The sequence below is a fragment of the Haloarcula sp. JP-L23 genome, from assembly GCF_011602445.1.
Classification (GTDB): domain Archaea; phylum Halobacteriota; class Halobacteria; order Halobacteriales; family Haloarculaceae; genus Haloarcula; species Haloarcula pellucida.
Genome location: NZ_CP050014.1, coordinates 398,514 through 846,127, shown reverse-complemented (window position 1 = coordinate 846,127; position 447,614 = coordinate 398,514). Strand labels below are relative to the sequence as shown.

451 protein-coding genes, 4 tRNA genes and 8 pseudogenes (2 of these 463 cut by a window edge) are annotated in these 447,614 nt (G+C 65.8%); 224 read left to right on the top strand and 239 right to left on the bottom strand.

The window, feature by feature from the left end; genetic code table 11:
* A protein-coding gene (locus G9465_RS04210; RefSeq protein WP_166967819.1) for a dihydroorotase crosses the window boundary here: on the bottom strand, positions 1-1,035 show its 5' portion. 270 nt of this gene lie to the left of the window's left edge; the window shows 1,035 of its 1,305 coding nt (coding positions 1-1,035); its start codon is at positions 1,033-1,035; the stop codon falls past the left edge of the window.
* A 64-nt stretch (positions 1,036-1,099) separates the two neighbouring features.
* A complete protein-coding gene (locus G9465_RS04205) occupies positions 1,100-1,780 on the bottom strand; it encodes a lipoate--protein ligase family protein (RefSeq protein ID WP_166967817.1) in 681 nt (226 codons plus the stop codon).
* A 200-nt stretch (positions 1,781-1,980) separates the two neighbouring features.
* On the opposite strand from G9465_RS04205, the gene G9465_RS04200 reads away from it, so the two are divergent.
* Positions 1,981-2,802 (top strand): hypothetical protein, encoded by an 822-nt coding sequence (locus tag G9465_RS04200; RefSeq protein ID WP_166967815.1) that lies wholly within the window; start codon positions 1,981-1,983, stop codon positions 2,800-2,802.
* Position 2,803: 1 nt separating this feature from the next.
* Here the strand turns inward: G9465_RS04200 and G9465_RS04195 are convergent, their stop codons facing one another.
* Complete coding sequence (locus G9465_RS04195) at positions 2,804-3,376, bottom strand: cysteine hydrolase family protein (RefSeq protein ID WP_166967813.1); 573 nt, start codon at positions 3,374-3,376, stop codon at positions 2,804-2,806.
* A gap of 80 nt (positions 3,377-3,456) precedes the next feature.
* Here G9465_RS04195 and G9465_RS04190 point away from each other — a divergent pair, with 80 nt between their 5' ends.
* The 7 genes from G9465_RS04190 to G9465_RS04160 all read left to right on the top strand — a co-directional run bounded on the left by G9465_RS04190 (position 3,457) and on the right by G9465_RS04160 (position 9,916).
* Positions 3,457-4,935 (top strand): Hvo_1808 family surface protein, encoded by a 1,479-nt coding sequence (locus G9465_RS04190; RefSeq protein WP_166967811.1) that lies wholly within the window; start codon positions 3,457-3,459, stop codon positions 4,933-4,935.
* The gene (locus tag G9465_RS04185) at positions 4,928-6,256 is read left to right on the top strand and encodes an Hvo_1808 family surface protein (protein ID WP_166967809.1); all 1,329 of its coding nucleotides are present in this window, start codon (positions 4,928-4,930) and stop codon (positions 6,254-6,256) included. Before G9465_RS04190 ends, G9465_RS04185 begins: the two co-directional genes overlap by 8 nt.
* Before the next feature lie 241 nt (positions 6,257-6,497).
* Positions 6,498-6,683 carry a hypothetical protein gene (locus G9465_RS04180; protein WP_166967807.1) on the top strand — a complete coding sequence of 62 codons (186 nt, stop codon included), beginning with the start codon at positions 6,498-6,500 and terminating at the stop codon, positions 6,681-6,683.
* 92 nt (positions 6,684-6,775) lie between these two features.
* Positions 6,776-7,942, top strand: a complete 1,167-nt coding sequence (locus tag G9465_RS04175) for a nicotinate phosphoribosyltransferase (RefSeq protein WP_166967805.1) — start codon at positions 6,776-6,778, stop codon at positions 7,940-7,942.
* A 406-nt stretch (positions 7,943-8,348) separates the two neighbouring features.
* Positions 8,349-8,633 (top strand): DUF6360 family protein, encoded by a 285-nt coding sequence (locus tag G9465_RS04170; RefSeq protein ID WP_166967803.1) that lies wholly within the window; start codon positions 8,349-8,351, stop codon positions 8,631-8,633.
* A gap of 73 nt (positions 8,634-8,706) precedes the next feature.
* A complete protein-coding gene (locus tag G9465_RS04165; protein WP_166967801.1) occupies positions 8,707-9,006 on the top strand; it encodes a CPCC family cysteine-rich protein in 300 nt (99 codons plus the stop codon).
* Between the two features lie 34 nt (positions 9,007-9,040).
* A complete protein-coding gene (locus G9465_RS04160) occupies positions 9,041-9,916 on the top strand; it encodes a helix-turn-helix domain-containing protein (protein WP_166967799.1) in 876 nt (291 codons plus the stop codon).
* On the opposite strand, the gene G9465_RS04155 is transcribed toward G9465_RS04160, so the two are convergent.
* Together G9465_RS04155 and G9465_RS04150 are read right to left on the bottom strand one after the other, a co-directional pair.
* Complete coding sequence (locus G9465_RS04155) at positions 9,913-10,491, bottom strand: NADPH-dependent FMN reductase (protein WP_166967797.1); 579 nt, start codon at positions 10,489-10,491, stop codon at positions 9,913-9,915. The genes G9465_RS04160 and G9465_RS04155 overlap by 4 nt on opposite strands.
* A gap of 76 nt (positions 10,492-10,567) precedes the next feature.
* The gene (locus G9465_RS04150; protein ID WP_166967795.1) at positions 10,568-11,422 is read right to left on the bottom strand and encodes a ZIP family metal transporter; all 855 of its coding nucleotides are present in this window, start codon (positions 11,420-11,422) and stop codon (positions 10,568-10,570) included.
* A gap of 87 nt (positions 11,423-11,509) precedes the next feature.
* Between G9465_RS04150 and G9465_RS04145 the strand changes: the two genes are divergently transcribed.
* The gene (locus G9465_RS04145) at positions 11,510-12,865 is read left to right on the top strand and encodes an arylsulfotransferase family protein (RefSeq protein ID WP_166967793.1); all 1,356 of its coding nucleotides are present in this window, start codon (positions 11,510-11,512) and stop codon (positions 12,863-12,865) included.
* Positions 12,866-12,941: 76 nt separating this feature from the next.
* Here G9465_RS04145 and G9465_RS04140 read toward each other — a convergent pair whose 3' ends face one another.
* Entirely contained in the window at positions 12,942-14,078 is a 1,137-nt protein-coding gene (locus G9465_RS04140) for a site-2 protease family protein (RefSeq protein ID WP_166967791.1), read from the bottom strand.
* A 237-nt stretch (positions 14,079-14,315) separates the two neighbouring features.
* Here G9465_RS04140 and thiE point away from each other — a divergent pair, with 237 nt between their 5' ends.
* Complete coding sequence (gene thiE / locus G9465_RS04135) at positions 14,316-14,960, top strand: thiamine phosphate synthase (RefSeq protein ID WP_166967789.1); 645 nt, start codon at positions 14,316-14,318, stop codon at positions 14,958-14,960.
* On the opposite strand, the gene G9465_RS04130 is transcribed toward thiE, so the two are convergent.
* Positions 14,961-15,209 (bottom strand): glutaredoxin family protein, encoded by a 249-nt coding sequence (locus G9465_RS04130; protein WP_166967787.1) that lies wholly within the window; start codon positions 15,207-15,209, stop codon positions 14,961-14,963.
* Between the two features lie 82 nt (positions 15,210-15,291).
* Here G9465_RS04130 and G9465_RS04125 point away from each other — a divergent pair, with 82 nt between their 5' ends.
* The 4 genes from G9465_RS04125 to G9465_RS04110 all read left to right on the top strand — a co-directional run bounded on the left by G9465_RS04125 (position 15,292) and on the right by G9465_RS04110 (position 19,337).
* On the top strand, positions 15,292-16,245 hold the full coding sequence (locus G9465_RS04125) for an oxidoreductase (protein ID WP_166967785.1): 954 nt from the start codon (positions 15,292-15,294) through the stop codon (positions 16,243-16,245).
* A gap of 33 nt (positions 16,246-16,278) precedes the next feature.
* Positions 16,279-17,364: a hemolysin family protein gene (locus tag G9465_RS04120; RefSeq protein ID WP_166967783.1), complete on the top strand. Its 1,086-nt coding sequence runs from the start codon at positions 16,279-16,281 to the stop codon at positions 17,362-17,364.
* Positions 17,365-17,683: 319 nt separating this feature from the next.
* On the top strand, positions 17,684-19,075 hold the full coding sequence (locus tag G9465_RS04115) for a sugar porter family MFS transporter (RefSeq protein ID WP_166967781.1): 1,392 nt from the start codon (positions 17,684-17,686) through the stop codon (positions 19,073-19,075).
* A 100-nt stretch (positions 19,076-19,175) separates the two neighbouring features.
* A complete protein-coding gene (locus G9465_RS04110; RefSeq protein ID WP_166967779.1) occupies positions 19,176-19,337 on the top strand; it encodes a ribbon-helix-helix protein, CopG family in 162 nt (53 codons plus the stop codon).
* Between the two features lie 21 nt (positions 19,338-19,358).
* On the opposite strand, the gene G9465_RS04105 is transcribed toward G9465_RS04110, so the two are convergent.
* From G9465_RS04105 to G9465_RS04090, 4 genes are all read right to left on the bottom strand, one after another.
* Complete coding sequence (locus G9465_RS04105; RefSeq protein ID WP_166967777.1) at positions 19,359-20,591, bottom strand: MBL fold metallo-hydrolase; 1,233 nt, start codon at positions 20,589-20,591, stop codon at positions 19,359-19,361.
* Positions 20,592-20,616: 25 nt separating this feature from the next.
* Positions 20,617-21,297: a heme-binding protein gene (locus G9465_RS04100; RefSeq protein WP_166967775.1), complete on the bottom strand. Its 681-nt coding sequence runs from the start codon at positions 21,295-21,297 to the stop codon at positions 20,617-20,619.
* Between the two features lie 327 nt (positions 21,298-21,624).
* A complete protein-coding gene (locus tag G9465_RS04095; protein WP_166967773.1) occupies positions 21,625-21,909 on the bottom strand; it encodes a hypothetical protein in 285 nt (94 codons plus the stop codon).
* 168 nt (positions 21,910-22,077) lie between these two features.
* Positions 22,078-22,932, bottom strand: coding sequence for a sulfurtransferase (locus G9465_RS04090; RefSeq protein WP_166967771.1), 855 nt, complete (start codon positions 22,930-22,932; stop codon positions 22,078-22,080).
* Between the two features lie 267 nt (positions 22,933-23,199).
* Here G9465_RS04090 and G9465_RS04085 point away from each other — a divergent pair, with 267 nt between their 5' ends.
* On the top strand, positions 23,200-23,985 hold the full coding sequence (locus G9465_RS04085) for a sulfurtransferase (RefSeq protein ID WP_166967769.1): 786 nt from the start codon (positions 23,200-23,202) through the stop codon (positions 23,983-23,985).
* A gap of 13 nt (positions 23,986-23,998) precedes the next feature.
* Here the strand turns inward: G9465_RS04085 and G9465_RS04080 are convergent, their stop codons facing one another.
* Positions 23,999-25,003 (bottom strand): AI-2E family transporter, encoded by a 1,005-nt coding sequence (locus tag G9465_RS04080; protein ID WP_166967767.1) that lies wholly within the window; start codon positions 25,001-25,003, stop codon positions 23,999-24,001.
* Positions 25,004-25,066: 63 nt separating this feature from the next.
* Positions 25,067-25,747 carry a class I SAM-dependent methyltransferase gene (locus G9465_RS04075; protein ID WP_166967765.1) on the bottom strand — a complete coding sequence of 227 codons (681 nt, stop codon included), beginning with the start codon at positions 25,745-25,747 and terminating at the stop codon, positions 25,067-25,069.
* A gap of 94 nt (positions 25,748-25,841) precedes the next feature.
* Here G9465_RS04075 and G9465_RS04070 point away from each other — a divergent pair, with 94 nt between their 5' ends.
* Entirely contained in the window at positions 25,842-26,285 is a 444-nt protein-coding gene (locus G9465_RS04070; RefSeq protein WP_166967763.1) for a DUF2391 family protein, read from the top strand.
* A gap of 45 nt (positions 26,286-26,330) precedes the next feature.
* Positions 26,331-26,909 (top strand): hypothetical protein, encoded by a 579-nt coding sequence (locus tag G9465_RS04065; protein WP_166967761.1) that lies wholly within the window; start codon positions 26,331-26,333, stop codon positions 26,907-26,909.
* A gap of 332 nt (positions 26,910-27,241) precedes the next feature.
* On the opposite strand, the gene glmM (G9465_RS04060) is transcribed toward G9465_RS04065, so the two are convergent.
* Together glmM (G9465_RS04060) and G9465_RS04055 are read right to left on the bottom strand one after the other, a co-directional pair.
* Complete coding sequence (gene glmM / locus G9465_RS04060; RefSeq protein WP_166967759.1) at positions 27,242-28,564, bottom strand: phosphoglucosamine mutase; 1,323 nt, start codon at positions 28,562-28,564, stop codon at positions 27,242-27,244.
* Positions 28,565-28,613: 49 nt separating this feature from the next.
* Positions 28,614-28,784 carry a hypothetical protein gene (locus G9465_RS04055; protein WP_227015706.1) on the bottom strand — a complete coding sequence of 57 codons (171 nt, stop codon included), beginning with the start codon at positions 28,782-28,784 and terminating at the stop codon, positions 28,614-28,616.
* A 59-nt stretch (positions 28,785-28,843) separates the two neighbouring features.
* On the opposite strand from G9465_RS04055, the gene rpiA reads away from it, so the two are divergent.
* Complete coding sequence (gene rpiA, locus G9465_RS04050) at positions 28,844-29,524, top strand: ribose-5-phosphate isomerase RpiA (protein WP_166967755.1); 681 nt, start codon at positions 28,844-28,846, stop codon at positions 29,522-29,524.
* A gap of 42 nt (positions 29,525-29,566) precedes the next feature.
* On the opposite strand, the gene G9465_RS04045 is transcribed toward rpiA, so the two are convergent.
* Complete coding sequence (locus G9465_RS04045) at positions 29,567-29,734, bottom strand: DUF1931 domain-containing protein (RefSeq protein WP_166967753.1); 168 nt, start codon at positions 29,732-29,734, stop codon at positions 29,567-29,569.
* A 254-nt stretch (positions 29,735-29,988) separates the two neighbouring features.
* Here G9465_RS04045 and larB point away from each other — a divergent pair, with 254 nt between their 5' ends.
* The 5 genes from larB to G9465_RS04020 all read left to right on the top strand — a co-directional run bounded on the left by larB (position 29,989) and on the right by G9465_RS04020 (position 33,241).
* Positions 29,989-30,762 carry a nickel pincer cofactor biosynthesis protein LarB gene (gene larB / locus G9465_RS04040; RefSeq protein WP_166967751.1) on the top strand — a complete coding sequence of 258 codons (774 nt, stop codon included), beginning with the start codon at positions 29,989-29,991 and terminating at the stop codon, positions 30,760-30,762.
* A gap of 105 nt (positions 30,763-30,867) precedes the next feature.
* Positions 30,868-31,017 (top strand): hypothetical protein, encoded by a 150-nt coding sequence (locus G9465_RS04035; protein WP_166967749.1) that lies wholly within the window; start codon positions 30,868-30,870, stop codon positions 31,015-31,017.
* A 27-nt stretch (positions 31,018-31,044) separates the two neighbouring features.
* Positions 31,045-31,332: a GIY-YIG nuclease family protein gene (locus G9465_RS04030; protein ID WP_166967747.1), complete on the top strand. Its 288-nt coding sequence runs from the start codon at positions 31,045-31,047 to the stop codon at positions 31,330-31,332.
* Positions 31,333-31,375: 43 nt separating this feature from the next.
* Entirely contained in the window at positions 31,376-32,764 is a 1,389-nt protein-coding gene (locus tag G9465_RS04025) for a phosphoglucomutase/phosphomannomutase family protein (protein WP_166967745.1), read from the top strand.
* A 24-nt stretch (positions 32,765-32,788) separates the two neighbouring features.
* Positions 32,789-33,241, top strand: coding sequence for a pyridoxamine 5'-phosphate oxidase family protein (locus G9465_RS04020; RefSeq protein WP_166967743.1), 453 nt, complete (start codon positions 32,789-32,791; stop codon positions 33,239-33,241).
* Positions 33,242-33,264: 23 nt separating this feature from the next.
* Here G9465_RS04020 and G9465_RS04015 read toward each other — a convergent pair whose 3' ends face one another.
* Genes G9465_RS04015 through G9465_RS04000 form a run of 4 tightly spaced genes read right to left on the bottom strand, consistent with a single transcriptional unit; the run spans position 33,265 to position 34,969 of the window.
* Positions 33,265-33,828 (bottom strand): RDD family protein, encoded by a 564-nt coding sequence (locus G9465_RS04015; RefSeq protein WP_166967740.1) that lies wholly within the window; start codon positions 33,826-33,828, stop codon positions 33,265-33,267.
* A gap of 45 nt (positions 33,829-33,873) precedes the next feature.
* Positions 33,874-34,305: a GNAT family N-acetyltransferase gene (locus tag G9465_RS04010; protein ID WP_166967738.1), complete on the bottom strand. Its 432-nt coding sequence runs from the start codon at positions 34,303-34,305 to the stop codon at positions 33,874-33,876.
* Positions 34,306-34,308: 3 nt separating this feature from the next.
* Positions 34,309-34,710, bottom strand: a complete 402-nt coding sequence (locus G9465_RS04005) for a peroxiredoxin (RefSeq protein ID WP_166967736.1) — start codon at positions 34,708-34,710, stop codon at positions 34,309-34,311.
* Between the two features lie 58 nt (positions 34,711-34,768).
* Positions 34,769-34,969, bottom strand: coding sequence for a ubiquitin-like small modifier protein 2 (locus tag G9465_RS04000; protein WP_166967734.1), 201 nt, complete (start codon positions 34,967-34,969; stop codon positions 34,769-34,771).
* 345 nt (positions 34,970-35,314) lie between these two features.
* Between G9465_RS04000 and G9465_RS03995 the strand changes: the two genes are divergently transcribed.
* The 4 genes from G9465_RS03995 to G9465_RS03980 all read left to right on the top strand — a co-directional run bounded on the left by G9465_RS03995 (position 35,315) and on the right by G9465_RS03980 (position 40,814).
* Positions 35,315-36,292 carry a replication factor C small subunit gene (locus G9465_RS03995; RefSeq protein WP_166967732.1) on the top strand — a complete coding sequence of 326 codons (978 nt, stop codon included), beginning with the start codon at positions 35,315-35,317 and terminating at the stop codon, positions 36,290-36,292.
* An 89-nt stretch (positions 36,293-36,381) separates the two neighbouring features.
* Positions 36,382-37,005 (top strand): archaellin/type IV pilin N-terminal domain-containing protein, encoded by a 624-nt coding sequence (locus G9465_RS03990; RefSeq protein WP_166967731.1) that lies wholly within the window; start codon positions 36,382-36,384, stop codon positions 37,003-37,005.
* A 46-nt stretch (positions 37,006-37,051) separates the two neighbouring features.
* The gene (gene alaS, locus G9465_RS03985) at positions 37,052-39,835 is read left to right on the top strand and encodes an alanine--tRNA ligase (protein ID WP_166967729.1); all 2,784 of its coding nucleotides are present in this window, start codon (positions 37,052-37,054) and stop codon (positions 39,833-39,835) included.
* Positions 39,836-39,923: 88 nt separating this feature from the next.
* A complete protein-coding gene (locus G9465_RS03980) occupies positions 39,924-40,814 on the top strand; it encodes a DUF4013 domain-containing protein (RefSeq protein WP_166967726.1) in 891 nt (296 codons plus the stop codon).
* On the opposite strand, the gene G9465_RS03975 is transcribed toward G9465_RS03980, so the two are convergent.
* Positions 40,802-42,664 (bottom strand): cation:proton antiporter, encoded by a 1,863-nt coding sequence (locus G9465_RS03975; protein WP_166967724.1) that lies wholly within the window; start codon positions 42,662-42,664, stop codon positions 40,802-40,804. The genes G9465_RS03980 and G9465_RS03975 overlap by 13 nt on opposite strands.
* An 83-nt stretch (positions 42,665-42,747) precedes the next feature.
* Here G9465_RS03975 and G9465_RS03970 point away from each other — a divergent pair, with 83 nt between their 5' ends.
* The 4 genes from G9465_RS03970 to G9465_RS03955 are packed head-to-tail and all read left to right on the top strand — an operon-like array spanning position 42,748 to position 45,257.
* Complete coding sequence (locus G9465_RS03970) at positions 42,748-43,524, top strand: alpha/beta fold hydrolase (RefSeq protein WP_166967722.1); 777 nt, start codon at positions 42,748-42,750, stop codon at positions 43,522-43,524.
* 26 nt (positions 43,525-43,550) lie between these two features.
* Positions 43,551-44,036, top strand: coding sequence for a zinc-ribbon domain and TM2 domain-containing protein (locus G9465_RS03965; protein ID WP_227015704.1), 486 nt, complete (start codon positions 43,551-43,553; stop codon positions 44,034-44,036).
* A gap of 10 nt (positions 44,037-44,046) precedes the next feature.
* Positions 44,047-44,484, top strand: a complete 438-nt coding sequence (locus G9465_RS03960) for a DUF2085 domain-containing protein (RefSeq protein WP_166967720.1) — start codon at positions 44,047-44,049, stop codon at positions 44,482-44,484.
* Between the two features lie 59 nt (positions 44,485-44,543).
* A complete protein-coding gene (locus G9465_RS03955; RefSeq protein ID WP_166967718.1) occupies positions 44,544-45,257 on the top strand; it encodes a type 1 glutamine amidotransferase in 714 nt (237 codons plus the stop codon).
* On the opposite strand, the gene G9465_RS03950 is transcribed toward G9465_RS03955, so the two are convergent.
* The 5 genes from G9465_RS03950 to G9465_RS03930 form a co-directional block, all read right to left on the bottom strand.
* On the bottom strand, positions 45,254-45,745 hold the full coding sequence (locus G9465_RS03950; protein WP_227015702.1) for an HPP family protein: 492 nt from the start codon (positions 45,743-45,745) through the stop codon (positions 45,254-45,256). The genes G9465_RS03955 and G9465_RS03950 overlap by 4 nt on opposite strands.
* A gap of 100 nt (positions 45,746-45,845) precedes the next feature.
* Positions 45,846-45,986: a hypothetical protein gene (locus G9465_RS03945; RefSeq protein ID WP_166967716.1), complete on the bottom strand. Its 141-nt coding sequence runs from the start codon at positions 45,984-45,986 to the stop codon at positions 45,846-45,848.
* Positions 45,987-46,018: 32 nt separating this feature from the next.
* Entirely contained in the window at positions 46,019-46,486 is a 468-nt protein-coding gene (locus G9465_RS03940; protein ID WP_166967714.1) for a cupin domain-containing protein, read from the bottom strand.
* 98 nt (positions 46,487-46,584) lie between these two features.
* On the bottom strand, positions 46,585-46,749 hold the full coding sequence (locus tag G9465_RS03935; RefSeq protein WP_166967712.1) for a DUF6757 family protein: 165 nt from the start codon (positions 46,747-46,749) through the stop codon (positions 46,585-46,587).
* A gap of 54 nt (positions 46,750-46,803) precedes the next feature.
* Positions 46,804-47,577 (bottom strand): PHP domain-containing protein, encoded by a 774-nt coding sequence (locus tag G9465_RS03930; RefSeq protein WP_166967710.1) that lies wholly within the window; start codon positions 47,575-47,577, stop codon positions 46,804-46,806.
* A 146-nt stretch (positions 47,578-47,723) separates the two neighbouring features.
* Between G9465_RS03930 and G9465_RS03925 the strand changes: the two genes are divergently transcribed.
* Positions 47,724-48,011, top strand: a complete 288-nt coding sequence (locus G9465_RS03925; protein ID WP_166967708.1) for a DUF2795 domain-containing protein — start codon at positions 47,724-47,726, stop codon at positions 48,009-48,011.
* A 68-nt stretch (positions 48,012-48,079) separates the two neighbouring features.
* Here G9465_RS03925 and G9465_RS03920 read toward each other — a convergent pair whose 3' ends face one another.
* From G9465_RS03920 to G9465_RS03895, 6 genes are all read right to left on the bottom strand, one after another.
* Complete coding sequence (locus tag G9465_RS03920) at positions 48,080-48,319, bottom strand: CopG family transcriptional regulator (RefSeq protein ID WP_166967706.1); 240 nt, start codon at positions 48,317-48,319, stop codon at positions 48,080-48,082.
* Positions 48,320-48,367: 48 nt separating this feature from the next.
* Positions 48,368-48,778: a hypothetical protein gene (locus tag G9465_RS03915; RefSeq protein ID WP_166967704.1), complete on the bottom strand. Its 411-nt coding sequence runs from the start codon at positions 48,776-48,778 to the stop codon at positions 48,368-48,370.
* Entirely contained in the window at positions 48,775-49,461 is a 687-nt protein-coding gene (locus G9465_RS03910) for an ATPase domain-containing protein (protein WP_166967702.1), read from the bottom strand. Before G9465_RS03910 ends, G9465_RS03915 begins: the two co-directional genes overlap by 4 nt.
* Before the next feature lie 632 nt (positions 49,462-50,093).
* Complete coding sequence (locus G9465_RS03905; protein WP_166967700.1) at positions 50,094-50,801, bottom strand: hypothetical protein; 708 nt, start codon at positions 50,799-50,801, stop codon at positions 50,094-50,096.
* 30 nt (positions 50,802-50,831) lie between these two features.
* Positions 50,832-51,080, bottom strand: coding sequence for a hypothetical protein (locus G9465_RS03900; protein ID WP_166967698.1), 249 nt, complete (start codon positions 51,078-51,080; stop codon positions 50,832-50,834).
* Between the two features lie 94 nt (positions 51,081-51,174).
* A complete protein-coding gene (locus G9465_RS03895; RefSeq protein ID WP_166967697.1) occupies positions 51,175-52,077 on the bottom strand; it encodes an acyltransferase in 903 nt (300 codons plus the stop codon).
* 178 nt (positions 52,078-52,255) lie between these two features.
* Between G9465_RS03895 and G9465_RS03890 the strand changes: the two genes are divergently transcribed.
* Both G9465_RS03890 and G9465_RS03885 read left to right on the top strand, forming a co-directional pair.
* Positions 52,256-53,269: a CPBP family intramembrane glutamic endopeptidase gene (locus tag G9465_RS03890; RefSeq protein WP_166967696.1), complete on the top strand. Its 1,014-nt coding sequence runs from the start codon at positions 52,256-52,258 to the stop codon at positions 53,267-53,269.
* 73 nt (positions 53,270-53,342) lie between these two features.
* Positions 53,343-54,395 carry an aldo/keto reductase gene (locus tag G9465_RS03885; RefSeq protein WP_166967695.1) on the top strand — a complete coding sequence of 351 codons (1,053 nt, stop codon included), beginning with the start codon at positions 53,343-53,345 and terminating at the stop codon, positions 54,393-54,395.
* 387 nt (positions 54,396-54,782) lie between these two features.
* Here the strand turns inward: G9465_RS03885 and radA are convergent, their stop codons facing one another.
* The 4 genes from radA to htpX form a co-directional block, all read right to left on the bottom strand.
* Positions 54,783-55,829 (bottom strand): DNA repair and recombination protein RadA, encoded by a 1,047-nt coding sequence (gene radA / locus G9465_RS03880; protein WP_166967694.1) that lies wholly within the window; start codon positions 55,827-55,829, stop codon positions 54,783-54,785.
* Positions 55,830-55,980: 151 nt separating this feature from the next.
* On the bottom strand, positions 55,981-56,421 hold the full coding sequence (locus tag G9465_RS03875) for a hypothetical protein (RefSeq protein ID WP_166967693.1): 441 nt from the start codon (positions 56,419-56,421) through the stop codon (positions 55,981-55,983).
* A gap of 3 nt (positions 56,422-56,424) precedes the next feature.
* The gene (locus G9465_RS03870) at positions 56,425-57,042 is read right to left on the bottom strand and encodes a hypothetical protein (protein WP_166967692.1); all 618 of its coding nucleotides are present in this window, start codon (positions 57,040-57,042) and stop codon (positions 56,425-56,427) included.
* A gap of 200 nt (positions 57,043-57,242) precedes the next feature.
* Positions 57,243-58,127 carry a zinc metalloprotease HtpX gene (htpX, locus tag G9465_RS03865; protein ID WP_166967691.1) on the bottom strand — a complete coding sequence of 295 codons (885 nt, stop codon included), beginning with the start codon at positions 58,125-58,127 and terminating at the stop codon, positions 57,243-57,245.
* A 123-nt stretch (positions 58,128-58,250) separates the two neighbouring features.
* Here htpX and G9465_RS03860 point away from each other — a divergent pair.
* The 4 genes and pseudogenes from G9465_RS03860 (at position 58,251) to G9465_RS03845 (ending at position 62,305) form a co-directional block, all read left to right on the top strand.
* Positions 58,251-59,142: pseudogene (locus G9465_RS03860) on the top strand (NAD-dependent epimerase/dehydratase family protein).
* A gap of 64 nt (positions 59,143-59,206) precedes the next feature.
* Positions 59,207-60,337 (top strand): 60S ribosomal export protein NMD3, encoded by a 1,131-nt coding sequence (locus G9465_RS03855; RefSeq protein WP_166967690.1) that lies wholly within the window; start codon positions 59,207-59,209, stop codon positions 60,335-60,337.
* Entirely contained in the window at positions 60,330-61,367 is a 1,038-nt protein-coding gene (locus G9465_RS03850) for a class I SAM-dependent methyltransferase family protein (protein ID WP_166967688.1), read from the top strand. Before G9465_RS03855 ends, G9465_RS03850 begins: the two co-directional genes overlap by 8 nt.
* Before the next feature lie 41 nt (positions 61,368-61,408).
* The gene (locus G9465_RS03845; protein WP_166967686.1) at positions 61,409-62,305 is read left to right on the top strand and encodes a hypothetical protein; all 897 of its coding nucleotides are present in this window, start codon (positions 61,409-61,411) and stop codon (positions 62,303-62,305) included.
* On the opposite strand, the gene G9465_RS03840 is transcribed toward G9465_RS03845, so the two are convergent.
* Complete coding sequence (locus G9465_RS03840) at positions 62,302-63,453, bottom strand: tubulin/FtsZ family protein (protein WP_166967684.1); 1,152 nt, start codon at positions 63,451-63,453, stop codon at positions 62,302-62,304. The two genes, G9465_RS03845 and G9465_RS03840, sit on opposite strands and share 4 nt — an antisense overlap.
* Before the next feature lie 175 nt (positions 63,454-63,628).
* Positions 63,629-65,356, bottom strand: coding sequence for an ATP-dependent DNA helicase (locus G9465_RS03835; RefSeq protein ID WP_166967682.1), 1,728 nt, complete (start codon positions 65,354-65,356; stop codon positions 63,629-63,631).
* A 168-nt stretch (positions 65,357-65,524) separates the two neighbouring features.
* Here G9465_RS03835 and G9465_RS03830 point away from each other — a divergent pair, with 168 nt between their 5' ends.
* Positions 65,525-65,719, top strand: a complete 195-nt coding sequence (locus G9465_RS03830; RefSeq protein ID WP_166967680.1) for a cold-shock protein — start codon at positions 65,525-65,527, stop codon at positions 65,717-65,719.
* A 113-nt stretch (positions 65,720-65,832) separates the two neighbouring features.
* On the opposite strand, the gene G9465_RS03825 is transcribed toward G9465_RS03830, so the two are convergent.
* Complete coding sequence (locus tag G9465_RS03825; protein ID WP_166967678.1) at positions 65,833-66,048, bottom strand: hypothetical protein; 216 nt, start codon at positions 66,046-66,048, stop codon at positions 65,833-65,835.
* A gap of 66 nt (positions 66,049-66,114) precedes the next feature.
* Between G9465_RS03825 and G9465_RS03820 the strand changes: the two genes are divergently transcribed.
* The 3 genes from G9465_RS03820 (at position 66,115) to G9465_RS03810 (ending at position 68,828) form a co-directional block, all read left to right on the top strand.
* Positions 66,115-66,975: a YkgJ family cysteine cluster protein gene (locus G9465_RS03820; RefSeq protein WP_166967676.1), complete on the top strand. Its 861-nt coding sequence runs from the start codon at positions 66,115-66,117 to the stop codon at positions 66,973-66,975.
* 85 nt (positions 66,976-67,060) lie between these two features.
* Positions 67,061-68,104 carry an NAD(P)H-binding protein gene (locus G9465_RS03815; RefSeq protein WP_166967674.1) on the top strand — a complete coding sequence of 348 codons (1,044 nt, stop codon included), beginning with the start codon at positions 67,061-67,063 and terminating at the stop codon, positions 68,102-68,104.
* A complete protein-coding gene (locus G9465_RS03810; RefSeq protein WP_166967672.1) occupies positions 68,094-68,828 on the top strand; it encodes a hypothetical protein in 735 nt (244 codons plus the stop codon). The genes G9465_RS03815 and G9465_RS03810 overlap by 11 nt, the downstream gene beginning before the upstream one ends.
* On the opposite strand, the gene G9465_RS03805 is transcribed toward G9465_RS03810, so the two are convergent.
* Positions 68,815-68,988, bottom strand: a complete 174-nt coding sequence (locus G9465_RS03805; protein ID WP_220617700.1) for a DUF5786 family protein — start codon at positions 68,986-68,988, stop codon at positions 68,815-68,817. The genes G9465_RS03810 and G9465_RS03805 overlap by 14 nt on opposite strands.
* Before the next feature lie 157 nt (positions 68,989-69,145).
* Here G9465_RS03805 and G9465_RS03800 point away from each other — a divergent pair, with 157 nt between their 5' ends.
* The 3 genes from G9465_RS03800 to G9465_RS03790 all read left to right on the top strand — a co-directional run bounded on the left by G9465_RS03800 (position 69,146) and on the right by G9465_RS03790 (position 71,391).
* Positions 69,146-70,120, top strand: coding sequence for a DUF5784 family protein (locus tag G9465_RS03800; RefSeq protein WP_166967670.1), 975 nt, complete (start codon positions 69,146-69,148; stop codon positions 70,118-70,120).
* A gap of 116 nt (positions 70,121-70,236) precedes the next feature.
* A complete protein-coding gene (locus tag G9465_RS03795) occupies positions 70,237-70,905 on the top strand; it encodes an AIM24 family protein (protein WP_166967668.1) in 669 nt (222 codons plus the stop codon).
* Positions 70,906-70,947: 42 nt separating this feature from the next.
* The gene (locus G9465_RS03790; RefSeq protein WP_166967666.1) at positions 70,948-71,391 is read left to right on the top strand and encodes an acyl-CoA thioesterase; all 444 of its coding nucleotides are present in this window, start codon (positions 70,948-70,950) and stop codon (positions 71,389-71,391) included.
* Positions 71,392-71,590: 199 nt separating this feature from the next.
* On the opposite strand, the gene G9465_RS03785 is transcribed toward G9465_RS03790, so the two are convergent.
* Together G9465_RS03785 and G9465_RS03780 are read right to left on the bottom strand one after the other, a co-directional pair.
* Positions 71,591-71,662 (bottom strand) — tRNA-Thr (locus G9465_RS03785).
* A 65-nt stretch (positions 71,663-71,727) separates the two neighbouring features.
* Entirely contained in the window at positions 71,728-72,384 is a 657-nt protein-coding gene (locus G9465_RS03780; RefSeq protein WP_166967663.1) for a hypothetical protein, read from the bottom strand.
* Between the two features lie 60 nt (positions 72,385-72,444).
* On the opposite strand from G9465_RS03780, the gene G9465_RS03775 reads away from it, so the two are divergent.
* Both G9465_RS03775 and G9465_RS03770 read left to right on the top strand, forming a co-directional pair.
* Entirely contained in the window at positions 72,445-73,122 is a 678-nt protein-coding gene (locus tag G9465_RS03775) for an enoyl-CoA hydratase/isomerase family protein (RefSeq protein WP_166967661.1), read from the top strand.
* Between the two features lie 93 nt (positions 73,123-73,215).
* Positions 73,216-75,189 (top strand): DUF460 domain-containing protein, encoded by a 1,974-nt coding sequence (locus G9465_RS03770; protein ID WP_166967659.1) that lies wholly within the window; start codon positions 73,216-73,218, stop codon positions 75,187-75,189.
* Positions 75,190-75,305: 116 nt separating this feature from the next.
* On the opposite strand, the gene G9465_RS03765 is transcribed toward G9465_RS03770, so the two are convergent.
* The gene (locus tag G9465_RS03765) at positions 75,306-75,503 is read right to left on the bottom strand and encodes a hypothetical protein (RefSeq protein ID WP_166967657.1); all 198 of its coding nucleotides are present in this window, start codon (positions 75,501-75,503) and stop codon (positions 75,306-75,308) included.
* Positions 75,504-75,541: 38 nt separating this feature from the next.
* Positions 75,542-75,955 carry an SCP2 sterol-binding domain-containing protein gene (locus G9465_RS03760; protein WP_166967655.1) on the bottom strand — a complete coding sequence of 138 codons (414 nt, stop codon included), beginning with the start codon at positions 75,953-75,955 and terminating at the stop codon, positions 75,542-75,544.
* Between the two features lie 106 nt (positions 75,956-76,061).
* Here G9465_RS03760 and eif1A point away from each other — a divergent pair, with 106 nt between their 5' ends.
* From eif1A to G9465_RS03720, 8 genes and pseudogenes are all read left to right on the top strand, one after another.
* Positions 76,062-76,349: a translation initiation factor eIF-1A gene (gene eif1A, locus G9465_RS03755; protein ID WP_166967653.1), complete on the top strand. Its 288-nt coding sequence runs from the start codon at positions 76,062-76,064 to the stop codon at positions 76,347-76,349.
* A 42-nt stretch (positions 76,350-76,391) separates the two neighbouring features.
* Entirely contained in the window at positions 76,392-77,330 is a 939-nt protein-coding gene (gene rio1 / locus G9465_RS03750) for a serine/threonine-protein kinase Rio1 (protein ID WP_166967651.1), read from the top strand.
* 250 nt (positions 77,331-77,580) lie between these two features.
* A complete protein-coding gene (locus G9465_RS03745; RefSeq protein ID WP_166967649.1) occupies positions 77,581-78,129 on the top strand; it encodes a pre-rRNA-processing protein PNO1 in 549 nt (182 codons plus the stop codon).
* 138 nt (positions 78,130-78,267) lie between these two features.
* Entirely contained in the window at positions 78,268-79,263 is a 996-nt protein-coding gene (locus G9465_RS03740) for an ATP-binding protein (RefSeq protein ID WP_166972894.1), read from the top strand.
* Positions 79,264-79,563: 300 nt separating this feature from the next.
* Positions 79,564-81,244 (top strand): annotated as a pseudogene (gene thsA, locus G9465_RS03735) (thermosome subunit alpha).
* A gap of 553 nt (positions 81,245-81,797) precedes the next feature.
* The gene (locus tag G9465_RS03730; protein WP_166967647.1) at positions 81,798-81,950 is read left to right on the top strand and encodes a hypothetical protein; all 153 of its coding nucleotides are present in this window, start codon (positions 81,798-81,800) and stop codon (positions 81,948-81,950) included.
* 66 nt (positions 81,951-82,016) lie between these two features.
* Positions 82,017-82,967: an AEC family transporter gene (locus G9465_RS03725; protein ID WP_166967645.1), complete on the top strand. Its 951-nt coding sequence runs from the start codon at positions 82,017-82,019 to the stop codon at positions 82,965-82,967.
* A 46-nt stretch (positions 82,968-83,013) separates the two neighbouring features.
* Entirely contained in the window at positions 83,014-83,304 is a 291-nt protein-coding gene (locus tag G9465_RS03720) for a hypothetical protein (RefSeq protein ID WP_166967643.1), read from the top strand.
* Between the two features lie 22 nt (positions 83,305-83,326).
* On the opposite strand, the gene G9465_RS03715 is transcribed toward G9465_RS03720, so the two are convergent.
* The 4 genes from G9465_RS03715 to lrp (G9465_RS03700) all read right to left on the bottom strand — a co-directional run bounded on the left by G9465_RS03715 (position 83,327) and on the right by lrp (G9465_RS03700) (position 87,458).
* Positions 83,327-84,709: a serine/threonine protein kinase gene (locus G9465_RS03715; protein WP_166967641.1), complete on the bottom strand. Its 1,383-nt coding sequence runs from the start codon at positions 84,707-84,709 to the stop codon at positions 83,327-83,329.
* A 135-nt stretch (positions 84,710-84,844) separates the two neighbouring features.
* Positions 84,845-86,329, bottom strand: a complete 1,485-nt coding sequence (locus G9465_RS03710) for an MATE family efflux transporter (RefSeq protein WP_193571732.1) — start codon at positions 86,327-86,329, stop codon at positions 84,845-84,847.
* Entirely contained in the window at positions 86,326-86,922 is a 597-nt protein-coding gene (locus G9465_RS03705) for a TetR/AcrR family transcriptional regulator (RefSeq protein ID WP_166967639.1), read from the bottom strand. The genes G9465_RS03710 and G9465_RS03705 overlap by 4 nt, the downstream gene beginning before the upstream one ends.
* A gap of 77 nt (positions 86,923-86,999) precedes the next feature.
* A complete protein-coding gene (lrp, locus tag G9465_RS03700; protein WP_166967637.1) occupies positions 87,000-87,458 on the bottom strand; it encodes an HTH-type transcriptional regulator Lrp in 459 nt (152 codons plus the stop codon).
* A 126-nt stretch (positions 87,459-87,584) separates the two neighbouring features.
* Between lrp (G9465_RS03700) and glnA the strand changes: the two genes are divergently transcribed.
* Positions 87,585-88,940, top strand: a complete 1,356-nt coding sequence (gene glnA, locus G9465_RS03695; RefSeq protein ID WP_166967635.1) for a type I glutamate--ammonia ligase — start codon at positions 87,585-87,587, stop codon at positions 88,938-88,940.
* 13 nt (positions 88,941-88,953) lie between these two features.
* On the opposite strand, the gene G9465_RS03690 is transcribed toward glnA, so the two are convergent.
* The 3 genes from G9465_RS03690 to G9465_RS03680 form a co-directional block, all read right to left on the bottom strand.
* Complete coding sequence (locus G9465_RS03690; protein ID WP_166967633.1) at positions 88,954-89,844, bottom strand: phosphatase PAP2 family protein; 891 nt, start codon at positions 89,842-89,844, stop codon at positions 88,954-88,956.
* Entirely contained in the window at positions 89,841-91,085 is a 1,245-nt protein-coding gene (locus tag G9465_RS03685) for a YihY/virulence factor BrkB family protein (RefSeq protein ID WP_166967630.1), read from the bottom strand. The genes G9465_RS03690 and G9465_RS03685 overlap by 4 nt, the downstream gene beginning before the upstream one ends.
* Positions 91,086-91,151: 66 nt before the next feature.
* Positions 91,152-92,588, bottom strand: coding sequence for an MATE family efflux transporter (locus G9465_RS03680; RefSeq protein WP_166972890.1), 1,437 nt, complete (start codon positions 92,586-92,588; stop codon positions 91,152-91,154).
* An 89-nt stretch (positions 92,589-92,677) separates the two neighbouring features.
* Here G9465_RS03680 and G9465_RS03675 point away from each other — a divergent pair, with 89 nt between their 5' ends.
* A complete protein-coding gene (locus G9465_RS03675) occupies positions 92,678-93,094 on the top strand; it encodes a hypothetical protein (RefSeq protein WP_166967628.1) in 417 nt (138 codons plus the stop codon).
* Positions 93,095-93,099: 5 nt separating this feature from the next.
* On the opposite strand, the gene G9465_RS03670 is transcribed toward G9465_RS03675, so the two are convergent.
* Both G9465_RS03670 and G9465_RS03665 read right to left on the bottom strand, forming a co-directional pair.
* Complete coding sequence (locus tag G9465_RS03670; protein ID WP_166967626.1) at positions 93,100-94,203, bottom strand: tRNA (guanine(26)-N(2))-dimethyltransferase; 1,104 nt, start codon at positions 94,201-94,203, stop codon at positions 93,100-93,102.
* Positions 94,204-94,247: 44 nt separating this feature from the next.
* Entirely contained in the window at positions 94,248-95,933 is a 1,686-nt protein-coding gene (locus tag G9465_RS03665) for a histidine kinase N-terminal 7TM domain-containing protein (RefSeq protein ID WP_166967624.1), read from the bottom strand.
* 95 nt (positions 95,934-96,028) lie between these two features.
* Here G9465_RS03665 and G9465_RS03660 point away from each other — a divergent pair, with 95 nt between their 5' ends.
* Positions 96,029-96,376, top strand: coding sequence for a hypothetical protein (locus tag G9465_RS03660; RefSeq protein ID WP_166967622.1), 348 nt, complete (start codon positions 96,029-96,031; stop codon positions 96,374-96,376).
* Positions 96,377-96,640: 264 nt separating this feature from the next.
* Here the strand turns inward: G9465_RS03660 and hisH are convergent, their stop codons facing one another.
* The 5 genes from hisH to G9465_RS03635 all read right to left on the bottom strand — a co-directional run bounded on the left by hisH (position 96,641) and on the right by G9465_RS03635 (position 99,600).
* Positions 96,641-97,291: an imidazole glycerol phosphate synthase subunit HisH gene (gene hisH, locus G9465_RS03655; RefSeq protein WP_166967620.1), complete on the bottom strand. Its 651-nt coding sequence runs from the start codon at positions 97,289-97,291 to the stop codon at positions 96,641-96,643.
* A gap of 99 nt (positions 97,292-97,390) precedes the next feature.
* The gene (locus tag G9465_RS03650) at positions 97,391-97,978 is read right to left on the bottom strand and encodes a uracil-DNA glycosylase family protein (protein WP_166967618.1); all 588 of its coding nucleotides are present in this window, start codon (positions 97,976-97,978) and stop codon (positions 97,391-97,393) included.
* Positions 97,979-98,022: 44 nt separating this feature from the next.
* Entirely contained in the window at positions 98,023-98,574 is a 552-nt protein-coding gene (locus tag G9465_RS03645) for a DUF99 family protein (protein ID WP_166967616.1), read from the bottom strand.
* Complete coding sequence (locus G9465_RS03640; protein WP_166967614.1) at positions 98,571-98,762, bottom strand: DUF5786 family protein; 192 nt, start codon at positions 98,760-98,762, stop codon at positions 98,571-98,573. The genes G9465_RS03645 and G9465_RS03640 overlap by 4 nt, the downstream gene beginning before the upstream one ends.
* A gap of 118 nt (positions 98,763-98,880) precedes the next feature.
* Positions 98,881-99,600, bottom strand: a complete 720-nt coding sequence (locus G9465_RS03635) for a ThuA domain-containing protein (RefSeq protein WP_166967612.1) — start codon at positions 99,598-99,600, stop codon at positions 98,881-98,883.
* A gap of 109 nt (positions 99,601-99,709) precedes the next feature.
* Here G9465_RS03635 and G9465_RS03630 point away from each other — a divergent pair, with 109 nt between their 5' ends.
* On the top strand, positions 99,710-100,321 hold the full coding sequence (locus tag G9465_RS03630) for an MBL fold metallo-hydrolase (RefSeq protein ID WP_166967610.1): 612 nt from the start codon (positions 99,710-99,712) through the stop codon (positions 100,319-100,321).
* Between the two features lie 82 nt (positions 100,322-100,403).
* Here G9465_RS03630 and G9465_RS03625 read toward each other — a convergent pair whose 3' ends face one another.
* Positions 100,404-100,553 (bottom strand): 50S ribosomal protein L40e, encoded by a 150-nt coding sequence (locus tag G9465_RS03625; protein ID WP_166967608.1) that lies wholly within the window; start codon positions 100,551-100,553, stop codon positions 100,404-100,406.
* Positions 100,554-100,634: 81 nt separating this feature from the next.
* On the opposite strand from G9465_RS03625, the gene G9465_RS03620 reads away from it, so the two are divergent.
* Positions 100,635-101,702, top strand: a complete 1,068-nt coding sequence (locus G9465_RS03620) for a hypothetical protein (protein WP_166967606.1) — start codon at positions 100,635-100,637, stop codon at positions 101,700-101,702.
* A 148-nt stretch (positions 101,703-101,850) separates the two neighbouring features.
* Here the strand turns inward: G9465_RS03620 and G9465_RS03615 are convergent, their stop codons facing one another.
* Positions 101,851-102,366 (bottom strand): DUF367 family protein, encoded by a 516-nt coding sequence (locus G9465_RS03615; protein WP_166967604.1) that lies wholly within the window; start codon positions 102,364-102,366, stop codon positions 101,851-101,853.
* 89 nt (positions 102,367-102,455) lie between these two features.
* Here G9465_RS03615 and G9465_RS03610 point away from each other — a divergent pair, with 89 nt between their 5' ends.
* From G9465_RS03610 to G9465_RS03600, 3 genes are all read left to right on the top strand, one after another.
* A complete protein-coding gene (locus G9465_RS03610) occupies positions 102,456-103,847 on the top strand; it encodes a redoxin domain-containing protein (RefSeq protein ID WP_166967602.1) in 1,392 nt (463 codons plus the stop codon).
* Positions 103,840-104,187, top strand: a complete 348-nt coding sequence (locus G9465_RS03605) for a nuclear transport factor 2 family protein (protein WP_166967600.1) — start codon at positions 103,840-103,842, stop codon at positions 104,185-104,187. The genes G9465_RS03610 and G9465_RS03605 overlap by 8 nt, the downstream gene beginning before the upstream one ends.
* Before the next feature lie 207 nt (positions 104,188-104,394).
* Positions 104,395-104,871, top strand: a complete 477-nt coding sequence (locus G9465_RS03600; protein WP_166967598.1) for an NUDIX hydrolase — start codon at positions 104,395-104,397, stop codon at positions 104,869-104,871.
* 3 nt (positions 104,872-104,874) lie between these two features.
* On the opposite strand, the gene serS is transcribed toward G9465_RS03600, so the two are convergent.
* The gene (gene serS, locus G9465_RS03595; RefSeq protein WP_166967596.1) at positions 104,875-106,257 is read right to left on the bottom strand and encodes a serine--tRNA ligase; all 1,383 of its coding nucleotides are present in this window, start codon (positions 106,255-106,257) and stop codon (positions 104,875-104,877) included.
* Positions 106,258-106,447: 190 nt separating this feature from the next.
* Here serS and G9465_RS03590 point away from each other — a divergent pair, with 190 nt between their 5' ends.
* Both G9465_RS03590 and G9465_RS03585 read left to right on the top strand, forming a co-directional pair.
* Positions 106,448-107,350, top strand: a complete 903-nt coding sequence (locus G9465_RS03590; protein WP_166967594.1) for an MBL fold metallo-hydrolase — start codon at positions 106,448-106,450, stop codon at positions 107,348-107,350.
* 90 nt (positions 107,351-107,440) lie between these two features.
* Entirely contained in the window at positions 107,441-109,387 is a 1,947-nt protein-coding gene (locus tag G9465_RS03585) for a cation:proton antiporter (RefSeq protein WP_166967592.1), read from the top strand.
* Here the strand turns inward: G9465_RS03585 and G9465_RS03580 are convergent.
* On the bottom strand, positions 109,384-109,833 hold the full coding sequence (locus G9465_RS03580) for a PaaI family thioesterase (protein WP_166967590.1): 450 nt from the start codon (positions 109,831-109,833) through the stop codon (positions 109,384-109,386). The genes G9465_RS03585 and G9465_RS03580 overlap by 4 nt on opposite strands.
* A 269-nt stretch (positions 109,834-110,102) precedes the next feature.
* On the opposite strand from G9465_RS03580, the gene G9465_RS03575 reads away from it, so the two are divergent.
* Positions 110,103-111,143: a TrmB family transcriptional regulator gene (locus tag G9465_RS03575; protein ID WP_166967588.1), complete on the top strand. Its 1,041-nt coding sequence runs from the start codon at positions 110,103-110,105 to the stop codon at positions 111,141-111,143.
* Between the two features lies 1 nt (position 111,144).
* Here G9465_RS03575 and G9465_RS03570 read toward each other — a convergent pair whose 3' ends face one another.
* On the bottom strand, positions 111,145-111,813 hold the full coding sequence (locus G9465_RS03570; RefSeq protein ID WP_166967586.1) for a hypothetical protein: 669 nt from the start codon (positions 111,811-111,813) through the stop codon (positions 111,145-111,147).
* A gap of 75 nt (positions 111,814-111,888) precedes the next feature.
* Positions 111,889-112,368, bottom strand: a complete 480-nt coding sequence (locus G9465_RS03565) for a hypothetical protein (protein ID WP_166967584.1) — start codon at positions 112,366-112,368, stop codon at positions 111,889-111,891.
* A gap of 143 nt (positions 112,369-112,511) precedes the next feature.
* Here G9465_RS03565 and G9465_RS03560 point away from each other — a divergent pair, with 143 nt between their 5' ends.
* Both G9465_RS03560 and G9465_RS03555 read left to right on the top strand, forming a co-directional pair.
* Positions 112,512-113,552, top strand: a complete 1,041-nt coding sequence (locus tag G9465_RS03560) for a TrmB family transcriptional regulator sugar-binding domain-containing protein (protein ID WP_166967583.1) — start codon at positions 112,512-112,514, stop codon at positions 113,550-113,552.
* Positions 113,553-113,612: 60 nt separating this feature from the next.
* Positions 113,613-113,789 (top strand): hypothetical protein, encoded by a 177-nt coding sequence (locus G9465_RS03555; protein WP_166967581.1) that lies wholly within the window; start codon positions 113,613-113,615, stop codon positions 113,787-113,789.
* A 39-nt stretch (positions 113,790-113,828) separates the two neighbouring features.
* Here G9465_RS03555 and G9465_RS03550 read toward each other — a convergent pair whose 3' ends face one another.
* Complete coding sequence (locus tag G9465_RS03550) at positions 113,829-115,223, bottom strand: PAS domain S-box protein (RefSeq protein WP_193571731.1); 1,395 nt, start codon at positions 115,221-115,223, stop codon at positions 113,829-113,831.
* A gap of 114 nt (positions 115,224-115,337) precedes the next feature.
* On the opposite strand from G9465_RS03550, the gene G9465_RS03545 reads away from it, so the two are divergent.
* A complete protein-coding gene (locus G9465_RS03545) occupies positions 115,338-115,709 on the top strand; it encodes a VOC family protein (RefSeq protein WP_166967579.1) in 372 nt (123 codons plus the stop codon).
* Between the two features lie 39 nt (positions 115,710-115,748).
* Positions 115,749-116,012 (top strand): zinc ribbon domain-containing protein, encoded by a 264-nt coding sequence (locus tag G9465_RS03540; RefSeq protein ID WP_166967577.1) that lies wholly within the window; start codon positions 115,749-115,751, stop codon positions 116,010-116,012.
* Positions 116,013-116,272: 260 nt separating this feature from the next.
* On the opposite strand, the gene G9465_RS03535 is transcribed toward G9465_RS03540, so the two are convergent.
* The 4 genes from G9465_RS03535 to ilvA form a co-directional block, all read right to left on the bottom strand.
* A tRNA-Ser gene (locus G9465_RS03535) sits at positions 116,273-116,354 on the bottom strand.
* A 28-nt stretch (positions 116,355-116,382) separates the two neighbouring features.
* Entirely contained in the window at positions 116,383-116,586 is a 204-nt protein-coding gene (locus G9465_RS03530; protein ID WP_166967575.1) for a hypothetical protein, read from the bottom strand.
* Positions 116,586-116,963, bottom strand: coding sequence for a Rid family detoxifying hydrolase (locus G9465_RS03525; RefSeq protein WP_166967573.1), 378 nt, complete (start codon positions 116,961-116,963; stop codon positions 116,586-116,588). Before G9465_RS03525 ends, G9465_RS03530 begins: the two co-directional genes overlap by 1 nt.
* A gap of 36 nt (positions 116,964-116,999) precedes the next feature.
* Positions 117,000-118,211: a threonine ammonia-lyase gene (gene ilvA / locus G9465_RS03520; RefSeq protein ID WP_166967572.1), complete on the bottom strand. Its 1,212-nt coding sequence runs from the start codon at positions 118,209-118,211 to the stop codon at positions 117,000-117,002.
* A 290-nt stretch (positions 118,212-118,501) separates the two neighbouring features.
* Here ilvA and G9465_RS03515 point away from each other — a divergent pair, with 290 nt between their 5' ends.
* Positions 118,502-120,136 carry a TrkA family potassium uptake protein gene (locus G9465_RS03515; RefSeq protein ID WP_166967570.1) on the top strand — a complete coding sequence of 545 codons (1,635 nt, stop codon included), beginning with the start codon at positions 118,502-118,504 and terminating at the stop codon, positions 120,134-120,136.
* Between the two features lie 184 nt (positions 120,137-120,320).
* On the opposite strand, the gene citZ is transcribed toward G9465_RS03515, so the two are convergent.
* Positions 120,321-121,466, bottom strand: a complete 1,146-nt coding sequence (citZ, locus tag G9465_RS03510; RefSeq protein WP_166967569.1) for a citrate synthase — start codon at positions 121,464-121,466, stop codon at positions 120,321-120,323.
* A 234-nt stretch (positions 121,467-121,700) separates the two neighbouring features.
* Between citZ and G9465_RS03505 the strand changes: the two genes are divergently transcribed.
* Positions 121,701-122,936, top strand: a complete 1,236-nt coding sequence (locus G9465_RS03505; RefSeq protein ID WP_166967567.1) for a potassium channel family protein — start codon at positions 121,701-121,703, stop codon at positions 122,934-122,936.
* Here the strand turns inward: G9465_RS03505 and G9465_RS03500 are convergent.
* Positions 122,917-123,132: a hypothetical protein gene (locus G9465_RS03500; protein ID WP_166972886.1), complete on the bottom strand. Its 216-nt coding sequence runs from the start codon at positions 123,130-123,132 to the stop codon at positions 122,917-122,919. The genes G9465_RS03505 and G9465_RS03500 overlap by 20 nt on opposite strands.
* Positions 123,133-123,318: 186 nt before the next feature.
* On the opposite strand from G9465_RS03500, the gene G9465_RS03495 reads away from it, so the two are divergent.
* Positions 123,319-124,275, top strand: coding sequence for a succinylglutamate desuccinylase/aspartoacylase family protein (locus G9465_RS03495; protein WP_166967565.1), 957 nt, complete (start codon positions 123,319-123,321; stop codon positions 124,273-124,275).
* A gap of 326 nt (positions 124,276-124,601) precedes the next feature.
* Here G9465_RS03495 and G9465_RS03490 read toward each other — a convergent pair whose 3' ends face one another.
* The 3 genes from G9465_RS03490 to G9465_RS03480 form a co-directional block, all read right to left on the bottom strand.
* Entirely contained in the window at positions 124,602-124,805 is a 204-nt protein-coding gene (locus G9465_RS03490) for a hypothetical protein (RefSeq protein WP_166967563.1), read from the bottom strand.
* Between the two features lie 58 nt (positions 124,806-124,863).
* Positions 124,864-125,076 carry a hypothetical protein gene (locus G9465_RS03485; RefSeq protein WP_166967561.1) on the bottom strand — a complete coding sequence of 71 codons (213 nt, stop codon included), beginning with the start codon at positions 125,074-125,076 and terminating at the stop codon, positions 124,864-124,866.
* A 136-nt stretch (positions 125,077-125,212) separates the two neighbouring features.
* The gene (locus tag G9465_RS03480; protein WP_166967559.1) at positions 125,213-126,478 is read right to left on the bottom strand and encodes a tRNA(Ile)(2)-agmatinylcytidine synthase; all 1,266 of its coding nucleotides are present in this window, start codon (positions 126,476-126,478) and stop codon (positions 125,213-125,215) included.
* A 126-nt stretch (positions 126,479-126,604) separates the two neighbouring features.
* Here G9465_RS03480 and G9465_RS03475 point away from each other — a divergent pair, with 126 nt between their 5' ends.
* Positions 126,605-127,573, top strand: coding sequence for a transcriptional regulator (locus G9465_RS03475; protein ID WP_166967557.1), 969 nt, complete (start codon positions 126,605-126,607; stop codon positions 127,571-127,573).
* A gap of 109 nt (positions 127,574-127,682) precedes the next feature.
* On the opposite strand, the gene G9465_RS03470 is transcribed toward G9465_RS03475, so the two are convergent.
* From G9465_RS03470 to pyrE, 3 genes are all read right to left on the bottom strand, one after another.
* A complete protein-coding gene (locus G9465_RS03470; RefSeq protein WP_166967555.1) occupies positions 127,683-127,940 on the bottom strand; it encodes a glutathione S-transferase N-terminal domain-containing protein in 258 nt (85 codons plus the stop codon).
* 67 nt (positions 127,941-128,007) lie between these two features.
* Positions 128,008-129,444: an NCS2 family permease gene (locus G9465_RS03465; RefSeq protein ID WP_166967553.1), complete on the bottom strand. Its 1,437-nt coding sequence runs from the start codon at positions 129,442-129,444 to the stop codon at positions 128,008-128,010.
* Positions 129,445-129,553: 109 nt separating this feature from the next.
* Complete coding sequence (gene pyrE / locus G9465_RS03460; protein WP_166967551.1) at positions 129,554-130,093, bottom strand: orotate phosphoribosyltransferase; 540 nt, start codon at positions 130,091-130,093, stop codon at positions 129,554-129,556.
* 229 nt (positions 130,094-130,322) lie between these two features.
* Here pyrE and glmM (G9465_RS03455) point away from each other — a divergent pair, with 229 nt between their 5' ends.
* On the top strand, positions 130,323-131,696 hold the full coding sequence (gene glmM, locus G9465_RS03455) for a phosphoglucosamine mutase (RefSeq protein WP_166967548.1): 1,374 nt from the start codon (positions 130,323-130,325) through the stop codon (positions 131,694-131,696).
* Between the two features lie 6 nt (positions 131,697-131,702).
* On the opposite strand, the gene G9465_RS03450 is transcribed toward glmM (G9465_RS03455), so the two are convergent.
* The 7 genes from G9465_RS03450 to G9465_RS03420 all read right to left on the bottom strand — a co-directional run bounded on the left by G9465_RS03450 (position 131,703) and on the right by G9465_RS03420 (position 138,148).
* The gene (locus tag G9465_RS03450) at positions 131,703-132,815 is read right to left on the bottom strand and encodes a hypothetical protein (RefSeq protein ID WP_166967546.1); all 1,113 of its coding nucleotides are present in this window, start codon (positions 132,813-132,815) and stop codon (positions 131,703-131,705) included.
* A complete protein-coding gene (hisI, locus tag G9465_RS03445) occupies positions 132,815-133,177 on the bottom strand; it encodes a phosphoribosyl-AMP cyclohydrolase (protein ID WP_166967544.1) in 363 nt (120 codons plus the stop codon). Before hisI ends, G9465_RS03450 begins: the two co-directional genes overlap by 1 nt.
* Positions 133,178-133,298: 121 nt before the next feature.
* Positions 133,299-134,378 carry an A24 family peptidase gene (locus tag G9465_RS03440; protein WP_166972884.1) on the bottom strand — a complete coding sequence of 360 codons (1,080 nt, stop codon included), beginning with the start codon at positions 134,376-134,378 and terminating at the stop codon, positions 133,299-133,301.
* A gap of 107 nt (positions 134,379-134,485) precedes the next feature.
* The gene (gene fer1, locus G9465_RS03435) at positions 134,486-134,875 is read right to left on the bottom strand and encodes a ferredoxin Fer1 (protein WP_166967542.1); all 390 of its coding nucleotides are present in this window, start codon (positions 134,873-134,875) and stop codon (positions 134,486-134,488) included.
* 83 nt (positions 134,876-134,958) lie between these two features.
* Positions 134,959-136,155 carry an inorganic phosphate transporter gene (locus tag G9465_RS03430; protein WP_166967541.1) on the bottom strand — a complete coding sequence of 399 codons (1,197 nt, stop codon included), beginning with the start codon at positions 136,153-136,155 and terminating at the stop codon, positions 134,959-134,961.
* A 91-nt stretch (positions 136,156-136,246) separates the two neighbouring features.
* The gene (locus G9465_RS03425) at positions 136,247-137,413 is read right to left on the bottom strand and encodes an inorganic phosphate transporter (protein WP_166967540.1); all 1,167 of its coding nucleotides are present in this window, start codon (positions 137,411-137,413) and stop codon (positions 136,247-136,249) included.
* A gap of 72 nt (positions 137,414-137,485) precedes the next feature.
* Complete coding sequence (locus tag G9465_RS03420) at positions 137,486-138,148, bottom strand: hypothetical protein (RefSeq protein WP_166967539.1); 663 nt, start codon at positions 138,146-138,148, stop codon at positions 137,486-137,488.
* Between the two features lie 80 nt (positions 138,149-138,228).
* Between G9465_RS03420 and hisA the strand changes: the two genes are divergently transcribed.
* On the top strand, positions 138,229-138,966 hold the full coding sequence (hisA, locus tag G9465_RS03415; RefSeq protein WP_166967538.1) for a 1-(5-phosphoribosyl)-5-[(5-phosphoribosylamino)methylideneamino]imidazole-4-carboxamide isomerase: 738 nt from the start codon (positions 138,229-138,231) through the stop codon (positions 138,964-138,966).
* 130 nt (positions 138,967-139,096) lie between these two features.
* On the opposite strand, the gene G9465_RS03410 is transcribed toward hisA, so the two are convergent.
* Positions 139,097-140,164: a TrmB family transcriptional regulator sugar-binding domain-containing protein gene (locus tag G9465_RS03410; RefSeq protein WP_166967537.1), complete on the bottom strand. Its 1,068-nt coding sequence runs from the start codon at positions 140,162-140,164 to the stop codon at positions 139,097-139,099.
* A 60-nt stretch (positions 140,165-140,224) separates the two neighbouring features.
* Between G9465_RS03410 and G9465_RS03405 the strand changes: the two genes are divergently transcribed.
* The 5 genes from G9465_RS03405 to G9465_RS03385 all read left to right on the top strand — a co-directional run bounded on the left by G9465_RS03405 (position 140,225) and on the right by G9465_RS03385 (position 143,813).
* Positions 140,225-141,439 (top strand): MFS transporter, encoded by a 1,215-nt coding sequence (locus tag G9465_RS03405; protein ID WP_227015699.1) that lies wholly within the window; start codon positions 140,225-140,227, stop codon positions 141,437-141,439.
* 253 nt (positions 141,440-141,692) lie between these two features.
* Complete coding sequence (hisB, locus tag G9465_RS03400) at positions 141,693-142,280, top strand: imidazoleglycerol-phosphate dehydratase HisB (protein WP_166967536.1); 588 nt, start codon at positions 141,693-141,695, stop codon at positions 142,278-142,280.
* Positions 142,281-142,285: 5 nt separating this feature from the next.
* The gene (locus tag G9465_RS03395) at positions 142,286-142,789 is read left to right on the top strand and encodes an amino acid-binding protein (RefSeq protein ID WP_166967535.1); all 504 of its coding nucleotides are present in this window, start codon (positions 142,286-142,288) and stop codon (positions 142,787-142,789) included.
* 32 nt (positions 142,790-142,821) lie between these two features.
* Positions 142,822-143,169 (top strand): 2Fe-2S iron-sulfur cluster-binding protein, encoded by a 348-nt coding sequence (locus G9465_RS03390; protein WP_166967533.1) that lies wholly within the window; start codon positions 142,822-142,824, stop codon positions 143,167-143,169.
* Positions 143,170-143,201: 32 nt separating this feature from the next.
* Complete coding sequence (locus tag G9465_RS03385; protein ID WP_166967531.1) at positions 143,202-143,813, top strand: YigZ family protein; 612 nt, start codon at positions 143,202-143,204, stop codon at positions 143,811-143,813.
* 199 nt (positions 143,814-144,012) lie between these two features.
* On the opposite strand, the gene upp is transcribed toward G9465_RS03385, so the two are convergent.
* The 5 genes from upp to G9465_RS03360 form a co-directional block, all read right to left on the bottom strand.
* Positions 144,013-144,690: a uracil phosphoribosyltransferase gene (gene upp / locus G9465_RS03380; protein ID WP_166967530.1), complete on the bottom strand. Its 678-nt coding sequence runs from the start codon at positions 144,688-144,690 to the stop codon at positions 144,013-144,015.
* A gap of 75 nt (positions 144,691-144,765) precedes the next feature.
* A complete protein-coding gene (locus tag G9465_RS03375; protein ID WP_166967529.1) occupies positions 144,766-147,498 on the bottom strand; it encodes a TRAP transporter fused permease subunit in 2,733 nt (910 codons plus the stop codon).
* Entirely contained in the window at positions 147,495-147,983 is a 489-nt protein-coding gene (locus G9465_RS03370; RefSeq protein ID WP_166967527.1) for a DUF1850 domain-containing protein, read from the bottom strand. Before G9465_RS03370 ends, G9465_RS03375 begins: the two co-directional genes overlap by 4 nt.
* A 55-nt stretch (positions 147,984-148,038) precedes the next feature.
* A complete protein-coding gene (locus G9465_RS03365; protein WP_166967526.1) occupies positions 148,039-149,109 on the bottom strand; it encodes a TAXI family TRAP transporter solute-binding subunit in 1,071 nt (356 codons plus the stop codon).
* 135 nt (positions 149,110-149,244) lie between these two features.
* Positions 149,245-149,937 carry a type 1 glutamine amidotransferase domain-containing protein gene (locus G9465_RS03360; protein ID WP_166967525.1) on the bottom strand — a complete coding sequence of 231 codons (693 nt, stop codon included), beginning with the start codon at positions 149,935-149,937 and terminating at the stop codon, positions 149,245-149,247.
* 129 nt (positions 149,938-150,066) lie between these two features.
* Here G9465_RS03360 and G9465_RS03355 point away from each other — a divergent pair, with 129 nt between their 5' ends.
* Both G9465_RS03355 and G9465_RS03350 read left to right on the top strand, forming a co-directional pair.
* Positions 150,067-150,771 (top strand): DUF5828 family protein, encoded by a 705-nt coding sequence (locus tag G9465_RS03355; protein WP_166967523.1) that lies wholly within the window; start codon positions 150,067-150,069, stop codon positions 150,769-150,771.
* Between the two features lie 223 nt (positions 150,772-150,994).
* On the top strand, positions 150,995-151,498 hold the full coding sequence (locus tag G9465_RS03350; protein WP_255491958.1) for a type IV pilin: 504 nt from the start codon (positions 150,995-150,997) through the stop codon (positions 151,496-151,498).
* On the opposite strand, the gene G9465_RS25520 is transcribed toward G9465_RS03350, so the two are convergent.
* On the bottom strand, positions 151,495-153,405 hold the full coding sequence (locus G9465_RS25520) for a PGF-CTERM sorting domain-containing protein (RefSeq protein WP_227015697.1): 1,911 nt from the start codon (positions 153,403-153,405) through the stop codon (positions 151,495-151,497). The genes G9465_RS03350 and G9465_RS25520 overlap by 4 nt on opposite strands.
* Positions 153,406-153,710: 305 nt before the next feature.
* Here G9465_RS25520 and G9465_RS03340 point away from each other — a divergent pair, with 305 nt between their 5' ends.
* Positions 153,711-154,910 carry an inorganic phosphate transporter gene (locus G9465_RS03340; protein ID WP_166967520.1) on the top strand — a complete coding sequence of 400 codons (1,200 nt, stop codon included), beginning with the start codon at positions 153,711-153,713 and terminating at the stop codon, positions 154,908-154,910.
* A 1-nt stretch (position 154,911) separates the two neighbouring features.
* On the opposite strand, the gene G9465_RS03335 is transcribed toward G9465_RS03340, so the two are convergent.
* Positions 154,912-156,309, bottom strand: a complete 1,398-nt coding sequence (locus G9465_RS03335) for a hemolysin family protein (RefSeq protein WP_166967519.1) — start codon at positions 156,307-156,309, stop codon at positions 154,912-154,914.
* 91 nt (positions 156,310-156,400) lie between these two features.
* On the opposite strand from G9465_RS03335, the gene G9465_RS03330 reads away from it, so the two are divergent.
* The 3 genes from G9465_RS03330 to G9465_RS03320 are packed head-to-tail and all read left to right on the top strand — an operon-like array spanning position 156,401 to position 157,799.
* Complete coding sequence (locus tag G9465_RS03330; RefSeq protein ID WP_166967518.1) at positions 156,401-156,685, top strand: glutathione S-transferase N-terminal domain-containing protein; 285 nt, start codon at positions 156,401-156,403, stop codon at positions 156,683-156,685.
* Positions 156,686-157,198 (top strand): redoxin domain-containing protein, encoded by a 513-nt coding sequence (locus G9465_RS03325; RefSeq protein WP_166967516.1) that lies wholly within the window; start codon positions 156,686-156,688, stop codon positions 157,196-157,198.
* Between the two features lies 1 nt (position 157,199).
* Positions 157,200-157,799, top strand: a complete 600-nt coding sequence (locus tag G9465_RS03320) for an L-threonylcarbamoyladenylate synthase (RefSeq protein ID WP_166967514.1) — start codon at positions 157,200-157,202, stop codon at positions 157,797-157,799.
* Position 157,800: 1 nt separating this feature from the next.
* Here the strand turns inward: G9465_RS03320 and G9465_RS03315 are convergent, their stop codons facing one another.
* Positions 157,801-158,460, bottom strand: coding sequence for a hypothetical protein (locus tag G9465_RS03315; RefSeq protein ID WP_166967512.1), 660 nt, complete (start codon positions 158,458-158,460; stop codon positions 157,801-157,803).
* Positions 158,461-158,502: 42 nt separating this feature from the next.
* Positions 158,503-159,123: a conditioned medium-induced protein 4 gene (locus G9465_RS03310; RefSeq protein ID WP_166967510.1), complete on the bottom strand. Its 621-nt coding sequence runs from the start codon at positions 159,121-159,123 to the stop codon at positions 158,503-158,505.
* Between the two features lie 144 nt (positions 159,124-159,267).
* Here G9465_RS03310 and G9465_RS03305 point away from each other — a divergent pair, with 144 nt between their 5' ends.
* Positions 159,268-161,352: a (Fe-S)-binding protein gene (locus G9465_RS03305; RefSeq protein WP_166967508.1), complete on the top strand. Its 2,085-nt coding sequence runs from the start codon at positions 159,268-159,270 to the stop codon at positions 161,350-161,352.
* Here G9465_RS03305 and G9465_RS03300 read toward each other — a convergent pair whose 3' ends face one another.
* Both G9465_RS03300 and G9465_RS03295 read right to left on the bottom strand, forming a co-directional pair.
* Positions 161,353-161,889, bottom strand: a complete 537-nt coding sequence (locus G9465_RS03300; RefSeq protein ID WP_166967506.1) for a hypothetical protein — start codon at positions 161,887-161,889, stop codon at positions 161,353-161,355.
* On the bottom strand, positions 161,886-162,890 hold the full coding sequence (locus G9465_RS03295; protein ID WP_227015695.1) for a methanogenesis marker 12 protein: 1,005 nt from the start codon (positions 162,888-162,890) through the stop codon (positions 161,886-161,888). Before G9465_RS03295 ends, G9465_RS03300 begins: the two co-directional genes overlap by 4 nt.
* Before the next feature lie 131 nt (positions 162,891-163,021).
* On the opposite strand from G9465_RS03295, the gene G9465_RS03290 reads away from it, so the two are divergent.
* Entirely contained in the window at positions 163,022-163,699 is a 678-nt protein-coding gene (locus G9465_RS03290) for a TylF/MycF/NovP-related O-methyltransferase (protein WP_166967502.1), read from the top strand.
* Position 163,700: 1 nt separating this feature from the next.
* Here the strand turns inward: G9465_RS03290 and G9465_RS03285 are convergent, their stop codons facing one another.
* Positions 163,701-165,515, bottom strand: a complete 1,815-nt coding sequence (locus G9465_RS03285) for a prenyltransferase/squalene oxidase repeat-containing protein (RefSeq protein WP_166967500.1) — start codon at positions 165,513-165,515, stop codon at positions 163,701-163,703.
* A 44-nt stretch (positions 165,516-165,559) separates the two neighbouring features.
* The gene (locus G9465_RS03280; protein WP_166967498.1) at positions 165,560-166,462 is read right to left on the bottom strand and encodes a glycosyltransferase family 2 protein; all 903 of its coding nucleotides are present in this window, start codon (positions 166,460-166,462) and stop codon (positions 165,560-165,562) included.
* Between the two features lie 116 nt (positions 166,463-166,578).
* Here G9465_RS03280 and G9465_RS03275 point away from each other — a divergent pair, with 116 nt between their 5' ends.
* Entirely contained in the window at positions 166,579-167,310 is a 732-nt protein-coding gene (locus tag G9465_RS03275; protein WP_166967496.1) for a molybdopterin-binding protein, read from the top strand.
* On the opposite strand, the gene G9465_RS03270 is transcribed toward G9465_RS03275, so the two are convergent.
* The gene (locus tag G9465_RS03270; protein WP_166967494.1) at positions 167,307-167,939 is read right to left on the bottom strand and encodes a DedA family protein; all 633 of its coding nucleotides are present in this window, start codon (positions 167,937-167,939) and stop codon (positions 167,307-167,309) included. The genes G9465_RS03275 and G9465_RS03270 overlap by 4 nt on opposite strands.
* 194 nt (positions 167,940-168,133) lie before the next feature.
* On the opposite strand from G9465_RS03270, the gene dpsA reads away from it, so the two are divergent.
* The gene (gene dpsA, locus G9465_RS03265; RefSeq protein ID WP_166967492.1) at positions 168,134-168,679 is read left to right on the top strand and encodes a DNA starvation/stationary phase protection protein DpsA; all 546 of its coding nucleotides are present in this window, start codon (positions 168,134-168,136) and stop codon (positions 168,677-168,679) included.
* Between the two features lie 22 nt (positions 168,680-168,701).
* On the opposite strand, the gene G9465_RS03260 is transcribed toward dpsA, so the two are convergent.
* Positions 168,702-169,004, bottom strand: a complete 303-nt coding sequence (locus tag G9465_RS03260) for an amphi-Trp domain-containing protein (protein WP_166967491.1) — start codon at positions 169,002-169,004, stop codon at positions 168,702-168,704.
* 49 nt (positions 169,005-169,053) lie between these two features.
* On the bottom strand, positions 169,054-169,227 hold the full coding sequence (locus G9465_RS03255; protein WP_166967489.1) for a hypothetical protein: 174 nt from the start codon (positions 169,225-169,227) through the stop codon (positions 169,054-169,056).
* Between the two features lie 129 nt (positions 169,228-169,356).
* Between G9465_RS03255 and G9465_RS03250 the strand changes: the two genes are divergently transcribed.
* Both G9465_RS03250 and G9465_RS03245 read left to right on the top strand, forming a co-directional pair.
* Complete coding sequence (locus G9465_RS03250; RefSeq protein ID WP_166972877.1) at positions 169,357-171,342, top strand: helix-hairpin-helix domain-containing protein; 1,986 nt, start codon at positions 169,357-169,359, stop codon at positions 171,340-171,342.
* Between the two features lie 251 nt (positions 171,343-171,593).
* Positions 171,594-172,721, top strand: a complete 1,128-nt coding sequence (locus G9465_RS03245) for an ORC1-type DNA replication protein (RefSeq protein ID WP_166967488.1) — start codon at positions 171,594-171,596, stop codon at positions 172,719-172,721.
* Between the two features lie 50 nt (positions 172,722-172,771).
* Here the strand turns inward: G9465_RS03245 and G9465_RS03240 are convergent, their stop codons facing one another.
* The gene (locus tag G9465_RS03240; protein WP_166967487.1) at positions 172,772-173,269 is read right to left on the bottom strand and encodes a hypothetical protein; all 498 of its coding nucleotides are present in this window, start codon (positions 173,267-173,269) and stop codon (positions 172,772-172,774) included.
* Positions 173,270-173,407: 138 nt separating this feature from the next.
* A pseudogene (locus tag G9465_RS03235) lies at positions 173,408-174,192 on the bottom strand (hypothetical protein).
* A gap of 167 nt (positions 174,193-174,359) precedes the next feature.
* On the opposite strand from G9465_RS03235, the gene G9465_RS03230 reads away from it, so the two are divergent.
* On the top strand, positions 174,360-174,746 hold the full coding sequence (locus G9465_RS03230) for a RidA family protein (protein ID WP_166967485.1): 387 nt from the start codon (positions 174,360-174,362) through the stop codon (positions 174,744-174,746).
* On the opposite strand, the gene G9465_RS03225 is transcribed toward G9465_RS03230, so the two are convergent.
* The gene (locus tag G9465_RS03225) at positions 174,747-176,213 is read right to left on the bottom strand and encodes an MATE family efflux transporter (RefSeq protein ID WP_166967484.1); all 1,467 of its coding nucleotides are present in this window, start codon (positions 176,211-176,213) and stop codon (positions 174,747-174,749) included.
* A 41-nt stretch (positions 176,214-176,254) separates the two neighbouring features.
* Positions 176,255-176,500 carry a ferredoxin gene (locus G9465_RS03220; RefSeq protein ID WP_166967481.1) on the bottom strand — a complete coding sequence of 82 codons (246 nt, stop codon included), beginning with the start codon at positions 176,498-176,500 and terminating at the stop codon, positions 176,255-176,257.
* 94 nt (positions 176,501-176,594) lie between these two features.
* On the opposite strand from G9465_RS03220, the gene G9465_RS03215 reads away from it, so the two are divergent.
* From G9465_RS03215 to G9465_RS03200, 4 genes are all read left to right on the top strand, one after another.
* Positions 176,595-179,042, top strand: a complete 2,448-nt coding sequence (locus tag G9465_RS03215; RefSeq protein WP_166967479.1) for an ATP-dependent DNA helicase — start codon at positions 176,595-176,597, stop codon at positions 179,040-179,042.
* Entirely contained in the window at positions 179,042-179,530 is a 489-nt protein-coding gene (gene cgi121, locus G9465_RS03210; protein WP_166967477.1) for a KEOPS complex subunit Cgi121, read from the top strand. The genes G9465_RS03215 and cgi121 overlap by 1 nt, the downstream gene beginning before the upstream one ends.
* A 147-nt stretch (positions 179,531-179,677) precedes the next feature.
* Positions 179,678-180,991 (top strand): NADH:flavin oxidoreductase, encoded by a 1,314-nt coding sequence (locus G9465_RS03205; protein WP_166967475.1) that lies wholly within the window; start codon positions 179,678-179,680, stop codon positions 180,989-180,991.
* A gap of 130 nt (positions 180,992-181,121) precedes the next feature.
* Entirely contained in the window at positions 181,122-181,964 is an 843-nt protein-coding gene (locus tag G9465_RS03200) for an alpha/beta fold hydrolase (protein ID WP_166967473.1), read from the top strand.
* On the opposite strand, the gene G9465_RS03195 is transcribed toward G9465_RS03200, so the two are convergent.
* A complete protein-coding gene (locus tag G9465_RS03195) occupies positions 181,961-182,506 on the bottom strand; it encodes a MaoC family dehydratase (protein WP_166972875.1) in 546 nt (181 codons plus the stop codon). The two genes, G9465_RS03200 and G9465_RS03195, sit on opposite strands and share 4 nt — an antisense overlap.
* A gap of 299 nt (positions 182,507-182,805) precedes the next feature.
* Here G9465_RS03195 and G9465_RS03190 point away from each other — a divergent pair, with 299 nt between their 5' ends.
* From G9465_RS03190 to G9465_RS03170, 5 genes and pseudogenes are all read left to right on the top strand, one after another.
* Complete coding sequence (locus G9465_RS03190) at positions 182,806-183,105, top strand: AbrB/MazE/SpoVT family DNA-binding domain-containing protein (protein WP_166967471.1); 300 nt, start codon at positions 182,806-182,808, stop codon at positions 183,103-183,105.
* A gap of 7 nt (positions 183,106-183,112) precedes the next feature.
* The gene (locus G9465_RS03185) at positions 183,113-183,664 is read left to right on the top strand and encodes a hypothetical protein (protein WP_166967469.1); all 552 of its coding nucleotides are present in this window, start codon (positions 183,113-183,115) and stop codon (positions 183,662-183,664) included.
* A 48-nt stretch (positions 183,665-183,712) separates the two neighbouring features.
* Positions 183,713-184,237 (top strand): annotated as a pseudogene (locus G9465_RS03180) (poly(R)-hydroxyalkanoic acid synthase subunit PhaE); the annotation flags it as partial.
* Between the two features lie 186 nt (positions 184,238-184,423).
* Complete coding sequence (gene phaC, locus G9465_RS03175) at positions 184,424-185,863, top strand: poly(3-hydroxyalkanoate) polymerase subunit PhaC (protein WP_166967465.1); 1,440 nt, start codon at positions 184,424-184,426, stop codon at positions 185,861-185,863.
* A gap of 41 nt (positions 185,864-185,904) precedes the next feature.
* On the top strand, positions 185,905-186,354 hold the full coding sequence (locus G9465_RS03170; protein WP_166967463.1) for a TIGR00725 family protein: 450 nt from the start codon (positions 185,905-185,907) through the stop codon (positions 186,352-186,354).
* Between the two features lie 12 nt (positions 186,355-186,366).
* On the opposite strand, the gene G9465_RS03165 is transcribed toward G9465_RS03170, so the two are convergent.
* On the bottom strand, positions 186,367-187,887 hold the full coding sequence (locus tag G9465_RS03165) for a hypothetical protein (RefSeq protein ID WP_166967461.1): 1,521 nt from the start codon (positions 187,885-187,887) through the stop codon (positions 186,367-186,369).
* A 78-nt stretch (positions 187,888-187,965) separates the two neighbouring features.
* Positions 187,966-188,460, bottom strand: a complete 495-nt coding sequence (locus G9465_RS03160) for a hypothetical protein (protein ID WP_166967459.1) — start codon at positions 188,458-188,460, stop codon at positions 187,966-187,968.
* Between the two features lie 173 nt (positions 188,461-188,633).
* On the opposite strand from G9465_RS03160, the pseudogene G9465_RS03155 reads away from it, so the two are divergent.
* The 7 genes and pseudogenes from G9465_RS03155 to G9465_RS03125 form a co-directional block, all read left to right on the top strand.
* A pseudogene (locus tag G9465_RS03155) lies at positions 188,634-188,825 on the top strand (TFIIB-type zinc ribbon-containing protein); the annotation flags it as partial.
* A gap of 88 nt (positions 188,826-188,913) precedes the next feature.
* Positions 188,914-189,927, top strand: a complete 1,014-nt coding sequence (locus G9465_RS03150) for a tyrosine-type recombinase/integrase (RefSeq protein WP_166967455.1) — start codon at positions 188,914-188,916, stop codon at positions 189,925-189,927.
* 254 nt (positions 189,928-190,181) lie between these two features.
* Positions 190,182-190,391 (top strand): hypothetical protein, encoded by a 210-nt coding sequence (locus G9465_RS03145; RefSeq protein WP_166967453.1) that lies wholly within the window; start codon positions 190,182-190,184, stop codon positions 190,389-190,391.
* A 300-nt stretch (positions 190,392-190,691) separates the two neighbouring features.
* Positions 190,692-192,683 (top strand): class I SAM-dependent DNA methyltransferase, encoded by a 1,992-nt coding sequence (locus G9465_RS03140; protein WP_166967451.1) that lies wholly within the window; start codon positions 190,692-190,694, stop codon positions 192,681-192,683.
* Positions 192,680-193,975, top strand: a complete 1,296-nt coding sequence (locus G9465_RS03135; RefSeq protein WP_166967449.1) for a restriction endonuclease subunit S — start codon at positions 192,680-192,682, stop codon at positions 193,973-193,975. The genes G9465_RS03140 and G9465_RS03135 overlap by 4 nt, the downstream gene beginning before the upstream one ends.
* Positions 193,972-196,941, top strand: a complete 2,970-nt coding sequence (locus G9465_RS03130) for a type I restriction endonuclease subunit R (RefSeq protein ID WP_166967447.1) — start codon at positions 193,972-193,974, stop codon at positions 196,939-196,941. The genes G9465_RS03135 and G9465_RS03130 overlap by 4 nt, the downstream gene beginning before the upstream one ends.
* Before the next feature lie 89 nt (positions 196,942-197,030).
* Positions 197,031-197,684 (top strand): recombinase family protein, encoded by a 654-nt coding sequence (locus tag G9465_RS03125; protein WP_166967445.1) that lies wholly within the window; start codon positions 197,031-197,033, stop codon positions 197,682-197,684.
* On the opposite strand, the gene G9465_RS03120 is transcribed toward G9465_RS03125, so the two are convergent.
* Entirely contained in the window at positions 197,681-198,088 is a 408-nt protein-coding gene (locus tag G9465_RS03120; RefSeq protein ID WP_166967443.1) for a hypothetical protein, read from the bottom strand. The two genes, G9465_RS03125 and G9465_RS03120, sit on opposite strands and share 4 nt — an antisense overlap.
* A 225-nt stretch (positions 198,089-198,313) precedes the next feature.
* On the opposite strand from G9465_RS03120, the gene G9465_RS03115 reads away from it, so the two are divergent.
* The 4 genes and pseudogenes from G9465_RS03115 to G9465_RS03100 all read left to right on the top strand — a co-directional run.
* Entirely contained in the window at positions 198,314-198,472 is a 159-nt protein-coding gene (locus tag G9465_RS03115; protein WP_166967442.1) for an antitoxin VapB family protein, read from the top strand.
* A 126-nt stretch (positions 198,473-198,598) separates the two neighbouring features.
* The gene (locus G9465_RS03110; protein WP_166967440.1) at positions 198,599-199,018 is read left to right on the top strand and encodes a hypothetical protein; all 420 of its coding nucleotides are present in this window, start codon (positions 198,599-198,601) and stop codon (positions 199,016-199,018) included.
* On the top strand, positions 199,011-200,258 hold the full coding sequence (locus G9465_RS03105; protein ID WP_166967438.1) for a bifunctional DNA primase/polymerase: 1,248 nt from the start codon (positions 199,011-199,013) through the stop codon (positions 200,256-200,258). Before G9465_RS03110 ends, G9465_RS03105 begins: the two co-directional genes overlap by 8 nt.
* A gap of 206 nt (positions 200,259-200,464) precedes the next feature.
* Positions 200,465-201,166 (top strand): annotated as a pseudogene (locus G9465_RS03100) (transcription initiation factor IIB family protein); the annotation flags it as partial.
* On the opposite strand, the gene G9465_RS03095 reads toward G9465_RS03100, so the two are convergent.
* From G9465_RS03095 to G9465_RS03040, 12 genes are all read right to left on the bottom strand, one after another.
* Entirely contained in the window at positions 201,145-201,810 is a 666-nt protein-coding gene (locus tag G9465_RS03095; RefSeq protein ID WP_166967436.1) for a P-loop NTPase, read from the bottom strand. The pseudogene G9465_RS03100 and the gene G9465_RS03095 overlap by 22 nt on opposite strands.
* Positions 201,807-202,541 (bottom strand): hypothetical protein, encoded by a 735-nt coding sequence (locus G9465_RS03090; protein ID WP_166967434.1) that lies wholly within the window; start codon positions 202,539-202,541, stop codon positions 201,807-201,809. Before G9465_RS03090 ends, G9465_RS03095 begins: the two co-directional genes overlap by 4 nt.
* 33 nt (positions 202,542-202,574) lie before the next feature.
* Positions 202,575-203,384, bottom strand: coding sequence for a hypothetical protein (locus G9465_RS03085; RefSeq protein ID WP_166967432.1), 810 nt, complete (start codon positions 203,382-203,384; stop codon positions 202,575-202,577).
* A complete protein-coding gene (locus G9465_RS03080; protein ID WP_166967430.1) occupies positions 203,381-203,713 on the bottom strand; it encodes a hypothetical protein in 333 nt (110 codons plus the stop codon). Before G9465_RS03080 ends, G9465_RS03085 begins: the two co-directional genes overlap by 4 nt.
* A gap of 41 nt (positions 203,714-203,754) precedes the next feature.
* The gene (locus G9465_RS03075; protein WP_166967428.1) at positions 203,755-204,354 is read right to left on the bottom strand and encodes a hypothetical protein; all 600 of its coding nucleotides are present in this window, start codon (positions 204,352-204,354) and stop codon (positions 203,755-203,757) included.
* 30 nt (positions 204,355-204,384) lie between these two features.
* A complete protein-coding gene (locus G9465_RS03070) occupies positions 204,385-204,657 on the bottom strand; it encodes a hypothetical protein (RefSeq protein WP_166967426.1) in 273 nt (90 codons plus the stop codon).
* Positions 204,658-206,754, bottom strand: a complete 2,097-nt coding sequence (locus tag G9465_RS03065) for a minichromosome maintenance protein MCM (protein ID WP_166967424.1) — start codon at positions 206,752-206,754, stop codon at positions 204,658-204,660.
* 125 nt (positions 206,755-206,879) lie between these two features.
* Complete coding sequence (locus tag G9465_RS03060; protein ID WP_166967422.1) at positions 206,880-208,055, bottom strand: AGE family epimerase/isomerase; 1,176 nt, start codon at positions 208,053-208,055, stop codon at positions 206,880-206,882.
* A 74-nt stretch (positions 208,056-208,129) separates the two neighbouring features.
* Positions 208,130-208,202 (bottom strand) — tRNA-Pro (locus G9465_RS03055).
* Positions 208,203-208,258: 56 nt separating this feature from the next.
* A complete protein-coding gene (locus G9465_RS03050; RefSeq protein WP_166972871.1) occupies positions 208,259-210,118 on the bottom strand; it encodes an SLC13 family permease in 1,860 nt (619 codons plus the stop codon).
* Positions 210,119-210,187: 69 nt separating this feature from the next.
* Positions 210,188-211,498 (bottom strand): hypothetical protein, encoded by a 1,311-nt coding sequence (locus G9465_RS03045; protein ID WP_166967420.1) that lies wholly within the window; start codon positions 211,496-211,498, stop codon positions 210,188-210,190.
* 39 nt (positions 211,499-211,537) lie between these two features.
* On the bottom strand, positions 211,538-213,616 hold the full coding sequence (locus tag G9465_RS03040; protein WP_166967418.1) for a DEAD/DEAH box helicase: 2,079 nt from the start codon (positions 213,614-213,616) through the stop codon (positions 211,538-211,540).
* Positions 213,617-213,877: 261 nt separating this feature from the next.
* On the opposite strand from G9465_RS03040, the gene G9465_RS03035 reads away from it, so the two are divergent.
* The 7 genes and pseudogenes from G9465_RS03035 to G9465_RS25515 all read left to right on the top strand — a co-directional run.
* On the top strand, positions 213,878-215,071 hold the full coding sequence (locus G9465_RS03035) for a CBS domain-containing protein (protein ID WP_166967416.1): 1,194 nt from the start codon (positions 213,878-213,880) through the stop codon (positions 215,069-215,071).
* A gap of 592 nt (positions 215,072-215,663) precedes the next feature.
* Positions 215,664-215,957 carry a hypothetical protein gene (locus G9465_RS03030; RefSeq protein ID WP_166967414.1) on the top strand — a complete coding sequence of 98 codons (294 nt, stop codon included), beginning with the start codon at positions 215,664-215,666 and terminating at the stop codon, positions 215,955-215,957.
* 414 nt (positions 215,958-216,371) lie between these two features.
* Positions 216,372-217,190, top strand: coding sequence for an HNH endonuclease (locus G9465_RS03025; RefSeq protein ID WP_166967412.1), 819 nt, complete (start codon positions 216,372-216,374; stop codon positions 217,188-217,190).
* A gap of 330 nt (positions 217,191-217,520) precedes the next feature.
* Positions 217,521-219,284 carry a type II/IV secretion system ATPase subunit gene (locus tag G9465_RS03020; protein ID WP_166967410.1) on the top strand — a complete coding sequence of 588 codons (1,764 nt, stop codon included), beginning with the start codon at positions 217,521-217,523 and terminating at the stop codon, positions 219,282-219,284.
* On the top strand, positions 219,281-221,257 hold the full coding sequence (locus G9465_RS03015; RefSeq protein WP_166967408.1) for a type II secretion system F family protein: 1,977 nt from the start codon (positions 219,281-219,283) through the stop codon (positions 221,255-221,257). Before G9465_RS03020 ends, G9465_RS03015 begins: the two co-directional genes overlap by 4 nt.
* Positions 221,254-222,876 (top strand): Ig-like domain-containing protein, encoded by a 1,623-nt coding sequence (locus G9465_RS03010; RefSeq protein ID WP_166967406.1) that lies wholly within the window; start codon positions 221,254-221,256, stop codon positions 222,874-222,876. Before G9465_RS03015 ends, G9465_RS03010 begins: the two co-directional genes overlap by 4 nt.
* A gap of 75 nt (positions 222,877-222,951) precedes the next feature.
* A pseudogene (locus G9465_RS25515) lies at positions 222,952-223,041 on the top strand (helicase); the annotation flags it as partial.
* Here the strand turns inward: G9465_RS25515 and G9465_RS03000 are convergent.
* Positions 223,041-224,102, bottom strand: a complete 1,062-nt coding sequence (locus G9465_RS03000; protein WP_166967404.1) for a TrmB family transcriptional regulator — start codon at positions 224,100-224,102, stop codon at positions 223,041-223,043. The pseudogene G9465_RS25515 and the gene G9465_RS03000 sit on opposite strands and share 1 nt — an antisense overlap.
* Before the next feature lie 136 nt (positions 224,103-224,238).
* On the opposite strand from G9465_RS03000, the gene G9465_RS02995 reads away from it, so the two are divergent.
* Positions 224,239-225,177, top strand: coding sequence for a hypothetical protein (locus tag G9465_RS02995; RefSeq protein WP_166967402.1), 939 nt, complete (start codon positions 224,239-224,241; stop codon positions 225,175-225,177).
* Positions 225,178-225,226: 49 nt separating this feature from the next.
* Here G9465_RS02995 and G9465_RS02990 read toward each other — a convergent pair whose 3' ends face one another.
* From G9465_RS02990 to G9465_RS02970, 5 genes are read right to left on the bottom strand one after another with little or no spacing between them, the layout of a single operon-like run.
* Complete coding sequence (locus G9465_RS02990) at positions 225,227-226,375, bottom strand: ABC transporter ATP-binding protein (RefSeq protein ID WP_166967400.1); 1,149 nt, start codon at positions 226,373-226,375, stop codon at positions 225,227-225,229.
* Complete coding sequence (locus tag G9465_RS02985; protein ID WP_166967398.1) at positions 226,368-227,528, bottom strand: ABC transporter ATP-binding protein; 1,161 nt, start codon at positions 227,526-227,528, stop codon at positions 226,368-226,370. The genes G9465_RS02990 and G9465_RS02985 overlap by 8 nt, the downstream gene beginning before the upstream one ends.
* 2 nt (positions 227,529-227,530) lie before the next feature.
* A complete protein-coding gene (locus G9465_RS02980; RefSeq protein ID WP_227015689.1) occupies positions 227,531-228,427 on the bottom strand; it encodes a carbohydrate ABC transporter permease in 897 nt (298 codons plus the stop codon).
* On the bottom strand, positions 228,424-229,317 hold the full coding sequence (locus G9465_RS02975) for a carbohydrate ABC transporter permease (protein WP_227015687.1): 894 nt from the start codon (positions 229,315-229,317) through the stop codon (positions 228,424-228,426). Before G9465_RS02975 ends, G9465_RS02980 begins: the two co-directional genes overlap by 4 nt.
* A gap of 26 nt (positions 229,318-229,343) precedes the next feature.
* The gene (locus G9465_RS02970; RefSeq protein ID WP_166967394.1) at positions 229,344-230,732 is read right to left on the bottom strand and encodes an ABC transporter substrate-binding protein; all 1,389 of its coding nucleotides are present in this window, start codon (positions 230,730-230,732) and stop codon (positions 229,344-229,346) included.
* 171 nt (positions 230,733-230,903) lie between these two features.
* Here G9465_RS02970 and G9465_RS02965 point away from each other — a divergent pair, with 171 nt between their 5' ends.
* From G9465_RS02965 to G9465_RS02930, 8 genes are all read left to right on the top strand, one after another.
* A complete protein-coding gene (locus G9465_RS02965) occupies positions 230,904-232,928 on the top strand; it encodes a glycogen debranching N-terminal domain-containing protein (RefSeq protein ID WP_166967392.1) in 2,025 nt (674 codons plus the stop codon).
* Between the two features lie 123 nt (positions 232,929-233,051).
* Complete coding sequence (locus G9465_RS02960) at positions 233,052-233,504, top strand: DUF5814 domain-containing protein (protein ID WP_166972867.1); 453 nt, start codon at positions 233,052-233,054, stop codon at positions 233,502-233,504.
* A gap of 315 nt (positions 233,505-233,819) precedes the next feature.
* On the top strand, positions 233,820-235,190 hold the full coding sequence (locus G9465_RS02955; RefSeq protein ID WP_166967390.1) for a diaminobutyrate--2-oxoglutarate transaminase: 1,371 nt from the start codon (positions 233,820-233,822) through the stop codon (positions 235,188-235,190).
* The gene (locus G9465_RS02950) at positions 235,187-236,674 is read left to right on the top strand and encodes an aspartate aminotransferase family protein (RefSeq protein WP_193571730.1); all 1,488 of its coding nucleotides are present in this window, start codon (positions 235,187-235,189) and stop codon (positions 236,672-236,674) included. Before G9465_RS02955 ends, G9465_RS02950 begins: the two co-directional genes overlap by 4 nt.
* Complete coding sequence (locus tag G9465_RS02945) at positions 236,671-238,479, top strand: IucA/IucC family siderophore biosynthesis protein (RefSeq protein WP_166967388.1); 1,809 nt, start codon at positions 236,671-236,673, stop codon at positions 238,477-238,479. Before G9465_RS02950 ends, G9465_RS02945 begins: the two co-directional genes overlap by 4 nt.
* Complete coding sequence (locus G9465_RS02940; RefSeq protein WP_166967386.1) at positions 238,476-239,108, top strand: GNAT family N-acetyltransferase; 633 nt, start codon at positions 238,476-238,478, stop codon at positions 239,106-239,108. The genes G9465_RS02945 and G9465_RS02940 overlap by 4 nt, the downstream gene beginning before the upstream one ends.
* Positions 239,105-240,469 carry a lysine N(6)-hydroxylase/L-ornithine N(5)-oxygenase family protein gene (locus G9465_RS02935; protein ID WP_166967384.1) on the top strand — a complete coding sequence of 455 codons (1,365 nt, stop codon included), beginning with the start codon at positions 239,105-239,107 and terminating at the stop codon, positions 240,467-240,469. The genes G9465_RS02940 and G9465_RS02935 overlap by 4 nt, the downstream gene beginning before the upstream one ends.
* 3 nt (positions 240,470-240,472) lie before the next feature.
* The gene (locus tag G9465_RS02930) at positions 240,473-242,314 is read left to right on the top strand and encodes an IucA/IucC family siderophore biosynthesis protein (protein ID WP_166967382.1); all 1,842 of its coding nucleotides are present in this window, start codon (positions 240,473-240,475) and stop codon (positions 242,312-242,314) included.
* A 187-nt stretch (positions 242,315-242,501) separates the two neighbouring features.
* On the opposite strand, the gene G9465_RS02925 is transcribed toward G9465_RS02930, so the two are convergent.
* Positions 242,502-242,933 (bottom strand): CopG family transcriptional regulator, encoded by a 432-nt coding sequence (locus G9465_RS02925; RefSeq protein ID WP_166967380.1) that lies wholly within the window; start codon positions 242,931-242,933, stop codon positions 242,502-242,504.
* 127 nt (positions 242,934-243,060) lie between these two features.
* On the opposite strand from G9465_RS02925, the gene G9465_RS02920 reads away from it, so the two are divergent.
* Positions 243,061-243,477, top strand: a complete 417-nt coding sequence (locus tag G9465_RS02920) for a VOC family protein (RefSeq protein ID WP_166967378.1) — start codon at positions 243,061-243,063, stop codon at positions 243,475-243,477.
* A gap of 29 nt (positions 243,478-243,506) precedes the next feature.
* On the opposite strand, the gene G9465_RS02915 is transcribed toward G9465_RS02920, so the two are convergent.
* From G9465_RS02915 to G9465_RS02905, 3 genes are all read right to left on the bottom strand, one after another.
* The gene (locus G9465_RS02915; protein ID WP_166967376.1) at positions 243,507-244,118 is read right to left on the bottom strand and encodes an RPA family protein; all 612 of its coding nucleotides are present in this window, start codon (positions 244,116-244,118) and stop codon (positions 243,507-243,509) included.
* The gene (locus G9465_RS02910) at positions 244,119-245,060 is read right to left on the bottom strand and encodes a replication factor A (protein WP_166967374.1); all 942 of its coding nucleotides are present in this window, start codon (positions 245,058-245,060) and stop codon (positions 244,119-244,121) included.
* 273 nt (positions 245,061-245,333) lie between these two features.
* A complete protein-coding gene (locus G9465_RS02905) occupies positions 245,334-245,870 on the bottom strand; it encodes a hypothetical protein (protein ID WP_166967372.1) in 537 nt (178 codons plus the stop codon).
* Positions 245,871-246,115: 245 nt separating this feature from the next.
* Between G9465_RS02905 and G9465_RS02900 the strand changes: the two genes are divergently transcribed.
* Together G9465_RS02900 and G9465_RS02895 are read left to right on the top strand one after the other, a co-directional pair.
* Positions 246,116-246,409 carry a hypothetical protein gene (locus tag G9465_RS02900; RefSeq protein ID WP_166967370.1) on the top strand — a complete coding sequence of 98 codons (294 nt, stop codon included), beginning with the start codon at positions 246,116-246,118 and terminating at the stop codon, positions 246,407-246,409.
* Positions 246,410-246,728: 319 nt separating this feature from the next.
* Positions 246,729-246,959: a hypothetical protein gene (locus G9465_RS02895; protein ID WP_166967368.1), complete on the top strand. Its 231-nt coding sequence runs from the start codon at positions 246,729-246,731 to the stop codon at positions 246,957-246,959.
* Here the strand turns inward: G9465_RS02895 and G9465_RS02890 are convergent.
* Both G9465_RS02890 and G9465_RS02885 read right to left on the bottom strand, forming a co-directional pair.
* Entirely contained in the window at positions 246,956-247,738 is a 783-nt protein-coding gene (locus G9465_RS02890) for an SDR family oxidoreductase (RefSeq protein ID WP_166967366.1), read from the bottom strand. The two genes, G9465_RS02895 and G9465_RS02890, sit on opposite strands and share 4 nt — an antisense overlap.
* Before the next feature lie 48 nt (positions 247,739-247,786).
* The gene (locus G9465_RS02885) at positions 247,787-248,224 is read right to left on the bottom strand and encodes a TRAM domain-containing protein (RefSeq protein WP_166967364.1); all 438 of its coding nucleotides are present in this window, start codon (positions 248,222-248,224) and stop codon (positions 247,787-247,789) included.
* A gap of 144 nt (positions 248,225-248,368) precedes the next feature.
* On the opposite strand from G9465_RS02885, the gene G9465_RS02880 reads away from it, so the two are divergent.
* Complete coding sequence (locus G9465_RS02880; RefSeq protein ID WP_166967362.1) at positions 248,369-249,883, top strand: hypothetical protein; 1,515 nt, start codon at positions 248,369-248,371, stop codon at positions 249,881-249,883.
* Between the two features lie 38 nt (positions 249,884-249,921).
* On the opposite strand, the pseudogene G9465_RS26010 reads toward G9465_RS02880, so the two are convergent.
* From G9465_RS26010 to G9465_RS02870, 3 genes and pseudogenes are all read right to left on the bottom strand, one after another.
* A pseudogene (locus tag G9465_RS26010) lies at positions 249,922-250,005 on the bottom strand (beta-eliminating lyase-related protein); the annotation flags it as partial.
* A 44-nt stretch (positions 250,006-250,049) separates the two neighbouring features.
* A complete protein-coding gene (locus G9465_RS02875; protein WP_166967360.1) occupies positions 250,050-251,612 on the bottom strand; it encodes an alpha/beta fold hydrolase in 1,563 nt (520 codons plus the stop codon).
* Between the two features lie 130 nt (positions 251,613-251,742).
* Positions 251,743-252,750 carry a site-specific integrase gene (locus G9465_RS02870; protein WP_166972863.1) on the bottom strand — a complete coding sequence of 336 codons (1,008 nt, stop codon included), beginning with the start codon at positions 252,748-252,750 and terminating at the stop codon, positions 251,743-251,745.
* 181 nt (positions 252,751-252,931) lie between these two features.
* Between G9465_RS02870 and G9465_RS02865 the strand changes: the two genes are divergently transcribed.
* Together G9465_RS02865 and G9465_RS02860 are read left to right on the top strand one after the other, a co-directional pair.
* The gene (locus G9465_RS02865; RefSeq protein ID WP_166967358.1) at positions 252,932-253,147 is read left to right on the top strand and encodes a hypothetical protein; all 216 of its coding nucleotides are present in this window, start codon (positions 252,932-252,934) and stop codon (positions 253,145-253,147) included.
* Positions 253,148-253,211: 64 nt separating this feature from the next.
* Positions 253,212-254,219, top strand: coding sequence for a hypothetical protein (locus G9465_RS02860; RefSeq protein ID WP_166967357.1), 1,008 nt, complete (start codon positions 253,212-253,214; stop codon positions 254,217-254,219).
* 296 nt (positions 254,220-254,515) lie between these two features.
* On the opposite strand, the gene G9465_RS02855 is transcribed toward G9465_RS02860, so the two are convergent.
* The 16 genes from G9465_RS02855 to G9465_RS02780 all read right to left on the bottom strand — a co-directional run bounded on the left by G9465_RS02855 (position 254,516) and on the right by G9465_RS02780 (position 268,112).
* Positions 254,516-255,013 (bottom strand): hypothetical protein, encoded by a 498-nt coding sequence (locus G9465_RS02855; protein WP_166967355.1) that lies wholly within the window; start codon positions 255,011-255,013, stop codon positions 254,516-254,518.
* An 82-nt stretch (positions 255,014-255,095) separates the two neighbouring features.
* Positions 255,096-255,938: a DUF4747 family protein gene (locus G9465_RS02850; RefSeq protein WP_166967353.1), complete on the bottom strand. Its 843-nt coding sequence runs from the start codon at positions 255,936-255,938 to the stop codon at positions 255,096-255,098.
* Between the two features lie 180 nt (positions 255,939-256,118).
* Complete coding sequence (locus G9465_RS02845; RefSeq protein WP_166967351.1) at positions 256,119-257,117, bottom strand: hypothetical protein; 999 nt, start codon at positions 257,115-257,117, stop codon at positions 256,119-256,121.
* A gap of 81 nt (positions 257,118-257,198) precedes the next feature.
* Positions 257,199-258,026, bottom strand: a complete 828-nt coding sequence (locus G9465_RS02840) for a hypothetical protein (protein ID WP_166967349.1) — start codon at positions 258,024-258,026, stop codon at positions 257,199-257,201.
* Positions 258,023-258,577 carry a hypothetical protein gene (locus tag G9465_RS02835; RefSeq protein WP_166967347.1) on the bottom strand — a complete coding sequence of 185 codons (555 nt, stop codon included), beginning with the start codon at positions 258,575-258,577 and terminating at the stop codon, positions 258,023-258,025. The genes G9465_RS02840 and G9465_RS02835 overlap by 4 nt, the downstream gene beginning before the upstream one ends.
* 19 nt (positions 258,578-258,596) lie before the next feature.
* Complete coding sequence (locus G9465_RS02830) at positions 258,597-258,791, bottom strand: hypothetical protein (protein WP_166967346.1); 195 nt, start codon at positions 258,789-258,791, stop codon at positions 258,597-258,599.
* A complete protein-coding gene (locus tag G9465_RS02825; RefSeq protein ID WP_166967345.1) occupies positions 258,791-260,554 on the bottom strand; it encodes a hypothetical protein in 1,764 nt (587 codons plus the stop codon). The genes G9465_RS02830 and G9465_RS02825 overlap by 1 nt, the downstream gene beginning before the upstream one ends.
* 54 nt (positions 260,555-260,608) lie before the next feature.
* Positions 260,609-261,007, bottom strand: coding sequence for a hypothetical protein (locus G9465_RS02820; protein WP_166967344.1), 399 nt, complete (start codon positions 261,005-261,007; stop codon positions 260,609-260,611).
* Positions 261,004-261,351: a hypothetical protein gene (locus G9465_RS02815; protein ID WP_166967343.1), complete on the bottom strand. Its 348-nt coding sequence runs from the start codon at positions 261,349-261,351 to the stop codon at positions 261,004-261,006. The genes G9465_RS02820 and G9465_RS02815 overlap by 4 nt, the downstream gene beginning before the upstream one ends.
* 125 nt (positions 261,352-261,476) lie before the next feature.
* The gene (locus G9465_RS02810; RefSeq protein WP_166967342.1) at positions 261,477-263,618 is read right to left on the bottom strand and encodes a hypothetical protein; all 2,142 of its coding nucleotides are present in this window, start codon (positions 263,616-263,618) and stop codon (positions 261,477-261,479) included.
* Between the two features lie 631 nt (positions 263,619-264,249).
* A complete protein-coding gene (locus tag G9465_RS26375) occupies positions 264,250-264,510 on the bottom strand; it encodes an HNH endonuclease (RefSeq protein ID WP_227015767.1) in 261 nt (86 codons plus the stop codon).
* Between the two features lie 183 nt (positions 264,511-264,693).
* A tRNA-Arg gene (locus tag G9465_RS02800) sits at positions 264,694-264,768 on the bottom strand.
* Between the two features lie 40 nt (positions 264,769-264,808).
* The gene (locus tag G9465_RS02795) at positions 264,809-265,105 is read right to left on the bottom strand and encodes a hypothetical protein (protein ID WP_166967339.1); all 297 of its coding nucleotides are present in this window, start codon (positions 265,103-265,105) and stop codon (positions 264,809-264,811) included.
* Complete coding sequence (locus G9465_RS02790) at positions 265,105-266,205, bottom strand: DUF373 family protein (protein WP_166967337.1); 1,101 nt, start codon at positions 266,203-266,205, stop codon at positions 265,105-265,107. Before G9465_RS02790 ends, G9465_RS02795 begins: the two co-directional genes overlap by 1 nt.
* Before the next feature lie 46 nt (positions 266,206-266,251).
* Complete coding sequence (locus G9465_RS02785; RefSeq protein WP_166967335.1) at positions 266,252-266,752, bottom strand: phosphate-starvation-inducible PsiE family protein; 501 nt, start codon at positions 266,750-266,752, stop codon at positions 266,252-266,254.
* A gap of 37 nt (positions 266,753-266,789) precedes the next feature.
* A complete protein-coding gene (locus G9465_RS02780; RefSeq protein WP_166967333.1) occupies positions 266,790-268,112 on the bottom strand; it encodes an MFS transporter in 1,323 nt (440 codons plus the stop codon).
* Positions 268,113-268,243: 131 nt separating this feature from the next.
* Between G9465_RS02780 and G9465_RS02775 the strand changes: the two genes are divergently transcribed.
* The 3 genes from G9465_RS02775 (at position 268,244) to G9465_RS02765 (ending at position 271,312) form a co-directional block, all read left to right on the top strand.
* Positions 268,244-269,272 carry a radical SAM protein gene (locus G9465_RS02775; protein WP_166967331.1) on the top strand — a complete coding sequence of 343 codons (1,029 nt, stop codon included), beginning with the start codon at positions 268,244-268,246 and terminating at the stop codon, positions 269,270-269,272.
* A gap of 225 nt (positions 269,273-269,497) precedes the next feature.
* The gene (locus G9465_RS25380) at positions 269,498-270,367 is read left to right on the top strand and encodes a hypothetical protein (RefSeq protein WP_193571729.1); all 870 of its coding nucleotides are present in this window, start codon (positions 269,498-269,500) and stop codon (positions 270,365-270,367) included.
* A 99-nt stretch (positions 270,368-270,466) separates the two neighbouring features.
* Positions 270,467-271,312, top strand: a complete 846-nt coding sequence (locus G9465_RS02765; protein ID WP_166972861.1) for a DUF1109 domain-containing protein — start codon at positions 270,467-270,469, stop codon at positions 271,310-271,312.
* A gap of 78 nt (positions 271,313-271,390) precedes the next feature.
* Here G9465_RS02765 and G9465_RS25375 read toward each other — a convergent pair whose 3' ends face one another.
* Entirely contained in the window at positions 271,391-271,711 is a 321-nt protein-coding gene (locus tag G9465_RS25375) for a zinc ribbon domain-containing protein (protein WP_193571728.1), read from the bottom strand.
* Between the two features lie 40 nt (positions 271,712-271,751).
* The gene (locus G9465_RS02755; RefSeq protein ID WP_166967329.1) at positions 271,752-272,126 is read right to left on the bottom strand and encodes a YccF domain-containing protein; all 375 of its coding nucleotides are present in this window, start codon (positions 272,124-272,126) and stop codon (positions 271,752-271,754) included.
* 127 nt (positions 272,127-272,253) lie between these two features.
* Here G9465_RS02755 and G9465_RS02750 point away from each other — a divergent pair, with 127 nt between their 5' ends.
* Positions 272,254-272,982 (top strand): class I SAM-dependent methyltransferase, encoded by a 729-nt coding sequence (locus tag G9465_RS02750; protein WP_166967327.1) that lies wholly within the window; start codon positions 272,254-272,256, stop codon positions 272,980-272,982.
* Positions 272,983-273,098: 116 nt separating this feature from the next.
* Entirely contained in the window at positions 273,099-275,495 is a 2,397-nt protein-coding gene (locus G9465_RS02745; RefSeq protein ID WP_166967325.1) for a methyl-accepting chemotaxis protein, read from the top strand.
* Positions 275,496-275,512: 17 nt separating this feature from the next.
* Here G9465_RS02745 and G9465_RS02740 read toward each other — a convergent pair whose 3' ends face one another.
* Positions 275,513-276,604, bottom strand: a complete 1,092-nt coding sequence (locus G9465_RS02740) for an aminopeptidase (RefSeq protein ID WP_166967323.1) — start codon at positions 276,602-276,604, stop codon at positions 275,513-275,515.
* Between the two features lie 266 nt (positions 276,605-276,870).
* Between G9465_RS02740 and G9465_RS02735 the strand changes: the two genes are divergently transcribed.
* On the top strand, positions 276,871-278,208 hold the full coding sequence (locus G9465_RS02735) for an RNA-guided endonuclease TnpB family protein (protein ID WP_166967321.1): 1,338 nt from the start codon (positions 276,871-276,873) through the stop codon (positions 278,206-278,208).
* Between the two features lie 46 nt (positions 278,209-278,254).
* On the opposite strand, the gene G9465_RS26005 is transcribed toward G9465_RS02735, so the two are convergent.
* The gene (locus tag G9465_RS26005) at positions 278,255-278,380 is read right to left on the bottom strand and encodes a hypothetical protein (RefSeq protein WP_255491957.1); all 126 of its coding nucleotides are present in this window, start codon (positions 278,378-278,380) and stop codon (positions 278,255-278,257) included.
* Between the two features lie 161 nt (positions 278,381-278,541).
* Here G9465_RS26005 and G9465_RS02730 point away from each other — a divergent pair, with 161 nt between their 5' ends.
* The gene (locus tag G9465_RS02730; RefSeq protein WP_166967319.1) at positions 278,542-279,216 is read left to right on the top strand and encodes a helix-turn-helix domain-containing protein; all 675 of its coding nucleotides are present in this window, start codon (positions 278,542-278,544) and stop codon (positions 279,214-279,216) included.
* Positions 279,217-279,360: 144 nt separating this feature from the next.
* On the opposite strand, the gene G9465_RS02725 is transcribed toward G9465_RS02730, so the two are convergent.
* Positions 279,361-279,870 (bottom strand): metallophosphoesterase, encoded by a 510-nt coding sequence (locus G9465_RS02725; protein ID WP_166967317.1) that lies wholly within the window; start codon positions 279,868-279,870, stop codon positions 279,361-279,363.
* Positions 279,871-279,936: 66 nt separating this feature from the next.
* Between G9465_RS02725 and G9465_RS02720 the strand changes: the two genes are divergently transcribed.
* On the top strand, positions 279,937-280,908 hold the full coding sequence (locus G9465_RS02720) for a cation diffusion facilitator family transporter (RefSeq protein ID WP_166967315.1): 972 nt from the start codon (positions 279,937-279,939) through the stop codon (positions 280,906-280,908).
* Position 280,909: 1 nt separating this feature from the next.
* Here the strand turns inward: G9465_RS02720 and G9465_RS02715 are convergent, their stop codons facing one another.
* Entirely contained in the window at positions 280,910-281,653 is a 744-nt protein-coding gene (locus G9465_RS02715; RefSeq protein WP_166967313.1) for a hypothetical protein, read from the bottom strand.
* A gap of 74 nt (positions 281,654-281,727) precedes the next feature.
* On the opposite strand from G9465_RS02715, the gene G9465_RS02710 reads away from it, so the two are divergent.
* The 3 genes from G9465_RS02710 to serB all read left to right on the top strand — a co-directional run bounded on the left by G9465_RS02710 (position 281,728) and on the right by serB (position 285,530).
* The gene (locus G9465_RS02710; protein WP_166967311.1) at positions 281,728-283,908 is read left to right on the top strand and encodes an ATP-dependent DNA helicase; all 2,181 of its coding nucleotides are present in this window, start codon (positions 281,728-281,730) and stop codon (positions 283,906-283,908) included.
* A 140-nt stretch (positions 283,909-284,048) separates the two neighbouring features.
* Positions 284,049-284,759, top strand: a complete 711-nt coding sequence (locus G9465_RS02705; protein WP_166967310.1) for a hypothetical protein — start codon at positions 284,049-284,051, stop codon at positions 284,757-284,759.
* Between the two features lie 138 nt (positions 284,760-284,897).
* Positions 284,898-285,530, top strand: coding sequence for a phosphoserine phosphatase SerB (gene serB / locus G9465_RS02700; RefSeq protein ID WP_166967308.1), 633 nt, complete (start codon positions 284,898-284,900; stop codon positions 285,528-285,530).
* Positions 285,531-285,535: 5 nt separating this feature from the next.
* On the opposite strand, the gene G9465_RS02695 is transcribed toward serB, so the two are convergent.
* From G9465_RS02695 to G9465_RS02685, 3 genes are all read right to left on the bottom strand, one after another.
* Positions 285,536-286,831, bottom strand: coding sequence for an O-acetylhomoserine aminocarboxypropyltransferase/cysteine synthase family protein (locus G9465_RS02695; RefSeq protein ID WP_166967306.1), 1,296 nt, complete (start codon positions 286,829-286,831; stop codon positions 285,536-285,538).
* A 257-nt stretch (positions 286,832-287,088) separates the two neighbouring features.
* Positions 287,089-287,541, bottom strand: coding sequence for a pyridoxamine 5'-phosphate oxidase family protein (locus tag G9465_RS02690; RefSeq protein WP_166967305.1), 453 nt, complete (start codon positions 287,539-287,541; stop codon positions 287,089-287,091).
* Between the two features lie 187 nt (positions 287,542-287,728).
* Positions 287,729-289,297 (bottom strand): DNA-directed DNA polymerase II small subunit, encoded by a 1,569-nt coding sequence (locus tag G9465_RS02685; RefSeq protein ID WP_166967302.1) that lies wholly within the window; start codon positions 289,295-289,297, stop codon positions 287,729-287,731.
* 97 nt (positions 289,298-289,394) lie between these two features.
* Here G9465_RS02685 and G9465_RS02680 point away from each other — a divergent pair, with 97 nt between their 5' ends.
* Both G9465_RS02680 and G9465_RS02675 read left to right on the top strand, forming a co-directional pair.
* Complete coding sequence (locus tag G9465_RS02680; protein ID WP_166967301.1) at positions 289,395-290,057, top strand: S26 family signal peptidase; 663 nt, start codon at positions 289,395-289,397, stop codon at positions 290,055-290,057.
* 64 nt (positions 290,058-290,121) lie between these two features.
* Positions 290,122-290,808 (top strand): S26 family signal peptidase, encoded by a 687-nt coding sequence (locus tag G9465_RS02675; protein WP_166967299.1) that lies wholly within the window; start codon positions 290,122-290,124, stop codon positions 290,806-290,808.
* Positions 290,809-290,824: 16 nt separating this feature from the next.
* Here the strand turns inward: G9465_RS02675 and G9465_RS02670 are convergent, their stop codons facing one another.
* Positions 290,825-292,381, bottom strand: coding sequence for a Cdc6/Cdc18 family protein (locus G9465_RS02670; RefSeq protein ID WP_166967297.1), 1,557 nt, complete (start codon positions 292,379-292,381; stop codon positions 290,825-290,827).
* Between the two features lie 1,087 nt (positions 292,382-293,468).
* Between G9465_RS02670 and G9465_RS02665 the strand changes: the two genes are divergently transcribed.
* Genes G9465_RS02665 through G9465_RS02655 form a run of 3 tightly spaced genes read left to right on the top strand, consistent with a single transcriptional unit; the run spans position 293,469 to position 295,205 of the window.
* Complete coding sequence (locus tag G9465_RS02665) at positions 293,469-294,110, top strand: Era-like GTP-binding protein (RefSeq protein ID WP_166967295.1); 642 nt, start codon at positions 293,469-293,471, stop codon at positions 294,108-294,110.
* 4 nt (positions 294,111-294,114) lie between these two features.
* Positions 294,115-294,498, top strand: a complete 384-nt coding sequence (locus tag G9465_RS02660) for a DUF2073 domain-containing protein (protein ID WP_166967293.1) — start codon at positions 294,115-294,117, stop codon at positions 294,496-294,498.
* Positions 294,498-295,205 carry a Zn-ribbon containing protein gene (locus G9465_RS02655; RefSeq protein WP_166967291.1) on the top strand — a complete coding sequence of 236 codons (708 nt, stop codon included), beginning with the start codon at positions 294,498-294,500 and terminating at the stop codon, positions 295,203-295,205. The genes G9465_RS02660 and G9465_RS02655 overlap by 1 nt, the downstream gene beginning before the upstream one ends.
* Positions 295,206-295,445: 240 nt before the next feature.
* On the opposite strand, the gene mdh is transcribed toward G9465_RS02655, so the two are convergent.
* The gene (gene mdh, locus G9465_RS02650; protein ID WP_166967289.1) at positions 295,446-296,360 is read right to left on the bottom strand and encodes a malate dehydrogenase; all 915 of its coding nucleotides are present in this window, start codon (positions 296,358-296,360) and stop codon (positions 295,446-295,448) included.
* Between the two features lie 108 nt (positions 296,361-296,468).
* On the opposite strand from mdh, the gene G9465_RS02645 reads away from it, so the two are divergent.
* Positions 296,469-297,275, top strand: a complete 807-nt coding sequence (locus G9465_RS02645) for an Sjogren's syndrome/scleroderma autoantigen 1 family protein (RefSeq protein WP_166967287.1) — start codon at positions 296,469-296,471, stop codon at positions 297,273-297,275.
* Positions 297,276-297,281: 6 nt separating this feature from the next.
* On the opposite strand, the gene G9465_RS02640 is transcribed toward G9465_RS02645, so the two are convergent.
* Both G9465_RS02640 and G9465_RS02635 read right to left on the bottom strand, forming a co-directional pair.
* Positions 297,282-297,842, bottom strand: a complete 561-nt coding sequence (locus G9465_RS02640; protein WP_166967285.1) for a redoxin domain-containing protein — start codon at positions 297,840-297,842, stop codon at positions 297,282-297,284.
* 85 nt (positions 297,843-297,927) lie between these two features.
* Positions 297,928-300,387 carry a DEAD/DEAH box helicase gene (locus G9465_RS02635; RefSeq protein WP_166967283.1) on the bottom strand — a complete coding sequence of 820 codons (2,460 nt, stop codon included), beginning with the start codon at positions 300,385-300,387 and terminating at the stop codon, positions 297,928-297,930.
* 103 nt (positions 300,388-300,490) lie between these two features.
* On the opposite strand from G9465_RS02635, the gene G9465_RS02630 reads away from it, so the two are divergent.
* On the top strand, positions 300,491-302,170 hold the full coding sequence (locus G9465_RS02630) for a histidine kinase N-terminal 7TM domain-containing protein (RefSeq protein WP_166967281.1): 1,680 nt from the start codon (positions 300,491-300,493) through the stop codon (positions 302,168-302,170).
* A gap of 63 nt (positions 302,171-302,233) precedes the next feature.
* Positions 302,234-303,109, top strand: coding sequence for a UbiA family prenyltransferase (locus G9465_RS02625; protein ID WP_166967279.1), 876 nt, complete (start codon positions 302,234-302,236; stop codon positions 303,107-303,109).
* Here the strand turns inward: G9465_RS02625 and G9465_RS02620 are convergent.
* Genes G9465_RS02620 through G9465_RS02610 form a run of 3 tightly spaced genes read right to left on the bottom strand, consistent with a single transcriptional unit; the run spans position 303,106 to position 306,273 of the window.
* On the bottom strand, positions 303,106-303,693 hold the full coding sequence (locus tag G9465_RS02620; protein WP_166967277.1) for a dolichol kinase: 588 nt from the start codon (positions 303,691-303,693) through the stop codon (positions 303,106-303,108). The genes G9465_RS02625 and G9465_RS02620 overlap by 4 nt on opposite strands.
* A 1-nt stretch (position 303,694) precedes the next feature.
* The gene (glyS, locus tag G9465_RS02615) at positions 303,695-305,431 is read right to left on the bottom strand and encodes a glycine--tRNA ligase (RefSeq protein WP_166967275.1); all 1,737 of its coding nucleotides are present in this window, start codon (positions 305,429-305,431) and stop codon (positions 303,695-303,697) included.
* Positions 305,428-306,273 carry a CBS domain-containing protein gene (locus G9465_RS02610; protein WP_166967273.1) on the bottom strand — a complete coding sequence of 282 codons (846 nt, stop codon included), beginning with the start codon at positions 306,271-306,273 and terminating at the stop codon, positions 305,428-305,430. The genes glyS and G9465_RS02610 overlap by 4 nt, the downstream gene beginning before the upstream one ends.
* A 392-nt stretch (positions 306,274-306,665) precedes the next feature.
* Between G9465_RS02610 and G9465_RS02605 the strand changes: the two genes are divergently transcribed.
* The 4 genes from G9465_RS02605 (at position 306,666) to G9465_RS02590 (ending at position 312,609) form a co-directional block, all read left to right on the top strand.
* The gene (locus G9465_RS02605) at positions 306,666-306,833 is read left to right on the top strand and encodes a hypothetical protein (protein WP_166967271.1); all 168 of its coding nucleotides are present in this window, start codon (positions 306,666-306,668) and stop codon (positions 306,831-306,833) included.
* 332 nt (positions 306,834-307,165) lie between these two features.
* Positions 307,166-308,752, top strand: a complete 1,587-nt coding sequence (gene serA / locus G9465_RS02600) for a phosphoglycerate dehydrogenase (RefSeq protein WP_166967269.1) — start codon at positions 307,166-307,168, stop codon at positions 308,750-308,752.
* A gap of 82 nt (positions 308,753-308,834) precedes the next feature.
* Positions 308,835-310,682 (top strand): histidine kinase dimerization/phospho-acceptor domain-containing protein, encoded by a 1,848-nt coding sequence (locus tag G9465_RS02595; RefSeq protein WP_166967267.1) that lies wholly within the window; start codon positions 308,835-308,837, stop codon positions 310,680-310,682.
* 25 nt (positions 310,683-310,707) lie between these two features.
* On the top strand, positions 310,708-312,609 hold the full coding sequence (locus G9465_RS02590) for a PAS domain-containing sensor histidine kinase (protein WP_166967265.1): 1,902 nt from the start codon (positions 310,708-310,710) through the stop codon (positions 312,607-312,609).
* On the opposite strand, the gene G9465_RS02585 is transcribed toward G9465_RS02590, so the two are convergent.
* Positions 312,610-312,819, bottom strand: coding sequence for a hypothetical protein (locus tag G9465_RS02585; RefSeq protein WP_166967263.1), 210 nt, complete (start codon positions 312,817-312,819; stop codon positions 312,610-312,612).
* Positions 312,820-313,014: 195 nt separating this feature from the next.
* Between G9465_RS02585 and G9465_RS02580 the strand changes: the two genes are divergently transcribed.
* Positions 313,015-314,313, top strand: coding sequence for a tyrosine-type recombinase/integrase (locus tag G9465_RS02580; protein ID WP_227015682.1), 1,299 nt, complete (start codon positions 313,015-313,017; stop codon positions 314,311-314,313).
* Positions 314,314-314,581: 268 nt separating this feature from the next.
* On the opposite strand, the gene G9465_RS02575 is transcribed toward G9465_RS02580, so the two are convergent.
* From G9465_RS02575 to G9465_RS02560, 4 genes are all read right to left on the bottom strand, one after another.
* Complete coding sequence (locus G9465_RS02575; protein ID WP_166967260.1) at positions 314,582-315,877, bottom strand: PQQ-binding-like beta-propeller repeat protein; 1,296 nt, start codon at positions 315,875-315,877, stop codon at positions 314,582-314,584.
* Positions 315,878-316,129: 252 nt separating this feature from the next.
* Positions 316,130-317,026 carry a hypothetical protein gene (locus G9465_RS02570; RefSeq protein WP_166967258.1) on the bottom strand — a complete coding sequence of 299 codons (897 nt, stop codon included), beginning with the start codon at positions 317,024-317,026 and terminating at the stop codon, positions 316,130-316,132.
* Between the two features lie 652 nt (positions 317,027-317,678).
* The gene (locus tag G9465_RS02565) at positions 317,679-320,210 is read right to left on the bottom strand and encodes a phage/plasmid primase, P4 family (protein ID WP_166967256.1); all 2,532 of its coding nucleotides are present in this window, start codon (positions 320,208-320,210) and stop codon (positions 317,679-317,681) included.
* Between the two features lie 727 nt (positions 320,211-320,937).
* Positions 320,938-321,390 (bottom strand): hypothetical protein, encoded by a 453-nt coding sequence (locus tag G9465_RS02560; protein ID WP_166967254.1) that lies wholly within the window; start codon positions 321,388-321,390, stop codon positions 320,938-320,940.
* A gap of 91 nt (positions 321,391-321,481) precedes the next feature.
* Between G9465_RS02560 and G9465_RS02555 the strand changes: the two genes are divergently transcribed.
* Positions 321,482-322,114, top strand: a complete 633-nt coding sequence (locus tag G9465_RS02555; protein ID WP_166967252.1) for a site-specific integrase — start codon at positions 321,482-321,484, stop codon at positions 322,112-322,114.
* Positions 322,115-322,597: 483 nt separating this feature from the next.
* Here the strand turns inward: G9465_RS02555 and G9465_RS02550 are convergent, their stop codons facing one another.
* The 4 genes from G9465_RS02550 to G9465_RS02535 are packed head-to-tail and all read right to left on the bottom strand — an operon-like array spanning position 322,598 to position 328,993.
* Positions 322,598-327,769 carry a DNA polymerase II large subunit gene (locus G9465_RS02550; protein ID WP_166967250.1) on the bottom strand — a complete coding sequence of 1,724 codons (5,172 nt, stop codon included), beginning with the start codon at positions 327,767-327,769 and terminating at the stop codon, positions 322,598-322,600.
* Position 327,770: 1 nt separating this feature from the next.
* Positions 327,771-328,193 carry a PPC domain-containing DNA-binding protein gene (locus G9465_RS02545; RefSeq protein ID WP_166967248.1) on the bottom strand — a complete coding sequence of 141 codons (423 nt, stop codon included), beginning with the start codon at positions 328,191-328,193 and terminating at the stop codon, positions 327,771-327,773.
* Between the two features lie 55 nt (positions 328,194-328,248).
* Positions 328,249-328,758: a 2'-5' RNA ligase family protein gene (locus tag G9465_RS02540; protein WP_166967246.1), complete on the bottom strand. Its 510-nt coding sequence runs from the start codon at positions 328,756-328,758 to the stop codon at positions 328,249-328,251.
* Positions 328,759-328,804: 46 nt separating this feature from the next.
* A complete protein-coding gene (locus G9465_RS02535; RefSeq protein ID WP_166967244.1) occupies positions 328,805-328,993 on the bottom strand; it encodes a hypothetical protein in 189 nt (62 codons plus the stop codon).
* 89 nt (positions 328,994-329,082) lie between these two features.
* Here G9465_RS02535 and G9465_RS02530 point away from each other — a divergent pair, with 89 nt between their 5' ends.
* The 11 genes from G9465_RS02530 (at position 329,083) to argF (ending at position 340,527) form a co-directional block, all read left to right on the top strand.
* A complete protein-coding gene (locus G9465_RS02530; protein WP_166967242.1) occupies positions 329,083-330,198 on the top strand; it encodes a hypothetical protein in 1,116 nt (371 codons plus the stop codon).
* A gap of 136 nt (positions 330,199-330,334) precedes the next feature.
* Positions 330,335-331,159 (top strand): hypothetical protein, encoded by an 825-nt coding sequence (locus tag G9465_RS02525; RefSeq protein WP_166967240.1) that lies wholly within the window; start codon positions 330,335-330,337, stop codon positions 331,157-331,159.
* A 305-nt stretch (positions 331,160-331,464) separates the two neighbouring features.
* The gene (locus G9465_RS02520) at positions 331,465-332,724 is read left to right on the top strand and encodes an argininosuccinate synthase (RefSeq protein ID WP_166967238.1); all 1,260 of its coding nucleotides are present in this window, start codon (positions 331,465-331,467) and stop codon (positions 332,722-332,724) included.
* A gap of 4 nt (positions 332,725-332,728) precedes the next feature.
* Positions 332,729-334,222 carry an argininosuccinate lyase gene (argH, locus tag G9465_RS02515; RefSeq protein WP_166967236.1) on the top strand — a complete coding sequence of 498 codons (1,494 nt, stop codon included), beginning with the start codon at positions 332,729-332,731 and terminating at the stop codon, positions 334,220-334,222.
* A gap of 165 nt (positions 334,223-334,387) precedes the next feature.
* A complete protein-coding gene (gene lysW, locus G9465_RS02510; RefSeq protein ID WP_166967234.1) occupies positions 334,388-334,552 on the top strand; it encodes a lysine biosynthesis protein LysW in 165 nt (54 codons plus the stop codon).
* Positions 334,553-334,636: 84 nt separating this feature from the next.
* Positions 334,637-335,530: a lysine biosynthesis protein LysX gene (gene lysX / locus G9465_RS02505; protein ID WP_166967232.1), complete on the top strand. Its 894-nt coding sequence runs from the start codon at positions 334,637-334,639 to the stop codon at positions 335,528-335,530.
* On the top strand, positions 335,527-336,564 hold the full coding sequence (gene argC / locus G9465_RS02500) for an N-acetyl-gamma-glutamyl-phosphate reductase (RefSeq protein ID WP_166967230.1): 1,038 nt from the start codon (positions 335,527-335,529) through the stop codon (positions 336,562-336,564). Before lysX ends, argC begins: the two co-directional genes overlap by 4 nt.
* Before the next feature lie 18 nt (positions 336,565-336,582).
* Positions 336,583-337,461: an acetylglutamate/acetylaminoadipate kinase gene (locus G9465_RS02495; protein WP_166967228.1), complete on the top strand. Its 879-nt coding sequence runs from the start codon at positions 336,583-336,585 to the stop codon at positions 337,459-337,461.
* On the top strand, positions 337,458-338,585 hold the full coding sequence (locus G9465_RS02490) for an aspartate aminotransferase family protein (protein WP_166967226.1): 1,128 nt from the start codon (positions 337,458-337,460) through the stop codon (positions 338,583-338,585). Before G9465_RS02495 ends, G9465_RS02490 begins: the two co-directional genes overlap by 4 nt.
* Positions 338,582-339,637 carry a [LysW]-lysine hydrolase gene (locus tag G9465_RS02485; protein WP_166967224.1) on the top strand — a complete coding sequence of 352 codons (1,056 nt, stop codon included), beginning with the start codon at positions 338,582-338,584 and terminating at the stop codon, positions 339,635-339,637. Before G9465_RS02490 ends, G9465_RS02485 begins: the two co-directional genes overlap by 4 nt.
* A gap of 2 nt (positions 339,638-339,639) precedes the next feature.
* Positions 339,640-340,527, top strand: a complete 888-nt coding sequence (argF, locus tag G9465_RS02480; RefSeq protein WP_166967222.1) for an ornithine carbamoyltransferase — start codon at positions 339,640-339,642, stop codon at positions 340,525-340,527.
* Between the two features lie 114 nt (positions 340,528-340,641).
* Here the strand turns inward: argF and G9465_RS02475 are convergent, their stop codons facing one another.
* The 3 genes from G9465_RS02475 to G9465_RS02465 all read right to left on the bottom strand — a co-directional run bounded on the left by G9465_RS02475 (position 340,642) and on the right by G9465_RS02465 (position 343,314).
* On the bottom strand, positions 340,642-340,821 hold the full coding sequence (locus G9465_RS02475) for a UPF0175 family protein (protein ID WP_166967219.1): 180 nt from the start codon (positions 340,819-340,821) through the stop codon (positions 340,642-340,644).
* 101 nt (positions 340,822-340,922) lie between these two features.
* On the bottom strand, positions 340,923-341,084 hold the full coding sequence (locus G9465_RS02470; protein ID WP_166967217.1) for a hypothetical protein: 162 nt from the start codon (positions 341,082-341,084) through the stop codon (positions 340,923-340,925).
* 160 nt (positions 341,085-341,244) lie between these two features.
* Positions 341,245-343,314, bottom strand: coding sequence for a halocyanin domain-containing protein (locus G9465_RS02465; RefSeq protein ID WP_166967215.1), 2,070 nt, complete (start codon positions 343,312-343,314; stop codon positions 341,245-341,247).
* A 212-nt stretch (positions 343,315-343,526) separates the two neighbouring features.
* On the opposite strand from G9465_RS02465, the gene G9465_RS02460 reads away from it, so the two are divergent.
* The 5 genes from G9465_RS02460 to G9465_RS02440 all read left to right on the top strand — a co-directional run bounded on the left by G9465_RS02460 (position 343,527) and on the right by G9465_RS02440 (position 347,407).
* Positions 343,527-343,757: a hypothetical protein gene (locus tag G9465_RS02460; RefSeq protein ID WP_166967213.1), complete on the top strand. Its 231-nt coding sequence runs from the start codon at positions 343,527-343,529 to the stop codon at positions 343,755-343,757.
* Between the two features lie 77 nt (positions 343,758-343,834).
* Entirely contained in the window at positions 343,835-344,221 is a 387-nt protein-coding gene (locus G9465_RS02455) for a helix-turn-helix domain-containing protein (protein ID WP_166967211.1), read from the top strand.
* A 141-nt stretch (positions 344,222-344,362) separates the two neighbouring features.
* Positions 344,363-345,625 carry a threonine synthase gene (gene thrC, locus G9465_RS02450; protein ID WP_166967208.1) on the top strand — a complete coding sequence of 421 codons (1,263 nt, stop codon included), beginning with the start codon at positions 344,363-344,365 and terminating at the stop codon, positions 345,623-345,625.
* Between the two features lie 136 nt (positions 345,626-345,761).
* On the top strand, positions 345,762-346,427 hold the full coding sequence (locus G9465_RS02445) for a DUF4166 domain-containing protein (RefSeq protein ID WP_166967206.1): 666 nt from the start codon (positions 345,762-345,764) through the stop codon (positions 346,425-346,427).
* Positions 346,424-347,407: a YndJ family protein gene (locus G9465_RS02440; RefSeq protein ID WP_166967204.1), complete on the top strand. Its 984-nt coding sequence runs from the start codon at positions 346,424-346,426 to the stop codon at positions 347,405-347,407. Before G9465_RS02445 ends, G9465_RS02440 begins: the two co-directional genes overlap by 4 nt.
* A gap of 218 nt (positions 347,408-347,625) precedes the next feature.
* Here the strand turns inward: G9465_RS02440 and G9465_RS02435 are convergent, their stop codons facing one another.
* Complete coding sequence (locus G9465_RS02435; protein WP_166967202.1) at positions 347,626-348,030, bottom strand: hypothetical protein; 405 nt, start codon at positions 348,028-348,030, stop codon at positions 347,626-347,628.
* A 143-nt stretch (positions 348,031-348,173) separates the two neighbouring features.
* Here G9465_RS02435 and G9465_RS02430 point away from each other — a divergent pair, with 143 nt between their 5' ends.
* Entirely contained in the window at positions 348,174-349,349 is a 1,176-nt protein-coding gene (locus G9465_RS02430; RefSeq protein ID WP_166967200.1) for an aspartate kinase, read from the top strand.
* Between the two features lie 372 nt (positions 349,350-349,721).
* On the opposite strand, the gene G9465_RS02425 is transcribed toward G9465_RS02430, so the two are convergent.
* The 6 genes from G9465_RS02425 to G9465_RS02405 all read right to left on the bottom strand — a co-directional run bounded on the left by G9465_RS02425 (position 349,722) and on the right by G9465_RS02405 (position 353,222).
* Positions 349,722-350,540, bottom strand: coding sequence for a TrmB family transcriptional regulator (locus G9465_RS02425; RefSeq protein ID WP_166967198.1), 819 nt, complete (start codon positions 350,538-350,540; stop codon positions 349,722-349,724).
* Between the two features lie 12 nt (positions 350,541-350,552).
* Positions 350,553-350,783, bottom strand: coding sequence for a hypothetical protein (locus G9465_RS02420; protein WP_166967196.1), 231 nt, complete (start codon positions 350,781-350,783; stop codon positions 350,553-350,555).
* A 315-nt stretch (positions 350,784-351,098) separates the two neighbouring features.
* A complete protein-coding gene (locus G9465_RS25510; protein ID WP_227015680.1) occupies positions 351,099-351,410 on the bottom strand; it encodes a hypothetical protein in 312 nt (103 codons plus the stop codon).
* Positions 351,411-351,464: 54 nt separating this feature from the next.
* A complete protein-coding gene (locus G9465_RS25505; RefSeq protein ID WP_227015678.1) occupies positions 351,465-351,617 on the bottom strand; it encodes an AsnC family transcriptional regulator in 153 nt (50 codons plus the stop codon).
* A gap of 229 nt (positions 351,618-351,846) precedes the next feature.
* The gene (locus G9465_RS02410; RefSeq protein ID WP_166967194.1) at positions 351,847-352,536 is read right to left on the bottom strand and encodes a metallophosphoesterase; all 690 of its coding nucleotides are present in this window, start codon (positions 352,534-352,536) and stop codon (positions 351,847-351,849) included.
* A 77-nt stretch (positions 352,537-352,613) separates the two neighbouring features.
* Positions 352,614-353,222, bottom strand: a complete 609-nt coding sequence (locus tag G9465_RS02405) for an IMP cyclohydrolase (protein WP_166967192.1) — start codon at positions 353,220-353,222, stop codon at positions 352,614-352,616.
* Positions 353,223-353,323: 101 nt separating this feature from the next.
* Here G9465_RS02405 and G9465_RS02400 point away from each other — a divergent pair, with 101 nt between their 5' ends.
* Together G9465_RS02400 and G9465_RS02395 are read left to right on the top strand one after the other, a co-directional pair.
* Positions 353,324-353,539, top strand: a complete 216-nt coding sequence (locus G9465_RS02400; protein WP_166967190.1) for a hypothetical protein — start codon at positions 353,324-353,326, stop codon at positions 353,537-353,539.
* 241 nt (positions 353,540-353,780) lie between these two features.
* Complete coding sequence (locus tag G9465_RS02395) at positions 353,781-354,212, top strand: universal stress protein (RefSeq protein ID WP_166967188.1); 432 nt, start codon at positions 353,781-353,783, stop codon at positions 354,210-354,212.
* On the opposite strand, the gene G9465_RS02390 is transcribed toward G9465_RS02395, so the two are convergent.
* Both G9465_RS02390 and G9465_RS02385 read right to left on the bottom strand, forming a co-directional pair.
* Positions 354,209-355,393 (bottom strand): inorganic phosphate transporter, encoded by a 1,185-nt coding sequence (locus tag G9465_RS02390; protein WP_166967186.1) that lies wholly within the window; start codon positions 355,391-355,393, stop codon positions 354,209-354,211. The genes G9465_RS02395 and G9465_RS02390 overlap by 4 nt on opposite strands.
* 116 nt (positions 355,394-355,509) lie before the next feature.
* A complete protein-coding gene (locus G9465_RS02385) occupies positions 355,510-356,166 on the bottom strand; it encodes a lactate utilization protein (RefSeq protein ID WP_166967184.1) in 657 nt (218 codons plus the stop codon).
* A gap of 123 nt (positions 356,167-356,289) precedes the next feature.
* Here G9465_RS02385 and G9465_RS02380 point away from each other — a divergent pair, with 123 nt between their 5' ends.
* From G9465_RS02380 to G9465_RS02365, 4 genes are all read left to right on the top strand, one after another.
* Positions 356,290-356,637, top strand: coding sequence for a helix-turn-helix transcriptional regulator (locus G9465_RS02380; RefSeq protein ID WP_166967182.1), 348 nt, complete (start codon positions 356,290-356,292; stop codon positions 356,635-356,637).
* Complete coding sequence (locus tag G9465_RS02375; protein WP_166967180.1) at positions 356,630-357,439, top strand: arsenite methyltransferase; 810 nt, start codon at positions 356,630-356,632, stop codon at positions 357,437-357,439. The genes G9465_RS02380 and G9465_RS02375 overlap by 8 nt, the downstream gene beginning before the upstream one ends.
* A gap of 84 nt (positions 357,440-357,523) precedes the next feature.
* Entirely contained in the window at positions 357,524-360,163 is a 2,640-nt protein-coding gene (leuS, locus tag G9465_RS02370) for a leucine--tRNA ligase (RefSeq protein WP_166967178.1), read from the top strand.
* A 202-nt stretch (positions 360,164-360,365) separates the two neighbouring features.
* Positions 360,366-361,031 carry a cupin domain-containing protein gene (locus G9465_RS02365; protein WP_166967176.1) on the top strand — a complete coding sequence of 222 codons (666 nt, stop codon included), beginning with the start codon at positions 360,366-360,368 and terminating at the stop codon, positions 361,029-361,031.
* Positions 361,032-361,078: 47 nt separating this feature from the next.
* Here the strand turns inward: G9465_RS02365 and G9465_RS02360 are convergent, their stop codons facing one another.
* Both G9465_RS02360 and G9465_RS02355 read right to left on the bottom strand, forming a co-directional pair.
* Positions 361,079-361,501: a DUF123 domain-containing protein gene (locus G9465_RS02360; RefSeq protein WP_166967174.1), complete on the bottom strand. Its 423-nt coding sequence runs from the start codon at positions 361,499-361,501 to the stop codon at positions 361,079-361,081.
* A gap of 3 nt (positions 361,502-361,504) precedes the next feature.
* On the bottom strand, positions 361,505-361,795 hold the full coding sequence (locus G9465_RS02355) for a hypothetical protein (protein WP_166967172.1): 291 nt from the start codon (positions 361,793-361,795) through the stop codon (positions 361,505-361,507).
* 95 nt (positions 361,796-361,890) lie between these two features.
* Between G9465_RS02355 and G9465_RS02350 the strand changes: the two genes are divergently transcribed.
* Entirely contained in the window at positions 361,891-362,523 is a 633-nt protein-coding gene (locus G9465_RS02350; protein WP_166967170.1) for a rhomboid family intramembrane serine protease, read from the top strand.
* Between the two features lies 1 nt (position 362,524).
* Here G9465_RS02350 and G9465_RS02345 read toward each other — a convergent pair whose 3' ends face one another.
* Positions 362,525-363,262: a ribonuclease H-like domain-containing protein gene (locus G9465_RS02345; protein WP_166967169.1), complete on the bottom strand. Its 738-nt coding sequence runs from the start codon at positions 363,260-363,262 to the stop codon at positions 362,525-362,527.
* Between the two features lie 224 nt (positions 363,263-363,486).
* On the opposite strand from G9465_RS02345, the gene G9465_RS02340 reads away from it, so the two are divergent.
* Entirely contained in the window at positions 363,487-363,864 is a 378-nt protein-coding gene (locus G9465_RS02340) for a universal stress protein (protein WP_166967167.1), read from the top strand.
* Here the strand turns inward: G9465_RS02340 and G9465_RS02335 are convergent.
* Positions 363,861-364,598 (bottom strand): AAA family ATPase, encoded by a 738-nt coding sequence (locus G9465_RS02335; RefSeq protein ID WP_166967164.1) that lies wholly within the window; start codon positions 364,596-364,598, stop codon positions 363,861-363,863. The genes G9465_RS02340 and G9465_RS02335 overlap by 4 nt on opposite strands.
* Positions 364,599-364,723: 125 nt before the next feature.
* Between G9465_RS02335 and G9465_RS02330 the strand changes: the two genes are divergently transcribed.
* Positions 364,724-366,763, top strand: a complete 2,040-nt coding sequence (locus G9465_RS02330) for a DUF6517 family protein (RefSeq protein ID WP_166967162.1) — start codon at positions 364,724-364,726, stop codon at positions 366,761-366,763.
* Position 366,764: 1 nt separating this feature from the next.
* Here the strand turns inward: G9465_RS02330 and G9465_RS02325 are convergent, their stop codons facing one another.
* The 5 genes from G9465_RS02325 to proC all read right to left on the bottom strand — a co-directional run bounded on the left by G9465_RS02325 (position 366,765) and on the right by proC (position 370,795).
* Complete coding sequence (locus tag G9465_RS02325; RefSeq protein WP_166967160.1) at positions 366,765-367,187, bottom strand: HIT family protein; 423 nt, start codon at positions 367,185-367,187, stop codon at positions 366,765-366,767.
* Between the two features lie 68 nt (positions 367,188-367,255).
* Positions 367,256-367,873 carry a uracil-DNA glycosylase family protein gene (locus G9465_RS02320; RefSeq protein ID WP_166967158.1) on the bottom strand — a complete coding sequence of 206 codons (618 nt, stop codon included), beginning with the start codon at positions 367,871-367,873 and terminating at the stop codon, positions 367,256-367,258.
* Between the two features lies 1 nt (position 367,874).
* Positions 367,875-369,203, bottom strand: a complete 1,329-nt coding sequence (locus G9465_RS02315; protein WP_166967156.1) for a glutamate-5-semialdehyde dehydrogenase — start codon at positions 369,201-369,203, stop codon at positions 367,875-367,877.
* Positions 369,196-370,029, bottom strand: a complete 834-nt coding sequence (gene proB, locus G9465_RS02310) for a glutamate 5-kinase (protein WP_166967155.1) — start codon at positions 370,027-370,029, stop codon at positions 369,196-369,198. The genes G9465_RS02315 and proB overlap by 8 nt, the downstream gene beginning before the upstream one ends.
* Positions 370,022-370,795 carry a pyrroline-5-carboxylate reductase gene (gene proC / locus G9465_RS02305; RefSeq protein WP_166967154.1) on the bottom strand — a complete coding sequence of 258 codons (774 nt, stop codon included), beginning with the start codon at positions 370,793-370,795 and terminating at the stop codon, positions 370,022-370,024. The genes proB and proC overlap by 8 nt, the downstream gene beginning before the upstream one ends.
* Positions 370,796-370,900: 105 nt before the next feature.
* Here proC and G9465_RS02300 point away from each other — a divergent pair, with 105 nt between their 5' ends.
* The 3 genes from G9465_RS02300 to G9465_RS02290 all read left to right on the top strand — a co-directional run bounded on the left by G9465_RS02300 (position 370,901) and on the right by G9465_RS02290 (position 375,129).
* The gene (locus tag G9465_RS02300; RefSeq protein WP_166967153.1) at positions 370,901-371,071 is read left to right on the top strand and encodes a DUF4177 domain-containing protein; all 171 of its coding nucleotides are present in this window, start codon (positions 370,901-370,903) and stop codon (positions 371,069-371,071) included.
* Positions 371,072-371,139: 68 nt separating this feature from the next.
* Complete coding sequence (gene ileS, locus G9465_RS02295; protein ID WP_166967152.1) at positions 371,140-374,439, top strand: isoleucine--tRNA ligase; 3,300 nt, start codon at positions 371,140-371,142, stop codon at positions 374,437-374,439.
* Between the two features lie 255 nt (positions 374,440-374,694).
* The gene (locus tag G9465_RS02290) at positions 374,695-375,129 is read left to right on the top strand and encodes an ester cyclase (RefSeq protein WP_166967151.1); all 435 of its coding nucleotides are present in this window, start codon (positions 374,695-374,697) and stop codon (positions 375,127-375,129) included.
* 165 nt (positions 375,130-375,294) lie between these two features.
* On the opposite strand, the gene prs is transcribed toward G9465_RS02290, so the two are convergent.
* From prs to G9465_RS02275, 3 genes are all read right to left on the bottom strand, one after another.
* Entirely contained in the window at positions 375,295-376,149 is an 855-nt protein-coding gene (gene prs / locus G9465_RS02285; protein ID WP_166967150.1) for a ribose-phosphate diphosphokinase, read from the bottom strand.
* A gap of 403 nt (positions 376,150-376,552) precedes the next feature.
* Positions 376,553-377,353: a hypothetical protein gene (locus G9465_RS02280; protein WP_166967149.1), complete on the bottom strand. Its 801-nt coding sequence runs from the start codon at positions 377,351-377,353 to the stop codon at positions 376,553-376,555.
* 1 nt (position 377,354) lies between these two features.
* Positions 377,355-378,692 carry a glutamate-1-semialdehyde 2,1-aminomutase gene (locus G9465_RS02275; RefSeq protein ID WP_166967147.1) on the bottom strand — a complete coding sequence of 446 codons (1,338 nt, stop codon included), beginning with the start codon at positions 378,690-378,692 and terminating at the stop codon, positions 377,355-377,357.
* Between the two features lie 223 nt (positions 378,693-378,915).
* Between G9465_RS02275 and nasA the strand changes: the two genes are divergently transcribed.
* From nasA to G9465_RS02255, 4 genes are all read left to right on the top strand, one after another.
* Positions 378,916-381,003 (top strand): assimilatory nitrate reductase NasA, encoded by a 2,088-nt coding sequence (gene nasA / locus G9465_RS02270; protein ID WP_166967146.1) that lies wholly within the window; start codon positions 378,916-378,918, stop codon positions 381,001-381,003.
* A 467-nt stretch (positions 381,004-381,470) separates the two neighbouring features.
* On the top strand, positions 381,471-382,793 hold the full coding sequence (locus G9465_RS02265; RefSeq protein WP_166967144.1) for an MFS transporter: 1,323 nt from the start codon (positions 381,471-381,473) through the stop codon (positions 382,791-382,793).
* On the top strand, positions 382,793-383,377 hold the full coding sequence (locus G9465_RS02260; protein WP_166967143.1) for a molybdenum cofactor guanylyltransferase: 585 nt from the start codon (positions 382,793-382,795) through the stop codon (positions 383,375-383,377). The genes G9465_RS02265 and G9465_RS02260 overlap by 1 nt, the downstream gene beginning before the upstream one ends.
* Positions 383,378-383,642: 265 nt before the next feature.
* Positions 383,643-385,409, top strand: a complete 1,767-nt coding sequence (locus G9465_RS02255) for a nitrite/sulfite reductase (protein WP_166967141.1) — start codon at positions 383,643-383,645, stop codon at positions 385,407-385,409.
* Positions 385,410-385,630: 221 nt separating this feature from the next.
* Here the strand turns inward: G9465_RS02255 and G9465_RS02250 are convergent, their stop codons facing one another.
* The gene (locus tag G9465_RS02250) at positions 385,631-386,521 is read right to left on the bottom strand and encodes a bile acid:sodium symporter family protein (RefSeq protein ID WP_166967140.1); all 891 of its coding nucleotides are present in this window, start codon (positions 386,519-386,521) and stop codon (positions 385,631-385,633) included.
* A 35-nt stretch (positions 386,522-386,556) separates the two neighbouring features.
* Positions 386,557-386,781, bottom strand: coding sequence for a SelT/SelW/SelH family protein (locus G9465_RS02245; protein ID WP_166967138.1), 225 nt, complete (start codon positions 386,779-386,781; stop codon positions 386,557-386,559).
* 112 nt (positions 386,782-386,893) lie between these two features.
* Between G9465_RS02245 and G9465_RS02240 the strand changes: the two genes are divergently transcribed.
* Positions 386,894-387,250: a helix-turn-helix domain-containing protein gene (locus tag G9465_RS02240; protein ID WP_166967137.1), complete on the top strand. Its 357-nt coding sequence runs from the start codon at positions 386,894-386,896 to the stop codon at positions 387,248-387,250.
* Here G9465_RS02240 and G9465_RS02235 read toward each other — a convergent pair whose 3' ends face one another.
* From G9465_RS02235 to hemB, 6 genes are all read right to left on the bottom strand, one after another.
* Entirely contained in the window at positions 387,251-387,892 is a 642-nt protein-coding gene (locus G9465_RS02235) for a chemotaxis protein CheC (RefSeq protein ID WP_166967135.1), read from the bottom strand.
* 73 nt (positions 387,893-387,965) lie between these two features.
* A complete protein-coding gene (locus G9465_RS02230) occupies positions 387,966-389,309 on the bottom strand; it encodes an ABC transporter substrate-binding protein (protein ID WP_166967134.1) in 1,344 nt (447 codons plus the stop codon).
* A gap of 144 nt (positions 389,310-389,453) precedes the next feature.
* Positions 389,454-389,912: an HTH-type transcriptional regulator Lrp gene (gene lrp, locus G9465_RS02225; protein ID WP_166967133.1), complete on the bottom strand. Its 459-nt coding sequence runs from the start codon at positions 389,910-389,912 to the stop codon at positions 389,454-389,456.
* Positions 389,913-389,922: 10 nt separating this feature from the next.
* Positions 389,923-390,279, bottom strand: coding sequence for a P-II family nitrogen regulator (locus tag G9465_RS02220; RefSeq protein WP_166967131.1), 357 nt, complete (start codon positions 390,277-390,279; stop codon positions 389,923-389,925).
* On the bottom strand, positions 390,272-391,609 hold the full coding sequence (locus G9465_RS02215) for an ammonium transporter (RefSeq protein WP_166967130.1): 1,338 nt from the start codon (positions 391,607-391,609) through the stop codon (positions 390,272-390,274). Before G9465_RS02215 ends, G9465_RS02220 begins: the two co-directional genes overlap by 8 nt.
* Positions 391,610-392,012: 403 nt before the next feature.
* The gene (gene hemB / locus G9465_RS02210; RefSeq protein WP_166967129.1) at positions 392,013-392,993 is read right to left on the bottom strand and encodes a porphobilinogen synthase; all 981 of its coding nucleotides are present in this window, start codon (positions 392,991-392,993) and stop codon (positions 392,013-392,015) included.
* Between the two features lie 143 nt (positions 392,994-393,136).
* Between hemB and larE the strand changes: the two genes are divergently transcribed.
* Positions 393,137-394,006: an ATP-dependent sacrificial sulfur transferase LarE gene (larE, locus tag G9465_RS02205; RefSeq protein WP_166967127.1), complete on the top strand. Its 870-nt coding sequence runs from the start codon at positions 393,137-393,139 to the stop codon at positions 394,004-394,006.
* 1 nt (position 394,007) lies between these two features.
* Here the strand turns inward: larE and G9465_RS02200 are convergent, their stop codons facing one another.
* Both G9465_RS02200 and G9465_RS02195 read right to left on the bottom strand, forming a co-directional pair.
* Positions 394,008-394,628 (bottom strand): histidine phosphatase family protein, encoded by a 621-nt coding sequence (locus G9465_RS02200; protein ID WP_166967125.1) that lies wholly within the window; start codon positions 394,626-394,628, stop codon positions 394,008-394,010.
* 7 nt (positions 394,629-394,635) lie between these two features.
* On the bottom strand, positions 394,636-396,354 hold the full coding sequence (locus tag G9465_RS02195) for a twin-arginine translocase subunit TatC (protein ID WP_166967123.1): 1,719 nt from the start codon (positions 396,352-396,354) through the stop codon (positions 394,636-394,638).
* A gap of 119 nt (positions 396,355-396,473) precedes the next feature.
* Between G9465_RS02195 and G9465_RS02190 the strand changes: the two genes are divergently transcribed.
* Genes G9465_RS02190 through G9465_RS02180 form a run of 3 tightly spaced genes read left to right on the top strand, consistent with a single transcriptional unit; the run spans position 396,474 to position 399,593 of the window.
* Entirely contained in the window at positions 396,474-398,678 is a 2,205-nt protein-coding gene (locus G9465_RS02190) for a twin-arginine translocase subunit TatC (protein WP_166967121.1), read from the top strand.
* 47 nt (positions 398,679-398,725) lie between these two features.
* Positions 398,726-398,902 carry a ribbon-helix-helix domain-containing protein gene (locus tag G9465_RS02185; protein ID WP_166967119.1) on the top strand — a complete coding sequence of 59 codons (177 nt, stop codon included), beginning with the start codon at positions 398,726-398,728 and terminating at the stop codon, positions 398,900-398,902.
* Complete coding sequence (locus G9465_RS02180) at positions 398,892-399,593, top strand: queuosine precursor transporter (protein ID WP_166967117.1); 702 nt, start codon at positions 398,892-398,894, stop codon at positions 399,591-399,593. The genes G9465_RS02185 and G9465_RS02180 overlap by 11 nt, the downstream gene beginning before the upstream one ends.
* 7 nt (positions 399,594-399,600) lie before the next feature.
* On the opposite strand, the gene G9465_RS02175 is transcribed toward G9465_RS02180, so the two are convergent.
* Positions 399,601-400,395: a 23S rRNA (uridine(2552)-2'-O)-methyltransferase gene (locus tag G9465_RS02175; protein WP_166967115.1), complete on the bottom strand. Its 795-nt coding sequence runs from the start codon at positions 400,393-400,395 to the stop codon at positions 399,601-399,603.
* Positions 400,396-400,589: 194 nt separating this feature from the next.
* On the opposite strand from G9465_RS02175, the gene nirK reads away from it, so the two are divergent.
* The 3 genes from nirK to G9465_RS02160 all read left to right on the top strand — a co-directional run bounded on the left by nirK (position 400,590) and on the right by G9465_RS02160 (position 403,473).
* On the top strand, positions 400,590-401,675 hold the full coding sequence (nirK, locus tag G9465_RS02170; protein WP_166967113.1) for a copper-containing nitrite reductase: 1,086 nt from the start codon (positions 400,590-400,592) through the stop codon (positions 401,673-401,675).
* A gap of 312 nt (positions 401,676-401,987) precedes the next feature.
* Positions 401,988-402,731 (top strand): DNA polymerase sliding clamp, encoded by a 744-nt coding sequence (locus G9465_RS02165; protein WP_166972857.1) that lies wholly within the window; start codon positions 401,988-401,990, stop codon positions 402,729-402,731.
* A gap of 127 nt (positions 402,732-402,858) precedes the next feature.
* Positions 402,859-403,473, top strand: a complete 615-nt coding sequence (locus G9465_RS02160; RefSeq protein ID WP_166967111.1) for a hypothetical protein — start codon at positions 402,859-402,861, stop codon at positions 403,471-403,473.
* Between the two features lies 1 nt (position 403,474).
* Here the strand turns inward: G9465_RS02160 and G9465_RS02155 are convergent, their stop codons facing one another.
* Positions 403,475-404,269 carry a DUF4382 domain-containing protein gene (locus G9465_RS02155; RefSeq protein ID WP_166967109.1) on the bottom strand — a complete coding sequence of 265 codons (795 nt, stop codon included), beginning with the start codon at positions 404,267-404,269 and terminating at the stop codon, positions 403,475-403,477.
* Between the two features lie 121 nt (positions 404,270-404,390).
* Between G9465_RS02155 and hjc the strand changes: the two genes are divergently transcribed.
* A complete protein-coding gene (gene hjc / locus G9465_RS02150) occupies positions 404,391-404,909 on the top strand; it encodes a Holliday junction resolvase Hjc (RefSeq protein ID WP_166967107.1) in 519 nt (172 codons plus the stop codon).
* Positions 404,910-404,996: 87 nt separating this feature from the next.
* On the opposite strand, the gene G9465_RS02145 is transcribed toward hjc, so the two are convergent.
* On the bottom strand, positions 404,997-405,629 hold the full coding sequence (locus tag G9465_RS02145) for an SWIM zinc finger family protein (RefSeq protein WP_166967104.1): 633 nt from the start codon (positions 405,627-405,629) through the stop codon (positions 404,997-404,999).
* Between the two features lie 147 nt (positions 405,630-405,776).
* On the opposite strand from G9465_RS02145, the gene G9465_RS02140 reads away from it, so the two are divergent.
* Complete coding sequence (locus tag G9465_RS02140; RefSeq protein ID WP_166967102.1) at positions 405,777-405,986, top strand: hypothetical protein; 210 nt, start codon at positions 405,777-405,779, stop codon at positions 405,984-405,986.
* Here G9465_RS02140 and priL read toward each other — a convergent pair.
* A complete protein-coding gene (gene priL / locus G9465_RS02135) occupies positions 405,983-407,068 on the bottom strand; it encodes a DNA primase regulatory subunit PriL (protein WP_166967100.1) in 1,086 nt (361 codons plus the stop codon). The genes G9465_RS02140 and priL overlap by 4 nt on opposite strands.
* 93 nt (positions 407,069-407,161) lie before the next feature.
* Here priL and G9465_RS02130 point away from each other — a divergent pair, with 93 nt between their 5' ends.
* Together G9465_RS02130 and G9465_RS02125 are read left to right on the top strand one after the other, a co-directional pair.
* A complete protein-coding gene (locus G9465_RS02130) occupies positions 407,162-408,655 on the top strand; it encodes an MATE family efflux transporter (RefSeq protein ID WP_166972855.1) in 1,494 nt (497 codons plus the stop codon).
* A gap of 109 nt (positions 408,656-408,764) precedes the next feature.
* The gene (locus G9465_RS02125) at positions 408,765-410,252 is read left to right on the top strand and encodes an MATE family efflux transporter (RefSeq protein ID WP_166967098.1); all 1,488 of its coding nucleotides are present in this window, start codon (positions 408,765-408,767) and stop codon (positions 410,250-410,252) included.
* A 167-nt stretch (positions 410,253-410,419) separates the two neighbouring features.
* Here G9465_RS02125 and G9465_RS02120 read toward each other — a convergent pair whose 3' ends face one another.
* The 3 genes from G9465_RS02120 to G9465_RS02110 all read right to left on the bottom strand — a co-directional run bounded on the left by G9465_RS02120 (position 410,420) and on the right by G9465_RS02110 (position 414,364).
* Positions 410,420-411,697 carry an adenosylhomocysteinase gene (locus tag G9465_RS02120; protein WP_166967096.1) on the bottom strand — a complete coding sequence of 426 codons (1,278 nt, stop codon included), beginning with the start codon at positions 411,695-411,697 and terminating at the stop codon, positions 410,420-410,422.
* A 48-nt stretch (positions 411,698-411,745) separates the two neighbouring features.
* Positions 411,746-412,936, bottom strand: a complete 1,191-nt coding sequence (locus G9465_RS02115; RefSeq protein ID WP_166967094.1) for a DNA primase — start codon at positions 412,934-412,936, stop codon at positions 411,746-411,748.
* A gap of 126 nt (positions 412,937-413,062) precedes the next feature.
* Positions 413,063-414,364 (bottom strand): amidohydrolase, encoded by a 1,302-nt coding sequence (locus G9465_RS02110; RefSeq protein ID WP_166967092.1) that lies wholly within the window; start codon positions 414,362-414,364, stop codon positions 413,063-413,065.
* 98 nt (positions 414,365-414,462) lie between these two features.
* On the opposite strand from G9465_RS02110, the gene G9465_RS02105 reads away from it, so the two are divergent.
* Positions 414,463-415,662: an MFS transporter gene (locus G9465_RS02105; protein ID WP_227015676.1), complete on the top strand. Its 1,200-nt coding sequence runs from the start codon at positions 414,463-414,465 to the stop codon at positions 415,660-415,662.
* Positions 415,663-415,706: 44 nt separating this feature from the next.
* Positions 415,707-416,555, top strand: coding sequence for an ATP phosphoribosyltransferase (gene hisG, locus G9465_RS02100; RefSeq protein ID WP_166967090.1), 849 nt, complete (start codon positions 415,707-415,709; stop codon positions 416,553-416,555).
* A gap of 13 nt (positions 416,556-416,568) precedes the next feature.
* Here hisG and G9465_RS02095 read toward each other — a convergent pair whose 3' ends face one another.
* The 4 genes from G9465_RS02095 to G9465_RS02080 form a co-directional block, all read right to left on the bottom strand.
* Positions 416,569-418,194, bottom strand: coding sequence for a gamma-glutamyltransferase family protein (locus G9465_RS02095; protein WP_166967088.1), 1,626 nt, complete (start codon positions 418,192-418,194; stop codon positions 416,569-416,571).
* A 42-nt stretch (positions 418,195-418,236) separates the two neighbouring features.
* A complete protein-coding gene (locus G9465_RS02090; RefSeq protein ID WP_166967086.1) occupies positions 418,237-419,487 on the bottom strand; it encodes an MFS transporter in 1,251 nt (416 codons plus the stop codon).
* A complete protein-coding gene (locus G9465_RS02085; RefSeq protein WP_166967084.1) occupies positions 419,487-419,876 on the bottom strand; it encodes a hypothetical protein in 390 nt (129 codons plus the stop codon). Before G9465_RS02085 ends, G9465_RS02090 begins: the two co-directional genes overlap by 1 nt.
* Before the next feature lie 75 nt (positions 419,877-419,951).
* The gene (locus tag G9465_RS02080; protein ID WP_166967082.1) at positions 419,952-420,512 is read right to left on the bottom strand and encodes a TATA-box-binding protein; all 561 of its coding nucleotides are present in this window, start codon (positions 420,510-420,512) and stop codon (positions 419,952-419,954) included.
* 162 nt (positions 420,513-420,674) lie between these two features.
* Here G9465_RS02080 and G9465_RS02075 point away from each other — a divergent pair, with 162 nt between their 5' ends.
* Both G9465_RS02075 and G9465_RS02070 read left to right on the top strand, forming a co-directional pair.
* On the top strand, positions 420,675-421,757 hold the full coding sequence (locus G9465_RS02075; protein ID WP_166967079.1) for a TIGR01177 family methyltransferase: 1,083 nt from the start codon (positions 420,675-420,677) through the stop codon (positions 421,755-421,757).
* 88 nt (positions 421,758-421,845) lie between these two features.
* On the top strand, positions 421,846-422,001 hold the full coding sequence (locus tag G9465_RS02070) for a rubrerythrin-like domain-containing protein (protein WP_166967077.1): 156 nt from the start codon (positions 421,846-421,848) through the stop codon (positions 421,999-422,001).
* Here the strand turns inward: G9465_RS02070 and G9465_RS02065 are convergent, their stop codons facing one another.
* The 6 genes from G9465_RS02065 to G9465_RS02040 all read right to left on the bottom strand — a co-directional run bounded on the left by G9465_RS02065 (position 422,002) and on the right by G9465_RS02040 (position 425,448).
* On the bottom strand, positions 422,002-422,538 hold the full coding sequence (locus tag G9465_RS02065) for a GTP-dependent dephospho-CoA kinase family protein (RefSeq protein ID WP_166967075.1): 537 nt from the start codon (positions 422,536-422,538) through the stop codon (positions 422,002-422,004).
* A gap of 1 nt (position 422,539) precedes the next feature.
* Positions 422,540-422,737 carry a transcription elongation factor subunit Spt4 gene (gene spt4, locus G9465_RS02060; RefSeq protein ID WP_189001544.1) on the bottom strand — a complete coding sequence of 66 codons (198 nt, stop codon included), beginning with the start codon at positions 422,735-422,737 and terminating at the stop codon, positions 422,540-422,542.
* Positions 422,737-423,315 carry a DNA-directed RNA polymerase gene (locus G9465_RS02055; RefSeq protein WP_166967073.1) on the bottom strand — a complete coding sequence of 193 codons (579 nt, stop codon included), beginning with the start codon at positions 423,313-423,315 and terminating at the stop codon, positions 422,737-422,739. Before G9465_RS02055 ends, spt4 begins: the two co-directional genes overlap by 1 nt.
* A gap of 1 nt (position 423,316) precedes the next feature.
* Positions 423,317-423,706 (bottom strand): twitching motility protein PilT, encoded by a 390-nt coding sequence (locus G9465_RS02050; RefSeq protein WP_166967071.1) that lies wholly within the window; start codon positions 423,704-423,706, stop codon positions 423,317-423,319.
* Positions 423,703-424,935, bottom strand: coding sequence for a translation initiation factor IF-2 subunit gamma (locus G9465_RS02045; RefSeq protein ID WP_166967069.1), 1,233 nt, complete (start codon positions 424,933-424,935; stop codon positions 423,703-423,705). Before G9465_RS02045 ends, G9465_RS02050 begins: the two co-directional genes overlap by 4 nt.
* Positions 424,936-425,058: 123 nt before the next feature.
* Positions 425,059-425,448, bottom strand: a complete 390-nt coding sequence (locus G9465_RS02040; RefSeq protein WP_166967066.1) for a response regulator — start codon at positions 425,446-425,448, stop codon at positions 425,059-425,061.
* Between the two features lie 308 nt (positions 425,449-425,756).
* Between G9465_RS02040 and G9465_RS02035 the strand changes: the two genes are divergently transcribed.
* Positions 425,757-426,707, top strand: a complete 951-nt coding sequence (locus G9465_RS02035) for a DUF5787 family protein (RefSeq protein WP_166967064.1) — start codon at positions 425,757-425,759, stop codon at positions 426,705-426,707.
* Position 426,708: 1 nt separating this feature from the next.
* On the opposite strand, the gene G9465_RS02030 is transcribed toward G9465_RS02035, so the two are convergent.
* From G9465_RS02030 to G9465_RS02020, 3 genes are all read right to left on the bottom strand, one after another.
* A complete protein-coding gene (locus tag G9465_RS02030; RefSeq protein WP_166967063.1) occupies positions 426,709-426,882 on the bottom strand; it encodes a hypothetical protein in 174 nt (57 codons plus the stop codon).
* 24 nt (positions 426,883-426,906) lie between these two features.
* Positions 426,907-427,224, bottom strand: a complete 318-nt coding sequence (locus G9465_RS02025) for a hypothetical protein (protein ID WP_166967062.1) — start codon at positions 427,222-427,224, stop codon at positions 426,907-426,909.
* A gap of 66 nt (positions 427,225-427,290) precedes the next feature.
* Positions 427,291-428,166 carry an MBL fold metallo-hydrolase gene (locus G9465_RS02020; protein ID WP_166967060.1) on the bottom strand — a complete coding sequence of 292 codons (876 nt, stop codon included), beginning with the start codon at positions 428,164-428,166 and terminating at the stop codon, positions 427,291-427,293.
* A gap of 121 nt (positions 428,167-428,287) precedes the next feature.
* Here G9465_RS02020 and G9465_RS02015 point away from each other — a divergent pair, with 121 nt between their 5' ends.
* Positions 428,288-429,892 (top strand): fibronectin type III domain-containing protein, encoded by a 1,605-nt coding sequence (locus G9465_RS02015; RefSeq protein WP_166967058.1) that lies wholly within the window; start codon positions 428,288-428,290, stop codon positions 429,890-429,892.
* A 45-nt stretch (positions 429,893-429,937) separates the two neighbouring features.
* Here the strand turns inward: G9465_RS02015 and G9465_RS02010 are convergent, their stop codons facing one another.
* On the bottom strand, positions 429,938-430,210 hold the full coding sequence (locus G9465_RS02010; RefSeq protein WP_166967056.1) for a hypothetical protein: 273 nt from the start codon (positions 430,208-430,210) through the stop codon (positions 429,938-429,940).
* 133 nt (positions 430,211-430,343) lie between these two features.
* Between G9465_RS02010 and G9465_RS02005 the strand changes: the two genes are divergently transcribed.
* Positions 430,344-430,787 carry a universal stress protein gene (locus G9465_RS02005; RefSeq protein WP_166967054.1) on the top strand — a complete coding sequence of 148 codons (444 nt, stop codon included), beginning with the start codon at positions 430,344-430,346 and terminating at the stop codon, positions 430,785-430,787.
* 4 nt (positions 430,788-430,791) lie between these two features.
* Here the strand turns inward: G9465_RS02005 and G9465_RS02000 are convergent, their stop codons facing one another.
* A complete protein-coding gene (locus G9465_RS02000; RefSeq protein WP_166967052.1) occupies positions 430,792-432,147 on the bottom strand; it encodes an ATP-binding protein in 1,356 nt (451 codons plus the stop codon).
* 192 nt (positions 432,148-432,339) lie between these two features.
* Here G9465_RS02000 and G9465_RS01995 point away from each other — a divergent pair, with 192 nt between their 5' ends.
* The 4 genes from G9465_RS01995 to G9465_RS01980 all read left to right on the top strand — a co-directional run bounded on the left by G9465_RS01995 (position 432,340) and on the right by G9465_RS01980 (position 435,732).
* Positions 432,340-432,822, top strand: a complete 483-nt coding sequence (locus G9465_RS01995; RefSeq protein WP_166967050.1) for a pyridoxamine 5'-phosphate oxidase family protein — start codon at positions 432,340-432,342, stop codon at positions 432,820-432,822.
* 72 nt (positions 432,823-432,894) lie between these two features.
* Positions 432,895-434,028, top strand: coding sequence for a thiolase family protein (locus G9465_RS01990; RefSeq protein ID WP_166967048.1), 1,134 nt, complete (start codon positions 432,895-432,897; stop codon positions 434,026-434,028).
* A 295-nt stretch (positions 434,029-434,323) separates the two neighbouring features.
* The gene (locus G9465_RS01985) at positions 434,324-435,298 is read left to right on the top strand and encodes an aldo/keto reductase (protein WP_166967046.1); all 975 of its coding nucleotides are present in this window, start codon (positions 434,324-434,326) and stop codon (positions 435,296-435,298) included.
* Between the two features lie 278 nt (positions 435,299-435,576).
* Entirely contained in the window at positions 435,577-435,732 is a 156-nt protein-coding gene (locus tag G9465_RS01980) for a hypothetical protein (protein ID WP_166967044.1), read from the top strand.
* Positions 435,733-435,777: 45 nt separating this feature from the next.
* On the opposite strand, the gene G9465_RS01975 is transcribed toward G9465_RS01980, so the two are convergent.
* Complete coding sequence (locus G9465_RS01975; protein ID WP_166967042.1) at positions 435,778-436,656, bottom strand: PhzF family phenazine biosynthesis protein; 879 nt, start codon at positions 436,654-436,656, stop codon at positions 435,778-435,780.
* A 91-nt stretch (positions 436,657-436,747) separates the two neighbouring features.
* Between G9465_RS01975 and G9465_RS01970 the strand changes: the two genes are divergently transcribed.
* The 3 genes from G9465_RS01970 to G9465_RS01960 all read left to right on the top strand — a co-directional run bounded on the left by G9465_RS01970 (position 436,748) and on the right by G9465_RS01960 (position 438,054).
* On the top strand, positions 436,748-437,353 hold the full coding sequence (locus G9465_RS01970) for a DJ-1/PfpI family protein (protein WP_166967040.1): 606 nt from the start codon (positions 436,748-436,750) through the stop codon (positions 437,351-437,353).
* A gap of 114 nt (positions 437,354-437,467) precedes the next feature.
* Entirely contained in the window at positions 437,468-437,863 is a 396-nt protein-coding gene (locus tag G9465_RS01965) for a hypothetical protein (RefSeq protein WP_166967038.1), read from the top strand.
* Complete coding sequence (locus G9465_RS01960; RefSeq protein WP_166967036.1) at positions 437,860-438,054, top strand: helix-turn-helix transcriptional regulator; 195 nt, start codon at positions 437,860-437,862, stop codon at positions 438,052-438,054. The genes G9465_RS01965 and G9465_RS01960 overlap by 4 nt, the downstream gene beginning before the upstream one ends.
* Before the next feature lie 251 nt (positions 438,055-438,305).
* On the opposite strand, the gene G9465_RS01955 is transcribed toward G9465_RS01960, so the two are convergent.
* Both G9465_RS01955 and rnz read right to left on the bottom strand, forming a co-directional pair.
* On the bottom strand, positions 438,306-439,379 hold the full coding sequence (locus G9465_RS01955; protein ID WP_166967034.1) for a Gfo/Idh/MocA family protein: 1,074 nt from the start codon (positions 439,377-439,379) through the stop codon (positions 438,306-438,308).
* A gap of 57 nt (positions 439,380-439,436) precedes the next feature.
* Entirely contained in the window at positions 439,437-440,360 is a 924-nt protein-coding gene (gene rnz / locus G9465_RS01950) for a ribonuclease Z (RefSeq protein ID WP_166967032.1), read from the bottom strand.
* Between the two features lie 276 nt (positions 440,361-440,636).
* Here rnz and G9465_RS01945 point away from each other — a divergent pair, with 276 nt between their 5' ends.
* The 4 genes from G9465_RS01945 to G9465_RS01930 all read left to right on the top strand — a co-directional run bounded on the left by G9465_RS01945 (position 440,637) and on the right by G9465_RS01930 (position 444,806).
* Positions 440,637-441,578, top strand: a complete 942-nt coding sequence (locus tag G9465_RS01945; protein ID WP_166966274.1) for a hypothetical protein — start codon at positions 440,637-440,639, stop codon at positions 441,576-441,578.
* A 180-nt stretch (positions 441,579-441,758) separates the two neighbouring features.
* Positions 441,759-443,312, top strand: coding sequence for a CARDB domain-containing protein (locus G9465_RS01940; RefSeq protein WP_166967030.1), 1,554 nt, complete (start codon positions 441,759-441,761; stop codon positions 443,310-443,312).
* Between the two features lie 51 nt (positions 443,313-443,363).
* Positions 443,364-444,023 carry a TrkA family potassium uptake protein gene (locus tag G9465_RS01935; protein WP_166967028.1) on the top strand — a complete coding sequence of 220 codons (660 nt, stop codon included), beginning with the start codon at positions 443,364-443,366 and terminating at the stop codon, positions 444,021-444,023.
* 306 nt (positions 444,024-444,329) lie between these two features.
* Positions 444,330-444,806, top strand: a complete 477-nt coding sequence (locus G9465_RS01930; RefSeq protein WP_166967026.1) for a hypothetical protein — start codon at positions 444,330-444,332, stop codon at positions 444,804-444,806.
* Here G9465_RS01930 and G9465_RS01925 read toward each other — a convergent pair.
* The 3 genes from G9465_RS01925 to G9465_RS01915 form a co-directional block, all read right to left on the bottom strand.
* The gene (locus G9465_RS01925) at positions 444,803-446,500 is read right to left on the bottom strand and encodes a methyl-accepting chemotaxis protein (RefSeq protein WP_166967024.1); all 1,698 of its coding nucleotides are present in this window, start codon (positions 446,498-446,500) and stop codon (positions 444,803-444,805) included. The two genes, G9465_RS01930 and G9465_RS01925, sit on opposite strands and share 4 nt — an antisense overlap.
* Before the next feature lie 131 nt (positions 446,501-446,631).
* Entirely contained in the window at positions 446,632-447,402 is a 771-nt protein-coding gene (locus tag G9465_RS01920) for an SDR family oxidoreductase (RefSeq protein WP_166967022.1), read from the bottom strand.
* 112 nt (positions 447,403-447,514) lie between these two features.
* A protein-coding gene (locus G9465_RS01915) for a non-canonical purine NTP pyrophosphatase (RefSeq protein ID WP_166967020.1) crosses the window boundary here: on the bottom strand, positions 447,515-447,614 show its end. Its footprint extends 551 nt past the window's final position; the window shows 100 of its 651 coding nt (coding positions 552-651); its start codon lies beyond the right edge, outside the window — the gene reads right to left on this strand; it ends in the stop codon at positions 447,515-447,517.

The window sequence follows — 447,614 nt, the reverse complement described above, 5'->3', positions numbered from 1 at the left end:
GGCGGGGTTCGCGGCGGTGAGGTCACGGACGCGCTCGTAGGTCAGGCCGGTGTCGGGGTCCCGGGCCTCCGCTAGCAGGAGCGGCAGGACCGTCTCGACACCCGGCACGCCGGACGGAGCGTCCCAGATACTCGCGTCTTTCTCCTCGCGGGTGTGGGGCGCGTGGTCGGTCGCGATCATGTCGACGGTGCCGTCGACGACGCGGTCGTACACCTCGCGGCGGCGCTTCTCGCGGCGGAGCGGCGGGTTCATCCGGCCGAAAGTGCCCAACTCGCCGAGGTCCTTCCGCGAGAGCAGGAGGTGGTGTGGCGTCACCTCCGTCGTCATCCCGGCGTCGGCGGCGATGTCGATGCCCTCCGGCGTCGAGGTGTGAGCGATGTGGATGCGGGCGCCCATCCGCTCGGCGGCCTCGCAGGCCCGCGTTACGGCCTCTGCCTCGGCCTCGGCGGTGCGGTAGGCGCTCCACGCGTCGGCGTCGTCGCGGGCGCGGGCGTCGTCGTTGAATCGGTCGGCGTCCTCGGCGTGAACCGTGACGGTGACGCCCTCCTCGGTCGCCAGTTCCAGCGCCTCTTCGAAGAGAGCCGTCTCGATACCCATATCGCCCGTCGAGTCCGCGAGGAACACCTCACCAAGCGCGAACAGGCGCCGGCGCAGGAGGACGTTCGGTATCCAGTCGGCCGTGACACCGCCGTTGATTCCCCAGTCGATTATCGAGTCGGCGGCGAACTCGGCTTTCTGGTCGAACGCTTCGCTGTCGACGGTCGGCGGGTCGGTGTTGGGCTGGTCGACGACGGTGGTGACCCCGCCTGCGGCGGCGGCGCGCGACCCGCTCTCCCACGTCTCCTTGTGTGGGTAGCCGGGCTGACGGAAGTGGACGTGGACGTCCATCATGCCGGGAAACAGTCGCTTGCCCGTCGCCTCGATAGTTCCCTCGTCGTCGGGTTCGAGGTCGCGGCCGACCTCGGCGATGGTCTCACCACGCACCCGGACGTCCCGTTGCCGGCCGTCCGCGAGCGTCGCGTTGCGGATGAGCATACCGTCTGTCGTCCGGGCGCACCCCTAAGTGTCTCGGATGTGGTTTCGGGGGCGACCCCCTGTCTCACTGGACAGTCCGCCGCTCGGAGACCGAACGCTCCCCGACGAGGGCGCGTTCGAGCGCGTCCACTACCTCGGCCGGGTCGCCGCGGCCGCCGGCACGCGACACGCTCCCCACAGAATCGGGGTCGAACGGGACGCCGAGCGCGTCGTACACCGGGTCGAGCACTGCCGCGATGGCTTCGTGGTCGCTGACGACGACGATGCCGGCGGTGAGCGCGACCTGTCGCCGAACACGCTGGGCGAGGCCCGCTACCTTGCCGTCGGCCTGCAACGAGTGGGTGCCCGGACAGAAGGAGTCGGGCGGTTCGCCCTCGGCGGCGTCGACGCCGACGGTCGCGAGGCCGCGCCGGACCGCCGCCGAGACGCGGTCGTAGCGCCCGCCGATATCACCTCGGGAATCGGCGACCGGTTCCGTGAGGGCGAAGGCGACGGTGGACCCGGTGTAGGCGACGGCCCGCCCGCCGACGGCCCGTTCGAGGACGGGATAGCCCCGGTCCGCGGCGGCCTCCTGAGCGCGGTCGTACCCCTCGGCGCGGCGGTCACGGCGGCCAAAGGCCACCTGTCGGTGTGGCGTCCAGACGCGAAGCGCAGGCGTGCCGTCGTCGGCGACGCCAGTGACCATCGCTCGCGTGCGCTCGTAGTCGCGTTCGTGGTCGCTCGCTCGACCGCGGAGGAGTCGCATGGCGGTCGTAGGACAGCGACGGATTAAACGCTCTCGCAACCGGTGGCGAACAGGCGACACACGGCAGTCACGACGGGACGTGTCGCACACCCGCGGCCCCCGTCGCGGTGTCGGTCAGCGCACGCCCGGCCGTGGTCCCGTCTTCGGACGTAAACACTCGGACGATAGGCACATACCCCGGCGTGCCCAACTCCTCGCCGATGGCCGTCACCGTCCCGCGGGACGTACTCCACCGCTACTACCGATTCTCGCTGTACAACTCGCCGTTCGACGCTCACGACGACGGGTGTGCCATAGACCTCTACCCCGAGGGTGAGCGCGCACCGTCGCCCGTGGCCGGCGAGGTGCTTGACACGAAGGCGGTCCGCGCCCCGCCGAAGCCCTACGCCGCAGAACACGACCACCTGATTCTGGTCGACACCGGAGAGTACGTCGCCCGCCTCCTCCACGTCGACCCGAGCGTCGAACCGGGCGAGACGGTTGCCGTCGGGGACGACATCGGCGAACTGGTTCGGGCCGGGTTCTTCGCGCCGTGGGTCCCGAACCACGTCCATCTGGGCTTTCGGGACCACGACGCCGACCCCTACCGAGCGTCGGGGTCACTGCCCGTGGACGTGGGCGTCGACGTCGAACCGCTGGCGTGGGACGGCACCGGCACCGTCGTCGAGACGGGCGAGACGTGGGCGCGACTCGACAGCCCCGAACACCCCGCCCCCGGCGAACGCTTCGCGGGTGTGGCGAACGACGGGGGCGGCGTCCTCGACGGCGGCCTCCCGCACTACGAGTGGGGCGGGGTACTGGGTGACGACGGTCCGACGCGAGCGAGCGTCGCCGGCCAGCAGGTCGGCACCGCCGACGGCCGAACGGTGGCGTGGGATAGCGTGACCGTCTCCGCGAACGGCGACCCCGTGACGGGGCTGGCGCTGTTCTGCTCGCGGGACGACGCCGGCGTGAAACTCGTCGGGGAGGGGGTCGACCTCCCGGTGGGCGAGCGCGTCGAGGTTACCGTCGAGCGACGCTAACTCAGGCGAACTCGACGGCGTCGCGCTCGGTGACCTCGCCGAACAGCCAGTCGGCGTGCTCTAAGGCGTACTCGCGGTGGTCTTCCTCGATGAAGCCGACGGCGTCCTCGGCGAGCACCGGGCGGTAGTCGCGCAGGCCCGCGCTGGCGGCCGTATGGAGCACACAGACGTTCGCCAGCGTGCCGCAGACGACGAGGTCTTTGACGCCGTGGGCGTCGAGCCACCCCTCCAGTTGCGTCTGGTAGAAGGCGTCGTAGGTGTGTTTCTCCACGACGAGGTCGTCCGCTCGCAGGTCGAGTTCCTCGACGAGTTCGGCCTCCCAGGTCCCCTCGACGACGTGTTCGCCCCACCGCTCGAACTCGTCGTAGTAGTGGTTCTCCTCGAACTGTTCGGGCGGGTGCACGTCGCGGGTGAAGACGACGCTCGCGCCGGCGTCGCGGGCCCGGTCGACGAGTTCGTTCACGGGGTCGATGGCCGCCGCGCTGTCCGGTGCGTAGAGGCTGCCGTCGGGGTGGCAAAAGCCGTTTTGCATGTCCACCACGACGACGGCCGTCTGGGTCGGGTCCAGTTGCATAGTCGACGGTTCGGCCGCGAGGCCTACGAACCTTACTCTGAGCGTGTGACTTTTCACCGCGCTCCCCCTCGATACGGTAGATGCGCCGCCAGTCTGTCGCCCTTCTGTGTGCCGTGACGCTCCTCCTCGCCGGGTGTCACGGGTTCGAGAGCAGCCTCGGCGCTCCCGAACAGCCGGCGACAGCGACGCCGACAGCGGACACGGTGTTCACGCTGGAACTCGAATCGAACGGGAGCGGCGACAACGCCCACGCGAGCGAGACGGCCCGACCGGACCCCGATTCGGACGTGCTCGGCTGGGAGGGTGGGTACTGGCACAACGAGACGCTGGCCGTGACCGAGGCCGACGGCCTCAACGAGAGCGAACGCGCCGCCGTCGTCGCCCGGTCGATGGCCCGCGTCGAGTTCGTCCGCGAACTGGAGTTCGAGCGGACGGTGTCCGTCGAGGTCATCTCCCGTGAGGCGTACCGCAATCGGACCGGCGGGAGCGACCCCGGCGAGTCGCTCCGCCGGTTCGACAACGCGAAGTTCGAGGCGCTGTTCCTCGTCGGCGAGGGCCGGGACTCTATCGCGGTCCAGCGGAGCGAACTCGGCGAGAGCGTGCTGGGGTACTACAGTCCCAGTCACGAGGCCATCGTCCTCGTCTCCGACGCGGAGACGCCGACCGTCTCGGAGTCGACGCTTGCACACGAACTCGTCCACGCCCTGCAGGACCAGCAGTTCGGTCTCGACAGCGACGCCCGGACTCGCGATGCCGTACAGGGGTACAACGGCCTCGTCGAGGGCGACGCGGTGGCGACGACCGATAGCTACACCGCTCGCTGTGGCGTCCAGTGGGAGTGTCTGTCGAGCGAACCCGGTGCAAGCGGCGGCGGCGACCGACATTTCGGACTTGGCTTTCTCCTGTATTTCCCGTACAGCGACGGCACTGGGCTGGTCGACGACCGCCGGGAGCGCGGTGGCTGGGCGGCGGTGAACGACGCGTACGACGAGGCGCCCGACGGCGCTCGCGAGGTCATGGCCCCCGGCGAGTACCCCGACTGGGAGCCACGCGACGTGCAACTGGCCGACCGGTCGACCGACGAGTGGGAGCGAGTCAGGCCTTCGGGCCGCCCGGACTACGCCGTCGTCGGCCCCTCGGCCATCGCCGCGACGATGGCCTACACGCTCGCCGACGACTACAACGAGTCGGCCGTCGTCGCCCCCGACGAGGTGTTCAACTACGACGGGCGGTCACTCGACAGCGCCGACCCGTACGACTACGCCCTCCCCGCGACGACCCGGTGGGAGGGCGGCCGGATGCACGTCTACACGAACGGCACGGAGACGGCCTACACCTGGCGTACTGTCTGGTCGACCGAACGCGACGCCGAGGCGTTCGCCCGGGCGTGGACAGCCGTCCTCAGCCACTGGGGCGGGACACGGACTGCCGACGGAACGTGGGTGCTGGCCGAGTCGAGTCCGTTCGCCGACGCCGTCGCCGTCCACGTCTCCGGCGACACGGTCACCGTCGTCAACGCGCCGACCGAGCGCGAACTGAACGAGGTCTACGATGCGTAAGGAACTACTACTCGCACTGACTGTCGTCCTCGCTGGCTGTACCGTCCCCGCCTTCGGCGGCAACGACCACCCCGACGCCCCGAACGGCGAGGACAGCATCGGTTGGGAGAACGGGTACTGGTACGACGACCCCGTCAACGTGACGACCGACGACGGCCTCAACGAGAGCGAACGCGAGGCCGTCACCGCCCGGACGATGGCCCGCGTAGAGCGGATTCGGGACCGCGAGTTCACCGAGACGGTCCCCGTCGAGGTCGTCTCGCGGGCCGAGTACCGCAACCGTTCGCGGGGCAACGGCAGCGGTGCCGGCCCGCCCGAGGACCCGTGGAACGATCAGGTGTGGGAGTCGCTGTTGCTCATCGGCGAGGACTCGGGGAGCAGCGAGACCATCGACGACACGCTCTCGACCTCCGTGCAGGGCTTCTACTCGCCGAGTCGGGACCGCATCGTCATCGTCAGTCCCACCGAGACGCCGCAGGTCGACCGGCGGACGCTGGCACACGAACTCGTCCACGCCCTGCAGGACCAGCAGTTCGGACTGAACGGGTCCGCCGAGACCCAAGACCAGCAACTGGCCCGCGACGGCCTCATCGAGGGCGAGGCGAACTACGTCCAGGCACTGTATCAGCGACGGTGTGAGGGCGACTGGAACTGTATCACCCGCCCCGACCGGAACGGTGGCGGTGGCGGTGGCGGCCCACAGAACCCCGGGTTGTTCACGGTCATCTACCAGCCCTACGCGACGGGACCGTTCTTCATCGACGCCATCTACGACGACGGCGGGTGGGACGCCGTCGACGCCATCTACGACGAGTACCCGGAGAGCACCGAACAGGTCATCCACCCGAAGAAGTACCCCGACGAGAATCCCGAGAACGTCACCGTCCCGGACCGCTCGAACGGTGAGTGGAACCGGTTCGACCACGACCCGGTGGCCGACACCGTCGGCGAGGCCTCTATCTTCGCGACGATGTACCACAACAACCAGACCGACGCCAACCGCTACCGCTACCAGAGCGAGCCATCGGCGGGGTGGGCCGGTGACAGCGTCGTCCCCTACCACAACGGGTCGGGTGCCGGCGGCTACGTCTGGGTGAGCACGTGGGACTCCGAAAAGGACGCCCGCCAGTTCGCACAGGCCTATCGGGCCGCGCTGGTCGAGGAACACGGCGCGACCCAGCCACGGGCGAACGTCTACGTCGTCCCCGAGCCAAGTCCCTTCGCGGACGCCTTCCGAATCAGCCGGTCCGGCGATACCGTCCGCATCGTCAACGGGCCGACCGTCGACGACCTCGCGAGCATCCATCGGCCGCGCGGATGAGCGGACGACGAATCCCGTGACGACGGCGAGTATCGCGAGTCCCGACGACCCACGCTGCCTGTCCCGCTCGGCCCGTCAGCGGGGCTGTGTCGTCCGGGCCGTAGTAGACAGTGACCGAGTCGCCGGCGCGGTATCTGGTTCAGCGTGCACGCAGCGCGACGGCGCCACCGATGCTGTCAGTTCGCTGATGACACACATTCATATAGAACGAATTACATCTAGAGTGTAGATGCAACCGATGATGTCCGCATCAGCGACGGACCGAGACGAAGCGTCGTACGCCTGCCCCCTCTGTGACCACTCCGGGGAGACGGCAACGGACATCTATGTCCACCTGCAGGTCTCACACCGCAAGAGTGAGATAAGCGAAGCGCTCATCGAGGCGATTACCGACGACCGTACTCGGTCCGAACTCGCCGAAAAGTAGTCGAACGGCGCTGCGACCGCTATCGAACCAGTGTGTCACCGTGACGACCCGTGGACCGGGGTCCTTTTTGAACTACCTGCCGAAAGCGGGGTATGAGCGAGGAGTTCGACGTCGTGCCGCCCGAGGCCATCCGAGAGGGGCGGGCGACCGACGCCTACTTCGACCGGACGATGGAGGCACTGGACCACGCCGGCAAGAACCCCGACGTGGTCGCAGAGGTGACGGCCAACCAGTTCGCTACCGGGACGTGGAAGCTACTGGCGGGGCTGAAAGACGCCGCCGGACTGCTGGCGGGGCGCGCGATAGACGTCGACGCCCTCCCCGAGGGCCAACTGTTCGACGGCGGCCCGGTCATGCGAATCGAGGGCCCCTATCAGGAGTTCTGTCGGCTTGAGACGGCGCTACTTGGCTTTCTCTCGCACCCGACCGGCGTGGCGACCCGGGCACTGGAAACCCGGCACGCAGCGCCCGACTCGACGGTGCTGTCTTTCGGTTCGCGGCACGTCCACCCGTCACTGGGCGCGATGATCGAGCGCTCGGCCCTGCTGGGCGGGCTGGACGGCTTCTCGAACGTCGCCGCCGGCGACGTCCTCGGTCGCGAGGCCGGCGGAACGATGCCACACGCGCTGGTCATCTGCTTCGGTCGAGGCCACCAAGAGGCCGCGTGGCGGGCCTTCGACGAGGCCGTCCCCGAAGAGACGCCCCGCATCGCGCTGACCGACACCTACTCTGACGAGGTGGACGAGGCCCTGCGGGCCGCGGCGGCGGTCGAGGACCTAGACGGCGTGCGCCTCGACACGACCGGCTCTCGGCGCGGCGACTTCCGCTACATCGCCCGGGAAGTTCGCTGGACGCTGGACGCCCACGACCACGAAGACGTGGACGTCTTCCTCTCGGGCGGCCTCGGCCCCGAACAGCTCCGAAATCTGCGGGACGTGGCCGACGGCTTCGGCGTCGGAAGCTACGTCTCGAACGCCGACCCGCTGGACTTCTCGCTCGACATCGTCGAAGTCGACGGCGAACCGGCCGCAAAGCGCGGGAAGTTGACGGGGAAGAAATCGGTGTACCGGACCGCAGACGGCGGCCACCACGTCGGTCTCGCCGGCCGCAAGGGACCGGCAGACGCCGAGTCGCTCATGGAACCCCTGCTCCGGGACGGCGAACTAGTCCGCGAGTTCGACCTCGACGCGGCCATCGAGCGCGCCGCCGCCGACGCCGAGTTGGTCGGGTTTACGAGCGAGAACGGCGAAGCGGAGTAAACCACCACTCGTCGCCGGCGGGATGACTGACGGTTTCTGACGACGACGCAACCGACGGTTTCTGCCAGTGACACGGCCGCCCAGTTTCTGCTGACGACGCAACCGACTGTTTCCGCCGGTGACGCAAACCGACTGGGTGGACTGAAAGGGGCCGGGCGGTCGCGTCAGAGAGAAGTCGCCTGCTCGACCACTATCCGAGCGAGGCACGAGCGAGGATATGTCGGGCAGCGACCGCGACCGACCGGGGGCTTTCGACATTACGGTTACGGAAACGCTCTCAGCGGACCGGCCGGGGGCTTTCTACGCCGCTGGAGCGGTATCGCTGTCACACCGGACGAGCGGTTGTCCACGTTCGCAACTGAACCGAGTGAACGGGGTTAAGTTCACAGCGACGCTACGAGCGGACATGGCAGACCGCATCATGAAAGTCAACGCGTACACCACCTTCGACCTGCTAGACGGCAAGGTGGAGGGCCACGGCTTCGACGAGGAGGCGCTGGCGGTGCTGAACGTCACCGCACCCCGGAAGAACCCCAACCACGTCGAACTGCAACTGGAGATGGACAACACACAACTGGACGCGGTGAAGCCCCACGCCGACACGGTCACGCTCTCGGCGGCACAGGCCCGCGAACTCGCCGCCGAACTCGAAGAGTACGCGGAGAAAGTCGAGGCCGCACAGTCCGAGTAGAGCGCTTTCTTGTGGTTTGTCGGCGTGTGAACGACCCGGTGGTTCTTTGATGTGTCGCCACTTACCACGGGCCATGTCGACCGACGCGCCCGGGAACCCCGCGGCACGGGAACTGGGGTACTGCCCGTGCTGTGGCTACCGGACACTACCGAAAGGACGGCCGGGGTCCTACGAGGTCTGCCCGGTATGTCACTGGCTCGACGACCCGACCCAGTTCGGCGACGTCGACTGCGTCAGCGACACCAACCACGTCTCACTGGCGGCGGCACGAGAGAACTTCCGCGAACACGGGGCCTGTGACCCCGACGAAGTCGAGTCCTGCGTCTCGCCCGACGGGTTCGACCGGGACCCCAACTGGCCGTACGACAGGTAAATCACTATTACCGACCGGTGGCAACGCGCCGGGTATGGGCGAACAGCGACGGGCGGACATCTCGCCGGAGGAAGCGTTCGCGCTGGTGGGCCACGAACTCCGCATCAGCATCCTTCGAGCGCTGGGCGAGGCCGACGGCCAGCGGCTCTCGTTTTCGACACTGCGGGAGCGTATCGGTGAGCGTGACAGCGGGAAGTTCAACTACCACCTTTCGAAGTTGGAGGGGCGGTTCGTCGCGAAGACCGACCGAGGAGTGTACGCGCTGACCTACCCCGGTCACCGAGTCGTCGATGCCATCCACAACGGCGCGTTCCACCGACAGGACGGCGTCGACGCCGAGCCAGTGTCGGGGTCGTGTCTCGACTGCGGGGGTGGGCTGGCATTTACCTACGACACGCTCGAAGGCGGTCGGGTCGCCTGCGTCGAGTGTGGGCGGCGGCACCTGCGTCACCCCTTCGACCCCGGCGGACTGGTCGACCGGAGCGGCGACGAGATCGGGCGCGTCTTCGACCGGGTGGCACGCAACACGTGGGCACAGGCACAGACAGACATCTGTCCGGTCTGTGCCGGACACGTCAGGCGGTGGCTCAGAACGGACGCACCACCGAAGGCCGTCGCCGTGCCGGGGCATCCCGTCACCGTCGGCTTCGACTGCCGGCAGTGTAGCTACCACGGGAACGTCCCCACCGGGGTACTCCTGTTGTCACACCCGGCGGTACGGGGCTTCTGTTACGAGAACGGGGTCGACCTCCGGAGCGAACCGCTGTGGGAACTGCCGTTCGTCGTCGACCCGGACGCCGTCACGGTGCGCAGCGACGACCCGTGGGAGGTGGCGGTGGCCGTCGCCGTCGGGGACGAGGAGCGTGTGGCCGTCGTCGACGAGACGCCGACGGTCACGGCGTTCGATTAGTCGTCAGCGGGGGCGCCGGGGCACTGCTCGGCGGGATGGCTGGGGTCGATACCGGCGTAGGCGACGGCCCGTTCGCCCAGTTCGGTCAGTCGTTCGCGGTCGGCGTCGGGGAGTGCTCCGTCGATAGCGTGCGAGTCAGTGATGGCGGCCTGATGGGGGAGCACCCACGCCTCGAACGCCCGACAGACGCTTCTGAGATGTTCGAGGGCGGGGAGGGGGAAACTGCCACCGGAGACGGCCAGCAGACCGACCGTGGTGTCGTCGAACTCGTCGAAGCCACAGTAGTCGAGCGCCGTCTTCAGCGGCGACGAGTAGGACCCGTGGTACATCGGCGTTCCCAGCAGTACCGCGTCGGCGGCCTCGATACGGTCCGTGAGCGCCTCGACGTCGGCGGGCGGGGTCGCGTTCGGGTCGAACGCGGGCAGGTCGTACTCACGCAGGTCCAGCAATTCGGTTCTGGCACCGCGTTGACGGGCGGCCGCGAGGGCACATTCGGTCGCTTTGCGGGTGACACTTCCGTCGTTCAGGCTCCCGACGACGCCGACGACCAGCGGCCGGGACGGGGTCGGTGACATAGGAGAGTCGAGGGGCGACTCCCCCCTTAATGTTTCCAGACATACATTTCTGTAGCCGCGTTTACTGAAACTCAGTTCAGGCGGCCAGCGAGATGTCCAGATACAGCATGACGATAGTGCCGCCCATCAGCCCCAGCGTCGCGATGCGCTCGTGACCGTTCCGGTGGGTCTCGGGGATTATCTCGTCGGAGATGACGAACAGCATCGCACCCGCTGCAAAGCCCATCGCGTAGGGGAGCAGCGGTTCGACGAGGGTGACGGCGACGGCGCCCAGAACCGCCAGCGGGATCTCGACCACGCCCGCGCGGATTCCCGCGACGACGGCGTACAGACGTCTGTCGAGGCCGGCGTTGATGGCCGCCACCGACACCGCTAGCCCCTCCGGGATGTTCTGGATGCCGATGGCGAGCATCAACGCGAGCGCGCCGCCGAGTTGCGACGGGTCGCTGGCCGCCGCGCCGAACCCGACGCCGACGGCGAGCCCCTCGGGCATGTTGTGGAGCGTGATGGCGAGGATGAACAGGACGACGCCGGCCAGTCGCTCGTCGTGGACGGGGAGCGTCTCGCTCTGGCCGGCGGCATCGGTCCGTTTACTCCCGGTCAGGAGGTAGTGGGCGTGGGGCAGAAAGCGGTCGGCTTGGTCCAGAAAGAGCGCACCGAGGCCAACGCCGACGAGCGTCGGAATCGGGTTCCCGCCGGAGTACTCCTCGATGCCGGGGATGATGAGACTCGTAAACGCCGCCGCCAGCATCACCCCGGCGGCGAAGCCGAGTGCGGTGTCGAGCGCCTCCTGCGTGGGGTCTCGCCACACCAACACGAGCGACGCTCCGAAGAGGTTCAACGTCGCGATGACGAGGCCGCCGACCAGTCCCAGCACGAGCGGGTCGGTGCCAAAGAGCGACGAGAACGTCTCGGCGAGTCCTGACTGCATCGTCGTTGCCTGCGGGACGCCGACCTTTGTAGCTACCGTCCGAGGACCCCGGAAGGCTTTTTTCTGCCGTCGGCGGAGACGGGGGTGATGGAACGTGCCACGCGCGGTGTCGCTCTCGTCGGCCTCAGCCTCCTCCTCCTCGTCGGAACGCTCGCGGTCGGCGCGGCGACGGCACCGGACCGCGGTATCGGCGGCGACGGCAGCGAGGGCGCGACGCTCGTCGGGTCACAGGGCGGCGGCCCCGGATGGCACGAGAAGGGGAGCGTCTACCTCGTCGAAGACGGCTCTATCGCGTGGCGCGAGGGCAGCGCCGACAGCTACTTCGACGTGACGATGCTGCCGGACGGCACCGTGATGGCCGGGTTCATGCACTCGGGCTACGAATCCGGGTGTGGCCCCTACGACGCCCCCTGTACGAAGACCGGGTTCCGTATCATCGACCCCGACGCCGAGGGCGGGCCGAGCGTCGTCTCCGAGTACGCCTTCCCGGTCCGCACCGCGAAGAACAGCGAGACCCACGACGTCGAACGGCTGGATTCGGGCGAGTACCTGCTCTCGGACATGGAACACGAGCGGATATTCACCGTCCGGAACGAGACGGTGACGTGGCAGTGGAACGCCTCGTCGTTCTACGACGCGCCGCCGGACGTGACCAAGCGCGATTGGCTCCACATCAACGACGTCGACGCCGTCAACCAGACCCACTACCTCGTCTCGGTTCGCAACGCCAACCAGATTCTCCTGATAGAACGCGGTGCGGGCGTCGTCGAAGTGATAAACGAGGACCGGGGCGGCGACGACAGTTCCTGTCTGGGCAACGGGCAACTCTCGGACTTCGACGGCGACGGCGACGTGCGCTGTGGCAACCCCGAGCTACTCGACCACCAGCACAATCCCCAGTGGCTGGGCGACGGCGCGGTTCTGGTCGCGGACTCGGACAACGACCGCGTGGTCGAACTCCACCGCGAGGACGGCCGCTGGGAACCGGCGTGGACGCTCGAACGGGCGGGCGGCATCGACGTCCACTGGCCCCGTGACGCCGACAGACTGGACAACGGCAACACGCTGGTCACGGACACCCTGAACAAGCGCGTCTTCGAGGTGACGCCGAACGGCACCGTCGTCTGGAGTACGGGGACCCCAAGCGACTCGCCGATTCCCTACGAGGCCGAGCGACTGCCGGAAGGCGAGCGTGCCGGGGCACAACAGTACGGGACGGCAGACGGCGAAAGCGGGGCCGGGACCGCCACCGAAGCGGCGACCAGCACCGGGACGGCCACCGACAGCGGGCGGATTCCGGGCCTCTCGCTGGCGCTGGTCGGCGTCCGAGCGGTGGCCCCGTGGATACCGTTCTGGTTCGGCGAGGCCCACCTCGCCCTCTCGTTCGTCGCGATAGTCGGCGTCGCCGCCGGGAGCGTCGACTGGTATCGCCAGCGCGGGTGAGTCGTACTGTCGGCTGTAACGTCGTAGCGGGATTCGCTACGGGCGGTAAAATCTCACTTGTTTACAGCCGACAGTATCAGAACGGGCCCGACGTCCCGACCAGCCGTCGCATCTCCATCGCCGAAGCGAAGTCCGCCCGGGTGACGACGTGAACGCCGTCGGGGCCCTCGATGAGGGCCGCGCTGGCCCGGGCCGTATCGAGTTCCACAAGCGCGTCGAACGCGGGACTGTCGGCGGCCATCCGGGGCAGGTCCGTCTCCATCAGGTCGGCGACGGTGTCGGCCTCGCGCTCGGCCTTCGAGAGGGCGCGGAAGTCCTCGATGGTGACGACTCCGATCACCTCGCCGTTCTCTGTGACGGTGAACTCCGAGGAGCGGTCGGCGAACATCCGGTCGACCAAGTCCTCGATGCTGGCGTCGGCATCGACGGTCAGGGCCACGGGTCGAGCGACGTCGCCGACTGTGAGGCCGTCGAGCAGGTCAGACAGCGCGACGGTCCGGGACTCGCCGGTGGCGGCGGCGTAGATGAACAGTGCCAGTAGAATCAACAGCGGGCTAAAAGTCAGCGCTCCGAAGACGGCAAAGAGCACGGCGAAGGCCGTCCCGATACGGGCGGCGATGCGGGTCGCGGAGGCGTACGGACGGTTCCGCGCGAGCAGCGCCCGCAGGACCCGCCCCCCGTCCATCGGGAACGCCGGGACCATGTTGAACACCGCAAGCATGACGTTCGTCACGGCCAGCCACCCGACGACGAACAGCGTGACGGTCGCACTGGCCGGGAGCGCGAGCACTCCGGCGTAACAGACCGCGCCGACGGCGACGCTGGTTATCGGGCCGGCGACGGCGATCCAGAACTCCCGGTTCCACTCTCTGGGCATCTGCTTGAAACTCGCCAGCCCACCGAGAATCCACAGCGTGATGGACTCGACTTCGAGGTCGTAGCGCATCGCCGCCCACGCGTGGCCGAGTTCGTGGAGGGTGACGCTGACGAACAGGCCGACGGCGGCGAGCGTGCCGACGAGCCACGGGGTCGTTCCGGCCTGCAGGCGGACGAGGTCGAGTTCGGTCCCGGCGAGGCCACCGACGATGCCGGCGTAGAACTCTATCTGTGCACCGCTCCCGATGAGCCACGCGAGCACCGGCAGAAAAACCAGTAGGGAGATGTTGACACGAATAGGAATCCCCCACACTGTCGTGATGTGGTAGTTTCGCACGCTCGAACGGACGGGTGGGAAACGGTAATATCTTCGGCTCAGACCCCGGGGACGCCGACGACTCGGACCCCGAGGGCGGCGGTAGTGGCCGCGAGGTGTCTCACAGCGCGCCGGCGAGCAGGCCGACCACGAGCGAGAGCAGCGAGGACCACCCGACACCGTTCGGAGACCGGCGAACAGTGTCTTTGCCGGACCGAGAGCACAAGAGTGAGAACGATGCCGGGCCGAGCCGTACATATGGTCGACTGGGACGTGTATCTGGTGACGGGCGAGTCGCTGTCGGCGGGCCGAACCACCCGCGAGATAGTCCAACGGGCAATCGAAGGCGGCGTCGGCGTCGTCCAGTTGCGCGAGAAGGGCCGAACCGTCCGCGAGCGCTACGAGATGGGCCGCGAGATTCGGGACCTCACCCGCGAGGCCGGCGTTCCCTTCGTCGTCAACGACAGAATCGACCTCGCACAGGCACTGGACGCCGACGGCGTCCATCTGGGCGACGACGACCTGCCGGTCTCGGTCGCCCGCGAGTTGCTGGGAGAGGACGCCATCATCGGCCGCTCGGTGTCGTTCGTCGAGGACGCCGAGGCCGCCAAAGCGGCCGGGGCCGACTATCTGGGCGTGGGGACGGTGTACCGAACCGGGTCGAAAGACGACATCCCCGACGAGGAACACGGCGTCGGCCCGGAGCGAGTCGCAGACATCGCCGCCGCTGTCGACATTCCCATCGTCGGCATCGGCGGCATCACGGCCGAGAACGCCGCCGAGGTGAGCGCGGCAGGGGCCGACGGCGTCGCGGTCATCACCGCCATCACGCGGGCCGAGGACCCCACGGCGGCGACGGCGGCGCTGCGCGAAGCGGTCGAACGCGGGCGGACCGAGCGGTAGCTACGCCGTCAGCTTCCGTCTGAGTCGCCGCTCGTCGACGCGGTACTTGAACGCCGGGGATCCGTCGAGCAGGACGTACGGGACCCGTTCGCCGTACTCCTCGCGCAGTTCCTCGTCGGTGTCGACGTCGACCAGCGAGAGGTCGAGCGCGACGCCCTCGTCGTCGGCGACTCGTTCGATAGTGTCGATAGCCTCCTCGCAGAGGTGACAGTCCTCGCGCGTGTACACCGTGACCGACACGTCGCTCATCACCCGGCCGTACCCGCTCCGCGGGCAAATGCCCATCTGTTTCGCCGAGGGGTTTCTGTGTGTTCGTCCCCAACGACGGGCTATGGCAGGGTGGACCGCCGACGACATGCCGGCGATGGAGGACAGGACCGTGGTAGTGACCGGGGCCAACAGCGGCCTCGGCTACGAGGGAACGAAAGCGTTCGCCGGGAAGGGCGCGACCGTCGTGATGGCGTGTCGGAGCGTCGACCGGGGCGAACGGGCGGCCTCGGAGATTCGCCACGTCGACGGCAACGCCGACCTCGACGTCCGGGAGTGTGACCTCGCCGACCTCGACAGCGTCGCGGCGTTCGCCGAGGGCGTCCGCGAGGACTACGGCGCCGTCGACGTCCTCTGTAACAACGCCGGCGTGATGGCCATCCCCCGACAGGAGACGGCCGACGGCTTCGAGATGCAACTGGGGGTGAACCACCTCGGTCACTTCGCGCTGACGGGCCACCTGTTCCCAGCCTTGCGGGCGAGCGACGGCGAGGCCCGCGTCGTCACGCAATCCTCGGGCGCCCACGAGATGGGCGAGATGGACTTCTCGGACCTCCAGTCCGAACGGGACTACGGGAAGTGGGCGGCCTACGGCCAGAGCAAACTGGCGAACCTCCTCTTTGCCTACGAACTCGACCGGCGACTCGACGACCACGGCATCGACGACGTCCGCAGCGTGGCCTGTCACCCGGGCTACGCCGACACGGACCTCCAGTTCCGCGGCCCTCGCGAGATGGGGTCGTCGCTCCGGATGGCCGGGATGAAAGTCGCCAACGCGCTGTTCGGCCAGTCGGCCGCACAGGGGGCGCTCCCGATGCTGTACGCCGCGACGGCCGACGACGTCCTCGGCGGCGAGTACGTCGGTCCCGACGGCCTGTTGGAGATGCGCGGCCATCCGGAGTTCCAGCAGTCCAACGAGGCGTCCAGAGACGAGGGCGACGCCGACCGTCTCTGGGCGGTCTCCGCGGAGTTGACCGGCGTCGCGTACGACTTCGAGACGACGACGATACAACACTAGCTTTTTCCACGAACGCGGCTGAACTGCCGGGCGATGCAACCCGTCGAGATAGCGGTCAGACTGCTGGCCGGGGTCGGGCTCATCCTCACCAACGGCTTCTTCGTCGCCATCGAGTTCGCCCTGACGCGGGCTCGGCAGTTCACCGAAGACGAGTTCGTCAGCGACGGCAACGCCGCCTTGGAGCGCGCGTGGGAGATGACGAACGACCTCGAGATATATCTCACCACCTGTCAGGTCGGCATCACCGCCTCCTCTATCGCGGTGGGTATCGTCGCCGAACCCGCGCTCGCCGCGCTGTTCGAGCCAGTGTTCGCCGGGTCGCGACTCGCCGGTATCGGTCTCGGAGCCACCATCGCCTTCCTCATCATCAACCTCGTCCACCTGACCCACGGCGAGCAGACGCCGACGTATCTGGGGGTCGAGCGGTCGCGGTTCGTCTGTCGCTACGGCGCGACGCCGCTGTACTGGTTCAACTGGCTCATCTCGCCGCTCATCACGCTCGGGGACGCCGTCGCGAAGTGGACGCTGCGACTGTTCGGCATCGAGATGACCGGCGCGTGGCTCGAAACCGAGGAGGACGTCATCGAGTCCCGGGCCGACCTCCGGAACAAACTCGGGTCGGTACTGAACGAGGGCGGCCTCTCGGAAGAACGCCGCGAGGAGGTGCTTGCGGCGCTCCACGCCGGCGACCAGCAGGTCAGGGACGTGATGGTCCCCGCCGAAGACATGGTCGTCCTGTCGACGAGTCTCGACGAGACTGAGAACGCCCGCCGAGTCGCCGAGACGCCCCACACGCGGTACCCGCTGGTCGGCGAGGACCTCGGTGACTTTCTGGGCATCGTCTACGTGCCCGAACTCGTCCGCGAACACGGCGAGGAGCCGGTCGACGGCACCGTACTCGGCGGTATCGACCTCGAAGCGATCGCGGCCCCGCCGATGACGATGACCGCAGAAACAAGCGTCAGCGACGCCATCGACCGGTTTCAGGCAGAGAGTCAGGAACTCGCGCTCGTCCTCGAAGACGGCGAAGTGCTCGGGATGCTCACCGTCACCGACGCGCTAGAGGCCGTCGTCGGCGACATCCGTGACCCGATGGACGAACAGGCCGGCGTCGCCTAGCGCGTCGGCGTGGTAGTTCTCCGGGCCGCCGACGCTGCGGCCCGACGGCCTTCTCGAAACTGCCGCTCCGCTCGGGGTTCAAGACGCCGACGGCGTCGGCGGTCCTGACCGCGCTGGACCCCGAGCGCGCGGGAGCGTCACTGACCGGTACCGCCGCCCCCGTGACCGTGGGACCCAGATATTTCAGGGAACGATAGGGTATACTATATACATAGATTATTTCGAAATCGCCGTACGCGGTAGGTCATATGTTATTAAATGTGATTGATAGATTCGAACGATTCATAACGGACTTCCAACTACGTGGAAAATGTACATCATGTCAACAGCAGACATCCGGAGCGTCCTGCGCGGGGGCGGGGACCGGTTCATCTACCTCACGTCCGCGCTGGCCGCACTGAACGGTCTCCTGTTCGGGTTCGACACAGGCATCATCTCAGGGGCGTTCCTCTACATCAACGACACCTTCACGATGTCGCCGCTGGTCGAGGGCATCGTGATGAGCGGCGCGATGGCCGGCGCCGCACTGGGCGCCGCCGTCGGTGGGAAACTGGCAGACAGACTGGGGCGTCGCAGGCTGATACTCCTCGGGGCTGGCGTGTTCTTCGTCGGGTCGCTGACGATGGCCATCGCCCCGTCCGTCCCGGTGCTCGTCGCCGGCCGACTGATAGACGGCGTGGCCATCGGCTTCGCCTCTATCGTCGGCCCGCTGTACATTTCCGAAATCGCGCCGCCGCGCATCCGCGGGGCGCTCACCTCGCTGAACCAACTGATGGTCACCGTCGGGATTCTGGCGTCGTACTTCGTCAACTACGCCTTCGCCGACGCCGGCGCGTGGCGCTGGATGCTCGGTACCGGGATGATTCCGGCCGTCATCCTCGCGGTGGGGATGCTCAAGATGCCCGAGAGCCCCCGCTGGCTGTTCGAACACGGACGGAAGGACGAGGCCGAGGCCGTCCTCCAGCGGACCCGACAGGGTGACGTAGACGAGGAACTCGAAGAGATAGCCGAGACCGTCTCGAAGCAGTCCGGCACGGGCGTCCGGGAACTCCTCGAACCGTGGCTCCGCCCGGCGCTGATCGTCGGTCTGGGACTGGCCGTCTTCCAGCAGATCACCGGCATCAACGCGGTCATCTACTACGCGCCGACCATCCTCGAATCGACCGGGTTCGGGAGCACCACCTCCATCCTCGCGACGGTGGGCATCGGCGTCATCAACGTCGTCATGACCGTCGTCGCCATCGCGCTCATCGACCGCGTCGGCCGCCGCCTCCTGTTGCAGGTCGGCATCGGCGGGATGGTCGTCACGCTCGGCGTCCTCGGGACGGTGTTCTACCTCCCCGGGTTCGGCGGCGCACTCGGCTGGATCGCCACGGCGAGCCTGATGCTGTTCGTCGCGTTCTTCGCCATCGGCCTCGGGCCGGTGTTCTGGCTCCTCATCTCGGAGATTTACCCGCTCGCGGTCCGCGGGAGCGCGATGGGGACCGTCACCGTCGCCAACTGGGGGGCGAACCTGCTCGTGTCGCTCACCTTCCCGATGCTGACCGCAGGCGTCGGCAAGCCCTCGACGTTCTGGCTGTTTGGCGCCTGTAGCCTGGTCGCACTGCTGTTCACCTACCGACTCGTCCCCGAGACGAAGGGGCGCTCGCTGGAGGCCATCGAGGCGGACCTCCGCGAGAACATCGGCACACCCACAGAAGCCGCGGACTGACTGTCGCCCGCGGTTCGGCCGTCAGACGGACCGTGTCACACGAACGCAGGACACCCGTCTGACGAGAGTATTTACCCACCCGTACCCTGTTTCGAACCCGATGAACGAGACGTTCCTCGACCTCGAAGAGGTCGAACTCGAACTGGACGAGGCGTTGCTCGAAGCGGTCGACGAGAAGGCGTTCGCGGACCACCGCGACAACCGCGACGCCGCGATACGGGACCTGCTCGACGAGTGGCTGAAGCGTCGCGACGAGGAGTGAGCGGAGCGCTGTCGTCGACGGTCAGAGCCTGACAGCCTCGCCGAGTGCGGGCGCGCTGGCCGTGAAGCCATCGGCACGTAACTCCTCGGCGAAGGCCGCCGTCCGGTCGCCGTGGTTGATGAGGACCGGCGTCTCCCGGTAGCTATCGAGGAACTCGAGGAGGCCGTCGCGGTCGGCGTGGGCCGAGAACTGGTGGAGTTCCACCTGCGCACTGACCGGCATCACGCGCCCGTCGAGTTCGGCGCTGCCCGTCTCTAGCAGTTCGCGACCCGGCGTCCCTTCGACCTGATACCCGGTCAGCGCCACCTTGTTCGTCGGGTGCTGTCGGATGGCTGGGACGTAGGTCATCGCCGGGCCGCCCGAGAGCATCCCGCTCGTCGTGATGATGACGGTGTTTTGCTTCGCGATCCGTTTTCGCTGTCCGTCACGGCCGTCGACGAAGCGTGCAGACGACGTCGCGCCGGCCAGCGCGTCGGCGTCACGCAGGAACTCGGGGTGACGCTTCAGTTGCGTCGTGACTCGCTGGCCCATCCCGTCGACGTAGCAGTCCACGTCGTGGGCCGCACAGACGAGCATCGCCTCCTGCGTGCGGCCGATGGCGAAGGCGGGGACGACGACGGTGCCGCCCTGCCAGACGGTCTGCTGGATGCTCTCGGCGAAGCGCTTCTCGACCGTCTCGCGGGCCTCGTGGGTCACGTCCGAGTACGTCGACTCGCAGATTACGGCGTCGGCCTCGGGACGCGCGGTGGAGGGAGCGACGAGTCGCTGGTCGCCGGTGTGGAAGTCGCCGGTGTACAGGAGACGGGTGTCCCCATCGTCGACGAGGACGTGGGCGCTCCCGGGGATGTGGCCGGCGTTGAACAGCGTCACCTCGTAGCCGGCCGCCTCGAAGGACTCGCCGTAGCCGTGGGTCACGGAGGCCTGCGTGAGACGGCGTACGTCGGTGTCGGTAAAGGGACAGCGCGGGGTCGAGCCGTGGAGTTTCAGCGTGTCTTCGGCGAGCGTCGTCGCGAGGTCACGGGTCGGCGGCGTCCAGTGGACCGGCGGCAGGTCGCCGCTCGACATCAGTGCGGGGACGGCCCCGGCGTGGTCGAGGTGGCCGTGGCTCACGACGACGGCGTCGGGGTCCACGTCGCCGACGGGGTACTGCGGCGGCGACTCGCTTGCCATCCCGTAGTCCAGCAGGAGACTGTCGTCGATGAGCACGGCGCTCCGGCCTATCTCGTCGGCACCGCCGAGGAACTGGACCTCCATCGGCGTCGAGTACGGCCCTCGTCGGTTAGTGTTCGTCGGTCCAGTTTCCACCGTCGGCGACGTCGACCGCGACTTCGTTCCGCCGCATGAACGGCGGCGTCCACGGGTCGTTGTACTGGAGGACGACGGGGTCGCCACGGATTTCGATACCTCGGTCGGCGAGCGTCTCCAGTAGCGCCTCGCGTTCGCTGGCGACGCGGTCGGCGGTGGCGTACCACCCGAACGCGCGGACTGCGGCCGTCCGCGGCGGGTCGACGACGAGGCGGACGGTGGAGTCCGTCGGTGCCGGTGCCGTCGCCGGGGTGTACTCCGCGGGGAGGTAGAACGCCATCGTGACCGGGTCGTCGTCCGCGTCGCCCGTGCGGACCGGCGCCGTCATCGTTACGTCGGTACCGATTTTGACCGGTGCGGTCATCTCGACGGTCGCGCCGTCCGTCGCGACGGGTGCCGTCATATCGACGTCCTCGCCCGCCTCGTTCTCGCCGGAGATGTACCGGAACAGGCGGCGGAACGCCGCGCCGGCGGTGGGCGCCGTCGTCTCGACGAGAACCGTGCGGGGATAGCGGCGTATCTCGACGCCGTCGAACTCGTCGAGCGTCTCGTAGGGGACGTGTTCTGTCGTTCTAGTTATATACAGTCCCCAGCCGACCCAGAGCATGACGGCGGCGGCGAGCGTCGCGAGGAGTTTGCGGGTTCGTGCGGCCATACGAGGAGAGACGCACCCCGGCCCCAAAGAATGTAGCCGAGCTAATGGTTCAGGAGCGTAGCGTCGCAGTCTTGCGGTATGTGTTCCTTGTTAGCACTCGGATTGAGGCGCGGTACCAATAGCACATAAACAATTATTATGATTGGGCGATAAGGTGAACCTGTCATGGCGACACGCCAGCAGACACCGACGACGTACCACACGTGCAGCTGCGGTGAGGACTTCGACACGACCGAGGACCTCCTCGAACACGCACGAGAGGCGCACGGACTGAGCGTATTCTGACTGGCGTCGCGGTCCCCGTTTTTTTACACCTCAGAGCGACGGCTACGACCGCGTATCGACGTCCGGTCTGACGCTGAACCGGGCGTAGCCGCCGTGAGAGAGGTCGAGCGCCCCCAGCCACCAGTTCCACCGCTCGACGAGCGTGTAGTCGCCGGGGGCGTCCTGTAAGTTCCGGACGACGGTGTCGACGGTCAGTTCGCCGTCGAAGTCGGCGTCGAACTGCCCGGCGTCGGCCAAGTCGCGAGCCTGTCGCGCGACGACGGCGACCGGCTCGTCGTCCGCGTCGAACGTCTCGCGCAGCACCGCTTCGAGTTCCTGTCGGTCCACACGGTGTGCTTGGCGGCCGTGCTCTTCAATCCACGGCTAGGATACGTCAGCGTGTGTGCTGAACGGAACGAGAGTGTCGGGGCTTTCTCGTGTCGTAACTGCTGTTAGTCGAAACTCACGCACGGCTCACCGACCTGCGCGCAAAGAAATCAGTGAAGTTAGAACGCCTTAGCTGCCCTTCTCGATGGGAGCGCCGACGAGGTTGCCCCACTCCGTCCAGGAGCCGTCGTAGTTGATGGTGTCCTCGTAGCCCAGCAGTTCGTGGAGCGCGAACCAGGCGACGGAGGAGCGCTCGCCGATACGGCAGTAAGCGACGGTCGTCGAGTCGCCGTCGATGCCGTACTCGCCGTAGAGCTCTTCGAGTTCGTCGTAGCTCTTGAACGTGCCGTCGTCGTTGGTCACGGCCGCCCACGAGATGTTCTCCGCACCGGGAATGTGGCCGCCGCGCTGGGCCGTCTCCTGCAGTCCGGGGGGTGCGAGAATCTCGCCGGAGTACTCCTCGGGCGAGCGAACGTCGACGAGCGGAACGTTGCGCTCGATGGCGTTGTCGACGTCTTCTCGGTAGGCGCGGATGGACTCGCGCGGGCCGGAGGCCTCGTAGTCGACGGCGGAGAACTCGGGCACTTCGTCGGTGAGTTCGTAGTCGTTCTCGACCCAGTACTCGCGGCCGCCGTCGAGGAGTTTGACGTCGTCGTGGCCGTAGTACTTGAACTGCCAGTAGGTGTAGGCGGCGAACCAGTTGGAGTTGTCACCGTACAGGACGACGGTGGAGTCCTCGCTGATGCCGTGGGAACCCAGCAGGTCCTCGAAGTCCTCCTTCGAGAGGATGTCGCGGGTGGTCTGGTCCTGCAGGTCCGTCTCCCAGTTGAACCCGATGGCGCCGGGGATGTGGCTCTCGTCGTACAGTTCTGTGTCCACGTCCACCTCTACGAGGCGGTGGGCGGGGTCGTCGCTCTGGAACTCGTCCAGGTGCTCGCTGACCCAGTCGGCCGAGACGAGCACGTCGTTGGCGTAATCAGTCATTGTGCGACCAACTATTCGACTACCACACATATATTACCACGAGTGGCGGCATGTACGGCCACTCCTCCCCCGTGACGGCATATGTTGCCCCTATCACGTGAACGCATATTGTGAACGAGACGCATCCGTAGAGAGCGGACCGGAAGATGCGGCCCCGACCTGTCCAGTCCCCAGAGCCAGCGCGGCACACATCCGGCAATAGTTGCCACCACCTTCGACCAGCCCCGATGAGAGTCTTCAAGCGGCCCGAGTGGGTACGGACGGCCAATGACAGACATCGTCTCCGCGGACTGGGTCGCCGACCACCGCGAGGACTGTCGCATCGTCGACGTGCGTGACGCGTGGGAGTACGACGCCCTCGGCCACCTGCCGGGCGCCGTGAACGTCCCGTTCGACCGGTTCCGCACCGGCGAGGGCGAGGCGGGGATGCTGCCGAGCGAGGACGACTGGGCGTCGCTGCTTTCGGAGATCGGAGTCACCGGCGACGGCGACGTCGTCGCCTACGACGACCACCACGGCGTCTTCGCCGCGCGCTTTCTCGTCACGGCGGAACTGCTCGGCCACGACCCAGAGAAGCTACACCTCCTCGACGGGGACTTTTCGAGTTGGCAACTCGAACGCGAGACGACGAGCGACGCCCCCGAGGTAGCGGCCACGGAATACGTCGTCTCCCCGCCCGAATCGTCGCCGCTGGTCGGCCCCGACGAGGTGTCCGCCGCGGCCAACGACCCCGAGGCAGTCCTCGTCGACACCCGCGAGGACGAGGAGTACGCCGAGGGCCACATCCCCGGGGCCGTCCTGCTCGACTGGCGCGAACTCGTCGACGACGAGACACGCGGCCTCCTCGCCCGCGAGGACGCACTGGCCGTCCTCGAATCGGTGGGCATCGTCCCGGAGAAACGCGTCGTCCTCTACTGTAATACCGCCCGTCGCATCAGTCACACCTACGTCGTTCTCCGGCACCTCGGCTTCGAGGACGTCGACTTCTACGAGGGGAGTCTGACCGAGTGGGAAGCCGAAGACCGACCGTTAGAGACCGGCACGGCCGAGTAAGACGCGTCCTCGCTTATCCCAGCGCCTGCTGTTCTGGTCCCCGTTCCTCCGCGAGCAGATTCGCCGTCTCGGCCAGTAGCGCGACGACCACTGGACCCGCGATGAACCCCACCAGCCCCAGCGACAGCACCCCGCCGGTGAACCCGACGAAGTAGAGGCTGGCGGGCATCCCCGTCGTGTAGCGGGCGAGGCGGGGACGGATGACCGCGTCCGGCAGGAAACCGACGAGGGCCAGTCCCAGCACCGTCACCAGCAGTGCGCCGACGACGTCGCCGGTCACGACGTCCGCGGCGGCGATGGCGACGACCACCACGCTCGGCCCGACGACGGGGACGAACTGGAGGATGCCAGCGACGACTGCCAGCGAGAACGCGCTCTTGTAACCCAGCATCCCGAACACCGCCCACGCCATCAGGAAGGTTCCGAAGGCCGTCGCCGCCTGCAGGACGTAGATGGCGTACAGCGTCCCGCGCAGGCGCTCGTGGAACCGCGTGACGAGGTCGTGATACGGTCGTGGAATCGTCCGATACAGCACCTCGCCGGGCGCGCTGGGTCGCCAGAGCATCGCGTAGACGAGTATGGTAAAGAGGACGATCTTCAGCGCGATGATCGGCGTCTCGCTGGCGAGTGCAACAGCGACGGCCCGCAGACTTTCGCTGAGGCCGGCCAGCGTCTTCTCGATGTTTATCGGGTACCGGAACCCGCCGACGACGATCGTGACACTGTCTGGGAGTTGTTGGAAGAACGCGAACAGGTCGCGGCGGCGACGGTACAGCACGGCGGCCGGCGGGACGAGGACGAGCGACCCCCCGACGAAGGCGATGACCGTCGTGACTGCGGCGGCGAGTCGCTTCGAGAGGCCGTGGCGTACGAACCACTCCGAGAGCGGAAAGAGGACGTAAGCGACGGTGATCGCGAAGAAGACGGTCGCCAGCACGCTCGACAGCAGCACAGTCGTCAGGAGCGACAGCGCAACGAGCAAGCCCGCGAGTACGTACGTCCGCTGGCGAGTAACCACGACCTATCTTTCGTATCGCCCGTGAAAAACGTTCCCGCAGTTGACAGCCGAGCGAAACGAGACTCAGGGGGCGACGCCGACGGTCACGAGCGTCCCGAACTCTCGGTAGCGCTCGACCATCGCCTCGCGCGTGTCCCACTCCTCGGTCGGGAACTCGCTTTCGGGCGGAATCTCGATGTCGCGGTCCGGGACGTTGTCCTGTACGGCGACGGCGAATCCCGCCTCGCGAAACGCGTTACGGTACTCGGCGGCGCTCCAGCGGGTCATCGGGACGTCGACCAGATCGTCCCACGCGTGAGAGTGAACGTTCTCTTCGTAGTAGTTCACGGCACAGTGGAACGTGCCGTCGGGACCGAGGACGCGGGCCACCTCTTCGAGGACGGCGTCGGGGTCGCTCGCGTAGTAGAACGCCTCCATCGAGAAGCAGTGGTCGACGCTGTCAGTCTCGAACGGCAGGTGCTCGAAGTCCCCGACGAGGTAGCCCACGTCCGGGTCGTCGGTGTACGATCGTGCGTTCTCGGCCATCGCCGGCGAGGCGTCGATGCCGTAGGCTCGGCCCGCGTCCTTCGTCTCTTTGAGAGCGCGGCCGGCGTAGCCGCTCCCACAGCCCAAATCGAGGACGGTGTCGCCCGCTTCGACGGGCATCCGGGCCAGTACGTGCTTGGCGGTGTGCCAGTGGCGGTCCTCCATCCAGCGGTCTTTTCCACGGGCCGCCCAGTCGTCGAACTCGTCGCTGACGCTCATGGCCCAGTGTGGGAGTGGCCCGGCCAAACACCCTTCGACTCCGTCCGGCGGCCGCTCCGGGAACGTTATCACACCGGGCCGTCCACGAACGGGTATGCGCCGCCGTCGCCCCCGGTACCGTATCGCCGACACCGCACAGCAGGTCGTGGGCGGATTCCTGCTGGCCGGTCCGTTCGTCGTCACCGAGGAGGTGTGGGTGCTGGCTGCGAACATGACGACGCTCCACGCCGGACTGGTCGCCGGCATCGTCTTCGCCATCGGCTACGGCGCACTCTACAAAGCCGACGCGGACCGCGACCTCGACCGCGAGGCCGAAGTCGCCGGCGTCCCGATACGGTTCGTCTCGCTGATGGTCGTCGCCTTCGGGTCCGTCGCCGTCCTCGCGATGGTGTTTACCGCCCCCGATACGTTTCTCGTCGACGGCGAGATTCTCCCGGACCCGACGCCGATGGCCGTCACGGTGACGACGCTGAAAGCCATCTCCGTCGGCGCTATCTTCAGCGTCGTCGGCGCAGCCACCGCCGACAGCGTGTTCTGAGCGATACCCGCAGACTTAATGACTGTCGCCCCGCGTTTCGGGTACATGGAGTATACGCTGGCCATCGACAACACGCCGGACACCGTCGAGGGCGGGACCGGTATCCTTCTCCTGCACCCCAGCACCGGCGAGACGGACCGACTCGACACTGACTTCCTGTCGACGGACACCGACGCGATGCTGGTCATCTCGACGCGGACCACTGCTCGCGAAGTCAAGCAGAAACTGGAGTACTACGAAGTCGACGAGGACACGGCCACCATCCTCGATACCCTGTCCGTCGAGCGCGGGTACACCCGCCGCCAGTCCGAGAGCGTCCGTTATGCCTCTGCTCCGGACGACCTGGAGGGCATCGTCGCCGAGACGGAGACGTTCTTACAGGACCACGACGGCAAACTGCGCGTGAGTTTCGACTCGCTGACCGAACTCATCTACTACGCCGACGAGGACCAGGCCATGGAGGCCGTCGAGGACATCCTCGAACTGCTGGACGAGTACGACGCCGTCGGGATGTTCCACCTCGCGGAGGGCGTCCACGACGAGGCGACCGTCGACGAGTTCCGGGCGTTGTTCGACGGCGTCGTCGAACTCGGCGAGGACGGCACCGTCACCAGCGAGTTCTGAGGCCACGGCGCCGACCCCCAATCGTCGGGTGTGTCACCAATTACCAAAGTACCAACAATTAAGGCGCTATAGACCGTCATTCGCATCTGTATGCCGGAATGCCAGAACTGCGGCAATTTTGTAACGGCCGACTACGCGCGTGTCTTCACGCCGAATGGGGTCGAGAAACCGCGGGTCTGCCCGCAGTGTGAAGACAAGATTCGCGACGGGGCCGACGTCCGCGAGGCCAGGTCCACGCGACGCGGGTAATCGAACTGGGGCCGAACGGTCGATTCTCTCGCCCGGACTGTCTCTTTTCGGGTGTGCTCTACTGGCGGTGAATGCCGACAGCGTCAGGTCCGCGCGTCGGACAGCAGGTCCCGCGCCGTCGCCAACGCGTCGTCGGCGCGGTCGGCGTCGCGGGCCTCTGCGGTGACCCGAATGAGCGGTTGGGTCCCGCTGGCCCGGAGGAGGAACCACGCGTCCCCGAGGTCGACGCGCACGCCGTCAAGCGTGGTCACGTCGGCGAACTCGTCGAGCACCCGGTCGCGGACCCCCTCCATCACTGCGCCCTTGTCGTCGACCTCGACGTTGTCCCGGCGGATGGGGTAACTCGGGACCTCCGCGGCCCGGTCGGCGAGCGGTCGGTCGGCGTCCAGCGTCACCGCGGTACAGGCCGCAAGCGGCCCATCGGGACAGAGGGTGTGGTCGGGCCATATCCACGCGCCGCTTGGTTCGCCGCCGAAGGCGACGCCGTCCTCGCTGGCGGCCTCCGCGACGTAGACGTCGCCGACGGGCGTGTACTCCACGTCGACGTCGATTTCGGCGAGGTGGTCGCCGACGGCGAGACTCGTGTCCACCGGGACGGCGACCCGGTCACCGGGGCTGGCGGCGGCCCGTGCAAAGAGCGCCAGCAGGACGTCACCGGAGAGGTAGGTGCCGTCGCCGGCCACCGCACGCATCCGGTCGGCGTCGCCGTCGTGGGCGATACCCACGTCGGCGTCGGACTCGGCGACCAGCGTCGCGAGCGACTGGCAGTTCTCCGGGGTCGGTTCGCTCGGGCGACCGGGGAACGCACCGTCTGGTTGGCCGTTCAGCGTCTCGACGTGACAGCCCATCGCCTGCAAGACGTCGGCGGTGACGCCGCCAGCGCCGTTGCCCACGTCGACGAGGACGTGGCTGGAAAGCGAGTCGCGGTCCAGTTCCGAGCGAATCGTCTCGGCGTGGCGGGTGCGAGCGCCCGTCGCCCAAGATTCGAGGGTCCCGCACTCGTCCCAGTCGGCCGGGTCGAACGCGCCGTCTTCGAGACGCTCCTCGATGGTCTCGCGCCGCTCTGTGTCGAACGCCTGCCCGGACGGTTGCCAGAGTTTGATGCCGTTGTCCTCGGCCGGGTTGTGACTCGCCGTGATGGAGACGCCGGCGTCGGCCGCTTGCCACCCAACCGCCCGACCGACCGTCGGCGTCGAGGCGAGGCCGACGTCTACGACGTCCGTCCCGCTCTCGCGCAGGCCCGCGACGAGCGCAGACTTGAGGAACTCGCCGCTCTCGCGTGGATCCCTCCCGACGACCACGCGGTCGCTGTCGACACCCAGTGCGCGGCCGACGGAGAGCGCGAGGTCAGCAGTCACCGTCTCGCCGACCGGTCCGCGAATGCCACTCGTCCCGAATAGTGTCATACTCGGGTCCCCGAGTGGCGGCGGAAAAAGGATACCGGCACGGGACGAGTCACTCCGGCGACCACTCGCAGGCCGCCCCGGTCGTCAGGTCCTCGGCATCGACGTGGGCCGACAGGCAGCCGTAGTTGCAGAACTGCGCCGTCGGCGTGCCACCCGCCTCGGCCGAGAGATATAGCGGGTCGTGGTCCTCGACCGGGCGCCCGCAGTACGTACACTCCATATCTGAGCTGAGCGGCCCGAGCAACAAACGTTTTGTCCGCGTCCGCGGCATCTCCGCACATGAAACAGGGCGGCTCCGACGCGGCGAAGCGCGCGGCCGGCGAGGCGGCGGCCGAGACAGCCGAAGACGGGATGGTAATCGGGTTGGGGACCGGTAGCACCGCGGCCCACGCGATTCGGGCCATCGGCCGGCAGGTCGACGCCGGACTGGACGTGGTCGGCGTCCCGACCTCCTTCCAGTCCCGCGAACTCGCCCGTAACGCGGGCATCCCGCTGGCTGACCTAGACGAGGTGACAGTCGACCTCGCCATCGACGGCGCTGACGAGGTGGCCGGCGGTGACCTCGTGAAAGGCGGCGGCGCGGCCCACGCCCGCGAGAAGATCGTGGACGCGAGCGCCGACCGCTTCCTCGTCGTCGCAGACCCCACGAAGATGGCCGAGACGCTCTCGTACCCGGTTCCACTGGAAGTGCTCCCCGCGGCACGGACCACCGTCGCCGAGTCGGTCCGGGAACTGGGCGGGGACCCGGACCTGCGACGGGCCGAACGGAAAGACGGACCCGTCGTCACCGACAACGGCAACCTCGTGTTGGACTGTGCGTTCGGCGAGATAGCCGAGCCAGCGGCGCTGGCGGCAGACCTCGCGGCACTGCCGGGCGTCGTCGAACACGGCCTGTTCGTCGGCGTGGCCGACGCCGTCTACGTGGGCAGCGAGGACGGCGTGACGGTCAGAGAGCTGTAGCTGTCCGGCTGGCATCGAAAGAAAGAGTGCTCGGAGACGACCTTACAGGTCGCGCGGCTGGACCGTCTTGCGGTCGTTCTCCTCGGCTCGTCGAGCGGCGTCGGCGAGCAGCTCCTCGACTTCGGCGTCGAGGGCATCGTAGAAGTCCGAGGCCACGTTCATGTTGTCGAGCTCTTCCTTGACGGCGGCTTTGACGATTAGGTCTGCCATACAACCCTGTGTAGCGCAGGGGTTACTTATATACTTTCCCCAATGCGATGGCTCTCGCCGGTATTCACGGGGGTTTGAGACGTTTTTGGTCGTCGGCCCCTATATAAATAGCCCCTGAGTCGGATATATCAGGGTCGATAGCCCTCCACGGGCAGGAATCGAAACGAGGTACGCCGAGCATCGGCGTCTGGAGTGCTCGCGCGCGCCCGGCCCGGACCGACGGATAGGAGTAGCCGGCCCTCCGAAGAGGGGGCATGCGCGACCTACTCGATGCAGTCGCGGCGGGCGAGATCACCCCCGCCGAGGCCGAAGCGGAACTCGCCGGTTACGCCACCAGCGGTGCTGGCCGGTTCGACGCGGCCCGAGAGACCCGTTCAGGCGTCCCCGAGGCGGTGCTCGGCGACGGCAAGACGCCCGAGGAGATCGCCGACCTCGCGTCGACGGCCGTCGAGACGACCGGCAGAGCGATCGTAACGAGAATCGACGCGCCAGCGGCCGCCGCCGTCCGACGCGAACTGGCGACCGAAGCACCCGAGGCGACGGTCCGCTGGTCCGAGCGGTCGAACTGGCTGGTCGCGACCGCCCCGGAGTTCGAGCGTCCGGACCTGAACGCTACGGTCGGCGTCGTCACCGCCGGCACCTCCGACGCCGTCCCGGCCGGCGAAGCGGCGATGCTGGCCGCCGAGATGGGCGCGTCGGTCACCCGTATCTCGGACGTCGGCGTCGCCAGCATCGCCCGGACGATAGACGCCGTGGACCGCCTTCGCGATCAGGACGTCCTGATCGTCGCCGCGGGCCGCGAGGGGGCGCTTCCCACCGTCGTCGCCGGTCTCGTCGACACCCCCGTCATCGGCCTGCCCGTCTCGACTGGCTACGGGCACGACGGCGCGGGCGAGGCCGCGTTCTCGGGGATGATCCAGTCCTGTACGACGCTCTCTGTCGTCAACATCGACGCGGGCTTCACCGCGGGCGCACAGGCGGGCCTCATCGCACGACGGGTCGCCGATGCACGGGGTGACGATGTGTAAGAGCAGACCCGTTTCTGGGAGAGAATACCCACACATTTGGGTAAACGAATATCCCGCTGGCAACCCTTCTCACGTACGTCGGCGGTGGTGTCGCCGACGAACACGATGCCTGAATGTGACCATTGCGGCGCGCACGTCTCAGACCAGTTCGCCCGTGTGTTCGCTGACGAGCGCGGACACATCCGGGCCTGCCCGAACTGCTCGGCCAACGCTGGCATCGCCGAGGTATCGAGAGAGCGCGCCCACCAAGTGTGAGGCCCACTGGGCCGCCCGCATCGTGCGATGACCACCACGCGGAGCCCTGTTCACTACGCCTACGTGCTGCGGTGTAGTGACGGAAGCTTTTACACCGGCTACACGACGGACGTCGAGCGCCGGGTGCGTGAACACGACGCCGGCGACGGAGCGAAGTACACCCGTGGCCGGACGCCGGTCGAACTCGTCCACGTCGAGCGCTTCCAGTCGAAGTCCGCGGCGATGCGCCGCGAGTACGAGATCAAACAGCTCTCGCGCACGCGGAAGGAACGGCTGGTCGAGTCCTCGGACGCCGAAACGGACTTCGACACGTGAGCCGACGGGTGATTTTTTCACCGCCCACCGAGAGGTATCGGGTATGGACGACGACGACGCCGCGGCGATCACGTTCGGCACCGACGGTTGGCGAGCGACCTTAGACGAGTTCACCGCGCCGCGCGTGCGGATGGTCGGACAGGGCGTCGCGACGGCGCTGCGGGAGCACGGCCAGAGCGGGACGGTGGCCGTCGGCTACGACGCCCGCGAGACGTCGCGCGGGTTCGCCGAGGAACTGTCTCGCGTGCTGTGTGCCAATGGATTCGACGTGCTCATCCCGGACCGGGACACGCCGACGCCCGTCGTCGCGTGGACGGTCACAGAGCGCGACCTCGCCGGGGCGCTCCAGATAACGGCCAGTCACAACCCGCCGGCGTACAACGGCGTGAAGTTCGTCCCCGCGTCTGGTGCTCCGGCACTCCCAGCGATGACCGAGGACATCGTGGCGAACCTCGGCGACCCCGACCCGCTACCCGAGAGCGAGTGGGGGACGGTCACCGAGACGGACCTCGTCGGCGACTACGCCGACCACGCCATCGACTACGTCGACGCCGACCTCACTGGCCTCTCGGTGGCCTACGACGCCATGCACGGGAGCGGTCGGGGCGTCACCGACGCTCTCCTCGAACGTGCCGGTGCGGACGTGACTGCGCTGCGCGACGAGCGAGACCCCGAGTTCGGCGGCGGGTCCCCGGAGCCAGCGGCCGAGAACGTCGAGGAGTTGATCGCCCGCGTACGCGAGGGCGAGGCCGCCCTCGGCGTCGTCAACGACGGCGACGCCGACCGCATCGGCGTCGTCACGCCCGAGCGCGGCTATCTCGACGCGAACCTCTTCTTCGCGGCGCTGTACGACTACCTGCTGGAATCGCGGTCCGGCGACGTGGTCCGTACCGTCTCCACTTCCAGCATCGTCGACCGGGTCGCGGAGGCCCACGGCCAGTCTGCCCACGAGGTGGCGGTCGGGTTCAAGTGGGTCGCCGAGGCGATGGCCGACCACGACGCGCTGCTGGGCGGCGAGGAGTCGGGCGGGTTCGGCCTCACCGACCACCTCCGTAACAAGGACGGCGTGTTGCTGGCGCTGGTGGCCGCGGCAGCCGAGTCCGAGGAGTCGCTGGACGCCCGCGTCGACCGCTTGCTCGACGACCACGGCGAGATTCATCAGGGACGGGTCAGCGTCGACTGCCCGGACGAGCGCAAGGGGCCGGTGCTGGACGCGCTGGAGGACGAACTCCCCGACTCGGTGGCCGGCGAGAGCGTCGCCGATGTCAACACCGTCGACGGATTCAAGATACGGCTCGCGGACGATACGTGGGTGCTGGTCCGGCCATCGGGGACCGAACCGAAGCTCCGCGTCTACGCCGAGGCAGGGAGCGACCAGCGCGTCACGGAACTGCTGTCGGCGGGCCGCGGACTGGTCGCCCCGCTGGTTTAACCCGACAGCGCGCGTTGGTCGGGCATGGACCCCGACGTCGAGTTCGCATACACCGAGGGACTGACCGAGGCCGAGGTGGAGACGCGCCTACGCGACGCTACGGACGGCGTCCTCGCGCTGGCCGACGACGGCGACGCCTACGCGATTCCGGTGTTTCACCACTACGAGAACGGGTCGCTGTACGTCCGACTAGGCGAGACGCCCGACAGCCGAAAGGCCGCCTACGCCGAGACGACCGACACCGCGACGTACGTCGTCTACGAGGCCGAAGCCACGGGCGACGACGCCGAACAGTACGGTTGGAGCGTCGTCGCCCGTGGGCCGATTCGAGCGGTCCCGCCCGACGACCCGGCCTACGACGCCGTCAGCATCAACGACCGATTCGCCCCCATCCGGGTGTTCGACGAGGCGCTGGACGAAATCGAGTTGACGCTCTACGAGTTGCGCATCGAGGAACTGGCCGGGCGGGCGAACTGACAGTTCGTTCCGGTGAGACACGGTCAGGCCGCCGATTCGACCACGAGCGTGTTGGCGATTCGGTCACCGAGTCGCTGGGCGTCGTCGTCGGTGAACAGCAAGAGCGCTTCGACGGTCAGCCACCCACCCATCAGCATGAGTGCGAGGACGAACCCAACGAAGGGGATGAAGACGCTGGCGAGCGCCATCAGCGGGAGGGGCGCGAGCAACACGGCGGTCCGCTGTATCGTCTGGTCTCGCGTGACCGGGCCACCGTCCTCGCCGACGAGGACGACGCCGGCGACGCGCATCCCCAACGTCTGGCCGCCGTCGGTGAGGAAGTAGACGAAGTACCCGCCGACGACGAGGCCGATGACGGCCCACTGGAGTAAGGAGAGGGCGAAACCGAGGGCGACCATCCCCAGCATCGTCCCGGGACTGTCGACGGTGGGCGCACCCATCGCCCCGCCGGTAGTAACGAGCATCCTGACGCCGGTGAACACCACCCAGACGACGACCGTCGCGACGGTGAGGAGGGCGAAATCGAGGAGGAAGCCGAGGACCCGGTCGTCACGCACCGACGCCGGGTCGGGGTTCTGTGAGGACATGGCTCGATAATTTCGTCTCGTCCGAGTGTGGAAAGACTATCGCAATCAGCCGTCGGTCGAGCGCGTCCCCCGCCAGCGACCGGCCTCGTCGACTGTCTCGACCGTGAATCCGAGGCCCTCGTAGAACGGTTTCACGTCGGCGTCGAACGCCGCCGTCAGTCGCTGTCGGCGCTCAGCGGCGGCCTCGACCAGCGCTGTCCCGATGCCCTGTCCGCGGCGACGGCGGCGGACCGCGACGGCCGCGACGTGGTCACCGTCGAGGACGAGCGCACCCAGTACTCGCTCGCCGTCCGCCGGGGCTAGCGGGCCGCCGGGCCGCTCGTCGGACCGGGAGCGCTCCCCGCCCTCGCACGCGACGAGCGTCCCGTCCTCGGCGATGCTCTCCCGGACCGTCTCGACGTCGATAGAGAGCGCCGCGCCGTCGAGGACGTTCATCACGTCCGGCAGGTCGGCCACTGTGGCGTCACGAACGAACATGGGTCAGCGAGTCCGAGCCTCGTCGGCGGCATCGAGCAAGTCGTCGACGCTGGGCCGGTCGAACGTCGGTTTGCTCCGGTAGGACCACGCTACCGCGGGGCCGTCCCGAAGGTCGACGAGGACGGCCTCGGGCATCCGGCCGAGGAAGTCGCTCCAGTCGCCCAGAAAGCCGAAGCGAACCGGCTGGTCGTACGCTTCGCCGGCCGTCGCCTCCGGATCGGCCACGATGGGATACGGCGGGTCGTAGCTGTCCTGCCACTCCCGAACGCGCTCGTGGGGTTCCGGCACGATGGAGACGACTTCGGTGTCCCGGTCAGCGGACTCGTGGTCGGCGGCGAGCGCCGACGGCGGGTCCGGACCGGGGCCGACGTTGGGCAAGGAGAAGTCGGTCGCCTCGATGGACATACCGTAGCGTAGGGCTCGACGGGCAAAAACGGGGGGTTGTGAGTGTCTCGCCGTCCGCTCAGCCACCCTTGATGAGTCTGACCACGCGTACGTGGTCGGCCTCGACTGGCTGGTTCGTCGGGACCGTCTTGTCGTCGACGAGTACCGAGACCGCGTGTGGCGAGAGCTCTAGTGGGGCCAGCAAGTCGGCGTAGGTGGCGTCGTCGGCCACGGTGAGTTCGTGGGTGTCCTCGCCGGCCACCTCGACGGTGACGTTCATAGGCGTGTGTATCGGGATGGACGGCTTGAGCCTGTCGGCTAGCAGTAGGCGACGAGTGAACGGTGTCGAGAGGGAGCGAGGTCGTAAACAGCCAGAGAGGGGCCGGAGGCTTTCAGTCCCACCCGATTGAACGGTCCATGGGGTTGGACTGAAAGGGGCGGTCGGCTACGCGAACCCCGGCGACGCAAGGACCGCAGGAACGAACGCAGTGAGTGACGAGGAGCGCAGCGAGCCGCGGGAGCGTAGCCGTCCGGGGCTTTCTGGCGGGTCACGGAGTGCTCACGAACGCTGCATCCGAACACTGCTAGCGGGGCGTTTAAGGCTAGCCCGCGCCTCCCACCGAGCATGAGTGAGGCCGAGTCCGAGTCGCGGGCGGGACGCGAAGAGGTGTGGATAGAGAAGTACCGCCCGGAGTCGTTAGACGACGTGATGGGCCACGAGGACATCGTCGGCCGCCTGCAGAGCTACGTCCGGCGCAACGACCTCTCGCACATGCTGTTCTCGGGGCCGGCGGGCACCGGCAAGACCACCTGCGCGACGGCCATCGCCCGCGAACTGTACGGCGAGGACTGGCGCGAGCACTTCCTCGAACTGAACGCCTCCGACGAGCGGGGTATCGACGTGGTCCGGGACCGCATCAAGAACTTCGCGCGGACGAGTTTCGGCGGCGTCGAGTACCGCATCATCTTCTTAGACGAGGCCGACGCGCTGACGAGCGACGCCCAGTCCGCACTCCGCCGGACGATGGAGCAGTTCTCGAACAACGTCCGCTTCATCCTCTCGTGTAACTACTCCAGCCAGATCATCGACCCCATCCAGTCCCGGTGTGCCGTCTTCCGGTTCTCGCCGTTGTCGGACGACGCCGTCGAGTCCGAGATACGCCACATCGCCGCCGAGGAGGACATCGAACTCACCGACGACGGCGTCGACGCGCTCGTCTACGCCGCCGCCGGCGACATGCGCAAGGCCATCAACGGCCTGCAGGCCGCCTCGGTCAGCGGCGACGTGGTCGACGAGTCGGCGGTGTACGCCATCACCTCGACGGCCCGCCCCGAGGAGATTCACGACATGGTCCAGTCCGCACTCGACGGCGACTTCACGGCCGCCCGCGCGACGCTGGACAGACTGCTCACCGAGGAGGGCATCGCTGGCGGCGACATCATCGACCAGTTGCACCGGTCGGTCTGGGAGTTCGACGTCGACGACGAGGCGGCGGTCCGCATCCTCGAACGCGTCGGCGAGACGGACTACCGCATCACGCAGGGCGCCAACGAACGGGTCCAGCTAGAGGCGATGCTGGCGAGTCTCGCGAAAGGGCAGTAGCGGCCTCACCCCGAAAGCGTCGTTTTCACCCGCGATAATTGCTCACGCAGGTTTATACGAGAGTGGTCGGTTAGTTATCACCAACGGAAATGCACAGTTCGAGCAATCGACGCCGGGGCGAGCGTGGGCAGGTGGGTATCGGGACCCTCGTCGTGTTCATCGCGATGGTGCTGGTCGCGGCCATCGCCGCGGGCGTCCTCATCAACACGTCCGGCTATCTGCAGAACTCGGCGGAAGCGACGGGACAGGGTGCGAGCGACTCGACGACGAACCGGGTACAGGTGGTGAGTGCGACCGGGAGTCACTTCGAGAACAACGCGGTCGGCGTGGTGAACATCACGGTGAAGAAGTCACCGGGGGCCGGGAACGTCGACCTCGGACAGGCGACGGTACAGTGGGTCGGGCCGAGCGGGTCGTACTACCAACTCGCAGAGAACGGCGCCTCGGGGAACCCCGACGGCCGGTTCGGGGTCGCCGTCGTGCAGGACGACGACTCGCCCGCGTCGTCGCCGGTCCTCGACTCGACGGAGGACCGTTTCACCATCGCGCTGGACCTCGGGAACTCCGACCTGCCCGGCGCGACGGAGTTCGGCAAGAACTTAGCGGAAGGTGAGACGGCGACAGTCCGCATCACGACAACCTCCGGCGCGACGACGGTGAAGCGAATCGTCGTCCCGGAGACGCTCTCCGGCGGGTCGGCGGTTTCGGTGTAGGCCCCTTCGGAACTGTTTTACCCGCTGCTGGGCCAACACTACGCCAATGAGTGACCTCGACGAGGCCTACCAACTCGATTACTTCGACGAGGCCGGATTCCATCGACAGGAGTGTATGGAATGTGGCGACATGTTCTGGTCGCGCGCGGACCGCGACACCTGCGGCGAACCGCCCTGTGCGGAGTACGGCTTCATCGACAACCCCGGGTTCGACGAGGAGTTCTCCCTCTCGGAGATGCGCGAGGCGTTCCTGTCTTTCTTCGAAGCGCGTGATCACACCCGTATCGACCCGTATCCGGTCGCAGCGAACCGCTGGCGTGACGATGTCCTGTTGACGCAGGCGTCCATCTACGACTTCCAGCCACTCGTCACCTCGGGGACGACGCCGCCGCCGGCGAACCCGCTGTGTATCTCGCAACCGTGTATCCGGATGCAGGACATCGACAACGTCGGCAAGACGGGCCGGCACACGATGGCCTTCGAGATGATGGCCCACCACGCGTTCAACGCCAAGGAGGACATCGAGGACCCCGAGGAGTACGCCTATCAGGGCGAAGTGTACTGGAAAGAGGAGACGGTCGCGTACTGCGTCGAACTGTTCGAGGAACTGGGCGCCGACGTGGACGAACTCACCCTCATCGAGGACCCGTGGGTCGGCGGCGGCAACGCCGGGCCGGCCTTCGAAGTCATCTACGAGGGCGCGGAACTGGCGACGCTCGTCTTCATGTCCTTAGAACAGGACCCCGACGGCGAGTACGAGATGAAAGACGGCAACCGCTACTCGGAGATGGACACCTACGTCGTCGACACCGGCTACGGGCTAGAGCGGTGGACGTGGGTCTCGCAGGGTACCCCCACCGTCTACGAGGCCGTCTACCCCGACATGATACAGTTCCTCAAGGACAACGCCGGGGTCGAACTCACCGACGAGGAGGAGGCCATCGTCCACAACGCCGCGAAACTCGCTGGTCGGATGGACATCGACGAGGCCGAGGACATCGAGGCCGAACGCGACACCATCGCCGAGGCTGTCGGCGTCAGCGTCGAGGAACTGCGCGACCTGATGGGGCCACTGGAGGACATCTACGCCATCGCCGACCACTGCCGGACGCTGGCGTACATGCTCGGCGACGGCATCGTCCCCTCGAACGTCGGGACGGGCTACCTCGCCCGGATGGTGCTGCGCCGCACGAAGCGACTGGTCGACGGCGTGGGCGTCGACGCCCCGCTTGACGAGCTGGTCGACATGCAGGCCGACCGACTGAACTACGAGAATCGCGACACCATCCGCGACATCGTCCGCACGGAAGTCGAGAAGTACCGCGAGACCCTCGATAGGGGCGGCCGCCGCGTGCGCCAACTCGCCGACGAGTACGCCGAGACGGGCGAACCGATTCCGACCGAGGAACTCGTCGAACTGTACGACTCCCACGGCATCCAACCGGACATGGTCGAAGAGATAGCCGCCGAACGCGGCGTCGACGTGGACGTGCCCGACGACTTCTACTCCGTCGTCGCCTCCCGCCACGGCGGCGGGGACGACACCGCAACGGCCGAGGGCGTCCCGTACGCCGACCGCCTCGCAGAGCTTCCGAACACCGACCGACTCTACTACGAGGACCAACAGCGCACCGAGTTCGAGGCCGTCGTACTGGAGGTGTTCGACCGCGACGACGGCCGATTCGACGTGGTGCTGGACCAGACGATGTTCTACCCCGAGGGCGGTGGGCAACCGCCGGACCACGGGACGCTGGCCACCGACGACGTGACCGCCGAAGTCGAGGACGTCCAGCGCTACGACGACGTCGTCCTCCACACTGCCGACGAGGACCCCGGTAAGGGCGAGTTCGTCCGCGGGCAGGTCGACGCCACCCGCCGGAAACGCCTGATGCAACACCACACGGCGACCCACATCGTCGTCCACAGCGCCCGACAGGTGCTGGGCGAGCACGTCCGGCAGGCCGGCGCCCAGAAGGGCGTCGACTCCTCGCGCATCGACGTGCGCCACTACGAGTCGGTGACCCGCGAGCAAGTCAAGGAGATAGAGCGGTACGCCAACGACCTCGTCCAGGACAACGTCCCGGTCACCCAGCAGTGGCCCGACCGCAACGAGGCCGAGGAGAAACACGGCTTCGACCTGTATCAGGGCGGCATCCCGGCCGGCGAGCAGATTCGGCTCATTCAGGTCGCAGACGACATCCAGGCGTGTGGTGGGACCCACGTCGCCCGGACCGGCGACATCGGCGCCATCAAACTGCTGGGCACCGAGCGGATTCAGGACGGCGTCATCCGGCTTACCTTCGCGGCCGGCGACGCGGCCATCGAGGCGACCCAGCGCACCGAGGACGCCCTCTATGCGGCCGCCGACGTCCTCGACGTCGCGCCCGAGGAAGTACCCGACACCGCCGCGCGGTTCTTCGACGAGTGGAAGGCCCGCGGCAAGGAGATAGAGGACCTCAAGGAGCAACTCGCGGAGGCACGGGCCTCCGGCGGCGCCGACTCCGAGGAGGTCAACGTCGACGGGACGACGGCCGTCGTCCAGCGCATCGACGCCGACATGGACGAGTTGCGCGCACAGGCCAACGCCCTCGTCGAGCAGGGCAAGATAGCCGTTCTCGGGTCGGGCCGTGACGGCGCGCAGTTCGTGGTCGCCGTTCCCGACGGTGTCGACGTGGACGCTGGCGAAGTCGTCGGCGAACTGGCCGGCCGCGTCGGCGGTGGCGGCGGCGGCCCCGCGGACTTCGCACAGGGCGGCGGCCCCGACGGCGACGCACTCGACGACGCACTCGACGACGCCGCGGAGATTCTCCAGTCCGTCGCGAACGTCTGAAAGCGACGCGAGTCGCCGCCGTTCGAGTTCGTACCGCGACCTCTCGCGGGGAAAGAACGATACGCCTGCCCCCAGATACTAGCACCATATGCCGTACTGTACGGCCTGCGGGGCCGCCGTCAGGACCACCGACGCCTTCTGTCCGGAGTGTGGCACGAAGCGCCACGAGCCGGACGGGGAGGTGTCGGTGCCGTCGACCGACGAGCGAGCGGACCAGCGCGCCGCGGAGCCGGGTGGTTCGACGGCCGACGAGCGACCCGGCGAGACGGCCGAGGAAGCGAGTCCGTTCGAGCGCGATAGCCTCTCGTTCGGGCTCTCGTATCCAGTCAGTGACGGTTACGAACCGTTTCTCCTGGGGAGCATCTTCGCACTCGTCGGGTCGGTGGTGCCGTTCGTGGGCCTGCTCACCAACGGCTACGCCTTCCAGTTGGCGGGCGCGGCCGCGAGCGGACGGCCCGACCCGCCCGGATTCGACGCCTTCGTCGGCCTGTTCGTCGACGGCCTCAGAGCCACCGTCGCCCTCCTCGTTCTCTGGGGCGGGACCGCCATCGTCGGAGCCGCCGTCGCGGCGGTGGCCGAACAGGTCGGCCTCACCGGGGGCGTCCGTGACCTCGCCGTGGCGCTGATTGCGTTCGCCGGGCTCTATCTGACGCCGGCCGTGCTGACCGCCTACGCGGCGACCGGGCGGTTCCCCCGCGCGTTCTCCGGCCGCTACACCGGGGCCTTTGCCGCCTCGAAGGAGTATCTGGAGGCGTTCGCCGCGTGGGTCCTCCTCCTCGTGATGGCGACGGTGCTGTGGCTGGCGTCGATACTGACGCTCGTCGGGCCGGCGTTCGTCGCGACGTACGCGAGCTACGCCTTCGCGGCGTTCTGGGGCTACCACTACCGGGAAGCAGCCAACGCGGGCGTCGTCCCGCCACTCGCGGCCGACGACGAACGGGAGCAAGCGGCCATCAGCCCGACGAATCAGTCGCCCTGACAGTACTCCCGGGCCTCTCGGAGCGCGTCGTTCGTCTCACAGATGAGCGTGAGGTGGTCGCCGGTCGAGAGCGTGAACGCGCCGTCCGGGACACGGTCCTCGCCGTCTCGACTCACCATCGCCACCAGACAGCCCGAGGGCAGGTCGTCGGTCACCGCCTCGACGGGCCGGCCGGCGAGGGCGTCGTTCCGGAGTTCGACTTCGAGGACGTCGCCGGTCCGGCCGGCGTCGGCCAGCCAGTGGCTCAGGGCCGGCCGCTCGATGGCGTCGTCGATGGCGTCGGCCACCGCGAACCCAGCGGAGATGGGTTCGACGTCGAGGTCCTCGAAGGCCGCGAGGTTGTCCGGCTGGTTCGCCCGCGCGACCACGGTTTCGACGTCGAATCGGGTCGCCGCGAGTTGGGCGACCAGCATGTTCACGTCGTCGTCTGCAGTGGCCGCGACGACCACGCTGGCCCGCTTGGCGTCGGCGGCGTCGAGGGTCGACGCGTCGGTCGCGTCGCCGTGGACCGCACGGTGGCCGGCGGCGCGCGCTCGCTCGACGGCCGAGGCGTCCTTGTCGACCATGATGACCTCCTCGCCGCGGGCTTCGAATCTGTCTGCGAGTTCTGTTCCGACACGACCGGCACCGACGATGAGCGTGTGTGTTGGCACGATATCCAGCGCCTGTGCGAGATGACGGGCCAATCCCCCTTGAAAGATGACGGTGGCGAAGATGACCGAGAAGACGGTCCCGACAAGCACCGTCGCGGCCGTCGGGTTCGTCGGCCGCAACTCGATGGCGAACAGCGTCGCGACGCTCGCGGGCACGATCCCCCGAGGACCGAGTAGGCCGATGAACAGGCGCTCGTTGGTGGCCAGCGACCCGCCGACCGTCGCGAGGAGCGCGCCGAGCAGGCGGGCGAAGACGACGACGAGCACGACGACACCCAGTCCGGCGACGCCGAGCGCACGGAGGTCGTCGAGTGACAGGAGCGCCGCGAGGACGATGAAGACGAACGAGAGGACGAACAGCGTCACCCCGCCCTTGAATTCCGCGATGAGTTCCCGGTGGGGGATGTCGCTGTTCCCGAGGACGAGACCGGCCGTCGCCGCCGCGGCGATACCGGCCTCCGAGAGCAACGACCCGGCGATGGCGAACGCGGCGAGCGCCGCGGTCAGGACGACCAGCCGAGCGCTCTGGGTCGCGGTGTCGGCGGCAAGTCGGAGGCGGTCGAGCAACGTCGCGACACACCAGCCGACGGCGGCCCCGACGGCCACGCCGACGAACAGACGGAGGAGGAACGCCTCGACGACGACCAGCGGCGTCGGGCTGTCGGCGACGACGAACTCGAAGGTAGCCACCGCGAGGATGGCCGCGACCACGTCGTTGATGATGCCTTCTGTCTCCAGCGCGGCGGCGACCCGGTCACGGACCGGGACGACCTGCAGGATAGGCGTGATGACGGTCGGCCCAGTCGCGACGAGTAACGACCCGACGAGGACGGCGACGGCCCAGTCGACGCCGAACACCACTCGGACGGCGGTCGTCGTGCCGACGAGCGACAGCAGCGCCCCCACGGTGACGAGTCCAAGCGCCTCGCGGGATGCCTCGCGAACCCGGTCGACGGTGAGGTGAAACGCGCCCTCGAAGACGATGATACCGACGCTGAGGCCCACGATGGCCTGTAGCCCGGCTTCGCCGAACAGTTCCGGACGCACCACACCGAACCCTTGCGGGCCGACGAGAACCCCCGCGACCAGCAGGAATCCGACGCTGGGGACCCGTAGCCGGTCGGCGACGAGTTGTGCGGTGACCCCCAGTCCGGCGACGAGCACGACAGCACCGACGAGTGACGTAGCAGTGGACACGACTCGGGAAGGGGTTGGTAGTGATACGTGTTAAGCGGTGGCAATCGAAAGAGCCACCGGCGGGCCGGACGAACCGCCGGGTGATGCCGACTGCAACGAACCGCGGCGTGTCGCTACACTACGAGACCGACGGCGACGGACCGACCGTCGTCTTCGTCGGCGACGTGGGGTACGGCGCGTGGCTCTGGGGGTGGCACTACGACGCACTGGCCGGCCCCTACGAGACGGTCGTCTGGGACCTGCGCGGCACGGGCGACTCCGACGCCCCCGCCGGCCCGTACGACGTGCCGACGCTGGCGGCCGACCTCGAAGCCGTCCTCGCCGACCACGGCGTCGGTAGCGCACACCTCGTCGGGGCCGGCCTCGGTGGCATGATAGCGCTCCGCTATGCCCACGAGTACAACCGGGCGCGGACGCTGACGCTGTACTGTACGGCGGCGTCGGGCGACGCCGTCGACGCCGACGCGCTCCGGTCGCTCTCGCTGGAACACGGTACCGAGGCGTCCCTCGACGGCGCGTTCTCCCCGGCGTTGCGCGAGGCCGACCCCGACCTCGTCGAGCGCGTCACCGCGTGGCGGCGGGTCGACGACGCGACGGGCGAGGCGTTCGCGGCACAGGCCGCGGCGGCGACCGGGTTCGAGGCCCCGCCGCTGTACGAGGTGACCCAACCGACGGAGGTGTACTACGGCGTCGAAGACCCCGTCGTGCCCGTCGAGGCGGCGGAGTCACTCGCGGACGACCTGCCCCGTGGGACCGGCGAGGCCGTCGAGGGACGGCACTGCTGTTACGTCGAACACGCACGGGCGGTCACCGACCGTCTGACAGCGTTCCTCGACGAGCACACCGACCACGAGGTTTAACCCGTGCGCCGTCGATTGCGGTAGATATGTCCCCTTCCGACGACGCCTCCTCCGACGACGAGGACCCGGCGGACGAGACGCCGGACGAGGGAGCGACCGGCTCCGAACCCGAGAAGCGCGAAGCGACCGGCGAGACGGAGAACGCCGCCTCGATGGCCGAGTACGACCCCGAAACAGGGGAGCGACTCGACGACTCGAAGTACTGCCACGCCTGCGGGACCGAAATCGCCGCGGGCGCGGCGTACTGCCCGGACTGTGGCGCCCGACAGAGCGACGTCGACGCGGGTGAGTCGGGCGACGGCCGCGACGTGGACCGCGTCACGGCGGGCATCTTCGCCATTCTGCTGGGTGGCCTCGGCATCCACCACTTCTACCTCGGGAACGTCGGTTTGGGGGTCCTCTACCTCTGTTTCTCGTGGACCTTCATCCCGGCGCTCGTCGGCGTCATCGAGGGTATCATCTACCTCACGAAGACCGACGAAGAGTTTCAGCGCCAGTACGGCGGCGAGTGAGGCGGCGAGCGTGGACCGCCGTCGCGAACTCCGTCGCGGATTGGCTGCGACGCTCCCGTACCTCCTCTCGCATCACATCCCCGCGGATCGGCATCGCTGTCACCGGCTCTCAGTCGGTGGACGGACGCTCCACCTCTGTGCCCGCTGTTCGGGCATCTACCCCGGTATCGCGCTCGGGGTCGGCGTCTTTCTGCTCGGTGTCGGCCGCGGAGCGTGGCTCCCGGTCGTCGCGTTCGGACCGCTCCCCGCGCTCGTCGACTGGGCAGTGACGACGGTCACCGAGCGACGCGGGACGAACGCCGTCAGGACGGCGACGGGCGGACTGCTCGGCGTGGCGTACGGCCTCGCGCTCCCGTGGGTCCTGACCACGTGGCGACCGGCCCTGCTGGCGATTGCCGTCGGATACGGCGCGCTGGCGGCGGCCGGCCTGTGGCTGACGTCCGAGTGAACGGCAGTTCCTGCCGTGGATGCAGGCATTTTTGGTGGTCCGACCGTTCCCTAGAACCGATGAGTCTGCGCATCGCCCTGCTGAACGCGGCCCACGACGGCGAGGACAACCGCCGGAACTTCCGGCGGGAACTCGACGCCGACCTCGTGGAGTACGACGTGACCGAACGCGAACTGCCCGACACCTTCGCGTTCGACGGCTGTCTGCTCACTGGCTCGCGAGCCTCCGTCTACTGGGACGAGCCGTGGATTGCCGACCTCGAAGCGTGGGTCGGCGAGGCCGTCGACCGAGGGTTGCCGTTCCTGGGCGTCTGTTTCGGCCACCAGTTGCTCGCCCACGCGCTGGGCGGCCGGGTGGAGGCGATGCCGGAGTACGAAATCGGCTACCGGACCGTCGAACACGACGGGGAGAACCCGCTCCTCTCGGGCGTCGACGACGAGTTCACCGCCTTTACGACCCACTCGGACCACGTCGCGGAGCTCCCGCCGGGCGCCCAACTGTTCGCCGAAAACGACTACGGCGTCCACGGCTTCCGGAAGGGCGACGTGTTCGCGGTGCAGTTCCACCCAGAGTACGACCCCGTGACGGCGGAGACAGTGACGAAGGGGAAAGACCTCCCCGACGAGCGCATCCAGCGGGTGTTAGACGGTATCACCGAGGAGAACTACCGGGCGGCCTGTGAGGCCAAGCAGGTGTTCGACAACTTCACGGACTACGTACGAACCCGGCGGACGGCGGAGGGCGACGCGGCCCGCGTCGCCAGCGACGACTAGCCCAGTCGGGTCAGCAGTTCCTGTTCTGTGACCAGTACGGCGACAGCGACGACGATGATACCGGCCTGTAACGGCGAGGAGAGGATGCCGAGACCGACGATGAGCGTCGTCGCACAGGCCGGCGCGTGACCGGTGTCGGTGAGGAGCATCCCCGCCGTGGTCAGCGCGACGGCGACGACGCCGCTTGCCGCCAGACGGAGCGTGCCGAGCGTCGCGGCCCCCATCGACGCGGTGATGACGACGCCGCCGGCGACGACGTGGTACGCGAGGAGACCGGCGAGGACGCCGACCGCGTGCCCGCCCAGTACGCGACGGGCCGACGACTCCGGGGCGGCCGGCCGCGTCGCAAAGAGATACGCCGTCGGGCCGAGACTGGGAAAGAGGAACGGGAGGCCGCTGAGCCAGACGACGGCGCCCAGCGCCGACAGCAGCGCTCCGACCCGGATGCCCTGTCGGATCCACGCGCGGCGGGTGTACGGTTCGACCACGGTGGCCGTACGTCCCCGTGGCCGGACAAAACGGTGACGTTCCGCTACGGGCCGCTCGTTCGGCCGAGCGGCCAATCACGGCGGTGACGCCGTACCGACGCTACCGCCGGAGAATCGCGATAGCCAGCGGGACGGCGACGAACAGCGTGACGAGCGCGAACACCGGTGAGAACACGGCGACGACGGTGACGAGCAACACGAGGGTAATCAGGGCGACGAGTTTCTGGCCGATGGAGAGCATCGGCCACAGCGTCGACGGCCCGATACGTAAGTCTAGATGAACCGGCCGGTCTGGGCGTCACACACTGTACAGAACGTCAGGAGCGCGTCGCGGTCGTCGCTCAGTGCGACGCGCTGTGTGGTCCGCTCACCGCAGTCCTCGCAGTGGCGGACCATCTCCGTCTCGCTCGCGTCTTTGGGCGCGCCCATCGCCAGCGCGACGACGCGTTCGTCGCCGCCGTTGTGCCCGAGTTGCCACTCGCCGGGCGCAAAGTGGATTGCCTCGCCGGCGCCGACGGTGACGTCGCCGTCTTCTGTCTCGAAGGTGGCGGTTCCCGACTGGACGTAGAACACCTCCTCCTGCTCGGGGTGGCGGTGATACCCGAGTCCGAACGTCTCACCGGGCGCTAGCTCGTAGTAGTTCAGCGCGAGTTCCGTGGTCGAGAGCGCCGTCGAGAGGGCACGCTTGACCGTAGCGGGCCCCATCCGGTCGTCGAGGTCGTCGAGACTGACCCGTTCCATGGTCGGGTCTGTGCAGGGAGCGATAAAACGTTGGTCCGGGCCGAACGTCCCGTCTCGCGGGGTCGACGCCGCCGGATCCGTACTGCGAGGGCGACAGCTTACTCCCGACGGTCGATGTCGAGTTCCTCGTCGAGTTCGTCGAGCCAGTCGGCGTTCTCGAGTTCGGCCATCTGCTCACGGAAGTGCGTCTTGCAGACCCCGACCTTGACGCCGTCGCTCTCGACAGCGATGTCCGCGTCGCGGTCGCAGTAGTGACACTGCATACGACTGACTTGGGACTGTACCGCATTGAACCCTCGGTTTCCGTCTGCCAGCCGTCAGACGATTTCGGCCCGGACGCGCTCCCACGCCGCCGCGTCGAGGCCGGCCCGCCCCAGCGTCTCGTCGTGGGCGTCGCTCCCCCCGGTCGGGACGAGGTCGTACCGTGCGATGGCGTCCTCGACGAGTTCGGTGTCGACGGCCCGGTCGTAGGGGTACCACCGCTCGACGGCGTCGAGGCGGGCACAGCGGGCTAACGCGCCCTCGGTGTCCGGATACCGGAACGGGTGGGCGAGGCCCACGAGCCCACAGGCCGCCGCGAGCAGCCGCCGTCCGCGTTCGAACGAGGGGACCTCGCGGGCGACGAAACACGGACAGTCGTCGCCGATGAGTTCCTCGAAGGCCTCCTGATAGCCGTACTCGGAGACGTCGGCGATGGCCCGTGCGATGTGCGGGCGACCCAGCCCCGCACGGGGTTCGACCGGAAGCGAGACGTCGAGGCGGTCCTCGACGCACTCGATGATACGCATACCGCGTTCGCGGCGGTTCTGCTGGATGCGGTCACACTCCTCGCGGAGTTCCGCGGTCGGATCGAGGCCGTATCCCAGCAGGTCCAGTCGCTGGTCGTCGGCCTCGACGCGGAGTTCGATGCCGTGGACGACGGTGAGGTCGTCCCGGGTCGTCAGTGGGCCATCGAGGGACGGATGGACCCGGTCGTGGTCGGTGACGGCGACGACGTCGACACCGGCGCGGTCGGCGGCGTCGGGGAGCGTCGGGAGAGTGAGCGACCCGTCGGAACGTGTCGTGTGGACGTGGAGATCCGCGACGACCATACGGCCCGGTCCGGCGCCAGCGACAAGCCACTTCCTACCGAGTCGTGCGTCGTGTGAGCGTTTCTCGCGTGTACCTTAAACGCACTAAGGTGTATTAACATTATCAATAGTGAAGGTTTATTATCTACCATGCACTTTCCCGTCGTATGCGAATGATGTCCAACGCGGCAGAGGCGTTCGAAGCGTACGACTACCCCATGACCACCGAAGAACTCATCGAGGCCGAAGGCGACATGACACTGGAGTTGCCAAACGGCACCGAGACGCTGCGCGACGCGCTCAGTCGCTCGGCGCCGGAGACGTTCGAGACGGCCGAAGACGCGCGACTGACCGCGTACGCCGGCGTCTCCAGTAAGGCCATCGGCCGGAAGGGCTACTCGGACCGCGACCCCATCTGCATGGGCGAGGACGGCCCCGAAGAAGTCTCGTTCTGAGGACACACCGCCCAGTCAGGCCCCAGCTCAACCTTTTTCACGCGGCCACCGCCGAGCGACAGCGCCGTTCAGAAGCCGAACTCGTCGTCGTCCCGCAAAGCGGGGTCCTGCTGTTCGGCCGCCGTCTGGCCGAACATGTCGTCGTCCATGGTCGTCTCGGACTCCTCGGTCGTCGTGTTGTACGCCGAGATGCCTCGGGAGAGGAGGTCTTCGACGGCCTGGTCGCGGTTGAGGAACTCGCCCTGTTCGACGAGACGCTGGATATCGGAGTCTACCTGGTCCGGTAACTCGACTTTGATTTTGCTCATACGCGGCGGCTTGTCCGGTCTGGCTTATAACCTTGTTGGGGACGTACGCTACCGCTCCAGAAAGTCCGGCCGGTCGACGGCCTCGGTGCTGTCGACGGACTGCCGGTCGAGCAGTTCCGTCGGTTCCAGCGCCTTCGGGAGGCCGTCGCGGCCGCCCGTCGGCACGTCGTCGGGTTCGACGAACGTCGTCTCGCCTTCGACCAGTTCGGCCCAGACGGCGTCGGCGCTGTCGGTGCCGCTCTCGGCGGCCGCCTTGGCCTCGTTGCGGCCCTCGTCGTACGCGAGTTCGACCATGCTCCGGTGGTACGCCGAGCCCATCTCGGCGTAGATGGCCTCCAGTTCCTCCCGGTTGTACTCACCGAGACGTTCGGCGACGCCGATGGCGTAGGCCCTGTCGGTGGCCTCGTCCTTGCCGAGCGTGTCCCAGTCGGCGTCGAACTCGCGCTCGTAACGGCTCATGTTTCGACCTTCGTGTCGGCGTGGACCTGCAACCCGCGGTCGCTGAACGATATCTCACGGATGTCACAGTCGATGGCCGTCCCGCGCATCTTGATGACCTGCACGCCGCGAGTCATGCTCCCGCCTTCGAGGAAGTTGTGGAAGAAGACGACCCCGTGGGCGAGGTAGTGTTCGTCGCTGTAGGAAGACGGGTCGGTCATCTCGGAGATGAGCAGCGTCGTCGCCTCGGTCTGTTTCAGCGCCGAGAGAAAGCCCGTAATCTCGCTGTCGACGTCGTTCATGAAGTGCTGGAGGAGCATCGTCGAGTCGATGACCACACGCTGGATGTCGTTCTGCTCGATGTAGGCGACCAGTCGGTTGGTCAGGCCGCCGTCGGTGCCGAACTGCGTGATGGTCCGTTTGCCGCTCTCCGTGACGAGGTTGAGGAACTGGACGGCGTCGGACTGCATGGCCCGGTCGAAGCCGAAGTCGTATCCGGACATGTCCTGCATCAGTTCTGTTTTCGTCTCGTGCATCGTCACGTAGAGACAGCTTTCGCCCTCTTTGGCTCCCTGTGTGATGAACTGCGAGCAGAAGGTCGTCTTGCCGCTGCCCGGCGGCCCGCTGACGACGTACAGGCGGTCGGTGAGCAACCCCCCCTGTACGAGTTCGTCGAAGCCGGGCACACCGCTAGAGATACGCATACCACCAGCATGCGCGCGTCTGGACATATGTCTTGGTACTCCGTTTTCACCGGTGATAACTCCCTCGCCGCACTCACCGCTCGACAGCGAGGGCCCGAACGAAGTGAGGGGTCTCGAAGCGAAACGGCGACCGGCGGGAGCCGTGGAACAGCGAAGCTTCGGAGAGACGGACGGTCTGCGTCGCCGTATCGGACCCGCACTATAGCTCGGTCAAACTCGACTCGATTGTCCCGTTGGCGGTGAGTCGCACTCGGTACCCCTCGTAGGGGTATATCCGCGTCGAGAACCGGTTGCCGTTTGCCAGTCGCACGGACGCGTCGACGGGACCGAGAGCGTTGCTGACGAACTCGGGATACTCCAGGTACCGCTGTGAGTTGCAGCATAGGTCTGATTCAGTGTGGCCTCGCCCGACCTGAGCGTCACTCGGAAACTGCCGTTGTACTCGTCGACGACAGCGAACCGCTCGGAGGGAGTTATCGTCCGCGTCTCGGTAGCGTCGGCTGTCTCGCTGCCGTCGAGAAATCCGGAACAACCGCTGCAGAGAACCAGTACGAGCACGAGTGCGTGTGCGACTTTCATATCGGTCAGCAGTTATTTTCCCGTTTCTCAGCCCGTACGTATCGCCGGTGTCGTTACCGATCGACGACAGCGCTCGGGGGGTCGTCGACGAGGTCCAGCAACGTCTCCGTCCCCGACTCGTCGAACCGCATCGGCCGACGCCACCACGGCCCCTTCCCCGAGTCGGAGGAGCGCTCGGTGACCAGCCAGTTGGCGTCCGTCCCGCCGGTCGGTTCCGACAGCGGCACCACCGTCTCGTACAGTCGCGAGTCGGCGGGGTTTCCCAGTACGAGGACGCGGGCGTCGAACTCGGCGCGTTTCACGTGGGCGTTCGAGGCGAAGACGGCCCGTTCGTCGTCGGCCATCGAGCGGTACTGCTCGCCGGTGACGGCGTCCCGGGCGAGTCGGAAGTGTCCGACGAGGAAGGCGCCCCACGACGGCGGCGCCCAGTCGGCGTCGCCGCTGGTCGACAGCGTAGCGTAGAAGAAGAGGTAGTCACCGGCCGAGAGCTCCGAGAGCGGGCCGGCCTTCACCCCGTGTTCGTCGCCGTAGGTGTAGCGCTCGCCGCCAGCCTCGGGAAACTCGGGGTCGAAGTGGACCGGCCGGTCGGCGACGCCACCGACGTCCGTCTCCAAATCGAGGTCGGCGTAGGTCGGGACCGGTTCGGCGGTCGGTTTCGACTCGGGAATCGGGATGTACTCGAACCCCCCGTCGGAGTAGCACGGGCCGCGAAAGCCGGGTTCGTTGGTGTTGGCCGCGACGTTGATGGCGACGCTCCGCATAGCCGGACGTCGCTGTGGGCGGACAAAGGGCTACCGAAGCGACTCGGTACAGGACCGGCAGTACCGGACCATCCGGTGGGCCTCGTTGACCGTCCCGCAGTGGTCACAGGGGACGACGCCCTGTACGTCGGTGCCCGGCGACCCGTGACCGCCGTGGCGGTCGACACGTCCCTCGGTGGTCTCGGGTGAGGGGTCGCTCCGCCGGAAGTACCGGTAGAGCAGGACCTGTAGCAGTCCGAACCCGACGACGTACGCGATGAGCCACACCCAAGTGTCCATGGGCGTTCTCTGTCGAACTGCTACTTCCGTGTTCGGGCCACAGTTTCAGGAGTGATACTGTCAGCGACGCCCGTCCGCCGCAGAAGGCGGGGGCTCAGCGGTCCGGCGGCGTGAGGTCGCGCTGGAACTCGTCGAACGGGTCGATGTCGTCGGGGAGGTCGTAGTCGAGTCGTCGCTCTTCGCGGCGGTCGACGTTCGCGTCTTCGAGCGGGTCGGCCACCGACTCCCACCCGTCCTTGATGGCGATGGACTTGGCGGGCGTCCCCGCGGCGATGTGGTGTGCGGGGATGTCGCTGCCGGCGATGGATTTGGCGGCGAGGATAGCGTTCTCGCCGACTCGGACCCCGGCCCGGACCATCGAGTCGTAGGTCAGGCGCACGTCGTCCTCGACGATGGTGTGGTAGTTGTCGACGTGCGTCTGGTCGACGACGTCGTGGTCGTGGCTGTAGATGTGCGTGTCGTCGGAGATGGAGACCCGGTCGCCGATAGTGAGTTTCCCGCGGTCGTCTAAGTGGACGTCGTCGTGGACGACGACGTTGTCACCGACCTCGATGTTGTGGCCGTAGGTAAACGAGATGCCCTTGAAAAATCGGCAGTTCTCTCCGCAGGACTCGAAGAGGTGGTCGGCCAGCATCCGGCGAAAGCGAAGCGCGAACTCGACGTTGTCGGCCATCGGTGTCGCGTCGAACTGTCGCCAGAGCCACTGGAGGTGTTTCGAGCGTTTGAACCGCTCTTCGTCTTTCTCGGCGTAATACTCGCTCTCCAGCGTGGTGTTACACGGGTCGTACCCCTGCAGACGGACCCGTTCTGCAGGTGAGACGTCCTCGCCGGACTGCCAGCGTTCGTAGGCGTCCCGGTCCCCGTGAAGGTCGATAAGGACGTCAGTGACCACGTCGCAGGTGTCCTCCTCGCCCGAGAGTCGTTCGTCGACTTCGTCGATGAACGCTCTGAGTCCCTCCTCGGCGAGCGGTGGTAACGACACGTGGCGCTTGGTCATACGGCGTCGAACGGCGTGGCCGGCAATAGGGGTTTCCTTACCGGTCGGTGACGGGGAGACACCGATGTCAGCAGCGGCCGACCGGACCGCCAGTGTCGCCGTGGGCCACCGTTTGACGGTCGCGCCGTCGTCCGGTCGGGAGCCAACAGTATAAACCGACGCCGACCGACGCCCCGACATGGTCAGGTCGGACTTCATCATGGAAGTACGCGGGTACCTCATTAATCCCGCGGAGCGACGGTTGCGCACGCCGTGGCGACTCATCGTCTGGGCGTTTCTCGCGGGCTTTGTCGGCATCGTCCTCGGCGCCCTCTTCGGAGTCGTTCCCGCTCCGGAGCGCACGACCGGACTCACACCGGCCCTCTACGCCATCGCCGAGCAGACGTGGGGCTTTCTCGTGCTCTCGGTCGGTGGTCTCGGCATCGGCTACCTGCTGGACCGACGGACGCTGGCCGACTACGGTCTCGACCCGGACCGCCAGTGGTGGCGCGACGCCGGGTTCGGCCTCGCGCTCGGGTTCGGCCTCCCGACGCTCGCACTGGCCGGACAGGTCGCCGTCGGATTCACCACCGTTACGGGCGTCCTGTCGACGAGCCCCACCGATAGCTTCGTGTTCGGGACCACTGGCGCGCTGGTTCGACTCGCACTGCTCGTCCCCTTCTTCGTCGTGCAAGCCTCCGCGGAGGAGATCATCGTGCGGGGCTACCTCCTGACGAACCTCGCCGAAGGGCTGGCCGGCACGCTCGGGAAGTGGCGTGCGGTCGTCGCCGCCACCGCCGTGACGGGCGCGCTGTTTGGCCTCCTCCACTTTGCCAACCCCAGCGCCTCGCTTCTCAGCACGGTGAACATCACGCTCTACGGAATCCTGCTGGGCGCGTGCTACGTCCTCACCGGCCGTCTCGCAATCGCCTGTGGCTTCCACGTCGCGTGGAACTACACCCTCTCGCTGTGGGACTTCCCAGTCAGCGGCCTCGACACCGGCGCCGCGCTTTTGAGTACCGAATCGACCGGCCCGGCCGTCGTGACCGGTGGCCGGTTCGGTATCGAAGGCGGCCTCGTTGCCCTCCCACTGCTCGTCGTCGGGACGGCGGCGCTGGCGTGGTGGGTCCACAGAGAGTACGGCGAGGTCGAGATACTGGAGGCCATCGCCACGCCGGACCTCCGGATTCGGACGCGCTCGATAGACACGTAGTGTACGCGAGCGTCGACTTCGCTGTCGGTGGTGAACCACGACGGATAAGTGCGGAGCCCCCCAACACGTCACTATGAAGTACGATACCCTCGGGAATTCGGGCGTCGAGGTCTCGGAAGTCGGCTTCGGTGCCTGGGTCGTCGGCACGGACTGGTGGGGCGACCGGACGCGCGAGGACGCCATCGAGATGGTCCAGCACGCCGTCGACCGGGGCGTCACGTTCGTGGACACGGGCGACGTCTACGGCCACGGCGACAGCGAGGAACTCGTCGGCGAGGCGCTTTCTGAGGTCCGGGACGAAGTGACCGTCTCCACGAAGGTCGGCTACGACTTCTACAACAACCCGCAGGCGGGCCACGGCGAACTGCCGAAGAAGGTCACGCCGGAGTGGATTCGCACGGCCCTCGACCGCTCGCTCGACCGTCTCGACATGGACCACGTCGAGGTGCTGATGCTCCACAACGCCAACGTCGACGAGGTGGACGAAGACGTACTGGAGACGCTCGACGAACTCCGCGAGGAGGGGAAAGTCGACGCCATCGGGTGGGCGCTCGGCCCCTCCATCGGCTGGCTCGCCGAAGGTGACGCCGCCGTCGCCGAGGAGTTCGACGTCCTTCAGACCGTGTTCAACCTCTTCGAGCAGACGCCGGGCCGGCACTTCGTGGACACCATCCGCGAACAGGACGCAGACACCTCCATCGTCGCGCGCGTCCCGCACTCCTCGGGCCTGCTGAACGAGCAGGTCACCCCCGAGACGGAACTGGGCGAGGGCGACCACCGCGCGCACCGACCGACCGAGTGGTACGAGACCGGGTGGGAGAAACTGGAGACCATCCGCTTCTTAGAGCGTGACGGCGAGCGAACGATGGGACAGGCCCCCATCCAGTGGCTCCTCGCTCACGACGAAGTCGCCTCCGTGACGCCGACGTTCCGCACCACCGACGACATCGACGAGTGGGCCGCCGCCCCCGACACGCCGTCGCTCAGCGACGCGGAGTTCGAGCGGGTACAGGACCTGTACGCCGACAACTTCGGCATCGACCGCGACGACGGGATGGACGCCCTGCGCTCCTCGGTGGGCGGCGAGGACCTGAAAGACACCGGCATGAAATCGGCCGGCGACTGACGGCGGTATCGACGACGGGACGACCGACGACCACCTTTTGCCGGCGCTGGCGACAGACAGCGATGCGCGAACGTCCCAGAATCTGCAGATGACAGCGTAACCCCCGATGACGTGTGGAATCGCGCCGTCGTCGTGTGGTTTTCTCTCACAACCCCTCGGTTTCGACAGGAGATGTATCGCCCTCTGGCGGTTCTCCGTCCCTCGATTCACTTTCACTCCGGTGCGTCTGACGCCCGACAGACGCCAGACGGGAGCGGGTTCGAGGTGAAACGAAGGGGTCGCGGGGACACGTCACATAGTTCGGACGAGCGAAACGTCGCTGTCCCGGAGCGACCACTAGGCGGTGAGAAATAGGAGGAGAGACAGCGTGGGAAAGACGGAGCCGCGTTACTCGTTCATCAGGCCGCCTTCCTCGACGCGCATGACGCCCTCGCCGTCGGGCAGGTTCGGCGCGTCGACGAGTTTGACGATGCGCTTATCGCCCTTCGACTTCCGGAGGTAGATTCGGAAGGTCGAGGTGTGGCCGAGGATGTTGCCGCCGATGGGCTGAGTCGGGTCGCCGAAGAAGGAGTCCGGGTTCGAGGCGACCTGATTCGTGACGACGACGGCGGTGTTGTTCAGGTCGCCGACGCGCATCAGGTCGTGGAGGTGTTTGTTGAGTTTCTGCTGGCGTTCTGCGAGTTCGCCGCGGCCGACGTACTCGGCGCGGAAGTGCGCGGTGAGCGAGTCGACGGCGAGCAGGCGGACCGGGAACTCTTCCTCTTGGGTCTCGCTGGCTATCTCCTGGGCCTTCTCCGCGAGCAGAATCTGGTGGTTAGAGTTGAACGCCTTCGCGACGTGGATTTTATCGAGGACGGACTCGACGAGAGCGTCGAACATCGCCTCGTCGGCGGCGTCGGCCTCGCCCTCCTCGGCGACGCCGTGGAGTTCCATCGTGTCCTCAAGTACCTCGTCGTCCTGCCCTTCGACCATCTGCTCGATACGCTCGGGGCGGAACGTGTCCTCGGAGTCGATGAAGATGGCGCTGCCCTCCAGCCCGCCGTGTTCGGCCGGGAGCTGGACGTTGACGGCTAGCTGGTGGGTCACCTGCGACTTGCCGGCCCCGAACTCGCCGTACACCTCGGTGATGGACTGGGTCTCGACGCCGCCGCCTAAGAGGTCGTCGACCTCGTCGACGCCCCACGTGAGCTTCCCGATCTGTTCGCGCCGTTCGAGGACCGTCGCACCGGTCTCGAACCCACCGATGTCGGCGGCGTCACGGGCGGCGTTGATGATGTCGGCGGCCGAGGACTCGCCGATGTCGGCCGTGTTCGACAGTTCGCCGGGAGAGGCGACGGCGATCCCCTGATAGGAGTCGAAACCGTTCTCTTTGAGTTTCTCTGCTGTGGCCGGACCGACGCCCGGCAGGTCTTCGAGGTCCTCGCTTGCGGACATGGATACGAGTTTTGCCCGGTGGCATATAAACCCCCGTTAACACCGGAGTGAAAGTGAAACTGTGGGAGGGCGGCGGGACAGGGAAGAGCGGTATCGGGACGTTTAGAAGGGAAGAGGGCAACCGGCCGGTAGTGACGCGGCTGCGACGGTGTCAGAGACGCCCGCTCCCGATGTAGACCAACGCGAGACCACCGACTACGATGAGTGCGCCGGCCTGCAGCCCGGACAGCGAGAGCGCGTCCCGTCCGAACTCGCCGGCGAGCAAGAGTGCGAGCGCGGCTGTCGACAGGAGCGGGCGTTCCGCGAGCGTCTGGCCGAAGGCGCGGGCCGACCAGTAGAGGCCGTCGAGCGACGAGCGGACGACGGCCCGCCGCGACCGGTTCCCGTCCGGGTTCTCGGTCGCCTCGAACCCCGAGAGGTCGGCGGTCGGGACGGTGACCACCTCGCCCGTGTGCCGCCGGCGGCCGTCGGCGTCCGCCACGCGCAGGAGCGTTACGCCGTCGTCGTCGGTGCCGACGACGCGGTAGACGCCGTCGGGGTAGTCGGCCCCGCTCGGTCGGTAGTGGTCGTAGACGGCGGGGGTGTCAGCCACGCGCTACTCCCACGGGTGGTCCCCGGCGCGGTCGGGCCACAGCGGGTACCAGAACTCCTTGTCCCCTTCGACGGTGAGTTCGCCGTCTAAGTTGCTCTCTAACTTGAACTCCGCCGTCGTGTTGCGCTCGTGGTCCCGGTCGGGGTCCGGCGCGAACGGGTAGTACGCCCCCCGTCGGAAGGAGTACACCCAGTAGACGGGGTCGCCGGTCCGCTCGTCTTCGAAGCCGAAGAGGGCGGCCAGCAACCGCGACCCGTAGCGTCGTTCGATGAGCGTGTCGGCGGCGAAGTGGATGGACGTCACCAAATCTTCGAAGTCGTCGTCGTGGAGGACCACCCACTGGTAGCCGTGAGCGTCCTCGGTGAACTCCGCGACGGTGCCCGTCTCGTCCTCCCCGGCTTCGAGGATGGTCTCGACCTCGTCTTTGGCGTCCTGAAAGTCCGTGCTGTCCACGTCACCGAAACAGAGGGCGGCGTCGCCGGTGGGCGTATAGCCGAGGTCGGCCTCCATCGTGATGAACGCTGTCGACATCCCGAAGAGGTCCTCGGGGTCGGCGTCGCGAGTGGCGTCGGCCTCGGCTTTCACGCCGAGGACGCTCTTGAGTCCGTCCAGCAGTCCCATACCGGAGCAAGGCGGGCCGGGGATAAGGCGGTTTTCGTGCGAGTAGCGGTGTGAGTCGAGGATGGCATCGGGAACGAGGAGTCTCTGAACGGCCAGAAAGCCCCGGTACGTGGAACGTCCGTCGAGGTGGGACTGGAAGAGGCCGAGCGTTCCGGCTGTAACTAGCGGTAACAGCGCTACAGAAGGCGCAGTATGTATTTCTAGCGACCCTCTAGTTCGCGTTCCATGTCCCGGAGGCGGTCGATGCGCTTCTCGGTCGGGGGGTGGGTGCTAAAGAGGCGACCGATCCAGCCGATGCGGATGGGGATGATGAAGAACGCGTTCATCTCCGACTGGCCGCGCAGGTCGTCTTTGGGCACCTTCTCCATCCCGCTGTCTATCTTCATCAGCGCCGTCGCCAGCGCCGAGGGCTTGCCGGTGATAGACGCCCCGCCGCGGTCGGCGGCGAACTCGCGGTACCGGGAGAGCGTCCGAATCAGGAGGAACGACAGGATCCACACCACCAGCGAGGCGAGGATGGCGACGAACATCGGGGCCTGTTGCTGGCCGCCGCGGTCGCGGCCGCCGGTAAACAGCCACCCCCAGCGGACGATGAGGAAGGCGATGGTCGAGAGGAACGACGCGATGGTCATCACCATCACGTCTCGGTTCTTGACGTGGGCGAGTTCGTGGGCGACGACGCCCTCCAGTTCCTCGTCGTCGAGCATGCGCATGAGGCCGGTCGTCACGCAGACGGCCGCGCTCTTCTTCGAGCGGCCGGTCGCGAAGGCGTTGGGGGTGCGCGAGTCCGCGACGGCCACCTTCGGCTTGGGGAGGTCGGCCTGCTGGGAGAGGCGGTCGACCATCCGGTGGAGTTCGGGGTACTCGTCGGGTTCGACCTCGCGAGCCCCCATCGAGTACAGCGCGAGCTTGTCGCTGAAGAAGAACTGGGCGCCGAGGAACAGCGCCATCACGAGGACGATGGGGAGCAATCTGTCCTTGAAGTACAGCGTGAGGAGGCCCAAGAAGACGATGTAGAGCCCGAACAGCAGGAACATCGTCAGGGCCATCCGACCACGGAGTCCCCAGTCGGTTTGCCACTGCATGTCCGGGGGTATGCGACGAACGGTCTAAAACCCCGCCATCGTGCGTTCATCTGTCATGGGGCGTCGGGGAGCGGCGTTTGCAGGCGCCCGTAGGCCTTTGTGTCGCCACCGATTACGTCGGCCATGACCGAGACAGTCGTCGTCACCGGCGGCCGCGGCCGCTCCGGACGCTGGATTTGCGACCACCTCGCGGGCGACTACCACGTCGTCTGTGTCGACTTAGACCACCCGGGCTGGGAAGTCGCCGAGCGAGAGCACGTCGAGTTCAAAGCCGTCGACGTGACCGACGGCGCGGAGGTCCGTGACCTCCTCTCGGAGTACGACCCCGCAGCCGTCGTCCACTGGGCTGCGATTCCGGCCCCCGAGCGCCACGCCGGGACCCGCGTCTTCGATACGAACGTCTCTGGGGCGTACAACGTCCTCGACGCGGCGGGCCGGGCCGGTGCCGATATCGTCTGGGCCTCCTCCGAGAGCGCCTACGGCCTCGCGTTCGCCGAGGAGACGCCGCTGCCCGCCTATCTGCCGATAGACGAGGACCACCCGATGGCCCCCGAGGACCCCTACGGCACCTCGAAGGTGGCCGGCGAAGAGATAGCGAAGATGGTCGTCCGGCGCGACGGCGTCGACGTGGCCTCGATTCGCCCCTCGTGGATTCAATACCCCGGCGAGTATTCGTGTCGGGACGTGGCCGAGGGCGACCTCGCCGGCGGGATGGGCAACTGCTGGTCCTACGTCGACGTGCGGGACGTGGCCTCGCTGGTCGCAGCAGCGCTAGACGCCGACCTCGGGGCCACGAGCCCTTCCACGCGGCCGCCGCCGACAACTACGTCGGCCGACCGACCGCCGACCTCGTCGAGGACCACTGGGGTGACATCCCCGAGCGGTGCGAACTGGACGGCGAGCAGTCGGCGCTCTCGACGGCGAAAGCGCAGGGCCTGCTAGAGTGGGAACCGACCACACGTGGCGCGAGGCGGCCGACGCCGACGTGCCGGAACCGAGTCTGCTCGGGGAATGAGCGGGCAGACTCGCGCCAGAGCGGAACGCAATACGTAACCGCTTGAGCCCAGTATCCCGAACCAATGAGCCGGTCTGGAGCCTTCTGCCCGCGCTGCGGGGACGAGATGGCGGCACACCCCGAGGACCGCCCGGACCTTCCGGGCGCACAGCGGGACTCCGAGCGCGTACTGTGTGACGCCTGCTACTTCGAGGAGTTCGACCTCGTCGACGCGCCCGAGAAGATACAGGTGCGCGTCTGTTCGCAGTGTGGTGCGGTCCACAAGGGGAACCGCTGGGTGGACGTCGGTGCCGAGGACTACACGGATATCGCCGTCGAACAGGTCAGTGAGGCGCTGGGCATCCACGTCGACGCCCAGTCCATCGCGTGGCAGGTCGCCCCCGAGCAAGTCGACAAGAACAACATCCGGATGCACGCCGAGTTCTCCGGCGTCGTCCGCGAGACGCCCGTCACCGAGGAGGTCGTCGTCCCCGTCAGCATCTCTCGACAGACCTGCGAGCGCTGTGGGAAGATAGCCGGGGGTTCCTTCGCCAGCGTCGTACAGGTGCGGGCCGACGAACGTGACCCGACCGAGGAGGAGATCGAGCGGGCGAAGACCACCGCCGAGGAGTACGTCGCCGACCGGGAGGAGACCGGCGACCGCAACGCGTTCATCACCGAGACGAAGGAGGTCCCGGAGGGGCTGAACATGAAGATATCGACGAACCAGATGGGACTGGGCATCGCCAAGCGCATCACCGCCCAACTCGGCGGGACGTACTCGGACTCGAAACGCCTCATCACCGAGGACGAGGACGGCCAGAAGCTCTACCGGATGACCTACGCCGTCCGCCTGCCCCGCTACCAGCAGGGCGAGATAATCGACCCCGAGGACGGCGACGGCCCAGTCCTCGTCCGCTCCATACAGGGGAACCTGAAGGGCGTCCGACTGGCGACCGGCGACCACTACGAGGCCAGTTTCGAGGCGGGCGAGGCCCCCGACGGCGAGCGGTTGGGCTTCCGCGAGGACGGCCAGACGACGACGCTCGTCGCCGTCGAGGACGAGAACGCCGTGCAGGTGCTGGACCCGGACACCTTCCAGAGCGTGACGATTCCGCGGCCCGACTACCTGGACACCGGCGCCGACGAACTGACCGTGTTCAAGAGTCAGGCGGGGCTTCACGTCCTGCCCGAGAACGGCGACGACGATGCGTGAGGACGACGCCGACCCCGACCAGCACCTCGCCGTCGTCGTGGCGAAACCGCGCGCCCAGACCGTCATCGATGCGCTGTCCGACGAGGGCGTCTACGACGCCGACCGGAGCGTCCGCTCGTGGGACGACGACGGCGTCGCCGTCCCCGTGACCGCTCCGCCGCAAACGGTCGACGTTCGCGAAATCGTCCAGCAGGTCGGCGAGCCACGCCTGCGGACCCTCGAAGACCACCTCCGTCATCGGGGGTGGACCGACGACGAACTCGACGCCGCCCCGTCCTCGTGGGCCGTCGTCGGGTCCGTCGTCCTCGTCGACGTGGGCGACGCCCCGCGTCCCGAAGAGGTCGGACAGGCGTTGCTCGCCCTCCACGGCGAGGCCGACACGGTGCTCGACCGGGGCGGCATCTCCGGCGACCACCGCGAACCGAACGTCACCGTCGTCGCCGGGGAGGGCGACACCGAGACGGTCCACACCGAACACGGCACCCGGTACGGACTGGACCTCGCCGAAGTCATGTTCTCGCCGGGGAACAAGGCCGAGCGAGCGCGGATGGGCGACGCAGTCGAAGCAGGCGAGCGCGTCCTCGACATGTTCGCCGGCATCGGCTACTTCACGCTCCCGATGGCCCGCGCTGGCGCGAGCGTCACGGCCGTCGAGCGCAATCCGACGGCGTTCCGGTATCTGGTCGAGAACGTGATGCAAAACGGCGTCGACCGGCACGTTCAGCCGTATCGAGCGGATTGCCGCGACGTCGTCCCGGAGTTTGTGAGAACAGAGCGCGCCGACCGCGTGATGATGGGCTACTACGAGGCCCACGAGTACCTCGACAGCGCGCTCGACGCGCTGGCACCCGGCGGCGTCCTCCACATGCACGAGGCGACGCCCGAAGCGCTCGTCTTCGAACGCCCTATCGAACGGCTGGAGGCCGCCGCGGCCGACGCCGGCCGCTCGGTCGAGATACTGGACACCCGGCGCGTGAAGGGCTACAGCGAGGGCGTCGCCCACGTCGTCGTCGACGCTCGCGTCCAATAACCGACCACAAACTATTCACTACCCGTCCGACAGCTTCGGGTATGCGACGCCGCCAGTTCCTCGCTGCCGTCGCCGTCGGCGCGACCCTCCCCCTCGCTGGCTGTTCGGACCCTCGTGGGTCCATCCGCCTGACCGACGTGAGCGACGACGCCGCACTCGCCGACCGGTGGGCGATTCCCACCGGCGACCTCGCCGACTCGTACCGTGACCTCTCCGTCGGCGCCATCGAAGACGACGCCGAGCGAGCGACGGTAACCGACACCCGCCCGCCGTTCGACCCGACGTGGCCCATCGCGTACGAGGGGTCGTACTACGCCGTCGACTACGAGGCGACGAACGAGCGGACCCGGATGCAGTACGGCGTCGAGTCGACGTTCGACCCGGACCCGACACCAGAGCGGACGGTCGCATACGCCGACCTCCCCGCCGTCGACCGGGAGAAACTCGACCGCATCTTCGACTCCGACACGGCGCGGGACCCGGGCGAGACGCTCGGCGCCGGCGTGCGCTACACGGATGCCGAGGCTGCCGAGTCGGTCGTCGTCCCAGAACCCGAGTACGACGGCGTCACCCGGGACGGGGCGACGTTCGGGGTCGCCGTCCGGGGCAGCCGAGAGGTGACTGTCGCCGACTACCACTACCGGGCTGAATTGCTCGCCGAGGACGCGCCCGGATTGGCCGCCATCGCTCGCGAGCGGTTCCGGTTCTCGTTCGGTGCCCTGCCCGCCGACCAGCGGGCCATCCTCGACGAGGCGAAAGGCGGCGAGGCCGAGTCCGAGGACCCGCCGTCAGAAGCGTTCACGGCGCTCGTCGAACGGTTCCGCGACCACGACGACGTCGCCGTCGAGGTGACCGAGTACGACGGGACGTGGCTCCTGCGCTACGACGGCGCGGACTGGTGGGCCGACGTCCGCTACCCGGAGGAGATGAGGGGTTAGAAGAGCGGTTCGAGGTCCCCGTCGGTGACCGACAGCAGGTCCGCGAGCTTCGTCTCCGAGCTATCGCTCAACTCGCGCATCGACTGCTGGGTCTCGATGGCGATGCCCTGCAGTTCCTTGACGCGCGGGACGTCGCTGACACCCGAGAGGACCACCGCGGCGGCCACCTCGTCGGCGTCCGGGACCGGGAAGTCCCCGCCCCGGACCTCCATCGTCCCCGTCGCTTCCTCCAGCCAGTTGCGGGCCTTCTCGACGCCCTGCCGGCTCAGTAGCTCCGGCGGCCCGGCGACGACGACGAGTGCGCGCTCGGCGCTCGTTATCTCGCAGGGCAGCGAGAGCCGACCCAGCGTGGCCTGCCGGACCGTCGAGAGGATGCGTGGCGTCGCGTCGGAGGCGTCGGCGGCCTTCTTGCCGCCGAAGAACCCGCGCTTGCGCTCGACGGGCGAGGCCGCGTAACCGAACGAAGAGACCCCGCCACAGGCGAGTGTGTTGATTATCTCGCTGGCGTCGACCACCTGCTCGGGGACCACGCGGCCGTCGGTCTCGCCGGCGGCGAGGAGGACGCCGAAGCGGCGAGCGAGTTGCTCGTTGGCCCGCGCGAACCCGCTGGCGAGGCTGTCCCCGGCGCCGCTCATCGTCTCGTTGTCGTAGACGACGAGGTTGTCCACCTCGCGGACGAAGGTCATGAACGACCGGGCGGCGTTGAGCATGTAGATGCCGCCCTCGTCTTTCGCGGGGAGCAGTCCCAGCCCGTAGACCGGTTCCTCGTACCGCCGGCCGAGTTCCTTCGCGAGGTACGGCGCGACGCCGGACCCGGTGCCGCCGCCGAGGCCGGCGACGAGCATGAACGCGTCCACCTCGTGGGTCGGGATGTCGGCGACGGCGTCCAGCACCTCCTCGCTGTCGGCTTGGGCGATTTCGGCGCCCAGTTCGTTGTCGGCGCCGACGCCGTGGCCCTTCACGCGGTCGGTACCGATGAGCAGGCGGTTGCCGACTGGGACCCGCTGGAGGCCCAGCAGGTCCGCTTTGGCGGTGTTGACCGCCAGCGCGTCGACGACGACGTCGCTGTCCGTCCGGTCGGCGTACTCCAGAAAGGCGTCCGTGACCTTGCCACCAGCCTGACCGACCCCGATGAGTGCGAGACGCATGCCTGATTGTACGGTAGGGTCGCCTTAACAGTATGCACGCCTCCGTGGCCCGTCGTAACGCCTAATTAGTCGTCAGCCGAACGGCGTGTATGGACAGACAACAGGTGATGGCGGTCTTTCTGGCCTTCCTGATGGTCGGGTCGGCCGTCGTCTACGGACTCGCGTTCGCGTTCTTCTAGTCCCACACGTCCGAGAGGGGGTGACTGCCGCCGCCCGACCGCGAGCGAGAGCGGTCGTGCCGGCGTTTCGCGCTCGCACTGACGCTCGAAAGCGCCCGGTCCGGCGCGAAGTCGGGCAACTCCGGTTCGGACATCCGCACGACCTGTTCGTCGAACCAGTCGGGCATGTCGTGACGGGCGCGTTCGAACAGGTCCAGTAGCGACGTGTCGGCGAGGTACGTCGCGCCGTAGTCGTCGGGTGCCCGCACGACGCGTCCGCAGGCCTGAATCACCGTTCTGAGTGCCGTCCGGTAGTACCAGCCCCACTGCCCGTCCTCCAGTCGCCGGGCGACCCGCGAATCCCGCGTGTTCGGGTAGGGGGCCTTACAGAGGACCTGCCAGCGACAGAGGTCCCCCTCTAAGTCCAGTGCCTCCTCCATCTTCACCGAGAGGAACACGTCGGGGTTGTCGCTCCGTTTCCACGCCGACAGCGCGCCGTCCCGGTCTGCCTTGTCGTGGCTCCGAACTCGGGGGCCGACGCCGAACTCGGTCAGCAGGTCGTCCAACTGCTCCTGTATCGCGTAGGAGTGACAGTGAATCAGGCCCTTCTCGTCGGGGTGCTGGGCCATGATGCGGACGATTTTCCGGGCCACCTTCGGCAGGGTGTCGTCGCGGTGGTCGTAGGTCATCTTCCCCTGCGTGACGTCGTACAGCGGGCGGTTCTCGACGGGGAAGGTGTGGCCCACCTCGACGAGGGCGACGTCGTCGGGGTCCAACCCGACGTTGGCACAGAAGGCGTCCTTGTTCAGAATCGTCGCCGAGAGGAGGGCGAACTTGTTGCCCCGGTCCCAGACGGTGTGTTTCAGGTACCGCTCGGGGTTCATCGGCTTGATGGTGACTGGCGCGCCCTCGCCGTCCGGTTGGTCGACCACCCACGTCGTCGCGCTCTCGGGGTCGCGGTAGTCCTCCTGAAACCACGAGAGGTCGCTCCGGAGTTTGTTCAGCGAGTCGCGCTCGGCCACCTCGTCGGGCGTGAGTTCGGCGTTGCCCCGCAGTTCCTTCACGCGGCGCTCGGTGAGGTGTTCGAGTCGCTCGGCGAAGGCGACGGCCTCGTCCAGTCCGTCGAGGTTCGGCACGTCGAGGTCCGACCACATCGGGATGGTCTCGGGCGAGAGGTCGATGGTGGCGTACATCTCCGCCCACTCGCCCAGTCCGTGGGCCTCGTCGACGACGACCACGTCGCGTTTACCGAACACGTCGCTCCCGGCCGTCTGCATGAAGTACGCGAGCGTCATCGCGGCGATGCGGCGGTTCGAGGCGATGGCGCGGTCAGAGAAGTACGGACAGCGGTGTTTGACCTGACAGTCGAACTCGCGTTCGCGCACGCAGGGGGCCTGATTGACCGGCGTGTCCGTCTCCCCGGGGAGGATGCAGTCGTAGTTGTTCTTCCCGCGGATGACACAGAGGTCCTCTAACAGGTCGTCCTCGGCCACGTCGTCGAGTTGCGACACCTGTGGCGTCGTGTAGTAGGCGTCGACGACCTGTTCGGCGGCGGCCTCCCCCGCGGTACGGGCACATCCCGCGATAGCCCGGGCGAGCAGGGACTTCCCGCTCCCCGTCGGCGCTCGCACGAGGACGACGTCTTTCCCGCTCTCGAAGGCCGCGCGGATGTCCGAGAGGGCGCCTTTCTGGTTACCGCGGTAGCTCGGAGCGGGGAACTCGTCGTGGATCCGCGCCGGGTACACGCGAGAACGCAACGCACCGGTGGGGGTAAACCTTTCCTGTCAGGTGCCGGCGGCGACGGGCGGCGGGTCCCGCCCCATCGACGGAGTGGTGCGTGTTCACACCCACACGGTCGTGGTAGTGGTACCCTCGGAAGTCTTATACATATACCCCCTGTATGTTTGTTTGCAATGGCAAACGGTAAGGTTGATTTCTTCAACGACACAGGCGGTTACGGTTTCATCTCGACTGAGGACGCGGACGAAGACGTTTTCTTCCACATGGAAGACGTTGGCGGCCCGGACCTCGAAGAAGGCGAGGAGATCGAATTCGACATCGAACAGGCCGACAAGGGCCCCCGCGCGACGAACGTCGTCCGCAACTAACGCAGATTTCCGGTCGCGTTAGCGACCATATCTGACGCGTTTTATCGAACACTACATCCAGAGCGGCAGCGTCGCGCCGCCGACGACAACGACCGACAGCGAGCGACGGCGACTTACGACTTCTCGGAGAGCGCAGCCACGTCCTCGGCAGTCACCTCGGCGTCGTCCGGAAGCCTGTCGATACAGTCGTAACAGAGGAAGTGTTCGGTGCCGTCGCCGAGTTCGAGGACGATGCCTTCGGTCGGTCTGCTCTCCTGTGTCCAGATGTTGGCGATACCGCCACCTATCGAGACGCGCTCGCCACAGCCGTCACAGGGCTGTGATGCCATAGGTTCTCTACCGAGGACGGCGGTAAGGACCTTTTCTTTTTGCTGCGCGGTATCGAACACCACGGTATGGAGGTCGACTGCGAAGGCTGCGCCGGGTGTTGCATCGACTGGCGCCCGCTCACCGGCCGCGACATCGACCACGAGCGCCGCGGGCCGTTCGAACCGCTGGACGACACCTACAACCTCGTGCCGCTCTCCCGCGAAGAGGTGCGCGGATTCGTCGACGCGGGGTACGGCGACGCCCTGCGTCCGCGCCTGTGGCGGGCCGAGGACGACGACCGGAGCGTCACGCTCGACGGCGTCGACGTGGCCGCCATCGACGACCGGCCCGTCTTCTTCGTGGGCCTGCGCAAGCCACCGAAACCCGTCGCGCCGTTCGACCGGCCGTCGACGTGGCTCCGGGCCTGCGTGTTTCTGGACCCGACGACGCTGCAGTGTCGCATCCACGACAGCGACCTGTACCCCCACGCCTGCAGTACCTACCCCGGCGAGAACCTGCTCTTAGAGACCGAGACGGAGTGTGAGCGCGTCGAGTCCGTCCACGGCGGTCGCCGCTTGCTCGACGACGACCCGCCGGACGTGACGCCGCTGTTCGGGCCGGGTGCCGTCGGTGAGCGCGTGTTCGCCCACCCCGAGCCAGAGCGCGTCGCGGGTACGGTCAGGCGATTCCGCGACGACGACCTCACCGCCGAAGACCGGGCCGAGTTCGTCGCCGTCGCCGCCGCGTCCAGTCCGGGGACGCTCGTCGTCAACGACGAGCGGTACGAACAGGCGCTTGAGGCGGTCTCGAACGCCAGTTCGTGGGCCGGCCGAGCCATCGAGCGGTGGACCGAAAGGGCCGGTGGGTTCGGTGCGAGTGCGCCCGACCCCGACATCGCCCACCGAGTCGAAGACGACGACGGCGCACCGCCGACGCCCGGGTGGTGAGCGGGCGGCCGGGTGAGAGCCCGCCGGGTGAACTGGCCACACGACAGGGGAGCCTTTTAACCTCGTGCCGCGCTGTGAGTGGAGCATGCACGTGCTGGTGACCGGCGCGACGGGGTTCGTGGGGAGCCACCTCGTCCCCGCACTCCGCGCCGCCGGCCACGACGTCCGCGCGCTCGTCAGGGACCCGTCGGCGTACGACCCACCGGACGGCGTCGACGTGGCGACGGGCGACCTGTTGGAGACGGACAGCTTCGAGGACGCACTGGACGGCGTCGACGTCGCTTACTATCTCGTCCACTCGATGCGGGCCGGGGCCGACTACGCCGAGCGTGACCGTCGGGCCGCGAGGAACTTCCGGGCTGCCGCCGACGCCGCCGGGGTGGACCGCGTCGTCTATCTGGGCGGCCTCGGCGAGGATGACGAGATGCGCTCGAAACACCTCCGCTCGCGTCGCGAGGTGGAGTACCTCCTCGCCGACGGCGCGTACGACCTGACGGCGCTCCGGGCCGCCATCGTCATCGGTACCGGGAGCGCCAGTTTCCGCCTCATCCGGGAACTGAACGCGCGACTCCCGGTGATGCTGACCCCGCGCTGGGTCCGCACGGACTGTCATCCCATCGCCATCGAGGACGTCGTCGAGTACCTCGTCGGCGTCCTCGAAACGCCGTCGACGGCCGGCGAGACGTACGAGGTCGGTGGCCCAGAGGTGATGACCTACGCGGAGATACTCCGCCGGACCGGACAGGTGATGCACGACGAAGAGCCACGCATCGTCCCGATTCCGATACTGAGTCCGCGGCTGTCGGCACTCTCCATCGGACTCGTGACCGACGTACCCTCGACGGTCGCCAGACCGCTCATCCGCGGCCTGAAGACCCCCGTGGTGGCGAGCGACGACAGCATCCAGCAGTCAGTTCCGGTGACGCTGACGCCGTTCGACGAGGCCGTCGACCGGGCACTTCAGGGTACCCGAGAGAGTGCCCGCATCCCCGCCGTCGCCGACGGTGGTGCGTCGAGCGAAGCGAGGCGAACCTCCTCAGAGCCCCGGCCTGACGGCTGCGAGCACGCGAAGCGCGTACGAGCGCCCGAAGACCAGCGGCCTGACGGCGGTGAGTCCGATGAGCAGTGAGAGTCCGCACCCCGAATACGGCGAGACGTGGGTGTACGAGAGCATCGTCGGCGCGCTGCCGGGGATTCGCCTGCCGACGTGGGCGGCACTGGCCATCCAACTGGTCGTCTTCGAGGTGGCCGTCGTCGGGCTATCGTGGTACTACGACGTCTGGAACGCCGCCATCGCGGCGACGGCCGTCGTCTTCGTCGCCACCATCGGGAGCATCGAGATGCTGCGCATCAGCACGCTCATCCGCCGCATCGACGTCCCGCCGACCTACCGAGCGCTGCTGTTCTCCTCGAACATGGAGGTGGTGCTGTCGGTGCTCGCGTACATCGCGATGCTGACCCACCTGTTCGTCTTCGACCCACAGACCAGAGAGATGCCGCTCGTCACGACGCTGTTCGGCGAGGAGCCGCCGGTACTGGTGGTGTACCTGACGCTGCTCATCCTCTGGGACGTGAGCTACCGCATCGGCACGGGATGGTGGGCCAGCGTCACCGGCCTCTGGCGGTCGCTGCGCTTCCAGTTCGACCCGGAGACGGCACGGGTCTTCCAGCGGGCCGACTTGGAGACGTGGGGGTTCGGCGTGCTCCAGTTGGTACTGGTGCCGTTCGTGCTGAACCAGCCAGTCCTGCTCGCGGCGCTGATAGCTCACGTCGTGGCGGTGACAGTGGTCACGGCCGTGTCGGTGACGTTGCTACAGGTCCGGTCGAGAAAGGCCGGCGTTACTCGGAGTTGATCTGCTTGAACTGGTCCAGCAGCTCCTCGGTGGACTCCCCACTGTCGTAGTCGACAGTCCCGTGATACGCTGTGCGGTCGTCGTCCTCCGACAGGTCGACTTCGTTGTTCTTGCGTTCACGGCGTTCGTGTTCGTCGTCGTCATACGCTCCCATAGACATGCGTTACCACACTCAAACTTGCGTGTTAGTACCTATCAATGTAACGGTCGGAGTGATTTTCGACGCTTGGGCGCTCTGTCTGCCGTTCTCGGCCATTTCGCCCCGTGCGATGCCCGGATGCGGAACGCACAAGACCACCGACCGACTACTGACGGGTGTGGCTGGCCCACTTCGATTTCGCTACTCGACCGAGCGCTGGAGCGAGGACCGCGTCCGGCGTGACCTCCTCTCTCCCCTCCAGAGCACCTTCGGCGCCGAACTGAACGGCCCGTGGTTCGCCCCACCCGAGGGGTGGACGGCCCGCCGGCTGGAGATGGACAACGGCGACCTCGCGCTCTTTTGCTGGAACGGCAACGAAGCCTACTGGCTCGGTAACACACAGACGCCGGAGACCCTCTGGCGGACGAACAAGCGCACGTTCGAGGAGGCCCCCGACCCCATCTCCGAGTGGGCCCAGCGCGAACTGCTGGCCCAGTTGGAGGTCGAGGACCCGTGGCTCACCGAGTACGAAACCGTCTCGCACTTCTTTCTCCCCGTCTTCCTCTCGAAGGACGGCCGGGAGTCCACCCGCGAGTTCTTCCGCGACCACGCTGGGGGGTTCCCCGACGCCAGTCAGGCCGAGGGCCTTCGATTCTACGACGACTTCCTCGCGACCGGTGTGTTAGACGAGTACCGCTACACGATGGCCAGCAAACTCGGGACCAGCGAGGGGTTCGACCTCTCGCGGATGCAGGCGACGATGGGGGAGTTCAACACCGCGAAACTGCTCGTCGACTCGGGCAACGACATCGAACCCGAGGTGGAACTCGGGTCGGGCCACTCCGTCGACTTCCGCGTCGAGGACACTCTCGTGGAGGTGACGCGTCCCCGCCCGCCGACTCGCCGGCAGGTCGACACCGCCATCGGCGCGCTGAAGGCCTCCGGCGACGCGAAGACCCGCGACCAACTGGCCGCCCACCCGGGGGCCGTACTGGTCGTCGACTGCACCTCCTTCCGCGACGACGAGTGGCACCGCGTCCACGCCGAGAAACCCGGCGTGGGCTACGAACCGCTCGTGGTGTTTCGCTACCGCCCCGACGGCCGCGTCGAGGGGTACTCCCGCGGGTCGGTACCGTTCCCGCTCCCGTTCTGACGTGCGTCCCCGTTTGTTTCATCGCCGCCCCAGTAAATGACGCCGCTCGACGGGAGAAAGGTTTCAACCCCCCGCGTCGAATCGGTGGCCGTGGCCGAGCAATCGGCCGAGATACCATGGACGTCGATACATTCATCAACGCGAACCGACCGGACGAGGGCGGCGACACCTTCCAGCTAGAGAGCAGCAAGCTCCTCGACATCGCCGTCGACGGGACCGTACTGACGAAAGCCGGCGCGATGGTCGCCCACGACGGGGACCTCACCTTCACCGGGAAGTCCAACGCCGAGGGCGGCCTGACTGGCTTCATCAAGTCGAAGGCGACCAGCGAAGGTACCCCCGTGATGGAGGTCGAAGGCACCGGCCACCTCTACGTCGCCGATCAGGGGAAAGAGATACAGATAATGGACCTAAACGAGGACGAGTCCATCTCCGTCAACGGCAACGACGTACTCGCCTTCGAGTCGAGCATCGACTACAGCATCTCCACCATCGGCAGCCTCGCCGGGTCCGCCACCGGCGGCCTGACGAACGTCTTTCTCGAAGGCCCCGGCAGCGTCGCCATCACGACCCACGGCGACCCGCTGGTGCTCACCCCGCCGGTCAAGACCGACCCGGCGGCGACCGTCGCCTGGAGCGCCGACAACTCCCCCTCTAGCAGCGTCAACCGGAGCCTCTCGGACATGATCGGCCAGTCCTCCGGCGAGCAGTACCAACTGGAGTTTTCGAACCCCGACGGGTTCGTCATCGTCCAGCCCTTCGAGGAAGTCGGCCCGCAGCAGTAAGTCGGTGGGCCGCTTTTAGTCCCGGCCGTTGTACCTCGGGCCATGCCCCACATCGCGGACACGCACATCGTCAATCGCGAGCGAGTTCAGCCGACCCACGCCAACAACTACGAGAGCGCCCACGGAGGCATCGTCATGAAGTGGATGGACGAAATCGGCGCGATGTCCGCGATGCGGGCCGCTGAAGAGACCTGTGTCACCGCGCAGATGTCCCGCGTCGACTTCGAGCGCCCCATCCCCATCGGCGACACCGCCCTCGTCGAGTCGTGGGCCTACGCCACCGGCCGGACGAGCGTTCGTGTTCGCATCGAAGTGTCGCGCGAGAACCCCCGAACCGGCGAGACCGAGGAGACCACGAGCGCCTACGCCACCTTCGTCGCCGTCGAGGACGGGACGCCAGTCCCGGTGCCCGAACTGACCGTACACGGCGAGAAGTGCAAGGAGTTGCGGGACCGAGCGCTCGCCGAGGAACCCGAGCGGGAGTGAGCGGCGAGCCGTCGGCGCAGTGTGGTTTTGGTGACACTCCCAGTCGGTATTTGCACCGGAGTCAGACGTTCCTGCTCGTCTCGCTACGCTCGACTTCGCGAGCGGCGACTGACGGGGAGTCAAATCCCGCGTCAGTCTCGCACGTCGACACGGGACGCGGCGCGACGAGACGCGCCGCTCGCAGGCGGTCTCCGAGAAGAGCCTAGGCCGGAATTTGAATCCGGGGTCTCGTCCTTACCAAGGACGCGCTTTACCGCTAAGCTACCCAGGCGCGTTTCGATGTACCCGGCAATTGTCTTTAGGCGTTTCGATTCGGTGCCGGCGTGGCGATTGTTCTCAGTGGTCGGCGGCGGCCTCGGTGCCGTCACTCGGGGGGTGGTCGGTCCGGGTGTGGGCCGTCAGCGCGTCCACTATCTCGTCGCCGACGAGACGGCCGTTCTCGGGTAGTCCGTCGCTCCCGAGGTCGGTGGCGAACTCCCGCAGCGTCGGCGTGGGGTGGACGCCGCCGGCGGTGACGCCGGCGACGACGGCGAGTTCGCAGATGTCGACCTCAAGATTGGCGTCGAGGCGCTCGTCGCCGGTGGTCCGCTGGACCGTCTGGTCGTGGCCGAACGAGCGGACGACCTGCACGGCGGCGTCGGCGGCCTCCGTGCGAGCCAGCAGGTAGAACCCCCGCGAGACGAGGATGTCGGCGATGAGGATGTCGAGGTCGGCGGCGTCGCGGTCGCCGCCGTTCCACGGGTCCTCGTGGGCGAGTTGGCGAGTGAGCCGGAGCCCCTCGTAGATGAGTTGCACGCCGGCGGCGCGGTCGGCGTCGCCGTCGGCGGGGTCGGTGGGATGCTCTCTGGCGGCGCTGGCGCTGACCAGCGTCAGCACGCCGGGCGAGAGCGAGGCGTCGTCGAGGCGTGCCGTGATGCGTTCGCGGAGACGTTCGGGCTCGACGTCGTCGACCGCCGCCAGCGCGGCTTGGCGGACCGCCGCCACTTCCTCCATTGGTGCGACCTAGCGGCGGCAAGGGCAAAGACCTTTGGAAACAGCGGAGTCAGACAGCGCATGGTCCGAACGACGGCCGAGGGTAACGTTCGGGTGCTGACACTCGACCGACCAGACCGACGCAACGCCCTCGACCACGAGGCGCTCCGGGCGCTCGAATCAGCCGTCTCGGAGGCGACAGAACCGGTCGTCTACCTCCACGGCGCTGGCGAGGCGTTCTGTGCCGGGGCGGACTTAGACGTAGTCGAGACGCTGGACGCCGAGGCGGCCAGCGAGTTCGCCGCGCTGGGCCAGCGAGTCGCCACGACTATCGAACGGTACGACGGCGCGGTCGTGGCCGGCATCGACGGGGCGGCCCGCGGCGGCGGCGTCGAACTGGCGCTGGCCTGTGACCTCCGGGTGGCGACGCCGGATGCGACGGTTGCGGAGACGGGCGTCAAACTCGGTCTGTTCGGCGCGTGGGGCGGCACGGGACGGCTCCCCAGAATCGTCGGCGAGGGCGAGGCGCTGGACCTCGCGCTGTCGGGTCGCACCGTCGACGCCGAGACGGCTCTGCGGATGGGACTGGTCTCCCGCGTCGTCTCCGACCCCCGTGCCGTCGCCGACGAGGTGGCCGCCGTCGACCACGGGGCACTGAGAGAACTGAAGGCGCGGATGCGCGACGCGTCGGACCAGCGGACGATAGAGGACCGCGAACGGGCGGCGTTCGCCCGACTGGTCGAGGCGGGCGAGTTCTGACGAGCCGGTGCCCACGACGGCGAGTGGGATGCCGGCGGTGGGTTCGCTCCCGCCGGAACGAGATTTATAGGCACGCATCACCTAGCGGGGTGCGTGAACCGCACGGCAGCGCTCGACGCCGTCGTCTTCGGGGTAGACATCCAGAGCGGCGACGTGCGCGGTGACGCCCCCTCCTACGCGTTGGTGGTGTTCGACGGCGAGAGCATCGAGCGGGACGTGGTGTCGCGGCGGAAGCTCCGGCGGCTCGTCGACGACGAGGAGCCGGACATCCTCGCGACGGACAACATGTACGAACTGGCGGCCGACAAGGACCAGTTGGTCCACTTTCTGGGCTCGCTCCCCGACGCGACGAAACTCGTGCAGGTGACCGGCGACGAGCGCCCGGAACCGCTCTCGCGGGTCGCCAAACGCCACGGCGTCCCCTACGGAAAGAAGCCTATGAAGGAAGCGGAGGCCGCGGCCCGACTCGCCGCCGCGAACGTCGGACAGGAAGTGTCGGCCTTTACCGACACGACCGAAGTGAAAGTCTCGCGCGGCCGCTCGACCGGCAAGGGCGGGTGGTCCGAGGACCGGTACACCCGCCGCATCCACGGCGCCGTCAAGAAGCAGGCCCGCGAGGTCGAGTCCGAACTCGACGGCGCAGGACTGGCGTACGAACGCGACGTGACAGAGAAGTACGGCGGCTTTTCGAGCGCCGTCTTCCGCGTACAGGCCCGGCCACAGGACATCCCCGTCTCCACGCACCGCTCGGGTGACACGCGCGTCGAGATAGAGCGGGTCCGCCGGGACGGCATCGAGTTCCGGCCGCTAGCGAAGCGGCGGGACCACGTCGTCGTCGGCGTCGACCCCGGGACGACGACGGCCGTCGCCATCGTCGGGTTAGACGGGGAGGTGCTGGACGTCTACTCCTCCCGGACGAACGACCGGGCCGACGTCGTCGAGTGGATAATCGAGCGCGGGCGCCCGGTCGTCGTCGCCGCCGACGTGACGCCGATGCCCGAGACGGTCGAGAAGTTCCGGCGGTCGTTCGACGCCGCCGGGTGGGAACCCGAACGCGACCTGCCCGTCGACGAGAAGAAACACCGGACCCGCGAGGAGGCCTACGACAACGACCACGAACGGGACGCGATGGCGGCGGCGCTGTACGCCTTCGACCACCACGAGAGCCAGTTCGACCGCGTCGCCGGGAAGGTCCCGCCACAGCACGAGGTGGGTCCCGTCGTCGCCCGCGTCGTCGCCGGCGACGAGTCCGTCGAGTCGGTCCTCCGAGACATCGAGGGCGACGACGAGAGCGAAGCGGAGTCGACCAGCCACCAGCCACGCGAGTTGAGCGACGAGGAGAAGGAGATAAAGCGGCTGGAGGCCCGCATCGACCGCCTCGAATCCCACGTCGACGACCTGAAAGACACTATCCAGCAGAAAGACGAGCAGTTACGCGAGAAGGACAAGCAACTGGAGAAGGCCAGACAGGAAGGCCGCCGGGAGGTCCGCAAGGACCGCGAGGTCACCAGACTCGAACGGCGCAACGAGGCGCTCGAACGGAAAGTCGAGGACGAACAGGCGAAACGCGAGGAACTGGCCGAGAAACTCGACCGACTGAAGTCGCTGTGGAAACTCGACCACTCGAACTTCGCCGACGTCGCCGACGAACGGGACGGACTGGTCCCGGTGAAAGTCGTCGAGCAGTTCACCCGCGACGCCATCGAGGCCGCCGACGAGCAGTTCGGCCTCGTCGCCGGCGACGTCGTCATGCTCCGGGACGCCTCGGGCGCGGGGCGGTCGACGGCGGAGCGCCTCGCCGCGGTCGACCCCCGGGTCGTCCTGCGCGACGGGAACCTCTCGGACGCCGCCGACGAGGTGCTGTTCGACCACGACGTCCCTGTCGCGCCCGTCGAGATGGTCACCGTCCAGGAGATAGACGAACTCGCCGTCGCTCGCGAGGCGGAGGTCGAAGCCGCCATCGCCGACTGGGAGGACCGGGCGGAAGACCGGGAGCAGGCACAGAAGGCGGAGATGGTCGACCAGATAATCAGCGAACATCGGGCCGACAGGCCAGTGGAGGACTAGCGAGTGACTGAGCGAACGCGACGGGATGGTGCCGACGGACGTCGTCGAGGAATCCGACGGGCCGGCCGTCGAGACGGAGGCGGCGGGGCGTGCTTCGCGTTCGATTTGCAGGCCGCTTAGGGCATCCCGCCGCCCATCCCCATCCCGAAGGAGGCCAGCAGACTCGTGACGAGGCCGTAGACGACGAGGCCGAGGCCGCCGACGACGAGTGCGATACCGGCCGCTACGATTGGTTGCTTCCATGCGACGAGGCCGATACCACCGAACAGGACGACGACGCCCGCGATACCGGCGGCACCGAGTTTGTCGAGCATACCCGAGTTCGCCCGGCGGGCGGACAAAAGCCCGTCGGTCAGTACTCGAACTCGGTGTCGACGCCTTTGGCGGCACCGACCATCTCCGCGACGGCGTCCTGTCGGCGCAGGAGCGTCATCGTATTGCCGGTCACGTCGAAGGTGCCGTTCATCACGGACTCGGAGACGTCGAGGTCGCCCTGTAACATCGCCGCCCAGGCCTCGTAGGGCCCGCGGAGCGCGAACTCGTAGTCGGCGTCGCCGTCGACGAGGTGAGCGTCCGTACAGACGCCGTCGCCGATGGTGACCAGGAACCGTATCGGGTCACCGTCGTAGACGTCGTCGGCCTGAATCTCGAAGAGGAACGTCGCGTCGAAGTCGGCAGCGGCCTCGGCGAAGGCGTCGCGGTCGTTGATCCGGTCGCGCCACGCCTGCGCCCAGTCGTCGGCCTCGGCGGGCAGCCTGAGAGTCATGCGCGGCGCTTACGGTGGCCAGACCTTGTGCCTTACCACTCGGGCGTCTCGCTTGGCGACGGGCAATCGTACAAAACTTAACCCTCCCGGGGCCGAACACTCAGCTATGAGCGACAACGAGGGCCGGAAAGACCTGCGGATGCCGGACGACGACGAGGTGTTCGCCGTCGTCACGAACATGCTCGGCGCGAATCGCGTGAAAGTACGCTGTATGGACGGCGTCGAACGCACAGCCCGGATTCCCGGCAAGATGCAGAAGCGTATCTGGATCCGCGAGGACGACGTCGTCCTCGTCGAACCGTGGGACTGGCAAGACGAGAAAGCAGACATCACGTGGCGCTACGAGAAGCAAGACGCAGACCAGCTCCGCGAGGAGGGCCACATCAAGGAGTAGCGCCGTAATGCACCGCGCCCCAGCGTCGACGGAGGGCCAGACGTGAGCGACAGCGAGGCGGAGTTCGGACTGCTCGAAACCGACGAGGCCGAGGGCGTCGGCGACGAGTGGGAGGAGATAGACGTCTCCGACACCGAGGCCGACCGCATCGCCAGAAAGCGGGACCGGGAGTTCAGCGAGTTCCGGAAACGCATCAAGGACGCCGACCAGTTCAAGGTCGAGGCCAGCGTCTTCGACGACGCCACCTACGGCGCGCTGTACAAACTGGTGCAGGACGGCCACATCGACGCCTTCGGCGGCCCCATCTCGACGGGGAAGGAAGCAAACGTCTACACCGCGCTCTCGGGCGACGAGGAGGTAGCGGTGAAGGTGTACCGCATCAACGCCTCCGATTTCAAGGACATGCGGGGGTATCTGGACGGCGACCCCCGGTTCGAGGGCATCGGCTCGGACAAGAAGAAAGTCGTCACCGCGTGGGTCCGCAAGGAGTCCTCGAACCTCAAGCGTGCCCGCCGCGCGGGCGTTCGCACGCCCGAACCCATCGCCGTCGAACGCAACGTCCTCGTGATGGAGTATCTGGGCACCGAGGAGGGGCGGGCCAAACGGCTGAACGAAGTCCACATCGAGAACCCCGAAACGGCCTACGAGGTCGTCAAGGAGTACGTCCGCCGTCTCTACGACGCCGGCCTCGTCCACGGCGACCTCTCGGAGTACAACGTCGTCTTCCACGAGGGCCAACTGTACATCATCGATTTGGGGCAAGCGGTGACCATCCACCACCCAAACGCCGAGGACTTCCTCGAACGGGACTGCCGGAACGTCGCGAACTTCTTCGCCAGACAGGGCGTCGACGCCACGCCCGAGGAACTGCTCGACTACGTCAAAGAGTACGCGACGCCGAAAGACGACGACGACACCGCACCCGGCAGCGACGACGACGCCGTCCCGCAGGGGACGCCCGAGGACCGACGCGAGGAGTGAGTCGCCCGGTTTTCCGGCCACCGCAGTGACGGCCCAGAGACGAGATGCGGGTGGGACTGAAAGGGGCCGGACGCTCGCGCCGCCCCGAGGAAGCAAGCACGCGAGCGAAGCGAGCGCGCACAGCGACTCGCGGCGGTACGAGCGTCCGGGGGCTTTCTGGTGGTTTGCAGTCGGCTGTTCGTCTGGAGACGCCGCCGAAGCTAGACGCCGAAGTCTTAAACAGGCAGAACCACGTACTCCGAAGCATATTATGAAACACGTGAAGATTCCGCAGGACCGAATCGGCGTGCTGATCGGCGAAGGTGGTGAGACCATGCGCGAAATCGAAGAGCGGGCGGAAGTCCGTCTGGACATCGACTCCGAGGACGGGACCGTCAAGGTCGAGTCCGTCGGCGACCCCGTGACCGCGCTGAAGGGGCCGGACATCGTGAAGGCCATCGGCCGCGGGTTCGCGCCCGAGGACGCGCTGGCGCTGCTTGAAGACGACATGATGATGTTCGAGATGATCGACATCGAGGCCGCCGCCCGCAACAAGAACGACCTCCGTCGCCAGAAGGGGCGACTCATCGGCGAAGGCGGGCGGACCCGGGAACTCATGCAGGAACTGACCGGCGCCGCCGTCGTCATCTACGGGTCGACGCTGGGTATCATCGGCGGCCCCGAACAGGTCGACGCGGTCCGCGAGGCCGCCGAGATGCTGCTCGACGGCGCACCCCACGGCTCCGTCTACTCGTTCCTCGAACGCAAACACAACGAGATGAAACACAAGGGACTGGAGTACCACCAGTTCACCGGGTGAGCGGGCGACGCGGCTTTTTCCTCCCGTTCGGGCGTAACATATAACGCCGCGGGCCGTCAACGATAGCGGAGAACGACCGTGTCAGACGACAGCGACGGCGCCGGCGGGACCGACACCGGCCAGAGCGTCGGCGACGTGATGGACCGGCTGGAACGGCTTCGGGCCGAGGACGAAGAGCGCTCGGAGACGGTCTCGGAGGGCGTCCTGCTGGACCAGTTGCGCGAGGTCGAACAGCGTCTGCTGGCCTTCGGAGAGGCGCTCGGCGGCGACCCCGAGGACGTGACGGACCTCCCCTTTACCGAAGAGGCCGGCCTCGATCACATGCCCGAACCGCTGTACGTCCGCCACGACACGGCGATGCTGAATCAGGTCACCTCGTGGCTGTTACAAGACCAGCACATCGGCCTCGTGAGCCCCTACGGGACCGGGAAGTCGGCGTTCCGCGAAATCGTCCTGCGGGACCTCTCGAAGCACGACGACTTCGTCGTGACGCATCTGGACAATCCCCGAGAGACGACGGCGCGGGCGCTGTACCAGACGGTGCTCGAAGCGGCCTACGCCGCCGGCTTCTCCATCGACTTCGGGCACTACTCGCAGGTGCGCAACGGCATCCCGTGGGCGACGGCGGAGGCGAAGACGGCGGTCCGTGAAATCGTCAAGCGGGTGCGCGAACACGGGAAGACGCTCTTGCTCGTCGTCGACGAGATAGAGGTACTGAAAGCGGACTTGCTCTCGCCGTTGCAGGTGGCCGGCGACGCCGGCGTCCGTCTGTTCCTGACCGGGACCCCCGAAGGGAAGCGCCGGGTCGCGGAGATTCGCGGGACGCTCGACTCCCGACTGCGCTACTACGAGGGTATCGAACCGTTCTCCCCGGACGACGTAGCGGAGTACGTCGCCCGCTCGCTGGCGTACTTCCGCGGGGAACCGTACGACGGCGAGAGCCCGGACCTGTTCACCCAGGCCGCGATAGCGGACATCCACGAGCGAACCGAGGGGGTCCCCCGAGAGGTGCGCATCGAGTGCCGCGAGTTGTTCACGCGGGCGGCGTTCGTCTGGTACCGCACCGGACAGGACGTCGACCGCATACAGGTGACGCCGGAACTGCGCCACCGGCGGTTCGGGATGGGGTACTGAGAAGCGCCGACGCCGCGTCACAGCGGGACGTATCGACCGACGCCGATGCGAACAGGTCGGTGATACTGTCGAGGACGCCCACGTGCCCCCTCCGTGCGTTCGTTCGGACGAACACGTGACGAATCCTCTCGACAGTTCACGCTTACCCGCCCAGACGTCCGAGAGAGACTATTTAAACACACCACGACAGACAGTGCCACACCGCCGAGAGCGATAGACAGTACGGTGATACATCGGCCGCCAGCAAAAGCATTATATAGAAGCACATTCAATCATCGTCTGACTATGGCTCAACAGCAGATGGGCAACCAGCCCATGATCGTACTTTCCGAGGAGTCCCAGCGCACCTCAGGGAAGGACGCCCAGTCGATGAACATCACGGCCGGCACGGCCGTGGCAGAGGCCGTTCGGACGACACTCGGCCCGAAGGGCATGGACAAGATGCTCGTCGACAACTCCGGGTCGGTCGTCGTCACGAACGACGGCGTGACCATCCTCGACGAGATGGACATCGAACACCCGGCGGCCAACATGATCGTCGAAGTCGCCCAGACCCAGGAGGACGAGGTCGGGGACGGCACGACGACGGCCGTCGTCATCGCCGGTGAACTGCTGTCGAAGGCCGAGGAACTCCTCGACCAGGACATCCACGCCACCATCCTGGCGCAGGGGTACCGTCAGGCCGCCGAGAAGGCCAAGGAGATTCTCGAAGAGAACGCCATCGAGGTCGACGCCGACGACACCGAGACCCTCGAGAAGGTCGCCGGCACGGCCATGACCGGCAAGGGCGCCGAATCCTCGAAGGACGTCCTCGCCGACCTCGTCGTCCGCGCCGTCCAGTCCGTCGCCGAGGACGACGGCACGGTCGACACCGACAACATCCAGCTCGAGACCGTCGTCGGCGGCGCCACGGACGAGTCCGAACTCGTCGAGGGCGTCATCGTCGACAAGGAGCGCGTCCACGACAACATGCCGTTCGCCGTCGAGGACGCCGACGTCGCGCTCCTCGATACGGCCATCGAGGTCCCCGAGACGGAACTGGACACCGAGGTCAACGTCACCGACCCCGACCAGCTCCAGCAGTTCCTCGATCAGGAAGAGGCCCAGCTCAAGGAGATGGTCGACAAGCTCGTCGAGGCGGGCACAGACGTCGTCTTCTGCCAGAAGGGCATCGACGACATGGCCCAGCACTACCTCGCCCAGGAGGGCATCCTCGCGGTCCGCCGCGCGAAGAAGTCCGACATCGAGGCCCTCTCGCGCTCGACGGGCGCCCGCATCGTCTCGAACATCGACGACATCACCAGCGACGACCTCGGCTTTGCCGGCTCAGTCGCCCAGAAGGACATCGCCGGCGACGAGCGCATCTTCGTCGAGGACGTCGAAGACGCAAAGGCCGTGACGATGATCCTCCGCGGCGGCACCGAACACGTCGTCGACGAAGTCGAGCGCGCCATCGAGGACTCGCTCGGCGTCGTCGCCGCCACGCTGGAGGACGGCAAGGTCCTCCCGGCGGCGGTGCCCCGAGACCCAGCTCGCGCTGGGCCTGCGTGACTACGCCGACTCCGTCGGCGGGCGCGAACAGCTCGCCGTCGAGGCCTTCGCCGACGCCATCGACGTCATCCCGCGCACGCTCGCGGAGAACGCGGGTCACGACCCCATCGACTCGCTGGTCGACCTCCGCAGCAAGCACGACGGCGGCAACGTCACCTTCGGGCTGGACGCCTACTCCGGCGAAGTCGTCGACATGGAGGAAGACGGCGTCGTCGAGCCGCTCCGCGTCAAGACGCAGGCCATCGAGTCCGCCACCGAGGCGGCCGTCATGATCCTCCGCATCGACGACGTCATCGCCGCTGGCGACCTGAAGGGTGGCCAGGGCGACGACGACGACGAGGAAGGCGGCCCCGGCGGCCCCGGCGGCGCGCCCGGCGGCATGGGCGGCGGCATGGGCGGCATGGGCGGCGGCATGGGCGGCATGATGTAAGAGAGGCGAGCGTAAGCGAGTCTCTTCGAACGGGCGAACGGGCCGTCGTCTCGTGAGCCGAGTGCGGGTCCGGGACTCCAGACACCTCGGGCGTGCACACGGTCAGTAGCCCGCGAGCCCCATCGAGCCATCCCCCGACCGCCTGCCGCTGTATCGCTCCCGAACGATTTTCTCTCCGTCCCTCGCGTCCGTAGCCGGTGGCCCGTCCAGTGACGAGGCGCCAGTCCTCTCCCGGACTCGACCGACGACGTCTCGACGCCCGTCCGAGGCCGAGTCACACCGTCGGTCGGTTGGAACGACGGCACGGACACTGGTGTGTGATTGGGCACCATGCCAGACCCATCTACGCACTGTCAGTATCGATATAACGAGTGTCTAGAGAGTAATTAACGATATTACGAGGTCATCTGGGATGGAGATCGCCATCGACGAACGGCGATGCTGTGATAGCTGGCAAGCAAAAGTGTGTGCCCGGTACATACAGTTTTTTCTCCGGGCTGGCTGCCTCCGCTATGGTCGGGTCAACAGTCGGCGGGGAACGGAGCGAGACACCATGTCAGTGGTGAAGTGGGTCACGCGAGTGTTACACGGGGCACAGTCCTGCATCCTCTATGAGTGTCGCATCTGCGGGTTGACGATGGACCAGCGACTGGACGCCTGTCGTGAGTGCGGGTCGCGAGAGATCGCACGGTACGAACTCTGCTGACCATCGGCGGCCGACGGTAGAAAGCGAAGTCGAAAGGATTCTTGCCGTCGCTACGAGAGTGTGCGCGTGTCACTGCTGAGTATCTTCGCGTCGGCCATCCTTCCCGTCGTCGGCGTCGCGGCCATCGGCTTCCTGCTGGGTCGCCGCGAGGGCATAGAGGTAGACGGCCTCACCACGGTCACCGTGTACGTCCTCGCGCCGGCGCTCGTGGTCCACAGTCTGACCACCTCGGAACTGGCCGGCGGGACCATCGTACAGGTGGTGCTTGCCGTCTTCGGGTTCACCGCGGCGATGCTGTTCGTCGCCGAACTCGTCGGCCGCCTCTCGGGCCACTCGGAGCCGCTGTTGGGGGCGTTCGTCCTCGTCACCGTCTTCCCGAACACGGGCAACTACGGCATCCCGCTCGCCGACTTCGCGTTCGGGGCGACGGGCCGGAGCGTGGCGGTGCTGGTGACGGCGTTACAGGGCGTCCTCCTGTACACCCTCGGCATCTACGTCGCGGCCCGCGGGGGCGAGAGCAACCCGCTGTCGGACATGCGCCGGGTGTTCGGCGTGCCGCTGGTGTACGCCGTCGTCGTCGCGCTGGCGGCCCGATGGCTCGGCGTCGTTCCGCCCGAGTCCTCGACACTGATGACGACGCTGGAACTGCTCGGCAACGCCTCCATCCCCGTGATGTTGCTCATCCTCGGCATCCAACTCTCGACTGTCGACGGGACGGACACGCTCCGCCCGGTCGGCACGGCGAGCGGGCTTCGCCTCCTGCTCGCGCCCGTCGTCGCCACCGGCGTCGTCCTGCTGGCCGGCTTCGCGAACCCCACCGTCGCCCGCGTCGTCGTCCTCCTGCTCGCGACGCCCACCGGCGTCACGACGCTCATCCTCGTCGGCGCGTTCAGCCGCGAAACGGACGGTGTCGCCCCCGGTGAGTTCACCAGCGCGACGGTGCTGGTGACGACGGTGGCGAGCGTGCTGACCGTGACGCTACTGGTCGCAGCGTTGCAGTCCGGGCAGGTGGTGTGAGATACGACAGCCATAGTTATGTCAACTCGTACCAAACAAATCCGGTATGGAGCGTGGCACCGACAGGGAACGGGCAGCAGTTCGGGACCGCTGGGAGGCCATGGAGCGCCAGCGGACGCTGACGACCGACCTGCTGGCCGGGCTCTCGCTCGTCGCGGCCGGCGCCATCGTGCTGGGTCTGGCTGCCGCTCGCGGCGTCTGTGAGACGAGCCTCAGGGGGCACGTCCTCGGGTGTACGCCCCTCGCCGGCAGCGAGTCGGCGCTCCTGTTGGTCGCCGTGGGTGTCGCTGCGCTGGTCGCCGGGCTGTGCCGTTGCTGGCGGGTCGCCCGGACGTGACTGCCCCCGCCGCTCGTCGCGGTTACAGCGACTGCACGAGTCGCCAACAGTCACGCCGCACTGCGGCGGCCGTCTCGTAGCGCCGGAGTTTGTCCTTGGCCGTCGCCTTCGTGACGATTTCGTCGACGGCCGCCGGGAGACACGGGTCCACCGACGTCGGGGCCGGCGGTCGCTCCTGAAGGACGCCGCGGCGAACCGCGTCGTACTCGCCGGAAAACGGCGGGCGGCCGGTCAGCAGGCGGTAACACACCGTCCCCAGCGCGTACACGTCCGTCGCGGCGTCGATGCCCCCGTACTCCCGCGAGAAGTACTCCGGAGCGGCGTAGCGGGGGTCTAAGTACGCCGACGGTTCGAAGTGTGCGCGCACGGCGTCCATCAGGCCGACGTTGTCGAGCCGTGGGGCCGGCACCCCCTCCAGCGACGACGCGGGGTAGACGACGGTCTCGGGGTCGATACCGCCGTGGACGAGGCCGTTTCGGTGGCAGTTCGCGAGCGCGCCCGCGAGGTGAGCCACCTCGCGGAGGGCGCGTTCGGTGCTGGGCCGGCCCCGGTCGGCCAGCGAGCCGTCGAGGTACGGCGTCGCCACCCACGGCCGCGGATGGTCGCCCCAGTCGTGGACAGTCACCAACCCGTCGTGGTCGGCGACGCCGGCCCAGCGAGCCAGCGACTCGGCGACGCCGGCGGCGAACTCGGTCCGGGCGTCGGCCTCGTCGGGCAGGTCGAACAGGCGCAGGGCGACGCCGCGTTCCTCGCCGTCGAGGGTCGCACGTGTACGCAGGACAGACCCGTATCGAATCGCCTGCTCGGGTTCGACGACGGCGAGGTCGTCGAACTCGCCGAACAGTTTGATGGCCCGGAAGGCGCGGGACTGCTCGGCACGGGCCAGTCGGTCGCGTCTGTCGACGGCCGCCGGATCGCCGCGGTGTGCCCGTTCGGCCGCGCGGTCCGCATCGGCGGCCGGCCCGTCGTCGGTACTCGCTCGTTGTGCCACGCCCGGACCGGGGTCGCGCGCGTCGTCCGTCTCGACGACCTGCCGAACCGCGTCGGTGACGCTGCCGCCGTCGGCCCGTTCGGCGAACGACCAGCCGTCGGCCTCGTCGATAGCGGTCCGGACCCGACGGGGCGCGTCGCAGTCGGCCAGCGCCGTCCGGACCGACTCCCGGTGGTCCGTGGCGAGAGTCGCCAGCGTCCGAAAGAACGGGCGGCGGTCGTCGGCCGCCGAGAGGTGGTCGAGGAGTCGCGTCGCGAGCGGGCGCGAGAGCGACTCGTCGGCGTCGGCGAGCAGACAGAGTGCGCGGGCGGCCTCGCGCGGGGCGTCGCCGTCGAGCGCCGCGAGCAGGGGCCGTCCGAACACCGCGAGCAGTCGCTCACCGTCCCGGCCCCCCGACTGTGCGCCGCTACTCATGCGTCGATGATTACGGGCGTTCCCCCATGAACGTACGTCAGACGGCCGTCACACGACGTGGCGCGTCAGACCGACCGTCGTCGGTATCTGCTCACGGGGTCGGCGAATACCGGGAAACGGCCACGGCAGTCCCCATCAGTCGTCGGCGATAGCGACACCCTCGGCACGGGGGTCGGCCTCACGCCACGTCCCGCGGAGGAACCACGCGGCGGCGATACCGGCCGCGAGGACGTTCGAGACGCTGAAGGCCAGCCAGATGCCCTGTTCGGCCAGAGAGAAGGCGAAGGCGTCGACGACGGTCGGGCCGAGCCACGCCGGGACCACCACCGACCGAGAGGCGACCCACGCGACGGGCAAGCGAATGACGCCGAGCATCGTCACCGCGAGGGCTGCGGCGGTGAGCGTCTTTCCCGACCCACGGAACCCCCCGGAGTACGAGCGGACGATGCCGATGAACCCGAAGGTGGGCGCGACCCACTGGAGGAACTCGGCGCCGATTTCGACGACCGCGGGGTCGTCGCTGAACACGCTGACGACGGTCGGCGCGGCGAAGATGGTGACGGCGCCGAGCGCGGTCAGGATGACGAAGGAGAACTTCGCGGCGAAGTGGTTGGCCTTCGCGGCGCGGTCGGGTCGGTCCGCGCCGAGGTTCTGGCCGGTCATCGTCTCGACGCCGCGGTCCATCGCGATGGCGGGCATAAACACCAACGAGAACACGCGGATGCCGACGCCGAACGCGGCGACGACGGTCACGGAGAACGTCCCGACGATGAACAGCATCGCGTTGACCGACAGCGCTCGCCCGGTCCCCTCGACGGAGGCCGGGATGCCCAGTTCCAGCAGTTTCCGGAGGTACGTAAAGTCAGGCACCATGTCTCTCGGGTTGACGCGGATGCCACGGTTCCCGCGGAGCATGATGGCGACGCCGACGGCGAACGCGAGCCCACGGGAGAAGACGGTGGCGACGGCCGCACCGACGACGCCCAGTTCGGGGAGCGGCCCCCACCCGAAGATGAGGAACGGGTCGAGGGCGATGTTGAGGACGACGGTGCCGAACATCACGAGCATCGGCGTGACGGTGTCGCCGGCCCCCCGCATCAGCGAGATGAACACGAAGAAGCCGAACATCGTCGACAGGCCAAGCGAGACGACCTGTAGGTAGCCCGTCGCACCCGGCAGGACCTGCTGTGAGGCCCCGAGCAACGCGAGGAAGTCCTCGACGAAGAAGAAGCCGACGGCACCGAGGACGACGGAGGCCCCGACGGCGAAGGTGAGCGTCTGCGAGGCGGCGTACTCCGCTTCCTCGGGTTCCTCTGCGCCGGTGTGCTGGGCGACGAGGACGCTCCCGGCCACCGAGAGACCCATCCCCAGCGAGATGAGCAGGAATATCATCGGGAACGCGAAGGAGATGGCCGCCAGCGCCGTCGTGGAGTACTGCCCCAGCCAGAAGGTGTCCGCGAGGTTGTACGCGACCTGCAGGAGGTTGGTGATGACGATGGGAAAGGAGAGATACAGCAGGGGCTTGCCGATGGGGCCGCTGGTGAGTTCGAGGTCCTCTTGGCCTTTGAACAGACCGCCCAGTCGCTCGCCGAGGGCGGCCATCCGGTCGCGGACGGTCACGCCTCGACCTCCCGTTCGGTCGCCAGCACGTGGGTCTCGACGTACTCGGCGAGCATCCGTCGCGTGCACTCGACGGAGCGGCCGGACGTGACGCGTTCGGTGGCCGCACCGGTCAGCACCGTGACGACGAACCGCGCGGTGTCCTCGGGGTCCATCTCCGGATCGAAGGTCCCGTCTTCGACGCCGGCTTCGAGGACGGTCGTGAGTTCGTCGGCGAGGTATTCGTCGAACCGCGTCAGCCGTTCGCGGAAGCCGGGTTCGTAGGGTGCCTGTGCCCGGATTTCGAGGATCGCCGTCCCGAACTGCTCGCTGTCGTCGTCGGGCTTGTCCAGCACCGCGTCGACGAGTGCGAGGAGGGTCTCGTGGTGGTCCTCCCCTCCGACGTCGGACGTTCGCTCGACGAACCCGTCGTAGAGGTAGTCGAGGAAGGCACACAGCAGGTCGTGCTTGCTGTCGTAGTGGTAGTGCAGCGCCGCCTTGCTCTTCTCGGACTCGTCGGCGATGTCCTGCATCGTCAGGTCGGCGTACCCGTGGGCACACAGCGCGCGGTAGGTCGCGCCCATGATCTCTTCGGAGGTGTCGCCGTCGCTCATTACCAGTAACTAACTGACCAGTCAGTCAAGAACCCATCGGTCTCACGGGTCCCCGGGCAGACGAACGGCAGAAAGGGTTACTCCTGAAGGTCCAGTTCGAACTGCTCGTGTTCGGTCGCCGTATTGAGGACGACCGACGTGTTGGACTCGTTTATCTCGGGGTCGGTGAGCAGTTCTTTGATCTGGGCGTTCATCCCATCGGTGTCCATGAACTTCCCGACGGCGATGATGTCGTAGTCGCCGGTGACCTCGTACACCGAGATCATCTGCTTGTGCTGTTTGAGGCTCTCGGTCACGTCGGGGAGCGAGGACCCCTCTACCTTGAGTTGGATGATGGCCGTGACGTCGTATCCCAGCGCGTCGTAGTCGACCTTCGGTGTGTAGCCGTTGATGATGCCGTCCTCTTCGAGCGCGGAGAGGTGGTTCGAGACGGTCGTGACGGAGACGTCGAGGTCCTCACCGAGACTTCGGAGACTCGCCCGTCCGTCCCCCAGAAGCGCATTTACCAACTTGCGGTCGAGATTTTCGTACGTCATTACACCCACACACGTTCTCGGGGGATTAGAATTTTACGAATGTCCAACTGATGGGCACAGCCTCGGAATCCTTGCGTAAAACGGCAGTATTTTAGTGGTAGCAATGTTCCTACCCGGTGTCCAAAGATGACAAGCGAACTCTCACCGGAAGCACAGGAGGTACTCGACGAGATCGAAGAAGAGAACGTCGACTTCCTGCGACTGCAGTTTACAGACATCCTCGGCACCGTCAAGAACGTCTCCATCACGGCCGATCAGGCCGAGAAGGCCTTCACCGAGGGCATCTACTTCGACGGGTCGTCCATCGACGGCTTCGTCCGCATTCAGGAGTCCGACATGCGACTCGACCCGGACCCGACGACGTTCGCGGTCCTGCCGTGGCGCGAGAGCGTCGAGGGCGGCTCCAGCGCTCGCCTCATCTGTGACGTCATCAACACGTCGACCGGCGAGCCGTTCTCGGGCGACCCGCGCGGAGTCCTGAAAGACGCCATCCAGCGCGCCAACGACCTCGGCTACGAAGTCAACGCCGCCCCCGAGCCGGAGTTCTTCCTCTTCGAGGAGGACGAGGACGGGCGCGCGACGACGAAGACCAACGACGCCGGTGGCTACTTCGACCTCGCGCCGAAGGACCTCGCCTCCGACGTCCGCCGTGACATCATCTACGGCCTCGAGGAGATGGGCTTCAACATCGAAGCGTCCCACCACGAGGTCGCACAGGGCCAGCACGAGATCAACTTCACGTACGACGACGCCCTGACCACGGCCGACAACGTCGCCACCTTCCGGTCCGTCGTTCGCGCCATCGCGGCCGAGCACGACCTGCACGCGACGTTCATGCCCAAGCCCATCCCGCGCATCAACGGTTCCGGGATGCACACCCACATCTCGCTGTTCACCGAGGACGGCGAGAACGCGTTCCACGACGAGAACGACGAGTTCAACCTCAGCGAGGAGGCCAAGCAGTTCACCGCCGGCATCCTCGAGCACGCCCCCGCGCTCGCGGCGGTCACGAACCCGACCGTGAACTCCTACAAGCGACTCGTCCCCGGCTACGAGGCACCTGTCTACGTCGCGTGGTCCGACCGCAACCGCTCGGCGCTCATCCGCAAGCCGGCCGCCCGCACGCCGGCCGCCTCGCGTATCGAGGCTCGCTTCCCCGACCCGTCGTGTAACCCGTACCTCGCCCTCGCCGCGCTCATCCACGCGGGTCTCGACGGCATCGAGAAGGGCCTCGAATGCGACGAGCCGGTCCGTGAGAACATCTACGAGTTCGACGAGCAGAAGCGCGAGGAGTACGGCATCACCACGCTGCCGGAGAACCTCGGCGAGGCCGTCGACGCCCTCGAAGCGGACGAGGTCGTACAGGACGCACTGGGCGAGCACGTCTTCGAGAACTTCGTCGAAGCCAAGCGCCAGGAGCACAAGGAGTACCTCGTCGACGTCTCCCAGTGGGAACTCGACCAGTACCTCGAGAAGTTCTAAGCGGGATCCGTCTTCACGTTTTTTTCGCGACGCGCTCGCCGACGAGCGGCAGCGCCAGCGACAGCGCCATCCCGGTACCTGCCAAGAGCGCGACCAGCGGCGGGACGGACTCGGCGGCGGCGATGCCGACCGCGAGCACCGCTATCGAGAGCGCGCCAAGCACGACCGTCACCACCGCACCCCGCCGGGTCGGTTCGGGGACGCTCGACAGGAACGGCCACGCGAGCGCGCCGCCCGCCGCGAGCCCCAGTCCGGCGGCCATGTCGCGGGTCAGTCCGCCGGCCGCGACGCCGACGAGCGCCAGCGCCACGGCGAACGCGAACACTCGGTCTGGCCGGTGCAGGTACGTCAGGACCACCCAGAGCGCCGTCCCCGCGATGGCCACGCCGGCCAGAACGTCGACCAGATAGTGGACGCCGATTACGAGTCGGGACAGAGAGACGAGCACGACGGCGACCCCGGCCACGGCGTAGCGGGCGCGACGGGTGCCGGCTCGGAGCGTCGCGGCGAACCCGCCCCACACCAACACGGCCGTCGTCGCGTGGCCGCTCGGGAAGCCGTAGCCGTCGCCGGTGGCCATCGACTCGTAGACGCCTCTGAGGACGGCTGGTACGAGGTGAGCGTTTGACGCCGTCCCCGCACCCGGCGGTCGTGGGAGGACGAACACCGCTTTCAGTCCGACAGCGAGCGCGACGGCACAGGAAAGCAGACCGAGGAGTCGCGCCGCTCGGTCGCGTGTCAAGCCCCGGCCGAGCCATGGCGTCTGCGTGCCGACCCAGTAGGCGAGCAGACAGGCCGACGCGGCGAACCAGAAGTCGCCGAGTTGCGTGACCAGCGCGAAGCCCACGACGGCCACACCCGGAAGCTCCGAGAGGAGGTCCGTGACGCCGACGGTTCGGCTCATCTACGCCAGTCGCGGACCTTGTCGATGGCGATGCCGGGGAGCCCGGTCACGCGGAAGGTGACGCCGACGAGCAACATGACGACGTACAGACCGAGCGTCGAGAGCCAGATGACGAGCATCGCCAGTACGGCCCACAGCCCCTGATCTTGCAGGTAGTAGAACGCCCCGAGGGTCATAATCGTGCCATAGAGGAGGACGACGTAGGGACCCCAGCCACGGGCGTGTCCCCGGCGCATCCGCCGGCGGACGTACTTCTTCAGGTCGTCTTTGACGTCGTCCTGGTGGAGCGTGCGGTCCTCGATGTCGTCGCGGAACGACTCGAACTCCTCGCGCAACTGTTCGAGTTCCTCGTCGGTCAGGTCGTCGCCGGCACCGGTAGCGTCCGGCGGTGGCGTCTCGCCCGACGGCCTGTCGGCGTCCTCGCTCATCGCTTTGCTGGACCGTCGGAGCGGTTCCTGTTGTAGTTGCCGGTCCATATCGCCCAGGAGGACCTTGTTGAACGCCGCCCCGACGAGCAGAATCTGGCCGGCGAAGTAGAACCACGTCACCAGCAAGAGCGCGCCGCCGATGACGCCGTACAACTGGAAGGTCCCGGCCTGCGAGGCGTAGATGCTGAAGGCGGTCCCGAACACCGTCCAGGCGACGGCGGCGAGCAACGCCCCGGGCAGGGCCTCGCGGAGCGAGAGGTCCGCGTCCGGAAAGAGGTAGTACAGCGGCAGGAAGGCGACGGTGAGGACGGGGATCAGCGCCAGTCCGCCGAGAGCGACGGTGACGCCGAAAAACGCGCCAAGCGACCCGACGACGAACAGACCCGCGAGCGCCAGTCCGATACCCGCCAGTGCCAACGCAGCGTCGACCACCGTGCCGACGAAGGAGTCGTCCCCCAACGTACCGTAGATTTGCGAGAACGCGAGGTCGAGTCCACGGAACACCTTCAGCGCGCCCCAGACGGTCACGGCCAACCCGAACACCGTCGCACCGCCCCGTCCGACGGCGCTCGTAAGGGCGTCTTCGAGGAGGTCGGCGGCGGCGGGCGACAGCACCGACCCGACGGCGCCGACGACCCTCTCGGCGAACGCCTCGCCGCCGAGTATCGACCCGACGACCAGCGAGAGCAACAGGAGCGGGAAGACGGAGACGAACATGTAGTAGGCGATGCTGGCCGCCAGAAACGAGATCTGGTCCTCGCGGACCGTCTGGACGAGTTCGCTGACGACGGCGACGGCGCGTTTGCGGTCCACGTCGGTGTCTCGGGCGGCCGATACAAATATGTCGGCGCTACGCCACGGCGTCGCCGGTGAGACTCGCTAGTCGTCCAGCGCGGCGTCGGGCCGATAGGCCCGACTGACCACCCGCCACGTCCCGGAGTCGAACCGGTAGTAGGTGATAGCGGCGGGGACGGCCGTCTCCACGAGCAGGGAGGCGTACAGCGCGAACAGGCCGATAGCCGGGACGAGCACACCCACGTAGGCGACGGGGAGCGCAAAGAGGTACATCCCGGCGAGTTGGGAGTACAGCGGCCAGTTGGTGTCGCCGCTGGCCCGGAGCGGTCCCGTCGCGCCGCCGTCGACGCCGCGGAAGACGACGCTGACGCAAGCGACGGCGACGAACACCGTCACCAGTCCGATCACGGCCGGGTCGTCGACGAACAGACGGCTAATCTGGCGGGAGAAGGGCGTGAGCGCGGCGGCGACGAGGACGTAGACGCCGATGCCGAGACGGAGGACGGTCCGCGCCCACTCGGTCGCCTCGCGCTCGTCGTCCTCGCCCAGCGCCTGCCCGACGAGGCTACTGGAGGCCAAACTCAGCCCCCAGTTCGGCGTGTCGAGCAGCATCCGGACCCGCAGAGCGACGACGTACGCCGAGACGACGGTCGGGCCGAACAGGCCGACGATGAACAGGCGCGGAAACTGCGCGCCCGTCCGGGCGAGGTTCGTTCCGACGAGCGGCGTCCCCATCGACGCGAGGTCACGGGCCAGCGACGCATCGAGGAACGGTCGCGAGAGCGGAATCTGTACGGGGAACTCGACGCCGGGCAGACCGCCGCGGGCGAGGCCGACGGCGAAGGCGGCGGTGACGAGGACGTTCGCGACGACGGTGCCGACGGCGGCCCCGACCACGCCCATCCCCAACCCGAAGATGAGCGTGGCGTTGAAGACGACGTTGACGACGGCGCCACCCCCGCGAACGAGCATGGGCGCGTAGGCGTCGTCGGCCCCGACGAGGGTGCGACTGCCGACGAGGTTCAGCGCGGCGAACGGGACGCCGATGGAGACGACTTTGAGGTAGCGTTCGCCGTAGCCGACGGCGGCGTCTCCGGAGCCGACGAGTTCGACCAGAAATCCGGGGTAGAGCCAGTACGCCGCCGTCACCGGGAGCGTGATGGCGAGGACGACGGCGGCGCTCGTCGTCACCGTCAACCCCAGTTCCTCGCGGGCGTCGGCGCCGAACCGTTGGGACACCATCCCGATGGTCCCGCCAGCGACGCCGCCGCCGAGCGCGAACGCCAGCCCCCAGAACGGCGAGGCGAACCCGACACCGGCGATGGCCGTCGGCCCGATAGCCAGCCCCACCATCGCCACGTCCGCCGTCGACTTCGACATCCGGGCGAGTCCCGTGACGATGCGGGGCCACGAGAGGTCCGTCGCCCGTGCGATTCGCTCGCGTTCGGCGAGGCCGGCGCGAGCGAGGAGGCCGCCGACGAACAGCAGGAGGGCACGGACGGGGTTGTAGCGGGACGACACGAACACCACCTTGTCGGCCGACCCTGAAATGGGTTAAGACCCGACCCGGCCACACAGGGTTTATACTCGGGCCGAGCGAGCACCGAGACATGGAGACGGAGATGGCCATCCGGTCGGCGACGATGCAGGTGACGATACTGTTGCTCGTCGCGGCCGGCCTGTTGCTCGCACTCGGCGTCGCCGGCGTGCCGGCGTCGCTCCCGCTGGTCGTCCTGTTGCTCGCGCTGGCCGGCGGCCTGTATCTCACCCGTCCCGACGAGGGTGAGGTGGGCTTCGTCGTCGGCATCGACGTCGACAGCCTGCTGGACTCGCTGTGGCTGGCGCCGGCTATCGCGGCCGCCCCGCTCGTCCTCGAACTGGGCGCGACGCCCGAAGAGGTTCAGGCGCTCGGCGGGTTGCTCGGGTTGGCCGGGATGGCGAACTACTTCCTGCGCCCGGCGTACCTGCTGGCCTACGGCCTCGTCCGGTCGCTCGGAAGCGGGGACAAACAGGTCAACGGTCGATAACCCGGCTACTCCGCCGTCGCGTCCCGAATCTCCGTCACGTCGGCGTCCGTCTTGAACGTCGTCCCGCCGTAGTGGGAGCGAGAGGCCTCGTACCCGGCGTCACGGAGTTTCTCGATGAACGTGTCCATCGCCTCGGCACCGCGACCCCACCGCTTGCAGAGGCGGTGCTGGTCGTAGTGGGTCGGCGTGTCGAGTTCGGCCCCGAGCGTCGCCAACAACTCCTCGGCTTTCTCGGCGGTGCCCATGTCCTCTGTGAGGTGGGCGCTGACCGACGACACAAACTCGGGGTCACAGGTTCGGCCCAGCCAGATGGGACCGGCGGTCTGGAGGTGTTCGTCACAGACCGGGCAAGCGTCGGGCGCGTCGGCGATGAGGCCGTAGTCGTGGTCGCGCCACAGACAGTGCTGGCAGTGGTGGACGTAGCCCAGTTCGTCGATGCAGTCGTTGGCGACCCGCGCGCCGTGTTCGAAGTCGAGGTACGTGCGAGCGTAGTGTTTCGTGGCGTGGCTGAGAATCGGCCGGGCCGCGATGTCGTAGCGGGCGGCGGTCCGCACCATCGCCGACAGGAGCACCCGCATCCCCATCTCGGCGTGGAACTCGGTGTTTCGCGGGACGGCACCGTAACTCCGGACGCCGCTCTCGAAGTGAGCGCCACACAGCGGCGCGGTGTCGGTGGCCGTGACACAGAGGAGGTGTTTCGTCCCCTGCACGGCGGCGTCGGCGAAGGGGATGGGCGTCCCGAACGGGTCGACGTCGACCACGTCGAACGCCTCGCTGTGCATCAGGACGTTAGCGTTCTCGTGGCGGACCTCGCCGGCGAGGTCGTTGCGAGCGAGGTTGTCCTCACAGAGCGCGACGGCGTCGTCGTCGACGTCACACAGCGTCGTCTGCCACCCGTCGGCGGCCGCCCGCACCCCGCGGATGCCGCTGGCGGCGGTGGCGTCCAGATAGCGCTCGACGCGGTCGTCGCGCTCCCGGTAGGCCCGCAGCGCCGCCACGGTGAGGTCACGGTTCAGTTCCTGTACGGGGTTGAAGAACACGTCCGCTCCCTTGCCGGCATCCGGTTGTTCGGGGACCGAGACGGTGACCTGCCCCTCGCTGACGCGCATACCCGACTCTCCGTGCGGGCGCCGTTAAGTCGTTCGAAGGTGGGTCAGGCCGCGGCGGGGTCGCTGACGACCGCTCGCTCCCGAGGGAGTCGGACCGTCGCCGTCGTCCCGTCGCTCGTGTCGAAGGCGAGGTCGCCTTCGAGCGTCTGGACCGACCAGTGAACCAGCCACAGACCGATGCCGCTCCCGTGGTCCAAATCCGTCTCCTGCCCCCGTTCGATCACCGACAGTTCGTGTTCGGGGACGCCGGGGCCGTCGTCGGCGACGGTGAGAACCACGTCGTCGCCGTCGGCGTGGGCACGCACCGAAACTGTCGCGTCGGGGACGTGCTGCAGCGCGTTCTCGACGAGGTTGGTGACGACGACGCCAAGTAACACTGGCTGGGTCCGGAGCGTGAGGTCGTCGGGTACCTCGACGCTGACCGGCCCGTCGTACTCCTCGGCGAGCGGCCTCACGGTGTCCTCGATGCGTTCACGGAGGGCGACCGGTTCGATATCTTCGGCGTCGACGCCGGCCGTCGAGAGCGTGCGGGCCTTATCGCCGGATTCGACGAGGCGGTCGACGGCCCGTTCGATGGTCGCGGCGTGGTCGGCCGGTTCGCCCTCCAGTTCCGCCGCCAGCAACTCGGCGCGGGCCTGAATGACGACGCTCTCGTTTCGGACGTTGTGGCGGAGAAAGCGGTTCAGCACCGCCAGTCTGCGCTCGCGCTGTATCTCGTCGGTGATGTCCTGAAAGACGGCGGTGTACCCCAGATGGGTGTCGCCCGCGTCGCGTAACTCCGTCTGCTGGACCTTGTAGACGTCCCGCCGGCCGCCGTTCTCGACGGCGAACCGGTCGTAGGCCTCGCCGACGGTAAACGTATCACCGACGAGCAGTCCGTCCAGCGGGTCGGTCAGCGCCGACTGCTTCTCGACGCCCAGCATCGACTCGGCGGCCGGATTGAGGTTTACGATGCGGCCGTCGACGTCGACGATGGCCACCGGCGTCGCGATGTCGTCGATGGCCGCCCGCTCGCCCGCCCGCCGAGTCGCCGGGTGGAACTCGAACATGTCACTCCGGGCGAAGGCGTACGAGTCGAGCGCGATGTGCGGGAGGAACGCCAGCGTCGTCAGGTTCGCCGTCGGGCCGATGCCCAGCGCCCACACCAGCACTGCGAGGCCGGGCGGGACCGGACTCAGTCCGACGGCGATGGCCTCGCGGCGGTACAGCGGACCGTAGCTGATGACGGTGTCGAACACCAGCACCGTCCCGAACATGACGAACAGCATGGCGACGAAGACGACGACGTACCCCAGCGGCTGGAACGTGTACTGGACGAGCGAGGCCCCGTCGACCGTCGTCAGGCGGAAGCCGTCCCACAACAACGCGTGCAGCGAGTTCGTCAACGCCAACAGGGACGCGACGGCCGGGACGGCCGCCAGCCCGCGGAACAGCCGACTCTCCAGTATCGTCGTCCGACCGGTGTATCCCAGCGCGAACGCGAGGAAGAAGAACCCGATCCACACCAGACACACCCACGTCACCGCCTCCAGTCCCCGGCGGACGAGCGGCGTCGAGACGAGGACGGCGACGCCGTAGGTACCACACCAGACGGTGATGGTCGCGATGGTCGCGACGAACCACTTCGCACCCGGCTTGTCCCAGTGTTCGCGGAGTTGAGCCAACAGATACAGCGACCCCACCCCCGACGCGAACGAACCCAGTGCGAGCCAAGGGACAGCGCCGACCATGGCACATCGTGGGTTCGCTCCCTGTTTATGGTTCCGGGGCCCTCGCGGACCGAGGGAGACGACGCTGTTTTGTCACACCTCTGCCTAGCCAGCGTGTGACCGCCGTCGACGACTGGGTTGCGCTGCTGGAATCCGAGGGGGAACTTACCCCGGAGGCAGTGACAGCTATCGTCGACGCCCACGGCGACCGCGGACAGCGCGCCATCGAGGCCGTCGGCGAGAGTCGCGTCAAAGGCTATCGCGATTTCACCGTCGTCGTCGGCTACGAGGACGAGTACATCGTCGAGGACGGCGGGTGTCACTGCGCCGACGCCGAGTACAACCTCGACAGCGAGGACCCCGACGACCTGTGCTGGCACGCCATCGCCGTCCGCATCGCCGAGGCCATCGACGCCGTCGACGACCACGACATGTGGTACTCGGACGTCCGGGACTTCCTCTAGTACCTTTTTACTTCGGCGGGTGTCCTCGCTCACTTCGTTCGCTGTGGGCACCACTCCTCGCAAAAACTTGGGGAAAACTGCCGAACTCGCGTCGACGCCGCGAGTTCGGTGACCTGCGTGAACAGCGTGAACGCAGGGCTCGTCAGAGCGTCGCTCTGACGGTGAAACCGCGCCTCCGGCGCGGTATGCCCTCGATGGTGTGCCTGCCCTTCCCCGAGTCGGCCGACAGAGCGGCCTCCCGGCCACCGCAACCGCGACGACAGTCTACCGCTGGTCGACGCAGTAGTCGACGTAGTTCCGCAGGATGCGCAGGCCCGTCTCGCCCGACTTCTCGGGGTGGAACTGGGTACCGAAGACGTTGCCGGCCTCGTTGGCGACGATGGAGGCGAAGTCGACGCCGTAGTCGGTGGTGGCGACGACGGCGTCCTCGTCGTCGGGGACGGCGTAGTACGAGTGGACGAAGTAGGCGTACTGGCCGTCGACGCCCTCGACGAGGGGGTGGTCTCGCTGGACGTCGAGTTCGTTCCACCCCATGTGGGGCACCGTCTGGTCGCGAGCAAAGCGGACGTTCTTCCCGGGGACGAGGTCCAGTCCCTCGGCGTCGCCCTGTCCGGCGTGGTCGGCCTCCTCGCTGGTGGTCAGGAGCATCTGCATCCCGAGACAGATGCCGAAGAGCGGTTTGCCCGCGTCGGCCTGTTCGACGAGTGCGTCGCGGAACGGCCCGGCGTTGTCCATGCCCTCGGAGAAGGCCCCGACGCCGGGGAGGACGATGCCGTCGGCGGCGTCGAAGTCGGCCGGGTCCTCCGAGAGCGTGACGCTCGCGCCCGCGCGTTCGAGGCCGCGCGTGACGCTCCGGAGGTTCCCCAGGCCGTAGTCGACGACGACCACCTCGGCGGCGGTCTGTCTGGTGTTCATGTGCGCGAGTAGGCCGAGGCGGGCTAAGTGCGTTCCCCTTCGGACAGGTTTCGCCAGCGAGTGCGGCGTGTCACCGAACCCGTCCAGCGCGAGGCGTCGCTAGAAGTCCCCCAGCCGTCGCTGTCCGCTCTCGCCGTCGGAAAAGTCGGCGGCCTTCGCTAACGTCGACGCGAACGTCTCCTTCTGGCTGGGGTCGTACAGCGTCGCTGCCGGGTGGACGCAGACCATCACGCGCCGCGGTTCGCCCTCGATTGTCACGTCCACCACGTCGCCGGCCTCGCCGGTGACCGCCACGTCCCGGCCCAGCAGGTGTTCGGCGGGCACCTTCCCGAGCGTTATCACGAGTTCCGGGTCGACGCGGTCGATTTCGGCCTCCAGATACTCGCGGCAGTTGTCGAGTTCCTGCTTGTGCGGGTCGCGGTTCTCCGGCGGGCGACAGCGCACGCAGTTCGTGATGCGGACGTCGCCCCTGTCAAGCCCCACCTCGCGCAGGCCGTCGTCCAGTACGTCGCCGCTACGGCCGACGAACGGTTCACCCTGTTCGTCCTCGTTGGCGCCGGGCGCCTCGCCGACGAACAGCAGGTCCGCGTCGGCCGGTCCGACGCCGTTGACGATTCGGGACCGCGACTCGCAGAGCGCCTCACAGCGCTCGCAGGCGACCACGTCCAGCCCGTCCATCTGCTCCATACCCGTCGTTCGGCCCGGGTCGTATCAAGACCGGCGGTTGTCGGTCACTCGGCGTCGACAAGCCCACGGGCGGCCAGTCTGGCGACACGCAGTGGTTCGGGCCGGCCGCCCTCCGGGGTGAACGCGCGGACCACGTCGGCGGCCGCGTCGTCCTCGATACCGACCGCGCGGACGTACACCGTCTCGCCGTTGACCGTGACCGGGCGGCGGTCTGGCTGGGCGCGGTACGTGTCGAGGCGGTCCCTGACGGTCTCGGGGTCGTCGAACGCTTCGCGGATGGCGTCCGCTAAGCCGGTCGAGGACTCGAACGTGACCGAGATGGTCGGCAGGTCGGTCCGGCCCTGAATCGCGTGCAAATCGAGGACGTTGAACCACGCCGGCGCGATGCCGGCGACCAAGAGATAGCGGACGTCCTCACGGTCCAGTCGGTCGACCATCGCACAAATAGTCTCAGTCGCGTCGCGCCCGCCGACGGTGCAGGTGTCGAAGACGAACCCGTCCACGACGCGACTGGCGCGGACGACGGTACCGGCGAGGTGACTGGTCGAGTGCCGATACGACTCCGCGATGCCGAGCGCACGAGCGCCGGCTTTCACGTGTTCGTGTTCTCGTCCTCCTTGATGTCTTTCAACCGGTCGAGTAATTCGTCGTTCGACGCGGTAAATTCGTATTCGACGGCGCCCTCGTGGGCGTTCTCCTCGGCGTCAAGCCCATCCTCGTCGTCGAACTCTGTGTCGTACTCCTGATTGTCTTGTTCCGACTCGTCGTAGCTCCCGAACCCCATGGTACGTGTACAACTATGTAGTTCACCGTGAAAAATCACTCGCCGTTTCGAACGGGGAATCGTGTATCTCACGCATGGGCGCGAGAGAGGGCAGTATCGACCAGAAGCGGCGGACGGGTTACAGCGACTCGCGCGGGTCGACGTTGCGGTTGCCGGCGTGGGCGTCGGCTCCCTCACTCGGCGTGGCCCACCGGACGGCGTTGTCCAGTACCTGCTGGACGTCCTCACGGTGGTAGATGGGATACGTCTCGTGGCCCGGACGGAAGTAGAAGATGCTGCCGCGACCCCGCTGGTAGCAACACCCGCTTCGGAACACCTCGCCGCCCTCGAACCACGAGGTGAAGACGAGGCGGTCGGGTTCCGGGACGCCGAAGGGTTCGCCGTACATCTCGGCCTCCTCGATGACCAGCGAGTCGTCCAGTCCGTCGGTGATGGGGTGGCCGGGGTCGACGACCCAGCACCGTTCGCGCTCACCCTCCTCGCGCCACGTCAGGTCACAGGGCGTCCCCAGCAGTCGCTTGAACGGCTTAGAGGCGTGTGCCGAGTGGAGGACGAGCAGGCCCATCCCGTCGTAGACGCGTTCGGCGACCCGTTCGACCACGTCGTCGTCGACCTCGTCGTGGGCGACGTGGCCCCACCACAGCAACACGTCCGTCTCGTCGAGTACCGACTCGGTGAGGCCGTGCTCCGGGTCGTCGAGCGTCGCCGTGCGGGTGTCGTGACCCCGTTGGTCGAGCGCCTCGGCGATAGCCGTGTGGATGCCGTCGGGGTACACCTCGGCGGCGTCCCCGCCTTCCCGTTCGTGGACGAACTCGTTCCAGACTGTGACGGATGCCATGTGGTGACCCTCCATCCCTCGACGTATAGCTTCGGCGACTGGGACGGACAGACTCGACGCCACCGCGCCGCCACAAACACTCAAGCGACTCCCGCCACACGGCACGGACATGGAGGTCCACAACGTCACCGCCGACGCCGAGACGTTCACCTGTAACGCCTACCTCGCCATCGGCGAGCGCACCACGCTCGTCGACGCGGGCGCGATGGAGGGCGTGGTCGACGTGATTCGCGAGCACACCGACTCGCTGGACGCCGTCGTCCTGACCCACCAGCACGGCGACCACGTCGAGCGACTGGACGCGGTGCTCGACGCGTTCGACGCGCCGCTGTACGCCTACGGCGAGCACGTGCGCCGGGACCACGCCATCGAGGACGGCGACGAACTGCTCGTCGGCGACGAGGCCTGCGACGTGGTGTACACGCCCGGCCACGCCGACGACCACGTCTCACTGGTCTCGGCGAACTCGCTGTTCTCGGGCGACGTGGTGGTCCACGACGACGGCGCGTTCGACGACGGGTCGTTCGGCCGCACGGACTACCCCGGCCAGTCCCGCGAGCGACTCATCGAGAGCATCCGAGAACTGTTAGACCGGATGGGCAACGGCGTCGAGCACATGTACTCGGGCCACGGGAGCGTCTTCCACGGCGACGTGCGCGAGGTGGTCGAACGGGCCTTAGAGCGGGCCGAGCGCCGCGAGCCGAAGTACCCCGACGAGTGAGAGTCGGCAGAGAGCGCCGTCGCTGGGCGTGTCGCGGCGACCGCCGACCGGAAACGGGCGGCGAGTGAGAAGCGAGACGGTCTCAGGCGCTGCGCGTCTCCTTCGCCTTCGGGCGAAGGTTGCCGTAGCCGCACTTCCGGCACTGCTGTGCGCGCTGGGGGTTCCGGGCGTTACAGCGCATGCAAATCTGTTTGTTCAGGATTCGATCTGATGCTTCCTCGAAGCTAGCCATGCGAGTCGGTTGCCAGCGTGGCCGTTTAAGCTTTGAGTTTCCGACCGGCGCGGTTTTCAGGCGAGCGACCCTCCTGCCCCCATGTACGACCGAGTCGCGGACCTCCCGCTGCACGTCGAGAACTGTACGTTCGAGTTGCGCGAGCGAGCCACTTCCAGCGGATTCGATAGAGCGACGACCACCATCGAACTGGCCGGGGCCGACGAGACCGGTCGGGGCGAGGACGTCACCTACACCAACGAGGCCCACGAGACGCTGGTCGACCACGACGTCGATCTGGCGGGCGAGTACACGCTCGATTCGTTCTCGGCGGTGCTCGACGACGCCGACCTCTGGCCGGAGCCCCCGGACGAAGAGCGGTTTCGCCACTACCGCCGGTGGGCGTTCGAGAGCGCCGCGCTCGACCTCGCGCTGAAGCAGGCCGACACCAGCCTCGGGGCCGCACTCGGCCGCGAGTACGACCCCGTCTCCTTCGTCGTCTCGACGCGCCTCGCCGAGTCCGAGGGGGACGACCCGCCGACGACCGACCGACTGGACGCACTGCTCGACGTCCACGACGACCTCGCGTTCAAACTCGACCCGACGCCCGACTGGAGTGACGACCTGTTGGCCGCACTCGCAGCGTACGACGTCCGCGTCCTCGACCTGAAAGGGCTGTACGAGACAGCGGGCGTCGAAGTGACCGTCGACGCCGACTTCTACCGCCGCGTGGTCGACGCCCTGCCCGACGCACTAATCGAGGACCCGAACCTGACCGACGAGACGCGGCCAGTGTTCGACGGGCGAGAGGACCGGGTGACGTGGGACGTGCCCATCACGGGCGTCGAGAGCATCGAGGAACTGCCGTTCGAGCCGTCGTGGCTCAACATGAAGCCCTCGCGGTGTGGCACCGTCGAGTCGGTGCTGGAGACGGTCGCACACTGTGAGACGCAGGGCATTCGACTCTACGGCGGCGGTCAGTTCGAACTGGGCGTCGGCCGCGAACACATCCAGGCGCTGGCGTCGCTGTGCTACGCCGACGCGCCCAACGACGTGGCACCGGGCGGGTACAACGACCCGGACCCGTCGCCCGACGTGCCGGGCAGTCCGCTCGCGCCACCGACCGACCCGCGCGGTATCGGCGTCGGGTTCGGCGACCCGGATAAATAATGGTTAATCTACAAGACCGTTGGCGTGGTAACTCACCACATGCGCTGTCCGAACTGCCGCGAACGAATCGACGACGTCATCGAGGCAGAGACCCGCAAAGCGTGCCCGCACTGCGGTGCGTCGCTTCGTGACCCGGTAATCAGTTGACTCACTCCTCAGCCAGATAGTCGTCCTGCACGGCGACGACGGCCGAGGAGTCCGCACAGTCGGCGTAGCGGGCGAGCGGTTCCTCGTTGAGTTCGAGGAAGGTGTGGCCCCACGAGAACTTCGAGAGGATCTCCTCGGCGTGGTCGCGTTCGCCGAGGATACACAGCGCCCCGGCGAAGGCCTCGACGGTGTTCAACTGGAACGCCGTCCCGTAATTTACGGGGTTGCCGGCGACGAGGAACGGAAGGGAGCGGTGGACGCCCTGTAAGTCGAACGCCTCGCGTTCGGCCGTCTCCCACGAGCAGTCGAGTGCCACCAGTCTGCTGTGGCGGGCGCCGTCGCCCGCCGTCGGTGCGTCCGCCGGCGAGAGGGCTTGCTCGGCGAAGGGATTGAGGACGATACCCGGCGGTGTCGAGCGGGTCGCCCGGTGCAGTTCGGCGAGGTCGAAGCGTGCGAGTTTCCGGGCGCTACACTTATCAGGGTCGTCGTCACCCTCGTAGCGAACGTGCAGTTCCACACCGTCAGTTCCACCTCAGCGGGCAAAAGCGGCTCGTTCGCCGGGTCGATGTCAACCACCCTTAAGTATCGGTAGGTATAGATGCAACTGTGATTGGGGAGGGGACGGTAGCGCCGACGTTCGAGTTACCGGCGCTCGTCGACGGTGAGTGCCGACGGGTCGCCCTCGAGGAGTACCTGGGCGACGACGTCGTCATCCTCGCGTTCTACCCGGCCGACTTCAATCAGGCCTGTGACGAGACGTCGTGTGACCTCGACGAACTCGACCTCTTTACGATGCAAAAGGACGTCACCATCCTCGGCATCAGTCCCGACTCGGTGTACAGCCACCGGGCGTTCGCCGACCACTACGACCTCAAGGTGCCGTTGCTGGCCGACACCGCCGGCGACGTCGCAGCGCAGTACGACCTCGGGGTGGTCGACGACATCGGCCAACACCTGCTCGAACGGGCCGTCGCCGTCGTCGACCACGACGGCGTCGTCCGGTACGCGTGGCACACCGACGACCCGACGGCACTCCCTCGCGTCGAAGAACTGAAAGACGCCATCGCCGACACCGGCGGCGACGACACCGCCTTCGCCCGCTACCGCATCGGCTACGCCCACTACACCGAGGGACGGCGGGCGTTCACCGCGGCGATGAACGAGTTCGGTGACTCCGAGTGGATGCTGGCCCAGTCGGACTTCCAGCGCGCCCGCGAGGCGTTCGAGGAGGCCGAGTCCCAGTTCGACACCGCGGTTCGGTTCGTCGACGACGAGTCGCTGGAACCCATCTACGACGGGGCCCGGACGAAAGCCAGTTCGCTGTGGCAGGCCGCCGACTGGCTCACGCAGGCTGCCAGTGCCTACTCCAGTGGGAACGGTGCCGAGGGACAGGAACTCCGCGACGACGCCGAGCGACCGCTCGAAACCGCCCGAGGGTACGAGGAACCGCCGGACCCGGACGGCGAGTGGCCGCCGGCAGTCGACGACGTAGAGAAAGCCGAGGCGGAGCTATCGACCATCCTCCCGACCGCTCCGGAGACGGAGGACGTGGCACTCGACGTGGACATCGACGACGAGGTGACCGAGACGAGCGACGCCGCGGACGAGAGCACAAACGTCACCGATAGCCCGGCACCGACGACGGGCGACTCCCAGACGGCGGCGTCTGATACGTCCGGAACGGTGGCGTCCGCGGACGGCGAGGACGGCGAAATCGACGACGACGAACTGGCCGAGATACAGGCCGAACTAGCGGCGAGTACCCCCGAGTCCGAACCATCGACGGAGGCGGGGGCCGAAGAGCCAGCGACGATGGTCGAGACACTGCCGGGGGCCGCCGAGGACGACGGCCCCGATAGTGACGACGAGGCGACCGACGGCTCCGGGGACAGCGACGGTGCGGCGACCGTCGATGACGAGACGGCCGTCGACGGTGAACTGGACCTGACCGACCCCGCGTCCGACGAACGCGAGGGCGACGGAGGCGACGATGACTGACGGCGACGAGACGCCGGCCGACCCCGCTCGCGCCTACTACCGGGCGCTGGACGAGGGCGACTACGACCTGCTGACCCGACTGCTCGCGCCGGAGTTCGTCCACGACCGGCCGGACCGGACCATCGAAGGCCGCGAGCGGTTCGTCCAGTTCATGCGCGAGGAGCGACCCCAGACGGACACCACCCACCCGATCGACGGGGTCTTCCGACAGGCGGACGGCAGCGGCGTCGCGGTGCGCGGGCGGTTGCTCGACGCCGACCGCGACCCAATCGCCCGCTTCGTCGACGTGTTCCAGTTCGCCGAGGGACACATCGAGCGAATCGAGACGTACACGAAGTGAGACGCCGATTTCACCGACAGGGAGAACGTGTCGCGGCGGCCGAGTCAGTACCGACGGACCGGTATCGGATCAGCAACGGTAACGCGTAACACAGGGCTAGACGGGGTACGGCCGTCATACTATTCCATCGCGGCGCCGGGTTCTGCCGTCGCCCGGTGAGCATTAGGAAGCGTTTATTTATACGTTCCAGACGGGTGTGAGTAGTGCATGGCGAGACGGCCGAGTCCCCATAGCGAACCAGCGTCCGAGCGCCACCACGGGTCATTCCGCCTCAGAGACGGTGCGAAAGGGCTGGTGACGTCGGCGTCGAAGGTGCTGCTGGTCAGAGAGCGCCACGCCGACGGGACGCCGTTCTGGACGCTCCCCGGCGGCGGCGTCCATCGACACGAGGACGCGGCCGAGGGACTCCGGCGCGAACTCGGCGAGGAACTCAACTGCCGGGCCCGAGTCGGCAGGCCGGTGACAGAGTTCTGGTACGCCCACGACAGCCTCGACGACACCGTCTCGGTGTACACGGTGTTTGACTGCTCGGTCCTCTCGGAACCGGAAGCCGACCAGCGAGAAGGCATCTTCGAGTGTCGGTGGGTCGACCCCGACTCGCTCCCGGCGTCGACGCTCCCGCAAGTGCGACACGTCTGTCAGCAGATGGCCGACCTGTCGGCCTCGACCGCGGGTGACGACTGACTGTTACTCTTTCTCGCCGGCGCCGACGGCGCTCTCGCCGACCGGCGCAGAGCCCTCGATGACCGCTTGGCCGCCCATGTACGGCCGGAGCGGTTCTGGCACAGTCACGGTGCCGTCCTCGTTCTGGTAGTACTCGAGGATGGCGACCATCACGCGGGGCACCGCGAGGCCGGACCCGTTGAGCGTGTGGAGGTACTCCGCGGACTCGTGGCGCTCGGGTCGATAGCGCAGGCCGGCCCGCCGGGCCTGAAAGTCCTCGAAGTTCGAGACGGAGGAGACTTCCAGCCAGCGGCCGCCGACGTCCGGGCCGTCCGCCATGTCGTCGCCGGGCGACCAGACCTCGATGTCGTACTTCTTGGCCTGTGTAAAGCCCATGTCGCCGGTGCACATGTCCAGCACGCGGTAGGGCAGTTCGAGGCGGTCGAGTACCTCTGCGGCCTCCTCCAGCAGCGATTCGAGGCGGTCGTAGCTGTCCTCCGGGCGAACGAAGTTGACGAGTTCGACCTTGTGAAACTGGTGGACGCGGACGTACCCGCGCGTCTCGGTGCCGTGTTCGCCGGCCTCGCGCCGGAAGTTCGGCGAGAACGCCTGATGCTTGACCGGCAGATCGTCGTCCAGCAGAATCTCGTCGCGGTACATGTTGGTGACCGGGACTTCGGCCGTCGGCAGGAGCCACAGGTCGTCCTCGTCGTAGTCGTCGTCCTGTCGCGCCCCGACCCGATAGGCGTCGTCGTCGAACTTCGGCAACTGGCCGGTCCCCTCCATCGACGCGGAGTTGACGGGAATCGGCGGGAGGATGTCGGAGTATCCCTGTTCGCGGTGGACGTCCAGCATGAACTGGATGAGCGCGTGCTCTAAGCGCGCGCCCTCTCCCTTCACGAACTGGTAGCCGCCACCGGTGACCTTCGCGCCACGCTCGAAGTCTAAGATGTCCAGTTCCTCGCCGAGGTCGTAGTGCGGGATTACCTCCTCGGGGAGGTCACGCAGGTCGTCGAACCCCTCGCGGTAGGCCTCGACGTTGTCGGCCTCGTCCTCCCCGGTCGGTACGGACTCGTGGGGGACGTTCGGCAGTTCCAGCAGCGCCGCCTCCAGTTGGGACTCCAGTTCGTCGGCGCGGTCCTCGACCGCCTGCAGTTCGTCTTTGAGTTCCTGCGAGCGGTCGATAGCCTCCTGGGCTTTCTCCTCCTCGCCCGCCTGCTTGTACTCCCCTATCTTGCTCGAAATCTCGTTGCGCTCCTGTCGCAGGCCGTCGCCTTTCGCCTTCAGTTCGCGCCACTCCTCGTCGATAGCCAGAATCTCGTCGAGGTCGACGCCCGTGACGCCCTTGCGTTCGATGGCGTCACGGACCGTCTCGGGGTTCTCCCGGACGAACTGTCTCGATAACATGGCCGACGGTTCTCGACGGCGGAAATTAGGCGTGTCGGTCCTAGCATTCACGGCAGGCCGGACCCGGAGAGGGGAAGTGAACAGCCAGAAAGCCCCCGCTCGCTGTTCGGCGTCGTCCCGTCGGGACGACGACCGACGGCCGTTCCCAGCGAACACAACCGTTTTCCGCACCCCAATCGCCACCCTACCTATGGCAATCGGTGACGTGTACGAGGCCGAGGCGTGCGAGGACGTCTACTACGTCGACACCGGGATGTACGACGTGCCGGAGTACGGATCGGTGTACATCGTCGACGCCGAGCGACCGGCGCTGGTCGACACCGGTCTGGGCACCAACTACGAGCGCATCCTCGATGCGATGGCCGAAGTGGGTCTCGCGCCCGAGGAGTTGGAAGTCATCGCGCTCACGCACATCCACCTCGACCACGCCGGCGGGGCCGGGTTTCTGGCCGAGGCGTGTCCGAACGCGACGGTGTACGTCCACGAACTCGGCGCCCGCCACCTCGTCGACCCCGAACGAATCTGGGAGGGGACGAAAGGTGCCGTCGGCGACCAGATAGAACACTACGTCGAACCGGAACCGGTTCCCGAGGACCGTCTCGTCGAGATCAGCGGCGGCGACGAGATCGACCTCGGCGATCACACCTTCGAGGTGGTCCACGCGCCCGGCCACGCCCCGCATCAGGTCGTCTTCCACGACCCGACGATAGACGGCGTGTTCACCGCCGACGCCGCGGGTATCTACACTCCCTCGACCGACGAGATGCACGTCACGAGTCCGCCGGTGAACTTCGACCTCGAACAGGCACTCGACGACGTCGAGACCATCGCCGAACTGGGCCCGGAGACGCTGCTGTTTGGCCACTTCGGCCCGGCACCGACCGGCGACAAACTCGACGTCTACGCGGAGATGCTCGCCGGCTGGGTGGCCGCCGTCGAGTCGAAACGGGCGGAACTGGGCGACGACGACGCGGTCGTCGACCACTTCGTCGAGACGGTCGAGACGCCGGACATCTGGGGCGAGAGCAAGGCCAGCGCGGAGGTGGCGATGAACGTTCGGGGCATCATCGTCGCGCTCGACCGAGACAACTAAGAGTCGAAGCGGGCGACAACGGTACGTTCGGCCGGAGTGAGTGCGTTTATACAGGGGGGTACCCTTGTCCGGGCTAGATGGAGGACAGCAGTGGCTGGTAGCTCGACACTCCTGATTCCGTTGGTCGCCGGCATCATCGGGCTGGGCGTCCTCGCACAGGTACTCGCCGCCCGGTTGCAGGTCCCGAGTATCATCTTCTACCTGCTGGTCGGTGTCGTCATCGGCCAACCGGGACTCGGCCTCGTCGGGAGCGAGACGTTCGGGGGGGCGCTGTCGGCAATCGTCGGCCTCGCCGTCGCCATCATCGTCTTCGAGGGGGCCTACCACCTCCGGTTCGAGCGCATCCGTGAGGCACCGACCGCGACGTTCCGACTGGTGACGGTGGGGGCCGCCATCGCGCTCGTCGGTACTGCCGTCGCCGTGAAGTTCGCGTTCGCCGACGAGGCCGTCTCGTGGAACCTCGCGTTCCTCATCGGGGCGCTGCTGGTCGCGACGGGGCCGACGGTCATCACACCCATTCTGAACGTCGTCCCGGTCCGTGACCGGGTCGCGACGGCCCTGGAGACGGAGGGCATCGTCAACGACGTGACGGCGGCCATCATCGCCGTCGTCGTCTTCGAGACGGTCAACCCCGGTGCGACCAGCGACGGGTTGTTGCAGGCGTTCGCGCTCCGGCTGGGGACGGGCCTGCTCGTGGGGCTGGTCGTCGCCGGCCTGCTGTACTACTTCCTGCAGTACATCGACCTCTCGCCGGGGGACGCCCCTCGGAACTCCCGACTGCTGGTGCTCGCCGGTGCGCTGGTGGCCTACGCGGCCGCCAACACCATCGCGACGGAGGCCGGCGTCGCCGCCGTCGCCACGGCCGGGATAGCGCTGGGGAACGTCGACCACCCATACGAGGAGGACATCGAGTCGTTCAAGGGCGACATCACGCTGCTGGTGCTGTCGTTCGTCTTCATCGCGCTGGCGGCCCAGTTGAGTCTGGACGCCCTCATCGACGTGGGACTGGCCGGCATCGCCGTCGTCCTCGCCGTCGCGCTGGTCATCCGGCCCGTACTCGTCTTCATCTCGACGGTCGGCGACCGCTTTACCCGAGCCGAGAAGCTGTTCGTCAGTTTCGTCGGGCCGCGCGGCATCATCCCGGCGTCCGTCGCGACGCTGTTCGCCGTCGAACTGAACAGCGTCGCCGAGGAGCGGCGAGCGGAGGCCACCAGCGTAAGCGGCGAGGAGGCGGCGGAGCTACTTGCACAGGCGGAGTTACTGACCAGCCAGGCCGAGATTCTGCTCGGAACGGTGTTTCTGGTCATCTTCGCGACTGCCCTGCTGGAAGGCGGGCTAGCGCGATACATCGCGGAAAAACTGGACGTGATACCAATGCGAGTCATCATCGTCGGCGGCGGAAAGGTGGGCCGGGCGCTCGCCGAACGCCTCGAAGACCGAGGCGAGAACGTCGTCATCATCGAGGAGGACGAAGAGATAGTCGAACGAGGGCGCAACGAGGGGTACACCGTCGAAATCGGTGACGGTACCGATACGGACGTGTTGCGCTCTGCAGGCGCGGACAACGCCAAGACCATCGTCGCCGCCACCGGGGACGACGACGCGAACCTGTTAATTTCACAGCTAGCGAGTTCGAAGTTCGACATCGACCACGTCATCGCCCGGGCGAACAACCCGGACAACGTCGAGGCGTTCGAGGACCTCGGGGTCCGGACCATCTCCTCGGCGATGGCGACGGCATGGGCCATCGACAACCAGATAGAACGGCCCGCCATCGCCCACTGGATGACCGACGTGGGGCGGGTCGGCGACGTTCAGGAGGTCGAGGTCCGCAACGACAAGTTCATCGGCGAGGCCGTGCGTGACGTCGGGCCGATGCTCCCGGAAGCCTGTCTCATCGCGCTCGTCAGCGGCGAGGACCACACGGAAGCGCAGGTGCCGACCGCCGACTACGTCCTGCAGAAGGGCGATATGGTGACGCTACTGGGTCGCCGAGAGTCGGTGCGCGACGGTATGCGGATGGTCGGTGGCGACTAGTCGGAGAGCTTTTCGACCGACTCCGCGTCGACGCCTTCGGTCCACGGGGACTGCCCGCCGTCGCCGTCGGTCTTGTACGTCCCGCGAGCACTGGCGACGTGGTGGTCGTCAGCGTCGTACACTTCTACGTCGACGACGGCGACGCTCCCGCCGTTTCTGACGACCTCGGCCGTCGCTCGCAGGTCGTCCGTCGCGGGCGCGAGATAGTCGATGCGCATGTCTACCGTCGGGGAGATACGCTCCGACAGCGAGACGACGGCGGCCCCTCCGACAGTGTCGACCAGCGAGTACGTAACGCCGCCGTGGGCGATGCGAGCGTTGGGATTCGAGGAGTGTTCGTCGCGTAACGGGAGGCGTGCCTCGGCGTGTCCGTCACCGACGTCGGTTAGCTCTATCCCGAGTTCCTCCACGAACGGGATGTCGTTGAACAAGGTCTGCAGGCTCATACCGAGCGGTGTATCGCCGTCCGTATAAGTCACAGCGAACGCGAAACAACCGAAGAGACGTGGTCGATGGTGTGTCCACCGACAGATGCCATGCCTCGTCGTCCGCCGTCGTCGGATGACGACGAACGCTGACAGCCCCCGGCACCGGCAGTATGAGACGCATTACGTGTAAGTATTTCTATTATTTCTCTCATCAGATATACAACGACACCGCAAAGTCGGCAAAGGGGTACCTCTTTGCCGACTGGATTGGAGAACCCACTAGAGGCATGGGGCCACTCATCGACCAACTCGAACAGTTCGGCTTCTCTCAGACGGAAGCAGAAACCTACCGAGCGGTGCTGGAACTCGGTCAGGGGACAGTCGGGGAGGTCGCGACCGCGGCGGACCTCTCGAAGGGGTACGCCTACGAGGTCATCGGTGACCTGCAGGAGCGAGGCGTCGTCACCGTTGACGACCACCTCACACCGACACAGGTCAGAGCCCAACAGCCAGAAGAGACGGTGCGGGACCTGGCGGCCGGCCTCGACCGACTGGAGTCGTCCCTGCGAACCCACTACTCACACACCGACCCGGACCACCCCGAGGTAGAGGTCATCAAGTCACGTCAGCCGGCCGGCAGACGGCTTCGGCGGGCAATCGAGGCCGCCGAGACCGAACTGTACCTCTCGGTACCGTACCCGGCGCTGGAACGGGTCGTCGACGTGCTCGAAGCGGCCGTCGGCCGCGGCGTGTTCGTCCTGCTGTTGCTGAGCGACTGTGACCCGGCGTCCGTCACCGACGACGTCGAGGGCCGGGTCACCGCGGCCCGGCGTTGTCCGTACGACATCCCGTTCGCGACGATGACTGACGGCGGCACGGCGATGGTCGGTGACGCCGGCGTGCTGTACGGCGAACACGACCGGACGGAGTTCGCGCTCCTCGTCCGCAACAGCCCGAAACTGTCGGGCGCGGTCGGCGCGTTGTTCACGAACTTCTGGATGAGCACCAGCGAGGCCTACGTCGCCCCGCCCGACGACCTGCCGGCGACGTACGACAGTTTCACCGAGGCCGTCTTCCAGACGACGTTGCACCTGCGGGGGGGAAGCGACCTGTACGCGACGGCCGAGTTGCTGTCCGGGGCGACTATCGAGGGCCACATCGTCGACGTCGAGCAGAGCCTGTTAGGCCCGATGACCGCACAGTTCCCGCTGCAGAACACGATCGTGCTGTCGACGGCGGACGGGACGGTAAGCGTGGGCGGCCCCGGCGCGTTCGTCGAGGAGTACAGCGCCGGCGTGGTGCGGTTGCGGCGAGCGGACGACAACTGAGTTACCAGTCCCCGCTCCAGCAAAACCGGAGGTGGTCTGCGGCGTCTTCGACGGCGTCGGGCACCGTATCCAGCGACCGTGCGAGGTCCCGGACGAGCAGTGCGTCCTCGACAGCGAGGTCGTCGAACGCCCGCGAGGTGACCGCGTGGCGGCGGTCGTCACACTGTGATTCGATGCCCGCGATGCGGTCGACGGTCCCCGAGACGTGGGGCGACGGACCGGCGGTCGTCAGTGACTGGACGTAGCCTCGCGTCGTCGAGACGAGGAGCCGAGTCGCTCTGGCCGCCAACGCGGCGACGTCGGTAAACGTCGCTAGCGTCTGCGGGTCGAGTTCGGGCGAGACAGCATCGAGGTCACGGACGAACGTCTCGGCCGCGTTCGGTATCTCGTCGATACAGGCGTACAGTTCCACCAGCGCGTCCGCCCGGAGGTAGACGTCCGTGAAGTTCGGTGTCGCTCTGGCGATGTCGGTCCGGAGCGACCGGAGATGGTCGTCACAGGCCGACTCGCGGTCGGCGAGTTGCGTCGTCAGTGCCTCGCGCCGCGCCGGGTCGTCGTCGTACGCGGCGAGTATCTGTGGCAGCAACAGGACGCAGTCGGCGACTGCATCGAGATAGGTCGCCGTTCGTGTCGTGACGGTGTTCGCGTACTCCGCTGTCGGTATTGCCATCACCGACCTGTTTCGAAATCCCAGTTGAAAACGCTACTATGACCGATATATAGCCGTACAGCGACCGACCGAGAGCTATCCGAGCGTCGTCGTCATCGATCCGCCGGTCGGTCGGTGGTGCGACAGCGACAGCGGTTCGATCCTGACCGTCCCGCTGGACGTCGCGGTAAATGGCACGAGCGTCGGTCGGAACGAGTCCGGGACGGTCAACGACGGTGCGATGCGGTGCCACGTCGTCCCGTCCGTGCTGTACCGGCCGACACACCGACGGCCGGCCAGTGTCAGTTCGAGCGTGACCGGGAGCGAGACGTCGAGCGTGGTCGTCGGGTCCGGCGGCCGCGAGGGCGACGCTCCTCGACCGATGGCGACCCCGTGGGCCGGTGACGCCCACACTGCGACGATACTCGGATCGTCGGCGGCGCTCTCACCGTCTCTGAGTGCGATGCCGCCACATCCCCACGGGTCTTCCGCCGCGGCGCGAACGACCCTGACGACCCCGACGACGTTGGGTTCGCTATCGTCCATCCGACCACCACCCCCCAATTGCCCACACATACCACACCGGTCACAAGGCGTGATGAAAAATGTTTTCATAAATATTATTGGAGAATTCCGCCAGAGATGCAATCAGCGAGGGGCTACCGGAGAAACCACGTGAACGGTGCAATAAAGAGGGTCGCTGTCCTCGGATGGCTTAAATGGATTCGACAGTCGACCGCCTGACGCAGTTCGGTCTCTCCGATACGGAGGCAGAGACCTATCTCGCGGTCCTCGAACGGGGATCTGCGACGGTCGCGGAGATAGGGTCTGCGACGGACATCTCGACGGGGTACGTCTACGACCTCGTCGAGAGCCTCGCCGAGCGCGGGTTCGTCGTCGTCGACGACCACCGGACGCCGACGCAGGTGCGTGCCGTCGATCCGGAGTCGGCCATCGAGTCGATGACCGAGGAACTGACCGACCTCGAATCGAACCTCTCCGAACGCTTTACCGACACGAAACGGGACTACCCGGCTATCGAACTCGTTCGAGCGAGACAGACGCTCTATCAGCGACTGGAGACGCTCATCGACGGGGCCGACGAGGAGATATTCATGATGGTGCCGGCCCCCGTCGCCGACCGCCTCACCGAACCGCTCGGGCGGGCCCGCGACCGCGGGGTGTTCATCGCCCTCTTGCTCGGCGGGGAGGACCGCGAGACCGTCGACCGGACGGCCGAGGTCGCAGACGTCGTCCGGACGTGGGAACCACCGGTCGAGAGCATCGTCATGATAGACAACGAAGTCTCGGTCACCAGCGACTCCTCGCTGTTGCGGGGCGAACACCGCGACGGCGACTACGGCCTCGTCCTCGAACAGAGTCCGAAGGCGTCCGGGGCCATCGGGTCGCAGTGGTTCAACTTCTGGGCCGCCGGCGATGAGGTCGCCAGCGCGGACCCGCTTCCACTGCCGGCCGAAGACCTCTCGTTCCGACACGGGGTCTTCGTCGCGACCAAACACGCGGCGGAGAAAGACATCGAGGTGACAGTCGACCTCTTCCCGGGGCAGGACCACGGAACGCTCACCGGCACCGTCGCCGACATCAAACAGGGACTGCTCGAACCGACCACCTACGACTTTCCCGTCCAGAACACGCTCGTCCTAGACGTCGACGGCGAACAGGTCAGCGTCGGCGGTCCCGGGGCGTTCGTCGAGGACTACTCCGCGAAGACGGTGACAGTTCGGGAACAGACGGACTGAGTGGCGACGCCACTCGCGTTCACGGGCGCTTTGTGTCCTTGCGACGGCCGGTGGTGCTCGATGGCTACGCGCGTCATCGTGTTCATCGTCGGGTGTGCTCGTGTCGCTCGCACACCGCTCCGTCGTGGTAGCGGTATCAGTGTCAGCGAGCCAGAACGCCCCACCCGTAGCTGGCTACTCGAACGGGCCGGGTGGGAGAACGGGGCGACTGGCTGTCTGAATCGCGCTGCTCCGTGACTGTCTCGTCACTCCCCACCGCCGCCGTGCGGTCGTCGCCTACAACGCTCGTCGCAACGAGATCGTGACAGTGTTGCCGCTCTCGTCTGCGGTGTGGTCGATGCTCCCGCCAGCCAGGTCGACGATCCAGTAGACGAGCCAGAGGCCACAGCCACGGCTGTGGTTGACAGCCGTCATCTCGTGATCGCCGAGCAAGACTCGCCGGTCGTACTCCGGGATAGCCGGAGCCTCGTCGGTGACCGACAGTTCGACGTCGTCAGCCGTCGTTCGGACGCTGACGGTGACGGTCGGGCGGTCCGAGCGGGCGTGGCGGATACTGTTCTCGACGAGTTCTGCGACCACGATCGACAGTTCCCCGGGCCCCTCGACGATGACAGACTCCGAAGCCGCGGTGTCGATGGTCGCGTCGGGGTACTGGTCGCGGAGGGGTGCGACCGCGTCTCTGACCGCGGCAGCGACATCCGTCGTCGTGGACTGTGGCATCGTCGTGAGGACGTTCACGATGTCGCGTTGCTTCTCGGCCGTCTCCAGAAGCGTCTCGCCCGCCCGCCGAATCATCGCAGTGCGGTCCTCGCGTTCGCCGTCGAGGTCGGCTTCCAGAGCCGCCGCGTTGCCGAGGACGACGTTCAACTGATTGCGGACGTTGTGCCGGAGGAAGTTGTCGATGACGAGCAGTTGGCGTTCCCGACGGCGCCGGTCGGTGACGTTTCGGCTGAACCCGGCGATACGAACCACCTCGCCGTCCCGAACTATCGGTTCGCCTTGCACCCAGAGCCAGCGGTTGTAGTCAGTCGACGGATTGACTCGCATCACCAGGTCGGTCTGAACCCCGTTCGAGAGGCGGTCCATCGCTTCCTCGGCGACCTGCCGGTCCGGCGGGTACACGGCCTCGAGGAAGCTCTGTGGGTCGCTCTCCAGTTCTTCGATGGGGCGACCGAAGACGTCCTCGTAAGCCGGGTTACAAAACAGGAGTTCCGACCAGTCGCCGTCGAACATCCACAGCACGTCGTCGGTCGTGTCGGCGAGTTCCTGCAACCGCTCCCGCGTCGCTCGGCGGTCGCGCTCGGCCTCGACGCGGTCGGTGACGACCCGCGAACTGACGACGTACCCGCTTAGCTCCGAGTCGGTCAGGTTCGACATCCGACTCTCGAGCCAGACCCACGACCCGTCGCTGGCCCGATGGCGGTAGGTCGCGGTGTCGGCAAGGAACGCCTCGTCAGTCCGGACGATCGACTCGAACTGCGTCTGTACCTCGGCGCGGTCTTCAGGGTGGATGTACTCGAAGACGTTCTGCCCGACGAGGGTGTCGGGGTCGTACCCGAGGATACGCTCGGCCGCAGCGTTTGCGTACGTGTACGCCCCCGATTCGTCGAGCACCGCGACCTTGTCCTGCGTGTAATCCAGCAGGATCGCCGAGGGGGCCGTATCGTTCATTCTAGTCACGTACTCGTAGCGAAGACCCAAAGTACCGGCGGCGAGCACAGCGCTCGCGGGAACTCGGCGGCATCGACCGGTACAATCATTCCACAGGCGAGCGAACGGCGAGCCATGGACCTCGCACACGTCGCCGTCTGCGTCTCGGACCTCGACCGCGCGATGGCGTTCTACGAAGCGCTCGGCTTCGAAGAGACCCACCGATTCACGCTCGACGGCGTCGAGAACGTGTATCTCGGTCAGGACGGTGACCCGTCCCTCCAGTTGCGCTACGACGCCGACCGAACGACGCCCATCGCGCCGACCCGGGCCGACGTCGACCACATCGCCTTCACCGTCGACGACGTCGAGGCCCAGTTCGAAGCGGCCATCGACGCCGGCGGCGCTCCGGTCCTCGAACCGACGGAAATCGAGGCTGCAGACGCCTACGCCGCTTTCATCGAGGACCCCGAAGGGTACACGCTGGAGTTCTACCGCACCCAGTAGCCCCGATGGGGCTACCCGTCTTCGGCACGTAACGCCGCCATGGTCACGCCCGGAGAGATGTACGTCCTCGTCGTGACCGGTTTGGCGTTCATCGCCCTCGCCGTGGCGATTCCGGTCTTGCTCCGTATCGTCGTCGACGGCCGCGAGCGGTGGCGCGAGGGGCCGCCAACCCACGCAGGGGAGGGGGAGACCCCCGGCGAGGGCGGCCAGTCAGCCGACCCGGATCGCCCGCGATGCCCCCACTGTGGCACCGAGAACGACGCCGACTTCGTCTACTGTCGGGAGTGTCTAGAACAGTTGTGAGCGACGCGAGCACGCCCGACGACGAAAAAGGTGGGACGCCAGGACTGGGATTTGAACAGATGGTAGACGTTCCGGGCGTGCAGCCTCACTGGCTCACGGCGTTGCCGTTCGCCTATTCGAGACCCTTCGCTCCGCTCGCGTCTCGTATCGCTCGGCCGTTCCGGGGCTGCGACTACCGTGCTCAAACCCAGTCGCCACCGTTTCAGGACTGCTGGCTCATTCGTCGCTGCCGCTCCTCACTCGCAGTCAGTGGCAGAAAGCGCCAGGACTGGGATTTGAACCCAGAATCCCGAAAGGGAACACGCTTTCCAGGCGTGCGCCTTGCCGTTCGGCCATCCTGGCACGCAACCGAGTGTGCGTGGTCGGTCGGTTAAGGGCTTTCGTTTCCGGGCAGACGGCCGTCGACCGCGTACGTAAGAACAGTGGCCGCCACAGCGACGAGGAGGGCAACGCCGACCTTGGCCCCGACCGAGACGGGCGTCGCCGCGAGTAGTTCGTACCCCTGCAGGAGGACGAGGAAGGCGAGACCGGCGACCACGCCCCACAGGAGGCTGGATTTCGTCTGTGCGTCCATCACTTCGTGGCGACGGCCTCGATCTCGACGGCGGCACCCTTCGGCAGGGCGTCGACGGCGACGGCCGACCGGGCGGGCGGGTCGGTCGCGAAGAACGTCTCGTAGGTGGCGTTCATCTCGTCGAAGTCCTCGATGTCGGCCAGATAGACGGTCACCTTCAGCACGTCGTCCACGCTCGTTCCCGCCTCGGTGAGGACAGCACGGAGGTTCGAGAGGGCCTGTTCGGTCTGCTCGGAGACCGACGCCTCGTCGCGCATCTCGCCGTCGGGCGTGAGCGCTATCTGGCCCGACGTGAACACGAGGTCGTCGGTGGTCGTCGCCTGACTGTACGCGCCGACGGCGGCGGGCGCGTCGTCGGTGTGGACGGTCCGTTTCATACTGGCAGAGGTCACGCCAGCCGTATAAAACGACCGTCAGACCAGCACTTCGACCTCGTAGCCGTTCTCCCGCAAGGCTGCCAGCAGTTGGTCGACGTGGTCGGGACCGCGGGTTTCGAGGTCCAGTTCCACCTCGGCGTCGTTCATCGCCACGTCGCGGTTGGTGCGGTCGTGTTCGATGCCGTAGATGTTTATCTGTTGGGCCGAGAGAATCTGGACGAGTTCCTCTAAGGCACCGGGCCGGTCCTTGAGGACGGTCCGAATCTTCAGGTACCGGCCCGTCTCGACGAGGCCGCGCATGATGACGTTCGTCAGCGTGTTGAGGTCGATATTCCCGCCACACAGCGCCGGGACGATGGTCTCGTCGTCGGCGTAGTCGAACGTCTCCTCGGTGACGGCGGCCAGCGCGACGGCGCCGGCCCCCTCCGCAAGTGTCTTCGAGCGCTCCAGCAGCGTCGTCAGCGCCACCGCGATCTCGGAGTCCGAAACCGTGACCACCTCGTCGACCCGTTCCGTGATGACCTCGAAGGTTCGTTCGCCGACGGTGCGGGTGGCGATGCCGTCGGCGATGGTCTCGACGCCGTCGCGTTCGATGCGGTGGCCCTTCTCCAGCGACTCGGCCACGCTCGACGCGCCTTCGGCCTGTACACCGACCACACGGATGTCCTCGTCTTTGCCCTTGAGTGCGGTGGCGATGCCGCTGATGAGGCCGCCGCCGCCGATGGGGACGACCACCGTCTCGACGCTCGGAAGGTCCTCGTAGATTTCGAGGCCGATAGTCCCCTGCCCGGCCATCACGTAGTCGTCGTCGAAGGCGTGGACGTAGGTGCGGCCCTCCTCGCGCTCGATTTCGTGGGTCTTCTCGGCGGCCTCGTCGTAGTCCTCGCCGTGGAGGACCACCTCGCCGCCGTAGCTTCTGGTCGCCTTCACCTTCGAGATGGGGGCGTGTTTCGGCATCACGATGGTCGAGTCGACGCCGATGCGGGTCGCAGCGAGGGCGACGCCCTGTGCGTGATTACCGGCGCTGGCCGTGACGACGCCGTTCTCGCGTTGCTCGGCCGAGAGCGTGGCGATGCGGTTCGTCGCGCCCCGAATCTTGAACGATCCGGTGCGCTGGAACAGTTCCAGTTTCAGGTGGATATCGGCCCCTGTCATCGCGGAGAACGTGTGCGAGTAGTCGAGTGGCGTGTGCCGGGCCGTCTCGGCGACCCGGTCCTGAGCGGCCAGTACGTCCTCGAACGAGAGCATAGCCCCGCCTACTCGCCGGTGCGTGTTATACTGTCGGGCCACAGCGCTCACGGCGACGGCGTCGGCGGAAAACGGGTGGGGAGCGTGTGACTGCGGTCGAATCGAGCGTGCGAGCACACTTAAACCCCGTCGTAGCGGAGCGAAAGTGTAACAGCACGACAGAGCCGCCGTCGATCGCCCGTCAGCCCGGCGTCAGACGGACGGCAGACCGATACCAGCCACACGGGCGAATCCAGCCGTCGTCGCGGCTGTCAGAACTGTTTTACACCGCCTCGGCAACTATGTGGTAGATGGATACCTGGCAGCGACGGACGCTGTTGTACGTCGTCGGACTGGCCGGGATAATGCTCGGCTACGCCGTCGCCTACGACTACGGGATGAGCGCCTTCGAGAACGACCCGCGAGACTTCCTCCACTCGCTGCAGGTCGTCGTCGAGACGTTCACCACGACCGGATTCGGTTCCGACGCGCCGTGGGAGAGTACCGGGATGCGCCTGCTGGTCATCGTGATGGACATCACCGGCGTCGTCCTCATCTTCCTCGCCCTGCCGGTCCTCCTCTTCCCGCTGTTCGAGGAGGCGATGGAGACGGAAGCCCCGAGCCACGTCGAGCGTGACCTCTCGGACCATATCGTCATCTGTCACTTCACCCCACGCGGGGAGACGCTGGTGACCGAACTGGAGACGTGGGACGTCGACTACGTCATCGTCGAACCGGACCGGGACCGGGCCGACGACCTCTACGACGAGGGGTACCACGTCATCAACGCCGACCCCCAGTCCGTCGAGGGACTGAAACAGGCCCGCCTCGAAAGTGCGCGAGCGCTGGTCGCCGACGCCTCCGACCAGGTCAACACCAGTATCGTCCTCACCGCCCGCGAGGTGGACGAGGCGGTCCGGACCGTCAGCGTCGTCGAGGAACCAAACCGAGCGAAGTACCACGACTTAGCGGGCGCCGACGCGGTCATCTCGCCGCGCCAGCTGCTCGGCGAGAGTCTCGCCAGCAAGGTGACGACTGGCGTCTCGACGACGCTGGGTGACGACTTCGAAATCGGCGTCGACTTCGACATCGCCGAACTCCCAATCCACCGCGGGAGCGACCTCGTCGGGACGACGCTGGCCGAGAGCGGCATCCGCGAGGAGACGGGCGTCAACGTCATCGGCGCGTGGTTCCGCGGCCAGTTCGTCAGTCCGCCCGACCCCGACGCCGAACTCGACGGCAGTACGGTCCTCCTCGTCTCCGGGACGGCCGCCCAGTTAGAGCGGCTGAAGTCGAAGACCCTCTCCAGCGTCCGGGGGTTCCGGCGCGGCCAGACGGTGGTCGTCGGCTACGGCGAGGTGGGCCAGACTATCGCCGAAGAACTCGCCGTCGCGGGGGTCCCCTACACGGTCCTCGACCGGACCGAGAAGGCCGGCGTCGACGTGGTCGGGGACGCCACCGAACCCGACGACCTGCGGGCCGCCGGCGTCGGGGATGCCCGCACCGTCATCCTCGCGCTCTCGGAGGACACCGACACCGAGTTCGCCACGCTGGTCATCCGCGACCTGAACCCCGAGGTGGAGATCATCGCCCGCGCCGAGGAGACCGAGAACGTCAAGAAGATGTACCGGGCCGGCGCCGACTACGTCCTCTCGCTGGCGACGGTCAGCGGCCGGATGCTCGCCTCGACGATTCTGGAGGACGAGAACGTCATCTCGATGGACCAGCAGGTCGAAATCGTCCGGACAGACGCCGGCCAACTCGCCGGCGATACGCTGGGCGAGGCCGACGTGCGCTCGCGAACCGGCTGTACGATTCTCGCCATCGAACGCAACGGGGCCGTCCTCACGGACCTCGGCCCGGACGTCGAAGTCGAGTACGGCGACAAACTCGTCATCGCTGGCACCGACGACGGCGTCAATCGATTTACCGAGTTGCTCGGGTGACGCCACACGCGGCGCGTCGATACGGATTCGGCCCCGAGGGCGTGAAGCTGAAAACCGACGACCTACCGCTCGTCCAGCGGCATGAACGCCGTCTCGTCGGGTGCACTCGCGTCGCTCGGACACCGCTCCTCGAAAAACGTGGGCGAAAAAGGCACGAATCGCTCTGCGATTCGCGTGGGCTGTGCTACCGCTCGTCCAGCGGCACGAACGTCGTCTCGTCGGGGTCTGGACCGGTGTACCGGGCACGCGGCCGAATCAGGCGGTTGTCCTCGATGTATTCGATGACGTGGGCGACCCAGCCACCGACGCGGGACATCGCGAAGATGGGAGTGTAGATGTCGATGGGGATACCCATCTGGTAGTACGTCGACGCGGAGTAGAAGTCGACGTTGGGGGCGAGGCCCTTCTCCTCGGCCATGTACTCCTCGATAGTGGTGGACATCTCGTACCAGTTCAGGGAGCCTGCGGCCTCGCCGAGTTCCTTCGAGCGCTCGCCGAGAATCTTCGCACGGGGGTCCTTGACGTTGTAGACGCGGTGGCCGAACCCGGAGACGCGGCGGCCCTCCGAAAGCGCGTCCTTGACCCAGTCGAGCGGGTCCTGGTCGGCGTCGTCGACCTCCTTGAGCATCTCCATGACGTCCTGATTGGCGCCGCCGTGGAGCGGGCCGGCGAGCGTCCCGATAGCCGAGGTCACCGAACTGTAGACGTCAGACAGTGTCGAGGCGGTGACCATCGCGGCGAACGTCGAGGCGTTCAGGCCGTGGTCGGCGTGCAACACCAGCGCCTGATCGAAGACGTCGGCGAGGACGTCGTCCGGTTCCTCGCCGTTGAGCATGTACAGGAAGTTCTCGGCGTGGTCTAAGTCTTCACGCGGTTCGACGGGGTCCTCGCCGTCGCGGATGCGCGTGAACGCGGCGATGATGGTCGGAATCTTCGCGGTGATGCGCCGACCCATCGCGAGGTTGACCGTCTCGTCCGTCGGGTCGGCCTCGGCCGGAGCGGGGTCGTACGCCGAGAGCATCGACACCGCGGTCCGGAGCGCGGCCATGGGCTCCTCGTCGGCCTCTGCGAGTTCGCGGACGGTCGCCATGACGCCGTCGTCGACCTCCCGTTCGGCTGCCATCTCGGATTCGAACTCGGCGAGTTCCCCGGCGTCGGGGAGGTGGCCGTGCCAGAGCAGATACAGTACCTCCTCGTAGCTGGCTCCGTTCGCCAGGTCCTCTATCGTGTACCCCCGGTAGACGAGCTTACCCACGTCACCGTCGATGACACTGAGGTCAGACTCGGCGACGAGGACTCCCTCCAGCCCTTTCTTGAGGTCGTCGGACATACGACAATGGTTCCCGACCTGCCGGGAAAAGCATTTTCTTTCCGGGCGTCTGTGTCACACGGTCGGCGGGAGTGAAACTGGACGTTCCACCACTGCTGTAGATATTTGCGTGAATAGCTGGCAGATATTCCCCACCAAGCACTCGTTCTGTGGCACCGCGTGCCGACTTGTCGCTCGTGACCGGCTGTCACGGGACGGCGAACGCTTTTGAGACGTGCTGTCAAAGCAGCGTACATGGAGCTGACGGGAACCGTCGAGTACGAACCGGTGAGCGTGAAGGCGGTGCTGGCAGAGATGAAAGACACCGCGGAGCTGCTCATCGACCTCTCGTACTCGGCGGTGCTGTTGCGAAGCGACGACGTGGCCGCCGAGGTGTTGGAGTTAGAGGCGAAGATGGACGTCCTTCAGATGCGAGCGCGGATGAGCCTGCTAATGGCCTGCCGGTCGACCGACGACGCCGAGACGCTGGCCCCGGTACTCGGGATGGTCGGCGCCGCCGAGAAGATCAGCGACGCTGCCGGCGACATCGCGAAGATCGTCCTCGAAGACATCGGCCTGCCGGATACGCTGCGGGCGGCCCTGCCGGAAGCCGTCGAGACGCTCGTCAGGGCGACTCTCACCGCCGACTCGCCGCTGGCCGGCCAGACGCTCGGCGAGTTGAACCTAGAGACCGAGACGGGCGTCCGTGCGCTGGCGATTCGCCGACAGGGCAACTGGCTTCTCAACCCCGACCGGGAGACGCGACTCGAAGCCGACGACGTGGTCCTCTTCCGGGGCCCCGAGGCCGGCGTCAGCGAGGTGTACGCCGACGCCACCGGAGCGGCCTACGAACCGCCGGCACCGCCCGAGGGCGAGGACAAGGACCTCGAACGCGCCATCGACTCGATAATCCTGATGAAGGACATGGGCGAACTCGCGGTCGATCTGGCCTACGGCGCGGTGCTGTTCGACAGCAAAGCCGTCGCCGAGGAGGTCGTCGAACTCGAAGCGGAGGTCGACGCCCTCCAGTCCCGGTTCGAGGCGTGGACCTTGCGGGCGGCCGCGGACGTGGCGGACCCCGTCTCTCTGCGGGGCCTAGTTCATCTGGCCCGGTCGACGGAGGTCATCTCCGACGCCGCCCTCGAGATCAGCGAGGGCGTCCTGCGCGGCCTCTCGACGCACCCGGTCGTCGCCGAGGCCGTACAGGAGTCCGACGAGATAATCGTCCGCACCACCGTCGACGCGGCGAGCGACCTCGCCGGCCAGACCATCGGCGAAGCGGCGATCAAAACCGCGACCGGGATGCGCATCATCGCCGTCCGGCGGGCCGCAAGCGAGAGCGAACGGACCGGCCGCGAAGGCGCCGATTGGGTCGTCTCGCCCGGCCCCGAGACGCCGTTGCAGGCGGGCGACGTGCTCATCGCGAAGGGGACTCGAACCGGTGCCGAGCGGTTCACCGCGCTGGCCGAGGCTACCGGCGAGCCAACCTGACCGCCGAGACGATGGTGAAGACGGTCGTCAGTAAGCCGCCGAGCGAGACGACCAGTACGAACGCCAGCGCGACGTACAGTACCGAGGGACGCGCGGTACCGGGCAGGACGAACACGGCGACGATGGCGGCGGTCACGAGCACCGCCAGACCGAAGCCGAGTTTGGCGTTCCGCGGGACGTTCAGCGCCGCTATCATCGCGGCGGGGCCGCTCTGTTGCTCGGACTCTGACACGGACGCGCATACGGTCTGCCCGCAAAAATCCCCGTCGGTCCGCGCTCGCCGCCCGGGAAACACCCACCGGACGCCGGGGACCGTCCGCCGTCGGGCCTCCAGCACGGGAAATCCGAACCAGTAAAGGCGGACAAGCCGAACGTGCCGGTAATGGTAACTCTCGGCACAGCGAGTGCCGCTCCCGGTGAGATGGATACGGGGCGGTTGGAGGTCGGCGAAACCCGCGACGGTAGCCCGGTTGGACTCCCGGTGGCCGTCGTCAACGGCGCCGCCGACGGGAAGACGCTCTACATGCAGGCGGCGAGCGACGGCGACGAACTGAACGGCGTCGGGGTCATCCAGCGGGTCCTCCCGCAACTGGACCCCGCGGAACTCTCGGGGACGATTCTGGTGTGTGGCATCGTCAACTACCACGCCTTCCAGGTCGCCGAACACCGCAACCCCGTCGACGACACGAAGATGAACCGGGCCTATCCCGGCGACGCGAACGGAACCTCTAGCGAGCGTATCGCCGCCGCGACGTACGACGCGGCGGTCGGCGCCGACCTCGTCTTGGACCTCCATCAGGGCTCTACCTCGCGGATGATAGACGAAGTCCGGGTGCGCTGTGGCACCCGCCACCGTCTCCACAGCGAGTGTCTCGAACTCGCGAAGGTCTTTGGCTGTGGCTACATCCTCGACCAGAAGGGGCCCGACGGCCAACTGGCCCGAGCGGCCCCCGACGAGGGCGTCCCGACCGTCGACCCCGAACTCGGCGGCTGTGTCGGCTGGGACGAGACCTCCATCGAGAAGGGCGTCGACGGCGTGTTCAACGTCCTCACCTACTACGGCTTCCTCGATGGCCGGTACAGCCCCCGCGCCCAGACCCGCGCCACCGGGTTCGAGCAGTACGGCTCGCCCGCCGGTGGCCTCGTCGACTTCCACGTCGACCTCGGCGACCGCGTCTCCCGCGGCGAGACGCTGTTCGAAATCACCGACGTGTTCGGCCAGTCCAAAGCCGAGATTACCGCCGACTCGAACGGCGTCTTCTGGCGCTCGCGCCGCCTCCCGCAGGTCGCCACCGGCGAGTACGTCTGCTCGGTCGGGACGAATCTGGATACCTACTAGACTCCCGTTGTTTCCTGCAGGGGGGTCACGTCGCGAACCCCCACTTGCAAAAACGTGGGGAAAACGACCGGAATCGACGCGCCGCGCCGGTTCCGGGGAAACGCGGCGCAGTGCGCCGCGTATGCGCACCCGCTCGTGCCTGCCCTCCCCCGTCGTCGCTCGGGCGTGGCAGCGCCACGCCACTCGCTCCCGGCCATAGAGCCGAATCAGTGGGCCCGAAGCACGCCCACCACCGTCAGGTCACTGACGCTCGGACGTTTCGTCGGGACTCCCATACGGGTCCGAGGGCGTGACGTAGTCGCCGTCGCGCTCACTGGCCGGAACGCCTAGCGCCACACGCGCAGAGAAACCGGGATGTCGGCGTCGACTGAGATCCACTGCGTCTCGACGTCGGACGGGTCGACGTCGGCGGCATAGCAGATGTACCGCTCGGTCCCGTCGGAGCGACTCCGCACGACGGCGGGGAGGACCCCCTCGTCTGGGGCGGGCGAGGGGGTCCCGCCAGTCGGGGACCAGTGGTCCGTTCCCATGCCGAGAGGCGTCGCTGAGGGACGGTATTGTTACAAGTTGGTTATACGATGGAAGGGACTACCGAACGCTGTCGAGTTCGACGAGGGCGTCGGCGGGAGCCGCCAGCCAGCGGGTCGCCACCTCGTGGCCGGGCCTGTCTTTCGGGTAGAGAAGCACGCGCTGTCCGCCGTCGGCCGCAGGTTCCAGTTCGGCCACCAGTGTCGTCTCGGCGAAATCGTCCTGTGGTAGCGGTAGTCCGTCCTTCTCGGCCAGCCGCCGCTCGATACTCATACCCGTCACTAATGGGGGTGTAATCCTTGTTATAACACGCATAACCCGAGTTTCGACTGTCACGACCGGCGATATGCCGAGCCAACCGCCGCCCAAACGGTCGCGCACGCCCTCGCGCTGGGTCGCCCGCCGACGCTCACCGCTCCGGGTGTATCGGCCCGTCGAACCCGCCGCGAACCAGCGGCTTCGCGATGTGGCGACGCGCCACCGGCGGCACCTCGTACCACCCCGGTTCGAGGACTCGGTCGACCGCCCGTTCGACCTTGCCGTCCGCGCTGGTGTCACAGTCCCGACAGCGGTACCCCTGATTCCGACCGGCCGAGGACATCGACCCCCCGCAGTCGGGACACGTCGGCGTCACGCGTTCGGTGGTCACCAACTCGCGGGCGGCGAACTTCTCCAGTTTCAGCGTCCCGTCGGACACCTCGCCACAGACCGTCACGCGGTCGCCCTCCCGGAGGGCGCGCACGCGGTCACGGAAACGCTTCGTCGGTTCGAAGGCCGCACACTGGAGGCGTGCGTCGCCGTCGGCGAGCGTCAGGAAGACGTGGCCACCCCGTCGCGTCTCGGGCGGGGCTACCACCGTCCCGGTGACGCGGAAGGCGCTGTCTTCCCTGACCTCGCCGAGGGGAGCGTCCTGTAGGTGGACGTCGGTGCCCTGATTCGTGAGGAACGTCGCGCTGTCGGCGACGGGTTCGCCGTCGATGGCGTCGGCGACGGCCCGGCAGGCGTCGGCGTCGTCACCGCGGATGCCATAGAGGATGGGACACGGCGTTCGGGGGACACACACCGGATAGCCAGACTCGTGGTCGACGGTGTCCCACACCGTCGGGTAGTGCGCGTCGGCGGCGGCCCGCACGCTCTCTGCGTCTACGTCTCGCTCGGTGCCCCAGCGCGACTGCTCGCGGTAGGCGATGTGTTCGTACGTCCAGTCGGAGAGGGCGGCCCACGCCCCGACGGCCGCCAGCGCACCGACGAGGCCCCGGCCGTTGCCGCGTTCGACGCGGGCAAACCCCGCGAAGTCGGCGAGCGTCGTCGCCGTCACGCGGTCCTGTATCTCCCGGATGGCGTCGAGTGTGAACTCGGCCACCTGCGGCGGGACGGCGTCGGGGTCGCAGTCGGCGACGATTGCACCCGGATTCGTCTTCGGGTCGTCGGTCCGTGCGAGGGAGAGCGTCTCGCGGACGAGCGCGGTCGCTCGGTCGGCGTCGAGGTCGGTGTGGACCGCCAGTGCGGCGTTGCCGCGGGTCTTGTGCTCGACGGCGGGGTTCAAGCGGACCAACAGCACACGGTCGACGGTGCCACCAGCGTCGCGTACGGCGTCGGCTAACTGGGCCGCTGCGTAGGTCGTACACATCCCCGTCTCGCGCGAGTCCGTATCGTCTATCCCGACGACAGTCACGAACGAATCTACCCGGGTGTCCGGGAAACCTGTTTCGCAGTGTCGTGTCGGCCGAGAGACACTGCGCTGGCGGCACAACTCATATATTCGGTGACTGGCTTACCATCAATAGAGGTACCGAGTACTATGTCACGGTCGGCACTGGTCGGCAACGTCACCGCCATGCTCGAGGACGCCGGGTTCCTCGTGAGCGACCGGTGTGCGATTCGACCCAAGAGTTTCGACGTCGCGGCCCGCCGCGGCGAGGACGTGTTGCTCGTGAAGATACTCGGCAACATCGACGCCTTCGACGCCCGCACCGGCGGCGAGATGCGCCGTCTGGGCACCTACCTGAACGCGACGCCCATCGTCGTCGGCCTCCGAACCCGGGACGAGGAACTGAAACCGGGCGTCGTCTACTTCCGCCACGGCGTCCCCGTCCTCTCGCCCGATACGGCGCTCGACCTGTTCGTGGAGGAAGTCCCGCCGCTCATCTACGCCGCGCCGGGCGGCCTGTACGTCAACATCGACTCCGAAGTACTGGCGGACGCCCGCGAGGAGAGAGAGTGGTCGCTGGGCCGTCTGGCGAAGGAACTGGGCGTCTCCCGCCGCACCGTCTCGAAGTACGAGGACGGGATGGACGCCTCCGTCGACGTCGCCGCCGAACTGGAGGACCTCTTCGACGCGCCGCTGACCTCGCCGGTCAGCGTCCTCGAGGGCACCGAAGACATCCGCGACGACGAACCCACGCCGGAGGACCCGGACGTGGCGCCGGAGGACGAACCTATCGCCACCGTCTTCACCCGCATCGGGTTCGAGGTCCACCCCACCGACCGCGCGCCGTTCAAGACGGTCAACGAGAACGCTCGCCGGCGCGAGCAGGTGCTGACGGGCCACTCGGCCTTCACCGAGGCCGCCGAGAAACGGGCCCGCATCATGTCCTCCGTCGGCGAGGTCACTCGCACGCGCTCCGTGTACGTCGTCGACGAACTCACCCGCGAGTCCGTCGACGGGACGGCGCTCATCGAGGAAGAAGAGATGGAAGAGATAGAGGACGCCGACGACCTGCGGGACCTCATCATGGAACGCGGCGAGGACCCCGAGGAAGTGGCATAGACCGTCTGGACGGAGGCCGCGTTCGACGAGAACCGGATCGCGGGAGCACGGCCTCCAGCCTTCGACAGCAGTCGCTCGCCGACTGAGTCGGGTGAAAACGCGTCCGGACTTACGCCGCGCCGCCGCCGTACGTCTCTTCTAAGTACTCCACGATGTCGTCGGACTCGGGCATCCCCTCGATGCCGTGGTCGTTGTCGACGAGGACCGGGACGCCTGTCTGGCCGGAGACGTCCTTCACTTCCGTGCGCTCGCTGTGGGACCGCGGAACCATGTGAGACTCGTAGTCGAGTCCGAGTTCGTCGAGTTTCGTAACGACCTTCGCACAGTAGGGACAGCCTTCTAGTTCGTAGAGTTCGAGGTTTGCCATCTCGGAGGTGCATAGATGTTCGACCGGAAAAAGGGCGTCGGTGATGTGTGTCGGTCGAACAGCGCCGTCAGACCGCGCTTGAGAGGACGCCGCCGGTTCGGACGACGAAGTAGAGGACGAACGCGGCGGCCAGTATCCACTGGCCGACGAGGACGTCGTCGAACTCGCCCTGCGCGGTCTTGACGATAGGGTAAGAGATGATTCCGGCGGCGATACCGTAAGCGATGGAGTAGGTAAAGGGCATCACCATGATGGTCAGGCCGGCCGGCACGGCGTGGGCGAAGTCGTCCCACTGGATGTCGACGACGTTGCGCAGCATGAGGACGGCGACGACGACGAGCGCGATGTGAGAGGCGTACAGCGGAATCGCGCTCGCCAGCGGCACGATGGCGAGCGACGCGAGGAACAGGACAGCGACGACGAGAGCCGTGAGTCCCGTCCGGCCACCCTCCTCGATGCCGGTCGCTGACTCGATGAACGTCGTCACCGTCGACGTGCCGAGCATCCCGCCGACGGTCGTCCCGACGGCGTCGGCCATCAGCGGCTTGTCGATGTCGGGGAAGTCGCCGTTCTCGTCGAGGAAACCGCCGGCCTGCCCGACGCCGACGAGCGTCCCGGCGGTGTCGAAGAAGTCCACGAAGAAGAACGTGAACACGATGAGCGCGAAGGTGAACGCCTCGACGTTGCCGAACCCGGAGAGGAACGCGCCGGCCAGCGGCGTGATGTCGTACTGTGCGGAGGCGAGTCGGGAGGCGTCGAAGCCGCCGTTCCGGACGGCGTCGGTCGCAAGCACGCCGGGTTCGACGAGGCCGGCGAACGTCGCGATTGCGCCGGCGAGCGTCGTCAGGAGGATGCCGGCGATGATCGAGCCACGGAGGCCCGCCGCGTACAGGACGAACGTGAGGAACAGACCGACCACCGAAAGGATAGCCACGGGGTCACTGGCGATGTTGCCGGTGCCGACGAGCGTCGCCGGGTCGTCGACGACGATGCCCATCGCCTGCAGGCCGATGATAGCGAGAAAGAGGCCGATACCCGCGCCGACGGCGAACTTCACGGGTTCGGGGAACAGTTTGATGATGTACTCGCGAGCGCCGATAGCCGTGAGGACGGTGAAGATGATGCCCTCGACGACGATGGCCGCGAGCGCCGTCGGCCACGGCACGCCGAGGACGCCGACGACGGTGATGGAAAAGAAGGCGTTCAGGCCGAGGCCGGGCGCGAGGCCGAACGGTCGGTTGGCGTAGAAGGCCATCACCAGCATCGCGACGGCAGAGGAGAGGATCGTCACGACGGCGAGCATCTGGAATATCTCGCCGGGGCCGTAGCCGGAGATGGCGATGCCACCCGGCGTGTTGTCGTCGGGGAAGGACGTGAGAATCGCCGGGTTCAGGACGACGATGTAGCTCATCGTCAGGAACGTCGTTATCCCGGCCAGAATCTCGGTCCGTACGTCGGTGCCGTGTTCTTCGAGACCAAACAACTCTTCGAGTGTTCCCGCCATTTATCCCACTCTCTGTACAGACCGGCTTAAGCGTGGCGAGAGTGGCTAATAATGGTCGGCTGGACGACGAGTCGACGGACGCCGGGCGTGTCCTGTCGTTTGCTCGCGGTTAGACGTCGACGTCCTCGGGCGCGTCGGCCAGCAGGTCCGATGCCGTGACCAGCGACTCCAGTTCGAGGCCGTGTTCGGCGAGGTTCTCGCGGGCGCCCTCCTCGCGGTCGACGACGACGAGGACACGATTGACCACCGCACCCGCGTCTCGCAACGCCTCCGCGGCGTCGATGGCGCTCTGGCCCGTCGTCGCGATGTCCTCGACGACGACGACCTCCTCCCCGTCTTCGAGGTTCCCCTCGACGAGGTTGCCGGTGCCGTACTCCTTCTGTTGTTTGCGGGCGATGACGTAGGGCAGGCCCGTCTCGACGCTGGTGACCGCCACCAGCGGCACGCCGCCGAGCGCGACGCCGGCGAGTTTCGTGTCCGCGACGCGCTCTGCGAACGCCTCGGCGATGAGTTCCAGACACCGAGGGTTCGTCTCGAAGACGTACTTGTCGACGTAGTAGTTCGAGGTCCCGCCGTGGGAGAGTTCGAACTCCCCGTACTTGACCGCGTCAGCGTCACGGAGCGCCGCGATGAGTTCGTCGTTGGCCATACTCTCTGGTTCGGGGCCGGTGGCTAATGGCTGTTGGAATCGCTCTCGCCACGGCTGTGGCTCTCGGTGCGAACGAAGACGAGGGTCAGAACAGTCAGAAAGCCCCGTGGAACACCCGACCGGGCACTTTCTGGCTGTCGGAAGCGGGCCGATTGCCGACGACAAACGAACCATCGCCACGAGCTAGCGGCGACATTCATAAGCCGGTCGGCGACGCAGTCCCGCGTGAATGCACGTGTTCGGGTCGAGCGGTGTCAGGGGCGTCGCGGGCGAAGAGTTGACGCCGCGGTACGTCCTGCGGGTCGCACAGGCGGCCGGGAGCGTCTGGACCGAGGAGTACGACCGCATCGCCGTCGCGCGGGACACGCGGACGACCGGTCGGACGTACGTCAACGCCGCCACCGGCGGCCTCACCGGCATCGGGTTCGACGTCGACCGACTCGGCATCGTCCCGACGCCGGGGTTACAGGCCTACTGCGAACGCGAGGCGATTCCCGGCGTGATGATTACGGCCAGTCACAACCCGCCGGCGTACAACGGCGTGAAACTCGTCGGTTCCGACGGCGTCGAGTTGACGCGAGAGACGCTGGACCGCGTCGAGTCGGCGCTGTCCGGCAACATCGAACAGGCCGCGTGGGACCGCGTGGGCGAGGACCGCCCCATCGAGAACGCGCGGCGGTCCTACCGCGAGGCGGTTGTGTCGGCGGTCGACCGCGAGCGCATCGCCGACGCCGACCTCACCGTCGTCGTCGACCCCGGCCACGGCGCGGGGTCGCTGATCAGTCCCGACCTGTTCCGGGAACTGGGCTGTACGGTCCACACCGTCAACGCCCAACCGGACGGCCACTTCCCCGGACGGAACCCCGAACCGGTCGCAGCGAACCTCGGGGACCTGCGGGCCTACGTCGAGGCGACGGACGCGGACCTCGGCATCGCCCACGACGGGGACGCCGACCGGGCGATGTTCGTCGACGGGACCGGCGAACACATCGAGGGCGACGCCGCGCTGGCGGCACTGGCGGCAGCGGAACTCGACCCCGGCGATGGCGTCGTCTCGGCGGTCAACGCCTCCCAGCGACTCGTCGACGTGGTGAACGCCGCCGACGCCACCCTCTCGTTGACACCGATCGGGTCGACGCACATCGTCAGCCGCATCCGCGAACTGGAATCGACGGGCACGCGCGTCAGCATCGCCGGCGAGGGCAACGGCGGCATCCTCTTCCCCGAGTACCGCATCGCCCGCGACGGGGCCTACACCGCGGCGCGCTTTTGTGAACTCGTCGCGGAGACGCCCGCCAACGAACTGATCGCCCCCTACGACGAGTACTACAACGTCCGCCGGAACCTCACCGTCGACGACGAGGGCCAGCGCGAGGCGATGCTCGACGGCATCGAGGCCCGCGCCGACGCCTCGGGCGCCGACCTCGATACCACCGACGGCTGGCGACTCGACTACGGCGACGGCTGGGTGTTGGCTCGCCCGTCGGGGACGGAACCGGTCGTCCGCGTCTACGCCGAGGCCCGCTCGCCCGAACGGGCCGAAGAACTCGCCGCGCAGATGGTCGACGCCGCCACGAACCAGACGGCGACGAACGACGCCTGAGCCACGTTACAGCGGGCCGTACTCGTCTAGTGCCGACTCGATAGCGTCCCGCTCCGCTCGGAGCGAGTCGAGTTCCCGGTCGACAGCGCCGTCTTCGAGTCGCTCGCGCTCCTCTGTGGACAGTTCCTCGCGAGCGAGCGCGCTCTCTCGAAGGGTCGCGTAGTCCTCGCGGTCGGCGAGCGCTCGCACGTCACGCAGGCACGCGATCACCGAGTCGTCGGCGAAGCCAGCGAGTACGGAGCGGTACTCGCGGACGAGCCACGGCAAGTGGTCGCCGGGCGGCGGCGGCCACCCGACCGTCAGCGGTTCGGCGTCGAGATTCCGGAGGTAGGTCCGGCGCGTGGCGACGGTCTGCCGGAGGGCCGCCGTATCGTCGACGTAGTGGTCCAGTTTCGACGCCGAGTAGTCGGCGTACTCCAGCAGTTTCGGAATCGGTTCGGTGCCCGCCTCGTGGTCGCGGACGTAAGCCAGCAACTCCTCGGGCGGGGACTGAAAGTCGACCAGCGGGAACGCCTCCGCTCGCTCGACCGCGGACAGCACCTCGCGAGCGGGTGCTTCGTCCCGGAACTCGCTGAAGGCCTCGCGGGCCGACGCGTCGTAGGCGTCGATCGGCGCTCGGAGGTCGTCGACCGGGGCGTCTAAATCCGCGTCGCCGAGACGCTGGAGGCGGTCCAGCTCGTCGATTCGCGCGTCGATCTCGCCCAGTCGCTTCCGGGCGGCCCGCCGGGCGTCGGCGTAGTCCTCGCGGGCCTGTGCCCACTCGTCGAGACGGCCGACGAGGTCGGCGACCGGGTCGAGCCTCGACCGGGCCGACTCGAAGTCGCTCTCGGTGAGCCGTCGTTTCTGCAGGGACTCGTCGATGGCCTCGAACGTCTCGCGTTCGGGCAGGTCCCCGTCCAATCCGTCGGTCAGCGTCGCGACGGCACCCTGAAACTCCGTGAACGCCTTGAAGTCGCCGCTGCCCGTCGCCGTTTCCTCGTAGCGGTCAAGCAAGTCCCGAAGTTCCCGGTAGGCAGTCTGGCAGGCGCGAAGACGCTCCTCGCCGACGTCCTCGACTCGCTCGCGGGCCCGGTCGCGCTCCTCGGCGGCGGTTCGCAGGGCCACAGCAGCATCGGTCATCAGTACACGTCGTCGGGGTCGAACACCTGTTCACCGACTTCCTCGCCGTCGACGGTGCGGTAGAAACAGGACTCGTAGCCGGTGTGACAGGCCCCGCCCGATTGCTCGACCAGATAGAGGAGGGCGTCGCCGTCGCAGTCGACGCGCACCTCCTCGATTGCCTGCGTGTGGCCGCTGGTGGCGCCCTTCTTCCAAAGTTCGTCGCGGCTCCGGGAGTAGTAGTGGGCGTAGCCCGTCTCGCGGGTCCGTTCGAGCGCTTCCTCGGTGACGTAGGCGAGCATCAGCACCTCGCCGGAGTCAGCGTCCTGTGCGACCGCCGGGATGTACTCCTGCTCGTCGAACGCGAGGGCGACGTCGGTCATACCCGAGAGGTCGCCTGTCCCGAAGATAGGTCTTTTGTCGTGGCTGGGAGCGGGGATGTTCGCCAGCCAGAGCCGTTCGGTCCCAGTGTCGTGCGCGGTCCGGGTCGTGTCCCGGGCGAACTCACGCCACGCCGACGAGTCCGAGCAGGGCGTACAGCACGTCGCCGTACACCAGCGAGACGACCAGACCGGCGAACATCGGGACGAGGAACGGGATGCCCGGCGATATCCACACCTCGTCCTCGCTGACGAGCACCTCCAGCCCCTCGCGTAACTGCTCGGGCGAGGTGCCGTAGGCCGATCCTTCGATGTCGTCTAGGAAGCGCTCGGCCCCCCACGGGTCGGCGGTAGCGGCGGTCCCGAACTCGGTGGCGGCGTCGGGCGAGACGCCGCCGTCGGAACGGGATTCCGACGAGGTTCGCCTCGCGTCGCTCGGCTCCCCGCCGTCGGAACGGGATTCCGACGAGGTTCGCCTCGCGTCGCTCGGCTCCCCGCCGTCGGTGACGATAGCCCCGTCGCCGGGGTCGTTGGGAACCCGCGGGAGCGAGTCGGGGTCCCGGTGCCGGTCCGGGTCGGCCCGCACCTCGGCGAGCGTGGCCCCGCGCCACTGAAGGTACATCCGGAGGGCGTCGATATCGAGACCGCTCCGGGTGAACCCGTCGGTGGTCTCAAGCAGGCGGCCGTACTCCTCGGGGACGGCGTCGACGGCGACGGGTTTGCCGATGAACATCGCCAGCGAGAAGCGTCCACGTGCGAGGTTGCTCACGGCGACGCCGAGCGGGTAGACCACCCCCGCGAGGACGGTGTTCGAGAGGATGGTCAGCGAGAACACGCCCAGCGCCGACGGCTCCAGCGGGAGCGCCGCCGTCGGGAGGTAGTAGACGGGGTAGACGGGAAAGAGGACGGCGACGAGCATGAACGCCTTCGCGTCGGCGCCGCCGAACCCGCCGACGAGCCAGAACCCGTAGGCGAGCGGTGCGACGAAGCCCAGACTGATCGCCACCCGGAGCAGGAACGCCCGGCCGGCCGTCGGCCCGGTGAGGACCGTATAGCTGTCCCACAGGAGCAAGACGACCGCGAGCGCCGCCAGCGGCACCCACGCCCGGTTCGGGACCCGGCGGGTCTTCACGTCGCGGTACGCCGCCCACCCGAACACGGGGACCGCGAGCAGTCGCAACAGGTCCGGTATCGACCCCAGCACGCCTTGTGGTCTCACGGCGACGGCCCTAATGGTTCCGGGTCGGGGAAACGCGCTACGGTACAGCAGCGGCTCCTCGGGAAGAAAGCGGAAAGAACCGCAGAACAGCGTTATATGACGCGGTTCTGCAGGTAGTCGAGGTGCTTGGCGTTGTAGACGATCTTGACCTCGTCGGCGTCGGGGCTGCCGATGCAGGTCAGACGAACGTTCTTGTCTTCGACTTCCTCGTCGCTGAGGATCTGCTGCATGTCCATGTCGATGTCGCCTTCGATGACGATGGCAGCGCAGTTCGCACAGGCGCCAGCGCGACACGAGAAGGGCCAGTCGTAGCCCTGAGCCTCGGCAGCTTCGAGGATGTATTCGCCTTCGTTGACTTCGAGGGAACCGTAGTCCTCGTCGTCGAGGTCCATGTCGGCAGCCTCGCCGAAGACGTCGTCGTCGTACATGTCCCAGCCGTTGTCGTCCACTACTTCGTAATTAAGGTACTCTACCGTGGGCATCACCTGCGTAGTTCGGAGGCCGACTTGTTAGACTTTGCCCTTCAGGACGATCGCATGAACGATTGTGAGGGACGGCGAGGGGGTCAGACGATAGGTGAGAAACGAAACACGAGGTACGCCGCGACGGTGGCAATCGACGGGACGACGTTCTGGAGGAAGATGACCCGTGCGGTCGTCCCGGGTTCGAACAGGTCCGACGCCGTCGGGACGTCCTCTCGGGATTCCTCGCCGATGGGTGCGGGGTCGTCGGCCGGCGGGTCCTCCGTCTGGTCGCCGACGGTCGGTGCGGAGTCCGAAGTCAACGACCCGACGGAGGCCGCCGGCACCTCGCCTTTCATCGTCTCCGAGAGCGTCGTCGTCCGGGTCGCACGGCCCCACCCGAGGCCGACGATGCTCATGGTCGCGATGATGACGAAACTCGCGGGGATGCCAAGCGCCGAGAGGAACGTGACGATGGTCGATGCGACGGTGGCGACGACGATGGCCGCGACGAGGGGCAGTTCGGTGAGGTCGTTGCCGACGGTGTCCATCGTCCGGCGGGCGATGGTGAACGCGCCGAGGCCGATAGCGCCGCCGCCGAGCAGGATGGCCGGGTAGAGGTCGAGCGACCCGTTGCCGACGAGCGGTGCGACGGCGTTGGCGACGTTCGACGCCCCCGCCGAGAACCCCATGTAACACCCGATGCCGATGACGACGACGGTCCCGACGAACTCCCGTGGCGTCGTGTTCTCACCGAGTTCCGGGCGCGGGAGACTCCCCGAACGGTCTATCGTGAGCAATGACCCCTCGCTCTGGGAGACGGCGAACCACTCGACGAGCGTCGGGTAGAAGTACCGGCCGATGACGCCGCTGACCCAGAAGGCGATAATCGGCGAGACGAGCCACCACGAGACGATTTCCAGCATCAGTCCCTCGTTGAGTGTCTGTCTCGCCAGTCCGAGGCCGGCGATGGCCCCGACGGCTGTCATCGACGTCGAGGCGGGTACGCCCGCGACGTTCGAGAGGAAGAGCGCCGTCCCGATGAAAAAGAGGACGACGATGCTGACGAGCGGCGAGAACTGAGTCGCCACGAGGTCACTCCCGAGACTCTTGACCACCGCGGGGCCGACGAGCAGGCCCCCCGCGAGCGCGAAGACGGTCATCAGCGCCGCCGCAGAGAGTTTGGTGATGGTGTTCGACCCGACCGCCGGGCCGAAGGCGACGCCCGTCGAGGAACCTCCGATGTTGAAACCGACGAAAACGGCGACCACGAGTCCGAGCGCGAAGAGAACCTCGACCATACGGGATGCAAGCCCGGCGGCCGGTAAAGCCTACCGTCTCGCTACCGCGTACCGTTCGCGTGCGATACCCTTCCCGTCGGTCAGGCTCTCGCTACAACACGTACTGGAAGACGAGGTAGGACGCCAGCGCGGAGATAGACGGCGTCAGTATCCACAGCATCACGACCCGACCGGTGGCCGAGGGGTCGAACAGGTCGGCGGCGGTCGTCACCGACTCGGGGTCCTCTTCGCCGATTTTGGCGACCGGTCTCGCTTCACCGGACCCCGATGACGTGGGGTTCTCTTCGGCGTCGACGTTGAGCGCACTGACCGAGACGCCCGTGCCCCCGCTCCCGCCGGCAGCGGCACCAGTGACTGCGGCCCCCGCCGCCTCGGCCAGCCGCGTCGTCCGCGTCGCCCGACCCCACCCGAGGCCGACGACGCACATCGTCGCCGAGACGGCGAGGCTCGCCGGAATACCGGCCAGCGACAGCAGGCTGATGATGGTCGCACTCACCGTCTCGACGATGAGCGCCGCGAGAATCGGCAGTTCGGTGAGGTCGTTGCCGACGGTGTCAAGCGTCCGGCGGGCGATGGTGAACGCGCCGACACCGATGGCCGCGCCGGCGAGTGCGACGCCCGGATACAGTTCGAGTTCCCCGCTCCCGACCAGCGGTGCGACGGCGTTGGCGACGTTCGACGCCCCCGCCGAGAAGGCCATGTAACAGCCGATAGCGACCACGAGGAACTGTCCCACTCGCTCCCGTCGGGTGGTTCCCGGTCCGTCGGTCTCGAAGACGATGCGGGCCGCCAGATGCGGGTAGAGGTAGCGACCGATGACCGCCGACAGCCAGAAGGCGACGATCGGGGCGACCAGCCACCACGAGACGATGCGGCCCATTACGTTCCAGTCGATGGTTCCACTGGCTACGCCGAGACCGGCAATGGCGCCGACCGCCGTCATCGACGTCGAGGCGGGCACGCCAAACAGGTTCGAGACGAGCAAGGCGAGGCCGACGAAAAACAGGACCGTGACGCTCGCAAGCAGCGTGAACTCGCTGCTCGGGACGATGCGGCCTCCCATCGTCTCGATGACCTCAGTACCGACGGTGGCGCCGCCGAGCAGTGCGAAAACCGTCATCAGGCCGGCCGCCATGGTCTTCGATATCGTGTCGCTCCCGACGGCGGGGCCGAAGGCGACGCCCGTCGAGGAACCCCCGATGTTGAAGCCGACGAAGACGGCAACAGCTAGTCCGAGCACAAAGAGAACCTCGACCATACAAGACGCCAGACCGGGCGGCGGTTAAAGACTACCGACCACAGTCGCGACCGCACGGCCGGTCCGTGCAGATCACTCCGTGTCGTCCTCGCTGTCGGCGTTCGCCAACCGTTCGCGCTTCTCTGCCGCCGTCTCCTCGACGTCGCTCGCGGTCTCTTTGGCAGCCTCGACCTCTTCGGTGACGGATTCGGCGGTCTCTTTGGCGTCGCTGGTCTTGTCTTTTGCTTCCGTCGTCTTGTCTTTGACCTCGGTCGCCTTCTCGGCGGCGTCCTCGTCGCCGGTCGCTGTCGCGGTCTGTTCGACCTCGTCAGCAGTCTGTTCGACGTCCTCGGCCGCCTCGTCGACGGTCGTTGCGGCGTCCTCGACCGAACCAGCAGTCGTCTCCAGTTCCTCTGCGGTCTGTTCTAGTTGCTCTGCGGCCTGTTCGAGTTCGGCCGCTTTGGTGGCGACGTCCTCGTTGGTCCGTTCGAGGACGTTCGCCATGACGAGAAACTGGAGGAGACCGACGACGACGAACGCCGAGATAGCGATGCTCGCGGCGGTCGCGAGCATCAACGTCGTACCGTCCGAAAGCGGCACGAGACCGAACGCGGCCAGCCCCCACGAGAGCGACAGACCGACGGCGACGACCAGTACGGCCTGTGTGAACACCCGATACTGGTCCTCGTACTGTCCGAACATGATGGCTTCGAGACGACGCGCTATCGGAGAGAGGACCGGAATCGAAGCGGACATAGTTATCTATTCACACGCCATCGTATAAAGGTAATCCGACGACCGACACGCTTTCGCCCGCCGACGCCCGAGCCTCGGCCATGTTTCCCGAGTTCGAGGTCGTTCCGGCCGTCGACATGCAGGACGGGCAGGTCGTACAACTGGTGGGCGGCGAGCGTGGCACCGAGAAGACGTACGGCGACCCCGTCGAGGCGGCCGAGCGCTGGGTCGAGGCCGGCGCCCGAACGCTCCACCTCGTGGACCTAGACGGCGCGTTCGAGGGCGAACGCGAGAACGCCGACGCCATCGACGCGGTCCTCTCGACCGTCGGCGACGACGTCGACGTGCAACTGGGTGGGGGCATCCGCACGGCCGAAGACGCCGTCTCGTTGCTGGACCGCGGCGTCGATCGGGTCATCCTCGGCACCGCCGCCGTCGAGAACCCGGACATCGTCGCCGAAATCAGCGAGTCCCATCCCGAAAGCGTCCTCGTCAGCCTCGACGCGAAAGACGGCGAAGTCGTCGTCTCGGGGTGGACGGAGGGGACCGGACTGGACCCCGCCGAGGCCGCACAGCGGTACGAAGAACTGGGTGCCGGCGGCGTCCTCTTCACCGACGTCGACGTCGAGGGCCAACTGGAAGGCGTGCGCACGGACCCCGTCCGCCGCATCGTCGAGGCCGTCGAGATACCCGTCGTCGCGAGCGGCGGCGTCGCCACCGTCGAGGACGTACTGGCCCTCGAATCGGCCGGGGCGGCCGCCGTCGTCGTCGGCAGCGCGCTCTATGAGGGCGCGTTCACCCTCGAAGCAGCGATGGACGCCGTCGCCGAGCGAGCCTAACGCTGCGCTTCTCCGAGGGCCGCTCCCGTCGGTCGCATCCGCACAGCCCACACCACCCCCGCCTGCTCGCGGTTCCTGCCAGTCACCGCTGCGCTTCTCCGAGGGCCGCTCCCGTCGGTCACGGCCCTCGCTAGCCCTCATACAGCGTCACCGACCGGGCGCCGTACCCCTCGTAGAACGGCCCGATACCGCCGTCGGTGTTGCCCGCGGCGATGCGACCGTCCGAGGTCTCGAAGACGATGCTGTTCTCCATCGGGAAGTCGTTCGTCGGGTCGCCGACGAGGTTCTGGCGCACCGCGACGACCGGGACCCGCTCGTAGCGGCGTTCGGTCCCGGCCTCGACGTCTTCGAGCGTGACGTCGGCCAGCAACTCCCGGCCTGCCGCCCGGTGGAGCGCAGCGTTGGTCGCTGCCGTCCGGAGGTGACCGTAGGTGGCCGGAAGCGGGTCGGGGTCGGTGACGTAGTGGTCCTCGCCCATCGGCCAGAAGTTGGCGACGGCGTTGCCGAAGAAGCCGCTCCAGACCTCTCGCTGGGCGAACGCAAGCGCGTACTCCTCGCCGTGTCGACCCGAGAGGATGCCGTGCGCCCCGAACAGCCCCGTCGTGTCGTCGACGAGGACGTGGACCGGCGGCGCGGCGTCCCACGTCCTGACGACGTCGGTACACGCGCTCCAGTCCACGTCTAGCGTCTCAGCCGAGAGAGGCGCGACGGCGAGCAGATAGACGAAGACGCCACGGTCCCGGGCATCGGCGAGGGCGTCGTCGAGGTGGGCAACCTCCGGGGCTGGGAGCACGAGGAACGCCTCCCGGTCGGCGGCGGCGAGGTACTGCGTGGCCCGCTTTCGGACCGTCGACCGGGAGTGGACGACTTCGAGCGCCGGGCCGTCGTCGGCCGGCGCAGTGTACAGCGTCTCGACGCTCTCGCGCACCTCGTCGAGGCGGGAGGCGAGCGACGCCAGCGCCTCTTCGGGCGGCCGGGCCCGAAGGACCGTCGGACTGGCCGTCTCGTCGATGGTGACCAGTCCGCGCTCGGTGAGCGATCCAGCGATTTCGTAGACGTAGCCCTGGGAGACGTCCGCGGCCGCCGACACCTCACCAGTCGTCGCCTCGCCGACCCGCAGCACCGCCAGATACGCCGCTATCTCCTTCTCCGAGAGTCCGAACGTCGCGAGATGCTCGCGCAGCGCCTCCGCAGACATGGTAGAGAGTTATTTTACTACATACAAAATATTTTTCCCATAGGGCGCTCAGACCAGAGTATGGGCGAGACGGCCACCGCCACAGCGGCCGAGACGGACCACGAGAGCGACACCGAGCGGACGAGCCGACGGTGGTGGACGGTCGTCGCGTTCGCGTACATGGCACTAGAGGGCGCTGGCCTGCAGATGCGCGGGGCGGTCATCCCGGCCCTCCAACAGCAGTTCGGCGCGCCGGAGTGGCAACTCGGACTGGTCGCACCGGCCGGCACCGTCGGCTTTCTCGTGGTGGTGATGCTCGTCGGCGCGGTCGGCGGCCGGTTCGACACCCGCCGCCTTCTCTTGCTCGCGGTCGTCGGCACCGGCGCCGGTATCCTCGTGATGGGCGTCGCTCCCTCGTTCCTGTTCTTTCTCGCGGCGCTGTTCGGTCGGGGGATGTTCACTGGCGTCGGCCGCGGGAGCGCCCGCCCACTCTTGAGCCACCTCTACCCCAGCCAGCGGGGGCGGCTGTTCGGCTACTACGACATGATGTGGGCCGTCGGCGCGACCATCGGCCCGCTGCTCGTAGCCGGGGCGCTCCTCGCGGGCGACTGGCGCTACGCCTACTTCGCGCTCGCCGTGGCGTTCGTTCCGCTCCTCCTGCTGGTCCACTCGCTGCCGGCGCCCGCGGTGGGCGGCGGCGACGACCCGATGAACCTGACCGCAGTCCGGCGTCTCGTCCGCCGGCCCGAAGTGCTGGCGATGGCCGCCGGCGTCTTCCTCGTCTCCGGGTTCGAGGGCGGTATCTTCACGTGGCTGACCACCTACGCACAGAGTCGTCTCTCCGACACGCTGGCGACGGCGTCGCTGTCGGTGCTGCTCGCCGCGTACGTCCCGGGTCGGTTCGTCTCCGGACGCCTCTCGGAGCGGTTCGGTTACCTCCGCCTGAGCGCCGGTCTCGTCGCGCTCTCGGTTCCGACGTTCTGGTATACGTTCTTCGTCGCCGATGGGTACGGACTCCTCGCGGGCGTCTTCACCTTCGGTCTGTTGCTCTCGGGCCTGTACCCGACGCTGGTCGCCTACGGCGTCGACGGCATGCCGGAACACAGCACCCCGGTCAACTCGACGGCCGCCGTCACGTCTTCGGCGGGATTCGCCGCCGTCCCCGCCATCATGGGCTTCGTCATCAGCGGCTCGGACGTCGTCCAGGCGATGCGCCTCCTGTTGCTTCCGCTGTGTGCGCTCCTCGCCCTCCTCCTCGTGGCGTGGTACACGACCGGGCGCGTACAGGAGTCCTGACGGCGACGAACCAGCCACCGTCTGTGTCTTCCGGTTAGAGGACTATCGGGCGGGACCGAACGGGGCCGGTCGCTGGGCGTTCGAAACGACGCAAGCACTGGACTGAGGCGCGAAGGACGCACACAGCGAGTTGCAGTAGTCCAGCGGCCGGGGGCTTTCTGGGTGTGCGCGACAGAAGTGCCGACCCCGAGCGGAGCACCAGCGACACCGAGCGGACGCAATTCCCATATAGACGGCCCGTTAGAGGCAACGTATGAGCGACCGCACCGCGGCCGTCACCCGCGAGACAGCCGAGACGGACATCGAGGTGACGCTCGATATCGACGGCGACGGCGACTCGACCGTCGACACCGGTATCGGCTTCTTCGACCACATGCTCGATTCCTTCTCGACGCACGGCCTCTTTGACCTGACCGTCGACTGCGACGGCGACCTCGACGTCGACGACCACCACACTGTCGAGGACGTGGCCATCACGCTGGGGCAGGCCTTCGAGGAAGCGCTGGGCGAGAAGCGCGGTATCACCCGCTTTGCCGACCGGAGAGTCCCGCTGGACGAGGCCGTCGCCAGCGTCGTCGTCGATGTCTCGGGCCGGCCGTACTACAGTTTCGACGGCGAGTTCTCCCAGAGCGAGGTCGGTGAGATGACCAGCCACATGGCGAAACACTTCGGGCGCTCGCTGGCGACCAACGCCGGTCTCACGCTGCACTGCGGCGTCGACGGCGAGAACGCCCACCACGAGATAGAGGCGCTGTTCAAGGGACTGGCGCGGGCGCTGGACGACGCCACCCGCATCGACGAGCGACGGAGCGACGTCGCGAGCACGAAGGGCGAACTGTAGCGCCGATGTTCGACGAGATAATGGCGAAGTTCGAGGACTCGCCGGGCCAGCAGGCGGTCATCCGCCTCCTGCTGGAGCGGGGGTTCTCGGTCAACGAGGAGGGCCGGGTCGTCTCGGGCGGCATCGAGATTCCGAACACCGGCATCGCCCGCGAGGCCGGTGTCGACCGCCGGGTCGTAAACGCGACGACGGACGCCATCCTCGACGACGAGGAGTTACGGCGCATCTTCCGCAACATCTCCTCCGTCCCGAGTCTGCTCGATTTGGCGCCGGTGCTTGACCTCACCGCCATCACCGTCTCCGTGCGGTCGGCCGAGGAGTCGGGTATCGTCTCGACGGTCACGGGCGCCATCGCCGACCGGGACATCTCCATCCGGCAGGTCTTGAGCGAGGACCCGGAGTTCACGGACGAACCGCGCCTGTACGTCATCACCGACGAGGCGTTGCCGGGGGACCTCATCAACGAGATTCGGGCGATGCCGTTCGTCCGGACCATCGAACTGGCCTGAGCGTTTTTCCGAGTGCGGGCCGATTGCGTCGTATGAGCTACCCCGCCACCGTCACCGTCGAGACGCCCGACGGCGAGGTCCGCGAGGTCAGCGCCGAGACCGGGACCGTCCTCCGGGACGCCCTCCTCGACGCCGGGATCAGCCCGCACGGTCGCTACGCCCGTCGTCTCAACTGCGGCGGTCGCGGCCTCTGTGCGACCTGTGGGGTCCGACTGGCCGAGGCCCCCGACCCCGACCACTGGCACGACGACCTCGCCGACCGCTTTGGCTACCCGCGACTGTCCTGTCAGCTACGAGTCCGGGACGGGATGCGGGTGCAGGTACTCGACAAGCGCGTGTGGGGCGGGCGCGAGACCGGCGGCGGGTCCGGCGAAGGATAAGGGCTATTCGCCCGCCGGGAGTACCGACCGGCGTGGCAGAGAGCTATCTGACCGTCGCGGAACGGGCGGAGGCCCGCTTCGAGGTGCAGGGCTCGGAGTTCATCGGTCACGTCGCCCCCGTCGAGACCGTCGACGAGGCGGAAGCGTTCGTCGAGGAAATCTACGAGACGTACGCCGACGCCACCCACAACGTGCCGGCCTACCGCGTTCGGGCCTCACCGTTCCGGGAGTATTCGAGCGACGACGGCGAACCGAGCGGCAGTGCGGGCAAACCGGCGCTGAACGTCCTCCAGCAACAGGAGTTAGAGAACGTCGTCGCCGTCGTCACTCGCTACTACGGCGGGACGAATCTAGGGGTCGGTGGGTTGGCCCGAGCGTACGGTCGGGCGGTCAAAGAGGGCGTCGACGCCGCGGGCGTCGTCGAGTCGGTCCCCCACGAGCGGTTCACCGTCACCGTCGAGTACGACGACTCCGGGAGCGTCCGGGGACTGCTCGAATCCGCCGACGTGGAGTTCGAGGCCGACTACGAGGCCGAGGTGCGCTTTGCCGTCCGCGTCCCGACGGCGGAGGGGGCGGCCCTCAGAGACCGCATCCGCAGTGCGACCAGCGGCCGAGCGAGTATCGACGCGAGCGACCCCGAATGACGGTTCGACAGCCGACGACACCAGCGAGCACCTGACCCGTCATGCGTGCGTCAGATACCGTTTCGTGTGGAAGTAAATTCAATAGCTGTCTGTCGTTTTCCAACTGAAGTGAAGGGGTTCGACAGCCGACGAAAACGTCGAGGGACCCGGGACGTCACGGCTGTTGTGGCATCCCGCTTATACGGATTTCGGGTCGCGCTCAGTCCGTACGGAACGCGCGGTCGCCGGCGTCGCCGAGTCCGGGGACGATGAAGCCGTCGTCGTCGAGTTCGTCGTCGATTGCGACGGTCAGGAGGTCCACGTCGGGGAACGCCTCGGCGACGCGGACGACGCCCGGCGGGGCCGACACCGCCGAGAGGACGATGAGTCGCTCCGGGTCGGGCCCGTTGCTCGTGATGTGGTCGAGGACCGTACACATCGTCGACCCGGTGGCCAGCATCGGGTCGGCGACGATGACGGTGTCGTCCTCGCTGATGTCGGGCATCTTCTCGTACTCGACGGAGATGGGGAACTCGCCGTCCTCGTTCATCCCCGCTGACTCGTCGCGACTCGCCGAGATGACTCCCTGCCGGGCGCGCGGGAACGCCTTGAGCAGGCCCTCGACGAACGGCGTCGCCGCCCGGAGGACGTTGACGATGACGACGTCGTCGAGTCCTTTCACGCGTTCGCCCATCGTCGTCGTCAACGGCGTCTGGATCTCCGTGTACTCGGTCTCCATCCGACCGTCGATTATCTCGTAGCCGCAGATGCGGCCCAGTCGGACCAGTCCTTTGCGGAACTCGACCTGTTCGGTCTCGACGTCGCGCAGTCGCGAGAGTTCGTCCTTCGCGAGGGCGTGCGTGACGAGCGAGGCGTCGCCGCGCTCTTCGATAGTCATACCCGGCCCGTCGGTGCGCGCCGATTAAACTGTGACGACATTCGAGTGGCCGCGTCGCGGCGGCCCGCCGTCAGTTCACGCCGGTTCCGCCCCGGCTGCCGACTCCGCGACGGCCTCCCCGCGCCGGCGGTTCTCCAGCATGAGCGCGACGAACAACACGAGACCGACCGCCCGGAGGCTGATGTCGACGACCAGCGACACCTCGCCGCCGCCTACGCCGACGCCGATCAGTCCCAACAGATCGTACAGCCCGGAGACCGCCAGTCCGGGCGCCATCAGGAGGAGGGAACTGACCGCGAAGGCCCCCCGCTGGCTGCGAGAAACCGGGGCCGAGACGTAGCCGATGACCGTCGCCGCCAGCGCGACGACGCCGATGAACACCCCGGCGACGGGGATGAACACCTCGAAGATGGCGAAGCCGGGGTCCAAAAAGTCCGTTAGCTGGACGACGCGGTACTGCTCGCCGAGGGGGAGTTCGTCGGCGTTGGCCTTCCGTCGCAGGAGGACGATGCCGGGTGCGAGGACGAACGCGAACGGGACGATAGCCTTGTTCAGCGACAGCGAGAACGCCTCGATGCCCGTCTGGAAGGCGTCGGATTTCGCCACCCCCGAGGCCGCGTAGGCGGCGACGGCCACCGGCGGCGTGATGTCCGCGATGACGCCGAAATAGAGGATGAACAGGTGCGCGGCCAGTTCCGGAACGCCAAACCCCACCAGCGCCGGCGCGAGCAGAGAGACGAGGATGATGTACGTCACGGTGGTCGGCATCCCCATCCCGAGGATGATGGAGGCGACGGCAGTGACCAGAAGCAGGAGGACCAGCGACCCGCCGGCGACGGCGCGGATGAGCGCCACCAGATTCGGCCCGAGACCGGAGACGCTGATGACGCCGGGGATGATGCCCGCCGCGGCGACAGCGATGACGACAGGCACCGCCGTCCGAGCGCCGCTCTCCATCGACTTCCCGAGGAAGACGGTGAGTCGGTAGAGCCCGTTACTCGCCAGTTCGGACCGGCCGATGGCGTCGGCCGTCGTCTGGGCGGCGTCGTCGACGGCGTCGTCGAACGAGAGGATGGGCGAGTCGAGAGCGGGGCGCGTCGCCAGCGTCAGGACGCCCGCGACGATCGCCATTCCGCCGAGGCCGCCGACGGTGGCCGCAAACGCCGCCTGTACCGACTGGCCGCCGGTACCGTCACCGAGCAGCGCACCGAGGAATCCGACGCCCGCGAGCAGTTGTGCGACGAAGTTGGCGACGAACAGGGCGCCGAAGATAGCGACGAGTCGACCCCGCGTCTCGTCGCTGTACGCCGCCACGAGGGCGACGAGCGCCCCGATGGCGATGAGCGTGAACCACGCCGACCGGGCGACCGAGAGCCGTTCGATAATGAGGTAGTACAGCAGGAGGCCGATGGGGACGAGGTAGAACCACCCGGTCTTGAGGTGCTGGCGGATGTCCACCAGTTCGGAGGGGTCCAGACCGCCGATGTTGCGCTTTGTCGCCTCGAAGTGGACCATCACCCAGACGCCGAAGAAGAAGACGATGGCCGGGATGGTGGCGGCGATGATGACGTCGCGGAACGGCGTCACCGTGTACTGGACGATGAGGAACGCGGCGGCGCCCATCACCGGCGGGAGAATCTGCCCGCCAGACGACGCCGAGGCCTCGACGCCGCCGGCGAACTCGGGGCGGTAGCCAGACCGCTTCATCAGCGGAATCGTGAACGCGCCCGTCGTGACGGTGTTGGCGATAGAGGACCCGGAGATGGTCCCCATGAACCCGCTGGCCAGAATCGAGGCCTTCGCGGGGCCGCCCCGCCGGGTCCCCGTCGCGCCGTACGCGAGGTCGATGAACCACTGGCCGGCCCCGGACATCTCCAGAAACGCCCCAAAGAGGATGAAAATGTAGATGAACTGCACCGAGACGGTCACCGGGATGCCGAACACGCCGTTTTCCGTGTTGTACCAGAGGTTCTGAATGATGGAGTCCCACGCCAGCGGCGGGATAGAGAGGACGCCCACGTACGCCGCGTCCTGCGGGATGAGAAAGCCAAAGCGGGCGTAGACGACGAACGCCGCGACGATGACCATCAGGTAGAGGCTGATGGCCCGCCGGGTGGCTTCGAGCACCAGCAAGACGCCGACGACGCCCAGCACGAACGCGTAGGAGGTGTCCGCGAGCGGTCCGAGCAGTCCCGCAATCGGTTCGAGGAACGTGAACACTCCCTGAATGGGTCGGCCGGACTCCAGTCCGAGCGCGCGCATCCGCTGTATCTCCTGAAAGTCGGTGATGAAGTACGCCGCCGCCAGCACCGAGATGCCCATCAGCACCACGTCGAGCGGCGTCACGCGGTCGAAGTCGGGGTCGACGAACACCCACGCGAGCGCTCCGCCGGCCCAGTGTACGCCGCGGACCACGGGGTGGTCGGCCCCGAGCCGGTCGTCCAGCCACGCCGTCAGCGTCACGCACCGGCGCGTTACCGGCCCATCTCCGGTCGACGTGGGGTACAGCAGGAAAGTGAGCACGAGTCCGAACGCGACGTGGACGGCGTTTATCTGGAGGAGTTGGAGCGCCGCGAACTGAACCGTGCCGAGACCCGGCAGGTCGACGGAGAGGACGAACCCCTTCGCTGCCAGCCACATCTGAAACACCGAGAAGGTGATGCCGACGACGGCGACGACCACCGCCGCAGCGCCCTGCAACGACCGCTTGCGCTCTATCTCCTGAAGGACTTCGTCGACCTCCTCGTCGGTGACGGCGACGTCCTCGGGCGAGTCCACTATGTCGTCTCCGGGTGGTGTCGTGGTCATGTATCGAGTGAATCCGTAGCGGCCGCGAGCGCCGACCGCCGGGTGAGGTGGAGGGTCACGGAACGCTCGTCGCTCAGTGCGACCAGATCGTAGGTCCGGTCGCCGACGTGGAGGCGGTGACCTGCAACGGCACCGGGTGCGACGGTGAATCGCGTGTAGGCCCCCGGTGGGTCGTAGACGAGCGTCCCGTTCTCCCGGGTGACGTTCGCGCCGCTGGGCAGCCCCCAGCCGTACGATTCGAACTCCATCCGGGTCATGACGAGTCGGTCGCCTCTGACGGTGTAGCCGTCGTAGACGCGGGTCTTCTCGACGCTGTGGGTGTACGAAAGCGCCACCGTCGTCCCGTTCTCGACGGGGACCGTCAGGTACGGCTCCCCGTTCTCGGCGTCCTCGACGACGAGGACCCGCTGGGTCGGTACCGCCGCGGCCGTCCCGAGTGCGAGCAACGCGACGAACGCGAGTGCGACGGCGACGCGCCGAGTCATGTCGTGGGCGTCCGGCGAGCGTGGGTAGCGGGCGATGCTGGCACCACGGGTCGGGTCAGGCGTCGAAGTACGCCGCCGCCCCGGGGTGGAGTTCGATGGACATGCCGTCCTGGGCCGACTCCTTGCTGATGAAGTCCGTCTTGATGGTGAGTTGGTCGACGTTGTCGAAGATGGCCGCCGTCACGGTCTCCACCGTCGATTCGGACAGTTCCCTGCGGGTGGCAATCATCGCCTGCACGGCGACAGTCTGGACGTCGTTCCCGACGCCCGTGTACGTGCCACCGGGAATGGTGTCGTCGGCGAACCACGACGCCGCCTCCTTTACGGCCTGTCGGTTCTGGCCCCGGATGGGGACGATGACGAGGTTGTTCGTGTTCGCTAAGTCCTCGATTGCGCCGACGGGCCACCCGCCGACGACGAACGCCGCATCGATGTCGCCGTTCCGTAACTGGTCGGCCGCCTGCGAGAAGGAGGCGTTCTGCTCGGTGAAGTTCGAGATACCCACGGCCTCCAGAATCTGGAGGGCGTTGACCTGCGTGCCCGACCCGAGGTCACCGGTGTTGATCGTCTTCCCGGAGAGATCCGACAGTTGCGTGATGCCGGTGTTGGCCAGCGTGACGATGGTGATGGTCTCGGGGTACAGCGTCGCGACCCCCATCAGGTTCTGGACGGCATTGTCCTTGAACGCGTCAATGCCGGTCCCGTTCTTCGCGAAGGAGGCGATGTCGTTCTGGATGAGCGCGAAGTCGGCGTCCCCGCTGGCGAGGTTGCCGACGTTCTCGACGCTTGCGCCCGTCGACTGGACGTTCAGCGTGAACTCGGTGTTGTCCTCGACGATGGTCTTGAACTCGTTCGAGAGCGGGAAGTACGTCCCACCGGTCCCGCCGGCGTGCCAGGAAAGGCGCGTCTCGGTCTGTCCATCGCCATCGCCGCCGTCCCCGGTGGTCTCGGTCTCGCCATCACCGCCGTCGCCCATGGCGGTGGTCTCGGTTTCGGCCCCGCCATCGCCGCCGTCGCCACCGTCGCCACCGTCGCCGCCACAGCCTGCGAGGGCGACGACACCTGTCAGTCCGGCCGCTCGAACGAAGCGCCGTCGGGTGGATTTCCGCGTAGGGTCTTCTGACATACGTCCATTGAAAATCCCCTGCTACGCACTAAGATATACACAGGTTACAGCGCCCCTTCCGGACGAAAAAGCAGGTCTCCGCGGGCGCGATGGGACGGCCGAAAACCGAGCGACGGAATTAGTAGCGTACTCGGATTAGGCCGGGCTTTCGACGCCCAGTTCCTCGAGTAGCGTCCGAGCGGCCGCCGCCGAGGAGGGCGGGCCACGGGCGGTGATCAGGTCGCCGTCGACGGTGACGCTCGTGTCGGCGTCGAGTTCGGCGTCCCACTCGGCGCCGACAGCTTTGACCTCGTCCTCGACCCAGTAGGGGAGTTTGCGACCGTCGGGCATCAGGTCGTCCTCGTCGACGATGCCCTCCTCCCACGCGTTCGGGAACCCGGTGACCGACCGGCCCGCCGCGAGGAACCCACCGTCGCTGTCGCGGGTGAACGCGAGGATACCGACGGCGTGGCAGACGACCAGCGCTTTCCCACTGTCGCTCTCGACGGCGTCGCGCAGGAGTCGGCGCGCGTCGCTGTCCTGATTGACGTCCCACGCGGTCCCGTGGCCGCCGGGGAAGACGACGGCGTCGTAATCGGCGGCATCAGTCCGGGCGATGGGCGTCGGGTCGTTGAGTCGCTCGTCGGTTTCGTGGACCTCCATGACGTGCTCTGCGGTCTCCTCGCCGACCTCCTCGGGATCGACCGAGCGCTCGTCGACGACCGGTTTCTCGCCCGACGGCGTGGCAACGGTGACGTCGACGCCGGCATCTGTCAGCGTCGTCAGCGGTTCGATACACTCCTCGCCCCAGTAGCCGTGCTCGCTGACTACGAATAGTGCAGATGGCATCACGACATAGTACACGGTCAATCCAGATAAGTGGCCGCCGCCCACCGGGGCGGAAACGCTTAACCGGCCGGAGCGACAAGTCGTTTCAAGCACGGTACCAGACCGTCCGCACCACGAACTCGTTCTACAATGGCAGATATCGAAGAGAGCGTCTCCGGATTCAAGACACAGGGTGGTTGGGTCGACGTAGTCGAACACGGCGAGCGAATCACACAAGCACTGAAAGACCTCGTCGACGACGAGACCACAGAGGTAGACGACGGCGCCCTCTCGGAGTTCGACGAGTGGCGCCCGAAGAGCCACGAGCGACTCGACGAGGACGTCAACGAGAAGACCGCAGAGCAGGCGAGCGTCGACGAAGGGAAGGGAGAGCAGGCGGGCAAGAACCCCGACGAGGACCTCCAGACGGCCGGTGAGAAGTTGAGCGAGTCCTACGAGAACCTCGACGAACCCGACGAGGCCATCGACAAGTGGGGCGAGTCCGTCGACTACGTCGCGCGTGCGGCCGACTCCGCCGGCCGGAAAGCGCTCCGGAAGGTCGAGGACGCCGTCTACCGCAACGTGATGACACAGATAGCGCCGTACTACTTCGACAACGAACTCGTCAGCGCGAATCTCCGGCGCATCGGCGACGAGGACCGCCCCGAGTACGTCTTCGAAGTCAACGTCAACGACGACGACCTGAAGATGCGCGTCTCGAACCGACTGGCCGACTACGACCAATCGGTCGACCGCTGGCACGTCGACACCGAGAAGGTGACCGAGGCCGTCGAGGCCGCCGAGGGCGTCGAGGCGACGGAACCGGGTGAAGAGACCGATGCGAAGACGAACTGAGGCGACGTTCGTGTCGCCGACCGCGTCTTCCAGCATCGCTGACGCGAAGACGAACTGAGGCGACGTTCGTGTCGCCGGCTCGACGGTGGGTGTGAGACGGCCAGCGGTTGTTTCAGCGCCTGAAACAGCACCACCCCCTTTATTTTATACGCAGTCGTATTGAAACAGAACGTCTCCGATGTCGTACGCTAGCCCTCACAGCGGACCAAACAGCAGTCGTGCAGTGTCCCCCGTCGTCGGCGTCATCCTCATGGCGGGCATCGTCGTCGTCCTCGCGGCGGTGGTCGCGTCGCTCGCGGTCGGGTTCGAGGGCGAACTCCAAGAACCCGCCCCCAGCGGCGGGTTCGACCGCGAGTACGCGCCCTCGGGCGAGGGGAACACGGACAACCGGCCGTACGTCGTCATCACGCACGAGGTCGGCCGGACCGTCGACGCCGACAACGTGCTGATCAAGGACGATGCAGGCAACAGCATCTACTGGGACGACGTGTGGACCGGCGGGCCGAAGGTCCACGCCGGGGAGTACGTCCACATCGACGGGTTCGCGAGCGACGCCGTCCTCGAACCCATCTGTGAGGGTCGGACGTACTGGGTCATTCTGCAGAACGAGGACGGCGACTCGCTGGTCGTGAACAAGTGGACGGCGTCGACGCCACCGCGGATTCCCACCTCCTCGCCGCTCGACAGTAACGACAACCACGTTCCGGACCACTGTCCGAACGACTAACGTCGGCGTGCGAGAAGCGCCGCAACCACCAGTGCGAGGAGCGTGACCACTGGACCGAAACCGACACCGCTCGCACCGGTCTGCCGGTCCCCGGTTGTCACAGCCCCCGTCGAGGAGTCGGTGGTCCGTACCGCCGCAGTCGGCGTGTTTGGCGTCCGTGTCACCGCTGTCGGCGACTCGGTCACCGTGGCCGTCGACGTCGACCGCCCGTCGACCGCGCTCTCTGGCCCCGCGAACGACACGTTCGGGACCGGCGTCGAGACGCTCTCGACCGTCGCCGTCCACGCTTGTACCGGGTGTCCGCTCAGGCGGTACGCCGGGTCGGTTACCGGACCGTCGAATCGTCCGTCGTCGTCGCCGTCGCGATGGGCGACGACGAGGACGTGATCGTCGACAGTACGCGGCAACTCGAAGTCGTCCATCTCGGTCTCGGTAGCCGTCCCGACGGGGTGGAACGCGTCCCGCGTTTCGTCGTACTCGTAGGCGACGAGGAACCCGCCTTTCGGGAGTGATACGTCGTCGAGGTAGACGGTGGTCGTGGTCTCGCCTCGGTAGCCGGGGTGGGCGTCCCACCATATCGACGGCGGGTCCCCCGCCCCGCTCCGGTACTGGCGGTGGAACACGGTCAGGTCGTACAGGCCGGGCGACGAGAGGGACCGCGTGTCGAGCGTCGTCTGGAACGTGCCGTTCGCGTGGACAGTCGCAGTCGCCCGCCGCGAGACGGTCGGGTCCTGTCGTGAGACGAGCGAGATCCCGAACTGCGACCCCGGCATGATTGCCGTCCGTCCGGAAATCGTGGTCCAGTTACCGGCCTGCACGTCGACTGTCTCGGCACGGACGCCGTCGACACTGAGCGACGCGTCCGCCACCTCGAACGACTGTTCGGCCTCGACGTCCCGGTTCGCTATCACCGACGTCTCCTCGATTTCGAGGTCGAGAGTCTGCTCGGCGGCGAGCACCCCTTCGAGGCGAGCGGTGTCGAGGAGGAGATAGAGGGTCCCGTTGCCGGCGTCGACGAGGGCCCGAACAGACCCCCGTTCGGTCGCACTCTCACGGAGCAAGATGCCGCCACAGGGACCGAATATCTCTAGCTCGATGCCGTCCGCGCGGAGCGAGAGTACTCGGTCGGTCGTCGTACCGTTGGCGGCGGCTACCGCGCCGACAATGCTCGGCGCGTCGATGCGGAGCACGGCCGTCTCGCCCTCGGTGACCGTCGGAATCGAATGCGACTCGGTCCCCGACCGGAGGAGGCCAGACCGGTTGGCCGCACGAACGTCGGCGACCGTGGCCGACTCGAACACCTGCGGCGCCGCGCGTTGGACGGTGATACCGCCGATCTCCGGCGTCGTCACCCGGAGCGACCGCTCGGCGACCGCGGTCCCCGTCTGCGTCGCACGGACGGCGTAGTCACCGGGCTGGAGCGGCGCACGTGACCAGTTTGTGACCGTCACCGTATCATTACCACGGACACGATAGGTGCCGGCGTCCGTGCCTGCGTGCGCGGCGAGGTACGTGTTCACGACGAGGACGACCTGCCCGTCGCCGTCGTCCCGAATCGCCAGTGCTGTCGAGTCGGTCCGGTCCGCCCCGACCGAAACCGAGACGTTCGCGCCGGCCGGCACCGACAGCGGGACCGCGGCGACGTCACCGAGGGGGACGCGACGGTCGTCGGTCTCGTTTACGACCGGGACCGACGCGGGCGGTGTGGCGCCACGGCGAGCGGTCGGCGTCCCCATCGCAGATGGCTGTACACACCGCGTGCCGTAGCGTGACGTGTCGACCGACGGTGCCGACCGCTCGTCGCTCTGTGCGTATGCTGGTCCCGCGAAGAGCGTCGTCACGAGCAGGACCGACACGCCGAGTGCGAGCAGTCGCTCGGCTGTGAGAGAGGAGCGCGTGGAGGGCATCGATGGGTGTTCGACCGGGTGTCAATTAACCGTTCTCACCGACACGGCACCCCATAGTATGGCGGCACCGCCCTGCTCGGGAACTATCCTCTGGGGCCGGCAGCGTCGTCGCGGACCACTGCTACCGTCCCGCGACGGGAGTCGTTCGAACGGTCGCATCGTCGAGACGGGAGGGTGCGTACGCACGGAAAGCGATGCAACCGGTCGTTCCATGTGGGGCGTTGCCATACCCCTTCGCTTCGGGTGGAGATACGCGACGGCGCGAGCGGTAGCCTCATTGGGGGCAAAGGCAAACGCGGGTATAGATGGTAGCGACGAATGTGCTGGTGACCCTTGTGGTCGCGTCGATGGCGAGTCTGTTCATGGCGTGGGCTATCGGTGCCGGGTCCTCTGGATCGACGCCGTTCGCGCCCGCTGTCGGGGCGAACGCGATTTCGGTGATGCGGGCCGGCTTCTTCGTCGGGATTCTCGGACTGGCCGGCGCGGTGTTACAGGGTGCAAACGTCACCGAGACGGTCGGGGGCGGCCTCGTCCTCTTCCCGGACGGCGGCGGTCTCTCGGCTATCGCCGCCATCGTCGCGTTGCTCACCGCCGCCGTCCTCGTGGCAATCGGCATCTTCACCGGCTACCCCATCGCGACGGCGTTTACCGTCACGGGCGCCGTCGTCGGCGTAGGGCTGGCGATGGGCGGCCAGCCGGCCACGGCGAAGTACGTCGAAATCGTCGCGCTGTGGGTCGCCACCCCGTTCGTCGGCGGCGGCATCGCCTTCGCCACGGCGTGGCTGCTTCGCCACGAGGCCGCGCCCGAGCGACTGCTCGTGCCCGTGCTGGGCGGTCTCGTGGCCGCGTTACTGGCAAACGTTCGGTTCGTGTTGCTGGCGCCCGGCGCCCAGCAGGCGTCGGTCGCTGGCGCCGCCGCCGAGACACTGGGGACGCCGCCGCTCCCGACCGTCGTGGGCCTGACGCTGGTCGCGGCTGCCCTCGGCGGCGGCCTGCTCTACCGGGACGTGCGTGCCGACTCCGCAGCCGGGCAACGGCACTTCCTGTTGGTGCTGGGCGGCCTCGTGGCGTTCTCGGCAGGCGGGAGTCAGGTCGGTCTGGCGCTCGGCCCCTTGCTCCCGCTGCTGGGTGAGGGGCCGACGGCGGCCATCCCGATTACGGGGGTGCTCCTGTTCGGCGGCGTCGGCCTGCTAATCGGCTCCTGGACCGGCGCGCCGCGGATGATAAAGGCGCTCTCACAGGACTACTCCTCGCTCGGGCCGCGTCGCTCCATCGCGGCGCTCATCCCGAGTTTCGTCATCGCGCAGGCCGCCGTCTTCTTCGGCATCCCCGTCTCGTTCAACGAGATAATCGTCTCGGCCATCGTCGGGTCGGGTGCGGCCGCCGGCGGCGGCGAGGTGAGTCGCGAGAAGATGGCCAAGACGGTGCTCGCGTGGGCCGGGTCGCTCGTGCTGGCGTTCGGTGTGAGCTACGGCGTGTTCGTCGGCGTCACCGCGCTGTTCTGAGTTACTCCGGCTGGGCTTCCTCGGTGTTGCCGTCGGCGTCTGTGTCGGCTTCCTCCTCGTCGAGGCGGACGACGCGGGCCTTCATGATGCGCGTGTTCTCGACCTGTTCGACGCGAATCTCGACGCCGTCGTAGGTGATGGTCTCGCCCTCCTCGACGAGGCGGCCGGCGCGATTGAAGATGAAGCCGGCGATGGTCTCGAACTCCTCGCCCTCCGGGAGGTCCAGTTCCAGCGCCTCGTTGACCTCCTCGATGTTGACCTCGCCTTTGACCGTCACCGTGTCGTCGTCGACGTACTCGATGGGCTCTTCTTCCTCGCCTTCGAGGATCTCGCCGACGATCTCCTCTGTGAGGTCCTCCATCGTCACCAGCCCCTCCGTGGTCCCGAACTCGTCGATGACGATGACCATGTGCATCCGTTCGGCCCGCATCTCGGTCAGCAGGTCGTCGACGTTCTTCGACTCGGGGACGTGCAGCGTCGGTTCGATGATGTCCTCGAGGACGATGTCCTCGGGGATGGCCTCGCTGTAGTTGAGGTCACGAACGAGGTCGCGGATGTGGACGACGCCGATGACGTTGTCCAGACTCCCCTCGTAGACCGGCAGGCGTGCGTGGCCGCTCTGGATACAGGTCTCTAGCGCCTCGCGCACCGAGTTGTCTTTCGCGACGGCGGTCATGTCGAGTCGTGGCGTCATGACCTCCTTGGCGATAGTGTCGTTGAACCGGAGGGTGCGCTGGAGCATCTCTCGTTCCTCCTCGTCGAGGACGCCTTCGCGTTCGCCCGTCTCGATGATGTCCTGAATCTCCTCGCGGGTGACGTAGGAGGTCTCGATGGCCGAGCGGCCGCCGGTGATCTTGTTGACGACGCGAGTCAGGTAGTCGAACAGCAGGATGAGCGGGAGCAGCGCCTTCTCGGCAACTTTCAGCGGGCGAGCGATGGTCAGCGCCCACGATTCCGTGTTCTCGACGGCGTAGCTCTTCGGGGCGCTCTCGCCGAACAGGAGGACGATGGCGGTGATACCGAAGGTGGCGACCGCGACGGCCTGCCCCTGCGTGAGATACATCGCGAGCAGCCCCGTGGCGATGGAAGACATCGCGATGTTGACCATGTTGTTGCCGACGAGGATGGTCACCAACAGTCGGTGCGGGTCGGACTTGAGGTGTTTGAGCGTCTTCGATCCGGGAACGCCTTCCTCGACGAGCGCCTCCGTCCGGTGGGCGGGCAGCGAGAACATGGCGATCTCCGAGGACGAAAAGAACGCCGAGAGCAAGATGAGAAAGAAGATCGAAACGACGCCACCGACCAACACGGCACTCTGCGGAATTCCGATGCCGGCGACCTCGTAGGTCTGGAGCATCGTATCGGACAGCGCGAACGTCACAGGTGGGTCCAGGGCCATCGACGGTCGAAATTGTCAGTCCCGGGGATTAAGGCTTGTCATGGCCCACTCGCCGAAGCCCTTACCCGACTCTCCGGCATAGCAGCGCCATATGAGCGAGCCCACCATCACGCTCTACCGGTTGCAGGCGTGCCCGTTCTGTGAACGCGTCGTACGGAAACTCCACGAACACGGGCTGGAGTATCGCTCGCGGTTCATCGAGCCGATGCACTCCGAACGGGACGTGGTCAAGCGCCTCTCGGGGAAACGGACGGTCCCCGCCATCGTCGACGAGAACACGGGCGTCACGATGAGCGAGAGCGCCAACATCGTCGAGTATCTGGAGCGGACGTACGGGGAGCGGCCGCAAAGCGAGCGCGAGGAGGGGGGTGCCTAGATGGACCTCGACTTCGACGTCATCGAACTGGGCGAAGCCGACCACCCCGCGGAAGGCGAGAAAGCGCCGGAGTTCACCCGGCCGCTGGTCAACGACGAGTTCTGGGAGGACGTCGCCCTCTCGGAGCTGTGCGCCGAAAGCGAGGGGTCCGTCGTCCTCGTGTTCCACGCGATGGACGGCGCGTTCCCGGCGACGTACGTCTGGAACGAGATTCGCGACCGCGGGTGGCACGAGCAGGCCACCGTCGTCGGCCTCTCCATCTCGACGCCCTACGCCCACAAGGACCTGCTCGAAGAGCGCGACATCGAGGGCGACCATCGGCTCTATTCGGACCCGGCCAACGGCGTCGCCGAGCAGTACGGTATCGCCATGGACTTAGACGGGATGACGGGCCTCGCCGAACCGCGCCCGGCCGTGTTCGTCCTCGACTCGGATCGGACAATCGAGTACGCGTGGGTCGGCGAGGAGTGGCCCTCCTTCCCCGACTACGACGCGGTCGAAGCCCAGTTGTAACATGTCCGAGGAACCAGACGAGGGCGACTTCGAGGCCGCAGCGGCGGCTATCCGCGACGGCGACCTCGTGGTGTACCCGACGGAGACGGTGTACGGGCTAGCCGCCGACGCGAGCGACTCCGGTGCCGTCGAGCGAGTGTTCGAGGCGAAGGGGCGGGCGCGGGACAAGCCCGTCTCTATGGCGGTGCCCGACGTGGACACCGCACTCGAGTACACCCGCCCGACCGAGCGCGAGGAACGGTTCATGCGCGAGTTCCTCCCCGGCCCCGTCACCGTCGTAGTCGCGCGCCGCGAGGCGGTGCCGGACGTGCTGACCGCTGGCGAGTCGCGGGTCGGGGTGCGCGTGCCGGACCACCCGGTCGCGCTGGCGTTGCTGGAGCGAGTGGCGCCGCTGACGGCGACCAGCGCGAACGTCTCTGGCAACCCCAGCGCCCGCACCGTCGAGGAGTTAGACGCGATTCGGGACGAGGCCGCCGTCGTCCTCGACGCAGGCGAGACGCCCGGCGGTACCGGGTCGACCGTCGTGGACGTGTCGGCCGGGACCATTCACCGTCGGGGCGCCCGTGCCGACGCCGTCGAGACGTGGCTGGCCGAGCACTGACTCACAGCAGCGAGCGCAGCGACCGCGTTCTGACGCCGCAGTCCTCGCGGTACTCGCAGGGGCCACACTTCGCGTCAGTGTCGGCCCGGGCGGGTGGCCCATCGATGCTCTCGGCCGTCCGAAGCGCCCGTCGGTAGATTCCCGTTCGCCGGGCGGTCAGTTCGACGTCCCGGACGATGCCGTGGGCGGGGTACTCCGCGTACGCACGCTCGACGGGCCGTTCACAGCCCCACGAGAGCGCCTTCGCCGCTGCGACCAGTCGAACCGTCTGTGGCTCCCAGACGCCCTGTTCGGGCGGCTTCCCGGCGAAGACGAGCGACGGGACCGGGCCGGCGTCCGTTCGGACGAGTTTGTGCGCGACGCCGCGAGCGTCCGTCCCCGAGAGGTAGACGTCCCGGTCGACGGGGTCGGCGAGTGCGTCCCAGTCGTCGAGGCGGTCGCGGGCGGCACGGAGACGCTCCCGGACGGTGGTCGGGTCGACCTCGATAGGCGCGGTCAGCAGTGCGGCGTCGTCGGTCAGGAGTCGGTCGTAGTCGAACGCGAGGTCACGTATCGCGCCGATACCCGCTGGTACGTCCGGCGGACCGTCGCGGCGGCGGTAGTAGAGCTTTCGCGGGCAGTAGGCCGCGGTTTCCAACTCGCGGAAGGTGTGGTCGGCCATAGCCCCCACTGGTCTTGCGTTCGGTCAAAAACGTTCGCCGGCCTACATCGAGACGTCGGCGTCCGAGTCGAGCGAGTCGATGTCCTCGGTCGCCTCGTCGAGGCCGCTCTCGCGGACGGCGGCGGTCATCTGTGTCGCGAGGCCGGCGTCGGTGAGGACGTCCTCGAACTCGCTCTGGAAGCGGTGACTCACCTGACGACTGGCGGCCTGTGTCTCGACGATGCGGCGGTAGTGGGCGGCAGTGTCGGCGTCGACGGCGAACGTCTCGGCCAGTTCGTCCACCGTCGCGCCGTCGACGGCCTGCCGGCGGAACGCCGCCATGTCGAACTCGACGTCGGCGTCGTCGTCCTCGCGCAGGAGGTGGAGATCGAGACGGGCCTCGAACACCGCCGACTCGCCGACGCCGAGGTCCGCCGCGATGTCGTCGTCCCCGTCACCGTCATAGAAGCCCCGGACGATCGATACCAGCGCGTCGTCGTCGAGGTCGGTGCGGAACGCATAGCGGTCCCGCATCCGGGCGACCACGTCCGCGAGTCGGTCCTCGACCGTCGACTCGTCGACGTCGGTCAGCGACCCGTGTGTGGCCTCTTGGGACTCCGTGACCGTCCCCTCCTCGGCGACGTCCATGAAGATGTCACGGAGTTCTTCGGTCTTCTCGTCCATCGGACCGGTACCTTCCACCGCCGAGGTATATAGTTGTTTGGTGGGCGACGGGATTCTGCCAGAAACTTTCAACCGTTTATAGATTCTCGGAGACGGCGGCGGTTCGTGCCAAGTTTCAAGTGTCAGCGTGTCTCGTGGTAAGGCATGTCACTCGTGCTGCAGACGACCACGCGGCCGACGTTCTGGCGTATCGGTCCCGTGGGGAAGGTCCTCTTTTACTATCTGGCCGCGCTGTCGATTCTCGTCTTCCTGTACGGCGTCTACGGCCGCGTCTCTCGATACGCGCGCGGGAGCGAGGACCCGTTTAACCGAGTGGACAACCTCCCGGACCGCATCCTCACGGCGGCCCGGTTGGCCCTCTCGAACCGCAAGCAACTGGACCGGGACACGGTAGCGGGCGTGATGCACGCCTTCGTCGTCTGGGGCTTTCTGACCCTGCTCATCGGGACGACGATTCTCGGTATCGACATGGACCTCTACCGGCCGCTGACGGGTGAATCGTTCTTCGTCGGCCGGTTCTACCTCTCGTACTCCTTCGTGATGGACGCGATGGGACTGCTGTTCGTCGTCGGCGTCGGCGTGGCCCTCTGGCGGCGCTACGGTCGTCGGATGGAGCGACTCCACGACCGACACACCTCCCGGGAGGACGACCTGTTTCTGGGGGCGCTGTTCGTGCTGGGCATCGGCGGCTACGTGACGGAGGGCGTCCGTATCCTCGGGACGTCGACGGTCCGTGACGTCTCCTTCGAGACGGTGAGTTTCGTCGGGTGGTTCGTCAGGGACGTGCTCTTACTGGCCGGTGTGACCCCCGAGACGGCGGCGGGTGCCTACCCCTTCGTCTGGTGGAGTCACTCGCTTGTGGCGCTGTGGTTCGTCGCGTGGATTCCCTACGCCAAGCCGTTCCACATGCTCTCGTCGTTCGGGAACCTCGTGGCCCGCGACGAGAAGGCCGGCGTCCGCCTGCCGGGCGTCCCCGAAGACGCCGCCCCCGAGGACATCGGGCCGAGCGAGATAGACGACTTCTCGTGGAAGCAGTTGTTGGACCACGACGCCTGCACGAAGTGCGGGCGCTGTTCGTCGGTCTGTCCGGCGAAGGAGGCGGGCCGACCGCTCGACCCGCGGAACGTGATTCTGGACCTGAAACGGTACCGCGAGGACCGGGACGCCGGCGGCGAGGACGTCCCCATCGTCGCCGACGGCGGCACGTCGGTCATCGACGCCCACACGATGGAGTCCTGTATGTCCTGTATGGCCTGCATGGACACCTGTCCGGTGGACATCGAACACGTCACGCAGTTCACGGAGATGAACCGACGGCTCACCGAATCGGGCGAGATGGACGAACACGTGCAGGACGCGATGATGAACGTGTTCCAGCACGGCAACACCTTCGGCGACCCCGAGCGCAAGCGCCCCGACTGGACCGAGGAACTGGACTTCGAGGTGCCCGACGCCCGCGACCAAGCTGTCGAGTACCTCTGGTACGTCGGGGACTACCCGAGTTACGACGAGCGCAACCAACAGGTGGCGAAAGCCCTCGCACGGGTCTTCGAGGCCGCCGACGTCGAGTACGGCATCCTCTACGAGGCCGAACAGACCGACGGCAACGACGTGCGACGGGTCGGCGAAGAGGGCCTCTACGAGATGCTCGTCGAGGACAACGCCGCCGCCATCGGTGACTGCGAGTTCGAGTCCATCGTGACGACTGACCCGCACTCCTACAACACCTTCACGAACGAGTACCCCGAGTTCGAGGCCTGCGAGTGGGACGAGTCGGACGTGTTCCACTACACGCAGGTCGTCGCCGACCTCGCGGAATCGGGAGCGCTGGGCCTCCGCGGCGACGAACTGGACTACACCGTCACCTACCACGACCCCTGTCACCTCGGGCGGTACAACGACGTGTTCGACGCCCCGCGTGACCTCGTGGACGCCACCGGGTGCGACCGCTACGAGATGCCCCGCAACCGCGCCGATTCGTTTTGCTGTGGTGGCGGTGGCGGCGGCCTGTGGATGGACTTCGAGGAGGAGACCAAACCCAGCGAGGAACGCCTGCGCGAGGCGCTCGAAGACACGGACGCCGGCGAGCGCGTCGAGAGGTTCGTCGTCGCCTGCCCGATGTGCATGACGATGTACGAGGACGGCCGCAAGACCGGCGGCTACGAAGACGACATCGAAATCGTCGGCCTCACCGAACTGCTGGCTGAGGCGGTCGACGCCGGCGCGTAGTCAGACTGTCGCGAGCCGTTCCGAAAGCGTCTCGATGGCCTCCTCGACAGTCGGACAGGTCGCATCGGCGTAGTACTGGACGAAGTGTGGGGGCGTCTCGCTGACGACGACGGTCGGATGGTCACACCGGACCGCGTGTAGCAGTTCGGCCATCGTGCCACAGGACGGGTCGGGGAGATACGCGAGGAAGGCGTCGCTGTCGGCGACCAGCGAGAGGTCCCGTTCGACGATGTCGGCGACCACCTCTGGGGGCGTGTGTTCGGGGACGAGCGACGGGTCGGCGAGGACGTCCTCGAACGACGTGGCGGCGACAGCGTGGGAGACGGCGTCGAGGTAGGGCTCGTCGGGCAACTCGTCCAACCGCTCGCCGATCTCGGCCACGTCGTCCGTCTCGGCGACCAGTTCCAGCGCTGCGGAGTACTGGTCGACCGGTTCGAACCCCGCCTCACGCAACCGGTCGCGGATAGTCAGACGGTAGTCGACGATGGTCTCTACGTCCTGAAAGTCGATGGGGCCGGCGAGGAACACCTCGGTCATACCGATAGCTCCGCCCGCCGGGGGACTTCGCCGACGGGGATGCCAAGCACGTCGTCGGCGCCGACGGCCGCGTCCCGAGCGATGAGCGCCGCCCCCGTCGCCGTGCCGAACCGCTCGGAGACGTGGGTCGGGACGATGTCCTCGAAGGCGTCGGTGAGACGACCACGAACGTCTATCGGGTCCTCGATTCGGCTGAGACGGCCGCTGAGGACGATGGCTTCGAGCGGGTCGTCGTGGACGTGGCGGGCGAACGGGAGGCAGGCGTAGACGTGGTTCAGCGTCGCCCAGTAGGCCATCTCCAGCAGTTCCGGGTCGGGCGTCCCCTTCACCGCCTCGAAGTCGTAGTCACGCTGTGCCAGCACCCCGGACTGCATGTAACAGTCGTGGTAGTCCTGATCGCCGTCGCGCAGCCGTCGCAGCATCTCCATGTCCGGGTGGGCGTGGATGAGCGCCAGCCACGTGAACGCGCCCCGAATCTCGCCGTCCTGAACCAGCGTCGCCATCGAGGAGGAACTCGTGTTGGCGGCGATGAAGTGGTCGGCGCCGTCCTCCCACTCGTCGAGACGCCGTTTCGCGTAGCGCGTCATCGCGACCTTATCGGCACCGGTCAGGTTCGAGTAGTGCCGGAAGTACGGATGGAGCGAGGGGAGGTCGTCGTGGACCCCCGGGAAACAGACCGTCGGGACGGCAGAGCGTTTCAGTTCGTCGTAGACCAGCGTCCCGGTGCCGAAACTGTGGCCCGCGCCGATGTGGTCGACCACCCCGCGGCCCTCGATGGACTCGATGTCGGTTATCGAGGAGAACCCGTCCCCGTAACTGTAGCCGATAGCCGCCATCTCGACGTCCTCGACGGCGACGTGGTCGGCGAGGATGTCGAGGAACGACCAGTCGAACGGATCGTCCGCCGAGCGCTCTATCTTGAACGAACCTGTCCGCTCGCCGTCTTCGTCGACGACAGCGACCTTCATACCGGTCGTAGAGTGGTCTATCCCGACAAACATATATCCACATCGTCGTGATTGTTACTTCAAACTTTTTTCTAGATAGAGTAAAGTTTTCAATCGTGAAGCCAGACGTTGTACTCCGGGAGTATCCGGTGGAATTATCTAGGAGTCACCGACTACCACGGCGTATGGAGACCGCCACAGAGCCGGCATCGTCGATGGACAGCGTGGTCGTCAAAGACCTGGCCGACGCCGACGAGATGGCAATGACCAACGAGGCCCAGCTCAGCAACCACTTCCACCTGCTCCGGCAGGCCCTCCTCGCCGACGTGCCCGGGGACGTGGTCGAACTGGGCTGTTTCCGCGGGACGAGCGCCGTCCTGTTCCAGCAGGTACTGGCCCACTACGCGCCGGACCGCGACCTCCACGTCTATGACTCCTTCGAGGGGCTGCCACCAAAGAGCGAGGCCGACGGCGACGCACCGCTCGAAGAGGGGTTCTGCTATGCGACGCCCGAGGAGTTGCGCGACCGGTTCGACGCGTTCGACGCCGCCCACCCGACGGTCCACGAGGGGTGGTTCGAGGAGACGCTCCCCGAGGAACTCCCCGAAACCATCGCCTACGCCCACCTCGACGGCGACTTCTACGACTCCGTGCTGACGAGTCTGGAAACCGTCTATCCGCGGCTGGCGGAGGGCGCCATCGTCGTCGTCGACGACTACGTCGACCCGTCAGTGCTCGACCACCACGACATCCTCCCGGGCGTCAAGCGGGCCTGTGGCGAGTTCTTCGCCGACAGACCCGAGGAGGTCGCCGTCCTCGCCTGCGGCGAGAATCAGGCCCACGGGTACGTCCGGAAACAGTGACCTACCGGGCGCGGTCGTACGCCGCGAGCGCCTGCAACGCGGCCGTCTGCGTGACCGCCGGCGCGAGATAGCGGGGCGCACCCTTGTTGTACATCACTCGCGTCGGCTCCCACCGCCCGTCCTCGCCCTGTGCAGACAGTAGCCACTCGACGCCGGCGCGAACCGCGGAGTGGTCGGCGTCGACGCCTGCCGCGAGGAGGCCCTGTACCGCCCACGCCGTCTGTTCCGCCGTCGACGGTGCCACGCGGTAGTCGAGGGCGTCCACGTCGGCGGTCAGCGAGTAGTTCGACCGCTCGCCCCACCCGCCGTCGTCGTTCTGGGCGGCGAGGAGGGCGTCGACGGCGTCGGCGACCACGTCGCGGTCCGTCTCCCCCACGGCGTCCAGTCCGACGAGGACGCGACTCGTCCCGTAGGTGTAGCCGTCGCCCCAGACGCCCATCCACATGTCGGCGTCGGTGACCGACCGCTCCAGATAGTCGAGGGCGTCGGCGACGACGGCGTCGGCGGCAGTGTAGCCGTATTCGCCGAGTGCCTCTAGCGCGTGACCGGTGACGTCTGGACAGGCCGGACTGGCAAAGAGGAGTTCGTACGTCTCCTCGCCGGCCTGCTGACGGAGCACCTCGGCGATAGCGTCGGGGAGCGGGTCGAAGTCCGTGAGGAACCCCGACCACGCGCCGTCGCTCCGCTGGGCCTCGACGAGGAACTGGACGGCCGCGTCGTCGACGGGCCGGTCGCCGCGGGCGAGGGCCGTCAGCGCCGCCGCGGTGTCGTCCCAGTCGGCGTACATCGCCGGGCGGAACCCCCACCCGAACCCGAAGTGTTCGCGGAACTGCGCCGGGTCGCGGTCGAGTACAGCCTCGTCGGTCGATTTGGCGTCTTCGAGCCAGTCCAGTGCGTCGGCCACCTCGGGGGTTTCGGGGTCGGCGCCCGCCTCGAACAACGCCCGGAGCGCCCACGCCGTGTCCCAGACGGAGAGCCGGTACTGGACGATGCGTCCCTCGTCGGTGAGTCGCTGCTCCCGAAGCCAGTCAAGCGCCGGCCGGAGTTCGGGACCGTCGGGGTCGTAGCCGGCCTCCGACAGCGCCAGCACCGCGAAGACGTTGTCCGGACTCGTCTTCCAGTTGCCCGAGCGGAGCCGTCGGTCGAGTAGCACCTCGACCGGGAGGTCGGTGTCGACGTCCTCGCCGTCGGGGCGCTGGGATTCGATGGCACCGCCGAGGACGGCCGTCACCAGCAACGCGTCGATGGCGTGAGGGTGGACGGTGTGGCGTTCGTAGTCGACGCCGCCGTCGTCGATGCCCGGCGTCTGCCAGAGGATGCGACCGATCTGGAGGTGTTCGTCGTTCGGGAACAGCGTCTCGACGGCGTACTCGTCGCTCATCAGGGCGTAGAACCGCTGCATCCGAAACAGCGGGAACGTCAGGTCGTCGGGGTCATCGGGCACCAGCCGCATCCCTTCGCGTTCGATTTCGGCCTCGACGGCCGCGCGTTCGTCCCCGTAGTCGCCCGGTAGCACGTCCAGTAACAGCCGACCGCCGAAGTTCGCCGCCGCATCGCCCCACCCGCCGTCGTCGGCCCGTCGGGACAGGACGTACTCGACGGCGCGGTCACGTGCGGCCGCGTCGGCGCGGAGTCGCGTAAGCGTAAGCGCGTAGTGAATCGTAAAGCGGACGTCCCCGATACCGTCTGGGCCGAGCGAGCAGTCCGCTTCCCAGTGGTCGCTCCGATACGACGAGGCCTCGAACAGCGCCGTACGTGCCGCCGCGACGGCGTCCTCGACTGCCGCCGCCGACGTGTCGGACGGAATCTCAGACATCAGTTATAATTCGACAGAGTTGTATTAAACCGTACCGGTGCGTATCAATCGAGGACGTCGACGGAGAACTGGCCGGTCCAGCGGTAGCGCCGGCCGCCCCACTCGAACTCCGGTTGCACGACGCCGTAGGCGAGACAGGCGCCGAGGAGGAGAAAGCCCGGCCACGCGAGCAGGAACGTCCAGCGGTCGAACCCCGCGACGGCGTAGGCGGCCCCGACGACGGCAGTCGTGATCACACCCGTCAGGAGTGGCACGAGCGCCGTACCGACGGCGACGAGTGCCACGACCAGAAACATCGCGACGAGCGCCGGCGGGTCGGTAAACAGCATGTTCCGAGTAAAACGGACCGAACGGTGGAGCGAACTCCGAACGGACCCCTCGACGGTTATCTCGCGGGCCAGCGAGAGGTCGCCGTGGACGGCGTCTATGTGTTCGCCCATGAGGACGTCGTCGCTGACGGTCCGGCGCAGGTCCGCGACGAGGGCCGGCATGTCCACCTCGTCGCGGTGGAAGCAGGCGGTGCCGCCCCACAGTTCCGCTCCCAGCAGGAACACCGGGAGATGGAGGAGGTGACTCGGTCCTTCGAGGAACTTCCCGAACAACCCCTCGCTCGCGAACATTGGCACGGACGTGACCGCGCCGTGTTCCTCGACGCCCGCGACGACGTGGTCCAGCCACCCCGGCCCGTGGTCGAAGTCGTCGTCGGTACAGACGATGATGTCGTCCGTCGCGGCCGCCAGTCCGGTCGCAACGGCGTTGCACTTCCCCGAGCAGCCCTCCGGGTCGCCGGCGATCAGCACGTCGGTGTTGGCGGGCGTCGACCGCTCGGCGACCGGGTCCGAAGCGTGGTCACAGACGACGAGCAGTTCGTCGTCGGGGCCGACCTGTTCGGCGAGGTCCACACAGGCGTCGGTCCACTCTCTGGTCGGCAGGATGACGCTGACCATCTCAAGTTTGTCGTTTTCGTCCGAAGGGGAAAAACTAACCGCACTAGGGTAGAATACAACGCTCGACGCCGACCGCCCGAGCCAACCCTTACTTCGCTCGCGCACCACCGACCGATATGGACGTAGCGCTGGTCACCGTCGGCGACGAACTGCTCTCGGGCGATACGGCGAACACGAACGTGACGTGGCTGGCCCGGCAGTTGAGCGACGCGGGCGCGACGGTCACGCGGGTGCTTACGGTTCCCGACGACGAGGCGGTCATCGCGGACGCCGTCACCCGGTATCACGACGCCTTCGACGCCGTCGTCGTCACCGGCGGCATCGGCGGGACCCCCGACGACGTGACGAAGGCGGCGGTCGCACGGGCGTTCGACCGCGAGTTGGTCGTCCCCGAGGACGTCCGCACCCACCTCGAAGCGAAGGCCGAGCGGTTCGCCGACGAGAATCCCGAGATGGTCGACCGCTACGACATGGACCTCGATTTGGACGCGTGGGCGAGCGTCCCCGACGGGGCCGAACCGCTGTTGACCGACGAGAGCTTCGCCGCTGGCTGTGTGCTTGACGGCGTCTACGTCATGCCGGGCATCCCCGAGGAACTGAAGGCGATGTTCGCCACCGTCGCCGAGGAGTTCGGCGGCGACCGGACCACCGAGACGCTCCACACGCCCGCCCCCGAGGGCGCCGTCGTCGGCGTCGTCACAGAGGCCCGCGAGCGGTTCGGCGTCGCCGTCGGGAGCTACCCCCGGAACGACGACACGCCGGGCCGGGTGAAAGTGACCGGCGACGACCCCGAGAGCGTCGAACGGGCGGCAGCGTGGCTCTACGAACGCATCGAGACGGTCGACTAGAGCAGTTCGAGCACGCCCATCGCCGCCGCGGCGAGGAGTATCTCGAACGAGAGTGTGCCGAGCGCCGACAGCGGGACGAACCGCTTGGTCTCCATCCCGGCGACGCCGGCGGGCACCGTCAGCATCCCGCGCGTGAACAGGAGCGTGTTACTGAGCGGCACCGCAAGCAGGCCGAAGCGGTCGAACATCGTCCCGAAGCGGTCCATCTGGTCCTCGTCGACGCGGAACCACGGCCGGTCTAAGAGCCACTCGCGGCCGCCGCGCTTCGCCAACAGGAAGAGCGCGGTCTGGCCGGCCGTGGCGCCGAGGACGGCCACGACGAGGATGCCAGCGACGGCCAGAAGGTCGTAGCCGCCGGCGGTCCGCGCGAGGACGGCGACGGCCGCCGGAACGAGGCCCTCACTGGGGGCGAAGTAGAGCAACATCGCGCCTTCGAGGACGAAGACGAAAAACAGTGCCAGTAACCCGTAGCGCTCCAGCAATCGCTGGGCGTAGGCCGTATCGCCGAAGACGTACAGTGCGATACCGGCGACGCCGAGGACGGCAAAGAGGCCTGCGACGACGAGCAGGCCGTAGTCCTCCGCGAAGGTCCGGACCGGGCCGCGAACGTCGGTGGCGTCTGTCGCCATCTATCTCTCAAGGCGGCCAACGCCGACATATGTTTTCTGCATCACCCGTCGGCCCGGTCGGACGTGGGAACCACTGACCGCGGTCGTGGCCAGCGAGCGAACGTATCACACACGGACCCGGCCCGAAGGAGAAACCGCACGAGACGAGTCGCACAGAACAATTTAGTATTCTGGGTGTGTTGTTGACATTTGCCATGGCAACAGAACGGCTCACCCGTCGAACCGCAGACACCGTCGAGGAAAACCCGGTCCGCCTCGATACCGATAAGGCCGAACAGATCGTCGGCGCGCTGAACCGGGACCTCGCGGACGCGTACGTCCTCTACCACCAGCTGCACAAGCATCACTGGAACGTCGAGGGTGCCGAACACCACGACATCCACGTCTGGCTACAGGAGGCCTACGAGGACGTCGAGGAGGCCGCCGACGACGTGGCCGAACGGATTCAGGCGCTCGGCGGAGTCCCACACGCCGGCATGCCGGCCCTCGCGGAGGCCGCGACCGTCGAGGCCGAGGACGAAGACGTCTACGACATCCGGACGTCGCTGGCGAACGATCTGGAGATGTACGGCGACATCATCGAGAGCTACCGCGACCACATCGGACTGGCCGAGAACCTCGGCGACCACGCCACGGGGGAGATGCTCCGGCAGCAACTCCTCGACTTAGAGGAACACGCTCACGTCATCGACCACTACCTCGAAGACGACACGCTCGTCCTCGAATCCGCGACGCGATAGCGGCCGAAAAGACGACCGGTCGTTAGCTGACGTCGGGCGCGGTCTCGTCGGTGCTGCCGGGGAGTTCGATCTCGATTTCGAGTTCCGGGTCGTCGACGCCCTCGAAGTCGATTTCGACGGTCACCGGTTCGCCGAAGGCGAAGGGCAGTTCCCACTCGTCGCCCTCGATGGTGAGTTCGTCGTTCTCCCGGAGTTGCTCGCCGAGGTCGACGAGGAACTCGCCTGCGTCGGCCGCGCGCAGTCGGTACTCCTCTTCGAAGTTCCGTCCGGTCGTAATCGTGGTCTTCTCGGTGTCGGTCGTCGTATCGTCCGTAGTCTCTGTCATGGGTAGTCGTTCGCTTTCGGATGGTCGAGCGCCTGTCGAACTGTTCGAGTCAGCGGGCGTCCGCGGGGTCGACCGTCAGGTCGGTCGCGATCCACCCGTCCGTGTTGTCGGTCGCCGTAAACACTACTTGCCCCGGAACGGTCTCCTGCGCCGTGACCTGCGGCGACGAGTCGGCGTCACGCTCCGGCGTGTCGGCAGCGACAGTCGTGGCCTGCGGTTCCATCTTCGACAGTTCGTTTAGGTTTGCCTAAACACTATAACCTTTCTCGTTTGGCCCGCGCCGCGGGGCGGCGTCGACGAAGAGAGCGAGCGACGCGGGGTTTTTTCTCGTCGGCGTCGAATGAGCCGACAGATGGAACTCGAATCGGTGCCGGGCGTCGGGGCCAAGACGGCCACGGCGCTGCGGGAACTCGACGACCCCAAACGAGCCCTGCGCGATGGCGACGTCGCTACCCTCTCGCAGGCACCGGGCATCAGCGAGGGGCGGGCCGCCCGCATCGCTCGGGGCGCCATCCGGGCCGACCACGACGACCCCGGCGGGTTCGCCGCGACGCCGCGGGCCCGCGAGATCTTCCGTGAGGCGCTCGGCCTCCTCCAGTCCCGGACCGTCACCGACTACGCCGCGAAGCGACTGGAGACGCTGTACCCCAGCGGGGTCCAAAGCCGCATCGAGGAGGTCCGGGCGTTCACCGAGCGAGCGATGGATCGAGAACCAGACCCCGACGTTCGAGCGGCACTCTCCGGCGTCGAACCGCTCGCCGACCCCGGCGACGTGCGGGTCCGCGACCGGTGTCTCGCCACGAGCGACGCCGAACACTACGCCGCCGCACAGGAGGCCATCCCCGAGGTCAGCGTCGAAGTCGTCGACGACGCCCGCCAACTCGCCGAACTGGCCCGCTCGTACTCGACGGTGGTCGCGCTGGACGAGGCCTTCGCCGGCGTCGACGTCGAGGGCGACGTACGCGTCGAACCGAACGCGCTGGAAGAGCCCGCGTCGGTCGTTCCCGAGCGCGTCCTCACCTTCTTCGCGCGCAATCGCGACCGGGTGGCCGCCGCCGCGGAGGTCCACCGCGTCGCCGGCCTCGACGCTCCCTGTGACCTCGACGCGCTCGCCGACGCACTCGACAGACTGGACGAGGACGGGAGCGTGCGCGGCGACGACGAACTCGACCGACTGGCGACGGCCGTCGACGACTTAGACGCGGCCGTCTCGACGGCCGAGAGCGTCGCCAACGACCACCTCCGGGAGGCCATCGAGGAGCGGGACGTGACCATCGAGGGGACGGACCTCCTCTCGCTGGTCGAACGCGGCGCGGGCGTCGACTCGCTGCTGGGCCGGGAACTGGCCGACGAGTACGCCGCCGCCGTCGAACAGGCCCGCGACCACCTCGTCGACGCGCTGAACCTGCGAGACACCGAGACGATGGCTCGCCGGGCGTTCCCCGACGAACCGACCTACCCCGTCGAGCGACAGGAGGACGTGGTGAGTCGCCTGCGCGAGGAACTGACCGCCGCCCGTGACCGGCGAGCGACCCGCCAGAAGCGCGAGTTGGCCGACGACTTAGCCGACGTGCGGGGCGACGCCGAGCGACTGGTCGCCAACGCGCTGGAACTGGACGTGGAACTGGCCGTCGCCCGCTTTGCCGCCGACTTCGACTGTACGCTGCCCGAGATCACCGAGGACCGCGGGTTCGACATCGAGGGCGGACGCTCGCCCCTACTCGACGTCCCCTTCGAGGCCGTCGAACCGGTCGACTACGGCGTCGACGGCGTCACCGTCCTCTCGGGGGTCAACAGCGGCGGGAAGACCTCCACGCTCGATTTGGTGGCGCTGGTGACGACGCTCGCACACATGGGGCTGCCGGTACCCGCCGAGTCCGCCCGCATCGGCCGCGTCGCCGAACTGCACTACCACGCGAAAACGCAGGGGACGCTCGACGCTGGCGCTTTCGAGTCGACCCTGCGGGAGTTCGGGGCGTTGGTCACCGACATCACGACCGACCGCTCGGTGATGGTGCTGGTCGACGAACTCGAATCCATCACGGAACCCGGCGCGGCGGCGACCATCATCGCCGGCATCCTCGAATCGCTGACCGAGCGCGAGGCGACCGGCGTCTTCGTCTCGCACCTCGCCGAGGACATTCTGGAAGCGTCGGACGCCGACCTCGCTATCGACGGCATTCAGGCGGCGGGGCTGGTCGACGGCGAACTGCGGGTGAACCGCTCGCCCGTGAAGGGGCAACTCGCCCGCTCGACGCCGGAACTCATCGTCGAGAAACTGGCCGACGACGACGGCGAGGACGGCTTCTACGCCGGTCTACTCGGGAAGTTCGACTAGGCGTCGGTGCCGTCTTCTGGACGCGTGTCTCCGGCGACGGCGGTGCCGAGGGCTCGAACGACCGCACCCTCTCACACTCACCCGTGGACGGCTCGCCGGCGCGAAACTGGCCGACCGTCCGGGCGACCAACGACGGCAGACCGCAATAGCCCTCGAACACGCCGGCCACAGGCGGTCCGACGCCGACTGGCAGTTCCACTTTCACTATCGGTGGCAAATGGTTAAGTGGTCCGGGAAGCTCGGTGAAAGTGATGAGCGACGACCCCGAGGAGGGGATGCTCGGCTGGGACGAGTCCGTGTTCCGGGACGAGCACGTCTTCGAGATAGACTGGCTCCCGGAGACGTTCAAACACCGGTCGAGTCAGATGGAGACGCTGAAGTACTCGCTCCGCCCCGCCGTCCGGGGGTCGCGCCCGCTCAACGTCATCGCTCGCGGCCCGCCCGGCACCGGCAAGACGACGGCGACCCAGATTCTGTTCGACGAACTGTCCGCCCAGACGGACGTGCGCGCCGTGCGGGTCAACTGTCAGGTCGACTCGACGCGCTACGCCGTCTTCTCGCGGCTGTTCGCCGAGATTTTCGACTACGAACCTCCCTCCTCGGGCATCTCCTTCAAGAAGTTGTTCTCACAGATAACCGACAAACTCGTCGAGGAAGACGAGGTGCTGGCGGTGGCGCTGGACGACGTGAACTACCTCTTCTACGAGTCCGAGGCCAGCGACACGCTGTACTCCCTTCTCAGAGCGCACGAGGCCCACTCGGGCGCGAAAATCGGCGTCATCTGCGTCTCCTCGGACCTCGAACTCGACGTCATCGAGGCGCTCGATACGCGTGTGCAGTCGGTGTTTCGCCCCGAGGAGGTGTACTTCAACAAGTACGACCAGACCGAAATCGTCGACATCCTCGACGAACGGGTCGAGCGCGGGTTCAACGAGGGGGTCGTCGGCCCGGCGGTACTGGACCGCGTCGCCGAACTCACCGAGGAACAGGGCGGTGACCTGCGAGTGGGCATCGACCTCCTGCGACGGGCCGGGATGAACGCCGAGATGCGAGCGTCCCGGTCGGTCGAACTGGAGGACGTCGAGTCGGCCTACGACAAGTCCAAATACGTCCACCTCTCGCGGCGGTTGCAGGAACTCTCCGACTCTGAGACGGCGCTCGTCGAGGTCATCGCCGAACACGACGGCAAACGCGCCGGCGACATCTTCGACGCCTTCAACGACGCGAGCGGACTGGGGTACACTCGCTACTCCGAGATTATCAACAAACTCGACCAGTTAGGCATCATCGACGCCGACTACACCGACGTCGAGGGCCGCGGTCGGTCCCGCGAGTTGACGCTCAACTACGACGCCGACGCCGTGCTGGACCGGGTGTAACACGCTGTCAGTCGGCGTACACGCGCCGCGGCGAGTGCCGCCGAACGGCCTCAGGCGCGGCCGTTCAGCGGGCAGACGAAGTAGTTCGGCGGGCCGAAGCCGGGGTTTCCGAGGCTCGTCTCGATGTAGTCGGCGTCGAGAATGTCCTCGTCGTTCGAGAGCGGCGCGTCGTCGTTGAACGCGTCGACGTCCGTCACCTTCGCGCTGTAGGTGGTCCACATACCGCCGTTCCAGTCCTGGTCACCGGGGCCAGATTCGGAGACGAAGGGGGACAACTGGTCCTCGCTCACGTCCTCGTTAGCGACGATGGGGCCGTCGCCGTCGTGGAGGAAGTAGAGTTTGTCCTCGGGGTCGGGTCGCTCGTCGAGTTCCCGCACTACGTTCGTCCGCCACAGCACGTCGTTGGCGTAGACGCGACCGAACTGTCTACCGTGGTCGGTACCGCTACCGGCGGCCGCGGCGCCGGTAGCGCCCACGCCCACCGCGGCCATCGCGAGGGCCCCGGTCGTGCGGAGGAGTCGTCGTCGGGTCGGTGTTGGCTCGTCCATGGAGTCACGGGAGGCGGGTCCCTCCCGACTGGGACGACGAACGAGGAGTAAAAGGCCGTTTTTCGAAGTTCGGGCCGACTCTGTGCCGAGTTCGGGTAGAATCTGTATCGACTCTCTTCCAACTCTGAATCGACGCTGTCAGTCGAGTTTCTCGAAGGTCGTCTCGGCCCACTGAATCGCGTAGTCCGCGCCGTACTCGCGGTAGGCCTCCGTATCGAGTGCAGCGAACGGGGCGGGCAGGTCGAGGCCGTGTTTGACGCCGCTGCAAGCCAGTTCCGCGGCCGCGGCGAACCCGGTCTGGCCGCGGGCAATCTCGCCCGCGAGGTCCGAGAGGCGGGGTTCGAGGCGCTCGCCGGCGTCGGCCCACGCGTCGTACAGGTCGGGGTAGTCCTCGGCCCACCCGCTGAACTCGGCGCGGGTCTGGATACCGAGGTAGGCGTCGTACAGCGCCGTGGCGAGTTGATAGGTGTCGGCGGGGCCGAGTCGCGGGTCGGTGACGCGGGCGAACTCGGGATAGCGCTCGCCGAAGAAGCCGAGGAAATGTTCGGGTTCGTCCAGTCCCACTTCGACGAGCGCCTCGGCGACGAGGAAGTCGACGAACGCCGACGGCGAGGTTTCGAGGCGCGGTTTGACGAACACGCAGGGTGGCCCGGTCTGGTGAGTCCACGCGACGCCGCCGTCGCCGGGCATCCCGATAGTGAGGTCGCTCCCGGCGAAGCGACGGAGCGGGTCCGGGGCGTTCTCGGGGACCCACGACGAGTCGTACGAGAGTGGGTCGACCGAGTCGGTGACGAGCAAGAGTTCCTCGGCGACGGCCGAGTCCAGCGTCTCGAAGTCCCGCTGGCAGTTCAACACGAGCGCGTCGGGGGCGTACTCGGCCCGAACGTCGGGTAGCTCCCCTCTAGCGTGCGCTCGGTGAACATCAGGCCGAGAACAGAATCAGATTGGCGACGATGGCGAGTGACAGCAGTGCCGATGCGGCGATAGTTCCGAGGACGAGTTTCGTTGCCGTGCTCATGTGAGACCCTATCGCAGGCCCCGCATTAAACCTTGAGAAACGACTATCGGCTTGCCGGACCTCACGGCCGGTATGAACAGACAGCGCGTCTCGACCGGGACCGAGTGGGAATCGCAGGTCGGTTACTCGCGAGCGATACGGGCCGGCGACACCGTCCGGGTCGCCGGGACCATCGCCACGGACGACGACGGGGCAGTGGTCGCGCCCGACCAGCCCTACGAGCAGACGCGGTACGCGCTGGGCATCGTCACGGACGCGCTGGACGATCTCGGGGCGAGCGCCGACGACGTGGTCGCCACCCGGATGTACGTCACCGAGATGGACCACCAGACGGAAGTGGGCCGCGCTCACGAGGAGGTGTTCGGCGACGTTCGGCCGGCGGCGACGATGGTCGAGGTGTCGGGGCTGGCGGCCGAGGGGGCCGTCGTCGAGGTGGAAGCGGAAGCGGTTCTGGAGTAGTCAATCGTCGGCCACGCCGACGCCGGACCGCCGGGCCACGTCGCGCCACTTGCCCGTCCAGAATCGGCCGGTGTTGACCGCCGCCTTGAGGTAGAAGTCACCGACGAGGGCGACGAAGATGGCGGGCAGACCGAGGCCGAGGCCGGGCGAGACGGTCACCCCGACGAGCGGCACCGTCGCCACGAACGACGCCGGGAGCGCGAGCGCCGCGACCGGGAGTCGGAAGCAGTAGCCGCCCAGAATCGCACCGTAGAGCGGCCAGCGCGTGTCACCGGCCCCGCGGAGACTCCCCCGCATCGTCCGTGAAATGGAGAATCCGGCGACGATGAGGCCGAACACCCGGACGAACTGCGCCGCGAGTGCCGGGTATTCGGTGCCAAACAGCGAGACGACGGGCCGGGCGAAGACGACGAGGACGGCGCCGATGGCGAGTTGGACGGCGAGTGCCACCCGAAGGGTCTGCCAGCCGTACTCGGCCGCCGAGGACTCGTCGCCCGACCCGAGGTGCTGGCCCACGAGCGTCGACGCCGCCGTCGCGTACCCCCACGCGGGCATCAGCGCCAGCAACATCACCCGGCGGCCGATGGCGTAGGCCGCGAGCGTCGGCGTCCCAAGCACTCCGAGGACGAACAGGAACGGGAACCGCGCGAACGTCTGGAGGAGGCGCATCCCAGACAGCGGCAGCGCCACGCGGACGATTTCGGTCAGCAAGCCGAGGTCGACCTGCGGGCCTCGCAGGGGTAACCGCACCGCGTACCGCCCGGAGACGAGGAGTCCAAAGAAGATGGCCGCTGCCAGCGTGTTGGCGACGGCCGTCCCGATGGCCGCCCCCGCGATGTCCAGTTTCGGGAACGGCCCCAGTCCGAAGATGAGGACGGCGTTGAGCACGACGTTGGTCGGCAGCGTGAGCAGGCGGACGTACATCGGGGTCCGGGTGTCCGCACTGCCGGCCAGCGCCCGCGAGGCGACCATGCTCCAGAACCGTGGGGCCATCGACAGCATCACGATAGAGAGGTACGTCGCGCCGAAGTCGATAGTGGCGGCGTCGTCGGCGAGGATACCGACGAGTACGTCCGGATACAGCCACGAGACGGCCGTCAGCGGCGCCGACAGCAGGAGGGCTAGCCACAGCGACTGCTTGACCGCGAGGTTCGCACGGGCCGGTTGGTCGCTCCCTTGCAACCGAGAGACGACGCTGATGGTGCCCGAGGACACCGCGAGCGAGAGGCCGAAGCCGACGAAGTAGTACTGAAAGCCCAGTTCGAGGCCGGCGATGGCGGCGTCTCCGAGTGCGATGCCGACCATCAGGAAGTCCGCCAGTCGCAGGAGGATGCGGAGACCGCCCGTGACCATCACCGGCGCGGCGAGGTCGGTCGCCTCGGTGGCCATCCGGCGGTCGACCAGTCCGGCGCGGGCAAGCACGGCCGGCACCCCCTGTACGAGTCGGCTGAAGAGACGGCGGACCATCTACCGGGACTGGGGGCGGCAGGCCCCTGTCAGTTTCGTCGTCAGGGAACCAACTGCTCGCCGTCGTCGTCGTAGATCGTGATGGCCTCGACGGGGCAGGCACGGGCCGCGAACTTCGCGTCGAACTCCGCGTCTTCGGGTATCTCGCGCACGAACAGGTCCTCAGATTCTTCCTCGCTGTCCGCCAGCACAGCCTTGCCGGCGTCTTCGTCTCGCTCGAAGGCGTCCCACTCCGCGACACACTGGAACATCCCGATACAGGTGTCACGGTCGTATTCGACGTACATACAGTCGCGTTGTCCCGTGACGGCCAAAGGCGTTCCCCTCGGGGCCGCGCTGATGACGACAGTTTAAATCGGAGTGGGGTCCAACGGGGGTGTAATGGACGTTGCGGACCTGCCGGGAGTCCCCGACTGGCTCCCCGACCACCTGCGCGACGACGGTATCGAGGAACTGTACCCCCCACAGGCCGAGGCCGTCGACGCGGGGGTCACTCAGGGACAGAACATCGTGGCGGCGATACCCACCGCCAGCGGCAAGACCCTCGTTGCGGAGCTAGCGATGCTCTCGGCCGTCGCCCGCGGCGGCAAGGCCCTCTACATCGTCCCCCTGCGGGCGCTCGCAAGCGAGAAGCAGGCCGAGTTCGAACAGTTCGAGCAGTACGGCTTAGAGGTGGGCGTCTCGACGGGCAACTACGAGTCCGACGGCGGGTGGCTGGGCGACAAAGACATCGTCGTCGCCACCAGCGAGAAGGTCGATTCCCTCGTGCGAAACGACGCGCCGTGGCTCGAAGAGTTGACCTGCGTCGTCAGCGACGAGGTCCACCTCGTCGACGACGGTCAGCGCGGCCCGACGCTGGAAGTGACGCTCGCGAAACTCCGCCGACTGAACCCCGACTTACAGACGGTGGCGCTGTCGGCGACTATCGGCAACGCCGACGAACTGGCGACGTGGCTGGACGCCGAACTCGTCGACTCGGACTGGCGCCCCATCGAGTTACAGAAGGGCGTCCACTACGGGCAGGCCTTGCACTTAGAAGACGGGAGTCAGCGACGGCTAGCGGTCCAGAACAACGAGAAACCGACCGCTGCCGTCGTCCGCGACACCCTGCAGGACGAATACGACGAGGACGGTAACCTCGTCGAGGAGGGCGGGTCCTCGCTCGTGTTCGTCAACTCCCGGCGCAACGCCGAGGCCGCCGCCGGGCGACTGGGGAGTACGGTCCGACCTCACCTCACGAGCGAGGAGGAAGCCGAACTCGCCGACGTCGCCGCCGAAATTCGGGACGTGAGCGACACGGAGACGAGCGACGACCTCGCCGACGCCGTCGAACAGGGCGCGGCCTTCCACCACGCCGGCCTCGCTCGCGGCCACCGCGAACTCGTCGAGGACGCGTTCCGGGACCGACTCGTCAAGGTGGTCTGTGCGACGCCGACGCTCGCGGCCGGGGTCAACACGCCCTCCCGTCGCGTCGTCGTCCGGGACTGGCGGCGCTACGACGGGACTGCGGGCGGGATGCAACCCCTGTCGGTGCTCGAAGTCCACCAGATGATGGGCCGGGCCGGCCGACCGGGACTGGACCCCTACGGCGAAGCCGTCCTCGTCGCCAACAGCCACGACGAACTGGACGAACTGTTCGAGCGCTACGTCTGGGCCGACCCGGAGCCGGTCCGGTCGAAACTGGCCGCCGAACCCGCGATGCGGACCCACATCCTCGCCACCGTCGCCTCCGGGTTCGCTCGCTCCCGGTCGGGCCTGCTGGAGTTCCTCGAAGAGACGCTGTACGCGAGTCAGACCGACGAGACGGGACGGCTGGAGCAGGTCGTCGACGACATGCTGACCTACCTCGAACGGAACGGCTTCCTCGAAATCGACGGCGGGGATGGCGAGGCGCGGAGCGCCTCGAAGTCGAGCGGCGATGAGCCGCGAGACGAACTGGACGCGACGTCGCTTGGCCACACCGTCTCCAGCCTCTATCTGGACCCGATGAGCGCCGCGGAAATCATCGACGGTCTTCGGGACTGGCAGCGGTCGGCGGCCGAGTCGCCGACCGCAGCGGCCGCCGAGGGCGGGTTCACCACCGCGAGCGAACTCGCCGACGAACAGGCCGCCGCGGGCGAGGTGGACCCAGACGACCTCTCCGCGCTGGGCCTGTACCACCTCGTCTCGCGCACGCCGGACATGTATCAGCTCTACCTCCGATCGGGCGACCGCGAGGAGTACGAGATGGAACTGTACGAACGCGAAGACGAACTCCTCGGCCCGACGCCCTCGGAGTTCGAGGACGAACGCTTCGAGGACTGGCTGTCGGCGCTGAAGACCGCCCGCCTGCTGGAGGACTGGGCGGACGAAGTCGAGGAGGACACCATCACCGAGCGCTACGGCGTCGGCCCGGGCGACATCCGCGGCAAAGTCGAGACGGCCGAGTGGTTGCTGGGGGCCGCCGAGTCGCTGGCCAGCGAAATCGACACGGACGCCGCCCGCGCCGTCAGCGAGGCCCGAATCCGCGTCGAACACGGGGTGCGCGAGGAACTGGTCGACCTCGCGGGCGTGCGCGGCGTCGGTCGGAAACGCGCCCGCCGCCTGTTCGAGGCCGGCATCAGCGACCGCGCCGAACTGCGCGACGCCGCGAAACCGGTCGTGCTGGCGGCGCTTCGCGGCCGCCGGAAGACCGCCGAGAACGTGCTGGAGAACGCGGGCCACCGCGACCCGTCGATGGAGGGCATCGAACCGGATTCGGACGTCGACGTCCTCGACGACGACCCGCGGGACGACGACGAGGACGGCGTCGAGACGGGCGACGACCAGTCCAGTCTGGGTGATTTCTGATGGAGGTCGTAGACGGCATCGCGACCATCGAGGACGTAGCCGAGTTCGTCACGGAACTGGACGCTATCGGCGAGCGATACGACGCGACCGTACAGGCGTTCGACGCGCGCTACGTCGTCGACCGCGCCCACCTCGAACGGGCCGTGGCGCTGGCTGAACGGGCCCGAGAGCGTGACGACGCCATCGCCGACGACTTCGGCGTCGAGATACTGCTGTACGCGGCCGGCCGCCGGCAGATAAACCGCGCGCTGGCGATGGGCGTCAGCGAGGGCGAGTGCCCGGTCGTCGCCGTCGTCGTCGGCGGCGACGAGGCCGGGGCGGCCGAGGCGCTACAGGCCCTCCTCGAATCAGGCGAGACGCTCGACGAGTACGACCCCGAACGAGTACGGTCGTTCTTCGACGTGAGCGACGCCGAACTCGCCGCCACCGACGGGACGCTCGCCGACGCCGTCCGCGAGCGAGTGGCGCTGTTGCCCGTCGAGAAGTAGCGAGGACCCGACCGCCGTCGGTTCTTCGAATTGCGAGCGGCGAGAGCCTGAGCCACGAAGCGGGCCGCCGCGCCCGAGCGCCAGCGTTTTGCCGAGTCGTGTGCTACCCGAACGCATGGATCCCCAGCAGGGCAGACGGGGACGGTCGTGAGTGACCTCACCGACCCCGTGACCGTCGGCGGCCTCACGCTGCCGAACCGCCTCTACCGCGCCCCGGTACTGGAGTGTGCGGGGAACGGCGACGGTGCGGTCGACACCCTCGTCGACGAACTCGAACCGACCGCCGCCTCCGGCGTCGGCCTCGTCTTCCAGGGTGCGAGCATCGTCACGACAGACGGGGGGTGTGCGGCGCCGAACATGACGCGCGTCCACGACCCAGCCTTCGTCGAGCGACTCGAAGAGTTGACCGACGCGATTCATTCACACGAAGGCAAGATATTCCTGCAACTCGCTCACGGCGGGCTTCGGAGCATGGCGACGTGGCACGCCGGCTACCGGGAGCGCCACCCCGAGGAGCGACAACTGGCCGTCTCCCGGCCACCGTGGCAACTGCGTGCGCTCGACCGACTGGGACTGATTTCGCTCGACCCGGCCGTGCTCTCGACGGACGAGGTGTACGACCTCGCAGCGCAGTTCGGGCGGTGTGCGGGCTACGCCATCGACGCCGGCTACGACGGCATCCACCTCTCGGCGGCGAACATGAGCCTGATACAACAGTTCCTCTCGCCGTTCTACAACCACCGGACCGACGAGTTCGCCGACGGCGTGCGCTTCCTCGAAGCGATTCACGACGCGGTCCGGGACCACGCCGGGGACGTGCCGCTGGTGACGAAGGTCCCCGCAGAGACCGTCGCCCCTAGTTTCGTTCGTAGGTATCTGACGCTGTCGGACGGTATCGACGTCGCCGAGCGACTGGCCGCCATCGGTTACGACGCACTGGTGCCCGTCGAGGTATCGACATTCTGGGACATGAGCATCGTCCGCGGCGCGTTCCCGGACCGGGCGTGGGCCGCCAGCGACCTGCGGGAGGACTACGCGGCGGCGTTCGGTGGCCCGGTTCACGCACGGGCGGTAGAACTCCTGAACCGTCTGCAAGCGCGCCGCTTCGACCACGAACCGGGCTGGAACGCCGACTTCTGCCGTCGAGTCCGTGAGCGCGTCGACGTGCCGGTGTTGCTGGAAGGCGGCCTGCGGACGCGGGCAGACTGTGACGCGTATCTGGGTGCTGCCGGAGCCAAACCGGCGGCCGACATGGTCGGGATGGCTCGCCCGTTCTATGCCGAACCGCGCCTCGGCGCCCGGTTGCTGGACGGGCACGACGCCCTGTGTGCGAATTGCAACAACTGCACTATCCCACAGGTGACCGGCGAACCGGGTCGGTGTCGGACCCCCTCGGTCGTACGGGCACAGGCACGGCTCTCGAAGAAAGGTGCCTACGAGAGAAACGACCGGGAGACGTGAGTCGCTAGCTGTCGACTCGTGCTCGGCGTCGCGTCCCGCCCGCTCGAAACGTCATTCAGAACACAAGTTATTCTGCGGCCGGGCGTCCTGAGAGAAAGTCTCATCCCCATCGAACACTGACTGGCGCGCGATGACGGCAGAGATTACGTCGGAGCGCCTCGACCTCACCGTCGACGGCGACGACATCGACTTGCACTACCGCACCGGCGGCGACGGACCGCCGATGGTGTTCTTACACGGCATCGGACTGGACGCCGCCACCGTCTCGTGGCGACACGCGCTCCCGGAACTGGCCGAGGAGCGGACCGTCTACGCGCCCGACCTGCCGGGTCACGGCGAGAGCGACAAGCCCGACCGCGCGTACACGACGGCGTACTATCTGGAGACCGTCGAGGCGTTCATCGACGCACTCGACATCGACGCGCCGGCGATGGCCGGCCTCTCGATGGGCGGTGCGCTGGCGCTGGGCCACGCACTCGGCGGTGGCGACGTCGAACGTCTCGCCCTCGTAGATAGCTACGGACTGGGCGCCGACGCCTACTGGCGGACGGCCGCCAGCGGCGTGTTGCAGACGCCGGTCCTCGGAAACATGCTCTGGCAGGGCGTCAGTGCCTCGAAACCCGCCATCAGGACGGGACTACGGAGCATGGGCGCAACCGAACCCCCGCAGGAACTCGTCGACGACGTGGACTCGGTCGTCGACCGACGAACGGTCCGAGCGATGCGGCGCTGGCAGCGCAGCGAGTTCCGACGGACCGGATTCCGGACGGACTACTCCGACCGACTCGAGGAAGTGTCGGCGCCGACGCTACTCGTCCACGGCGAGGCCGACCCGCTCCTTCCCCAGGCGTGGTCGAAGCGCGCGGCCGCGACGCTTGCAGATAGCGAGTTAGAGATAGTAGAAAACTGCGGACACTGCCCTCCCCGTGAGCGACCGGAACGGTTCAATCGGGTGCTGCGCTCGTTCTGTTAGTTCGGCAGGTCGTCGATGAGGACGACGGCCTCGCCGTCGATGACGATGTCCTCCTCGCTCTTGACCCGTGTCGTCAGCCGGTACTGGTCGTCGCCGAGGTCCTCGACGATCTCGCATTCGGCCGTGAGGCGGTCGTCGATGCGTACGGGATTGTGGAACTCGAGGTCCTGCGAGAGGTAGATCGTCAGTCCGGGCAAGCGGGCCAACGCCGCGCTGATGAGGCTACCGACGAGCGTCCCGTGGGCGATGCGGCCGCGGAACCGTGTCTTCTCGGCGAACTCCTCGTCTAGGTGCAGCGGGTTCGTATCCCCGCTCGCGGCGGCGAACTGCTTGACATCACCGTCGGAGATCGTCTTCGTAAACTCGATTCGGTCACCGACGCCGAGGTTGTCCGGATGGTCCTCGGATATCGTTACGTGCCACTCCGGGAGGTCCTCGTTCGGTTCGATACGCTCGGCAGGAGGGGCGGCAGCGTCCTCGTCTTGTTGGACGCCGAAAGCCGCAAATGCTGCCCGATTGGCTGCAACGACGCTGTTGAACATGTGGGAGGAGGTCTCGGTCCACGTATCGAGCAGCGGATTCCGATGTGATTCAGAACTCATCGATGGGTCGTATTTAGAGGTCCGACTATTAAATCTTGGTGTTATTTTGTACTCTACGGCCACGAGACGGCTTCTACCGACCGACAGCGGCGTTATAGCATCTCGATGACGACTCCAGCGGCGGCGAGCGCCTCGCTCACCATCTCTCAGCACCCCGAACCATTCAATGGTATCAGATGGTAGCAGATGGTAAATAGGGGGAAGTTTTAAGTCATTGAACAGTGTAGGTGAGTGTACAGATGACCGATGAGGACGATGGTCTGATGTGGCCCCCGATGTTCAAGGGGATGCAGCAGGCGAGCGAGAATGCGATGGAACAGCAGCAACAGTTGCTGAAGCAGTTGTTCGCGAGCGGTGGTATGCCGAGCTTCGATATGAATCAGCTCGGTGCGATGAGCCAGATGGCGACGTTCAAGACCCGCGTCCAGAGCGGCGGACGAATCAGCATTCCCGATGCCGAGCGTGAAGCGCTCGGAATCGAAGAAGGCGATATCGTCCAGACGGTCGTCCTCCCGGTCAGCAACAACAACAGCGAGTAATACAACAATGGTAGACTACACAACCCCCGTCACGACCGCTTTCGAAATGCAGCGCGCGTCCATCGAACAGAGCCAGAAGGCCCTCGAACAGACCGTCTCGTTCCAGCAGAACATCAACGAGGCAGTCATCGGCAGTCTCGACACGCAGGAGTCGGCCCAGCGCCGCGGTGTCGAGCTCTCGAAGACCGTCTTCCACAGCTATCTCGACGCCGTCGAGAGTACGGTCCCCGGCGCCGCCGGCACCGTGGACGAGATCCGGCAGGCCGTCGACGAGCAGTACGACTTCCTGCTCGAGAACCACGCCGAAGTCTTCGACAACATCGAGAGCGAGTTGGTCGAAGGCGTCGATTCCTACGACGAGCTGACCGCCGACTACGTCGACGCCGTCGACGAGCAGGTCAAGCTGCTCGTCGAGGCCCACGAGGAACTCGAATCGCAGTCGGTTCAGGTCGCAGAGCAGTTCGGTGACCAGCTCGAAGAGGTCCAAGAGCAGGTCGAGGAGATGCAGGCGCAGGTCGAAGAAGTGCAGGCGCAGGCTACTGACGCCGTCGAGGCGTAACGAACCAGCCATTTTTTGTGCGCGACAGCGCGAGTTACTAGAGATACTATGAGCGATACAAACCAGATGCAAGACGAGTGGGCGGAGATGGTCGAACAGATGAACGACGCCGTCGCCGACTCGATGGAACAGAACATGAAGGCCCAGGCGGCCTTCGTCGAGTCGTGGGCCGACGCCGTAGAGGACTCCATCCCGGAGGAGAACGAGCTCTCCGAGGGGCTACAGGGGTACAACGCGGCCTACGAGGAGTGGATCGACGCGGCCGAGCAGATGGTCGAGCGCTCGACCGAGGCCGCACAGGGCGAGGACGTCGACCCCGCGGAGTTCCGTGACATCTGGCTGCAGTCGGCCAACGAGGCGTTCAAGCACGTGATGAGCACGTCGGCGTTCGCCGCGGCCAACGGCCAGCTCGTCGAGTCCATGATGGAGATGCGACAGCAGGCCGACGAGATGAGCCAGGACACGATTTCCCAGCTCGGCTTCCCGACCCGCGACGACATCGACGAAGTGGGCGAGCGCCTCGTCGAGATGGAGCGTCGCCAGCACGCCGTCGAGTCCCAGATCGAGGAGGTCGCCGCCCGGCAGCAGTCGCTCCAATCGACGCTCGAAGACCGGTTCGACAAGGTCGACGAGCACCAGGCGACTGTCGAAGAGACACTCGACTCGCTCGAATCACAGCTCGACGAGAGCCAGCAATCCGTCGACGACAAGCTCGACTCGCTCGAATCACAGCTCGACGACGACACGGAAGAATAACCAATGTCCTCTGACCCATCCCCCTTCAACCCCTTCGCGGCCGCGCTCGACTGGCAGGCCAAGACGCTCGAGGCCATGGCCGAAACCGCCGAGACGAATCAGGTCGCCGACGAGCGGCTCGAACTGATGGAGTCCGTCGAAGTGGGTCAGACGCCCTCGGAGGTCGTCTACGAGGAGAACAAGCTCGAACTACTCCACTACGACGCCGAGGCCGCCGGCATCGAGGTCGACGAGGACGAGAAAGAGCCCGTACCCATCCTCATCGTCTACGCGCTCATCAACCGGCCGTATATCCTCGACTTACAGGAGGAGCGGTCCGTGGTGCGTCGCCTGCTCGAAGCGGGTCACGACGTCTACCTCATCGACTGGAACGAGCCCTCGCGACTCGACCAGCACCTGACGCTCGACGACTACGTCAACCGCTACATGGACAACTGCGTCGACGTCGTCCGCGAGCGCTCCGGGCAGGACGCCATCAACATCCTCGGCTACTGCATGGGTGGCACCATGTCGGTGATGTACACCACCCTCCACAAGGAGAAAGTCAACACGCTCGGCCTGATGGCCGCCGGCCTCTGTTTCGACCAGACCGGCGGTGTCCTCGAAGAGTGGGGTTCAAACGAGTACTACTCCCCGCGAGACGTGACCGAGACGTTCGGCAACGTCCCGGCGGAGATGCTCGACATCGGCTTCGCGCTGATGGACCCCGTCGACAACTACGTCTCGAAGTACATCCGCCTCGCCGAGAACCTAGAGAACGAGTCGTTCGTCGAGAATTTCGGCCGGATGGAGAAGTGGCTCGGCGACGGCATCGACGTCGCCGGCGACACCTACGTCCAGTTCCTCGAGGACGTCTATCAGGACAACAAGCTCTACAAGAACGAACTGGAGATCGGCGGCGAACACGTCGACCTGGAGAATATCGACATGCCCGTCCTCCAGTTGATGGGCGAGTACGACCACCTCATCCCGCCGGAGGCCTCCAAGCCGTTCAACGAGGTCATCCCGAGCGAGGACACGAAGACCATCGAGTTCTCGACCGGCCACATCGGCCTGTCGGTGTCCTCGTCGACCCACGCGGACCTCTGGCCCGAAGTCGCCGAGTGGTACAGCGAGCGCAACCCGTCCGAGGAAGTCGACATCGAGGTCGAGTCCCCCGAGGAGACGGCCGAGGAAGCCGTCGAAGAAGTCGCCGACGACGTCGTCGATGCGACCGAGGCCGACGACGACACAGCCGAGGAGGCCGTCGAAACCGAGGAGTTCGGCTCCGAGGCGGGCGCCGACGTCGAGACCGTCTCCGGCATCGGCCCGACCTACGCAGACCGGCTGCGTGCCGCCGGCGTCGAGACCGTCGGCGACCTCGCCGAGTACGACGCCACAGAGCTCGCCGAACTCGCAGAGACGACCGAGTCCCGCGCACAAGACTGGCTCGACCAGCTATAGACCGGCGATACCTTTTCTCACTGCCCGTCGAAGGCGTACGTATGCGCATCTCCGTCATCGGCGGGTCCAGCGTGACAGACGAGCAGTACCGACAGGCACGGACGGTCGGCCGGTTGCTCGGCGAACAGGGGCACGACGTCGTCTGTGGCGGCCTGACCGGCGTCATGGAAGCCGTCTGTAAGGGTGCCGGCGAGACCGGCGGCCACACTATCGGTATCCTCCCGGGCGAACACCGGGCGGCGGCAAACGACTACGTCGATACGGCCATCGCGACCGGGATGGGGAGCGCCCGCAACGTCCTCGTCGTGCTGAACGGCGCGGCGGTCGTCGCCGTCGACGGTGGGGCCGGGACGCTCTCCGAGATAGGCCACGCGCTCGACATGGGCCGACCGGTCGCAGGACTGGGAACGCACGCGGTCGAGGGCGTCGACGGCATCGAACACGTCGAGACGGCCGCCGAAGCCGTCGAGTACGTCGAGAGGGCGGTGTAGCCGGCTGCCCCGTCACTCGAACCAGTCGACGAAGCTCCCGTCGAGCAGCGTCGCCTTCTGCCGCCTGATGTAGGTAGACTGCATCCCCCAGATGGCCTCGGGGAGCGGGACGTGTTCCTCGATGCGACGGCGGACGGAGTCGTGTTTCCAGCGGGCCGGGGTGAGCCGACGGTCCACTCGCTCGCGCAGCGGCCGGATGTACTCGTGGGCCTCCTCGGCCGAGAGACCGCGCTGTTCGAGTCCTTCGCGGGCGTGTTCGAACAGTTCGCCGTACAGTTCGTCCGTCGAGGTGGTCGTCGCGCCGTCGGCCGTTATCCACTCGATGTCGGCCCGCAGTCCCTCGCGCGTGGCCGCATAGAAGTTCTCTTTGGCCGTCTCCCAGTCCAGCGACTGGATGGGATGTTCGAGTCGCGGCAGACTCTCCATCAGGCCCGCGAACAGCGCTTCGAAGGCGATTGCGTCGTCGACGGTCGGTTGGGCCGGCAACGGGCGGAACTCGATGCGGGCGTTGGCCGCAGAGCGGGTCTGTCCCTCGAAGACCGGCCGCACCCACCGCCAGTACGAGCCGTGTTTGTGCCGGAGATGGACGAACGCGTCGTCGAAGCGAGTGCCCGACTGGACGTCCATCGGGACGATGGTGTCGTCGGCGACGATGTCGTCGATGGCGTCCTCGACGGTGTCGAAGTCGGGCGGGAAACACACCTTCGGCGGCGTCGGGTCGTCCTCGGGCGGGTTGAGGACGGACTCGAAGACGCCGATGCGGTTCTCCATGTGTGCGTCTTCGAGTATCTCCTCGGCCGGCGCGTCGTCGTAGAGGTCCGGCGGGAAGAAGGGTGCGTTGACGCCGAGTGCGAGGAGTGGCGCGGCGACGCGGAGGGCGTAGCTGAAGTACTCGGGGAGGTCCGGCGCGTGGGGAATCTGGTAGTGCGGTTGGATGGAGGTGATGAGTGCCTCGGGCATCACCGTCTTCGCTTGCAGGGAAACGTGTGGCGCGTCGAGTTCGAACGCCGACGGGTAGTCGGTGTTGGCCATCGTGTGGTACCGCACCGCGTCGGACATGTTGGTCCCGATGCGAATCCCGTCCTCGGAGACGGCGTCACAGAGGTAGCTCTCGGCCGTCTCGCCGTTCGGCGGCACCGTCCACATGCCGTCGGAAACGAGTCGAATCCCCTCAGTACCGAGTCGCTGCTGGGCCGGCATCAGCGACGCCTTCAGTTCGTTTCGCTGGGCCGCCAGTCCGTGGGAGTTCAGTGGCTGGGGGCTGGTCTGCATCTCCGCGTTGTGGAGGCCCAGTTCCTTCTCGAAGCCGATGAGTTCGAGCAACTGTCGGGGGACCCGCCGCAGGGCGTCGGTCTGGTCGTCGACGGCGTACAGTTCCAGTTCCATCCCGACGATGGCCTCGGTGTTGTCGAACGTCCCCGACCTGACCTCCGTTTTGAGCTGTTCGGCTTCCTCGCGTGCGCTCGTGTGGAACTCCTCGGGGTCTACGTCCAGCGCCCGTGTGACCGCCGCAGCCAGTTCCGATGCCGACATGGACGCGGGTTCACGTCGGGGCGTGTTAAGTGTGGTCCAGTCGCTACGAGACCGCTGTGTCTCGCGGTTCGGCCCACGTCACAGCAGGTCCTCGACGTCGCTGTGGGTCTCCGCTAGCGGGTCCGCGTCGGGCGTCGACAGCGCTCCCTCGACGGCATCTCTCGCCCCGGGGAGCGGGTCGTGACTCTCGACGTAGGCCGCCAGTGCGAACGTCCGTTCGCCGACACCGGCAAGCGTCCGCGCGTCGCCGCGTGAGAGCGTTCCCGAGAGCCAGTCCCGGACGATATCGCGGCCGCGCGGTCCGAGCGGTGAGACCTGCTCGCCGAGGCGGTGGAGCGTCTTCGCCGCGGTCACTGGCGGTATCCCCGCGGCGTGTCCGCAGTCGTCGACGGCGTTACCGGCGGCGTACGAATCGACGACCGTCGCCGCCGTCCCGGCCGAACACGGCAGGTCCTCGGCGAACGGTTCGAGTCGCTCGGCCAGCGTCGCGTCGGTGTCGTCGACGGCGGCCACCCCACACTCGCGCTGTCGCTCGGTCACCTCGATGCCGGCGGCGATGTCTGCCAACCCCATTGATACCACAATAACAGCCGCGTAATTTAACGGTGGTGGCTTCGCGCTCGGTCGGTGCCAGCGCCAGACGGTATACCTACCGGTGACCGGTTGGTAGTTTCGCCCAAAACCGCCCGCAGATGGGCTCTTCCATCGGTTTTTTAACCCACCACCCGGCCGTAGCTCGAAGTACGATGAGTACGACAACGACGGGGTGTCCCGAGTGTGACGGGGCACTCCAGCAGGACGGCACAGAGACGGTGTGTAACCACTGCGGCCTCGTCGTCGGCGAGGACGCCATCGACCGGGGGCCGGAGTGGCGGAGTTTCGAGGACGACGACACCCGTCGGGCCCGGACCGGCGCGCCGCTGACGCGGTCACGCCACTCCCTAAAGAATCAGTAGGCGTCCTCGAAGCTCCACCACTCCGGCCCTCGGTGTGGGGTTATGAGCAGGATGAAAGGTGTCCAACCCCATGAGCAACGAAGAGCTACACGAACTTGAACCTGAACAGGCCTTAGAGATGTACGTCACTGAACGACGTGAAACAGATAAAATAGCGGACTCAACAGTGAAGAGCATCCGGTCACGGGTGGGAATGTTCGCTGACTGGTGTAGAAAGAATGGAATAGACACATTGCATGAATTAGACGGTATGGACCTTCATCAATGGCGTCTAGCAACCGCTCAAGATATCTCCGAGCGGACGCTCGCCTCTCGTCTATCCAGTGTTCGGAGCTACTTGCGGTGGGCCAGAGACGTTGATGCGGTCCATTCGGATCTACCCGCCAAAATTGACGTACCAGACGTAGAGAGCCCCCGAGAGAGAACCCTCGAATCAGGTGCAGCAGAATCGATATTAGATTACTTGCGGAAGTTCGACTACGCCAGCCGCGACCATGTGATCATCCTCTTGTTCTGGAGAACAGGTATGAGGCTAGGAGCATTACGGGGCATCGACCTAAGCGACTACTACTCTGATAACCACAGTGTTGAGCTTGTTCATCGTCCAGAAACGGATACGCCGCTAAAGAATAGAGAGAGTGGAGAGAGGTTCGTTTCATTGTCCGAAGACACCTGTACGGTCATAGACGACTATCTAATCCACCATAGACCAGACAGCACTGATAAGAACGGCCGTGAACCACTGCTGACGACGAAACATGGCCGAATCGGAGAGGTAACCGTTAGACGGACTGTGTACCGTCTCACTCGCCCCTGTGTCTACTCAAACGAATGTCCAGTCGAAAAGAATTCAGAGACTTGTGAAGCCGCTCAAAATTATGATCGGGCAAGTCGGTGTCCCGAAACTGTCTCGCCCCACGATATCCGACGTGGCGCACTAACTCACATGCTTCGAAGTGAGATTCCGGAAAGAATTGTATCGGATCGATCCGACGTATCTCCAGATGTTCTTGACAAGCATTATAACCAGATGACGGAACGAGAAAAGATGGAGCAACGCCGAGATTATCTCGACAAAATGTAGATATCACTACCCCCGTACCATAGCATATGTACGGAATATAGCAATTCGACATCTATAACCACAGTACGGGACTGTGGTAGTGGTACGGTACAGTATGAAGTAGAGTACTGGCAGTGCAACCGTCTTCGAAATTAGCTATGCAAGTCAGTGACTAGAAAGCCTATTACGACCGATAGTCGATATCGCATATGTTTCAACCGTCCAACTGGATTCGGTTGACTTCGTTGGCGGTGTTGCTACTTCTGGTAGCTGGTGTGGTTGGATTCGCGTTTTCGATAGCGGGTATTGAGCCGGACGTTGCCGCCCCAGACAATGAGGCAGAGACGGAGACGCCCGAACCGAACGAAACGCACACCGAGACGCCCGACTGTGAAGCCGTCGGTGCCAGTATCGACTACCCCGAGTGCGACGACCAGATATACACCGGGACAGAGACGAACGAGACGGACGCAGACGGCGCATAAGACGATTGTAGTGGATGCATTGGTAGAGTACTCGGGGGTCACAGAAAAGCAGGAGCGCAACGATACGGACGGCGCATAGAGACGTGGGTGGTTGACACCGTTGTAAGACTGGCAACCGTTCAGAAACGGTAGCACTACGGAGGAATCCATGAGCAGCGGTCTACGATAGATTTCTAGATATCTGAGATCGCAGCTACATGCGGTGCGGCCTTGCTGTCCTTCTCTTGTGGGGGAGGCTGTGGCGGTGCGTGGCGGCGTCCCCACATGATTTAATTGTACTACCTGCTTGCTGTGTCGTAGATGGTCGACAATTTCAACGAGAAGGCCGATTTCATATGGTCTATCGCGGACCTTCTTCGTGGGGACTACAAGCAGTCGGAGTATCAGAAAGTCATCCTGCCGCTGACGGTGCTTCGCCGTCTCGACTGCGTGACCCAGCGGAACAAGGAAGACGTACTCGAAAAGTACGAGCAACTTCAGCAGTCTGGCATTGAGAACGTCGCGCCTGCCTTGCGGAAGGCTTCCGATGAGAAGGTGTACAATACCAGCGAGTACACGTTCCAGACCCTCTGTAACGACCCCGACCAGATTGCAAGCAACCTCCAGTACTACATCAACTCTTACGACGAGGAGACGAAGGAAATCTTCGATAAGTTCGACTTCGACCACCAGATACAGCGCCTCGACGAAGCCGATCTCCTCTACAAAGTCGTTCGGCAATTCGCCGAAATCGATCTCCACCCCGACGAAGTGCCCAACGAGGAGATGGGGTACATCTACGAAGAACTCGTCCGGAAATTCAACGAACTCAGCAACGAGACCGCCGGGGAGCACTTTACGCCCCGCGAGGTCATCGAGTTGATGGTGAATCTCATCTTCGACGAGGACGACGAGGTTCTGACTACGGAGGGTGCTGCTCGGACAGTCTACGACCCGGCATGTGGTACCGGTGGAATGTTGAGCGTCGCCGAGGACCACGTTCGAAGTTTCAATAGCGAAGCGAATCTCCACGTCTTCGGACAGGAACTGAATCCTGAGAGCTACGCCGTCTGTAACTCGGATATGCTCATCAAAGGGCAAGAGCCCGAGAATATCGCCTATGGCAACTCCTTCACGAACGACGGATTCCCCAATCGGAGGTTCGATTACATGCTCTCGAATCCGCCGTTCGGCGTTTCGTGGAAGAAAATCAAGGATGAAATCGAACGGGAACACGAACAAGAAGGCTTCGCCGGTCGGTTTGGAGCAGGGACACCGCGAATCAACGACGGGGCCTTTCTCTTCCTCCAGCACATGGTTAGCAAAATGAAACCGCCAGAGGAGGGCGGATCCCGTATCGCTATCGTGTTCAACGGGTCGCCGCTGTTCAACGGGGGGCCCAACAGCGGTGAGTCGGCTATCCGCCGCTGGATTCTCGAAAACGACTGGTTGGAGGCTATCGTTGGACTGCCGGAGAATCTGTTCTACAACACGGGGATCAGGACGTACATCTGGGTTCTCTCGAATGATAAACCGGAGCATCGTAAAGGCAAGACCCAGCTAATTGATGCTCGTGATATGTACAAGGAGATGGACGAAAGTCTCGGTGACAAGCGGCACAAACTAACCGATGAGCATATTGAGGAAATCACTCAAATCTTTGGTGACTTAGAAGTTAATGGCCGCTCGAAGGTGGTTGACAACGAGGAGTTTGGCTACCGGCGCATCGTAATTGACCGGCCGCTTCGAATGCGGTTTCAGGTGAAAGAGGAACGGATTGAAGCACTTGACGATGAGCGTGCGTTCACGAATCGTGAGGAATCGATACAGGAAGGTGTCAAGGAAGCACTCTTAAAGATGGATGAAGAGAAGGTCTGGATGGACCGTGAAGCCTTCCTGAACGACGTTGAGCTACAACTGAACATGGCTGGTCTCAACGTGCGAAAAAGCGTCTACAACGCGATAGAGCGGGTGATGGGGGAGCGAGACCCTGACGCAGAAATTTGCCGAGATGGGAATGGTGATCCCGAATACGATAGTGACCTTCGTGAGAGAGAACGTGTGCCGCTTGACAGAGATCCGTATGAGTACTTTGAGGAGGAGATTGTGCCGTACTTAGATAACGCGTGGGTCAACGAGAGTAGCAAGTACCACGATGATCAAGATGGCGAGATTGGTATAGTAGGATACGAAATCAATTTTGAAAGATGTTTTTATAAGTATGAACAACCACGAGCGTTGGATGAGATTGACGCCGAGTTATTAGATACATCTCAGGATATAGAAGAACTTCTGGAGGAAGTCATAAAATGAATCGTCGAACTGAATATCCGGAAGTCAGTCTTCAGTGGTTAACTCGAATCAATGCAGGCGGAACTCCTGATACCGATAATCCGGATTATTGGGATGGTGATATTCCGTGGATGGCATCAGGAGAAGTAAATCAGGGCAGGATTTCAACCCCGACAGAGTACATCACGGAGCGGGGTCTAAAAGAATCAAGCACTAAATTGTTTGATGAGGGTACGGTTGTTGTTGCACTGGCGGGGCAAGGAAAAACAAAGGGAATGGCAGGAATCCTTCAGAAGCCGGCTGCCGTAAATCAGTCACTATCTGGGCTTGTCCCTCGCGATGACCAGATTATACCGGAATATCTCTATTACTGTCTCAAGAGTGATTATCAGCATCTACGAGGTCTTGCAGGAGAAGGACGTACAGGGATCACATTATCTGATCTAAAAAACTGGAAAGTACCAGTACCGCCAAAACAAAAACAAAGAGAGATAGTCAAATACCTTCAGCAGAATGTCCCATCTCTCGCCGAACTCATTAGTTCGCTTCAATCCCTAAAGAGTGAATGTTACTCTAAAAAGCAGTCTGTGATCTATAACGCAGTAACTGGAATGGATGCCGAAGAGACAATCCCTGTTGAGGCAGGGTGGATCAATTCGATTCCAAAGCATTGGGATATCGTCAGAACCCGGTTCGTTGCTCAACTTGAATCTGGTCACACACCCAGCAAATCTAACGATGAATACTGGGTGGATTGCGATATTCCGTGGGTGACGACTTCTGATATCAAACCGTTCCGCGATGGTCGGAAAGTCTACCTCAACGACACTGAGTACAAAATCAATGAACTCGGATTGTCGAACTCCGGGGCTCGACTTCTACCCGAAGGAACGGTCTTCCTCTCACGGACAGCATCGGTTGGCTTCTCGGGTATTATGGGGAAGAAAATGGCCACGTCGCAGGACTTCGCAAATTGGGTCTGTGGCGACGAGATTCTTCCCGAGTATCTGTTGTACGTCTTCCGTTCGATGGATCAGGAATTCGACCGTCTCACACAGGGATCTACACACCAGACGATCTATATGCCCGATATAGAGTCGTTCAAGACACCGCTTCCGCCGATAGACGAGCAGCGGGAAATCGTTGAGCACATTCAGGAAGAGACCGACCGTATCTGGGAGCTTATCGACAAGGTAGAGGAAACCATTGAACTACTCGAAGAGAAACGGCAAGCGTTAATCACTGCTGCTGTCACAGGCCAAATCGATTTAACCGACTGGCAACATCCTGATAAACAGAAAGCCAGTCCATGAGTCCGGGTATATACGACGAAAAGAAATTTGAGGACGCTATCGAAGCCCATCTCCTCCAGCATGGGGGCTACGAACAACTCCCTTCCGAAGAGTTCGACGCCGAACGGGGAATATTTCCTGATGTCGTCGTCTCGTTCGTCAAAAAGACACAGCCAGAGAAGTGGGAGAAACTGGAGACTGCCTATCAGGGGAACGCCCGCAAGCGGTTCTTGCAGGATCTTACCAGCGCCCTCGAAAATCTTGGCACGCTCGAACTGCTTCGCCATGGGTTCAGGACGACGGGCACGACTATCGAACTCGCCGCGTTCAAGCCCAATACCGGACTGAATCCCGAAGTTCAGCGTCGCTACGAAGCCAATCGGTTGGGCGTCACCCGCCAACTGTATTACTCGACGACAGACCCCGGCAAGTGTATCGATCTCGCTCTCTCGATCAATGGGCTTCCAGTTGCGACGGCAGAACTGAAGAACCCGATGACCGGCCAGACTCTCGAATCCGCGAAGACGCAGTACATGAGTGACAGGGACTCCGGTGAACCAGTCCTGAAATTCAAGCGCGGAGCGCTGGTCCACTTCGCCGTCGATCCCAACGAAGTCGAATACACGACCGAACTCGACGGCGACGATACGCACTTCCTGCCGTTCAATCGCGGTCACGACAACGGTTCTGGGAACCCCCCACACGAGTCTGGCCACCGGACAGCGTACCTCTGGGAAGACGTGTGGGCCAAAGATAGCTGGATGGAGATACTCCAGCGGTTCATCCACATCGACGAGGAGGAGATCACGAAAGACGGGATGAAAGTCGACACCGAGGAGACGATGATCTTCCCGCGCTATCACCAACTGGAGTGCGTCCGTAAACTCGTCGAGAGCGCCCGCGAGAACGGGGCTGGTGAGGACTATCTAATTCAGCATTCTACCGGAAGTGGGAAGAGCAAGTCTATCGCGTGGCTGGTCCACCGTCTCGTCTCGTTACACGACGACGCCGACGAAGCAGTCTTCGACGGTGTGGTTGTCGTCACGGACCGGACGGTCCTCGACGAACAGCTACAAAAGACGATCTACGAATTGGACCACAAGACCGGCGTCGTCCACGGTATCGAGGGTGATCAGGGTTCAAAATCCGAAGAGTTGGCTGACGCGCTAGAGGCGGGCAAGCCTGTCATCATCACCACTCTTCAGACGTTCCCCTACGTCATCGAGCACACACAGGGCCTTCCAGAACGGAATTACGCTATCGTCGTCGACGAGGCTCACAGCAGTCAGACCGGCGAGATGGCGAAGGAGATGAAGCAGATCCTTTCCAGGCAGAACGTCGAGGAAGACGACGACTGGGAGGACCTCCTCGCAAAAAGTGCTAAATCTCGTGGACAACAAGAGAATCTCAGCTTCTTCGCGTTCACTGCGACGCCGAAAGGCAAGACATTGGAAGCGTTCGGCCATACGTCGGAGGATGGTGAGAAGCCAGATCCGTTCCATCTCTACTCGATGCGGCAGGCTATTGAAGAGGGATTCATTCTCGACGTACTCCAGAACTACACGACCTACGATACGTTCTACGGCATCGCGAAGGCAATCGAGGAGGATCCACAGGTCCCGCAAAAGAAAGCCGTCAAAGCCGTCTCACGCTTCCTGAAGCTACACCCACACAACATCTCCCAGAAGGTAGAGATCATCGTCGAACACTTCAGGAACCACACACAGCACAAGATTGGCGGCAAGGCGAAGGCGATGATTGTCACTTCCTCACGGGTTCAGGCCGTCCGGTACAAGAAGGCCATTGACGAGCACATTGAACAGAATGGGTACGACTTGAACGCGCTCGTGGCTTTCAGCGGGACTGTCGAGGACGACGGAATGGAGTACACTGAAAAGGGCATGAACAACGGTATCAAGCAATCTGAACTCCCGAGCAAATTCGATACCTCGGAATATCAGGTTCTCGTCGTCGCCGACAAGTACCAGACTGGCTTCGACCAGCCACTTCTTCATACGATGTACGTCGACAAGAAGCTCTCCGGCGTGCAAGCCGTTCAGACGCTCTCTCGATTGAACCGCACACACCCCGGAAAAGAAGATACCTTTGTCCTCGACTTCGAGAACGATAGAGAGGACATCTACGACGCCTTCCAGCCCTACTACGAGAAGACGACAGTCGAGGAGACGACCGACCCCCAGCACATATACAAACTGGAATCCGAATTGAACGGCTTCCAGATCTATACACAACAGGAGGTAGACAAGTTCGCAGAGGCGTTCTTCAGCCCCGAGAACAGAGGGACAGAGCAGGCTCATGCGAAACTAAACGGGCATATACAGCCTGCTAGGGACCGCTTCATGGTCAAGGACGAGGAGACACAGGACGAATTCCGCTCGAAACTCCGCTCCTTCCTCCGGCTGTACAAGTTTCAGTCACAGGTCGTCAACTACGCAGACACCCAGTTAGAGAAGTTGTACACGTTCGGTCGGTTCCTGTACAAGGAACTCCCGCGAGACTCGGACACTTCACGAGTTGAATTCAACGACGAACTCGCGCTTCAGTACTACAGGCTGGAGAAATCCGAGGAAGGGGAAATCGAACTCGATTCCACAGGTGGTGGCGTATCTTCCCCGACAGAGACTGGTGGTGGTAGTGAAGAAGACCCAGAAGTTGAACTGTCTACTATCGTCGAGAAAATAAACGACGAGTTGGGGACTGACTTCACAGAGGCTGACCAGCTATTCCTCGATCAACTCAAAGAGGATGCACTGGAAGACGATCACCTCCGCCGCTCCGCGCAGGTCAACAGCAGAGAGAACTTCGCGCTAGAATTCGACGACGTCCTGACCGACATGTTCATCGACCGGATGGACCAAAATCAGGAACTCTTCGCGAAGTTCATGGACAACGAAGAGGTTCAAGAGGTAATCACGAAACACCTCCGACGTGAGGTGTATCAAGAGAGCCAGAGCGCCGAAGGCTGATTCATCGACTCGCTGGGTACGATTTCCAACGTTTCCGTACAGACTGCACGAAAGGCTCTAGGTTTTAAGTCAGGTAGTACCCTGTACGAATGATCGCATGTTATTGCCGTGTATCGACCGCTGATCAGAACCTTGACCGCCAACTCGAAGCGACCCACCAATACGCTCAAGAGACGCTCGGAGCGGAGTTAGGAGACATCGAGACATACCGCGACAAAAGCACTGGAACGACTACCGAGCGGGAGGGATATCGAAAACTGATGGGGGAAGTAGAGCAAGGCGAAGTTGAGGCTGTCGTCGTTCACGATATTAGTCGGATGGCCCGGTCACTGCAAGACCTCGAACGAACCGTTTCACGGGCGACTGAGGCCGGTTCTGAGATACATTTCGTCCGAGACGGTCTATCCTTCGGGGATGGCAAGGAACGGCCTCTACACCGACTACAGATGCAGATGCTCGGCGCATTCGCGGAGTGGCAAGCCCGAGTCAAGCAGATGAACACGCGAGAGGGGATCGTGGCTAGACAGCAATCGGAAGATGAGTATCACCATGGCCGCCCTCCGTTGGGTTTCGAGAAAGAGGACGGTCGTCTGATTGAGGCCGATAATTACGATAGCGTAGTTGCTGTCCTTGATATGGTTCAAAAAGACGAGCTCTCTAAACGGAGCGCAGCACAAGAACTCGGTACCTCTCGGACGACGGTCACACGGGCACTAGATCGCTGCGAGATGTACGGTATCTAAACTTCGTTGCTGTCGTCACGCCGTTCCAGTAGACCTCTATCGACAAGTTCCTCGAAGACCTCATTAGGATCAACATCTGGATTTATTTCATATTCATCGGATAGTTTATCCAACAGAGCTAGGTCGTCCCCGCTATATCGCTCAATCTCTATATCCACGGTAGCTTGAGTTATTTCGAACGACGCATCGGAACCGTCTGGGAACTCGTGAAGTTCGGCTTCGGCTTTTTTTATCCCCTTTTCGAGTATGTCTTCGAACTCGTCAGTACCGAACCCTTGTGATTTGAATCCACTGTATAGAAACGCAACTACGGAGACGATATTTTCCCTCATCTCGCTGCTGCTAACCTCTGCCAGAGAAGGGTGACCATCCAGTGAATCGAAGATCTGTTCTAAGTCAGTCAAACCGATATTTTCCCAAAGTAGCCGAAAATCACTCATCGCAGTCACGATACGTTTTCGGATTCGAGATCTTTCGACACGTTCGCTGTTCGCGTCCTCAATTTGCTTTTTTCCGCGAAGATACTCGCGCTGTCCTTTAGTCAACAAACCCGGTGAGCTATCTGGCATTACAATATAGTGTTTCGTCGATACACTATAATGTATTGCATCCCGTAGGAAATAGTGGCCATGCGTTCCAATAAATCAGACGATACGACCACAATAACGGTGAAAGAAACGGTATACGAGAGGCTCACCGATGCGAAGCCTTTCAATAGCATGAGCTTCAGCGAGCTGCTCAACGACATGGTTGAACAGTACGACCCAAAGGAGGCTCTGGAGGATTAAGCGAAATCCGGGAGAAGCACCCGGCGTATCCAGTCGAAGCTTCTCCCGCCGTTCGCAAAAGCGTTCCGACGCCTATGCGAGACGGCAGGATCTTCCACTAACGGATTGCCGAGAGGTGTTTGCTTGATGACTCGGAACCGACAGCCGCAGAACAATGGTGCTGTTGACCGAGAACTGCTGGTGGAACGCGTTGCAGAAGACCCCGAGCTACAGCCGGGCGAGAAAGAGACAACCTTCCACTTCACGAAGCCTGATGATAGAATTCGGGTGTATTCAGAGGAAGCCGGAATCACTCGCCGATTGCTACAACACCCGGAGTTTGAAATTAAACAGCTGCGCGTTACTACCGAAGATGGTACTTGGGGCAAGAGAGTGAAGCCACACCGTTTTGACGATGATACAATCACTGGTGTAGAGGGATGCATCCCAATTGGTGCTCTGAAGGTCAGAGCGGGCAGCCGCTCCAACTCTGGACATGCCAGCGTCGTCTCAAAGGCAGCAAAGAAGACAACCAACGAAGCTCCGGAGAAAAAGAACAATGAGTAGTGGAAAGTCAGAGGTTACGAGCGGTAGCTATGTCAACCCGAGAACAGTAGTTACCCGTCGATTGGCAGAGGCCGGTATCTCCGCAAATCCCTTTGTGCGAATTGATAAGATAAAAGAAGTATTTGATCACGATAGCCGGTTTGAGAGACCGCCCGACGGAAACTATGGTGTATATTCTGTTGAAGATTTAGCCTTTGTTGATGTTGACGATAAAGAAGCTTTCAGGGCACTACCAGTCAGCTTGCCTCCGACTTTCACAACAAGCTCACCGCATGGAGGCGAGCATCGATATTATATCATAGACAGAGAAATTGAAGGGAAAGTGCGTGACTGGGGCGAGCTTCGAGTTAATAATATGTATGTCGTCGGACCCGGTTCAGAACTCACAGAATGCCAGAAAAATCAACACGACTGTAGCAAACCCGGTGAAGGCCACTATCGTATTCAACAGGACCAACCGATAACCGTACTCGATAACGATACTTTATTTTCATTTCTTGAAGCGATTGACGGTGACGAAGAGAATAGTACTGTAGGAGCGACTGCTGGAGGTGATACAAGCGGAGCAGCTACCGATTCTATAGCTTCAACCCACACTAATGCCCAAGACATTAAACCGAACTCGTCAACCTCGGATAACGGCTACAGCACCACATCTACGGACCTCACAGTTGATGAGCGTCAACGACTAAACAAGGCCTTCTCCTCGAAGAATGGTGAGCGACTTCGAGCGCTATGGGAAGGGAGATATTCAGAAACCGAATTTGACGATGATCGTTCCCGTGCAGAACAGTCGCTAGTATCGTCTCTCGGATGGTGGTTTCAGAACGAGATGGATACAGTCGCTCGACTCATGAACTTCGCTTGCGAACGATATCCGGAGACAGATACTGGTGAAATCCGAAAATGGAGAGAACGAGACGACATTTATCGTACTTTGACGCTCGAAAAGGGGTGTGACCACGAGACGACCTTCAATCCACCCACACCACCACTTCCATACGCGGAAAGACCAGCAGTGAGCTATGTGACTCGATCTAATGTGCAAGAAGCGGTTCTAGAATTAGAACCGGCGACCACACAGGAAATAGCCGATCATTCCAACGTTGACCGAAGCAAGCGGCAAGTGAGTCGTGCATTGAATCAACTTGAAGAAGACGACAGTGTAGTTGCAAAACAAGATCCAGCTGATAGACGACGCTGGCTATATGCTATTACACCGCACTGTCTCTCAGAATGACCACGTCGTCTGTGGGTGAGAAAATAACCGTATTTGAAGTAATCACCAGAATACTAAGTGAGTTCTACCCCCACTTGCGGATACAACCCTGTGCCAGCGTCGGGGTGCAGTCGTCTAACGAACGAGATAGTAGGACGAGCGGCCGATGTCAGTCGAGAGGCCGTGTGCCGTCTGTCGGTTATTGTTGTTAATTATCGGTCGTAGGAAGGACCGGCGCGCCGCTGACGCGGTCACGCCACGACCGCGGCCTCTCGACTGACATCGGCCGCTCGACGCGGCTCAAGGGCCGGAAGCGTCGCCAGATGGCACGCCTCCGCCGAGAACACCGCCGCGCGCAGGTCAGTTCCAAACGCGAGCGCAACCAGATTTACGCGTTCACCGAGATTCGGCGCATCGTCGGGTCGCTCGGCCTCTCGAACGCCATCCGGGACCGAGCCTGCGTGCTGTTCGAGTCGGCACAGAACGAAGACCTCCTACAAGGGCGGTCGCTGGAAGGGTTCGCGGCGGCGGCGGTGTACGCTACCTGCCGGACGGAGGACGTCGCCCGGACCGTCGAAGAGTTGTGCCGGGCGGCCCGCGCCGACCCGGACGAACTTCGGGCGGCCTACGACGCCCTCAACCGGGACCTCGGCCTGCCGACGGGGCCCATCGACCCCCGCGAGTACGTCCCGCGGTTCGCGACGGAACTGGGCCTCTCGGAGAGCGTTCGTAACCGCGCGGAGCAGTTGGTCGACGAGGCACGCGATAGCGGTATCGTCGGCGGGCGTAACCCCGCTGGCGTCGCCACGGCGTGTCTCTACACCGCGGCACAGGAGCACGGTATCGGGCTCACACAGGCCGAAGCGGCCGAGGTCGGTGACGTAACCCCGGTGACGCTCCGGGGGACTTACACCGAACTGCAAGAGTAGACGGCGGCGGCGAGTTTCTCGAAGGCGTCGCTCGCAGGCGAGTCGGGCGCGGTCTGGCGGACCGGCGTCCCGTGACGCTGGGCCGTCGCCAGCGCGTCGCTGTCTGGCACCGTGACGACCGGCGCGCCAAATCGATCTGCGGTCGGTTTCGTCACCGGGTCCGACCCGGTTCGGTTGAGAACGACACGACAGAGACCGGCGTCCAGTTCGCGGGCGAGTTCTCGCACCCGGAGTGCGTCGGCGATGGCGGCCGTCGCCGGCGTCGTCACCAGTACCGTCGCGTCGGCGACGGCGAGGGGGAGTCCAACGTCGGCGCGCAGCCCCGCCGGGGAGTCCACGACGACCCAGCGATACGTCCGGTCCAGCGTCTCTAAGGCGTCGGTCAGCGCCGTCGGGTCGGCCGCTCGTGCCCCGGCAAGCGTCCGTCCGCAAGGGACCGTCGTCACTGGGCCGTCGACGCGAACCGCCTCGTGGACGGTCGCTCGGCCCGCGAGAACGTCGTGGAGGTCCGGGCCGTGACCGGCGGGTAGGTCCGCCATCGCGAGGTCACCGTCGACGACGACGCCGTCTAGTTCCGCCGCGAGGTTGTACGCGACCGTCGACTTGCCGACCCCGCCCTTGCCGCCGGTGACGGCCAGAATCATGCGATGCGGGCCAGCGTCTCGACCGGGACGGTGGCGGCGGCACGGCGGTCGGCGAGCGCCGCCGCACGTAGAGCGAGTCGCCTGAGTCGTCGTTCGTCGGTCGCTCCCGACTCGGCGAGCGTGCGTACCTCGGCCAGTCCGCCGGCCTCGCTGACCGCCGCGGTCGCCGCCGGGAGCGTCTCGGCGTCGGCCAGCGTCTCGGCCACTTCGACCCGGGCGGCCATCGTCTCTAGCCACGGTTCGACTGCCGCCGGTACCCGACCGTCCGTCTGCGGTCGCGCCGCCGTGGTAGACCGCGCTGCCGGTCCGGCGTCTGACTCGGTGACGGCATCACACGAGTCCGCGTCAGTCGTCGCTGCAGCGCCGGCCGGGACGGCGTCGGCGGGCGGCGACGGATCACCGAGTTCACGGACGACGTCGGCAGCGCTTTCGGGAGACACACCGGCTCCGTCGGCGTTCGGTGCCGGCGTCGCGTCGTCGAGAACCGCAGGCGGGTCGGCCGGTGGCGCCGGCGTGGCGTAGCCGAGCGCGTGGTCCCCGGGGCCGACGACGCCCTCGAAGCCCGTCTCGGTCCAGCCAGTGACCGGGAGACCCTCACGACGTGGCGGCCACACGGGGCCGTCGAGGCGGTTGCGGACGGTCACCCGAGTCGATTCGTCGAGGTCCCGCAGGGAAAGCGCGACCAGCGTCACCCCGTCGTGGTGACTGGTTGTGCAGTCGAGCGTAACCATGGCCCGAGGTGGCCGCCCGTTTGGATTTAAACCTCAGCACCGGATAATCGGTGCGTCGAGGACGTCTGCGGCCGCCGTCGGGTCGGCAAAGCAGTCGGTTCCGACGACGACCGGGGCCTCGGTCCGGGCGATGCGGAGGACGGCCAGAGCGGCCGTCACCGGTGACGCCTCGAACGGGTCGGTCGGTCGCGATCCCGGGACTGCCTCTAGCGCCGCGACGTACCGATCGTGGAGGCGGTCTACGAGACACTCGCGGGCGTCGCGCTGCCGGTTCGCGAGGGCATCGGCGAGTTGACGCCGCTCGGCCAGCCGGTCTCGGTAGGCCCGTGCCAGTTCGCGCCGACGCCGCCGACTCTCCTCGGCGGCGACTCGCTCGGTCTCTCGCTCGCTGAGCGTCCGGGTGGCCTCGCGGACCGCCTGCTCGGCCGCATCGGTGTCGACACCGAGTGTCCGTCGGGCCTCTAACCGACCGCGCTGGGTGGCTGCCGCCTCCCGCTGGTCCGCGAGCGTCGACCGGGAGACGTCGTCACGGACCGGGGGCAACGACGGCGCGTCGGGGTCCGCCGACGCTAGTCGCTCGCGCAACTCGTCGATCGCGTCGTCGTGTGGGGTCTCGTAGCCACGGGAACGGCCGGCGGCGGCGAGAGCCGTCCGCGTTCGGAGGCCCATCGCAGCGTGGACGTGGCCACAGTAGTCGTACACCGGCGGCGGGTCGGCGGAAGCGACAGCGGGGAGACAGCGGTCGCCGCGAACGGCCGCCGCGAGCGTCGCGCCATCGACCGCCCGCCCCCGGAGGTCGACGACACGGCCTTCGTACGTCGTGCCGCCGACGGTGAGCCTCACAGGTCGGCCCCCGCATCTCGTCGGGGCCGGCAGGTCCCGCCCGACGCGAACCGCGCGTACGGCGTCGACGGGTGGTCGCGGTCCTCGTAGATGTCGGCCGCTTCCTGTACGTGGTCGGGCGCGTCGGCGGGTTCGAACGGAACCACACGCTCTAGCTGGACGTCGAGTCCGTGTTTCTCGTGGAGACGGAGGGCCTGAAACGCGGCGAACTCCGTCCACGACAGCAGCGCCGCCCGTCCGAACCGCCTGACGACACAGTCATCGTGCGCTCGGCAGACGTTGCGCAGGTCACGTCGGGCGGGACGCGAATGGGCCACGACCAACAGCACTGCCGAACGGTCCGCCCGCCGGGTATAAAAATTTACGTTATCTATCTCGAAAATTGTCTCGTCCGAACCGTGCGCTCGCCGTCGTCCACCTCGACGACGGTGTCGAACAGCGGCGCCAGCGTGTCGACCGTCTGTCGGTCGTGAGCGGTCGGGTCGAGGTGGACGTGTGCGCTAGCGTCGGCCGCGTCGAGTTGCCCGACGACGGCGTGGAGGAACTCGTACACCGTCTCTACGGGGACGTTCTGGAGCAGTGCGGTCAGCGAGTCGAAACAGAGGACGACGTCGTCGGCCGCCGATAGCTCCTGACTCAGCGTGATGCCGAGACAGGTCAGGTCGCTCGGCGTCGAGACGGTGTCGACGTCGACGTCCGCAATCGAGGGGTCGGCCGCCGTCGACGCGTCACCGACGGCGACGACGGTCAGCGAGGGGGCGTCGTCGGTCCCGACAGCACGAGGATACGCCTCGAGACACGCCGCCGGCGGGCACGTAAACGTCACCAACACGACCGTGGAGTCCAGCCCCGCCGACGACAACAGGCCCAGACAGGTCTCGCTCCCAGCGTACCCACTCTCTCCGGGCATCGGCGAGTGACACAGCAGGGTAGTACTGGCGTTCGCGATTGTATCGGGTAGTTCACACATAGCGCTCCTCGCTGGTCGTCCACAGACCGCTCAGTCGACGGCCGATACTGAAAACGTCACGGAGTCAGCGACGAGTTCGGCGACCCGCTCTCGCGCTTCGGGTTCCGACGCGGCGAGGACGACGAGACCGTCCGCCGGCCCGTCACCGCTGGCCCGGTACGCCTGTAGGTCGCCCTCGAAGTCGGCAGCGTAGGTCCGTAACACGCCGCGGACGTCCGATTCGAGGTCCGAGAGCGAGCACTCGCCGGCCTCGAAGGCGGCGAGCGCTTCCTCGACGTTCCGGAGGGCTGAGATGCGGTCCATCTACGTCGTCCGAAGGTGGTCGGTACGAGGTTCGTACACCTCGCCTTTCTGTTTGAGTTTCTCTATCTCGTGTTCGGCCTTCGACTCGTCGATGCCGACCTCCTCGGCGCGTTCGACGACGACGTCGATGGGCGCGCCCTCGTCGTACTCGTCCTCGATGTCGGCGATGATGCCCCGGATGTTCTGGATGCGGTCGCGCTGGCTCTTCGAGGTGCCGGTCTCGACCACGTCGGCGTCGAACTCGCCGGTCTCGGGGTCGACGCCGATCTCCTTCAGGCAGTAGTGGGCGATGTCGACCGCCCGGTCGGCGTCCGCCTCCTCGACGGTATCCGAGAGGCGGATGCGCGCCGACGCCTCGGCCAGCCGGACCAGTGCTTCGAGTTTCCGGGCGGTCACCGGCACCGGCGCGTCGTCGTCCTGCCCTTTCAGTCGCAGGTCGACGTAGAAGTCCTCGATGACCGTCTTCGCCTCCTCGGTCATCGTCGGGAAGCAGTTCCGTTTCGCGTAGGCGACGTACTTCCGGAGGAGGTCCGGTTCGATGGTCGGGGCCACCTCGTCGGTGACCGTGTCGACTTCTTCCTCGGAGAAGTTCGAGGTGGGGTTCTGGGTGCGATGGGTGTGAAGTTCGCCCGCGTAGTTGGTCTGGATGATGTGTTCCGCGAGGTTACGGTCGGCCTCTTCGTCTGGCTTGTCGGTGACGGTGAAGATGAGGTCGAACCGGGAGATGAGCGCGGGTTCTAAGTCTATCTGCTCGCCGATGGGTTCGTACTGGTCGAAGCGACCGTACTTCGGGTTGGCCGCGCCCAACAGCGAACACCGCGATTTGAGCGTGGCGTTGATACCGGCCTTCGAGACGCTGATGCGTTGCTGTTCGAGCGCCTCGTGCATCGCCGAGCGGTCCTCGGGGCTCATCTTGTCGAGTTCGTCCACTGCGGCGATGCCCTGGTCCGCGAGGACGAGAGCGCCGGCTTCCAGCGTCCACTGCTGGCCGTCGCCGAAGTCGTCCCGGACGGCGGCGGCGGTCAGCCCTGCTGAACTGGAACCCTTCCCGGAGGTGTAGACGGACCGAGGTGCAATCTCTCGGATGTATGATAGCATCTGGGACTTCCCCGTCCCAGGGTCACCTATCAGCAACATATGGAGGTCCCCACGTATACGCGAACCGTCAGGAAGGTCCTTGGTCACCCCCGAGAACAGCTGGAGCATCATCGCGAGTTTCTCCTTCTCGTAGCCGTAGATAGAGGGGGCGATGGCGCCGACCATCTGGTCGTAGATGTCGGGTTCGTTCGAGAGTTCGACGATCTCCGTCTTGTCGGCGTCCGTTATCTCCATGTCCTCGAACTGCTCGTCCTCGATGACGACGCTGACACCGTCCATGTAGATGTCGAACATCGGGGACTTGTCCTGATCGGACCCCTGCTGGTCGAGTTTGAGGATACCCGTCGCGCGGACGTGGTCGCCGGCGGTGACCTTCCCCGTGATGTCGTCCTCGATGTTGATGTCGATAGACTGGGGCGTCTCCCCGCCGCGCAGTCCCTCCGGGGACTCCTGAACGCGGATCTTCTGCGCGTCGATGAACTCGGACTGGTCGGTGTTCAGGCGGAACGGGCCCTGTCGCTCACAGCCCTGACACTCGTGGGGTTCCTGAAAGTCGCCGGCGGCCTGTGGGATACGGGTGAGGGTGCCACAGCGCTGGCACTCGAAGGCGGCAGTGAGGACCTTCGGGCGGACGTCCGTCGCCTTGCGGACGATGCCCTGTACGGCGATGAGGTTGCCGTGGTGTTCGTGGCGTATCTCCCTGATGTCCTCGGACTCCGGGAGGTTCTGGACGCGGACGTGGGCCTGCCCGAGCGAGACGTCCACCGGGAGGTCGTAGAGGCGCAGAGCCTCCTCGGCGTACTCTTGCAGTTGCTCGGGTTTCGTGCGGTAGTCGTCGGCGAGGTCGGGGTCGAACCGGTAGAGGTCCTGCCAGTCGACGTACAGCGACTTCTGGTCGTTCGGGTATTTCTGGGCGAGCTCACCGATTTCGTTTCGGTAGTAGTTGCGGTAGAACTCCTCGAAGCGGTCGATGAGTTCGGTGTTCTCGGCGGTCGCCATCTGAGTGCACAGAGGTTACGCCCACTCGCCTAAGAAGGTTCGCAAACCTGAGTGGAAGTGGTCGATGGCGGCTACGATGTGCGTGACTGCGGTAGTTTCGCCCCCGAAACGAAGGGGTGGGTCGGTCACTCGCCGAGACTCCGCAGACTCTCATAGCACGCGCCGATGGGATGGTAGCCGGGTTCGACCGCGGGACCGTCGCCGGCCGGGTACGCCTCGTTGTCGGCGTCGACCCGCTCGTACCACCCACCCGTGGGCGCGACCATGGTGTCGAGCGCGTACTCCCAGAACCGCTCGTACCACTCCCGGTACCAGTCGTCGTCCGTGCGTTCTGCGAGCGCCGCTGCGGCGCCGATAGCCTCGGCGACTTCCCAGCTATACTTGTCGTCGACGACCGGGTCGTCGTCCTCGTCCAGCGTGTAGTAGAAGCCGCCACGTTCGTCGTCCCACCCGTCGAGCGCCGTCTCGAACAGGTCGGGCGCGCGCTGGCCGGGCCACCGTGCGTCCAGATGCCGGTCCAGAACCGAGAGAAGTTTCGCCCACTCGATGTGGTGCCCCGGTTGGTACCCCCACGGCCGGAACTGGTGGGCCGGGTCGTCCCGGTTGTAGTCGAAGTCGGGCGTCCAGTCGGTCTCGAAGTGCTCCCAGAGACGTCCGTCATCGGTCGAAAGGTCGACACAGAGCCGCTTGGCGACGGTCTCCGCTCTGTCGAGGTAGTGTTGCTCGCCGGTGACTTCGTAGGCGACCAGCGCCGCCTCGCAGGCGTGCATGTTCGCGTTCTGGCCCCGGTAGGGGTCGGCCTCGCTCCAGTCGGCGTCCCACCCGCTACGATAGAGGCCGTGCTCCGCTTCGAAGAAGCGCTCGTCCAGCAGGTCCCACGTCTGGGCCAGATACTTTCCGGCGTTCTGGACGCCCGCGTCGGCCGCCCGAGCGTACGCGAGGACGACGAAGGCGTGACCGTAGCAGACCCGGCGGGAGTCCATCGGCGTCGTGCCGTCGAGTACCCAGTGATAGCCGCCGCGGTCGGCATCCCAGAAGTGGTCCTGCAGGAACTCGACGCCGCGCTCGGCCGCTTCGCGCCACCACACGTCGCCGAACACCTCGCTCGCCAGCGCGAAGTTCCGAGTGAACCGCGCCGCCGCGACGAGGTGCTTGCTGTCCGGGTCGTACACATCGCCTGTGTCGGCGTCTAGTTGCGCGACGAACCCGCCGTGTCGCTCGTCGACGCACGTCGGGTAGTAGAACTCTAGCACCGCCCGCATCCGGTCCCGAAGCCAGCCGGGGTCGGTGTAGTCCGTCATCTAGAGACGGTGACGGTTGTACGGGGCAAGAAGGTTCGGGCGGAGATGTAACTCGGGGAGATAAAGGAGTTGGATGGGATCGCCCAGATTTGAACTAGGGGCACGGGCACCCAAGGCCCGAAGGTTACCAAGCTACCCCACGATCCCGTACCACCACTTCTGCCCGTCACCGAGTAAAGGGTTTCGTTGGGCGGCGGGCCATGTCACGCAGGCGCGAGGCCCCAGAAGAAGGCGATGCCGAGCGTGGTCACGACGGCGAAGACGGCCTGTAACGGTGCACCGACCTTCAGGTAGTCCGTAAAGCGGTAGCCACCGGGACCGTACACGAGCAGGTTGGTCTGGTAGCCCACCGGCGTCATGAACGCCGTCGACGCGGCGAAGGTCACCGCGAGGACGAACGCGAAGGCGTTGGCGTTCAGTTGCTGGGCCGCCTCGACGGCGACGGGAATCATCAGCACGACGGAGGCGTTGTTCGAGATGACGTTGGTCAACACGGCGGTGACGACGTACATCAGGCCCAGCACGACGATGCTGGAGAGGCTCGGGGCCGCGAGGACGAACAGGTCCGCGAGCAGGTCCGCGCCGCCGGTCGCCTGTAAAGCGATACCCAGCGGGATGACGCCGGCGAGCAGGAAGATGACGTCCCACTGGACGGCGTCGTACAGTTCCTGCGGGCGCAGACACCCCGTCAGGACCATCGCCACCGCGCCGGCCAGCGCCGAGACGACGATGTGAATCGGGGTGAGGGCGGCGACGCCGACGACGGCGGCGACGATGCCGACGGCGACGGGAATCTTCGACCGGCGGAAGTCCGGGCGTTCGACCTCCTGTGCGACGATGAAGTCCCGGTTGACGTTGAGGCGGTCGATGCTGTCGGCGGTGGCCTGGACGAGCAGGGTGTCGCCGACTTTCAGGGTGATGCGGTCCATCCGCTGGCGGAACAGTTCGCGACCGCGGCGCAGGGCCAGCACCGTCGCGTCGTAGCGCTGTCGGAAGTTCGCCGAGGTCAGCGTCTCGCCGACGAGCGACGAGCCGGGGGCGACGACGAGTTCGACGAGGTTCTGGTGTTCGCTCGCACTCTCCAGTTCCGCGTCGTCGACCTCCACTTCGGGGATGAGGTCCAGCCCCTCGGCGTCAAGGAGGTCGACCAGCGTGTCCCGGTCGGTCCGAAGTGCGAAGACGTCGCCGGGCCGGATCGTCTTCGGGTCCAGCGGTTCGAGGAAGACTCGGTCGCCACGGACCAACTGGACGACGTCGACGTCGAACTCCGTCTCCGAGAGGGCCCCACGGACCGTCTGGCCGACGATGGGAGAGTCCTCGCGGACGACGACTTCGGTGAGGTACTCGCCCATCTCGAACTCGTCGGTCAGGTCCTCGCGCGGCTTGATGCGGCCGGGGACGAGCCAGCGACCCACCGTCATGAGGTAGACGGTGCCGACGACGGTGACGACGATGCCTAGCTGGGTGAACTCGAACATCCCGAAGGGGTGGTCTAACAGTTCCGCCGACAGCTGGGAGGCGAGGATGTTCGTCGAGGTGCCGATGAGCGTGAGCATCCCGCCGAACATCGAGGCATAGGAGAGCGGGAGGAGAAGTTTCGACGGCGAGGTCTTGCCTTTGTGGGCGATTTCTGTCACCATCGGCAGGAGGATGGCGACCGCGGCGGTGTTGTTGATAAAGCCGGAGATAGGGCCGACGAGGCCGACGGTGGCACCCAGTTGCCGCGTCTCGCTGTCGCCAGTCAGCGAAACGAGTCGTGACCCGAGCATCTGGACGATACCCGTCCGCTGGACGCCGTCCGAGAGGATGAACATCGCGAGGACGGTGATAGTCGCCGTCGAGGCGAATCCCGAGAGTCCCTGTGTCAGCGGCGAGACGCCGTCGCCGGGCTGGTGGAGGACGTACAGCGGTTCAGCCAGCAGACCGGCGTCGACGAGCGACGTGGTGACCGGTTCGACCAGCATCAGCGCGACCATCAGGGTGATTGCGGTCACGTCGACCGGCAGAGCCTCCGTCGCGAACAGGACGAGCGCGACGAGTATCAGCGCGAAGACGAACGCCATGGCGGGCGTGACCGGAGGCAAGGACACACAGGTGAGTAGACCGGGTCCGGCAAAAGATTGCGGATTGCATCAGGCGTCTCGCCCGAGGTCGGCGAGCAGGGCCTCGTAGCTCCGGGCGAACACCGGCACCGTCCGGAGGGAGTTTGCCGCGACCTGAAACACCGGGACTGCGAGGGGGCCGTCGGTGCCGCTGACCACGACGACGGCCTCGTGGTCGGCGTCCGCGGACCACTCGCCGTCTAGCTCCCGAACCAGTACCTCGCCGAAGTAGCTCCCGAGTTCCGTGGTGACGCTCGTAAAGGCCCGGTCGTCGAACGTGGCCTCGCTCCCGAAGGTGGCGTCCTCGAACCGGTCGTCGTCCCACTCGGTGCCGACGAGGTCGTCGAGGCGGGCGAGCGACGCCGGGGTGAAATCGAGGTCGCGTTCGGCCCAGAAGTCGGTGAACTCCGTCGCGGCCGCCGCGTACTCGGCTCGGAGTCCGTCGTCCGCCGGTGGGTCCGACGCCGGGGCCGCCTCGCCCTCCCTTTCGGCGTCCGTCGTCTCGGGGTCGGCGTGGTCCGCTGCTCCCGATGCGGCCGGCGACCCGGCCGAAACGTCCGCGTCGCTCTCTGGCGCTACCTCGGGCGGCGCTTCGACGGCGTCCATCGTCGGGTACACCTCGTCGGCCACAGTCCCAGCGGCACCCCCCGAGGCCGTCGGGTCCGCGGTCACAGTGTCGTCGTTCGCCTCGCCCACGTCCTCACTCGGCGCGTCCGTTGTCTCGTCAGCCTCGATCGGATCGGCCTCGGGCGCGGTGAGGGCTCCGTCCTCGTGGTCCGCCGTCGCACCGGTCGCCGTGTCGGCGTCGCCCTCGTCCGTCTCGGCCGAGTCCTGTGTCGTGTCGGCGTCGTCGACTGTCTCCGCCGAGTCAGTCGCATCGAGTCGGCGTTCGTCGGCTACCCGCTCCGCGACGACCGCGAACACCGGGTCGCCGGCGACCGACTGTGCCGCCACCTCGAAGACGTCGACGGTCACCTCGTCGTCCGGACCGGCGACGGCGACCGCCCAGCCGTCCTCGGCCGTCCACTCGCCGTCGTAGGTACGGACCAGCACCTCGCCGAAGTAGCTCCCGAACTGGACGGCCTTCGGGGAGTAGGCCGTCCCGTCGGACGGCGTGTCCTCCGTCCAGTCGTCACGGCCGGCGATGGCCTCGTCGAGCCGTTCGAGTGAGGTCACCGAAAAGTCGAGCGGGTCGCCGTCGCTGGCGGCGTTCTCGGCACGGTCGCGGAACTCGTCGGGACCGAGTGCGGTGACGTCGACCAGATCCGACCGCGCCTCGGTCTGTTCTGACCCGTCGTCGCCCCCGCCGACCGCCCGGCGGATACTGTCGAACAGCCCCATGACCACGGCAAGACGGTCGGGCTACAAGAAGGTACGGCCCTACTGCTCCTCGCGTAGCTCCATCTCGGCGACGATGTCGTAGGGGTCGAGCCCCTTCCGGATGCCATCGAGCAACTGGAACGACTCGTCGGGCGAGAGGAAGTGTCGAGTGACGGCCCGGCCGAGCGGCGTCGGCGAGAGGCCGTCGATGAACTCGTACTCGAGCAGTTTGCCGAGTGCGTGTTTCGTCGGTACCTCGCCGACCATCCGGTCGTTGAGGCGTTTGGCCTGTGTACCGGCGACGGTGACGTTCGCCAGCGTCTCCTCGACGGCCGCGCCCTCGTCGTAACGGGTGATGACCGGTTCCATCTCCCCCTTCAGTAACTTGAACGCCACCTCGTCTTCGGTCATCTCCATGCTGTTGTGGTACGAACAGTCGGGTTCGACCAGCAGGTACACCGTCCCCTTGTCGTGGTAGTCGGGCCGACCCGCCCGGCCGAGCATCTGCTCGAACTCCTGGACGGTGAGCCACTCGATGCCCATCGCCAGCGAGTCGAAGACGACCTGCGAGGCCGGAAAGTCCACCCCGGCGGCCAGCGCGGCCGTCGTGACGACGGCCGCCAGGTCCTGATCGGCGAACTGCTTCTCGACGCGCTGGCGCTTGCGGTTGTCCAGTCCGGCGTGATACGGCGCGGAACTGTACTCCAGCTTGCGTGAGATCTGGTGACAGCGCCGCCGGGAGTTGGTGAAGATGATGGTCTGGCCGCGATAGCCCTTGCTCGATTTCGTATCGAACGCCCGCTTGACCAGTTTGTTCTCCGTGTCTATCTTCTCGCGGCCGTCGGCGAAGGTGACGTGGCGTTCGATGGGCACCGGGCGCTCCTCGAACTCGATGAGTTTGGCCTGCAGTTTCTCGGCCAGTTGGCCGGGGTTGCCCACCGTCGCCGAGAGGTATATCCACTGGGTGTCCCCGTCGGCTTGCTCGCCGCCGCCGCGGTCGTGTCGGGCGGCCTCCGTCGTCCCGCGCTCACAGTAGTACTTCAACCGCGAGATGAGGCCGTCGAGGCGGTGGCCGCGTTCGTCCTCGCCGAGCGTGTGCACCTCGTCGATGACAACGGTGCCCACGGAGCCGAGGTCCTTGCCCGTCCGCAGGGCGTGGTCGATACCCTCGTAGGTACCGACGATGACGTCGGCTTCGGGGTCGAACCGGCCGCCCTCGTCGGCGATGCGACTCGCGCCCACGCGCAGGGAGACGTCGACCATGTCGCCGTAGCGCTCCTTGAACGACTCGTACTTCTGGTTGGCCAGCGCGACGAGCGGGACCAGAAACAGCATCGTCCCCTTGCCGTTGAGCACGCGGTCCAGTCCGGCGAGTTCGCCGACCAGCGTCTTCCCCGTCGCCGTCGCGGAGACGACCAGTTGGTCCTGTCCGTCCATCGCGCCGTGGTCGACGGCGAGACTCTGGACCGGGAGCAGCGTATCGAACCGGGACTCGACGTGCTGTTGGATACCCGGGTGGAGGTTCAGCGTCTCCGTCGACACGAGGTCGATGTCGTCGACGGTCGCCGATATCTCGTCGAACTTCGTCAGGTCGGGGTCCAGTTGGCCCGACAGGAGGTTCGTGATGCGGTCTAAGTCCTGCACCTCCAGCAGGAGTTCTTCGAGGCGCTTGCGGGCGTCGCCGGTGATGTCCCCTTCGAACGCGAGTTCCCGGTCGAGTTCCTCGCGGGCGCAGTCGGGACAGATGGTCTCCCCGTCCGCCTCGATGGCCGTCTCGCTCGTGATGGGCGAGTACCGGCCGGCAGACGAGCAGTACCGACAGGTCCGGACGACCTTCGCCTCTAGCTGGTAGCCGTCGAGCATCTCGCGGATGCGCTCGCGGGCCAGCGGCGACGTCTGCTCGGAGATGCGGATACGCGTGGCTCGGCGCGCCAGTTCGACGAACTGGTCGGGCGCGCGCAGGTCCTCGCCGGAGCCGTCCTTGATGCGGAGGCGTCGGGGTCGCGGCCCCGCGTCCGTCTCCTTCAGTTCGAGGACGCCGTGAAACAGGCGCCCGCCGTCTCGCTGGGCGACCACCCGGACGTCCTCGCCGTACTCGTGGAGGAACAGCGTATCCACCTTCGCGGCCTGCTGCGACACGACTGTACGTACGACGTGGCAGCTACTTCAGTCACTCGACACCGACCCAGCGAACGTACCGTCAGTACTGGCGACTGAGAGTGCGATTCAGAACGGCAAGAAAGCCCCCGACGGCCCCTTTCAGTCCCATCCCGTGGAACAACCGGCCAGGGCTTTCTGGCTCTGTGCTCCGGTTCCGTCGGGCGGTCTCCTTCAGAATCGCCAGTCTCAGCGGTTGCTGGCCACAGCGCGTTTAAGTCGGTCGGCCGACAACAGTATCACATGCGTCGGTTCCGCATCGGGAGCGCCTTCGGCATCCCCATCCAGCTCGACCTGACGTTCCTGCTGGTCCTGCCCCTGTTCGCGTGGATCATCGGGACGCAGGTCGAACAGACGACGGAGCTGTTGAACGACTCGCTCGGTGCGGGGCTCGACCCCGCCGTGCTGACCGACGGGGGTCTCGTCTGGGTGCTCGGCGTCGTCGCCGCCGTCGGCCTCTTCACCGGCGTCGTCCTGCACGAACTGGGCCACTCGCTGGTCGCCATCCGCTACGGCTACCCCATCGACTCCATCACGCTGTGGCTGTTCGGCGGCATCGCCCAGTTGACCGAGACACCCGAAGACTGGAAGCAGGAACTCGCCATCGCCGTCGCCGGACCCGTCGTCAGCGTGGCGCTGGGGGTGCTCTCCTACCTCGCCTTCTTCGTACTCCCGGGCACGCAGTCGACCATCGTGGAAGCGACCCGGTTCGTGCTTGCCTACCTCGCCGTGATGAACCTCGCGCTGGCGGTGTTCAACATGCTGCCGGGGTTCCCGATGGACGGCGGGCGGGTCCTCCGGGCGTTACTGGCCCGCACCCGCCCGTACGCCCGAGCGACGAAGATAGCCGCCGAGGTGGGGAAGATATTCGCCATCATGCTCGGCCTCTTTGGCCTGTTCGTCGCCGGCAACATCTTCCTGGCCGGGCTGGCCTTTTTCATCTACATCGGTGCCGAGGGCGAGTCCCGCCAGACGGCGATGGCCGCCGCCTTCGAAGGCGTGACGGTGCAGGACGTGATGACCCCCGCAGACCACGTCACGTCCGTGACGCCGCGGATGTCCGTTCGAGAGCTCATCCAGACGATGTTCGAGGAACGACACACCGGCTACCCCGTCGAGAAGGACGGCGAAGTCGTCGGCCTCGTCACCTTAGAGGACGCCCGCGCCGTACGGGAGGTCGAACGCGAAGCGTACACCGTCGGCGACGTGATGAGCACCGACCTCTACACCGTCTCGCCGGACGCCGACGTGATGGACGCACTCACGCAACTCCAGCAGAACTCCGTCGGCCGACTGGTCGTCACCGACGAGGACGGCGAGTTCCTCGGGCTACTCACCCGCTCGGACATCATGACCGCGCTCTCCATCATCAAGTCCAGCAGTGAGTACGGCTCCGTCGGCGAGTCCGAGTCGCGGACGCTGCGGCCGGAACCGTAGGCCCAACCCGTTGGACACAGACGTACCTCACACCAACCTTGGAGAAATCCCCCGCTAGTAGACTGTAACTCGAGACGGAATGTTCCCTAGACTGGGCAGAATCAGGCGTAGCCCGCTGAAAAGGACCAATACCCGGCGAGCTCCTGTGCTATGGCACACTGGAGAACTCAACCTGGGCATAGCCGTCAAATATTCCAGAGCACAGAGGGGTTCCAAGCTTAGTGAAACCAGCAGATGCTACTAACCTTGGACGTCGTTCTGGACGAAACTGTTTGAGATCTGTTTGGTCAGCAGTAGACGTAGAGTGGGCAGGTGAAATCGGCATCGTTCGCATGCAGCGTTCTGTGGGGCGCTCCTCGATAGGTACGTCGACGAAACGGCGTGTGTAGACGCGCTCTTCCCCACGGGAACTGTGCCATCTAGGCGTGAGTGTGTCTCTATCTCTTGTGTCAGGCGGAGGTATTTTCCAAGGTTGGGAGGTGCGCGGAGCGGACGCGGGTCTCCCCACGGCGAAAGCCGTGGGCTTTCACGCTGTTACCGTATAAACTGGCTCTGCAGTCTGGCCTCGTCGAAAAAACGAGGGTAGTATCAGTTGCCCCCGACGGGCCGGGCATTCGTCGAGGACGGCGTCGATACGTGGACCATCGGAGTCGGCGGCGTCACCGTCGACGGGGACGGGGAGGGAGTGAGAGCCAGACTCACAGCAGGTGATGGGACGATGGCGGTCAGAACCTCCGAGACGACTGTCTATGCGCGAGCAGCGAACTCGGTGTTTCGGACGACGATGTTACAGGGGAACGGAGAAACGTACCAGGTCTTGGGTGTCGGTCACCAAGGGTTGCTCGACGTCGCCCACCTGTTACCGTGGCGTGCATATCCTGAATAGTGGGCGGCTGTGGGATGCGTATTGGCGTTGAGTGAACTGCATCACGCGACGTTCGACAGTAGCTGTTCACAATCGACGACAAGTACCGACTTCGGATTGTGCCGACGTTCGAGACTGCGAGTGACGCGTTGCGGTGGATGCTCGCGGAGCGAAATGGCGGCCGGCGGGCGATTCCCGAGGTGTGTGGAGGTGGAGTATGTCAGGAGATACCAAGGCGGTGACGTGGGTACAGGTGTGACGCTCTGAGGGACTGCTCGAACACACTCTCGTAATTTTTCAGTGCACCCGCGACGGGTGCGGGCGCACGTAGTGCCCGTCGTCGATTATGGCACGAATACGAATACGACGAATACTGGCTGGACAGTCCAGAGAACGAGTGTGGGAGCGATTTACACCCGAAACGAGGGGGTTCCAATGAGCGAATATCCCTGCCCGGAGTGTGAACGTGCCTTCGCGTCGAAACGGGGACTCGGGGTTCATCATGCACGGATCCACGACGAACTGCTTCCGAACATGGAGTGTGCTCACTGCGAGACCGAGTTTCACTGTGAGTATGAGAAAAAGTACTGCTCGGAGAATTGCCTCTCAGAGGCTGTCTCCTTCGCTGGAGAGAACAATCCGAACTACAACGGGGCAAAAGAGCAAACGACCTGCAAGATCTGTGAAAGCAACTTCGAGTACTACCCCTCAGAGAAGCGTGGTCTATACTGTCCAACGTGCGTCGAAACCGAACAGTGGCAGATAACGCCGAATACCGAAGGGGCGGATAATCCGCGCTGGAATGGCGGGAAACAAACTGCCCCCTGTGAGGTGTGCGAGAAGAAAATCGAACGCTGGCCAAGTGAGTTTACCGACGTAGCATGCTGCAGTGAGGACTGTCGAAGCAAGTGGCTTGCCGAAACATTCGTTGGACCCAACCATCCGAACTGGAAAAGCACTAAAAAGCTAGCCTATGGCCCAGGATGGAACCGGATTCGCCGTCAGGCACTCGAACGCGACGGCTATCGCTGTCGCCTCTGTGGAATAACGCATTCCGAACTCGGACAGAATCCAGACGTCCACCACATCGTCCCAGTACGCTGGTTCGTCGATTCAGACGACCATACGCGCAGCGATGCGCATACACTCAATAACGTGGTTTCGCTGTGTCGGACCTGTCATCGACGTGCAGAAGGCGGCGACGTTTCGGACGGGAGGCTTCGCTCGCTCACCCAGAGTGAGGGAAACACGTAGTCTCATCTCTACCACAGACTTTGTTTCGTAGTGTTTCGGTTAAAATTAAGTCCGGGCGCGGGAATTGAACCCGCCTCTTAGCCACCACAAGGCTAAAGGATGCCACTACCCCAGCCCGGACGCGCGTGCTGAAGCATCCTTAGATAATCCGGAAGTACAGAAATACGTTACGACTCTAGAGGCCATAGCGGTGAGCCAACGATACACAGTATTTGCCCCGGCAATCGGACCGAGCGACGGGAGTATTCTCTGCAGTCACACAAATATGAAGCACAAGAATGGTCTATTTAGTGCCAAATACTTTTTTCCACCATGCAGATGTACAACGGGATGAGCGAGGACTCCGGTGACGGGGCGATGGAGCCGTTCCTCACCACCGAATCTGAACGAGAGGAGGTCACGAGAGCGGCGCCTCAGACCGATATTTCCGAACCCGGACCGCCGGACCCCCCGTCCGACACGACGCCCCCGTCGACAGTCGCTCAGACGGTCGTCGCGGACGCCGTCGAACACTTCCAAGCGCTCGAGGACCCCTTCGCCCCGGCGCCTGACGCCGATGCGCTCACGTCGTCGTTTTTCGACTTCGAGTATCTCGCCGAATTCGAGGAGATAGAGGGATACTGGGTGAACCCGCCGTACGCGTACGTCTCTATCGTCTACGACCCGGAGACGGAAGACCGACGGTACGTCGTCGTAGAGCCGGAACTGGCCCCGTTCGAAGCGCACCTCCGGGACGACGTCGCAGGTATGCTCCGCGAGACGCTGCTGAACGAGAACATCGACGAGACGACCGACCGGTCGGCCGTCCTCGACGAGCGAATCCGTTCCTTGCTCGAAGAGTACGCGCCCGACTCCGACGCCGCGACGGTCCACAAGATTCGGTACTACCTGCAACGAGATTTCACCGGCCTCGGGAAGATAGACCCGCTGATGTACGACCGCCGCATCGAGGACATCTCGTGTGACGGCGTCGGTATCCCCGTCTTCGTGTATCACCAAGAGTATCGCGACCTAGAGACGAACGTCCGCTACGAGAAGGAGGAACTGAACTCCTTCGTCATCCGAATGGCACAGCGGAGCGGTAAGCACCTCTCAGTGGCCGACCCGATGGTCGACACGAGTCTGCCCGACGGCTCTCGCGTGCAGATGACGCTGGGCGAGGAGATCAGTCCCCGTGGGTCGAACTTCACGATTCGGCAGTTCGCCGACGTGCCCCACACGCCGATAGACCTCGTCAAGTGGGGGACGTTCTCCGTCGAGCAGATGGCGTACCTCTGGCTCTGTATCGAGAACAACATGTCGCTGGTCTTCGCGGGCGGGACGGCCTCGGGCAAGACCACGAGCATGAACGCCGTCTCGATGTTCATCCCGCGGAACACGAAGGTCATCACGATAGAGGACACACTGGAGATTACGCTCCCGCACAAGAACTGGATTCGCGGCCTCACGCGGGACTCTACGGCCGCCGACGGACAGGGGAAAATCGACATGTACGACCTGTTACAGGCCGCGCTTCGCCAGCGGCCGGAGTATCTGCTCGTGGGCGAGGTCCGAACCGACCCGGAGGTCGCGCTGTCGTTCTTCCAGGCGATGGCGACCGGGCACACGGCCTACACCACGTTCCACGCCGATTCGGTGCAGACGGTGCTCTCGCGCCTCCAGAACCCGCCACTGGACATCCCCGAGCAGATGATACAGGAACTCGATATCGTCGCCATCCAGAAGCAGATTTACCGGGACGACAAGCGCGTCCGTCGGAACATGACGATCTCCGAGTTGGCTCCCGGAGAGCGCGGCATCGCGCGGACGCCCATCTTCTCGTGGGACGGGGAGACGGACACGTTCTCGCGGGAGAACGAGTCGACGAACCTCGCGGAGATACGTCGCCTCCGTGGATGGAGCGAAGCGCGGCTTCAGACGGCACTCGACCGGCGCGAGAGGCTCCTGACGTTCCTCGTCGAGAACGACGTCGTCCAGTACGAACGGTTCATGGCGGCCCTCAATCGGTTCCGAACGGCGGGCGAACAGTTCGTCGACCGCATCGATGCCGGCGACGTCGACGCCGAGACGTTCACTCGCGAGTCCGAGCGATGAGCGACGAGTACCCGCTGCTCGACACCGCGCTCAGTTCGCCGACGACGTGGCCGATTCTCTCGGAGTGGTACGCCCGTCTCAGGAGCTACTTCAGGGAGAGAACGGCGACCTACGACGACTTCCGTCGCAACCTGATGAAGGCCCACATGCCGGTCACGTACGACGACTACCTCGCTCGCTCGGCCATCTACGCGGTGATAGTCGGTGTCGCCGGTATCGTCGGTGGGGGACTCCTGACCGCGGTACTCGTCGAGGCGGGCCTCGTCGGCGACGTCGACCTGCCAGTGTCGTTCGGCCAGTTAGGCAGGACAGTGGCCGCCTACGAAGGGAGCCTGAAGACGGTCGGTGGCGCACTCCTCGCCGGTGTACTGTTCGGATACGGCGCGTGGCAGGCGTTTCTCCGGTGGCCTGCCTCGAAGGCCGCGGGACGCAAACGACAGATTAACGTCACGCTGCCGCACGCAATCGTGTTCCTGTACGCGCTCACATCGGGCGGGATGAACGTCATCGAGGCGATGCGAGCGCTCGCCGACGCGGAGGACAGCTACGGCGAGACGTCGCGGGAGTTCCGGCGAATCGTCGAGGACATGCGGACGTTCGGCACCGACCTTCCCTCAGCACTGCGAAACGCGCGGGAGGCGACCCCGAGCAAGGCCTTCGAGCAGTTCCTCGACGACATGCTGACCGTCATCGATACCGGGGGCGACCTCACGTCGTTCTTCGAGAGCGAGTCCGACCGGTACCTCACGCAGGCGCGCAACGAGCAGGAGGACCTCATCGAGTTCCTCTCGCTCATCGCCGAGATGTACATCACGTTGCTCGTGGCCGGCCCGCTCTTTCTCATCATACTCCTCCTCGTAATCGGCCTGCTGGGGGGGTCGACCATCACACAGGTGTACGTCATCATCTACGCGGGCGTCCCGCTGTTGTCGCTCGCCCTGCTGGTGTTGCTGGACACGATTGCAGAGCCGTTCACGCAGACCAACTGGCAGATAGACGAGGAACGGAGGACGACTGCCGACAGGCCCGAGGACGATGCGCAGGCCAAGCAGTACGCCCGCCGGAAGCGTCGGAAGCAACTGCTCAATCGCCTCCGCGACCCGGTCCAACTCGTCTCTCAGTACCCGAGTCTCTCGCTGGTCGTGACGGTGCCGGCGGCGGCGCTCATCGTCGGGGCACTGAGCGCGTCCGGCCTGCTGACTCTCTCGTATGAGAGCATGCTCACGTCGCCGGTCGGGACGACGACGGGCGCGGTCATCCTCCCGTTCTACCTCGTCTCGGTCCCGTACATGGGCCTCAAAGAGCGCGCACGAAGGCGGCGGCGGCGTATCGAGAAGCGCTTCCCGGACGTGCTCGCGATGATTTCGAACGCGAACGAAATCGGTCTCACGCTGGCGGAGTCGTTCTCGCTGGTCGCGACGCGGGACAACAGCGCCATCGCACCCGAACTCCGGAAAGTCCACAACGACATCGAGTGGAACGGTGACATCGGGGCGGCGATGGTCAGACTGGCGAACCGCCTTCGCGTCCCCAGCGTCTCCCGGACGATGCGCCTCCTCGTCGAGGCGAACCGGTCGACGAGTAACCTCCACCAGATTCTCGGCGTGGCCGCCGAGGACGCCAACAGCCAAGAGCGACTGAAAGCAGAGCGCGCCAGCGAAGTCAGCGCCTACACCGCCGTCGTGGTCATCACGTTCTTCGTGTTCCTCGGCATCATCGTCATGCTGGACGTGTTCTTCCTCGATACGTTCGCCGCGCAGGCGACGCCCGACACCGGCGAGATGGGGGCACCCACCTCGTTCAACGGCCTCGCTATCGAGGAGTTCCGGATGGCGTTCTTCCACGCCTCGCTGGTGCAGGCGCTGTTCGGTGGGCTACTCGCCGGGAAGATGGCACACAACGAGACTGCCGTCGGTCTGAAGTACAGCATCGCGTTGGTCACCCTCTCGGTACTGGTGTTTCTGGTCCTATGACGGGACGAGACGCGCCAGCGTGGACTCGACGGTCCCCACGCGGCCCCGACACAGACGACCGAGCGGTGTCTGAGGTCCTCGGGGCCGTCTTGCTGTTCGGCCTCCTGCTGACGATGATAGTGGCGTTTCAGGTGACGGCGGTGCCGGTGTTCAACCAGCAGGTCGAGTACGAACACAACAAGCGAGTTCAGGGACAGCTAGACCTCCTGCGGACGAACCTCGTGGTGACAACGACCACCGGCAGAGGGACCTCCTCACACGTCACCTTGGGCACCGATTACCCCGGCCGACCGTTTCTGGTCAACCCACCGCCGGCGAGCGGGACGTTACGCACCGGGCCGCCCGGGGCGGTCGAAGTGCGAAACGCCGTCGCGACGGGCGAGGTCGGCGACTACTGGACTGGTGCCGCACAGACGTTCACGACTCGGTCGATTACCTACACGTCCCACTACAACGAGTACGGCAACGCGCCGGTCACCCGCATCGAGAACGGCCTCGTCTACAACCAGTTCGACGGCGCTCAGCGCACGCTGTCGGACGAGAACCTCGTCGACGGGCGTCGCATCTCGCTCCTGCTGGTCAACGGGTCGCTAGCCGAGTCCGGGACCGCAAGCCGTAGCATCGACGTCGAACCGACGAGTGCGCCGACCCGAACGGTCACGGTTCGAGACGGGTCCGCCCCGATTACCGTCACCGTCCCGACGCGGCTCTCTGAAGCGGCGTGGCGGGACCTGCTGGCGGACGAACTCGTCACGCAGGGCGGTCACGTCACGTCGATATCCTACCTCGACGGCACGCCCTACAACCGACTCTCGCTCGAACTCGAACCCGGCGTCACGTACGAACTCACCCTCGCGAAGGCCGGCGTCGGGTCGAGAATCGACCGGCCCGGTCCTCACTACCTCACCACTGTCGGCACCGAGTCGTCCCACCTTCCGCCGGGACAATCGACGCTGGTGACCGTCGAAGTTCGGGACCGGTACGACAACCCTGTGAGCGGGACGACCGTCGATGCCTCCGTCGTCTCGGGTTCAGGGTCCGTCACACCGGTCGACCCCGTCACCGGCACGGACGGGCGGGCGACCTTCCGATACACCGCTCCGGCGAGCGAGACGACGGCGACGGTCGAAACCCGAATCTCGGCCACGCCGTCCCCGCGTGAAGCCGCGACGGCCACGGTCGACGTGTTCGACCCTAGTCGAACGGACGACTTCCTCGACATGGGACAGCGTTCGAACGTCGTGTTCGCCAGCGTCACGAGTCCAACGGGGAACAACAACAACAAGGCCGAGATCGACTTCACGAACCGCGGGAGTACGGCGAAGGAGATAGTCGCCGCCCGCTTCGTCTCCTACTACGACAGCGCACCGTCCACGCCCGCACCAGCGGGCCTCGTACTCGGGTCCTCGGGGACGACCCTCGAAAACGGCGGCGTCACGACGACGGTAGCCACACCGATTACGATTCCGGCAGGTGCGACCGAACGAATCGTCTTCGACTTCCGCGACGCCGCCGGGGACCCGTCGGGTTCGATTTCGAAGGCCGACTTCGTCGTCGTGACGTTCAGGTTCGCCGACGGCACCGAATCGATGTACCTCGTCCAACTGACGACGAAGTAGGCCGCGAGGTGCGTCGGAGCGACGGCGGGAGTCCCGAGACGCTTTTACACGGTCGGTGACTATACGCCCCCAAGCGTGGCCATCACGGACAAGATATACGTCAAGAACCACCAGCAACTCGCCTCCCAGCTAGAGACGAGTTTCCCCAAGGGGCGACGCACCGGTCAGTCAGCGATCGGGGTGATTTCGATGCCCGTCGCCGCGATATCTTCGACTGTCGCTCGCCACCCACCGACGGTGAGCCTCTCGTCCGACGTCGACAGTGTCAGCGACGAGACGGTCGGTGGAGCCAGCGAGAAATCGATGGCGACCTCGCTGCGCAGTTCGTAGTCGGCGATCTCGCCCTCCCACGTGTCGGGTTCGTGTGAGTCGGTGTGGTACCCCTCGATTGTCGCCCGGAACCGGGTCCCGTCGTCGAGTTCGGAGCGGAGGTCGGTAATCGCTCGGCGCGGGTCCAGATACCGACGCGGGAACGTCCGCCCCGTCTGGACGACGGCCGACGCGCCCCAGACGGTCTCGGTGTAGTCCTGCAACAGCAAGACGAGGTTCGATTCCTGTGTAATCAGGTATCGTTGCGTGTCCTGTATCGGATGGTTGCTCCCGAAGATACCGTAGGTCCGGTCGGCGGCGACGACCGTGTCTGCCGTCGCGCGGGACCGGACTGACATCTGCTCGGGATACGTGTGCTCGACGGTCGAGTCGTCGCCACTCATCAGCAGTCTGACGGTGACGCCGCCGTCGAGCGCCGCCTGGAGCTCCGGTTCAATCTGCCGGTAGATGCGCGGCGACGTGGCGACGACGAGCCAGTACTCGGCGGCCTCTATCGCCCGCTTGATGTGCCGGAGCGCCGTCTGTTCACGGCTCGCCATCGTCACGTAGTCGTCGGACACGTCGATGGTGTCGTCGTGGACCCGGCGCAGTTCCGAACTCAGCGTGTCGATAGTGTCGCTCAGTTCGTCGATTCGCCGTCGTTTGAGGTCCCCCAGTACGTCCTCGGGTGACGGCGCGATAATCTCTTTCCCCCGCCCGCGGGACCGGATTTCGACGAGCCCCATCTCCTCAAGGTCGTACAGCACGTCGTAGATGCGCCCCTGCGGGACGCCAGAGACGTCGACGAGGTCCTGCGGGGTGGCTTTCCCCGAGCGAACGGCAGCCACGTACGCCTTCGATTGATACGACGTCAGCCCGAGTTCTTCGAGTCGGCCGGTCAGTTGACTGTCACTCATGCGTCGAGCGCGCCGGCACCGTTCTGTCGTCTTCGCTGTGCGTTGGTTCGCGCTGGCTCGGGCGCCTCGAAACCGTGTACATCAGACGTGTAAACGCACCCCACGTTATTTAACACCACGATTCGTGGTTGTCATCATGTCGACCTACGCGACGCTCCCGGACATCGACGTCGCCACGGCGGAGACGTTACTCGAACCGTCTGGAGAAGGACAGGGGAACTGGGTGGGCGCGCCGTGTATCCACCGACACGACGGCGTGGCGTACCTCGCCGTCCGGTGGCGTGACCCCGACCGGCGCGGCCACGAGGTGACGGTCTACGAGTACGGCGACGACGGCTCGCTCACTCAGCAAGCGAACCTGACGGCGGCCGACCTCGGGGTGGTGAGCGTCGAGCGAGTGGCACTCGCCACGAATCCGCACACGGGCGCGCTCCAGTGTTACGTCCCCGTCGACCGCGGTGGGAACGACTGGGTGATACAGAAACTCGCCGACGCCGACAGCCCGTCGAAACTCGACCCAGCCACCGCGCGGACCGTCCTCAGGCCCGAACCGGGGACGACCGACGCGGGGACGGTGAAAGATCCTGTCATCGAGACAGTCGGGGGGCGGTACTACATGTTCTATGCGGGGGCCGACGGCCGTTCCGAACAGGCGCATCTGGCGACCAGCGTCGACGGCGAAACGTGGACCCGCCACGGGGACAATCCCGTCATCAAGCGCGCGTACTGGCACGACCACCACGTCAGAATCTCGGCCGTCGTCCCGGCACCTGACGCACCCGTCTGGCTCGTGTTCTACGAGGGCAGCGGCATCAGTGACACGGGCCGGACGTGGAACCTCCGGACGGGCGTGGCAATGTCGCCGGACCTGGAACGGATGACCGACACCTCGCCCGACGGCCCCGTCTACAGCGGTCCGGCCGCCGAGCGGGGGACTGGGGTCGACACCTTCGCCACCTGCCGGTACGTCGACGTGTTGACCCGCGGTGACGAGTGGGAGGTCTTCGCCGAAGTCGCTCGCGAGGACGATTCGTTCGACCTCCGGCGGGCGACGGTCCCGGCACCGGGACTATGACGTCAGCTTTCCGGTAGTCCGACCGAGCGGTGCGACCGTGGACGTCGGGTCAGGCGTCTCGACCCCGTGCGGCGACTGAACGGGCACTGGTGGCTATCACCTCGCCCGTCTCGGCATCGAACAGGTAGACGTCCGACGGCGAGACGCTGAGATGGACCGCATCACCGGGTTCCGGTTTGACGCTCGGTGGCGAAACGGCCGTCACCTCCGTCTCACCGACCAGCAGGTGGACGAAGTTATCGCTTCCCTGATACTCCGTGACGACGACCTCCGCTTCGAACGTCGGCCCGTCGGTCGACGGCGCGTCGATGTCGATGTCCTCTGGTCTGATGCCCACGACGACCTCCTCTCCCGGGGTGCTCGTCACTCCGCTCGGTACGGCAGCGAGCGAAACCGTCGGGTCGTCGACCGGGTACCGGGCCGTATATCGGTGGCCGTCCTGTCGGTCGAGGACCGCCGAGAGTTGGTTCATCGACGGATTTCCGAGGAAATCGGCGACGAACCGATTCGTCGGGTCCGCGTACACCCGGTCCGGCGGCCCCGCCTGCTGGAGGACCCCGTCGTCGAGAACGGCGATGCGGTCAGCCATCGTCATGGCTTCCTTCTGGTCGTGGGTGACGTAGACGGTAGTGATGTCCAGTTCCGATTGGAGGCGCTGGAGCTCCGTCCGCATCTCCGACCGGAGTTTCGCGTCGAGGCTCGCCAGCGGTTCGTCGAGGAGGAAGACGTCCGGTTCGCGGACCATCGCCCGGCCGAGCGAGACCCGCTGTTTCTGTCCGCCAGAGAGGTCAGTCACCGGCCGGTCCAACAGGTCCGCGATGTCGAACATCTCGGCCATCTCCTCGACCCGCGCCTCCCGCTCGGCGGCCGGGAGGTCCGTCGAGTGCTTCAGCCCGTAGGCCATGTTCTCGCGGACGGACATCATCGTGTAGAGCCCGTAGTCCTGAAACACCATCGCGATGGACCGGTCGCTGGGGTCGAGTCCTGTCACGTCGCGGCCGTCGATGCGGATGGCCCCGTCGGAGACGGTTTCGAGTCCCGCAATCATCCGCAGCGTCGTCGTCTTGCCACATCCGGAGGGGCCGAGCAACACGAGCAGTTCGTCCTCGACGGTCAGCGAGAAGTCGCTGACGGCGGTTTCAGTCCCCTGTGCGTCGTCGTACCGCTTCGTGACGCTGTCGATGTCGAGTTCAACCATCGTCCATCCGCCTCCCGTCGGCGTCGAAGTACGACATGGCGTCCGCGTCGAACGTCACCGCCGTCGACGTGCCACGGTCGAGGCTCTCCGGCACCGACCGGGTTCGGACCTCGAAGGGTCGGCCCCCGGCTTCGACCGTAAGTTCGTACGCGCGACCGATGGGCTCGACTACCGTGACCCGGCAATCGATGGGGGAAGTCTCCTCGGAAGGTCCGGCCTCTGTGCGCTCGCCCGCGAGATAGACATCCTCGGGTCGAATACCGACCCGTCGCGCCCCCGGCGGCTTCGTGGCGGTGAGAGCATCGACGACTGGCCCGCCCTCGTCGGTGACGTCGAAGACGTTCATAGAGGGGTCCCCGAGGAAGGCAGCGACGAACTCCGAGTTGGGTCGGCGGTACACCTCCTCAGGAGTCCCGACCTGCTCGATACGTCCCCCGTTCATGACGGCGATACGGTCGGCGAGGCTCATCGCTTCCTCCTGGTCGTGAGTGACGTAGAGCGTCGTGATGCCGAGTCGCTGCTGGAGGTCCCGGAGTTCCGACCGGGTCTGTACGCGGAGCTTCGCGTCGAGGTTCGACAGCGGTTCGTCCATTAGGAGAACCGATGGGTTCCGTGCAAGTGCCCGCCCGACCGCGACCCGCTGGCGCTGGCCGCCCGAGAGCGCGGCCGGTTGTTTGTCGAGAAGGTCCGCGATGTTCAGGAGCGCCGCCGTCGACTGGATGCGCTCCGTGACCGCGGGCTCGTCGAGGTCCGTCTTCCGGAGCGGGAACCGGATGTTCTCGCGGACTGTCTTGTGGGGGTACAACGCGTAGCTCTGGAACACCATCGCCACGTCGCGGTCCTGTGGAATCGTCCGCGAGACGTCCCGGTCGCCGATAGTGACGGTGCCATCTGTTATCGGTTCGAGCCCGGCGACCATCCGTAGGGTCGTCGTCTTGCCGCAGCCGGAGGGACCGAGCAATACGACCAGTTCGCCACTGTCGACCTCGAGGTCCACGCCGTCGACGGCCAGCGTCTCGTCGAACTGTTTCGTGAGCGCGCTCAGTTGGACCGAATTACCGCCGACGGCGTCACCGACCGCCCCGATGGCGGTACGCTCGGACGAGCCGTCTTCGGTCAGGTCCCCCGCCGCGGGACGACTGTGTTCAGACATCGTTACCCCTCCACCGCCCCGGCCGTCAGTCCTTTGACCATGTATTGTTCGAGGTACAGGAACATCACGATAATCGGCAACGTGGTGAGGAACGACGCCGCCATTATTTGTCCCCAGACGTTGTTGAAGTTGCTGTTCATCTGCTCGATTCCGATGGGGAGCGTGAGCTTGGCTTGTGACTTGAGGAACACCGACGCGAAGATGTACTCGTTCCACGCTATCTTGAACGCGAAGAGGAAGGCGGCGACGAGCACCGGAAGGCTCAGGGGAACGACCACGCGAAAGATAGTCTCGACCCGGGAGTAGCCGTCGAGGAGCGCCGCCTCCTCTATCTCGACCGGCAGGCTCTCGAAGTAGTTCCAGAGCATGTACAGCGTGAGCGGGAGCGTACTCACGGTGTACGTGATGAACAGGGAGAGCCGAGTGTCGACGAGGCCGAAGCGCGCGAGCAACTGGAACAGCGGGACGACGACGGTAATCGCCGAGAGCATGTAGACGATGACGACACCGCGTCGCACGATACCGTTGCCCGGGAACTCCAGCCGCGTGAAACTGTACGCCCCGATGACGCCGACGACCAGCGAGAACGACGCCGTCACCAGCGCGACGAGCGCGCTGTTGAAGAAGTAGCTCGTGAACGCGAACGTCTGGGAGGTGAACAACACGGTGTACTGCGACAGCGTTATGTCCCCAGGGAGCAGCGACGGGTTGTCCGAGTAGATGGCAGCGTCCGGGGTGAGGCTCGTGACGAGCATTACGTAGAACGGGAGGAGCGCGATGAGGAGCGTCAGCCCTAGACTCACGTAGAACCCGACGTGTCCGAGTCGGCTATCGGTGTCGTATCCCGTTTTGAGGACGCTCAGACTCGACCGGACCTGTGTGTAGATGCGGAGTATCATATCTTGTCCTCCCCGAACAGCGTGACGAACCCGATAAGGAACATCACCTGCACGAGGAACAGGAGGAGCGAAATCGCCGCACCGGTCCCCTGTTCGAAGTTAGCGAAGGCGGTCTGATAGGCGAATATCGGGAGTGTGAGGACCTGCCGCGTGAGCAGCCAGACCTGCGCGAAGGCGTTGAACTCCCAGATGAACCTGAGCAAGACGACGATGGCGATGGTCCCGCGTAGCTCCGGGAAGGTGATGTCTTTGAACTGGGCGAGTGCACCCGCTCCATCGATGCGCGCCGCCTCGTACATCGACTCCGGAATCGCCTGGAGACGGGCGACGATGAGGAGGAACGCGAACGGGAAGTTCCGCCACGCCGAGAATATGATTACCATGGGGAGCGCTGTGGAACTCTGGGCCAACAGGCCCGTACTGTTGCTGTATAGCCCCCACTGGGCGAGCATGTTCGGAATCGCGCCCCAGAGCGGACTGAGCATGAACTGCCAGACGAACGCGACGGCGATTATCGGGGTGACGTGTGGCAACAGCACCAACCCGCGGGCGAGCCGCCGCCCTCTGAACTCCCGGTTGAACAGTATCGCGACGGCCAACCCGGCCACTGTCGAGACGACAGTGCTCCCGACAGTGAACACGAGCGTCGTCCAGAACGCGTTCCAGAACCGGGGACTAGACAACAACCCGGCGTAGTTCTCTAGCCCGACCCACGTCGGCGCCTTGTCCGGGTTCAACGGGACGGTGGTGAAACTGAGGTAGACGTTGTAAGCGATCGGGTAGAGGATAACCGCGCCGATGAGGAGGACGGCCGGCAGAATCAACCCGATACCGAGGAGCGTCTCTCGTCGCTGTGCCGGCGACTCGAAGTACTGCTCGAGACCCGTCACGGACGCGAGTCGAGTTCCGACAGACATCATTCGAGCGCGCTACGCATCTTTTCCGCCTGCTCAGTCGCGACGGTCTGGGGGTCGTCGCCTTTGATGCAGACGCGGTTAACCGCTTCTGCGACCAGCGACTGGCTAGATATCTGGCCGAACTCCGGCACGAGAGTCCCGTTGACTACGTCGAACCGGTCCATGTTCCCCAACGCCGAGGAAATCTGATTGATGGTGTCGCTCCACGCCGAGAGCGTCTCGTTGTCGCGATACGCCTCGCTCTCAGAGGTCGACTTGAGGACCGGCATCGTGCCGCCAGGTTGGGTGTGCACCCACTTGACGTACGAGTCGCCGGTCATGATGTGGTTGACGAGATTTCTCGACGAGGCGAGTTTGGCGTCGCTGTCGTCGAAGATGCAGTGGCCGAGTACCTGCCCGTACGTGCTCCGTCGCTGTTTCTCGGTCGCCGGGGCGAGCCCCGTATCGGCGACCATCTCTTCGCCCTCGTCGGCTAACAGGTCCGGGAGCAAGTACGACGAGTAGAGGAACATGTGTTCTTGTTGGTTCCCATAGAGGCTCCGCGTGTCGTTGAACGTGACCGAGCCGGGCGTGTACTGGCCCAGTTGTTGATAGTACTCTAGGGTCTCGACCATCTCCTGCGAGTCGAAGACGACGTTCGCGTCCTCGTCGAGGACCTTCGCGCCATTGGAGCGCGCGAACTGCGTGAAGCACTGGCGGGCATACGCGTCGACCTGCGTCCCGAACCCGATACCGTACGTGTCGTTGTCCGGGTCGTGGAACGTCTCGGCCGCCGTGAGGATGGCGTCCCAAGTCACGGGCGGTTCAAGACCTGCCTCTTCGAACGCGCTCTTGCGGTACCAGATGCCCTGGACCCACGCGTCCGCCGGAACGCCGTAGTACCCTCCCTCACCGTCACCCATGAACTGTAACGGCCCGTCCCGGAAGTCGTCCTCACCGACCTCGTCGACGACAGACGTCGTACTCTCTGAGGACAGCGTGCCGTCGGCACCGAGTCGCTGAATCGTCTGAATCGCCAGCAGTCCCACGTTCGGCAACGTATCTGACGCGACCGCGCTCGACAACTGTTCGGAGATGTCGTCGTTGTCGACGTATCGAGTATTGACAGTCATCCCAGCACTCTCCTGGAAATTGCTGACGATGGTGTTGATCGGTTCCCGAAAGTCGTCGCCGTTGTGGATGTTCCAGTACCCGATCTTACTCGCGGTCTCCTGTCCACCACCGTCGCCGTCACCGCCATCGCCGCCATCGTTGCCGTCGCCCCCACCACATCCAGCCAGTCCGGTTGCGGCCGCGATACTACCCAGTTCGAGGAGTCGCCGCCGACTCAGCGACCGTCGCTGCGTTTCCGCCGCCCGATCATGTCCCGTGTTATCATGCGGAGGCATATGCAGAACTGTTCGTAACAATCATTTAAAACTCTATTGGATAACAACCTCTTGGAGTTGTTGTTTTCATCCAAAGTGTTATTTTTCTGCCCGTCACACTCTGGACCATGGTTGCAATCCAAGCCGAATCAGCTTCCGACCCGCGTGAAACCGTCAGACGAGGGTGAACAGATGGCTCAGGAGACGCTCGTGGACGGGTATACGTACCTGGTGTTCCCGACCGCCGACCACACCGATATCACCGCCGGTGACACCGGCGGGCTGTACGACCGGGATACGCGGTATCTCTCTCGACTGTCCTGCGGTGTCGCGACGGGAACGTTGACACGACTTCAGTCGACGCTGGTTTCTCCACGGAGTCGAACCGAGACGCTCGCTCCGGCCACGACCGAGGTGAACGCGATGACCGGTACCGGAGAGGTCCCGAAACACACAGACCGGTCGTTCACACGCCGCCTCAGCGTGACGGAGGGACACGGTGCCGTCCAGACCGTCACCGTCCGTAACCATTCACCGGAACCCCAGTCAGTGGAGTTACGACTCGGGTTCGAGGCTGATTTCGCCGACTTGTTCGAAGTGCGGGGGTTCGAAGCCGACATTGACCGGACGGTCGAGACCCGCGTCTCGGACGACACTGTCCGTAAGGCCTACTCGTTCGCACACGGCGACGCGGACACGGCGTACTCGACGACCATCGCCTTCGATCCAGTCCCCTCGGGCCTCTCTGACGACGAAGCGCGATTCTCGCTCACCGTCAAGCCGCGAGATACCACGACGGTGACGACCCGAATCGGTCTCGATGACACGCTCCCCCCAGCGGAAACGCTGGCGACGGACACAGACCGCGTCGATATCCCTGCCGTCCCTACGGCCGACGATGAAGTCGCTGGCGTGGTTGAGCAGGCCGCTGCGGACCTCCGCGCGCTGACCACGGATACCGAGTACGGCTACGTCCCGTTGGCTGGTACGCCATGGTTCGTCGCCCCGTTCGGTCGGGACTCGCTCATCACGGCCTATCAAGCGCTCCCGGTCGCCCCAAAACTGGCGACCGGAACGTTGCGGTATCTCGCGGCACATCAGGGCCAGCGAGACGACGAGGGCCGCGAAGAGGAACCGGGGAAGATATTCCACGAACAGCGCCACGGGGAACTCGCGGCCCGCGGGATCGTGCCGCACACGCCGTACTACGGCACTATCGACGCGACGCCGCTGTGGGTCCTCCTGCTCGCCGAGACCTGTGACTGGCGAGGGAGTCCGGCGTTAGCCACCGAACTCGCCGGGTCGTTACGGGCGGCCCTCGACTGGATATACGACACGAGTACGTCCGGACCCGACGATCCGTTTCTCTATTATACGACCGCCGACACCGGCCTCGCACACAGGGGCTGGAAAGACACGACGGCGAGCGTTCGGTTCGCTGACGGATCGACCGCCGACGGACCGCTCGCCCTCGCAGAGGTGCAGGGGTACGCCGCGGCCGCCCTCCGGCGTGGAAGCTCTCTCCTCGCGCAGGTAGCCCGTCGCGAGGTCACTCCCGACGTCTCGATGGACCGCTGTGCGGACTACCGTGAACAGGCCACGGCTATCGAATGCACCTTCGACGACCAGTTCTGGCTCCCAGACCGTTCGTTCTACGGCCTCGCGAAGACCGGCGAGGGAGATATCGTCGACGCGGTGACGTCCAACGTCGGCCACTGTCTGTGGACCGGACTCGTCCCAGAGTCGAGAGACGAGACGGTCGTCCAGACGCTCCAGCGGCCCGAACTGGCCGACGGATGGGGAGTCCGAACCATGAGCGCCACCGACGCTGGCTACAGTCCTGTATCGTATCATGCGGGCGGCGTCTGGCCACACGACACGTCGCTCATCGCCATCGGACTCAGCCGCTACGGCTACGGCGATGTCGCAGAGCAGATTGGGCGACACGTCCTCGACGCCGGCGCGAGTACACGACACGAACGACTTCCGGAACTCTACTGTGGATTCGACCGCGAAACCGAACCGACTCCCTACCCGGCAACCTGTGTCCCGCAGGCGTGGGGCGCTGGCGCTCCGTTCGCACTGCTCCGAGCCGCGTTTGGACTCCAACCCACCGACGACGGGACCATCGTCTCCACCCGGTCGTCGTCGTTGTTCCCGGAGCGCGCTCTCGACCACGTACGTGACTGCTGGGGAGAGATAGAGCGACAACGCTAGCGCCGACGGCACCGAGTCGGTGTGCCGATTCCACAGATGGCGACGGAGGCCGATACGCACTTTGAGGCGGCGGCGGGAGTCCCGAGACGCTTTTACACGGTCGGTGACTATACGCCCCCCAGCGTGGCCATCACGGACAAGATATACGTCAAGAACCACCAGCAACTCGCCTCCCAGCTAGAGACGAGTTTCCCGAAGGGCGCGTTCAAGGGAGCGACGCTCGACATCCTCTTTCAGGGAGAGGGACTGGCCAAACTCGACGACGCCTCGCGCGAGCGAGTGCTCGACTTCGCGGAGGACTTCATGGACTGTGACTGTCAGGCCGCGCCCCACTGTGGCTGTCCGGAGCGGAAGTTCGTCGCCTATCTGCTGGAACTGCGCGAACAGGGGCTCGGCCCCGACGCCATCGTCGACGTGATGAGCGACGACTACATGCTGTACGCCTATCCCGGCGACGTGCTCTCCTTTCTCGACGACTCGGTCCGAACTCTCGAAGCGGTGGAGACGCTGGCGGACGTAGACGGGGAGCGAGAGGTCGCCGAAGAAGTACAACGGCGACGCAACCGGCTGGTGTAGCGAGTTGGCCGCCGCCCGGTCAGAAGTGAGACACTGACCGTAGCCGTCGCTCGGTGTCCGCGCCACTGGCGAACCAGTTCTACGTGCGACTGTTCCGAACAGTGGCGGCCGAGCAGATTTTAGGCACACCTAAATACCCGGAGTGTTACTTTTTAGGTTGTCCTAAATACTATCGCCGCGTGTTGCTTTAGGCTGACCTAAAGTCTAGTGGTTTTATATTCTTTTAGGCTGGCCTAAAGCCTGTATGCGAGAGTCGAAGACACGACGAGAGCGGTATCGAAGGGTCACACCGGGCGGTTTCGGAGGGGTCACGCCATGAACTACGTGGACGGCGGCAACGACGCCATCCTCTCCCAGCAGGCCAGCCGGGAGTCGAGCGCGCGGACCTACCCCCGCCACCTGCCACTGGCGATACGCGACGCACAGGGATGTTCCGTGACTGACATGGACGGCAACGAGTACTACGACTGTCTCGCGGGGGCCGGAACTCTCGCGCTCGGACACAACCACCCGCGCGTCGTCGAGGCGATGGAGCGCGCGCTGGCGGCCGAGCGGCCGATTCACACGCTCGACATCTCCACGCCCGCAAAAGAGCGGTTCGTCGACTCGCTGTTCGAGAGCCTCCCAGAGGAGTTCAGCGAGCGCGCGAAGGTTCAGTTCTGTAGCCCGGCCGGGACCGACGCCGTCGAGGCGGCGCTCAAACTCGTCAAGACGGCCACCGGCAACCGAAGCGTCCTCGGGTTTCAGGGCGCCTATCACGGGATGACCAGCGGTGCGCTCTCGCTGATGGGCGACACTGACGCCAAAGAGCCGATACCGGGGCTGATGAACGACGTCCATCATTTGCCGTTCCCCTACGACTACCGGTGTCCGTTCGGCGTCGGCGGCGAGGAGGGCGCTCGCATCGCCAGCGAGTACGTCGAGAACCTGTTGGACGACGGCGAGAGCGGCATCACCGACCCGGCGGGCATGATTCTCGAACCAGTGCAGGGCGAGGGCGGGGCGATTCCCGCGCCCGACACGTGGCTTCGAGAGATACGGCGCATCACGCGCGAGCGTGACGTCCCGCTGATTCTGGACGAGATTCAATCGGGACTGGGACGGACGGGCGAGACGTACGCCTTCGAACACGCCGACATCGTCCCGGACGTGCTCACCCTCTCGAAGGCCATCGGCGGCGGCCTCCCGCTGTCAGTCGTCGTCTACGACGAGTCGCTGGACGTCTGGGAACCCGGCGCGCACGCCGGGACGTTCCGCGGCAACCAACTGGCGATGGCGGCCGGCGAGGCGACTATCGACTACGTCCTCGAAAACGACCTCGACGACCACGCCGCCGAGATGGGCGCCCGGTTGCGCGACCACCTCGAAACCACGGCCGAGGGCGTCGACGCCGTCGGTGACGTCCGCGGCCGCGGCCTGATGCTCGGCGTCGAGTTCGTCGACCCGGACGCCGACTGGCAGGGTGCCGGCCCGCACGCGCCGGACGGCGACTTCGCGGCGGCCGTCCAGGCCGAGTGTTTCGACCGTGGTCTCATCGTGGAACTCGGCGGTCGCGACAGCGCCACCGCGCGGTTCCTCCCGCCGCTCGTCGTCTCGCGTGAGCAGATAGACGACGTGGCGGCCATCTTCGACGAGGCCGTCACCGCCGTCCTGAACGAGGAGGCCCCCGCGGAGGTGGCGGCGTGAGCGCTTCTGACCTGTTCCTCGGGTCCGAGGCGGGCGATGCGGCCTACCGCGAGGCGATGGCCCGGGCGACCGACGCCGTCGTCGAGACGGTCGCAGACCGCGACGCGCCGTACACGGGTCACTCGCCGCAGGCACTCGCCGAACAGTTCGGTGCGCCGGTCGTCCCCGAGGACGGCGTCGGCCTCGACGCCGCGATAGACGAGGTAGCCGAGACGGTGCTTGCACGCTCGGTCGCCACGTCGAACTCGCGGTGTAGCGCCCACCTCCAGTGCCCGCCGATGGTGCCGGGGCTGGCCGCCGAGGCGATGCTCACCGCGGCGAACCAGTCGCTCGACTCCTTCGATCAGGCACCGGCCGCGACGGTCCTCGAACAGCGAGTCGTCGACGCGCTCTGTGACCTGTTCGACCTCCCGAACGGCGCGGACGGCGTCTTCACCAGCGGCGGAACGCAGTCGAACTTTCAGGCGCTCCTGCTCGCCCGCGACCGGTACTGCCACCGGGCGTTCGGTCGGGACGTACAGGCCGAGGGACTCCCGACCGAGGCCGAGTCGCTCCGCATCGTCTGTTCGGCGGCCGCCCACTTCACCGGGAAGCAGGCGGCCCACCACCTCGGTCTCGGCGAGGACGCCGTCGTCACGGTGCCGACCGACGAGGAGCGCCGGATGGACGTGGACGCTCTCGATAGGACGCTCGCCGACCTCACGGACCGCGGCCGGCGGCCCTTCGCCCTCGTCGGGACGGCCGGCACGACCGACTTCGGCGCCGTCGACCCCCTCGCCGACCTCGCCGACCGGGCCACGGAGCACGACCTCTGGTTCCACGTCGACGCGGCCTACGGCGGCGCGCTGGCGCTGACCGACGACCACGCCGGCATGCTCTCGGGCATCGAACGCGCGGACTCGCTGGCCGTCGACTTCCACAAACTGTTCTACCAGCCCATCAGTTGCGGGGCGTTCCTGGTCCGGGACGGCGAGGACTTCCGGTGGATGGCGCGTAACGCCGCCTACCTCAACCCGGAGGCCCACGACGAGGGCGGGGTCCCGAACCTCGTAGCGAAGTCGGTCCAGACGACGCGCCGTTTCGACGCGCTGAAGCCGTACGTCGCGTTTCGCGCCGTCGGCCGCGAGCGGTTCGGGGCGCTCGTCGAGGCAACGCTCGACCTCGCCGCCGACGCGGCGGCGCTCCTCGACGACGCCGAGGACTTCGAACTGCTCTCGGACCCGACGCTGAACACCGTCGTCTTCCGCTACCGGCCACGTGAAGGGATGACCGACGAGGCGGTGAGTCGGCTGAACGCAGACCTCAGACGGCGACTGCTGGCGGACGGGCGAGCGCTCGTCGCCCGAACCGACGTCGACGGCGTCACGAGCCTGAAGTTCACGCTGCTGAACCCGACGGCCACGCTCGACGACGTCGCCGCGATGCTGGACGTGCTCCGGGACTGTGGACGGGGTGCGCTCACGGAGCAGGGGGCGAGCGCATGAGCCTCGGCGTCGAACGGGACGAGGCGGCCGCCGTCGACCCGGAACAGCGGGCCGACGCGGCCACCGTCCACGCGTTCCTCAACTGCTATCTGCGGGAAACCGGCGACTACGAGGTACACGAAGACCCCGTGGCCGGCATCGACCCAGGTCCCGACGGCCTCCTCCGGAAACGCCTGCCGGAACAGGGCGTCGACCTACTCGCGCCGCTCGCCCACCGTTCACCGACCGAGCGCCACCTGTTCGAGATACCGGTCCGGTACCGTCTCCCCGACGGAACGACCCAGCCGGTGGACGCGGCGACGCTCGCCTCGCTCGTGGTGAAAGACCTCTCGCTCGAACGGGACGGCGAGGCCGTGCCGGACGCGTTACTGGAGCGCGTCCTCCGGAGCAAGCGAAACGTCGAGACGTTCGTCACTGCACGGACGGACGACCCGCACGCCGCCATCGACCAGACGTTCCGGGAGGCCGAACAGTCGCTGGTGTTCGGCCACCACCGACACCCGACGCCGAAGAGTCGGCAGGGCATCGCCGAGCGGAACCGCGAGACGTACGCGCCGGAACTGGCGGGGTCGTTCCCACTGCACTACTTCCGAGCGTCGCCCGACATCGTCGCGGCCGAGTCGGCCCTCGATACGGACGCGGCGGCGTGGGTGAGCGACGCGCTCCGCGAGGACCCAGCGGTGTCCGATTCGTTCGTCGAGAACCACGTCGAGAGCGAAGACGTGCTGCTGCCGGTCCACCCGTGGCAGGCGGCGTTCCTACTCGACCAACCCCACGTCCGGCGACACCTCGGCGACGGCCTCTCCCACCTCGGGCCGGTCGGTCGTGAGTTCTACCCGACCACGTCGGTCCGGACGCTGTACGCCCCGGACGCACCGTTCATGGTGAAGTCCTCGCTGAACGTCCAGATAACCAACTCCGTCCGGACGAACAAGCGACCCGAACTCGAGCGTGGCGTGGCCGTCGCGGAACTGCTCGACACCGCCTTCGGCGACGAACTCGACGCGGCGTTCCCGAATTTCGACGTGGTTCGGGACCCGGCCTATCTCGCACTCGACGTCGGCGACGAGCAGGAGTCTGGACTGGAAACCGTCCTCCGGGCGAACCCCTTCCGCGGCGAACTCGCCGAGCGGTCGACGCCGCTCGTGGCGCTCTGTCAGGACGCCGTCGTGGGGCAGTCGCGTCTCGGTCGCCTCGTCACCGACATCGCCGACCGAGAGGGCCGCGCCACCGAAGCCGTCAGCGAGGACTGGTTCCGTCGGTATCTCGAAACCGCGATTCGGCCGGTGCTGTGGCTCTACCTCGAACAGGGTGTCGGCGTCGAGGCCCACCAGCAGAACTCGGTGCTCACGCTCGATGCGGACGGCTACCCCAGCGAGTTCCGCTACCGGGACAATCAGGGCTTTTACTTCCCCGAATCGCAGTACGACCGGGTCGAGACGTACCTGCCGGGCGTCGGCGAACGGGCCGACACCGTCTGTCCGGACGCTATCGCCGACGAGCGCCTGCGGTACTACGTCGTCCTGAACAACGCCTTCGACGTGGTCAACGCGTTCGGGAGCGCCGGTCTCGTCGACGAACGGCGTCTGCTGGCGTGTCTTCGCGAGGAACTCGAACGCGCTCGCGACCGGTACGACCGTCCCTCTTCCGAGTTTCTCGCCCCGCTACTGGAATCGCCCACGGTCCCCTGTAAGGCCAACCTGCTGACGCGCTTCCGGGGACTGGACGAACTGGAGAACGACCTCGAAGACCAGTCCGTCTACACGGACGTCACGAACCCGCTCGTCACCGAACTCGACGCATGACAGGACCAGACGCGACTATCGCGACGGCGTACGACTACCAGACCTACGACCCGAGCATCGACCGCACGATATCGTTCCGACAGGCCGCGATGGACCGTGACCTCGGCCGACTCCACGCGTGGCTCTCCAGCGACCACGTCAAGCCGTACTGGCAACTCGACCTGCCGCTCCCGGCGTTCCGCGACCGTCTCGCGGCGAAACTCGACGACGACCACCTCACGCCATACGTCGGCTGTCTCGACCACGTCCCGATGAGCTACTGGGAGTGTTACTGGGCGGCCGAGGACGACGTCGCGGCCCACTACGACGCCGACCCGGCCGACCAGGGCGTCCACCTGCTCATCGGCCCCGAGGAGTATCTCGGGAACGGTTACGCGCGCTCGCTCTTGCGGGCCGTCGTCGCCATGCAGTTCCGACACTCCGAGACCGAACGCGTCGTCGCGGAACCGGACGTACGCAACGACCGCGTCGTCCACGTCTTCGAGCAGTGTGGGTTCGAGCCACGCGGGGAGTTCCACTTCGAGGAAGCCGAGAAGGACGCCCTGCTGCTGGTCTGTGAGCGCGACCACTTCGAGTCAGAAGTCCTCGCAGACGCCACGGCCGTCCCGACCACGGGGGTGTGGGGATGAGCGAGACGGTCCACGACGTCGTCGGCGTCGGCGTCGGCCCGTTCAACCTCGGCCTCGCGGCCATGCTCGACGGCGTCGAGGAAGAGGTCGACGCCGCGTTCCTCGAACGCGACCCAGAGTTCCACTGGCACGAGGGGATGTTGCTGGAGGGGACGACGCTGGAAGTGCCGTTCCTCGCCGACCTCGTGAGCCTCGCGGACCCGACGAATCCCCACAGCTACCTCAACTACCTGCGGGAGACGGGGCGCATCTACGAGTTCTACTTCTACGAGACGTTCCAGATTCCCCGCCGGGAGTACGACGACTACCTCCGCTGGGTCGCCGAGCGTCTCGACTCGTGTCGGTTCAGCCGCGAGGTGACCGACGTTCGCTGGGACGACGGCGACGAGTGCTACGTCGTCACCGCACGCCACCCGGAGACGGACGAGCGCTTCGAGTACCGCGGCGAGCACCTCGCGCTCGGCGTCGGCAGTCGGCCACAGGTTCCCGAGCAACTGCAGGGCCACCCCGAGGAAGACGTCTTCCACACGGCGAAGTACCGCTTCAACCGCGACCGTGTACTGGACGCGGACTCCGTCACGGTCGTCGGGTCGGGCCAGAGCGCCGCCGAGGTGTTTCAGGACCTGCTCGAACGCCAGTCGGCCCACGACTACCGGCTGGACTGGCTCACCCGCTCTGACGGGTTCTTCCCGATGGAGTACTCGAAACTCGGACTCCAGCACTTCACGCCCGAGTACGAGCGGTACGTCTACGACCTCCCGCAGGAGACCAAAGACGACCTCGTCCCGAATCAGGACTTGCTGTACAAGGGCGTCGACCCCGGGACGAGCGCCGAGATCTACGACCTGCTCTACCGTCGGTCCATCGGCGACCGCGACCCCGACGTCGGCCTGTTCGCGATGACGGAGGTGCGGGACATCGCGTCGGCGGGCGACGCCTACGCGCTGGACTGTCACCAGTGGCAGGCCGAGACGTCGTTCGTCCACGAGAGCGAGGTTGTCGTCCTCGGGACCGGCTACGAGCGCCCCATGCCGGGGTTCCTCGAACCGCTCGAAGACGCCATCTCGTGGGACGAACGGGGTCGGTTCGAGGTGACCGAGGACCACCGCCTCGAAATCGACGTGCCCGGCGACGTCTTCCTCCAGAACGCCGACCTGCACACCCACGGCGTCGGCGTCCCCGACCTCGGCCTCGGCTGTCACCGCAACACGCGGTTCGTCAACCGACTCCTCGGCCGCGAGGCCTACCCCGAGGACGCGGACACCGTCTATCAGGACTTCTCCGTCGAACAGTTCGTCGAACACGCCCCCGATACCACCCGACAGCGTGGGCCGGAACCGACCCCCGCGCAGGACGACTAACTCATGAATCCCAACGACACCACGCGACGAGACGCACTGAGTACAGACGTATGGCAGACCGTCGAGCGACGCCTCCTGACGAAGATGCTGGAGGAGTTCGCCTACGAGGAGATACTCGACCCACGGGCGGTCGACGGCGACGGGGACCACGCCGTCTACCGCTTCGACCTCGGCGAGACGAGCTATCGCTTCGAGGCCACAGAGCGGTTGCTGGACAGCCTCAGCGTCGACGACGGGACGGTCGAACGGCGCGCGGACGGGGAGTGGGAACGGCTCGACGACCCGCTTCGCCTGCTCCGTGACCTCGGCGAGACGACCGACCTCGACGGCCTCACCGAGGGGAACCTCGTCCGGGAGTACAAGCGGACGCTGCTGGCCGATGCCCACATCGAGGCCCGAAAACGGGACCGCGAGGACTTCGACCCCACAGACCTCGACTACGCCCACCTCGAAGGCGAGATGGAGGGCCACCCGTGGATAACCTACAACAAGGGTCGCCTCGGGTGGGGGTACGACGACTACCGGGCCTACGCACCCGAAGCCAAGGAGCCCGTAACGCTCTCGTGGGCCGCCGTCCGCAAGTCGAAGTCGACGTTCGTCGGCACCGAGGACGTCTCCCACGACTCGCTGGTCCGGCGCGAACTCGGCGACCACTACGACGTGTTCCGTGACCGCCTCGCCGACCGAGGGCTAGACCCGGACGCCTACTACTTCCTCCCGGTCCACGACTGGCAGTGGGAGAATAGCATCGTCCCCCTGTTCGCCGACCACATCGCCGCCGACGACGTCGTGCCGCTGGGCGAAGGACCGGACGAGTACCTCCCACAGCAGTCGGTCCGGACGTTCGTCAACGTCGACGACGACGAGAAACACCACGTGAAACTCCCGATGCGCATCCTCAACACGCTCGTCTGGCGCGGCCTACCGGGTGAGCGGACGGAACTCGCGCCGACGGTCACCGAGTACATCAAAGACATCTACGAGCAGGACGACTACCTGCAGGAACAGGGCCTCGTGCTGCCGGGCGAGATAGCCGGCGTCAACTACGACCACGCTGATTTCACCGACATCGAGGAGTCGCCGTACCAGTACCACGAGTTGCTCGGCGCCGTCTGGCGCGAGTCCATCTACACCTTCCTCGACGACGACGAGCGAGCGATAACCCTCTCGGCGCTGATGCACGTCGACGGCGAGGGCGTGCCCTACGTCTCGCGACTGGTCGAGCAGTCGGGACTTACGACGGACGAGTGGCTCGAAGCGTTCTTCGAGACGGTCCTCCCGCCACTCCTTCACTTCCTCTATCGCTACGGGACGGTGTTCTCTCCCCACGGGCAGAACACGATGCTCGTCCTCGACGACGACGGCGTCCCGTCCAGACTGGCCGTCAAGGACTTCGTCGACGACGTGAACGTCAGCGACCAGCCACTGCCCGAACTGGAACGGCTCTCCGAGGACATGCACGACGTTCTCCGGAAGGAGCCCCCGGAAGGGCTCTGCCAGTTCATCTTCTCCGGCCTGTTCGTCTGTGTCCTCCGGTACGTCGCCGACATCCTCGAAACGCACGAGGAGTACCCCGAAGACCGGTTCTGGACCCACGCGCGGGACGCGATACTCGACTATCAGGAGCAGTTCCCCGAACTCGAAGACCGGTTCGAACTGTTCGACTTGCTGGAACCCGAGTTCACGAAACTCACGCTCAACCGGAACCGCATCTTCGAGTACGGGTACGACGACGCGCCCGGTCGCCCCCACGCGTGCGAACACGGGACAGTGACGAATCCCCTCCACGAGGTCGCAAGCGGGCAGTCGCACGACGTGGCGCGTCAACAGGCTGACGACGACTGAGACTGCCGGCTGTCGTCCGTGACGATAGTCGCCACCTCGGGTGGCGACTCCGTTCGAAATTGTACAGCCGGTCGTATGAGACACCGCTACGGCCGACTGCCGCGTCGGGCGCGTTCGTAGCGACGCTGACAGCCGTCGACGGAGGAGAGCGGAGAAACAGTGGTCGGTGGCGGCCCCAGACGGCGTCTCAGACGTCCTCGAAACTGCCGATGCGGTAGGAGGCGTCCTCCTCGTCGCCCTCGTCTAAGTCTTCTAAGTGGATGACCTCGTCTTGGTCCATCTCGTCGAGTTGCTGGCGGAGTTTCGTCACGTAGCGTTTGTGTTCTTCGAGTTGCTCGCGCAGGTGTTCGGCTTCCAGTTCGAGGCGTTCGTGTTCGCGGACGAAGCTCTTTGGCACCTCGACTTTCGGCGGGAAGCTCTCGGTACTGCTCTCCTCGGCTGCGTCTTCCAGTTCGTGTTCCGGCGCGACCTTCACCTGCCCGTCGTGGGCCACCAGCGTGTCGACGTAGTCTCGAAAGACCGCAGAGAGGGAGATGTCTCGCTCCTCCGCGATTTCGCGGAGCGTCTCGAACTTGTCCTCGCTCACGCGAAAGGAGATGGTCTTGTTCTTGTTCCCCATCGTTGTGTCCTACTCGTCACTCATCGTATTTAATCGTTTGTCAGACGCTGGCACGCAGCGGCGACGGGCGGAATAAACTCGCCCGAAGAGCGAAGCAATTTAGCCCGGCCCGCTCCCCGCCTCGCACATGGACGCGACCGCACACCACTACGCTGTCACCGTCAGCGACCTCGAACGCGCCGTCGAGTTCTACCGCGAGGTCCTCGGGTTGGAGGTCGTCTCGCGGTTCTCCGTCGGCGGCGAGGCGTTCGCGACCGGCGTCGGCGTCGATGGCGCCAGCGCCGACTTCGCCCATCTGGACGCCGGCGGCGCCCGCGTCGAACTCGTCCAGTACACGCCTGAAGGTGAGCCCCGCTCCGACGGCGACCTCAACCAACCCGGCGCGACCCACCTGGGCCTCGAAGTCGATGACCTCGATGCGGTCTACGAAGGCCTGCCCGACGGCGTGGAGACGCTCTCGGAGCCACAGACCACCGAGAGCGGGACGCGCATCTGCTTTCTGCGGGACCCGGAGGGCACGCTGGTCGAACTGCTTGAGACCTGAGAGAGAAGACCGAACCGCGGGCGCCGGCTTCAGTCGGCGCTCGCTTCCGCTTGCTCGTCCTGCATGCTCTCTAGGGCGCCGACGACGGACTGTCGGTACCGCTCGACGTCGTCGCCGTACTCCTCGTGGGCCATCTGGATGTACTCGTCGACGTCGGGAGCCTCGGGGTCGGCGTCGCCGAATCGACGGATACGCTCCAGCGTTCGCTCGGCCGTCTCGACGACCCAGCGGTCGCGCGTGGCCTCGTCGACCTGCGAGATAGACTCGGGGCGGACCGAGACGTTCACGTCGCCCTCGTCGGTCTCGTAGGTCCGTGGCTTGCCGACCACGGCGACGTACGCCGGCGGTTCCAGTTCCCGCAGCATCGAGGCGGCGTCTGGCTGGTACTGCCCGGCGTACATGAAGAACGTGTCGCCGTTGGGGTCGACGACACGACCCTGCCAGTACTCGCTGTCCTCGCCGACGTCTTCCGTCTCGGTGAGGGTTCCGACGAGGAACACGCGGTTGGCGCGCTGGCCCGTCGGGAGGAGGACGTACACCGGGGCGCGGTCGTCGTCGGACTCCTTGAACGTGTAACTCGCGTCGTTGAACTCGCGGGCGAAGACGCGTCGGGCGACTTCGCGGGTTGGTGTGCTCGCCATTTAGATCGACCTCGCTTTGATCAGCACTTCGTCTGCATCCACTGGTCCGGCCAGTCGCTCCTGGTCGTCCGCGAGGACGTACCGGCCGAACGTCGGTCCGGTGACCCGGTAGTAGCGCCCGAGGATGTCCTCGCGCATCTCGTCTGCGACGACGGTGGTGTCGAGCGCGTCCATCGCCATCTCCTTCGCTTCTTCGAGGGTGATGCCGGTGAGTTTCTCCGTGGCCTCCTCGTCGAAGATGACCTCGGTGACCTCCTCGCCGTCGTCTAAGACGCCCTTGATGCGGAGGTCGAACTCGCCTTCGACCTCGCCGTGTTCGCTACAGCGGCCGTTCTGGAGGACGCGGGTGCAGTCCTCCTCGGGGCAGCGCTTGATCAGCCCCGACCCCGACTGGATGTCGACGAGTGCGCCCTCGACTTCGACGCTGTCGTCGCCGACTTCGATGGTCTCGTCGAGTTCCTCGATGGTCGTCGTTCGGTTGAGTTTCACCGAGAAGCGGCCCTGATACTCGTCGGTGACGACGTTCCGGAGGCTGTAGGACTTCCCTTCCTCCAGTTCTGGAAGGTCGGATTTCGACCACTTGGTGAACTTGATAGTGCCCGTCTCGTCGCCGAGCAAGCCGACCTGTGCGACGGCGTCGGCGCGCGGGTCCCACAGTTCCACGACGGTGACGCGCATGTCGACCCACTCCTCGGGCGAATCGACGTCGGCCACCTCGACCTGTTCGTTGCCGCCGCCACCGCCGCCTAGCTGGTCGCGGTCCATCCCGGCCTCGTCGAGGTACGTGTTGGTGACGCTCCGGCGGGCCTCGTTGAGGGGGACCTTGTACTCGTTGACCAGCGTGTCGAGGCGGTCCTCGACGTCGTCGACGTCTATGTCTAGCTGGTCGGCAAACTGCTCGTGTATCTCTTCTGCCTGTGTACGCAAATCTGATGCAGTCATGTGCTGTCACTGTCTCCGCCTTGTTTTCGATGGGAGACAATCGACGCTTGGTCGGCTTCATGTATAAACCCTCCCACGGCACGGTGAAAGTGAAACCAGACGATAGCGACGCCGCAGGCAGCGTCGCGGCGAGAGAAACGTGGTCAGACGAACCGCTGCTGTGGCTCTGGTGTCGTGCAACGAGTGGAGCGACCCGGAGTGTCACCGGCGAACGAGTCAAGCGTGCGTCGCTACGTGGGTCGGGTCTGGGAAACGGGCGAAGAATCAGTCGGGTTACTGCTCGCTGTCGGTCGTCTCGTCGCTATCCGTGTTGGTTTCGGTCTCGGTCGTCTCGTCGTCGCTGTCGTCGTTCGCAGTGTTTTCGTCTTCGTTCTCGTCGTCGCTGTCGTCAGCGTCGTCGGGGGTGACGTCGCTGACCTGTTCGCCGAGGTTTCCGTCGAGGTCACCGGCCATGTGCTGCTGGACCAGCGAGTGAATCTCGCTGACGAACGACGGCACCTGTTCGGGGAGGTCCGCGGGCGGGCCGCGTTCGCCGTCCGGGCCGACGTCAGCGGGCGGGCCCTGACTCTCGGCGGCCGCGCTCGCGTTCGCTTCCGCGGCGTCCGAGTCAGACTCGTTGGTCTCGCTGGTCGCCTCGCTGTCGGCAGCGTGGTCCTCGGCGTCCGTGGCGTTCTCGTCCGCGTACTCGTCGGCCTGTGCGCCGTCCGCGTTGTCCGAAGCCTGTGCGCCTGCCGCCGCGGGCAGCGCCGCCGCCGACCCCGTGATGACGAGGACGGCCAGCAGCGCGCCGGTAATCTGTGTGAGCTTCATCGTGCGTTGACTCCACCCGACTCTGTGGACCAGTGCTACTTCAAGGGGGAAAGCAGAAAACCCGGATTAACCCGTATTCAAGCCATTTAGTTCCGCTAACCGGTGTTTTAATCCGGGTTAAACGAACGTCACCGGAATCGGGGCCCGTTTCCGCCGCCGAGGTCCGTCAGTGCGGCCCGCCGCGAGAGTGGACGGTTCCCCGGCACGCGAGAAGATTCATCTGCCGGCAGTCGTTACGTGGTGGTATGGGCGACGAACGAGACGAGGCCCGACTCGGGCGGTTCATCCAGGGGACGCTCCGGTCGGTCGGGAACCAACTTTCCGAGGCAAAGCGCGCGTACAGCGACGGAAAACGCGCCGCGCTGGCCGGCCTCCCCCGCGACGAGGACGGGCGGGCGCGAATCGTCTGTCGACGTCACGCCGAGCGCCGCGCCGTCTCGCTGGACCCCGTCTCTCGCCCCGACTGTTTCGACGCCGACCACCCCGACTGTCAGGGCTGTGTCGAAGACATCCGCGACGGCACCGTCGAGACGTGGTGACTACCCTCGGCCCGCGCCGAGGCGGCGAGGAACGGTCCCGGAAGTAACAGTTGGTCGAACGATTCGGGTCGCGCCGGTCCGCAGTGGAAACAGGGGGGTTTGCACGTCGGTCACACAGACCAGTTGTCGGCGAGAGGCCCCGTTCCCAGCAGGTGTGTCTCCCATATTTCGCCATTCATCGAGATCTCGTTCGAGCGAGACGCCCCGAGGACCGACGGAAAGGTGTGTTTCGACTGGACGGGGTGGCGGGATCGTTGGCGACCAGCGCGGGCCCACTGTCGGGGAAAGTGTCATTACCGTCGCCGGTGACGCAGGCAGTATGGACGGGATGGCGCGGCGCTTCTGGCTCACGGTCCTTCCCTTGCTGACCGGCTTCTCGGCCGTCGGGTTGTTGGTACTGGCCGCCCTCTTTCCCACACACCTGTACGAGGTGGGAGGAACCGGCTACATCGCGACGGCGGCCGTCGCACTCCTCTCGCTGGGACTGTTGGTCTGGCAACTCGCGGTCGGCGGGTCCAGCAGGGACCGTTTCCAGCGACCGGGTCGCTAGCTCCGCATCGCCCCGCCGTCGACCGGGAGGGCGGTCCCGGTGACATACGAGGACCGGGGCGAGGAGAGAAACGCCACCACGTCGCCGAGTTCTTCGGGTTGGCCGACCCGTTCCAGCGGGGCGTCCGACCACGACTCGATGCCGGCCTCGTAGGAGTCGTACTCGCCGCGTTCGACGGCGTCCTCGACGAGTTCCTCGATGCGTGGCGTCTCGTGGGCGCCGGGGAGGACGGCGTTGACCCGCACTTCGGGCGCGAACTCGCGAGACTGGGTCTTCATCAGCCCGATGACCGCTCGCCGGACCGAGTTCGAGAGGACGAGGTCGTCGATGACCTCACGTACCGACCGGGAGGTGATGTTGACGACGGTGCCGGCCTCGGAGTTGCGCAGGTACGGGTAGGTGAACCGCGTGGTCCAGACGACGCTCATCACCAGTACGTCGTAGGCACCGTACCACTCCCGTTCGGTCGTGTCGAGGAACGACCCCGGCGCGGGACCGCCGGCGCTCGTGACGACGTGGTCGAGGCCGCCGAACGTCTCGACAGTCTCCTCGACGAGTGCTTCGATCTCGTCGCGGTCGGTGATGTCGGCCTGTACGGCCAGTACGTCACCGTCACCGGCCGCCGTCAGCCGCTCGCGCGCCCGGTCGACGTGTTCGGGCGTCGTGCCACAGACGGCGACGTCGGCCCCTTCGCTCGCGAGTCGCTCCGCGCTCGCGAGGCCGAGTCCACTCGTCGCGGCGGTACACAGTGCGGCGTTGCCGTCGAGTTCGAGGTCCATAGCCGACCCGACGGTCGAGTGACCCAAAAAGTTCCGTGGTGACTGTCCCTAGCTGCCCCAGAAGTTGTCGCGGCTGCCGAGCCGTTCGTCCGCCTCGTCGTCATCGTCGCCCTGATAGCCCCGTTCATCGTCGTCCTCGCTGTCTTCCTCGTCGAGTTCGAGGCGTTCGAGTTCCTCCGCTCGTGCGTGGTTCGAGCGGACCTTGGTTATCTGGACTTTGGACTTCGCCGGCGGCAGGACGCCGTCGACCATGACGATGAACCCGTCTTCGGTCCGGCCGACGCCGGCACCGCTCTCGTGGATGTCGTCGACGGTGACGACGACTTCCTGTCCGGGCTTGACGGGTTGACTCTTCAGGTCCGAGATGGGCTGGTTGTAGTGATTACACCACTCGGCGCCACCTCGGTCGCCGTAGTGCGTACAGCCCATGCCCTCGATACGTTCGGTAAAACTGGGGCATTCGTCTGCGAGCGGACAGTCGGGCATAGCATCGCGTAGATGGGCCGCGGGCAAAACGCTTGCGACCTGCCAGAGGGCGGCAGTTCACCGTCGGGAACGCGCGTTCACCCGGCGAACGCTTTTTCATTCTGGAATGACAATTTGTCACACGATAGCGAGGAGCAAACACACATGCGGTCCCACGCCGTGGCAGTCCTGCTGTGTCTCTCGATTCTGGTCAGCGCTCCGTCCGTGTTGGCCACCGAGTCGCAGGCGAACGCCGCCGACGACGTCCAGTCGATGGACGTCCGTTACGTCGTCGACCGCCTCCCGGAGCAGGTCGGCCGAGTGCAGGTCACCGCCGTCGTCGACGTGCCGGACCGTGTAAGCGACCTCTCGGTCCGCACACCGACGAACACGACGGTCCTGAGCGCCGACGGCCTCGCGTCGACCGGCAATCGCTGGCGCTGGGACGGCAGCAGCGACACCGTCTCCGTGACCTACACCGTGCCAGTCGGCCTGCGGACGGCGTACGGCCAGCGAACCGCGGACACCGCCGAGTGGGCGCTGGTCGTCCGCCGTGAGGTCGCGCTCCACGCTCGCTGGCGCTGGCAGACCGGCCCCGACCCCGGCTGGAACGAGACGATGGCGGTCGCGGCCGGACAGCGCGGCGTCGGCGGGGAGACGGCCGTCTTCGTCGGCCCCCACGAGACGATAACCCGGACGACGCCGGACGGCACCGTGCGACTGGTCGTCCCCGACGCGGCGACGCTCGAACCCGACACGGTCGCCGTCCTCGATACCATCGGGGACGCACAGCGCTCGACCACCATCGGGGATACCCACGACGCAGTGACGGTAATCGCCACGCCCAACAGTCTCGCCGTCGGCGGGTACACCCCCTCGAACGGCGCTCCCGTCGCCCTCGTCAACGCCGGCGAACGCGTCGGGGTACCGACCAACGTCTGGGTCCACGAGTACCGTCACACGCGCCAGACCTACCACACCAGCGCCGGGATGGCGTGGCTCGAGGAGGGGAGCGCCGACTACTACGCCGCCCGGATGACGTATCAGCAGGGCCGCATCGACTACGACCGCTACCGACGGCGTGTGACGACCGACCGGTACCGCGACGCCGACCTCACCCGTCCGTCGACGTGGTCCTCGCCCGACGTCCAGTACGACAAGGGAACCCGCGTCGTCGCCGCCCTCGACGTCCACATCCGACAGGCGACGGACGGCGAACGCACCTTCGCGACCGTCCTCCGACGGCTCTCCCGGTCCGACGAGCAAGTCACCCTCTCGCTGTTCGCCGAGACGGTCTCGGCCGTCGCGGGCCGCGACCTCGACGCGTTCGTGCGGCAGGCCGTTACCGGCCCCGCACCGCCCGTCCCGGCGGACCCCGACGGTGACGGCGTCTCGACGCACGCGGAGCGAGAGCGTGGGACCGACCCCTACCGGGCGACGATGGCCGACGGGCGGGCCGACCATACCGCGACCCGCGTAGACGACGCGATGCGACGGCAGAGTGACGAGGACACTGGACGGGCAGCGACGGACCGCGTCGGCGTCGCCGGTGGGCCCGAGGCCGGTGCCGACCGGAGCGCACCCGGGCGCTCGGACGTCCCACCGGTGCCGCTCTGGCTCGCTGTCCTCGCCGTGTGGCTCGTCCTCGCCGGCGTCCTCTGGCGGGACCGGCCGCGCTAGACCGCCCGTTCCACGGCCGCGAGAGCCGCGTCGACATCGTCGTCGCCGACGGCGGCATCGTAGGCCGTCTCACGCATCGCGTCGCTCGGCCGGGTGACGGTGTCGCTCCGGAGGTCTATCATGCGCCTGCGTAGCAATCGTATCCTCAAAAGGTCGGGGGCAGTTCCTATCGGTCCAGCGCCCCCGCGAAGAACGAGCGAAGCCGCGGCCACGAGTCCGCGTCGGCGCGGGCGATGCCCTCGACGGTGCCACCGAAGACCCGGCGGTCTCCCCGTCGCCGCGGCCCCGCCGGCCCGTACGGGATAGCTATCCGGTGGCCCGCGTCCGGGTAGTGGCAGTGGGTCACGTCGTCTCGCCGGCCGTTGGCCTCGAACCGGTCGACGGCGCGGTCGGCCTGTGACCCGGCCGGCACCACTCTGTCGTCGCCTCCCGAGACCAGTAGGACGGGCCCGCCTATCTCCTCGACCGGTATCGTCGCCCGGGCGAGTCGGTCCGGATTCGCTCGTTCGACCCCCGCCTCGAACGCCGGTCTGGTGGCGACGCCGTCCTGCGTACGCTCGAACGCATCGGTCGGCACCGAGACGTACGGGAGCGGCTCACCGTCCTCGGTCCACGGCGACCCGCCGAAGGTGTCGAACAGCGAGACGACGGTCGACGCGGCGTAACTGGCGACGGCCCCCACCCGGTCGAATCGCGTCCCCGCGAGCAGGGCCAGTTGCCCGCCCAGCGACCACCCGACGAGGCCGACGCGCTCCCCGGCGACGGCCCCGTGACCCGCGAACCAGTCGACGGCGTCGCCGACGTACCCCAGCGGGACCTCGACCTGCCGGTCGGGTATGGGGTCGGGGTCGCCGAAGTACTGCACCACGAGCGCCGCAAACCCGCGCGAGGCCAGCATCCCGCCGACGGGGTGGAGCGGCCGCCCGCCCCCGCCGTGGAGGACGACCACGCCGGGTCGCGGGTCCCCGTCGTCGGGCCGGTACAGCCACCCGACGAGGCCGTCCCGGTCGACCGGCGTCCGGGTGGCCGAGTCGGCCATCGTCCGTCGCCGGAGTGTCGCCGTCGCCACGGACTCGCCGTCGACCACGGCCGCGAGACCGACCCGCTCCTCGTGCGGTCGGCCGGTGTCGAGCGAGACATCCTCGAACGTGTGGACCCGGTCGAGGTTCCGGGTTCGTCGCATCGACGTGACGAACCCCATCTCGCCGTCGCCGTCCCACGTTCCCTCGACCGGCGTCGCATCCGCGAGGTTCGCGACCCCGCGCTCGTCAGTCCGGACCGTCGCATGGGACTCGACGGTCGACCCCTGCCGGGCGATGGCCCACACCGTCACCTCGGTGTCCGGGTCGAACCCCGAGAGTCGAGGGGCGACGACCTCGTCCTGCAGGACCGGCCTGTCGGGAACCTCGATGCGGGCGGCATCCGACGCCGACGTGGACGGCGACGGGTCGGATGGTGTCGACTCGTCCGATTCGGTGACCGTCTGGCAGCCACCGAGGACCGGGAGCGTGGCGGAGAGCGCGTGGAGGACCGAGCGGCGGGTCGCGTCGACCATGGCCCGTTCGTGACACGCGCAGTATAAATCAGTCACCTCTCCGGAACGGTGTCGGTCGTTCGCGCTCCGGACGGGGTGGGCGGCGGTGTCGACGGCGACGCTTGCTGTGAGCGTCCGTGGCGCACCGCGCCACGGTTCACCGGAATCGCCGTCGGCGATTCCATCCTGTTTCATCGACTTTTTGCGAGGAGTCTTCCTCGCAGCGCCGTAGGTGTGAGGAAGGGCGACGACGAAAACGGTCGACGGGCACGGTGGGAGCGGAATTTTCGGGTCTGTGCGACTCGATTACTCGTAACAGTTTGTTTCATAGGTCTGGAAGGAAGTCGCTTCGCTGTTCGGCCTGTTCTCGGTCGGAGCGTCGGTCGTAGTGTCGATCCAGAATATCCTCGCTCGCGTTGAGCCGGTCCTTCACGATGCGCCGAGGGACGTCTTCTCGACGATAGTACGTCACCCGGCCACTACGAACGTCGTGCGGCGAACGGGAGGAAGGACATTGACTCGCTTTGTCGAGATGCGTTGCTTCGCACTCGTCGATGTCGCGGTCGTGCGGACACTCTTCCCCGCGCCAGCAGGGGCGCGTGACTCGATAGAGTGTCGTCCGGAACGTGTTGCCTGCCGGTCGGCCGTACTCAGTCGTGATCAGCGGTCGCCGGTCGTAGTCGTCGGTCACGTCGTCCCGGTGATACTCGATGTAGTCCTCGATGTAGCGAGCCGTTTTCTCGCTGATCCGGTTCCACCGAGTTCCTTTCTGCTGGTTCTTCAGCGGCGTCCCTTGATCCGGCCGGTGGACGAACTGAAGCGCAGGACCAGAGAACCGAGGATGGGTTCCGTCAAGGTCGAGATCGTCGAGGTCGAGGCCGCGAATCGCACCGGTTCGAGCGCCGGTTTCCCACAGTAACAGGAGAATGATGTGGTCACGGGTGCCCGGTTGTGCGTGTTCGAGGTAGTCGAGGATTTCGACGGTACGCTCAGGCGAGAGCGTCGAGTCCGACACATCCTCGCCGTTCTTCATCGTCGGCAGCGTGATCTGCTCGTACAGTTCGGGCGGTACGGCGTCGATGTTCGAGGCGAACCGGAGGAACCGGCGGAGTGTCGCCAGCTGGCCCTTCAGTGTGACCAGTTTGATCGGTTCTCGGCCGTCGCCCTGTCCTTCCCGTCGCCAGATGCGGTACTGGAACAGGTCCCGACCGGAGAGGTCATTCAGGTTCTCGATTCCCTCTTCATCGCAGAACTGGACGAAGGCGCGGAGCCGGTGCCGTTCAGCCTTGCGTGTCGACTCTGCGTGTTCGTCGCGCATCGCGTCGATGAACATCTCGACGGCGTCGACCGGAGAGATCGGGTCGAGGTCGTTCACGGGAAGGAATCACCCAATTCAATGACTGCCTTCATACTGTGCTACTGTAGCCGGGCCGAACTTAAATGTTGCTACAGTATGAAATGCATATCGTAGTACGCCAGCACTAATTAAAACCGACAAGTACGACAGTAGCACAATGGCACGACCCAGTTTCAGCGTAGATGACGAACTATTGGAGAGGGTAGACAGTCGACTAACATACGGCGATAACCGGAGTGCGTGGCTCCGAGATGCGATAGAGCTGAAACTGGGTATCGTCGAAGAACTCGATGAGGCAGAAATCGAACTGACTGATGAGGAACGGAGAGAGTTCGTCGTCGAGGCCGTCCGCGAAGCGATTGAGAACGAGTGAATGAGCCCTATTTTCGCGTGAGTTAGCAGTAATATTCATATCGATAGAGACAGCGAACTGAGGTGTGTATCAGTTCACGCCCGACGAGATCGACCGAAAGCGTGCCAATCACCAAGCCGTCAAACAGGGAGCGGACAACATCGACGCCAAACGGATTGGGAACCTGGGCGAAATTGCTTTCGAGCAGTTCTGTCGAGAGTATCTCCCTGCAGAAATGTGGGAGTGGAAGAACGAGGACGCGATTCGACGATGTAACCCCGAGAGTTTCTCCGGACACGATTTCGAGGTCTTCGGGTACGAGATCGACGTGAAAACCTCACGTGACGTATCTGCTTTCCATCCAGAAACGCTGGTCGAGAACGATTCAGATGACGACATTTTGGTGATGGTATGGCACCGGGACAACGAGGACAGTCTGATCATGCTGGGATGGGAGCGAGTCGAGACGCTGAAATCGAAGGTCGAGACGGAGCAACAGTTCTCGGGTAATTCTCCGGACAAGCTCGAACACTTAGCGACGCGCCCGATGAACGAACTTCGAGACCTCGGGCCGAACACGGCGAACATGAACCAGAAACCTGAGAACCCGTTCCAGCCAGGAGATCGTGTCGAGAAGCGAGGCGAAGAAGAGGCATCGGTCGGCGTCGTCGTCGAGGTGCTACCACCGGAGACGCAGATCGAACTATACGGACAGGAGCTCGACGGCGAAGGAGTACGAGTCGCGTTCCCCAGCTCGCTCGACGAGGGACCAGGAGACTGGCGAGACATCGACCCGGCGCTGTTCTCCTCGTACTGTGACGACCAAGACGTGAGTCTCTATACCTACAAGCACGCGAATCTGAAATTCGCAGATAACCCGTTCACGGTCGGCGACTACGTCATCAAGTCGTCTCACGACGACCCGAATCCGGCAGTCGTGATCGACGTCGACGGTGACGAGGTGAGCGTCGTCTACGAAGGACCACGTGGAGACGAGGTAGCACCGGCTAACCTCAAGGACCAATGTGAAGAGGAAGAGCTGTCGATCTACAGCTATTCACACGACGAGATGGAATTTATCGCGAGCGAGTGAGTTAGCCGTCGACGGTTCGATACTCGTCCTCGACGCGCTGGACCGGCGACTCGATCTTCCTGCCACAGGCTACGCACTGGAAGCCAATCCGACTATTCGGAAGGGTCACAGCGTTGATGCTGGCGTCACACCCAGCAGGGCAACGTATCCAATCATCAAGCGGCATGGAATCTAAAGTAAACCAGCGTGGGTATAAAAGTCAGAGCCTTGTCCGCGTAGTGAAAGTGAAAGTGAAATCGGCCACCGGTGGGTGGGTCGGTGGGTCGGTGGGTGGATGAAATAGAGAGTGACAATATTTAATCTGATTCTTCTTCTGATTCTTCTTCCTCTTTGAATTCATCTCTTAGCAGGTGATTAGGGATTTCCGCATTTTCTCTCAATTGTTCACCATCCAGATCATCAATCGCTTCAAACTCGCCTTTCTTTTCACCGAAAGTTATAATACCTGAAATAAGCCGAGCAAAATTCAGAATGAGATGAAAGAGGAAGAACAAGAATACATGAAGTCTTAAATTAGTAATGCCAAAAACTCCAATAGCCATGCTTATCAACACGGTTAAAAGAGCAATTGCGATATTATATTCAAATAAGAAAAATAATTTATCATAAGAGTCGTTCTTTTGAAGAAAAGATAAAAAACGTTCACCAGACAGTGAAATAAGAATAACAAGTCCTGTCAATACAAGTCCGGCAAGAGCTAGAGCAACTGACCTTCCTGTTTTAGTAATAAATAGTACATCTTGGTTAGTTAACATCCAAAAATCAAGGATATAGCTGAGGAAGACAACTACCAAGGGGACCCAAAAACTCCATGACCGTACAATCTCTATAAGTCCATATGTTTGTAGTCGACCTACGGTCCCCTTGTTTGTCATCTTAGAGGAATGTCATTACTTTACTAATCAACTCATCCTTGCGAGCTTTGACTCCGCCCACCGTATCAATATCGTCTTCTGTTGTCTGAGTTACGGGGTCTTCTCCATCGGTAATAACCTGCAATTCTTCCCTTTCATCAACATAGACTACTTTCCATGTATCCCCATATTTTGTCTCAGCCATTTCTGCCACCTGTGATATGAAGCCTTCTTCCATGTTGATACCTTCCTCTTCAAATCGTTCTGCGTCTATTCCAAGCTTATTGACCAGCATATTTCTCATTGACTCGTCAAGATCTTCCCATGCGGGGTCTGGTCCTGGATTAGAAGGGTGGAGCTCTGCTTCAATTTCATAAATCGGATATTCACTGATGACTTGCTGAAGCTCCTTGTCATTTGTTACGGGCGTAATCTCAATTTCTAAACTACCACTGCTATGTTTGTCAAACCCCTTTTTAAAATATTTAATAAAGTTCTTATTCCTTACTCGGTATGTAGAAGTATAAACTATTAGTTCTAATTCTGTATCAAGTAAGAATACGGAATAGTCTGCTTCGGTTGTTTTGGATCCTAGCTGAACAAAATCGCCCTCTTCTTCATCATATATCAATGGTTCATCTGAGTATACGCGACCAAACTTACCATAGAATCTATGCATTTCTGGATCAACACGACCGAAATACCAACCTCCATCATCTGTTTCGACTACTGCTTCTTTACGATCAAAGAATTCATCAAACTGATTAAAAGCAAGATCATCTTGCGACCAGTCGCGTTGGAGATCTTGCATACCTGGAGTGCCTGTTATTTCATAGGTCGCGTAATAGAATTTTGTACCAGCCATATACCAACACAATTTAACAATGCCCTTATAAAATGATTTCGACAGTATCCGAGCCAAGAGCTTCAAATTGATGTTTTATTACTCTAACAAATAGCCCGTCTCGATACTTGATTATTTTAAAATCGAGTTCGACCGCTTCGACCAGTGACCAGCCTAACCAGAGTATCGAACGCAGCCTACTCAGCGGTCAGTTTCAGCAGGCCCGCGCTCTTGGAGGAGATCGAGTAGCGCCGGCCAGTCGACATCTTTCTCGAATAGCCCTGCACGAAGATTCCACGCCCACGGCGCAGCGTCGTCAGGATCATACCCGACAGCCTTCTCAATCTCTTCGAGGCTGCCACCAAACAGCCGGTCAGTCGGAGCATCAGCGTCAGCTGGCCACGTCTCGAAGAATTCGGCGGTCTTCTTCGCAGCCTTGTAGAACGCCAGGGTATTGAGGCGCTTACGCTCGGGATGAAGGTCCTTTCCGGTGTGGACAACGACGGCCTCCAGGTCGACACCGAGCTTCGCGTAGCGCTTCGCCAGCGGCGTGTACTGTTCGGCCACTTCCCGGCGGTTGGTCCGGGCATCGAAGTGCGTCGACCCTTCGTCGATCAGGATAGCCTTCGGTCGGTCGCGGTGTTCGAGCAGCTGCACCGCGAGGTCGTGCGCCGAGGTGACGACAATATCCGTCGCGTCCCACGTCCGAACGTTCGAGAGGACCAGGAGGTTGTCGAGGTCGAGCGCCCGCAGCGTGATCAGGAGGATGGCCGTGTTGGTCTTGCCCGTGTTCGGGTTGCCAGCGGCCGTGATGAACGCCGGAGCGCCGTTGTTCTCAATCTCGTTCAGGAGCATCATCGGGAGCCGCAGCGCCGAAGCGTCGAGATCCTGTTCCGTGACACCGACCACGTGCGACATGACCGAGCCGTTCCCAGTGGCGACGGCTTCGGTCGCCGTGTCGGTCAGGACCTTCTGGGAGATCACCGAGCCGAGGTCGGTACCTTCGAACGTGGAACTACCTACCGGTGGCCGGTCGGTTTCCTGCATCGCAGTCTCGACGAACGACAGCGCCGCGCGGTCCTGTGCGTCCTCGACGATACCGGTGTGCGGAAGGAGCCGTTTGTCACCGTCGAGGTCCCCGCGCACCTGCTCGTAGAGCTTCGCCGCAGTCAAGAGGTGTTCGTCTACGTCGCCGTTCATAGGTAACCAGCCCTCCATAGCTGGAGCCACGCAGCGAGAGACGAGACACCGACCAAGGCGGCACCGAAGAGTTCAACGGATTCAGTCATCCGCTGGAACACCTCCCTCACCAGCACCGGCGAGGTCAGCAAGGTCTTCGTCGAGGTCGATGCGAACACCGGGAACGTCGGACGCGGGCGACTCGTCCTCCTCCGAGCGACGAATCTTCCGTTCGAGTCCAAACTGTTCGATGGCGTTGTCAATCTCGTCGGTCAACCCCTCACCTTCGTCTGGAAGGGTGTTGCGCTCGAACGTCGAGACGACACGGAGAACGGCTTTCCGAGTGGCGTTGCGGATGATAGCGAACGCCTGCGTCTCGATGGCGAAGCCACGTTTCGCGTCGTCCTCCAGCTGGCCGCGACACTCCTCGACGGCCTGGAGGGTCCGCAGTAGCTCACGGTCGGTGAGGGTCCCACGCCAGCAGCCTTCGACGGTCTGCTCGGCGAGATCGACGCGCTTGCCGAACGCGAGATTTGGACTTACCCAGTCGAGTTGCCCGTCCTCGACGGACCACTCTCGGAACCGCTGGCCGGGCATCCGGAAGATACCGCCTTTCGTGCGTCGAGCGTCAATGTCGACGAGCCAGATGTAATTCGGGTCCCACAGTAGCGACCGAACTTTCTTCGCGGTGGGTCGCCCGACGAGGATGACCGTGATAAGTCCGGTCAGTCCGATGATACGGAGGTTTCGGGGAAGATCGTACCCGAGGACCGACGCAATCACGAACAGGACGATACCGACACCGGCACCGATAGCCAGCAGATGTTCGGAGAGCCATCGGAACGCCCGGTAGGTCCGTGACCGGTCCGGTCCAGGGTCAGCGTTGTGCTGCATCTCCTCCCGGTCGAGGTCGGGGTTCTCGTCGGTCATGCCAGTCGCTCACCTCGCTGGGAGGCACCGATTTTAGCGGAGACGGCTTCGTAGAGGACGGCGACCATGACGCCGAGAGCGCCGCCGAGACCGGCGTCACGAACGTCCGCACCGGACCACGGCCCAGTGATCAGGAACGTGCTGGGCTTGCGCAGATAGTGCCACTGGTTGTTCTGCTCCATGGACTCCGCAGTCCAGAAGGAGACGCCACCAGGGGACGCGATGCGAACCGTCGTGATTGTGTCCTCGTCGAGGACGAACGCGCGAGCGGTGACGGTTCCACTCTCAGAGCTATCAGCCCGTGGCGCGACACTGATCGACTTGAACTCCGAGGACCAGAACTTGATGATCATCTCGCCGTCCTCGTAGCGGTACGACGTGACCACTACGTCGGAGTCAACGACGAGTTCTGCGTCCGGTGCGCCGGACGGCGCCGAGACTGTCGAGTTCGAGGGTGTCGCGGTCGGCGTCGAGGTCGCTTGCTGTGCGCTGGCGACACCAGCGAAGGCGATGCTACTCAGGACGAGGATGATGACGATGTGCGATTTCATATGAAGGAAGTCGGTCAGTTCACCAGAACGTCCACGAATCGACGAACTGGGATTCTATCCAACTGATCGTAGGGTCGAGGACGCTCGCCGACAGGAGGTCGATGGCTGGTCCCAACACGTCGACGCCCGACAGCTGCAAGGCGACGAGGACGCCGCCGAACAGGTACAGTCGGGGGTCGCGGGGTACGAGTGAGAGGAGCAGCCACCAGACCATCAGTATCGCCTCCGGTCGTCTCGTTGAGCGTAGAAGGCGACACCAGCAACGATCACCACGACCAAGAGTAGAGTCGAACTGGAGCCACCGAACAGTACACCACCACCAGACGTACCGAGGTTCTGCTGCCGGGTTTCCAATTCGGCGACCGTCTTAGCGAGATCGTCGTATAGCTGTGTCATCTCCGTGACGTTCGCGGTGCTGTACTGCTTCTCGTAGATGGTGATGTTCGTCCGGCGTTCGCCGCTGTGGGTCTGAATCGCGTCGAGCGTGAACGTCCCGGTCAACTCGTGCATCTGACTGTCAGTGACGATGTACTGTTGCCCGGAGATGTTGGCGGCGTCGTAGGTCTGGTTGACCTCGAACTGCCCGCTTGACGGGTTCGACTGGGACATCAGAACGCCAGTGTAGGTTTCGGACCCGGTCGTGACGTTCATGTATCCGATCTGTTCCATCGCGTCGGGGCTATTCTGACCCAACATCGTCAGTTGAGCAGCAGCCCATCCCTGATACTCGTCGCCGGGGTTGTACTGTGATTGCAGGACGTACGGATCTTGTAGGTCCGAGTTGTCGATCTCACCAGCCGTGTAGGCATCGTAGGTGTTGTTGACGACCGTGTCGAGTTGGTCGTTCACCGATTGGGCCTGACTCTGGATGTTCGTCCATCGGGTGTTGAAGTCGACAGGGTCGAGATAGACATACTCGGAGCCGCTGCTGGTGGCATTCATCTTCAAGCGTCCACCTTCGTCAGCAACGCCACTCTCAGGATTGTCGACGAGACCGGTGTTCACACCGACCTGCCCACTGCCGTAGGTACTCCCGTCGGAGTTCTTCCAGAGAGCACGGTAGCTATCGTACGCTACGTCAGTCCCGTTCAGCAGGGTGGCGTTGGTCTCACCGCCGTAGTCCTGATAGGCCCAGAAGCTCCCGCCAGATTCCAACTGCTCCATTCGGACGAAGCGATCGGTACTGCCGGTACTCTGATCGTCCTGTGTGATACCCGTTTCAGACGACGCGACACTTTGGAGGTACTCGTAGTGCTTGATCGAGGATTCCCACTGGACGATGAGATTCGTCTGTTTGACCGAGTAGTAATCGTTGACAGCGCTGTGGGCAGCACTCCGAGCAGCAGCCTCGCTGCTGCCGTTGTTCAACGCCCGGATGTAGGCGTTTTTGCCGATGATGAGTGCCTGCGTTTCGGTGTCTTGCAGGTAGTTATCCATCACCGTGAAGTAGTTTTCGTGGGCTGCACGCTGGTTAAGACCACTCTCGTAGAGGTGTTGTTTGGTCTGCTGGGCTTCGAGCTCGCTGTAGGCAATGTTTCCGTTACTGGGCTGGGCCTCACAGTCGAGTTGGGTGAACCCACTGTCGACCGCTTTGCCGATCCGTTCGCCGAGATCGCATTTGAGATCGGCGTCACCACCAGTGCCACCGATGACGGTGTATCGGTCAGGCGTAACGAGCCGACCGCCGTACTCCTCGGTCGTAGCGGTACCGTTGCCGGTGACAGTAGCGTTCACTGAGTCGTAAGCAGCACCAGCGTAGAGAGCGACGCCGTCCGTCGAGGTCGTGTCAACGTCCGTTCGAGCGAGGACAGTACTGCCAGAGCCGGGAGTTCCTTCGGTGTGCCATTCAACGGTGACAGTACCGGACATCTCGGTCGTGTTGATCACGACCATATACGGTTCGCCGTTGAACTCGTACGTCTCCGTGTTCGCCGCTGCGGTGGCAGTACCAGAGGTGTAGGGAACCGCCGCAACCACCACTAAGACAGCGATAAAAACGGACGCAAGGCGGGTTGTTCTGTGATACATGAATTACTTGACCGCCGCTCCCCAGCTGACGACGGTCACGAAGAACGCGATCTGCATCCCGAGCGGGTCACCGATCTGCAGGAGGAGGTCCGTCACTTCGACGGTGAAGTAGTCACCGAGAATGACGAGCGGCCCGAGTGCGATAGCAACCTTCTCCAAACCGTCGTAGTACTGGAACTGTTTGGTCTCGGAACTGGCGAAGGCGACGATCCACGCACCGAGGGACACCATAATGGCGTGATCGGCCGTGAGCGTATACGACAGCCACTCCAGCGTGATAGTCCCGATACCTCCGAACTGGTAGAGGGACGCCGCGAGGAACGCTCCCGAAAGGACCATTGGGACCTTGCGAACATTCAGGTAGTCGTTCATCATCCCGCTGGCCTTACTCTGGTAGCTCACTCAGCGTCACCCCGCTTGAACCGGACTGCCTTCGGATGGTACTCGATCTCTTCGCCGTCGTCGTTCGTGAACGAGTCAGTCTCTTCGGAGGTCTTGACGGCCATCAGCGAGCCGACGACCAACTCGTTCAGTAGCTGCTGCCGCTGGGACCAGTTGAGACTGTACGGCCGCCCGTCGATTTCGACAACGCCGTGATCCTGCGCGTCAAGGCGAATATCGGTGATCTGCCCACCGAACTGTTCACCAGCATCTGGGTTGATCCACTCGGAGTTGCTGTCGACTTCTTCGGGTTCGTCGAGGTCGTCGAACGTTACTTCCGGCGTTCCGCTACTGTCGGTTGACATACTACATACCAATATTCAAGATATATCTAGTATAAAGTAGACAGCAGGAGAGACAGAGTGAATCTTTATATGTGAAAAGCAGTAGAGGCACGGAACCGGCAGGAAATCACATTTCCAAAAGTTCGTCATTGAACGCGGATAGAGTCGCTACAGGAATCACATTCGAAGAGAGATAAGCACTCATCAGAAAGTTGTTTCTCATATTGATAGTGTCCCGATTCACAGGATTGACAATCATCGTTGAGACGAGGGTTCTGGAAACCACTTTGAGAGTCAACATGATACTCAGTATCGTCCCAACTTTCAGTATCAGTAAAGACCTCGGTCATTTGAACGCCATTGCCAGGACTGGCAGAGCGAAGCTCACCGTCTATCTCGATTGAGTGAACGCGCCACTCGGGAACGCGCTCTTGGTTGAGCCAGTCGGGTTGGTGTTCGGGGTCATCAAGATCGGGACGCTCAAAGCCAGCCAAAAACCCGCGTACGAGGGCTTCGGCATGGTTCTCAGGCAGATCCGACTGAAGCATTCCTAACAAACCAGCAACACCAACGTTCGGATGACGCTGCACCTTCTGTTCAATCCGTTCGATATATTCGACAGCCTCGTTTTCAAACGCGTTCTCAGGAACGTATGCGTCGTCAGGAATCGGGACAGTCGCATCTACTGCACCTTGGTACTCTGCACAGAGAGGACACTTATTCGAGCCATCAGGGTGATTGCACTGACGGTCTACTGTAGTCGGTTCACAGGCACGCCATGCGTCGACCCAATCAGTCCATAGTTCGGTGGAACCACCGTCAGAGAGGATTTCATGACTTTCACCGGAAGGGGGGTTTAGACGGTGGTCCGTGAGCGTACGGGACTGGTCGATACCATGAGGAGAGCCACACTCAGCACACTCAACGGTGTTAGTCCCTTTATCCGAGACAGTAAGCCGGTCGCCATGTTCACCTTCAAGATCAGAATGTGGTGACTCGTGGCGTTGTCTACACCGGTCAGCGATAGCAGCCCATCGAGCCGAGTCAGATCGAGAGACAGTCCGTATATTTCCGGCAGTCATCGCAGCTGCCCAAGCGATATACGAAGGAGATCGTTCGAATAGGTCGAGCGGATCAATAGAGGCGTAATCGGCTACGTATGCAGCGAGGTTTTCAACGGACTCGGGATCACGGACGGAAACAGGGGTATCGCAGTCGTCACAGGCACCCTCAGCCGCGTCCCAGGGGTTTGAAGCGGAATCAGCGTGTTCGGCACACGGCGTATTCGTATGCGCGTCGAGTCCGGCACCCTCGGTTGCGGATACATGGGTTTCCATAACGGGTGCAAAGTCGGACTGAGCGATTTGCCCGTCTACGACGATAATCGCATGTTCGTGAGCGTAGCACTGATTTTGACCAGTACCGGGGTGAGGCTCTAAAACACGCCAAAACTGCCACTCATCGTTATCGAAGCCGAGCTTATCGAGGACGTACCGGAGTTTCTGATAGACCTCTCGCCACGGATTGCGGACCCGATTGGCATGATCAACAGGGCCGACACGGGTATCGTCAGGAACGGAAGAAGCCGAGCGAGTCAGAAAGGCGACAGACGGGTTATCGAACGTAGCGGCAGTTTCACCTCCGGAGGGACGTTCACCACCGGTGAGTTCTCGAAGCCAGCCCTGACACTGAGCATAAAATTCGCGTTGATAGTCGGGCGACCAGCGGTCAGAAGCCGAGAAACTGAATTTCGTATATTCGGGATCACGGGGCCAACCGTATTGGAGGTTAATTGTAGTCTTGCGGGTCTGTTCGTGCGATTCAAGCAGATTTGCGACTGCTTCAACCCACGAAATACCCTCAACTTCCGAGACTCTCTCACCACGAACGGATTTGCGAGCGACCCAGGAATCAGCAGCATCAGCAGGAGATAGCGAGAGTCTATCAATAAGGTCAGAATGGGCTTCAGAAACGTGTTCAGACGGGTTCTGAGAAGAAGGGGAGAAGGAGGATTCACACCGACCACAGTAATAGAGAACGTCCGAATCCCATGATTCAGTTACACACTCAGTATAATCTTCTCGAACAGGGGTCCCTTCCTCAAAGGCGACGGGCACGTCAACGAGGTCGGGGCATTCTTCGATGAAAGACCAGAGAACATCATCGGCCGAAGGGAGATCCAGATCATCAGATTCGTCAGTCGGTGTATCAGGGCTTGAGGTGTCTGTTTCACACTTATTCTGATTGGTTTGCCGAGAGCCGCACGCCTCAGAGTGCCCCTTACTCATCGAACTCAGAAGAAGAAGCAGCGTTCACCAACGACCGCACCGCACCGGACCCACGTTCCGGGCCTTCGGCCGGGCTTTCGCGTTGGGATGGGTCCTCCCTACGGTCGTCCCGTGCGCTCTCTCGGTCAGTCGGACCCCCATGTGAGGGGGTCGCTCCCTCCACTCGCTCGCTTGTGTTGGATGGAGAAGCCTGCTGGTCGAGGAGGTACTGCTCAACTTCCTCTAAGATTGTGTCACGGAAGCAGTCTTGACAGAGGTCGGACTGCGCACGGTCAGTCTCAGAGTGATTGATGCAGATCTCGCCGCAGTTATCGCAGTCGTAGTGACGGTAACTCGGCCAGTCCGTCATCGAATCACCTGCCCTTCTTTCGAGACCGAAGTTACGCCGGGTTCGTTGAGACGTTCGAGAGCGACCGAACAGCGAGCGCAGGGAGTAGGGGCGAGTTCGGAAGCGCTGTTATCGCACCATCGACACTGAGGACGAGCAGGGAGGTCGCCCGTCATCGTCGGTCACCATCCTCGACGCGCTCGATGGCTCGACGAACATCCTCGTCGGTCGCCTCCAGGAGTCGAGACGCACGGATGAATTCATCTCGAGGATACGGCCAGTTCTCAGGCGAAGGAGTGTCCGTCACGAGGGGACACCCCCGTTCAGGTGATAGTTGGAATGTTCTTCAGGAGGTCGAGCTTCGAGGTTGCCCGGCTGGTTGTTCCAGCGATCTTCGTCGACGTGGTGAATGTGGAGGTCTGACCAAAGGTCGTCAATCTCGCCGTGCGCGTAGGCCGTGAGCCGGTGGAGGTACAGGTAGCGGTCGTGTCCGGCGTTGGGGTCCCAAACGCGAACCCGAGGATAGTGGTCGAGATCGAACTCGACACGCGGCCGGAAGATCACGCCGACCACCCCCTCAGTTCAGATGGAACAACGAAAACCGACAGCCGACGGCGGGGGCCGTTCAGGTGATGAACGAACTCCGAAATCCCAGTCTGAGATTCAGATTCAGAACGGGACGGAGACGCAGTAACTCGGCGGGAATCGTAACTTCCACGTAGAAGCACTAAACAGCCGGTTTTGGTACGGGCACGGTGGGATTCGAACCCACGACCGTCGGATTAGAAGTCCGACGCTCTATCCGGACTGAGCTACGTGCCCTCACCCGGAGGTAGTAGGCGAGTCTCAAAAGCCGTGTGGATTAGCCGTCGAACTCCACGTCCTCGTCGGTGGCCTCGGTAGTCGTGATGGCGATGGCGTCGGTCGTCTCGACGGCGGCGAGGCCGTCGATGTCACAGATAGCGTCGACGCGGTCGTGAGGGACCGACACCGCGAGGTCGTCGAACTGGAGGTGGCGTTCGACCGTGCCGCCGCGGTCCTCGACGGCGGCGGCGACGGTCTCGGGGTCGGCGTCGTCGGTCGTCGTCAGCGCCAGTGCGACCGACTCCCCCTCGATGGGGTCAGCACGGATACTCTCGACGGCGCGGGAGACGTACATCACTCGGAGGATGGGCCGCCGGGGCCTTGGTTGTGCCGCTCGGCCGTTTCGAGTCGGGACTCCGCGACGGCGAAGGCGAGCGTGCTCGCCAGTCCCAGCAAGGTGCCGCCGGTGAGGACGACGGCGAGGTATTCGAGGTCCTGAATCCCGAGGAAGAAGGCGCTCAGGCCGTGGAGGACCGCGCCGATGGCAAGCACGTAGAAGGGTGCGTTGAGGTAGCGCCACTTGAACGAGTCGTGGAGGTACTCGTCGGTGACGCGACCGAGACTGGAGGTGATGCCGGCGGCGGCGAACCACCGGACGGCACCGTTGACCAGCGCGGCCAGTACCTCGACCGGCGAGAGCGGGTCGGGTTGGGATTCGAGCGTGTTGACGCCGCTGACGCCGCCGATGGTCAGCAGCGCGGCGGCGACGACGTAGGTGATGATGGTTATTCGGCCGGCGTAGAACCCGGAGGTTGCGCGGTCGACGGCCTCGTCGAGCAGTCGCTCGGCGCCCAGTCCGCGGGCGAGGACGTACAGGCCCAGCAATCCGGAGATGATGCCGAGTGCGGACCCGGGAAGGCCAAGCGAGTCGACGGCAATCGTCAGCGGATAGATGAGCAACAGGATGCCAAGCGGTACCAGAATCGTGCCCCGGGTCTCCGGGTCGTCAAGCACCTGCTTGATGGTGTAGTACATCGATTCGAGGTCTTGGGCCTGCCGGACGACGACGCGGCGGACCCCGTCGATGCGGATGCGTGAACGGATGACGGGGACGACGGACTCGTCCTGTGCGCCGTCGGTGACGACGAGGGCACGGACGTCTTCGCTGGCGGCCAGCGACGCGAGGACGGTGTCGACCTCCTCGCCGACGGCGCGGTTGGCGGCCACGTCGCCGGCGTCGACGCCGGTCACCGCGGCTACCTCGACGGGTTCGTCGTCGATACCGTCCGCGATGTGGACCCCCTCGAAGAGGACGTTCACGTCAGAGTCTTCGGGGTCGGCCTGCGCGAGGGCGACGGCGGCGTCGACGACGTTGTCCCGCCCGACGACCGGCGTCTCGACGTCCGTCTTGCGGCCGAGGTCGTCGTCTAAGTCCACACACAACACCAGCAGCATCGTGAGAGGGTACGCCAGCCGCGTTTATCTGTCTTCGGGCCTGTGGTTAGACGGCGTCTGTGGCCGCCTCGCGAGTGCGTCGCTCGACGACGAGCAGTGCCGCCAGTCCGAGGATGATGAGGGTGTACGCCGCCGCCGCGAACAACGCGGACCGCTCGCTGGCGTACTCGCCGGTTCGGAAGATGATCGCTTTCCGGACCATCGCGATGACGCCGGTGTAGATGACCAGCCGGACGATACGCCGAGTCTCGCTCTCCTGTGTGTACGCGACGACAGTCTGGTACACCTCGACGATGATGAACAGCAAGAGCGCCGTGTCGATGAATCCGACGACGACCAGCGGGTCCGTGATGTCGCCGCTGAGCGCGCGTTGGACGATCTGGAGACCGAGGTCGAAGACGCCGATGGCAAAGAGGACGACGAGGACGAGTGCCGCGACCACCTCGACGTAGCGCATCAGGTCCTCGCTGCGGGCCAGCACCCGTTCGTCGAGCGTGTCCGCCGGCGTGAGTGAGCCACCGACCGGGTCGTCGCCGTCCTCGTCCATGCGAGAAACTATGCCTCGAGTTACATCAAACTCCTCCCTATCTGACGTGACCGGGGTCTGCGGGCCGTGGTTCGGGTGACTCCTCCGGCGTGCCGAGTCTGGCCACGAGTATCCCCACCGGGAGTAAGAGGAGGCTACCGACGACGAACGGCGACCAGAAGCCGACGGCGGCATAGAGGCCGCCCATCACCGGCGGGCCGACGGTGCGTGCGAGGCTGCCCGCGCCCTGCGTGACGCCGAAGGCGCTGCCCTGTACGTCCGCGCTGGCCCGCTGTGAGACCAGCGCCGTCAGCGTCACCGAGAGGATGCCGTTGCCGACGGGCAACAGCGTCAGGACGGCCAGTAGACCGAGCAGTTCGGCGGTGAGAAACGGGGCCAGCGCGGTAAGGTCCGGGAAGACGACGCCGAGCGACCGAGAGAAGGGGAGCGCCCCCACGCTGACGACGAGCAGTCCCGTCCCGGCCAGCGAGAGGGTGATCGGGCTGTATCGAGCCGTGAGTCGGCCGACGAGGACGCCCTGCGTCACGACGGCGAGCAGGCCGATGTAGGTCAGCAAGAGAGCGCTCTGGGCCGCCGTGTAGCCGTAGATATCGGCGACGTAGGGGATGAACATTATCTGGACCCCGGAGAAGGCAAAGGAGACGAGGAAGAACGCGCTCAGCAGTTCCCGCAGGCCCGGCGTGGCCACGGCGGCGCGCAGTTGGGCGAGCGAGGAGGTGCGGTCTGGCTGTCCGTCGGCGGCGTTCGGCGTCCGCGACTCCGGGAGGAACAGGAGGGCGACGACGACGCCACAGAGACTAGCGAACGCGGCGGCAAAACTGGGCAGGGAGAAGCGGTTGATAGGGATCGCTGCCGGGAGGGTTGCGTCGACGGCGGCGACGGTGGCGTCGAAAGAGAGGACGGCGCCGATACCCGGCCCGAAGATGAACCCGAGGCCGAACGCGGCGCCGATGAACCCGAGCGCGGCGGCCCGGCGCTCCGGCGGCGTCACGTCCGCGACGTAGGCCTGTGCCGTCGAGATGTTCCCGCCCATCGCGCCGGCGAGCATCCGCGAGGCAAAGAGCAGCCACAGCGCGTTCGCCAACCCGAACACCGTCCACGCCAGCACGGAGCCACACAGCGAGAGGACGAGGATGGGACGCCGGCCGACGCGGTCCGAGAGCGACCCGAGCAACGGCGCGAACCCGAACTGCATCGCCGAGTAGGAGGCCGCCAGCAGGCCGATGACGAACTCGGTGCCGCCGGGGAACGACCGGGTGTAAAAGGGGAGGATAGGGATGACGATGCCAAAGCCCAACAGATCGAGGAAGACGACGGCGAAGACGATTGCGAGGCCGCGGCGGCGGCCGGCGTCGGACATGGCAGGGAGTGGGTCGGGCGAGGGGATAAGCCCGGGGGCGGTGTCGACGCCAGCCGGCCCATGCCGACCCACACCACGCCGACGACGATGCGCACGCTTTTTCCCGCTGGACGCGGTTCTAGCCGTACACGATGATCTCCGAGGGCTGCGAGCAGTGCGCCAAAGGCGGGAAGATGGTGCTGTTCGTCTACGGCTACTGCGACCAGCGAGACTGCTTCTACTGTCCCCTCGGGGAGAACCGCAAGAACGTCACCCAGATGTACGCCAACGAGCGTCCCGTCGAGGACGACGAAGACGTCATCGAGGAGGCAAAGCGCATGAGCGCACTGGGCACCTCCATCACGGGTGGCGAACCGCAGGAAGCACTCGACCGGACCTGTCACTATCTGGAACTGCTGAAAGACGAGTTCGGCGAGGACCACCACACGCACCTCTACACCGGCATCACGGGCGGCCGCGAGAACATGCGCCGGCTGGCCGAAGCGGGCTTAGACGAGATTCGTTTCCACCCGCCGCTGGAACTGTGGGGCGACCTCCACGGCACCGAGTGGGAGGAGATACTCTACGTCGCCCGCGAGGAGGGGCTGACGCCGGCCTTCGAGATTCCGGGCATCCGCGCCGAAGAGGAGTTCCTCGAATTCCTCGACGAGGGCGCCGCCGACTTCTGTAACATCAACGAGTTCGAGATGTCCGACGGGAACTACCGCCGGATGCAGGAGGAGGGCTTCGAACTCAAAGAGGACCACATGAGCGCCGTCGAGGGGAGCCACGACATCCTCGAAACGATGGGCGACCACGAGAAGGTGTACTTCTGTACGAGCGTCTTCAAGGACGCCGCCCAGCACCGCTCCCGGCTCAAGCGGATGGCCCGCAACATCCGCCGTGAGTTCGACGACGTCACCGAGGACGGCACCCTCGTCTACGGGAAGGCGTGGGTCAGCGAGGCCCGACTGGAGGAACTGGGCGTCCCCGAGGAGTTCTACGCCGTCAAGTCCGAACACGTCGAACTGGCGTGGTGGCTCTTAGAAGAGATGGTCGAGGAGGGCGACGTCCCGAAGGGCGAACTCGTCGAGCAGTACCCGACCTACGACGGGACGGTCGTCGAGCGGACGCCGCTGTCGGGCGGGTCGAGCGGCGAACGAGCCACTGCAGACGACTGAGCGGACGACGACCGGACCGTTTCACTGGTGACGAACGCAGTGAGTCACCCGGCCGTTTCCGCCCAGCGTGGTCGAGGGGCTATCGGCGTCGGCGACGACGCCCGGTCGGGTCGCGGTCTTCTGACGAAGCGAGAGGCGCCCGGACAGCACGGCGCCCCGAGCGGGTAACCGACCGAGTAGTGAATGGAGCGTATAGCAATCGGGGGGCCGGTCGACCGGGGCGGTATGAGTAACCAGTATCCAGCGGTTACGCGCCGGGAGATGGTAGCGCTCGCGGTTGGCACGTCGCTCGCCGGCTGTTCCGGCTTGCTACCGGCCGGTCAGGAGGGCACCGCGCAACCGGTGAATCGACAGGGGACGGCGACCAGTACGGACGGCGCGCAGCAGGAACGCACCGGCGAGACGGTCCGGGCCTTCGTCGGGTCGTACCACTGGGGATACTTCCTGCTGGACGCCGACGGCACGGAGCGGGACCGGCTAACGCTGTCGCCCGGCGACGAACTCCGCCTGACGCTGTTCAACGTCGAAGCCGACAGCGCCATCGAACGCCTGCCGCAGGCAGTCCGAGCGGGTATCCCGGGGGCCGAGGACCGCGCCCGGCGGAATGAACAGAACATCCCCATCCCGCGAGGGACCTCACTCGACGCGCTGCACGAGGCCGCCGAAGCGGCGTATCCCGACCACAGCCTCGCGCTCGTCGGTGACGCGTTCCTCCAGCCCAGCGGGCGGGGACAGGGAGAACCGCCACATGGCCCGGGTGGCGGTCCGTACGGCCCCGGCGACGGTCCGTGGGGCGGCCATCACGGGCCACACGGCCCCGGTGGTGGCCGAGGACCGGGTGGCGGATACGGTCCCGGTGGTGGGCAAGGCCCGGGCGGTGGACAGGGGCCGATGGGACCCGGCGGGTGTTGGGGGCCGGCGTTCGGCGGGACGCTCGCCCCGACGACGTACCTCTGGCACCACTCGACGGTGCCCGCGGAGTTGGGCTTCGTCGTCGACACGACCGGGTCGTTCGGCTTCGCGTGTACGGTCTATTGCGGGTACGGCCACCCGTACATGGCCGAACCCGGCCGGGTCGTCGTCGGCGAGGAGTGAACTGCGTGTAAGCGGCGCCGACGTCCGGACAGGGAGGCGGTTATCGACTCCGAACAAGATTCATATCGGTGAGTCGAGTGTGTCTACCTGTTGCCCTCCATGAACTTCGACATCGACAGCGGGAAGCTGCTGTACGCGCTCGGCGTAGTGTTCGCCGCAGCGGCGTTCGTGTACTTCGTCCGAGACGTGGTGTTCGGCCTCTCGATTACGGTGAAAGCCGCCCTGCTGTTCGCTGCGTTCGTCGCCTTCTTCGTCGCCGGCGTCACCGTCCAGCGCGACGTCCTCGACGTCGTGGCGTTTGCCCTCTCGGGGCTCTCGTACGTCGTCTTCGTGGGCTACGTCGCCCTGCGGTACGACCCCGGCGAGACCGGGGTCTTCCTGTTGCTCGCGCTCTCGGCGGCCCTGTTCGTCGCGCTCGGATACGCGCTCCGAGAGGGAGAGCTGGGGCTCCCGGTCCGGACCGCCGCCGGCGTCGTGGTCGCACTGGTTCTCGTGAGTACCGTCCTCGTGGGCGTCGACGCCGTCGGCGGCGGCGTCACCTACGAGTTACAGACGAATCAGTCGGTCACCGTCGACACGCCGCCGGCCCACCCGGAGGCCCGCTACGTCGAGACCCGAGAGCGCATCGGGACGATGACCGTCACCAACGAGTTCGTGTTCACCCGGGCGATGTCGCTTCCGCGGCTACAGGGGTGTCTGGCCGGCGTCGAGGACGTGCCGCGTCGAGACGTGTGGGTATCGTATCAGGGCAGCGACTACAACCGCGACGACACCATCGCGGGCGGGGTCACGCGGCAGTTCAGCGTCGAGGCCGACATCCCGGTCGACGTGAACCAGACCGAGTCGACGACCTACACCATCGAGCGAGGGAGCGACTGTACCGTCGACCGCTCGTCGCCGACGCTCGTCGTGAACGTCGGCGAGGAAGACCTGCGGCGGGACTGAGTCAGACGGACTATCGTGAGTCAGCACGACCGCGTGCCGAGACGCGGTCGTCCCGATGCCCAGTTACGACGACCCGTATCAGTCGTCGAGTTCGCAAAGACACTGCCGGCAGTAGGTCACGCCCGCTCGGTTCTCCCTCCCGCAACTGGGACAGGCGACCGTGTCCACGGGCACCGGGTCGCCACCCGTCACCGTCGCTGTGACGGCGGCGTCGTCGAAACCCCACTCCGACCCCGACTGTTCCATCGCCTCGGCGCGCTGCTGTGCGCGTTCGATGAGTTCGTCGTCCCGCATCGCCTCCAGCCCGCGCCACAGGGCTAGGAACATCACCGTCGGGGCGAGGATGACGAACAGCCCCGAGACCACCCGGAGCGCCAGCTCTAGCTGGCCGATTGCCATACACCCACATGGATCTGGAGCGACGAGAAGCCTTCGGCGCTCAGTAGTTGTACAGCGAGACGACGTAGGGGAGTTGGTTGTACATCCAGACGGCGAGCGGGATGCCCACGATGGTCAGCGTCAGCGTGTAGGCGACGCCCGTCCAGATGCCGCTGGCCCACCACCCGACCAGCAGGAACCACACCGCCCGCACGAGCAGGGAGTGCTGGCTGCCGCCGTCGCTCTCCTCGACCAGCGTCTCCCGCCGTTTCAGCGAGAGTACCAGCGGCACCCTGTTTATCATCTTGATGCCAAGCGGGATGCCGATTATCGTGACGTTGAGCAGCCACGCTATCGAGAGCCACACGCCGGTCAGCCACCACCCGACCAGCACGAACCACACCGCTCGCACCAGCAGGGAGCGTTGGTCACTCATAGCCGGCACTAGCCCGCCGCGGGACATAAGCTTCCTGTCCGAGCACTGAGGACAGAATTCGCGACGGCACGGGACGCTCTCACACCCCTGAGCAACGCTTTTCTACGGGCCGAGTGAGCCGGGAATCATGGCAGTCCTCCCAGAGTCCGACGCGTTCGGTGCGATGTGTCGGGACTACCACGAACACGGCGAGGCGTTCGAAGTGGTCGAGCGCGACGACGGGTTTCTGAACCTCCCCGGCGGCCCGGAAGTGTACTTCACCACGCCCGACGAGTGGGGCGACCTCGACCACACTGCCGTGGAGTGGGCCGAGGGGCACGTCCTCGACGTCGGGTGTGGTCCCGGCCGTCACGCCCTGGCGCTGCAAGAGCGGGGCCACGACGTGACCGGTATCGACCGCTCACCGGGGGCGCTGTCGGTGGCCCGCGACCGGGGCGTCACGGACGCGCGACGGTGTGACGTGGCCGACGCAGCGAGCCTCGACGAGCAGTTCGACTCGGCGGTCATGCTCGGCAACAACTTCGGTTTGGTCCAGCGCGCAGAGCGAGCGCCCGAGATACTCGGTGCGCTGGCCGACGCGACGACGAGCGACGCCGCGCTCGTCGCATCGAGCATGGACCCGACGATGACCGACGAGCAGGTCCATCTGGACTACCACGAGCGCAACCGCGAGAACGGTCGGCTCCCGGGTCGGGTCCGCATCCGCACCCGCTACCGTCGCTATGTCGGCGAGTGGCACGATTACCTCCACGTCGCCCCCGATACGATGCGCGAACTGGTCGACGACACGCCGTGGACCGTCGTCGACGTCGAACAGCAGGGACCGCACTACGTGGCGAAGCTCCGGTCGGCGTGAGTTGACACCATTACAGTTTCTGATATTTGTGACGGAAATAAAACCAAGAATACATTTCATCAAGTACTCTATATATCTTATAGCTTTTTGTGTGGTTCCTCGGGACGACCACACGGATGGCCAGTCGAGATACACGTCTGGAAGCCATCAGGTCGTCGCGGCTGGTTCCAGACCTCGTCAGAAGACAGTTCGTCCGAAAGTTCGCCGCCGCCCTGCTGGTGGCTATGCTGGTCGCTGGTGGTATCGGCGCGTTCCTGTACGCCGACGCCACACAGACCCTCGACCAGCGCGTCGAGTCCCGCGTCGTATCGACGGCCGAGTTACAGGCCGACGGCCTCGATAGCTGGGTGAACGGGTTCCGCCGACAGACACGTACCCTCTCGTCCGTACGTGAGTTCCAGAACGGACAACCCGAGGTCATCAAGGACTACCTCCTCCTTGAGGCCACGGACCTGACCGACGCCTTCGTCGCTGTCCACTACGTACAGGCCTCCGACGGGACAATCGAGGCCAGCACCGCCCACGGCCTCAGCGGGAAGACGCTCGGCGAGTTGGGCGTCCCGTGGGGCGAGAACATGGCCCCCATCGACAGTCGGACGGACCAATCGGGCACCGTCCTCGTCCCGGAACAGCCCTACGAGTCGTCGGTGACCAACGACACCGTCCTCGCGTTTGTCAGTTCCGCGCCACAGAACACCGAACACGTCGTCGTCGTCGAGGCGAATCTGGCGGCGCGTGCGGACAGGTTCTATCAGGGGACGTCCGGCGGCGAGACGGCCGTCGTCGACGCCGAGGGGCGGACCGTGCTGGGGACGGCACTCACGACAGATAGCGCCGCCGTCACCGGCACGGGTGCGAACGCGAGCGGGTTCGTCCGGGACGGGGACACCGTCGCCGGGTACGCGGCGCTCTCGACGCTGGACTGGACCGTCGTGACGCAGGTGCCGGCCGCCAGCGCGTACGGCCTGCGCAACCAGATCGGGTCGAGCCTCCTGTTGACGCTGTTCTCCGCGCTCCTCGTCCTGGGCGGCGTCACCCTCGTCGTCAGCAAGCGGTCAGCGAGCGCTCTGAGCGAACTCACCGAGAAAGCCACGGCGATGAAACGTGGTGACCTCGACGTCTCGCTGGACTCCGACCGGCGGGACGAAATCGGCCAGTTGTACGGCGCGTTCGGCGAGATGCGCGACTCCCTGCGCGAGCAGATTTCCGAGGCCGAGGCCGCGAAAGAACGGGCCGAATCCGCCCGGGAAGAGGCCGATAGGACCCGGGAGCGGGCGGTCGAACTAAACGAGCAACTCGAAGCGCACGCCGCGGCCTACGGTGCGGTGATGGACGCCTGTGCCGAGGGCGACCTGAGCCAGCGGATGCCGACCGACGCCGAGAACGACGCGATGCGGGCGATTGCGACCGCCTACAACGACGTCATGGACGAGTGGGAGGCGACGATTCGGGAAGTACGCGCCTTCAGCGACGCGGTGGAGTCTGCGAGCGCGGACGTCTCCGAGAACGTCGCCGCCGTCCGCGACCACAGCGACGACGTGCGCGAGGCCGTCGTCGAGATGGCCGACGGCGCCGAACGGCAGTCCGACGAACTCCAGACCGTCTGGGAGGAACTGGACGACCTCTCGGCCACCGTCGAGGAGATGTCCGCCGCCGCGGACTCGGTCCGGGAACGCGCCGACGACGCACTCGACCGGAGTCGAGACGGTCGGGCCGCCGCCACCGGCGCGGCCGACGCCCTCGAGGAGATAGCAACATCCACCGACCGGGCCGTCGCGGAGGTCGAGGAACTGGAGTCGCTGATGACCGACGTCGAGACCGTCACCGACCTCATCGCCGACATCGCCGACCAGACGACGATGCTCGCGCTCAACGCCAACATCGAGGCGGCGCGGACCGACGTCGACGGCGACGGGTTCGCCGTCGTCGCCGACGAGGTCAAGACGCTTGCCGACCGTACCGTCGACGCGACGGCCGACATCGAGTCGTCCATCCAGCGCATGCGCGGACAGGTCGAGCGGACCGTCGAAGAGATTCACGCGACCCAGTCGAAAGTCGACACCGGAACCGAGACGGTCGAAGACGCGCTGGTCGCGTTCGACGGCATCGTCGACGACGTCGAGGCCGCCACCAGCGGGATGCGTGAGATAGACCGTGCGACCGGCGAACAGGCCGAGTCCGCACAGGAAGTCGTGGCGATGGTCGAGACGGTCGGCGACATCAGCGACCGGACCGCCGAGGAGGCCGCGACCGTCGCCGACGCGACGGGCGAACAGGTCGATGCCGTCGGAGACGTCGAGGCCGACGTGACTCACCTCTCTGAACGGGCGAGCGAACTCCGAGACCTACTCGCGACGTTCGACGTGGACAGCGTCGGCGAGACGGACGTGTTCGACCCGACCGTCGCAGCGACGGTCCCCGAGGACGCCGAGGCGGCGGCGGACGAACCGCATCTCGGTACCGACGACGACTCCCGGAATCTCCCCCTCGCCAGCGACGGGGCCGGGGAGTGAGACGCTGATCGGCCGGTTTACGCTTCGAAGCCGTCCTCGAACCGGAACGTTCCATCCCGCTGGACGACGTCCCCGTCCACCTCGATGTAGGAGTCCTCGCTCATGTCGACGATCATGTCGACGTGGACGGCCGAGTCGTTCTGCTCGTTGCCCTCACCGACCGTCTCGTCGTAGGCGCGACCGACGGCCATGTGGACGGTGTCGCCCATCTTCTCGTCGAACAGCATGTTGTAGGTGAACTGGTCGATGTCGCGGTTCATGCCGATGCCGAGTTCGCCGAGGCGACTCGCGCCCTCGTCGGTCTCTAGCACCTCCGTCAGCAGGTCTTCGTTCTTCTCGGCGCTGTGGTCGACCACCTCACCGCCCTCGAAGCGCAGCGAGACGTCGGTGACCTCGCGGCCCTGATGGTACAGGGGTTTGTCGAACAGCACCTCGCCCTCGACGCTGTCGGGAACGGGTGCGGTGAACACCTCGCCACCCGGGAGGTTCTTCTCGCCGTAGTCGTTGAGCGTCACGTTACCGGCGACGGACATCGTCACGTCGGTGGTGTCGCCGGAGACGATGCGTACCTCGTCGGCCGGGTCGAGGACGTCGACCATCTGGGACTGGTGTTCGCGCACGGCGTCCCAGTCCTTGTTCACGGCGTCCCAGACGAAGTTCTCGTAGCCCTCGGTCGACATCTGGGCCAGTTGGGCGTTGGCCGAGGCGGGGTACTGGGTGAGACACCACGTCTTCGAGAGGCGTTCTTCGAGGAGGGGTTGCTGGGCCTGTTGGTAGGCGGCAGTGGTCTCCGGGTCGACGTCGCTGGCTTCGGTGACGTTTTCGTTCCCGCGGATGGCGATGTAGGCGTCCATCGCCTCGTAGAGGGCTTCGAGGTGGCCCGGCGTCTCGAACTCGTCGCGATTGCGGAGGAACGCGCGCTGGAACCGTTCGCCGAGGCGCTCCTGTACGACAAGCGGGTTCGCGCCGCGGTCGGCGGCCAGTTCGTGGAGCGCGACGACGAGGTCCTCTGCGACGGGATGTGCGTCGATGACGATGTCGTCGCCCTCGCTCAGGTCGATGGAGTGGTCGACGATGACTTCTGCGTGTTCGCGGATGCGCGGGTCCATACAGGAGGGTCCGGCGACGGGCCCAAACCACTTTCGCCGCCGGCTACCTGTAACAGCGAGAGAGTCACGCCCTTCCCGTGAGGGACGAGTGTTCCGACGCGCTGTCGGACCGGGGACTGAACAGGGCGGGCGTGAATCGCGTACGCTCTGGTGAGCAACCGCCGTGTTACTGCTGGTCTTGAGTCTCCAACCGGTCGGACCACTCTATACTTTCACTGTGGATGGCTGACGTTCAAGCCCGAAGCGAACAGATACTGAAGTGGCTGATGAAGCGCACCAACACGTTCGCCGTGCGACCGCTCTCTGATACCGGAGAGCAACTGCTTCGGGACCTGTTGGACGCTTCCGCCGCTCTCTGGAACGAAGTTACATACCAGCGCCTCATGCGGTACAACGACGCAGACGGCTTCGAGGGCGACGTGTGGGACGCTGATACTGGTAGTCTCGAAGGGCAGTACAAAGGCGCTCTAGGCGCGTCCACCGCCCAACAGGTACTACGGAAGAACAGCGAAGCGTGGCGAGCGTTCTTCCGGCTGAAAGACCAGTATCACGACGAGTCGAACACGTCGGTTACGGACCATCCGGAACCGCCAGGCTTCCGTGGTAACGAGGACGATGGACGCCAACTCAAAACCGTCATTCGCAACGATGCCTACACCGTCGCATGGGGTGAGCGGTCCCGGCTTGAGATACTGGTCGGGAGCGAGTTGAAAGACCGATACGACCACACTGGACGTCTCCGCCTGGAAATCGCTGGCGACCCGAATTGGCCCGACTACGAGAAACAGGGCCGGTTGGACCTGTGGTACGACGAGACAGATTGCACGTTCAGAGCTTCGCAACCCGTGACTGTTTCTGATGATACACGGGCCACTCCACTGGCCGACGAAACGGCCGCTCTGGACATTGGTGCAAACAATCTCGTCGCCTGTACCACCACGACCGGCGAGCAATATCTGTACGAGGGCCGCGAGTTGTTCCAGCGATTCCGCGACACGACACGAGAAATCGCCCGGCTACAGTCGAAACTCGAAGAAGGCAGATACAATAGCGAGCGTATCCGGCGGCTGTACCGCAAGCGAACCCGCCGCCGCGACCACGCGCAAGAGGCACTGTGTCGTGACCTGCTGAAACGACTGTACGCCGAGGGTGTGGACATGGTGTATATCGGCGGCTTAACCGACGTGCTGGACACGCACTGGTCGGTCGAAACTAACGCCAAGACGCACAACTTCTGGGCGTTCAAGCAATTCACCGAGCGACTGGTCTGTACCGCCGAGGAATACGGTATCTCAGTGGAGGTTCGGTCGGAAGCGTGGACTAGCCAAGAGTGCCCCCAATGCGGTACGACAGACCGAACGACACGACAACAGGACACGCTCACCTGTCCGTGTGGGTTTGAGGGCCACGCCGACCTCACGGCGTCAGCAACGTTCCTGAAACGGCACACAGAACAGGCAGTCAGGCCGATGGCACGGCCCGTGCGGTTCGAGTGGGACGACCATAACTGGTCGGAGTCACCACGCTCTCACCGTCCTAAAGAACAGCGCACAGACCCGAGTACCGTCCACTACGACGGGAATGTTGCCTCCGGCGAGTCGTAGACAGACTGAGACGGAGGAAACCCCGCCGTTCACGGCGGGGAGGATGTCATTTCTCCTTGCTCTGTTGGAACCCCTCTCTGAACCCCTGGAAGGTCCGGCGGAGCATCAGGTACATGAAAAAGAAGAAACCGAGCACCGCGGCCAGCAGTCCGTAGATGAGCACATCCTGCATACCCGGCCGTTGACAGTCACCAGACAAAGAGGTTTCGCCACCGTTCGATAGCAGCCCGGAAACCGCCGATTTCGAAGAGTCAAATCCGTCTTTGAGCGATATGTGTAACGACCGTCGTACCTTGGCAAAGACTCATAACGCCATAGTACATATCGTATTCCATGTCGTTGCTGCCCTCTCGGGACCCGGCGATTCCCGACGCGGAACCCCGGGTCATCGGGGTCGACAGCGAGGACGCGGACGACGTCCTCTCGGCACTCTCCTCGGAGACTGCCCGCGAGTTGCTGGCGGCACTCAACCGTGAGCCAGCGCCGCCCGCGGAACTCGCCGACCGAGTGGGGACTTCGCTCCAGAACACCCAGTACCATCTCAAGAAACTGAAGAACGCCGGTGCCGTCGAAGTCGTCGATACGGCCTACTCCGAGAAGGGCCGCGAGATGGACGTGTTCGCGCCCGCGAACCAACCGCTGGTCATCTGTGCGGGCGACGAACAGGAGACGTCGGGACTGCGGGCCGCGCTGTCGAACCTGCTGGGTGCCCTCGCAGTCGTCGGACTGGCGAGCGTACTGGTCCAACAGGTGTTCGGGCGCGGACTCGGGACACTGTTCGGCCCGACGGTCCGGAGTGGCAGTGCGGACACGGGCGACCCCGACCCGAGTTACTACATCGAGAACGGCACCATCGCCGACGGCGGCGGCGTAGCCACGCAGACGGCGGACGCGGCGACACAGGGCGGCGCGGAACTGCTCGGTGGCCTCCCGCCCGGACTCGCTTTCTTCGCCGGCGGGGCGTTCGTCCTCGCGATGGTCGGTGCCGCCTGGTACGTCCGCCAGTAAGTGTCAAACCAGTCTTTCACTCTCCAATAGGTCCTTTATTTCCGAGTGTCAACGTACCACACGCGCCGAACTGCTCGGCGCGAGACGGTCCGCAGTTGGCACTCTCATCTGGCATTCCCCGGCGACGACGCGGCCGGTTCCCTCTCACCGCTCTCGGGCCGCCGTCGAGAACACCGCTCCATCTGGCGACCGGAGGCGGACACGGACGCGTCCGTCGTCTGCCACCAGTTCGGCGTGGGCTGGCCGATAGCGGCGCGGGTCGGCGTAACTCCCCGGATTGACGAGTAACCGACCGCCGAGTTCCCCGATCTCGGGCCGGTGTGAGTGACCCACGACGACCACGTCGGCGTCCTCCTGTCGCGCGAGCATCCCCAGTGCCGTCTCCGAGTGTTCGTGACCGTGGACGACGAGTACCGTCAGCCCAGCCCACGAGAGCGTCGCCACGTCCGAGAGCCGGTCCCGGACCCCCATCGTGTCGTTGTTCCCGTAGACGGCGGTGAGCGTCGACGCGTCGGTCTCGACGGCGTCGAGGACGGCTTCCGTGGTGAAATCGCCCGCGTGGACGACGTGGTCGGCCGCTCTGACTGCTTCGAGGGTCCGCCCCTCCAGTCGGTGGCCGTCGGTGCCGTGCGTATCCGAGACGATAGTGAGCATACCACCCGTTGCGGCTCCAGCCCTAAATCCAGAACCACTTTCCCACAGCCTCGTGAGTGGCCGGGCATGGCAGGCAGTAAATCAGTCGTCCTCGCCGCCCTCGTCGCCAACGCCGCCATCGCGGTCCTGAAATTCTTCGGATTCCTCCTGACCGGGAGCGCCGCGATGCTGTCGGAGACGTACCACAGCATCTCCGACACCGGCAATCAGGTGTTCCTCCTCATCGGCATCCGGTTTTCCGAGCGCGAGGCCGACCGACAGCATCCCTTCGGCTACGGCAAGGCACAGTTCTTCTACAGCTTTCTAGTCTCGGTGTTCCTATTCGGCATCGCGGGCTGGGAGAGCCTGAAACACGGCTACAATCAACTCACCGCCGGCGGCCACGGTGGCGAGGCCGCACACGGTACCGTGGAGTTCCTGTTTATCAGTTTCACGCCGCCGACGTGGCTCGACCCCCTCTGGGTCAACTACAGCGTCCTGCTGGGTGCCTTCGCCTTCGAGACGTACGCACTCGTGAAAGCGCGCGCCGAGATGCGACGGCAGATGAAGCGCAACGACTGGTCGAGCTATAAGGAAGCGTTCCGCAAGACCAGCGACGTGACGACGCTGACGGCGCTGACTGAGGACACTATCGCCCTCGCCGGCATCGTCATCGCACTGACTGGCCTGTTCCTCGAACAGCAGACCGGCAACCCGATGTTCGACCAGATATCGGCGGTTCTCATCGGCATCATGCTGATGGGCTTCGCGCTGGCGCTCGCGTGGGAGAACAAACGCCTCATCCTCGGCGAGAGCCTGCCGGCGGACGTGGGCCGAGAACTCCGAGCGGCCGTCGCCGACCACGAACACGTCACCGACATCGTCGACTTTCGGACGGTGTACTTCGGACCGAACGAGGTCGTCGTCTCGGCCGACGTAGTCTTTACGGATAGGCTAGAGACAGAGGAGATAGACGACGCCATCACCGCCATCGAAGACTCGCTGAAGGCGATCAACGGCGACATCCGGAAAGTGTACATCGAACCCGAGACGGCCTGAGTCAGCCGTACAGTCCGATTTCGTCGGCCCACCACGGTACCGGGACGCGGTCGATGCCGGTCATAACCTGCCACCGGAGGACGAACACCGTCCCGTCGGTCCGCCGTTCCCAGTGGTCGACGTACCGGACGATACCCATCCGGTCGACGTAGATGCGGGACCGCATCGCGACAGCCTGGTCGGGGTCGGCCCCGCTGACGGGGACCTCCGTGTCGGTCGACGCGACGACGGCGAGTGCCCGCCCGTCGCGCTGGACCGTCCCGAGACGGTCGTACCCCTCGGCGTCGAGGACGACGCGAAGTCTGGCGGCGCCCGACGCCGAGGGGACGTACGGTATCTGCCCGTCGCTGGCCGTCGCGGTGTAGTCCGTGTCGGGGTCGTCGCGGACGCTGCGATACAGCATCCCGTCGGCGACGACGGCGTCGTCGGTCAGCGGGCCGAACGTCCGCCGGACGCGGGTTATCCCGCGCTCTCGGTCGACCCAGACGTCCCGCGTGTTCTGTGGCCCCTCGCGTTCGACGTGGCGGTTGAAGCTCCGGTCGGCGAGTGCGGCCTCGTGCCGGTCCAGAATCCGGTCGAGGTCGACGCTCCCGTTTTCGCGCGGGAGCGCGACGGTGCCTGTGGTCGTCTCGGGCACCGGCGCGGGCGTCAGTGGACGCTCCGGCGAGGACGTGTCGGCACTCGCGAACAGGCCCGAACAGCCCGCGAGCGCGACGACGGCGACGACGAGCACCGGGCGCCACATGGATAGAGACAGGAGTGCGAGCGGGATAGCTGCTGGGGCGAACCCTTTTGCCCGAGAACGGCCAACGGACCCCCGTGGCGACGACAGACGACGGCTACTTCCGCTTTTTTCCCTACGAGGAGCCGTACGACCACCAGCGCGAGGCGATGGCCACCATCTACGACGCCTTAGACGACGGTCGGGACGTCCTCTTCGAGGGGGCCTGTGGCACCGGCAAGACGCTGGCCTCGCTCGTCCCGGCGCTGGAACACGCCCGCGAGACGAACAAGACGGTGGTCATCACGACGAACGTCCACCAGCAGATGCGCCAGTTCGTCGAGGACGCCCGCGCCATCACCGACCACGAGGACCTTCGCGCGGTCGTCTTCCGTGGCAAGGGGTCGATGTGTCACATCGACGTCGACTACGAGGAGTGTCAGGCCCTGCGCGACACCACCCGCGAACTGGTCGACGTCGAGGGCGACATCGCCGACCTCGAACGGCGCGAGGGGGAACTGCTTCAAGCGGGCCAGTCCGGCGACAGCGAGGCCATGGAGGCCCGTAGCGCCGTCGTCGAGGAGTTGCGGGACCTACAAGAGCAACGCGACGAACTGGAGTCCGAACGGTCGACCTGCGACCACTACTACCGGAACCTGACCGTCGACACCACCGAGTTCTACGCGTGGCTCTACGACGACGTGCGCACGCCCGACGACGTGTACGAGTACGCCGACGACCACGGGCTGTGCGGCTACGAACTACTGAAAGAGGGGATGGACGGCGTCGATTTGGTGGTGTGTAACTACCACCACCTGCTAGACCCCACCATCCGCGAGCAGTTCTTCCGGTGGCTCGGGCGGGAGCCAGAAGACGTCGTCGCCGTCTTCGACGAGGCTCACAACGTCGAGTCGGCGGCCCGCGACCACGCCCGGCGTACCCTCACCGAGAACACGCTCGACCAAGCGCTGGACGAACTGGCGGAGTCCGAAGACGCCCGGGCCGACGGTGCCGCGAACGTGCTCGAAACGTTCCGCGACGCACTGGTCGAGACCTACGAGGACTCCTTTGGCTTTGGCGACCGGGAGGCCGTCGACGAGCACTGGGACGACGTCACCGTCGCCAACCACGACAAGAAAGACGACCTCACCCTCTCGTTCTTCCGGGGGTACACCGGCCCCGGTTTCCACGAGGAGGTCGACCAAGCGCTGGACCTCGGGCGCGAACTCGACGCTACCTACGAGGAGCAGTTCAAGGAGGGCGAACTCGACACCCGCAAGGAGTGTCAGACCCTGCAGGCGGCCGCCTTCCTCTCGGCCTGGCTGGCCGAATCCGACGAAGCCGGCCAGTACCCCGTCGTGAGCGTCCGCCGGGACGAGAGTACCGACGAGGTGTACGGCCGGGCGGAACTGTACACCTGCATCCCCGAACAGGTGACCCGGGACCTGTTCGACGACCTGCACGCGGCCGTGTTGATGAGCGCGACGCTGCGCCCGTTCGACGTCACCGAAGACGTCGTCGGCCTCTCGGACCCGGTGACGATGGCCTACGGCGCGCAGTTCCCCGAGGAGCGCCGACGGACCTACGCCGTCGACGGGCCCGCCCTGTTCTCTAGCGAGCGGGACAACCCCGAGACCCAGCGGACCATCGCCCGGACGCTGGCGGACGTCATCCGGTTCACACCGGGGAACACCCTCGTGTTCTGTCCGTCCTACAGCGAGGCCCGGCGCTACCACGACATGGTCGCCGTCAGCGGCACCCGGTATCTGGACGAACCCGGCACGCAGGCGCGTGACCTCCGAGAGGCGTTCACCGACGACGACGGTGCCGTCCTCTTCACCTCGCTGTGGGGCACCCTCGCGGAGGGCGTGAGCTACGACGGCGACGACGCCCGCACCGTCGTCGTCCTCGGGGTTCCGTACCCCCATCTGGACGACCGGATGGAGGCGGTGCAGGACGCCTACGCGACGGCGTTCGGCGACGAGGATACCGAGGAGGCCGGGTGGCGCTACGCCGTCGAGATTCCGACGGTCCGCAAGACCAGACAGGCGCTCGGTCGGGTGGTCCGCTCGCCCGAGGACTTCGGCGCGCGAGTCTTGCTCGATAAGCGCTACACGGAACACGCCGAGATGGACATGCGCGACTACGCGGTTCGGGGGGCGTTTCCACCCGAGGAACGCCGGGAGATGGTCGACATCGGCCCGGAGAAACTGAAGTTCGCGCTGTTGAACTTCTATCAGGACATGGGCGCCTACGACGGGCCGCCGCCGAAGCCATAGCGAGGTTCCGAACGAAGGGAGGAACCTCGAAGCGACGCGGTGAGCGGAGCGAACCGCGGAGCAATAGCGAGGGGCGCGAACGTCCTCAGAGTGAACGGTCAGAAAATTTAATATATCGATGCCGAGATGGTATCTACGTGATGCGCCCTCCACAGTCCTCCCTCCGCAGTAGCCTTACAACCGCCGTCGCCCTCGCTATCGCGGCCGTCTCCTGGACCGCGGCGACGACCCGCACAGCGGTGTCGTTGGCGTGGACGACACTCCGCAGGGCAACAGCACGACTGCAGTCGAGCGCACGAACCGGGCTCCGCGAGAGTCATCGCGTCCTCGCCGGACCACTCCGGCGGGCGATCACTGGCCCGATTCGAGACGCACTACTCGGTCGTCGGTTGGTCCTCTCACTGCTGATAGGCCTGCTCACGGTCCCGCTGGCTCTCGGGTCGGTGTGGTGGGTCGACGCGAACGTCGGCTACGATGCGCTCGTCGAACTGGTGTCGGGGACGTGGGACGGGACGAGCCCCGAACTCGGCGTCTTCCTCGCCGCCGCCGTGCTCGTCGGTCTCGGTGCCCTCAGCGCGGGGCTGAACTCCGGGCTCCTCCCGACGAGCGGACTGGTCATCGCGCCTATCTTCGGCGCGGCGCTCACGCGCTACGGCACCAGCGTCCTGACGTACGGCGGCGGAACGACCGTCGTCTCGCTGCCCGAGGCCGTTGCGTATGCCGCGTACGTCGGCGTCGCGTTCGGCGTCCCCATCGCGCTCTGTGGCTTCCTCCTCGGCGTCGGCCTCCGCCGCGTCGGGGTCGTTCTCACCGACACCGCTGGCCCGTCCCGGCCGACAGAGCAAGCCTAGAGCGCGGTAGCCGGTTCGGCGTTCGCGAGTGGCGGCACAGTCCCACCGTAGCGGCGACGGTGGACCGGACCACTGGGTGAGTGGTCGCCGGGACCGAAAAGGTGGGATAGAAAACCCCCCGCGTAGAACAACCGGGCAATGCTAGTCGCGTTCGACTTCGACGGGACGCTCTCCGATTCGGAGATGACGGTCCTGCTCGGGAACCAGAACGGTACCGCCGAGGACATGGCGTCGATCACCGAGCGAGCGATGAACGACGAAATCGAGTACGCCGAGAGCCTGCGTCAGCGCTGTGCGCTGCTCGAAGACCTGCCCGACGAACAGGCACAGACCGCCTTCGAGCAGGTCGAACTGCGGCCCGGCGCCGCAGACGTCATCGGCGCGCTTCGGGAGGCGGGCCACTACGTCGCCATCCTCACCGGCGGGTTCGAGCGCGGCGTCGAGGCCGCACTCGAAAAGGAGGGCGTCGAGGTCGACGCCATCGTCGCCAACCGCCTCCCCGTCGCCGACGGGAAGCTCACCGGAACCGTCGAGGGGCCGCTCATCGAGGGGACGAAAGACGACGCGCTGGAGGTCGCGACGGCCATCGTCGGCGAGGACCGCGACCAGACCGTCGCCGTCGGCGACGGCGCTAACGACCTGCCCATGCTGGAAGTCGCCGGCCTCGCCGTCGGGTTCGAGCCGAAACCCGCCGTCGCCCCGTCGTGTGACGTGACCGTCTCGACGATGGACGAACTGTACGACCTCTTCGAACAGAAAGAGATTCTGTAGTCGGGCTACTCGGTCGCCTGCGCGATGGCCTGATCGAGGTCGGCCTCGATGTCCTCGACGGATTCGGTCCCGACCGAGAGCCGCACCATGTCGTCGGTGACGCCAGCCGCGGCCTTCTCCTCGTCGGTGAGTTGCTGGTGAGTCGTCGACGCCGGGTGGATAATCAGCGTCTTCGCGTCGCCGACGTTCGCCAGCAGGCTGGCGATTTCGGTCGATTCGACCGTGCTCCGGGCGGCCTCGTAGCCGGCGTCGAGGCCGAAGGTTATCATACCGCCGTAGCCGCCGTCGAGGTACTTCGTCGCCGTCTCGTGCGTCTCGTGGTCCTCCAGTCCGGGGTAGGTGACCCACGACACCTCGGGGTGGTCGTCTAAGAACTCCGCGACGGCCATCGCGTTCTCGCAGTGGCGGTCCATCCGGGTCGGCAGGGTCTCTAAGCCCTGCATGGTCTGCCACGCGTCGAAGGGGGACTGCTGGCAGCCCAAATCGCGCAGCCCGCGGGCGATAGCGGCGTAGGTGAACGCGGCGTCGCCGAACCGCTCGCGGAAGTTGACGCCGTGGTACGCGGGGTTGTCGCCGGCGATTTCGGGGTATTTCTCCTCGTACTCGTCCCACGGGAACGAGCCCCCGTCGACGAGGACGCCGCCGACGGTGGTGCCGTGGCCGTGAATCCACTTCGTCGTGGAGTTCCAGACGAGGTCCGCACCGTGTTCGAGCGGGTTGCACAGGTACGGCGTCGCGAAGGTGTTGTCCACGAAGAAGGGGACACCGTTGTCGTGGGCGATCTCGGCGAGTCGCTCGAAGTCCGGGGTGACCAGCGCGGGGTTGCCGATGGTCTCACAGTGGACGTAGGCCGTGTTCTCGTCGATGGCCTCCTCGTAGGCGTCGTAGTCCAGCGTGTCGACGAACCGGGTCTCGACGCCGTTCCGGGGCGCAGTGTGGGTGTAGTAGGTGTAGGTGCCGCCGTACAGGGACGAGGCGGTGACGACGTTGTCGCCCACGTCGGCCAGCAGGAAGGTGGCGAGGTTCAGCGACGCCATCCCCGAGGCGGTGGCGACGGCCCCAACCCCGCCCTCGAGCGCCGCCAGCCGTTCCTGTAACATCCCGACGGTGGGGTTCATCAGTCGGGAGTAGATGTGTCCCGGTTTCTCCAGCGCGAACTGGGCGGCGGCGTCCTCGGCGTCCTCGAAGACGTAGGAGGTGGTCTGGTAGATGGGCGGTGCGCGAGCCCGGGCCTCGGCGTCCGGTTGTTCCTGTCCGACGTGGAGCGCCTCCGTCTCGAATCCGCGGTCGTCGTCACTCATACATCGGAGTAGTCACGGGCGACCCCCTTAATTCCCGTCTACAGCGGCGAGACACCCCCCAAATCCGAGATAGCGGTGATTTTCCCACCGTAGTCCGAACGGATTCGGTGGCCGTTTGACCACCAGAGCATTCCATGCGTTGTCGCCCGTAGCGCAGTATCGTCTCGGTAAATATCGGCTGGGAGGCGGCACTCCGCCCGGTCGCGGCACCGTCACCGCGTTTTGTGACGGCACCACACCTCGACGCCGCCGACCCGTCACCGGTCGAACGACCCCGCGTACGACTGGTCGCGAGCGACGACCGTCTCGGGGTCGAACCGCACGAGGCCGTACCCGTCGCCGCCGAGTCCACGGAACCGCTCGTCCCACGCACCCCGGTCCCGGCCGAGGTACTTCGTCAGGAGTCGGTCGGCGCGGTCGGCGTCGAACGGTTCGAGCGTCGCCGTCCCGCGCATCCCGACGTGTTCGACGCGCCCCGACTTCGGGTCGAAGTCCACGACGGCGAGGGCGGACTCGGGGAACTGTCGGAGACGGTCGGGATACGAGCGGCCCGCTTCCATGGCGATGAGCCACACCTGTTCGCCGTCCCAGTGGAACCACAGGGGCGAGACCCGGGGGCCCGACTCCGAGGAGTGGGCGAGGAAACAGAACAGGGGCCGAGCGAGGAACTCGTCCAGCGAGGCGTCGAGGGTGTTCTCGACGATGTCCATAGCGGCGTGTCCACCGCCTGCGGGAAATAGGTTGGAGTGGAAACCGGGGGCTAACTGGTACGTATCTGGTACGAACGTTCGACCCCGGCGACGACCGGGGTGCCGCGACCCACCGTCGGGCTAACTGCGCCGAGCCTCCGACCGCGTTCGCGAGGACGGTGCGTGTGGCCTGCGAGCGAGCGGGCGGTCAGGCGAACTTCCGCACCGTCATGTCCAGCGTATCGAGGTCCAGAATGGGGGCGAAGCCGGCGTCGGGGTCGATGTTGACGGATTTCTGGAAGTCGGTCTGTGCCTGCCAGCACCCCGAGTTCAGCGCGAGGACGTTGTGGTACTTCCCCCAGCCGAGTTTGTGGACGTGGCCGGTGTGGAACACGTCGGGCACCTCTTCGATGACGAGGTAGTCGCGGTCCTCCGGCGCCAGTCGGGTGTGGCCGCCGTACTGCGGGGCGACGTGGCGCTTCTTCAGCAGTTGGTACATCGCCTTGTGGGGGTCGTCGTAACTGGCCTCCTCGTCGGGGAGTTCGGCGATGACCTCGTCCAGCGAGACGCCGTGATACATCAGCACTGTGACGCCCTCCACCGTGACCAGCGCCGGGTTCGAGTGGACGGTGGCGTCGTGGGCGGTCATGATGTCCCGCAGTTCCTCGTCGAAGCCGGGCTGTGGCTCCGCGAGGCGGACGGCGTCGTGGTTGCCGGGAATCATCCGAATCTCCATATCGCCGGGCACCTCCTTGAGATACTCCGAGAACTGCTCGTACTGCTCGTAGATGTCGATGATGTCCAGTTCCTCGTCCTGATCGGGGTAGATGCCGACGCCCTCGACCATGTCGCCGGCGATGAGGAGGTACTCGACGTGTTCCGCTTCAGCGGTGTGGAGCCAGTCGGTAAAGCGATGCCAGGCGTCGGCCATGAACTCCTGACTGCCGACGTGGACGTCGGAGATGAGCGCCGCCTGCACGTGGCGGTCGGCCGTCGACGGCGAGTGGGTCCGTGGCACGTCGGGGAAGTGCAGGGAGTCGACGAAGAGGATGCCCGAGTCGTCCGCGAGCGTTCCGTCGACGGCGATGACCTCGTCTAAGAGGAGTTGCTGGACCAAATCGGCGATGGGGCGGTCCTTCATCACGAGACAGGGGAAGGTCCCGTTCGTGTCTTCGAGTTCGACCAGCCAGTGGCCGCTGGCCGTCGAGCGGATGTCCGAGACCATCCCGATGAGTGCGGCCTCGCTGCCACCGGCCATGTTCTCGATGGCGTCGGTCGGTCGGTGGTTCACGCGACCCCGGAGTTTGCTCGCGAGTTTCTCGTAGCGGTCACGGAACACCGACACGAAGTCGCTGTACTCGCCGGTCCCGGTCGAGTTACCGGTCATGTCGTTTGCGACCTCGATGGCCCGTTTCGAGAGGTCGACGTCGCGAGACCCCTTCGTTTCGTGTGGAACGTCCCCGCCCGCGTCGGGCGACACTCCGGAGTCTGTTCCAGTCGAAACAGAGGGGTCTCGGGTCGCGGTCGCCCCGTTCTTCTGTTCGGCGGCCCGCTGACTGCCGGCGGTCGCGTCGGCTCTCGATTCTGCCCGGTCGAGCACGCCTTCGACGTGCCCGGCTGTGAGCTTCAGCGCGTCGTCGGGCATCGTTTCGACTGCGCGGTCGAGCGCGCGTTCTGGGTCCGGTGCGTCGGCCAGTTTCGTCACGGCCTCGCGTTCGGCGTTGTAGCCGCGGCTGGCGAGTTCGCTGACGATACGGGCCGGCGTCGAGAGCGGCACGTTCTCTACTCCGCGTCGGCGGGCAAAAACGTAGCGGACCGGCAGAGGACGTGGTGACACAAAGTTGATACCGTGGTGCTGACAAGCCGAGGTACGGATGGAACCCGACGTGTCGGCAGAGGACGACGACCGCAGTGCCGCCGTCGGTGCGGACGGCGACGTAGACGAGGAGGACGTGCCGTTCTCGGTGTACGTTCGCGACGTCGCTACGAGTGTCGGCGCCGTCGTGTTGGTGGGCCTGTTGCTGTTCGCCGTCAGCGGCGTCTGGCCCCCGCTGGTCGCCATCGAAAGTGGCAGTATGACACCGAACATCGACACCGGAGACATGGTGTTCATCATGGAGGAAGACCGGTTCCCCGGACCCGACGCCCGACACGGTGTCGTCACCGCCGAGACCGGAGCCGAGTCGAACTACGTGATGTTCCGCGAACCCGGCGACGTCATCGTCTTCGAACCCAACGGCAACGAACGGCGGACGCCGGTCATCCACCGGGCGATGTTCTACGTAGAGAAAGGAGAAAACTGGTACGACCGCGCCGACCCCGACGACGTCGGGGCCGCCGATAGCTGTGCCGACCTCCGGAACTGCCCCGCCCCGCACGACGGGTTCGTGACGAAGGGCGATTTCAACGACGCCTACGATCAGGTGACCGGGACCAGCACGGTCGTCCGCGACGAGTGGGTCGTCGGCACCGCCGAACTCCGGATCCCGGGTCTCGGATGGGTCCGGCTCCAGTCGGGGACCCGACTCGGCGGTTGACCGCCCGCTGGGATAGCCCGGACAACGGAACGTTGATTGTGCGTCTCTCGGTAGTCCCGGTAGAATGTCCGGTGACGACCGTCCGTCGGCGAGCGACGACGGTGACGAGGACGGGGCTGGTGTACTGGTGTACGTGACCGACATAGTCGGGAGCGCCGGTGCAGTCTTGCTGGTCGGCCTGTTGCTGTTCGCCGTCAGCGGCGTCTGGCCCCCGCTGGTCGCCATCGAGAGCCCGAGCATGGACCCACACATCGAGAAGGGCGACCTCGTCTTTGTCATGGAAGAGGAGCGGTTCGCCGGGGCGAACGCACAGGACGGCGTCGTCACTGCCGACCGCGGCGAGAACTACGTCCGATTCAGCCGACCGGGCGACGTCATCGTCTACGCGCCCGACGGGAACAATCAGACGACGCCCATCATCCACCGGGCGATGCTGCACGTCGAGGAGGGGGAGAACTGGTACGACCGGGCCGACCCAGCGGCCATCGGGGTCGCGGATAACTGCCGCCAACTCACCAACTGCCCAGCGCCCCACGACGGCTTCATCACGAAGGGCGACAACAACGCCCGTTACGACCAGGTGGGGTCGAGTCCAATCAGCGACCCGGTCAGGCCCGCCTGGGTCGTCGGCACGGCCGAGTGGCGCGTACCGTTGCTCGGCGAGATTCGACTCGGCTGGAACCAGGCCGCACGCGTCTCGGCAGCCGAAACGTCGGTCGGCGCGGAGAATACTACTGTCGCCGTCGCGTAGTCACGCGGGCGCACACTCAGTTGTCGAACCGTGCTTGGACGAACGGCTGGACGTCGTCGATGTCGCCGAGTCGCGAGTCAGAGAGGAGGACTGCTTCGGTCTCTTCGGTCGGTACCGACAGGGAAATTTCCTTCGTCCGGCCGTACCGGCCCTTCGAGACGACGACGGCGTTGACGATGCCCAGCATGTCCAGTTCGGAGATGAGGTCCGTGACACGGCGCTGGGTCAACACGTCGGCGTCGATCTCCTCACAGAGGTTCTTGTAGATGTTGAACACCTCGCCGGTGTTGATGTTGCGGACGCCGTTTTTCTCTAACAGGATGATGGCAAAGAGGACGATCTTCGACTGGGTCGGGAGCGTCCTGACGACCTCGACGACCCGGTCGAGTTCGATCTTCTCTTGGGCCTGTCGGACGTGGTCTTCCTCGACCTGATCGGTCTGGTCGCGTTCGGCGAGTTCGCCGGCGGTCCGGAGGAGGTCCAGTGCGCGGCGGGCGTCCCCGTGTTCCTGTGCGGCGAAGGCCGCACACAGCGGGATGACGTCGTCGGAGAGCGCACTCCCCTTGAACGCAACGTCAGCCCGCGCCTGCAGGATGTCCCGCAGTTGGTTGGCGTCGTACGGCGGGAAGACGATCTCCTCTTCCCCGAGGCTGGACTTGACGCGGGGGTCGAGAAAGTCGGTGAACTTCAGGTCGTTGGAGATGCCCATGATGGACACGCGGGAGTTCTCCAGTTCGGAGTTCATCCGCGAGAGGTTGTACAGCGTGTCGTCGCCGGACTTCTCGACGAGTTTGTCGATTTCGTCCAGCATGATGACGACCACGCGCTCGTGGTAGTCGACGGCGTCGAAAAAGGAGGAGTACACCCGGTCGGTCGGCCACCCGGTCATCGGCACTTCCTCGAAGTCGTCTTTGTCGGCTTCGAGGGCATCGATTTCGCTTTCGAGTGCGTCGACGCTGTCGAACTCCGTCGCTTCGAGTTCGGTGGCGTCCTCGCGTGCGCGAGACAACACGTCTTCGAGCGTCTCGATGCGGTCGTCGATGACGTCGGCGTTCTTGTTGATGAACTTGTTCGCGAGCTGTGCGAGGACGCGGTACTGGGTGTCGGTCACCTCGCAGTTGATGTACTCGACTTCACAGGGGACCTCGTACTTCTGTGAGGTCGTCTCCAATTCCTCGCTGACGAACTTCGCGCTGGCCGTCTTCCCGGTCCCCGTTTTCCCGTAGATGAGAATGTTCGACGGTGTGTCCCCGCGGAGGGCAGTAACCAGAATGGTCGCCATGTTGTTTATCTGCTCTTCTCGGTGCGGGAGTTTGTGCGGCGTGTAGGACGGTCGCAGCACTTCCTTGTTCTCGAAGATGGGTTCGCCTTCGAGCAAGTCGTCGAACAGGCCGCGGGAAGCCTCGTCGGAGTCCCCGGTGCTTCCCGTATCGAGGTTGTCGAAAACGACGTCGTCCAGGTCCGGTGTCTGTGAGGACTGGGCGTCGGTCGTGTCGTCGTCGGACGAGAGTGAGTACTCCGGGTCCTCCGATGTGTCGGGCCCGGCGTCCGAGTCGTCGAGTGAATCGGTCATTGTCGAGAGCGCAACCCCTTTGTTTCGAGTGGAGAGCAACGGAGATGCCCGAAGAGCGGACGTGAGGACTGCGTCTGTGCCACCACTGACGAGTGTCGACGCTCTCGGGTGCGTCCAGTTGAACCACATGAACCCGTGGGTGATTCGATATTAAATATTTCGGTCGAATCGTGGCGGCGGATCCACCGGAAAGAGTCCCCCGGTACGAACGATGGCGACCGAGTTACGGGAGTTCGTCGCTGCTCTACTGCCGATATAGTAGAGGCGTAAGCTCTCGATACCGGTGATACTCTCAGTGAGAGTGTCGTGGCGGGGACTGCACGGGAACTAGGGGGAGGAGCGACTGGCCGTAAGGCTACGAGGACCGAAGAGAGGGACAAGTAGGAGAGTCATACCGGCGCTACAGTTCGCGAGAGTGACTAGAATCCCACAGTTCCGGTGGACCCCCCACCCTTCGTTTCGGGTGGAATGCCCTGCGAGGGAGGGAGGGGGTGAGCGAACGAGCCCCTGCTCTCTAGACTAGGAAAGACTTAATACATATACAGAAAAACCAAATCCGCACCATATAGAAGAAAACGACTAGAGGATTACAGCTGTTCTAGACTAGTGTTTCGACGCCTCTGCTCTATGAATCTGCTAGTCTAGCTCGTAGCGCGCTCTTCACTTCCGCCTGTCGAGTGCCGTCTCAGTGCCGTCCATCCCGGGGTCGTTCGCCGTTCCACCTGAAACGAAGGGGTGGGGGGCACACACCTCCCCCCTGTTTCCCCTCCGCATCCCTCGTCATGGTTTCCCCAGCTTCGGTCGAAATGTCCGTTGGTGTGTCTCAGAGTATCGGTCCCTATCGCTCATCGCTCTACGGCCCTCGTTTCGCGTGCGTCCGAAAGCGCGGGTGAGACACCGAAGGCACCTGTGAGTTTGCCCAGTTCGTCCGTTCCCGGGTCGACCCCCGTGTTTCGTCTCGACGGTGACGGGACTTCCCAACTATATAATTAAATTTACACTTGTCTGACGTAGCCTTAAGTGAATTCGCCTTTCTTCTACGGGCAGAAGCCGCCAAACCGGCGAGTCCGGGCGGCGGGAGGATAGGATGGGACTGTTAACAAACCTCAGAGATAGCATTTCACGGGCAGCATCGACGCTGTTCTCCGAAGAAGACCCAAAGCGTATCGGGATATACGGCCCGCCGAACGCCGGGAAGACGACGCTCGCGAACCGTATCGCACGCGACTGGACCGGCGACGCCGTCGGCCCGGAGAGCCACGTGCCACACGAGACGCGCCGCGCGCGTCGGAAGGAGAACGTCGAGATAGAACGGGACGGGAAGAAGGTGACAATCGACATCGTCGACACGCCCGGCGTGACGACGAAAGTCGACTACACCGAGTTTCTGGAACACGATATGGAGAAAGACGACGCTGTGCGTCGGTCTCGGGAAGCCACGGAAGGGGTCGCGGAAGCGATGCACTGGCTTCGCGAGGACGTCGACGGCGTCATCTACGTGCTCGATTCGGCGACCGACCCGTTCACGCAGGTCAACACGATGCTCATCGGCATCATCGAGAGTCAGGACCTCCCGGTGCTGATTCTCGCGAACAAGATAGACCTAGAGGAGTCGTCGGTCCAGCGGATTCGCAACGCCTACCCACAACACGAGACCATCCCGCTCTCCGCGCTTGAGGGTGACAACATGGACGAGGTCTACGACAAGATAGCGGAGTACTTCGGGTGATACCATGGCAGAGATAAAAGGCCCCGACGACGGCGTGCAGATAGACCTCATCAGCGGCGAACGGATGGACGGCCTCGCCTCGATGGAGAAGATACGCATCATCCTCGACGGGGTGCGCGACGGCAACATCGTCATCCTCGAAGAGGGGCTCTCGCCCGACGAGGAGTCCCGTCTCATCGAGGTGACGATGACCGAGATAAGCCCCGACGAGTTCAACGGTATCGAGATAGAGACCTACCCCAAATCGGAGACGGCAGACCAGAGCATCCTGGACCGCATCATGGGGAAAGAGTCGACGAAGAAACTGACCGTTATCGGTCCGGCCAACCAGATCGAGACACTCCACAAAGACGAAACCCTCATCAGCGCGCTCGTCTCCCGGAAATAATGCCACACCAGTGTACGAACTGCGGCCGCGCGTTCGACGACGGCTCGAAGGAGATGCTGTCTGGCTGTCCGGACTGTGGCGGCAACAAGTTCCAGTTCCGGCCCGGCGGCGTCGACAGTTCGAGCCCGCCGGACCCGAATGCGGAACCGCCAGAACCCCCAGAGCCGCCGGGTGCCGACAGTACCGTGGCACGCACCGTCGGCAAGACGGCAGCGACGGTCCGGGACATCGTCGGCGGCGGGAACGACGACCCGACCGTCGGCGCCGACGCCGGGGCCGCCAGTTCGACTGGATCGAGCGGCTCCGACGACGCCTCGCCCGCCGTCGACCGAAGCGAGGCCGCGACCCGCCGGGAGGTCGACACCCAGACGGCAGACACCGAGGACGCCGCACAGGCGAGCGCCCGCGCGGACGTGGTGACGCCGGACGAACTCCCCCAGGAGCCACAGACCGACTCCGAGAGCGAACATCGCTTCCAACCTGTCGGCGCAGACTCTGACCCGCCGGAAGAACCCGATGAGACGGAGCGGCCGGACCTCAAGGAACTGCGCGAGGAACTCAACGACCAGTTCGAGTCCATCAAGGTGCTCGAACCGGGGCAGTACGAACTGAACCTGATGGAACTGTACGACCGCGAGGAGTACATCGTCGCGTTACAGGAGGACGGCCGGTACTCGATTCAGGTCCCCGAGACGTTCCGCGAGTAATCCCCTTATTTTCGGGTGCGATCCGGCACAATCGTTATATAATGCCGCGTAGATGAATCGCGTACGAACCATGGCACACCGGAACTGTTCGCCGACGGAGTCACACCTCGAAGAGTGGGCGTCGCTCCTCGGGACAGACATCGCCGAGGAATCACGGGAGCGGACCGAGAACGGCGACTGGCCGGACTAATCAGACGGCGTCCGAAGACAGAGAGAAAGGCGGCGAAAGTCCTGACGGCGTTACTCGATTTTAGCGTACTGGTCGGAGAGCTTCTCGGCCGCCTCGGCCATCAGGTCCTGTTCGTAGTCGTCTAAGTCCCACTCGACGATCTCCTCGACGCCGTTCGAGCCGAGTCGGACGGGGACGCCGAAGGCGGTGTCCTCGTGGCCGAACTCGCCCTGCAGTTTGACCGAGGCGGGCAGGACTTCGCCGGTGTCGCGGACGATGGCCTCGACCATGTGGGCGACGCCGCGGGCGGGGCCCCACTCGGTCGCGCCCTTGCGCTCGATGACGTCCATGGCAGACTCCTGTAGGTCGCCGAGAATCTCCTCTCTCTCGTCGCCGTCGAATTCGGGGTCGGTGCCGTCGACGCGGACCTTCGAGAAGACGGGGACCTGTGCGTCTCCGTGCTCGCCGAGGATGGTCGCCTCGACGTTCTGGGTCGGGGCGTCGAAGCGCTCGGAGAGGACGTAGCGGAACCGCGCGGAGTCCAGACGACCGCCGAAGCCGATGACCTGTTCGCGCGAGCGGTCGCCGGCCTCGTAGAGGTGGCGGTTGAGCAGGTCGACGGGGTTCGACGTGGTCAGCGAAATGTAGTCGTCGTTGTGCTCGTCGAGCGAGGACTGGATGTCCTCCATGATGGGGGCGTTGTCGCCCGCGAGGTCGATGCGGGTCTGGCCCGGCTGGCGCGGGATGCCGGCCGTGATGACGACGACGTCCGAACCAGCGGTGTCCTCGTAGCCGCCCTGTCGGACCGTCGTGTTCGAATCGTATGCGATGCCGTGGTTGGTGTCGGCGGCCTGCCCGATGGTGTCTTCTTCCTTGTCCGGGATGTCGACGAAGACGACTTCGTCGGCGATGTCTCGGAGCGCGATGTTGTACCCTGCCGCGGCGCCGACCGTTCCGGCCGCACCGACTACGCTTACCTTTGTCATACCATTCGAAACGCCTTCGGCGCGAACGTTAAACGTGTCGAAACCCCCCTCCACGGGTCACTGATCGGACCCGAAAACGGTTTTCAGCGCCACGGCGTTGATACGTGTATGAGCGACTTCGATAAGGAAGCCGAACGCGAGAAACTCCGGGAGAAATTCGAGAAGGAGGAAGAACAGCGTGCGGCCACCGAACAGATGAGCGAACTCCTGTTGAAGGGTGCGACGATGACGAACGCCCACTGTTCGGACTGTGGCGACCCCATCTTCCGCTACGACGGGCAGGAGTTCTGTCCCACCTGCCAGAAGCCCATCACACGCGAGCAGGGAGCGTCGGAGGACGGGACCGACGACGAGGCCGGTCAGTCCGCCGACGGGGACCACATCGAGGTGGCGAACCCGAGCGACGAGGCCCGCGTCCAGTTCGGCGCCGACGAAGCGGACGACAGCGAGGCCGAGGAAGCCCGGACGGACGAACAGGTACAGGACACGAACTCCAAAGCGGTCCCGGAGACGAACCACGCCGGCCAGAACGAACCCGACCGGGGGACGGACGCCCAGACTGCGCCACCCCGGGAGGTGCCGTCGGCGGACCCCGAGCGGACTCCAGACGAAGCGGGGGGTCACCGAGAGACGGATGACCGTCGACCCGCTGACCGGCAGTCACACACCGCCGGTCGCCGGTCTGTGGGACGCGACGAGCAGGCGGGGCGACGGGCGAACCCGGACGTTTCGACTCGAACTGAGCGCGCTACCGGTGACGTACGTGCGGACCTCGACGCTGCGGCGTCGCTGCTTGCGGAGACGGTTCGGCGATTTGCGGAGCGGGCCGCGGCGGCCGACGACCCGAGAGAAGCGCGCGAACACCTCGCTGCCGCCCGCGAGGCGGCGGAGGCGCTCGACGCGGCAAAGCGCTGACCGCTGTCAGCCGTCGGCGCGGACGCCGTCCCCGACGTCGACGGTCCCGTCGTCGCGGTGGACGTCGATTCGGTCGACGAGGGCGTCGATAGTCGGGACGTCCTGTGGCTTTGGCCCGCCGTGTCTGGAGACGATGCGGAGTCGGTCCTCGACGCACTCGAAGAGCACGACGCCGGGGAGGCTAGGGATCGTGCGCTGGAACGGGGCGAACGCATCGAACTCGTCGGGTGGGGCGTCCCGACGGTCGTCGTCGACGCCGTCGTCCGTGGGGTCTGCGAGCATCGGGAACGGGAGTTCGTAGCGGCGGTGCCACACCAGCGCCCGTTCGCGGATGTCGGGCAACACCGGGACGACGGCGGTCCCTCGCGTGGCGAACTCCCCGTAGTGGTCGGCGAGTCGACTGACGAGGTCCCGACACAGCGGGCAGTAGTGGTTCCGGAGCAAGACGGCGAGGACGTAGTCGTGGTCGGCAGCGAGACGCTCGGACGTCAGCGTCGCACTCCCTGCACCGACGTTGTCGAGTTCGAAGTCGAAGTAACGGTCACTACCGGTCGTCGTATCTGTCACCTGAGGATCCCCTTATCGGAACCACACTATACAACTGCTTCAAACTTTCTCTGCACGAACAGATCGGTGAAATCGAATCGTCGTCTCAGGGATCGTACTCGCCGCTAACGACGTCGCGGATACGCGTCGCGGTCACCTCGCCGATGCCCGCCACGTCGAGCAAGTCGTCGTGCTCGGCGGTCATCACCGCTTCGACGCTCCCGAAGTGGGCCAGCAGGTTCCGGGCCGTCACTGGTCCGACTTCCGCGACCGAGGTGACGACGTACTCCTGTTGCTCGGACAGCGTCTTCGACTGTTTCTCGCCGTGGACGCTCACCTCTCGGTCGCCCTCGTCCTGTTCGCGGGCGGCGATGACCTCCAGCAGGTCGGCCGTCTCGGTCTCGTCGGCGGTGCGCATCACGCTGGCGCCGAAGTCGACCGCGAGCGAGGCCAGCGCCCCGTTGATGGCCTTGTGGTGGACGTTTCGGGCGCCATAGAGGTCCTCGCCCTCGACGACGACCACCGGGCGGGCGTAGTGGCGGGTGGCGTCGCCCACCTGTTCGAACATCGACCGGTCGCCGCCGGTCAGCGTGTCCATGAAGTCCGCGACGGTCTTCCGTTCGACGACCACGCGGTCCGAGAGGACGTAATCGCCGACCGCGAGCGTCTCGAGTCGCGTCTCCACACCGTCGCGGGTCGAGAGGTCACGGGCGATAGTCGAGTCGAGTTCGCGCTGGTCGGCGACTATCTCTATGGTCTCCTCGTCGCCGTCGGCCGTCGCGACGGTCCCGTCCAGTTCGTCCGCCTCGGTCCCTGCCTCCTCGGCGACGTCCTCGCCGGCGAAGGCGTCGAGGCCGGCCTGCCCGTCGTCGGTGGGCGCGCTCTGTGCGCCGTCGTCCTCGGTTTCGACTGGAGCGGGCGACGACCCCTCGCTCTCGGCCCCAGTTTCCGATCCGGCGTCCCCGTCTGGGTTCTCGTACTCGTCCAGCCCGGTCTGGTCGAGTTCGGCCTCCAAGTCGCCGGCGACGCTCTTTAAGTTCTGTAACTCCCGTTTCATCCGTTTCTGGTCGTTTCTGGCCTTCCAGAAGTACGCCTCGTCGCGGGTGTCCTCGGCCAGCAAGACGACGACGCGGCCCTCGGCCTGTCGGCCGGTTCGCCCCTTGCGTTGGATGGCGCGGATGGCCGTCGGGACGGGTTCGTAGAACATCACGAGGTCGACTTCCGGCACGTCCAGTCCCTCCTCGGCGACGGATGTCGATACGAGGACCTCGAACTCGCCGTTCCGGAAGCGGTCAAGCGTCTCCTGTTGCTCGGTCTGAGTCATCCCCTCGCTGCCGTCGGTGTCCGACTGGCCGACGAACTTCTGGGTCGAGAAGTGGTCCGAGAGGAAGTCGACGAGGGTTTCGGCGGTGTCCCGGGACTCGGTGAAGACGATGACTCGCTCGCCGTTCTCGATGCCGAGCGTCTCGGCCAGCAACATCCGCGTCTGGCGGAACTTCGGGTGGAGGTCGTCGTACGCGGTGGCCTTGCGCATCGCCTCGCGGATCTTGGGTTCGCTGACGAGTCGCTGGTCGGCTTTCGACGCACCGGACGAGCGGGCGGCCTCCTTCAGGCGCTCGAAGTACCGCCGCAGGGACTTGACGCTCTGGGTCTCGACGTAGGTGACCGCCGTCCGCAACTTCCGAATCTCCGCGAGCAGGCTCATCCCCTGATACCCCTCGCTCTGGTCGTTGTCCATGAGTTTCCGCAACTCGGCCTGCATCCCCTGAATCTCCCGTTCGGAGAGGTCCGGCGAGGACTTGTTGGTGACGCCGAGGTCCTTTAACTGCGCCAGTCGGTCGGCGACGACTTCGTTGATGGCGTCGCGTATCTCTATCACTACGTCGGGGAGTTCGATACGTTTCCACTCGACGCTCGTATCGTGGGTGTACTCGGCCACGTCGGCGTCGTCTTCGGTCATCACGGTGACCTCCGAGAGGCCGAGGTTCTCACACACTTCGAGGATGGCCTCCTCGTCGTCGCCGGGGGAGGCGCTCATCGCGGTGACGAGGGGGTCGTCGGCGTCGGCGTGGTAGCGGTCGGCGATGTAGTTGTAGGCGTAGTCGCCGGTCGCGCGGTGACACTCGTCGAAGGTGCAGTGGGTCACCGACGAGAGGTCGATACGGTTGCCCACGAGGTCGTTCTCGACGACCTGCGGCGTCGCGATGACCACTCGCGCGCGCTCGAACAACTCCGCTCGGTCGTCCGGTCGGACCTCACCCGTGAAAACGACAATCTCGTCGTCGGGAACGGTCAGCGCCTCACGGTAGAACTCGGCGTGTTGTTGGACCAGCGGTTTCGTCGGGGCCAGCAGGAGGGCGGTGCCGCCGACGCCGTGGAGGCGGCGGGCGGTCACGAGCAGGGAGACGGTCGTCTTACCGAGGCCGGTGGGGAGACAGACGAGGGCGTGGCGATCGTCGGCGGTGTCGGCGAGTTCGACCTGATACCGGCGGTTCTCCAGCAGACCGTCGGTAACCAGTGGCTCGGTGACGTACTCGCCACCGGACTCGGCGTCGGTGGTCGCCATTGGCGAGGCGTTGGCCCCGCCGGCGGTTAAGGGTTCAGGTAGCGTGGTGGAAGTGAAACGGGGTGGACGAAGGTATTATTTCATCTTCTGATAATTATAAGCTATGACGGTGACCAGCCCGGTCGGACTCGCACTCGTGGTGTTTTTCACGGTTTCGGGGCTGTCACTCGTTGCGCTCACGGTGTATCTCCGGACGTATCCCCACGAGATTCGCGGCGTCCGCTCGTTTACCGCGCTGTTGGCGCTGATGGCGGTGTGGTCGTTCGCCGCCGCCGCGAAAATCGTCCTGCCGACCGCGGTCGAACGCGTACTGGTCGCGCTCGAACTCCCGCTTGGGGTGCTGTTCGTACTCGTCTTCTTCGTGTTCGCGGCCCAGTACACGGGCCGAGACTGGCACCGCCGCCCCCTCTTTATCGCGTACGTGGTGGTCGTGCTGATGGGGCTCGTGCTGGGTATCCTCACGAACCCGCTCCATCACCTGTTCTGGGAGGGTATCGACCTGTCGACGGCGGTGTTCCCCCATCTGGTTCACAGGGGACTGGGACCGCTGTACTTCCTCTATGTCTTCCTCTCGTACGGGCTGTACTGTGTGGCGGTGTACGCGTTGCTGGGCATCCACCTCCGGAGTCGGTACAGCACCGAATCGGTGTTGCTCGTCGCCTTCGGGAGCGCGCTGCCGCTGTTTATCAACGTCGTCTCTGTACTGGACAGTGCCCCGATTCCGGGGCTGGATTACACGCCGATCGGCCTCGCCCTGTTCGGCATCGCGACGACGTGGTCCATCCAGCTAGATTTTTTCGACATCGTCCCACTGGCTCGCGATACGGCCGTCGAGCAGAGCAGCGAAGGCATGGTCATCCTCGACGCCGAGCGCCGCATCCGTGATTTCAACCCCACGGCATCAGAGCTCCTCCCGTCGCTTGCGAGCCACCAGAACGAGTCCATCGAACGAATCGTCGAGAACGCCGAAGAGTGGTTCGAGGACGTCGACGGCGGCCGTACCGAGTTCGCTCCCCAGACCGACGAGGACCGGTATCTCTCGGTCCAGACGTCCGCGATAACCGACGGCCCGCACCACCTCGGCTGGACCGTCGTCCTCTCGGACATCACCGACCAACAGCGACGACAGCGTCACCTCCACCTCGTCTCGCGCGTCCTGCGACACAACATGGCCAACCGCATCAACACCATCATGGGTCACGCGGAGGTGTTAGAGGAGTACGTCGACGAACGTGGTCGGCCCCATCTGCAGGCTATCGACGACAGCGCCGGTTCCATCATGGAGACGAGCGCGAAACTCCGGACGATACAGCGTATCGTCACGAGCGAGCGAGCCAGAGAGCGAACCAACATCTCGACCACTGTCGAGGCCATCGTCGCCCGGTATTCGGCGAAATACCCGGCGGCGACGGTGACGGCGTCGTGTCCCGACGAGGTGTTCGTCCGATCGACCGTCGGGCTACAGGTCGCCCTCGAGAACCTCGTCGAGAACGGCATCGAACACGACCCGGATCCATCGCCGTCGGTGACTATCACCGTCACCGTCGATGCGGACACGGTCCACGTCACCGTCGCCGACGAGGGCCCGGGCATCCCCGACACGGAGCGTCGTATCCTCGAAGAAGGTGAGACGCCGCTCCAGCACAGTTCCGGCGTCGGACTGTGGCTCGTCTACTGTTTCGTCGAGCAGTCGGGACACGACCTCACGTTCGAGTTGCGCCCGGAGGGCGGGAGCGAAGTGTCCTTCTCGCTGGACCGGGCTCTGCCCGAACCGGACGGGTGACCGCGCTAGTCGCCGTAGACGGGGAAAGCCATCAATTCACTCCGATGTGTAGCTTGACCTACCATGGCGTACCACAGCCGCTCGACTCCCGCACAGGTCTGGCAGACACTGACTCACTCGCTCTGGTGGGCACAGCAACTCAGCGTCTTGCAAGGGGTGGTCGCGGCCGCGAAAGCGGCGTTCGCGGCGGTGTTGCTCGGAGTCACGGCGCCGGCCGCACCGGTCGTCGTTGGCCTCGTCTCCTTTGCCGTCTACACGGCCAACGACCTCGCCGACATCGAGGAGGACGCCATCAACTGCCCCGAGCGGTCGTCATTCGTCACGGACCACCCGGTGGTGGTCGCCGGCCTCGCCGTCGGTGGCCTGCTACTGGGGGCGGGCATCGCGCTGTGGGTGGGCGGGCTGGATGCGCTCGTCGTCGCCCTGATTCCGGTCGTCGCGTGCGTCCTCTACAGCGTCCCGCTCGCACCCGGGTGGCGGCGACTGAAGGACGTGTTCGTCGTGAACACGGGGCTGGTGGCACTGGCGTGGGCGTCGACCGTGACCCTGCTCCCACTTGTCGTGGCGGGTCGTCCCATCGGCCCGGTAGCGGTGGCGGTCTGTCTGTTCTTCCTCCTGCGGTCGTTCGTCTCGGTCGAGGTGTTCAACGTCCGGGACGTCGTCGGTGACAGGGCCACGGGCGTCGAGACGCTCCCCGTCGTCCTCGGTGTCGGTCGGACGCGGCAGGTACTCGCGCTGCTCGATGGCTGTTCGCTCGCGGTGCTGGTCGCGCTCACGCCCGTCGCGCACGCGGCCCTGCCCGCGGTGTTTGCCCTCCCGGTCGTGAGCTATTCGCTCTCGCTCACGTGGGTTCTGGACCGGACGAACGCGATGGATACGCTCTGTCTGGCCAAAGACGGCGAGTACCTCCTGCTCGGACTGGTCGCCCTCGCCGTCTAGAACGGGACCAAGACCAGCCCGACCCACATCGCGGCGGCCGCGAGCACCGGGATGGCGAAGTTGTCGTCGACGACGTAACCCGCGATGGTGGGTTTGACCCCGTCGGCGAACGTCGCGGCGACGCCGCCCAGCACCGCCGCGGCCGGCGAGACGAACGGGGACGCGAGCAGCGTACACACGCCGAACATCACGAGCAACACCCACGCCTGCTTGACGTTGCTGGCCTCCGCAGAACCCAGCAGGCCGCTTATCGGGTCGCCGATGGCCAGCATGAACATCGCCGGTACGGCCACGGTGGTGGGCAGTCCGACGGCGACGGCCCCGGCGACGACGGCCATCCCGACGATGTACAGCGCGTAGCCCGCCGGGTTGTCCTGTTCGTACTCGCGGGTGAGACGGTCGTAGATGGCCCAGTCGAGACCGATCGAGAGACGAACGAACTCCAGGAAGACGACGGTAACCAGACACACTGCCAGAAACGTCTGGACGACCCGCCAGGTGACGAGGTCCGGGGCGAGGAGGTACGAGAGCGGGACCGCCGACCCGGTGGCGTGGACGAGTCGACGGGCGACCTCATCAGCCATCTTACAGGTCGTCGAAGGTCGTCTCGCCCTCGGTGAGACGCTCTAGCGTCTCCGCGAGGCCGTCGATGGAGACGCGTTTCTGCTCTGTGCTGTCCCGTTCCCGCACGGTGACCGTGTCTTCCTCTACGGACTCGTAGTCGACGGTAACGCAGTAGGGCGTCCCGATCTCGTCCTGTCGGCGGTAGCGCCGGCCGATGGCACCGGAGTCGTCGTAGGTGACCGAATGCCCGGCCTCGCGGAGGGCGCTCGCTATCTCGCGGGCGTACTCGGCCATGCCGTCCTTGTCCATCAGCGGGAAGACGCCGACGGTGGTCGGGGCCTGTTCTGGCGGGAGGTCGAGGTAGGTGCGTTCCTCACCGTCTACCTCGTCCTCGGTGTAGGCGTGGGCCAGCACCGTGTAGATGAGGCGGCCGACCCCGAAGGAGGGTTCGACGACGTGCGGGCGGACGTGTTCGCCGTTCTCCGTGACCGTCTCGACGCTGAAGTTCGTCTCTTCGACGGGGACGGTGTAGGCCTCGCCGTCTACCTCGACGGTCACGTCCTCACCCTCGAAGGCCTCGGGGTCCCGTTCGGCCAGCGCTTCGAGTGCGTCGGCCACCGACTGGGCGTCGCCGCCGAACTCGGGACCGAGATAGCTCATGTCCGGGTCGACGGTCGGTCGTTCGACGGTGACGGGTTCGTCGTACTGCTTGAAGACGGTGTAGTCCTCGCCGGAGTGTTCGGCGTGCTTCTGCAGGTCGTAGTCGCCCCGGTAGGCAAAGCCCGTAATCTCTATCCAGTCGCCGTCGATTTCGGCTTCGGCGTCCCAGCAGTCAGAGGCGTAGTGGGCGAGTTCGCCCGGGAGGTGCTGGCGGAACCGGAACCGGTCCATGTCGATACCGATGCGCTCGTACCAGTCGCGGGCGACGCCCAGATAGTACGCCACCCAGTCGCTGGTGACGACGCCCTCGTCGACGGCCTCGCCGACGGTCAGCTGTTCGACGCCGCCGTCCGCTGCCTGCTGGCTCTCGCCGGAGTACAGCGGGAGCGTCACGTCCTCTACGTCGGCGAGCGGCGGTTCGTCCTCCTCGGGGTCGACGAAGTGTTCGAGTTCGGCCTGCGTGAACTCACGCACGCGCACGAGGGACTTCCGGGGGGAGATCTCGTTGCGGTAGGCCTTCCCGATCTGTGCGACGCCGAAGGGGAGCTGGTTACGCGCGTACTCCGAGAGCTGCGGGAACTCGACGAAGATGCCCTGTGCCGTCTCCGGCCGAAGGTAGCCCGGCGAGGAGGTGCCCGGGCCGATGTTCGTCGCGAACATCAGGTTGAAGTTGTCGACGGGTTGGCCGGCCAGCGACGTGTGACAGGAGGGACAGGCGATGTCGTGGTCGGCGATGATGTCCATGACGTCCTCGTTGGGCAGGGACTCGGCCTCCTCGATGTCGGTGTTGTCCTCGACGATATGGTCGGCGCGGTGGGTCGCGCCGCACTCGCCGCACTCGATGATCATGTCGTCGAAGCCATCGAGGTGGCCCGACGCCTCGAAGACGGCTTCGGGCATCACGTCGGGGGCCGAAATCTCCTGATGGCCCTCTTGCAGGACGAAGCGGTCACGCCACGCGTCTTCGACGTTCGACTTCAGGGCCGCGCCCTGCGGGCCGTAGGTCCAGAACCCGGCCGCGCCGCCGTAGGAGCCGGCAGCGGGGAAATAAAAGCCCCGGCGCTTGGCCAGTTCGGTCAGTCGCTCGCCCTCGCTCATAGGCCCTCCAGTAGGTCGACGTCGCGGACGATACCGTCGAGTTCGTCGCCCGCGACGAGTGGAATCTGTTCGATGTCGTGTTCGATCATCAATCGGGCCGCCTCCGCGGCGGTGAGGCGTTTGCTCACGGTCACGACGTCGGCGGTCATGAACTCGCTTACGGGTTCGACCGGAATCTCGACGTTTCGGGTGGGCATGTAGCGGCCGCCGACGGCCTTGATGCCCTCCCAGGCCCACTCGTCGTCCTCGTTGGCGATAGACTCGCCGGTGTCGTCTTCGCCCTCGACGACGCGGGCCACTTCGATGATGTCGACTTCGGTGAGCATCCCGGTCATCTCGCCCTCGGCGTCGAGGACGACGCCGTAGGGGACTTCGGCGTGGGACAGTTCCCGCTCGGCGACGGTCAGTGGCGTCTCGACGTAGATGCAGTTGATATCGCTGCGGGCGAGATTTCCGACTTCGGTGTCGCCGTCGACGTCGCCGTTCGCGATAGCGTGGATGACGTCGGTGACGGTGACGATGCCTTCGAGACGCCCGTCGACGACGGGGATGCGGCGCTCGTTCTCCGCGACCATCAGGCGTGCGGCCTCCTGAATGCTGGCCTCGGCGGTGATGGTCGGGACTTCCTCGACGAGCAGCGCGAGCTGGTCCTCGTCGGGTCGGTCGATGAGGGCGTCCCGTGAGATGAGTCCGCGGAACTCCTCGCCGTCGTCGGTGTCTTTGATGACGGGGACGGACGAGAACGCCCGCTCTTGGAGGTACTCCAGCACGTCGTCACGGGTGCCCGGAATCTCGACCGTGACTACCTCCGAGCGCGGCGTCATGGCGTCTGCGACGTTCATACTGCCAAAACTTCCTGCCCGCACCTACTAAGTCCTTAACATCCACCGCTTTCTCTCGGCGCTCGGTCCGAGTCGCGTGGGTCCACGCCCGTCCGAGGCAGACAGCCGAAACCGCGCTGTGCAGGCCTCGACGACGCTGAAACCTCTGCTCGACATCCTCGTGAACGGGTACGTTCACATCCGTTACCTAACACCGAGAGTAGGCCGGCCGTACCACTCGCTGCTCGACTGAATCTCGGACGAACCGCGACACTGCGCGCGGATGCCGTGGGTAGTCTCGGTCGTCCCGTCGTGGTAGTAGCGCACCACCAGTCAGACAGATGTCTGACACTGGTCCGACTCCGTCCGGGGATTTCGCTACGTTTATATGTGGGTGTTACATATTGTCATGCATGGAGCCGGACACGGTTGCCCCAGCGGAGGTTGCTGAGGACGCGGAGGTTATGGCTTCCGTCGAGGAAGGCACGACTGATACGCTCGTCATCGCAGACGTCTCGACCGACGAGGCGTATATGACACTCCCGCTGGTAGACGCCGCCTCGCTGCCGGAATGGCGGTAACGCGCGGTCCGGGTCACTGCGGTTCGACCCGTGGTTTTTACATTTTCGGCGCTCACGACTCGTAGCGACTGCCGACGCCGTCGTGGCGTTCGGGCGTCCTCGAACCGATCAGGTATCGCTCTCGAAATCGAGCAGTGGTATCCCCGCCAGTTCGCCGTCGGCGGCCTGCGGTGCGTCAGCGGCGGCAGGACCGGTGTCGGGCGAACGGTCGAATACGCTCTACAGTATTTCACACACGCGACACCGACGGCGACGTCGGTCACGGCTCGCCGGCACCGCACGCACGCGTTGAGAAAACAAGCGTTATGCCGCCCCGGTAAGTTCGGTCCGGTATGAAGGTACTCGTCACGGACCCCATCGCCGACGCCGGCCTCGCCCGGCTCCGCGAGGCGGGCCACGAGGTGGAGACAGCCTACGACGTCGAGGGCGACGCGCTGCTCGATGCAGTGTCCGATGCGAACGCGCTCATCGTCCGCTCTGGCACCGAGGTCACCGACGAGGTGCTCTCGGCCGCGCCCGAGTTGGTCATCGTCGGTCGGGCCGGCATCGGCGTCGACAACATCGACATCGACGCCGCCACCGAACACGGCGTCATCATCGCCAACGCCCCCGAAGGCAACGTCCGGGCCGCCGCCGAACACAGCGTCGCGATGGCGTTCGCCACCGCCCGCTCCATCCCGCAGGCCCACGACCGTCTGAAGGGCGGCGAGTGGGCGAAAGGGGCGTTCCTCGGCACCGAGGTCAACAAGAAGACCCTCGGTGTGGTCGGCTTCGGCCGCGTCGGCCAAGAGGTCGCGAAACGACTGGGCAACCTCGGCATGGACATCGTCACGTTCGACCCCTACATCAGCGAGGAACGCGCCAAACAGTTCGGCGCCGAACTCGTCGACGAACTCGACGAGTGTCTAGAGAAGGCCGACTTCGTCACTATCCACACGCCGCTGACCCCCGAGACCGAGAACATGATCGGCGAGGAGGAACTCGCCCAACTCGAAGGCGGGTACGTCGTCAACTGCGCCCGCGGCGGCATCATCGACGAACCCGCCCTCGCGGAGGCCGTCGAGGACGGCGTCCTCAAGGGCGCGGCGCTCGACGTCTTCGGCGAGGAACCGCTCCCCGAGGACAGCCCCCTGCTCGACGTCGAGGACATCATCGTCACGCCGCATCTGGGCGCGTCGACGGAGGCCGCCCAAGAGAACGTCGCCACCTCGACGGCCGACCAGATTATCGCCGCGTTCAATCAGGAACCCGTGGCGAACGCGCTGAACGCGCCGTCGCTGGACCGCGCCACCTTCGAGCAGGTCGAACCGTACCTCGAACTGGCCAGTACGGCGGGCCGCATCGCCGTCCAGCTATTCGACGGCCACATGAGTTCCGTGGAGGTCACCTACGCGGGCGACATCGCCGACGAGGACGTCGAGTACGTCACCGCCAGCGCGCTGGAAGGCGTCTTCGCACCCTCTGACATTCAGGTCAACGCCGTCAACGCTCCGCAGATCGCCGAAGAACGCGGCATCGACGTGACCGAGTCGAAGACGAGTGCCGCCGAGGACTACCAGAGTCTCATCACCGTCACCGTCTCCGACGGCGCGGAGTCCGTCTCGGTCTGTGGAACCCAGTTCGGCGGCGAGGAGTCCCGCATCGTCCGCATCGACGACCACCGCATCGAGGCCGTCCCGCACGGTCACATGCTCGTGGTGCGCAACAAGGACGAACCCGGCACCATCGGCTTCATCGGGACCGTGCTGGGCGAAGCGAACATCAACATCGCGGGGATGTTCAACGGCCGCGAGACCATCGGCGGGGAGGCCATGTCCGTCTACAACCTCGACGAACCGCCGACGGCCGAGGTGTTCGATCGACTGGCCGAGGACGGCCGCATCATCGAGACGACCTACGTCGCCCTCGGCGACGAGTAAGCCACGCCGCGTTTTCCTAGCCGAGTCTCTGGGGGGAATCGTTATCTGTCGCGCTAGTCTTGTCGAGTAACGAGCTGGTGGGATGGAGACAGACGACAGCCGACAGGTCCGGGCCCTGTTCACCGATAGCGGTGTGGCTCTCGACGCGGTCGAGGCGGTCCTCGCCGAACGCGGATTCGACGTCGACCGCGTCGAGAGCCCCACCGTCCTCGAACGCGGCGAGACTGACGCCTACGACCTCGTCGTCGTCGCACACGACGAGACGACGACCCCCGAACTGGACGGCATCGCCGGCGTCGAGACGGCAGTCGCTGCCGTCGACTGTCCGGTCGTCATGTACGCCGTCGGCTTCCCCGGGGCCGACGTGGCCGTCGACGCACTCGACGCCGGGGCCGCCGACGCGGTGTACGTCCCGCCCGAACGCGAGTCGCTGCTGGCCTGTCGGTTCCGGGACGCCGTGACCGACGGCGAGTCGTTCGGTCCACCGAAACAGTTGTTAACGGACTTCTTCGAGCACTTTCCGGAGGACGTGTTCGTCAAAGACGACCGTTCGCGTATCGCCATCGGGAGCCACGAGACGACACAGCCACAGGGGTACGACCGCGACCAACTGGTCGGCTTGACCGACTACGAACTGTTCCCCCCGACACTGGCCGACGCGCTGTACGAACAGGAGCAGCGCATCCGCGAACGGGAATCCCCGGAAGTCGACGTCGTCGAACACTTCGTCGAGGACGGCGAGGACCGCTGGATATCCTCGACGAAGGTCCCGAGATACGACGAAGACGGCGGGGTGACCGGTATCGTCGGCGGCACCCGGGACGTGACACAGTTACGCCGCAGGGAGAAACTCGTCGCCTCGCTCAACGAGTGGAGCCGTGACCTGATGCGAGCGGAGACCGCCGCTGGCATCTGCCAGTTGACGACGGCCATCGCCGCGGAGATCAATACGCTCCCGTCGGCACAGGTGGTCCTCTACGACGGCCACCGCCTCACGCCCGCCGACACCGACGACGACGGCCCCGCCCTGTTCGACACCCACGAGCGGTGGTTCTGGCGCGCCTTCGAGACAGCGGACCCGCAGTACGTCACGACGAGGCCCGACGGACGGACGACGCGGACCGACGCCGCCCCACCGGACGAGATCGAGGCCGCCGTGTTACCGCTGGGCGACCACGGTGCCCTCGGGCTATCGCCCAGCGACTCCATCGACGAGTTCACGCTCGACCTCGCGAACGTCTTCGCTGCGACCGTCGAAGCGTCGCTCGACCGGGCCCAGCGCGAACAGGAACTCCGAGAACACGAACGGGAGCTAGCGACACAGAACCAGCGGCTGGAAGCGTTCACGACGATGGTCAGCCACGACCTCCGGAACCCGCTGCAGGTCGCACTCGGTGCCGCGGAACTGCTGGAAGAAGAGTCAGAACACGTAGAGCGCATCTACACGGCGCTAAACCAGATGGACCGTCTCGTCGACGAACTGCTGGCGCTGGCCAGACAGGGCGAGATCGTCGGGGACCGCGTCGCCGTCGATGTCGCCGAGCTCGCCGGGGCCGCCTGGGGGGCCGTCAACACGGGCGAGGCGACGCTGACGCTCGACGACCCCGGTACCGTCGTCGCCGACCGTGACCGCCTGCAGGAACTGTTCGAGAACCTCTTTTGGGTAGTACTGGAACGCGTGGCGGACGACCCCACCGTCCGCGTGGGTTCGCTCGGCACGGGCGGGGTCTACATCGAACACGCCGGCCGGACGGCGGCGGCCGGCGACGCAGACCCCCTGTCGACGCGCCCGCTCGACACGGCCGATTGGACACAGTACGGCCGGTACATCGTCTCCACCATCGCGGAAGCGTACGGCTGGGACGTGACCACGGTCGACACCGACGGCGATCACGTCCGGTTCGAGATAACCGGACTGGAGGCACGATGACACCGACGCCGGGTGGTGGGTGCCGATGAGCGAGGCCGATCCGCTCCCCGTCACTTGCGTCGACCCGGACGGTCGACTCGGCCCTGTCGTCGCTGCACTCCGGACGGCCGACGACGTGGCAGTGGCGGTCGTCGAGACCGTCGACGACGTCTCCGCGACGGCGGCGTGCTGTGTCCTGTTGCACGCCCCGGAGACCGCGTCGCACTCGGCAGTCGACGGATTCGCCCAACTGGAGGCGCTCACCGACGCCCACCCCGAGATGCCGGTCGCACTCTACGGCCACGACATCGGGTCGATGACGACCACGACGCGGGCGTTCACCCACCGGGCGGTGGACGAGGGCGTCGACGCCGCGATAACGATGGGCGGCAACCGACCCGAACTCATCGTCCGCCGGGTCAAGCAGGCCGCCGGTCGCGAGACGCACTTCCAGTCCGACTCCGAACTGCTTGACTCGCTGCTGGACTCGTTTCCCCACCAGCTGTTCGTCAAGGACGACGTCGGCCGGTTCGTCGACACCAGCGCGCTCACGGCCAGCGAGTACGACTTCGACCGGGACGAACTGGTCGGCTTGACCGACTACGAACTCCTCCCACACCACCTCGCCGACGAACTCTACGAGGAGGAACAGGGCATCATGGCCGCCGGCGAACCGATGCTGAACAAGGTCGAACACTACGTCGACATCGAGGGCCGCAGTCGCTGGGTCAACACGGCGAAAGCGCCCCGGTTCGACGCCGACGGCGACCCCATCGGCATCGTCGGGAGCACCCGCGACGTCACCGACGAGAAGCGACAGGAACACATGGTCCGGGCGGTCCACGAGGCCAGCCGTGACCTCGTTCGGGCGGGCGACCGGACCGAAATCGGCGAGGTGACCGTCGCCATCGCGAAGGACATCCCGGCGCTTCCCCGAGTGCAGGTCGCACTCGTCGACGCTGACGGCGGGACCCTCCGACCGGTCGACCCCGACGACCAACGGCGCGTCTACGACCGGTACGCGGAGTGGTACGACCGCGCTTTCGACCGCGGCGAGACGCTGTTTGTCACCGCCGACGGGGCCGACGCGGTGGCCGAGTGGACGGCCGCCGACGAACCCGCCGCCGCCCTCATCCCAGTCGGCGACCACGGCGTCTTCGGCGTCACCACCGGCGAGGGGACCGTCGACGAGTTCACACTGGACCTCGCGAACATCCTCGCGGCCAACGTCGAGGCCGCACTCGACCGGGCCGAACGCGAACGCGAACTCGAACGCCAGAACGAACGGTTAGAGGAGTTCGCCAGCATCGTCAGCCACGACCTGCGGAACCCACTTACCGTCGCCGACGCCTACGCCGAAATCGCCAGAGAGGACCCACAACCGAGACACTTCGACAAAATCGAGGGCGCCTTAGACCGGATGGCGCAGTTGACCGAGGAACTGCTGACCCTCGCGAAGAAAGGACAGGCCGTCGGCGAGACGACGGCCGTCCGGTTGCAGGACGCGGTCGACGAGGCCCGCGCCTCCGTCGGCGCCGACCGTTTCACGGTTCGGACCGCCGACTGTGGGACCGTCGAGGCCGACGCCTCCAGACTGGTCGAACTGCTGGAGAACCTCTTCCGGAACGCCGTGGAGCATGGCTCCTCCCACAGTCGACCAGCGTCCGACGACGCCGAACACGGGACCGCAGACGACGAGGCGGTCACTGTCACGGTCGGGATGCTCCCGGACCGCGAGGGGTTCTACGTCGCCGACGACGGCCCCGGTATCGCCGAGAGCGAACGCGAGAAGGTGTTCGAGATGGGGTACACCGACAGCGAAGACGGCACGGGGTACGGGCTCTACATCGTGAAAACCATCGCGGAGGCACACGGGTGGACGGTGACGGTCGTCGAGAGCGACACCGGCGGCGCTCGGTTCGAGGTCAGAGACGTTACCGCCCGCTGATTAGCGCTCGTCGAGCAGTCGTTCGTACCGCTCGACGACCGCCTTCCGGCGTTCGCGTTCGCATTCGAGCGCCGTCTCCAGCGCGGCGATGCGACAGTGCAGGACGGTTAGTTCGAACTGCGCGATGCTCGTCGGGGTGGCACCGGTGGAAGTGCGGTCGACGTCCGACCCGGACTCGGGCGTCGCCACTTGGGTGGGTCGTGTGGTCACATACCACGATTGGTGTCGAGCGGCAAAAGCACCCATCGGACGGTCGTCACACGCCCGTCATGCGGCCGTCGGCGGCCTGAGAGCGCAGGCCGACTACATGAAGTCCGCGATGCCGGACTGCTTGTTGTGGTCGAATATACCATCGACTTGTGGTTATTCCTATCGACTTATCGTGGCGCGACACCTACGCTTAGTATGGCTACTACACCCCGGGATAAGCTCGCCGCCCGGTTCAAAACCTTCGATAGCTACGTCGACAAGGGCGAGATCGATGAAAAGACGGCTGATGCTATCCGCGAACTCGTTCACGCCTACGACGATGAGAACGTCATGGTGCCCAAGCCTAGTGGCGAAAGCTATCGGGCACCGAGCACCCTCATGTCGTGGTTATATCGACTTGCTGTGTTCGCACGTCAGCGGGACCTGACGACCGCTACAGCTGACGAATTAAATAGCGACGTACAGGACATGCACGACGGCACGCATCCACACGTCAAAGACGAGGGACTCTCGAAAGGAACTCTCGCTTCGTATCAAGCGGCACTCCGCAAATTCTACGGCTACCATGATTTCGAGATCGATGCTACTGAAATCCCGCTGTTCAAGAGAGGAGATACGTCGATTGACCCGAACGATATGCTCACACGCGAAGAGATTCAGGAGGTAAGAAAGGCAGCAGGGAATCCACGTGACCGTGCGGTTGTCGATCTTCTACTCTATACTGGTCAGCGGCGGGAGGCGCTTCGCACACTCCGTATCAAGGACGTAGACGTACAGGCCGGAACGTTCCGTTTGAATCCCGAAGTTGATGGACTGAAAGGTGCGTCCGACCGTAATGGCAAGCGCCCGCTCCTCGGCGCGAAGGGCACTCTTCAGAACTGGCTGGAGTACCATCCTGCCCCCGACGAACCCGAGGCATACCTGATCACAGCGCGTCCGAGCTACGCTGCTGTGGACCCGTTTAGCTCGGTCAGCGGGGAGACGATTCGCCGTATCATGGCAGACATCAAATCAAAGACGAGCATCCAGAAGCCGATGCATCCGCACGCCATGCGGCACAACTTCGTCACGATAGCCAAGCGTGACCACCATCTCGCGGATGACACCATCAAGTATCTCATCGGCCATGATGCCGCGAGTACCGTGATGGAAACGACTTATGCTCACCTCTCCGGGGACGACCACATTGAACGCGCGGAGACGGCTTGGGGTATCCGTGAACCAGATGACGAATCACCTCTCACGCCCGATGTGTGCAACGTCTGCCACAATCCGCTAGAAGCCAACGCGAAAGCTTGCGCCCGCTGTGGGACCGTCTATACGCCAGATGCGAAGGCCGTGCTGGAGGAGATAGATGACGATGTGAAACAGTCCTACGGCGTGACTGATCCCAACGACGGCGATACCCTTGATGAACTCGATACTCTCGATGAACTGTTAGAGGACCCGTCGGTTCGTGCTGCATTGCTTGACCGGATGGGTGTCGAACCATAACTAGCAGCGGGCCTGCTGTGAGATACCCACAGGTCATAGTCGAATTTAAGACAGAACGGCCTTGTTGAAACCTTCAATCGGTGATAGGTTCAAGCAGCCGTGCTGAATACAGCGCGCGTATCGGTCAGCTGTCTTCCCCTGAAAAGCGGGAGTATGGGTTGGTCAATACAGGTGAGCGACTTATCGTTCCACCCTTTGATTGAGTAATTAGGCAAGCCAGTCACAATCTGAGGGTGTCGGATTCTCAACTCTCCCCTGAAGAACCACTTCACCAGAGGCCGTAGAAGTGAGAATCATCGGCCACATAGACCGCCTCGTTAACAATCGCTGGAGGGGCGGAGACTGCTCGGTCCGTATGGAGCGTCCACAAGCGGTCCCCCGTCGCCTTCTCGATTGCTTGGAGGCTCCGACCTTGGTCGATGTAGAGCGTGTCAGCGTCGGCGGCCGGCTCCACGAAGGGCGGCCCCACCGACCGCTTCCACCGGACTGTTCCATCCGCTCGGTTTAGCGCAATAAGGAACAGATTCTCGGTCGAGGTCCCTGCGATGATGTACACCGACTCGTCATCGACTACTGGTGACACACCGTCGGAGGATTCGCCGTACTCGTCGTACGTCCACAACAGCTCTCCTGTCTCGGCATCGAGGACGTACAGGATAGCATCTTCCGTCTGCGTGTACACTACCCCATCAACGACGGCCGGCGCGTGCATCATATCCAAGTGGTCCATCCCGGGCGAGAACTGCCACTCGCGCTCCCCTGTGGCGGCGTTGAGCGCATGAAGCGATAAGTCCCAACTGGTGACGTATACGCGCTGTTCCGTCGCGGCAACCGGGGCGTAGGGTGTCCCTCGGCGACGCGCCTTTACTTGAGAATCGTTATCTCCCTCGATTGATTGGGTCGAGGGAAGCCCCTCAATGTCGTGGGTCCACTGGCGAGCGCCAGTGTTGGCGTTCAACGCAAGAACTTCTCCGGTACCGACACCGATGTAAACGGTTCCTTCGACAACGCGTGGAATCCCGATTCCGGGGAGTTTCTCTTGTTCATCGGAGAGGTCAAGGAACCAGCCCGTGACTTGATTCTGAGTGTCTACACAAGCGAGGTTATCCCCATCGACAAGATAGAGTCGGTCGTCGGAAAGCGTCGGTGAGTGTCGGGGGACGAGCCGTTCATGTGACGTATCCGTGTACTGCCACTGTTCTTCCCCCGTTTGCGCATCAAGAGCGACGAACCAGGTGTCGGCATTTGTTTGGTCCGGAACGTAGACGAGGCCGTCAGAAACCACGGGACCAGTATGCAACCCGCCCTGCGGATTCTGAGGCAACGTCCACCGCGTCTTGACACACCCGCTCGGCCCTGGTACGTCAGTCTGGCCGGTGTTCTGCATGTCGTGGAGTTCGGTCGGCCACGAGCCGTCGTCGGGTCCGTTTGAGGAACCGGACGAGAGATCCTCGACGCAGGAGATATCACCGGGACGCAGTCCCTCATCTCGGTCATCAACAACGCCGAGGCAGCCGCCGAGCGACACCATCCCGCAGGCGGCCACGTATGCTCGCCGGTCCATACCGGGACATATCACTGGACACTCAAGAATAGTCGGCACTTTCCACGTTTACTGCTTCGTCGGGATGAGAGCGGTATTCGATAAGCACACCTACTGAACGATCGATACAGTGGACTGAAGCAACGCCGACCAGCTATCAATACGCCCCTTGCCAAGAACCGCGAGTTGAATACAGAGGTCGAAATTTGTGAGGTCAAGAGAACGTGGTAATGGTAACTAGTATTCATGCTCAACATCCGGTAGCCCAACAATCTACATCATGGACCTCCGAATAAGGACGCCGATTACTCCACCGACACCACCAATGATAGGTAAGACAACTACACTGATAATCCCCACACTAGTGACAAATCCAATGAATCCCTGATTGAACAATGTAATCTCTATTCTCCCAGATGTGATAATATGCTGAAATAGTGTACTAATGATCAATACCACACTAGCGACAGCCAGCCCAAGAAACACGGAATAAATTCCACTCCTGATACCCCCTCGAATAGTTTTTGATTGATGAAACCCCGCTACGGCAGGCCCGGGCAAAGATGTAAATAGAAATATAATAATCAATACGATGGTCGGGTCAGCATGAATCTGGTCAGCAAATTGGATGCCTAATTGGAAAATGATTATTAAGACGAATATGACATATCCTAATACTGCGATACCACTCCCAAGTAGGATCGCCGATCCAATTCGTTGTGGACGGAGTAGAATATCATCGGGTGATTGCAATCTACGTCGGAGGACAACGAGCATAATGCCAGCAACAACACCGATTAGGAGTGTAAAGGACCCCGCAACCAGACTCAAAAACGCGCCAAACAAAACGTTCCCTGCTAATGCGTTTAAATCAGATATCGTATCTAAGGAGCCATCAAAAGAACCGAACACTGCCGAAGAAAAAATCGGGTGTCCGAATACCCCTCCAATAAGCCACATTAATGGATGGGCCAGAAGCACAGTGAGCAAGCCAAAAATTCCACCGCGAAGCACTGTTGGTTTCCCTGGCTGTTCGATCAGTCCCCACCAGAGTACACCAGCAATTAGACCAGCACCAATTCCAGCGGGGAGGTTGAAAATTCCAGCAAGAAAGAACGAAACACCGGCCACGAACAACAACCAGAGACCCGTAGTCTTGTTAATCGTCATATGTGTGAGCGATGACTAACATACTGTCTATCCACCATTTGTTATGAAGAAGTTATTAATCACCGCAGACTGTATTTTTAATACCACTAATCTAATTAGTAGTATTTCCATCTATACTAATGCAAGATAAGCACGCTCTATTCAGCACGGTTCTATGAACATCGACATTTTTGATAGGGGGTACGTTGGTCAGTTCGCAGGCTTGTCTTCACAGCTGTTTCATCACTTGTGGGCTGAAACGAACAGTAGCCGTGTGCTGCATAGATGCTCTGTATGCAGCACGTGTGTATTGTCAAAGGCTGAGGGTTTCAATAGAGCCGAGGAGTTCCTACAAGTCTGGTAGCTCGGACAATGTCTTGTGAGGACACAAACCATTCTCCGGTCAAGTCATCGTCCGGGGGTGGTCCTACAGTGGTCTGGGTAGAAAATCACAGGGCTTCGATCTTATGGTCTGGTTGGTACGGGGGATATCCCAACCGTCGCAGGTAGTTGTGTATAGGTCTTGTAGCTTGCATTCTTAGGAATACGATTTCCTCCGGACCATACAGCCCAATCGTTCGATGTGTGGTTGTTTGATACGGTTCTAACCGGGCCAATAGCTGAACGATAACCCGAAGCAGAGATATGGTCTTAAGTACGCAAGATAGTCGATTCAGTAGTCCGAGATACTCGAATCGGTACTGCCCCCACTGTCGTTGCTGCCAGCGTCAATATAGTCGCGGCCCTGATCAGTGAGTTGTAGGCCGGTATAGCACCGAATACGCTCGCGCTCATCGGGGAGAACAGTGTTCACAGTATTGTTCCGTGGTTTGGCATCGTCAACTCCAGATTGCCGTTTGAGATCACGGGTAAGCGCCTGCTTGCGTTCAGGAGCAAGACCACGGTTGTCGCACATGGCTTTATACGCAGTATAAGCGTCTCTCTTCGAGAGTCGGTCATCTTTATCGCCGGTCACGTCAAGACACCGATCCACGAAGCGGTCCACGCTATCACCATAGGCGTGCCACATTTCCTCTTTTTCGCCAAGTAACCGTTCGCCAGAGAACCCCTGTTGTTTGACGAGTCGGGCGTAGCCAGCGATCATCCAATTGAGGATGCCCGAGGCTTCCTCACGGAGAAGTTTATCCGAGAGGTTACGTTCTTGCTCGTGACGTGGGACGCTCGTGGGGAATGTGACGAATAGCCAGCGATTATAGAAGGCTTCATCGGCGGCGTCCATGCTCGGGACTTGATTAGCGGCGAAGAGGTGTTTCGCTGTCGGGACGAACGTGAACTTATCTTCGCCCTTCCTCTCGGCGTCAATAGCATCTGATCCACTCGTAATCTCCTTGAACTTCTGTGGATGCTTGAGATCGCCCGGAGAGAGCTCATTGCGGATGTTAGCAAATGCATCGTAGAGGTTGGCAGTCCCCCCCCGTGTCTGGACGAGCGAGTACAGAGATTCGTTTGCGACGTTCTTCGGTCCGAGGATGGCATGGAGGACCGAAAGGAACGTGGACTTACCGGAGTCGGTCGGGCCGAGGCAGACGAGTGCCCGCTTGAATGGCTGTCCCCATGTAAGTAGGCAGTATCCAGCATACTCCTGAAGCTTGTCGCGGTCCTCGTCACGTACCACGTCATCAAGGAAGGCGACGAACTCCGGACACTCCTCATGTGGGTCAAATGTGTCTGGGGCAGTCGGATTCACCGCGTAGGGAAGCGATCTGATGAATTCATGCTCGGGACTATGCGGCCGAAGAGTCGGATCAGAGGACATAGATAGATCGAGCACGCCGTTTGACACGCAGACCATACCTTTTGGGCCATCTATCTGTTCGCGGTCGGTCCAATTACGATCTTTCAACCGTGAGATGATCTGACTGCGTTCATTCGTCGTGTAGAATGATCCGAGCCTTCGATCAAGTATACCGCCTATGTACTGCTCACCGTCTGGTTTGTAGATGCCCATTTGCTGATCATACCGATACAGGTTCTCGGTGTCTCGTAGAGCGAGCAAGTGTTCTTGCTGGTTAATCTGGTTGAACGCGGCATCACGAGCGACGTGCTTCGGCGTTGTGTCTTCGACATAAAGCGATTCAATCGCTTGCCACCGTTCGGTTAATACGTTCCCTCTCCCATCAGTATCTGGCTCATCTATTGCTGTGCTCTTTGTCCGTGAAACAGACACGGGGATATCTTCAGTCTCAGTAGGGATGACCTCAACTGTGTACGATCCGAGTTCCCCGTCCTCGTCTCGGACTTCATTCGCTGCTGTTGTCCACGTTCCACCATAGTCAATGTCGTCGCGTTCAACTACCTTCGATATTGACAGATGTTCCTGAAACCAACGTTCTGCGATGTCTTTTGGTATTCCATGGCGGGCAAGCTCTTTGCAGATAACCCAGTCGTGCGTCGATCTATCACTATCTCGTGGATAGCCCTCGACGAGATCCTTCGCTTCCACGACTAGCTCCGGATCGGGGTATCCCAGATTGTCGGGCATAGCCTCATACCCTTGAGCACCGTTTTCGGTCGTAGCGTCGGTAGAACCATTCAAACGACCGTCTTGGTGTGCGCTCGTGTCGGGGCAATTAGAATCGGCCCGGAGCATGGCAGCGAGGTCATCTGCACTGATGGTTGCGATGGGCCGGTCGTCGGCAATAGCGTATCGACCGCCATCATGAGTCTCACAATCGGTACACCAATCTTTATCGCAGCCGTCGAGTTGTGAGCCCGGACCGACGACATACTGGTTATGGACACGAACCTCACCCCACGAAGGTCCCGGGTTTGTAGCACCATCCCAGACGCCTTCACAGGCTTCCTGAGCTGTGTCGAATTCTTCACCAGACTGAACCACGTAGAACCGGTGCCCTCCACTCTCACCGTCCGTGTGTGGCGTCTCGACGGTCAGCGTGGGTGGCAAGTTACTAAGGACAGCAAGTGCCTCGTCAGCCACGGCAGTGTAGTCGTCGATATCAATGCCCACGAGGCCGCCGGAGACCTCGCCATTCGCGTAGATGCCATAGTTTCCGTTGACATCCTGTGGCCCGAACCGATCATGATTCGTGGAACGTTTGCAACCATCTTGAACGTCTATGAACTGTTCTGTATCGAGACCGGCCTCATGCAGCCTCTCAGCAACAAGCTCGGCACATATCGCTGACGCCTCATCCTCGGGGGCTTTGTCGGTGTCCTCGCTCATAGAGAATCACCTCGATGGTTTTCATCGATATCGTCAAGCAGTTCTAACAGTCGACGAGCCCACGGGGCCGCAGGAAGGTCCGTGTCTGCGAGGGCTTCTAGCGCCTCACGATGCTCTCGAATCGCTCCAAACTCCTCGTCTGGGTGGTTCCTCATCAATCCCGGCCTCCTCGGAACCGAGACCAGTCTGCGCGGCCCGATACGGTTCCGACCTGAGCCCACAGATTAGCAGGGAGTTGTCTCGGGGCTCTATCGATCATACTTGGCCGTCTCGCGTCAGCCGAATGCTTTTGCGAACGGCGGAACAATGGCCTAATAGGGTGAATGGACCGTTGTTCCATTCGGTCGTTAATCTTCGATAGGCACCTCCTCGGGTTCGTACTGAGTCACCATTGCACGCAGAAGTTGGTCGTAGCTCTGTCCTCCGCGCTTTTGTGCTCGCACGAGGTCTCGCGTTGCCTTTGAGACCGGGATGCGGCACATCGATTGACCGCCGTTGTTAGCTTCGTTCACGATTATCCAGATGAGGGGCAATTGTAAAGTGGTTGTATGACCATCCGATTCCTATGGTCTCTGTAGACGACGATGGCCGTGAACGTGGCATCTTGACGACATCCGACCGTAGATATCTCCGTGGAGACAGCGACATCACCGAAGAATCAGCGGTAAACACGCGTGTCCGTATCCGGGACCGAATACGACACGCACTTGCGGACTTCGATCTGCTCTCACACAATCTGACGGAGAGAGATCGGCGACTCCTTTTCGAGGATACCGGTCACCGGAAGCGCGAAGAATTCGTCGCTGAAGGAGTTGTGGCTCGTAGTGGTGACCGTGGAGTAGGTTGGCTCGAACAGATCATTGTCTTCGTGTATATGGTATGTCGAGACTGGAATCTTGACTTCGAGGACCTCATAGAACGGGCGGTGAAACATGCCGAGACTTCTGTCTGGCTCGATGGACAGTTTGACCGTACGGACGATGTCTATGAGGCCGATGTTTCCATCGAGTTGCAGCGTGACCAACAAATCGACGTGGAACGGGCGAAGAACCGATTCGAGGAAGGCAAGTATCTCAGCAACGCAGAGATCGGTGCTCTCGTCCGTGAAGGGATAGTCGAAGGCGACGATCTTCTCCAGTTCAAAGACGAGCAGTGGTCGATGGACGTAGACGACGGACAATCGGATCAGCGTTGACTCGGGGATTCTACTAATGGAATCCAATGGTCAACGGGGTTTCATCAGACCTCATTTATAAATAACCGACCGTATAATGGCCGAAAATACGGATTCCCAAGGTCAGGCGACTGTGTGGCTCGAACCGGGACAGGTCAACGAACTGCGGACTGCGGCTCACGCCGACAGATTTCTCTCCTACCTCCGGAACCGGAACGAGACGATAATCACTCTCATGTACGATACAGGGCTCCGTGTCGGCGAACTCGTCCAACTCGACGTGGAGATGTTCCGAAATGGATACGAACAGCTATTCCTCCCCGGCCACATCCAGAAGGACTACCCAACGGAGTCGAGTCCGAGTGCAATTACGATAGAACTCGATCCGGACGACGCGCTGGGCACGCCCAGAATAGCGAGTTCCTACATGATTAATCGTTGGAAATCGGCCCCTGCGCTGTTCCCCTCACGCGTGAGCGACCGCATGACTCCCCAAGCAGTCCGGGATATGCTGAGCGAAGTGGCTGCTGAAGCAGATGTTCGCCCGTTCAAACTTGATGGATCTCAGGCCACTCACTCAGCCGTAACTCCACATGCACTCAGGCACAGTGTGGCATATCGGATGCTCCATGAGGAAGACGGGTATACCCTCTATGACGTGAGAAACCGATTGAGGCACCGGTCCATACAAACTACTGAGAGGGTTTATGACCACTTCAGAACCGTCTGATACACGTAGCCGGTCCGATCCACTTGGAACTTCTGCACTCAAGCCCTTCCTTTGTGTGCTGAAACCGCTCTGCGATACATTAAATCTGGAATACCGTCCTGAACTCACTGCGTGAGGGATACTCTCGTATCACCAACCAAATCATGCCCGACTCAGTAATGTACTGGCCGCTAGAAACGAGTCCATTACAATGGAATTCGCTATTAGACTACTCAGTTAGGATATGGTCCAGAGAACTGTCTCTATCGTCGTTGAGGGGGGAGCCGATGGTTTGCGGTGAGAACATAGCTATCGTGGTTCTCTCCATCATTGCCTTGCCGCTGACGTTCTTTCTATCGATTGCTGCGTTTATCGTCGGAGAGCCCAATATCGCACAACTGTTGATGGTGGGTGTCGTTGCAGAGATAGCTGGTGCTATTTGGGGTGGGGCTAACTGCGCCTGCGGAAATATTTAGAGCGAATATCGCTCTCAGAGACCCCGAGTCACATGAAATCACCAAGACTCGTAGGCCTATTGTGGTCGTTCTCGAACACCGACTCGATAGAGCGTTCGAGAATCTTCAGCCGCTGTTTCGTGTAGTCGCGAGCGCCGAACTCGTCGGCGACGCGGATGGCCGTGTCGATGTACTTCGTCACCGACCCCTCGTGGACGGTGAGATTCACCCGGCCGCCACACTCTCGGCAGTCGCCGGTCAGCGGCATCCGGCGGAACGACTCCCCGCAGTCCAGACACCGCACCTCCTGTCTGGAGAACGCCCGGAGGTTGCCGATGAGGTCCGGCAGGAAGTGGTATTCGATGATGCGCTCGGCGACGTCGGACTCGACGACGGCCCGGAGTTTCCGCGAGAGCGACAACTGGGCGTCCATCTTCTCCTCCATCGACCCGAGCGTCTTGTACGCCGAGAGGTCCGGCCCGGCCGCGAGGTCGGTGGTGTCGTGGGTGTGCCGGAAGTCGGTGTACTCGCGGTCGGTGCCCAGCGTCTCCTCCGCGATTTTCATGATGTCCTCGACCTCCGCGGGGTCGGCCAACTCCCGCGTGGCCTCGTAGAACGCTCGCGGGTAGCGGTCCATGATGTCCATGTTGTGGGCCTCGTCGTCGATTTCGCTCGGGTCGATGCGCGAGGACATGACGAGTGGGGCGTCCATCTGCCCGCCGCGCTTGTTCGGGAGGTAGGACTTCGAGAAGTTGAGCAGGCCGTCCATCAGGAGCATCACGCAGTCCTCGTCGCCGTCGCACTGACCGACCAGTATATCGTTAGCAACGAGCGTGTGCGTCTCCGCGACGGTCAGGCAGTACGTGTGTGCTACGTCGCTCTCGACGTAGTCGACCGAAACCACTTCGTCGAGGAGCAACTCGCCGCCGTCGCCGAACAGTCGCTGTGACCGTAATTCGACATTTTCGAGTGCGTCAGTCAGCGTTTCCTGTTTCCGGTCAAGGTGGAACCCCACCCGGTCGGCGAACCGTGCCGCAAACTCCGACGTGAGTTTGAGCACAGTCGTCTCGAAGGTCGGGGACTCATCGTAGAACTCCCCGACCGGGCCGCTTTCGACGGTGCGCCGTTCGGTGTAGGTCTTCGACGCGATTCCGAACCGCTTCAGCAGGGCGACAGTGTCCGAAGCCAGTTCGTCACTGACTGTGTGTGCTCGTACTTCGAGACGGTCCGCAGAAGCACTTCCGTCCCCGCTGAAGTATGCAGCGAGGAACGCAGATGCCGTGTCTTCCGTCCCAGAGACGATACAGTTCGGGATTCGTTTCGTCTCTGCGCGACAGCCAGCATCGAGTACATCGGCGAACAATGCGGCCACGAGGCGGCTCGACATCGTCACCTTCCACTCGTTTTCCTCGTACGCGCCGATACCGAGCACCTCGTCGACGGTTTCGATGATGTGCTCTCGTGCCGTCTCGTCTGGCGTGCAAATCGTCGTCTGGTAGAACTCGCCCGGTTCCCGACGGGTGAATCCTTCTGCCGCGTAGTACCCAAGGACAGTAGCCATCGCCGTGTCCACGGTGAACTGTCGCTCGACGGTTGCCGTATCTCGCCGCATCCCAAGGCGAACGTCCACGGGGATCTGCTCGACGACTCCTTCCGTTCCGAGTAGTGCAGTGAGTGCCGATGCGGGAACGCTGTCGCGTGACACCCAGTTGTACACCGTCGACTGGCTGATACCGAGTTCGTCCGCCGTGGCCTTGCAGTAGCCGTCTCCCGGCGTCGCATCGGCGAGGATATGTTTCAACTGTTCGGCACCGATATCTCGGATAACGAGGTCGTCGTTAGAGACGGACTCGACGGCGAGGAATTCTTCGAGGAGGTCGTACTCGGTTTGTTCCCCGTCGACCGATACAGAACCCGGAGCTGGCAGTGTGTCGCCGACCTCAATTTCGTGCGCATGAGCCGACTCGATACCATCGCGCCAGCGACGCATCTCGTGGTCCGGCGTGACCGTCAGTTCCCGTCCGCTTCGTGTTTCGATTCGCACGAGATGCTCGGGTGCTGGATGCTTCGAGACGGCCTTGACTGGCTGAACTGTCGACGAACCATCCGCAGTGAGTGATGGAACGGACAGGTCCCCATCGAGTTCTTGTACGAGCGTCCCGAAGTCGTCCTCCTCAGCCGTCTCTACGTCGAGTCGTTCCTCGACTAGTGTCGCTATCTGCTCGTAGTGATGACACCCTTCCTCGTCCTCGTACCAAAGTTTCGTCTCCGGGTGGAAGCAGTTCCGCCGTTTCGCGGCGTGGAAGTACGGGTGGGCGTAGCCGACGGCCGCCGAGGTGAACCCGACCACCCGGCCGACCGTCGCCGCGGAGGTGTGGGGGGCCATCCCGAAGACGAGTTCGCCCACGAGCTCTTCGCGGTCGTCGAACTCGTAGTACGAGTCGAGGCCGTAGTACTGCTCTAGGAGGTCGTCGACGAACGCCGCGGTCTGGAGCATGTGTTCGGCCGCGCCGTCCGAGAGGACGATGTCCTGCACTTTCAGTTCGACCAGTTGGTCGGCGCGGGTCAGCGGGTCGCCGTGGATGTCCGTCTCGTAGCCCAGATGCCGCAGGCGGTCGGGGTCGACGTCGAGTTCGGCCGGTCGGACCGCCGTCACCGGCAGGTCGGTCATGTCGTAGCGGACGGTGCCGTCCTTGAACGCCGAGACGTCGTGTTTCGCCCGAAGAATCCCCTTCTCCATCGGTTCGGGCAGTTTCTCCTCGGAGGTGAGCCCTTTGACCGCTTTCAGCGTGTCGAACGCCGTCTCGCGTTCGCCCACGCTCTGGAGGGCGTCGCGGTATATCTCCTGAACGTCCAGTTCCGTGTACTGAGTGGGCGAGGCCAGCGTCTCACAGCGGCCACACTCCGCGCGGCCGGACTCGTCGGGTTCGACCTCCATCTCGCAGTCGGGACAGACGTACACCGTCTCAGCGACGGCGTCACACTCCGGACAGCGGGCGTCGTGGGTCTCCGTGCCGCAGTCGGGACAGCGCCGGCGGGCCACCTCCACGTCGACGCGGCCCGGCGTCTCGCTCATCGAGTCGGCGTGTCTGGTCGCGTCGGCGACGCTCCGCTGTGCCCCGCCGGCCTCGCCGATGGGGAAGAGCGTGTGGACGGCCGGCGAGAGGTCCCGACGCTCTGACTTCTCGGGCCGGCCCATCCGGTTGCCGATGCGGGTCGGGGCGCGCTCGCGGATTTCGAAGGGCGACACCTCGTTGACCGCGAGGACGGCGTTCCGACCCGCCTCGTCGCCCAGTTCGTCGTCGACGTAGCCGATGGCGTCGGCCGCCTCCTGTTCGCCGTAGGTCTTCGCGCGGTCGGAGAGGTCCTCGATGGTCCACTCTCGCTCCAGCGAGCGGTCGAAGCCGAGCGTCCGGACCAGCGGTAGCCAGTCGGGGACGACGAGGCGGTCCTCGTCCTGTACGTGTTCGACCAGCAGGCGTTCGAGGGCGGCCTGTGCGTCGTCGGTCCGCGGGAGGACGAGTTCGCCGTCGGCCGCTCGCGGGTCGCTTCCGCGGCGTGTCGCCCCGCTCGCTCCCCGCTCGCCGTCCCGAGACGCGTCCGGCGGACGCGTCTCGCGGGCACCGTCGGTCTGTGCGACCTGCCCCTCGTCGATGGCGTCGGCCAGTGCCCCCATCTGGTCGACGGTCACGTCGTGCCAGAGGTAGGTGTACTTCGGGTGGAGGGGTGTGTCGTACTCGGTCGCCCACTCTAACGCCTCCTCGGCGCTGGGGTCCGCGAGGTCGACGGTCGGACTGTCCCGCATCGCCTGCACGTCGGCCCCGGCCGCCTCGAAGTCCTGTTCCCACCACTCGACGGTGTAGGAGGCGGGCGCGAGCGGGTGGTTGTTCTCGACGAACTCGCCGTAGTTGACCAGATACTCGCCCAAATCGAGTATCTTCTCGACGCCGTTGCGCACTTCCAGCGCCTCCTCGGCATCGTCGATGCGCCGGACGTCGCCGTTGGCGAGGCGGACCGTCGGTCCCTCGATGGTGTCGACGGGGACGACGCCGGCGGCCTTCCCCGGCCGCTCAGTCTTTATCTGGGTCCCGGTCGCGAGGAAGTCGTCGACCAGATGCATCGTCGCCGGGTGGACCCCCGCCGTCGCGAACCCGTGGTTGCGCGCCCGACCGTAGCGCAGGCGGAAGCCGCCGGACTTCGAGGGGTGTGAGAAGACCGGGCGGCCGGCGATGAGGTCCCGGAGGTACTTCTTTGCGGGTTCGACCCGGGGCGGACCGCTCTCTTCCGCGCTGTCCTCGTCGCCGCCGTCGTCACCGTCGGCGTCCTCGCTCGCGTCGTCGCTCTGGTCTCCGTCGTCTTTCGAATCGGCCTCGTCGTCTTTCCCGATAGTGCCGTCGATGAGGTCCTGCAACCACGGCCAGTCGACCTCGTCCAGATTCCTGGTGTAGCGCTGAATCTTCGGGGCTTTCAGTGCGATGCCCTCCGCGAGGACGAGACACATCCCGCCGCGGGCGGAGTTCGAGTCGACGCGTTCGAGGTCGCGATAGCCCGAGACCTCCTCGTCGCCGGTGGCCTCCCCGTCGAGCATGATGGGCATGTTCTCCGCGATGAACTTCGTCTCCTTCTCCTTCGGCGAGTACTGGAGGCCGGTGTCCTTGTCGTAGAGGTCTATCTCCTCGGCGTAGCGGCCTATCTCCTCTTCTCGGGCCTTGTACTGGTCGATGCCCAGCAATGCGCGGGCGTAGTCGGCGACGAGGACGGAGAGTGCCTGTGCGGTCCCACCCGCAGAACGGATGGGGCCGGCGTAGTAGACGTTGATGAACTCCGTCCCGTCGTCGTTTTCCAGCAGTTCCACGCGGTCGATACCCTCGATGGGGGCGGCGACCACGCCTTCGGTCAGCAGGGCGACGGCCGTCCGAACTGCACCCTCGACTTTCCCCTCGCGGGTGTCGTAGTCACCGACGGTGCCCTCCACGAAGTCGTCGACGAGTTCGAGAGCCGCCTCCTCGCGGGACATCTGTCCCTCCAGTTCTCGGACTCGCTCTGCGACCCCGTCGATGCCGAGGATGTTCTCGACACGGTCGGCCATGTCCCGCGCGGTCGGTATCTCTACCTCCGGTTTGGGGTCGCCGCCGCGCTGGCGGGCACGCTGGGCGACGTCCATCGCCGATTCGAGTTCCGTCTCGAGTGTTTCGAAGTACTGTTCGTCGGCCTCGCGCATCTCAGAGCTCCCAGAGGTCGAGGTCCGTCGGGTCGTCGTGTTCGCGTTCGAGGCGCGTATCGAACGCTCGGACGTACAGTTCGCCGGCCCAGACGGTCCCAGCGTTCAGGTGCCCGGCCAGCGCCTCGCCGTCGGGTCGCGAGAGGACGGCGTGGGTGTGGGCAAAGCGCTCGCCCTCCAGCCACGAGACGTTGCCCACGCAGGCGGCCACCTCCAGCGGTTCGTCGAAGGTGACGGCGTCGTACTCCGTGCGCTCCTGGTCGTAGAACCAGATCTCCGCGTCCTGTACCGCACCGAGTCCGTAGAAGAAGGCCGCGTCGACGTTCTGATCGGCCGCGAACGACTCTATCTCCGTCCGCCAGTCGGCACCGTGGTCCAGTCGGCAGACGAACTCCGAAGCAGTGTCGACCTCCCGATAATCCATACAGAAACGGGACGGTAGGGGACGGCAAAAACGTACCGCCCTGACCCGCGACGTCCTACGCCGGCAGGGACACGCGAGAGACGGACTGCCCGCGTTCGGCGTCGTAGAAGACGAGTTCCTCGACGGTCCACTCGACGGGGTCTATCTCCCGGTCGACCAGTCGCTCGGCCGCCGCCGGGTCGCCACCGCGCGCGACGGTGACGTGCGGGACGTAGGCGTCTCCTTCCATCCCGTCGACGGGGTCGAACTCGACACAGAGGCGTTCGTGCAGCGCCCGCAGGCCGGGGCTCTCGACGGCGAGGTACACGACCGGCGAGGGCCCGGTCACCGCCGTCTCGAACTGTTCGAGGCCGGTGACACGAACCCTGAAGGGGTCGGTCCCGCGGAGCGCGTCCCGCGTGCGCCCTTCGATGCGGGCGTAGGTGGCGTGGTCGCCGCTCCCCAGTCGTTTGGCGACCATCGTGTGCTCGCCGCGGGGGCGGGCCTGCGCTCGCGGGAGGTCACGAGCGAGGCGTCCCGCCAGCGCGGTCACCGACGACGGGAGGGACACGTTGAGGCTGTACACGCCGCTACTGAGTCGGGCAGGCGGCAAAAGGGACGCGGTCCGCCGGTTACAGCCGACCGGTCAGGTAGAGGACGATGAGGACGATGAGCGCGATGCCGAGGAGTGGCTGGAGCGGGCCGAGGAGCCACCCGAGGATACCGAGGACACCTTCGACCACTTCCAGCGCTATCCAGACGATGACGAGAAGGAGCAGTACTTTCAGCAGTGTGTCGACATCTATCTTCCCGCGGTCCATAGGTGGCGGTTCCGCTCGACGGCTAAAACCAGTTGTGGCCAGCCGTCGGCAACAAACCATATTGTCGCCGAGCGTAAACTGCCTACAGAATGCGACGAATCGGTAGCTTACTGGTGGCTCTGTTGCTCGTGACCGCGCTGCTGCCCGCGACGGCGGCAGGCGCCGCGTTCGGCGGCCTCTCCCAGCAGTCGGTGGACCCCGACGTTGTCGTGATGACCGCCGACGTACAGGCCGACGGCGACGCGCAGTGGGCCGTCGCCTACCGGATTCGACTGGCGACCGACAACGACACGCAGGCCTTCGAGGAGTTACAGGCCGACATCCGCGCCAACGAGACGGCCTACACCGACCGGTTCGGCGACCGGATGGCCGGCACGGCCCGTGCCGCCGAGAACGCGACCGGCCGGGAGATGGCCATCGAGAACGTCAGCGTCACGGCCACACAGGAGTCGTTCGGGCAGACGTACGGCGTCGTCACCTACCGCTTCCGGTGGACGAACTTCGCCGCCACCGAGGACGGCCGTCTCACGGCCGGCGACGCCTTATCGGGGCTGTTCCTCGATAGCGAGACGTCGTTGACGATGTCGTGGCCCGCGGGCTACAGCGCCCAGACGGTCGCGCCCGCCCCCGACGACCGCTCGAACACGTCGGCGACGTGGCGGGGCCAACAGCAGTTCGGCACCGACGAGCCACGGGTCGTCCTCGCGCAGACGGGCGGCGGGGGCGGTGACGGCGGCCTCGACACGGCGCTCGTCGGCGGGGCGGTACTGGTGGTCCTCGCTCTCGTCGGGGGCGCGTACTGGGCGCGCCGGTCGGGCCTGTTCGGTGGCGGCGACGAGGGCGACGAGCCAGTCCAGCAACCGACGGCGGCGTCCGAAGACGGGGACGGGGCCACGACGACAGACACCGACAGCGCGGCAGCGAGTGCGACCGCCGGGGCCGCCGGCAACGGCGCGTCCGCACCCCCGGAGGAGCTGCTCAGCAACGAGGAGCAGGTGCTGAAACTGCTGAACGAGAACGGCGGCCGCATCAAACAGCAGGAGGTCGCGAGCCGACTCGACTGGACCGACGCGAAGACGAGTCAGGTCATCGGCGGCCTCCGCGAGGACGACGAACTGGAGACGTTCCGCATCGGCCGCGAGAACGTCGTCACCCTCCCCGATACGGACGTGACCGAGACGACCGACGACGAGACTGATAGGTAATAATTGTTTCGGCGTTTCATCACTCCTTTGCCCCGAGTGCCGTCGCTGTCCTGCGTTTTAATCCGGTTTAATCGGCGACGAACCGGGCTGACGGTGAGGGATTTATACGTGGATAGGGGGCCAAGCAGTGGATACGATGAGACGAGCCACTCCGGCACTCCTGGCCCTCCTGCTCGTGACGAGCGCACTGGCTGCGGTGCCAGCGGCCACGATGGCACAGGAGACGTCGACCCAGACCGAACAGCGCAGTGAGAACGCGACCGTCGCCCCCGGGGCACAGTTCGCCGGTGCGGTCGGCGTGCAGGGCGCCGAACTCGGCGGTGAGGTCGAGGCCCGCGCGTACGGTATCAGCGTCGCCAAGGCCAACACCGACAACGCCCGCGCGGCCGTCGTCGCCGAGGAGACCGGCGAGCTAGAGGTGCGCCTCGAAGCACTCCGACAGCGCAAGGCGGCCCTCCAGCAGGCCCGCGAGAACGGGTCGATGAGCGAGGGCGAGTACCGCGCCCGGATGGCCCAACTCCACGCCGAGACCCGAACCGTCGAGCGACTGGCCACCCAGACCAACGAGACGGCGAGTACGCTGCCCGCCGAGGCGCTCGAAGCAGAGGGCGTCGATATGGCGGCGGTCCGCTCGCTGGCCGACCGCTCCGAGGAACTGACCGGCCCCGAAGTGGCCGAAATCGCACGCAGTATCGCCGGTAACGACGTCGGCGAAGGCGTCGGCCCGGCAGCCGACCGCGGCTCCGAGGCACGAGAGAACCGCGGCGAGCGCAACCAGAGCGAGCGCAACGAGACGGGTGCCGACGCCGAGGCGACCGTGACGGTCGACGCGGAGACGAACGACACCGACACGACCGTGAACACGACGGCCGACACGACCGTCGAGGCCGAGACCGGCGACCTGCCCGACGCGAACACGACCACCAACGAGACCGTCCCGGCCCCCGACGGCGAGTACTGACGACACTCTGTCAGCAGTCTCCGTGTGATTGACAAACACGCCTCCTCGAACACGGAAGCTATTAGTACGGGACCTACGGTAGTCGCAAGTACATGACGCGGACCATCGTCGCCGACGCGTTCGCCGCCGTCGACGAGCGGTCCGTCCGCTTCTCCCCGAGCCGACGACGACGGGCCCTCTGCTAGGCCCACTACTCTCCTCACTTCGTTTCACGGTTCGTTTCGACTCCGAGTACCGCCGGTCGGCTGTCCGGCGTGTCAGTCCAAACCGACAGTCACACCACGGAACCCACAGAGTACACAACTATGTCAGAAGGAAACGGAACCGTCGCGCTCGCCTTCTCCGGTGGGCTCGACACGACAGTCTGCGTATCGCTGCTGAAAGAGGAGTACGGCTACGACGAGGTCATCGGCGTCACCGTCGACGTCGGCCAGCCCGACTACGAGTTCGAGGAGGCCGAGGAGACGGCCGAAGCGCTCGGCGTCGAGCAGTACGTCGTCGACGCGAAAGAGGAGTTCGCCGACCTCTGTCTCAAGGCCGTGAAGGCCAACGCCGACTATCAGGGCTACCCGCTGGGCACCGCGCTCGCCCGCCCGGTCATCGCGAAGGCCATCCTCTCGGTGGCCGAGGAGGAGGGATGTAACGGCATCGCCCACGGCTGTACCGGCAAGGGCAACGACCAACTGCGCTTCGAGGCCATCTGGCGCGACTCCGACATGGAGGTCATCGCCCCCGTGCGCGAACTCGGCCTCACCCGCGAGTGGGAGAACGAGTACGCCCAAGAGAAGGGCCTCCCCGTCGAGGGCGGCGACGGCGGCCGCTACTCCATCGACACGAACCTCTGGAGCCGGTCCATCGAGGGCTCCGAACTCGAAGACCCCTCGACGATTCCCGAGGACGACATCTACAAGTGGACCGAGAACCCCTCCGGCAAGGACGCCGAACTCGTCGATATCGAGTTCGAAGACGGCGAGGCCGTCGCCGTCGACGGCGAGGAACTGGGGACGGTCGAACTCATCGAGCAACTCAACGAGCAGGCCGGCGCCCACGGCATCGGCCGCACGGACATGATGGAGGACCGCATGCTCGGTCTGAAGGTCCGCGAGAACTACGAGCACCCCGCGGCGACGGTGCTGCTCACCGCGCACGAGGCGCTCGAAGGCCTCGTCCTCACGCAGGAAGAGCGCGCGTTCAAACAGCAGGTCGACCAGCAGTGGTCCCAGAAGGCCTACGAGGGCCTCGTGGACGCGCCGCTCGTGAGCGCACTCGAAGCGTTCATCGACGACACCAACGAGCGCGTCACCGGCACCGTCACCGTGAAGCTCGAAGGCGGCCACTGCCGTCCGGTCTCCCGCGAGTCCGACTACGCCGTCTACAGCGAGTCGGCGGCCTCCTTCGACGAGGAGGACGTCACCGGCGGCATCACCCAGCAGGACGCTACCGGCGTCGCGAAGTACCACGGCTTCCAGTCCCGTCTCGCCAACGGCATCTTAGAGAACGCGAAGAAGGGCACGGCCGTTCCCGACGGTGGCGAGGACGACCACGGGGAGTCCTCGGAGGAATAACCCCATGAGCGACGGAGAGGACGACGCCGGACACGAACCGGACGACGAGACGGTGGTCCGCCGCGACCGCTTCGCGGGCGGGCCCGCGCGGTCGTTCCTCTCCTCGCTCGCCGACGACGAGCGCATCTTCGCAGCCGACCTCGCGGTGGACCGCGCCCACGTCGTCATGCTCGAAGAACAGGACGTCGTCGACCGCGAGACGGTCGGCGAGATTCTGTCGGCGCTGGACGACGTCGAGGAGGCCGGCCACGCCGCCCTCCCCGACGGCGAGGACGTCCACGAGGCCATCGAGAGCGCGGTCATCGACCGCGTCGGACCGGAGGGCGGGAAGATGCACACCGCCCGCTCGCGCAACGACGAGGTGGCCGCCTGCATCCGCTACCGCCTGCGCGAAGATATCCTCGAACTGGTCGAGACGGTCGTCGGCGCCCGCGAACAGTTGCTGGACGTGGCCCGTGCGGAAGCGGAGACGGTGATGCCCGGCTACACCCACCTTCAGCCAGCACAACCGACGACGGTGGCCCACTGGGTGCTGTCCTACGAACAGGCGCTCCAGCGCGATACCGCTCGATTGCTCGACGCCTACGAGCGCGTCAACCAGAACCCGCTCGGGTCGGCCGCCTTCGCCGGCACGCCCTTCGACGTGGACCGCGAGCGCACCGCCGAACTGCTCGGCTTCGACTCAGTGGTCGAGAACTCGATGGACGCCTCGGCGACGCGGGACTTCCTCGTGGAGGTCACGAGCGCCGTCGCGACGCTGGCGACGACGCTCTCCGGTCTCGCGGAGGACGTCGTCGTGATGGCCAGCAAGGGACACGTCGAACTCGACGACGACTACGCCTCGACCTCCTCGATAATGCCACAGAAGAAGAACCCCGACACGCTCGAACTGGTGCGCGGTCGCACCGGCGACGCGACGGCGGGGTTGAACGGTTTGCTGACGAACCTCAAAGGCCAGCCCCGCGCGTACAACCGCGACCTGCAACGCGCGGGCCGGCACGCGTGGGACGCCATCGACAGCGTCACCGAGAGCGTCGAGGTCGCGGCCGGTGCGGTCGCGACGGCCGAGTGGCCCGCCGAGACGCTGGCGGCCGCGGCCACCGAGGGGTTCGCCACCGCGACGGGCGTGGCGGACTTGCTGGCGATGGCAGGCGTCCCGTTCCGCACGGCCCACGAAGTGGTGGCCGAGGCGGCGGCGGGTCTCGGTCCAGAGGAGGACGCCCCGGACTACGAGGCCATCTCGGCCGTCGCGGAGGACGTCCTCGGCGACCCACTCTCGCAGTTCGTCGACCGGGAGGCCGTCGAGAACGCGCTGGACCCCACGGAGAGCGTCGCCATGCGCGACTCCCGCGGTGGCCCCGCACCCGAGGCCGTGGCCGACCAACTATCGGTCGCCGAAGAAGTACTCGCCGGCCACCGCGAAACTGTCAAGACGGCCGCCGACGCCGTGGAGCGCGCACACGACCGCCGTCTATCGGAGGTCGACCGCTATGTGTGAGCGACGACGAGCCCCGCGAGGGGTGATTGTACCATAAATCTGATACAGAGTTCGAGAACATGCGGTAATTTGCTTTTAGACGCCATTAGGTGGCAGTATGGGTTACTAATTGGTACTGATAGGTTCGAAGATTTTAAGTGGGTGCGGGCGCGAGAGAACGGTACAATGGCAGACTGCATCGAGTGCGGGGCGGAAGTCTCCCTGCACGACAACCTCGAAGTCGGAGAGATCGTCGACTGTGCGACCTGTGGTGCCGAACTCGAAGTCGTCGGCACTGACCCCGTCGAGCTCGACACCGCACCCGAGCTCGAAGAGGACTGGGGTGAGTGAGGTGTTCGCGGTGGCGCGGCGCTTTACGTCGCATACGACTGTGACCCGTGACGCCGCGACCCGCGAACACACGGAGGACACAGCATGAAAGTCGGAATGCTCTACTCGCGCATCCGCCGGGACGAGAAGCTCCTGCTCTCGGAACTGCGCGACCGTGACCACGAGATAGAGAAGATAGACGTCCGCAAACAGCAGTTCAACATCAGCGAGCCTCCCGCGAAGTTCGAGGGTCTCGACGTCGTCGTCGACCGCTGTCTGGCGACGTCTCGTAGCGTCTACGCGACGAAGTTCGCCGCGGCCTACGACGTGCCGGTCGTCAACGGCCCCGACGTCGCGGAGGTCTGTTCGGACAAGGTCAAAAACAGCCTCGCGCTGGTCGAGGCGGGCGTCCCGACGCCCAACACCGACGTGGCGTTCACGAAAGACGCCGCGCTGGAATCCATCGAGGACTTCGGCTACCCGTGCGTGCTGAAGCCCGTCGTCGGGTCGTGGGGTCGTCTGATGGCGAAAATCGACTCCCGCTCGGCCGCCGAGGCCATCCTCGAACACAAGGAGACGCTCGGCCACTACGAGCACAAGATATTCTACGTTCAGGAGTTCGTCGACAAACCCGGCCGGGACATCCGCGTGCTGGCCGTCGACGGCGACCCCATCGCGGCGATGGTCCGCTCCTCGGACCACTGGCTCACCAACGCCGCGAAGGGTGCCGAGACGAACGAGTTCGAACTGGACGACCGCGCGCTCGAACTGGTCGAGAAGGCTTCCGACGCCGTCGGCGGCGGCCTGCTGGGCATCGACCTGATGGAGGTCGGCGTCGGCGACGACGGGGAACCCGAGGACTACACGGTCCACGAGGTCAACCACACCGTCGAGTTCAAGGCGCTCAACGAGGTCACCGACGTGGACGTGCCCGCAGCGGTCGTCGACTGGCTCGAATCGAAGGCGGCAAGCGAGAGCGACGCGGAGGTCACCGCATGACGTACTCCGCAAGCGTCGTCGGTGGCTCCGGGTTCACCGGCGGGGAACTCCTCCGCATCCTCGACGGCCACCCCGAGTTCGAACTCGCACAGGCCACGAGTCGGTCGAAGGAGAACAAGACCGTCGGCCACCAGCACCCGAACCTCCGGCACTCGGACCTGCGCTTCTCCTCGCCCGAGGACCTCGAATCGGTGGACGTGCTGTTCGCCGCGACGCCCCACGGCGTCTCGATGGAGCAGATAGACCAGTTTCAGGACGCGGCCGACACCGTCGTCGACCTCTCGGCTGACTTCCGTCTGGACACCGAAGCACAGTACGACGAGTGGTACGACGGACACACGCGTCCCGAACTGCTCGAACAGAGCGAGTACGCGCTGCCGGAACTCAACCGCGACAACCTCGCGGGCGCGGACCTCATCGCTTCCGGCGGCTGTAACGCCACGGCGACGATTTTGGGCCTGCTCCCGCTGTTCGAACACGGCGTTCTCAGCGGCGACGAGCAGATAGTCGTCGACGTGAAGGTCGGGTCCAGCGAGGGCGGGGCCGGCGGCGGCGAGGCGTCCAGCCACCCCGAGCGCTCGGGCGTCGTCCGCCCTTACGCCCCGACGGGCCACCGTCACGAGGCCGAGATTCAGCAGTTCCTCGGCGTCGACGTCTCCTTCACCGTCCACGCGGTGGACATGGTCCGTGGCGCCAGCGCGACCTGTCACGTCTTCCCCGACGGTCCCGTCTCGAAGGGCGACCTCTGGGGGGCCTACCGCGGCCAGTACGAGGACGAACCGTTCGTCGAGATGGTCGCCGGCGGTGGCGGCGTCTACCGCTACCCCGAACCGAAGGCCGTCGCGGGGACGAACAAGGCGGAAGTCGGCTTCGAACTCGACCCCGCCAACAAGCGGCTGGTCGTGTTCTCGGCCATCGACAACATGATGAAGGGGTCGGCCGGGCAGGCGGTCCACGCCGCCAACGTCGCCCTCGGCCTCGAGGAGACGGCGGGTCTGGAGTTCCAGGGACTCCACCCCGTCGGCGCACCGTAATCCCTGACGAAGCTTTCTATGACAGTAGTTATCAAAGTCGGTGGCGCTCGTGCTGTTGACCCAGCGGGGGCGCTCGCGGATGTGGCATCACTCGTCGAGCAGGGCGAACAGGTCGTCGTGGTTCACGGCGGCTCGACCAAAGTCGACGAGACGCTCGAACGACTCGGCATCGAACCGGAGTACGTCGAGACGCCGAGCGGCGTCGTCGGCCGCTTCACCGACGAGACGACGATGGAGGTGTTCGAGATGGCCTTCGGCCACCTCAACACCCAACTGGTCGCCGGCCTCCAGAGCGAGGGCGTCGACGCCGTCGGTCTGAACGGCGTGGACGGGAAACTGCTCTACGGCCCCCGCAAGTCCGCCGTCCGCGTCGTCGAGGACGGCAAGAAGAAGATCAAGCGCGGCGACCACTCCGGCACCATCAAGCAGGTCAACGGCGACCTCTTGGGGTCGCTGTTGGACGACGGCTACACGCCCGTCGCCGCGCCGCCGATGGCGGGTAGCGAGGCGCGAAGCGCCTCGGAAGGTTCGAGCGGCGACGAGCCGCGAGAACAGGTCGTCCCTGTCAACACCGACGCCGACCGCTCGGCGGCGGCTATCGCCGCCGAACTCGACGCGACGCTCGTCCTCCTGACCGACGTCGAGGGCGTCTACGAGGACCCAGACGACCCCGCGACGCTCATCGAGTCGGTCGAGACGAGCGAGGAGTGGGCGGATCTCGAAGCCGCCGCCGAGGGGTTCATGGGTCGGAAGATAATGGCCGCCGAGGAGGCACTCTCCGGCGGCGCGCCCGAAGCGGTAGTCGCGGACGCCAACGCCGACAACCCCATCCTGTCGGCGCTTGACGGCGACGGGACACACGTGCAAGCGAGCGCAGTTCAGGAGGCAGACCAATGAGCGGCTTCGTCTTCAACGAGAAACCCATCCAGATAGAACGCGGCGACGGTGCCTACGTCTACGGCGACGACGGTACGGAGTACCTCGACATGGGTGCGTCCTACGCCTGCGTCCCCCTCGGCCACGGCCACCCCGCGGTACAGGACGCGGTCACCGAGCAGTTCGAGAAACTGACCTACGTACAGGCTTCCTACCCCAACGCCCAGCGGACGGCCCTGTACGAACTGCTCGCCGACACCGCCCCGGACCCCATCGACAAGACGTGGCTCTGTAACTCCGGGACAGAGGCCAACGAGGCGGCGCTGAAGTTCGCGCGCTCTGCGACCGGGAACTCCAAAATCGTCGCGACGATGAAGGGCTTTCACGGCCGCACCATGGGGTCGCTCGCGACCACGTGGAAGAACAAGTACAAGAAGCCCTACGAACCGCTCATCGGCGACGTGGAGTTCGTCCCCTACGACGACGCCGAAGCGCTGGACGAAGCGGTCGACGAGGACACCGCCGCGTTCATCGTCGAACCCGTACAGGGCGAGGGCGGCATCAACCCCGCGTCGACGGGGTACCTCGACGCGGCCCGCGAGATTACCGAGGACGCTGGCACGGCGCTCATCTTCGACGAGGTCCAGACCGGCATGGGCCGAACCGGCGCGCTGTGGAACTCTCAGCGGGCGAACGTCACGCCAGACATGATTACGTCGGCGAAGGGGCTGGGCAACGGCTTCCCCGTCGGTGCGACGCTGTGTCGCGACTGGATCGCCGAGAACTACGGCTCACACGCCTCGACGTTCTCCGGTGGCCCGGTCATCTCGGCGGCCGCCGGGGCGACAGTCTCGACCATCGTCGAGGACGACGTCCCCGAGAACGCCGCCGCCATGGGCGAGTACCTACAGACGGAACTGGCGGCGGCCATCGGCGACGAGGTGCGGGACATCCGCGGCGAAGGACTGATGATCGGCGTCGAAGTCGGCCGCGGTGCGAACAAGGCATTGAAGCAACTCGCGCTGAATCACGGCATCCTCGCGCTGCCCGCGGGCCGGACCGTCGTGCGTCTGCTCCCGCCGCTGACCATCGACGAGGCCCATGCCGACGAGGTGGTCGACGCCATGGCCGAGGTGGTGGGATGAGCGAAGCAGTCGGCGAGGAGGCCGATACAGCGGCCCGTGAACTGCTCGAAGCCGTCGTCCGCATCCCCTCGGTCACCCCCGAGGAACGCGAGGCCGCCGAACGTCTCGTCGAGTTCTTCGAGGCCCACGACCGCGAGGTGTGGATAGACGACATCGGCAACGTGCGCGCGCCGGCCGACGACGGCGTCCTCCTGACGTCCCACATCGACACCGTACCGGGGGACATTCCGGTCCGTATCGAGGAAACCGACGAGGGCGACGTGCTGTGGGGCCGCGGCAGCGTCGACGCCAAGGGACCGCTGTGTTCGATGGCCGTCGCCGCCGTCCGAACCGGGGCCTCTTTCGTCGGCGTCGTCGGCGAGGAGGTCGACTCCCGCGGCGCTCGGTACCTCGTCGAGGACCGCGGCGCCGAACCGGACGCCGTCGTCAACGGCGAGCCCTCCGGTTGGGAGGGCATCACGCTGGGGTACCGGGGACTGCTCGGTGGGACCTACGTCGCCACCAGCGAGTCCGGCCACTCCTCGCGCCCGGAGAACAACGCCATCCAAGACGCCATCGACTGGTGGGCCGCCGTCGAGGACGAGTTCGACCCCGACGAGTGGGTGCCCGTCTTCGAGCGGGTCACCTGCAAGCCCGTCGACATCGACGGCGGCATCTCCGAGGACGGCCTCTCCGTCGAGGCGACGATGGTCGTACAGCTACGGGTCCCCCCGGAGTACACCACCGACGAGATTCGCGAAATCGCCGACGGTCACCTCACCAACGGCTCCGTCCATTGGGACGACACGATCGAACCCGTGATGCAGAGTCCCCGGACCCCGGTCGCTCGGGCGTTCCGGGCCGCTATCCGCCAGCACGGCGGCGACCCGACGCTGCTCCGCAAGACCGGCACCAGCGACATGAACGTCTTCGCGAAGGCGTGGGACTGCCCGATGGCGACCTACGGCCCCGGCGACTCCGACCTCGACCACGCGCCGAACGAACACATCCACCTCGCGGAGTACGACCGCGCGGTCGGCGTCCTTACGGACGTCACCGAACGCCTCCTGTAACTATGCACCTGCTCGACGTCGACGACCTCACGACCGACGAACTGTCCGCCGTGCTCTCTCGCGCGGCCGAGATCAAGGCCGACCCGGCCGACTACGAGGACCTGCTGGACCAGCAGACGCTGGGGATGATATTCGAGAAACCCTCGACGCGAACCCGCGTGTCCTTCGAGACTGGGATGACCCAACTGGGCGGCCACGCCCTCTTTCTCGGCCCCGACGACATCCATCTGGGCCACGGCGAACCGGTCAAGGACACGTCGCGAGCGTTGGCCCGCTACGTCGACTTCGTGATGGCCCGCGTCTTCGACCACGAGGACGTCGAGGAACTGGCCGCGTACAGCGACGTGCCGGTCATCAACGCGCTGACCGACGACGCCCACCCCTGTCAGACGCTCGCCGACCTGCTGACGATTCGCGAGAAGTTCGGCGGGTTCGACGTGAACGTGGCGTGGGTCGGCGACGGCAACAACGTCTGCCAGTCGTTCGTGTTGGGCGCGGCGATGACGGGTCTCGACCTCACCGTCGCCACGCCTGCGGGCTACGAGGTGTCCGACGAGGTACTGGACCGGGCCGCCGAGTTCGGGAACGTCCCCGAGACCACGAACGACCCCGAGGCGGCCGTCGACGGGGCCGACGTCGTCTACACGGACGTCTTCGTCAGTATGGGACAGGAAGACCGCCGCCACGAGAAACTGGACGACTTCGACGGGTTCCAGATTACCACGGACCTGCTGGGCGACCGCACGCTCATGCACTGCCTGCCCGCCCACCGCGGCGAGGAGGTCACCGACGCGGTCATCGAGAGTGACAACGCCGTCGTCTGGGACCAGGCGGAGAACCGCCTGCACGCTCAGAAAGGGCTGCTTGCGTGGCTGGCCGAGCAGAACTGAGAGTCGGGAGCGAAGCGAGGTCGCGGGGCGACCTCGAATATCGAGCGGCGTAGCCGCGACATAGGGCGAGCGGTTTTTCCGAGGTCTCGCGCGGACCGGAGCGACTCGAACGCCTTATCTGCCGACGCTCTCCGGGAGCGACTGCTCGTCTGCTTCACGCACGTCGATGCCGCGCGACCGGAGTGCGGACGCCATCTCGCCGGTCGAAAGTCCGCTGAACCCGGCCGCCTGCTCCAGCGTGTACGTCCTGCTACGGTACAGTGTCAGCGCCGTCGTGAAGGACTTGGATGACATTCTCCAACGTCTGCTGACTAGCAGCACTAGGTATTAAACATTCTGTGGCAAACTGTGGCTAGATTTTTTGGCCAACTAGGAAAAACACTACATATGTACTGTTATGGGTTGCATAGGTGGACGAACATTTTTTCCTCCTCGCTGCCGAACGTCGAGCGGACTTCCGTCGGGTTGACGACGGTGACGCCCACGTCGTCGCCGATGGACTGCTTGGCTCCACCCGAAACGCTACCCTTTTCGATACGTTCGTGACCTGTCGACACAGTTTCGGCCGTGCCTGAATCGTCCGGTTCCACTCGAAACGCTACCCTTTTCGATACGTTCGTGACCTGTCGACACAGTTTCGGCCGTGCCTGAATCGCCCGGTTCCACTCGAAACGCTACCCTTTTCGATACGTTTGGGAACGGTTGGCACCCGAGCCGTCAGTTCGGCGGGTCGTCGCTCTGTCCGGGCACACCACGGCCCTGGTAGAACTCGCCGCCCCAGTTACCGACCCAGATGTCCTGATTGGCGAGATAGAGGGCGTCGGCGGTGTAGAACCGGTCGTCGGTGACCGACCACTCGCCGGCCTCGGTGTCGTACGCGACTTCCCCGTTGTAGACGCTGGCCTGCCCGAACTCGCCGCCGGCCTTCGGCGGGAGCGGCGGTTCGTTCCCCTTCGACTGGCTCACCGACGGCGGCCGCTGGGCACGCTGGAGTCGGCCGGTGTTGAACGTGCTGTCGAAGAAGCGCGCGAACAGCGGTCGCACGTCCGAGTTCCCCAACACGGCGTCGGCGGCGTTGAGACCGCCGGTGATGTCCCCGGCGTCCCGCGCGGTGATGGCGTACGTCGAATCGCCCGTCCCGGAGGCGAAGGTGCCGGCGTCGTCGTCCCACAGTTCGTCGACCATGTAGCCGACCACGTCGCCGGCGGTGTCGGTGTGGTCGACGCCGTCCATCTGGGAGGCCCACAGCAGGCCCTGTGCCACCATGCCCTGCGTGGCCGCCTGATTGGCCGCGCCGTTCTCGACTTTCCCGTTGCCCGCGAGGTTCGACTGGACGACGCTCGCGAGGCCGTTCGCGTAGTCGGCGGCGGCACTCAGGTCGTCCTCGGTGCCAGCCTGCGGCCCGTAGTACCCGATCGCACCGAGCATCAGTCCGACCGAGCGGGTCGACTCCTGTTGGGCCACGTCCTCGGGACTGAACAGGTCCATCGTCGTCCGGGCGACCCCGTCGGTAATTTCCTGTATCCCGACGTCCGTCTCGAAGACGGCGTCCGCACCGGCCTCGCTGGGAAGCAGCGGCCGGGGGTTGACGTACCCGAACCAGCCGTTCTGTGCGAGGCTACTCATATCCGAGAGGAACCACGTCATCGCGGCGTGGTGATGGGGTCGACGCGTCTCGTCCTCGATACGGCCCTCGGCCGGCCGGTACTCCGAGAGGAACTCCCAGCTATCGCCGTGGGTCAACGCCCCGTTCCCGCGGGACCCGCCGACGAGAATCGCGGCGTTGATACCTATCTGTCCCAGCGTCGAGAGCAACTGGGCCCGGAACCGTGGGGCCATCTCTGTCGGCAGCAGATCGAAGTGCTTCTGGAAGTTCTTCGCCCAGGTGACGCCCTTGAGGTGTGTCCACGCCAGCGACGATGGGCTGACGACGCCGGAGGACTCGCTCTTGTCCCACGCGAGCGTCTTCGCGTCCGGTCGGCCGGTATCGTCTTCCAGTACCGGCCGCTGCGTGAAGTGTGGGTCGCCCTCGGTAAACGCCGCAAACGAGAGATTGGGGTCCGTAATCGGCGGGCGCTCGACCGCGGCCCGTTCGAGCATCGCAGGAAGGCGCTGGTCCCGCATCTGTTCCATCTGCTCGTTCAGCGGGAAGGGGACGCCGTTGCCGCTCATGGCGATGTTCGTGCTCATGTTGTACAGCGAGTACCAGTAGGCGTCGAACGTCGCCGCCGCGAAGTCGTAGGCCTCGGTCTGGCCACCGCCACCGCCCGAGGGGTCGCCGACGACGACGGCGCCTTTCATCCCGAGCGAGCGGTGGGGATTACAGAAGTACAGGTGGATGCCCTCGCTGTCGAACGAGCGCTCGTACGCCGCACTGGCCTCCCCGACCGGGTCGCCGCTCTCGAAGGACCCGTCCTCGGCGACGACGTTGTGGCTCCCGCCGTTGCCGGTCCACTCCCAGACGACCGTCGTTCCGGGGTCGACGTGGATGGCCGGCGGGTCGAACGCGAAGGCCCCGCCGTTGCCCTCCGCGCCGACGGCGACGGTCACCGACGACTCGCCGCGCAGGTCGGTCGTCCCGTCGAAGTTGTCGGTGTCGGAGAACCAACCGCCGTAGTCGACGTCGCTACCGCTACTGGTTTCGGTCGGTGTCCCGGTGGGCGTTCGCGTCGAGGCGTCCGTCGCCGCGTCCGTAGGCGTCGTCTCCGTCCCGCCGAGGCCCTGACAGCCGGCGAGCGCCGCCAGCGTCCCGAACGTCCCCGCGAGGACCGTGCGTCTGTCGTGCATCGTATGCCGGGCTACCCAACTCTGGGAAATAGCGGTACCTCGCCAGCGTGGCACCGACACACCGACGGGGAACGGTTAGATAGGTGGAGCGACCGGCGAGCATAACTGTTCGCCGGTCGTGCGCCCGTGTGACACACGCTCTCGTCCGGGAGTTGATAACTCAGGTGTGAGTGCCCGACAGTATAAACCGATGGCGCTGGTACCGCCACGCAATGGAGCCACTCGTCGTCGACGCCGGCGAAGCCGACGTCGAAGCGCTACTGGACGCGCTCGAAGACGGCCAGCGGGTCGTCGTCCGCACGGAGTTCCTCGGGGAGTCCCACGAGGTGACGCTGCGTTACGACGGCGTCTGGTACTGCGATACCCCGACGCGACTGCACAAACACGACTCGCGCGAGGAGATGCGGACCTGTTTAGAGCGGCAGGGCTACGGGCGGGAGTGAGCGGTAACGCCGGCTTCACCCGGTGAGCTACAGGTAACGGCCCCGTTTATGCGTGGCGCGTGCCTATCCGTCCGCACATGGCAATCGACCCATCGCCCGACGCCTTCCGCGAACTCATGGTCGACGACGAACCGCCGCTCGACGAGGTGATGGCCTGCGTTTTCGGCGTCCAGCGACACGAGGTCCGGACCTATCGGACGCTGCTCGACACCCCGGGTAGCACCGTCGAGGAACTCGCCGCCGAACTCGACCGGGACCGTTCGAACGTCAACCGCTCGCTGTCGACGCTCCGCGAGAAGGGCCTCGCGAAGCGCGAACGACGCTTGCTGGACGGCGGCGGCCACGTCTATCAGTACACCGCGACGCCGCTCGACGAGGCCCGCGAGTTGATGCACGAGACGCTGGACCAGTGGACCGCGGCGGTCCACGACCGCATCGACGAGTTCGACGCCAGCAACGACTAGCGTATGCACTGTCACTTCTCGTCGCCGGACGGTCCCGTCCGTGTCGGCTGACCGACCACCCGTTCCGTAACGCCGCTCGCTGATTGCCGCTGCGGCCGACAACCGTCCGACTTTTGCCCGGTGGGACCATGGCGTCGAACAATGGCTGACCTGCAACTCACCGACGACGTGCCGTCGGCGGCCGACGACGGCGTCTGGCTCGCCTGCATCGAGTGCGGCGAGTCGTTCGCGCCCTTCGAGGACGTCCGCTACACCTGCGACCACTGCGACGGCCTGCTGGAGGTCCGGTACGCCGACCTGCCTACCTTCGAGGACTTCGAGGGCGAGGGGTCGGGCGTCTGGCGCTACCACAACGCGCTACCGTTCGACGTCGGCGTCACCCTCCCGGAGGGGAACACGCCGCTCCACCGCGTCCCGCGCATCGAGGACGAGGTGGGCGTCGAGAGCCTCCGCGTCAAACACGAGGGGATGAACCCCACCGGGTCGTTCAAGGACCGCGGCATGACCGTCGGCGTCCGGGTCGCCAAAGAGGTCGGCGTCGGCCGACTGGCCTGTGCCTCGACCGGGAACACCTCCGCGGCGCTCGCGGCCTACGGCGCCCGTGGCGGGATGGAGACGCTCGTCCTCCTCCCCGCCGGAAAGGTCGCCGCCGGTAAAATCGCACAGGCGGCCCTGCACAAGGCCCGAATCCTCGAAGTCGACGGCAACTTCGACCAGTGTCTCGACATCGTACAGGACCTCGCTCAGCGAGGCGAGGCGTACCTCCTGAACTCGCTGAACCCGTTCCGACTGGAGGGACAGAAGACAATCGGCCTCGAAATCATGGAAGAGCACTACGCCGACTACGGCGAGTACCCCGACCGAATCGTCCTGCCGGTCGGCAACGCCGGCAACACCGCGGCGCTGTACAAGTGCTTCCGCGAACTCGTCAAGGCCGGTGCCATCACCGAGGACGAGGTGCCGAAGATTACCGGCGCACAGGCCGAGGGCGCCGCCCCGATGGTCGAGGCCATCGAGGAGGGCCTCGACGAGACCCGCCGCTGGGAACACGTCGAGACCCGCGCGACGGCAATCCGCATCGGCAACCCCGTCAACGCCCCGAAGGCCCTGCCGGGCATCCGCGAGACCGGCGGGACGGCCGTCGCCGTCTCCGACGAGGAGATCACCGAGGCCCAGCGTGACCTCGCTGGCGAGGGTGTCGGCGTCGAACCGGCCTCCGCCGCCTCGCTCGCCGGCCTCCGGAAACTCCGCGAGCGCGGCGTCGTCGGAGACGACGAATCGGTGGTCTGTCTGACCACGGGCCACCTGCTCAAGGACCCCGATGCGGCCGCCGAGGCGGGCAACGACCCCGAACCCGTCGCCAACAGCACGGAGGCCGTACTGGAGCATCTGGCCGAGAACTGACCGACCGGCCACTCGCCCCGGTAGCAGGCAATTCTTATCACCCGCACGGGCGAACCTAACTCGACATGGCCGATACACGCCGGGACCGACCGGACCGTCCGACGCCCACAGGCACACCTCGTGACCGGGGGGAGCGATGACCGGCGTCTACGAACGGGCGCTGGGCGAGGCGGCCGACGACCTGCACCCGAAGGTCCGCGAGCGCTACAGCATCGGCACCGAGGACGGCGTCACGGTCGGTCGCGGCGAGATGGACGTCTCCCGCGGTACGCACGTCCTCCCGGCGCTGTACGCGATGACGGCTCGCGACATGCTGTTTCCCGAGGCCGGCCACGATATCCCGTTCTCGGTGACGACGGTGGGCTATGACCTCGACGGCCACGAAGCGATGACGACCCGACGAACGTTCGAGTTCGGCGGCAAGACGCGGCGTTTCGACTCGGTGACGGTGTGGGACGCCGACGGCGAGCGTCTGCTCGACTTTCTGGGGCGGGGCGGTCCCATCGCCACGGAACTGCACCCTCGCGTCGAGGCCGGCGCGCTCGTCGTCGAGGCTGGCCGCCAGTGGGTCCATCTTGGCGACCACTACGTTCGGCTCCCCAGCCCCCTCGCCGCCGACGTGGAGGTCCGTGACCGCTATGACGACGCCGGCGAGTGCTACTACGTCCTCGCCACCGTCGAGAACGCGCTGGCCGGCCACATCCTCAGCTACCGAGGGTCGTTCACGCAGGAACTGACCGAGCGAGACGAGGTGGCAGACCTCCGACCGATTCGCCGCCTGCCGACGCTCCCGCCGCGATGAGCGAGTCGTTCGGCCGGGGGTCGACGGCGAGGGCAGCGGCCTCCCGGCCGACCGTCGTCGGCATCGCCGTGACCGACCTGAGCGCCGTGTTCGGCGCCCTCGTCTGGGTCGCGGCCGTCCTCGTCGCCGGCCTCGGGCCGGTCGAACGGGCGCTCACACTCGCACCGCTCGTCCTCGTGCCCCTCGGCGTCGGCATGGCCGCGACGCCGCCGTTCCGGGGCACCGCCGGATACGTCGTCCGCGCCGCCGTCTGGCTTCAGCCAGTCGGTGCCGTCCTGTTCACGGCGTCGCTGGCACGTCCCGTCGGCGAGGTGACGGCCACCGCACTGGCCGCGCCGTGGCTCCTCGTGACCGGACTGCTCGGCCTCGCCGCCGTCGCCCGAACGCGCGCTCGCGGCGGCCTCGAACTGCCCGAGACGGCCGTCGACGCCGGTCTCGCGTACGTCTCGGTCGGCGCGGTGGCGCTCCTGTTGTATCAGCTGGACCTCACGTTCTGGTTCGGTCGAACCATCGTCCTGCTCACGGCGGTGCACTTTCACTATGCCGGGTTCGTCCTCCCGGTGCTCGTTGGGCTCTCGGGCCGCGTCCTCTCGCCGTTGTCCGGGGGGTTCTCGTCCCTCGCGGGCGTGATTCTGGTCGGCCCGGCCATCATCGCCGTCGGTATCTCGTTCTCGCCGCTCGTCGAAGTGGTGGCTGTCGGCGGCTTCACCGTCGCCGTCGCGCTGTTCGGCGGGTACGTCCTCGCCCGGGTCGCGCCGGCCCGGTCGCGAGTGCAGGGACTGTTGCTCGGCGCGTCGGCCGTCGCGCTCCCGGCGTCGATGGCGCTGGCGCTGGGCTACGGCGTCGCGACGTTCTCCGGGACGGACCTCGGCCTCGACATCGCCACGATGGTGGCGCTCCACGGCTCGCTCAACGCCTTCGGCTTTGCCTTGCTGGGGCTGGTCGGGTGGCGTCTCGCGGTGCCAGCGGGCGTCGCGTGACCCTCTCTCTTTGGCAACTCGACTGTCAGCGACGCCTCGTGCAGGCGTTCCTGTCGAGGGCGTCCGGCGCGCCGCGGTTCCGTCGGTCGTCGCATCGTCGAGGACGCCGCTGTACTCCGCGGGGACGAACGTAACGAGGACGACGAGTGCGTCGGTGATCTGGGCCGACCGTACCGACCACCGCTCGTGGCGACAGACTACCGCTCGTGGTGAGTCGACTACTGCTCGGCGCGGCTCGGTTCGAGGCGATACCGGACCGTCGGTTTCCCCTCGAACCGGGGCCCCTGTCCCGTGCGTGTAAATCCCGTCGCCTCGACGGCGGCCTCGACGGCCGACTCGCCGTCGGGGACGAGCAGTTCGACGTCCATCCGTTCTCGTTCGGCAAAGGAGATGGGTTCGTCGAGCAGTCGTTCGCAGGCGTCGGTCGACCCGGCGAGTTGCGTGACGTGGACGGTGCCCCGTTTGGCGTCGTAGCTGACGAATCCCACGATGCCCTCTGTGTTCCCGTCTGTGGCGACTCGCACCGTTCGGTCGTGGACGAGGTTGCGCATCACGTCCGGAGGACTGTCTGCGAGGTCGGCGAGACGCCCGGCGTCGGCCTCGACAGCGTCACGTATCTCCATGGCTGTGACTGTGTGCCCCACGTAAATAAACGGTGTGTCGGACAGTACCATCCGACGCCGGAATCGGGCCAGATGAACACAGTTATCCCGAGCGGCGGCGAACGCGGGGGCATGACTCAATCACACACGGCACAGGTGGTTCGATGCGCGTAGTCGCGAAGTTCGGGGGCACTAGCCTCGGCAGCGGCGACCGAATCAACCGGGCCGCAGACTCCATCGCGGCCGCGGTCCAGCAGGGTCACGAAGTCGGCGTCGTCGCCTCGGCGATGGGCAACACGACCGACGAACTGCTGGAGGGCATCGAGTACGAAGCCGCCGACGAGGACCGTGCCGAAATCGTCTCCATGGGCGAACGGACCTCCGTCCGGATGCTCAAGGGCGCACTGGCGGCCCGCGGCATCGAGGCCGTCTTCCTCGAACCCGGCAGCGAGGACTGGCCCATCATCACCGACGAGTACGGCGAGGTCGACGTCGAGGAGACCAAAAAGCGCGCTCACGCGCTGGCCGGCCAGATGAAAGACGTCGTCCCGGTCATCACCGGGTTCCTCGCGGAGGACCACGAGGGCAACGTGACGACGCTCGGCCGCGGTGGCTCCGACACGACGGCGGTGATGCTCGGCAACTACATGGACGCCGACGAAGTCGTCATCGTCACCGACGTCGAGGGCGTCATGACCGGCGACCCGCGCGTCGTCGAAGGCGCCCGGAACGTCGGCGAGATCAGCGTCGACGAACTCCGCTCGCTCTCCTTCCGCGGGGCCGAAGTCGTCGCGCCCTCTGCGCTGTCGTACAAGGACGCGAACCTCGGGGTTCGGGTCACCCACTACCAGCACGGCGACCTGCTCACCGGCGGCACCTCCATCGAGGGCGAGTTCCAGAACCTCATCGACCTGCAGGAGCAACCGGTTGCCTGTGTCACCGTCGCCGGGCGCGCCATACGCAACAGCCCCGGTATCCTCGCGGAACTGTCAAGCGCCATCGGTAACGAGGATATCAACATCGAGGCTAACTCCTCGGGGATGGACTCGCTAACCTTCTACGTCGACGCCGAGGACGCCGACGAGGTGGAGGCGCTGCTTCACGACGAAATCGTCGACGACGAGACGCTCTCCTCTGTCACCGTCGAGGACGACATCGCGGTCATCCGCGTCACCGGCGGCGACCCCAGCGAACACGCGCTTCCCTACCGCGTCACCCGACCGCTCGCCGAAGCGCACATCCACCTCTACGACGTCGTCACCTCCGCGACTTCGGTATCGGTGTTCGTCCCGTGGGACGACCGCGAGCAGGCCCTCGAACTGGTGCAGGGCGTTTTCTAGGAAACCACGCTCGCTGACTCACGGCGCTTCGCGCCGTTCGTCTATTCGCGATCGCAAGCGACCGCGCACCGCTCACGCGGTATGCCGACTGCTGACTTTCCACCCGCGTGCCTGCCCTCCCCCGTCTTCGTGAGCGACGCTCTGACGGCGGGTCGTGCGCTGAGTGCACTCCCGGCCGGAGACGGTCATTACTCTGGCTATCTCATTCCGGGAGCGTCTGCTCTGGTATCCGTTCGACACACGGCGGTTTCTTACTGGAAGGTGTTATAGAATCACTCACAGTCCCCTGAAATGTGAGCCGATGAATCGCTCAATACGGTGCCTTTCGTCATCATTCTGTTCGCGCAGCCTGGCCCGGGAACCGCTGACTGGCTACCTCACCGGGTTCGCAACGGGGAGCAGACCCGAGGAGATTATTCGGCGAAGGAGGACGACGATACCGTTCTCCAGGCCGTTAGCGAAGACCGCCTGCTCATGTGATTCGTCGGGGTCGGCGTCCGGGTAGAAGGAACTGACCAACAACGTCGTGCGGTCGACCAATAGCAGGCGGCTGATGGCGATCTCGTCGTCGCTCGCGGGCCCCAGGAGCCAGTCCAATTCGGTTTCGAACACTTTCACGGATGGCAGCTCGGTACCGAGTTTGGCGATGATTGCGTCCGTCCCGCCACCGATGATCACGTCGACGCCGCGGTCGACCGCGTCGTGGAGCCGCTCGTACAACGCCTCCGTCAAAATTTCCTCCTCGACGACCAACAAGACGATCTCCGATTCGGCGTCCTCCAGCAGCGTGTGTGTCCGGGACTCGATGCCATCGTGACCGGACAGCGCCCATACCTCCTGCATTCGGTCGCTGTCGTCGACTTCCGGTTGGTAATCGAGCGCTTCGAGCTGTGACTGGAGGGTGTCGATCCGCGTGTCGTACTGTTGACGCAAGACCGCGGTCGCCTCCTCGATGCTAACCGCGCGAAACTGTTGGGGGCTGGAGTGCTGCACTTCGACCAGCCCCTTTGACTCCAGCACTCGGACGGCGTCGTACACCCGGGTCCGAGGGACCTCGGAGATCTCGCTGATTTCCTTGGCGGTCCCCCTTGAGAGTTGGGTCAATGCCAGGAAACTCCGTGCCTCGTACTCCTTCAGCCCGAGGTCCTGCAACAGACTCACCGTCTCGGCTTTACGTTGCTCAGCTGCCATTAGGTGGTCCTGTCATATCTGACTGGTTGAGAGGGCTAATTCACGCTTGGTCGGGATTTGACTGACTGACTCTCCACACTTCGAGCAGGCGTCCATCTCCTCGCTGATGTACGTCGCCTCACAGGCAGGGCACGAAAACAGGGCCGTGGTGGCCTCGTCCTCGGAGTCGTCGCGAGAGGACGGTGTCTCGGCCTGTGTGGGCCCACCGAGTCGGGAGAGCCACGTGTTGAGACGCCGGCTCATTGGGTTATGGCCACCCCGCTGGCAGTTTGTCTTCGTGGTCGGCCATCAACCGGAGACACGGCGCGATCTCGTCGAGGGAGTCCGGGACGTACCGACGAACGCGATCTGCCGATGTACTACAATTATTGGTTACCGCCTCGGTTGATTCGGCCATACCGTGGCAAGAACGAGCTAACGAATAAGCTCTTCTACGCATATAATCGACACATTTGTAAAATTCAACCCCAACCAGTTATCTGTGGATATATTGAAATCTAAGTGCGAACTCAGAGCCAATAGACACGGATATATTTGAAAATTTCAAGCAATCCCCGACTATCCTTGATCGGTGACCGACCCGTCGTCGATGTCGTCGTCCTGGCGCGCGTCGGGGCCCGGCCGTGGATAGAAGTGGTCCCATGACTGGACCCGTGTCTCGGAGATGATCTCAGAACTGTTGATCGTCAGGCCCAAGTCCGCTAGTTCGTTGCGGATCTCTTCGATCTCTCCGACCGTGTCGGCGACGACCTCGACGTGGACATTTCGTTCGCCCCCAAGCAAATCGCGGGTGGTCACCACACCGCGAATGCCGAGGATCTCTTCGGTCAGCGAGTCCACCTTGTTCGGATTGACCGTGCAGACGAACATGACGTGGAGAGGGTAGCCCGCTTGCTCGTAGTTGATCTCGGGCGATAGCCCGAATCACGCCCCGTCTTCGAGTTTGTCGAGCCGATTCCGGACCGTCGTGGAGGTCACATCCACCTTCTCGGCGATCTCCGTATCGGTCTGGCGGGCGTTGAGTTGGAGTTGGTGCAGGATGCTCCGGTCCACGTCGTCGATTTGAATGCCGTCCATACCGTGTCCTTGGACGGTCCGACTGAAAAGTCCGCACGGGTCCTTCACTAGCATAGATTGAACCAGTTCGTCCGATACCTCCCCACACCTACCGAGCGGAAGATCCACGCTCTATTATCCGAAACCAAGGCTATGTGAAATTTGTATGACACTCGCTATCGGGGTATATTGCTGTGTCGCCGCGCCGGGATTGTCCGAGTGCGACTGTCCCGCGTTCCAGACCGACCATTTACCGCCCTTGGGTCAGTCGGAACCCGATTTTCCGGGGGAGGCCGGCGTCCTCGACGGCGTGGACGACCTCGGTGGTGTCGTACTCGACGCGGCGGTCCACGACGGTCATCGAATCGAGGTCGAGGACGGCGTAGGCGGCGCGGTGGTCGCCGTCACGCGGTTGTCCGACGCTCCCGGGGTTCATCACGATACCCTCGTCGTACACCTCGTGGTGCTGGTGGTGGGTGTGGCCCATCACGAGGACGTCCTCCTCGCCGAGGAGGTCTGGCCCGAACTCGTCGGGGTAGGTGTAGTGGTCCGGGTCCTCGGGGTGGCCGTGGACGAGTTTCACCCGGTCGTTACACGTCAGGCGTTCGTCGGGGAGGCCTGCGAGCCAGTCGAGTTGCGCCTCGTCGAGTTGCTCGCGGGCGTGTTCGACGCCGGCCTGTGCCATCCCGTTGAACGCGAACGGCGTCTCGCCGGCGACGGCCCGGTCGTGGTTGCCCATCACTGTCGGCACCTCGCTGTCGGGCCAGTAGTCCTCGCCGTCCAGCAGTCCGCGCATCGCGTCGACGCAGTCGGCGTGCCACGGGTTGTACCCGACGACGTCGCCCGCACAGACCAGCCGGTCGACCGACGGCATGTCCGCGAGTACCGCTTCTAGGGCCACCCGGTTGCCGTGGATGTCTGAGAGAACGCCTACCTTCATTGTGTTGTTCTAGCGGGTGAGGGGTCTTGAGTGTCGGCACTGCATCACGTACTGTGGTGGTCGGCCGACTGCGGCCGTCACTCGCCGTTGTACACCGAGACGTCGAAGTCGCCGGCCGCGCCGTTGACGCCGGCCGCACAGACCGCGTGTTCGAACTCGTGGTCGTACACCTCGCGGGCGGCCGCCTCGGCGGCCGTCGCGTCGAGGTCGAACGCCGTCGGGCTATCCTCTTCGTAGGTGGCCACGAGCGTCGGTTCGGTGACCTCCTCGACGAGGAGGGCGTCTCGACGGACGGTGCCGATGACCGCGCCCGGGCCGTCGGCGTTCGTCGTGGGGTCCTCGGCGTCGACGCCGACGATGCCGGCGATGCGGGGCGTGTCGTAGTCGTCCTTCTCGAAGTCAAGCGAGAGTAGCGGTTCGGCGAGGGCGTCCCGTGCGGGGTAGCCCAGTTCGAGTTTCTCCGCGATAGGGTCGACGTGCGAGCCGTTGCCGACCACGGCACCGCGCTCGGTCACGCGGACGCCGTTGTAGGAGATGTAGGGGTTGTCCGTCTCCGGTGCGTCCGGAGTCGGTTCGACGGTGACGGTCCCGTCTCGCTGTACTGCCTGCCGGTTCGGGAACGACCGCGAGGAGACGCGGTAGGCGCCTACCTCGGGGCCGACGACGACGAAGCGTCCGACGTACATACCCGACGGTGGCGGCCAGCCCGCAAAAGCCGTGTCGATTCTGCCGGACGCGGTTGCCACTGTCGCCCCCTGTTGAAGTGTCGGCTGGCCGAACTGCTGCCGTGACCGACCTCACCGCTCGACGCTTCGACCCGGCCGACGCCGACAAGGAGATGACCGTCTCCGAGATGGTCACTCACGGCGACGCCAAATCGAAGCGACGTGCCGAGATGGCGAAGTGCGTCGTTCTCTGTGCTAACTGTCATCGGAAAGAACACTACGGGAAACCACCGCACGTCCGACCGCCCGACGGCACCCCGTCGGATGCCGACGACTGACACGCCGGCCCGAGTCCGCAACACTGAAATACAGCAGCCGGCTATACGGTAGTGTACGTCACTGAGCGAAACCAGTGACGAACGTGTCAAAGTTCCGTGGGGTAGTGGCCAATCCTGTTGCCTTCTGGGGGCAACGACGGAAGTTCGAATCTTCCCGGAACTACTCTCCTCCGTTCACTAACTCGCGAGCGATAGCGCCGTCACCACCCGACTTCTTGTACGTCCCCACACGAGGTGAGATATGGCGCCCGAACACGTCCTCGTTCCGCTCGATGGCTCGCCGCTGGCCGACGAGGCGCTGGTCCACGCCCTAGAGACGTTCGACTGTCGGCTGACGGTGCTGAACGTCGTCGCGCCGCTGGACAGCGCCATGAGCGAGGGCGGGATTCTCGAACCGGGCGAGGAGCGCCGCGAGGAGGCGACAGCACGGGCCGACCGTCTCGTCGAACAGGCCGAACGCCGCGCCGCCGAATTCGACCGCACCGTCGAGACGGTGGTGGAGACGGGCGATCCCGCCGAGACGATTCTCGACTACGCCGCGGCCAACGACGTCGACCAGATCGTGATGGGCGGACACGGCGGAGACCGGAACGAACTGGCCCGACGACTGCTCGGGACGGTGGCGACGGCCGTCGTGGGCGAGGCCCCGGTGACGGTGACCGTCGTCCGCTAGCCCAGTACCGTCGCGAACGCCCGGTAGAGGCCGAACCCGACGGCGACCGAACTGACGAGGGTGAGCACCCAGAAGCCGACCGTCACTCCAATCTTGCGCCGGGAGACGCCCGCCGACCCGCCGGCGAGGCCGCCGCCGATGACTCCCGAGATGATGATGTTGTTGAACGAGATGGGGATGCCCAGCGCGATGGCCGTCTGGGCGATGATAAAGCCCGGGACCAGTGCGGCGATAGAGCGCCTGACCCCGAGTTGGGCGTACTCGCGGGCGGTGGCCTGTAACAGTCTGGGCGCGCCCATCCACGCGCCGCCGAGGATGCCGACGGCACCGAGGCCGAGCAACAGCAGGCCCGGAAGGCCCAGTTCCACGCGGTAGAGGTTTTCGAGGGGCCCGGTCGCCAGTCCGACCTGGCTCCCGCCGCTGGAGAAGGCGACGACGCTCCCGAGGACGACGAGAAACGTCTTGATGCCCTTATCGACCGACTGCTGGGTGCGCCGACGGATGAACAGGAAACTCGCGACGGCCGCGAGGGCCGTCACGAGGGCGGTGATGCCGGGCAGGGGGACGAGCATCGCGAAGAACCCGGCGATGGAGTTCTGCGTGGCGTCGGCCGGCGCGGGGATGACGCTCAACTGCACGTTGGCGACGATGCCGCCCACGACGGCCGCAAGCAGTGGGACGCCGACCGTCTCGGGGATGTCGTCACGGCGAAGTATCGTGGCGGTGAGGTACGCCAGCCCACCGGAGACCGGCGGGACGAGAACCCAGAACGTCGCGATTTGCCGGTAGGTGTCGAAGACGGGCGCGCCGCCCAGCGAGAGGCCGACGCCGACCATCGCGCCCGTCGTCGCGAACGCGGCGGGAACGGGGTAGCCGCTGTAGATGCCAAAGGCCATGAACAGCGTGGCCGTCAGCAGGCCGGTCGTCGCCGCGAGCGACGTGATCTGGACGCCGTCGATGAGTCCAGCACCGACCGTCTCGGAGATGCTCCCGCCTTGCGTGAGCGCGCCCAACGCCGCGAGGATGCCGATGAGGAAGGCCGCTCGCATCGTCGAGATGGCGTTGGCGCCGATGGCCGGCGCGAACGGCGGCGAGTTGCTGTTGGCGCCGAGCGTCCACGCGGTCACGAGTCCCGTGACCGTCGCGAGGACGACCAGCGCCCAGAAGACGAGTCCCGCCACCGACGACTCAGCCCTCCCGGTCCGCTCGCGTCGTATTCATTGGCGAGCGTTCACGCGCCCGCCCGATAAACGTTCCCGCGGCCGGCGGTCGCGTCAGTGAACGGGAGAACGCGTGTTCAGTAGCCGAGCGACTCGCGGACGAGGACGAGCGTCGTGCGTCCCTCTTCGGCCTCCTGTCGGTAGACGAGTTGTTTCGCGATGACGCTCCCCGCGCCATAGGCGTCCTGTGCGCGGGCGTCTTCGAGCGGATACGCCACGTCTTCGAGGCGGTCCAGCGCGGTGTCTAGGTCCGCAACGATCTTGTTCGTCCCGGCGACCAGCAGGAGGTTCTCGGCGGCGAAGGGGTAGGCCCCGATACGGCTGCCGGAGGCGTCGGCGGCGACGAGTTCGCCGGTCTGTGCGATGGCGTTGACGCTCCCGAGGAAGTAGTCGCTGGCCTGTGCCTCGCGGCGGGCGCGCTGGCGTTCTTCGTCGTCGTCGATGCCGTAGACCTCGCTGTGGACGTTCTCCCACTCGTGGTCGCCCTCGGTGAGGTACTCCACGAATCCGATTTCTTCGAGCGTCGTTGAGTGGCCGTCCATCACGGACGCGCCGGCGGGTATCCGCGCCTGTATCTCGTCGAGTGCGGCCTCGCCGTCCGTGACCACGACGACGTCGAACCCGTTGGCTTCGAGGTTCTCGATGGCCGCGTCGAGTTCGTCGTCGCTGGGTCGGTCGTCGAGCGACTCGTCGTAGGACACCGCGTCGGCGTAGCCGTCCTTGCGTTGGGACATACCGATACCGTCGCGTCTCGGGGTGAAAAGCGCTCGCGGACGCCGTTGTTACCGGGTGACGGCAGTGTTACCGTCGGCGTCGACACACTCATATGCACGTATGCTCATATGTAGGCTTAAGCAATGAGCCAGAACCCTACGACCGACGACCGGGAGTGCTGTGCGCCACTCGAACACGACGTCGACGGGCGGCAGTTCGCGGCCCACGTCCGTCTGCTCTCGGGGGCCGGCAACGACACTCGCTACGAACTACTGCGACTGCTGGCCGCCGCGGAGGGCGAGGTCTGTGCCTGTGAACTCCCTGAGGCGGTCGGTCTGAGCCAGAGCGCAGTGAGTCACGCGCTCTCGACGCTGTACGACGCCGGTCTCGTAACGCGCGAGAAGGACGGTCGCTGGCGATACTACGGTCTGACTCCGGCCGCCGAGTCGCTCATCGAGACGCTCGACGAGATACTCCCAGACCATGACTGACACCGACCCCACCGCTTCGACTGCACGGACCGCCGACGAACAGCGACGCATCGTCCGGGAACGCTACGCCGCAATCGCCGCCGACAGTGGCGGGTGCTGCGACGAGGGCGGGACGGACGGGAGGGCGACCGACGAGATGGCCCGCAAACTCGGGTACGACGACGGTGAGATAGGGGACGTGGCGGGTGACGCGAACCTCGGCCTCGGGTGTGGCAACCCGCAGGCTATCGCCGACCTCGAAGAGGGAGAGACGGTGTTGGACCTCGGGTCGGGTGCCGGATTCGACTGCTTTCTGGCGGCCGATGCCGTCGGCCCGCAGGGTCGCGTCGTCGGCGTGGACATGACTCCGGAGATGGTCGAGAAGGCACGCGAGAACGCCGTCGAGAACGACGCCGGCCACGTCTCCTTCCGCCTCGGCGAAATCGAACACCTCCCGGTCGCCGACGGGACGGTCGACGTGGTCATCTCGAACTGCGTCGTCAACCTCTCGCCCGACAAGCCGCAGGTGTTCCGCGAGGCGTTCCGGGCGCTGCGACCCGGCGGCCGGATTGCCATCTCCGACGTGGTCCAGACCGCCGAGTTCCCGCCCGAGATTACGCGTGACCCCGAGTCGCTCGCGGCTTGCGTGGCCGGCGCGTCGACCGTCGATGCGCTCGAAACGATGCTCGAAGAGGCCGGGTTCGAGGCAATCGACATCCGTCCGAAGGACGACAGCGACGAGTTCGTCCGCGAGTGGGCCGACGACTACGACCCCAGCGACTACCTCGTCTCCGCGAGCATCGAGGCTCGAAAGCCGAACTAGCGCCGTCGGGACGGGATTCGGGCCAGCGGCCACCCGTGCTAGCCGAACACTCATGTGCCACGCCGTCCCACTCCGAGGTATCGAATGTCGCGCCGCTACGACCACGCACGGGTCAAGGAGTACTGGCAGCACGTCTGGGACCGGGAGGGCGTCTACGACTGCCCCGACGACGCCGACGATCCCACCTACGCGCTGGGGATGTTTCCCTACACCTCTGGCTCGTTGCACATGGGCCACATCCGCAACTACGCCATCACCGACGCCTACGCCCGCTACCGCCGGATGGCGGGCGACGACGTGCTCCACCCGATGGGGTGGGACGCCTTCGGCCTCCCGGCCGAGAACGCGGCCTACGAGCGCGACACCGACCCCGAGTCGTGGACGCGGGCCTGCATCGAGCGGATGCGCGGCGACTTAGAGGAGATGGGTTTCGGCTACGACTGGTCCCGGGAGATAACGACCTGCGACCCCGAGTACTACCGGTGGAACCAGTGGCTGTTTACCCGCCTGCACGAGGCCGGCCTCGTCGAGTACGACTCGGCGACGGTCAACTGGTGTCCCGACTGCGAGACGGTGCTGGCCGACGCACAGGTCGAGACCGAGGCGGACGGCGGCCACGACCACAGTCACGGCGGCGTCTGCTGGCGGTGTGGCACCGCCGTCGAACAGCGCGACCTGGACCAGTGGTTCCTCACCATCACCGACTACGCCGACGAACTGTACGACGGCCTCGACGACTTGGACGGGTGGCCCGAGGGCGTCCGTGACAGCCAGCGCAACTGGATCGGCCGACAGGAGGGTGCACGCGTCACCTTCGCGGTCGACGGCCACGACGTAGACGCCTTCACCACGAGGCTGGACACCGTCTACGGCGCGACGTACCTCGCGCTCGCCCCGGGCCACGAGGTGGTCGGCGAACTGACCGAGCGAGACGACGCCGTCGCCGAGTACGTCGAGTCGGTCGCCAGCACGGACGACGCCGGCCTCAGTGGCGTCGAGACGGACCTCACCGCGACCCACCCCTACACCGGCGAGGAGATACCCGTCTACGTCGCCGCCTACGTCTTAGACGACGTGGGCACCGGCGCGGTCATGGGCGTGCCCGCCCACAACGAGCGCGACCATGCGTTCGCCAGCGAGCACGACCTGCCGGTCGAGCAGGTGGTCGAACCCGTCGACGGCACCGGTACGAACCTGCCCGAGGAGCCCTACACCGACGACGGGATGCTCACCGACAGCGGCGAGTACGACGGCCTCGCGAGTACGGCCGCTCGCGACCGCCTGCTGGAGAACGACGACGCCGCCGAAGCGACGACGTATCGCCTGCGGGACTGGCTCATCTCCCGCCAGCGCTACTGGGGGACGCCGATTCCGATGGTCCACTGCGACGACTGCGGCCGGGTGCCGGTCCCCGACGAGGACCTGCCCGTCGAACTGCCCGAGTACGTCCAGACGACGGGCAATCCCCTCGACGCCGCCGAGGAGTGGAAACGGACCGAGTGTCCCGATTGCGGCCGGGACGCCGTGCGCGAGACGGACACGATGGACACGTTCGTCGACTCCTCGTGGTACTTCCTGCGGTATCTCTCGCCACACTTCGCCGACGCCCCGTTCGACCAGCAGACCGCCGACGAGTGGCTTCCGGTCGACGTCTACGTCGGCGGCGAGGAACACGCCGTCCTCCACCTGCTGTACATCCGTTTCTTCACCCGCGCACTCGCCGACTTGGGCCTGCTGAACCGCCGCGAACCCGTCGACCGACTCATCAATCAGGGGACGGTCCTCCACAGCGGCGAGAAGATGTCCAAGTCGAAGGGTAACGCCGTCGCACCACACGAGTACGGCGCCGAGACCACCCGGTTGTTCGTCCTCTCGGCGGCCCACCCCGAACAGGACTTCGAGTGGACGGTCAAGGACGTCTCGACGGCCTACGAGTTCCAGCAGACGCTCTACCAGATGGTCAGCGACTACGTGGAGGGCCGCGAGACCCGAACCGAGAGCGCCCCCCACGACGCCTACCTCGAACGCGAGATAGACCGGACCGTCGCCGCGGTCACCGAGGAGTACGACCGCTTCCGGTTTCACCGCGTCGTCGGCGAACTCCAGCGGTTCGCCCGCCTGCTCCGGCGGTATGCGGGCTACGACACGCCCTACCGCTTCGCGTACAGTCGCGGTCTGCGCGTGCTGACGAAACTGGTCGCGCCAATCGCGCCGTACCTCGCCGAGGAACTGTGGCACCTGCTGGACGAGGACGGCCTCGTCGTCGAGGCACCGTGGCCCGAGTCCCTGCGGGACGTCGCCGCGTTCCGCATCGAGCGCCAACTCGTCCGGACGACGCTCGACGACGTGCGCGACATCACCGACGTCGTCGACATCGAGGACCCGAACGAAATCGAGGTGGTGGTCGCCGAGGACTGGAAGTACCGGGCCTACAGTATCGCACAGGACGCCGACCCCGGCGACGCAATCGTCGGCGAAATCATGGGCGAGGCGTCGATACAGGCCCACGGCGACGCCGCCGCCGACTACGCCGCCGACCTCGCCGAACGGGGTGCGGGGCTCGAACCGGTCGTCGACGGCGACCGGGAACTCGAAGTGCTCTCGCAGGCCGCGTGGCTGTTCGAGGACGAGTTCGGGGCCGACGTGACGGTGCGCCGGGCCGACGGCGACGACGAACTAGCGCGGAAAGCCCGGCCCAACAAGCCTGCAATACATATCTCTTGAGGCGGAACCGGGCACGTACGCCAGATTCGGGCCGGACGTCGTGCGAGTCACAGCGGCCCCGGTAACGTCGTCTTAGCGACGGTCACGTCTCCTTGTCACACGGTATCTCGACGCAACTACGAGCGCAAATATGTCTGTGACCGTATAACTACGTTCGGTCGTGACGCCGCTCTATTCGGGCTGTTTCGGCCCGGAGAATGCCATGACACGAGACGACGAACCACTGACACACGGCGACACCGACATCGATGCCCTTGCCCCCGACGAGTCACGCGACCGGGACACCGACGCGGGCCACTTCGCTGCGCTCCCGTTCTTGCGGCGCGACTTCCTCTCGGACTCCGCGAAACTCGGTGCCGGCGCGCTCGCGCTCTCCTCGGCTAGCGGCGTCGCCGCCGCGCAGGCCGACGACGGACAGACAGACGACGGCCAGACCGGCGACGGACAGGTCGACCAGCCAGAGGGCCTGAGCGTTGAAGTGCTCGCCCCGCACGCGACTTTCACCGACGACGTGGGGATGGCGCTCGGCGTCACCTTCGAACAGGGCGGCGACGAAGCCGCGTTCGTCCGTGACGCCTCCACCATCGTCCTCGCTCGGGTGACGCTGGAGCCGGGCGGGACGACCGGGTGGCACACCCATCCGGGTCCGGTCGTCGTCAACCTCGCCGAAGGCGAAATCGAGGTCGTCTTTTCCCACACCTGCACCACCCACACCTACGCGGCCGGTGAGGCGTTCGTCGACCCCGGCGGCCACGAAGAAGTCGCGAGGAACCCGAGCGACACGCAACGAGCGGTCGCCTACGCGCTGTTCCTCGCCGTCCCCGACGGCGAGTCGCCGACGACGCACGTCGAGCCACAGGACTGCTGAGTGCTCGACGGCGCTCGCGGACGCCGGCTACGAAATCGTCGGATAGATCAGTTACCGACCGCCCTGTGGGCGGCCTCGACGGCCGTCAACAGTTCTTCGCGGGCCTCGGCGGACACCAGATGTGTGCGACAGCCACAGTCCGAACAGCCGAAGCCGGACACGGAATCGGTCACCGCGGCGTCGTGCAGTCGCTCGGCGACGGCACACTCGACGTCGGCGCGGGTCGTGACCACGGTGTCGAACCGCGTGGCGTCGTCGCCCAGCAGATAGTCGACGTGCCAGTGGCGGGCGTCGTTGTCGCCGCTGGCGACGGCGCGGTGGCGGTCGACCCGCGAGAACCCGCCGGACCCGAGCGCGCTCCCGGTGTAGGCGTACCACCCCGCGGGGAGCGATAGGTCGCCGAGCGCGCCAACCGCGATGGGGCCGTCGCTGTCACGTTCGAGAACGATGGTGTACGTCCCGCCGTCCATCCCTTACGCGCCGGTTTCGGGGTCGGCAGCGAGGTCGCCGAACCCGCCGATGCGGAACTCTCGAGAGTCGGTGCAGTCCTCGTTCGCCGCGGCGAGTTCGCCGACGAGCCAGTTGAAGCGGCGCTCGAACCCGTCGTAGGGGGCCTCCTCGAACGTCTCCAGCACGGCGTCGGCCGTGAGGTCCTCGTCGTACTGCTCGGCGAAGGACGCGACGTTCTCTGCGGCGGTCTGTGCGGTGTCTGCGTCGGTCTCCTCGCCGAAGGCGTCGGCGAGCGTCTCGCTGATGTCGGACATGTGCGATGGAACGCCGTGTGGCCACGTATGCGTTCTGGACTCCGACGGCCGGGTTACCCTGACCTTTCTTGTGCGCTGCCCGACAACACTACCCCATGCGCCGTCCCGCCGAGAGTCCGACGCTCGTGACACTGCTCGCCATCGTCGCCGTGTTCGCCCTCCAGCAGGTCGTCGGACTCGTCGCACGCCAGCGACACCTCTTTGCGCTGTCGAATCCCTTGCTCGACCAGCCGTGGACGCTCGTCACGAGCGTCTACGCCCACGCGGGTCCCTCACACTTGCTTGCCAACGCCGCGGCGCTCGCCCTCGCGGGCCTCCTGCTCGAACGGACGACCACCAGCGCGCGCTTTCACGGCTTTTTCGTCACCGTCGGCGCGCTCTCCGGGGTCGCACAGGTCGCCTTCGTCGGGACGCTCGGGCCGTTGCTTCCGGGCATCCCGGCGAGCGTCAGCGTCCTCGGTGCCAGCGGCGCCATCTTCGGCCTCTTTGGCTACCTGCTTGCGGCCAACCGCTTCACCGAGACGGTCGTCGGCGGCTTCGAACTTGCTCCACGCGCACAACTGGCGCTGGGCGGCGTTCTCGCGGCGGCGATAACCCTGTTGACGGCCAACCCCGGCGTCGCGCTCGTCGCCCACTTCACCGGCCTCCTGTTGGGCTTTCTCGCCGGACGGGCCCACCTGCTGCGACCCGCCGACACCGCGCCGGAGGCCGACCCGGCCCGGTTCTGAGTCAGCCGACGAACACGTCGTCGTGGAGGCTCCCCGTCACCTCGTCGGCCAAGGTCCGGAGGTTGACGGTGTCCTCGCGGTTGTACGACACCAGCGTCTCTAAGGCCCCGTCCCGGCCGCTCTCGTGTTCCCGCCAGAGGCGGACTGCGTCGCGCCCGGAGATGTCGGGCCGGTCGCGCTCGATGCCGATGTCCTTCTCGACCTGCTTTAGACCGCCCGAGAGGCCTATTTTCTTGCAGGTGTACAGCAGGTCGAGGTGTGGGCGCTGGAGGTCGACGTCGAAGTTCGCTTCGAGGAAGGGGACGTCGAAGCGCTTGCCGTTGAACGTCACCAGCAGGTCGGCGTCGTCGAAGGCCGCCCGGAGGTTCCCGGTGGTCAGGTCGTCGCCGGCCACGAGCGTCTCCGTCTCGCCGTCCTGATGGAGGCTGACCGTCGTCACCCGGTTTCGCTGCTGGTTGAGGCCGGTCGTCTCGATGTCGAAGAAACACGCGCGGTCGCGGAACGTCTCGTAGAGGCGCCACCGCTCGCTGCTCGGGAACTGGTTGTCGAAGTAGGCCACGTCGGCCGCGTCGAGGTGGTCGCGTCCCTCCTCGATGAACTGCTCGATGCGGTCGCCGCGCTTGCCGCCGACGACGCTGGGTTCGAACTCGTTCCAGTGGGTGATTCCCTGCTCCCAGATGGACCGCTCTGTCTGCTCGCCGACGCCGTCGACCCCGATGAAACTGTTCTCGACGCGCACGCTCTCCGGTACAGGCGGGGGCGTATGTAAGTTCGTCGGGTAGCGACCCGTGGAGCGGGTAGCGAGGGCCGCTCACTTCGGTCGCGCCCCTCGGACAGCGAGCGGCGGGGCCGCGAGCAGTAGCGAGGCGTCTCGGAGACGGGGTGATCGACGGGAACCGCGGAGCAGTAGCGACTCGGCGCCCCGCCGAAACGCCGAAGCCACCCGAGCGCCCACCCCGAAGTATGACCGAGTATCTCGTCGGCGCGTCGTCGGTACACGTCACCGCGGCGGCCGCGGACTACCTGCAGGACCGTCTCGACCCGGCCGAGGACAGCGTCGTCGTGGTCGGCGTCAGGGAACCGGACGCCCCGTCACGGGACGCCGGCGACGCCGCCAACGTGGCCCGGTCGCGCCTCGCGGCCGTGATGCCGACGACGGAGACCAGAGACGGCGACCCGGTCGCGGAACTGCTGGCGGCCGTCGACGACCACGGCCCCGACGTGGTCGTTCTCGGCGCGAACCGCGGCACCGAGGGCGCCGACGGCGTCGGGTCGACGGTCACGAACCTGCTGGCCCGCGTGAACCGCCCGGTCGTGGTCGTTCCGCTGCCGGACCTCTAACGGCCGACGCGGTCGAACAGACTCTCCTCGGGGAACTCAAGCGCGAGGTCCACGTCCAGCAGTGCCTCGACGGCGTCGGCCACGGCCGGTGCGAGCGTCGATTCCGGGTCCAGTGCCGTCGGAACCGACGCGTTCGGGCCGGCGGCGGGAATCTCGTAGTCGGCGGCCTCGATGGACAGTGCCCCGTCGACGTCCGTTCGCGTGGCGACGACGGCGTCCGCCATCGCGTCGAGGTCACGACACCGACCCTGCTGTCGCGGGAGGAGGTCCCGGCCGCGCTGGGTCGCCGGGACGACGAGTGCACGACGCTGTGCGGTGGTGAGCGCCGCGATGGACTGGTTCGCCGCGACGGGTGGAACGTCGAGTATGACGTGGTCGAAGCGACCGGCGGCGTCCGCGACGGCCGTCTCGAAGGCCCGCGCGCTCTCGGGCGTCTTCGCGCGGGCGAGGCGCTCGAACGGCGCGTGGGCCGGGCAAATTTCGACCCGGCCCGGCACGTCGAATCCGGCGTCGTACAGCGCGTCGTCGAGCGCTGCCTCGCCCGTCACGACGCCGGTCACGTCGTCGGTGAGTCGTCCCCCGACGTGTGTCGCCAGTCCCTGCGTGGCGAACGCGGCGTCTAGGACGGCGACGGCCCGACCCGCGCGGGCCAGTGTCGCCGCAATCTCGACTGTCGTCCTCGTCGTCCCGGCACCCCCGGTCACCCCTGTGAGTGCGAGCGTCGTACACCCCATACGACAATCCTATCTCGCATTGAAATAAAAAGTTCTAGATGAATCATCGAGAAATTCAGTCCTTCGAGTGATGAGAATAGTTATGGCGCCGCCGAGCGTTACGTACGTTCCACTAGGGTGGCTGGATGACACGAAAGGGTGGCCGTACGCTGTGGCACCGGCGTGAGTTGCTCCGCACGATGGGGCTGACAGCCGCGACTGGAGCGCTCGCCGGGTGTGAATACGCCACAGACAACGAGTTCACCGCAGACGCTGTCGTGTTGCCACCGGCGGCACAGTCGTCGCTCGGGTTCGCCTCTATCGTCGAGCAGTCCCGGCGACGAGAGGTCGAACGAACCGTCAATGGGCGGGACGTCACCGCGACCATCGAGCGTTTCGTCTCGGTGTATGCACAGACCGACGGCGAGATGTCGTGGCGGGACTCGGAACCGGGGCCGCTCCTGCTGCGGTTCTCCGGCGGGTCTGTCCCCTTCGACGGGACGACAGACCGACTGTTCGTCGGTCCCGCGACGGCGTTCGACACCGTCGGGGGAACCCTCCCGTTTCTCCGGGACGGCGTCGTCGACCCGCGCGGTGTGGTCCTGTTCGCACCGGGGGCGGCGCTGTCCGGGGCCGTACTCGACGCGAACGAGGCCCTCGCGGTCGCCCACCGTTCGGCGCTCTCGGAGGGGCCGTTCGTCCCCACCGACACCGGCTTCTCGGTCCCCGACTCGGCGTTCTTCCCGAACTCGGTGTTCGACGTCGACGCCGAGTGGTTCCCGAACAAGAACTGGATACTGCCCGACGACGACGCACGCTCGACCGTGGCCGTCTTTCCGGGCCCCGGCGTCGACAGCGGGGCCGTCGGGACCGCGGGTCGCTCGTTCGAGGCAGGGGCGGAACTCGACGCGACGTACGTCGCCGCGCCGGCGGACGTGTTCTTCGATACGGGCGTCTCGGTGACCGACCCCGGCCGACTGCAGACGTTCCTCGGGACCGACGCGGATCAACTCGGTGCGGTCGCCCCCGAACGCCCCATCGACGACGCCGGCGTCGTCGTCTTCTCCGACCGGGAGCGCGGCGTCCCGTTCGCGTATATTCCCGGTGAGACGCTGTTCCCCGACTCGACGTTCTTTCCCGAGGCCGTCTTCTCCGCCGACCGGCCGATACTCGCCGCGTCGCTCGGCGACCTGTTCCTCGACTCGACGTTCTTCCCGGACTCGTTTACCCTCTCGGAGTCGCTGCTGAACCCGCAATCGCTGGCGCTTTTCTTCCCCTCGGAACCGGTTTCGTCGGTTCCCGACCCGTTTACCGTCGTCGACTCGGGGGCCGACCTCTCGCCCAGCGGCACGGTTCTGTTCTTCCCGACCGGTCCGGGCACCCTCGGCGGCGCCGACGAGGGGCCGTTCCCCGACTCGGCATTCTATCCCGACGCCGTGTTCGCTCCCGATTCGCTCTTCTGGCCGGACTCGGTGTTCTGGCCGGACTCGGCGCTTTTCCCCGACGCCGCGCTCCTGCCGATGGAGACGAACGTACACCCCGCGACGAGCGCCGGACTCCCGGTGTCGTTCCCGAGTTCGTTCTTCTTCCCGGGAGCGACGTTCTCGCCGACCGAGGTGCTCCACCTCCCCGGCGATTTCGGGTTCTCGGCCGACCTGTTCGAGAACGCCGGGACCGAGGTCACGCACGCACGCTCGGCGACGGCCGAAAAGCAGGACGCGGCCGAGATGGACACCGCGCCACTCAGCCTCGGCGTCCTCAGTACGCCGGTGGCCAGCGTCGCCGGCCAGTCGATCAACACGCTCGCCGGGCTCACCCTCTCGGACCTGCTGACGAACGACCAGGCGGAGTCGTTTCTCCTCTCGGCCGGCGTCGGGGACGGCGGCGTCGAGTGGGCACGTGGGCCGACGCGACTCGGCACCGAAACGGCGTCGCTGCTCGGGGACCCGGTCACGATGGAAACCCACGCGGGCATCCTCGACGAGTCGAACCCGATTGTCGTCTATCTCCACCTCGCTCGCGCCGAGAACGGAAGCAGCGTCGTCGTCAGCGCCGGGGTCCACGGGTTCGAGGTCTCGGACACCGACCGCCCGTTCGTCGGCGCGGACGGCTACGTCTCACAGGACCGTCTCGACCGCTACCGCTCGACCGTCGTCACCGCCGACGAGGCGCTGACCGTCCGCTAACTCAGACGCTGTCGCCGATTGCCGCCGCGATGTCGTCCAGTTCCGCCTCGGGGAGGTCCGGCCGGTCGCCGAAGATGGCGTGAATCGGTCGACCGCCGTCGTCGGAGAACCGCGGGACGATGTGGCCGTGGACGTGCGGGACCTCTTGGCCCGCCTCCTCGCCGTTGTTGAACGCGACGGTACTCGCGGGGGCGTCGACGGCCGCCTCCACGGCGGGCGTGAGCTCGTGGAGAGCCGCGAACACGTCGCCGCCGACGTCCTCGGGCAGGTCCGCCATCGTCTCGTGGTGGGCCTTCGGGATGACGAGCGTGTGGCCCCGTGCGAGCGGATTCGCGTCCAAGAACGCCAGCACCGTGTCGTCCTCGTAGACGGTTCGGCTCGGGATGTCGCCAGCGACTATCTGGCAGAAGATGCAGTCGTCCATAGCTGGGTAGTCGAGTGGTTTTCACATCAAGGTTGGGCTACTGACGACGACTGCTGGGCCGGCGCGGTTCAGTTCGGCTGTGGCACCGTCTCGGCGATGGCGGCGACGTATTCCTCGTAGTCGTAGTCCAGTCGCGAGAGCCACACCTCCTGATAGCTGGGGTGGAGCAAGGGTACCACCGGCACGCCGAGCGCGTCGCTCTCGAACGGCGAAAGGACGGTATCGAGGAAGCCGGAAAGCGAGTCGTCGTCGAGTGCCAGCACCGTCTCGGTGGCGTGTTTCCCGGTCGTAAGCACCGCTTGCGGTTCGACGGTCTCTACCTCCTCGACCAGATAGGGGCGGCAGTTCGCCAGTTCCTCGGCCGTCGGGTCGCGATTGTTCGGCGGGTGGCACTTCACCGCGTTCGTGTAGTAACAGTCGCCGTGGCCGAACCCGGCATCGGCCAGTAGCGTCCGCACCTTCCGGCCGGAGGTCCGCGATGTGTAGGCCATGCCGGTCAGGTTGCCGCCGTGCCACTGCTCGGCCTCTGGGTCGCCGCTGGCCGGGGCCTCACCGACGACCACGAGGGCGGCGTCGAGGGGGCCGTTCCCCCACGAGATACACTCGCGGCTCTCGGCCAGTGCGGGACAGCGGTGACAGTCGGACGCGAGCGCGTGGCGCGTCTCGCCGTCCGGAAACTGTGGCACGCTACTCGTCGGACAGGTGACCGGGACGCCACTCGCCGTCGAACTCGCGGTGGGTGAACGGCAGGGCGTCGTCGCCGGCGTAGGTGGCGACCAGCTGCCCGTCGCCCTCCAGATAGTACTTGTAGGTCGTCAGGCCCTCCAGCCCCACGGGACCGCGGGCGTGAATCTTGCCCGTCGAGATACCCACTTCGGCACCGAGACCGTAGCGGTAGCCGTCGGCGAAGCGGGTCGAGGCGTTGTGGAAGACGCTGGCGGCGTCGATGCCGGTCATGAACGTCTCGGCGGTGTCGGCGTCCTCGGTGAGGATTGACTCGGTGTGTTTCGAGCCGAAGGTGTTGGCGTGGTCGATGGCCTCGTAGACGTCGTCGACGACCTTGATTGACAGTTCGAGGTCACCGTACTCCGTCTCCCAGTCGTCGTCGGTCGCGGGGTCGACGTCGACGACGTCGCGGGTGGCCGCGTCGCCGCGCAGGGTCACGCCGGCCTCGCGGTAGCGCTCGACCATCTCGGGGAGGAAGTCGTCGGCCACGGCGTCGTTCACGAGGAGCGTCTCGACGGCGTTACACACCGCCGGGTACTGCACCTTCGCGTCGAAGGCGACGTCTGCGGCCATCCCGAGGTCGGCGGCCTCGTCGACGTAGACGTGACAGACGCCCTCGGTGTGGCCCAGCACGGGAATCTGGGTGTTGTCCTGGATGTAGGAGACGAACTCCGAGGAGCCACGCGGCATGACGAGGTCGACCTTGTCGTCCATCTCCAGCAGTGCGTCGACCTCCTCGTGGGCCTCGATGAGCGTCGCCCAGCCGACGGGGAGGTCGCCGGTCGCCTCGACGATGGTCTCGTAGAGGACGCGGTTGGACTCGCTGGCCTCGCTGCCGCCCTTCAGGATGACGGCGTTGCCGGACTTCAGCGCGAGCGCGGCTATCTGGACCAGCGCGTCGGGGCGGGACTCGAAGATGGTCCCGACGACGCCGATGGGGACCGCGACCTTGTACAGTTCGAGGTCCTCGTCTAGTTCGCGGGCCGCCAGCGTCTCCCCCAGCGGGTCGTCTTGCTCTGCGACGGACTCGACCATCTCGGCGATGCTCTCTAGCTTGCCCTCGTCGAGTTTGAGTCGGTCGACGAGCGCCTGCGTGTACTCGCCCTTCGCGAGCATCTCCTCGGCCGCCTCGACGTCCTCCTCGTTGGCCGCGAGGATAGCGTCGCTGTTGTCGCGGATGGCGTCGGCGATGGCCGAGAGCGCGGCGTCGCGCTCGGTGGCGTCGACGTTTGCCAGCCGCAGGGCCGCGGACTGTGCAGCGGTCACCTGTTGCTCGGTCGTCTCAGTCATCTGTCTCACCGTTGATGGGGACGAATATTGTGCCCACCGATTCCGCCTCGGCGACCTTCCGCAGGACGTCCGGCTCCGTCGACTTCGCGATGATGGCCGGGATGCCGTGTTCGCTGACGTCCCGCGCGCCGCTGACCTTCGTCTGGATGCCGCCGAAACCGCCCGTCGAACTCTCCGTGACGACGTCTTCGACCTCGCTGTAGTTCTCGCCGACGACCGGGATGTGCTCGGCGTCTGGGTCTTCCTTCGGGTTGCCGGTGTAGACGCCGCCGACGTCGGTCAGGGTCACCAGCAGGTCGACGCCGACGCCGATGGCGATGGAGGCCGATATCATGTCGTTGTCGCCTATCTGGAGTTCCTCGGTCGCGACGGCGTCGTTCTCGTTGATGATGGGGACGATGCCCCAGTCCAGCAGCGTCTCGACGGTGTTGCGGAAGTTGGTGAACCGCTCGGGGTTGTCGAGGTCGTGTTCCGTGATGAGTATCTGGGCGACCTTGCGGTCGTACCGGGCGAAACTCTCCGTATAGCGGTGCATCAGGTGACTCTGGCCCACCGTCGAGAGCGCCTGTGACTTCTCGACGGTCTCGGTGTCGTGGTCAATCCGGCCGATGCCGGCGCCGACGGCCCCGGAGGAGACCAGCATGACCTCCTTGCCCCGCGAGAGCAGCGACTCGATGTCGTCGACGAGTTTGTCGAGTTTCTCGTCGTCTAAGTTCGACTCCGCGTCGGTCAGCGAGTTCGTGCCGGCCTTGACGATGACGCGCTCGGCCTCGGCGGCCTGTTCGCGGGCGCGAGAGAGCGAGGCGGCGTCGACGCGCTCAGTCATCTTCGAATGCGGCCGCCAGTTCTTTCGAGCGCTGTTCCGCGGCCGCGACGGCGTCGGCGAGCGCCGCGTCGGCCTCGCTGTCCCAGAGCACCTCCATGCCCTCGATGGTCGTCCCGTTGGGCGAGCAGACCGCGTCGACGAGTTCGTCGGCGGTGCGGTCGTCCTGCAGGACTGTCTCGGCGGCGCCCTTGAACGTCTGGGCGGCCAGCACCTGCGCCTCCTCGTGGTCTAGCCCGCCGGCGATACCGGCCTCGGTCATGGCCTCGATGAAGTAGAAGACGAAGGCTGGACCGCTCCCGTTGACGGCGGTGGCGATGTCCATCTGTGCCTCCTCGATTTCGGCGAACTCGCCGACGTCGTCGAGCAGTTCGCGGACTTCGTCGGTGACGTCGCCGGTCGCCGCGGCCGCCATGTCCCGCGTCTCGGCGGCGAGGTTCGGCATGATGCGTACGACCCGCGCGTCGGTCCGGGCCTCGACGAACTCCGTCGGGACGCCGGCCGCGATGGAGACGAGCGTCTGGTCGGCCGAGAGGTCCAGTTCGTCAAGCACCGCTTCCACGATGTCCGGTTTGACCGCGAGGAAGACGACTTCGGCGTCGGCCGCTCGACCCACGTCGTCGGTCGTCTCCCCGCAGTAGTCGGCGACGGCGGCCAGCGCGTCCGGGTCGAGGTCGCAGGCGACGACCGAGTGGTTGCCCGACGCGTAGAGCCCCCTCACGAGAGCGCTGCCCATGTTTCCGCAGCCGATGACACACGTACGTACCATAGTCTCTAGTCCACCGGACGAGATGGGGAGACTAATTGTGTTTTCATCTCGCACGGCGGGTGGGACCACAAGACTGGTACGGTCGCCGGCCCAGCTGTCGGACGCATGCCCTCCTACGAGTACAGACTGTTCGACGTCGACACGGGAATGTTCGGCGGGAGCAGCGTCCCCGTCGACGAACTGAACGAACTCGGCGCCGAGGGGTGGGAGGTCGTCGCTCCCATCACGGAGAACAGCGGGCAGACCGCCGGCCTGTTACTCAAGCGCGAGCGCTGACCTGCAGGCCCCCGCTCGGCCACACAGACAACCGATTGTCCTTTAACGCCGGCAGGGTATGTGCCGGTATGGAACGGTTCGCCGCGGTCGACGACCAGTACGACCCCGAGAGCGTCGAATCGGGGGTCTTCGAGTACTGGGACGACGTCGACGCCTACGAGCAGACGGTCGAGCACCGCGCCGACGGGGAGGACTTTTTCTTCGTCGACGGGCCGCCCTACACCTCCGGGGCCGCCCACATGGGGACGACGTGGAACAAGACGCTGAAAGACCTCTACATCCGCTATCTGCGGATGCAGGGCTACGACGTGACGGACCGGCCGGGCTACGACATGCACGGCCTGCCCATCGAGACCAAAGTCGAGGAGCGACTGGACTTCGAGAACAAGAAGGACATCGAGCGCTTCGGCGAGGAGAACTTCATCGAGGAGTGCAAGGCCTTCGCCGAAGAGCAACTCGACGGTCTCCAGACGGACTTTCAGGACTTCGGCGTCTGGATGGACTGGGACGACCCCTACAAGACGGTCAATCCCGAGTACATGGAGGCCGCGTGGTGGGGGTTCCAGCAGGCCCACGAGCGCGGCCTCGTCGAGCAGGGCCAGCGCTCCATCAACCAGTGTCCCCGCTGTGAGACCGCCATCGCCAACAACGAGGTCGAACGCGAGGAGGTCGGCAAGCCGTCTATCTACGTGAAGTTCCCGCTTAGCGAGGCCGACCACGGGGAGGCCTCGGACGAAGCGAGCGGCGAAGCCGCGAGCAGTGAGAGATATCTGGTCATCTGGACGACGACGCCGTGGACCATCCCCGCCAACACGTTCGTCGCCGTCGACGGCGAGGTCACCTATCAGGGCGTCCGCGCCGAGAAAGACGGCGAGAGCGAGGTGCTGTACGTCGCCGAACCCCGCGTCGAGGACGTCCTCTCGAAGGGCCGCTACGAGGACTACGAGGTAATCGAGGAGGTCACCGGCGAGGAGATGGTCGGCTGGGAGTACGACCATCCGCTGGCCGAGGAAGTACCCGACCACGCCCAAGGCGAGGGGTCGGGACAGGTCTACACCGCGGAGTACGTCGACGCCGAGGACCAGACGGGTCTGGTCCACTCCGCGCCGGGCCACGGTGAGGAGGACTTCGAACGCGGCCGCGAACTCGGCCTCGAAATCTTCTGTCCCGTCGGCGGCGACGGCGTCTACACCGAAGAAGGGGGCAAGTACGCGGGCACGTTCGTCCGGGACGCCAACGACGACGTCGTCGCCGACCTCGATTCGAAGGGGCTCCTGCTGGCCAGCGAGTCGGGCTACACCGTCAACGAGGGCCACTGCTGGCGTTGCGATACGGGCATCGTCCGCATCGTCACTGACCAGTGGTTCATCACGGTCACCGACATCAAGGACGAACTGCTCGACAACATCGAGGACAGCGAGTGGCACCCACAGTGGGCGCGTGACAACCGCTTCCGGGACTTCGTCGAGGACGCCCCCGACTGGAACGTCTCCCGGCAACGGTACTGGGGTATCCCCATCCCGATTTGGCTGCCCGAGGACAGCGCGGACTCGTCCGCGAACGGAGGCGGCGACGCCGCCGGAGGGTGGAACGGGTCGATGGACGACGCCATCGTCGTCGGCGACCGCGAGGAACTCGCAGCGCGAGTCGACCAAGACGTCGACCCCGAGACGGTGGACCTGCACAAGGGGACCGTCGACGACCTCACGATCACGGAGGACGGCACGACCTACACCCGCGTCGGCGACGTCTTCGACGTGTGGCTGGACTCCTCCGTGGCGACGTGGGGGACGCTTGACTACCCCGAGAAGGAGGAGGACTTCGAGCGCCTCTGGCCCGCCGACCTCATCATGGAGGCCCACGACCAGACCCGCGGGTGGTTCTGGTCCCAACTCGGGATGTCCACCGCCGCCACCGGCAAATCGCCGTACAAGGAGGTGCTGATGCACGGCTACGCCAACATGCCCGACGGCCGCGGGATGTCGAAGTCGAAGGGTATCCTCGTCGACCCGCACGAGGTCATCGAGAAGCACGGCCGCGACCCGATGCGCCTGTTCCTGCTCTCCGTGACCGCGCAGGGCGAGGACATGAACTTCTCGTGGGAGGAGACCCAGGAGATGCAGCGCCGTCTCAACATCCTCTGGAACGTCGCCCGGTTCCCGCTTCCGTACATGCGGGCCGACGACTTCGACCCCGAGGAGACCACCGTCGAGTCCGTGCGCGAGGACCTCGAACTCGCCGACGAGTGGGTCCTCTCGCGTCTCCAGAGCGTCGAGCAGGCGATGACCGAGCACATGGAGGCCTTCGAGAACGACAAGGCCGCCCACGAACTGCTCGACTTCGTCGTCGAGGACGTCTCGCGGTTCTACATCCAGGTCGTCCGCGAGCGGATGTGGGAGGAGGAAGACAGCGACTCGAAGCAGGCCGCCTACGCCACGCTCTACCGCGTCCTAGAGGAGGTCGCCGCCCTCTTCGCGCCGTTTACCCCGTTCGTCGCCGAGGAGATTTACAGCTCGCTGACCGGCGACGCGGGCCACCCGACGGTCCACATGTGCGACTGGCCCGAACCGACCGAGGACCTCCACGACCCCGCACTCGAAGACGAGATGGAGGTCGTCCGGGAAGTCGAGGAGGCCGGCTCGAACGCACGCCAGCAGGCCGAGCGGAAACTCCGCTGGCCGGTCACCCGGGTCGTCGTCGACACCGACAGCGAGGCCGTGGCCGACGCCGTGCGCGCACAGGAAGCCATCGTCGCCGACCGCCTCAACGCCCGTGCGGTCGAAGTCGTCGGTGCCGACGAGGCGTGGGGCGAACTCCACTACTCCGCCGAGGCCGACATGAGCGAACTCGGCCCGGCCTTCGGGGACGACGCTGGCCGCGTGATGAACGCGATGAACGAGGCCGCCATCGACGACCCGTCACTCGATGCCCTCGAAGGGAGCGTCGAGGAGACGCTGGGCGAATCGGTCGAGTTGACCGAAGAGATGGTGACCTTCCGCCGCGAGACGCCCGAGGGCGTCACCGGTACCGAGTTCGCCGCCCTCGACGGCGGCGGCGTCGTCTACGTCGACACCACGCTCACCGAGGACATCGAGAGCGAGGGCTATGCACGAGAAGTCATCCGTCGGATACAGGAGATGCGCAAGGACCTCGAGCTGGACATCGAGGCCCGCATCGTCGTGGACCTCTCGATTGCCGACGAGCGAGTCGACTCGCTGGTCCGCGAACACGAGGCGCTCATCGCGGAGGAGGTCCGCGCCGACGAGTTCGGCGACGTCGAGGACGGCCACCGCAAGACGTGGGACGTCGAGGGCGTCGAGATGGAGATAGCCATCGCTCCGGTCGCGGCGGCGGAAGCGTCCGATTAGGACAGCACGCGATGCGAGGCCGACCACCGGGAGGCCTCGGAACAGGCGAGCGGCGACTGACGGGAGCCGCGAGGCACGGTGGCGGAAGCGTCGGACTGAAACGGCCGATTCCTCCTTCAGAACCGCTCTCGGAGCAGTATCCGGGAGCATCTGGTAACAAATGCTACCATGACTCACGGCGTAGTTCCCCGTAGCGCTCACCACGACGCCACGCAGTCCGGGGGGACACGTCGAACAGAGCGCACGGAGACACCGATGGCAGCAACAGCACCACTAGACGAGGAAAAGCGAATCGCCCGCCAGTTCCCGGAGGAAGTCGCGACCGAGGGGAATGTAGACCTCATCGACGACATCTGCACGCCGGACGTCGTCGACCACAGTCCGCTCGGCGAGGTGTCCGGCCGCGAGGACCTGAAAGCACAGATACGCGGCATCCGCGAGTCCTTCGAGGACTTCTCGGCGTCCGTCGAGGACATCGTCGCCGAGGGCGACACCGTCGCCATGCGGGTGGCCCTACGCGGGACACACGTGGGCGAGTTCATGGGCGTCGAACCGACCGACAAGACAGTCGAGATAGAGAACATGGTCTTCACTCGGTTCGAGGGCGGACAGATAGCCGAGCGGTGGGTCCAGCCAGACATGCTCGGCCTCATGCAACAGGTCGGCGCCGTCGACCTGCCGGAGGCCTGACGGCCGTTCCGGTTCGGCACTCGACCGTTTCTTTCACCGTCTGCGAGCCCGCGAGCATGGCGCTGTTCGCCGACGAGGGAGCGGCGTCGACCGTTACCGGCGTCGCGGCGTTCCTCGGCATCCTCACTGTCCGACCCGGTCCGGCGGGGCTGGCCGAGTAGTGACTCAGAGCTCCGCGGCGACGACGGGGGCGGCGCTGACCTCGCTGACAGCGCGTTCTAGCGTGTCGGTGCCGTAGACGGCCTCGACGCCGGCCGCCGAGAGCTTCGTCAGGGCGTTGCTCGCCAGCATCGGGTGGACGCAGGTGACGAACACGCGGTTCGCGTCCCGCTCTGTCAGCACTTCGACGGACTCGCTCATCGTCGACCCCGTGGCGATGATGTCGTCGACCAGCACCACGTCGCGACCGGTCACGTCGGCGTCGCTGGGCGTAATCTCGATGTCGCCGCTGTCGTAGTCGCGGTCCTTCTCGAAGTAGTCCGTCTCGCCCTCGCCGTAGGCGTCGCGGGCCGTGACGGCGAGGTCGATGGCGCCCTCGTCGGGCGAGAGAAAGAGCGGGCCTTCGAGCGCGTCGGGCAGCGGGTCCGCGAGGAGGCCCGCGGCGTCGACGTGGGCCGTCGGCACGTCGAAGAAGTCACAGACCGACGGTTCGTGGGGGTTGACCGTGATCACGCGGTCGGTGCCCGTCGAGATGGCCCGCGCTATCGCCCGCGAGGAGACGGGTTCGCCCGTGCGGAACGCCTCGTCCTGTCGCGCGTAGCCCATGTACGGGAGGACGGTCACCACCTCGCTGGCCCCGGCTTCGCGGGCCGCGTCCTGCAACTGGAGCACCTGTACGTGCGCGTCGCTGTCGACGGTGGAGGCGACGACGACGGCGCGCTCGCCCGCGACGGACTCGGGCAGGCGGACGACGTGCTCGCCGTCGGCGAACTGTTCGTACTCGACCCGCCCCAGTCGCTCGTCGGTGGCGTTGGCCAGCGCCGCGGCGAACGCCTGTGTGTCGGCCCCGGGGATAATCATGTGCGAGGGGTAGCCGGCCGGGCTAAACCACTTTTCGATTCTGGGGCTCGCAGGTGTGTGTACGGCACTCACTGGCGCATTCGGGACCAACCGCCGGAAAGCCCCGACGCGCTCCGTTTCCACTGGGTCCGCCGTGACTTCTAGTACGGGAAACGACCGCCGGAAAGCCCCGACGCGCTCGACTCGCGCGCCTCGCTGTCACCGAAAATCAGAGATTTTCGAGATGACGAAAGAGCGGCGCTCTTTCGAACCATGCGCTTCCTTCGCTCGCTGCGCTCGCTCAGTCCAGTGCTTGCGTCGGCGTGCTTCGCCGAGCGCGTCGCCCCTTTCAGTCCACCCGGTCGGCTGTGTCGTGTCACCGGCCGAACTCCGGCGGCTGTCGCGCCGGCAGGAAGGCCGTTCGTCAGGCCACGGCGACGCCGACGACGTCGGGGACGCCCAGCGAGCGCTGTCGCCACCCGCCGCGGCCGTCCGCGGTGGCCTCGTCGTCGGTGTCCACGAGGAAGGTGCCGTTCTCGGTGATGGCGTAGGTGTCCGTGCCGTAGGTCACGTCGACGACCCGTTCGCGCACCGGGAGGTCACACGCCTGCCAGTCGCCGTCGACCAGTTCGGAGAGGCCGTCGTCGTCGGCGGCGTGTGTGCGGGTGTCGTCGCTCGCTACTGCGCCGTGGCGGCCCGACCGCACCTCGACCCACGCGCCGTCGTCGAGGGCGTAGAGGCCGTCGGCGGTGGCGGCATAGCCCGGTGCCACGTCCGTCACGTCCGCGAGGCCGAGACGCTCACAGTCCGGTAGGCGGTAGACGCCGTCGGCCGCCGCCAGCAGGCCCCCGTCGATGGCCCGGACATCCTCGACGGCGCCGAGGTCACGCCACGCGCCGTCGGCGTAGCGTGCGACCCGGCCGCCGCCCGCCGCGAGGAGTCCCTCGGCATCGTAGCCGACGGCCGTCGCCGGCCCGAACCCCGTCGGTGCGAACCCGTCGGCCGTCGAGACCAGCACGGACTCGTCGGTGGCGACGGCCACCTCGCCGTTGGCCCCGGCGACGTCGCGGGCGGTACAGCGCTCTTCGAGACTGAACCGGCCGACCTGTCCGCCGGCCGTCTCGACCCGGGTCACCCCGAGGCCCGACGCGACGTAGGCGTGGGTCTCCGGCCGTTTCTCTCCGTACATCCGCTTCTCCGAGAGCGCGATGTCGTCGTCGCTCACTTCATATCGCCTCTTTGTAGGCTTCGAGGGCATCGTCTACGTCTTCCGCTGTGTGGGCATCACAGATGAACTGTGACTCGAACTGGTTCGCCGTCAGGAAGACGCCCCGCTCTTTCATCGCGGGCCAGAAGAGTCGCTCCCACCGCTCGGTCTCGGCCTGTTTCACGTCGCCGCCGTCCTTCGGGCAGTGGTCGTAACGGGGGCACTCGGGCCGCTGCTGACAGCCCGCCTCGCAGTGACCCTCGAAGGTATCTGGGCCGTCGCGGGTGAAGACGACCTTGAACATCGAGTCCGTCCCGACGACGGTGTACTCGGGGGCCTGCTCTTCGAGGATGTCCTGCAGGCCCGAGCGCATCCGCTCGCCCAGTCCGTTCACGTGGTCGTATACGTCGTGTTCGGCCGCATACCGCAACGTCTCCAGTCCTGCGGCCATCGTCACCGGGTGCCCGGAGAAGGTGCCAGACTGGAACACGTCGCCGGCGGGCGTGAACTGCTCGATAATCTCGCTCTTGCCGCCGATGGCCCCGACGGGGAACCCGCCGCCGACGATTTTGCCGAACGTCGTGATGTCCGGTTCGATGTCGAACTTCCCCTGTGCACACTGGAGGCCGCCGACGCGGAACCCGGTGATGACCTCGTCGAAGATGAGCAGCGAGCCGTGGTCGTTACAGAGGCCCCGGAGGGTCTCGTGGTAGCCGTCGACGGGGTGGACGATGCCGTAGTTCCCGAGGATGGGTTCGGTGAGGACGGCGGCGATGTCGTCGCCGTGTTCGTCGAACACGTCGCGGGCGGCGTCGGGGTCGTTGAACGGCACCGTCAGCGTGTGCTCGGCGAAGCTCTCGGGGATACCCGGACTCGACGGGTGGGTGTGGTCGCCCTCGCCCTCGACGAGCGTGGACTCCTGTGCGCCGTGGTAGCCGCTCTGCATCACGACGATCTTGTCCCGGCCGGTGTAGCCCCGTGCCAGACGAACTGCGGAGACGGTGGCCTCCGTCCCGGAGTTGACGAACCGAACCATCTCGACGCTGGGGACGTGCCGCGTGACGAACTCCGCGAGTTCGACTTCGACTTCGGTGGGCGCGCCGTACATCGGTCCCTCGGCGGCCCGCTGCTGGACCGCAGACTGGACCTGTTCGGGCATGTCGTGGCCCAGTAGCAGTGGGCCGTAGCCCATCACGAAGTCGATGTAGCGGTTGCCGTCGGCGTCGACGACGTGGCCGCCGTCGCCCTTCTGGACGAAAAAGGGGTACGGGCGGACGGCCCGGACCGATGAGTTGACGCCACCCGGCATGACCGACAGCGCGCGGTCGTACAGCGCTCGCGACTGTTCGTGGTTCATGGCGCGGGGTTCGAACGCTGTCAGAAAGAACCTGACGGGTCACGCCGTTCGGGTCGTGACTACTGGACGAATGCTGTTCGAACCACGCATCGGATACAACTTCGTCAAGAGATAGCGTTTTGTGTTGGGTGTCCATGCATCTAAGCAGAGATATGTTTGCCGAACGTGCGTATAATCCGGCGCTCGCCGGACGGACGTGCGCCTGTCGGGCGCGTGGTGTGGCATGAGCGACTGGGTCCCGACGACGTGTATGCGGTGTGCGGTCGGGTGCGGGCACATGCACCGGGCCGCCGACGTCGGGTACGGTATCGACACGGTGCGCGGCGACGCCGCCCACCCCGTCAATCAAGGACTGGCCTGTGCTCGCGGCATTCAGGAGAGTCGCGACCCCGACGGCCAGTGGCTCACGCGGCCGATGGTCCGCGACGACGGCGAGTTGCGCCAGACGACGTGGGACGTGGCGCTCGCCCGCGCCGTCGAGGGCCTGCGCGACGCCCACGAGACCGACCCCGATTCGGTCGCCGTCCTCGGGAGCGGCCAGCAGACCAACGAGGCCGCCTACGCCCTCGGGAAGGTCGCTCGCGGCGGCTTCGGCACCCGGATGTACGACGCCAACACGACGCTGTGTATGGCCAGCGCCGTGACGGCGTACTATCAGGCCTTCGGCAGCGACGCCCCGCCATGTACCTACGCCGACATCGAGGACGCCGACCGACACGTCGTCTGGGGGGCCAACCCCGCCGTCGCCCACCCCGTGATGTTCCGCTGGATTCGGCAAGCGGCCGACGCCGAGGGCGTGGAACTCCTCACCGTCGACCCCATCCGCTCGGAGACGGCCGAGAACAGCGACCACCACGTCGCACCCGACCCCGGCAAGGACCTCGCGCTGGCGCGGGCCGTCCTCGCACGACTGGTCGAGACCGACCGCGTCGACGAGGCGTTCGTCGCCGAGGCGACCGACGGGTTCGAGGAGTTGCTGGCGACGCTGCCGACCGCCGCCGAGGCGGCCGACGAGGCCGGCGTCGAGATGGCAGACGTGGACCTGCTGGCCGACGCGATGGACCGCCGCGCCCTGCTGTACTGGGGCATGGGCATCAACCAGCACGTGCAGGGCACCGAGACGGCCCGCGCGCTCGTCGACCTCACGCTGGCCTCGGGCAACCTCCGACCCGGCGGCGGTCCGTTCTCACTGACCGGACAGGCCAACTCGATGGGGACGCGGGTCTGCTCCTCGAAGGGGTCGTGGCCCGGCCAGCGCGCCTTCGGCGACCCGGACCACCGCCGACTGGTCGCCGACGCGTGGGGCGTGCCGGTCGACCGTCTGCCCGACGACCCCGGCCCGGGGCCGGTCGGGATGCTCGAAACCGAACCCGAGGCCGTCTGGGCCGTCGCCACGAACCCCGTCGCGGGGATGCCGGACGCCGACAGCGCCCGCGAGACGCTCGACGACACCTTCCTCGTCGCACAGGACGCCTTCCACACGGAGACGACTCGACTGGCCGACGTGGTGTTGCCCGCGGCGACGTGGGGCGAGTCCGAAGGGACGACGACGAACATGGAGCGGACTATCTCGCGGGTCAGGGCGGCGACGGAGGTCCCCAGCGGCGTCCGACAGGACCTCGATATCGTCGCCACTATCGGCTCGCGCCTGTTCCCTGCCCTCTTTGACGCTACCTCGCCGGACCCGAGCGACGTCTTCGACGAATTCGCCGCGCTCACCGAGGGCACCGTCGCGGACTGCTCGGGAATCACCTACGACCGCTTAGACGAGGCTCACGCCGTCCGCTGGCCCGCGCCCGACGAGGAGAGCGCCGGCGGCTACCGGTACTACGAGGACGAGGCGGGCGGCGCGGAGTCGTGGGCGTTCCCCACCGCGAGTGGCAACGCCCAGTTCTCGACCGGGCGGCAGGGCGACCTGCCCGAACCGACCGACGACGACTACCCGCTGACCCTGACTACCGCCCGCGAGGCCGACGGGTACAACACGGGCGTCCGCTCGCGGGGCGGTGCCGCCGGTGACCTCGTGGCCCGCATCCACCCCGAGACGGTCGCGGCCCACGCCGACCGCGTGGTCGACGACCGTCTGACGGTGACCTCCCGGCGCGGGTCCGCGACGGTCCTCGTCGACGAAGACGAAGGCGTCCCGCGCGGGATGGTGTGGCTCCCCATCCACCACCCGGCGACCAACCGCCTGACGCTCTCCGAACGGGACCCGCAGTCGAAGGAACCACACTTCAAGCAGTGTGCCGTCCGTCTCGTCGCGCCCGAGGCGTCCGACGTGACGGACATGGTCGTCGAAGCGGACGATTGACCGCCCGGACGGGCGCTCTTCTCGGAGTCCTCTCAGCAGTCGTGACGACCGCGTCCGTCGTCGTATCACAGGGGACAGCGCACCGGTACGGCTTCGACCACGGAATCGGGGGACAGTCCAGACGTGGCTGCTGTTCGCCCGCGGCGGCCGGTTGTCGTGTGATCCGGACGGGTGACACACCTTCTCAGCGGGTGTCGCGGTTTTCTTCGCAGATGTCAGATTTTCCCCGCGGCTGGTGGACGGAATACGTCCTTAAGGTGAGAATATCCGATTGCAGATTGGCCACCCGTCCAAACGGAGGTGACTGAAATTCACGTTCGTCAACGATTACGGTTATTAGGTACTGTGACATTCGGATTATCTGTGAAGATGTGGTCACACATCCAGAATAATACTGATTCGATGGACGAACAGTCGTCAATGAATGTACATGGTGTACACCCGGTCGCTTCGCCGGAGGTGGTCCTATGGGGCTGATCAAGATGACGAAGTACCGGACGCTGTTGCTCGCGACCATCGGGTTCAACTTCTCCTTTCTCATCTGGTTTTCCTTCGCGCCCTTCACGGGACCGATGGCCGAGGAGTTCGGGCTGACGACGGCCGAAATCGGTATCCTCGCGAGTTCGGCCATCTGGATGGCGCCGTTCGGCCGGATGCTGACTGGATGGCTCTCCGATAAGTTCGGCGCCCCGACGATTTTCGCCATCGTGCTGGCGTACGTCGGCGTGTTCTCGATGGCCAGTGCGTTCATCGAGACGTACTCGCTGTTTTTCGTGACGCGCATCATCGTCGCGACGGCGGGCATCACGTTCGTCATCGGCATCCAGCACGTCGCCGAGTGGTGGGAAGAGGAGAACCTCGGCCTCGCCGAGGGCATCTACGCCGGCGTCGGGAACGCCGGGGCCGCGGGCGGTGCGCTCATCCTCCCGCGCGTGTTCGGGAGTGGCTGGAGCGGGCCGCTGTTCTCGACGAACTGGCGGGCCGCCTTCTTCTATACCGGCATCGTCTCTATCGGTCTCGCCGTCGCGTACTACACGCTCGGTGAGGCCGCAAAGACCGAGGAGAAGCGTCAGGCGACCAAGGACAACGCGAGCTTCAAGGACTGGATACACACCGCCACTCGCTACGGGACGGTCGTCCTCGCACTCGCCTACGTCATGACCTTCGGTCTCGAACTGTCGATGAACGGGTGGCTCGCCACCTACTACCGCGAAGCGTTCAATCAGGACAACCTCGTCATCGCGAGTACGTTCGCCGCCACGTTCTCTATTGCGGCCGGCCTGCTCCGCCCCATCGGCGGCTACGTCAGCGACGTGCTGGCCCGCAAGGAGATGGACATCCTGCCGTTCTTCGAGGGCCGCTACCGCGAACAGTGGACGTTCGTCTCGCTGTGTTTCGTCGTCGTGACCATGTTCGGCATGACGCTCGCCGGCCTCTCGGGCGTCCTCATGAACGCGGTCGTCGTGGGCTTTCTCGTCGGGACGGCGTGTGCGTTCGCCGAGGGATCCATCTTCGCACAGGTGCCCGCGATGTTCCCCAACAGTTCCGGTGCCGTCGCGGGCGTCGTCGGTGGTGTCGGGACCGTCGGCGGCATCGTCTATCCGCTGTTTTACTCGGCCCCGTGGCTCGCGAACCTCCACCTGGGCTACTCCGTGGCTGCCGTCACGATGATCCCAATCGTGTTGCTGGCCGCGTGGGTGTTCCGCCCCGAAATCGCGAAAGTCGCCAACACGGCCGGCTTCGTCGGTAGCACCAACGCGACGGAGACGGTGGCGTCCGGGGACGACTGATGCGCAGTGGCGTCGTCCTCGCGGGTGGGTACTCCACCCGCTTCGGTGCCAAAGACAAGGCGACGGCCGAACTCGACGGGACGCCGCTCGTCCGCCGCGTCGTCGACCGCATCGAACCGGCCGTCGACGAGGTGGTGGTCAACTGCCGTCGCGGACAGCGCACAGCCATCGACGACGCGCTGACCGGCCACGACTACCGCCTCGCCGTCGATCCCGTTCCCGACGGCGGTCCGGTCGCTGGCGTCCGCGCTGGCTGTCGGGTCGCCCGCGGACGGGAGACGTTCGTCACGGCCTGTGACATGCCGTTCGTCCGACCGCTGCTGGCCGAACGGCTGTTCGAGGCCAGCGAGGGTGACGGGGCCGTTCCGCGTATCGGCGGGCGCCTCCGACCGCTGGCGGCCGTGTACCACACACGGGCCGTCATCGAGGCCGCGGATACGACTCTCGGACTCGGGTCCGGTGCGCTCAGAGACATGCTCGACCGCCTGTCGATGACGGTCGTGCCCGGTCCCGCACCGGCGCGTGCCGTCAGCGACGTCGACACCCGCGCCGGCCTGCGGGCCGCCGAGTCACGGTCGACGTGACAGCCACGTCGCGGTCGAGGCCCACGGAACCGGGCCGCAGTCTGCTGGTTTTCGGGTCTCGACCGCCCCCGACCTTAGACCCATTAAACACCTCCCAGATGGCTTAATTCTGGACGGGCGTCCGGTGCCACCCCGAGGTTTTGGATTTATTCAACGATTAGAGTTTTAGTCATCCATGTACACGCTTCTATCGTAAATTAGCGTACGTTCGAATACTAATGAACGATAAAAACATACGATACTTCGTAACTGAGGCGATCTGACGATGGCGCACAAAAAAGAGGACGTCAAAGGCGAACTGTACGGCGACGAGGTACGCGAAAAGCTAGAGGAGTTTGCCGAGAACGGTTGGGAGTCCATCCCCGAGGACGAGCGCGAGGCGTGGTTCTCGCGGTTCAAGTTCTGGGGCGTGTTCCACCACCGCGGTGGGCAGGAGTCGTACTTCATGATGCGACTCACCAACTGCGGCGGTATCTTAGAGCCCGACCAGTTGCGGGCCATCGGCGAAGTCGCCCGTGACTACGCGAGAGGTCCCGCAGAGAACCCCGAGTTCGGTAACGGGTGGGTCGACTTCACGACCCGGCAGTCCATCCAACTGCACTGGCTGAAGCTCGAAGACATCCCCGAGATATGGGAGAAACTCGAAGCCGTCGGCGTCTCCTCTCGCTCCGCGGGCGGGGACACGATGCGCAACATCTCGGGGTGTCCGGTCGCCGGCAAGGCCGAGGAGTACGTCGAGTCCCGTCCCATCTTAGACGAGATTCAGGAGACGATTCGCGGGGACAACGACCTCGCGAACATGCCGCGGAAGTTCAACATCTCGGTGTCGGGGTGCCGGCAGGGGTGTGCGCAGGACGCCATCAACGACATCGGCCTCGAACCGGCCCACAAGATAATCGAGGGGGAGGAAATCGAGGGGTTCAACGTCCGCGTCGGCGGCGGTCTCGGCGGCCGCGAACCGCGCGAGGCGCGCCCGCTGGACCTGTTCGTCCGTCCGGAACACGCTGTCGAGACGGTCCGGGCGTTCGTCGAGTTCTACCACGACGAGGGGAACCGACAGAACCGCTCGAAAAACCGCGCTCGGTTCTTCGTCGACGAACTCGGTACCGACGCCATCCGCGAGGAACTGGACGACCGTCTAGACTTCGAGTTCGAGACCGCCGGGACGGACTTCCGCGGCGAGTACAGCTACAACGCCGGCAAACGGACCGAGTACGGCGCCCACGACCACGTCGGCGTCTACGACCAGAAAGACGACAAGAACTACGTCGGCCTCTCGGTCCCGGTCGGACGCATGCCCGCCGAAGACGCCATCGAACTGGCCGACCTCGCCGACGCCTACGGCTCCGGGGAGGTGCGACTGACCCGCCGGCAGAACCCGCTCATCATGGACGTGCCAGACGGGAACCTCGCGAACCTGCTGAACGAGCCGTTGCTCGACACGTACTCGCCGGAACCGAACCCGTTCGTGCAGGGCGCGATGGCCTGTACCGGGACGGAGTTCTGCTCGCTCGCGCTCACGGAGACGAAAGCGCGGATGGCCCGCCTCCTGCGATGGCTGGGTGACAACGTCGAGGTGCCCGACGACGTGGACCGCATCAAGATGCACTTCTCGGGCTGTACGGCCGACTGCGGGCAGGCGATGACCGCCGACATCGGCCTGCAGGGGATGCGCGCCCGGAAGGACGGCGAGATGGTCGAGGCGATGGACGTCGGCGTCGGCGGCGGCATGGGCGAGGACCCCACGTTCATCGAGTGGGTGCGCCAGCGCGTGCCCGCCGACGAGGTGCCCGGCATGATAGCCAACATCGTCGAGGCGTACGCGGCGCTGCGCTCGGAGGGCCAGACCTTCAGCGAGTGGGTCGACGCCACCGGTCACGAGACCATCGTCGAACTCGCCGAACCCGAGGAGGTCGAGGGGTACACCGACCCCTGCCTCGCCGACGGCAAGCAGTCGTGGTACCCCTTCGACGACGGCGAGAGCCCGGCCCCGACGGACGCCAGCGGCGAACCGCTATCGGCGGACGACTGACCATGCCAGAACAGCGCGAGGACAACGCACAATCGGCGGATTCCCGACCGCAGGAGGTGGCCTACGACGCCGCACCGGAACTCATAGAGTAGCGCGAGGCTGTACGACGGCCTCGTGAGCTACGGTGTGCGGCCGCCGGTCCGAACTCCGGCACCCCGACGGAGCACTGCTCGTGTCCATTGTCGCTCCGTCGGTTCGTTTTGCGTTCCGTCGCTCGTGACTCAGAGCCACCGCGCTAGCCCCGCGCTCGTCGCCATCTCGACGACGCCGAAGACGACGGCCGGGAGCGCGGCGTCCGGCGGGAACCCCGCGGTGACGACCAGCGCCGCCGCGACGGCGAAGTCACGCATCCCCACCGACAGTGCACCGGCGATACGGACCGGGCGGTCGCTGCCGGTCGTCACGAGCCACCCGAGACCGTAGCCAGCGCCGTTGAGTGCCAGCGCTCCCACGCCGACGAGTGCGACGGCCGCGTAGTCGCTCCGCAGGAGCGCCGCGTTGGCCCCGGTCACGCCACCGATAATGAGGACGACCATCACCGCCGAGACGGCCGGGTAGCCGCCCTCGTGTGCGGCGACGCGCGCCGGGTATCGCGCACGAACGGCGATAGCCAGCGCCATCGGCCCGACGACGGCGACGAGTAACTGCTCGACGATGGGCCACGTCTCGACGGTGACGCCACCGGCGAACAGGCCCGTAGCGACGGGGACGACGACCGTACTCCCGACGCCCGCGACGACGAGGACGACCGACGACAGCGCGGTGTTGCCGCCGGCCAGTTCGGTCATCGTCGGCGTCACGAGTTCCGGCGTTACCGCGCCCAGCAGGACGAACCCAACCGTCAGGGCCGGGGAGAGCGAGAACACGCGCGCGAGTCCGTACGCCAGCACCGGCATCGCGAGGTGTGCGAGGAGCGTCGCCGTCAACGGTCGCGGGTCGATGGCCCGGAAGCGGTCGGCCGACAGCGTCAGCGAGACGCTCCCGACCATCACCGCGAGAATCGGCGTGGCGGCCCGCGTGACGACGGCCACCTCCGGGACGAGGACGCCGACGGCGACGGCGAGCAGTACCCACCCCAACAGGTAGTCTTCGACGACGTCGGTGAGGGACACGCCGCGACGTGGGTGGGCCGGCCAGTTGGGCGTTTTCACTCGCCGACGCGGGAGACTATCGCGTCGACGTCGATGCTGCCCTCCTCGTCCTTGTCCCAGACCGTCTCGCCGTCGGCGGCTACCCGGAAGACGCCGCCGTGGTCTGGCCTCAGACGGACGCCGTCGAGGTCACGGCCGTACTCGTCGAGCAGGGCTGTCTGGAGGTCGATAGCGTGGTCACGGAGCCCACAGGGGACACAGTACTCGATGTCGACGTGCACGTCTGTGCCGTGGCTACGAGGGAGCGTAAAACGGCTGTACGCCGCAGGGAACCGGGTTACCGTGTGGAAACCCGCCACCGCCCTTTTGGTCTCTGGCCGGCGTAGTGACGGTATGAGCGAACCGCGTTCGGACGCCGACTGTGCGGCGTCGTGGTGTGCCGACGACCCGTGGTGTGGGTTGACCTGTGCCGTGGACGTGTTGGGACACAAGTGGCATCCCGTCGTCGTCCACCGGTTGCTCGCACGCGGACCGCTCGGATTCGGCGAACTGGCCGACGACGTCGGCGCTGTCACCAACAAGGTCCTCTCCGAGACGCTCGCGGACCTCGAAGCGGCGGGCGTCGTCGACCGGGCCGTCGTCGACGACCGCCCGGTCCGCGTCGAGTACTCGCTGACCGACGACGGCGAGTCGCTGGCCCCGGCAATCGAGGCGCTACAGGACTGGGGTGAGCGGTATCTCGACGACTGACTACAGTACGTCGCCGGCGTTCGTGTCCACGGCCACGTCGGTGTCGGCGTCGATGTTCTGGATGAGGGCGACGAGCGATTCGAGTTCCGGGAACGTGTAGACGGTCATCCCGAGGTCGCCGTCCTCGACGGTAATCTGGGAGTCGATGACGAAGACGAGTTCCGATTCCGGCCACCCGCCCATCTTGTCGACGATGCCGCTCGCGGGGCCGAACACGAAGTTCGGCGTCCCCATGTCGATGGTCGTATCCAGCACGTTCGCCCACCCGTCGATGAACGCCGAGGTCATGATGTTGCCTATCTCCTGCATCGCCGACTGTTCCATGTCGGAAAAGCCGCTGCCCTCGCTGGGGTCGCCCATCCCGCCCATCATCGCCCCGGCCAGCCGTTTGCTGTCGGCCGGATCGAGCATGAAGAGGACGTAGCCATAGGGCGGTTCGTTCAGTTCGACGAAGATGCCGACCCGTTTCTCGGTCCCGATGTGCGTTTTCACGTCCGCGATGTCGAGGAAGTTGATCTGTGACGTGTGTACCGACGCGTTCAGGCCAGTCAGTTGGCCGAGGTTGTCAGCGACGGTCCCCGATCCCTCTTTGGCCATCTGGTTGAAGAGGTCGAGTTTCCGCACGTCGACTTGCAGGCCCATACGCCATCGAACGGCGCGACCGGCTTAACGCCACCGCACGGCGAGGCTGGTACCGCTGTCGACGGATGCCACCTCACTCCTCGCCGGGGACGTACGGGCCGAGGTCGTAGCAGTTGCTCGCGGGGTACTCCTCACAGCCGTAGGCCGCGTCCCGGGTCACGTCGACGAACTCGTACCGCCGCGTCTCGGTCTGTTCGCTGGCTGGCAGCCCCTCGACGATGGGCACCGGACGGATGGCCTGATGGTCGCAGGCACGCATCGTCTCGCTTCCCATCCCCATCGCGTAGGTGGCACCTTCCAGTTGCTTGGCCACGTCCGGCGGACGGAACGTGCCGGCCCGTTCGACGGCCGCCGCGTACTGCAGGGTCTGACCGTACGCGAGCTGGGCCTGATCGGACGGGAGCGAGCCGTACTCGGCGCGGTAGCTCTCGGCGAGACTGTTCGAGAGCGGGGTGTCGATGCTCTGGTCCCACGCGATGGTCCCGAGGACGCCCTCGATAGCCGACCCGGCGAACGACGCCAGACTCCGACTCAGGATGGGGACTACCACCGTGACGTCCGTCCCGAGTATCTGCTCGGCCTGCTGGACGGCGTTTGCGCCGTCGATACCGCGGTAGTTCAACACGACCACGTCCGGGTCGGTGTCGGCCGCCGCCGACAACTGGGACTCGTAGTTCTCGGTGCCGACGCGGGTCTCCGTCGTCCCCGTCTCGTTCCAGTTTTCGTCTTGCATCCGCTGTCTGAACTGGTCGGCCTGCGTGTACCCGTAGTCCGAACTGGCGTGCAGTTGGTAGAAGTCGGTGCGGCCCTCGAACCGCGCTGTCAGGACCGGCGCCAGCGCGTTGGCGGCCATCGTCGCGTTGTACATCTCCTGAAAGCCATAGCGGCGACAGTCGGTGCCGGTGACGTTCGTGCCCGGAGCGAACCCGAGCATGTGGACGACGCCCCGGGGCTGGCACACGTCGAGCAGTTTCTTCGCGGTGTTGGTAGACCCGCCGCCGGCGACCATTATCGCACCCTCGCGGTCGATGAGTTCCTGCCCGACCGTCGCCGCCGTCGACGGCGACGACTTCGTGTCGCCGACGGCCGCCTCGACGGTTCGGCCGCGGAGTCCATCGCCGTCGAGCGCACCGAACAGGTCCGCGTCGACCCAGCCGCCGCCCTCGTTTACGTGCGCGACCGCCAGTTCGAACCCGCGACGCTGGTCCTCGCCGTCGGGCCCGAACGGGCCCGACTGCGGGACAGTGACCCCGAACGTGACCGTCTCCTCACCGACCGGATAGCTCGCGAACGCGGCGTTCTCGGTCGGTGTCTCCGTCTGTGCCCCGCCGCCCCCGAGACAGCCAGTCAGTCCCGCGAGTGCGCCGCTCGCTGCGGCCGACCGCAGAACGTCCCGACGTGTCGTCGACTCACGCATGCTCCACCCATATCTAGTGAAAAATATAGTACTACACCTGTTGGTAATTCTTTCCTGTAGCCGGAACGACGCTCAGAGCGGTGCCGAACGTGTTCTGAACGTCACCCTTAGCAAACGGATGGAAAAGCGGGCCCGGTGGACCGACTACGCGTCGGCGTCGTCGACCGGGAACTGCTCGTGTTCGCGGACGGTGTTCAACACGACCGAGGTGGCCGCGCTCTCGATGTCCGGATCCGTGAGCAGGTCCTTGATGCGGGCGTTCATGTCGTTCGTATCGCGGAACTTCCCGACGGCGACGATGTCGTGGCTACCGGTGACCTCGTACACCGCGACCATGTTCTTCAGGTCGCGCAGTCGCTCGGTCACGTCTACGAGGCCGCTGCCCTCGACCGACAACTGGAAGACGGCAGTGACCTCGTAGCCAAGCTCCTGATAGTCTATTCGGGCCGTGTACTCCTCGATGACGCCGGATTCGACCAGTTGGTCCATCCGTCGCGAGACGGTCGTGGCAGCGACGCCGGTTTCGGCGGCGACGTCACGGGCGCTCGCCCGACCGTCCCGGAGCAAGGCGTTGACGACTTGTCTGTCGATGTCGTCGACCATCGCGCGCCGCTCAGACTGCCTCTGGGCCCGTCTTGCCTGTTCGGACCTGGTAGGCGTCGTCGACCGGGAGGACGAATATCTTGCCGTCGCCCTTTTCGCCGGTGTGGGCACCTTCGGCGATGGCCTCGACGACGTCGTCGGCGGGGATGTCCGCGACGACGGTCTCTATCTTGACCTTCTGGTGGAGGTCGACGACGTACTCCTCGCCGCGCCACTGGCCCTTCTTTGCGGGCTGTGAACCGCGTCCGGAGACGTTGGTGACTGTCAGCGAGGGCGCACCCACTTCCGCGAGCGCCTGCTTGACGTCTCCGAGTTTGTCCGGCCGAACCATTGCGACAACCATCTTGATGTCAGTGTCTTCAGTCATCTTTGGAACCTCCGTCAGTACGCACGTTCTCACTCACCATGCCACCGTCGGCGACCACGCTGTCACCGGAGCCGAACTCGGGGTAGGTTTCGACGCCGTGTTCGCTGACGTCGAGGCCTTCCTGTTCGTGTTCGGGCGTGACGCGGGCCTGGCCGATTGCCTTGAGAATGCCCCACACCGCGGCCGTCGCGACGATAGTCCACGCGGCGATAGCGACCACGCCGATGACCTGCGCGATGAACGCGTTCACGATACCGCCCGCGGGTGCCTCGGCCGCAACGAAGGGGAACATGAGCGTCCCCAGCACGCCGGCGCTCCCGTGGACCGGGAACACTGCACAGACGTCGTCTATCTTCAGGCGCTTCTCGATGAAGTTGAACACGAGCGGGAGCTGTGCACCCGCGAGGCCGCCGACGAGGAAGGCGCCCCACCAGCTGGTGGTGTCCGGAATCGCGGTGATGCCGACGAGGCCCGCGAGCAGGCCGTTGGCGACGTACAGCGTGTCGACCTTGCCGGTCTTGGCCCACGCGACGGCGGCGGCGCCGATGGCACCGGCGGCCATCGCGATGGTCGTCGTCATGGCGACGCGACCGACGTAGGAGAACGCGCCGAGCTGGAGCGAGCCGTCAGTGAAGACGAAGACGCTCGCGGCGGTGCCGACGTTGAAGCCGTACCAGCCGAACGCGAGGATGAGCGTCCCCAGCACGGCGAAGGTAAGCGAGTGACCGGGGATGACGTTCGCGGAGCCGTCCTCGTTGTAGCGACCCATGCGCGGGCCGAGGACGTAGGCGGCGGTGAGGCCGGCGATGCCGCCCATGCCGTGGACGATCATGCCGCCCGCGAAGTCGTGGAAGACCGCGCCGCCGAAGCTAATGTACGACCCCGCCCACGTGATACCCGTGACGACCGGGTAGATGACTGCGGCCAGCAGGAACGTGTAGGTGATGTACGCGCGGAGTTTCGCGCGGCCGGCCACCGCCCCCGAGACGATGGTCGCTGCCGTCATCGCGAAAACGGCGCCGAACAACCAACCGACCCAGTCGTTCGGGTTCTCGGCGACGAAGGCCGGCGAGAAGCCGCCGCCACCGACGAGCGAGGAGATGCCGGCACCGATGACGAAGAACACCGACACACCGACCGACCAGGTCAGGAGGTTCTTCGTCAGTTGGTTCGCTACGTTCTTCGAGCGTACCTGCCCCGCCTCGAGCATGGCGAAGCCGGCGTGCATGAAGAAGATGAGGAACGTTACCACCAGTACCCACAGGAGGTTCACTCCCGTGACCAACGTTTCGAGCGTTTCCGGTGACGTCTGCAGTGGTGCGAGTACCATGATTTGTATCGGGCTGTGATTATTGCGTTTGAACGTCCAACTTTATCGTCTTCAGTGCCGTCTTTGTCAACTCGTTCACGGAGAAACCTCTTGCAACAGCACTACATAAGGATTTGGTTTACGAAACCTCATATTCGGGGATGTTCGGTAGACGAACGTCCGGATTACCGTATGATATTATGGATATAAGGTTGTTCTCCGTCAAGAAACTCGGCATCTGTCTGCCGTGATTTTGGACGAATGTCGACCGCGAATCCGGCCGAACGGGTCGAAATCGGCCGGTTTCGCTTGCGCGCGCTCTCGATATCGCTCTCTCTGGACGCGCGTCTACTGTCGACACTTGTTACTGGACGGTTGGCGAGATACTGACGAACGAAGTGCGCGGTCACAGGGGTCGCCGCTCTCAGAGCCGGTCGGCCACGTCCTCCGCGAAGTAGGTGAGAATCAGGTCGGCACCGGCCCGTTTGATAGAGAGCAGCGACTCGTAGGCGACGGCCTCCAGATTCAGCCACCCCTTCTCCGCGGCGGCGTGCAACATCGCGTACTCGCCGGAGACGTTGTAGGCGGCGACGGGGTGGTCGTAGCTCTCTCGGACGTCTCGGACGACGTCCAGATACGGCAGGGCGGGTTTGACCATCAGCACGTCCGCGCCCTGTTCGACGTCGAGTTCGACTTCCCGGCGCGCCTCGCGTGCGTTCGCGGGGTCCATCTGGTAGTGTCGCCGGTCGCCGAAGGCCGGCGCGCCGTCGGCGGCGTCGCGGAAGGGCCCGTAGAACGACGACTCGAACTTCGCCGCGTAACTCATGATCGGGACGTCGGTGTGGCCATCCTCGTCCAGAGCTTCGCGGATGGCGCCGACCATCCCGTCCATCATGCCCGACGGCGCGACCATGTCCGCGCCTGCGCGTGCGTGGCTGACCGCGATGTTCCCCAACAGGCCCAGCGTCTCGTCGTTGCGGACGGTGAGGTCCGGGTCCGACTCGGCCGTCTCCTCCAGTACCCCGCAGTGGCCGTGCTCGGTGTACTCACAGAGACAGACGTCCGTGATGACGTAGGCGTCCGTCTCGTCGGTGATGCGCCGGACCGCCGCCTGTACCACGCCGTCGCTGGCCCACGCTCGGCTCCCGCGCTCGTCCTTCGACTCGGGGATGCCGAAGACCATAATCGCCTCGACGCCGGTTTCGAGGACTTCCTCGACGCGGGCGACGCTCTCCTCTACCGGGACGCGTTCGTGGCCCGGCATCGTCTCGATGGGGACCCGTTCGTCCGTCGTCGCGTCGACGAAGACGGGCGCGATGAGGTCCGACGCCGAAACGTCCGTCTCTCGGACCAGTGGGCGGACGCCGTCGGTCCGAAGCCGTCGGGGGCGACGTGTCATGTCCATACCGACAGTCTGCCCTTCGGCGCCATGAACCCACCGCTCGGGAGGTCGACGAAGCCGCCAGTGGCTCCGGAGCGTGTGACACCAGCACACGGGGCGACGCCGGACGCGACGCGCTTTTTGCCGTCCAACGAGAACGCCTGTCTATGTCTGCTGTCGCGGAGAAGATGGCTGCCGCCCGGGAGGACCTCGCATCGCGAGACGGCGTGGTGGTCGCGTTCTCCGGCGGGGTCGACTCGAGCGTGGTCGCGGCGCTGGCCTACGACGCCCTCGGGGACGACGCCGTCGCCTGTACCGCAAAGTCCGAGACCCTACCCGCCGAGGAACTGCAAGACGCCACCCGCGTCGCCGAGGAGATCGGCATCCGTCACGAAATCGTGGAGTTCTCCGAACTCGACAGCGACGAGTTCATCCAGAACGACGACATGCGTTGTTACCACTGTCGTTCGATGCGTCTGGGCGCCATGTACGACCGCGCCCGCGAACTGGATATCGACGTCGTCTGTGACGGCACCAACGCCTCTGACGTGGGCGAGGGCCACCGCCCCGGCCTGCGCGCCGTCGACGAACTCGACGCGTACTCGCCGCTCTTAGAGCAGGACATCGAGAAAGAGGAGGTCCGGGAAATCGCCCGCGAGTACGACCTCTCGGTGGCCGATAAGCCGTCGATGGCCTGCCTGTCCTCGCGCATTCCGACCGGCCTCGAAGTGACCGAGGAGCGCCTCTCCCGCGTCGAGAAGGCCGAACGGCTCCTGCGGACGTGGGGCTTCGAGCAGTTCCGGGTCCGCGACCACGACGGCCTCGCCCGCATCGAGGTCGGCGAGGACGAACTGGAGACGGCGCTGGACCCCGACTTCGTCCGGGCGGCCCGCGACCACGTCGAGGACTGCGGGTTCGACCACGTGACCTTAGACCTCCACGGCTACCAGACGGGGAGCGTCAGCCCGGAGGACGAGGAGAGCGAGGAGGACGTCGTCTCGAACGTCTTCGACGCCGACTATCCGACCGCCGAGTAACTCACTCGCGCCACGGCCGCGCGCCTTCTGCGACGAGTTCCGCCACCGACCCGTCCAGCCGTAGTTCCGTCACCGAGCAGTTCGGCGGCGAGTGGGCGGTGATAGTCGCCTCCAGCGAGCGATCGGTCACTGCGGCGAGCAGGACTTTGACGACGCCGCCGTGCGTGACGAGCAACACCGTCTCGTCCGGCCCGACCGTCGCGCGCAGGTCGGCCCACGCCGACTCGACGCGGTCACAGAACGCCGCGACGCTCTCGGCGTCCTCCGGCGTGGCGTCGAGTGACGACACGCTCTCCTCGGGGTCGTGGCCGGGGTGGCGCTCGAACAGCGTCTCGGCCAGAAAGCCCTGATAGACGCCGAACCCGCGCTCGCGCCACGCGCTGTCGACGGTCGGGTCGGGCAGTCCCGTCGCGGCCTCGCGGACGTGCTCGGCCGTCTCCCGGGTCCGCCGGAGGTCCGAGGTCACGAGGCGGTCTACCGCTCGCTCGTCGGTGAGCCACGACCCCAGCGTCCGCGCTTGCTCGCGACCGCGGTCGGTGAGTCTCGTCGGGGCCCACCCCTGCACCCGTCCCTCGCGGTTCCAGTGTGTCTCGCCGTGCCGGGCTACGAGAACGGTCGCCACGCGATGGTCACTCCTGTGTCTCGGCGGGGTTCTCGCTACTGCCGTCGCCGCCGCGGCGGTAGCGTGCGACCAGCAGGCCGCCCTCGAACAGGACGACGAGCGCGGCCGCGACGCCGACGGCGGCCGTCGTCGCAAGGCCGAACTGGTTGATGAGGCGGAACAGCGTCGGGTCGGGGCTAGAGAGGTAGCCGACGACGATGGCCACGGTCCAGACCGGCAGGCGGACCGTCCGAAGGCCGCGCCAGAGCTTCACGCTGCCGTAGTAGTTCTTGTTGAGGTAGGCCGTCAGTTCGAACAGCACGATGAGGCCGCCACCGACGAGTATCGGCGGGGCCAGTCCGACCTCAGCGAGCGCGCTCGTGACACTTGCGGGCAACCGGCCGTAGTACCCCGTCGGCACCGGTGCGGGGCTGAGGACGTACCCGACCAGCGCGAACAGGAGGTAGGCGTAGGGCCGCCGGTTCGCGAGGTCCTCGGCCGTCGGAACGGGCGAACTGCTGCCCGTCCACTTCAGCAGGAGGAGCGTCCCCTCGAAGAGGCCGATCATCGTCACGGCGACCATCAGCGGCGCCATCCCCGTCGGGTCGGGGCTGAAGACGAACGCGATGGCGGCGAACGCCCCCCAGAAGTAGAGGCGGCGGTCGACGAGCCACCGTCTGGTCGTGACGCCCATCATGATGGCGAGCATCACGAACAGCGGAATCTGGAACACCAGCGCGAAGAAACCCAGCATCAGGATGATGAGGTTGAACGTCTCACCGAGGCCGAAGGCGAGGTCGGCGGCCCGGTCGGAGTAGGTGATGAAGTAGTCGAACATCGCCCGCAGGACGGCGAAGTACGCGAAGCCGACGCCGATGGCGGCCAGCACCAGACTCGTCGGGACCGCCGCGAGGTAGTAGCGCCGCTCGCGGGGGTACAGCCCCGGACGCATGAACAGGTACGTCTCGTAGACGAACACCGGTAAGGCGGCGATAAAGCCGACTAACGAGGCGACCTTCAGGCGCGCGAGGATTAGCGCGAGCGGGCTGTAGACGTGCGGACAGTCCGCACCGGAGACGGTGCTCTCACCGCCCGGCTGGGCCTCGACGGCGAACTGGCCACACGCCTCGGCCGGGCCGTCGAGGAAGGAGTACCAGAGGAAGTTGATGAGTTCGTCCGACGCCGGAAGCGTAAGCACCGCGACGGCGGCCATCACGCCGACGACGATGAACAGGCGCGTCGCCATCTCCTCGACGTGGTCGGCCAGCGGCATCTCCTCGTCGTCGGGTGCGCCGCCGATGCCGGCCTCGTCGTCGGGGTCGTACCCCGGTGCACCGGCGCCCGCCTCCGATCCGGGCGACCCACCAGTCGGCGAGGGCGTGGCCGGGATACCCCAATCAGTGGGGACGTCCGCCGGCGTGGCGGCGGCAATCTCCGTGGGGTCGCGGTCGAACAACCCGGCACGGGTCGGTCCCGGGAGGCCGTGTGCCCCCGCCGTCGCCTCGTGGCCGCCGACGGGTCTGTCACCCGGGCCGCTCACGTCGCCCGTGGCGTCGGAGGTATCGTCGACTTCCTCGTCGGCGTCGGAGGCGTCGTCACTGCCCTCGTTCGGGCCTGTATCGTCCGGCTGGCCGTACGGGTCGTGGCCGCGTTCCTCGGGGTGGACGTCGCTGTCGCTCCGGCCCTCCGAGGACAGCAGCGGGTCTTCGGGCCGTGGGCGGTCGTCGTCTGCGTCACCGTCCACCATCTATCTGGGAGCGGTTTGGCGGTTGGTAGTTGTAAACTTTCTTTTCGAGCGGCCCCGCTCGCCGCCGAACGCCCCTGATGAACAAATTGATAACGCAGAATCGGCTACCCTCACGGAAGATGGCGAGTGCAATCGACGAGGACACGGTCCAGACGGTCCAGAGCGGCCGTGCGACGCTGGGTGCGATGCTCAGCACCGCCCAGACCCACCTCCAGAAGGTGTTCATCGTCTTCGTCGTCGGGATGATCGGGACCATCATGGCCCTGCAGTACGGGGTCTGGGACCGACTCAAACAGGACCTACTGTACTCCCAGATGGACCTCACGACGCAGGAGGCGACCGACATCGTCGCCGTCACGCCGTTCGACGTCATCCTCCTACAGGTGAAGATAGGGGCCGTCGTCGGCATCCTCATGTCGCTCCCCCTGCTCGTCTACTTCGGCCGCGACGGGTTGCGACGCCGCGGGTGGTGGCCCGCAGAGAAGATTCCGCTCTGGAAGGGTGCGCTGTTCGTGGTCGTCAGTCTGGGTCTGTTCGCCGCCGGCGTCGCCTACGCCTACGAACTGTTCTTCCCGCTGATGTTCAACTTCCTCGCCGGCAACGCCGACGCCGCCGGGTTCCTCCCCCAGTACTCCATCGTCAAGTGGGCCCAGTTCGTCTTCCTGCTGGCGGCCTCCTTCGGACTGGCCGCGCAGTTACCGCTGATGATGACGGTCCTCTCGTACACGGGCATCGTCCCCTACGAGACGTTCCGCGAGAAGTGGCGCTACGCCGTCATCGCCATCTTCGGCTTCGGCGCGCTGTTCTCGCCGCCGGACCCGTTCACCCAGATCATGTGGGCTGCCCCGCTGTGTGGTCTCTACGGGCTGAGTCTCGCCCTCTCGAAACTCGCGGTGACGGTCAAACGCTCCAGCGACCTCGTCAGCACTCGCCGGGTCGCCGTCGAGCACTGGAACACCGTCCTCGGGTCGGCCGTCCTCGTCGGCGGCCTGACCTACTACGTGCTGACGACCAGCGCGTTCCAGTACGTACAGGCCGTAGAGGCGTTCGCCGCACAGTACTCGACCCGGCTCACCGGGAACCTCGCCCGACCCGAACTGTTCGGCCTCTCCGTCGAGGGGACGGCCCTCTTGCTGGCCGCGGTGTTCGGGTCGTTCGCGACCGTCGCCGTCGTCTACTACCACGTCCTGCAAGCGCTCGACCAGAACGCGGTCGGGCCCGGCCGTCGGCACGGCGACCCGACGGCCATCGACATCGACGAACTCAGCGCCGCTGCTATCGAGGTCGCGCCGCCGGAAGCCTTCGAAGAGATGACCGAGGAGGAGGCACTGGCCCACGCAGACACCGCCCTCTCCGAAGAGAACCAGGAGAAGGCACAGTTGATTCTGGACCGCTGGGACATGGCCCACGAGGGCGACCCCGAGGGGGCGGCGGCCGCCGAGAGCACGGACGGCGAGGGAGACACCGAGGACGAAGAGGGCGTCCTCACGTCGACGACGGCCGGGATGGTCAACGCTTTCACCGAAGAGGAGACCACAGAGGACGACGTCGGCGGCTACTACTACGACATCCGCTTCATCTTCGACTCCATCGCCTCGAAGGCGTTCTGGATACTGGGTGTGTTCGGCCTCGTGCTGTCGGCGGCGTTCCTGTTCCTCTATCAGGGCGGTATCGGTCGCATCCAGCGCATCTTCGTCAGCCGCCTCCCCGAGGGGATGGCCGAGGGCGTCAACATCGTGACGTTGCATCCGGTCGAACACCTCGTGTTCATCGTCAAGTTCTCGACCATCCTCGGATTCATCTCCGTCGTCCCCCTGCTGCTGTACTTCGCGTGGCCGGCGATGCGCGAACGCGGCCTCGTCGTCGGCGACCGGAACGTCCTCCTCGTCTGGGGCGGGACGCTGTTCGTGGCGCTCATCGGTGGGAGTCTGCTCGGGTTCCTCTACGTCGCCCCGATGACCATCTCGGCCATCGCCTACGACCAGTTGCAGGCCAACATGGTCATCGCCTACCGCATCAGCAAGTTCGGGTGGCTGGTGTTCTTCCTCACCATCGGCATCGGCTTGCTGGCGGAGATTCCGGTGACGATGTTCCTGTTCCACCGTGCGGGCATCGTCCCGTTCCACCTGATGTACGGGCGCTGGCGAGAGGTGGTCATCGGTATCGTCGCCCTCTCGGCCGTCCTCTCGCCGAACGGCATCTTCACGATGTTCATCGTCGGCATCCCGACGGCGGCGGCCTACCTACTGGGCCTCGGTATCCTCTGGGTGTACACGCTCGGCGGCCGCCGGACGCCGAAAAACCGGAGCGAACCGGCCGACTGAGACGACGAGGCGACCGATTTAAGCACGGCTGTCGGTATTCTGTGGATATGCCCAAGATAAGCGTCGAGGTGCCCGCGGAACTGTTGGAAGACCTCGACGACCACGTCGGCGAGGAGGGGAAGTTCGTCAACCGGAGCGAGGCCATCCGCGCCTCCATCCGGAAGACGCTCGACATGTTAGACGACATCGACGAGCGACAGGGACGACTCGACGATGAGCAGTAGCGGCGAGCACCCGATTCGGGTCGGCCTCGTCGCCCTGTTCGTGACGGCGCTGGTCGTCTCGCAGGTCACGGCGTCGAAACTGCTGGCCGTCGGCCTCCCGTTCTCCCTGCCCGTTGCCGGCGAGACGCTTGTCCTCCCCGGCGCGGCGCTGGCCTACGCCCTGACGTTCTTCGCCTCCGATTGTTACGCCGAACTGTACGGCCGCCGGGCCGCCACCGTCGTCGTCAACGTCGGCTTCCTGATGAACTTCGTCCTGCTGGCGCTGGTCTGGAGCACGATTCTCGCGCCCGGCCTGCCCGCCGCGGCCCAACCGGTCGACCCGACGGCGTTCCGGAACGTGCTCGCGGCGAGCACCGGCATCGTCGTCGCCAGCCTCGGCGCGTACGTCGTCAGCCAGAACCTCGACGTGTTCGTCTTCCACGCACTGCGCGACGCCACCGACGGCGAGGCGCTGTGGCTTCGGAACGTCGGGTCGACGGCGACCAGCCAACTCGTCGATACGGTCATCTTCATCGGCGTCGGGTTCGTCCTGTTTCAGGGCGTTTCCCTGTCGGCGGCGCTGTCGCTCGTCGTCGGGCAGTACCTCCTGAAACTGCTCATCGCCCTGCTGGACACGCCGTTCGTCTACGCCGTCGTCGCGCTGGCCGACATCGAGGACGACGAGGACGAGGCCGCGCCGGCGGTGCAGTAAGGGCTCGCTACTCGGCCGGCTGAGCGAACGCGTACCGCGGTTTCACGTCGTCGACGCGCACCTCTAGCGTCTCGCCTTCCTCGACGCCGCTGACGAACAGCGTGAAGTTCTCCACCTTGGCGATGCCGTCGCCCTCCTCGCCGACGTCCTCGATGGTCACCTCGACCACCTCGCCCTCGCGGACGGGGGCCGTGAGGCGGTGTTTCGCGACGAGGTACAGTTCCGAAGACGAGTCGCGCGAGGCGTCGGGGCGGACCTCGCGGACGTACTCGAACTCCGGTTCGATGTCGGCCTTCAGGTCGTCGAGGTCCTGTCCGTCGAACACCTTCGCGGCGAAGTCCCCGCCCGACGAGAGCAGATCCGTCGCCACCTCGAAGGCCTGCCGGACGAGGTGGACCGACCGGGCGTGGTCTAAGTCGTACTCGCCGGTCATGTTCGGCGCCATGTCCGAGAGGACCACGTCCACGGGACCGCCGAGTTCGTCGGCGTCGCCGCCGACGACTTCGCGGACCTCGTCTTTGGTGCTGTCCTCGGTCATATCCCCGCGGACGTACTCGACGGTCGGCTCCGGGTCCGAGAGCGGGTCGATGCGCTGGCGGTCGACGCCGACGACGGTGCCCCGTTCGCCGACGCGTTCGGCGGCCACCTGTAGCCAGCCACCGGGTGCGGCACCGAGGTCCACGACGGTTCGGCCCTCACCGAGCAGTCCGGCAGTCTCGTCCAGTTGTTGGAGTTTGTAGGCCGACCGGGCCCGATACCCCTCCTGTTTGGCTCTGTTGTAGTAGTCGTCCTTCCGGCTCATTTGTTGCCTATCGTACCCGTCCGAGCGGTTTACGCGTGTCGCTGTGCCCGAGATGAGACACGGGGTACCATTCCACACCCGAACACGTTCATCTCCCTTCCTACGCCGTGAGAACCCGTCTCAGGTCCTGAGAGCTCCCTTTCTGGTATATGTGTGGCCCGGACGGAGATACACCTGCAACGGAGGTCCCACTCATGTCATCCATTCCGACGGCGACGCGGCGTCGCGTGTTGCAGGCGCTGGGTGTCGGTACGGCCGCCATCGCCGGTTGTGCCGGTGCCCCTGGTGCCGAGACCGAACAGCCCACCGAACGGACCACCCCACAGGAGCCAAGCATGAACCCCGCAAAGCAGACTGACGTCGACCGTATCGCCGCGGACCCCACCGACATCCCGGACCCCATCGACCGGTCGGAGCCGAAGACGGTGTCGGTCGAGATGACGACGAAAGAGCAGGTCGCGGAAGTCGAACCCGGCGTCACGTACACGTACATGACCTTCGACGGGCAGGTTCCGGGGCCAATGATTCGAGTCCGCCGCGGCGACACCGTCGAGTTGACCATCACTAACGAGGCGGGCAACTCGATGCCCCACAACATCGACCTGCACGCCGTCCGTGGTCCGGGTGGCGGCGCCGAGGCGTCGATGGTCACGCCCGGCCAGACCAAGACCTTCAGGTTCAAGGCCACCTACCCCGGGAGTTTCATCTACCACTGTGCGGTCCCGAACCTCGACATGCACATCTCCTCGGGGATGTTCGGCATGATACTGGTCGAACCGAAGGAAGGCCTGCCGGAGGTGGACCACGAGTTCTACTTCGGCCAGCACGAACTGTACACGAAGGGCGAGGCCGGCGAAGAGGGCCACCACGACTTCGACATCGAGTCGATGAAGGCCGAGGACCCGACCTACGTCCTCATGAACGGTGAGAAGTACGGCATCACGCCCGACGGCTACGGTGCCCCGAGCATGAACGTCGGGGAGACGGCCCGCGTGTACTTCGCCGTCGGCGGTCCCAACCTCGACTCGGCGTTCCACCCTATCGGCTCCGTGTGGGACGAGGTCTGGCCGCAGGGCGCCACCGCCAGCGAGCCCCACCGCTTCGTCCAGACGACGCCGGTCAAACCCGGCTCGACGGTGGTCGCGACGCTGCACGCCGAGGTGCCCGGCCCCATCAAACTGGTCGACCACGCCCTCTCCCGGGTCGCCCGCAAGGGCATGATGGCGGTCATCAACCGCGAGGGCAAGGCCAACCCCGAGGTGTTCCAGCCAGAGGGCTGACCGACTGACGAGCCACGCCACCCGTTTCAGTCGCTCTGTCGGTCGCGATACGCGCTGACGACCGACTCGCATCGGGAACGTACGACGCGAGTGAGCATCGAGGGCTTTGCCGGGTCCACACGCCGTCGTCTGTGTCCTCCCCGCTACTACACTCGCGGCCTGAGTGTGCAGGCTCCCGGTCGAGTCGTGGTCCGTGACCGGCACGTGCTGACTCGTCGGGGCGGCCGCGGTGCCGGCCGAACTGAGGGGTCGCACGCGCACGCGGAGTCAATGAGGGACTTTTTAATGCATGGGGGCGTAGCCGGGTTCAAGATGTTCAACGCCATCGTGAGTGCGGACACGCTCCAATCGGCTCTCGATTCAGTGAGCGTGCTGGTGGACGAGTGTAAGATCCACCTCGAAGAAGACGGGCTTGAGATTCGGGCGGTGGACCCGGCCAACGTCGGGATGGTCGATCTGCGACTGGAAGCCGCTGCCTTCGAGTCCTACGAGACCGACGGCGGCCTCATCGGCGTCAACCTCTCCCGACTGGAGGACATCGCCGGCATGGCCGACGCCGGCCAGTTGGTCCACCTCGAACTCGACGAGGAGACCCGGAAACTCCACATCGCCATCGACGGGCTAGAGTACACACTGGCTCTCATCGACCCCGACTCCATCCGACAGGAACCCGACCTCCCGGATCTGGACCTCTCTGCTCACATCGTCATCGAGGGGAAAGACATCGACCGGGCGGTCACCGCTGCCGACATGGTCAGCGACCACATCGCGCTGGGTGTCGACGCCACCGACGAACTGTTCTACGTCGACGCCGAGGGGGACACGGACGACGTCCACCTCGAACTGACACGGGACGACCTCATCGACCTCACCGCCGGGAACGCCCACTCGCTGTTCTCACTCGACTACCTGAAGAACATGAACAAAGCCATCCCGAAAGACGCCGAAGTCGAGATGGAACTGGGCGAGGAGTTCCCCGTCAAGATGCACTTCAACTTCGCCGAAGGCGAGGGCCGGGTCACCTACATGCTGGCCCCGCGCATCCAGAGCGAGTAACGACTCAGTCTGCTGTCTTCGTCTGTCCCCCACCGCCTGCGATGGCCTATCGACGCCCTCTCTGGCCGTCTCGGGTCCGACGAGCGTCTGACGTACCGTTTTGTGGGGGCGGGACCAACGCCCACCCATGGAGAGTCTCGGAGACGCATATAGCGGTGATTCCCGCTTTGCGGGGCGTGATCCCCGCCGCGTCTACGCTGGCGCTGCCCTCGGCGTGCTGGGAGCGCTAGCCGTCGTCGTCGCCGTCCTCGTGGTGACGACGCCGCTGTCGACCGTCCTCGGCGTGAGCGACCTCCGGGCCGCCGAGAAACTCGCCGGGACGCTGGGTGGACTGGGTATCCCTGCGATGTTCCTCTCGGTCGTCGCCGTGCTCCCGTCCTCGACGCGCGAACAGGTCGGCGTCGTTCTCGGAACGGGCCTCTGTCTGGTCGGTATCGGTCTCTTCCAGCGGGCGTACCCCCACCGCTGGACGACCGGCGCCGAGACGATGGCCTTCGAGACGACGATGGCGTACTTCCTCGGGGCCGGTCTCGCGTTCTGGTTCGTCTTCACCGCCATGACGAGTTTCCGGGCCCGGAACAACCCACAGGGGATGGTCCGACTGGAACTCACCCAGCAGGGCGAGTCGAAGACGGTGCAGGTCTCCCCCGAGGAGTACCGTCGCTACGCGAAGGCCATCCGGAGCGACGGCGGCGAGACCGAGGAGATTATTCGGGAGCTAGAGTCCCGGGCAGAGGACTGAGTTAGCTCTCGGTGGTCGTGTCGTCCGCCGTCTCCGTCTCGGTCGTCTCCTCGCTCTCTACCTCCTCGACCTCGACGTCTTTGCCGGCGACGCCGCTCTCGCTGATGACCGGCAGGAGGTTGTAGCCGTTGGGTCCTTTCTCGACGACGTTGATGTCGAAGACGAACTCGACGGCCTCGTCCGCGACGATTTCGAACGGTTTGACGATCTGGAGTTTCTCGCTGGGCACCTTCACCGGGACTGCCTCGCCGTCGACGACGCCCTCGACGTCGCTGACGTACAGTTCGACCTTGCTGTAACGCCCGGTCTCCAACTCGCCGTCGAGGACGCCGATGGCCTTCTCGCCGACCACTTCGGTCAGGTCGACGGTCGGGCTGTCGAGGTCGAACACTTCGAAGCCGCCGTCGCCGTCACCGGCGTCGGCGTCCGTCTCGTCTTCGCCCGTCTCCTCGCCGCTGTCCGCTTCATCGTCCGCCGCTTCGTCGGGTTCCTCGGTTTCGGTTTCCGTTTCTTCGCCGTCCGTTTCCTCGGTTTCGCTCACCGCGGTCTCAGTCTCGTCGGCCTTCGCCCGGAAGACCCGTGCCCTATCGAAGGTCACGTCCAGCGAGTCGAAATCGCCGATGTCGGCGGGCCGGTCGCTGATGAGGAGGCGGAACGTCCCCGTCGTCGACGATGCCGTCACCGTGCTGTCTGTCGCGTCGCCGTCGGTGCTGCCGCCACCACTCTGGCCGCCACACCCGGCGACGAACGAGACGCCGACTGCGGTGGTCGTACTGATGAATGTCCGTCGGTCCATACACACCCGTCGTCCCCATGTTCGTATATAAAGCACCGTTCGTTCAGGCTCGTGACGGCGGTTGAACAGAATAAACGCTCGACGTGAACGGTTTTTGTCGCTGCGGGTCGACGGTCCGACAATGGCAAACTCGAACGCGAAGGGGGACCGACGTGAGCGGGAGTTGGTCAACGCCTTAGACGAGGCCGGGTTCGCGGTGATGCGAGCGCCGGCCAGCGGCAGCGCCACCGAACGAGAACTCCCGGACGTGCTGACCGGCGACGGCGAGACGTTCTACGCCATCGAGGCCAAATCCAGCGCCGGCGACCCCATCTATCTGACCGGCGAGGAGGTCGAGGCGTTGCTGTTCTTCGCGCGGAACTTCGGCGCGAAACCCCGTATCGCAGTGCGATTCGACCGCGAGGACTGGTACTTCTTCCACCCCGGCGACCTCTATACGACCGACGGCGGGAACTACCGCGTCAAGAAGGAGACGGCCCTCTCCGAGGGTACCGACTTCGAGGAGTTGGTCGGCCACTCCGAGAAGGTCACACTCGACGAGGTGGCCGACGACGGCCCCGACGCGGCCGTACTGGACGTCCTCTCTGCGTTCGAGCGCGGCGACCTAGAGAAAGAAGAGGCGGCGGCGATGCTGGAGTAGCGAGGTGTCGAACGGAGTGCGACACCTCGAAGCGACGCGGTGACCGCAGGGAACCGCGGAGCAGTAGCGAGAGGGCCATCGCTTCGCTCACTCCACCAGTTCCGCGTCCGTCCGATGGAGTCGACTGTAGGGGAACGCGTACCGTCGCGGGTCGTCTCGACGGGTCGCGTCGGCGAGGTACGTCACTTCGACCACGATGTCGTCCGGCGGGTAGCCCTCGTTGGTGTCGTGGGCGGCGACGGTCCGGCCGGTCGCCTCGATGACGTACTCGTCGGCCCGGTCCTCGCTCACGCCGGCGACGACGAGGCTGTCGCCCGTCTCGCGGTCGACGACGACGTCGCCCGGCAGGACCCGGCAGTTCTCACAGAGGTGTGGTGGGTCGGCGTCTTCGGACACGAACGTGACGGCACCACAGACGTCACAGCGGGCGCGCTGGTGGTGTGGCGGTGCCACTCGCCGGGCCGTAATCTCGATGGCGACACGGCGGAGGTGTTTGCATTGCTCGCCGCGAATCTGGTGGTCGGGACAGGTACAGGAGTGGTCCGTGAGGTCCACGAGGTACGTGTGGCCACTCTCGGAGGTGACGGCGTAGGTACTGCCCTCACGCGGCCGGACGGCCATGCGCTCGGTCCAGGCGCGGGCGGCCCGGGAGTCGAGTTTGCTGGGGTCCGGTGCGAGTGCAGTCCGCTCCGAGTCGGCCGATGGCTCTATCAGTGTCATAGCGGGCGGACACGGCTGTATTTCTCGGTGTGTCCAGTCGAAACGTAGGGTCTCGAGCGAGGTAAACGTCTCGGCCAGCAGCCCGCTGTGGGTATGGTTTGGGGTCGCTTCGACACCCTTTTGCCCGGGCCACCGATATCGCGCCACATGGAAATCGACCGGGAGGCCATCGTGCAGATAGTGGTCTCGACCATCGCGCTGCTGACGTTCGTCGCCGCCGCCGTCTTCGTCTCGCTGAACTACTCCAGCAACGGCGGGCTTACCGAACAGGGCGGCATCGCGATAATCGGTGCTATCGGACTGTTCATCGTCGTGATGCTCGCGGCGGGCATCTGGATGGAACGACAGGAGTTCTAGGCGTCGGCCTCGTCCTCGCCGCTCTCGCCGTTCTCCTCGCGCCAGTCGACCAGGTCGTCGTCTTCGGCGTCGTCTAACTTCTTCTCGTAGTAGGCCATCGGGTGTGAAATCCGCTCACAGAGGTCGTCTTTGTTGACGCAGTCGCCGTAGGACACCATGGTCGAACACGCCGGCGTCGAGTACTCGGTGGGGCTCGTGTCGCCGCGGATGTGATCGACCTGATAGCGGGTGGCCTCCTCGCCGAAGCCCGGATTCACCTGAAAGAGGTCGACGATTTCGTCGGTCGTCATCCCGATGCTCGTGAGGAACGCGGCGATGGCAAAACGGGAGTGGTGTTCGAGGTGGTCGCCTTTCTGGACCTGATCGAGCAACGCCTGCATGCACGGCGGGAACATCTCGGGGACGACGGTGTCTATCTCGCGGGTGAGGTCGAGTTCCGCGAGTACCTCCTGTAGGTGGTCGACCTCCTCGTCGAGTTCGCTCGCGATGGTGTCGGGGACGTCGAACGGGAGGCCGTCGGTGACGCGGTGACGGATGGCCTGTTTCAACAGGACGTGGAGTTCCTCGGCAGCGATGCGGACGCGGCCGTCGGCCAGCGGGCGGTTGACCAACCGCCACTGGTCGCCCCGCTGGTCGGCCGCCAAGTCGAGGTACGCGCCGACGTCGACCCAGTAGCCCGTCTCGGCTTCGTGGACCGACCCGGCGAGGTCGAACTCCGCGAGCAGGTCCCGCAACTCGATGCGCTGGCTCTGAGTGGACTTGAACTCCGTCGTCGCCTCGAACTCGGTACTGAACTGCTCTCGGGCCGCCTCGGCCTCCGCGCGAGCGTACTTGCGGGTACAGACGTGCTGGTCGACCAGCGAGACGAGGACGCGGGCCACCGGATACGACAGCAGTTCGACGCGGGTCCGTCGGTGTGGCTCGCCGACGGTGCCGTCCGTGATGGCACGTTCGACCCGCTCCAGCGCTCGCTGGGTGACCGCGTCGTCGGTGGCGACGACCTCACCGAGGTCGACCGCGGCGGCCTCGACGGCCTCGCGGGCGGCGGCGAGGAACGGATAGCGGGCGTGGAGCGGCTGCATGGACTGGCGTTGCGCGTGTGGCCGAATAAAATCCTCGTTCCGGCCGCCTCGAACCCAGATGAATTATCACCTCGCCCCTGTGTAGTGGGTGACGTGTCCGCGACCGACCGCTCTGTCGACCTGACCGAGGGGCCGCTCTTGCGCCCGCTGCTCGCCCTCTCCTTGCCACTCGTGGGAACACAACTCCTGCAGGTCGCGTACAACCTCGTGGATACGTTCGTCGTCGGCCGACTAGGCGACGGAGCCGTCGCGGCGCTGACCTACTCGCTCCCGTTCATCTTCCTCACTATCTCGCTGGGAAGCGGGCTCACCGTCGCCGGAACCGTCCTCGTCTCACAGCACCGCGGGGCCGGCAACGACGACCGGGTCCGGGCCGTCGCCGGGCAGACTATCGCCGTCACCGCCGTCGTCTCGGGCCTGCTCTCGCTCGTCGGCTATCTCCTCGCGCCGACGCTCCTGCCCTCTATCGGGACGACGCCGGGGACGGAGATTCACGCGATGGCCGTCGAGTACACCCGCATCGTCTTCGCGGGGACGGCGTTCATGTTCGGCGCGTTCGCGTTTCAGGCCATCCTGCGGGGGTGGGGCGATACGAAGACGCCGATGTACCTGATGTTCGGCAGCGTCGTCGCCAACGCCGTCCTCGATCCGTTCTTCGTGCTGGGCTTCGACGGCAACGTCGTCTTCTCCCTGCTCGGGCTTGGCGGCCTCGAAGCGACGCTGTACGCGCTCACCGGCTTCTCGGGGATGGGCGTCGCCGGAGCAGCCGTCGCCACCGTCATCTCCCGAGGCGGCGCCGCACTGGCCGGATTCTGGCTCCTCTTTTCGGGTCGACTCGGCTTCGCGCTCTCCCTGTCCGACCTCGCCCCCGACCGGGAGACGGTCCGGAAGATTCTGGATGTCGGCGGACCCGCCGGCCTCGAACGCTCGGCGGACTCGCTGGCCTACACCGGGATGACCGTCCTCGTGGCGATGGTCGGGACGAACGCCGTCGCCGCCTACGGCGTCGGCAACCGCATCAACACGCTCGTCTACCTCCCGGCGGTGGGCCTCGCACAGGGCGTCGAGACGGCCGTCGGCCAGAACCTCGGGGCCGACCAGTCGGGCCGCGCCCGCCGGGCCGTCCTGCTGGCGGCAGGTCTCGGTGGCGGCGTCTTCCTGCTCGCCAGTCTGGGCGCGTTCGCTTTCGCCGCGGCCATCGTCGCGCTGTTCTTCGACGTGAGCAAGACGGCCCCCGAGGTGCTGTCGATGGGTGCCGACTACTTCCGTGTCATCGGTCCGACGTACGTGTTCATGGGCCTGTTTCACCTCCTGAACGCCGCGTTCCGCGGGGCCGGCAGCACGCGGACGGCGCTCGGTTTCTCCGTCGCCTCGCAGTGGTTCTTCCGCATCCCGCCGACGCTCGTCCTGATAACCGTCGTCGGGATGGGTGCGATGGGCGTCTGGTGGGGCATCGCCGTCTCGCACGTGGCCGCCGCGGCGCTCGTCGGCGTCTGGTTCCTCGTCGGCGACTGGGACGAGTCGGTGGTCGACGAGGACGAGCGCGGGGACCGGTCGGACGACGAGGCGGCCGCTACCGCCGACTAAACCGGTTGCGTGAGGGAGATTCACGTACTCACGGAACGGCTATACTGACTGGCCGTCCAGTCAGTACCATGTCGGTCCCCCTCTCTTTCCCTTCCCTGAGGTGTCGACGATGACGGCGACGAGCGAGCAGTCCGAGCGGTTCACGCAGGGGGCCCTCCTCTGGCCCCTGCTGACGCTGGCAGCGCCGCTCGTCGCCACGCAGCTCCTCCAGACGCTGTACAACATCGCCGACACCTTCTGGGTCGGTCGCCTCGGGCAGGACGCCGTGAGCGCCCTCTCGTTCTCGTGGCCCATCGTCTTCCTGCTTGTGAGCGTCGGCGGCGGCATGACCGGCGCCGGCACCATCCTCATCTCCCAGCACACGGGCGCGGAGAACGACGGCCGCGTGAGCCACGTCGCCGGCCAGACGCTGGTGTTCGTCACCGCTCTCTCGGTGGCTATCTCCGTCGTCGGCTACCTCCTGACGCCGACGCTGTTGCAGGTCATCGGCACCGAGGCCGGCACGCCCATCCACGAGATGGCCGTGACCTACACGCGCTACGTCTTCCTCGGCCTGTACTTCATGCTCGGCTTCTTCGTCTTTCAGGCGCTGCTGCGCGGCTGGGGCGACACGAAGACGCCGATGTACCTGATGGTCGGCAGCGTCGCGCTCAACGTCGTGCTGGACCCGATACTCATCCTCGGGTTCGCCGACAACCCCCTGTTCGCGTGGCTCGGTCTGGAGGGCCTCGCGGCTACCGCGTTCGCGGCGACGGGATTTACCGGCCTCGGCGTCGAAGGTGCCGCCATCGCCACGATATTCTCGCGCGGTCTAGCCGCCGTGGCGGGCCTCTGGCTCCTGTTCTCGGGCCGAGTCGGTATCGAACTCTCGCTGTCGGACCTCCGACCCGACCTCTCGGCGATTCGCAAAATCGTCAGCGTCGGCGCGCCACTCAGCGTAGAGCAGAGCACGCAGGCCCTGTCGGTGACGGTGATGACCGCGCTCGTCGCGCTCGTCGGCTCCGACGCCGTCGCGGCCTACGGCATCGGCGGCCGCCTCACGTCGCTCGTGTGGCTCCCGATGGTCGGCATGGGGATGGCCGTCGAGACCGTCGTCGGCCAGAATCTCGGTGCCGGCGAGCGAGCGCGCGCCCGTCGGACCGTGCTGCTCGCCAGCGGGATTCTGGTGGCGGTGTTCCTCGTCGCCAGCCTCCTCGTCACGCAGTTCGCGCCGACCATCGTCGGCGTGTTCATCACCGGTGCGGGCGCGGCCGCCGTCGTCGACCACGGCACGGCGTTCCTCCGCATCGTCGCGCCGACGTGGGCCGTGATGGCCGTCTTTCACATGATAAACGGCGCGTTCCACGGCGCCGGCTCGACCCGCCTCTCGATGGGACTGGGCCTGCTGACGCTGTGGGGCTTCCGTATCGTGGCCGCCGCGGTCCTCGTCGTCGTGGTTGGTATGGGCGCGCCCGGCGCTTGGTACGGTATCGCCGCCTCCAACGTCGCCGCCGCCGTCGCCGGCATCGCCTTTTTCCTGCGCGGACACTGGCTGGACGACGTCATCGAGGAGGAGTCGGGCGAGGACGTCGGCGACGGGGCGGCCGCTACCGCGTAGCCAGCCGGAAAACGAGGGGGTCGGCTACTGCTCGCGGGTCGTTACGCTCCCCGCTCGCATTTCGGAGATTCTCGTTCGCTTCGCTCGCTCCGAATCTCCCTACGTCCTCCCCGGGTCGCGTCGCTCCCCGTTTCGGATAGCGGTTCTTCGCTCCGCTCAGAACCGCTCTACGTCCCGTGCTGCCAGGAGTCCATATACTCGGCTTGGGTCTCCGTCAGGGAGTCGAACTCGACGCCCTCCGCCGCAAGCTTGATTTCGGCCACCTCCTTGTCAAGTCGGTCGGGAACGTCGTGGACGCCGGCGTCGTAGGCGTCGCCGTTCTCGACGAGTTCGCGCACGCAGACGGCCTGAATCCCGAAGCTCTGGTCCATCACCTCGACGGGGTGGCCGAGCGCGACGGGCGTCGCGAGGTTGACGAGCCGACCCTCCGCGAGGACGTTCAGGCGGCGGCCGTCTTCCATCTCGTAGGCCTGCACGCCGTCGCGGGCCTCGTAGGTGTCGACGGCGAGGTCCGAGAGGGTGTCGAGGTCGATTTCCACGTCGAAGTGGCCGGCGTTGGCGAGCAAGACGCCGTCCTGCATCTGCTCGAAGTGCTCCTCGACGATGACGTCGCGGTTGCCGGTCGTCGTGATGAACACGTCGCCCTCTTCGGCCGCGTCGGCCATCGGCAGCACGTCGTAGCCCTCCATGTGGGCTTCCAGCGCGCGGCGGGGTTCGACCTCGGTGACGACCACGTCTGCGTTCTGGCCGCTTGCCTTCTTCGCGACGCCCTTTCCACAGTAGCCGTAGCCGGCGACGACGACGGTCTTGCCGGCCCACGAGAGGTTCGTCGTCATCGCGATGGAGGCCAGCGAGGACTCGCCGGTGCCGTGGACGTTGTCGAACAGGCGTTTCATCGGCGTGTCGTTGACCGCGAACACTGGATAGTCGAGTTCGCCGTCCGCGTCCATCGCGCGTAGGCGGTGGACGCCGGTGGTCGTCTCCTCGGCCCCGCCGACGATGGTGTCGATGAGTTCGGGGTAGTCCTCGTGGATGGCCGCGACGAGGTCCATCCCGTCGTCGACCGTAATCGTGGGTTCGTGGTCGATGACGGCCTCGATGGCGGCGTAGTACGCCTCGTCGTCGACGCCGCGTTCGGCGTAGGAGGTGACGCCGTCGACGGCGTCGAGTGCGGCGCTCACGTCGTCGTGCGTGCTGAGCGGGTTACAGCCGGTGATGGCGACTTCCGCGCCGCCTCTGGCCAGCAGTTCCGCGAGAATGGCCGTCTTCGCTTCGACGTGCATCGCCATGCCGATGCGCTCGCCCGCGAAGGGCTGGTCGGCCTCGAAGTCCTCGCGTAGCGACGCACAGATGGGCATGTGCTGGGCGGCCCAGTCCATCTTCCGGCGGCCCGACTCCCGGGCCGTCTCCACGTCGTCGAGTCGCTCCGAAATGGGCGGGGTCATGCCCGAACGAAAGAACAGAGTTCGTAAAACGCTACCGAAGGCGCTCAGTTACCGGCCCTTGGCGTTGCCGTTCGCGTGGTCCGGCAGGCCGTTCTCGCCGCCGTCGTCGTCGGTTTCTTCGTCGTCAGTTTCCTCTTCGTCTTCGGTTTCTTCGTCGTCAGTTTCCTCTTCGTCTTCGGTTTCTTCGTCGTCAGTTTCCTCTTCGTCTTCGGTTACCTCTTCGTCGTCTTCGTCAGCGCCGCGGTCCTCGGGCGGGCCCGCGTGGTCGGGGGCGTTCCCGGGGTTGTTCTGGGTCACGTACTCGGAGACTTCCGGACCGATACCGGTGGACCCGTTCTCCAGTAGGTAGTGGACGAAGTCCGAGACGCCGGCGAACTCCCGGTCCTCCTGTGCCGTCTCGTTGACGTATTCGAGTTCGACCGTGGTGGCGTCGGAGGCGTTGTCGGCGCTGGCGTTCACCGAGACGGTGACGTTCTCGTCGGGGGCGACCAGCGACACCTCGCCGTCGGCGTCGGTCTGGTAGTCGCCGGTGCCCTCGTAGGTGGCGTTGCCGTCGGTCGAGACCGAGACGTTGGCGTTCTCGATGGCGGTGTCGTTGCGGGTCACGTCGACGGTGACGGTCCCGTCGTCGTTCTGGGCCGCCGAGACGTCGATGCCGTCGACCAGCGTGACGTTCCGTTCGACGGTCTCACCGTCGGTCACGGTCAGTGTCATGGCTTCGTCGCCCTCGGGCGTCGGGAGGACCACGGTGCCGTTCTCGCCGGTCTCGTAGCTCCCGGCGCCGTCGTAGTCGCTGTTCGTCTCGCGCGTGCTGACGTTGACCGTCGCGTTCTCGACGGCGGCGTCGTCGCGCGTGACCGTCACGACCACGTCACGGTTCTGTTCGACGTCGACCTCGAAGTCGGGGTCGAGTTCGACCGTCGTCGCCGCCGTCTCGTCGTCGTCGCTGGCGGTGACGGTGACGTTCACACGCTCGTCGGGCGTCGGGAGGGCGACGGTGCCGTCCGCGTCCGTCTCGTAGCTTCCCGACCCGTCGTAACTGCCGTCGACGGCGGCGACGGTCACCGTGGCGTTCTCGACGGCGGATCCGTTCCGCGTGACTTCGACGGTGACGTCGTCGTCCTGTGTGACGGTTACGGCGAGCGATTCGTCCGCGGTGTCGGCGGCGGCCGCCGCCGGCGCGAGGGCAGCGCCGAACAGTGCAGCGACCGCGAGGAGGGCAATCACTTGGTTTCGCATTACGTACTAGTCGTTTACCGGATACCCCTCTAAACCCCCCTCTCGTTCACACCGTTCAGTCTGATTCGCGGGTTCGGATACACGGCCGCAGAACGCCTCATACGGTTCACTATCCGCTCTGAACGTTTAATTGCCTTCGGCTCGGTCGACGAGTGCCGCCGCGTGCTCGCTTGCACGCTGTCGGACCGCCGCCTCGTCGAACACCGTCACGTCGCGGTCGCACAGCAGCACCTCGCCGTCACAGACGGTGTGGCGCACGTCGCTGCCGTGAGCGGCGTAGGCCAGATGTGAGACGAGGTCGTGGGCTGGGGTGAGGTGGGGCGTTTCGAGGTCGACGACCGCGAGGTCGGCGTTCGCGCCGGCCTCGATGCGGCCGCTGTCGAAGCCCAGCAGATCGGCGCCGTTGGCCGTCGCCATCTGTACGACCGTCTCGGCGGCGACGGCGCTGGCGTCCTCGGCGGCCAGTTTCCCGAGCATCGCCGCGTCGCGCATCTCGTCGAACATGTCGAGGTCGTTGTTCGAGGCCGCGCCGTCGGTACCCAGACCGACCGTGACGCCGCCGTCTAGCAGCCGCTGGACCGGTGCCATCCCGCTGGCGAGTTTCATGTTCGAGGCCGGGCAGTGGACCGCGCCGGTGCCCGTCTCGGCCAGCAGGCCGATTTCGGTCTCGTCGACGTGGACGCAGTGGGCGAGGAACGTGTCCTCGCCGAGTAGCCCCACGTCGTCGGCGTATTCGAGCGGTCGCACGCCGTGTTCTTCGACGAGTGGGTCGACCTCGTCTTCGGTCTCGTTGGCGTGGAGGTGCATCGGCAGGCCCGCCTCGACGGCCTCGGGGACGAACTCCCGCAGGTACTCCTCGCCGACCGTCGTGAGGCTGTGGGGCTGGAACGTGGTCGTGATGCGCCCGTCGGCCGCGCCGTCGAGTTCGCGGGCCACGTCCAGACTCTGTGTGACGTCCGCGCGAGCGCCCTCGTCGTCCTTGCCGACGGTGACGGCGGTGTGGCCGAGGACGGCCCGGACGCCCGCCTCCTCGACGGCCGCGGCTATCTCGTCGACGTGGAAGTACATGTCCGAGAGGGCCGTCGTACCCGACTTCACCATCTCGACGAGACCCAGTTCCGCGCCGACGCGGACGTCCTCGGGGGTGAGTTCGGCCTCGACGGGCCAGATGTCCTCCTGCAACCACGCGTCAAGCGGCTTGTCGTCGGCGTAGCCCCGAAGCAGGGTCATCGCGACGTGGGTGTGGGCGTTGACCAGTCCCGGGATGACGAGGCCGCCGCTGGCGTCGAGTTCGTCGTCGCCCGACAGTTCGCCGGGGGCCTCGACGGCCAGTATCTCGCCAGCGCTCTGGTCGACGAGGACGTCGGCGCGTTCGACTGTCAGGTCCGGACGGAGGACCCGTCCACCGCTCACGAGGAGTTCGCTCATGACCGGCGGTTGGGTGGCCCCGCTCTTAGTTCGGCCGGGTCCGCGGTCGCCCCTTCCGTCACCGTCATACCGGTCGAGCGCTTGCCTTCGGTACTCCGATGGCCGTCACCGACGCCGTTCGGCGCACCGTCAGCGACCTGCGGGAGGGCCACCCCGGACGGTTGCTCGGCGCCGTCGCGGCCGGGTGGTTCCTCGTCCTCGGGATGCGCTTCGTCGTCCCGGCGGTCCTGCCGACTATCACCGAGGAGTTCGGCCTCTCGAACGCGGCGGCGGGGCTGGCGGTGACGGTGCTGTGGCTCACCTACGCCGCGATGCAGTTCCCGACGGGGGCGCTCATCGACCGCGTCGGCGAGCGCACCCTGCTGGTCGCCGCAGCCCTCCTCTCGGGGGCGGGGCTGCTCGCGTACTTCGTCTCGGCGACGTACGCCCTCTTCTTGCTGGCGACGGCCGCCTTCGGTCTCGGAACCGGACTGTACGGTCCGACCCGCGGGACGGTCCTCTCGCGCACGTTCGACGCGAACGAGGGGACCGCATTCGGCGCGGTGATGGCCGCCGGGTCTATCGGTGCCGCCGCGCTCCCGTTCGTCGCCAGCGTCGCCACCGCCCGGTACGGGTGGCGAATCGCGCTGGGCGGCGTCGCTCCCGTCTTCGTCGTCGTGGCGCTCGCGCTCTGGCTCTCCGTCTCGGACCGACCGACGGCGACGGACGGCCGACGCCTCCGCGAGGACCTGCGGGCCGCCCTCGCCGGGATACGAAACCGCGGCCTTCTGCTGGCCGTCGTCGGCGCGACGGTCATGCTGTTCGTGTTTCAGGCGGCGACGGCCTTTCTGACGACGTATCTCGTGACGGTGAAGACGCTCGACCAGAGCACCGCCGGGGGCGTTCTCTCGGTGCTGTTCGTCGGCGGTGCCGTCTCGCAGTCCGTGACCGGACGCCTCGCCGACCGCTACGGGTCGCCACCGGTGTTGACCGCCGTGGCGCTGGTGAGCGCAGTGCCGCTGGCGTTGCTTCCACAACTGGAGGGCACCGTCGCACTCGCGGCTGGCGCGGCCGCAATCGGTATCCGCATGAGCGCCGGCCCGCTCTCGAACGCCTACATCGTCGACGTCCTGCCCGACGACGTACAGGGGACCGGGTGGGGCTTGCTTCGGTCTGCCTTCTTCGCCGTCGGGTCGCTCGGGTCGACGCTCGTCGGGTTACTGGCCGACGGCGGTCTGTTCGACGGCGCGTTCTACCTGATGGCCGGCCTCACCGCACTGGCGGCGCTGGCCTACCTCGCGCTTCCCCACCGAGCGTGACCCGCGAGGGAAAGACAGTTGGCCCGCCGCCGCACAGTCAGGGTATGCGCATCGCCGTCCCCAACAAGGGCCGCCTGCACGACCCGAGCGTCGAACTACTCGAACGGGCCGGCCTCCACCTCGTCGACGGGGCCGACCGCCAACTGTACGCCCAGACGGTCGACCCCGACGTGACCGTCCTCTATGCCCGCGCCGCAGACATCCCCGAGTACGTCGCCGACGGCGCCGCCGACGTGGGTATCACCGGACTCGACCAAGTGCGAGAGGCCGGCGTCGACCTCGTGGACCTGCGTGACCTCGACTTCGGCCGCTGTCGCCTCGTCCTCGCGGCGCCCGAGGACGACGACAGCGTCACCTCCGTCGCCGACTTCGAGGGCGGCCGCGTCGCCACGGAGTTCCCGAACATCACCCGTCGCTTCTTCGAGGAACAGGGCGTCGAGGTGGACATCGCCGAGGTGTCGGGTGCGACGGAACTGACCCCGCACGTCGACATCGCCGACGGCATCGTCGACATCACCTCGACCGGGACGACCCTGCGGATGAACCGTCTCGAAATCGTCGCCGAGGTGCTCCAGAGTTCCGTCCGCCTGTTCGCCCGTGAGGACACCGCAGACGCCGAGAAGGTCCAGCAGGTCGACATGGCGCTGGGGTCGGTCCTCTCTGCGGAGGACAAGCGCTACCTGATGATGAACGCGCCCGAGGACGCACTGGACGACGTGAAGGAGGTCCTGCCGGGGATGGGCGGGCCGACGGTGATGGACATCGCCGGGTCCGACGACGTGGCCGTCCACGCCGTCGTCGAGGAGTCGGCCGTCTTCGAGACCATCAACGACCTGAAGGGCGTCGGTGCGACAGACGTCCTCGTCACCGAAATCGAGCGCCTCATCGAGTGATCTAGCTGTTCTTTCAGAACACGTCCACGGTGCCGTCCTTGCGCGGTTCGGTCGCCCCCGACAGGGTCCCGTCCTCGTAGCGCGCTATCTGTGCGCCGCCGAAGTACAGCGGCACGTCCACGCGCACCTCGTGCCCCCGGCGGACGAGTTTCGCGGTCACGTCCTCGTCGAAGCGGGCCTCCGTCGCCAGCGTCCCGTCCTCGCAGTAGCGCCAGCGCGGTTCGTCCAGTGCCGCCTGTAACGGTAGCTCGCGGTCCAGCAGGTTCGAGAGGACCTGCACGTGGCCCTGTGGTTGCATGTACCCGCCCATGACGCCGAAGGCCGCCCAGTCGTCCTCGCCGAAGCGCGCGAGGCCCGGAATCAGGGTGTGGAACGGCCGCTTGCCCGGTTCGAGGCGGTTCGGATGCGAGGCGTCCAGTGAGAACGACGCCCCACGGTTCTGGAGCGTGAGGCCCGTCTCGCCCGCCACGAGGCCGCTCCCGAACCCGTTGAACAGCGAGTTGATGAAAGAGACGACGTTGCCCGCGCCGTCGGCGACGGTCAACAGGACGGTGTCGGCGTCCTCGGCCGGCGAGTCGACCATGCCAACTTCTGCGTTCTCGATGGCCTCCGACCCGACTTCTTCGGCCCGCCGCTCGGCCCACCGTTTCGACTCCAGCGGCGGCACGTCCTCGTACGCCGGGTCGGTGATGTAGTGGTGGCCGTCGGTGAAGGCGAGTTTCGTCGCCTCCGCAAGCAGGTGGGTCCGTTCGACGGGGTCGTCGGTCTCGGGGACGCCGACCGCTTCCGCAACGTTCAGCGCCTCCAGCGCGACGAGGCCCTGATTGTTCGGCGGGAGTTCGTACACCTCGGCGCCGCCGTACGTCGTCGAGACGGGGTCCGGATACTCCACCTCGAACCCGGCGAGGTCCGAGCGGTCGAGCAGACCGCCCGCGGACTGCACGGTGTCGGCTATCTCGTCGGCGATGGCACCCTCGTAGAACGGGTCGGCCCCCTCCCTAGCCAGCGTTTCGAGCGTCTCGCCCAGTTCGGGCAGGCGCATCTGCTCGCCCACTTCGGGTGCCCGTTCACCGTCCACGAGGTACTGCTCGCGGGCGGCGTCGTTGCGCAGTTCCGGTTCGCTGAGGGCCCACGCCGACGCGATGACCTCGCTGACCGGGAACCCCTCCGTGGCGTAGTGGACGGCGTCGTCGAGGACCGTCGACAGGGAGAGGCGGCCGAACCGCTCGACGGTGGCCTCCCAGCCACGGGGCGCACCGGGCACCGTCACCGCCAGCGGTCCGCGCTCGGGCATCTCGGCGTCCTCGGGCGGACAATTCTCGCGGTCGGCGACTCGCTCCCGCACCGTCTCCAGCGTCGCAGCCTCGGGCGCGCCGCCGCAGGCCCGCATCGCCCCCACGTCGCCCTCGGCGGTGCGGTAGAGCGCGAAGGCGTCCCCGCCCAGTCCCGTACTCATCGGTTCGACGACGTTCAGCGTCGCCGCCGTCGCCACCGCCGCGTCGAAGGCGTTCCCGCCCTCGCGCAGGACCTCGATGCCCGCCTCGGCGGCGAGCGGTTGGCTCGTCGCGACGACGCCCCGGGTCCCGTAGGCCGTCGACCGACGGGAGCTAAACCGGTCCAGATTCGGCTGGCTGTCCATAGACGAACCCGGTGGCTGGCGCTGAAAACTGTTTGGCCGGCCCTACTCGTCGAGTCGCCAGAGCGTCACCGCGAACACGAGTCCCAGCGCGGGGAACACGGCCAGTCCGAGGAAGGTGCCATTCACGCCGACGGCCGAGAGGAGATACCCCGAAATCGCCGCGCCGGCGGCGCCGACGCCGAAGTTCGTCAGGTACGTGTAGCCGTAGGAGAGCCCCCGGTCGCCGGGCGGGCTGTACTCGGCGATGGTGGCCTGATACAGGGGCTGGAGCGTAAAGAGCAGGAAGCCCAACAGGACGCTCACCGCGAGGAGCGGCGCCAGCCCCGCTTCGGCGGCCGGGACGAACAGCAGGGCGACGACGGCGAGGCCGCCGAACACCGCCGCGAGTCCGGTCGTCGTCTCGATTCGGTCGGTGAGTTTCCCGCCGACGTACTGGCCGGCGATGCCGACGGTCAGCAGGCCCGAGTACAGGTAGAAGGCGAGGTCGAACTCCTCGGCCAGCGGGCTCCCGGGTTCGAACACCCGCACGAACTCGGTGACGGGCGGGAGGAAGCCGCCGAGGACGTCCGGCAGGAACGTCAGCGTCCCGCGGTAGAACAGGCCGTTCGTCGTCACGACGAGCATCGCGAGGGCGAATCCGGTGGTGAAGAGGGCGCGGCTGTCCGCGAGGAACTCGCCGACGGAGGCCGGCGGGCCGTCGTCGCCGTCTCTCGCCTCGCCGCCGTCGGTGCTGACCGCCGCCGTCTCGTCGAACTCGGCGGTGAGCGCGTACGCCACCGCGCCGACGGCCGGGACGACGAGCAGGGCGGCGACGACGCGCCACTCGAACGCGAGCAAGAGGAGTGCGGTCAGGAGCGGCCCCAGCGCGATGCCGGCGTTGCCGGCCATCCCGTGGTAGGCGAAGCCGGTGCCGCGTTCCTCGACGCCGGTGGAGATGAGCGCCAGCCCCGCTGGGTGGTAGACGCTGGCCGCCAGTCCCCACAGCCCCAGCGCGAGGGCGATAGTCAGCACGCCCGGGGCGACGCTCAACAGGAGGAAGGAGGCCCCCATCCCGACCAGACAGACCGTCACGAGCAGGTTCGACCCGTAGCGGTCCGCGAGGACGCCCCCGGGCAGGGCGCCCGCACCGAACAGACCGTAGCCGACGGCCACCACCGTTCCGAGCAGTGCCGTCGTCACCGGGAACTCGGTGAGCCAGACGACGACGAAGATGGGGATAGAGAGTTCGTAGGTGTGGACCAGTCCGTGTGCCAGTCCGGTGAACGTCACGATGGCGCGGTCGTTGTCCTCCATTACACCAGCCCGAAGATGTTGTTCAGCGCGAACCCGAGCACCGCCGCGAAGGCAAAGTGCAGCGCGACCAGCGGCGCGGTCGACCGGGTCGACAGCCGATACACGGAACTGATGGCGATGCCGTCGGCCAGTAACGTGGCGGCGACGACGACGAGGACGCCGAGACTCGGCGAGACGATGCCCGACTCGACGCCCCACTGCTGGAGCAACAGAGAGACGACGGCGGGGACGACGGCGGTCTTTGCGGCCAGTTGGCTCGGGACGTCACCGATGAAGAACGTCGCTGCCAGATGGAGCGTGACGGCGTAGAACAGCCAGGTGAGCAACAGGGTGACGACGACGGCGAGGACGCCGCCGCCGGTCAGACTCGGCGTACCGGCCTGGAGCATACCTGCGGTTGGTCGCGGCGGCGCTAATGCGTTGTGTTCCCGAGTGCGTGGGCGGCCCCACGGCGGGTCGGGTCCCTAATCGAGGAGACCGAGTTCCTCGAGGCGGGAGACGATCTTGTCGACGGCCTCCTCTGCGTCCTCGGGCTTTTTCCCGCCGGTGATGACGAGTTTCCCGGAGCCAAAGAGGAGCGCGACGACGTCTGGTTCGTCGAGGCGGTAGACGAGACCGGGGAACTGCTCCGGTTCGTACTCGATGTTCTCCAACCCGAGGCCGATGGCGATGGCGTTGAGGTTGAGGTTCCGACCGAGGTCCGCGGACGTGACGATGTTCTGGACGACGATCTCGGGGTCGTCGTCGACCTGAATGTTCAGGTCGCGCAACTTGTCGAAGACGATGCGCAGACTCTGGTGGACGTCGTCCGTCGACTTCGCGCCTGTACAGACGATCTTGCCCGAACGGAAGATGAGCGCCGCGGATTTGGGGTCCTGCGTGCGGTAGACGAGTCCGGGGAACTGCTCGGGGTCGTAGTCGGCACCCTCGAGGTCCATCGCCACGCTCTGAAGGTCGAGCTCCTGGCCGATACCGGTCGAGGCGACGACGTTTTCGATGTTGATGGTCTCCTTGGGGTCAACCATGTCTCGATTTAAATCACGTATTTAAGGCTTATAAAGGTTCATGGCATCGACTGACAGGTCGCACAGCTAAAACGTCGCTGAGCTGATTGATCCGGCCTAAATAGGGCCGCGTGACGGCCGGCGACCGGCACGCTATTACCGGCACGGACGCACGATACCGGCGTGTACGTCCTCGAACTAGGCGGACAGGACGACGCCTTCGCGCGCCGGGAGGCCGCGGGCGCGGCGAGCGACGTCGCCGTACTCGCGCCGGGCCTCGCTACCGCGCGCGGCGTCACGGCGCGCGCGCGACACCTCGCGTTCACCCACCGGGTCTGTGAACTGGTGGGGACGAGTGACCCAACCGTCGAGAGCGCGCACGCACTGCTCGAGGCCGCGACCGTCGACCGCGAGGGGACCGTCGCGGTGCGGGCCGTCGACGTGCGGGCGAGTACGGGTGTCGACACCCAGCGAGCGGAACGGACGCTGGGCAGCGTCCTCACCGACCGTGGATTCGCCGTCGATTTAGACGACCCCGACCACACGCTGTACGCCTACTTCGCCGACCCGGCGGGCGACGAGGAATCGGGCGGTGGCGAGGGTGACCCCTCGTGGCGGAACGGCGACGCGAGGAGTCCTGACGCAGGCGAGGCGTGCTGTGCGCTCGGGTGGGAACACATCGCCAGCGTAAGGGACTTCGGCGACCGCCAGCCCACGAACCGTCCGTTCTTTCAGCCGGGGAGCATGGACCCGCTCGAAGCCCGTGCGCTGGTCAACATCGCCGGTGCGCGGCCCGGCGCCACCGTCGTCGACCCGATGTGTGGGACCGGCGGCATCTTACTGGAGGCGGGACTAGTCGGCGCGCGCGTCGTCGGCGGCGACGCACAGGAAAAGATGGTCCGGGGGACCCGGCAGAACCTCGCGTACGCGCTGGACGGCGACGGGCATCCCGACCGCACGGCCTATCCCGAGGCCGGCCGCTGGGACGTCTGTCGCTCGGATGCGGCCAGATTGCCGCTCAGTGACGACGTGGCGGACGCCGTCGTCTTCGATGCACCCTACGGCCGACAGTCGCGCATCGAGGGCGAACTGCGCCCCCTCGTTTCCGGTGCGCTCGCCGAGGCCCACCGCATCGCACCGCGCTGTGTGCTGGTCGCCGACCGGGACTGGAGCGACGCCGCCCGCGACGCCGGTTGGACCGTCGCTCGCCGGTTCGAACGTCGGGTCCACCGGTCGCTCGTCCGTCACGTCCACGTGCTGGAGTGACCGACCGTCCAGTTTTCTTGGACGCGCGTTCACTATTGTGACGTGGTAACAACGCTTATGCTATCAGGCTGGCCATACAGGCACACAGATGCCTCGATGGTCAGACCCTGCCCCCTGTGACGAGGACGAGAAGCTATTCGAGTGTCCGTCCTGTGGCAAGCGCCTCTGTAGCGACCGCTCGACAGTGACCTGCGACCGATGTGACGAACAGATGCAGAACCTGAGCGTTCCGCGGCCGGAGTAGCTACCGGACCGCCTCGAGTGCCGCTTCTGTGTCGCCGTCCATCCGGTCGAGTAGCGACCGCACTCGCTCGCGTGTCGCGTCGTCCGGCGTGACGAGCACCATCCCCTCGTCGGGTTGGCCGTAGACGACGCTCCCGCCGTCGGGTATCGCGAGGACGGCCGGCAGCGCGGCCAAATCCTCTTCGCCGTCGACGTCTACGAGCGTCGTCCCGTCGCCGTCGAGCGCGTCACGCATCGCGACGAGCAACGCGCGGGTGAGCGTCGCCGCCGGGTTCGAGACGGAGACGCGACGGTCGAATCCCTCGATAGCGGCGCTGACAGCCGCGTCGACGGCCGACCGCTTGGTCCGTTCGTCGACGAAGGCGACGTCGGGGACGCGGCCTGCCTCTAACAGGTGGTAGGTGACGATGTCGCCGACGGCGACGAGCGGGTCGCCTGCATCGGCCAGTAACGCCGCCGAGTCGGTGTACAACCGTCCCATCGGCTCTTTGAGGTCCGCACGCAACGCGTCGGGGAGTTCGAGAACGACGTCGGACACGCTAGCGGACTTTCAGCGCGTACTGGCCCGGCTCGGTCACTTCCATCTCGCGGGCGATTTCGGACTTCTCGGGGTGGGCGATGACGACGTAGCCGGCCCAGTCCTCGGTGAGCGAGGTGCCACCGCAGGCCTCACACTGGCTCTCTATCTCGGCGCTTTGCACCCGGTGGCAGTCGCGGCAGACGAGTCGGTCGGCCATCAGCTATCACCGACTTCCGCCGTACTCTCTCGTTTCTCGCGCTCTTCCTGTAGCCAGCCGTGTTTACCCAGCCCCACCTGTTTGGCCGTGAGGCCGATTTTCGAATCGCGGGGGTTGCGCTCGTCGATGCTCTTCGTGACGATGCGGGCCCGGACGGCGTCGCCGACGCCGAGGGTCCGGTTGGACTCTCGGGAGGCGAGTTGCTGGTTCTCCTCGTCGTAAGCCAGATACTCGTCGGAGATCTGGGAGACGTGCAGCAGGCCGTCGACCGGCCCGATGCCGACGAAGGCCCCGAAGTTGACGACTTCGACGACTTCCCCGTCGACCACTTCCTGCATCTGCGGGTCGAAGGTGAGTGCGTCGAACTCGGCCTCGTAGTAGACGCCGGGTTTGTTGGGCAGGACGGCACCGTCGCCGATGTCGTGGACCTCGATGACGGAGACGACGCTGCCGACGTCTTCGTCCATCCGGCCCTCCAGTTTGTCCTGCAGGAGCTTCTTGACCATCCCCGGACTGACGTCCGCGAGGTGGCGTGGCGGCACTTCGACCGTATCGCGTAGGCGTACCCGTTTGTACATATTATGGTTGAGTGATACCGAGTTTGTTCTGGCCCCTTAAACTAATTACTGGAACGCTTGCGCCGAGCAGGCGGCGTTTGAGGGGTTTGTCGTTCGTCACCGCGTGTGTCGTCTCCGGTCGCGTCGCGAGTTCGAGGACGGCGTCGTCGGCGTAGTCGGCCTCGGTATCGACGACCGAACACCGTTCGAGGAGGTCCCGTCCGACGCCAGCGGCCGTCGCCTCCGCGCCGGCGCCGTCGGCGAGTTTCTCCAGTTCCTCGCGGACCGCTTCGGGGACGACGTAGTCGCGGTCCGCCTCGGGCGTGTCCGAAAGCACCCTGTTGAGTTCCTCGAACACGCGGACGTTACATTCGACCGGCATCATGAGCGCGTTCGTATCCAGGACGATCATCCACGCAGCGTGCCGACGCCGATGAGTCGCCATCGGGCCCCGACACGGCGGTTGATAGCTATCTTCGCACCGGCTTCAGCACACACCGGCCGTTTGAGGGCGAGTTCACACTCCCCGTCGCGGGCGCTGGTGACCGACCCGACGGTGGTGGCGGTGCCGATGGTGAGCATCAGCGGTTCGCCGGTCGATATCTCCTCGACTTCGCCGCCGTCGTCGCCGACGATGCGTTCGAGTAAGTCCACGTCCATCGTGAACTGCTCGTGGGTCGGCGGGAGACTGCCGGGCGGCCCGGCGACCTGACCGGCCAACGCGTCACCTTTCGTGATGGCAGGGTCGAGTCCGGTCCCGACACCCAGCAGTCCGCCGGGCGTGACTTCGTCGACGAAGTCGCCGCCGGCCTGCAGCGAGCGGACGTCCGTGGTGACGGGGCGCCACTCGGTCTTGCCGCCTTCCTCGACTTCACGGCCGGGGCGCAGTTCGATCTCGTCGTCGGCTTCGAGTTTCCCCTCCACGAGCGACCCACCCAGCACCCCACCGAGGAGGTCCTCCCACGTGGTGCCGGGGCGGTTGATGTCGAACGAGCGAGCGACCATCATGCGGGCGTCGGCTTCGGGGTCCCGCTCGGGGGTCGGAATCTCGCGCTCGATGGCGTCGATGAGGAGGTCGATGTTGGCCTCCTGCTGGGCGCTGATGGGGACGATGGGAGCGTCTTCGGCGACGGTCCCCTCGACGAACTCCTGTATCTGCTCGTAGTTTTGCATCGCCCGTTCCTCGTCGACGAGGTCGACCTTGTTCTGGGCGATGACGATGTTGTCGATGCCGATGATGTCGAGCGCGCTCAGGTGCTCTTCGGTCTGGGCCTGCGGGACGGGTTCGGTGGCCGAGACGACGAGGACGGCGCCGTCCATGATGGCCGCACCCGAAAGCATCGTCGCCATCAGCGTCTCGTGACCGGGGGCGTCGACGAACGACACCGTCCGGAGGTAGTCGGTGTCTACGTCGTGCTCTTCACAGCGTTCGTCGACCGTGAAGGCGTCCGGTTCGTCCTCCTCGGGACAGCGCCGGAACGTGGCGTCGGCGTAGCCGAGCCGGATAGAGATACCGCGCTTCATCTCCTCGGAGTGCTGGTCGGTCCATTCGCCGGACAGCGCCTGTACCAGGGTCGTCTTCCCGTGATCGACGTGCCCGACGAGTCCGATGTTCACCTCCGGTTGTTTGTTCGATGTCATTTCGAGAGTAATCTTGGTGGAGATTCGCCGCGTGCGACTGATAAACCTACTGTTTGCGGTCGTGGGCGGCAGATGCCCGGATCCGCGACTCCGCGTGTCGCGTGTACGGTTCGCTCGGCGGCGCTACGTCGCGGCCTGTTTTCTGACCAGTTCGGCGAGGTCGGCGTAGTGGTCGGTGTTCGACCGCTTTCGCATGTACGCTGCGCCGACCGATTTCGCGGCCGTCGCGACGCCGCTCTCGTCGGTCGCCGTGTACAGGACGGCCCCGACGTCGACGTCGGTCTGTTCTACCAGCGTCACGCCGTCCATCACCGGCATCTCGTAGTCGGTCACCACGCAGTCGAACGAGTCGTCCAGTCGCTCTAAGGCCGTCGTCGGTGCAGTCGTGTAGGTCACCGACAGGTCGCCGTCGAGGTGTTCGAGGTACTCGGCGACGAGCGTCGCGACCATCGGGTCGTCGTCGACGACGAGCACCCGGTACCGGCGCTCACTCACGTCTCTCCCCGTTCCCATCTGCTGTCACCGGCCCCATATACTCCGACCGATTCTCTGTGCCGTAATAAACGCTCGGTGATTACTTCACGACCTGAAAGGTCCTCCTTCTCACATCGTCGACGACGCACTGGCGTTCTCCGGGGCACCGTCGATGCACACACCGTGTGAATCTCGGCCATCCGCTGGGCGGCCGTGCGGACGGCGTCCCGAAGCGGTGGTACAGTCGACGCAGCGCGGGCGGAAGCCCCATGGGGAAGCCACGGCCGGACCCGACGGTGACGGCGTTGAGCGCGTCCCTTTTATCGCTCTCGCCCCTGTCTCTGCCTGTGCGGGAGTTCGGCTTCGAACTGGCGCTGTGTGCGGCCCTCGAACGCGAGGGGCACCTCGTCAGCCGGCAGCTAGGCGGCCACGTCCACGGTCGACGAGTCCTCGATACCGTCGTCGTCCACCCGACCGACGCCGTCTCTCGGCGGGCCGCCATCACGGCCGAGCGTCTCCCGACGACCGCTATCGAGGCCGACGTGGGTCCGGGGCGGGCGCGCTACTGGAAGGACGCCTTCGACTGTCACCCCGACCGCGCCGAGCGAGCGACCGAACTGGCCGTAGAGCGGGGCTTCTTCGAGCGCGAGCGACGCGGCGGGCGCACCTACGTCCGCCAGACCGCCCGCTACCCCGACTGGGTCGGCGGCATCACGGCCGTCGAGAACAAACCGGACCTCGACCGACCGGGCGCACTCGAAGCCCAGTTGCGGACCGACGTCTCGCTCGGACTGGTCGACCGGGTGGTGCTGGCGACGGCGGACTACGTCACCGGCGCGCACCTCAACCGCATCCCCGATGAAGTCGGCGTCTGGCGATTCGATCCCGAGAGCGGGGACCGCGACGTCGTCCGCGAGGCGACCGACCTGCCGACCGACGAGGGCGGCGTCGAACTGCTGGCGCAGTCCCCGGCGCGGACGGACGTCCGCATCGTCACCGCCGTCGAGAAGGCCAGCGCCCGGACCCGCCTCGCCGAACGGGCCTACGCCAAAGGCTGGCGGAGCTTCGAGTACCCGGCGTGTGCGCGCTGTTCGCCCGACGACGACGGTCTCCCCCAGTGCGCGTGGAAAGGCCGGTCGGTCCGAGCGACAGAAGAGTGCGGGCCGGAGTGTGGCGGCTACGAGCGAGCGGACCCACCGGCCGTCGACGGCGAGGCGCTTCGCGCCGAGCGCACGCCGTGGGACCCCGATCCGGCGGGGACGCGGCGGCGACAGACGGGGCTCGACCGGTTCCGGTGACTCACTCGCGCCACCTCGCGGTCCGGCGCTGGTGGTCGACCGCCAGTGCCAGCGCGAACGCGATGACGGCGTCTACCGCCCACGCCACCTCGCCGGTCGCGAGGAGGTCGCCGCTCACCGAGACGAGAAACGCCACTAGCCCGCCCACCAGCGGATACGGCCACGTGCGGTCCACAGCGACCGATAGCGTCGCCCGTACTTACTGGACACGGTCGTTCTCGGCGTCGGCCGGGCCGTCGCGGGTCCAGTCGTCGGAGACGGTCCCACCGTCGCCGGCCGCGGTCTGTGTGTGGCCCTCGTAGTTGTCGGCGGTCACCGCCGGGGCCTCCGCCGCGACGTTCTCGGCGTGGCCGGTCCGGGCGCGGTAGTTCGCGGCCGTGGCGATGGCGACGCCGGCGACGAGGCCGACGACGAGGACCCAGTCGACGTAGTCGGCGAACAGCCACAACCCGGTGACGGCGAGGCCGCCGCTGACCAGCGCCGCCCCGGCGGTCTCCGCGATACCACGCCTGTCCATGCTGTCGTGTGTGACTCCACCGCACAAAAGTGTACGGTCGCTTTCACGTAGCCGAATCGACCGCCCTCACAGCGAGAAGCACTCGCCGTCGACGGCGATGTCGTCGGCGAACGCCCGGTCGGCGGGGACGTAGTGGGCCGTGTGGACGATGCGGTAGGATTCGGCGTCGATATCGTCGGCGAAGTCCCGCGCGCCGGGCAGGGTCATGTGCTTCGTGCCGAACGTCCGCGGCACGCCGTCATCGTCGTGGTGAGCGCCGCCCTTCGGGTGGAACTCGCAGGCCTCCTCGTGGACGATGCCCTCGACCAGCGCGAGGTCGGCGTCCGAGAGTGCGGCCTTCGAGCGGTCGGGAATCCCGTAGCAGGTGTCCCCCGAGATGGAAAGCACCGCGCCGCTCTCCGGTTCCTCGATGCGGAGACCGTAACAGAGCAGCGGCGGGTGTTCGACGGGGACCAGCGTCACTTCGAACCCGGCGACGGTGAACGTCTCGTGCGGGGTCTTGGCGTTGACCGAGACGGTGTCGAGGTAGTCGTAGCGACTCCGTATCCCCTCGGCGACGCTCTCGCCGGTGACCGGGTCCGTCTCGTCGGCGGCGTACACCGGGAGTTCGTCGAACAGGCGGTAGGCGTTGCCCAATCCGTCCAGATGGTCGAAGTGGACGTGCGTGACGATGGCCGCGTCGGGGGGTCCCACGTCCTGCGTGAGAAACTGCTGGCGAAAGTCCGGGCTGACGTCGACGAGCAGCGACTCGCCGGTCTCGTCGTTCCGGACGTACACCGAGAAGCGAGAGCGCTCGACGCCGTCGCTCGGGTCGACGCCTCGCTCGCGCAGCCGCTCGCACAGGTCCGGGCCGGGGTCGCGGGCACGCTCGCAGGTCTCACAGTCGCAGTCGACCGTCGGCGTGCCCGTCGTGTCGCCGGTGCCCAGCAACGTGACCTCCATCGCGTCACACTCCGTGACTGCCGTGGAAAAAGGTCGCGCCTCGTGAACACGCTCGCACCCTCCTTTCGGCGTGACACGACCGGTGCTAATTTTATAACGGATGGGGCTGAATGCGGTGACGATGTATCGACAGACTTCACTCAGGATTCGGCCGGTCACAGTCGCACTACTGCTCTCGGTCGGCCTCGTGGCCGCCGGGACGGGCGCGATGGTTGCGACGGCCGCGACGAGTACCGACGACCTCGCCGTACAGACCGCGTGGGCGGACCCGCTCTCCGAGACGTCGATGGTCACCGGGGCCAACGTGACACGGTTGCCGGACGACGAGACGGCGACCGTCAGTGTCTACTATCGACCCAACGGGACCAGCGACTGGCAACGTGAACGGGTCACCAACGTGACGACGACGGGCCTGCAGTACGTCGAACTCACGGGACTCCAACCCGAGACCGAATACGAGTACTACGCCGAAGCGACGGCAAACGGGTCGGTCGCGACGGGTGACGTGAAGTCCTTCGTCACCCTCCGTGACCGCCCCGACGTGGTCGCGACAGGGGCCTCGGACGTCACCGAGAGCGCCGCGACGCTACGGGCGAACGTCACCGACCTCGGCGGGGCGACCGGCGCAATCGTCACCTTCGAGTACAGACCACAGTCGGCCGATAGCTGGACGGTCACCGCCGAACAGCAGATCGGGAGCACCGGCCCGGTCGCCGAACAGGTGGCCGGCCTCGCTGCCAGTACCGACTACGAGTACCGCGTGACCGTCCGGGACGCCGACGGCGACGAGGCGCTCAGCGCCCGGTCGACGTTCCGAACCGACGACCCGGTCCGCGTCGTGACCGGCACGGCGACCGACGTCACGCAGCACAGCGCGACACTCACCGGCGAGATAACCGACTTCGGCGGCGCCAGTCCCGAGGTCGTCGCGTTCGAGTACCGGCGAGTCGGGGCCGACAACTGGGAGCGCGCCGACGCGACGCTGGCCTCCGACGGCACGTTCTCGGCCACCGTCGGGTCGCTGTCGCCGGGCACGTCCTACGAGTACCGCGCCCTCGCGAGTACGACCGACGGGGACGGCGACCGGGGCACCGTCCAGTCGGTCACGACCGTCGCCGACCCCGCCGTCCGCACCGGGTCGGCGTCGACCGTCGGCGAGACGACGGCGACCGTCGCCGGCAACCTCACGACGCTCGGCGGGGCCGACGAGGCAACCGTCGCCGTGCAGTACCGACAGGCCGGCACGGACGTGTGGACGACCGCGGCTACCGAGACGCGGTCGACCGTCGGTCCGTTCGCGGTGTCGCTCTCGGACCTGTCGTCGGGCACCGACTACGAGTATCGTGCGGTTGTGACGACGGCGGACGGCGCGAGAGACACCGGTGCAGTCCGGACGTTCAGCACCGACCGGGCGGCCTCGCCGCCGACCCTCGACTCGCTGTCGGCCCGCGACACCAGTCCCCCCAACCCCCACGTCGAACTCGACGTTGACTGGCGAGTGAGCGACGTCGACGGTGACCTCGACAGCGTTACCGTCACCGTCCGGGACGGCGACGGACTGGGTGTCCGTCCGGACGACCCGACCGTCGCCGGTGGGACTGCGAGCGGGTCGCTCTTCGCGTCGGTAAAGAAGGGCGCTGGCGAGACCTACACCGTCACCCTGACCGTACAGGACGTCGCCGGCGAGACGACGACCGGGGCGGTTCGCGTCTCGACCGGACGCTGACCGTGGCCACAGTGTGGACGGCGCTCGCGCCGTCGCGGGCCGTGTCTACTCCTCGGTCACGAGGTCTTCGGGGGCCAACCCGTGGCGACTGGCCGTGTCTGCGATAATCGTCTTCGCTCGTGCCTCGGCCACGTCGTCGACGAGACACTCGATGAACCCCGAGAGCAGGGCCGGCCGGATACGCAAGTCGACGAACTCCACTTGTCCCTCGGCGACCACGACGTCGATGTCCCACTCGCCCTTCTCGGGGTCGGTCATGCGGACGTCGACCCAGTCGTCGGCCGTCTCGTCGGTGTCTGTGAACACGTCGTCTCCCATGGGTATGCCAAATGACACCGAGCGGCATAAATGTCTGTCTCGCCGATGGGATCGCCACTACGGCGGGAGTGGCGTGCACTCACTTTCCGTGACGAACTGACGAACTATACGGCTCTGCGACGACGGGTGCAGTATGACATTCGTCGTTCCGTTCGACGACTCGGCGCACGCTCGCGCGGCCCTCGTCCGCGCCCGTGAGTTCGCCGACGCCCTCGACGAGGACGTCCTCGCGATCTCCGTCGTCCCGAACAACAACGTCGACTACGCCCGGAAGGCGGGGTGGCTCGGTCCCGAGGAATCGTTCGACCTCGACGCCATCGTTGCGTCGCTAGAGCGTGCGGTCCACGACATCGCACCCGAAGCGAGGTTCGAGTACGAGACCTGCGTCAGGGAGGCGACCGGGAACCGCATCGCAAAGCCGATACGGAAGTTCGCACGGCACAACGACGCGTCGATGGTGTTCGTCGGGTCGGCCAACGCCGGTCGACTCGTCACGACGCTCGGCAGCGTCGCCGGCCGCATCAGCACCGACGCGGCCTACGACGTGGTCATCGTCCGTCGCCTGCCCGAGACCTGACCGATCAGTGGTCGTGGTCGTGGCTGTGGCCGCCGTCGCTCGCTGCGTCGGCGTCCTCGGAGAAGTCCCCGCCGGCGACGAGGGCGTCGTGGTCTCCGTCTATCATGTCCATGTTCTTTAGGTTGTCACGCTCCTCGAAGTCCTTGATGGCGTCTTCGAGGTCCGCCTGAGTGAGCGTCGTGCGCTCCTCGGTCAGGGCCTCTAACACCGCCTCGCGGAGCACCATCCGGAGGTCACTCCCGGTCAGGCCCTCGGTGAGTTCTGCAAGCGTGTCCGGGTCGAAGTCGGTGATGTCCATCTCCCGGGTGACGATGCGGAGGATGTCCGCGCGCATGTTGCGGTCGGGTTTGGGGAAGTTGACGATTTCGTCGAAGCGCCGCCACGCCGCCGCGTCGAGTTGGTCGGGGTGGTTGGTCGCGCCGATGAGCAACACCTCGTCCTGAATCAGCGAAATCTCGTCGATGCTCTTCAGCAGGGTGTTGACGGCGCGTTTGATCGCGGCGTGTTCGTCAGACGACCGCGTCTTCGCGACGAAGTCGAACTCGTCCATGAAGAGGATACACGGCGAGAGCCGTTTGGCCACCTCGAACACCTTCTCGACGTTTTTGGCCGTCTCGCCGAGGTACTGGCTCGTAATCATCGACAGTTTCACCTCGACGAACGGGAGGTCCAAGTCGTGGGCGAGCGCCCGTGCGACGCTGGTCTTGCCGGTGCCCGGCGGGCCGACGAACAGCAGTTTCCCGATTTCGCGCAGGCCGATCTGGGCGAGGTAGTCTCGGTGTTCGATGGCCTTCACTATCTTCTGAATCTCGCCCTCCTGGTCGGGCGTCAGCACGAGGTCGTTCAGCGTCGTCTCGACCTCGGCGGGGGCGCGCACGTCGACGAGGTCCAGCATCTCCTCGTCGTCCTCGTCGTCGCTGTCGAACGCCTCCTCCAGCATCGCATCGATGAACGCGCGGTCGGCGCGCGCGGGACGGTTCGTGGCGCGTGCCGTCTCGTAGTCCAGGTCGAACTCGTTGCCGAAGGCCGCTACGAGCACGGGGTTGCGTTCGAGACGGTCGGCGTCGACTCGCTCGATGTACCACTCCTCGGCCATCTCCTGATCGGTGAAGGAGATGGCTCCGGAGAAGTCGTCGCGGTCGGTAAACATCAGGCCCGAGACGGCGCTCCACGGCCGTTCGACGCCGGTCGCTTCGCTCGCAGTCGTGTTCGTCGCCGACAGCGGTCGCTCGATATCACCGTCGCTCCAGAACACCGCCCGGTAGGCCGGGGGCAGGTCGTCTGGGTCGAGGTCCTGGCGCTCGCTATAGATGGCTGTCGTCAACAGGAACTCGACGACGTCCAGTTCCGGGTTGCTCATTCCCACCTACGTTGCCACGCGACCGGGATAAGTGACTCGAAGCGCCGGCGGCGACACAGTCGGTCCACCGGCATCGACCGGCAGATGCCGACCGCTCGGTGGCCTACTGACCGTCTGGTCGTCGCTCCACGACAAAACACCCCTCATTAGCCGGCGAACGCTTATGCTCCGGAGCGACGAATTTACAATGTCATGACAGTTGAGGACATGGAGCAGTACGGTCTGACGAAGATGAGCGACGAGGAGATGCGCGACTTCGTCTCGACCCAGCGGATGGGCGTCCTAGCGCTTCCCGCCGACGACGCGCCCTACGTCGTGCCGATGTCGTTCGGCTACGACGGGGCGTCGACGCTGTACTTCACGTTCGTCGGCGGCCCCGATAGCCGGAAGCGCACGTTGATAGAGCGAGCCGAGACGGTTCGGTTCCTGACCTACGCCGCCCAGTCCGCCTTCAACTGGGAGAGCGTCCTGTTGACGGGGACCGTAGAGCGCGTCCCAGAGCCGCAGTGGGAGGCGATACGAGACGTCCTCGAGACGGCGTGGCGGCCGGACGTGTTCGAGGCGGCCCGCGAATCCGAAGCGGTCGTCGTCTACCGGTTCACCGCCGACGACTGGGCGGGCATCAAACACACCGGCCTGCCGCCGGGATTCGACGCCGACGAGTCCTCGGCCTGAACGGGAGACAACTCGGGCCCCGCGGTCCCGAGTTTGTGAGCTTTTAACACAGCCCATGTCGTTGTCCTGTCCATGCCGACACCGGTCATCGTAGATGCGGTCCGGACGCCACAAGGGAAAGAGGACGGCGCACTCGCGGGCGTACGTAGCGAGGACCTCTCGGTTCCGCTCGTCAACCAGTTGCTCGCGAGTACTGGCGTCGAGAGCGACGAGGTCGACGACCTGCTCTGGGGGTGTGCCCAGCAACGCGGCGAGCAGGGTAACAACGTGGCGCGGGTCATCGCCCTGCTGTCGGACCTCGGCGAGAGCGTTCCGGCGTCGACTATCAACCGCTGGTGTGCCTCCTCCGCGGAGGCGCTGATGCGGGCTGCCGACGCCGTCGCGGCCGGCCAGCGTGACGTACTCATCGCCGGTGGCGTCGAGTCGATGTCCCGCGTGAAGATGGGCGAGAACACCCACAACGTCCACCCGCGACTCGCCGAACTCTACAACATCGGCGAACTCCAGATGGGGATGACCGCCGAGAAGGTCGCCGAGGAGAAGGACGTCGCCCGGCGCGAACAGGACGAGTACGCCGTCCGAAGCCACCAGCGCGCCGCCGAGGCGACCGATTCGGGGCGATTCGACGACGAACTCGTCTCCATCGGCACGGACGAGGGCCGCGTCGAGGAGGACGAGGGCATCCGCCGGGACACCGACGTAGAGACGCTCGCCGGCCTGCCGACGGTGTTCAAGTCCGACGGGACGGTCACGCCCGGCAACGCCTCCCAAGTCTCGGACGGCGCGGCCGGCCTGCTGGTCACCTCTCGCGAGTTCGCCGAGGAACGCGGCCTCGACGTGATGGCCGAAATCGGTGCCCACGAGGTGGCCGGCGTCGACCCGACGGTGATGGGCATCGGCCCGGTCCCCGCGGTGCGTCAACTGGCCGAGCGCACCGGCCGTGACACCGACGCCTACGACCTCGTCGAACTGAACGAGGCCTTCGCCTCCCAGTGCCTGTACTGCCAGCGTGAACTGGGCTTCGACGACGACATCTACAACGTCAACGGCGGTGCCATCGCCATCGGCCACCCCCTCGGCGCGTCGGGCGCCCGCCTACCGGTGACGCTCGTCCACGAGATGCAGAAACGCGACGCCGAACTCGGTCTCGCGACGGAGTGTGTCGGGTTCGGACAGGGTGCGGCCATCGAGTTCCACCGGCCGTAGCATAGCAGCGGTGGCCGGCACTGGCTGACCGACGGACCGAGCGGCGGGCGGTGTGTAGTGACGGGACGCCACGGAGCAGCGCGATTCAGACAGCTAGAACGCCTCCCGAGGCTGGCTGCTCGAACGGGCCGGCTGTGGGCCGCACTCTCAGCGACCCCCGACGACGGCCCACGCAAAGCGCGTAGCGCGTCGCGGGCGCCGAGAGCACCGGGGCGGTCTGACACTGCTACCGCTAACCGAAACAGACGGGCACGGCCGCCCGAACTGTTTTGAGTGCCCGGCCGTTGCTCCGCTCATGGAGTACACGACGCTTGGCTCGACCGGTATCGAGGTCAGTAAAATCTGTCTCGGCTGTATGAGCTTCGGCAGCGACCGCGAGTGGATGCTGGACGAAGACGAGAGCCGCGACCTGCTAGGGCGCGCCATCGAACTCGGTGTGAATTTCTTCGACACCGCGAACGTCTACTCGGCCGGCGAGAGCGAGCAGATTCTCGGCGACGTCCTCGCCGACTACGACCGCGACGAACAGGTCGTCGCCACGAAGGTCCGGTTTCCCGGCGCGAGCGACCACCGAAACGCCCGCGGTCTCTCCCGGAAGACCATCGAGCAGGAACTGTCGAACTCGCTCGACCGGTTGGGGATGGACACCGTCGACCTCTACCAGATCCACCGCTGGGACTACGATACGCCCATCGAGACGACGCTGCGGGCGCTGGACGACGCGGTCCGGCGCGGACAGGTCCGGCACGTCGGGGCCTCCTCGATGTGGGCCCACCAGTTCCAGCGCGCGCTCCACGTCAGTGAGCGGGAGGGGCTGGCGCGTTTCGAGACGATGCAGGACCTCTACCATCTGGCCTACCGCGAGGAGGAACGCGAGATGTACCCGCTCTGTGACCGGGAGAACGTCGGCGTCATGCCGTGGAGCCCGCTCGGCGCGGGCTATCTCACGCGCCCCCACGAGGAGTTCACGTCGACGACCCGCGGCGTCCACGAGACGGAGAACGCCGAAGTGCCGTACGCCGAGGGGCCGGGCAGTCGGGAGATAAACGAGCGCGTACAGGAACTCGCGGCCGACTACGGCGTGACGATGGCCCAAATCGCGCTGGCGTGGCAGTTCCAGAACGACGACGTCACCACGCCCATCGTCGGCACCTCCAGCATCGAGCATCTGGAGGACGCCGTCGAAGCGCTGGAGATCGACCTCTCGGCGTCGGACGTGGCCTACCTCGAAGAACCGTACGAGCCGGTGCCGGTGTACGGGCACGAGTAGCGAGGCGCCGAGTGAAACGAGGGGCCTCGGGTTGCGAGCGGCGCGACGGAGTGAACGGCCCTCGGTGAAGCGGGGAGTAGCGAGGTTCCGAACGCAGTGCGGAACCTCGACGGAACGGTGAGCGGAGCGAACCGTGGAGTAGCTGGATTTCGAACGCAGTGAGGGGTCCCGAAAACGAAGGCTGATCGGCGGGAGCCACGGCGCAATCCGTGTCTCCCCGCCAACGATTTGCACGGTCGGGGACTATCGTCACGTACAGTCTACGGCCCGACTTCGCTATGATTCCGCCCGTCGTCCGCCGCTGTCCCGAGTGTGGGCACCTGACGTGGAGCCACCGCTTCCCGGTCGTGAGCGCCAGCGACGGGCCGCAACTCGTCGAATGCCCGTCTTGCGGCCACCGGTTCGAGACGGTCGACAACCCGTGGCTCAACTGACCGCGGCATCTGGCCGCCCCGGTCGGCGTCTCGCGCGTGTCGCGACTACGGGTCGAGCAACTCGCCGGTCGCCACCGGCACCACGCCCCCGCCGACCGCGACGTGGACGTCGTCGCCCGCGCTCGCGTCGGCGTGGAGGGAGAGGAGCGACGGCCGTCCCATCTCGTAGCCCTGTTCGACCCGAACGTCGACGACGGGGCTGCCGCGGTACTCGGTGCGAGCGAGGTACGCGGCGAGACAGCCGTTCGAGGAGCCAGTCGCCGGGTCTTCGGGCACGTCGTAGAACGGCGCGAACACGCGGGCCGCGAGGTCGTTCTCCTCGCTCCGTGCGTCGGGCGCGAACGCCAGCACGTTCTTTGCCTCGCGGTCGCCGGTCACCCGGTCGTAGGCCGCGTGGTCGAGGTCGATACTCGTCAGCGCCTCGCGGTCGGTCAGCGGGACGACGATGGTCGGCAGGCCGGTCGAGACCACCCGCACGGGCCAGCGGTCGTCGAGCGCCTCCCGCGGCAGGCCCAGCACCTCGGCCAGCGCGGCGTGGTCGAGTCGCTCGCCGAACTCCGGGGTCCGCTGAGTCATCCACAGCGTCCCGTCCTCCCGCGCCTCGACCGGGACCTCGCCCACGCCGAGGTCGAGCGTCACCGTCGCCGGTCGGTCGTCGGCGAGGTGCTCTCGAATCACGTGGGCGGTCCCCAGCGTCGGATGGCCGGCGAACGGAATCTCGCTATTGGGCGTGAAGATGCGCACCGGCCACGCGCCGTTTTCGGGTGGTCCGGTGACGAACGTCGTCTCGGAGTAGTCCATCTCGCCGGCGATGGCTTGCATCGTCTCCGTCGAGCGGTTGCCGGCGTCGGTGACGACGGCCAACTGGTTGCCGGCGTAGCGCTCGCGGGCGAACACGTCGACGATGTGGAACGGGTGGGACATACGAGACGTCTCGCCGGCGACGACAAAGAGCGTGGGGATAGTGTGGTTCGCTGTCCCACACGGCTTTGGCCGCCCGCCTCGTCCATCCGGTATGGAGACGGTCGCAATGGTCTGTTACGACGGCTTCGACGAACTGGACGCAATCGGCCCCTACGAAGTGTTCGAGAACGCCACCCGGTTCGGTGCGACGTGGGACGTGACGCTCCGGACGGTCGATGACCAGTCGACGGTCACCGCCAGCCACGGCCTCACAGTCGACGTAGACGGGCCACTCGCCGACACTGACCCGGACCTCCTCGTGGTTCCGGGCGGCGGGTGGAACGACGGGAGCGATGCGGGCGCACGCACGGAAGCCGACCGGGGTGACCTGCCCGACGCCATCGCGGCCGCTTACGGGCGAGGGACGACCATCGCGGGGGTCTGCACCGGCGGGATGCTCCTCGCCCGTGCCGGCGTGCTGGACGGACGCCCTGCCGTCACCCACCGCGGCGCACTCGACGACCTGCGCGAGACGGCCGCCACGGTGGTCGACGCCCGCGTCGTCGACGACGGCGACGTACTCACCGCTGGCGGCGTCACCTCGGGACTGGACCTCGCGGTCCACCTCGTCGAGCGTGAGTGGGGCGCCGAGACTGCCGACGCCGTGACGACGGAGATGGAGTACGAGTCCCGTGGGTCGGTTCACCGGTCGGCGTGAGGGTGCTGACGGTCGGATCCGCCGGTAGCGTGACGACAAATTTTAAGTTCGTGTGTAAAGCACGTTTTACACGTAAAGCGAGCTTTACGGAAAGGCCGCTTTACGTGGTTCCCGATGACTGCAACCGCACACACCACGACGACGTATCGACGCACGTACTTCGGGCTCTGGGCCGCCGCTGGCCTCGTATTCGCCCTCCTCATCGCCGTCGGGTATCCGCTCGTCGGCGTCGGCGCGTTCGCGTTGGGGGCGCTTGGCGCGACCGCCCTGCAACACCGCTCGTCGGTCGTCATGTTCGACGAGCGAGACACGACCGTCTTTCAGGAAGCCGGCGCCAACACCGTCGCCGCCGTCGGGATGAGTTCGGCCGTCGTCTTCCCGACGCTGACGGCCCTGCGGGCGCTGGGCATCGTCGAGTGGCCCCTCTGGCTGGCGCATCTGGGCTGGTTCGTCGCCGGTCTGTTCGCCATCTGGGGGCTCATGGTCGCCGTCGCCCGGTCGAAGCGATGAACAACCGCCTGCCCGCCCTCCGCGAGGGCCGCGGCGAGAGTCAGGCCGACCTCGCGGCCGCCGTCGGCGTCACCCGCCAGACTATCAACGCGCTGGAACGCGACCGCTACGACCCCTCGCTGGAACTGGCGTTCGCGCTGGCCGACCACTACGACTGCGCCATCGAGGACATCTTCTCGCCGGAGGCGTGACTCTCGTCGGCGTCGCTCGTTCGGACTGCAGATACAACGGCCAGAAAGCCCCCGGTCGAGGGCTTCGTTGCGGTCCTCGGCATCACTCCGTTCGTCCCTGCGGTCCTTCCGTCACCCGTCTTCCCGGAGCGTGGGCGGTCGACTGTGCCGACCGCCACGCTGGTGGCTCCTTTCAGTCCCGCCTGATTCGGTCGGGACTTTCTGGTTGTTCGCGGCAGTCGCTGCAACAGATACAGCAACCCGTACTCGTCCTAGGCGCTCTGGCGAGCGTCGTCCAAGAGGGCCTGAACGTTCACGGCTTCGCCGCGCTCGCTGCTCTCGATGGCGGCGAAGACGATGGCCATCGACTGGAGCGTCTCCTCGACGCGGGTGGCCATGGGCTCGCCGCCGTCTAGCCATTCGCAGAACTGCTCGATGAGCCACGCGTTCTCCCAGAGGGGCCGTTCGGCGGGCGGTACCTGCTGACCGTCGCCCTTCTGGACGCCCTCCCAGTTGCCCACGCGGTCCGGGTCGAAGGGGAACCGTTCGACGTCGCGGTTGTCGAGGACGACGGTCTCGTCCTTGCACTCGGCGCGGAACTGCTCGTGGCCCCAGCCGTTGAGCGTCGTCGCGTTGGCGTAACTCCCCTCGTACTGCGCGCGGGTACCGTCCTCGAAGTGGAGGGTGACGAGGCCGGTGCAGTCGCCTTCGTAGTCGGCGCCGTCGGGAACCCACGTCTCGGCGTAGACGCGCTCACAGCGGGCGTCGGCGAACGCACGGAGCATGTCCAAGTGGTGAATGGCGCCGTCGAGCAACAGCATGTCCCCCATCTCGTGAACGTACTCGGAGTAGAGGCCACGCTCGCGGACGTTCCCGGTGTAGCGGGCGGTGAGGTAGTCGATGGGACCGGCCTCTGTGAGCGCGCGCCGGAAGGTCGTCTTGTCCTGATCGTAGCGGTGGCTCATCGTGACGCCCATCTTCGCGTCGGCCTCGCGGACCTTCCGAGCGATGCGGACCGACCCTTCCAGCGTGTCGGCGATGGGTTTCTCGGAGATGATGTCGAGGCCGTGGTCCAGCGCCGTCTCGATGACGGGTTCGTGGGCCGCTGGCGGCGTGACGACGGAACAGAAGTCCGCATCACGCTCCGAGAGGGCGGTCTCGAGGTCGGTGTAACAGCGCTCGGGCGAGAGGTCGAGGTCTGTCTCGGCGCGTTCGAGGCGTTCGGGGTCCATATCCACGGCCGCCACGACTTCGACACGGCCGGCGTCGACGTTGGGTGGAATCGCTTCGGTTGCCCAGTGTCGACCCTGTCCGCCGAGGCCGACGTGTACCATCCGGTATGTCATTGGTACGTACCAACGCCGTGCATCAATAAATGTCGCGCTATCTGCGGTCGGTGCGTCCTACTCGCTGTCGGGGAACTGGACGTGGCGCTCCATCCCGTCCTCGGCGACGAAGGCCTCGCCGTCGAAGCGCTCGCGGGCCTCCCCGGCGAGTGTGCCGGCCCGTCCGGCGTAGCGCGTCGAAATGTGGGTCAGCGCCAGCGACCGGACGCCCGCTTGCTGGGCCACGTCGGCGGCCTCTTTCGCGGTAGAGTGGGCCGTCGCCTTCGCCCGTTCCTTCCGGTCCTCGGCGAAGGTGGCATCGTGGACCAGCAGGTCTGCCCCCTCGCTGGCCTCGATGACCGACTGGGTCGGGAGCGTGTCGCCGGTGTAGACGACCGTCCGACCGGGCCGCGACGGGCCGACGACTTCCTCGGGGTGGACGGTCCGGCCGTCGTGTTCGACGGCCTCGCCGCGGTGGAGTTTCGAGTACTTCGGTCCCGGCGGGATGCCCAGTTCCTCCTCGGCCTTCTGGCGGTCGAACTCGCCCTTGCGGTCGTCCTCGGCGAGGACGTACCCGACAGAGGCACAGCGGTGTTCGGTCGCGATGGCACGTACCTCGTACTCCGGGCGGTCGAGTACGGTGTCGCCGGCCGACACCTCGTTGATACGGACCGGGTAGGAGGGGGTGGTCCCGTTGGCCTCGATGAGTTGCTTGACGTTCCCGCGGGTGCCCGCCGGCGTGTGGATGGCGACGGGGTCCTCGCGGTCGTTGAAGTCGAACGTCTGGAGGAGGCCCGGAATCCCAAGCACGTGGTCGCCGTGGAGGTGGGTGACGAAGAGGTGGTCGACGGCGAACCCGGTGCCGTAGCGCATCATCTGGCGCTGGGTGCCTTCGCCGCAGTCAAAGAGGAGGTAGTCGCCCTCGCGGTTGACGAAGATACTGCTTGTGTTTCGCTGGGTCGTCGGGATGGCACCGCTCGTCCCGAGGAACGTCACTCGCATCGTCGTACCGTCGGCCGCCGTCGCGTAAACGCGTGTCGAAAGCCGGCCGCCAAAGCCGACCTTTCGAGCGCTAACGTGTGCCTTGCACTCGGATGGCCCTCTCTTCGGTTCTGAACGGTCGTGGCGGTTTATCGGTCCAACCCGTGTCCCACCGCCCGCGTCGTCAACGAACTGACGCTACTGATTCACATGACACGGACTAAATTCGTCGCTGTGTTTTTGGCTGTCCTTGTGACCGGGATGCTCGCCGCGCAAGCGGTGGTTGCGGTACCCGGTATGACGGCACAGCAGGACACGCCGGAGACAGACAACGCGACACAGGCGGACAACGAGACGACAGCCAACCAGACTACTCTCACACCCTCGGTCACGTTCGACGACCAGGAGTCCGACGGGACGACCGTAACGGTGTCGAACGTCACGGTCCCGGACGGCGGGTACGTCGTCATCCACGACGAAATACTGCAGCGCGGTGACGCGCTCAACAGCGCTATCGGCGTCTCGGAGTATCTCGAACCCGGTCAGTACGACGAAGTGACCATCACGCTGTACGACGTCCCCGGTGCCGACTTCGGTCCGGAGACGACGGACGACGAGGCGACGGATAACGAGACCGCAGCGAACGAGACTGAGACGGGAACCGAGACGGGAACCGAGACGGCAACTGAGACGGGAACCGAGACGGGAACCGAGACGGCAACTGAGACGGGAACCGAGACGGCAACTGAGACGGCAACTGAGACGGGAACCGAGACGGGAACCGAGACGGGAACCGAGACGGGAACCGAGACGGCAACTGAGACGGGAACCGAGACGGGAACCGAGACGGGAACCGAGACGGCAACTGAGACGGGAACCGAGACGGGAACCGAGACGGCAGACGAGGGTCCGCAGGTGACGCTGACTGAAGACCAGACCCTCACGGCGATGCTCCACGTCGACAGCAACGACAACCAGACGTTCGACTACGTCAGTACGTTCAGTCTGGAGGACGGCCCGTACGTCGTTGACGGCGAACTGGTGACCGACAGCGCGAACGTGACTGTCGCCGACGCCGGGAACGAAACCACCGAGACGGAGACGCCGACCGAGGGCGGCACCGAGACCGCCACGCCCACCGAGTCGGGTACCGGCACGGAGACGCCGACCGAGGGCGGCACCGAGACGTCGACGGAGACGGGCACCGAGACCGGCACGCCCGGTGAATCCACTGGCTGATACCGGAACTCCCGCGACACGCCGACGGAGACTCACGGACAAAGCTCGTCTTTCTTTCGCTAACTCTGCCTTAGCAATCGGTTGGCCGGACCTTCGACTCTGAACTGTCTGAGCCGTTTATCGGCGCTCCTTCCTACCCATCGTTCGCGTCGTCGACCCACTGACGACACGAATTAAGCCATGATACGAACCAGAACGCTCGCCGTATTGCTCGCATTGATAGCCACCGGTGCGGTCGCCACGCAAGTCGCCGCCGTCCCCGGAGTAACACCACAACAACAGGACGGTTCGACAGCCCAATCGGCGTCGTTCACCGTCGATATCCTGTCGGCTCCCGAGAGCGCTGCACCCGGGTCGACCGTCACCGTCACCGCGGAGGTGACCAACGACGGCGCCCAGCGCGGCACGCAACCGGTCGAGTTCCGGGTCGGTGGTGCCGTCGCCGACCGGGCGGTCCTCACGCTCGCCCCCGGCGAGAGCCAAGTCGTCACGTTCACCGCCGACACGGGTGGGCTCGACCCCGGTGACTACCGCCACGGCGTGTTCACCCGCTCGAACGGACAGACGGCCGAACTCGTCGTCTCGGAGTCGTTCACTATCGAGGACTTCGACGCACCCGACACCGTCGAGGCCGGTGACACGGTTACCGTCGACGTCGAACTGGAGAATCCGAACGACTTCGACACCACGCAGAACGTCTCGTTCTGGCTCGCTGGCTCGCTGGTCGAGACGCAGGCGGTCACTATCGACGACGAGGACGACGAGGACGTGACGTTCAACGTCTCGACGGAGGGCGCCCCGCCCGGCACGTACGTCCATAGCGTGTTCACCCGCGACGATGGTCAGTTCGCCGAGATTACCGTCGAAGAGCCGGGGCCGGAGACCGCCTCGGTCGTGATGAACGATCAGGAGTCCGACGGCACGACCGTCACCGTCGACGAACTGGTCGTGCCGAGCGACGGGTACGTGACGATTCACGACAGTAGCCTGCTGGAGGGCAACGTCGTCGGGAGCGTCGTCGGCGTCTCGGAGTACCTCGAAGCGGGCGAGTACGAGAACGTCACGGTCACGCTGTTCGACGTCGAGGGTGCCGAGTTCAACGAGACGGCACTGACCGAAGACGGGACGTTCATCGCGATGCCGCACAACGAGACGACGGGTGACGAGACGTACGACTTCGTCGCCAGCGACGGTGCCGACGACGGCCCGTTCCTCGCTGACGGCGAACCCGTGGTCGACGCCGCGAACGTCACTGTCGCCGGCGCGGACGAGAACGAGACGGAGGTACCCGAAGAGAACGAGACGGAGGTACCCGCCGACAACGAGACGGAGGCACCGACGGCGAGCGTGACCCTCGACGACCAGAGTTCGGACGGGACGACCGTCGTCGTGACCGACGTCTCCGTCTCCGAGGGCGGCTACGTCGTCATCCACGACAGTAGCCTGCTGGAGGGCAACGTCGTCGGGAGCGTCATCGGCGTCTCCGAGTACCTCGAACCCGGCGAGTACGACGAGGTGACCGTCGAACTGTTCGACGTGTCCGGTGCCGGCTTCGCCGAACCGACCCTGACCGAGAACCAGACGCTCATCGCGATGCCGCATCTGGAGACGACGGACGACGAGACGTACGACTTCGTCGCGAGCGCTGGCGACGACGACGGACCCTATGTCGCGGACGGCCAACCCGTGACCGACGCGGGGAACGTCACCGTCGTCAACGAAACCGCTGGCTGACGACACTGTCACACGTTCACATTTTTATCCCTGGCTGTCGTACCCCGCGCCATGAAGTTCGTCATCGTCGGGTACGGTCGCGTCGGTACCCGGACCGCACGCATCCTCCAGAGCGAAGGCCACGACGTCGTCATCGTCGAATGGGAACCGGAGAAGGTCGACCGGGCCAGAGACGATGGGTTCACCGTCGTCGCCGGCGACGGCAGCGAGGAGTCGGTCTTAGAAGAAGCCGGCATCGACACCGCCGACGCCATCGGCGGCCTCACCGGGGACCTCAACACGAACTTCACGGCCTGTATGATCGGCAAGGAACACGGCTGTCGGACCGTCCTCCGCATTGACGCCGACTACCGCGAGGAGATTTACGAGAAGTACGCCGCCGATGTCGACGAGATAATCTACCCCGAACGTCTCGGCGCTGCCGGCGCAAAGACGGCACTGCTGGGCGGGGACTTCAACGTCCTCGCGGACCTGACCGAACGCCTGTCTATCGCCAGCGTCGAGGTGCCCGAGGGCTCGCCGGTCATCGGTAAGCGCGTCGTCGAGGTGGAGTTGCCGGGCGACGCCCACATCTACGCCCACGGTAGCAGCCACGAACCGATGACGATTCCGCTCCCGCAGACGGTCATCGAGGCCGGCGACAGCGTCGCCGTGATGGCTGCACCCGACGGCCTCGACGACGTTCGGGCGTCGCTCAAGGGCGGGACCTGAGGCTGCCTGCGGCGTGTCTGTGAAGAACGGAAAGGGGGTGCGGTGTCCGGGCGCGCGCCGGGAGGATGGGATGCGCTGCAAGCACGCAAGCAGCGGTGTAGATTGCCGTTGCGCGCCCGTATCGAGGGGAGAGTCCCGTCCGATATAAACTCCCGTCAGACGGACGGCACACGACACGGCTTTTTCCCTTGCCCGTCGTCCCCTCACGCATGAGTTGGGCTGACCTGTTCGAGCGAGCGCGGGCACACGAGACGAGCGTCGACGCGGTGCGGGAGCGACTCCGGGCGCACCGCGGGGAGGCCGACGATGACTGAGGCCGCGCCCGCCCGCGTCGTCGCCGACGCCGACGTCCTCGCGGCGGACGTGCTCTGTGGTGACGACAACCCTGCCCGCGATGCACTCGACCACGTCCGGCGACACTCGTGGGTTACCCTCGTCGCCAGCGACCCGCTACTGGACGACGGCGAGGCCGTGATTCGGGACCTGAGCGACGACTCGCTCGCAGAAGCGTGGCGCGAGCGAATCGAGCGCGAACGCGAAGCGGTCGAACACCCCGAGGACGACCACCCGGCGCTGGCCTCCGCCTATCGCGGCGACGCCGCGCACCTACTCACCTACGAGGAGAGTCTCCGGAGCGCGAAGGCCGGGCTCTCGCTCCAGTCACACATGCCGGTGAGCGTCCGGTCGCCCGACGCGTTCGCCCGCCTGTTCGACCCGGCATCGCTGTACGAGGCCGTCGAAGGCGGCGAGTATCCCGGTCCCGACCGGGACCCGCGGGCCTAGTCGTCGGCGCTCGACGCGACAGCCGTCACCCGTTGCCGGTCCGCAGCGCCGTCGCCGACCGCGAATGCCGTCAGCAGGTCGTACAGGTCGTCGGTCCGGTCGGCGACGGCACGGACCTCGTCGGTCACCTCGGAGATGCTTGCGGTCTGTTGCTGGGTCGCGGCGGCGACGGACTCGGCCTCCGCCTTCGTCTGGTCGCTCACGGTCGCTACCTCGTCGACCGCCACGACGACTTCCTGTGTCGTTTCGGCCTGCTGGGCGGTCGCGTCGGAGATCTCCTGGATGGCGTCGTTGACCTCGCCGACCACGTCGACGATGTCCTCGAAGTCCCGCAGCGTCGACTCGATGGTGTCGGTGCTGTCGACTACGCGCTCGTTCGTCGCTTCGACATCGCTGACGGTCTCGCTGGCGGCCGTCTGGACCGCCTCGATGCGCTCGGAGACGTCCGCGGCGGCGTCGCGCGTCTCCTCGGCCAGTGACTTCACCTCGTCGGCGACGACGGCGAACCCGTCGCCCTCGACGTCGGCCCGCGCCGCCTCGATGGAGGCGTTCAGCGCCAGCATGTTCGTCTGCTCGGCCACGTCGGTGATGAGGTCGACCACCTCGTCTATCTCGGCGATCTGCTCGACGAGGCCGTCGACCGACGTGGCGATGTCGTCGATGCGGCCCGTCATCGTCTCCAGTTCCTCGATCGCGTCGGCGGCCTCCTCGCGACCCTCCCGCCCACGGGCCGCGGCCCGTTCGGCCGTCTGGGCGGCGTCGTCGGCGGTGGCCGCTATCTCCTCGACGGTCGCCGACAGCGTGTTCATGTCGTCTGCGACCCGGTCGTGACGGTCGGACTGCTGGCTCGCGCCCGCGGAGATCTCCTGCACCGAGCGGGCTATCTCGTCGCTGGCCCGGTCTATCTCGGCGACGCTCTCGGTGACGCTGTCGCTGGTCTCGGCCACCTCGTCGGCGAACTCGGTCACCTCGCCGACGGTGTCCGCGAGCGTCGTCACGAGGTCGTTGTAATCGGCGACGACCCGCTGGAACTCCTCGTCGACGTCGTCGAACTCGGCGTCGATAGTCGCGGTCAAATCGCCCGTCTTCGCCCGCTCTGCCGCGTCGCCGAAGGCCGTCACCAGTTCCGAGAGCGCCGCGGACCGGCGTTCGAGGTCCTCGGTCATCTGCTGGAGTTCGGTCGTGTACTCGTCTACGTTGGTCGCCATCCGGTCCAGCGACTCCCCGAAGGTGCCGGGGACGTCCTCGTCCATGACCGGGTCGTCGAACGCCTGCCGCGAGAGCGCGTCGGCCTGCCGAGACACCGTCTCCAGCGACGATTGCATGGCGCCGAAGGAGGCCAGTAGACTCGCTACCTCGTCCTCGCGGTCGCTGTCTGGCACGTCGACGTCGACCTCACCGTCGGCGATGCGGTCCGCACGCTCCGAGAGCGTGACGACCGGGTCGACGAAGTCCTCGCGGGTGATGAACACCGTGTTGGCGAAGGCCAGCGTCGCGCCGGTCAGCAGAAGTCCGGTGAGAGCGACCTGTGCGACACCGCTCAGGAGGAACGCGACGGCGGCGAGTGCGACCGAGGCCGCAAACTGGAGGCCGACGGCTGCCAGTACCTTCCGCTCGACGGAGCCAGCGACTCCGAACACGTCGAGCGACCTGCGTATCAGTCCCTTGTACCGTCGGATGAACGTGTTCGACATACGCCGGTATTTGCCAGTACGGTATTTCAATACACGGAGCCGTTCTCAAAATTCGAAAAGGGGGACGTCAGCTGGACGGCCGCTCTGCCATGGAGACTGTGCCTCTCTGACTCGGCTTTCAGCCGTGAGACTCAGCGCCCACCGTTGACCCACGTCGCGACCCGGCGGACGACCGGCCGCGGCGTCACCCGACCCAGCAGGTCCACGACCCGCATCGCCCGACTCGGGACCACGACCGTCTCGCCGGCCATCAACCCCTCGTAGGCCGATTCGGCGACGGCCTCGGGCGTGTTCGAGGTGAGGCGACCGACCGCCGAGTCGCCCATCCCGGCCCGGGACTGGAACTCGGTGTCGACGGGGCCGGGACACAGCAGCGTCACGGCCACCTCGTCTCGCAACTCCGCGGCGATAGCCTCGGTGAAACTGTTGACGTAGGCCTTGCTGGCGTAGTAGCCCGCGAGGTTCGGTCCCGGCTGGAACCCGGCGACGGAGCCGACGTTCAACACTTTCCCGCCGCCGTCGAACTCGTCGAGGAAGCGGCGCGTGAGTTCGACGGGCAAGACGACGTTCAGTCGCAATTGGGTGCGCTCGGCGTCGAGGTCGCTCTCGGCGAACGGCCCGTAGGTGCCGACGCCGACGTTGTTGACGAGGATATCGACGTCGAGGCCGCGCTCGGTGACTGTCTCGTGTAAATCCTCGGCCGCCGAGGCGCTGTCGAGGTCCATCGCGACCGTTTCGGCAGCCACGCCCTCGCGTTCGAGGTCGGCGGCCAGCGATTCGAGACGCTCCTCTCGCCGGGCCACCAGCACCACGTCGTGGCCGTGGCCGGCGAACTCGCGAGCCAGCGCTTCGCCGATGCCCGCCGACGCCCCCGTAATCAGGGCCGTGCCGCGTTCGTTCATCGCTCGGCGTTCCCCTCACGCCCGTCCGGTCGTTTGGGGTGTACCGCCGTCGCTTCGCGCCGTCGGTGCAACTTCCGAAAGACGTGGTCGCGTCTTTCGACGTACGCCTCGCTCATCGCTCGGCGTACCACTCCGCGAACTTCGCCAGCGCCCGCCCGCGGTGGGAGACGGCGTTTTTCTCCTCGGTGCTCATCTCGGCGAACGTCGTACCG

Excerpts from the sequence above, each read along its gene's own strand:
- G9465_RS03845 (WP_166967686.1), top strand. The coding sequence starts at position 61,409 with ATGCGACGCCGCCAGTTCCTCGCTGCCGTCGCCGTCGGCGCGACCCTC.
- G9465_RS04150 (WP_166967795.1), bottom strand. The coding sequence starts at position 11,422 with ATGCAGTCAGGACTCGCCGAGACGTTCTCGTCGCTCTTTGGCACCGAC.
- G9465_RS03255 (WP_166967489.1), bottom strand. The coding sequence starts at position 169,227 with ATGGAACCGCAGGCCACGACTGTCGCTGCCGACACGCCGGAGCGTGAC.
- G9465_RS04070 (WP_166967763.1), top strand. The coding sequence starts at position 25,842 with ATGCGCCGCCGTCGCCCCCGGTACCGTATCGCCGACACCGCACAGCAG.
- G9465_RS03285 (WP_166967500.1), bottom strand. The coding sequence starts at position 165,515 with ATGTCTGAGATTCCGTCCGACACGTCGGCGGCGGCAGTCGAGGACGCC.
- G9465_RS01995 (WP_166967050.1), top strand. The coding sequence starts at position 432,340 with ATGACAGTTGAGGACATGGAGCAGTACGGTCTGACGAAGATGAGCGAC.
- G9465_RS03990 (WP_166967731.1), top strand. The coding sequence starts at position 36,382 with ATGCACAGTTCGAGCAATCGACGCCGGGGCGAGCGTGGGCAGGTGGGT.
- G9465_RS03090 (WP_166967434.1), bottom strand. The coding sequence starts at position 202,541 with ATGGTTACGCTCGACTGCACAACCAGTCACCACGACGGGGTGACGCTG.
- G9465_RS02895 (WP_166967368.1), top strand. The coding sequence starts at position 246,729 with ATGGACGGGATGGCGCGGCGCTTCTGGCTCACGGTCCTTCCCTTGCTG.
- lysW (WP_166967234.1), top strand. The coding sequence starts at position 334,388 with ATGGCAGACTGCATCGAGTGCGGGGCGGAAGTCTCCCTGCACGACAAC.
- hisB (WP_166967536.1), top strand. The coding sequence starts at position 141,693 with ATGAGCGACCGCACCGCGGCCGTCACCCGCGAGACAGCCGAGACGGAC.
- G9465_RS02015 (WP_166967058.1), top strand. The coding sequence starts at position 428,288 with ATGTATCGACAGACTTCACTCAGGATTCGGCCGGTCACAGTCGCACTA.
- G9465_RS04085 (WP_166967769.1), top strand. The coding sequence starts at position 23,200 with ATGACAGACATCGTCTCCGCGGACTGGGTCGCCGACCACCGCGAGGAC.
- leuS (WP_166967178.1), top strand. The coding sequence starts at position 357,524 with ATGTCGCGCCGCTACGACCACGCACGGGTCAAGGAGTACTGGCAGCAC.
- lysX (WP_166967232.1), top strand. The coding sequence starts at position 334,637 with ATGAAAGTCGGAATGCTCTACTCGCGCATCCGCCGGGACGAGAAGCTC.
- G9465_RS03065 (WP_166967424.1), bottom strand. The coding sequence starts at position 206,754 with ATGGCGACCGCCGAGAACACCGAACTCATCGACCGCTTCGAGGAGTTC.
- G9465_RS03280 (WP_166967498.1), bottom strand. The coding sequence starts at position 166,462 with ATGGTCAGCGTCATCCTGCCGACCAGAGAGTGGACCGACGCCTGTGTG.
- G9465_RS02910 (WP_166967374.1), bottom strand. The coding sequence starts at position 245,060 with ATGACTGCATCAGATTTGCGTACACAGGCAGAAGAGATACACGAGCAG.
- G9465_RS04205 (WP_166967817.1), bottom strand. The coding sequence starts at position 1,780 with ATGCGACTCCTCCGCGGTCGAGCGAGCGACCACGAACGCGACTACGAG.
- G9465_RS02335 (WP_166967164.1), bottom strand. The coding sequence starts at position 364,598 with ATGGGGTGTACGACGCTCGCACTCACAGGGGTGACCGGGGGTGCCGGG.
- G9465_RS03240 (WP_166967487.1), bottom strand. The coding sequence starts at position 173,269 with ATGGACGAGCCAACACCGACCCGACGACGACTCCTCCGCACGACCGGG.
- G9465_RS03015 (WP_166967408.1), top strand. The coding sequence starts at position 219,281 with ATGAGCGACGAGTACCCGCTGCTCGACACCGCGCTCAGTTCGCCGACG.
- G9465_RS02240 (WP_166967137.1), top strand. The coding sequence starts at position 386,894 with ATGAGCGAACCGCGTTCGGACGCCGACTGTGCGGCGTCGTGGTGTGCC.
- G9465_RS02750 (WP_166967327.1), top strand. The coding sequence starts at position 272,254 with ATGGCAGTCCTCCCAGAGTCCGACGCGTTCGGTGCGATGTGTCGGGAC.
- G9465_RS02810 (WP_166967342.1), bottom strand. The coding sequence starts at position 263,618 with ATGAGTAAGGGGCACTCTGAGGCGTGCGGCTCTCGGCAAACCAATCAG.
- G9465_RS03705 (WP_166967639.1), bottom strand. The coding sequence starts at position 86,922 with ATGAGCGACGGCGACACCTCCGAAGAGATCATGGGCGCGACCTACCGC.
- G9465_RS03060 (WP_166967422.1), bottom strand. The coding sequence starts at position 208,055 with ATGACGGACTACACCGACCCCGGCTGGCTTCGGGACCGGATGCGGGCG.
- G9465_RS03540 (WP_166967577.1), top strand. The coding sequence starts at position 115,749 with ATGGTCACGCCCGGAGAGATGTACGTCCTCGTCGTGACCGGTTTGGCG.
- G9465_RS02340 (WP_166967167.1), top strand. The coding sequence starts at position 363,487 with ATGACCGAGTATCTCGTCGGCGCGTCGTCGGTACACGTCACCGCGGCG.
- G9465_RS03315 (WP_166967512.1), bottom strand. The coding sequence starts at position 158,460 with ATGGCCGACCACACCTTCCGCGAGTTGGAAACCGCGGCCTACTGCCCG.
- G9465_RS02655 (WP_166967291.1), top strand. The coding sequence starts at position 294,498 with ATGCCACACCAGTGTACGAACTGCGGCCGCGCGTTCGACGACGGCTCG.
- G9465_RS03810 (WP_166967672.1), top strand. The coding sequence starts at position 68,094 with ATGAGCAGTGAGAGTCCGCACCCCGAATACGGCGAGACGTGGGTGTAC.
- G9465_RS03375 (WP_166967529.1), bottom strand. The coding sequence starts at position 147,498 with ATGACCACGACACCACCCGGAGACGACATAGTGGACTCGCCCGAGGAC.
- glmM (WP_166967548.1), top strand. The coding sequence starts at position 130,323 with ATGCACGTGTTCGGGTCGAGCGGTGTCAGGGGCGTCGCGGGCGAAGAG.
- G9465_RS04065 (WP_166967761.1), top strand. The coding sequence starts at position 26,331 with ATGGAGTATACGCTGGCCATCGACAACACGCCGGACACCGTCGAGGGC.
- G9465_RS02930 (WP_166967382.1), top strand. The coding sequence starts at position 240,473 with ATGAATCCCAACGACACCACGCGACGAGACGCACTGAGTACAGACGTA.
- G9465_RS04125 (WP_166967785.1), top strand. The coding sequence starts at position 15,292 with ATGGCAGGGTGGACCGCCGACGACATGCCGGCGATGGAGGACAGGACC.
- G9465_RS02410 (WP_166967194.1), bottom strand. The coding sequence starts at position 352,536 with ATGAAGGTAGGCGTTCTCTCAGACATCCACGGCAACCGGGTGGCCCTA.
- G9465_RS03605 (WP_166967600.1), top strand. The coding sequence starts at position 103,840 with ATGACTGACGGCGACGAGACGCCGGCCGACCCCGCTCGCGCCTACTAC.
- hjc (WP_166967107.1), top strand. The coding sequence starts at position 404,391 with ATGGCAAACTCGAACGCGAAGGGGGACCGACGTGAGCGGGAGTTGGTC.
- G9465_RS02460 (WP_166967213.1), top strand. The coding sequence starts at position 343,527 with ATGGAGCCACTCGTCGTCGACGCCGGCGAAGCCGACGTCGAAGCGCTA.
- G9465_RS02440 (WP_166967204.1), top strand. The coding sequence starts at position 346,424 with ATGAGCGAGTCGTTCGGCCGGGGGTCGACGGCGAGGGCAGCGGCCTCC.
- G9465_RS25505 (WP_227015678.1), bottom strand. The coding sequence starts at position 351,617 with ATGGACGGCATTCAAATCGACGACGTGGACCGGAGCATCCTGCACCAA.
- G9465_RS03625 (WP_166967608.1), bottom strand. The coding sequence starts at position 100,553 with ATGGCTAGCTTCGAGGAAGCATCAGATCGAATCCTGAACAAACAGATT.
- G9465_RS03910 (WP_166967702.1), bottom strand. The coding sequence starts at position 49,461 with ATGCGTATCTCTAGCGGTGTGCCCGGCTTCGACGAACTCGTACAGGGG.
- G9465_RS02720 (WP_166967315.1), top strand. The coding sequence starts at position 279,937 with ATGGCAGGCAGTAAATCAGTCGTCCTCGCCGCCCTCGTCGCCAACGCC.
- serA (WP_166967269.1), top strand. The coding sequence starts at position 307,166 with ATGAAGGTACTCGTCACGGACCCCATCGCCGACGCCGGCCTCGCCCGG.
- G9465_RS02925 (WP_166967380.1), bottom strand. The coding sequence starts at position 242,933 with ATGGGGAACAAGAACAAGACCATCTCCTTTCGCGTGAGCGAGGACAAG.
- G9465_RS02125 (WP_166967098.1), top strand. The coding sequence starts at position 408,765 with ATGACGGCGACGAGCGAGCAGTCCGAGCGGTTCACGCAGGGGGCCCTC.
- spt4 (WP_189001544.1), bottom strand. The coding sequence starts at position 422,737 with ATGGCCGACCGACTCGTCTGCCGCGACTGCCACCGGGTGCAAAGCGCC.
- G9465_RS01965 (WP_166967038.1), top strand. The coding sequence starts at position 437,468 with ATGACTGCAACCGCACACACCACGACGACGTATCGACGCACGTACTTC.
- rpiA (WP_166967755.1), top strand. The coding sequence starts at position 28,844 with ATGAAACAGGGCGGCTCCGACGCGGCGAAGCGCGCGGCCGGCGAGGCG.
- G9465_RS03570 (WP_166967586.1), bottom strand. The coding sequence starts at position 111,813 with ATGGCAATACCGACAGCGGAGTACGCGAACACCGTCACGACACGAACG.
- glmM (WP_166967759.1), bottom strand. The coding sequence starts at position 28,564 with ATGACACTATTCGGGACGAGTGGCATTCGCGGACCGGTCGGCGAGACG.
- G9465_RS03885 (WP_166967695.1), top strand. The coding sequence starts at position 53,343 with ATGAAGTACGATACCCTCGGGAATTCGGGCGTCGAGGTCTCGGAAGTC.
- G9465_RS02145 (WP_166967104.1), bottom strand. The coding sequence starts at position 405,629 with ATGACACTGATAGAGCCATCGGCCGACTCGGAGCGGACTGCACTCGCA.
- G9465_RS02940 (WP_166967386.1), top strand. The coding sequence starts at position 238,476 with ATGACAGGACCAGACGCGACTATCGCGACGGCGTACGACTACCAGACC.
- mdh (WP_166967289.1), bottom strand. The coding sequence starts at position 296,360 with ATGACAAAGGTAAGCGTAGTCGGTGCGGCCGGAACGGTCGGCGCCGCG.
- G9465_RS02595 (WP_166967267.1), top strand. The coding sequence starts at position 308,835 with ATGGAGACAGACGACAGCCGACAGGTCCGGGCCCTGTTCACCGATAGC.
- G9465_RS02185 (WP_166967119.1), top strand. The coding sequence starts at position 398,726 with ATGCCCAAGATAAGCGTCGAGGTGCCCGCGGAACTGTTGGAAGACCTC.
- G9465_RS03485 (WP_166967561.1), bottom strand. The coding sequence starts at position 125,076 with ATGAGTATCGAGCGGCGGCTGGCCGAGAAGGACGGACTACCGCTACCA.
- prs (WP_166967150.1), bottom strand. The coding sequence starts at position 376,149 with ATGATTATCCCCGGGGCCGACACACAGGCGTTCGCCGCGGCGCTGGCC.
- G9465_RS03160 (WP_166967459.1), bottom strand. The coding sequence starts at position 188,460 with ATGGGGTTGGCAGACATCGCCGCCGGCATCGAGGTGACCGAGCGACAG.
- G9465_RS03930 (WP_166967710.1), bottom strand. The coding sequence starts at position 47,577 with ATGGTCGTCGCGGATCTCCACGTCCACACGACACGTTCCGACGGGTCG.
- G9465_RS02915 (WP_166967376.1), bottom strand. The coding sequence starts at position 244,118 with ATGGCGAGCACACCAACCCGCGAAGTCGCCCGACGCGTCTTCGCCCGC.
- G9465_RS03920 (WP_166967706.1), bottom strand. The coding sequence starts at position 48,319 with ATGAGCAAAATCAAAGTCGAGTTACCGGACCAGGTAGACTCCGATATC.
- G9465_RS04120 (WP_166967783.1), top strand. The coding sequence starts at position 16,279 with ATGCAACCCGTCGAGATAGCGGTCAGACTGCTGGCCGGGGTCGGGCTC.
- G9465_RS03320 (WP_166967514.1), top strand. The coding sequence starts at position 157,200 with ATGTCCGAGGAACCAGACGAGGGCGACTTCGAGGCCGCAGCGGCGGCT.
- G9465_RS03665 (WP_166967624.1), bottom strand. The coding sequence starts at position 95,933 with ATGGTCGGCGCTGTCCCTTGGCTCGCACTGGGTTCGTTCGCGTCGGGG.
- G9465_RS03270 (WP_166967494.1), bottom strand. The coding sequence starts at position 167,939 with ATGGCGACAGACGCCACCGACGTTCGCGGCCCGGTCCGGACCTTCGCG.
- G9465_RS02630 (WP_166967281.1), top strand. The coding sequence starts at position 300,491 with ATGACGGTGACCAGCCCGGTCGGACTCGCACTCGTGGTGTTTTTCACG.
- G9465_RS04195 (WP_166967813.1), bottom strand. The coding sequence starts at position 3,376 with ATGCAACTGGACCCGACCCAGACGGCCGTCGTCGTGGTGGACATGCAA.
- G9465_RS03140 (WP_166967451.1), top strand. The coding sequence starts at position 190,692 with ATGGTCGACAATTTCAACGAGAAGGCCGATTTCATATGGTCTATCGCG.
- G9465_RS03230 (WP_166967485.1), top strand. The coding sequence starts at position 174,360 with ATGAACAGACAGCGCGTCTCGACCGGGACCGAGTGGGAATCGCAGGTC.
- G9465_RS02155 (WP_166967109.1), bottom strand. The coding sequence starts at position 404,269 with ATGGACCGACGGACATTCATCAGTACGACCACCGCAGTCGGCGTCTCG.
- G9465_RS04115 (WP_166967781.1), top strand. The coding sequence starts at position 17,684 with ATGTCAACAGCAGACATCCGGAGCGTCCTGCGCGGGGGCGGGGACCGG.
- G9465_RS03365 (WP_166967526.1), bottom strand. The coding sequence starts at position 149,109 with ATGTCAGAAGACCCTACGCGGAAATCCACCCGACGGCGCTTCGTTCGA.
- G9465_RS03275 (WP_166967496.1), top strand. The coding sequence starts at position 166,579 with ATGGACGTAGCGCTGGTCACCGTCGGCGACGAACTGCTCTCGGGCGAT.
- G9465_RS02845 (WP_166967351.1), bottom strand. The coding sequence starts at position 257,117 with ATGAACGGCGACGTAGACGAACACCTCTTGACTGCGGCGAAGCTCTAC.
- G9465_RS03745 (WP_166967649.1), top strand. The coding sequence starts at position 77,581 with ATGAAACACGTGAAGATTCCGCAGGACCGAATCGGCGTGCTGATCGGC.
- phaC (WP_166967465.1), top strand. The coding sequence starts at position 184,424 with ATGTCCTCTGACCCATCCCCCTTCAACCCCTTCGCGGCCGCGCTCGAC.
- G9465_RS02525 (WP_166967240.1), top strand. The coding sequence starts at position 330,335 with ATGAGACGAGCCACTCCGGCACTCCTGGCCCTCCTGCTCGTGACGAGC.
- G9465_RS03580 (WP_166967590.1), bottom strand. The coding sequence starts at position 109,833 with ATGAGCCTGCAGACCTTGTTCAACGACATCCCGTTCGTGGAGGAACTC.
- G9465_RS02550 (WP_166967250.1), bottom strand. The coding sequence starts at position 327,769 with ATGCGCGAGGCCGACGAACAGTACTTCGAAACACTCGAGACGGAACTC.
- radA (WP_166967694.1), bottom strand. The coding sequence starts at position 55,829 with ATGTCCGCAAGCGAGGACCTCGAAGACCTGCCGGGCGTCGGTCCGGCC.
- G9465_RS02520 (WP_166967238.1), top strand. The coding sequence starts at position 331,465 with ATGTCAGAAGGAAACGGAACCGTCGCGCTCGCCTTCTCCGGTGGGCTC.
- G9465_RS04105 (WP_166967777.1), bottom strand. The coding sequence starts at position 20,591 with ATGGAGGTCCAGTTCCTCGGCGGTGCCGACGAGATAGGCCGGAGCGCC.
- G9465_RS03780 (WP_166967663.1), bottom strand. The coding sequence starts at position 72,384 with ATGGAGGAAGTGGCGGCGGTCCGCCAAGCCGCGCTGGCGGCGGTCGAC.
- G9465_RS02430 (WP_166967200.1), top strand. The coding sequence starts at position 348,174 with ATGCGCGTAGTCGCGAAGTTCGGGGGCACTAGCCTCGGCAGCGGCGAC.
- G9465_RS02290 (WP_166967151.1), top strand. The coding sequence starts at position 374,695 with ATGGCAGCAACAGCACCACTAGACGAGGAAAAGCGAATCGCCCGCCAG.
- G9465_RS02875 (WP_166967360.1), bottom strand. The coding sequence starts at position 251,612 with ATGAAACAGGATGGAATCGCCGACGGCGATTCCGGTGAACCGTGGCGC.
- G9465_RS02865 (WP_166967358.1), top strand. The coding sequence starts at position 252,932 with ATGGCACGACCCAGTTTCAGCGTAGATGACGAACTATTGGAGAGGGTA.
- G9465_RS03135 (WP_166967449.1), top strand. The coding sequence starts at position 192,680 with ATGAATCGTCGAACTGAATATCCGGAAGTCAGTCTTCAGTGGTTAACT.
- G9465_RS02660 (WP_166967293.1), top strand. The coding sequence starts at position 294,115 with ATGGCAGAGATAAAAGGCCCCGACGACGGCGTGCAGATAGACCTCATC.
- G9465_RS03420 (WP_166967539.1), bottom strand. The coding sequence starts at position 138,148 with ATGTCCGCTTCGATTCCGGTCCTCTCTCCGATAGCGCGTCGTCTCGAA.
- G9465_RS02235 (WP_166967135.1), bottom strand. The coding sequence starts at position 387,892 with ATGGGCCTGCAAGTCGACGTGCGGAAACTCGACCTCTTCAACCAGATG.
- G9465_RS02090 (WP_166967086.1), bottom strand. The coding sequence starts at position 419,487 with ATGGAGGACAACGACCGCGCCATCGTGACGTTCACCGGACTGGCACAC.
- G9465_RS04130 (WP_166967787.1), bottom strand. The coding sequence starts at position 15,209 with ATGAGCGACGTGTCGGTCACGGTGTACACGCGCGAGGACTGTCACCTC.
- G9465_RS03355 (WP_166967523.1), top strand. The coding sequence starts at position 150,067 with ATGGCAGATATCGAAGAGAGCGTCTCCGGATTCAAGACACAGGGTGGT.
- G9465_RS03870 (WP_166967692.1), bottom strand. The coding sequence starts at position 57,042 with ATGGGACTGCTGGACGGACTCAAGAGCGTCCTCGGCGTGAAAGCCGAG.
- G9465_RS02380 (WP_166967182.1), top strand. The coding sequence starts at position 356,290 with ATGAGCCAGAACCCTACGACCGACGACCGGGAGTGCTGTGCGCCACTC.
- G9465_RS02625 (WP_166967279.1), top strand. The coding sequence starts at position 302,234 with ATGGCGTACCACAGCCGCTCGACTCCCGCACAGGTCTGGCAGACACTG.
- G9465_RS02495 (WP_166967228.1), top strand. The coding sequence starts at position 336,583 with ATGACAGTAGTTATCAAAGTCGGTGGCGCTCGTGCTGTTGACCCAGCG.
- G9465_RS02945 (WP_166967388.1), top strand. The coding sequence starts at position 236,671 with ATGAGCCTCGGCGTCGAACGGGACGAGGCGGCCGCCGTCGACCCGGAA.
- G9465_RS03505 (WP_166967567.1), top strand. The coding sequence starts at position 121,701 with ATGGAGCTGACGGGAACCGTCGAGTACGAACCGGTGAGCGTGAAGGCG.
- G9465_RS02990 (WP_166967400.1), bottom strand. The coding sequence starts at position 226,375 with ATGGTTGAACTCGACATCGACAGCGTCACGAAGCGGTACGACGACGCA.
- G9465_RS03545 (WP_166967579.1), top strand. The coding sequence starts at position 115,338 with ATGGACCTCGCACACGTCGCCGTCTGCGTCTCGGACCTCGACCGCGCG.
- G9465_RS03395 (WP_166967535.1), top strand. The coding sequence starts at position 142,286 with ATGTTCGACGAGATAATGGCGAAGTTCGAGGACTCGCCGGGCCAGCAG.
- G9465_RS03405 (WP_227015699.1), top strand. The coding sequence starts at position 140,225 with ATGGGCGAGACGGCCACCGCCACAGCGGCCGAGACGGACCACGAGAGC.
- G9465_RS03330 (WP_166967518.1), top strand. The coding sequence starts at position 156,401 with ATGAGCGAGCCCACCATCACGCTCTACCGGTTGCAGGCGTGCCCGTTC.
- G9465_RS02005 (WP_166967054.1), top strand. The coding sequence starts at position 430,344 with ATGACATTCGTCGTTCCGTTCGACGACTCGGCGCACGCTCGCGCGGCC.
- G9465_RS03250 (WP_166972877.1), top strand. The coding sequence starts at position 169,357 with ATGGAACTCGAATCGGTGCCGGGCGTCGGGGCCAAGACGGCCACGGCG.
- glnA (WP_166967635.1), top strand. The coding sequence starts at position 87,585 with ATGACAAGCGAACTCTCACCGGAAGCACAGGAGGTACTCGACGAGATC.
- G9465_RS25375 (WP_193571728.1), bottom strand. The coding sequence starts at position 271,711 with ATGGCAATCGGCCAGCTAGAGCTGGCGCTCCGGGTGGTCTCGGGGCTG.
- G9465_RS02010 (WP_166967056.1), bottom strand. The coding sequence starts at position 430,210 with ATGGGAGACGACGTGTTCACAGACACCGACGAGACGGCCGACGACTGG.
- G9465_RS04185 (WP_166967809.1), top strand. The coding sequence starts at position 4,928 with ATGCGTAAGGAACTACTACTCGCACTGACTGTCGTCCTCGCTGGCTGT.
- G9465_RS02530 (WP_166967242.1), top strand. The coding sequence starts at position 329,083 with ATGCGACGAATCGGTAGCTTACTGGTGGCTCTGTTGCTCGTGACCGCG.
- G9465_RS03020 (WP_166967410.1), top strand. The coding sequence starts at position 217,521 with ATGAGCGAGGACTCCGGTGACGGGGCGATGGAGCCGTTCCTCACCACC.
- G9465_RS03550 (WP_193571731.1), bottom strand. The coding sequence starts at position 115,223 with ATGAACGATACGGCCCCCTCGGCGATCCTGCTGGATTACACGCAGGAC.
- G9465_RS03815 (WP_166967674.1), top strand. The coding sequence starts at position 67,061 with ATGCACGTGCTGGTGACCGGCGCGACGGGGTTCGTGGGGAGCCACCTC.
- G9465_RS25380 (WP_193571729.1), top strand. The coding sequence starts at position 269,498 with ATGAGTAACCAGTATCCAGCGGTTACGCGCCGGGAGATGGTAGCGCTC.
- G9465_RS02230 (WP_166967134.1), bottom strand. The coding sequence starts at position 389,309 with ATGCGTGAGTCGACGACACGTCGGGACGTTCTGCGGTCGGCCGCAGCG.
- G9465_RS03500 (WP_166972886.1), bottom strand. The coding sequence starts at position 123,132 with ATGATAGCGGCGCTGAACGTCCCGCGGAACGCCAAACTCGGCTTCGGT.
- G9465_RS02275 (WP_166967147.1), bottom strand. The coding sequence starts at position 378,692 with ATGAACCACGAACAGTCGCGAGCGCTGTACGACCGCGCGCTGTCGGTC.
- G9465_RS02325 (WP_166967160.1), bottom strand. The coding sequence starts at position 367,187 with ATGGACGACTGCATCTTCTGCCAGATAGTCGCTGGCGACATCCCGAGC.
- G9465_RS03765 (WP_166967657.1), bottom strand. The coding sequence starts at position 75,503 with ATGCTCGACAAACTCGGTGCCGCCGGTATCGCGGGCGTCGTCGTCCTG.
- G9465_RS01935 (WP_166967028.1), top strand. The coding sequence starts at position 443,364 with ATGAAGTTCGTCATCGTCGGGTACGGTCGCGTCGGTACCCGGACCGCA.
- pyrE (WP_166967551.1), bottom strand. The coding sequence starts at position 130,093 with ATGGCCAACGACGAACTCATCGCGGCGCTCCGTGACGCTGACGCGGTC.
- hemB (WP_166967129.1), bottom strand. The coding sequence starts at position 392,993 with ATGGACATGACACGTCGCCCCCGACGGCTTCGGACCGACGGCGTCCGC.
- G9465_RS04190 (WP_166967811.1), top strand. The coding sequence starts at position 3,457 with ATGCGCCGCCAGTCTGTCGCCCTTCTGTGTGCCGTGACGCTCCTCCTC.
- G9465_RS03830 (WP_166967680.1), top strand. The coding sequence starts at position 65,525 with ATGGCAAACGGTAAGGTTGATTTCTTCAACGACACAGGCGGTTACGGT.
- G9465_RS02970 (WP_166967394.1), bottom strand. The coding sequence starts at position 230,732 with ATGCCTCCGCATGATAACACGGGACATGATCGGGCGGCGGAAACGCAG.
- G9465_RS01945 (WP_166966274.1), top strand. The coding sequence starts at position 440,637 with ATGACGGCACAGCAGGACACGCCGGAGACAGACAACGCGACACAGGCG.
- G9465_RS04160 (WP_166967799.1), top strand. The coding sequence starts at position 9,041 with ATGGGCGAACAGCGACGGGCGGACATCTCGCCGGAGGAAGCGTTCGCG.
- G9465_RS03430 (WP_166967541.1), bottom strand. The coding sequence starts at position 136,155 with ATGGTCGAGGTTCTCTTCGCGCTCGGACTCGTGGTCGCCGTTTTCGTC.
- G9465_RS03690 (WP_166967633.1), bottom strand. The coding sequence starts at position 89,844 with ATGAGCCGAACCGTCGGCGTCACGGACCTCCTCTCGGAGCTTCCGGGT.
- G9465_RS02690 (WP_166967305.1), bottom strand. The coding sequence starts at position 287,541 with ATGGACATCGTCGAGAACACCCTCGACGCCTCGCTGGACGAGTTCCTC.
- G9465_RS02050 (WP_166967071.1), bottom strand. The coding sequence starts at position 423,706 with ATGATCGTCCTGGATACGAACGCGCTCATGATGCCGGTCGAATGTAAC.
- G9465_RS03670 (WP_166967626.1), bottom strand. The coding sequence starts at position 94,203 with ATGCGCGTCAGCGAGGGGCAGGTCACCGTCTCGGTCCCCGAACAACCG.
- G9465_RS02455 (WP_166967211.1), top strand. The coding sequence starts at position 343,835 with ATGGCAATCGACCCATCGCCCGACGCCTTCCGCGAACTCATGGTCGAC.
- G9465_RS02180 (WP_166967117.1), top strand. The coding sequence starts at position 398,892 with ATGAGCAGTAGCGGCGAGCACCCGATTCGGGTCGGCCTCGTCGCCCTG.
- G9465_RS04055 (WP_227015706.1), bottom strand. The coding sequence starts at position 28,784 with ATGGAGTGTACGTACTGCGGGCGCCCGGTCGAGGACCACGACCCGCTA.
- G9465_RS01970 (WP_166967040.1), top strand. The coding sequence starts at position 436,748 with ATGGAGACGGTCGCAATGGTCTGTTACGACGGCTTCGACGAACTGGAC.
- G9465_RS02870 (WP_166972863.1), bottom strand. The coding sequence starts at position 252,750 with ATGTTCATCGACGCGATGCGCGACGAACACGCAGAGTCGACACGCAAG.
- G9465_RS03115 (WP_166967442.1), top strand. The coding sequence starts at position 198,314 with ATGCGTTCCAATAAATCAGACGATACGACCACAATAACGGTGAAAGAA.
- glyS (WP_166967275.1), bottom strand. The coding sequence starts at position 305,431 with ATGAGCGAGGGCGAGCGACTGACCGAACTGGCCAAGCGCCGGGGCTTT.
- eif1A (WP_166967653.1), top strand. The coding sequence starts at position 76,062 with ATGAGCGACAACGAGGGCCGGAAAGACCTGCGGATGCCGGACGACGAC.
- G9465_RS03335 (WP_166967519.1), bottom strand. The coding sequence starts at position 156,309 with ATGGCCCTGGACCCACCTGTGACGTTCGCGCTGTCCGATACGATGCTC.
- upp (WP_166967530.1), bottom strand. The coding sequence starts at position 144,690 with ATGACTATCGAAGAGCGCGGCGACGCCTCGCTCGTCACGCACGCCCTC.
- hisG (WP_166967090.1), top strand. The coding sequence starts at position 415,707 with ATGCGCATCGCCGTCCCCAACAAGGGCCGCCTGCACGACCCGAGCGTC.
- G9465_RS03630 (WP_166967610.1), top strand. The coding sequence starts at position 99,710 with ATGGAGGTCCACAACGTCACCGCCGACGCCGAGACGTTCACCTGTAAC.
- G9465_RS02645 (WP_166967287.1), top strand. The coding sequence starts at position 296,469 with ATGAGCGACTTCGATAAGGAAGCCGAACGCGAGAAACTCCGGGAGAAA.
- G9465_RS02265 (WP_166967144.1), top strand. The coding sequence starts at position 381,471 with ATGGGGCTGATCAAGATGACGAAGTACCGGACGCTGTTGCTCGCGACC.
- G9465_RS03905 (WP_166967700.1), bottom strand. The coding sequence starts at position 50,801 with ATGCGGAGCGTCGCCATCAACGTCGCGGCCAACACCAACGAACCCGGC.
- G9465_RS02965 (WP_166967392.1), top strand. The coding sequence starts at position 230,904 with ATGGCTCAGGAGACGCTCGTGGACGGGTATACGTACCTGGTGTTCCCG.
- G9465_RS03820 (WP_166967676.1), top strand. The coding sequence starts at position 66,115 with ATGGAGGTCGACTGCGAAGGCTGCGCCGGGTGTTGCATCGACTGGCGC.
- G9465_RS02755 (WP_166967329.1), bottom strand. The coding sequence starts at position 272,126 with ATGAGTGACCAACGCTCCCTGCTGGTGCGAGCGGTGTGGTTCGTGCTG.
- G9465_RS02885 (WP_166967364.1), bottom strand. The coding sequence starts at position 248,224 with ATGCCCGACTGTCCGCTCGCAGACGAATGCCCCAGTTTTACCGAACGT.
- G9465_RS02725 (WP_166967317.1), bottom strand. The coding sequence starts at position 279,870 with ATGCTCACTATCGTCTCGGATACGCACGGCACCGACGGCCACCGACTG.
- G9465_RS03110 (WP_166967440.1), top strand. The coding sequence starts at position 198,599 with ATGACTCGGAACCGACAGCCGCAGAACAATGGTGCTGTTGACCGAGAA.
- G9465_RS04015 (WP_166967740.1), bottom strand. The coding sequence starts at position 33,828 with ATGTCCTCACAGAACCCCGACCCGGCGTCGGTGCGTGACGACCGGGTC.
- G9465_RS03600 (WP_166967598.1), top strand. The coding sequence starts at position 104,395 with ATGGCGAGACGGCCGAGTCCCCATAGCGAACCAGCGTCCGAGCGCCAC.
- G9465_RS02465 (WP_166967215.1), bottom strand. The coding sequence starts at position 343,314 with ATGCACGACAGACGCACGGTCCTCGCGGGGACGTTCGGGACGCTGGCG.
- G9465_RS03305 (WP_166967508.1), top strand. The coding sequence starts at position 159,268 with ATGTCACTCGTGCTGCAGACGACCACGCGGCCGACGTTCTGGCGTATC.
- G9465_RS02350 (WP_166967170.1), top strand. The coding sequence starts at position 361,891 with ATGCGCCGTCCCGCCGAGAGTCCGACGCTCGTGACACTGCTCGCCATC.
- G9465_RS04005 (WP_166967736.1), bottom strand. The coding sequence starts at position 34,710 with ATGTCCATCGAGGCGACCGACTTCTCCTTGCCCAACGTCGGCCCCGGT.
- G9465_RS02570 (WP_166967258.1), bottom strand. The coding sequence starts at position 317,026 with ATGACGATTAACAAGACTACGGGTCTCTGGTTGTTGTTCGTGGCCGGT.
- G9465_RS02055 (WP_166967073.1), bottom strand. The coding sequence starts at position 423,315 with ATGTACAAACGGGTACGCCTACGCGATACGGTCGAAGTGCCGCCACGC.
- G9465_RS03035 (WP_166967416.1), top strand. The coding sequence starts at position 213,878 with ATGCGTCGGTTCCGCATCGGGAGCGCCTTCGGCATCCCCATCCAGCTC.
- G9465_RS03360 (WP_166967525.1), bottom strand. The coding sequence starts at position 149,937 with ATGCCATCTGCACTATTCGTAGTCAGCGAGCACGGCTACTGGGGCGAG.
- G9465_RS02040 (WP_166967066.1), bottom strand. The coding sequence starts at position 425,448 with ATGGGAACGGGGAGAGACGTGAGTGAGCGCCGGTACCGGGTGCTCGTC.
- G9465_RS02735 (WP_166967321.1), top strand. The coding sequence starts at position 276,871 with ATGAAGCGCACCAACACGTTCGCCGTGCGACCGCTCTCTGATACCGGA.
- G9465_RS02730 (WP_166967319.1), top strand. The coding sequence starts at position 278,542 with ATGTCGTTGCTGCCCTCTCGGGACCCGGCGATTCCCGACGCGGAACCC.
- G9465_RS03000 (WP_166967404.1), bottom strand. The coding sequence starts at position 224,102 with ATGAGTGACAGTCAACTGACCGGCCGACTCGAAGAACTCGGGCTGACG.
- G9465_RS02785 (WP_166967335.1), bottom strand. The coding sequence starts at position 266,752 with ATGGACGAGGACGGCGACGACCCGGTCGGTGGCTCACTCACGCCGGCG.
- G9465_RS04155 (WP_166967797.1), bottom strand. The coding sequence starts at position 10,491 with ATGTCACCGACCCCGTCCCGGCCGCTGGTCGTCGGCGTCGTCGGGAGC.
- thiE (WP_166967789.1), top strand. The coding sequence starts at position 14,316 with ATGGTCGACTGGGACGTGTATCTGGTGACGGGCGAGTCGCTGTCGGCG.
- G9465_RS01920 (WP_166967022.1), bottom strand. The coding sequence starts at position 447,402 with ATGAACGAACGCGGCACGGCCCTGATTACGGGGGCGTCGGCGGGCATC.
- argF (WP_166967222.1), top strand. The coding sequence starts at position 339,640 with ATGCACCTGCTCGACGTCGACGACCTCACGACCGACGAACTGTCCGCC.
- G9465_RS03450 (WP_166967546.1), bottom strand. The coding sequence starts at position 132,815 with ATGACCGATGCTGCTGTGGCCCTGCGAACCGCCGCCGAGGAGCGCGAC.
- argC (WP_166967230.1), top strand. The coding sequence starts at position 335,527 with ATGACGTACTCCGCAAGCGTCGTCGGTGGCTCCGGGTTCACCGGCGGG.
- G9465_RS02110 (WP_166967092.1), bottom strand. The coding sequence starts at position 414,364 with ATGAGCGAACTCCTCGTGAGCGGTGGACGGGTCCTCCGTCCGGACCTG.
- G9465_RS03970 (WP_166967722.1), top strand. The coding sequence starts at position 42,748 with ATGCCGACTGCAACGAACCGCGGCGTGTCGCTACACTACGAGACCGAC.
- G9465_RS01960 (WP_166967036.1), top strand. The coding sequence starts at position 437,860 with ATGAACAACCGCCTGCCCGCCCTCCGCGAGGGCCGCGGCGAGAGTCAG.
- G9465_RS04020 (WP_166967743.1), top strand. The coding sequence starts at position 32,789 with ATGGACCCCGACGTCGAGTTCGCATACACCGAGGGACTGACCGAGGCC.
- G9465_RS01990 (WP_166967048.1), top strand. The coding sequence starts at position 432,895 with ATGCCGACACCGGTCATCGTAGATGCGGTCCGGACGCCACAAGGGAAA.
- G9465_RS01955 (WP_166967034.1), bottom strand. The coding sequence starts at position 439,379 with ATGACATACCGGATGGTACACGTCGGCCTCGGCGGACAGGGTCGACAC.
- G9465_RS02095 (WP_166967088.1), bottom strand. The coding sequence starts at position 418,194 with ATGGACAGCCAGCCGAATCTGGACCGGTTTAGCTCCCGTCGGTCGACG.
- G9465_RS03170 (WP_166967463.1), top strand. The coding sequence starts at position 185,905 with ATGCGCATCTCCGTCATCGGCGGGTCCAGCGTGACAGACGAGCAGTAC.
- G9465_RS03390 (WP_166967533.1), top strand. The coding sequence starts at position 142,822 with ATGAGCTACCCCGCCACCGTCACCGTCGAGACGCCCGACGGCGAGGTC.
- G9465_RS03900 (WP_166967698.1), bottom strand. The coding sequence starts at position 51,080 with ATGGACACTTGGGTGTGGCTCATCGCGTACGTCGTCGGGTTCGGACTG.
- G9465_RS03955 (WP_166967718.1), top strand. The coding sequence starts at position 44,544 with ATGAGTCTGCGCATCGCCCTGCTGAACGCGGCCCACGACGGCGAGGAC.
- G9465_RS02020 (WP_166967060.1), bottom strand. The coding sequence starts at position 428,166 with ATGGAGGTCACGTTGCTGGGCACCGGCGACACGACGGGCACGCCGACG.
- G9465_RS02920 (WP_166967378.1), top strand. The coding sequence starts at position 243,061 with ATGGACGCGACCGCACACCACTACGCTGTCACCGTCAGCGACCTCGAA.
- G9465_RS01925 (WP_166967024.1), bottom strand. The coding sequence starts at position 446,500 with ATGTCGAACACGTTCATCCGACGGTACAAGGGACTGATACGCAGGTCG.
- G9465_RS02835 (WP_166967347.1), bottom strand. The coding sequence starts at position 258,577 with ATGAAATCGCACATCGTCATCATCCTCGTCCTGAGTAGCATCGCCTTC.
- G9465_RS02085 (WP_166967084.1), bottom strand. The coding sequence starts at position 419,876 with ATGCTCCAGGCCGGTACGCCGAGTCTGACCGGCGGCGGCGTCCTCGCC.
- serS (WP_166967596.1), bottom strand. The coding sequence starts at position 106,257 with ATGTTATCGAGACAGTTCGTCCGGGAGAACCCCGAGACGGTCCGTGAC.
- G9465_RS02070 (WP_166967077.1), top strand. The coding sequence starts at position 421,846 with ATGCCTCGATGGTCAGACCCTGCCCCCTGTGACGAGGACGAGAAGCTA.
- larE (WP_166967127.1), top strand. The coding sequence starts at position 393,137 with ATGTCTGCTGTCGCGGAGAAGATGGCTGCCGCCCGGGAGGACCTCGCA.
- G9465_RS02795 (WP_166967339.1), bottom strand. The coding sequence starts at position 265,105 with ATGTACGTCTCCCGCGCCGTCGAGAGTATCCGTGCTGACCCCATCGAG.
- G9465_RS03165 (WP_166967461.1), bottom strand. The coding sequence starts at position 187,887 with ATGTCGGCATCGGAACTGGCTGCGGCGGTCACACGGGCGCTGGACGTA.
- G9465_RS02995 (WP_166967402.1), top strand. The coding sequence starts at position 224,239 with ATGTCGACCTACGCGACGCTCCCGGACATCGACGTCGCCACGGCGGAG.
- G9465_RS02425 (WP_166967198.1), bottom strand. The coding sequence starts at position 350,540 with ATGGCAGCTGAGCAACGTAAAGCCGAGACGGTGAGTCTGTTGCAGGAC.
- G9465_RS02905 (WP_166967372.1), bottom strand. The coding sequence starts at position 245,870 with ATGAAGCTCACACAGATTACCGGCGCGCTGCTGGCCGTCCTCGTCATC.
- G9465_RS03260 (WP_166967491.1), bottom strand. The coding sequence starts at position 169,004 with ATGACAGAGACTACGGACGATACGACGACCGACACCGAGAAGACCACG.
- G9465_RS02815 (WP_166967343.1), bottom strand. The coding sequence starts at position 261,351 with ATGTCAACCGACAGTAGCGGAACGCCGGAAGTAACGTTCGACGACCTC.
- alaS (WP_166967729.1), top strand. The coding sequence starts at position 37,052 with ATGAGTGACCTCGACGAGGCCTACCAACTCGATTACTTCGACGAGGCC.
- G9465_RS04165 (WP_166967801.1), top strand. The coding sequence starts at position 8,707 with ATGTCGACCGACGCGCCCGGGAACCCCGCGGCACGGGAACTGGGGTAC.
- G9465_RS03075 (WP_166967428.1), bottom strand. The coding sequence starts at position 204,354 with ATGTGTGAACTACCCGATACAATCGCGAACGCCAGTACTACCCTGCTG.
- G9465_RS02535 (WP_166967244.1), bottom strand. The coding sequence starts at position 328,993 with ATGGACCGCGGGAAGATAGATGTCGACACACTGCTGAAAGTACTGCTC.
- G9465_RS03575 (WP_166967588.1), top strand. The coding sequence starts at position 110,103 with ATGGGGCCACTCATCGACCAACTCGAACAGTTCGGCTTCTCTCAGACG.
- G9465_RS03935 (WP_166967712.1), bottom strand. The coding sequence starts at position 46,749 with ATGCAGTGTCACTACTGCGACCGCGACGCGGACATCGCTGTCGAGAGC.
- G9465_RS03105 (WP_166967438.1), top strand. The coding sequence starts at position 199,011 with ATGAGTAGTGGAAAGTCAGAGGTTACGAGCGGTAGCTATGTCAACCCG.
- G9465_RS02635 (WP_166967283.1), bottom strand. The coding sequence starts at position 300,387 with ATGGCGACCACCGACGCCGAGTCCGGTGGCGAGTACGTCACCGAGCCA.
- G9465_RS03300 (WP_166967506.1), bottom strand. The coding sequence starts at position 161,889 with ATGACCGAGGTGTTCCTCGCCGGCCCCATCGACTTTCAGGACGTAGAG.
- G9465_RS02445 (WP_166967206.1), top strand. The coding sequence starts at position 345,762 with ATGACCGGCGTCTACGAACGGGCGCTGGGCGAGGCGGCCGACGACCTG.
- G9465_RS03525 (WP_166967573.1), bottom strand. The coding sequence starts at position 116,963 with ATGAAACGGACCGTCCACACCGACGACGCGCCCGCCGCCGTCGGCGCG.
- G9465_RS02395 (WP_166967188.1), top strand. The coding sequence starts at position 353,781 with ATGGCGCCCGAACACGTCCTCGTTCCGCTCGATGGCTCGCCGCTGGCC.
- G9465_RS03530 (WP_166967575.1), bottom strand. The coding sequence starts at position 116,586 with ATGGACGCACAGACGAAATCCAGCCTCCTGTGGGGCGTGGTCGCCGGT.
- G9465_RS03095 (WP_166967436.1), bottom strand. The coding sequence starts at position 201,810 with ATGATTCTGGCCGTCACCGGCGGCAAGGGCGGGGTCGGCAAGTCGACG.
- G9465_RS02900 (WP_166967370.1), top strand. The coding sequence starts at position 246,116 with ATGGGCGACGAACGAGACGAGGCCCGACTCGGGCGGTTCATCCAGGGG.
- G9465_RS03215 (WP_166967479.1), top strand. The coding sequence starts at position 176,595 with ATGGACGTTGCGGACCTGCCGGGAGTCCCCGACTGGCTCCCCGACCAC.
- G9465_RS03795 (WP_166967668.1), top strand. The coding sequence starts at position 70,237 with ATGGACGTCGATACATTCATCAACGCGAACCGACCGGACGAGGGCGGC.
- G9465_RS04025 (WP_166967745.1), top strand. The coding sequence starts at position 31,376 with ATGGACGACGACGACGCCGCGGCGATCACGTTCGGCACCGACGGTTGG.
- G9465_RS02195 (WP_166967123.1), bottom strand. The coding sequence starts at position 396,354 with ATGGTGGACGGTGACGCAGACGACGACCGCCCACGGCCCGAAGACCCG.
- thrC (WP_166967208.1), top strand. The coding sequence starts at position 344,363 with ATGGCTGACCTGCAACTCACCGACGACGTGCCGTCGGCGGCCGACGAC.
- G9465_RS03050 (WP_166972871.1), bottom strand. The coding sequence starts at position 210,118 with ATGGCGTTCGTCTTCGCGCTGATACTCGTCGCGCTCGTCCTGTTCGCG.
- G9465_RS03995 (WP_166967732.1), top strand. The coding sequence starts at position 35,315 with ATGAGTGAGGCCGAGTCCGAGTCGCGGGCGGGACGCGAAGAGGTGTGG.
- G9465_RS02715 (WP_166967313.1), bottom strand. The coding sequence starts at position 281,653 with ATGTGGCGCCCGGTGCTCGTCGTCGCCGTCGTCGCGCTCGCGGGCTGT.
- G9465_RS03515 (WP_166967570.1), top strand. The coding sequence starts at position 118,502 with ATGGATACCTGGCAGCGACGGACGCTGTTGTACGTCGTCGGACTGGCC.
- G9465_RS03475 (WP_166967557.1), top strand. The coding sequence starts at position 126,605 with ATGTCACGGTCGGCACTGGTCGGCAACGTCACCGCCATGCTCGAGGAC.
- G9465_RS03465 (WP_166967553.1), bottom strand. The coding sequence starts at position 129,444 with ATGGCGGGAACACTCGAAGAGTTGTTTGGTCTCGAAGAACACGGCACC.
- G9465_RS02740 (WP_166967323.1), bottom strand. The coding sequence starts at position 276,604 with ATGGACCCGCGCATCCGCGAACACGCAGAAGTCATCGTCGACCACTCC.
- G9465_RS04170 (WP_166967803.1), top strand. The coding sequence starts at position 8,349 with ATGGCAGACCGCATCATGAAAGTCAACGCGTACACCACCTTCGACCTG.
- G9465_RS02790 (WP_166967337.1), bottom strand. The coding sequence starts at position 266,205 with ATGCTGCTGGTGTTGTGTGTGGACTTAGACGACGACCTCGGCCGCAAG.
- G9465_RS02620 (WP_166967277.1), bottom strand. The coding sequence starts at position 303,693 with ATGGCTGATGAGGTCGCCCGTCGACTCGTCCACGCCACCGGGTCGGCG.
- G9465_RS02165 (WP_166972857.1), top strand. The coding sequence starts at position 401,988 with ATGTTCAACGCCATCGTGAGTGCGGACACGCTCCAATCGGCTCTCGAT.
- G9465_RS03940 (WP_166967714.1), bottom strand. The coding sequence starts at position 46,486 with ATGGAACGGGTCAGTCTCGACGACCTCGACGACCGGATGGGGCCCGCT.
- ilvA (WP_166967572.1), bottom strand. The coding sequence starts at position 118,211 with ATGCTCTCGTTCGAGGACGTACTGGCCGCTCAGGACCGGGTCGCCGAG.
- G9465_RS02025 (WP_166967062.1), bottom strand. The coding sequence starts at position 427,224 with ATGGACAGGCGTGGTATCGCGGAGACCGCCGGGGCGGCGCTGGTCAGC.
- lrp (WP_166967637.1), bottom strand. The coding sequence starts at position 87,458 with ATGACGTACGAAAATCTCGACCGCAAGTTGGTAAATGCGCTTCTGGGG.
- serB (WP_166967308.1), top strand. The coding sequence starts at position 284,898 with ATGCTAGTCGCGTTCGACTTCGACGGGACGCTCTCCGATTCGGAGATG.
- G9465_RS02780 (WP_166967333.1), bottom strand. The coding sequence starts at position 268,112 with ATGTCCGACGCCGGCCGCCGCCGCGGCCTCGCAATCGTCTTCGCCGTC.
- G9465_RS02830 (WP_166967346.1), bottom strand. The coding sequence starts at position 258,791 with ATGGTCTGGTGGCTGCTCCTCTCACTCGTACCCCGCGACCCCCGACTG.
- G9465_RS02775 (WP_166967331.1), top strand. The coding sequence starts at position 268,244 with ATGATCTCCGAGGGCTGCGAGCAGTGCGCCAAAGGCGGGAAGATGGTG.
- G9465_RS02665 (WP_166967295.1), top strand. The coding sequence starts at position 293,469 with ATGGGACTGTTAACAAACCTCAGAGATAGCATTTCACGGGCAGCATCG.
- nirK (WP_166967113.1), top strand. The coding sequence starts at position 400,590 with ATGTCATCCATTCCGACGGCGACGCGGCGTCGCGTGTTGCAGGCGCTG.
- G9465_RS02330 (WP_166967162.1), top strand. The coding sequence starts at position 364,724 with ATGACACGAAAGGGTGGCCGTACGCTGTGGCACCGGCGTGAGTTGCTC.
- G9465_RS02680 (WP_166967301.1), top strand. The coding sequence starts at position 289,395 with ATGGAACCCGACGTGTCGGCAGAGGACGACGACCGCAGTGCCGCCGTC.
- G9465_RS03190 (WP_166967471.1), top strand. The coding sequence starts at position 182,806 with ATGACCGATGAGGACGATGGTCTGATGTGGCCCCCGATGTTCAAGGGG.
- G9465_RS03650 (WP_166967618.1), bottom strand. The coding sequence starts at position 97,978 with ATGGAGCAGATGGACGGGCTGGACGTGGTCGCCTGCGAGCGCTGTGAG.
- G9465_RS02980 (WP_227015689.1), bottom strand. The coding sequence starts at position 228,427 with ATGATACTCCGCATCTACACACAGGTCCGGTCGAGTCTGAGCGTCCTC.
- G9465_RS02115 (WP_166967094.1), bottom strand. The coding sequence starts at position 412,936 with ATGCGAAACCAAGTGATTGCCCTCCTCGCGGTCGCTGCACTGTTCGGC.
- G9465_RS02605 (WP_166967271.1), top strand. The coding sequence starts at position 306,666 with ATGGAGCCGGACACGGTTGCCCCAGCGGAGGTTGCTGAGGACGCGGAG.
- G9465_RS03555 (WP_166967581.1), top strand. The coding sequence starts at position 113,613 with ATGGCTACGCGCGTCATCGTGTTCATCGTCGGGTGTGCTCGTGTCGCT.
- G9465_RS03805 (WP_220617700.1), bottom strand. The coding sequence starts at position 68,988 with ATGTCTATGGGAGCGTATGACGACGACGAACACGAACGCCGTGAACGC.
- G9465_RS03150 (WP_166967455.1), top strand. The coding sequence starts at position 188,914 with ATGAGCAACGAAGAGCTACACGAACTTGAACCTGAACAGGCCTTAGAG.
- G9465_RS03840 (WP_166967684.1), bottom strand. The coding sequence starts at position 63,453 with ATGCGTCTCGCACTCATCGGGGTCGGTCAGGCTGGTGGCAAGGTCACG.
- lrp (WP_166967133.1), bottom strand. The coding sequence starts at position 389,912 with ATGGTCGACGACATCGACAGACAAGTCGTCAACGCCTTGCTCCGGGAC.
- G9465_RS03945 (WP_166967716.1), bottom strand. The coding sequence starts at position 45,986 with ATGCTCTCCATCGGCCAGAAACTCGTCGCCCTGATTACCCTCGTGTTG.
- G9465_RS04000 (WP_166967734.1), bottom strand. The coding sequence starts at position 34,969 with ATGAACGTCACCGTCGAGGTGGCCGGCGAGGACACCCACGAACTCACC.
- G9465_RS03310 (WP_166967510.1), bottom strand. The coding sequence starts at position 159,123 with ATGGACGAGAAGACCGAAGAACTCCGTGACATCTTCATGGACGTCGCC.
- G9465_RS02590 (WP_166967265.1), top strand. The coding sequence starts at position 310,708 with ATGAGCGAGGCCGATCCGCTCCCCGTCACTTGCGTCGACCCGGACGGT.
- G9465_RS03130 (WP_166967447.1), top strand. The coding sequence starts at position 193,972 with ATGAGTCCGGGTATATACGACGAAAAGAAATTTGAGGACGCTATCGAA.
- G9465_RS03915 (WP_166967704.1), bottom strand. The coding sequence starts at position 48,778 with ATGAGCCGTTACGAGCGCGAGTTCGACGCCGACTGGGACACGCTCGGC.
- G9465_RS03965 (WP_227015704.1), top strand. The coding sequence starts at position 43,551 with ATGTCCCCTTCCGACGACGCCTCCTCCGACGACGAGGACCCGGCGGAC.
- G9465_RS02255 (WP_166967141.1), top strand. The coding sequence starts at position 383,643 with ATGGCGCACAAAAAAGAGGACGTCAAAGGCGAACTGTACGGCGACGAG.
- G9465_RS02575 (WP_166967260.1), bottom strand. The coding sequence starts at position 315,877 with ATGGACCGGCGAGCATACGTGGCCGCCTGCGGGATGGTGTCGCTCGGC.
- G9465_RS04030 (WP_166967747.1), top strand. The coding sequence starts at position 31,045 with ATGACCACCACGCGGAGCCCTGTTCACTACGCCTACGTGCTGCGGTGT.
- G9465_RS03010 (WP_166967406.1), top strand. The coding sequence starts at position 221,254 with ATGACGGGACGAGACGCGCCAGCGTGGACTCGACGGTCCCCACGCGGC.
- G9465_RS02985 (WP_166967398.1), bottom strand. The coding sequence starts at position 227,528 with ATGTCTGAACACAGTCGTCCCGCGGCGGGGGACCTGACCGAAGACGGC.
- G9465_RS02215 (WP_166967130.1), bottom strand. The coding sequence starts at position 391,609 with ATGGTACTCGCACCACTGCAGACGTCACCGGAAACGCTCGAAACGTTG.
- G9465_RS25510 (WP_227015680.1), bottom strand. The coding sequence starts at position 351,410 with ATGTTCGTCTGCACGGTCAATCCGAACAAGGTGGACTCGCTGACCGAA.
- G9465_RS02435 (WP_166967202.1), bottom strand. The coding sequence starts at position 348,030 with ATGGAGATACGTGACGCTGTCGAGGCCGACGCCGGGCGTCTCGCCGAC.
- G9465_RS04075 (WP_166967765.1), bottom strand. The coding sequence starts at position 25,747 with ATGAGCGTCAGCGACGAGTTCGACGACTGGGCGGCCCGTGGAAAAGAC.
- G9465_RS03245 (WP_166967488.1), top strand. The coding sequence starts at position 171,594 with ATGAGCGACGACCCCGAGGAGGGGATGCTCGGCTGGGACGAGTCCGTG.
- G9465_RS03370 (WP_166967527.1), bottom strand. The coding sequence starts at position 147,983 with ATGACTCGGCGCGTCGCCGTCGCACTCGCGTTCGTCGCGTTGCTCGCA.
- larB (WP_166967751.1), top strand. The coding sequence starts at position 29,989 with ATGCGCGACCTACTCGATGCAGTCGCGGCGGGCGAGATCACCCCCGCC.
- G9465_RS02695 (WP_166967306.1), bottom strand. The coding sequence starts at position 286,831 with ATGAGTGACGACGACCGCGGATTCGAGACGGAGGCGCTCCACGTCGGA.
- G9465_RS02190 (WP_166967121.1), top strand. The coding sequence starts at position 396,474 with ATGGCGAGTGCAATCGACGAGGACACGGTCCAGACGGTCCAGAGCGGC.
- G9465_RS02360 (WP_166967174.1), bottom strand. The coding sequence starts at position 361,501 with ATGGACGGCGGGACGTACACCATCGTTCTCGAACGTGACAGCGACGGC.
- G9465_RS02355 (WP_166967172.1), bottom strand. The coding sequence starts at position 361,795 with ATGTCCGACATCAGCGAGACGCTCGCCGACGCCTTCGGCGAGGAGACC.
- proC (WP_166967154.1), bottom strand. The coding sequence starts at position 370,795 with ATGGTACGTACGTGTGTCATCGGCTGCGGAAACATGGGCAGCGCTCTC.
- G9465_RS02555 (WP_166967252.1), top strand. The coding sequence starts at position 321,482 with ATGGCCGAAAATACGGATTCCCAAGGTCAGGCGACTGTGTGGCTCGAA.
- G9465_RS03225 (WP_166967484.1), bottom strand. The coding sequence starts at position 176,213 with ATGGTCCGCCGTCTCTTCAGCCGACTCGTACAGGGGGTGCCGGCCGTG.
- G9465_RS01980 (WP_166967044.1), top strand. The coding sequence starts at position 435,577 with ATGATTCCGCCCGTCGTCCGCCGCTGTCCCGAGTGTGGGCACCTGACG.
- G9465_RS02890 (WP_166967366.1), bottom strand. The coding sequence starts at position 247,738 with ATGGACCTCGAACTCGACGGCAACGCCGCACTGTGTACCGCCGCGACG.
- G9465_RS02420 (WP_166967196.1), bottom strand. The coding sequence starts at position 350,783 with ATGAGCCGGCGTCTCAACACGTGGCTCTCCCGACTCGGTGGGCCCACA.
- G9465_RS03825 (WP_166967678.1), bottom strand. The coding sequence starts at position 66,048 with ATGGCATCACAGCCCTGTGACGGCTGTGGCGAGCGCGTCTCGATAGGT.
- G9465_RS03790 (WP_166967666.1), top strand. The coding sequence starts at position 70,948 with ATGCCCCACATCGCGGACACGCACATCGTCAATCGCGAGCGAGTTCAG.
- G9465_RS03560 (WP_166967583.1), top strand. The coding sequence starts at position 112,512 with ATGGATTCGACAGTCGACCGCCTGACGCAGTTCGGTCTCTCCGATACG.
- G9465_RS02545 (WP_166967248.1), bottom strand. The coding sequence starts at position 328,193 with ATGGATTATCGGGAGGTCGACACTGCTTCGGAGTTCGTCTGCCGACTG.
- G9465_RS25520 (WP_227015697.1), bottom strand. The coding sequence starts at position 153,405 with ATGCCCTCCACGCGCTCCTCTCTCACAGCCGAGCGACTGCTCGCACTC.
- G9465_RS02220 (WP_166967131.1), bottom strand. The coding sequence starts at position 390,279 with ATGACTGAAGACACTGACATCAAGATGGTTGTCGCAATGGTTCGGCCG.
- argH (WP_166967236.1), top strand. The coding sequence starts at position 332,729 with ATGAGCGACGGAGAGGACGACGCCGGACACGAACCGGACGACGAGACG.
- G9465_RS03045 (WP_166967420.1), bottom strand. The coding sequence starts at position 211,498 with ATGGGGCTGTTCGACAGTATCCGCCGGGCGGTCGGCGGGGGCGACGAC.
- G9465_RS03070 (WP_166967426.1), bottom strand. The coding sequence starts at position 204,657 with ATGGACCGCATCTCAGCCCTCCGGAACGTCGAGGAAGCGCTCGCCGCC.
- dpsA (WP_166967492.1), top strand. The coding sequence starts at position 168,134 with ATGGCAACAGAACGGCTCACCCGTCGAACCGCAGACACCGTCGAGGAA.
- G9465_RS03640 (WP_166967614.1), bottom strand. The coding sequence starts at position 98,762 with ATGGGGTTCGGGAGCTACGACGAGTCGGAACAAGACAATCAGGAGTAC.
- ileS (WP_166967152.1), top strand. The coding sequence starts at position 371,140 with ATGGAACGGTTCGCCGCGGTCGACGACCAGTACGACCCCGAGAGCGTC.
- G9465_RS03200 (WP_166967473.1), top strand. The coding sequence starts at position 181,122 with ATGACGGCAGAGATTACGTCGGAGCGCCTCGACCTCACCGTCGACGGC.
- G9465_RS02705 (WP_166967310.1), top strand. The coding sequence starts at position 284,049 with ATGCGCCCTCCACAGTCCTCCCTCCGCAGTAGCCTTACAACCGCCGTC.
- G9465_RS03470 (WP_166967555.1), bottom strand. The coding sequence starts at position 127,940 with ATGGCAAACCTCGAACTCTACGAACTAGAAGGCTGTCCCTACTGTGCG.
- G9465_RS02475 (WP_166967219.1), bottom strand. The coding sequence starts at position 340,821 with ATGTCATCCAAGTCCTTCACGACGGCGCTGACACTGTACCGTAGCAGG.
- G9465_RS02365 (WP_166967176.1), top strand. The coding sequence starts at position 360,366 with ATGACACGAGACGACGAACCACTGACACACGGCGACACCGACATCGAT.
- hisH (WP_166967620.1), bottom strand. The coding sequence starts at position 97,291 with ATGAACACCAGACAGACCGCCGCCGAGGTGGTCGTCGTCGACTACGGC.
- G9465_RS02880 (WP_166967362.1), top strand. The coding sequence starts at position 248,369 with ATGCGGTCCCACGCCGTGGCAGTCCTGCTGTGTCTCTCGATTCTGGTC.
- G9465_RS02385 (WP_166967184.1), bottom strand. The coding sequence starts at position 356,166 with ATGTCCCAACGCAAGGACGGCTACGCCGACGCGGTGTCCTACGACGAG.
- G9465_RS03855 (WP_166967690.1), top strand. The coding sequence starts at position 59,207 with ATGAGCCGGTCTGGAGCCTTCTGCCCGCGCTGCGGGGACGAGATGGCG.
- priL (WP_166967100.1), bottom strand. The coding sequence starts at position 407,068 with ATGCAGCCGCTCCACGCCCGCTATCCGTTCCTCGCCGCCGCCCGCGAG.
- rnz (WP_166967032.1), bottom strand. The coding sequence starts at position 440,360 with ATGCGAGTGACGTTCCTCGGGACGAGCGGTGCCATCCCGACGACCCAG.
- G9465_RS03635 (WP_166967612.1), bottom strand. The coding sequence starts at position 99,600 with ATGGCATCCGTCACAGTCTGGAACGAGTTCGTCCACGAACGGGAAGGC.
- G9465_RS04175 (WP_166967805.1), top strand. The coding sequence starts at position 6,776 with ATGAGCGAGGAGTTCGACGTCGTGCCGCCCGAGGCCATCCGAGAGGGG.
- G9465_RS02260 (WP_166967143.1), top strand. The coding sequence starts at position 382,793 with ATGCGCAGTGGCGTCGTCCTCGCGGGTGGGTACTCCACCCGCTTCGGT.
- G9465_RS03025 (WP_166967412.1), top strand. The coding sequence starts at position 216,372 with ATGAGCGAATATCCCTGCCCGGAGTGTGAACGTGCCTTCGCGTCGAAA.
- G9465_RS03295 (WP_227015695.1), bottom strand. The coding sequence starts at position 162,890 with ATGTTTGTCGGGATAGACCACTCTACGACCGGTATGAAGGTCGCTGTC.
- G9465_RS26005 (WP_255491957.1), bottom strand. The coding sequence starts at position 278,380 with ATGCAGGATGTGCTCATCTACGGACTGCTGGCCGCGGTGCTCGGTTTC.
- G9465_RS03715 (WP_166967641.1), bottom strand. The coding sequence starts at position 84,709 with ATGAGTAGCGGCGCACAGTCGGGGGGCCGGGACGGTGAGCGACTGCTC.
- G9465_RS03220 (WP_166967481.1), bottom strand. The coding sequence starts at position 176,500 with ATGTACGTCGAATACGACCGTGACACCTGTATCGGGATGTTCCAGTGT.
- G9465_RS03740 (WP_166972894.1), top strand. The coding sequence starts at position 78,268 with ATGGACCGGCTGGAACGGCTTCGGGCCGAGGACGAAGAGCGCTCGGAG.
- G9465_RS02610 (WP_166967273.1), bottom strand. The coding sequence starts at position 306,273 with ATGAACGTCGCAGACGCCATGACGCCGCGCTCGGAGGTAGTCACGGTC.
- G9465_RS02745 (WP_166967325.1), top strand. The coding sequence starts at position 273,099 with ATGGCCAGTCGAGATACACGTCTGGAAGCCATCAGGTCGTCGCGGCTG.
- G9465_RS04200 (WP_166967815.1), top strand. The coding sequence starts at position 1,981 with ATGGCCGTCACCGTCCCGCGGGACGTACTCCACCGCTACTACCGATTC.
- G9465_RS02175 (WP_166967115.1), bottom strand. The coding sequence starts at position 400,395 with ATGAGCCGGAAGGACGACTACTACAACAGAGCCAAACAGGAGGGGTAT.
- G9465_RS02045 (WP_166967069.1), bottom strand. The coding sequence starts at position 424,935 with ATGACATCGAACAAACAACCGGAGGTGAACATCGGACTCGTCGGGCAC.
- G9465_RS02080 (WP_166967082.1), bottom strand. The coding sequence starts at position 420,512 with ATGGTTGACCCCAAGGAGACCATCAACATCGAAAACGTCGTCGCCTCG.
- fer1 (WP_166967542.1), bottom strand. The coding sequence starts at position 134,875 with ATGCCCACGGTAGAGTACCTTAATTACGAAGTAGTGGACGACAACGGC.
- G9465_RS02670 (WP_166967297.1), bottom strand. The coding sequence starts at position 292,381 with ATGACCGATTCACTCGACGACTCGGACGCCGGGCCCGACACATCGGAG.
- G9465_RS04100 (WP_166967775.1), bottom strand. The coding sequence starts at position 21,297 with ATGGCCGCACGAACCCGCAAACTCCTCGCGACGCTCGCCGCCGCCGTC.
- G9465_RS03495 (WP_166967565.1), top strand. The coding sequence starts at position 123,319 with ATGGTAACTCTCGGCACAGCGAGTGCCGCTCCCGGTGAGATGGATACG.
- G9465_RS02490 (WP_166967226.1), top strand. The coding sequence starts at position 337,458 with ATGAGCGGCTTCGTCTTCAACGAGAAACCCATCCAGATAGAACGCGGC.
- G9465_RS02120 (WP_166967096.1), bottom strand. The coding sequence starts at position 411,697 with ATGACCCCGCCCATTTCGGAGCGACTCGACGACGTGGAGACGGCCCGG.
- hisI (WP_166967544.1), bottom strand. The coding sequence starts at position 133,177 with ATGACCGACGTCGCCCTCGCGTTCGACGAGCAGGAGTACATCCCGGCG.
- nasA (WP_166967146.1), top strand. The coding sequence starts at position 378,916 with ATGAGCGACTGGGTCCCGACGACGTGTATGCGGTGTGCGGTCGGGTGC.
- G9465_RS03290 (WP_166967502.1), top strand. The coding sequence starts at position 163,022 with ATGGAGACCGCCACAGAGCCGGCATCGTCGATGGACAGCGTGGTCGTC.
- G9465_RS02840 (WP_166967349.1), bottom strand. The coding sequence starts at position 258,026 with ATGACCGACGAGAACCCCGACCTCGACCGGGAGGAGATGCAGCACAAC.
- G9465_RS02315 (WP_166967156.1), bottom strand. The coding sequence starts at position 369,203 with ATGACTGAGACGACCGAGCAACAGGTGACCGCTGCACAGTCCGCGGCC.
- G9465_RS03590 (WP_166967594.1), top strand. The coding sequence starts at position 106,448 with ATGGCAATCGGTGACGTGTACGAGGCCGAGGCGTGCGAGGACGTCTAC.
- G9465_RS03410 (WP_166967537.1), bottom strand. The coding sequence starts at position 140,164 with ATGTCTGCGGAGGCGCTGCGCGAGCATCTCGCGACGTTCGGACTCTCG.
- G9465_RS02000 (WP_166967052.1), bottom strand. The coding sequence starts at position 432,147 with ATGAGCAACCCGGAACTGGACGTCGTCGAGTTCCTGTTGACGACAGCC.
- G9465_RS03565 (WP_166967584.1), bottom strand. The coding sequence starts at position 112,368 with ATGTGTGGGCAATTGGGGGGTGGTGGTCGGATGGACGATAGCGAACCC.
- G9465_RS04145 (WP_166967793.1), top strand. The coding sequence starts at position 11,510 with ATGGAACGTGCCACGCGCGGTGTCGCTCTCGTCGGCCTCAGCCTCCTC.
- G9465_RS02375 (WP_166967180.1), top strand. The coding sequence starts at position 356,630 with ATGACTGACACCGACCCCACCGCTTCGACTGCACGGACCGCCGACGAA.
- citZ (WP_166967569.1), bottom strand. The coding sequence starts at position 121,466 with ATGTCCGACGACCTCAAGAAAGGGCTGGAGGGAGTCCTCGTCGCCGAG.
- G9465_RS02935 (WP_166967384.1), top strand. The coding sequence starts at position 239,105 with ATGAGCGAGACGGTCCACGACGTCGTCGGCGTCGGCGTCGGCCCGTTC.
- G9465_RS01975 (WP_166967042.1), bottom strand. The coding sequence starts at position 436,656 with ATGTCCCACCCGTTCCACATCGTCGACGTGTTCGCCCGCGAGCGCTAC.
- G9465_RS03760 (WP_166967655.1), bottom strand. The coding sequence starts at position 75,955 with ATGACTCTCAGGCTGCCCGCCGAGGCCGACGACTGGGCGCAGGCGTGG.
- G9465_RS03185 (WP_166967469.1), top strand. The coding sequence starts at position 183,113 with ATGGTAGACTACACAACCCCCGTCACGACCGCTTTCGAAATGCAGCGC.
- G9465_RS03340 (WP_166967520.1), top strand. The coding sequence starts at position 153,711 with ATGGTAGCGACGAATGTGCTGGTGACCCTTGTGGTCGCGTCGATGGCG.
- G9465_RS03850 (WP_166967688.1), top strand. The coding sequence starts at position 60,330 with ATGCGTGAGGACGACGCCGACCCCGACCAGCACCTCGCCGTCGTCGTG.
- G9465_RS03325 (WP_166967516.1), top strand. The coding sequence starts at position 156,686 with ATGGACCTCGACTTCGACGTCATCGAACTGGGCGAAGCCGACCACCCC.
- G9465_RS03720 (WP_166967643.1), top strand. The coding sequence starts at position 83,014 with ATGGAGCGTGGCACCGACAGGGAACGGGCAGCAGTTCGGGACCGCTGG.
- cgi121 (WP_166967477.1), top strand. The coding sequence starts at position 179,042 with ATGGAGGTCGTAGACGGCATCGCGACCATCGAGGACGTAGCCGAGTTC.
- G9465_RS02675 (WP_166967299.1), top strand. The coding sequence starts at position 290,122 with ATGTCCGGTGACGACCGTCCGTCGGCGAGCGACGACGGTGACGAGGAC.
- G9465_RS02105 (WP_227015676.1), top strand. The coding sequence starts at position 414,463 with ATGGCCGTCACCGACGCCGTTCGGCGCACCGTCAGCGACCTGCGGGAG.
- G9465_RS03890 (WP_166967696.1), top strand. The coding sequence starts at position 52,256 with ATGGTCAGGTCGGACTTCATCATGGAAGTACGCGGGTACCTCATTAAT.
- G9465_RS03425 (WP_166967540.1), bottom strand. The coding sequence starts at position 137,413 with ATGGTCGAGGTTCTCTTTGTGCTCGGACTAGCTGTTGCCGTCTTCGTC.
- G9465_RS03730 (WP_166967647.1), top strand. The coding sequence starts at position 81,798 with ATGTCAGTGGTGAAGTGGGTCACGCGAGTGTTACACGGGGCACAGTCC.
- G9465_RS03895 (WP_166967697.1), bottom strand. The coding sequence starts at position 52,077 with ATGACCAAGCGCCACGTGTCGTTACCACCGCTCGCCGAGGAGGGACTC.
- htpX (WP_166967691.1), bottom strand. The coding sequence starts at position 58,127 with ATGCAGTGGCAAACCGACTGGGGACTCCGTGGTCGGATGGCCCTGACG.
- G9465_RS02850 (WP_166967353.1), bottom strand. The coding sequence starts at position 255,938 with ATGGCTGGTACAAAATTCTATTACGCGACCTATGAAATAACAGGCACT.
- G9465_RS03490 (WP_166967563.1), bottom strand. The coding sequence starts at position 124,805 with ATGGGAACGGACCACTGGTCCCCGACTGGCGGGACCCCCTCGCCCGCC.
- G9465_RS02300 (WP_166967153.1), top strand. The coding sequence starts at position 370,901 with ATGCCCTCCTACGAGTACAGACTGTTCGACGTCGACACGGGAATGTTC.
- G9465_RS03125 (WP_166967445.1), top strand. The coding sequence starts at position 197,031 with ATGATCGCATGTTATTGCCGTGTATCGACCGCTGATCAGAACCTTGAC.
- G9465_RS02580 (WP_227015682.1), top strand. The coding sequence starts at position 313,015 with ATGGCTACTACACCCCGGGATAAGCTCGCCGCCCGGTTCAAAACCTTC.
- G9465_RS04110 (WP_166967779.1), top strand. The coding sequence starts at position 19,176 with ATGAACGAGACGTTCCTCGACCTCGAAGAGGTCGAACTCGAACTGGAC.
- G9465_RS02405 (WP_166967192.1), bottom strand. The coding sequence starts at position 353,222 with ATGTACGTCGGACGCTTCGTCGTCGTCGGCCCCGAGGTAGGCGCCTAC.
- G9465_RS01930 (WP_166967026.1), top strand. The coding sequence starts at position 444,330 with ATGACTGAGGCCGCGCCCGCCCGCGTCGTCGCCGACGCCGACGTCCTC.
- G9465_RS02765 (WP_166972861.1), top strand. The coding sequence starts at position 270,467 with ATGAACTTCGACATCGACAGCGGGAAGCTGCTGTACGCGCTCGGCGTA.
- G9465_RS03980 (WP_166967726.1), top strand. The coding sequence starts at position 39,924 with ATGCCGTACTGTACGGCCTGCGGGGCCGCCGTCAGGACCACCGACGCC.
- G9465_RS04010 (WP_166967738.1), bottom strand. The coding sequence starts at position 34,305 with ATGTTCGTTCGTGACGCCACAGTGGCCGACCTGCCGGACGTGATGAAC.
- G9465_RS02160 (WP_166967111.1), top strand. The coding sequence starts at position 402,859 with ATGGAGAGTCTCGGAGACGCATATAGCGGTGATTCCCGCTTTGCGGGG.
- hisA (WP_166967538.1), top strand. The coding sequence starts at position 138,229 with ATGTTTCCCGAGTTCGAGGTCGTTCCGGCCGTCGACATGCAGGACGGG.
- G9465_RS03195 (WP_166972875.1), bottom strand. The coding sequence starts at position 182,506 with ATGTTCAACAGCGTCGTTGCAGCCAATCGGGCAGCATTTGCGGCTTTC.
- G9465_RS03675 (WP_166967628.1), top strand. The coding sequence starts at position 92,678 with ATGGAGACGGAGATGGCCATCCGGTCGGCGACGATGCAGGTGACGATA.
- G9465_RS04045 (WP_166967753.1), bottom strand. The coding sequence starts at position 29,734 with ATGGCAGACCTAATCGTCAAAGCCGCCGTCAAGGAAGAGCTCGACAAC.
- G9465_RS03775 (WP_166967661.1), top strand. The coding sequence starts at position 72,445 with ATGGTCCGAACGACGGCCGAGGGTAACGTTCGGGTGCTGACACTCGAC.
- G9465_RS02140 (WP_166967102.1), top strand. The coding sequence starts at position 405,777 with ATGGAAATCGACCGGGAGGCCATCGTGCAGATAGTGGTCTCGACCATC.
- G9465_RS02485 (WP_166967224.1), top strand. The coding sequence starts at position 338,582 with ATGAGCGAAGCAGTCGGCGAGGAGGCCGATACAGCGGCCCGTGAACTG.
- G9465_RS04180 (WP_166967807.1), top strand. The coding sequence starts at position 6,498 with ATGTCCGCATCAGCGACGGACCGAGACGAAGCGTCGTACGCCTGCCCC.
- G9465_RS04035 (WP_166967749.1), top strand. The coding sequence starts at position 30,868 with ATGCCTGAATGTGACCATTGCGGCGCGCACGTCTCAGACCAGTTCGCC.
- G9465_RS02565 (WP_166967256.1), bottom strand. The coding sequence starts at position 320,210 with ATGAGCGAGGACACCGACAAAGCCCCCGAGGATGAGGCGTCAGCGATA.
- G9465_RS01940 (WP_166967030.1), top strand. The coding sequence starts at position 441,759 with ATGATACGAACCAGAACGCTCGCCGTATTGCTCGCATTGATAGCCACC.
- proB (WP_166967155.1), bottom strand. The coding sequence starts at position 370,029 with ATGACTGAGCGCGTCGACGCCGCCTCGCTCTCTCGCGCCCGCGAACAG.
- G9465_RS03925 (WP_166967708.1), top strand. The coding sequence starts at position 47,724 with ATGCGAATGATGTCCAACGCGGCAGAGGCGTTCGAAGCGTACGACTAC.
- G9465_RS04090 (WP_166967771.1), bottom strand. The coding sequence starts at position 22,932 with ATGACTGATTACGCCAACGACGTGCTCGTCTCGGCCGACTGGGTCAGC.
- G9465_RS03620 (WP_166967606.1), top strand. The coding sequence starts at position 100,635 with ATGTACGACCGAGTCGCGGACCTCCCGCTGCACGTCGAGAACTGTACG.
- G9465_RS01985 (WP_166967046.1), top strand. The coding sequence starts at position 434,324 with ATGGAGTACACGACGCTTGGCTCGACCGGTATCGAGGTCAGTAAAATC.
- G9465_RS02955 (WP_166967390.1), top strand. The coding sequence starts at position 233,820 with ATGAACTACGTGGACGGCGGCAACGACGCCATCCTCTCCCAGCAGGCC.